We start from the raw sequence: 387,286 nt of genomic DNA, 5'->3' as shown, positions 1-387,286 counted from the left end.
AAGAGCGGCGGCAGGGAGGACCAAGAGGAGCGGGAGCTCCGACTCGGCGCATGGATCAACAACCAACGCAGCAGAGCCGCCACCCTCACCCCCGAACGCATCCAACAACTCACCACCATCGGCATGCGATGGACATAAACGGCGTCACCGCCACCGCGCTCGCCGCCGACTACCTACTCGAACGCCTTCGCCCGTGGCAGCGACTGGGCGACCGATCAAACCCGCTTCACTCAGTACCGCCTCGGCCACCGGAGCACCTGCGCCAGATCCCCGCCGACGAGATCCTCGCCCACAACGAACCCGAAGTCGCCCTGACGATCCTGCTGGAGCACTGCGAGCGCAGCACCAAGCGGTGGGAGGCACTCGCCGCCGCCATGACCTTCGACTACAACGACGAGAAGATCACCTTCGGTCAACTCCTCGACTCCCTGGACCTCTCGCTGGCAGAGGCGCAGATGTCCTGACGGGGGCGTCCCGTGGTCCGCCGCGTGCAGGTTGCCGGCCGCCTCCCCGATGCCGGACAGCCGGCCCGAGCCACCCGCCTCCCCCTCCGTTCCCACCCCCTGCCTCGGACAGCACCCAGGCGCGTGGCGTCTTGGACCGGTGGCTGCGTTCGGTACGCCGGAAACGCCCGTGAGGCAGCAAAGATCCCGTCAGGCTTCCCGCGGCACGGTAGGGGCCAGGAACTCACCAGTACCGAGCGACCGCCCGCAGGACCCGATCCGCTGCGTCACCGACGGCAAGGCCTGTGCCCGTACTGCTACCTCCGGATAGCGTGTAGTGCTGCGTAATTACATCGCTACTTGTCGAATCCTGGCTACCCCACGACAATGTGAATAGCCGGACAGCCATTCAGCGCAGACAGGTCAAGGGGGGTCTTGTGATGCACTCGCGCCAAGAGATGGTTCGGCCGGTGACAACCGCACGGCGACGATCAGCGACGGTCGCAGCGGCCCTCACCGCAGCCTGTGCTTTGGGGCTGGCGACCGCAGCACCGGCGAGCGCCGAGGTCAAGTCCACTTGCGGCACCTACATCTGCGTGGCTACCGCCTATCAGGGGCGCGACTACGTCCAGGACATCACCGTCACGACCAGGGACGGACTGCCGGGGACATTGCGCGCCTTCGTAGGCGATTACCGGAACGCCAAGGCTGGCGTGTCGCAGTGGCGGTTCATCGTCAACCGCGAGATCAGGGCGTATCCGCGGTTGGCCATCTGCGGTGGCCTGGATCGCAGCGGCAGAGTGATCGAGAACCACTGCGTACTCATCCCCTGACTGCCCGCTGGTCTCGGTCGGCGCACGTTCTCGTATAGCTGAGGATGCGCGGAGCGACGTCGGTCGTTCAGCAGCAAACAGTTCTTCTCGCCTTCACCGGCCCGGCCGACACAGCCGTGCAACCGGTCCACGCGATGCGGGCTCTCGGGCAGGCCGCCGTCGGCGGCGCGTTCGAGGTTGAGGTGCGTGCGGGGCGCGACCGCCGTAAATCGCCCACGCAGCCGGCTCCTCGGTGAAGCCCGTCCAGTAGTCGTGCTCGTAGCCGATCGGGCTCTTTCAGCCGCACACGCTGTGTAGTCGGTGTGCGTTGTAGAAGCCGGTGATCCAGCTGGCAATCTTCAGCCGGGCCTCGGCACGGGTGGTGAAGGCGTGCCGGTGGACGTACTGAACCTGTAGCGGCACCAAGCAGAGGCCGAACCCCAACCGACTCCACCCCCTGTCCGGGCGGGGCACACTCCCAGCCCGGACACGGCGAAAACTCCGACGGGAACGCGACCTCTTGTCAGGGTCATGGCCCTCTTCTACAGTCCCGGATACGGAGACTATGGGAGCGCTCCCACAAGAAGGTGCTCCAGCGCTCACTCTCCTCACTCCGAAAGCAGTCCCACACGAACGTCACGGCGCCCCGTCACGAAGAAGGCGGATCCCCACATGCGGCTTCTTTCGATCCACCGCTCGCCCGCCCGAAAGCGCATTGCTGTGTGGGGCATGACGCTCAACGGCGACGACCGAGACCTCGGCACACTCCTCTGCACCACGTCCTGACTCCCGCGAGAGAGTGATCATGGCCATGACTTCATTACGCGTGCGCCACCACCGGCTGCCCCTGTGGGCATTGGTGCTGACCGTGGTGGCGGTTGCCCTTCCCGCCGTCGCGACGTCGCGCGCACAGGGCGCGCCGACGGGCTGCACGGTCACGTACACCACCAACGAGTGGGCCGGCGGCTTCACCGCCCAGATCCGCGTCACGAATCTCGGCGCCGCCCTGAACGGCTGGCGGCTGGAGTGGGCCTACGGCGGCGACCAGCAGATCACGTCCGCCTGGAACGCGCAGGTCACCCAGTCGGGCAGCGCGGCGACTGCCGTGAACGCCGCGCACAATGCCGTGCTCGCCGCCGGCGGGTCCGTGGACTTCGGCCTCCAGGGCACCTGGCGCACCACCGACCCCGCCCCCACCGCTTTCGCCCTGAACGGCGCTCCGTGCGGCGGAACCGCGACTCCCACGCCGACGCCGACGCCGACACCCACGACTCCGGCCGAATGCGTCGGGGCCGGGGCGGCCATCTGCTCCGACTTCGAGGACCAGACCGGGACCGTGCCCTCGGGCAACTGGCAGATCACGGCACCCGACTGCCAGGGAACGGGGAAGGTCGTTGTCGACACGTCCGTCGCCTACAGCGGCACCAGGTCGCTGCGCGTCGACGGCGGCGCCGGCTACTGCAACCACGTCTTCGCAGCCTCCACCCGTGATCTGTCCTCCGTCGGGCCCGTGGTGTACGTGCGGATGCGGGTCCGGCACACCACCGCCCTGCCCATCAGCCACGTCACTTTCGTGTCCATGCCGGACGCCTCGCAGGGCGGCAAGGCGCTGCGCGTCGGCGGGCAGAACGGCGCGCTGCAGTGGAACCGCGAGAGCGACGACGCGACGCTGCCGGAACAGAGCCCGGCGGGTGTCGCGCTCAGCACCCCGCTGGCGACCGGCCGGTGGCTGTGCCTGCGGTACCAGATCGACACCACCGCCCAGTCCATGCGCACCTGGGTCGACGACCAGGAGATCGCCGGACTGCACGTGGACGGGGTACCGACCCAGAACGTCGACGGGCAGTGGCTCGCCCGCAGGACCCTTCCCCGCCCCACCGGCCTGCGCCTGGGCTGGGAGAGCTACGGCACCGGGGACGACACCCTCTGGTTCGACGACGTGGCCCTGGGCTCCTCACCGATCGGCTGCTGATGCCCGCGTGGGATCCGTCGGGAAGACAGGACCTGAACGCGCGACAGTTGTTGATTCCTTGATCCGTACGGCACGCAGTACCCGCCTGGTGGACCGGTCAGCTGCAGGCCCTCGGCCTGGGCCGGGCTCACCAGCTCGTCGATCAGCTGGGTATCGAGCTCATCGATCCCTTACGGCAACGAGGAGATCAAGTGAAACGTCGTCACGCCTTAATGGCCACCGGTGCCGCCGGTGCACTGATCCTGGGTGGCCTTGCCGTCGCCACCCTGCCCGCATCGGCAGCCGCCACCGGCTGCTCGGTCGTGTACAAGGTGCAGAGCGAATGGCCGGGAGGGTTCACCGCGGACCTGGCCATCACCAATCTCGGCTCCCCCGTGCGAGGGTGGACCGCGACGTTCGACTTCCCGGACTCCGACCAGAAGGTCACCAACGGCTGGAGCGCCACCTGGGCACAGTCCGGCACCCACGTGTCCGCCACCGACCTCGGCTGGAACGCAACGCTGGACACCGGCGGGTCGGCGTCCATCGGGTTCAACGGCGCGTGGAAGGGCGCCAATCCGCAACCCGCATCGGTTGCGCTCAACGGCGTGACCTGTACCGGCTCGGTGACATCCCCGACCCCCAGCCCCACCACCACACCGACCGGCGGTCCCAGCGGTCCGGCCCCGGAGCTGAAGGTTTCCGGCAACACGATCGTCACCGCGAGCGGCAAGCCGTACCGGCTGCTGGGCGTGGACCGCTCCAGCGGTGAGTACGCGTGTGTTCAGGGCAAGGGCCTGTGGGACGGCGGTCCGGTCGACCAGGCTTCCGTCGACGCGATGAAGACCTGGAACATCCACGCGGTACGTGTGCCGTTGAACGAGGAATGCTGGCTCGGACTCAACGGCTCGCCCAAGGGGACCGCTTACCAGCAGGGCGTCAAAGATTACGTCGACCTGCTGGTCGCCAATGGCATCACCCCGATCCTCGACCTGCACTGGACGCGGGGCGCCTATACCAACGGGCCGGACTGGCACTGCAAGGACGCCACCGCGACCTGCCAAAAACCCATGCCGGACGCGCAGTACTCCCCCCAGTTCTGGACCGGTGTCGCAGGCGCCTTCAAGGGCAATGACGCCGTCGTCCTCGATCTGTTCAACGAGCCGTACCCGGAGATCGCCGCCGACTGGGACAAGACCGTCGGCTGGCAGTGCTGGCGCGACGGCGGCACCTGCACGGGCCTCCCGTACGAGACGGCTGGCATGCAGGACCTGGTCGACGCGGTCCGGGCCACCGGCGCGACCAACGTCCTCATGCTGGGCGGCCTTGAGTGGGCCAACGACATGCGCGAGTGGCTGACGCACATGCCGAACGACCCGCTGAACAACATTGCCGCGTCATGGCATGCGTACAGCTTCAACGCCTGTGCGACGGTGTCCTGCTGGGACAGTCAAGTCGCGCCGCTCGCCCAGCACGTGCCCGTCGTCATCGGTGAATTCGGCCAGGACAACTGCGGTTTCGACTACATGCAACAGTTGGTCAACTGGGCCGATGCGCACGCCATGAGTTATCTCGCGTGGACCTGGAACCCCTGGGGATGCAGCAGTGGTGGCGTGCTCATCAAGGACTGGGCGGGCACCCCCGAACCCGGCGTCGGAGAGGGTCTGAGGGCCCACCTGATCAGCCAAGACCCCTACCCGACCCCATAACCGAGTGCCCAGGTTCTCGCCCGGGTCGTCGACGGCGCACCGGCTGGTGCGGAGATCGTGCTGGCCGGTGTCTGCCTGCGCCCCGACACGATCGACCCCGGGGTGGTGGTCGGCAGGGAGCTGGACATGTACGGGCCGTTCGGCAGCAGCCAGGGTGAGTACCGCCAGACGTTGCGCGGCATCGCCGAGGGCCGGATCGACGTCGGCACCTTCACCGCCCTCCTCACCTGACCGCCACGCGATGGCCTTGCCGCGCTCAACCACTTGCGCTTGCCAGACCTGAACCCTTCCCGACATGCCCTCCTGCGGCAGAAGTGCCGCGACACCCTGTGGGCACTCCTGGCCGGCGCCGCCCTCCCGCACGCCGCTGCCCCAAGACCACACCCCAGGCGAAGGAGTTCGCCAAACCGGCCGCCGTGCCGGGATCCCACCGCCCGATGGAGTCATTGCGTGAACCACCCGTTCTGTCCCCGCTCGCACACTGCCCCCCTCTCCCCGGGGCGCTGGGCCCGACTCAGGCGTTGATTCTGCTGGTCGTGTTCCTCACGCTCGGCACTCTGCTGTTCCATGAGGGGACGCCGGTCGGTGACATCCTTGCCCTGCTTGGTGGCTGCGGTGCCACCGGCGCAGGCACTCTTGCGCTCGCCGGCGGCGGGCGCCGCCTGATTGCCGTCCTGGCCGAGGCCGCGATCCGCTCCGGTGTGGGCAGGTAGGCGCCCGGCATGCCCTCCCCCAACCTCACCGCACACGCCCCCTATGCCCCGCTCGCTGCGCATCTGGCCACGCTGCGCAAAAACGCGCGGCTCAGCCAGCGCGCTCTCGCTGTAGCACCATCCAGAACGCCGAGTTTGGTACCTCGGCTCCGTCCCTGGCCGTCCTCGACGCGACCCTCGATGCGTGCCGGGCATCCGATCACGCTCGTCGCAGCGTGCATACCCTGCGAGACTGCGGCCGTACGGTCAGCGCGCCCGCCACCCAGTTCATCTATGGCCGCAGTGCGCAGCTGAGTACTGCCCTGCCTTCCTCGGTTTCCGTCGGCCAGAGCACGCCGTCGTTGTTCGCGCACTGCCTCAGCCACTCCTCCAGTGGAGGCAGTTCCTCAACGTGACGGGCTTCATCGATGATCGCCATGAGGGGGGACTGCTTGCGGATCCAGCACGCGGCGTACTGCACCTCGCGACCGAAACTCGATCGCCGAGAAGTGGCGATCTGGTTGTACCGCGTCGTAAGACCTCTCTGGAGGTCATCAAGCAGGCGCACGTGGACCGTCCTTCTCCTTGTCAGCAAACCTCTTTCATCCTGAATATGTGCAGGTCATCAGGGTGCCTTGATGCGGTCGGTCGGGATGAGTGTGCCGTCGACGATGACGAAGTCTCCTTCGCCCAGTCCGAGCAGGGCCTCGTGGAGGCCCGGTGCCCAGGCGGCCAGGACGTCGAGCGTCTCGTCGACGTAGCGCCATGCCGTCGCCTCCGACACCCCGAACCCGGCGCCGACCTGAGCGAACGTCTCGTTCTTCCGCAGCTGAGCCAGTGCCAGGAGGGCCTGCTTGAAGCAGCTCAACTTCCGCCACGTCGAGCCAAGTTCACGCCTTCGGGTGTAGATGAGCCAGGAGACATGCTCAACCAGCTCGTGCGGGACGAAGCCCCCCGGCCGTCGGCGTGTTGAGTGAGATCACCACACCAACGACGAGGGGCTTCGCCACGTCACCCCACCTGACCAGCCTGTTTCACTCCTCAGACCCCAGGATGAAAGAGGTTCAATGAACCCCTTTCACCCCGCCTCGCTGGGGCCAGCCGGGGCAACGGACGGGAAAGCGGGGTGAGGTGGCGGGGCCGAGAACGTTTCCGCCCCCGCCACCTCACTATAAAGGCGCGGCTTTCCAAGGTCACCTACGGGATGAGAACCCCTGCTCTTCCTCCGGGACCAAGGATTTCCGGAACTTATTCCAGCCAGTCCCCGACAACCCTGTCACCGAGGTTGCACCATGCGGTGCTCCGCTCGGGCGCCCATACGTAGGGGCCGTAGTGGACATAGCGATAGCCTCCCAGCGTCTCGCACCTGATCACCTCGCGGTACCGCCCCGAGTCGCACCAGGAGCTGTTCCCGTAGTGGCCTGCGCTGCCGGTCACCCGCTGCCCCCAACACGCTTGCAGCAGCGCGAGATCGCCGGACGCCGGGACAGCGGCCGACGACGAACCGTTGTCCGCCACAGCGCTGGGTGCGAAGGTCAGCGCACCCCCCAGGACCAGCGCTATCGAAGCCACCGCCCCTGTTATATGGCTCTTGATCATGTAGATCCCCCTGTTGTCGACGCGACGTGTATCCGTCGCCATGGGAATTCCCTTTCGGCGTTCCCCAACATAGGCATCGACCAGAATCGGTTGCCAGCATTTTGAAAATGATGGAAATGTTCCCAGCCCGGCACAACTACAGGTCGATACGGATGTGCGTCACGTCCGTGAACTCCACTCCCAGGCCCGCCGCGCGCGTGTTGTTGTTGCGGAAGTACATCTCCGCCAGCGCGTCTGCGGCGATCGCGCGGAGTTGGTGTTCGTCGGCGCCCGCGTCGCGGGCCGTGAACAGGCGTTGTGCCCAGTGGGGCGGGAGGGCCTGGGTGATGTCGCGGGTGCGGGCGTCGTCCGTCGTGCCGGGGGCCGCAGTGAAACCGAACCGCGCTCGGGTCGAGACGATCACGCCGTCCGTGGACGTCGCCTTCTTCTTCGCTCGGGCGCGGACCTGGGGCTGCCAGCGGTTCCTCACCTCGTGCTCCAGGCGCTCACGCAGATCACGGCGAGGGCGTTTCAGTTTCCCCGCCACGTAACGCTCCACCGTGCGCTGGGAGATGCCTAGCGCCTCGGCTGCGGCTCTGGTGCCCTTGAGCTGTTTCACCAGGTACTTCATCTGGGCCTGGGCGCTCTGGGGGATACGGCGCGTGAACGCCGATTCCAGTGCCGCGTCCAGGCCGTCCCCGACCGAGTCCGTCATCGTCGGCTACTCCCCTTCACCCATGTCGGGAGCCGTCTTGATGAGGTTGGCGAGGTTGAAGACCGTGCCCGCCTCCTCGAACTGCTCCTCGGCCCACAGGACCGTTCTCGTGCCCTGGTGCTTCACCATGCCCGGTGACACGCCGAGGCGGAAACCGCCGGGCAGCGGCTTTCCCTCAACGGTGTGCGGCAGGGCGTCCAGCGGGGACGGGCCCTCGGAGGGGTAGACGACCGCGTCCGTGCCGATCGCCACCGGGTACACGCCGGCCATGGCGGCGGTCTTCAGCAGCTTGCGGTGGATGCCGATGCGCTGGTTCGCGAGTACCGCCGCCCGGATGTCCGGACGCCAGGTCTCCCTCGCGAGCGCGGGCCACGGCTCGTAGTACGGCACCTGGCCCCGGTTGCGCTGGCGCAGCTTGCCGATGCCGCCCTTCGCCGTCGCCTTGACGGCGGTCGCCAGCAGGCCCAGCACCGGGTCGGTGTCCCCGGTACGGGCCATCGCCTCCAGGAACTCCCGGCCCACCAGGTCGGTGGTGACGCCGAGATCCGCCATCGTCGCCACGTAGGCGTCCCGCAGCCGCTTGTACCAGCCGTCCAGGTAACGGCCGGACTGTGTACGGACGTACGCCTCGGTCGGGGCGACCTCGAAACCGAGCTCCACCGCGTACGCGACGGTCGGGGTGGCGTACCAGGCCGGGCCGGCAGGGGGCTCGCCGGACGGAGTGAACGGGGACGGGAGAAGCCCGGCGTCCACACCGTGACCGTCGACCCGTACCCGCGACAGGTCCACGTGGGACAGGTCGACCAGCCACGAACCCGGCAGCGACGGGTCGAACGGCGGGTTGTCCTTCAGGTGGGTCGGGCCGTTCAGGCCGAGCGTGAGACCGTTCGCCGCCGCCGCGAACGACATGTTCACATCGACCGCGACCAGGTAGGAGTTCGCGCACTCCTCGTCGGTCAGCGGGCGGCACCAGTCGTAGGGCTCCTCCATCAGCATCTCCGCGGGCGTGCGCAGGTGATGGCGGGCGAACCTACCCTTCAGCAGCGGGTGTTCGTCCGGCACCTCGCACTCCACCACGTCGTACACAGCGGTCAGCGCGTCCGGGTTGAACGCGCGTTTCCACTCGCCGGTGGCCTCGTCCTTCTCCGCGCGGGTCGGTGGGCGCAGGGCCACCATCAGTTCCAGGCCGGTGACCGCTGTCGTGCCGCGTGGCGTCATCACGCGCTGTGCGTAGGTGCCGAGGTAGCGGGCGAGGTCGGCCGGGTGCATCGTGGGCAGGACCGGGGCGTCCTTGCGGTCCCATTCGCGGACGTCCAGGGCGTTCCAGGCGGGGATGCACACCTGGACGCACTGGCGCCGGGAGCCTTCTGCGGGGCGGTAGATCCGTGCCCATGGGCCGAATCCCCGCTGGGTCAACTGCCAGCCCGCCTTGAGGAGTTGCTTGACCGTCCGGTGGCTGTCCGGGAGCCGTCCGGCGCGCCGTTCCTCCTCCGACAGGGCGGCGGGCAGGCCGTAGCGCTCCAGTGCGGCCAGGGTGAGGACGAGAACCGGGTCGGCGTCGCGGCCGTGGCGGTGCAGGCGGGGCTGGCCGAGGCGGGCCTCGGTCAGCGTCCACTCGATGAGCGCGGGCAGGGAGCGGGCGGGGATGTCCAGGACTAGGCCGCCGACACAGTACGCCGATACCTGGCCGTCCTCGACGTCGACCACGGCCAGCGGGCCGTTCTCGAACCTCGGGTCGGTCGCGGGCTCCGGCGGGGGGGTCTTCCTCGGCGCCTTCTTCGTCTTCGTCGGCTGCCGCGTAGCCGGTCTGGGGGTGCCCGAAGGGGCTTCTACGGCAGCCGGGGCCGTCCTTCGCGTGTCCGGCGCGGGCTCAGGAGCAGTCGTGGGCGGGGGCGCGGCAGTCGTGGCGGGGGCTGCTGTGTCCTTCGCCGGTGCCGTCGAGTCGGGGGCCTCGGGGTACAGCTCCGCGAGTTGCTTGAGCAGCCGGGCGTATCCGTCCCGTTCCGGTGGTCTCGGTTCCGTCCTGCCGGACTCCCAGCCGCCCACCGTCGCTCGGCGTACGCCGAGCGCTCCCGCCACCTCGTCGAGCGTCAGGCCGTGCGCGGTGCGCAGTCGTTTGCGCTCCGCCGGTGCCGGCAGTGCGGACCTCGACGCGACCAATGCATCCACCCGGCCGAACAATCCCGGATCAGACTCAGACACGGACACACCTCCCGCACCGACCATAACGTGAAGCGCACCTATCGCGTACGAACGGCGTACGTGTCGCGCACGAAGGGACGCTCAGGAGCTTCCGGCGCCGAACGTCTTCAGGATGCGGTCCGCCGCCAGCGCCGGGGTCACCGTGCCCGTGCGGATCTCCTCCTCCACCGTGGGGGCCAGGGCGCGGACTGCGGGGTCCGTGTGGAGGCGGGACAGGAGTTCGTCGTGGACCATCGACCAGGTCCACGCGACCTGCTGGTCCTGGCGGCGGGACGTGAGGCGGCCTGTGGAGTGCAGGAGGGTGCGGTGCTGTTCCAGGCGCTCCCAGAGTGTGTCCAGGCCCGTCTCGTCGCGGGCGCTACAGCTGAGGACCGGCGGGGTCCAGGCGGCATCGCGGGCGTGCATCAGGCGCAGGGCGGCGGACAGTTCGCGGGCCGCCGTGCGGGCGTCGCGTTCGTGGGGGCCGTCCGCCTTGTTCACCGCGATCACGTCCGCGAGTTCCAGGACGCCCTTCTTGATGCCCTGGAGCTGGTCGCCGGTGCGGGCCAGGGTGAGGAGGAGGAAGGAGTCCGTCATGTCGGCGACCGCCGTCTCGGACTGGCCGACACCGACCGTCTCGACCAGGACGACGTCGTAGCCCGCCGCCTCCATCACCACCATCGACTCGCGGGTCGCCCGTGCCACCCCGCCGAGCGTGCCCGAGGTCGGGGAGGGGCGGATGAACGCCGCCGGGTCCACCGACAGGCGTTCCATTCTTGTCTTGTCGCCGAGGATGGAGCCGCCGGTTCGGGTCGAGGACGGGTCGACGGCGAGGACGGCAACGCGGTGGCCCAGGCCGGTGAGCATCGAGCCGAACGCGTCGATGAACGTCGACTTGCCCACGCCGGGGACGCCGCTGATGCCGATGCGGCGGGAGCGTCCGCTGTGCGGGAGCAGCGCCGTCAGCAGTTCCTGCGCCGGGGCGCGGTGGCGGGGGTGCACCGACTCGACCAGGGTGATCGCCCGCGCGATCACCCCGCGCTTCCCCTCCAGGACGCCCTTGACGTAGACCGCGACGTCCGTCACAGGGCGTGTCCGAGGCCGGATGCCAGGCGCTCCACCAGGTCGTGGGCCGCGTCCGGGACCACCGTCCCCGGCGGGAAGACCGCCGCCGCGCCCATCTCCAGGAGGGTCGGGACGTCCTGCGGGGGGATCACTCCGCCGACCACGATCATGATGTCCTCGCGGTCCTCCGCCGCCAGTTCCTCGCGCAGGGCGGGGACCAGGGTGAGGTGGCCAGCCGCGAGGGAGGACACGCCGACGATGTGGACGTCCGCCTCCACCGCCTGGCGGGCCACTTCCGCCGGGGTCTGGAAGAGGGGGCCGACGTCGACGTCGAAGCCGAGGTCGGCGAAGGCCGTCGCGATGACCTTCTGGCCGCGGTCGTGGCCGTCCTGGCCCATCTTCGCCACCAGGATGCGGGGGCGGCGGCCCTCGGCCTCAGCGAACGCGTCCACCAGGGCCCGGGTGCGTTCCACGGTCGCCGACTCGCCTGCCTCGTTGCGGTACACACCGGAGATCGTACGGACCCGGCCCGCGTGACGGCCGAACACCTTCTCCAGGGCGTCCGAGATCTCCCCCACCGTCGCCTTCGCGCGGGCGGCGCGGACCGCGAGGTCCAGGAGGTTGCCCTCGCCGGAGGCCGCGCGGGTCAGGTCGTCCAGGGCGTCGCGGCACGCCTGCTCGTCGCGTTCGGCGCGCAGGCGGCGGAGTTTGTCGATCTGGCGGGTGCGGACGGCGGAGTTGTCGACGCGCAGGACCTCGATGTCCTCGTCGGTGGCCACCCGGTACTTGTTGACGCCGATCACCGGCTGGCGGCCCGAGTCGATACGCGCCTGGGTGCGGGCGGCGGCCTCCTCGACGCGGAGTTTGGGGATGCCCTCGTCGATCGCGCGGGCCATGCCGCCGGCCTGCTCGACCTCCTGGATGTGCTGCCAGGCGCGGCGCGCCAGGTCGTAGGTCAGGCGCTCGACGTACGCGCTGCCGCCCCACGGGTCGATCACCCGTGTCGTGCCCGACTCCTGCTGGATCAGCAGCTGCGTGTTGCGGGCGATGCGGGCCGAGAAGTCCGTGGGCAGGGCGAGGGCCTCGTCCAGGGCGTTCGTGTGCAGGGACTGGGTGTGGCCCTGGGTCGCGGCCATCGCCTCCACGCAGGTGCGGGTGACGTTGTTGAAGACGTCCTGCGCTGTCAGGGACCAGCCCGAGGTCTGTGAATGGGTGCGCAGGGACAGGGACTTGGCGTTCTGGGGGTCGAACTGCTTGACCAGTTTCGCCCACAGGAGGCGCGCGGCGCGGAGTTTCGCGATCTCCATGAAGAAGTTCATGCCGATGCCCCAGAAGAACGACAGCCGGGGGGCGAAGACGTCGACGTCCAGGCCGGCTTCACGGCCCGCGCGGATGTACTCGACGCCGTCGGCGAGGGTGTAGGCGAGTTCCAGGTCGGCCGTCGCGCCCGCTTCCTGGATGTGGTAGCCGGAGATCGAGATCGAGTTGTATCGGGGCATGTGCTGGGAGGTGAACGCGAAGATGTCGGAGATGATCCGCATCGACGGGCCCGGCGGGTAGATGTACGTGTTGCGGACCATGAACTCTTTGAGGATGTCGTTCTGGATCGTCCCCGCGAGTTTCTCCGCCGGGACCCCTTGCTCCTCCGCCGCGACGATGTAGAGGGCCAGTACCGGCAGGACCGCGCCGTTCATCGTCATCGACACGCTCATCTTGTCCAGCGGGATGCCGTCGAAGAGCTGGCGCATGTCGTAGATCGAGTCGATCGCCACGCCCGCCATGCCGACGTCGCCGGTGACGCGCGGATGGTCGCTGTCGTAGCCCCGGTGCGTGGGCAGGTCGAAGGCGACCGACAGGCCCTTCTGGCCCGCCGCGAGGTTGCGGCGGTAGAACGCGTTCGACTCCTCCGCCGTGGAGAAACCCGCGTACTGGCGGACCGTCCAGGGCTGGTTGACGTACATCGTGGGGTACGGGCCGCGCAGGAACGGTGCCGCGCCCGGGTACGTGGACAGGAAGTCCAGGCCCTCCAGGTCGTGCGCCGTGTACAGCGGTTTCACCGGGATGCCCTCGGGGGTCTCCCACAGCGGGGCGTCGCCGCCCGCCGCGTGTTTCAGCGCCGCCTCCCAGTCGGCCGGGGTGCCGTCGGCCGACGGCGTGCCCAGTCCGATCCCGGAGAAGTCGGGGATCCCCATCACGACACTCCCAAACGGTCGAGGGTGGCGGTCAGTACGGCGACCGCGTCACAGCCCGCGAAAACGTACGTATCGACACCCGGGTAGGTGCCCCGGCCCGCCAGCGACACGTGGGCCGCGCCCTGGGACTTCAGGGTCTGCGCGGTCCGTGTCGCCTCCTCCTCGTACACGGTGTCGCTTGAGCACAGGCACACCTCGGTGGTGCCGCTCTCCTGGAACGTGCCCTCGGTGACCGGTTCGATGCCGCCTGCCTGGAACAGGGCTGCCGCGAAGGAGAGGCGGGCGGTGTGGACGGCGGCCGGGCCCAGGGCCGCGAGGTAGACGCGGGGGCGGGTGCCCGTCGCGGCGAGGTGGGCGTCGGAGCGGGCGCGCAGCACCTCGTACGCCTCGTCGCGGCGTACGCGCGGCAGGCCGCCCGTCGGGGGCTGCGGGGCGGGTGGGCGGTGTACGGGCTTCTCCGCCAGGTACGGGAACTCGCTCACCCCGGTGATGGGTTCGCGGCGTTTCGCCAGCTTCTTCGAGCGGTCCGCCCACGTCGCCGCGAGGTCGTCGGCCAGGCGGCCCGAGCGCAGGGCCGACGCCATGCCGCCGTCGCGCTCGATGCCCTGGAAGAACTCCCAGGCCGCGTGGGCGAGTTCGTCCGTCAGGCGCTCCACGTACCAGGAGCCGCCCGCCGGGTCGATGACGCGGGCCAGGTGGGATTCCTCGATCAGGATCGTCGACGTGTTGCGGGCGATGCGGCGGGCGAACGCGTCCGGGAGGCCGAGGGACTCGTCGAAGGGGAGGACGGTCACCGCGTCCGCGCCGGCCGTGCCCGCCGCGAGCGCCGCGACCGTCGTGCGCAGCATGTTCACCCACGGGTCGCGGCGCGCCATCATCACCGGGGACGTCACCGCGTGCTGGAGCTGTGCGGTCGGGGCCCCGCAGACCTCCGTCACGCGCGACCACAGACGGCGGGCCGCCCGGAACTTCGCGATCGTCAGGAACTGGTCGGCCGTCGCCGCGTACCGGAACTCCAGTTGGGCGCAGGCCTGTTCGGCACTCAGGCCGGAGTTCGTCAGGTCGCGGAGGTAGGCGACCGCTGTGGCCAGGGAGCAGGCCAGTTCCTGGGCGGCCGAGCCGCCCGCCTCGTGGTACGGGAGGGCGTCGACCGTCAGCGCGCGCAGGCCCGGGTATCCGTCCGTGCAGCGGCGGGCCAGGTCCGCCGACGGGATGTCCGCGCGCTCGCCCGTGCGGGCCTCGTGGCCCAGAGGGTCGGCGCCCAGGTTGCCCCGTACCGCCTTCCCCGCGACGCCTGCCGCGTCGTACAGGCGCAGCAATTCCCGTGCGGACGCGGCTGTTTCGGCGCCCGCGTCCAGGACGACGGGGGCCAGGTCCAGGTAGACGCCGTCCAGGGTCGCGGCGAGGTGCTGGGGCGGGATGCCGGTCAGCCACAGGGACGTGACGCCGTTCTCCAGGTCCATGAGGACGGCGTCGTTGTGCGGTGTCGTGTGCCGCTGCCGTACGTCCCAGCCGCCGGCCGTGTTGCCCTCCGGCCTCGATCCCCTCGTGAACGGAGCGAAGCCGGGCAGGCCGGGGTCGGGGGCTGTGTCGTGCGCGGTGTAGAGGGGGCGGGTGCGCAGCCCGTCCTCCAGCGCGGTGGACAGGGCTTCCTCGGCGGCGGTTCCCTCTACGTCCTTGCCCGTTTTACGCAGGACACCCGCCACCAGGCGCTGCCACTGCTCATGGGGTACGTCGGGGAATTCGCCGGCCAGTTCGAGCCCGTCGTCAGGCAGGACCGTCATGGTCGGATGCTAGGACACGGGCGCGGAGGAGCAGAGGGGGCGCGGCTGTGACCTTTCCCTCGGTCTCGTTGTGATCGCGATCTCTTCGGGGTCGGGGTGATCTGTTCAGGGGTCAGATCCAGCCGTCCAGGGACTTCATGAAGGCGTCATGGTTGTCGCGGTGGATGGTGTGGCCGGTGCCGGTGACGGGTCTGACCTCGAATCCCTGTTCCTTGAGGCGGGTTGCGAGTGCGGGGCTGACGAGGGGGCTGGGGTCGGCTGTCAGGACGAGGGAGGGGACGATCGGGTGGGTGGGGGTGCGGTCGAGGGCGTTGGGGCCGAGCACCGCGTGGGTGGTGTCCGGGTCCCAGTCGGCGAGGGTGGCGAGTTCGATGTCCAGGTCGGTGGTGGTCCAGTCGGGGTTGCGGGTGGAGAGGGTTTCGCGGGTGGCGTGTTTGAGGTCCGTGTAGACGGCGGGGTCGACGGTTCTTCCGTGGTGCAGGGCCCAGGCGGGGTCGGCGTAGACGGCTCGTGCGGGGGTCAGGCGTTCTACGGCCAGGGCGAGGGCCATGCCGCCGAGGGAGTGGCCTATCGCCAGGTCCAGGTTGTGCGGGAGGGTTTCGGTGAGGTCGTCGGCCCAGGATTCGGCGCTGTAGGGGCCTCGGGGGCTGGTGCCGTGGCCTCGGAGGTCCACGGCGATCACGCGGTAGCCCTTGGCGGCGAGGGCGGGGCCTACTCGGTGCCAGGTGCGGTGGTCGGACATGATGCCGTGGATCAGGGCGGCGGTTCGGGGGCCGGTTCCCCATTCCTGGGTGTGGAGTTTCATCTGGGCCTTTCCCTTGCCTCTGGAGAGCGTGGTGATCACATCATCCGGCCAGAGGGAAAATCGCGGGAACTGTGGGATGGGATTCGGGCACGATGCCTGCTGTGGATGATGTGTTGCAGGGGCTCGCGGCCAATCCCGCGTTGCCGGGTGAGCTGGTCGATCGGTTGATCGGGGTCGCTGACGATGACGTCGTCGGGGTTCTTGCCGAGCGGGAGGATCTGAGTCGGGGGCAGGTGGTCGCGTTGGCGGGGCGGGGGGAGGGTGCCGTTCTGTCGTTGGCTTGGGCCGGGAAGTTGGCGGTCGGTGACGTCGATCCGGTGAGTCAGCCGCTTGCTGCGATCGCGATGCTTGATCAGGGGGTGGGTGATGTGGAGTGGGCTCGGGTTCTCGCCGGTGATCCTGTTGTCGAGCATCGGGAGAAGTTGGCGAGTTGTCCGGGGCTTCCGGACGATGTGGTCGAGCGGCTCGCCGGGGACGTCGACGTGTCTGTCGTCGCCGAGCTTGCGTGGTTCGCGTCGGCGGAGGTGGCGGCGGGGCTCGCCCGGCATCCGCATGCCGAGGTGCGGATCGCGGTGGCGGGGAATTCTCGGACGCCGCCGGAGGTGTTGGCGATGCTGGTCACGGGGGTGGGGTTGCCTCCGGTGCGGTGGTGTGTCGTGTGTGAGCGGGTGGAGATTCCCTTCGTCCATCCCAGCGACTGCATGCGGTCCGACTGCGATCTGCCGTCCGGGGCCGCTTGTGACGGGTCGCATCAGTCGTCCGCCCACTCGATCCTGCATCGGGTCGCGGGCAATCCAAGTACGCCCGCCGGAGCCGTCGCCGGGTTCGCGGATCATCCGGAGATGCTGATCCGGTGGCAGGTGGCCGAGCGTGCCGACCTGCCGCAGGACGTGTACGCGCGGCTCGCGGTGGATCCGTACGCCGGTGTGCGCGGTGCGGTTGCCGGGAATCCGGCGATCGGGGAAGCGGTGGCGCGGGTACTGGCCGGGGACGAGGACGTCTCGGTACTGCGGGAGCTCGCGCACAACCCTGCCGCACCGCTCGATGTGCTCGTCTCGGTCGCCGGGGTCTCCAAGATCGGCGCGGTGTTGTTGCCGAGGGTGGCCGCCGCGAGTCCTGCGGAGGTGGAGGAGCTGGCGGCGTCGCGGAGTTCGTCGGTGCGGGCGTTGGTGGCTCTCCGGTCGGATCTGCCGGAGGCTGTGCGGGATGCGTTGGTCGTCGATCCGGATGCGAAGGTGGTGAAGGCCGTCGCCCGGCATCCGGGGCTGTCCGAGGGGCAGTTGAGGGGGATGGTCGAGCGGCACGGGGTGCGGGTCGCCGCTCAGGTGGCGGTCAATCCTGATGTGCCGTGGGGGTTGTTGGAGGAGTTGGCGCTCCAAGTGCGGCCTGTGGGGAAGGTGTTGCGGGCGGTGGCGGGGCGGGCCGACGCACACGGGGCGGCTCTGGTGGCGTGCCTCGGGGAGGTGCGGGCGCGGCGGGTGGCTGCCGCGCATCCTGCTCTGCCGGTGGAGGTGATCGTGGAGTTGCTCGGGCATGAGGAGGACGACGTGGTGGAGGCGGCGGCCTCCAATCCCTCGCTGCCGGTCGAGGTGATGCTACGGCTGCTGGCGTGAGGTGAGGATGTCCGTGTAGTGGCGGTTCTGCATGATGCCGAGGACGTTTCCGAAGGGGTCGAGGACCGAGGCGCCGGTGAAGCCGTCGCCGAACTCGCGGAGGGGTTCGTGGAGGGTGGCGCCGAGGGTGAGGAGGCGGGTGAGGGCGGATTCGGCGTCGTCGACGTGCCAGTAGATGACCGCTCCGGAGGCGGGGGCGACCTCGTGGGCGCCCAGGGTGCCCGCGTGTGTGGCGTCCAGGAGGCCGAGTTCGTGTTCGTAGTCGCCGATCCGGTATTCGGCGTAGCCGGGGCGGTCGAAGTAGGGCTCGATGCCGAGGAGTTCGGTGTACCAGCGCTTGGCGGCGTCGAGGTCGGCGGTGTGGAAGCGGACGGTGGTGACGCCGCGCAGCATGGAGGCTCCCTCGGTCGGTCTGTTGGTGCCGTGGGAGTGAAGGTAGGTGGCGTCTAGGTCGGGTTCTGTCCTAGACGTCGGGATCGCGGGAGGGTTAGACGTCCTTGACGTAGACGAGGGCGTCGATGGTTGGTAGGTGGCTCGGGTCGAGGGGGGCGTAGCCGAACCAAGGAGACACTCGGGGACGGATGTTGGGGAGGTGGGCCGGGTCTATGACGTACTGGGGGTACGGGATTTCGTACAGGAGGCCCTCCAGGGTGTCCGGGGGTGGGGTGTCTACGCCCCGGTGGTGGAGTGTGCCGAGGGCTGTCGCCGCGAAGGCGTAGTTCTTGCCCAGGCGGGCGGTCACCAGGGCGCCCGCGCTCCACCATTCGACCCTTTCCTGCCACATCTGCATCGAGCTCTTCTCGCGCTGGAGGTGGGCGTTGTGGGCGTGGACGAAAGTGGGGCCCTGGTCGGCGAGGGCGAGGAGGTTGTGGGCCATCGTCGCGTCGCGCTGGGCGCACAGGCGGGTCATGCGGGTGGGGGTGGGGTCGGCCATCCAGTGGTGGTAGCGCAGGAGGGCGGTGGCGGTGCGGGCGTACAGGTCGGCTCGGGCCGAGTGGGGCTGGTGGTCGAGGAGAGCCGTCACGTCGTCGGTCAGGAGGCGGAGTTGCTGTGCTTCGGGTGAGCGGCCCGGGGAGCGGGTGGGGTCGAGCATCGCGGCCTGGTCGGTCCAGCGGGCGTCGGGGCCGAGGAGGCGGTCGAGGTGGGCGGTGTCCAGGGCTAGGTGGGTGTGGAGGGCAGTGAGGGCCTCGCGGGGGCTTTCCGCGTGGGTGATCTCGAAGGGGCCGTCGAAACCGGCGAAGTGGACGTGTTCGGCGGCGGGGCGGGGCTCGTTGTGGGCGCGCATCCAGCGTACGAGGTCGCGGTTGGCGCGGTGGGTTCCCCAGTCGTGGCTGAAGCCGTGGGTCATGACGTCGTCGAGGGTGCCGGTGCCGGTGGTGATGTAGTCGTCGGCGAGGAGGGCCTTCAGGCAGTCGCTCTCGATCGCGATCGTGCGGTAGCCCTCCTGTTCGGCGAGTTGACGGAAGACGTCGTTGCGGAGGTCGAGGAGGGTGTTCTCGCCGTGGGTGGGTTCGCCGAGGGCGAGGAGTCTCGGGCGGGTGGGGAGGAGGTCGAGGATGGCTCGCGCCTCGGCGGGACGGGCGGTGTCCTTGATGTCGGTGACCATGCGTTCAACGGTATCTTTGAACCTTCGGTGGAAGCTTTTGCGGGATTTCGGCGGGGGTATGGGACATAACCTTCAAACGAGTGGGAAGCTGCGGCCGGTCGATCTGGCGCGGGGGCACGGGATTTCCACGCAGGCCGTGCGCAATTACGAGGAGGACGGGATTCTTCCCGTCGCCGGGCGGACGGTTCATGGGTACCGGGTCTATACGGCTGTGCACGCGCGGGCGTTGGGGGCGTTTCTCTCGCTGGTGCCGGGGCACGGGCATGCGACGGCCTCGGCGATCATGCGGGCCGTGAACTCGGGGGACGTCGACGAGGCGTTGCGGATCGTCGACGGGAGTCATGCGCAGTTGCTGGAGGACCGGCGCACGCTGGAGGCCGTGGAGGGGGCGCTCGGGGATCTCACGCCGGTGGACGAGGCCGGTGGGGTGTTCATCGGGCCGCTCGCCGCGCGGCTGGGGGTGCGGCCGGCGACGTTGCGGAAGTGGGAGCGGGCCGGGCTGGTGCGGCCCGTGCGGGACGCGGTGACCGGGTATCGGGTGTACGACGCGGGGGCGGTGCGGGATGCGCGGCTGGTGCATCAACTGCGGCGCGGGGGTTATCTGTTGGAGCGGATCGCGCCGGTGATGGCGCAGGTGCGGGCGGCGGGTGGGGTGGAGCCACTCGGGGGGTTGCTGCGGGAGTGGCGGGGGCGGTTGGCTGTGCGGGGGCGGGCGTTGCTGGGCGGGGCCGCTGAACTGGACGGGTATCTGCGGGAGTTGGAGGGGGTGGGGCTCTCGTGAGAGGGCTGGGACTCCTGCGCGGGGGTGCGCCCTTGTGTCTCCAGGTGGCCGGTGGTGAGGTGGCGGACCTGGTGGTGGAGGCCGCCGGCGGCGGTTTCGAGGTTGTCGGCGTCGCAGGTTGCGATGGGTCGCGGGTGTTGGAGGGGCGGCCCGTCCCCCGGCGCGAGCCGCCTCGGGAGGCGGTGTCGGTGCGCCGGGAGTCGGCTTGAGGCTTCCTCAGAACGTGAGGAGGATCTTGCCGAGGACTCCCCCGGCCTCGAACTCCTCGTGCGCGGCGCGGACTTGGTCGAGCGGGTGGCGGGTGGCGATACGCAGGCGCAGATCACCCTTGTCGATCAGGGCTACCAGGTGGGCGAGGTGGGCCGCGTTCTCCTGGACGTAGCTCTTCGTCGCGCCGGGGACGTCGGGGAGGGGTTCGTCGGCGATCGAGACGTACCGGCCGCCGGGGGCCAGGAGGTGGCCCGCGTCCAGGCCTGCGGTGTCGAGGATCGCGTCGTACGTCGCCGGGGTCAGGTCGGTGAGGGTGTGGGTGACGTGTACGGCACCCAGGGCGCCGGCCTCCGCGAGGTGCGCGGGGCGGGAGACCAAGGCGTCGACCTCGGTGCCGGTGTGGCGGGCGAGTTGGACGGCCAGACCGCCCACGGCTCCGATGGCGCCGATGACGAGGAGGCGGGCACCTTCCGTCAGGGCCGTCTTGTCGAGGGCCTGTACGGCGGTGACGCCGGCCAGCGGGAGGGCGGCGGCGTCCGTGAGGGGGACCGTCGTGGGGGCGTGGGTGAGCAAGTGGGCGGGCAGGGCGACGAGTTCGGACCAGGTGCCGCGGGCCGTGGCGATCTGGGCGGACATCGCGACGACCTGGTCACCGGGCTCGAAGGGGGCGTCGTTCGCGGTGACGACCGTGCCGGAGAGGTCCCAGCCGAGGGTGGCGGGGAGGGCGGGGCCGATGTCCTTCGCGCGGGTCTTCCAGTCGACCGGGTTGAGGCTGCTCGCGGCGGTCCGGATCAGGACCTCGCCGGGGGCCGGGACCGGGTCGGGAATCTCGCGGACGGTGAGGACTTCGGGGCCGCCGTGGTGGTCGATCTGTACTGCGCGCATGGTGCGTACTCCTCCGGGAGGGCATCGATCTTGTTCGCCTCCGACGCTAGGCTCTGACATCGGTGTGAGAGTCAAGCCGAAGGGGAACTGCCGGTGCGTATCGGGGAGTTGTCGCGCAGGACCGGGGTGCACGAGCGGCTGCTGCGGTACTACGAGGAGCAGGGGCTGCTGTGTCCGGCGCGGCGGCCCAGCGGGTACCGGGAGTACGCGGACGACGATGTCGACACCGTCCGGCGTATCCGCTCGCTGCTCGCCGCCGGGCTCAGTACCGCGACGATCGGCGCGATCCTGCCGTGTCTGCGGGATACGCCGGAGGGGTTGGTGCCGACGTGTTCGGACCTTGTCGCCGATCTGCATCGGGAGCGGGAGCGGATCTCGGGGTCGATCGCTGAACTCCAAGCGTCCTTGGGGGCGTTGGAGCGGGTCATCGCGGCGGCGCCGGAGGATGTCACGCGGCGGGCGTTGGCTGCGCTCGACAGGTGAGCGGGGACGGTGTGGTGGGGGCGTGCGGATGCCCACCGGCCTTGTGCCGTCGGCGAGTTAGGGGGCGCGGTGACGGCAGCGTCGGCCAACTAGGCCAAAGGGGGCAACTCAACTCCCCTTCCGTACAGGCGCGTTCGACGGCCCGCCTCCCTTCATGACGCTCCGCCCAGAAAGACGCGGACCACCTCGTCGAGCGCCCGGGTCGTGAGGTGCAGGCTCTCGACGTCCACGTGTTCGTCGTCGCCGTGGAAGAGCCTGCGGGTCTTGCCGACGTCCCAGCCGGGCGCGTACACGCCGAAGCCGTACGCCACTCCCCCGGCGTCGCGAACGAAGCGTGCGTCGGTGCCGCCCGCAGTGAGGGTGGGGAGGATCTCGGCGTCGGGGAGCTGGTGGCGGATCGCGTCGCCCATCACGTCGTACAGGCGGCCCGCGGGGGACGCGGAGGCGGTGCGGCGGGACAGGCGCTCGATCTCGACGCGGTCGGCCAAGTCGCCCAGGGCGGTGCGGAGTTCGGCGTCGATCTCGTCGTCGTCCTGGCCCGGCAGCGAGCGTACGTCGACCTCGATGACGGCCGTGGCGGGGATGACGTTGAGCTTGTCGCCGGATTTCAGGACGGTCGGCGCGAAGGTGAGGTGGGTGAGGGCGTGCGCGAAGCGTGCGCTGTCGCCGAGGTGGACCAAGTGGTCGTCCAGCGTGTCGGGGTTCAGGAGTCCGGCCGTGACGTCGGCGGGGAGCCCGGTGGCGTGGACGAAGTCGTGCCAGCGCTCGTCGGTGCGGGCCGGGGTGCGGTGGCGGGCCACCCTGAGCGCGGCCTCGGCCGCGAGGAGGGCCGCGTTGTCGGTGCCCCAGGGCATCGAGCCGTGCCCTGAACTGCCCCGGACGTGCAGGCGGCGCGGGAAGGCGCCCTTCTCGCCGACGGTGACCGTGACCGCGCGAGGTCCCACGCGGGCGCCCGCGCTCTCGGTGAGGGCGTGGTCCCAGGGCAGCAGGCCGGGTGCGTGTTCGGCGATCCAGCCGACGCCGTAGCGGCTGCCCGCCTCCTCGTCGGCGACGGCCGCGAACACCAGGTCTCCGGCGAGCCGGTGCGGCGTACGGGAGACGGCCTTGGTGACGACGGCCATCGCGGAGGTGAGGTTGAGCATGTCGATCGCTCCCCTCCCCCACACGATGCCGTCGCGGACCTCGCCGGAGAACGGGTCCCGGCTCCAGGTGCGCGGGTCGGCCGGGACGACGTCGGTGTGGCCGAGCAGCGTCAGTGCGGGAGCCTTCGGGTCGTGGCCGGGGACCCGGAAGAGGGTGGTGACGCGGCCGGGGACGGGTTCGACGCGTTCGGTCTCGACGGCGGAGCCGGAGAAATAGTCGGCGAGGGTGTCGGCGGTGCGTGCCTCGCCGCCGGACTCCGGGGTGGGGGTGCCGTCGTTGACGCAGGCGTTACGGATCAGCGCCGACAGCAGGTCGACCGTTTCCTGGGGGTCCGGAGTGGCTCGCCGGTGAGGGCTCATACACTTCATCGTCGGTCTGTATTCATGCGGATACAAGCGGATACCTGAGGGGGGAGGGTTCTCCATGAGTCCGCAGAAGGTAGCCGCCTCCTCGCTCGATGAAAGGTTCCGCCGATGCCCGGCTTCCTCGACCTCGTCCCGGACCCCGAAGGGCGCCCCCTGCTGGGCATCCGCCGGTTCGACGAGCCGTTCCTCCTGACCGTCTCCCTCTCCCAGGGCCTCGGCTCCAGCGAGCTGTGGCTCGACCGGGGGCGGGCGGGCAAGGCGCGGCTCGTGGAGTTCCGGCGGGTCGGGGAGCGGGTGCTGTTCGCCGTGCGGAACAAGCACTTCCTGAGTACGGGGGACGCCGCCGCCGTGCGCGCCGGGGCGGAGTCGTTCGCGCTGTCCGTCGTGTGGAGCGGGCCGGTGCTGCGGGAGGAGGGCGGGCTGACCGTCGTCGATGCCACGGGGCTCTCGCTGTACGACCACGACCGGGTCGCCGAGCATCTCGCCGAGCACGGGCAGGGCGAGTACGTCCTCGACGAGCCGACCAGCGTTGCGCTGGCCGCGTCCGCGTCGCCGCGCGGGGTGCGGCTGCCGGCGCTGCTGACGTTCCGGGGGCCCGGCCGGGGTGCGGCCGTGCGCGCGGTCGCCGCCGATCCGCGCGCGCTCAGCGTCGTCCAGCAGCTCAATCTCGTACCGCTGCCCTCGTCGCCGATGCCCGCGCGGAGTTATCACCCCGCGTCCGGCGGGTACGGCGTCGGCTATGTCGATCACGGGCTCGGTGGGCGGCAGGTGAAGGTCCAGCCCCGGTTCCGGGTGGGGGGCGGGGCTGCGGCGGTCGTGTTCCAGGTCGATCCCGCCGTGCCGGAGCCGCTGCGGTCGGCGGTCGTCGAGGGCGGGAACTGGTGGCGGGAGGGGTTCGCCGCGATCGGGCTGCCCGAGGCGTACCGGGTGGAGGTGGGGGGCGCGGACTTCGATCCGTACGAGCCCGGGGTGAACGGCGTCGTGTGGGTGCACCGGGCCGGGCGCGGGTGGTCGCTCGGGCAGGGGCTCACCGATCCGCGTACCGGGGAGGTGCTGCACGCGCGGGTGCGGCTCGGGTCGCAGCGGGTGGAGCAGGTGCGGGCGCTCGGCGAGGCGCTGCTCGCGCCGTACGGGCGGCGCGACGAGGCCGAACGGCTCGCCGCCGTCGAGGAGTTGGTGCTCGCGCGGATCCGACAGCTGGCCGCGCACGAGATCGGGCACGCGCTCGGGTTCATGCACAACTACGCCAGTACGACGCACTTCCATCCGTCGGTGATGGACTATCCGCACGCCCGGATCGGCGTGACCGCGGACGGGACCCTGGATCTGGGGGACGCGTACGCGGTCGGTCTCGGGACCTGGGACCACTTCCTCGTGCGGCACGCGTACGGCGATCTGACGGATGCGCAACTCGGCGAGCTGAGGGAGGAGTTCAGGCACCTCGCGTACGTCACCGACGAGGACGGGCACGGGCCGGACGCCGCCCATGCCGACGGGGTTCCGTGGGTCACCGCCGGGGACGCGCTGCCCGCGCTGGAGCACATCCTGCGGGTGCGGCGGATCGCGCTCGCCGGGTTCTCGCGCGGTGTGCTGCCGCCCGACCGGCAGACCGGGGAGCTGGAGGAGCGGGCCGTGCTGCTGCATCTGCTGCACCGGCACGAGGTGACCGCTGTCGCACGGCTCGTCGGCGGGGTGCGGTACGGGTACGGGGTCGCCGGGGACCGTGGGGCGGGGACGGTCGTGGTGGAGGCGGAGGTTCAGCGGAAGGCGTTGAGGCGGCTCGCCCGGTTGTTGCGGGCCGAGGAACTCGCCCTGCCCGAGAGCGTGTTGGGTGTGCTGACGCCGCCCGCGATCCGGTACGGGCGGAGCAGTCAGTACTACGACACGTTCGCCGGGCGGGTCTTCGATCCCTTCAGTGCCGTGCGGGTCGCGGTGACGCTGGTGACGGAGGCGTTGTTGGATCCGGCACGGCTGAACCGGGTGGCGTGGCAGCATGCGGCCGATGTCTCGGTGCCCGGGGTGGCGGACGTTCTCGACGCGATCCTGTCGGCCACCTGGGGGCGTGCTGACTCCGTGTCGGCGGATGTGCCTGCGGGTACGGCCGTGCAGCACACCGCCGACTGGGCCGTTCTCCAGCACGTTCTGCACGTCCTCGACGGGGGCGGGCTGCACGCTTCCGTCCGGACCGAGGTGCGTGCCGTGCTGCGGCGGTTGGCCGTGGAGCTGGGGCAGGGCAACGAACGGCGGCGTGATGCCGCCGAGTTCGTGACCTCGTACCTCGCCGATCCCGCCTCGGTCCGGCTGGAGCCGTTGCCCCGGGTGCCGCCGGGGGCGCCCAACTAGCGTTTCGGGAGCGGTACTCCTGTGCGGCGGGACTGAGCCAGGGACGCCGGGGAATCCGTGCTGCGGGCTGCCTCCGTGGGGATCTGCGGGGGTGTCCGTGGCATCGGGGGCGGGGTGTAGCCGGTCAGGCGGGCCGTTCCCCAGACGTACGGGTCGGCCTGGGGGCTGCCGTACGGGGACCAGGCCAGGCGGGTCTGGCCGGTGTGGTCGGTCGTGTCGGAGTCGTAGACGAGGATGTTGAGGGCGAAGCGGTCGGGGTCGGGGGGTGCGGGGAGATCCGTGAGGGGGATCTTCGCCTCGATCGTGTAGCCCTGGGGCGTTGGGTGTGCGGCGACCTGGAGCGGTGCCGGGCCCTGGTGGTTGTCGGCGTCCCGTTCGGCTGCCGGGTGTCCGTGGGGGGTGGTGCGGGGGACGATGCCGGTTTTGAAGGTGGTCGAGGTGTCGTCGGCGTCGCCTCGGGGGTCTATGGCGATCTCCACGGAGTCGGTGCGCCAGTGGCGTTTGACGTCGGTCTCTTTCAGGGCCGCGCTCTGTCTGTCGTCCTGGACCCGGATCAGGACGTACAGGTCGTCGCCGTGGCGGGCGAGTTTCGCGGTTGCCGAGCAGTCCTCTGCGGTGGCGGTGTCGCCCTGCCAGTGGGTGAGGGGGAGTTCGGGGCCGGGGTATTCGGCTTCTCTGCCGGTCAGGGTCGGGGGGCGGGTGGTTGCGGGGATCGTTGTTGTCGGGCGGGGTGGGTAGGCGGGTTGGGCGTTGTTCGCGAGCCAGGGGAGGCCGATGCGGTGGGTCCAGTCGCGGAACTCGGCGTACAGGGGGCGGAGTTCGGGTTGGTCGTGGACCGGTGCCTCGATCGGGTGGGTGTCTTCGGCTAGCACGGTGAACCAGTCGGAGTCGAGGTGTGCGGGGACCTTCGGCGGGAGGGTGGCCCAGCCCTGGGTGCGGTAGGCGCGGGACGCGTGGCGTTCGGCCTGGGCCCAGGTCGTGCGGTGTGCGCGGGAGGGGGTGCCGGACCAGACTCCGATCACGGGGAGGCCGGTGTCGGGGTCGGTGCGGCGGGTTTTCGGGGCGTCCGGGCCCAGGAGGTGCTGGAAGTTGGCGTTCTGCGCGAGGAGGCAGCGGGGTTGCCAGGGGGCGAGGTGCCGGAACGCTGTCGGGTCGGCTGCCTTCCAGAACGCCTCGATGGCCAGGCGGGCGGAGAGTTGGTGCGCGCCGTGCTGGCCGAAGGGGCGGGGGTCCATCGTGACGACGGTGTGGGGGGTGGTTCTGCGGATCAGGTGGACGATGCTTCGGAGGGTGTCCTGTTCGTTCCAGATCCGCGCGGTCAGGGGTGCGGAGAGTGTGTACCAGAAGTCGGGCTTGTCGAGGTAGTAGACGTTCTCGATGCCCGCGTACGCGGTCGCCGTGCGCTCCTCGGTCTCCCTGAGCAGGCCCAGTTCCGCGCCCTCTTGTGGGCCCGTCGCGTTTCCGCCGCCCTCTCCTCGGGTGACCGTGAGGACGGAGGTGGTCAGGCCGTGGAGTTCTCGCCATTGACCGAACGTGGAGAGGTTCTGGGCCTCGTCGTCGGGGTGGGCGCCGATGAAGAGGATGTCGGTGTGGGCGGGGTTTTCGCGGGGGCTCGCGGCGAGGGCGCCTGCGGCTGCCAGGGCCGTGGCGAGGAGGGTTCGGCGGCGCATGGGGAGTCCTGGGTGCGGGGCGGGTGGACTCGCACGGTAGCGCTCTTACCGGGCGGAAGGCCGCAGTTGACGTTGTTTCACGTGAAACATGCGGAAAGTGGTCAGAAGCGGTTCAACGCCTCCTGTGCCTCTGTGGCCATCCTGGTGACCAGTTCCTCGGCGGACGGCAGGTCGGTGATGAGGTCGACGGCCTCGCCCGCCCAGACCGGGCGCGGGGTGATCGTCCCTGCGGCGAGGTCGTCCTCGTAGTCCTGGCGGGCCCGGGGGTCGGCCGTCGCTTCGGCCTCTCTCCCCCGCCAGCGGTCCAGGTGCGGGTGGCCCAGGGTGCGGGCCGGGTACTGCGCGGGCCAGGCGGAGCCGCGCACGATGTCCAGGACCCGGCTGCGCTCGGTGTCCTCGCCCCGGCCTTCGAGGATCGCCTTGGTGATGGCGGGGTCGACGAGGGCTTCCGTGCTGGCCTGGAAGCGGGTGCCGACGACCGCGCCCGCCGCGCCCAGGACGAGGGCCGCCGCCACGCCTCGGCCGTCGGCGATTCCGCCCGCCGCCAGGACCGGGACCGGGCCGACGAGGTCCACCACGGCCGGGACGAACGGAAGCGTGGAGCGTCCGTGTCGGGCTCCGTGTCCCCCGCCCTCGGTGCCCTGGGCCACGATCACGTCGGCTCCCAGGTCCGCCGCCCGCCTCGCCTCCTCCAGATCCGTTACCTGGAGGATCAGGCGCGCCCCCGCTTCTCGTACGCGTTGCGTGTACGGGCTGGGGTCGCCGAAGGAGAGCATCACCGCGTCGGGGGCGTAGGCCAGCGCCCGGTCCACTGCGGCGAGGTCGATGCCCCAGGTGAGGAAGCCGACGCCCCATGGTCTCCCGGTCGCCGTAACGAGCGGGACCTCGCGGGCGAGCCAGTCCGCGTCGCCGTCGCCGCTGCCGAGGATGCCGAAGCCGCCCGCCCGGCTGACGGCGGCGGTCAGGGCGCCGCCCGCCGAGCCGCCCATCGGGGCCAGGGCGATGGGGTGCTGGACGCCGAGCAGTTCGGTGAACGGGGTGGTCAGCATGGCCCCTCCGCAAGGAGTTCGGTCACGGCGGTGCGGATGGTCTCGTCCTCGGTGAAGGAGCGCCAGCCGGAGAAGTAGTGGAGGCGGTGGTCGGTCGTGGGGACGGTGTCGAGGAAGCGGGGGGCGTGGCCCATGCGGGTCAGGTGGCGTACTGCGGCGAGCATCACCGGGACGTAGGTGCCGTTCGGCAAGTCGCGTATCTCTGCTGTGAGGACAGGGATGGTGTGGTCGGTGTCGCCTGTCGCGGACCACAGGGCGTGGGCGGCATTCACCCGGGTCCAGGGGTCGATGTCGGTGGTCAAGGTGCGGAAGCGGTCCGCGAAGGGGGCTGCGTGGGGGCCCAGGTCGGCGAGTCTGCGGACAGAGGGGGCCTCGGTCGTTTCCAGGAGAGGGGTCGGGTCTCCGGAGGTTTTCCAGTAGGCCCAGGCCGCCAGTTCGGGGTCGCCGGGGGTGCGTGTGCGAAGCAGCAAGCGGGCGCTCGCTTCGTGGGCGGCTTCTCCCATCGCCGCCAGGGCTGTCGCCGCCGGGGTCCAGCGCTGGTCGTCGTGCAGGAGCGGGAGGAGGTGGGGGATGGCCGGGTGTGCTGCGGCGCCCCAGGCGGCGAGTACGTCGCAGAGGCCGCGCGGGTCCTTCGCCGTCGCGAGTCGGGTGGTGAGCGCCGGGAGCAACCGGTCGGCGTGGTCCGGGAGTCGGGTGAGGACTTCCTGGAGGGAGGGGAGGACGGGGCGGTGGGGGCGGCCCGAGAAGTGCAGGCCGCCTCCCCAGGTCAGCCCGGCCCTCGTACCGGTCACGCACTCGGTCAGGGCCGGCAGGCAGCGCGGGTCGTTCATGCGGGCCAGCGCCCACACGGCCGCGCCGGCGACGGTTTCCGCCGTGCGGGTCGTGCGTACGCCGGTGTCGTCGAGGAGGAGGGCGACCTCGTCGGCGTACGCGGTGGCTGTCGGGCCGAGGCAGGCCAGCAGTTCCACCGCGCGGTAGCGGACCTCGGTGGCGGGGTCGTCGAGTCGTCGGGCGATCTCCGGGAGCAGTGCCGTCGTCGGTGAACGCCACTGTGCGAGCAGGTCGCCCGCCTGGGCGAGGGCGCCGATGCGCTGCTCGTCGTCGGGGTGGTCGGCGAGGAGGCCCAGGGCGTAGACGGGGGATGCGCCGGGGAAGAGGTCGGCGGTCCAGTGCTGGACTGCTCGTGGGCCGGCGGCGATCGAGGAGGTCTGCCGCCACAGGTCGACGCTGGGATCGCGTACGGCTTCCAGTGCCTGGGGCAGGTGGTCCGGCGCGACGGGAGCCAGGGCGTGCAGGGCGGCGAGGCGGAGTTGGGGGTGGGGTGCGTCGAGTTGTTCCCGGAGGAGAGTTTCGGCTTCGGCGTGGTGGTCGCCGGTCGGGGTGCGGCGGGTCGCCTTGCCGAGGGCGAGGGTGAGTTCGAGGCGGGTGGGGAGGTCGGTCTCGGTCCGCCAACTGTTCAGGAGGGTGGGGAGGAGGGCGGCTCCGGGGGTGGCGCACGCGCCGATGACGTCGGCTGCGGCGCGGCGGATCTCCGGTTCGGGGGCGGCCAGCAGGGCCAGGACGCCGGGCAGGGCCCGGTCCCAGGCCGGTGGCCAGGCGGGGTCCAGGAAGCGTTCGGCCACGCGGCCCGCCTCCCCGGCGAGCATCGCGATCAGTTCGAGGATCGTCAGACGGCCGGGGACGTCCGAGTCGGCCGCGAGGCGCAGCAGGTACGGGAGGGCGGCGGAGGCCGCCGGGCAGATCCAACCGCCTTGGTGGAACAGGAGGTTGTGCAGCTCGTCCGCCGCTTCCTCGCCGTCCGGTCCCGCGCATCGGCGCAGGAGTTCCGGTACGTCCTCGGCGGTTCCGTAATTGTGTTCCAGCACCGCCCAGTTGATCTGTTCCCCCATGCGCGTGACCCTACAGGGCCACCAGCCGCCCGCTGCGGCCCCGGAGTCGTAGCGAGGCGAGGGTGCCGAAGGCCGTCGTCATGGTGAGGAGGACCGTGCAGGTCGTGAGGACCGTGCCGGGGTTGCCGGAGAGGGCCGCGCGCAGGCCGTGGGCCGCCCAGTAGCCCGGGGACGCGGGGGCGATCGTCGCGATCCAGGCGGGGAGGGACGCGAGGGGGACGAAGGCGCCGCCGACGCTGCTGAGGAGCATGCCGCCGATGTCGTAGGCCGCCGAGAGTTCACTCATCGTGCGGGCCAGGACGCCGAGGAGGGCTCCCAGGGACAGGAGGGTGCAGCTCCAGGTGAACAGGACGGCGAGGAGGAGGGCGGGGTGGGGGACGCGGAGGGCGAAGAACCAGGCGCCCGCGGCGATGATCAGGAGCTGTTGGGTGAGGAGTGCGGCCAGGACGGGGAGGGATTTGCCCGCCAGGAGTTCGGCGGGGCGCAGGGGGGTGCTGCGCAGGCGGTCCCAGGTGCGGGCGAGGCGTTCGGTGAGGATGGCGCTGCCGGAGATGCTGAGGGCGAGGAGGGAGAAGGTGACGAGGGTGCTGATGACGGCCTGTTCGGTGCCCGCTCGTGGGCCTTGCGCGGAGACGTAGAGCGGGCGGAGCAGGGTGAGGAAGACCAGGGGGAGGATCATCCGGCTGAGGAGGGGGCCGGGTTCGCGGAGCATCAGGAGGGTGTTGTGGCGGACGAGGACGGCGAGGCGGGTCATCGGGCGGTCGCTTCCAGGGAGTGGTAGAGGTCGTCGAGGCTCGGGCGGCGGACGTCGACGGTGACGGGGGTGCGGCCGGTGGCGAGGAGGGCGGCGAGGTCGGCGGCGGGGGTCTTCGTGGGGGCGCGGTGGTCGGGGCCGGTGGCGAAGGTGACGCGGAGTTCGCCGGGGAGGTCGCGGGTGAGGGCCTCCTGGGTGCCCCGGGCGATGACGCGGCCTTCGCGGGCGAGGGCCAACGTGGCGTTCAGGTCGACGAGTTCGGGGAGGTAGTGGGTCGTGTAGACGACGGCGGCACCGGCTGCGGCGCGGGCCTTGACCGCGTCCAGGAGTGCCGTACGGGTCTCCGGGTCGGCGCCCGCCGTCGGCTCGTCCAGCAGCAGAAGCGGGGGTGCGCCGACCATGGCGGTGGCGGCCTGGACGCGGCGGCGCTGGCCGCCGGAGAGGAGGCCGGTGGGGCGGTCGGCGATGTCCGTGAGGTGGAGTTCCTCCAGGACGCGGGTGATCTCGGCGTCCCGGTGGCGCCCGCGCAGGCCGGCGAGTCCGGCGCAGAGCCGTACGTTCTCGCGGGCGCTGACGGTGCCGTACAGGGCGAGTTCCTGGGGTGCGACGCCGAGCAGGTGGCGCGCGGCGCGCGGGGTGTCGTGCGGGCCGATGCGGAGGTGGCCCTCGTCGGGCTCGATCAGGCCGGTGACGGTTTCGACGAAGGTCGTCTTGCCCGCGCCGTTGTGGCCGATCAGGCCGACGATCTCGCCGGGGGCGACGGTCAGGTCGAAGCCGTCGAGCGCGCGGCGGGGGCCGTAGGACTTCACCAGTCCTGTCACCGTGAGCATGTCTACCTCCAGGGGATGTATACGGCGTATACGTCTACACTGTAGACCCATGAGTGGCAGGCGGGAAGAGATCCTGGACGCGGCGCTGGCGATCGCCGACGAGCGCGGGCTGGAAGCGGTGTCGATGCGGGCGCTGGCCGACCGGGTCGGGGTGACGCCGATGGCGTTGTACCGGCATGTCAAGGACAAGGCGGCGCTGCTGGACGGCATGCTCGGGCGGCTGCTGGTCGTGCTGCCTTCGGGGGTCGTCGAGGAGCGGACCTGGGACGAGCGGCTCGCCGTTCTCGCGCATGCCGTCCGTGAGGTGACCCGGCGTCATCCGTGGGCCGCGCAGCTCCTCTTCTCCCGTCCCGCCGTCTCCCCGGACGCCGTGCGTGCGGTGGATCTCATCTACGCGGCCCTCATCGAGGCCGGGGTCCCGGAGCCGGAGGTGCCTCGCCTGGAGCGGCTGGTCAGCACGTTCGTCATCGGGTTCGCGGCGTCGGAGGCGTCCGGCCGCTTCTCCCCCGGCAGCGTCGACCCGCGCGGGCGGCGCGGTCAGCTCCCGGAGGGTGAACTCCCCGCGCACGGCAGGCTCGCGCCCTGGCTGGATCTGCCGCTGGACCTGACCGCCGAGTTCGAGGCGGACCTCGCGGACATCAGGAGGCTGGTCGAAGCCGTCGCAGGGCGTTGAGGCTGTCCGGTTCGGCCTGGTAGACGACGAGTTGCTGACCGGGGGCCTCGCGGACGTCGAACGCCTGGTAGGTCAGGGTGAGGGGGCCGACGTCCGGGTGGCGGAGGTGTTTCGTGTCGGACGTCTTGCCGTGCACGGTGTGGGTGTTCCACAGGCGGGCGAAGTCCTCGCCGAGGGCCGCGACCAGTTCGCGCAGGCGCGGGTTGTCCGGGTCGGGTCCGGCCGCCTCGCGGAGGTGGCCGACGACGGATACGGCTGTGCTCTCCCAGCGTGTGTTGACGTACCGGCCCGCCGGGTCGAGGAACGTCATGCGGGCCAGGTTGTCGAGGCGCTCGAAGGGTGAATACAGGGCTCTGGTCAGGGCGTTCGCCGCGAGGATGTCCAGCGTGCGGTTGACGACGAACGCCGGGGTGTCCAGGTGGGCGTCCAGCAGGCGGCGCAGGGCGGGGGTGACCCGGTCCGTGGTCGGCGTGAGGGTGTTCGGGGTGGTTCCGGCGAGGCGGTGCAGGTGGGTGCGGGCCTCGGGGGCGAGGTGCAGGGCGCTGCCGAGCGCCTCGACGACCTGGGGTGAGGGGCGGCGTTCACGGCCCTGTTCGAGGCGCGTGTAGTAGTCCGCGTTCATCCCGGCCAGGACGGCGACCTCCTCGCGGCGCAGCCCCGCGACCCTGCGGACACCGTGGCTCGCCATGCCGATGTCGCCGGGGGCGAGGGTGGCTCTGCGTGCGCGGAGGAACTCCCCCAGGTGGTTGCCGGTCATGCGGTCCAGGCTAGGCGGTCGCGCGCGGCCCTGCCTGGGTGTGGCGTACCCAGGCAACGGCCGTCCTGGTTCGGCCTGTTCACGCCGCTCAGACTCGCTGCCGTACCCCACCGGACAGGAGTTGTGGACATGAAGGTCGTACTGGTCACCGGAGCCAGCAGCGGGATCGGGGAGGCGACCGCGCGGCGGCTCGCCGCCGACGGGCACCGGGTGTTCCTCGGCGCGCGGCGCGTCGACCGGCTCGAAACGCTGGGCAAGGAGATCGGGGCCGCGTACCGGCGGCTCGATGTGACGTCCCTGGAGGACGTGCGGGGGTTCGTGGATGCCGCCCGCGAGATGTACGGCCGTGTCGACGTCGTCGTCAACAACGCGGGGGTGATGCCGTTGTCGCCGCTGGACGCGCTGCGGGTCGAGGAGTGGGACCGGATGATCGACGTCAACGTGCGTGGTGTGCTGCACGGGATCGCCGCCGCGCTGCCGGTGATGCGGGCGCAGGGTGGCGGGCACTTCGTGAACGTCGCGTCCGTCGGGGCGTACGAGGTGTCTCCGACCGCCGCCGTGTACTGCGCGACGAAGTTCGCGGTCCGCGCGATCTCCGAGGGGTTGCGGCAGGAGGTTGCCGGGGGTGTGCGGGTCACGTTGGTCTCCCCCGGGGTGACCGAGTCCGAGCTTGCCGATGGGATCTCGGATCCGGTGGCACGGGAGGCGATGCGGGCGTATCGGGCGGTGGCGATGCCGGCGGGGGCGGTCGCGGAGGCGGTCGCGTATGCCGTGGGGCAGCCGGAGGGGGTGGATGTGAACGAGCTTGTGGTGCGGCCGAGGGTGGTGGGGTGAGGTGGGGCGGTGGTGCGTACGGGGTCGTACGCACCACCGGTGCTTGTGCTCAGCCAGTCGCCTGCACCGCCTCGCGGATCACGTCCGCCACCTCCTTCGACCGCGACACCGCGACCGCGTGGGACGCGCCGGCGAGTTCCGTGACCTTCGCGCCCGCGCGTTCCGCGCCGAAGCGCTGGACGTCGGGGTTGATGGCCTGGTCGGCGGCGGCGACGATCGCCCAGGAGGGCTTCGTGTGCCAGGCGGCGGTGCTCGCCGTCTCCCCGAACACGGCGGCGGCCAGCGGGCGTTGGGACACGGCGAGGATCGACGTCGTCGCGGCCGGGACGTCGGCGGCGAAGATCTCCGGGAACGCCTCGGCCTTGATGGTGACCTCGGTCGCGGTGATCCCGTCCCCGGTCGGGTACGACCATTCGCGCAGGTTGCTCACCAGCGGCGACAGCGGGTAGCGGCCCTGGAGTCCGCCGAGGCTCTCGCCCTCCTCGGGGGTGTACGCGGCGACGTAGACGAGGCCGACGACGTTCTCGGTGGCGCCCGCGACGGTGATGACCGCGCCGCCGTAGGAGTGGCCGACGAGGACGACCGGGCCGTCGATCTGCCCGACGAAGGACGCGATGTACGCGGCGTCGGAGGCGAGACCGCGCAGGGGGTTCGGCGGGGCGATCATCGGGATTCCCTGGCCGGCGAGTTCGGCGACGACGCCGGACCAGCTGGCCGCGTCGGCGAAGGCACCGTGGACGAGGACGACGGTGGGAGTGGACATACGAGTGTTCTCCTCAGGAGTGGAGGGCGGTGCGCAGGGTGTCCGTCGCCAGTGTGATGGCGGCCTCGGCGGCCTGGGTGCCGCGCAGGGCGTTCAGCATCACGAAGTCGTGGATGATGCCCTGAAACCGTACGGCGGTGACCGGAACCCCGGCCTCGCGGAGCTTCGCGGCGTAGGCCTCGCCCTCGTCTCGCAGGACATCGGCCTCGGCCGTGATGACGAGGGCGGGCGGCAGTCCGGTGAGCTGCTCGGTGGTGGCGCGCAGCGGGGACGCGGTGACCTGGGCCCGGTCGGCCTCGTCGGCGGTGTACTGGTCCCAGAACCACTGCATGCCGTCGCGGCGCAGGAAGTAGCCGGTGGCGAACTGGTGGTACGAGGGGGTGTCGAAGGCGGCGTCGGTCACCGGGTAGAACAGCACCTGCTGGACCAGCGGGACGTCCCCGCGCTCCTTGGCGAGCAGCGTGAGCGCGGCGGCCATGTTGCCGCCGACGGAGTCCCCGGCGACGGCGATCCGCGCGGCGTCCAGGCCGTGTCCGGCGCCCTGTTCGACGACCCACTTGGCGACGGCGTAGTTCTGCTCGACGGCGACCGGGTAGCGGGCCTCGGGCGAGAGGTCGTACTCGGGGAAGACGACCGCCGCGCCCGCGCCGACGGCGAGTTCGCGCACGAGCCGGTCGTGGGTGTGGGCGTTGCCGAAGACCCAGCCGGCGCCGTGGATGTACACGATGACCGGGAGGGTGCCCTCGGTGCCGGCGGGCTTGACGATGCGGGCGCGGACGCTGCCGGTGGGGCCGCCGGAGACGGTCACCCACTCCTCGTCGACGTCGGGCTTGTCGATCTCGCCGGACTGGACGTCGTCGACGGCCTTGCGGCCCTCGGCCGGGGGCAGGTCGAAGAGGTACGGCGGGCCCGCGGTGGCTTCCGCGAAGGCTCGGGCGGCGGGTTCCAGCACCGGGTCCACGGCATCGGGCATGAGTGTCTCCGTGTTGTTCGAGCGGGGTGGGCGCAGGCTTCTCCGGTGGCGGATCGGTCTGCCCCGTCAGCCTGGCAGCGTCCCTGCCCCGGCGCATCAGTAAGTTGACTGTCCCAGCGCCGACGCGAGGAACCGGGCTCCCTGTCCGATCGCGGCCCGGGTGGGCGGGCTGTCGCGCAGGAAGTTCAGGGAGACGAAGTCGTGCACGGTCCCCAGGTAGCGCACAGCGGTCACGGGGACGCCCGCGCGGCGCAGCAGGCCCGCGTACTGCTCGCCCTCGTCGCGCACGACGTCGGCCTCGGCGGAGACGACCAGCGCGGGCGGGAGTCCGGCGAGGTCCTGTTCGGTGGCGCGCAGGGGGGCGGCGGTGGGTTCGGTGAGGGCGTCGGGGTCGTCGGCGTACTCCTGCCAGTACCAGGCGACCGCCTCGCGGGTGAGGACGTAGCCGGACGCGAACCGTTCGGCGGACTCGGTGTCGCTGTCGGGGTCGGTCAGCGGGCAGTACAGGAGCTGGGCGCGGATACGGGGGCCGCCGCGCCGCTTGGCCGTCATGGCGAGGGCGGTCGCCAGGGTCGCGCCCGCGCAGTCCCCGGCGACGGCGAGCCGGCTGCCGTCGAGGCCCAGGGTGTCCGCCTGGCCGGCGATCCAGGTGAGGGTGGCGTACGCCTCTTCCAGGGCGACCGGGTAGCGGGCCTCCGGGGTGCGCGTGTACTCGGGGACGACGAGGGCGGCGCCGCTGAGGTCGGCGAGTTCGCCGACGATGCGGGCGTGGGTGCGGGCGTCGCCGAGCATCCACCGGCCGCCGTGGAGGTAGACGACGACGGGGAGGGGGCCGGACGCCCGGCGGGGGCGGAAGAGCCAGAAGCCGACGAGCCCGGAGGGGCCGACGGGGGCGACGCGGAACTCGGCGTCGAGGTCGTCGTCCGGGTGGCCCTGCATCTCCAGCAGGGCCTGGCGGCCGTCGACGGGGCCGATGCGGTGCAGGTAGGGAGGGCCGGCCGAGGCGTCGACGAGCCGTCGGACGAGGGGGTCGAGGACTACGCGGTCGGGGTTCACGCGCCTCCTTGCGACGTGACGGGGCGGGGTCTGTGCCGCATCCTCAGCGGGGCGTGCGCCGGTCCGGCCGGGGACGCGACACAGGCTCTCACAGCTCCTCGACGAGGTCCCGGAGCTGGTTGCGGCTGCTCACCCCCAGTTTCGGATACACCTGGTACAGGTGGGAACTGACGGTGCGCGGCGAGACCATGAGCCGTTCCGCGATCTCCCGGTTGCGCAGCCCCTTCGCCGCGAGCCGGACGATCTCGCGCTGCTGGGCGGTGAGTTCGGCCAGCGGGTCGCTGCGGACCGGCGTCGCGGCGACCCCGCTGGCCCGCAGCTCCACCCGCGCCTCCTCGGCGAGCCCGGCCGCGCCGAGCCGGGTGAACGTCTCCAGCGCCACCGCCAGCAGGGGGCGGGCGTCGAGGGGGCGGCGGCGTCTGCGCAGCCACTGCGCGTAGTGGAGCCTCGCCTGGGCGCGGGCCAGCGGCCACTGGTCGGCGGCCGGGTTGACGGTGGCGAGCCGGAAGTGGTGCTCGGCGTCCCGCGCGGGGCCGGTGAGGGCGGCGGCGTGGCGCAGGAGCAGGAGCGTCCGAGTCGTGGGGCGGGGGCCGAGGGCGATGCGTACGGCCTCGACGACCGGTGCCGTCTCCTCCTGGCGTCCGGTGCGGTGGGCGGCTGCGGCGAGGTCGGCGACCGCACGCGGCGACAGGAAGTAGTGCAGCGGCGTGCCGTCCTCGCCGAAGAGGCCGCGGAAGTGCCGGTACGCGGCCTCGTGGTCGCCGGCCACCGTCGCGGCGGCGCCCTCCGCGCGCAGGAGGCGGGCGTGGGTGGCGCGGTTCTCGTCCAGGTCGACGGCCGTCCACGCCAGGTCGGTGCCGCCGGGTACGCCGCGCAGGGCACGGAGCGTCGCGCGCAGCGCCTCGACGTCGGTCCGCACGAACTTCAGGGCGTGGACGGCCGCGAGGGCGGCGATGCGTTCCAGGTGCTCGTCCGCCTCCGCCCAGCGGCCGGTGTCGATGAGGGCGCCCGCCATCGCGGTGAGCGTGGGGGCGGCGGGGCCCATCGCGCCGTACGCGCTGAGGCCCTCGTACACCTGGCGGAACGTCTCCACGCACAGGTCGGACTCGTCCGCGTACCAGGCGGTGCCGCCGATGCCGAGAGTCCAGGTCAGGTCGGCGACCCGGTCGGCCGGTTCGCGGCCCGGCGTGCCCCGGCGGATGTCGCGCAGGAGGTCGGGGGCGTGGGTGGGGTCGGCGGCGGCGAGGGTGGCGGCGCGTACGGCGGCCCAGCTGCCGTTGCTGGACAGTTCGGCGTACGGGGTGTCGCCGTGCCGGTCGCCGGCGCCCGCGAGGAGGGCGGTGAGGGGGGCGCGGGGTTCGGGCAGGCCCGACTGGTAGGCGACCGCGCCGAGGACGCTGGCCAGGGCGAACACCGTCATGCCCGAGGTGGGCGGGGTGGGCCTGAGGGCGCTGGTGAGGACCTGGGTCGCCTGGCGCTGGCGGCCGTGCAGGGAGAGGGCCATCGCTACGCCGCAGGCCGCCATGGAGAGGACGTCGCGGTCGGTGGTGAGGGCGGTGACCTGGTCGTACAGCTCCCTCACCCATGAGGGGTCGGCGGCGTTCGTGGCGGCGTGCAGGGCCTTGGTGTAGCGGCGGGCCCGGTCGGCGGGGGCGGGGCTGCACTCGGCCGCGCGTTGCAGGGCGCGGGCCGCCGCGTGGAAGCCGCCGCAGCGTTCGGCGAGGCGGGCGGTGTCCTCCAGGGCGGCGGCCACGGACTCGTCGCGGCCGGGGCAGGCTGCGGCCAGGTGCCAGGCTCGGCGGGAGGGGTCGTCGGTGAGGGCTGCGGCGAGGTCTCGGTGGGCCTGTTGGCGCTGGTGGGCGGGGGCGGCGTGGTAGCAGCCGGCTCGGGCCAGGGGGTGGCGGAAGAGGACGCGGCCGTCGGCGACCGTCACGAGGCCGGCGTCCTCCGCCGGGGCCCAGGCGGTGAGGTCGTCTCCGGTGCCCGCTGCCTCCATGACGGTGACGAGGTCCTCGTACTGGGAGGCCGCCGCGTACAGGAGCAGGCGGCGGGTGGTGTCGGGGAGGGCGGGGAGCCTTGCGGCGTACAGGCGTTGGATGCGGTCCGTCTGGGGGAGGGCGCCGGTGGGGAGTAAGCCTTGCGCTGCCGCTCGGGAGAGTTCGATGAGGGCCAGGGGGTTGCCCTGGGCCTGAGCGAGGAGTTCGCTGCGGGCTCTGCCGGTGGGGGCGTGGGGTTGGGCGTCGAGGAGGTCGGCCGCTGCTTCGTCCGAGAGGGGGCCGAGGAGGGTTGTACGGAGGTCGGTGGGGATGCCGTCGGGGGGTGTCTGGCCTCGGGCGGCGAGGAGGGTGGGGATCGTGGTGCGGCGGAGGACGAAGGCCAGGACGTCCAGGGAGTCGCGGTCGAAGAGTTGGAGGTCGTCGGCGGTGAGGAGGAGGCGTCTGGGGCGGGGGGACTTGGGCCTGGCGTCGAGGTCGGGGGCGGCTTGGGGCCGGGCTGTGCTTTCGGTCTCGGCTCCGGCTTCGGCTTCGGTGAGGAGTGTCAGGACTGCCAGGCGCAGGAGCATCGGGTCGGCCGGGGTGCCGGTGGGGGCTGTGCCCAACGCCGTGTCCAGGGCGGCGCGTTGGTGGGTGGGGAGGGTGGCCGTGCGGGTGAGGAGGGGCAGCAGGAGCTGGTGCAGGGAGGCGAAGGAGTGGTGGGCCTCCGCCTCGGTGCCCCGCGCGGTCAGGACGAGGTGTCCGCGCTCGCGGGCCTGGTCCGTGACGGTCGTCAGGAGCCGGGTCTTCCCTGTGCCGGGGTCGCCGAGCAGGAGCAGGGTCCTGCCGTGCGCGACGGCGTCCTGGAGTTCGGCGAGTTCGGGGCCTCGGCCCGTCAGCTGTCCTTCGGTGTTGTCGGCCACGGCTCTATGATCGCCTGTTCTTCGACGTACGTTGAACTTTTGCCGATGGTCGCGTTGTTGGGGAACTGGGTGCTTGATCCGGACGCGGATTGCGTGACCGCGCGTCGCGGGCCGGTCGTGGTCAGTCAGTGCCACAACCTGGACCGGGGCTTGACGATCGGTCAGAATCTGTTGATGCACGGCCTGTGCCACGGCCTGCTGGGGGGAGATGGGTCTCGCGGACCCGGACGGGGGCGAAGGTCGGTCAGCTGTCGGGCGGCCAGCGGCGGGTGGAGATCGCCCGCGCGCAGATTCACGAGCCGTCCGTGCTGTTCGTGTGCGACAAGCACGACATGGAGGAGGCTGCACGCCTCTCCCCCGGCCGATTGCGCCTGCACACCTCCGCCGACCGCCGACGTCGTCGTACTCGCCCTGTCCGTCCTGGCGTTCGGGGCGGCAGCCGTACCGCAGGCCTCCCACCGGACAAAGGAGTTGGCCATGAGCGACGTTGCCAGACCGACGGGCGCCTCGCCCGGGCCCGGGCGGGTCGTGGTGACCGGCGGTGCCGGGTTCCTCGGTTCCCACTTGTGCCGTGTCCTGCTCGGCGCGGGCCGCGAGGTGGTGTGCGTCGACAACCTGTGCACGGGCCGCCCGGCGAACGTCGCCGACCTGGCCGGGCATCCCCGGTTCCGGTTCGTCGAGGCGGACGTCACCGAGCCGCTGACGATCGACGGGCCGGTGTCGGCCGTGGCGCATCTGGCGTGCGCGGCGTCCCCCGTCGACTACTTCAACCTGCCCGTCGCCACGCTGCGCGCCGGCGGCCACGGTACGTACAACATGCTGGAGCTGGCCCGCGCGAAAGGCGCGCGTTTCCTGCTGGCGTCCACGTCCGAGGTGTACGGCGATCCCCTGGTCCATCCGCAGACCGAGGAGTACTGGGGGAACGTGAACCCGGTCGGGCCGCGTGCCGTGTACGACGAGTCGAAGCGGTTCTCGGAGGCAATGGCGGTCGCGTTCCGCAAGGAGTTCGGGGTGGACACGGGCATCGCCCGCATCTTCAACTCCTACGGCCCGTTCATGCGCGCCGACGACGGGAGAGTCGTACCGACCTTCATCACTCAGGCGTTACGCGGTGAGCCGCTGCCGGTGATGAGCGACGGGCGGCAGACGCGGTCGCTGTGCTACGTGGACGACACGGTCGACGGGCTGGTGGCGCTGCTGGACAGCGGGGAGGCGGGCCCGGTGAACCTGGGCAACCCGAACGAGCTCACCGTCCTCGAACTCGCCGAACTGATCGTGGAGATCACCGGCAGCCGCTCCCCGCTGGCGTACATCGCGCCGCACCCGGACGACCCCCGGCGCCGCAGGCCGGACATCGCGCGGGCGCGCGCCCTGCTCGGCTGGGAGCCGCGCGTCGCCCTGTCCGACGGTCTGAAGCGGACCGTGGAGTGGTTCACGCAGGCCAGAACCGATGCGGGCACGTCCCGATGACAGCCGCCCGTACGGCCGGTCAGGGCCGGGTCGTGGCCCGGCCCACTCCCATGCAGGTCAGGCCGAGGCCGCTCAGGCGGTCGCGGTCGAGGGCGTTGCGGCCGTCGTACAGGAGGCTGCCGCGCATCTTTTCGGCGACCTCCGCCCAGTCGGTGTCCTGGAGGTCGGACCACTCGGTGACGACGATCAGGGCGTCGCAGTCCTCGGCGGCCTCGGCGATCGTCTTGGCGCGGTGGACGCGGGTCCAGGGGTCGTCCGAGGGGAGGCGGGCCATGGGGTCCCAGCCGGTGACCTCGCAGCCCTCGGCGAGGAGGCGGGAGGCGATGACGGCGGAGGGCGCCTCGCGCATGTCGTCGGTGTCGGGCTTGAAGGTGAGGCCGAGCAGGGCGATACGGCGTCCTTCGAGGCCGCCGAGTTCCTGCTTGATCCGCTGGACGGCGCGGCGGGGCTGGAGGTCGTTGACCTCGATGACGGCCGACAGCAGCTGGAAGGGGTAGCCGCTGTTGGAGGCCATGGCGCGCAGGGCGCGGGAGTCCTTGGGGAAGCAGGAACCGCCGTAGCCGAGGCCCGCGCCCAGGAAGTGCGGGCCGAGGCGGTGGTCCATGCCGACGGCGCGGGCGACCTCGACGACGTCGGCGCCGGTCTTCTCGCAGACGGCGGCGATCTCGTTGATGAACGTGATCTTCGTGGCGAGGAGGGCGTTGGCGGCGAGTTTGACCATCTCGGCGGAGGGCACGGTCATGATCTCGACGGGGCCTTCGACGCCCTCGTGGAGGTCGGCGACGAGCCGTGCGGTGGCCTCGTCGTCGGAGCCGACGACCACCCGGTCGGGGCGCAGGAAGTCCTCGACGGCGCGTCCCTCGGCGGTGAACTCGGGGTTGGCGGCGTAGCCGACGTGCGCGAGGCCGGCCGCGTCGAGGGCGCGGCGGACCTTCTCGCCGGTGCCGACGGGCACGGTCGACTTGAGGACGACGGCCTTGAGGTGCGCGGCGTTCTCGATGTCGGTGACGACGGACCAGACGCGGGAGAGGTCGGCGTCGCCGGAGGCGGTGGGCGGGGTGTCGACGCAGATGTAGGCGACGTCGGCCCCGTCCAGGGCGTCGGCGGCGTCCAGGGTGAACGTCAGCCGCTCGCGGTTCTCGCGGATCAGGTCCTCTAGTCCGGGTTCGTAGATGGGGATCTGGCCCGCGTTCAGCAGGTCGACGCGCTCGGGGACGATGTCCCGTACGACGACCCGGTGCCCCAGCGCGGCCAGGCAGGCACCGGTCACCAGACCGATGTAGCCGGCGCCGAATACGCCCACGCGCATGGCAGGCCCTACCTCTCCGACGTGTCCGCGGCACGCGGCGCGCGCGTGCCCTGTTCCTCCAGCACGGCCGGCGGCCCGTCCCCGGGTACCTGGCCGTCGTCCCCCGGTGCTGCGGAGATCCACTGCCCGGCGTCGGCTCGGAGCGTACCGGAGGCCTCGCCGGCGACGGTGTCCAGGTCCTGGTCGGCCCTTCAGGTGCGCAGGGCGCCGGTCATCTCGGTGACGAGGGCCTGGGCGTGGGGGGTGACGAAGAAGTGGCCGCCGTCGAAGATCCGCAGGCGGAACTCGGCCTCGGTCAGGCCGGACCAGGCGCGCAGTTCGTGTTCGTCGGCGCGCGGGTCGTGGGTGGCGCCGAAGACGGTGAGCGGGGTGGTGAGAGCGGCCTCGGGGACGTACCGGTAGGTCTCGTTGACCTCGAAGTCGGCGCGCAGGGTGGGCAGGAAGACGTCCAGGAGGTCGGGTTCGCCGAGGACGGACTCGGGGGTGCCGCCGATCTCCCGCAGGTGCGGGACGAGTTCGGGGGTCGGCAGGGCGTACAGGGTGGGGCGGACGTCGGGCAGGTGCGGGGCGGCGCGGCCGGAGACGAAGAGGTGAACGGGTTCGGTGGCGCCCTCGGCGCGCAGGCGGCGGGCGAGTTCGTGGACGACGAGGGCGCCGAGGCTGTGGCCGTACAGGGCGTAGGTGCCCTCGAACTGGCCGTCCAGACTTTCCATCAGGTCGTCGAGGAGCGTGTCGAGCCGGGTGTGGGGTTTGTGCCGGTAGCGCTCGGCGCGGCCCGGCGGCTGGAGGGGGCAGATGGCCACGCCGGGGAGGGCGAGGTCGCGCCAGGGGGCGAACGCGGCTGCTCCGGCGCCCGCGTTGGGGTAGCAGAACAGGCGGGGACGGTCCGGGGCGGCCTCGCCGAGGGGGAGCCAGGCGCGGGTCGCGGCTGCTGTGGTCACAGCACCTCCACCGTGAGGTAGTCGGGCGGGATCGGCTTCGAGGACGACATGATCGCCGCCGCACCCGGCCTCGGTGAACCCGGCGCGGGCGTAGGTGACGTACATCATCCGCGGCCGGTCTCGCGTACACGCCGGGCGGGACACGGCCGTCTGTCTTCCTCCTGCTCATCTCTTTGTCGAAAAGTGACGTTCTGATGGGGCTGGAGTCAGCTTTCCGATCAACGATCGTCGGGTGAGCACGAAACGAGCACTCGCCGTCGGCGCCGTCGTGGCCGCCGTCCTGTCCTGCCTCACGGCAGCCGGCGAGACACCCCCCACACCTGCCTCCACCACCCCCACTCAGCGCGTCGTCGTCGTGATGCGTGACCAGCACCCGAGTCTCCTCCCGCGCGCCAGGGCGACCCAGCGCGTGCACGCCCTGGACCATGACCAACTCCCCCTGGTCCACGCTCTCCGGGACAGCGGCGCGACGCACCTTCAGCGCCTGAACACGGTCAACGCCGTCGCCGCGACCGTCTCCCCCGCCGAACGCTCCCGGCTCGCGGCCGACCCCGCCGTCGCCGCCGTCGTCCCGGACCGCTGGATACCCGCGCCCCGCCGCACCGCGAACGCCGCCTCCGCCTCCCCCACGGCCACCCCGGCGTCCGGGCTGTGCCCGGCGGACCCCGCCACGCCTCTCGTCGAGCCCGAGGCGCTGCACCTCACCGAGGCCGACTCGGCGCAGCGCCTGGCGACCGGCAAGGGCGTGAAGGTCGCGTTCTTCAGCGAGGGCGTCGACGTCGGCAACCCCGAGTTCGTCCGCCCCGACGGCAGCCATGTCATCTCCGCCGTCCGGGACTTCACCGGCGACGGCACCTCCGACCACACCGACGGCGGCGAGGCGTTCGGCGACGCCGGGGCCATCGCCGCGCAGGGCGCCCGCACCTACGACCTGGCGACGCAGCTCCCGCACTCCGGGCTCCCGAAGGGGTGCACGTTCCGCATCCGCGGGTTCGCCCCGGACGCCGACCTGGTGGCCCTGAAGGTGTGGGGCGAGCACTCGGGCGGCTGGCTCTCGCAGATGGCCCGCGCCATCGACGACGCCGTGTGGAACGAGAAGGCCGACGTCATCAACGTCTCCACCGACTACGGCGCGCTCCCCGACACCCCCGACGACCCGCTGCGCCTCGCGATCCGCGCGGCCGTCGCCGCCGGGGTGACCGTCGTCCACGGCAGCGGCGACTCCGGGACCTCCGGCACGATCGGCGCCCCCGCCAGCGACCCCGGCACGATCACCGTCGGCGGCACCAACTCCTTCCGGCTGGTCGCCCAGGCGTACGGCTACCCGAAGTACACGAGCAACGACATCGCTGCCCTGTCCTCCGGCGGCACCACCCAGGGCGGCAAGGTCGTCGACCTGGTCGCCCCCGCGCAGGCCGGCATGGCGCCGTGCACGGTCGACCCGCACTACACGGGGTGCACCAGCGACACCCTCGTCTGGGGCGGCACCAGCCAGGCGGCCCCCTTCGTCGCGGGCGCCGCGGCCCTGGTGATCGAGGCGTACGAGCACGCCCACGGCGGTACGCGCCCGGCGCCCGCGCTGGTCAAGCGCATCCTCACCGGCACCGCGACCGACCTGGACTCCCCCGCCGACGAACAGGGCGCCGGACTCCTCGACACCGAGGCCGCCGTACGGGCCGCCCAGGGCGACGGCGGGCTCCTGCCCTCCGCGAGCCAGGTGGACGTCACCGGCGCGCCCGGCACCGCCCACGACACCACGCTCTCCCTCACCAACACCGGCAGCCGGTCCCGCCAGGTCACGATGACCTCGCGCGCGGTCGGCGCCGAGACGTTCCGCACCGACCGCACCACCACGGTCGGCGACCCCCAGGACACCGGCGCCCCCGAAGGCGCCCTGGCCGCACCGGCGGTCACCTTCGACGTCCCGTCCGGGACCCCGCTGCTCGACGCCCGGATGGTCTGGCCCGGCACCGGCGACTCCGGCACGCTCGCCCTGTTCCTGGTGGACCCCGAGGGCCGGCTCACGCAGATGTCGTACGACTACGACGGGTACGGCAGCTACACCGACTACCAGCACGTCGACGTCCACCACCCGGTCGCCGGGACCTGGACGGCGAAGGTCGTCTGGAACAACGGGCGCGCCCATCTCGCCGACCCGCCGATCAAGCCCGGCTCCTACCGGGGGCCGGTGCGACTGCGGTTCACCGGGCACGGGTTCGTCTCCGCCGGGGTCCCTGAGGTCACCCGGACCATCGCGCCGGGCGCCACCGCCGACTTCGGTGTCCACGTGCCCCTGCCCGCCGAGGCCGGTGACGCTCCCGCGTCCCTCCAGTTCGACGCGGGCGACGGCACCCACCTGTCCGTGCCTCTCGCCCGGCGGACCCTCCTCGGCGACACGTTCACCGCGACCGTCACCGGGGGCGTGGGGCGGATCTTCGGGCAGGTCCTCGGCTACGACCTGGACGTCCCGGCGGGCCACCGGAACCTGAGCGTCGACCTCGCCGCGCAGGACCCGGACACCACGCTCGCCTACTACCTCGTCGACCCCGAGGGCCAGATCGCCGCCTCCGACACCAACCTGACCGGTACGGACGGCACGACGCACACGACCGCCGCGAGCCTCACCGCCGACTCGCCGGCCGCCGGGCGCTGGCGGCTGCTCGTCGTGCTGCCGAACCCGGTCAGCGGCAAGGACTTCACCGACCGGGTCACCGGGCACGTCCGCTACGACACCGTCGACGTCACGGCCTCCGGTCTGCCGGGCGACCAGGCGCAGAAGCTTGCGCGCGGCGCGGCGCAGGAGGTGACGGTACGGGTGCGGAACACCGGGCCCGCCGGGCGGTACCTGTTCCTCGATCCCCGGCTCGCCACGGACACCGACCTCGCGCTGACCCCGACGAGCGGCTCCGCCACCGCGCAGCTGCCGTTCCCCGACCCGGCGAACTGGCGCGTGCCCCGGCACACCAGCGCGCTCACCGCCGTCGGCACCGCCGACTCCCCCGTCGATCTGGAGACGGCCCACACCACGGTCGCCCCGGATCTCGTCGGCTTCGCGCGCTCCGGCAACACCGTGACCGCCTCGCTGTCCGCCGCCGAGGTCACGCCCGGCGACTGGTACACCGAGCTGACCCCGGCCGGCCCCTTCGGCACCGCCCCGGCCCCCAAGGGCACCGGCCACGTCACGCTCACGGTCCGCACCAAGTCCTTCGACCCGGCGCTCACATCGACCACCGGTGACCTCTGGCTCCCCGGCTCTACGGTCACCCCCGTGTTCGTCGCGGCGGGCGACACCGTGACCCTGAAGGCCACGCTCAAGCCGACCGCGCCGGCCGGAACGGTGGTCCACGGCACGCTGTACATCGAGACGTACACGCCCGCCTTCGCCGAACGCACCGGCTCCGTCCTGACCGGCATCCCCTACACCTACACCGTCGGCTGACATTCCCTCACCCCCCGGCCCGCCTCCGCCGAGGAGGCGGGCCCTTCGCCTTTTCGTCTTCACTGTCTCGTCACAGCACGTCACCGCGGATCGGCCGAACGGCCACACTCCGCAGCCGATTCCGGCCCTCGCCTCGGCCGAATGACCGACCCCTCAGGTATGAGCCGCCGGCCGAGAGCGAGGTCGGGGGTCGGATGAACGCCGGGTTTCCGGAGGAACTCGCCGTGCAGGAAGTTCATCGGCCGGTTCCTCGAACTCCTCTGGATACGCCGGGCCCAGCAGGCCGGGGCTCTACGGCGTCACCGCGTGTTCCGTGAACCGGCCACAGGTACGGAACCCCAGGCGCCGATAGACCGGTTCGCCCTCGGGGGACGCCTGGAGGACGGCGATGCGGTGGCCGTGGGCGAGGGCGGTGCGCAGGGCGGCGCGGGTGATGGCGCCGCCGTATCCGCGTCGGCGGTGGGCGGCGAGGGTGGCGATGTTGTAGATGCCGGCGACCTCGGCGTGGAGGAAGACCTCGGCGGTGCAGACGGGGGTGCCGTCGAGGTAGCCGACGAGGTAGTGCGCCGGGGAGTCGGGGGCGAGAGCGTCGGCCTGGGCGTAGAAGCGGCGGACCGTGTCCGAGGGCGGGGTCCAGTTGGCGGCGAGGATCCGGGCGTAGTCGGCGAGTTGGGCGGGGGTGGTGACGGGACGGATGTCCAGAGCAGGGGCGTACGGAGAGGCGCTTCGCGCCCCGGTGTCGTCCAAGTCGGCCGCCCCCGGCCGCCGGCCGTCCGCCTCCGTCTCAGCCCCGTCAAGCTCCGCCCCATCCAACTCCGCCCACATCGCCGCCTCCCGCTCCGACTCCACCACCCCCGCCACCACCAGTCGCGCACTCAAATCATCCGGCGTACACCCAGGCCCCACCCACCAGGAAAACCTCCGCCCCGGCAACGACTCCACCGTCTCGGCAATCCGCCGCGCCACGTTCACCTCGGTGAACCGCGCCGAGGTCACGATGTTGAACGTGTCGTCGTCCAAGCCGCTGTCGGCGATGACGAGATCGCCGGTCTCCGTGACGCTCGCGCCCGGCAGCGTGCGATGCAAATGGCAGGCGTGTTCCGCGAGATTGCGGGCCATACGGTCCAGCAGGCCGGCGTTCGGGAGGTCAGAGGTGTCCATGGCGGACGATCCCAGCACGCCCCAACGGTAAAGCGCACGTCAATTGACATGCCGTGCCACTTCCGTACCGCCCGTCCATCAGGAAACCTGCGCTTCACAGACCTCGGACCCGTTGGACACCCGATCTTGTCGCGGCGTTCTGACATGACCGCGACACTGTCATGGTTCGTCACCCCCAGGAGGCCCTTTTCCATGCGCAGACTCCTCGCCTGTCTCGCCACCGCCGCAGCCGCAGTGGGCGCGCTGACCGCGACCACCACCCCGGCCTCGGCCGCGACGTCGGGCAGCTTCAACGTGCTCACGTACAACGTCGCCGGTCTGCCGGAGTCGCTCTCCAGCGCCTCGACGCCGCGTGACACGAGCACGACCGAGATCGGCCGGCGTATCGCGCCGTACGACATCGTGAACGTGCAGGAGGACTTCAACTACCACGCGTACCTGTACTCGACCGACACGCACGCCAACCGGACGGCGACCAGCGGCGGCGCGGGGATCGGCAGCGGGCTCAACACCGTCTCCGACTACGCGTGGGACGGCGACGACTTCGAGCGGGTCCGGTGGACCTCCTGCCAGGTCGACTCGGGCGACTGCCTGACCCCGAAGGGCTTCAGCTTCATGCGGGAGCGGCTCGCGGAGGGGGTGTACGTCGACTTCTACAACCTGCACACCAACGCGGGCACGAACGACGGTGACGAGGCCTCCCGCGCGAGCAACCTCAGCCAGCTCACCGCCTTCATCAACACGCACTCCGCGGGCAACGCGGTCGTCGTGATGGGCGACACCAACACCCGGTACACGCGCGCCGCCGACACCATCGGCGAGTTCGCGGCGGCCAACGGCCTCACGGACGCGTGGGTGAAGCTGGTGCGCGGCGGCACCCCGCCCGCGAAGGGCGCCGACGCGCTGGTGTGCGACCAGACCGGGGCGACCGTGCCGAACACGTGCGAGGTCGTCGACAAGGTCCTGTACCGCGGCAGCAAGCTGGTGACGCTGAACGCGACGTCGTACAACAACGAGCACGCCAAGTTCCTCACCTCGGACGGCAAGATGCTCTCCGACCACGACCCGATCACGGTCGGCTTCACCTGGTCGCAGAGCCCCGACTTCCAGCTCAGCGAGCAGTTCGGCGGACCGCACGGCGACTACTACCAGGACCTCCCGAAGGTCGCGGCGGGCGCCCGCGCCACCAGCATCTCCCTGCACGCCGGCACCCGCGTGGACCAGGTCGGCCTCACCCTCTCGGACGGCACGACCCTGACGCACGGCGGTACGGGCGGCACGGCGTCCTCCCTCGCCCTGGCCTCCGGCGAGTACGTGACGTCGGCGCTCGTCTGCCAGGGCTCGAAGGACGACCACACCCGCGTCTTCTACGCCAAGTTCACCACCAACCAGGGCCGCACCCTCGCCGGTGGCACCACCACCTCGGACTGCGTGACCCGTACCGCTCCCGCCGGCTGGCAGATCGCGGGCTTCCACGGCCGCGCCTCCGACGAGCTGGACAAGGTCGGCTTCATCTACACGAAGCGCTGACCCTCACCTCGTAGAGAACCGCGCTGTACGCCGGGAAGGGCAAGGAGTTCGCCTCCTTGCCCTTCTCGCGTATCCGGACCGGGTCAGGCGCCGCGCCGGATCACGAACCGTTTCAGCACCGGCCACAGCAGCAGCACCAGGACGACCGCGTAGACGGTCACCGAGAACGGTGTGTTGACGAGCCCCGACACGCTCCCGTCGCTGATCTGCAAGGCCCGCCTGAGCTGTTGCTCGGCGTTGGGGCCGAGGATCACCCCGATCACGGCGGGCAGCACCGGCAGCCCGTACCGCCGCATCCCGAACCCGATCAGCCCGATGATCAGCAGGATCACGAGGTCGATTACCTCGCCGCCGACCGCGTACGCGCCGACGGCCGCGAAGAAGAGGATGCCCGCGTACAGGTAGGGGCGGGGGATGCGCAGGAGTTTCGCCCAGACCGGCGCGAGCGGGAGGTTGAGGGCGAGCAGGAGGACCATCCCGACGAAGAGAGACGCGATGAGCCCCCACACGAGGTCGGGTTCGTTCTCGAAGAGGAGGGGGCCCGGCTGGATGCCGTACTGCTGGAACGCGGCCAGCATGACGGCGGCGACGGCGGTGGTCGGCAGGCCCAGCGTCAGCATGGACACGAGCGTCCCGGCGGCCGAGGCGGACGCCGCCGACTCGGGCCCGGCGACGCCTTCGATCGCGCCCTTGCCCCACTCGTCCTGGTGCTTGGAGAGGCGTTTCTCCGTGACGTACGACAGGAAGGTGGGGATCTCGGCGCCGCCCGCCGGGATCGCGCCGAAGGGGAACCCGATGAACGGGCCGCGCAGCCAGGACTTCCAGGTCCGCTTGAGGTCGTCGCGGCCGAGCCAGGGCCGTCCGACGGGGATCGCCCTGCCCGTCGTACGCCGCAGGTGCGCGGCGACCCACAGGGCCTCGCCGATCGCGAAGAGGCCGACCGCGACGATCACCACGTCGATGCCGTCGGCGAGTTGGAGGGAGCCGAAGGTGAGGCGTTGCTGGCCGGTCATCTGGTCGAGGCCGACGAGGCCGAGGGTGAGGCCGATCAGCAGGGAGGCGAGGCCGCGCAGGCGGGAGGCGCCGAGGACGGAGGTCACGGCGATGAACGCGAGGACCATGATGGCGAAGTAGTCGGGCGCGCCGATGTCGACGGCGAGGTCGGCGACCGTGGGGGCGAGGACGACGAGGAGGGTCGTGCCGATCATGCCGCCCGCGAAGTGGCCGACGGCAGCGGCGGCGAGGGCCTGCGCGCCGCGCCCCGACTTGGCCATGGGGTTGCCCTCCATGGCGGCGACCACGGCGGCGCTCTCGCCGGGGGTGTTGAGGAGGATCGAGGTCGTCGAGCCGCCGAACATCGCGCCGTAGTAGATGCCGGCGAACATGATGAACGCGCCGGTGGGTTCGAGGCCGTACGTCACCGGCAGGAGCAGGGCGACCGCCATCGCGGGGCCGATGCCGGGCAGGACGCCGATCGCGGTGCCGAGGAGGACACCGAGCGCGGCCCACAGGAGGTTGACCGGGGTGAGGGCCGTACCGAAGCCGTCCACAAGGGAGTTGAGGGAATCCATGTCACAGCACTCCCATGAGGGGGCCGCCGGGCAGCGGCACGCCGAGCAGGTGGTCGAAGAGGACGTAGGTGACGAAGGAGAGGCCGGCTGCGATCAGCGGATCGCGGTCGAAGCGGCGGCTGCCGAGGACGAACGCGGCGCCCCAGAAGAGCAGCGCGCCGGCGACGGGGAAGCCGGCGGGTTCGATGAGGACGGCGGCGGCGAGGAACACCCCGGTCAGGCCCAACACGGCACGCCAGTCGGCGGGTTCGGTGAGGTCGATGTCCTCGCCTGACTCCGCTTCGCCCCGGCCGCCGCGCAGGACGTCCACGGCGAGGAGTACGGCGATCAGCAGGAGCCCGGCGCCGACGGCTATCGGTACGGTGCGGGGGCCGACGGGGCCGCGCTGGCCGATGTCGATGTCCATCGTGAGGGCGTCGGTGAGGACGAGGGCGCCGAGCGCCAACAGGAGGGCGCAGACGCCGAGTTCGGAGTGTTCACGCCACCAGGCACGGGTGATCACAGGCCCAGCTCCTTCAGTACGGACACGACGCGCGCGTCCTGCTCGTCGAGGAACGTCCCGAAGGCGTCGCCGGTGAGGAACGCGTCGTCCCAGCCGTTGCGCTTGAGGGACTCCTGCCATTCGCCGGACGCGTGCAACTCCTCGAAGAAGGTGACGAGTTTGTCGCGCTGGGCGTCGGAGATGCCCGGCGGGGCCACGACGCCACGCCAGTTGGTGAACTCGACGTCGTACCCGGCCTCTTGGAGGGTCGGCGCGTCGAGTCCGGCGACGCGTTTCGTGCCGGTGACGGCGAGCAGGCGCAGTTCGCCGGACTTGATCTGGTCGAGGTACTCGCCGACGCCGGACACCCCGAAGGCGACCTTGCTGCCGAGGATGGAGGCGAGGAGTTCGCCGCCGCCGTCGAAGGGGATGTAGTTGACGTCCTTCGGGGTGATCCCGGCGGCGCGCGCCATCAGCATCGGCGCGAGGTGGTCGGGCCCGCCGGGCGAGGAACCGCCGCCGACCGGAAGTTTGCCGGGGTTCTTCCGCCAGGCGTCGACGAGTTCACGGATGGTCTTGTACGGCGAGTCCGCCGCGACCACGACGACGTCCTGTTCCTCGGTGAGGCGCGCGATGGGGGTCGTGTCGGCGAGCGTCTTGGGCGCGTCGTTGGAGCGGGCCGCGCCGACCACGCCGAGGCCCATCGACATCGCGAGGCGTCCGTTGCCGTGTTCGCTGACCAGGCGGGCGAGGCCGACGGTGCCGCCGGCGCCGGGGAGGTTGAACACCTCGATGTTGTGGGTGAGTCCGGCGTCCTCGGCGTTGCGGGCGGCGGTGCGGGCGGTGATGTCGTAGCCGCCGCCGGGCGAGTTGGGGACCATGAAGCGCAGGCCGGGGATCTGGGTGCCGGTCTCGGCGCCGCTGCCGGTGGCCAGCAGCGGGGGTCCGAGGAGCAGCAGGATCGCGGCTCCGAGGAGGGCGAGGGGGGTGCGCAGGCGCACGGGTGCCACCACCTGTCGTACGGGAGTCGGGTGCGGGGTGTCCATAGGGTGCCTGCGCGCAGGGGGGCCGTCGTGCTTGCGGAAGCAATGGAGGTTCTGGTCTTTGTGGTCGGTACGTTTCTTTGTGGTCGGTACGTCGGTCAGTCCAGACCGAGTTGGACCACCAGCCGCGCCACGAACGCGTCCTGCTCCTTCAGGAACTCCCCGAACGCGTCCCCCGTCAAGAACGCGTCGATCCACCCCCGCCGCCCCAACTCCCCCTGCCACTGCGGCGTTTCGTGCAGCACGGTCAGTGCCTGGACCCACCGCCGCCGGTCCCCGGCGCTGATCCCGGGCGGCGCCACGATCCCCCGCCAGTTGATGAACTCCAGCTCGATCCCTGCGGACTTGAGCGTCGGCACCCCGGGCAGCGCCGCGACCGGCGAGGCCCCGGTCACCGCGAGGACCCGCAGCTGCCCGGCCTCGATCTGGTCGAGGAACTCCCCGAACCCGCTCGTACCGAACGCCACTTTCCCGTCGAGCAGCGCGGGCAGCAGCTCGCCGCCTCCCCCGTCGTACGCCACGTACCGCACCTCCCGGGGCACGATCCCGACCGCTTTCGCGAGCCGCATCGGCAGCAGATGGTCGGGCCCGCCGGGCGAGGAGCCGCCGCCCACGGTGACCCGCGCAGGGTCGGCCCGCCAGGCGTCGACGAGTTCCCCGACCGTCCGGTACGGCGAGTTCTTCGGTACGACGACGGCGCTGGCCTCCTCGATCAGCCGGGCCAGCGGTGTCGTGTCGGCGACGGTCGCCTCGGGCCGTGCGAGGTGGGAGGCGCCGACGACACCGAGGCCCATCTGGAGGGCGAGCCGCCCGTTGCCGCGTTCATTGACGGTGCGCCGCAGGCCGACGGTGCCGCCCGCGCCGGGCAGGTTGAAGACCTGGACGTCGGACGCGATGCCGGCCTTGTCCATGACGCGGGCCATGACACGGGCGGTGGTGTCGTAGCCGCCGCCGGGCGTGTTGGGGACCATGATGCGCAGCCCGTCGCGGGAGCCGTCGCCGCACGCGCCGGTCAGCAGGAGCGCGGGCAGGGCCAGGCGCAGGCGATTCCTCATGGCACCTCTCTTCCGCAACCCGCCGGGTGGGCGCCATGATTGTGCGCCACAGCAGCCGGTGAGATCGAGTGGATGGTGGGTACCACGTTTCGTCGCCAGACCCTCGCGGGCGAGATGCTGGTGCTCCAGACGGCGATCGTGGTGGTCGTCCTGGTGGCGGTCGCCGCGATCTCGCTCACCCAGTCGGAGGCGACGTTCCACCGGGTGGAGGGCCGCCGGGTCGGCGCGCTCGCCGAGCAGCTCGGCGCGAACCCCCTGGTCCGCAGCCGCCTCACGCGCCCCGCGCCGGAGGAGGCCCTCGCCCCGCTGGTCCACTCGACGCAGGCGCAGTCCGGGGTGACGTCGGTGTCGGTGGCCGACGCGAGCGGCCGGATCGTCGCCGCGACGGACCCGACGCTGGTCGGCAGGCTGCTGCCGAAGGCCCGGCCGGGCCGGGGCTGGTCCGGCTCGCTCGCCCTCGACGGCAGCCGTGAACTGGTCGCGCAGGTTCCGGTGTTGGCGGAGACGCGGAACAGCGTCGGCGAGCACCTGGGGACGGTGATGATCGGCGAGGCGTCCCCGACGGCGTGGCAGCGCCTGAGCGGCGCGTCCTCGTACCTGCTGGCCTACCTCGGTGTCGCCGGGGTCCTCGGTCTCGCCGGTTCCTGGCTGCTGGCGCGGCGGGTGAAGCGGCAGACGCTGGGCCTGGAGCCCCGCGAGATCGCCGGTCTCGCCGAGCACCGGGAGGCCATGCTGTACGGCATCGCCGAGGGCGTCGTCGCCCTGGACCCGCAGGCCCGGCTGACCCTCGTCAACGAGGTGGGCCGGCGCCTGCTCGACCTCCCCGAGGACTGCGTGGGCCAGAGCCTCGCCGAGCTGGGTGTGGAGGGGCGGCTCCGGGACGTCCTCGCGGAAGGCGCCGACCGGCGGGACGAGGTCGTCGTACAGCGTGGCCGGGTGCTGGTGCTCAACCGGATGGCCGTGTCGAAGGACGGGCGGCTGCTCGGGTCGGTGACAACGCTCAGGGACCGTACGGAACTTGCCCAACTGGAGCGGGAGATCGGGGCGTTCCGCAGCACGTCGGAGCTACTGCGGGCGCAGGCCCACGAGTTCGCGAACCAGTTGCACACCATCTCCGGGCTGATCCAGATCGGGGAGCAGGAGGAAGTCGTCCACTACATCCGGGCGTTGAACCAGCGCCGCCAGTCGCTGGACGTGACGCTGAGCCGTCGGGTGCGGGACACGGCCGTCGCCGCGCTGCTCACGGCGAAGGCGTCGCTGGCGGCCGAACGGCGGGTCGGCCTGCGGGTGTCGGAGCGGACCTCGCTGGAGCGGCTGGCGCCCGAGGACGCCGCCGACGTCGCCACCGTCGTGGGAAATCTCGTGGACAACGCGGTGGACGCGGCGGCCTCGGGCGGCGACGATCCGTGGGTGGAGGTCGAACTGCGGCAGGACGCGACCGGGGTGGAGATCGTCGTGCACGACTCGGGTCCCGGAGTGGCGCCGGAGCTGGCGCGGGAGGTGTTCACGCACGGGTTCACCACCAAGGCCGCCGAGGGCGGCGAGCGCGGGATCGGGCTGGCGCTGACGCGGCTCGTGTGCGAGCGGCACGGCGGGGAGATCCAGGTCGACGGGTCGGTGTTCACGGCCCGGCTGACGGTCAGAGCGGTGGAAGGAGCGAGCCGGTGATAGACGTCCTCGTGGTCGACGACGACTTCATGGTGGCGAAGGTCCACCGCACGTTCGTCGAGCGCGTCGAGCCGTTCCGGGTCGTCGGCGCGGTCGGCACCGGCGAGGAGGCGGTGCGGGCCGTCGAGGCGCTCCGCCCCGACCTGGTCCTCCTCGACCTGTACCTGCCGGACGTCTTCGGCCTGGACGTCCTCTCCCGGCTGCGCGCCGCCGGTCACGACTGCGACGTGATGGTCATCAGCGCGGCCCGCGAGGCGGACACGGTGCGCGGGGCGGTGCGGCAGGGGGTCGTCGACTATCTGCTGAAACCGTTCGAGTACGAGGACCTGCGTCCGCGTCTGGAGCGGTACGCGGCGCGGCGGTCCCGTCTCCTGACGACCGTCGTGCGCGGTCAGGCGGACGTCGACCGCGTTCTCGCCGGGTCCTCCGCGCGCGGCAGCGCGCTGCCCAAGGGGATGAGCGTGGAGACCGCCGAGCTGGTCGAACGCACGCTGCGGGACGCCGACGGGGTGCTGTCGGCCACCGAGTGCGCCGCGCTGACGGGGATCTCGCGGGTGAGTGCGCGGCGGTATCTGGAGTACTTCCACACGGTGGGGAGTGCGGACGTGACGCTGCGGTACGGGGTGACGGGGCGGCCGGAGCGGCGGTACGGGTGGCGGGTGTGAGCGCTACCGACGCAGCCTGGGTGCCTCGGCCGACAGGTCGCGCAGGGCCTGGGTCGCCTGGTCCACGCGTTCCGTGGGCGCGCCGTCGAAGAGGTCGGTCTGGACGGCCTCCCCGACGGCGACGACGGCGCGTCCGGCGATGTCGATCCCCTCGGGGGTGAGGTGGATCCAGGCGCTGCGGGCGTCCTCGGGGTCGGCCTCGCGGACGGCGTAGCCCCGGGCCACCAGGCGGTGGGCGACGTTGGTGGTGCCGCCGGTGGAGAGCATGAGGAGGCGGGCGAGGTTGTTCGGCTTCATGCGGTACGGCTCGCCCAGGCGGCGCAGCGCGGTCAGGACGTCGAACTCGGCGGGGGTGAGCTGGAACTCGGCGAGCGCCCGGCGCATCGCGGCGTCCAGTCCGGCGGAGAGGAACAGGATCCGTTTGGTCAGTTCCGTGGAGGCGAACAGGGACTCGGGGAGTTCTGCGCGCCACGAGTCGAGCCAGGTGTCCACGGGGTCGGGTTTGGTCGTCACGTTCGGCACTGTATACGAGGGTCGCTGTGTTGATAGCTTTCTTGATAGCAATTGGCCAGGGAGGGCGGGCTCGGTAGGTGCGGGCCGGGGCGTCAACGCCTTTGCCTGGGCGCGTGGTTCAGGCTTCGTCGGCCAGGCCTGCGTCGTGTGCGAGGACGGCTGCCTGGACGCGGTTCGTGCAGTCGGTGCGGGTGAGGATGCGGCTGATGTGGGCCTTGACCGTGCCCGCGCTGAGGTAGAGGCGGTCGGCGATCTCCGCGTTGGAGAGTCCGGCGGCGAGGAGGCGCAGGACGTCGAGTTCGGCGGGGGTGAGGTCGGCGAGGCGGGCCCGGGCGGCCTCGGTGTCGCGGCCCGACCTGACGTGCCGGTCGAGGAGTTGGCGGGTGATGCGCGGCGCGAGGACGGGCTCACCGCGCGCCGCGAGTTGTACGGCGCGGATCAGGTCGGCGGGCCCGGTGTCCTTGAGGAGGAATCCGCTCGCGCCGGCTCGCAGCGCGCGGGTGACACTGGCCTCCTCCCCGAACGCGGTCAGCATCACGACACACGTGCGCGGCGACATCCGGGTGATGTCCTCGGCGGCTGCGATGCCGTCCCGGCCCGGCATCTGGATGTCGAGGAGAGCCACGTCGATCTCCTGGCTGCGGCACACCTCGGCGGCCTCGCGGCCGTCCCCCGCCTCGGCGACCACCTTGATGTCGTCGGCGTTCTCCAGGATCAGCCGGATCCCGGCCCGCATCAGCGCTTCGTCGTCGGCGACCAGGACTCGGATCATCGGCTCAGTCTATGAGATGCCGCCCGGTCCTCGGGGTGCCGGCCGATGCCTGGAGTACCGCTGGTGCCGCTCGGCTCGTGCGACCGCCTGTACCCGCTCACCTGACGAACTCCGCGACCGCCAGGACCAGGAGGAACGCCACCGTCGGCAGCACGATCGTCACCGCGAGGCATCCCGATCCGAGCACGCGGGGCCAGGTCAGGATCTCGTCCGCCGCCGGGGTCCAGGCCGCTCGGCCGCCCGGGTCGAAAGCCGCCCCCGTCCCCTCCCCCGGTAGCCAGGCCGCGATGCGGAAGCCGCCGTCGGGCAGTGTTCCCGCCTCGAACTTTCCGCCGAGCAGCGAGACCCGTTCCTCGCAGCCGACCAGGCCGCTGTTGTTCCCGCCCTGGGACCGGACCCCGGTGCCCGGTGCCGCGTTCGTCACCGACACCTCGACCGCGCCGGCCGCGTTCCTGACGACCACTCTGGCCGGCGCTCCAGCCGCGTGTTTCAGCGCGTTCGTCAGGCCCTCCCGGACGACGCGGTGGATCGCCTGCCGGGTCCGGAATCCCACGTCGGCCGTGTCGGGGACGGACCAGTCCAGGTCGACGCTGCTTCCCGCCCGCCGGGACTCGGTCACGAGTGCGGTGATGTCCTCGCGTGTTCCGCGTTCCTCCCCCGTGAGGTCCGTGTGGCGCAGGACGCCGAGGATCTCGCGGAGTTCCTGCATCGCCGTACCGGCCGTGGTGCGCAGGAGTTCGGCCTGGCCGGACAGCGCGGGTGCCTGGCGTCCTGCGGCGAGTTCGAGGGCTCCTGCGTGGACGGAGATGAGGCTGAGGCGGTGGCCGAGGAGGTCGTGCATCTCGCCGGCTATCCGGTTGCGCTCCTGCATGCGCGCCGCCTCGTCGGTGAGGACGCGGGCCTGTTCCAGGTAGGCGTTGCGTTCCTTGAGGAGTCGCACCAGGGGGCGCCGTCTGCCGAGCAGCGTCCCCGCGAGGGCGGGGAGCACCAGGAGGATCACCGCCGAGGCCGCGCCGCCGCCGAGGTTCATCAGCAGGTCGCCGGACCAGATCAGCGACTTGGTGACGGTGAGCACCAGGACGAGAGCGCAGGAGATCCCGACGGTCCGCCAGGGCCGTGCGACCCGGCGCGCGGCGGCGAGGACGACGAGGGGGGCGACCGCCATCGTCCATACGTTCTCGCCGACGACCAGCACCGAGGCGCCCAGGACAGCGGCGGTGGGCCGGATCCGCCGGGCGGGGACGAGCAGGACCGCCACCGCCGCTTCGAGGACGGCCGACGCCAGGTGGACCGGGGGTGCGAGCAGCAGGGGCAGCAGGGAGAAGAGGGCGGCGAGCGTACAGAGGAACAGTTCGCGGCGGACCGTGCGCCGGTCCGCGCCGCCTACGGCCGACCTGATCGCCTCTGCTTCGTCGCGCAGCCTCGACACCCGTGCGTCCGCGAGCAGGTGACGCATGTTCTCCCTTCCGCCGCCGTTCTCCCAGGAGGAACGGTAGCCGTCGGGTGTCACGCGCCCAGCAGGGGAGTCAGGTCGGCGCGCAGGGCGACGACGTCCAGGTCCAGGAGTCCTGCGACGGTCTCGTCGTCGAGGAGGGCGGCCAGCATGTGGACCGTGCCGGTCGTGAGGGCGCCGTGCTCGGCGGCGGCCAGGCGGGCGACGTCGGTGATCCGCTGGGCTGCGGGGGTCAGCTCCACGGCGCCGTTTTCGGGAGCCGGTTCCTCGTCCTTGCCCGTGGTGCCGGAAGCGGGCGGGAGGGTGAGGGCGGAGGCGGTCAGGGTGTCCTGGCGTACGCCGTGCCGGCGCAGCAGGTCCGCGGCGGAGTTGACGGCCCGGAGGTCATCGGGGAGTGCGAGGCCGGCGACGTGCAGGGCACGGTCGAGGGCGAGGATGCCCAGCAGTTGATCCGCCGGTCCCGTGAAGCCCCGGCCGTGCCGGGCCGCCTGCCGCTGAGCCTCGGCGTTGACCGCGCCCATGACCGGTGAACCGTTCACACCGCTGCCCGAGACCAGGGAACCCAGCACGCGCATCACGGGGTTCCGCCGCCTGCCGAACGCCCCGCCCATCCGCAGCACGTGGATGCCGGCCGACTCCGGGGCCTCGTCCTCCGTGACGGCGGCGAGCCTCTCCAGTGCGGCGGCCGTGTCGACGCGCTCCAGCGTCATCGCCTCCCGCGCACGGGTGCCGGGCACCTCCACCAGGGACCGGGCCACATCCCTCTGGCGCACCGCCGGTGCCCCTTCGGTGCGGGCCGACTCCAGGGCGCGGAGCAGGCAGGCACGCAACGCCCCCGTCATGCCGGGCAGTTCGGCGGGTTCGCGCTTCGCGAGGCGGTAGCGCCAGCACACCTCGCGCCAGACGGCGTCCACCTCGCGGTCCTCGACGGCCTCGGCGTCGTCCTCGCTCACCCACCTCCCGCTCCCGGCGAGCGCCCGGATGTGCCCGCCGAGCGAACCGGCCTTCCGCATCCCCGAGACGATCGCCTCACCGGCGTCCGTCTCCCCCACCACGGCCTCCAGCACCGTGTCCGTCCCCACTGCCGTCAGCTCGATCCGCACCGCCACCTTCAGCGCCCGCCCCAGCAGCTCCACGACGTCCGTGCCGAACTCCGTCGCCATCCCGTCGACCCGCTGCACCATCTGCGTCTCCCGTCCCTCGCGTCCTCATCCACCTCGAACGCTACGGACCACGGACCGACCCCCGCATCGGCCGATCGGCCAGGCCACCGAGCCGATCGGCCCGAACGGGCTAGTCCTTCCAGTCAGATCCGCCGATGCCGATCGTCGCGGGTCACCCCTGCTGCTCGCTTCGCTGCCGGGTACGCAGCGTCCACAGATCCCGGCAGCCGTCGACGAACAGTCCCGTACCCAGCATCGGCGCCAGGATCGAGTACGGCTCTTTGGTGATCATCCCGAACAAGCTGAGGAGCACGATGGTCAGGCCGGAGACGACCTGTGCTCCGGCGATCAGCGGCTTCCTCACCCCCGCACCAACCTCGCCGTAACCGTCTTCGGCCGCTGATACTCATGCAGCGCCAGCACGCTCAAGTCCGTCCCGTGCCCCGACGCCCCCCGCCCCCCGTGCGGCAGCTCCGCCGTCTGTGCGAGGTGGCAGTTGAGCCACGCCTCCCCCGCGTTCAGCCGTCCGGCCAGCTCCAGCCCTGTCGTCAGGTCCCGTGTCCACACGCTCGCCGCGAGTGCCTGTGGGACCCCGTTCGCGAGGGACACCGCCGCGTCGACGTCCTCCGCCTGTTGGACCGTCAGCAGTGGCCCGAACACCTCCTCCACGATCGCCGGGTCGTCGTCGGGAAGGTCGGCGAGGATCCGTACGGGACGCCAGTAGCCGTTCTCCTCGCCTGAGCCCAGGGCGAGTTCGCCCGTGAGGGACCGTCCGGCCGCCGAGGACTTCACGATCCCGTCGTAACGAGCCGCCTGGTCCGCGTTGTTGAGGGGGCCGAAGTCGCGGCCCGCTACGCATTGCCGGGCCGCTTCGGCGAGTTCGGCGACCGTCTGTTCGTAGTTCTCGGGGAGGGTGATGACCCGCGCGGGTGCGGCGCAGCTCTGGCCGGCGTTGTAGGCGCAGGCGGCGACGAGCTGGGTCCAGGTGTCGGAGGGGGCGTCGGGGAGGATCAACGCGGGTGCGTTGCCGCCGAGTTCGAGGCTGACCCGGCGTCCTCCGGCCCGCGCGGCGACGTCGGCACCGGCGCGGGCGCTGCCGGTGAACGCGATCATGTCGACGTCCGCCGCGACGAGCAGCCGCCCCGTCTCACGGTCACCGGGAACCGTCGCCAGGACCCCCAACCCCAGCGCCTCGGCAGCGTGTTGAGCAAGCAGCTCCAACGTGTCCGGCGTCGTCTCGGCGGGCTTGACCACGACGACGTTCCCGGCGGCAAGCGCGGGAGCGCACCGCCAAGTAGCCATCATCAGCGGGTAGTTCCAGGGCACGACGACCCCGACGACCCCGAGCGGTTCCCAACGCACCCAGCTCTCATGCCCGTCGATCAACCGCCCGGCGGCAGGCGCGGTTTGGGCCCGCACAGCGGACGCGTAGAACCGGAACAGGTCGGCGACCTGCGCCACTTCACCGGCGGTCTCGCTCGACGGCTTCCCGGTCCCGGCGTTCTCGCGGGCGACGTACTCGGCCGCGTTCTCCTCCACGAGCGCGGCGAGCCGCTCCAGCCGACGCGAGCGTTCCTTGGGAGTGAGCCCCCGCCAAGTCGCCAGAGCCGTACGGGCGTTGGCGACCGCCTCGCCGACCTCGGGCTCGCGCCCGATGGGCGAGGTGCCTCGGGTACGGCCGGTGCGGGGGTCTATGAGGGTAGTGTTCACGTGCGCTGGTCTCCCTTTACAGGTCGTAGGCCCGGAGCCACAGCTCCAGGGTGAGGACGAGCCACAACTTGCCGCCCTGCCGGGGCAGTAGCGTGCCTTCGCCGCGCAGCCAGGTCCGTACGGTGTCGGTGCGGAACAGTCCCCGTTGCCGGGCCGCACGCCCGAGCAGCAGGTCGCCGCCGAGGTCGCGCAGGGGGCCGCCCAGCCACTGCTGCACCGGCACCCGCATGCCGCTCTTCGGCCGGTCCACGACCGTCTCGGGCAGCAGGTCCCGTACGGCCTCCTTGAGGACCCATTTCTCCGCCGTGCCACGGAGTTTGAGGGTGGGCGGGACGGCGAAGGCGTGGTCGATGACGCGCCGGTCGAAGAGGGGGGCGCGGCCCTGGAGCCCTTGGGAGGCGGTGAGGCGTTCGACCTTGGTGAGGATGTGGTGGGCGCCCTTGGTGCGGAGGTTGCAGTGCAGGAGCTGGTTGAGGAGGTGGGGCATGCGGTCGGGGCCGGTGAGGTAGGGCTCGACGAACCGCTGGGGAGGCGGGGCGAGTTCGAGGGTGGCCAGCGCGTCGGCGGTGAGCAGGTCCGGGAGGTCGGTCCAGCACTTGCGGTAGGAGCGCAGGTAGGCGGTGGCTCGGTCCTCCGACCAAGGTGCGCGGGAGTGCATCTCCTGGACCAGCATCGGGAGGTTCTTCGGCCCGCCGAACACCGGGTCCCCGCCCTCCCCGTTGAGGACGACCGTGTGCCTGTCTCCGGCGACCGCCTCGGCGAGCAGCAGGTTCGGGACGGTGAGCGGGTCGCCGACCGGGCTGTCGAGGAGGGCGGCGGTGTCGGCGAGCCGTGCCGCCACGGCCGTACCGGAGACCGTCAACACCCGGTGCCGGGTGTGGCAGTGGGCGGCGACGAGGCCCGAGTAGCCCAGTTCGTTGGGGAGTTCGTCGCCGAAGCTGATCGAGTAGGTGTGTACGGGGTGGCTGTGCAGCTTCGCGGCGAGCGCGGTGACGAGCGAGCTGTCGACGCCGCCCGACAGCAGGACGGCGACGGCCTCGGCCTCGGGCAGCCGCCGCGCGGTGGCCTCCTCCAGGAGGGTCCGCAGGGTGAGGACGGGGTCGCCATCGTCGTCGATGCGTTCCTCCGGCTCCCAGTACACCGTCTCCGTCGCACTCCCGTCGGCCGCGAGCCGCAGCACCCGCCCGGGCAACACCTCCCGCACGCCCTCCAGGAGCGTCTCGTCGCCCGGCAGGTAGGCGAAGGTGAGGAAGGAGCGTACGGCGGAGAGGTTCACGCGGGTGCCGAGCGCGGGCCAGCGGCGCAGGGCGCGCAGGGAGGTCGTGGCGGCCCAAGTCCCGTCTGCGCGGGCGTAGAAGAGGGTGCGGGCGCCGACGTGGTCGCGGATCAGGACGACGTCGTCGCCGTCCAGGATCGCCAGCGCGAACATGCCCTCGGCGAGCGCGACGCCTCGGGCGCCGAGGCGGGTCCAGCAGCGCAGGAGGAGTTCACCGTCGGTGATGTCCGGCGAGACGGGAGTGTCGAGTGCGGCTCGGAGTTCGGCGCGGTTGTGGAGGGTGACCTCGCCGACGGCGCGTCGGCCGTCCGCCTCGAACGGGCCGTCCGCGTGGCCCGGTTCGCCGGGTACGAGGCCGAGGCCCGGGGCGAGGGGGGTCACGCCCATCGCGGTGAGGTGCGCGGCGCCGGGTGCCGCGCAGACGCAGAAGCGCGCCATCGGGTGAGTGTCCTTTCTTCGGGGGGAGTACGACCGGTGCGGTGGGTCCGTCACCCGAAGTCGTCGTCGCTCCAACTCCCGTCGTCGTCCCCCCAGTTACCGCCGTCCCACCCGCTGTCGCCGCTACCGCCGTCCCCGCCTCCGGACGACGAACTCTGCGCCTGCTGTCTCAACTCCTCTTCCTCCTCCGGCGTGAGCGACACCGGCGGCAGGTGTGCGGCCGTCACCGCGAACCCCGCGATGCCGATCCCAGCGAGCACCGCGCCCACCCGCCCGCCGAACGACGTCCGGTTGACGGTGAGCCGCTCGCCGCGTCCCCACACGGTGCGGCCGTAGCCGATGTCCCGCCCGTACATGACCGTCCCGTCGGCGAGGACCCGCTTCACGATCCTGTCGCCGAGGAGTTCGTCGGTGCCGGTGCCGCCCCGCTCGTCGCGCCACCGCACGACGCCGTCCGGCCAGCGGCGACGCCATTCCTGGCCGCCGTCCTCGTAGGTGCGGTGGACGGTCCCGTCGGCCAGCAGTTCGTCGCGGTAGCCGGTCTCGCGTGGGCGGATCATGCGTGTGGGTCCTCGGTTCGGGGTCGGGTCAGGCATCGGGCCAGGTCATGAACCCGGCGGTACGCAGGTCGCGCAGTTCGCTCCAGGCGGAGGCGCGGGCGGGGCGGGGGGCCCTGGTCAGGCGCAGCACCGCGCGTACCAGGCGCGCGGGCGGTACGGCTGCGACCTCCGCGAAGCGGCCCGACGCGAGCCAGTCCACTTCCGCCGCCTTCAGGCCGTGCGGGAGCGGGCCTATCGGGGGTACGCGGCCGGGCCTTCTGCCGGAGACCAGGTGCAGGGTCTGTGCGTGGCGGGGGACGAGGCCGAGGGAGACCACCCTCACGCCGGGGACCGGGCCGAGGGAGTCGCGCACCTTCGCGGGGAGGGTGATGCCGGTGGGGCTCGCGTCGTGCAGGACGTGCACGGTCGCCGCGCCCGCTCGGGCCAGGGCTCCGGTGAGGCGGGGGTCCAGAGGGAGGTCGTCGGGTGCGGCGAGGATCGGGCAGGCCGCTTCCAGGTGTACGTGGTTGGCCAGCAGCATGCCGGCGATCTCGCGGTTCTGGCAGATCAGCAGGCGGGGTACGCCGTAGTCGTACAGGTCGGGTTCCCGTGCGGGGGCGCCGGTCGTCGGGGCGGGTTCCGCTGCGGGGAGGAGGCCCGGGAGGTCGAGGGCGTGCAGGGCTTCGGTGAAGTGGGGGAGGCGGACGGGTGGGGGCGGGCTGTACGGAACTCTGCGCAACGGGGCCGGGCGCGGGCGCAGCACCCGGCACGTCTCGTAGTACAGCTGGCGTTCCGTGAAGCGCAGGTCCCCGGGGGCGGCGGCCCGGCGCGCGGCCACGGTGATCGCGCGGCTCAGGAGTGGCCTCGGCATGTCAGTTCCCGTCCTTCTCGGAGGTCGGCCAGCTCATGAATCCCAGGGGGAAGAGGGTGGCCTGGCGTACGGCTCGTACCACTACCGACTCCAGCAGGGCGGGTGGGACGGCGGCGAGGGGGCTGTACCAGCCTTGGCTGAGCCACTGGACCTCTTCGGTGGTCAGGTGGCTGAGCCAATCTGGGGTGGGGGTGGGTATGGGGGCGGGGGTGGCTGAGTGGCTGAGCCTCTCGGCCACTTCGGGAGGTGAGTGGCTGAGCCTCTCCGTGCTGGCCCTCCCCGCCGCTTCCGGAGCTGAGTGGCTGAGCCTCTCGGCCTTCACGGTGGACGAGTGGCTGAGCCTCTCCCCCTCGCCGGTGGCTGAGTGGCTCAGCCACTGCTCCACACCAGCGGCACCAGTGGTCGAGTGGCTCAGCCTCTCATCCACTCCCCCGTCCAACCGGCTCAGCCTCTCACTGGCCAAGTGGCTGAACCACTCATCCACCGCACCATGCAGCACCACCGCCCGCCGATTCCCCCTCACCGCCCGCACCGGCATCCCCGCGTCCACCACCACCTGCCCCGGCCACCGCTCCCGCACCTCGGCGACGAGCCGCACCCCCGACACGCCCGCGTCGTGCAGCACGACGACCGGCACCCGCCCCGACACCCCGTCGAGTCCGGCGACAAGGCGGAAGTTCCAGCGTCCTGGCACCCCGTTCGCCGCGAGGAAGACTCTCGTCGCCAGGTCGGGGCAGAGGAGTTCGGTCATGCCGGTGATGCCCTTGCGGCTGGCCGCGTACGTCTGTTCGTCCACGATCCCGGGCGGCAGCTTGCCGTACACCTGGATCCACCGGTGCCGCATCATCGACCCGAAGGCGGCCGGCGTGGGCGCGATGCTGGCGCCCGCGCCGACGGCGGGCCGGTATGGCTGCCCCCGTGCGATCCGGTAGCCGAGGACGACGAGCCCGAGTCCCGCGAGCCAGACGAGTCCCCCGGCGGGTACGTCCTTCACGGCGATGCCGAGGGGGACGAGCCCGAGGGCCAGGAAGAATCCGGTGCCGCAGCCGATCCAGCCCTTGCGTCCCCGTTCCGGTGAGCCGGGCCAGGTGCGGTGGTCGGTGCGGGCCAGGTACCCGAGTTGGGCGACGGTGACCTTGCGGCGGCCGGAGTCGGTGGCGCGTTCGGCGATGCGGCGGATGCGCAGGTCGTGCATGCCACGGCCGTGCACCTTGGGGTCGAGGGCGAAGGCGCGCCCGCACTTGCCGCACACGCTGTTGGTGCGTTCCTTGCGCAACACCGACTCCTGGCAGCTGGGGCAGATCACCCGCGCCCCCTGGACCCGGCCTCCGGACCCTCGGGCCAGGTCAGGAACCCGACGGCGGCAGCCTCCCGCCGCGCCTCGACCTGCTCGACCGCCCGCGTCACGGCGGCCAGCAGCTTCGCCGGCGGCACCCCCACGAGCGGGAACCCCCACCCCCGCCCCAGCCACTTCACCTGCCCGGCGCTCAATTCCCCGGTCGCCACAAGGGACTTGACGGTGTCGGACCCCGGCCGCTCCCCCCGGACGGGTACAGCCTTCCGCACCCCGAACACGGCGTCCACCGGCACCCCGACATCGACGACGACCCGCCCGGGGTAAGCATTACGGGCCCAGTGCGCATACAACACCCCGGCGGCGTCGGCGTCATGCAGGACCAGTACAGGCACCCGGCCGGGCAGCGCGGACGGTTCGGTCACGACGTCCAGGCCCGCCGCGTCCAGGAAGACGGCGATGGACCGGTCCGGACAGAGGACGACGGGCCTCCCCGCCGACCCCTCTCGCGGCAGCGGCGCGCGGCTGTCGTCGAGGATGCCGGACGGCAGCGAACCGTAGACGATCCACCAAGTGGCCAGCGAGACGGTGCTGAACGCCGCCCGCTCGATCCGGGGCTTCCCCCGCCCCACCCCCATGCCGCGCGCGACGGCAAACCCGGCCGCCCCGAGGAGCGCGAGCAGGCCGACGGCCTGGGCGGCGCCCGTACCGGTGTCGAGTCCGAAGATGCCGGCGACCCCTCCGACGACGAGCAGGGCGATCGCGCACCCCATCTCGACCCGGGGCTCACGCAGCGAGCGGCGCGAGAGGGCGTACCACAACTGGCCGGTGGTGCAGGGGAGTTGTCCGTTCGCCGTGAGGGCCGACGCGACCCGGCGGACCCGGAGGTCGTTGAGCTTGAGGGGGTTGGTCTTGGGGTCGAAGACGTACCGGCGCCCGCATTTGGCGCACCGGTTGCCGGGGCGTTCCTTGAGCAGGAGGGACTGCTGGCAGTGCGGGCAGATCATGTGCGGCCCTCCAGTCCTTGCGCGATGCGCCGCAGGCGGGCGGCGAGGCGTTCGCGGACGGTGGTGGCGCCGGTGCCGTGGACGCCCTGGTGGCGTTCGATGTCCCGCAGGGCGGCGGCGAGTTGGCCGAACCCGCCGCGCCGTTCGGCCTCGTCCGCGGTGATCGCGTAGTCCTCGTGGTCGATGCCGTAGCCGGTGTTCGCCGCGAGGATGGTGAGCGGGTCGGTGTTCCGGTTGGCGAAGGAGTGCGGCATCATCTCGGGGATGCGGATCAACTCGCCGGGGGCGAGGGGGACTTCGGTGACGCGGTCGCGTTCGGCGTCGTACAGTCCGCAGGCGGCGTAGCCGAGGCTGAGGACGTAGTGCTCGCCGCCGTGGGCGTGGGGGGTGAAGGCGCTGCGCGGGCCGACGATGCCGAGTTTGACGGTGGCGTTGGAGGGGCGTTCGGGTGAGGTCTTGGCGTCGCCGACGAGGTAGTGGGCGAACTGGCCGTCGTCGATGAACCTCAACAGGTCCTTGTCGGGGCCGAGTTCGCGGGCGCCGTCGCGGTCGGCGAGGAGGACGGTGCCGTCCGCGCCGATCCGGTACAGCCGTACGCCGGACGGCAGGTGCCCCGCCCCCACGAAACCTTCACGCATACCGCCGGACAAGCGCGCCTCCCCCATGTGCCGCTCACGTACGCGCATGGTAAGCCGCTGATCCAGAACGCGACGAGGTTGCGGAGGGACCAACTTCCGACATCGGCGCGAATGCTGGGTGAACGGCCGGAGCCTCGCCCGTGAGCCGGCCTCACCCGTCGCAGGCACCCGCCGCGTAAGCCGGCTCCCCCTGTTCACGGGGCCTCGCCCGTTCGCGGGACTTAGCCCTCGGAGCGGTACGCCGCCGCCCCCACCGGTCACCCTCACCGCATGACCATCGGCGACACGATCACGATCGAGGCTCTCGACACCGACCCCTACCCCCTGTACCGACGCCTGCGTGAGGAGGAGCCGGTGTCCCGGGTCCCCCTCCTGCGCGCGCACCTGGTCACTCGCTGGGCGGACGTCCACCGGGTGTGCCGGGACGCGGAGGCGTTCGGCGCCGCGGTGCACGACTCCCCGTTGTCGCAGGTCGTCGGGCCGAACCTGGTGCACAGCGACGGCGAGTACCACCGCCGGTTGCGCGCACCTCTGACAGCGGGCCTGCGTCCTCCCGTGGTCCGGCGTTCCCTGGAACACGTCGTACGGGACTGCGCCCGCGCCCTCCTGCGTGAACGGAAACCCGGCGAGGAGGTCGACCTGCTGTCCGCGTACGCCCTCCCCCTCGCCGTCCGCGTCCTCCAAAAGGCCACAGGGCTACCGGAGTTGCCGGTGGAGTCGTTCGCGGAATGGGTGGCGGCGATCGCCGGTGGCGCCGCCAACTACGAACAGAACCCGGCGAAACAGCACCGCGCGGAGGCGGCGAGCGCTGCCGTGGACGAGATGCTGGGGGACTGCCTCCGGCGCCGCACCCAGGGCACCTTGCTCGCGGGCCTCGCAGCCGGCGGCGCGTCCTTCGCAGAGCTGGCGGCGACGGTGAAGCTTCTGATCCTGGGCGGCATCCAGGAACCCCGCGACCTGTTCGCCCACGCGCTGACGGCCCGTCTGACGGTGCCCGGCACCGGCGCCGACCTCGCGGAACTCGTGGAGGAGGCCCTGCGGTACGGCTCACCCGTGGGTACGGTCACCCGCCGCGTCACCACGCCGGCCGTCCTCTCGGGTACGCGGCTCGCCCCGGGCACGCTCGTCCTGGCCGTCCTCGCCTCCGCGAACCGCGACCCCCGCTGCTGGGACGCGCCGGACGAGTTCCGCGTCGGCCGCGCGCACAACCACCATCTGGCGTTCAGCGCGGGCGCGCACGCGTGTGTGGGGGCGACGCTCGGCCGTACGCAGGTGCGGATCGCGCTGGAGGAGCTGCTCACGGCGTACCCGGGAGTGCGCCTCACCGAGCAACCGGTGTTCCGGGGCTGGGAGTTCAGGGGTCCGGCGAGCTTGAAGGTCCGGCTCGCCGGGGCGCCCTGACACCGGCTCAGAACCCCTCCCCCACGTCGTACCAGGTCCCCGCCCGCCACTCCCGCCCCTCCCACACCGCGCGCCGCTCCCCGTCGGGGTCGTTCTCCAGTCGACGCCCCTCAGCGGTGAACAGCATCGTCGCCCGCCCGGGCACCGCGTACGGCGTCCATCCCACCGCCCCGGTCCTCACGAACTCCCCCCAGGCGGCGTGCAGTTGCCCCTCCGCGCCGGCTCCGCCCGTCCAGATCGCCGGGGCGTCGGAGCCGTGGAACGCGGGGAGTCCGCCGTACTCGGTGAGGGGACCGTCGTACCGGGAGCGCCAGACGGGAGCGTGGGTGCTCTGGGCGTCGGCGAGGCGGGTGGTGGGGACGGCGTACCGCTCGTCGGTCATGACGGCGGTCCGATCGCCCTCGCCGTAGGCCGCGAGGATCTCAGCGCACCCGGCGGAGCCGAAGGCATCCGTCAGAATCCGTTCGGCACGGGCGGCGGAGCCGGGTGCGCCGAGTTCGAAGAGGAGGCATTCGCTCAGGCAGTGCTGGGCGAGGAGCGGGATGCCCGTGGCGGCGCCGTCGGCGATGGCGTCGGTGGGCCGGCGGGGGATGGCGAGCCCGTCGACGGCGGGGCGCCAGACCCACGTGGCCTCCAGGCCCTGGGCGATGGCGTTCTGCGCGTCGAGGACGGCTGAGGCGGGCGCCTCCCGGGGATCGTCGGCGCCGAGTTCCTTGCGGAAGCGTGCGGCAAGGGCCCTGCTCTGCGCGGGAGTTGCCACGTGGTCGCCGCCGCTGCTGGTCGCGGCGCCGTGGATGAGGCCCCGGGTGAGCGGCGAGGCGATCAGGTTGGAGACGGACTTGGCCCCGGCGGACACGCCGTACACCGTCACCCGCCCGGGATCGCCGCCGAACGCCGCGATGTTGGCGCGGATCCAGCGCAGGGCGGCGATCTGGTCGTGGGTGCCGTGGGCGCCGGTGTGTTCCTCGCCCGGCAGGGAGAGGTAACCGAGCGCGCCGAGACGGTAGTTGAAGCTCACGACGACGGCGCCGAAGTCCCGTGCGAATCCGGCGCCGTCGCCCGCGATGTCGTGCCCGTTGCCGACGTGGTAGCCGCCGCCGTGCAGCCAGACGAGGACGGGTGCGCGCTCGGCGCCGGCGGGGGCGGTGACATTGAGGTACAGGCAGTCCTCGGAGGGCGGCGGTATCTCCAGAGGGCCCGCGGGGCCGGGCATCAGCGGCGGCGGCTGGATCGCGGGGTTGCCGGGGCGGGAGCCGTCGCGTACGCCGGTCCAGGGCTCGGCGGGGCGGGGCGCGCGCCAGCGCAACTCCCCTACCGGCGGGGCGGCGTAGGGGATGCCGCGCCAGGACAGGACGCCGTCGCCGGACTCGACGCCCCGGACCTTCCCGCCGCCGGTTTCGATGATCTTCGTCATGGGAGCCTTCCGGACGCGGTCCGCTGCCGTACCGGGTCGAGGGTAGCGGCGGCGATTCCGCCGGACGGGGCGGCCGACGGCCTCGGAAGCGCTGGTCGCACGAGGAGCGACGCCGTACGACGGGTGCGCTAAGGCCAGGCCACCTCCGTCTCCACCTGCGCCGCGTAGTCGACGCCGGGTACGGCGAACCCGTACAGGCGCCGTACCTCCGCGTGGAACCAGTCGAGGGCGGCGAGATCGGCGATGGTGTCGGTCGTCGCCGCTTCCCAGCGTTCCGCGACGGCCGTCTGTACCGCGTCGGTGAGTTCCCAGGCGTCGAGCCGGACCCGGCCCTCGTCGTCCAGGTCGAGCGGGGTGACGCCGGTCAACTGGTCCCAGAGGGCGGCGAGTTGGCCGATCGGCGAGACCATGTCGTCGCCGAGGACGCCGCGCAGCAGGCCGGTGTAGAGGGCGATGCCGGGGATGGCCGTCGAGGACTGGGTGACGGCGGCGCCGTTCACGGAGGTGACCGCCTTGCCGCCGACCGTCTTCGCGAGCCGCTCGTCCAGGGTGCGGGCGGTGGCCTCCAGGTGGGCCTTGGCCGCGCCGATGGTGCCCTGCCGGTAGATGGCCTCGGTGAGGTGCGAGCCGATGTACGACAGGGCGGCGGTGGAGAAGCCCTCGGCGAGCAGGTCGCGCGCGGAGAGGTGGTCGATCCAGCGCTCCCAGTCCGCGCCGCCCATCACGGCGATCGTCTGCTCGACGTCGTCGCCCTCGGCGGGCGCGGTCTCGACCTCGCGGACCTCGGGGACGCCCTGGTCCTCGAAGACGAGGGTCTTCGTACGGCTGGCCTGCCCGATCGGCTTGAGGACGGACGCGTACGTCGTCCCCGTGTCGGGGTCCGTCCGGCGGGGCGCGGCGACGGAGTAGATCAGGTGGTCGAGCTTGCCGCCGAAGCGGGTCTCGATCAGGTCGGCGACCTGGTCCTTCATCCCGTCGGAGAACGCGTCGCCGTTCAGGAAGACCAGGTCGCGTCCGGCGGTGCGTGCGAGGTCTGCGGTGGCGGCGGTGCGGTACCAGCCGGCGGTGGCGGTGCGGCGTTCCGTGGGGGCCTTCTCGAAGCAGACGGCGATGCCCCGGATGCCGGCGCGCTTGAGCCCTGCGAGGGTCGCCGCGAGGCCGTACCCGGCGGAGGAGCCGATGACCAGGGCAACCGGGCCGGTCTCCGCCGGGGCGACGGCAGGGTCGGGGCACGCCTGCCACATATCGGCGACGAGGCGCTCGCAGCCCGCCGGGTGGGAGTCGAGGAAGAGGAAGCCCCGGTTGCGGGGGATGAGTACGCGCTCGCTCACGGATGCGGTCCTTGGGTCGACGGGGAGTTGGGTCGTCACGCCCTGTCAGTCTGCGGTGGGGCGGGCGGGGGCGGAGCTCGTGCCGGGCACAAGGATCTTGAGCAGGTGTTGGAGTTTCTCCACTACGCCTCTTGCCCGGATGGTGGGCGGGCGTCGGCTTCGATCGGTACGTCGTCAGAAGCAGCTGTGGCTGGCGCGGTAGCCGTACTGGGTGGCCAGGATCCGGGTGACCCGGCGCAGCCGCTTGTTGCGAAGGTGGGCCCGGGCGCGCCGGAGCCATCCAGCCTCGCAGGAGAAACCGAGCACGGCCTGCATCATCGCCAGGGTGACCAGCTCGGCGTCCGTGAGCTGCGGCGCTATCCCCCAACCACCCCTCAGGCCTGATCATCTAAGGACTGTCCCGTAAATGATCTTCGAGCTGTCTCGGGCGTGGTTGGCCGTCGTGCGGGCCGCTCGTCTATCCGGCGAGGGCGAGGTTGTGTATCCGGGCGATGCCGAGCATGGCGTGGTGGACGCCATCGCCTTTGAGGCGGCAGTCGCGGAGGATCTTCCAGGTCTTCATGCGGGCGAAGACGTGCTCGACGCGGGCGCGGACCTGCTTGTGGGACTTGTTGTGTGCTTCCTTCCAGTCCGGAAGGTCTTCGCCCTTGCGCCGGCGGTGGGGCATGACGAGCCCGGTCCCGGGATAGCCGCCGTCGGCGATCGTCATGGTCTTGCCGACAGCGGCTTTGGCGCCGGATTCCTCCCACGCCTTGCAGTCGTTGCGGTTTCCGGCGAGAGGCCGGCCCACCACGACGACCAGGCGGGTGTCGGCGTCGATGACGACCTGATGGTTGGTCGAGTACCGGTAGTTCTTGGACTGCTCCGCGACCGTGTGGTCCCGGGTGGGGACCAGGGTGCCGTCCACGATGAGCACGGTGTCCTTGGCGAACCGCTTGCGGGGCTGGAGCGCGAGCATCGGCCCGAGGTGGTCGATGATGCGGTCGGCTGCCGACTTGGACACCCCGAAGAGCGGGGCGAGCTGGCGCATCGTCAAGTTCGTGCGCCAGTACGCCGCGACCAGCAGAGCCCGGTCCTCCAGCGGGAGGCTCCACGGCCGGCCCTTGCGGACCGCATCCGCACCTTCGCGCCGCAGTACGGTCACCAGCTTGCCGAACAGGCGGGGGCTCAGCCCGGTGAACGGGGCTATCCAGGACGGCTCCGACGCCGTGATCACACCAGACACATCAAGATCATCTCACCCGTGACCAGCAGTTACGGGACAGCCCTTAGTCCAGGTGGTCAAAGAGGTAAACCTCGGGAGCGAAAGCCCGGAGCGTCGCCTTCAGCCGGGCGCGGTCCACACGCCACAAAACCATTCCGCGGCTCGACAGAACGGTTCCACTGAATGCCTCCACGAACCCGGCGGGAACATGCTCGGCCAGGTATTCGTCAATCTGTCGAAGCGCGGGCGAGCTCCCCGGCAAAGGTGCAGATCCGTTCTTGTGGCGCACACCGATATACGACGTCTTCACCATGCGATGCGGCGGCTCTGTCCACAGCTCGATGGACGCGACCTCCGGCCACTCCGTTAGCTCAGCCCTGATGCCAAACGGCGTGCCACCCAGCATCACACCTTCCGGACCGACCCGGAGAGCCACCCGGCGTGAGCAAGCCAGCAGGGCGATCCCCGAGAAGAGGATGGCCCCCATGACGCCGAGCACGGCGGCGGCCCAGCCCGGAGAACCCGGGACGAAGGCGAGCCCGAGGAAGAGCAGGCACAACAGTGCCCCTTTCACCGCCTGGGCATTCCAGCCATAACGGACTTCATAGACCCGGCGTCCATCATCCATGGCCGAGATGATCCCAAACGGCCCTATAGAACCCAACAGCCAAGGAACGGGCATTCCACGCTGCCGACATCCGAAATAATGCCGGCGAACCGGGCGGAGCCCTATGTGTCGACCGCGCCTTGCACGAATCTCCGAAGGTGCGCGCGTACGGCGTCGGGCTGTTCCAACCAGGGCTCATGCCCGGCGTCCTCGATCCGTGTCAGTGGAAGGTCGAGCCGGGACGCGAGTGATTCGAGAGCCGAAAGGGGGCGGGGATCGTCGGCCCCGCCGAGGAGTTCCGTTCGCGCGGGTAGGTGCGCACGTAGGTCGGCGAGGTGCTCGTCCAGCGGGTCCGCGCGTCCTTCCTTGCCGAGTTCGCTGTTCATGGCCCAGTTGACGGGGCGCCGCTGCCGGGCACCCCGCGCGGCCCAGTGCCACCCGCGTTCGGGGTCTGCATGGTCGGTGAACCAGGCCAGCGTGAGCAGTTCGGCTTCCTGCTCCTCGGTGCGGCGCGGTGTCTCCTCCAGTTCACGGAGCCGCTCCTGCTGCGCCGGGGACATGCGGCGTTCGCGCTCCGCCCGGTCCCCGGTGCGCCAGTCACCGACGAACGGCCCGCACATCAGCAGCATCGCGGCAACCCGGTCGGAGTGCGCCAGACAGAACCGGCTCGCCAGGTCGGTGCCGTAGGAGTGCCCGATCAGCACGGCCTTGGGCACCTCCCATACGTCGAGCAGTTCGGCGAGGTCGTCGACATGCCGGGCGAGGGAATGGCGGCCCTCCCACGGGGACCGGCCGGTGCCACGCTGGTCGTACCGGTACACGGGTGCGAGGTCCGCGATCATCGACGCGACGTCGCCCAGGTAATCCGGCAGCCCCGGCCCCCCATGGAGCATGACCACGGGCAGCTGCCGAGTCGTGTCCCCCAGCGCCGTCCAATGCACCCGCGCCCCATCGCTCATCGACGCGAGGCCCTGTGTCTCCATCAAGGTCACCGCGGAGAACCTACCGGTGCCGCCGGGCTCCGCCAAGGGCCGAGAACAAGCTCACGGGAAGCGGGCCCCAAGCCGGCCTTCACCGCGAACCCCGGTACCCCCTCAACCCGTCCGCGAGCTCCCCTTCGTCCCCGTCGCGCCACGCGTTCAGCGCCTGCTGGAGAGCGAACGTCCCCCGGATCACCGAGATACGCCGTACGAGGTCCGGGTCACCCCACCCTCCGAGCGCGAGTACCCGCCCCAACAGCCCCTCCCCATGGCTCGCGCCGATCGCCGCCAGGTCCTCCGCCGGGTCTCCGAGGCACACCTCGTCCCAGTCGACGACGCCGCTGAGGCGGGGTGCGCCGTCGGCCGTCTCCCAGAGGACGTTCTCGCGGCCGAGGTCGCCGTGGACGAGGGCGGAGGTGATCCGGGGCAGGGTCTCCAACGCCGCGAGTTCTTGTGCGGCACGCTCGCGGCCGGTTGCGGACATCAGCGGCAACAGCTCATCCCGTACGCCGGTCACGAACCCCGCCCACTCCCCCACCGGCACCACACCCCGTGCCCGCTCTCCTGCCCGCGCGAGCGCGTTCAGCAGGTCCACGTACTGCCGGGCCACCTCGTCTCCGGCGTCGCCCTTGAGCGGTTCGCCGGGGATGCGGCTCAGCACCAGGTAGCCGTCTCCTTCGGCCAGCGGGAGCGGCGTACGGATACCGAGGTCGAGCCCGGCGACCGTGCGCAGGATGGCCGCCCGCGCGGGGAGGCGGCGTGCGGCGGCGTCCGTGCGGGCGTGGCAGACGACCCGGTCGGGGCCGATGACGACTCGATGGAACTGGCCTTCGTGGACGGCGATTTGGTCTGCGTCGGAGAAACTCATGGCTCTGTCTATGACGTATCCCATCCCGCCCGCAAATAGGTATTCACCATGCGTATTTGCTACGGTCACCCCATGCGGTTGACCAAGTTCACCGACCTGTCCCTGCGTGCCGTCATGCGGCTCGCGGTGGTCGAAGAAGGCACCTCGTTGACCTCGCGGGAGGTCGCGGAGGGGTCATGTCCCGCTGAGTGGTGTAGTCATGGCAGCTGTTTCGGTTCCGGTTGTGACGCGATCTGCGGTTCGGGCGGGGTCGGCATGGTGAGGAGCTCGGCCATGGAGGCTTCGGAGAGGTAGCGGCGGTCGAAGACCTGCCACTCGTCGTGGAGTTCGGCCAGCACCGCGGCGGCGAGTCGGTGCAGGGCGGCGGGGTTGGGAAAGACCTGGACGACGTCGGCCCGTCGTTTGATCTCCCGGTTCAGCCGTTCCAGAGGGTTGGTCGACCAGATCTTCTTCCAGTGCGCCGGCGGGAAGTCCGCGAACGCTGTGATGTCCGTCGCCGCCTCCAGCAGCATCTTCTTGACCTGCGGGAACTGTCGTCCGAGCATGTCGGCGACCACGTTCAACTGGATGCGCACCTGCTCGCCGGTGGTCTGGGCGAAGACCGTGCGGATAGTGGCGGCGACCATCTCCCCGGAGCCCCTCTCGATCACCGAGAACACGTCCCGGACGAAGTGAACCCGGCACCGTTGCCAGGCCGCACCCAGGAAGACGGTGCGGATCGCGGCCACCAGCCCGCTGTGGCTGTCGGAGATGACCAGCTGGACGTTCTCCAGGCCACGGGCCCGCAGCGAACGCAGGAACTTCGTCCAGAACGGCTTCGACTCGCTGTCGCCGACCATCAGCCCGAGGATCTCGCGGTGTCCGGTGGCGGAGATCCCGGTCGCGATGACCACGGCTTGAGATGCGATCCGGTGATTCACCCGCGCCTTGCAGTAGGTGGCATCCAGGAAGACGTAGGGGAAGACGGTGTGATCCAGTGGCCGTTCCTTGAACGCGGTCAGTTCCTCGTCCAGTTCGCCGCAGATCCGCGAGACCTCGGACTTGGAGATCCCGCTGTCCGCTCCAAGGGCTTTGACCAGGTCGTCAACGCTGCGGGTCGACACGCCGTGCACGTATGCCTCCATCACCACGGCGAACAGCGCCCGGTCGATCCGGCGTCGGCGTTCCAGCAGGGACGGGAAGAACGACCCGGTCCGGACCTTCGGGATCTTCAGGTCCAGGTCGCCGGCCTGCGTGGTCAGCAGACGTTCACGGTGTCCGTTGCGCCAGGTCGTGCGCGTCTCGGAACGTTCGCCCGGGGCCGCACCGATCGTCTCGGTGGCCTCGGCCTCGATGAGCTCCTGCAGGATGCGCTCGCACACCACCCTGATTGCTTCAACTCCCTCGGCCCGGCGTAGTGACTCCAGCAGCCGCATCAGCTCAGACTGGGACAAGGCCATCGCGCGCTCCTCCGGTTGAACTGCCCGTTCACCAGGGAGACTTGCGCGATGGCCTGCCCTTGTTCAGGGAGCATGCACCGCCAGTGGATGCACGCCCCGGGCAGACACCCGCGCGTTCCGGGTCGCGGCCCGGCTACACCACTCCATGGGACGCGATCCGCGGAGGCGATGGACGTGCCGTACAGCCATATGGCGAAGGCCATCAGCCGGCTTCAGCATCTCGGCGTGGTCGAGGCCAGGCGGGGGCGCAGTGGGGGGCTCGTGCTGACCGAGTTGGGGCGGCGGGCCTCTGTGGGGTGGCTCGTACGAGAGTTGGAGGGGGAGACGGAGGTTGTCGCCTGCGAGGGCGATCCGCCGTGTCCGCTGCGCGCGGCGTGTCGGTTGCGCGGGGCGTTGCGGGGCGCGCAGGAGGCGTTCTTCGCGGCGCTCGATCCCGTGGTGGTCGCCGATCTCGTGGCCTCGCCGGCCGGCCCCGTACTCCTCGGGTTGGCGGTGCGCCGTCCGGGGTGACACGGCCAGCCGTTCTCGTTTCCCGCCCTTCAATTGGAATCTAAGAGGTTGTCTCATGTGGCGTGATGTTCGTGCGGCATGATGTCGGTCGTGACTGCCGATCTGTCGAAGCGGCTGGTTCCTGATGAACTCTGGGAGCTGGTCGCCCCGTTGCTGCCGTCGTTCGTCGCTCGACCGCAGGGAGGCGGGACCGCTCCGCGTGATGAGCGGGCCGTGTTCACGGCGGTGGTGTACGTACTGACCAGCGGGTGTGCCTGGCGGCACCTGCCGCCGACGTTCGGTACGTCCCCGGCGACAGCGCACCGCCGGTTCACGGCCTGGACCGAAGCCGGCCTGTGGCGCCGGCTGCACCGGGCCGTGCTCGACCGACTCGGCGCCAGGGGTGAGCTGGACTGGACCTCGGCGATCATCGACGCGGCCTCCGTCCGTGCGAAAAGGGGGGATCACTGACCGGGCCGAACCCGGTCGACCGCGGCAAGAAGGGCAGCAAACTGCACGTCCTGTCCGACGCCCAGGGCATCCCGCTCGCCCTCGCGGTGTCCGGCGCGAACCTCCACGACAGCCAGGCGTTCAAGCCGCTGATCCGGGCGATACCCGCCGTCCGCTCGCGGCGCGGACCACGAAGACGACGTCCCGTCAAGATCCGCGCGGACAAGGCGTACTTCTCCGCCGACCACCTGGCCTGGCTCCGTGAACGGGGCCTGGTCCCGCGCATCGCACGTCCGGGCATCGAGTCCGGCGAGCGACTCGGCCGGCACCGCTGGAAGATCGAACGGTCCATCGCCTGGCTGCTCGGCTACCGCCGCCTCACCGTGCGATACGAGCGGAAGGGATCGCACTTCCTCGCCTTCCTCGGCCTCGCAGCCGCCCTGACCTGCTACAAGAAGCTCGCGAAACTCACCACGTGAGACAACCTCTAAGACACCAATTCAGAAGGTCCTTATGCTCTCCGAGCGCTCGGTCCCCGTCATCCGCCGGACACTGCCCGCCATAAGCGCCCACATCGAGAAGATCGCGGGCCAGTTCTACGAGGGCCTGTTCGCGGCCCACCCCGGCCTCCTGCGCGACCTGTTCAACCGCGGCAACCAGGCCAACGGCGAACAGTGCACCGCCCTCGCGGGCTCGATCGCGGCCTACGCCGGGATGCTCGGCAACGGCACCCGTGCTGACGCGATACTGGCCCGCATCGCGCACAAGCACGCGTCCCTCGGCATCGAGCCCTCGCAGTACAAGGTCGTCCATACGCACTTATTCGCCGCGATAGTCGAGGTCCTCGGCGACGCGGTCACGCCCGAAGTCGCCGCCGCCTGGGACGAGGTGTACTGGCTGATGGCCGACACGCTGATCGCCGCCGAGGCGAAACTCGGCGAGGAGAAGGGCAGTTGGCAGAAGCTGACGATCGCCGAACGCTACGAGGAGACGCCGGACGCGGTGTCGTTCGTGCTGCGCGATCCCCAAGGCACCTTTCTGCCGGGCCAGTTCATCAGCGTACGGGTCCAACTCCCGGACGGGGCACGCCAGATCCGCCAGTACAGCCTCTCGCGCGGACCCGCCCGCCCCGACTGGCGCATCACCGTCAAGCGCGTCCACGATCCCCTCCGCCCCGACGGCGAAGTCTCCAACTGGCTGCACGCGCACGCCCGTCCGGGCGACACGCTCACCGTCTCCGCCCCCTACGGCACGCTCACGCTCCCCGATGGCGACGCCCCGCTCCTCCTCGCCTCCGCCGGTATCGGTACGACGCCAATGCTGTCGATGCTGGACCACCTCGCGTCGACGCACTCCGCCCGGCCGGTCACTGTCGTCCACGCGGACCGCTCTCCGGCCTCCCACGCCCACCGTGCTGAACTCCTGCGCCTAGTGTATCACTTGCCGAACGCGACACTCCACCTCTTCTACGACCGTTACGCGACCCTGGACTCCGTCGACGTCCCCCCGACAGCCACCGCGCTCCTCTGCGGCCCGCTGCCCTTCCTCCGCACGGTCCGCACCGAGCTACTGGACAAGGGGGTCGCATCGGACGCCGTCCACTACGAACTCTTCAGCCCCGACCACTGGTTGGCTCAGCCCTGACCGCTCATCAGCCCTCCCACGTACGCGTCCAGCCGCTTCTCCACGACCCGCGTCGTCAGCTCCGTCCTCCCCGTCTCCCGCCACGCCCGCGCCACCGACCGCACGTCCTCCGAGAACGCCAACACGTCGCGGACCAGCCAGTACAGGCGCCCGCTCTCGCCCAGCACTCCCCCTGCCTCCACGTACGCCTCGACGAACCTCCGCCCCCACTCCGAGCCGTGCAGCAGCGCGAGGTTGGTGGAACAGTGCGCGACATCGAGGTCCGCCGGTCCCCACGAAGCGGTCGCCCAGTCGATGACGCCGGTGATCCGGAGCGGTACGTCGAGCAGGACGTTGCCTGGGTGGAAGTCCCGGTGCAGGAAGCGTCCTTCGTACGGCGGGGCGGGGTCGCGGATGACGTCGATCGCCGCGGCCCAGGCAGCCGTATCGGCGTTGGGCGGGATCACGACGGTGTCGGCGGTCGTCCGTGTCGTGTACGTCGGGGGTCGTTCGGTGGGTCGCAGCGCGTGGATCGCGACGAGTTGACGGGCCAGCAGGGGGACGCGCCCGGCAACACCCTTGTCGTCAAGGTACGTTCGGCCCGGCAGGTACGTCACGAGGAGTGCCCCGGCGGCCACATCGACCGCGACCAACGCGGGGGCCGGTACGCCGGTCCCCGCGAGCAGGCTCAGGGTCTCGGCCTCCCTGTGCAACTGGCCCTCGTCCCGCACACAGGTCCGCAGGACCAGGCCACGGGTGCCACCGTCCCTCGTACGGATGGTCAGCCGCCGCATCTCCGCGGTGATGCCACCGTGCAACACCTCCACGCCGACGATCTGTTCGCCGGGGTCCAGACACTGATTCACCCAGGCCAGGCTCGACAGCCGGACACTCACCAGCTCACCAAAACCCTTCCGTTCACGCCTGCTCGAAGAAGGAACACCGCCTCATCGCCGGTTGGATCGGTCAGTCCGATTGTGCTGCTTGCCATCTCCAGGAGGTCTGGCGCGGGAAGCCGTCGAGTTCGCTGCGGCCGGTGCACCAGAGGAGTACCTGGGTGGGGTCTCCGGGCGGGGCCGTGGGGAAGAGGCGGGTGAGGACTGCTGCGCTCAGTGGTGCTGGTGGCCGCCAGTCCACGGACAGGCCCTGCGTGATGTCGTAGGTGTGCAGCAGGGTTTCCGCGACGCCCATCGCGGCGAACCCTCCGGGGTCGCACGGGCCCCAGTGCCAGGCCCTCAGGGCCGGGTCGGCTGTGGCCAGGGCGCTGATGAGCAGTCCGCCGCAGGCGGTGACGGCCTGGAGTACTTCGGCCGGTGAGGCGGTGGGGCGGACGTTCAGGTCGATGGGGAGGTAGCCGTCGGTGGGCTGTGCGGCCAACTGCGCTGCGTAGGCCAGCAGGTCGTGACCGATGTGGGCTGCCGTTTCCCAGCAGCTCCATTCGAGCGGCCCGGCCGGCACCGTCCAGTCCTCGGCGGTACGGGGGCCGAGCACCCGCAGCATCTCCGCCACAGCGGCGTCGACGTCCTTGTGGTCCATGCGGCGCTCCTCGTGGCTGTCGATCCTTCACACCCTGGGCAACTGGCATGTTCGCCCCGGAGGATGCCGTTCTCGGGGTTGGGTGTCGCGTCGACGCGCACTCTGCCGTACCCCACCAGAGCCCGCGCCGCCCGTACCAGTGCCGCATTGTCCGCCGCGACGGAACCGTCCGGCAGCACCAGGACATCCTCCAGCCCGATCCTGGCGTCCAATCCCAGCCGCCCGGCCACCCTCAACACCGGCCACGCGCCCCCTTCTTCCCCATGCAGCAGGACCGGAGCGGACCCCAGCTCCTCCACCAGCGCGACGGCCGACTCGCTCGCGGCGACGGGGTGCGTGACTGTCACCTCCGCGAGGACTCGCAGGACCCGGCCCGCCAGTGGTGAGGCTTGGAAGCGGCTCACCGCATCCGTCCCCGAGTAGATGCCCGCCTCGACGCCGACCCCGCGTTCCAGCAGCGCTTCGGCGACCCCCTCGGCCCCCTCCTCGTGCCAGTTCACCGAGGCGTGGTCCGGCAGCACGGCCCAGGAGCGGACCAGTGCCGCACGGCTCGCGGCGTCCGGAGTGGTCCACGCGCCGGTCGTGACCCCGATGCGCACGCCCGGCGGAACAGCGCGGCGCACCGCTGAGACGGCCGCCGCGACCACGCCGGGTGCCAAGGAGTCGTGACCGTCGGCGTTCTTGGGGTGGAGGTGGATGTCCTCGGCCCCCGCAGCCACCGCCCGGGCCGCCGCCGTGGCCAACTCGCTGGGCGTCACGGGCAGAACCGGACATGTCTCGCGCGTCCGCGCGCCGTTCAGGCAGACCTGGAGCATGGACGCGACTACGCCAGTCCCGAACAGTCACGCCCCGCGTTTCGCGTACGCCGTCGCCCCGATCGCCGGGAGCAGCGTCAGGGACAGGGCCCCCGACATAAGCGCCAGTGTCGGATAGCTCGTCGCCGTGACGAGCAGGCCCGATGAGATGCCGCCGGTGGCACCCGCCAGGGAGATCGAGACGTCCACCAGGCCCTGGGTCTTGGCGCGGTTGGTGAGGGGGATGGACTCGGTGATGAGGGCGGTGCCGGCGACCAGGCCTAGGTTCCAGCCCAGGCCTAGGAGGGCTAGGGCCAGGGTGAGGAGGGGGACCGAGTTCTCCGGGGCTGTGGCGGCGACCAGGCCGGCGGTCAGGAGGGTGAGTGCGGAGGACGTCGCCATGCGGAGCGGGCCGAAGTGGTCGGTGAGGCGGCCGGTCAGCGGGGAGGGGAGGTACATGGCGCCGATGTGGACGGCGATGACCAGCCCGGACGCGGCGGTCCCGTGCCCGTGGTCGTGCATGTGGACCGGCGTCATCGTCATCACGGAGACCATGACGAGTTGGGTGACGACCATGATGAGCGCGCCCAGCGTGACGCCGCCGCCCTTGCGGGGTCCCGGCAGGGCGCTCACCGGCGTCTGTCTGGCCAGCGTCCGCGCCAGGACCAGCGGATCCGGGCGAAGGCTCACCGTCAGCACCAGCGCGGCCAGCGCATACGCCCCGCCGGACAGCAGAAAGGGCCCCGCCAGCTCCGGAATCCCCAGCGCCGCCCCCACCTCCCCCATCGGCGCCGTGAGGTTCGGCCCGGCCACACCCCCCAGCGTCGTCGCGACCAGCACCGTCGACACGGCCCGCGCCCGATGCCCCGGCGCCGCGAGATCGGCTCCGGCATACCTCGCCTGAAGGTTCGTCGCCGAGCCGGCCCCGTACACGAACATCGCGGCGAACAGCAGCACCGGACTGTCGAGAACAGCGGCGACGATCACCCCCACCGCGCCGAGCACCCCCGCGAGATACCCGAGCACGAGCCCGGGACGACGCCCACGGTGGTGGGAGACCCGTCCGACGGCTACGGCGGTGAGCGCGGCACCCCCGGTCAACAGCGCGCTCGGCAGCCCCGCGAGCCGCGTGGACCCCAGCATGTCCTGCGCCAGAAGGGCGCCCACGGTGACCCCGGCGGCCAGCCCCATGCCGCTCAGGACCTGGGAAGCGACCAGTACCCGCAGGACGCGCCGCTGAGCCCGGACGGGATCCGTCGAGGGGGTCGTCGCAATGGCGGTCATCTCCACGCCTCCCCCTCGTATCTCACGTCCTCTGCCCGCCGACTGGCGATCAACCGCGCGTACGCCACCGCCTCAGGTATCAGACGGTGACGCTCTCCCGCCGGGGCACAGGTTCAGGCCGGAGCAGCCGATGCGCCAACTCCCCGAAGGCCAGCCCGAATCCGGTCCACAGCGTCGCCTGGATGGCGAGCGCGGAGAGCCGGAACCGCCACAGGACGGTCGCGGGGAAGTCGGCGGGCACCTCGTTCACGGACGGCAGGAACGCGTACGCCAGCCCGGTCGCGGCGACGAACGCGGCCACCGCGACGACCGTCGCCCACCAGTTCCCCAGGTCCGGCGCGAGCCGCTTGCCGAGGAGGGTCGCGGCGACGGCGAGCAGGACGCTGAGCAGCAGCATCAGGAAGTACAGGGTGGTGCGCCTGCCGATGGTGTCGCCGTTGCCGACGGCGGGCGGGTTCGCCGGGTACTTGAGGAACGGGACGACGTAGACGGCGACCAGTGCGCAGCCGGAGAGGAGCAGCGCGGTGGCCCGGGGGCTGAAGCGTCCGACCCGGCCGAGGGCGAAGCAGTACGCGAGGGCCGCGATGCCGCCGAAGGCGACGCCGTAGAGCAGGACTCCGGTCGCGAGTCCCGCGGTGGACTGGAGGGAGCGGGAGACGAGTTCGACCTCGTGGCCGTGCTCGTGGGAGTGGGCCTCCTCGAAACCGATCGCCTTGTCGACGGAGGGCTCGCCGAGGAAGTAGGCGACGATCAGGGCGAGCACGCCGGCCGCGAGACCGGCGAGCATGCCCCGCACGAGCAGGTTCCGTACGGTTGCGGAGTTCATGGGGGTGTCGGCGTCCCTCGGTCAGTGGCAGGGGAAGCCGAGCAGGTGGCGGGCGTCGTGCACCCACTCGTGGACCTCTTCGCCGGAGAGGAGTGAGGTGGCGCCCTGCTCGGCGCCGACGAAGTACAGCAGGATCAGCATGAGGACACCGAAGAAGACGGCCCAGGGGGCGATGGCCTTCAACGGCAGCTTGAGCGGGGTGGTGGCGGTGGTCGGCTGGGCGACGTGCTGCGCCATGCAGGGCCTCCTTCGGGAGTTCGCGTCCCGTCTCGGTAGTGCTCCGTACGACGGCTACGGGTCTGACTCACCTCTGCCTCACGAAGTAAGGAGGGGCACACAGTGGCGCGACCGTGCCGGGATTTCACCGGCTTCCGTTCTGCCGTCGATGTCGGAGCGACGATACCGCGTGACGTGTACCCGACCAACCCCGCGTCACCAGGCACTTTCTTCAACACACCGCCGTACGACGCCCGCGCGGCCCCCGTTCACAGGTCAGATCGGCCTGAGGTTCAGCTCCACGGGCGAGCGGTCGCAGTGCAGGACGCCGTCGACGACCGTGGCCGTGGCGACCTGGAGGGAGGACCGGCGGGTGCGGTGGGTGCCGTCGTCGTCGGTGATGCCGGGCGGGCGGCCGGGGTGCGTGAAGTAGAAGACGTACGCGGTGTCGTCCTGGACGACGACGTCGGCGTGGTGGGCTATGTTGCCGTCGTCGACGCGGTGGCCGGGGGCGTCGAGGACGAGGCCCTGGTACTCCCAGGTGGTGAGGTCGTCGGAGCGGAAGACGCCCTGGCCGCGCCATTCGTCGACGAGCATCCAGTGGGCGCCGCCGAGGGTGAAGACGTTGGGCCCTTCGTGGGGGCGGTGGTCGAGGACGACGCCGGTCGGCTTCCACTCGTACAGGTCGGGGCTGTCGGCGGCGCAGGTGGCCGAGCCCCTGGTCTCGTCCTTGAACCACATGCGCCAACCGCCGTCGGGCAGGGGGTGGACGCAGGCGTCGATGACGCGCTCGGAGTCGAGGTCGAGGGGGCCGTGGTGGGTCCAGGTGAGGAGGTCGGGGCTGGTGTAGTGGCGGATGCTCGCGGGGGCGGCCCAGGAGTCGGGGACGCCCCGGATGTAGCTGACGTAGAGGTGGTAGCGGCCGTCGTGCCAGATGATCTCCGGTGCCCAGAAGGTGTTGCGGCCCCACTCGGCGTCCAGGTTGGGGAGGGTGCCCCGGTAGGTCCAGGTGCGGCCGGCGTCGGCGGAGACGGCGACGCCGAGGTCGGTGCCGTGGACCCAGGCGGCGCCGGGGCCCGGGGCGGTGGTGCGGCGGTTGGTGTAGACCAGCCACCATTCCTCGGTCTCGCGGTTCCAGATCGCCGTCGGGTCGGCGGCGCCGTCGTGGACGGGGTCGCGGAAGAGGGGCGCGGGGTTCATCGGGTCTCTCCTTGCGGGCCGCCGGTCGACTCGCGGATCACGAGCGTGAAACCGCTCACGAACTCCTCGTACCGGGGCGGCGGTTCGTGCTGGTCGATGCGGGTGAGCAGGAGGGCGACGGCGCGTTCGGCCATGCCGTCGTGGTCGGGGTCGACGCTGGAGAGGGACGGGACGAGGTACGCGCTCTCGGCGATGTCGTCGAACCCGATGACCTTGACCTGGCCGGGCACCTGTACGCCGCTGTCGGCGAGGCCGCGCAGGACGCCCATGGCGAGGGTGTCGGTCACGCAGAACACGCCGTCGAAGTCCAGGCCCCCGGCGACCATGTCCCGCGCGCACCGGGCGCCCTCGGCGAGCCCGAACCGGCCGACCTGGCGGACCAGCCCGGGGTCGTACGGCACCCCCGCGTCGGTGAGGGCCTGCCGGTACCCGGCGTGGCGCAGGCTGGACGTGTCGATCTCGGCCGTCTCCCCGCAGACCAGCGCTATCCGCCGGCAGCCCCGCTCGACGAGGTGGGTGACGGCCGCCCGGGACGCCTCCAGGTTCGGCATGCCGACGTGGTCCACGGGTCCGCCGACGATGCGGTCGCCGAGCACGACCACGGGGTGCTCGACGGTGAGGCGCTCGGCGTCGGTCTGCGCCAGGCCGACGGCGCTGAGCAGGAGGCCGTCGTAGAGGCGGTTGCGGGAGAGGGAGAGGGCGTCGAGTTCGCTCTCCCGCGTGGCGCCGGTCTGTTCGATGCCGACGCGCAGGCCGTGGCGTCCGGCGGCGGCGATGACGCCGGCGGCGAGGCGGCTGTAGTACGGGCTGTCGACCTCGGGCACGGCGAGGCCGATCGTGCCGGTGCGGCCCTTGCGGAGGTTGCGGGCCGCGACGTTGACCCGGTAGTCGAGCCGGGCCATCGCCGCGAGGACCCTGTCCCGGGTCTCCCGCCGTACGTTGGGGTGGCCGTTGATGACGTTGGAGACGGTCATCGCGGACACCCCGGCCGCCTTCGCCACGTCCTGGATGGTCGCCACGGGTCAGTTCAGCGGGGCCTGGAGCGTGAGGAAGGAGTGCGGCGGCAGGGTGAGGGTCAGGCCGCCGTCCGTCGTCTTCACCCCGTCGAAGGGGCGCGGCGCGACCGTGTCCCGCTGCTCGGGCGTGTTGTGGTCCTCGATCCGGCCGGCCGTCAGGAGCCGGGCGACCGGGGCGCCGAGGGTACCTCCCCGCAGATCGAGGGTGACCTCCGCCGGTTCTTCGGCGTCGAGGTTGGAGAGGGAGACGAGGACCTGGCCGTTCTTGACGCTGGCGGAGACGGAGACGGTCGTGAGTTCCGTCCCGGCGACGGTGCGTCGGGCCTCGTCGGCCTTGAGGTGGACTGCGAGTGAGGTGGCGTCCTGGTGGTCCTTGTTCATCTCGAACACGTGGTACGTCGGAGTGAGGACCAGTCGGTCGCCGTCGGTGAGGATCATCGCCTGGAGGACGTTGACCGTCTGGGCGATGTTCGCCATGTGCAGGCGGGCCGCGTGCTTGTGGAAGATGTCAAAGTGCGTGCTGGCAACGAGCGCGTCGCGCATGGTGTTCTGCTGGAAGAGGAAGCCCGGGTTGGTGCCCGGCTCGACGTCCCACCAGGTGCCCCATTCGTCGAGGACCAGGCCGACCGTGCGGCCACGGTCGTAGATGTCCATCACGGTGGAGTGTCCGGTGAGGATGTCGTCGATGCGGCGGGCCGCGAGCATCGTGCGGTAGTAGGTGTCGGTGTCGAATGCGGTCGCGCTGCCTTTCGCCTCCCACGGTCCGGCCAGTGTGTAGTAGTGAACGGACACGCCCTGGAAGAAGTTCCTGGGCGTCGCGTCGCATCCGAAACAGCTGATCTGCTGCATCAGCGTCTCGGTCCACTTGTAGTCGGCGTCCGAGGCGCCGGAGGCGATCCGGTACAGCTTGTTGTCGCCGTGGTCGCGGCAGTACGTGGCGTACTGGCGGGCCAGGTCGGCGGAGTACTCGGCGCGCATGTTGCCGCCGCAGCCCCAGGTCTCGTTGCCGATCCCCCAGTACTTGACCTTCCACGGCTCCTCGCGGCCGTTGTCCTTGCGCAGCCGCACCATCGGGCTGTCGCCGTCGCGGGTCAGGTACTCGACCCACTCGCTCATCTCCCGGACGGTCCCGGAGCCGACGTTCCCGCTGATGTACGGTTCCGCACCGAGGAGTTCGCACAGCGCCATGAACTCGTGGGTGCCGAAGTGGTTGTTCTCCTCGACGTTCCCCCAGTGCGTGTTGACCATCCGGGGCCGCTCCTCGCGCGGCCCGATCCCGTCCCGCCAGTGGTACTCGTCCGCGAAACACCCGCCGGGCCAGCGCAGGTTGGGAATGTTCAGCGCGCGCAGCGCCTCGACGACGTCGAGCCTGATCCCGCCCTCGTTGGGTATGTCGGAGTCCTCCCCGACCCAGAACCCGCCGTAGACGCAGCGCCCGAGATGCTCGGCGAAGTGACCGTAGAGGTGCCGGCTGATCGTCGGCCCTTCGATGTCCAGGTTGACGACCGCGGTGGCGTTGGGCACAGCTGCTCCCCGGGAGATATGCGGTGACTTGTACGACGTCGAGGTGATCGTTTGTAGCGATAAAAAGCTGCCATCGCGCCACCGGGAGCGTCAAGGTCGCCCGGCCCCACGGGAGTCACGGAAACTTTCGCTCCCGCGAACGGCCGGCGAAGCGCTCCCCGCCGGCCGTTCCGCGATCCGCTCAGGTCAGCTCGGCCGCCACCAGCTCCGCCGCCCGCGCGACCAGCTCGTTCTTCGAGGGCCCCTCGGCCGCGTACGTCGTCGTCAGCACGGCGATCACCAGCGGCGCCCGGCCGGGCGGCCACACCACGCCGACGTCGTTGGCGACGCCGTACGAACTCCCGCCGCCCGTCTTGTCGGCGAGGATCCAGTCGGCGGGGAGACCGGCGCGGAAGCGGGTGACGTTGGTGGAGTTGGCGACCATCCAGGACGTGAGGCGGGTGCGGTCGGCGGGCGGGAGGACGTCGCCCAGGAGGAACTTCGCGTAGGTACGGGCGATCGCGTGGGGTGTCGTCGTGTCCGTCTTCCGCCAGGGTTCGGCGGAGTTGAGGTCGGGCTCCCAGCGGTCGAGGCGGGTCACGGAGTCGCCCAGGGAGCGGGCGAAGCGGGTGATCGCGGTGGGGCCGCCGAGTTCGCGCAGGAGGAAGTTGGCGGCGGCGTTGTCGCTGTGGGAGACGGCGGCGGCGCAGAGTTCCTCGACGGTCATGCCGGTGTCGAGGTGCTTCTCGGTGACCGGCGCGTATCCCGAGTCCGTCAACTCCTGCTGCGTGTAGTGGATGCGCCGCGTCAGGTCCACGCCCTCGCGCAGGACGGCCGCCGCAGCCGGCGCCTTGAACACCGAGCACATCGGGAACCGTTCGTCCGCACGGTGCGTCAGCGTCCTCCCGGTCGCCGTGTCGTGGGCGAAGACGCCCAGCCGGGCGGCGTACTCCTGCTCCAGTCCGGCGAAGACGTCCCTGGTAGCGGCGTGGGCCGAGGGCGCCACCGCCGCCGTCAGAGCCGCTCCGGCGCCCAGGGCGAGGAGGGTGCGGCGTCCCAGAATGTTCGTTCGTGCCATGGTCGTCCGTCCTCACGGTCGTTGATCTTGGCTCAGTCGATCAGGACGCGACCCCGGAAGAAACAGTTTCGATCATCGCGGACCCTGATGGAGAATCCCTGAACATGTCGATCATTCATCGCACCTGGCTCAAGCCGACCAAGCTCGAATTCCTCACCCCGTGGCTCCCCACGCGCGCGTGGTACCAGGGCGGTACGGCCACCCCGCAGCTCGCCAAGGCCGGGGGCTTCCGTCTCGACGACCCCGAGGGCGAGGTCGGCATCGAGTTCTTCGTCGCCACCGACGCCGAGGGCCCGCACGCCTACCTGGTCCCCCTCACCTACCGTTCCGCCCCGCTCCCCGGCGCGGACCACGCGCTGATCACCACCCTGGAGCACGGCGTCCTCGGACAGCGCTGGGTGTACGACGGCGTCCACGACCCAGTGCTGACCGGCGCCCTGGCAGCGTTCTTCGAGGGGCGCATCCCGGCCCAGGCCCAGAGCACGAGCGACGCCCTGGACGAGGAGGTCACCCACGCGTACGCGGGCGGGGCCCCGCTGCTGGCCGGCGAGGTGACGGTGACCGAAACGGCCGAGGGCACGACCCTCACGACGCCGGACGGCCCCGCCGTCCGCTTCGACCGGCTCCTGACCGCCGTGGCGGACACCCCTCCGGCGGACGCGCTCGGCCATGTGACCGGCGCGTGGACCGACGTGGAGGGCAACCGGGTGCGCGGAGTGTTCGCGGTGGTCGAAGCGCGGGCCTGACACGGCCCTCGGCGGGCGGCGCAGCACACGTCAGCAGCAGCAATTCCGGCCGAAACACAGCGCACACCGGCAGAGGCACACCACCTGAGACGCACCGCAGTTCGCCGACCGGCCTCACCCCCCGGTCGGCATCCCCTCCGCCATGGAGTACACCGTCCGCGCGTGCAGCTCGAACATCCCGACGAGATCGATGCCCCCGTCTATCTCCTGCTGGACGAACAGCCCGTCGGTCCCGGCGACCGTGTAGGTGACGAGGACGTCCACAGCCCTCTCGTCCACCTCCGGGAACAGTGCCCGGAGGACCTCGGTGATCCGCTGCCGCGCCGCCTTCCGGACGTCCAGGTAGACGCCCCGCCCCCGGGGTTCGACCTGCCGCCGCTCCAGCGCGAGCATCAGCCCGAGCCGCACGAAGTCGGGCGCGTCGAGCAGGGAGCGGGCGACGTTCGCGGCCATGGTCGTGACCCGTTCCAGCGGGGTCCCCGCGTCCTCGCCGGGCAGTTCGACGGCCGTCAGCCAGGTCTCGAAGCTGCGCTCGATAACGGCGGCGATCAGGTCGTCCTTGTCCTTGAAGTGCCAGTAGATCGAGCTGGTGGGCAGCCCGCACTGGGCGCTGACGGCCGCGATCGACGTGCCCTCGTACCCCCGCTCCCCCGCGATCTCGACTGCCGCGTCGAGGATGCGCCGCCGCGACTCCACCCCGTTGGCACGCTGCTTGCGCTCGGGTCTCCCCCGGGTCATTCAGTGATTCTCCGTCTCTCAGAGGCGTACACCTCGCTTTTCGGGGTACGCGTCGACGATCACCGCACTCTAGTCGGCCCGTGCGCCCGCTGACGATTTCCGGCCGCGTACCCCCGATAGACCAACTCCCCGCTCCGTACGCCCGACAGTTCGGCGATCACCCCGTGGTCCGGCGACAGCGAACACGCCGGGTCCGTCCGCCCGGCGTCCCCGGTGAGCGCGAACGCCTGGCACCGGCATCCCCCGAAGTCGGCCTCTTTCCGTGGGCAGGACCGGCAGGGGTCGGGCAGCCAGTCGCTCCCCCGGTAGGCGTTGAACGCGGGCGACTCGCGCCAGATCCAACTCAGCGAGTTTTCACGGACGTTGGGCGCTTCGAGCGGCAGATCGTAGGCGGCGGGACAGGGCAGCACCCGCCCGTCGGGGGCCACGGTCAGCGAGATCGCGCCCCAGCCTCCCATGCAGGGTTTCGCCACCCCGTCGAAGTAGTCCGGCACGACCCAGATCAACTCCGTCTCCGTACGCCCCCGCCACTCCTCGACCACCCTTTGCGCACGGGCCAGTTGCTCCCGGCTCGGCATGAGCGCGGCCCGGTTGCGCAGCCCCCAGCCGTAGAACTGGGTGTTGGCGAGTTCGATGCGTACGGCTCCCCAGTCGACGCCGAGTCGGATGATCTCGTCGAGCCGGTCGAGGTTGTGCCGGTGCAGGACGACGTTGAGGCCGAGCGGCAGACCGGCGTCCCGGATCAGCGCGGCGGCCCTCGCTTTCGCGGTGAACGACCGGCGCCCGGCGATGAGTTCGGAACTCGCGGCGTCCGCGCCCTGCACGGAGAGCTGGACGCTGGGGAGACCGGCCGCCGTCAGCTCGTCGAGCCGCTCGGACGTCAACCCGAGTCCGCTGGTGACGAGTTGGGCGTAGATCCCGGCGTCTGCGGCACCGGCGACCAGCTCGGTCAGGTCGCGCCGCAGCAGGGGTTCGCCGCCGGAGAGGTGGGCGTGGGCCACGCCGAGGCGGGCGGCCTCGTCGAACACGCGCAGCCAGTCCCCGGTGGTCAACTCGTCGGCGGGGCGCACGAGTTCGGTGGGGTTGGAGCAGTAGGGGCAGCGCAGGGGGCAGCCGTGGGTGAGCTCCGCGAGCATCGCCCACGGCGGGTTCACCGAGGGCGGATTCACCGAGGGCGGGTTCAGCGCAGCCATCCGCGCTCCTTCACATCGTCGAGGAACTCGGCGATCCCGTCCCCGTCCCCGAGTTCGGCGCTGATCTCAGGAACGGTCCGGGTCCCGTCGCACAGCTCGACCACTGCGGCAGCCTCGGTACTGAGGACAACGATCCGTTCAGGAACGATCAGCAGCGTCCGTTTCCGTACCGGACAGTCACGCACGCGCGCGTACGGGCTGAGGGCCGGCCGCCAAGCCGTACTCATGCGGACGCCCGGTCGACGGCGTCCAGCAGAGTCCACAGCACCTCGCACTTGTAGGAGAGCGCGGCAACAGCAGCCTCCTGATCAGCGCGAGTGCGAGCCCACCCCAGCACAAGGGCAAGCGCCTCGCCACTGTCCCGACGCCCCTGGGACACACGGGAGGCGAAGTACGCGAGCCCCTCGGGCCTGATCCACGTGTAGTGCTTCTCGAACGCCGCGATCCGGGTCGCCATCAGATCCGGCGCGAACAGTTCGGTGAGGGACGCGGCGACGGCTTCGAGCGGGCCTGCGTTGCGGCAGAGGTTGACGTACCCGTCGACGGCGAGCCGTACGCCCGGCAGCACCCGGTCACCGGCGAGGAGGTCGGCCCGGTCGAGTCCGGCGGCCTCGCCGAGGCGCAGCCAGCGTTCGATGCCGCCCTCGTCGTCGCCGGTGCCGTCGTGGTCGGTGATGCGGCGCACCCACATGCGGCGCAGGGCGGGGTCGTCGAGCTTGGCGAGGATCAGGGCATCCTTGACGGGGATGTGCCGCTGGTAGTGGAAGCGGTTGAGGATCCAGGTGCGGAGTTCGCCGGGCGTCAACTCTCCTTGGTGCATACGGAGGTTGAAGGGATGCCGGTGGTGGTAGTGGCGTTCGGGAACCGCCCTCAGTTCACGCTCGAAGGCAGCGGCCCCGACCGCGCTCCCCGCAGACACGGCATCCAGACCGATCACCATTCGACGAACATCCCTTCCGAAGCCACCTCGACGCCCCGCAACTCCGCGTACTGCGGCGCGTCAGGGTCCACGAGGGGGTTGGTGTTGTTGAGGTGTGTGTAGAAGCACCGCGCGGGCAGGGCGGCCAGCCGATCCCGCGTCGCGAGAACCGGCAGGTGCCCCATCTCGGTCCCCGTCTTCTCGGAGAACCCGCAGCGGCGGGGCTCGTCCTCGTCCCAGAACGTCCCGTCGGCGAACACGACGTCCGCCCCTTCCCCGAACCCGGCGGGCCACACCCCCATGGCCGGCGCGTACACCAGCCCCCCGATGCTCAGCGCGCTGACCCATTCCCCGTCCCATGCCGGGAACTCCCGCGCGTACCTCGGCCGTTTACCGGACACCGGCACCAACGAAGCACCGTCCACGTCCCGCCACCGCAACCGCACATAAGGCGCGAGGGTCTCCTCCAGCCGCAGCCCCTCACTCACCGCCTTCCGCACCGCGTCCGTCGCCATGATCTCCAGCTCATCGGCCTCCCGAAGCCGCGCGAGCCCCAGCGTGTGATCGAGTTCGGCGTCGGTGAGGATCACCCCCGCGAGAGGAGTACGCCGCCCGTCAGGACGCAACCAGCCGCACCGCTCGATCTGTTCGCCGATGTCGGGCGTCGCGTTGACCACATAGACCCGGCCGGGCTCGACCTCGACGGCGATCGACGCGTGCAGCCTCCGCCAGGACGGCACCGCGCGCGCCCCGCAGCACCCGGGACACGCGCAGTTCCACTGGGGGACGCCGCCACCGGCCGCCGTACCGAGTACGTGCAGGCGCACGGCGCGGCCCCCTACCGGTCGCTGAGGAAGTACGCCGACATCTCCATCGACGCCTCGACGATCTGATAAGTGGGCCGGTGCCAGGCGGTCTGGTCCGTCGCCTCGTCGGGACGCTCCACAGACCTGTCGTCCCGTTCCTCGTGCTGGATCATCCGGGTCTCACTTTCCATAGGGGACGGCGAGGATCGCGCCGGGATTGGCGAGCTTGCCCGTGGGGGCGCCGTCGGGGCCGTGGACGAGTCCGCCGCTGTCGGTGGCGATGTAGAGGGTCTTGCCGTCGGGGCTCAGCGCGACGTCGCGGTAGCGGTTGACGCTCCGGTGGAGCTGCTTGAAGGACTTGCCGTCCTTCGTGAGCCGGTAGACGGTCCCGTTCTTGAGGGAGGTGACGAGGAATTCGTCACCAGCCACTTTGAGGGCGCCGGGTGCCATGGTCGGCCAGCACACGTACGCGCTGTCGGGGTCGGTGCACACCGTGGTCACGCCGAAGTCGTGTCCGGACTCGACCGTCGTGCCGTACGTGCTGACCGGCGCCTCCATGGCCTTCGTGAAGTCCCGTTCCCGGGTCGTCGGCACCTGCACGGGGGCCTCGCCGGGGTTGGGCGTGAAGGTGAGTTTCTGGCAGCCGCCCTTGGCCTTGGCCCAGTCCGAGTAGACGTACGCCTGGTCGTCCTTGTACCCGGCGACGTTCGGCCAGCCGTAGTTCGCGCCCTTCTCGATGCGGTTGAACTCGTCGTCGGTGAGGGGGCCGTTCTCGGCGGTGTACAGCTCCTTGCCGCGGAAGTCCATGCCGTTGGGGTTGCGCATGCCGTAGGCGTAGACGTGGCTGCGGACGCCGTTCAGCTCGGGGTTGTCGTCCGGGATCGAGCCGTCGGGGTTCATGCGCAGGATCTTGCCGGGGTACACCGACCAGTCCTTCTTCTTCACCTGGTCGGCGGTCGGCAGGTTCTGGGCCTGGTTCGGGACGCAGTAGTGGGCGTAGTAGTTCGCGCCCTGGTCGCCGATCGAGTAGTAGAGCTTGCCGTCGGGACCGTAGCGCAGGCGTGCGGCCTGGTGGTCGTCGCCGGCGGGGAGGCCGCTCAGGACGGTGTACTCGCCGGAGAGCTTCCCGTTCTTCGCCGTGTACCTGACGATCCTGGTGGCCTCTTTCACGCCGTCCATGGAGCTGTAGGACAGGTAGACGTAGTCCTTGTCCTTCTTCTTCCCGAAGTCGGGGTGCAGCGCGAGGCCGAGGACTCCGTCCTTGCCGCCCTTGGCGCGGACGGCCTTCTTGGCCAGGTCCAGGGCGGTGGTCTTGGCGCCGGTTTTCGGGTCGACGCGGGTGACCTTGAGGCCGGACTTCTCGGTGAGCCACAGGTACCCGTCGGGGCCCTGGATCATCTCGTACGGGTCCCCGAGCCCGGTCGTGACGACCGTGAAGCCGGCCTTGGCGTCCAGGTTCACGGCGGCGGCGCGCTGGACCGTCCCTGTCGCGGACCCGCTGCCGCAGGAGCAGACGAGTGCCGCGACGGCGGCCAGAGCCAGTGCCGACGGAAGCTTTCTCATCGTTGACCTTTCGGAAGGGCCCCCTCGCGGCCTCACCCTAAGGTCGGCTCACATATCACGCATCCCGGTACATATCGTCACGCAATGTGATCGCGGAGGCGGGGCACATCGCCGCCGCCTCCCGCGTCGCGGCCTCGTCCGACGAAGCGGGCGTCTCCGTGAGCAGCACCACGACCCCGTCGTCCTCGTCCTGGTCGAACACTCCGGGCGCGACGAGGACGCAGTTCCCGGCCCCGCAGCACAGCGAACGGTCGACGGCGACCCTCACCACGTGACCGGCACTTCGCTCAGCCCGCCCACCAACAGGCCCTCCAGGCGCCGCAGTTCACCGACCGGCACGGCGAGCCGCAGCGCGGGCAGCCGCCTGAGCAACACCTCCAGGGCGACCTGGAGCTCGGTCCTGGCGAGGCTCTGTCCCAGGCAGGCGTGCGGGCCCGCGCCGAACGCGAGGTGCGGGTTGGGGCTGCGGGACAGGAGCATGAGGTCCGGGTCCTCGAAGGCCGCCGCGTCCCGGTTGGCGGCGGGCAGGGCGCAGACGACGGTGGCGCCGCGCGGCAGCACCGAGCCGCCGACCTCGACGTCCTCGGTGAGGTAACGCCGCAGCCCGAAGCCGAGGTTGACGTCCAGGCGGAGCGCCTCGTCGACGGTCGTGCGCACCAACTCCGGCTCGGCCAGCAGGAGTTCCCACAGTTCCCGGTCGGCCAGCAGCATCGCGACGGTCTTGCCGATGGCGTTGGCGGTCGTCTCGTGTCCGGCGACGAGCAGTCCCATGCCGGTGCGCAGCAACCAGGTGTCGGTCACGTCCGGTTGGTCGGCGATGAGCATGCTGATCAGGTCGTCGCCGGGGTGCTCGCGGACGTGCGTGATGTGCCGGGACATGTACGCGTCGAACTCCTCGTACGCCGCCGCGCTCTCCTCCTTCGTCCACCGGCTGACGTTGAGGAAGGCGTCGGACCAGTGCGAGAAGCGGTCGCTGTCCTCGGCGGGGACCCCGAGGATCGTACAGATCACGTACACGGGCAGCGGGAACCCGAACGCGCCCTTCAGGTCGGCGGGTTGGCGCTGCTCGACCATGCTGTCGACGAGCCGGTCGGCCCGCTCGGTGATCGCGGGGCGTAGGGCGGTCATGCGTTTGGCGGTGAAGTACTTGCCGACCTGGCGCCGCCACCGCTGATGGCCTTCGCCGCGGTCGGGTATGACGTCCTGCAACTCTCCGTCGACGACGGGGCCGCCCGCTCCCTCGGGGGCGAGCCGCGCGGCGCCGTCCTCGGCGGCCGGGCGGGCGAAGCGGGGGTCGGAGAGCAGGGTGCGTATGTCGTCGTAGCGGGTCAGGAGCGTCGCCTCGTCGCCGCTGGGGAGCCGGACGGACGCGACCGGGCACTCGCGGCGCAGGTCGGCCCAGGCGGCGGGCGGTTCCAGGGGGCCTTCGGCAGGTAAGGGGAGTCGGAGCTCGGTCATCGCGCACCTCCGTGGGGCGCTGTCGACGCTACGCAGGTGTGCATGATGCAGCAAGGAGCGGTTCGGCCGTCGTACGACGGGGTCGCGGCGGGGTCCGTGTACGGTCCACCCGTGGACTACCCGAATGATCAGCACCCCGGCGCTCCCGTCCGCGCCGGTGTCCCCGAGCACGGCCGTGTGCCCAAGTACTACGCGGTCAAGGCCCGTATAGACGACCTCGTGAGCGACCTCGGCGAGGGTGCTGTCATCCCCACCGAGCGGGATCTCTCCGAGCGGTACGACGTGGCGCGCGAGACGGTGCGGCAGGCGCTGCGGGAGTTGCTGCTGGAGGGCAAGCTGCGCCGGCAGGGCCGGGGGACCGTCGTCGCGGGGCCGAAGCTGGAGCAGCCGCTCGCGCTGGCCAGCTATACGGAGGGCGTGCGCAGGCAGGGCCGGACGCCGGGCCGCAGTCTCGTCGCCCTCGACCGGTTCCCGTGCCCGGCGCCGCTGGCCGAGGAGACGGGGCTGACGCGCGGCGAGCCGGTGTGGCACCTGGAGCGGGTGCTGCTGGCCGACGACGAGCGGGTGGGCCTGGAGAGCACGTACGTCTCCGTCGCCCGACTCCCGCGCCTGGACGCCGAGTTCGACCCGGACTCCTCGTTCTACGCCTACATGGGCGGCCAGGGCATCCGGCTCGGTCAGGCCGACGAGCGCATCGAGACGGTTCTGGCGACGCCGCGCGAGGCGCTGCTGATCGGGACTCCCCCGGCGCTGCCGATGCTGCTGATCCACCGGGTGTCACGGGACGCGGAGGGGAGTCCGCTGGAGCGGGTGCGGAGCCTGTACCGGGGGGACCGGTTCTCGTTCTCGGCGCATCTCAAGAACTGAAAAACCGATAAAGACCGATTATCCGACCGCACTAAAGTAACGAACAGATAACGGGTCTAGCCCAAATGTGATGGCCGGTTCATGCTCACGTCGTCAGCCGGACCCTTCCGGTTCCCGCACGGCGAGGAGCGTGACGGTCGTGAGAGTGATAGTCGTCGGAGCCGGCGTGGTGGGCACCCTGCACGCCTGGCAAGCACTGGAACGCGGCCACGAGGTCGTACAGATCGAGCGCGAGGCGGAGGCCCGGGGCGCGTCGCTGCGCAACTTCGGGCTCGTCTGGGTGAGCGGACGCGCGGACGGCGAGGAGCTGTCGGCCGCGCTGCGCGCGAGGGAGCTGTGGGAGGGGATCGGCGAGCGCGTCCCGGCGCTCGGCTTCCGCGCCAACGGGTCCCTGACCGTCGTACGCGGCGGCCTCGAACACGCCGTCGCCGAGTACGCGGCGGCGCGGGGCGACGCGGACGTGCGGGGGTACGAGCTGCTGACGCCGGGCGAGGCACGGGCGCTGAACCCGGCGCTGCGCGGGGAGTTCGGCGCGGCCCTGTACTGCGCACGGGACGCGGCCGTCGAACCCCGGACCGCCCAACGCGCCCTGCGCGCCGAGCTGTTGAGGAACCCGCGCTACACGTTCCTCCCGGGCCGCGAGGTCCGTGAGGTGATCGGCGAGCACGCCGTGCGCGACGACCACGGCGACGTGCACACGGGCGACGCCGTCGTCCTGTGCACCGGCGCCTGGCTGGGTGGCCTGGTGCGCGAGCTGGCCGGGCCCGAACTCCCCGTGCGCCGCGTCCGGTTGCAGATGATGCAGACCGCGCCGCTCGGCGAACCCCTGACGACGTCGGTCGCGGACGCGGACAGCTTCCGCTACTACCCGGCGTACGCCTCCCCCGCCCTGGACGCCCTCAACTCCCGCCAGCCGCAGCCCGATACGGCGGCCGAGCACCGGATGCAGCTCCTCATGGTCCAGCGCGCGGACGGCGGCCTGACCGTCGGCGACACCCACGAGTACGAGCACCCCTTCTCCTTCGACACCGTCGAGGACCCCTACGAGCACCTGACCGGCGTCGTCGAGTCCCTCCTCGGCCGCCCGCTCCCCGCGATCCGCCGCCGCTGGGCGGGCGTGTACGCGCAGTGCCTCGACACGAGCCGTGTCGTGCACCGCCAGCAGGTCCGCGACGGCGTCTGGCTGGTCACGGGCCCCGGCGGACGCGGCATGACCTGCGCACCCGCCATCGCCGAGACCACCGCAGACCAGTTGGGCTGGTGAACCCCATGACCACCGACATGCCGCACGACATCCGCCTCGTCGTCCTCGACATGGCCGGTACGACCGTCGCCGACGGCGGCCTGGTCGAACGCGCCTTCACGACGGCCCTGGGCTCGCTGGGCCTCGACCCCACCCCCGACCGGCTCGCCTACGTCCGCACCACGATGGGCGAGTCGAAGATCTCCGTCTTCCGCCACCTCCTCCAGACCGAGGAAACCGCCCAGCGCGCCAACACCGCCTTCGAGCAGGCGTACGGCGACCTCGTCGCCGACGGCCTGATCGCCCCGGTCCCCGGCGCCCGCGAGGCCATCGAGCAGCTCGCCGCCGAGGGCCGGACGGTCGTCCTGACCACCGGTTTCGCCCGCGTCACCCAGGACGCGATCCTCGACGCGCTCGGCTGGCGCGACCTCGTGGCGCTCACCCTGTGCCCGGCGGACGCGGGCGGGCGCGGGCGGCCGTACCCCGACATGGTCCTGGAGGCGTTCGTGCGGACGAAGGCCGCCGAGGGCGTCCGGCAGGTCGCGGTCGTCGGGGACACCTCGTACGACGTGCTCAGCGGGGTGCGCGCCGGGGCCGGGGTGGTCGCGGGGGTCCTCACCGGGGCGCACGACGCGGAGGCGCTGCGGGCGGCCGGGGCCGGTCATGTGCTGGGCTCCGTCGCCGAGTTGCCCGGAGTACTGACGTGATCCGCTTCGACTCCGTGAGCGTCGCCTACGACGGGAACACCGTCCTCGACGCGCTCGACCTGACCGTCGAGCCGGGTGAGGTGATAGCGCTGCTCGGACCGTCCGGGTCCGGGAAGACGACCGCGCTGCGGGCCGTCGCCGGGTTCGTGCGGCCGTCGGCGGGGCGGGTGTTCCTCGGCGAACGGGACGTGACCGACGTACCGCCGTACCGGCGGGGCATCGGGATGGTCGTCCAGCAGTACGCGCTGTTCCCGCATATGCGGGTCGAGGACAACGTGGCGTTCGGGCTGAAGGCGCGCCGCGTCAACAAGGGCGAGATCCGGCAACGGGTCGGTGAGGCGCTGGAGTTGACCGGGATGGGGGCGTACGCGCGGCGCCGTCCCCGGGAGTTGTCCGGTGGCCAGCAGCAACGCGTCGCCATCGCGCGGGCGTTGGCGATCCGGCCCGAGGTGCTGCTCCTGGACGAGCCGCTGTCGGCGCTGGACGCCCGGCTGCGGTCCGAGATGCTCACCGAACTCGCCCGACTGCACCGGGAGTTGCCGGACATGACGATCCTGTACGTCACGCACGACCATGTCGAGGCGCTGACGCTGGCGGACCGGATCGCGGTGCTCGACCGGGCCCGCCTCCAGGCATGCGGGACGCCCCGGGAGCTGTACCGGGCGCCGGGGGACGAGTTCACGGCGTCGTTCGTGGGCGGGGCGAACCTGCTGCCGGTGCAAGTGACGGACGGGGTCGCGGAGTTCGCGGGGACGCGGATGAAGGTCGACGCGAAGGACGTGACCGGTCCGGCGACGCTGTGTGTCCGACCGCATCTCGTCGGGCTGGGCGAAGGGCCGAACCAACTCACCGGCCCCGTACGGGAGATCCAGTGGCGCGGCGCCACGCACCGGCTGTACGTCGAGGTCGCCGGGCACACCGTCATGGCCGACGTACGCGAGCTGCGGGACCCGCCGGTCCACGGCGCGCGCGTCACCCTGCACTTCTCCCCCGAGGACGCGGTGCTGCTCCATGACTAGACGCCTGCTGTGGACCCTGCCTCCGGTCGCCCTCCTCGCCGTCTTCTTCCTCTATCCGCTGGCCCTGGTCGTCCAGCAGTCCTTCCAGCCCGACTCGGGCGGCACGTCGCTCCAGCCGTACACGGACGTTTTCGCCTCCGAGGCGTTCCGGCAGGCGCTGTGGACGACCGTGTGGCTGGCGCTCGCCTCCACCGCCGGGTGTCTGGTGCTGGGGTTCTTCCTGGCGCTGGTCATCGCGTTCGTCCCGTTCCCCGGGGCGAGGGCGGTCGCGCGGTTCGTGGACGTGTTCCTGTCCTTCCCGTCGTTCCTGATCACGCTCGCCCTGCTGTTCATCTACGGCACGACCGGCATCGTCGGCTCGTTCCAGTTCCTGACCACGCCCTGGGGTGTGCTGCTCGCGGAGGTCACGTACTTCACGCCGTTCGTGATGCGGCCCCTGCTCGCGGCGTTCTCGCAGCTCGACACCGCGCAGATCGAGGCGGCGTCGAGTCTCGGCGCGCGGGCGCCGAGGATCGTGCGGCGGGTGATCCTGCCCGAGGCGCTGCCCGCGCTCGCGGCCGGCGGGAGCCTCGTCCTGGTGCTGTGCCTCAACGAGTTCGGGATCGTGCTGTTCACCGGGGCGAAGGGCGTGACGACCCTGCCGCTGCTGATCTACAGCAAGGCGATCCTGGAGTCGGACTACGCGGGCGCGTGCGTGGTGGCGGTCGTCAACGTCGCGCTGTCCGTGGGGCTTTACGCGGTGTACCGGGTGGTGAGCCGTCGTGCTGGTGCATAGCCGTGGGGCCAAGTGGGCGGTGTGGACGGTGTTCTTCGTTCTGTTCCTGCCGCTGTTCGCGCTGCCTCTCCTCGTCATCCTCGGCGCGTCGTTCGCGACGCACTGGTCCGGCGTCCTGCCCTCGGGCCTGACGACCGCCAACTACCGTTCCGCGACGAGCGGCGACTCCCTCAAGGCCCTCACCACGAGCCTGTTCACCGCGACCGCCGCGAGCCTGCTGGCGCTGGCCGCCGGAACCTGGGCCGCCCTCGCCGGAGCCGCGCTCAAGAAGCGTCAACGGCGGGTCCTGGACGCCCTGTTCGTGCTCCCCGTCGCCGTGCCGTCGGTCGTGGTGGGACTGGCGGTGCTGGTCGCGTTCTCGAAGCCGCCGCTGCTGCTGAACGGCACGCGGTGGATCGTGATCCTCGCGCACACCGTGCTGGTGACGGCGTTCGCGTACCAGTCGGTGTCGGCGGCGCTGGCGCGGCTCGACCCGGCGTACGAACAGGCGGCGGCCTCGCTCGGCGCGCGTCCCTCGTACGTGCTGCGGCGGGTGAAGCTGCCGTTGCTGCTGCCGTCGCTCACCGCCGCCGCAGGTCTCTGTTTCGCCCTGTCCATGGGCGAGTTGAGCGCCACGGTGATGCTCTATCCGCCGGACTGGACCCCGCTGCCGGTCCTGATCCACTCCGCCACCGACCGGGGCGCCCTGTTCGCGGGGTCCGCGCTCGCGGTGGTGCTGATGGCAGCCACTCTGCTCGTCCTGTTCGCCGTGTCCCGGGTCCGTACAAGAGCGTCGTACCGCTGAGAACATCTGGAGTCCAACCGCCATGCCCCGTAACGCCGTCAAGCTCAGCATCGCCGTGTCCCTCCTCGTCCTCGCCTCCGCCTGCGGGACCTCTGCCGCCTCCTCCGACGCCAAGGTCGTCACCGTGTACAGCGCCGACGGTCTCAAGGGGGAGAACGGCGACGGCTGGTACGACAAGGTCTTCGCCGACTTCACGAAGCAGACCGGTGTCAAGGTCGCGTACGTGGAGGGGGGTTCGGGCGAGATGGCGCAGCGTGTCGTCCGTGAGAAGAGCAATCCGCAGGCCGACGTCCTCGTCACGCTTCCGCCGTTCATCCAACAGGCCGACGGCAAGGGCCTGTTGCAGAAGTACGCGCCGCAGGGGTCGGACACCGCGACCAAGGCCGCCGACGGGACCTGGACCTCTGTCGTCGACAACTACTTCGGGTTCGTCTACGACAAGAAGGAGCTGAAGCAGCCGCCGACGACGTGGCAGGAGCTTCTCGACGGCAAGTACAGGAACAGGATCCAGTACTCGACGCCCGGTGTCGCCGGTGACGGAACCGCCGTGCTGGTCAAGGCGGTTCACGACTTCGGCGGCGAGAAGCCCGCGCTGGACTACCTCAAGAAGCTCCAGGCCAACAACGTCGGCCCCTCCGCCTCGACCGGCAAGCTCGCGCCCAAGGTCGACAAGGGTGAACTCCTCGTCGCGAACGGGGATGTGCAGATGAACTACGCGCAGGCGAAGACGATGCCGAACCTGGGGATCTGGTTCCCGGCGGCGCAGAACAAGAAGCCGACCACCTTCGCCCTCCCCTACGCGGCCGGTCTCGTCACCAAGGCCCCGCACTCCGCCAACGGCAAGAAACTCCTCGACTTCCTGCTGAGCCGCGAGGCCCAGCAGGAAGTCAGCTCGATCGGCGGCGGCTTCAGCGCCCGCAAGGACGTGAAGGCCACGGACGCCGACGCCGCCGCGCTGGCCGAGCTGATGGCCGGGGTGGAGGTCTTCACGCCGGACTGGAACGACGTCTCCGCGAACCTGTCGACGTATGTGGAGAACTGGAAGTCGGCGACGGGGAGTTAGAGCTAACCGGCACAGCACCCGTCCCGGTGCAGGATCTCCCCCACCGCGAGCCAGTCCGCCCCGGCATGCAGCGTGCGCTCCTCGTCGTCGAGCAGGTCCGCAGGGCGATGGACGGTGCCGTCGCGCATCGTCCACGCCGTGCGGACCAGGTCGTCGAAGTCGGCGAACGGGTTGCCGTCGACGGCCGTGAGGTCGGCCAGCTTCCCCGGCTCGACCGTCCCGAGATCGTCCGCGACCCCGAACACACGAGCCGGGACGGACGTCGCGCTGGTCAGCGCCTGAACCGGCGTGAAGCCGCCGTACCGGTGCAGGGCGCGCAGCGACAGGTGGACGTGCAGGCCGACCGGGTTGAGCGGCGCGTCCGTGCCGAGCGCGAGGGTGCCGCCCTCCTCCACGACCCTGCGGTAGATCCCCATCTCGATGCCCAGGCCCCGGAGTTGGTCCGGCGTCGGCGCGGTCCCGGCCGCGTTGCGGACCGTGGCGACGTCCCACGGCGGCATCAGGTTCGTCACCCTCGGGTCCTGGGCGAGTTCGGGGTCGGTCCCCAGCACGTACTGCGCGGCGAACGGGGTGACGATCAGCGCGAACTCGCCGCTCCGGTAGATCTCGTGGACGTCCTGGTAGGAGTGGCCGGTCGGGGACACCGCCCGGCTGTACTCCTGGCGCTGGGTGGCGAGGAGGTGGGTCGTGAGGGTCTGGCCCGTCTGGCGGCCGGGCGTGAGGAGGTGACTGCCCGCCGCGACACCCAACTCCCGTGCCGTGCGGGCGGCTTCGGCCATGGTCGAGGCGGGGGCGCGGACGTACGTCTTCACGAAGTCGTAGTCGAGGGCACCGGCCCGTTCGAGGCTGCGGCGCACCCCGTCCGTCGTGGCGTGGGCGCGGCCCATGCTGTACGCGACCCGGCTGCCGTCGATCAGCTCGCCGGTGGTGAACAGGCGCGGCCCGTCCAGCGCGCCGCCGTCGGTCGCCTCCTTCAACCTCGCCTGCTCGTAGGCGAATCCGCCGAGGGAGGCGGTGCTGGTGACGCCGTAGGCGAGGTTCAGGCGGCTCTGTCGGCCGCCGTAGATGTTCTGGTAGGTGTGCGTGTGGGCGTCCCACAGGCCCGGCAGGACCGTCTGCCGGGACGCGTCGACGAGCCGTTCCCCGGGGCGGGCCGCGCGGTGGGGTTCGACGGACGTGATGCGGTTGCCCTCGATCACGATGTCGACGTCCTCGCGGACGCGTTCCCCGGTGCCGTCCCAGAGGCGCCCGGCGTGGACGCGGACGACGTCCGTGCGGGGCGGGAGGCGGCGGGCGGTGTGCAGCGGGACGGGGACGGTCCGGCTCCCGGTGCCGTCCACGCCGGTCAACTTCAGTGCGGCGCCCGAGAGATGGAGCAGCCGTCGGGAGTCGCCGGACCAGGAGGGGTGGTCGGCCGGGTCGTCGGTGAGGCGGCGCGGTTCGCCGTCGGGAGTGCCGTCCGGCCGTACCGGCAGCACCCACAGCGCGGACTCCGCGATGTACGCGAGGTGCGTGCCGTCCGGCGACCAGACCGGGCCGCTGTCGTAGCGGTCGGCGAGGGAGGCGTGCGGGCTCGGCAGGTACGAACGGGACGTGCCGTCGCGGGTGTCGACGATCCGGATGACGTTGTAGCCCTCGCGGAACCGCTGGTTGAGCCGGTTGCGGTCGCACAGCGCGAGATAGCGGCCGTCGGGCGACCAACTCGGCCTGCCCGGAAGGCCGTTCGCGCCCAGCGGCGCGGCGAGCAGCTTCTCGGTGCCGTCGGCGAGGTCGACGACGATGAGGTTGCCGGTGACGTCGTGGCAGGCGAGCCGTGAACTGTCCGGCGCGAGCGCGGGGTTGACCCGGCCGCCGGACGCGAGGACCGTGTCCGTGCCGTCGGCGAGGTCGACGCGGTGGACGGCGGCGAGCCCGTCGCGGTCGTGGACGTAGACGAGGCTGCGGCCGTCGCGGCTCCACGACGGCATCTGGACGTAGTGCGCGGGGTCGGACTCGACGAGTTTGCGGGGCCGTCCGCCGATCGGCAGGTGCCACAGGGCGCCCAGCGCGCAGAACGCGACCGAGCGGCCGTCGGGCGCGAGCACCGGGAAGTGCACGCCGCGTACGGCCCGTCTGCCGGTGGAGTCGAAGTCGCGCCGCTTGTCGGGGCGGGGCGTGCGGGTCACCGGGGTGCGCGCGGTGAACGGCACGACGGTCCTCGTGGCGCCCGTGCGCCGGACGACCTTGCCGTCCGCGAAGTACAGGAGCTGCCCGTCGGCCGTCCAGCTCGGCGGCTGCGGCGACACGTCCTCGTCCCCGGAGACGACCGTGCCGTCCACGACGAGCGAGGCGCTCTGCGAGTAGGCGGCGACGGTCGGCGCGCTCAGCCACACGTACGCAAGCCGCCCGTCCCGCGCGACGGCGGGCCCGAGGAGGCTGCCGCTGTCGACGGTGCGTACGGCGCTGACGTCACCGCCTGCCGCCGGGACCGAGGCGATCGTGCGGGCGACGCCCTTCTCCGCGCGGACGAACAGGATGCGGTCGCCGTCGGGGTGCCACGCCGGGTCGTAGTCCTCGGCGTCCGGTGTGGACGTCAGCCGGGTGAGGCGGCCGGTGGCGACCTCGGCCGTCCAGATGTCGTACGAGCCGCCGGTGACGTCGCTGCTGCCGCGCTCGGAGGAGAAGGCGAGGTGACGGCCGTCCGGGGACCAGCTGACGCCCCGGTCGTCCCACGGTCCCGAGGTGAGCTGCCTCAGCCGGGTGCCGTCGGGGGCCATGGTCCACAGGTGGAAGCCGCCGCCCCGGTAGGCGCAGAAGGCGACCGCCGTGCCGTCCGGGGACCAGCTCGGGCGGGTGGGCTCCAGGGTCGCCTCGGTCAGCGCCGTGGCCGTGCCGCCGGTCCCCGGGAGGGACCACAGGACGCCCTGGACCTCGATGATCAGGCGTGCGCCGTCGGGGGCGGCGGTCACGCCCGCGTTGGTGCCGGAGGTGAATGACAACGTTCTCCCGGCAGCGGTCGCTTCGGCGGGAGTGGCCAGGAGCAGCGCGGCCCCTGCTCCGGCGCCCGCTCCGATGAAACCCCTGCGGCTGATGTCGTACGCGCGTCCGTCCATGCGAGTGTCCCCTTTTGTGACCCTACCGGCGCAAAGGCCATGGGCATGTCAGCATTAGGCAGACAGTCATAAGATCAGACGGTCGAGGGGAAATGCACCCACGCGTGCGCCGTATGGCCGGAAAACACCCCCGGAGCACTTACGGCGATGCGGGCCCTCGTGCGCGCCCCCTCGTCACCCCCCGCGCTGCCGCCGAGGCCCCCCGCCGCTCCCCCCGAGCGGCAGCAGCGAGCTGAGCGTGGCCCCGTTGTTCCACGCCCCGAACAGGTCCCGGTTGAGGGCGACGATGTTGTGCCGGACCGCCAAGTCCCGTGCCTGGTTGCTGAATTCGCAGGTCGCCACGAACAGGGCGACGTCCGCGCGGTGCTCGGCGAACGCCATCCCGACGAACTTCTGTACGTCCCCGCTGGGCACCTTGCGGTGCAGCGCGTAGTGCTTGACCTGGACGACGAGACGCCGCCCGTCGGGCAGCACGCCGACGACGTCCGCCGCGAGGTCGCCCGCGCCGCCGACCACGCTGACGCCGGTGCAGCCGTCGCGCCGGCACAGCTCGGCGACGTACCGCTCGAAGTCCTGCCAGGTCAGGGCGTCGACGGCGGCCATGGACCGCTCCAGGGCGACCTTGTGCTCGTGGCGCCGCCACGCGAGGTCGCCGAGGCGGGCGCGCCGGTGCGCGCCCCACAGGAACCATCCGGCGCCGCCGGCCGCCGAGGCCCCCACGAGCGCCAGCAGCAGCCAGGGCCAGCGCCACGCCAGGAACGCGACGGCGGCGGCTGCCCAGAGCGCTGCCCGCCGACGCTGCCGTACCTTCTGCCGACGCCCTCTTCGCCTGGCCATCCCGCCCCCCCCCGTTCCGCCGCACTGCCGGTCAGTGTGGAAGGGGTGCAGGGGTGCGCCAAGGGGGACTTCTCGGCCAGAGAGCCGTACGGCTGCGGTTTTCCTCGCCTCCGAAGGGACACCCGGGGTGCCGGTGCCGAGATCGCGTGGACCGGTAGGTGGTGAGGATGGCCGAGGACGACTGGAACGCCGAGCGTGCCCGTGTCACGTACGAACTCGTCGCGGGGGTGCGGGGGTTGGCCGCCTCGGAGGTGCCGGAGGCGTTGGGGCGGGCGTGTCTCGCGCTGCTCCCGGTGGCCTCGGGGCTGTCGGTGTCGGTGCTCGGCGACGGCGCGGACCTCGGGGTCGTGCTGTGCGCGAGCGACGCGGTCGCGGCGCGGCTCGCGGAGATCCAGTACACGCTCGGGGAGGGGCCCGGCATGGAGGCGGTGCGGCTGCGGGCGCCGGTGTTCGCGACCGACCTGACGCGTCCCCCGGCCGACCGGCGCTGGCCGCTGTTCTCCGTGCTGGCCGCGAAGGCGGGCGCGAAGGCCGCGTTCTCGCTGCCGCTGGCGGTCGGGGCGGGCGCGCTCGGCACCCTCGACCTCTACCGAGAGACGTCGGGTTCGCTGAGCGACGCGCAGGTGCGGACGGCCCTGCTGGTCGCCGACGCCGTCGCGCTCGCCGTCATCGCCCTGGACCACACGTACGCGGACCCCGAAGGAGACGTGACGTGGCTGGCGGGAGCCGAGACGGACCGCGAGGAAGTGCACCAGGCCACCGGGATGATCATGTTCCGGCTGGGCGTCGACGCCGAGGAGGCGCTCCTGCGGCTACGGGCGCGCGCCTTCGCCGAGGGCCGGACTTCCGCCGAGGTCGCACTGGGCGTCATCGACGGCACGCTGGACCTCGGCGACGACTGAGCGGAGTTCGCTCGCGGCGAGCGCGGTGTCTCCCCTGCCTGTGGCCGCCGCCGGGTTTGAGCGACGTACGACGGGAAACCCGGCACGGGTACACGCACCCTCCGGAGCCAAGAACCATGACCATTCCCCGCCTGCCCGGCCACCCCGACCCGACCCGCCCGGCCCCGCTGCCGCCCCGGCCCGTCCCCTCTCCCCCGCCGCAGCCCCCGATGCCGGGACCCGATCCGCTCCCGCATCCCGAGCCGACACCGGAGCCCGAACCCGCGCCCGCAGGGCTGTCGGCGGTTCAACTCCCGTACTGCGCAAGGGAGTACGGGTATCGCCCGGTGTGAGAATCCGGTAAGTGCCTTCCTATGCCTGCATCCCGACAATGCCAACGGCATCTCCGCAAGTGCTTCACACAGGCTGCGCACGGCCTGTCGAAAGGCTCGCTAGCGTTCTCGCCGTTCGGCCCCCCGTGCGAACGGAACCAGGCCACGGCGCAACGAGCCGATGGCACAGTCGAGTCAGGAAGGCCACGGATGGACTACTGCTCCACGTGCCGTCGTCATCTCAACGGTGCCCTGGTGTGCCCCGGGTGCGGTGCGTACGCCCCGGACATCGCCCCGCTCCCCGGCGGAGCACCCGCACCGATCGCGTCGAGCACGGCGGTACAGGTCCAGCACGCCTTCCCCGCCGAGACACCGCACGACACCTTGCACGACGCCTCGTACGAAGTCGATCCCGCCGAGACCGCGTACGACGCCGACACCCCGTACGACGCCGCCGCTGCCACCCCCGACGGGCGTGCCGCGCGCCGCCGTCAGCGGGAGCGGTGGAAGAAGACCCAGCGGCGGGCCCTGGTCGCCACGGCGGTCGCCCTGGTCGGCGGGGGTCTCACGGTCGCCTCGATGAACCGGCAGACCCCGGCCCGCACGCAGGCCGCGTCCGCGCCGGACCGGGAGACGATGGGGGTCGCCGAGGAGGAGATCACCCAGTACACGCCGGGTACGACGGCGTCCGACGCGCAGCGGGCCACGCCGGGCACGACGCCGGGCCGCTCCTCGGCGGCAAGCGGTACGACGGGGGCCTCGGGGCACTCCGCGCCGACCGTGCAGACGCCGAACACACCGCGCGAGCAGTCCGCCGCGCAGCCGCAGGGCGCCCAGGCGAACCAGCGGCAGGCCGCTCCCTCCTCGCCGACGCCTTCCACCGGGTCGCAGGGCACCGCCACGACGCCGGGCACCTCGGGCACGGCGACGGAACCGACGCCCGCGCCGTCGCCGTCCGGGGGCAGCACGTCCGGGGGCAGCACATCCGGGGGCAGCACATCCGGGGGCGACACCTCGGGGTCAGGCGCCTCGGGCTCGGGGGCTTCGGGCTCCGGGACCTCCGGCTCGGGAACGTCCGGCTCGGGGACCGCGTCGGACGCCACCGACCCCGCCGGGCTCTGCCTGCTCGGGCTGGTCTGCATCAAGTGATCACCGGCTGACAATCTGGCGGGCCCCGCACTCCGCAGGGCCCGCCAGCCGCCGTAAGCACCACCGGGGTCACGCGAGAACTCCGCCAGTCCGCTGAGCAGAGCCCTCCAAGCCGCGTGGGGCCACCGGCCAAGGCGAGCCCCACCCACCGCCCCCCGTCAACTCGTCGGTGCCAGAAGCTGCGTAGCCGCCAACCGTGCGTACAACCGGTCCCCGGCGAGCAGCTCCTCATGCGTCCCCACCGCCCGCACCCGCCCCGCCTCCATCACCACGATCCGGTCCGCGCGGATCACCGTCGACAGCCGATGGGCCACCACCAGGACCGTCGTCTCGCGCGCCGTCTCCTCCACAAGGTCGCGCAGGGCGAGTTCGTTGACGGCGTCGAGCTGGGAGGTCGCCTCGTCCATGAGGAGCAGCCGGGGCCGGCGCAGCAACGCCCGGGCGATGGCGACGCGTTGGCGCTCGCCGCCGGAGAGGGTCGAACCCCGGTGCCCCACCGGTGTGTCGAGGCCGTCCGGCAGCCGGTCGACGAGGCCGGTGAGCCGCGTGTGGGCGAGGACGTCCCGCAGGTCGTCGTCCGTCGCGTCGGGCGCGGCGAACAGGAGGTTCTCCCGCAGGGTGCCCGCGACGACGGGCGCGTCCTGCTCGACGTACCCGAGGCTCGCGCGCAGGTGGGGCAGGGACCAGTCCCGTACGTCGGTGCCGTCGACGAGGACGCGGCCACAGTCCGCCTCGTAGAACCGTTCCAGCAGCGCGAACACCGTCGACTTGCCGGCGCCGGAGGGCCCGACGAAGGCGGTGAGCCCGGTGGCGGGGACGTCGAAGCTGACCCGGTCGTGGACCGGCGGCAGGCCGGGCCCGTACCGGAAGGAGACGTCCTCGAAGCGGACCGGCGCGGCCGACGTCGCGGCGGGCGGGGCTTTCGCCGGGGAGACCCGGGGTTCGACGGCGAGGCGTTCGGCCTGGGTGATCCGGGAGATCGCGGCGGCCCCCTCCTGGTAGTCGGTGACGGCGTCGACCAGCCGGGACACCGGGTCGATCAGGTAGAAGAGGTAGAGCAGGAACGCCATCAGCGTCGACACGGGGATCGCCCCGGACGCGACCCGCATCCCGCCGACGCCGAGCACCGCGAGGAACGACAGCTGTACGGCGAGCCCGACCGAGGCGTCCGCTGCGGACGACCACTTCGCGGTCCGTACGCCGTGCCGCCAGGCCCGCCGTACGGCCGCCTCCGCGCGGGCGGTCTCGCGCTCCTCGGCGCCGGACGCCTTGATGGTGCGGTACGCGCCGAAGGCCCGCTCCAGCACGGTGGAGATCTCCGCCACCGACTCCTGGGCGCGTTCGGTGGCCCGCGCGATCTTCGGCATGACCAGGGCGACGGCGCCGCCGATCACCGCGAGCACGCCGAGGGTGACGCCCAGCAGGACGGCGTCCAGGGCCGCCATCAGGGCGAGCGCGGCGACGAACGCGACGGAGCCGGTGGCCGCCGAGACGACCGCGTGGGTGGTGACGGCCCGCAGCAGCGTCGTGTCGGAGGTGACCCGGGACATGAGGTCGCCCGGCGGGACGCGTTCCACCTCGGCGATCCGCAGCCGCAGCAGCCGTCCGACGAGGGAGCGGCGTGCCGCGAGAACGACCGACTCCGCCGTCCGTTCCAGGACGTACGCGCCGAGCGCCTCGGCCGCCGTGCCGAGCAGGACCAGCGCGGTCAGCGCGAGGAGGATCGCGGCGACGCCCTCGCCCGCCGAAAGACGGTCGAGGAGCGCCTTGGTGGCGAGCGGCTGCGCGAGCCCGCCCGCCGCGCCGAGCAGCGCGAGGAGCAGGCCGAGTGCGACGGCCCACCGGTGCGGGCGGACGTACGCGCGCAGCGCCTTCATGGTCTCCCGTGCGGGCGGTTTCTCCGCCATGGCCTCGGGTCCGACGCCGCTCATCCGTCTGCTCCTCGCGCTCTGGTCCGTCCCTCCCATCCCAGCGCGTCGCGGGCCGTCGGACATCCCCCCGGCCAGGGGGAACACCCCCGCCGACCGGTGGGGACGCGGTCAGAGCGCGGTGAACGTCCAGAGCAGGTTGGTGCTGGTGCCGTACGTCCACTGCTTGGTGGCCGACCCGGAGGGGACCGTGCCGCCGCCGTCGAGGACGAGGCCGGTGGCGCGGTTGGCGATCGAGTGGCGGCCGTCGCCCCGGTGGACGATCTTCCACTGCTGGGCGGCGGAGCCGTTCCAGGCGGACTGCCGGGCGGCCGAGCCGTCGGCGGTGGCGCCCCCGCCGTCGACGACCATGCCGTTGGTCCGGTTGACCAGCTTGTACCAGCCGTCTCCGGTCTCGACGGCCTGCCACTGGAGGTTCGGACTGCCGTCCCACGTCCACTGCTTGAGGCCGGACCCCGAGGCGACGTTCCCGCCGCTATCGAGGGCGAGCCCGCTGGTGACGTTGGTGATCCTGAGGTAAGCCGACGGGACGAACTGCACCTTCAGGGAGCCGGCTTGGAGGCCGGAGGTGTCGGTGGTGACGGTCCGGGAGGTTCCCGTGAAGTCGTCCCCCGAGTAGCCGGTCACCTGGAAGCCGGGGGCCAGGCGTACGGAGGTGAGGTCACGGGGGCTCAGCCCGGCCGTGGTCAGGGCCTGCGCCGTGTAGTCGCCGACGGCCAGGACGGCGGCGGCCCGGTCCTGGTGGGCGACGGCGCCGGAGAGGGGGCGCAGGCTGGGGATCGGGCCGGAGAAGGTGAGCTTGAGGACGTAGGCGCCCGCGCTGTAGGGGGCGGTCGCGGGCAGGGTGACGCGCAGTCCCGCAGGGCCCTGCGTCGGGGCGGGCAGGTCGAGGTAGGTTCCGGCGTCGGTGCCGAGGAGCTGGGTGGAGGCCAGCGTCGAGAGGTCGATGCGGTCGGGGGTGAGCGTGGTGACGGTGAGGGAGTCGCCGGGCCAGCCGAGGACGGTCGCGTACAGGACGCGGCCCGCCTTGTCGCGGGTGAAGCGGATGTCCTGGGGGGTCCCGGCATGCGGCCGGGTGAAGGAGCCGCCGCCCATCTTGGTGGGGCCCTCGCCGTACGCGGTCCAGGCCCGGGTCGCGTACACGGACTCGCCGAAGCGGCGCAGGTGGTCGCCGATGCCGAGCAGGATGTCCTGCTGGGCCTGCGGGATCGTGCCGTCGGACATGGGGGCGATGTTCAGCAGGACGTTGCCGTTCTTGCTGACGCGGTCGAGGAAGGAGTGGAGCATCTCCTGGACGGTGTAGTAGCCGATGCCTTCGGTGTAGCACCAGCTGCTGCTGGAGATGCTGTCGTCGGTGAGCCAGTAGGGGGCGGTGAGGTCGGCGGGGCCGCCGCGTTCGTAGTCGAAGACCTCGCCCTTGCCGTTCATGCCGTCCTTGTAGGTGGCGACGACCTCCTGGCCCCGGCTCTCGGCCTGGTTGTAGTAGTAGGCAAGGAAGTTGAGGCGCTGGGTCTCGTCGACAGCCGTCAGATTGAAGTCCTGCCAGAGGATGTCCGGGCGGGCCCGGTCGATGACCTCCTTGAGCTTGTCGTACCAGAGCTGGTTCTCGGCGGCCGGTCCCAGCTGGCCGTAGAACTTGCGGAGGCTCGCGTCGCTCTGCGGGGGGACGTTCTCGTAGTAGCCGGTGAAGTTGTAGGCGTGGTGCATCGCCACGAGCAGCTTGAGGCCCTCGGCGCGTACGGCGTCCGAGAAGATCCGCAGGAGGTCGAGGCCGGGCCCCCGGTCCACCGAGTTCCACTCGTTGACCTGGCTGTCCCACATGGAGAACCCGTCGTGGTGCTCGGCGACCGGCCCGGCGAACCGGGCGCCCGCGTCGGCGAAGAGCCGCGCCCACGCCTGGGGGTCGAACTTTCCGCCCGCCGACGTGAGTTTCGGCGCGAACTGCACGGGGCGGCCCGCCGCGTCGTCGTCGCCGGTGACGAAGTGGTGGTAGGGCCAGGCCGCGGGTTCGCCGTAGGTGGCGACGTGGTGGAGGTTGGCGCGGCTGCCGGTCTCGTACATGTTGCGCGGGTACCACTCGTTGTCGTACGCGGGGACGCTGAACGCGCCCCAGTGGAAGTAGATCCCGAACTTCGCGTCCCGGAACCACTCCGGGGCCGCCGGGTGCCGGTCGACCGAGTCCCAGTCGGGGGTGTACGTGTCCGGCGCGGCCTGCGCGACGCCGGGACCGAACACTCCGCCCGCGACCGCGGCGGCGGCCACACACGTGGAACCGGCCAGGAAGCGGCGCCTGTTGAACGAGTTCGACATGTGCACATCCCTGTTCCGGGGGTCTGTTACGCACGAAGGTCGTTCCTGGGGCGGGGGTGTGTCAACGGGCTTGAAGGGATGAATCACTGTTCCCTCAAAGGGAATTGGCAGCTTTTCCGAGGGTTTCTGCCATCATGCGGACCGCCAGACATCGCATGTTTGACGGCACTATCATCGGGCGGGGGGATCAACGGGAGGGAAGCGGAATGTCGCTGACGGACAGGGCCATCGCGCAGATCCGCGAGCTGATCCGGACGGGCGCGCTGCCCCCCGGTTCGAAGCTCCCGCCGGAACCCGACCTCGCCGCCCAGCTCGGCCTCTCCCGCAACCTCGCCCGCGAGGCCGTCAAGGCGCTGGCCGTGGCCCGGGTCCTGGAGGTCCGCCGGGGCGACGGCACGTACGTCACCAGCCTCCAGCCGAGCCTCCTCCTGGAGGGCCTCGGCGGCGCGGTCGAGCTGCTCCAGGGCGACTCGGCGGCCCTGCGGGACTTCATGGAGGTACGCCGCCTCCTGGAACCGGCGGCCACCGCGCTCGCGGCGACCCGCATCTCGGACCCCCAACTCGCCGAGGTGAAGCGGCACCTGGAGGCGATGCGGGAGGCCCGCGACGACGTCGAGCAGCTCAACGCGCACGACGCGGCCTTCCACCGCGCGGTCGTCACGGCCACCGGCAACGACACGCTGCTCACGCTCCTGGAGGGCATCTCCGGCCGCACCCTGCGGGCCCGGATCTGGCGCGGGCTGGTCGACGACCGGGCCTCGGGCCGCACCCTCGCCGAGCACGAGGCGATCTACGCCGCCCTGTCCACCCGCGACGCCGGGCTCAGCCAGGCCGCCGCGCTGCTGCACGTCAGCAACACCGAGCAGTGGCTGCGGGAACATCTGCGGTCGCACGCCTGAGAGTCTGCGGTGGGGGCCCGCGGGTCGAATTCCGTTCGACGGGGTGACAGGTGCAGCAGGGCCCCCTATAGTCCCGACCAACACGCTATGGGAGCGCTCCCACCGGGTGCGGAGGCGGGGGTTCCCAGGATCGGTGTCCTGTCTCCGGCCGTACCTCCGAAAGAGGCCCCGCATGCGACCGTCACCGCACTTCCCCCACTCCCTGCTCGGCGCGTTAATGACCGCGTTGGTCACTGTCGCCGCGCTCTTCACCGTGACCCCGTCGGCGCAGGCCGACACCGTGCTGTGCGACGAGTTCGCGAGCACCACGATCCAGGGGCGCTACGTCGTCCAGAACAACCGGTGGGGCACGTCCCAGACACAGTGCGTCACCGCCACCGACTCCGGGTTCCGGGTGACCCGGGCCGACGGCTCGGTGCCGACGAACGGCGCGCCGAAGTCGTACCCGTCCGTCTTCAACGGCTGCCACTACACGAACTGTTCGCCCGGGACCAATCTGCCCGCGCAGCTGTCCGGGATCTCCAGCGCGCCGAGCAGCGTCTCGTTCGGGTACGTGTCGGACTCGGTGTACGACGCCGCGTACGACATCTGGCTCGACCCGACGCCCCGCAAGGACGGGGTGAACCGGACGGAGATCATGATCTGGTTCAACCGGGTCGGGACGATCCAGCCGATCGGGTCGCCGGTCGGCAACGTGACGGTGGGCGGCCGGAGCTGGCAGATGTGGCAGGGCGGGAACGGTACGAACGACGTGCTGTCGTTCGTCGCGCCGTCGGCCATCGGCAGCTGGAGCTTCGACGTCATGGACTTCGTACGGCAGACGGTCTCGCGCGGACTGGCCCAGAACAACTGGTACCTGACGAGCATTCAGGCCGGGTTCGAGCCGTGGCAGAACGGTACGGGGCTCGCCGTCAACTCCTTCTCGTCCAGCGTGAACACGGGCAGCGGGCCGGGCAATCCCGGTGGTGGTACGGCCTGTTCGGTGACGTACGCGACGAACGTGTGGGCGGGCGGGTTCACGGCCAACGTGACCGTGGGCAACACGGGTTCGGCGCCGGTCACGGACTGGCGGCTGGCGTTCGCGCTGCCGTCGGGGCAGCAGATCACCAGTGCGTGGAACGCGTCCGTGTCGCCGTCCTCGGGGTCGGTGACGGCGGCGCCGGTGGCGTACAACGCGACCATCGCGCCGGGCGGCACGCAGTCGTTCGGGTTCCAGGGGACGTACAGCGGGTCGTTCGCGGCGCCTTCGGGGTTCAGCCTGAACGGGACCGCCTGCGCGTCCGCGTGATCTGACGGGCGGCGTCGGGGTGGCGCTGTGAGAAACCGTGCTGTGAGAAATATGTGTGCCGCCGGAACCGATCGGTAGATCTTGTGCCTCTTGTGGGATGTCTCCCCACCGCCGATCCTCACGACGAGACAAGGAACCACGTTGTCGCACGCACGACGCCTCATCACGGGCGCCACCCTGATCGCCGCTCTCACCACCGGAGTCCTGCCCGCCACCAGCGCGTACGCCGCTCCGTCCCCCACCGTTCCCGCCGCTGACATGGAGGGCGTGGAGACCGCCCTCAAGGCGGCCATGGCCCAGGGCGCGCCCGGCGCGATGGCCCGCTTCGTCGGCCCGTCCGGCGTCCAGGTCCGCACCGCCGGTGTCCTCGACCGGGAGTCGGGCGCCCCCATGGACATCCACGCGCGCTTCCGGATCGGGAGCGTCAGCAAGACGTTCTCCAGCGTGGTCCTCCTCCAGCTCGTCCAGGAGGGCAAACTGACGCTGGACGCGCCGGTGAACGAGTACCTGCCGGGCCTGCTGCCGGACGACCGGATCACGGTGCGCAACCTGCTGACGCACCGCAGCGGGCTCGCGGACTACACGGACGACATGTTCGAGCACACCGTCCCGGGCTTCGAGGCCGTCCGCAACCGGGTGTTCAGCTACCAGGAGCTGCTGGACCTGTCGCTGGCACTGCCCCGGACCACGGAGCCGGGGGTGTCGTACCGGTACTCCAACACGAACTTCGTGGTCGTCGGGATGCTCATCGAGAAGCTGACGGGGACGCCGGTCGCCGCGCAGTACCAGAAGCGGATCTTCAAGCCGCTGGGGCTGCGCGACACGCTGTACGTCCACCCCGAGACGAAGATCCCCGGTTTCCACGTGCGCGGGTACCTGCACCCCGACGAGGCGGGCGCGCCGCTGGTCGACTCGACGGAGCAGACGGTGTCCTGGGCGCAGTCCGCCGGGGCGGTCATCTCCAGCCCGGCCGACCTCAACACGTTCACGACGGCGCTGATGCGGGGCAAGCTGCTGTCGCCGGAGATGCTGGACGCGATGCGGACGGTCACGCCGACCGACACGACCAACACGCGCTTCTACGGGCTGGGGCTGCGGCGGTACGACCTGACCTGTGGGGTCCAGGTGTTCGGGCACACCGGGACCGTCCAGGGGTTCTACACGTACACGTTCGCGACGAAGGACGGGAAGCGGGCGCTGTCGGCGATGGCGAACACGTCGAACAAGGGGTCCGCGAACACGGCGCTGGGCGGGACGCTGGAGGCGGCGTTCTGCGGGAAGAAGGCGCCGGCGAAGTTCAAGGCGGCTGATGTGGACATCGCAGAGCAGCGCTGAGTCCTGGCGGGGCCCCGCTTCCGGTCTGCGGGCCGGGGCGGGGCCTTCGCCGTTTCCGGGCAGCTCCTGGTTTCCGGGCAGCTCTTGGCCGTGACCATTAATTATTATTTAATACCGCGTGTGCCTCCCACCGACTTCACCGCCCGCCTGGCCCGCGACCGGCTCGCCGCGATCGTGCGCGGCCGGTCGGCGGACGCCGCGCTGCGTACCGTCCTGACCCTCGTCGAGGAGGGCGTCGGCCTCGTGGAGGTCTCCCTCAACACGGCGGACGCGTACGGGGTGATCGCGCGGGCGGTCCGTGCGGCGGGCGGCGACGCCCTGATCGGCGCGGGCACCGTCGTCACCCGGGACCATCTGCTGCGTGCCCAGGACGCGGGCGCGTCCTGGATCGTCACCCCGGTCCTGGGCGAGGGCGTCCACGCCGCCGTGGAGCAGGAACTCCCCGTCCTGGCGGGCGCGTTGACGCCGACGGAGGCGTACGCCGCGATGGCGGCCGGGGCCAGTGCGGTGAAGCTGTTCCCCGCCTCGCTGGGCGGCCCGGCCTATCTGCGGGCCCTCAAGGACCCGTTCCCGGACATGCCGGTGGTCCCGGTCGGCGGTGTGGACGCCGATTCCGTGCCGGAGTGGTTCGCGGCCGGGGCCCTCGCCGTCGGCGTCGGCTCGCCCCTCGTGGGGGACGCGGCGCACGGGGGCGACCTGGACCAACTCCGGGCGCGTGTACGGCGGTTCCGCGCGGTGGCGGCATGAGCGCCGACGTCCTGACCTTCGGCGAGACGATGGTGTCGCTCCAGGCCGAGGGCGGGCTGACCGTGGGCGCCACCGCCCGTACGTCGGTCGCCGGGGCCGAGTCGAACGTCGCCGTGGGGCTCGCCCGGCTCGGTCACCGCGTCTCCTGGGCGGGTCGGCTGGGCGCGGACGAACCGGCCCGGGTGATCCTGCGGGCGCTGCGCGGGGAGGGCGTCGACGTCCGGCACGCCACGACCGACCCCGAGGCGCCGACGGGGGCCATGCTGCGTGAGCGTCTCGTGGGCGACGTGAGCCGCGTGCACTACTGGCGTACGGGGTCCGCGGCCTCCCGGCAGCAACCGGCGCACCTCGCCGCCGCGTTGGCCGACGGGGCGCGGCTGCTGCACGTCACCGGCATCACCTGCGCGATCGGTGCGGGCGACGCGGTGACGGCGGCCGTCGAGCACGCCCGCGCGTACGGCTGGACCGTCGTCCTCGACGTCAACCACCGTGCGCGGCTGTGGAGTCGGGACGCGGCGGCACAGTGCCTGCGCCAACTGCGCGGGCAGGTCGACGTCCTGGTCGCCTCGGACGACGAACTGCCCCTGATCACCGACGACATCGGCGATCTGCTGGCCGATGGGGTGCGGGAGGTGGTCGTCAAGCGGGGTGGCGACGGAGCTGATCTGTACTCGGCCGCCGGTGGCCGCCTGCACCAACCCGCCTTCGCCGTACCGGTGGTGGACACCGTCGGGGCCGGGGACGCGTTCTGCGCGGGGTATCTCTCCGGGCTCCTCGACGGGCTGGCACCGGGTGAGCGGCTGCGCCGGGCGGCCGTCGTCGGGGCGTTCGCGGTGGCCTCACGCGGGGACTGGGAAGGGCTGCCGCACCGGGACGAACTCGCGCTGCTGGACGTGCCGTCCGGCAGCGCGATCCGCTGAAATGGCGGCCTACTCGGGCCGGGGTGTGCACGGTCAGGTCGTCCACGCGCTGGGGGCCCGCATCGTGGGCGGTGCGATCGGTGTGGGCGCGACGCTCGAAGTGGGCGCGCTCGGCGCCGAGTTGGGTGTCAGCCAGACCGTGATGCGGGAGGCGTTGAAGGTGCTCGCCGGGAAGGGGCTGATCGACGCCCGGCAGAAGCGGGGCACGTTCGTCCGGGAGCGGGCGCACTGGAACCTCCTCGACGCCGACGTGATCCGCTGGCGCATGGAGACGGGCGACGGCGACCGGCTGCTGCGTGACCTCACCGACGTCCGCGCGATCGTCGAGCCCGCCGCCGCACGCCGGGCGGCGCTGCACCGTACGGACGCGGACCTGGCCGCGCTCGACGCGGCCCTCGACGCGATGGGGCGGGCGCGGGGCGACGCCGCCGCCGAGGCGGACGCGGCGTTCCACCGTGCGCTGCTGGCCGCCACCGGCAACGAGTTGCTCGCCCGGATGGACCTCCTCCTGGAACCCGGCCTGCGGGAACGGGACCGCGTGGTCCACGCGCACGCCGACGCGGACGACCCCGTCCCCAGCCACCGCGCGGTCCTCGACGCGGTCCGCGAACAGGACCCCGCCCGCGCCGAGTCCGCGATGCTGGCACTCCTCGCGCAGGCCGCCGAGGACGTCAAGTCGGCCGGGATAAAGCCCAGTTCCTGAGAGGGCGGCCCGTCTACGATCCCGGCATGATGATCACGTACGCCTGGCGGGGCCCCTTCGACAACGCCGCCCTCGACGCGCTGCACGCCGACGGTTTCGGCCACCCCGCCTCCGGGACCGACTGGGCGGACCGTCTGACCCGTCACAGCCTCGGCTGGGTCTGCGCGTACGACGGCGGCACCCTCGTGGGATTCGTCAACGTCGCCTGGGACGGCGGAACTCACGCCTTCCTCCTGGACACGGTGGTAGCCCGGCACTGCCGCGAGCAGGGCATCGGCACCGCCCTCGTCACCACCGCCGCCCACGAAGCCCGCGCCGCCGGTTGCGCCTGGCTGCACGTCGACTTCGAGGAACCCCTCCGCGCGTTCTACGACGCCTGCGGCTTCCGCGGGACGGCCGCCGGGCTGCTCGCCCTCTGACCTCCACGCCGAATTAAAGTCATACCTTTCGAATCGTCACCCCTGCGTTCGAGCCTGCGGAGGCCACCCCCATGACGAACCCCCCGACCGACCGGCTCCGGCGCCCCTCGGGCATCCGCTCCCTCACCCTCGGCGACACGAAACTCATCTTCGTGCCGGACGGCCTCGCCCGTCTCAAGGCCACGTCCTGGCTGGACACCACCGAGGAGGACTGGGCACCGCACCCCGAACACCTCGACGACGGCCATCTCGTGGGCGGCGTCGGTGGGCTGCTCGTCGAGCGGGACGGGCGAGCCCTCCTCATCGACACCGGAGCCGGGCCCCTGACGATGGACACCGACTACGGTCTCCTCACCGGCGGCGCCCTGCTGGAGAGTCTCGCCGCGCTCGGCCGTGAGCCCGGGGGGATCGAAGCCGTCGCCGTCACCCATCTGCACATCGACCACATCGGCTGGGCCGACCACCCCGCCTTCGCGCACGCGCGCGTGCTGGTCGCCGCGTCCGAGTGGACCCACCGTCAGGACCCGCACGACGCCCTGGAGCCGCGCGTCCGCACCGTCGCCGACGGCGAGGAGGTCTTCCCCGGCGTCCGGGCGATGCTCGCTCCCGGTCACACGGCGGGCCACACCGCCTACGTCGTCGAGGCGGGCGGACAGCGGGTGATCGCCTTCGGTGACGCCTTCCACTTCCCTGTCCAGATCGGCCACCCGGAGTGGGAGGTGATGGCCGACCACGACCGGAAACAGGCCGCCGCCCTACGCCACCGGCTCCTCGCCGAACTCGCCGAGCCCGGCACGATCGGGTTCGGCGTCCACTTCGCCGACGTGGTCTTCGGCCGCGTCACCATCGACCGAGGCGCGCCTGTCTGGCACCCCGTCGACGGGTGAAAACCTGGGATCCGGACGCCCGCCGACAGGAACAGGCCGTTTCCCGGCCCCCACCCGGGCGGCCAACGGCTCCCGCCCGCACCGGAGTTACCCTGGACAGCGCTCAACAGGATGACACGTCACCTTTCGGTGCCGATCTCAGGAGGAGCACGTGCGCACAGGTTTCTCACTCCCCCAGTTCGCCACGATGGACCGGCAGTTCGACCAGATAGCCCGCTTCGCCCGGGAGGCCGAGGCGCTCGGCGCCGGCAGCCTGTGGGTCGGTGACCGGGTGCTCGCGGCGGTCGACCCGGCCGTCGGCTACGGCGGCAGCACCTGCAAGACGATCCCCCCGGAGATGAACTCCGTGCTGGACCCGTTCGTCGCCCTGTCCGTGGCCGCCGCGGTCACCGAGACCGCGCTGCTCGGCACCTGCACCCTGATCGCCCCCTGGTACCCGCCCCTCCTGCTGGCCCGTTCGCTGAGCGGTATCGACGTGGTGAGCCGGGGCCGCCTGATCGCCGGACTCGGCATAGGTTGGTCCCCGGACGAGTACGAGGGTGTCGGCGTCCCCTGGAAGGAGCGGGGCGCGCGCCTCGACGAGTGCCTCGACATCCTGGAGTCGATATGGACGACCGCCCCCGTCCCCCGACATGACGGCCCGCACCACTCCATCCCCGCCGCCCACATCGGCCCGAAGCCGGTGCAGAGTCCCCGCCCGCCGGTCTACCTCTCCGCGCTCTCCCCCGCCGCCCAGCGCCGCGCCGCCCGCCGCGCCGACGGCGTCCTGCCCATCGCGATGGTGGTGCCCGGCGGAAGCTACGACCCGAAGGCGGCCGTCACCGCGCAGCTCCAGCAGGTCCGCGCACTGGCCGAGACGCAGGGCCGTGACCCGGCGGAGGTGGACGCGATCCTGCGGATCAACGCGGCGCCCGGGACGACGCCGCAGAACATCGCCGACGTCATCCGCCACACCGAGGACGAGACGGACGTCGACCACGTCTTCGTGGACCTCGGCTACCTGGTCGACCAGAGCGTGGACCAGGCCCTCGACCTGGCCGGGCAGGTCCTCGAACTGTCGCGCTGACCCGCGTGGTCCGCGCGCGGGCGGCGAACGTATCCTCCGCCGATGACCACCGAACCGATGCGGCTGCCCGGCATGCCGCTGCACGATCCGTACGTCGTCGCCGACGCGAAGTCCCGTACCTACCACCTGTACACGTCCAACGAGCCGTCCGTGTCGGGCGTGGACGGCGCCGGGACGATGGTCTACCGCAGTGCGGACCTGCGTGACTGGGCGCCGCCGGTCGTCGTCTTCCTCGCCGCCGAGCAGGAGGGCGGCTGGGCGACCGACGGCGCGTGGGCGCCCGAGGTGCACGAACGGGCGGGCCGGTACTACCTGTTCACGACGCTGCACAACGAGGAGCGGCGGCTCGCGGAGGGGACGTACCTGCGTGGCACGGTCACCGCCGTGTCCGACTCCCTGCTGGGCCCCTTCACGCTCCTCGACCCGTCCCGGCCGACGACTCCCGAGCACCTGATGGCGCTCGACGGGACGCTGTACGTCGACCCGGCGGGGCAGCCGTGGATGGTGTACGCGCACGAGTGGCTCCAGACCGTCGACGGCACGATGGAGGCGATCCGCCTCACCCCGGACCTGTCCGGCACGGTCGGCGATGCGGTCCACCTCTTCCGGGGCTCGGACGCGTCCTGGCTGAACGAGCAGATCCCCGCCGGACTGCCGTACCGCCTCCCGCCGTACATCACCGACGGCCCCCAGCTGGTCCGCGCCCCCGACGGCGCGCTCCTCATGCTGTGGTCGACGTACGAGAAGAACGTCCCCGGCGCGGACGGCTCGCTCTCCGGGGACTACGTCCAGACGTACGCCGTCTCCGAGTCCGGCGACCTCACCGGCCCGTGGACGCAGCGACGCCCCCTGGTCCGCGAGGACAGCGGTCACGGGATGCTGTTCCGGACCTTCGAGGGCGAGCTGATGATGATCCTGCACCGCCCGTTCGAGAACGCGCGCGGGAAGCTGTACGAGATGCGGCTCCAGGGGCACGAGCTGAGCGTCGTACGGCAGCGCACGGACCTCGACGGCTGAGGCTCACCAGCGTGACCGGCCCCGGTGCCTGCCGGGCCGGTCGGGGGCGTTGCCGAGGTCGTGCGGGGTGGGGCGGGGCGCGTCGTCCGGGAGCCGGGGGACCTCGTTCGGCTCCCTCGTCTGCCGGTGCTCGGACTCGTCGACCGGCTGCCGGGCCGGTTCCTGGGGCGGGAGCCGGCCCGGTGCCTGTTCGCGTCCGCGCACCCGGGTGCCGAACCGTACGGCCCACACCAGGGCGGCGGTCAGGAGCAGGCCGCACAGGACGACGGCCGCCGTACCCACACTCGTCACGTTCATCGGCCCCGGGTACCCGGCACCCGGGGCTCGATGCGTCCCGCTACTCGCGCCGTCCCGCCGTGTCGCGGACGGGGGTGCCGCCCGTGCGGTCGAGGTCCGGTGGCGGGGTGGCCGCGCGGTCGGCGTGGCCCGGCCACCACGCCGCGTGGCCGATGAGGGCCGTCAGGCTGGGGGTGAAGAACATCGCCATGACGAACGCGGCGATCGCGATGCCGAAGGAGACCGCGAAACCCATCTCCGTGAGGAGGGCGTTGCCCGCGAGCATCATCGTCGCGAAGGTCGCGGCGAGGATGAACCCGGCCGCTGCCACGGTCGGTCCGGCGTGGCGCAGGGCCATTCCGGCGGCCTCGCGGGGACTGCGGCCCTCGCGGGCCTCCTCGCGGAGCCGGGCGATCATGAGGATGTTGTAGTCGGTGCCGATGGCGACGACGAACAGATACATGATCACCGGGAGCATGAACATCAGCCCCGAGTGCCCCTGCATGTCCTGGAAGATCCAGACCGTGGCGCCGAGGGTCCCGCCGAAGCCGAGGCCCACCGAGGCGATCAGGTACCAGGGGGCTACGACGCTGCGCAGCAGGAGTCCCAGGATGACCATGATCAGGAGGGCGGCGACGGGGAACACCGTGCGGTAGTCGTGGTTCACGGCCGCCTGGATGTCCTTGTAGATGGACGACATGCCGCCCACCAGGGCCTTCGTGCCCTCGGGCGCCTCGCCGTGGGCGACGGACCGCACCTTGCCGACCGCGTCCAGGGCCTTGTCGGTGGACGCCTCGTACTTGAGGGTGACGGTGAAGTCCGCGGTCGTGCCGTCCGCGTTCGTCTGCGTCATCTTGGCGCTCGCGACCCCGTCGACGGCGCCGAGTTTCTCGGCGTACGACGCGAAGGCCGACTTGTCGAGCGGGCGGCCGTCGGTGCTGGACAGGTAGACGTCGGTCGGGGCGGCGGCGCCCGCCGAGTACGCCTTGCCCATCTCATCCTGGACGACCATCGACTCCTTGGTCTTCGGCATGGACCCCGAGGCCAGGTCGAAGGTCGCCTTGTAGCCGAGCGTGCCGAGCGAGAGCGCGACCAGGACGAGTCCGGAGAGCGCGGCGGTCAGCGCGGGCCTGCGCTGCACGCCCCGGCCGAGCGCGGCGAACCGGGCGTCGGAGGGTTCGTGCTGCCAGGACTTCGAGGGCCAGAAGATGCGCGGCCCGATGAGGGAGACGACCGCCGGGATCAGGGTGAGGCCCGCGATGAGGGTGACGGTGACCGCGATGGCGAGCGCGGGGCCCATCTGCTTGAGGAAGCCCAGCGTGGACAGGGTCAGCGCGAGGAACGCGATGATGACGGCGCCGGCCGCCGAGGCGATGGCCTCGCCGACCCGGGCGACCGCGTTGACCATGGCCTGCTTGGGTTCGTCCCCGGCGCGCAGGCGTTCTCGGTAGCGGAACATCAGGAACAGGAAGTAGTCGGTGCCCACGCCGAACAGCACGACGATGAGGATCGACGAGATCGAGCTGTTCGCCTGGAGGTCGAAGAGCTTCGTGGCGTACGCGATGAGCGCGTTGGCGATCGCGGCGACGATGCCGATCAGGATCAGCGGGAGGATCGCCAGGAGTGGCGCGCGGAAGATGATCAGCAGGGTGACCAGGATGATCACGAACGTGCCGATGCCGATGAGCGCTTCACCGCGCTTGGAGGAGTCCTGCTGGTCGAGGGCCTGCGCCGCTGAGCCGCCCAGTTTGACCTGGAGGTCCGTGCCCCGGGCGAGGGCCTTGACGTCGTCGCGCAGGATCTTCGCCGCGTCCGCCTGTTTCGGCTGGCCGGCGTTCTTGCTGTCCATCTGGACCAGGGTCATCGTGTAGCGGCCGTCCTCGGAGGGCTGGCCCTCGACGACCTTCTGCACCTCGTCGATCTTCTTCGCGCCCAGCTCCCCGGTGATCCGGGTGACGTCCCGCTTGTCGGCGGCGGTCAGTTTGCCGCCGTCGTCGCGCTGGAACAGGGCGATCGCGGCCGGGGTGAAGGCGCTGGGGAACGCCTTCTCCTGAAGGTCCGCAGCCTTGATGGACTCATAACTCTTGGGCAAAAAACTGGACTCGTCACTGCTGGACGGCAGACTCGGGGCCGTCGCGGCGATCGCGACCGCCGCGATCAGCCACGCCACGATCGTCCAGACCGGATGCCGGACGACCGTGTCGCCCATACGTCGGAACATGCGGGATCCCTCCTGATCAGGAAGATCACCACACCTGGGGAGCGGTCCCTGGCATCGGCGACCCGGCCGGCTCCCCGTCGAACCGGCCGAACGGATGTCTCAGCTCTTCATCGTAGGGACGCGGGCCGTTCGGCGCCCCTGATATCACCGCAGTCCCGAAACTTTCGGAACCCTTTCCGAAAGTCGGCCGGAAATGCCTGAACGCCGGTCCAGCAGGCCCATCCCTCTCACTGCCCGACCCGCCCGTCCACCCTTTCCCGCAGCAGATCCGCGTGCCCGCAGTGCCGTGCGTACTCCTCGACCCGGTGGACCATCAGCTCCCGGATCGCGATCCCCCGCTTCCCCGCCCGCTCCCCGAGGTCCGTGAACGCGGCCAACTCCGCGTCGAGCGCGGCCTGTTCGCGTGCCAGGTCGGAGTACGCGGCGTCCACGACCGCCTGGTCGGCCACGGCGCCGTCGAAGTCGGCGTCGCGCGCGCCGTACAGCTTGGGCAGGGGTTCCCCGATCCAGCCCCGCCAGTCGCGCTCCACCTCGGCGAGATGGCGGACCAGGCCGAGCAGGGACATCGTCGACGGGGGGACCGAGCGCTCCGCGAGCTGCTGCGGTGTCAGGCCCTCGCACTTCATCCGCAGGGTGTGGCGGTATGCCGAGAGGTAGTCCAGCAGGGTCGCCAGCTCCCCTTCCGGGCTGTCGCCCTCGCGGGGGTCGTCGTCCGGGTCGACCCACATGTCGGGGTAGACGGTCGCCCGGGTCCATCGTTCGGGAGTGTCGCTCATGCGCGTCATGGTGGCGGGCAACTCCCGGCCGCACCAACGATTTTCGACGGTGCCCGCAGCACAACCTTCGGACCGCTCCGGCTGTCTCACTTCACAAAGCAGGACACCTGACACGTGGGGGAACAAAAGTGTTACGACGCACTGCCATCACGATCACCGCGCTGGCGACCGCAGCGCTCGGCGCCGCGGCGGTGCCCGCCGTCTCGGCGGAGCTGCCCGGGCGAGCGGCCGTCGCCTGTCCGACCGGCTGGGGCAGCCTGGCCAAGAGCAACGGGGCCAGCACGTCAGGTGAGTTCATCACCAACGTCCGCATCGGTACCCACGACTGCTACGACCGTTTCGTGGTCGATGTCCCGGGCGCGACGGCGAGCCAGCTCGGGTACACCGTCAGCTACGTCGACGCCCTCATCCAGGACCCCTCCGGCGACCCGATCCCGGTGACCGGCGGGGCGATCCTCGAAGTCGTCGTGCACGCACCGGCGTACAACCCGGAGACCGGGACGCCGACCTATCCGGGCCCGGCGCCCAAGCCGGTCGGCTACCCGACCTTCCGTGACGCCGTGTTCGCGGGGACCTTCGAAGGACAGTCCCAGTTCGGGCTCGGCATCCGCGCCCGACTGCCCTTCCGTGTCCTCCAGTTGGACGGACGGCTCGTGGTGGACGTCGCGCACTCCTGGTGAACACGGCGAGGCGTGCCCCGCACTCGGGACACGCCTCGCCCGGTCAGCGGTCCTGGGACAGCTCGTACAGCTCGGCCAGCAGGCTCCCTTCCATGGTCACGAGGTCGTCGAAGGTGCCCTGTTCGCGGATGTGTCCCTGGTCGAGGACGAGGACGCGGTCGGCCATGCGGACGTTGTCGAGGCGGTGGGTGACGACGACGGTGATGCGGTCGGGGGCCATGGCGCGCAGCTCCCGGAACACGGTGTGTTCACCGCGCGCGTCCATCTCGCTGGTCGGCTCGTCGAGGACGAGGACTGCGGGTTCGCGGTAGAGGGCGCGGGCGCAGGCCAGGCGCTGCCACTGGCCGCCGGAGAGTTCGTGCCCGCCCCACACCGAGCGGGCGAGCAGGGTGTCGAGCCGGTCGGGCAGGGCGGTCAGCGTCTCGTCCATGCCGACGCGGCGGGCGGCGTCCCAGACCCGGTCGTCGCCGTGTTCGCGGGGCTGGCCGAGGGTGATGTTCTCGCGGGCGGCGAGCGGCCAGTGGCCGTTCTTCTGCGGGACGAGTCCGACGTGCCGCCACACGGACTCGGCGTCGGTGACGGCCAAGTCGGTGTCGTCCCAGAGGACTTGACCCTCGGTGGGGACGGTCAGCCCGGTCAGCATCCGGATCAGCGTCGACTTCCCGGCGCCGTTCTCGCCGACCAGCGCGACGACTTCACCCCGGTTCAGCGTGAGCGTGACCGGTCCGACGGCGGCCGTGTCCTTGCCGGGGTAGGTGTAGGCGGCGCCCTCCAGGCGGATGCTCCGGGGTGCGGCGGCCTGCGTCGTACCGCGTTCCGTCGTCGTGGCGCGGACCTCGTCGACGAAGTCGTGGTAGTCGGAGAGGTAGAGGCCGTGGTGGAACATCACGGTGCTGTACCGGACGATCGAGTTGAGGGCGCGTCCGGCGGTCTGCGAGGCGACAACGGCGGTGCCGGCCAAGGCCGTTGACATCGCCCCGGCGAGCACGAGCCCGGCCAGCGACACCCACATCCCGAGCGTGAACAGCCCGCCCAGCGACGCGGCCAGCACCGTCACCAGCAAGTACGGGCGCGCGCCCGCGAGTTCGCGGCCCTCGACGCGGTCGCACATCGCCCGGTACCAGTAATGCAGGTACGGCCGCATGGTGTTGGCCCGCAGCTCGTCGGCGAGTTCGGCCGTCGTCAGCCACCAGCGCATCATGCCGCGCACGTTGCGGGCGGAGATCGTGCGGTCGTGGACGCGGTAGTCGATGCGCGCGGAGATCACGCCGCCGAGTCCGCGCGGTACGACGGACAGCAGCAGCACGCCGAGCAGCAGCGGGTGCAGGGACGTCAACACCGTGGCGGCGGACAGGAGTTGGACGAACGCGTTGGTGAGGGTCTTGGCGTCGTCGGCGAGGTCGACGGCGCGCAGGGCGCCGATCTCGGCGGCCTGGCTGCGGTCGCGGAAGCCCTCCGTGTCGTACGCGGCGAGTTCGGCGCGCATGTGGAGGTCGACCAGGGTGAGGTCGGCGGCCGAGGCGATCTTGGGGTTGAGGCGTCGGGTGGCCCAGTCGGCGAGGATCCACAGGGCCGCGCCGACCGCCATCGCCGCGACGGCGACGGTCAGCGCGGGCCACGCCTGCGCGAGGCCCTCGCGGGGGTCGCCGGACATGAGGCGGGGCAGGGCCTCGGCGACCGCGCCGAGCATCACGGCCGTACCGATGCCGGACAGGAGCTGGCAGACGGCGATCGTGGTGACCATGCGGCGGTCGACCCGCCAGGCGAGGCGGGCCGTCTGGAGGAGTGCCGTGGGGATGCGGCGGGCCATGTCCCAGAGGGTCGCGTCGTCCATGGCGTGCCGGTGTTTGCGGCCGTTGTAGTCGAGTTCGGGTGGCGCGGACGGCTGCGGGAGTTCGGTGCGGGCTGCGGGGAGCGTCATGCGAACACCCCCGCCACGATCCGGTCCAGGGTACGGCGGCCCCGTGCGGTGAGCGTGGGGTCGTCGTGGGCCAGGCAGCCCACCGCGTCGATGGCCGCGAGGCAGGTCAGGGCCTGTTTCTCCTCGGGCGTGAGGTCGCGGCCATAGCCCTGGAGGAACGCGGCGCGCAGGTCGGGGCGGTCGGTCCAGGTCGTGCAGGCCAGCGGGACGAAGTCCTGTACGGCGGTGGCGAACCGGGAGCGCTCGAAGTCGATCCAGCCGGCCTGGGCGTGCTCCCGGGACCACAGGAGGTTGCGTTCGCGGGCGTCGCCGTGGGTGAAGGCGAGCGGGAGCGGCGGGAGGGTGCGCAGGCGGGCGGCGAGGGCGCGGACGAGGGTGCGTTCGGGCGTCGTGAGTCCGGCGCGGGGCAGGTGGTTGCCGGCTCCGTCGGCGGCGGCGCGCAGCGCCTGGGCGGCTTCCTTGCGGCGGGGGCCCGAGAGGTCGCCGGCCCGGTGCAGGCGGGCGAGGAGGACTCCGCCGTACCGGTGGGCGCGGGCCTCGTCGGCGGGGGTGAGCGTCTGCTGCTTGAGGGGGCGGCCGGGGACCGCCGTCAGGAGCAGGGCGAGGTGGTGGGCGTCGGAGGCGCGCAGCGTCGGTGCGTGGCCCGCGCCGAGGGCGGGGGCGGCGTGGCGCAGGGCGAGGGTCTCGCGCTCGTACATCAGGGGGCGCGGGGAGATCTTCAGGTAGTAGCGGGCCCCGTCGGGCAGGGTCAGTTTCCAGACGCGGGAGTCCTCCCTGGGATGGGAGGTGTCGGTCACGGCGAGGCGGGCGCCGAGTGTGGCGGTCGCCCAGGCGAGGACGGCGGGTGCGAGCGCGGTCATGCTCCCCACCTCGATGACGGTCGTGACGCGGACGAGAACAGGGCGCGGCGGACGTCGACGGGGCGGCGGAATCCGGTGGCGCGGACGGCCTGGGCGGGGGGATTTTCGAACGCGGGCCGATGGGCGGTGAGCAGGCGGACGGGATGCATGGCTTCTCCTCGGTGAGGGGATCGGACGGATCACCCGCACAACTCCCCTGCTCACAGCGGCGATACGGGTGAGGCCGGGCGACGTGTCGAGCGCAAGTTCGACCGCGCCCGGTTCGGTCAGGCGCCGCCGGACCGGTGGGCCGTTCGATTCACCCGTGGAGGGGACGGGTCCGCGGACGTCGCCCGAACGGGGGATTGCGCGACCGCGCCGACAGTAAAGGGATCGTCTGCGCGAAGGGTTGACGGGGTGTCGTAGCAGCGGGAGTCTGTTCCGCATCGTGGTGGCTGTTTCGCGATGTGATGACTTCGGGTGGCCGGTGGCGTCCGGCCGGGAGAGGACGGCACATGCCGGGAACGACGGCGGAAGAGCGTGCTCTGCGAAAACGGGACGGGGAGGCGAGCGGCACCGACCCGGTCGTGTTCGGGGTCGCGGCGGCCGTCACGCTCGCGTTCGTCCTGGTGGGTGCCGTGTCCACCGACACCCTGGAGCGGGTGTCGGGCGATCTGCTCACCGGGCTGATCGACAAGGCGGGCTGGGCGTTCGTCCTCACCGCCTCGGGGTTCGTGGTGTTCGCGCTGTGGCTGGCGGCGAGCCGGTACGGCCGGATCACGCTGGGCGCGGAGAACGAGGCGCCGGAGTTCAGGACCGTCTCCTGGATCGCGATGATGTTCAGCGCCGGTATGGGCATCGGCCTGATGTTCTACGGCGTCAGCGAGCCCCTGTCCCACTTCGCGTCCCCGCCGCCGGGCACCTCCCCCACCAGTGACGCGCAGTCCGTCGAGACCGCGATGGCCACGACCCTGTTCCACTGGACGCTGCACCCCTGGGCGATCTACGCCGTTGTCGGGCTCGCGATCGCCTACAGCACGTTCCGGCGCGGGCGGCGTCAGCTCATCAGCGCCGTCTTCACCCCGCTGGTCGGCAGGCGGCGCGCCGAGGGCTGGGTCGGGAAGGTCATCGACGTCCTCGCCATCTTCGCGACCCTCTTCGGGTCGGCGGCCTCGCTGGGCCTGGGCGCGCTCCAGATCCGCAGCGGGATCACGGAGCTGGGCTGGATGGACAGCGTCGGGACCGGGCTCCTCGTCGCGGTGATCGCCGTGCTGACCGTCGCGTTCGTCGCGTCGGCGGTGTCGGGCGTCGCGCGGGGCATCCAGTGGCTGTCCAACATCAACATGGTGCTGGCCCTCGCGCTCGCGCTGTTCGTGTTCGTCGCCGGTCCCACGGTCTTCGTCCTGGACCTGCTGCCGACCTCGATCGGCTCCTACCTCGGCGATCTCCCGCAGATGGCGGGCCGTACGCAGGCGTCCAGCGGCGAGGGCGTCTCCGACTGGCTGTCCGGGTGGACGATCTTCTACTGGGCGTGGTGGATCTCGTGGGCGCCCTTCGTGGGCATGTTCATCGCCCGGATCAGCCGGGGACGGACGATCCGTCAGTTCGTGGGCGGCGTCATCCTCGTCCCCAGTACGGTCAGCCTCCTGTGGTTCGCGGTCTTCGGCGGGTCGGCGATGCGGCTGCGCGAACAGGGTCGGCTGGCCGACGCGACGACCCCGGAGAGCCGCCTGTTCGGGATGCTCCAGGAGTACCCGGCGGCGACCCTCTCCAGCATCGTCGTCCTGGTCCTCGTCGGCATCTTCTTCGTCTCCGGCGCCGACGCCGCGTCCATCGTCATGGGCACGCTCTCGCAACGGGGTTCACTGGAGCCGAGCCGTACGGTGGTCGTCTTCTGGGGCGTCCTGACCGGCGCGGTCGCCGCCGTGATGCTGCTGGTCGGCGGGGGCGGCGGCGACGCGCTGACGGGCCTCCAGAACCTGACGATCCTGGCGGCGGCCCCCTTCACCGTCGTCATGGTCGGCCTCTGCGTCGCCCTCACCCGCGACCTGCGCCACGACCCGCTCATCGTCCGGGGCCAGCGGGGCGAGGAGGCCATCGAGACCGCCGTCATCGCCGGACACGAGCAGTACGACGGCGAGTTCGAGCTGCGCATCGGGCCGACGTCGCCTTCCTGAGGCGGTCAGACCCGCAGCGGGGCGCGGACCTCGTCGCCCGTCCGCGAGCAATAGGTATGTTGACATAGGTGTCTCGTCATACATAACCTCGCCGGGTGTCCGGGATCAGTGGGGCTCAGGCGAGTTCCAGCAGTGTCGACCGTGTGGCCGAGGGCCTCGCGGTGTGTCTGCCTGTGCTGAATCGGGCCGTGAAGCGGCATCTTGACGGGGCGTTGCCGTTTCCCAAGCCGCCGGAGCGGCAGTTGGCGTTGTTGCACTATGTCGCCGAGAACGACGGGGCGACCGTGCAGAGCGCGGCGGACGCGTTGCGGATGATGCCGAACAACGTCAGTGCTCTGGTCACGCGGCTCACCGCGGCGGGGGCGCTGGAGCGGTGGCAGGACGAGGGCGACAAGCGGGTGGCGCATCTGCGGGTGACCGCCGAGGCGCGGCAGCGGATCGGTGAGGTCGACAGCCTGGTCACGCAGCGGATCTCGGCCGCGCTGCAGACCCTCACCGAGGGCGATCTGGGCGCTCTCGGCTCGGCGCTCGGCGCTCTGGTGGCTCTCACCGACGCCCTGCGCGACGACTGAATCCCCTCTCTCTTCCCTTTCTTCCGCGCGCCGCTCAAGCGCGCCGGTACGTCCTGAGGACTTCTCACCCATGCCTGTCACCGCTGTCTCCACAGCGCCCGCACCCACGTCCACCGCGCCTCCCCGCGATCTGCGGGCCAACCCGTGGCTGACCCTGGTCGCCGTCGCGTTCGGCCTGTTCATGGTCGGCCTCGACGGGTCCGTCGTGTCGATCGCCAACGCGGAGATCGCCCGCGATCTCAAGGCGAGCACCGCCGAGTTGCAGTGGGTCACCAACTCCTACCTCCTCGCCCTCGCCGCGGCCCTCATCCTCGGCGGCAAGCTCGGTGACCGCCTCGGGCGCCGCACGCTCTACCTCGTCGGGGTCGCCGGGTTCACGGTCGCGTCCGTGGCGATCGGGCTCGCCGGGTCGATCGAGGGGGTCATCGCCTTCCGTGCCGTCCAGGGGCTGTTCGGGGCGATGCTGATGCCGAACACGCTCGCGTTGCTGCGGGCCGTGTTCCCGCCGAGGAAGTTCGGGATGGCCGTCGGGATCTGGGCGATGATCTCGTCCGTGTCGACGGCGCTCGGGCCGATCGTCGGCGGGCTGCTCGTCGAGCACGTCAACTGGGAGTCCGTCTTCTACATCAACGCGCCCATCGGTGTCATCGCCCTCGTCTTCGGCCTGGCCGTGCTCCCGCAGTCCCGCAACGAGGCGGCTGCGGGCGAGAAGTTCGACGTCCCCGGGGTCGTCCTGCTCGCGGGCGGACTGCTCGCCGTGGTGTTCGGCGTCGTCAAGGGCGAGACGTGGGGCTGGACCTCGGGCGGCACGCTCGGCGCGATCGGCGGCGGGATCGCCGTACTCGTCCTCTTCGGCTGGTACGAGACACGGGTCGCCCATCCCCTGCTGCCGATGCGGCTGTTCCGGAGCCCGGCGCTGACCGTCGGGGCGTTCGTCACCGCGCTCAACTTCTTCATCCTGCTCGGCGTGATCTTCTTCGTGATGCTGTACCTCCAGAACGTGCGCGGGTTCACGCCCGTCGAGTCGGGGGTACGGACGCTGCCGCTGAGCCTCGCGTCGATGCTGGCGTCGCCGCTGGGCGCGAAGCTCACGGAGCGGTTCGGGGCGCGCGTCACGATGCCGCTCGGGATGGTCCTCCAGGGCGGGGCCGCGTTCACGATGCTCACGTGGAGCGCGGACTCGTCGTACGCCACGATGTGGCCGCCGTTCGTCGCGCTCGGGCTCGGTGTCGGCATGGTGATGTCCGCGTCGTCGGACGCGATCGTCGGCAACGCGCCCGTGCGGGACGGGGGTGTCGCGGGTGGGTTGCAGGCGACGTCCTTGCAGGTCGGCGGGGCGCTCGGGACGTCCGTCCTGGTGTCGATCATCAGCAGCAGGGTCGGTTCCACCCTGACCGGCAAGCTGACCGACGCGGGCGTACCGCACTCCGTCGCCGAGAGGCTAGGGGAGGCGAAGGACGCGGTCGCGATGGGGGTGGCGCCGGTGTCGGAGTCGATGCCGGGGACACTGCGGAGTGCTGTCGTCGAGGGGAGTCATGAGGCGTTCATGGCGGGGGTGCATACGGCGGCCGTGGTGACCGGGGTGCTGGCGTTGGTGGGGGCGGGGTTGGCTGTGGTGGGGTTGCGGGGGCGGGGGGCTGTGCGGGAGCTGGAGTTGGTGGCGTCGTCGGGTGAAGGGGAGGCGGTGGCTGGAGCAGCGGACCTGAAGGCAACACACGGGCTTACCGTCTCCGGCCACATCCACGGCACCGAGTCCACCCCCCTCCCCCACGCCCCCGTCACCCTCATCTCGCTCGGCGGACGCCAGCTCGACCGCGTCGTCTCCCGTGCCGACGGGTCGTACGCCGTGGACGCGCCCGGCGCCGGGAGTTACGTCCTCGTCGCCTCCGCCGAGGGGTACCGGCCCCAGGCCGCGACCGTCACCGTCGGCGGGGAGCCGATGGTGTACGACGTGCTGCTCGCCGGGACCAGCGGGCTGGCCGGGACGGTCCGTGTGGTGGATGGACAGGCGCCGGTGGAGGGCGCGTTGGTCGTCACCGCCGATGTGCGCGGAGAGGTGATCGCGAGCGGCGTGACCGGGGCCGACGGTGGGTTCGGGTTCGCCGGTCTCGTGCCGGGGCCGGTGACCGTCGCGGTGAGCGCGGACGGGTTCCGGCCGGTCGCGCTGCCCGTCGAGATCGCGGTGCGCGGGGTGACGCGGGCCGAGGTCGAGCTGGCGCCGGGGGCGCGGGTGCAGGGCGCGGTGACCGCGTCGGGGCGGCCGGTGAACGCCGCTCGGGTGACCCTCGTCGACGCGGCCGGGAACGTCGTCGCGTCCGCCGTCACCGGCGCGGACGGCGGGTACGCGTTCACGGACCTCGACGGCGGCGACTACACGGTGACCGCGGCCGGGTATCCGCCGCAGGTCAGCCAGGTCACCGTGGGCGGGGCCGGGGTCGACGGGCACGACATCGAGCTGGCGTACCCCGGGGAGTGAGACGCGCCGGGGCGGGCTGCGGAGTTCCGGCCGCCGCCCGCCCCGGTGTCAGACGCCCTCCGGCGCCGCATAACAATGCACAGTCACCATCTGCTCCGCACTCCACCTCTGCTCCACCGTCGCCAACAACTTCCACCCCAACCGTTCGTACAACGCCGCCGCAGCCATATCCGTCGCCACGACATCGAGCACCGGATGAAGCCCACGGCGCCGAGCCTCCGCAACCGCCCGCTCCATGAGCCGCACACCGAAACCGTGCCCACGCGCCTCGGGAGCGACGAAGAGGCGGCTGACGACGGCCGTCGTGTCCGGATCGCCCCACAGACCGGGAGCCACGTCCCCCTCGCCGCCGATGTTGAGGGCGATGTGCCCGACGATCCGCCCGTCCAGTACGGCGACCCACGCGCCCAGCCCCGACGCCTGGGCCAGCCAACCCCCGGGATTCTCGGGCCAGTTGACGGGATAGCCATCGCGCCGGTGGACGTCCGCGAGAGCCTCGACGCAGGCGGCGACATCGTCGTCCGTGCGGGGCCTGACCGTGTTCTCCGTGTTCACCGCCGTATCGAAGCACAGGCTCCGCGGCGGCTCTACCGCCTTTCCGGGAAGTCCAGCCCCTCCGGGAGCACGCCGCCCGCCGGGCCCCGTACGGCGGAGTCGGCCAGTTCGCGGATGCGGCTCGCGGGGGCGGTGACGCCGGGTGTCTCCTGCATCCAGCCGAACCATTCCACCGGGGACAGCCCCTCCGGCGCCTCGCCGACGTACGGCTTGACGTAGACCGGCGTCTCCGGCTCGACGCGCCAGCTCTCCGCGAGCGTGCCGACGTCGACGGCGTCCCAGCCGAGGACGTCGAGGAGGTCGGTGACCTCCTTCTTGGCGCCCGGGTCGTCCCCGGCGATGGGCAGCGCGCTGCGGTCGGGGGCGCCGGAGGGGCGGGCGAGGGTGGCGAGCTGGTGGGCGCCGATGTTGTTGAACACCTTGACCACGCGGGAGCCGGCGAGCTGCCGTTGGACGAGGTCGCTGCTGGTGAGGTCGTTCGCGTCCAGCTCGGGCAGACGGCCGTCGCGGGCGGGGTAGTAGTTGAGGGTGTCGAGGACCGTCTTGTCGGCGAGGGCGTCGACGGGGAGCTTGTCGTACGCGTACAGGGGGACGGTCGCGACGACGAGGTCACCGGCGCGGGCGGCTTCCGCCGGGGTGGCGGCGCGGGCCTTCTCGCCGAGGTCGGTGACGAGATCCGCGAGGGTCTCGGGGCCCCGGGAGTTGCTGAGGACGACGTCCCAGCCGGCGGCAATCGCCAGGCGGGCGACGGCTGTTCCGATGTTTCCGCTGCCGATGAGTCCGAGGGTGCGGGGCATGGCGTACTCCGTTCGAAGTGGGCCCGGACGGATATCCGGAGGCACCATCCACTTCCTATCACGTCAAACGGAGACTGTGTCCGCTTGGCGTGATGATTGACTGGTTCGAGCCGCTCTACAGGAACAGGAACGCGATGGACACCACCCCGACGACGTGCCGCAAGCCCCGCGCCGACGCCGCGCGCAACCGGGCCCGGATCCTCGACACGGCGCTGCGCCACTTCGCGGAGTGCGGCGCCGGGACCTCGCTGGAGGCCATCGCGAGGGACGCCGGGGTCGGCCCGGCCACGCTCTACCGCCACTTCCCGACCCGGGAGGCGCTGCTCGCGGCGGCGCTGGAGGCCCCGGCGGCCGAACTCCTCGCCGGACGCGAGGAGTTGCGGGCCGTGGAGGATGCGGACGAAGGGCTGCGGCGATGGCTGCTGACGCTGGAGAAGTACTTCAGCACCTTCACGGGGCTGCCCGCGCCGGTCCTCGCCGCCCTGACCCACGACGACTCGCCGCTCTCCGTCTCCTGCCAGGAACTCCTCGCCGTCACCGACGAGTTCCTCGCCGCCGCACGGGAACGCGGCACGGCGCGCCCGACCGTCCAGGGCCGCGATCTCTTCCTCGCCGCGCTGTTCCTCGCCTGGACCGAGGGCGCGCCCATCGACGGCGACGCGCTGCCGACCCTGCGGCAGCTCATCGAGACCGGTTACAGCACGCGGTGACCTACTGGTGGTCCGCCCACACGTAGCTCTCGGGCAGCAGGTCCGCGATGGGCAGCGCCCGGTCCCCGACGATCACCTCGATGCCGGGGAAGTAGTCGAGGAGGACCTGACGGCAGCGCCCGCACGGCGGGACGACGCCCCGGTCCCGGTCGCCGACGGCGACGATCGTCTTCAGGTCGTAGACGCCCTGGGCCGCGGCCGTCCCGATGAGGACGAGTTCGGCGCAGGGGCCGCCGGTGAAGTGGTAGGCGTTCAGGGCGGTGACGATCCGGCCGTCGGCGGCGCGGCCGGCCGCCGCCATCGTGTGGTTGTCGCCCTGGCAGCGGGTGCGGGCGAGCTGGGCGGCGGCTTCGACTAGTTCATGATCCACGCGGGCCACGATCACCGCTGGGGCGGGTACGCGCAAGCGGTTTACGTCGCGGGCGGTCCCTTAGTTTTGCCTGGTGACTCTCCTATCGCCTCGTCGTCTTGTCCCTCGGTCCTATCAACCGCTGTTCACTCACCGCGAGTTCAGGCGGCTGCTGCCCGCGCTGGCCGTCTCCGATCTCGGGGACGGGATGAGTGTCGTCGCGGTGGCGTGGCTGGGGGTGCTGATCGCGCCCGAGGGGCAGGCCGGGTTCGTGGTGGGGGCGGCCGTCGCGGCGTACGCGCTGCCGGGGGCCGTGGGGGCGCTGGTGTTCGGGCGGTGGCTGCGGCGGATGGCGCCCAAGAGGCTGCTCGTGGTGGACAGTTGGCTGCGGGCGCTGCTGCTCGGGTGCGTGCCGGTGGCCTGGGCGGCGGGGGTGCTGCATCCCGTGCTGTACGTCGCGCTGCTCGCGGGGTCCTCCGTGCTGCACGCGTGGGGCGGGGCCGGGAAGTACTCCCTCGTCCCCCAGCTGCTCCCGCCCGAACGGCGGCTCGCCGCCAACGCGTTGCTCAGCGCCAGCATCTCCGCCTCCACCATCCTCGGGCCCGCGCTCGCCGGGCTCCTGGTGACGTGGGTGGGGCCCGCGTGGCTGATCGGGGTCGACGCGCTGTCGTTCGCCGTGCTCGCTTTCCAGGTGGGGCGGCTGCGTGAGGGGGGCGGGGTGACCGACGCTCCCGTCGACTCGGGGCGCGCGGTGGACGGGCTGCGGTTGCTGCGGCGACAGCCCGAGCTGCTCGGCGTGCTGGCGCTGACCTGGCTGTTCAACTTTCTGTACGGGCCCGTCGAGGTCGCCCTCCCCCTGCACGTCACCGACGATCTCGGCGCCGGGGCCGGGCTGCTCGGCCTCTACTGGATGCTCTTCGGGGTGGGTGCCGTGCTGGGGGCGCTCGGCGCGGGGGCCCTGCGGAGGCTTCCGCTGTGGCCGGTGACCGTCGGGATCGTCGTGGGGTGGGGCGTGATGCTCGTACCGTTCGGCCTGGGGGCACCCACCGCCGTGACGCTGGCCTGCTTCGGGGTGGGCGGCGTCATCTACGGGCCGTTCACCGCACTGTCGTTCACCCTGTTCCAGGAACGGACACCGGCGGCCTGGCTGACGACGGTGCTCGCGGCCCGCATGGCGGCGCTGCTCACGGCGGCGCCGGTGGGGGCGGCACTGGGCGGACCGTTGACCGCGGCGCTGGGGGCTCGGGGGGTGCTGGGGGTTTCCGGGGTGGTGACGGTGGGGCTCGGGGTGGTCGCGGCGGGGGTGTGGTGGTGGAGCGGGCGGTTGAAGGGGCGTGAGGTGTCAGAGGTCGGTTGAGGCGCGTCTTCTCTTCACCGCACCGCCCCCTCTTCAGCGTCGGCCGCCGAACTCCCAGTCGTGCACCTCCGTCTCCGCGTGTCCCCCGAGCACCCGGCGTGCCGCTTCCGCGTCGGGGGCGCGCAGCAGGGCCGCCGTACCGAGCCAGGCCGTACCGTCGTCCGACAGGAGGGGGCCGAAGGCGATCAGGTCGTCGGTGTCCGGGGGTACGGCGAGGTCCGTGCCGGGGTCGGGGGCGAGGCCGATCACCAGGTAGCGGTTGCCGCCGGTCCGGCCGCCGGGGAAGTCCCACATCGTCCGGCCGAGCAGGTTGCGCCAGCGCCGCAGGAGGACGTCCCGGTAGGCCCCGGCCTGGTAGTTGGGCTCGTCGAAGGCGAACGCCCGGGCCGCCGCCGGGTCGGGGAGGTCGACGATGTGGACGCTGCCGGTGAGGGTCTCGCCGTCGGCGGCGAAGGTGGGGCCACGGGCGATGAGTTCGGCGGTGTAGCCGTCCATGTAGGACCAGTGGGCTTCGGCGAGTCGGCGGCGCAGGGGGAGGGAGCCGGTCCGGTCGCGGTGGTAGCAGAAGAACTCCATGGACGGTGATCATGGCCGGGGCGGGGGCGGTGGTTCAAGCGGCTTCTTCCAGGGGGTGCGGGCGGGCGCTCGGCAACGATGTCACCCGGCGGGCGACTCCGTGGCCTGCGTGTCGTCCCGGTGCGGCTGCGACCGCTCCCCGAGCGCCAGCAGGTCCGGCAGTTCGGAGCGGCGGCGGGCCGACAGTTTGCGGTAGACGCGGGTCAGATGCTGTTCGACGGTGCTCACCGTGATGTACAGCTGGGTGGCGATCTGCCGGTTCGAGCGGCCCTCCGCAGCCAGCGACGCCACCCGCCGTTCGGCCTCCGTGAGGGACTCGGGCGCAGCCGGGGCCTCGTTCCTCCCGGGACACGGCACGGCCGGCGCGGGCTCCTCGTCGAGCGGGACCGTGAGCGGCTGTATCCAGTACGGGACCCCGCCCTCGGTGGCCGGCTCCAGCGCCTTGTCCCCGTGTTCGCGCGTGGCCTTGATGCGGCCCTGTGCCAGGTCCTCCTGTCCGAGCCGGGCGAGCAGGGTCCGTTCGGCCTCCTCCAGGTGCGTCCGGCGCCGTTGCGGGCCGTCGACCGAGGCCAGGACCAGCAGGGCCCGGCTCCGGTGGTTCGCCGAGCGGCCTTCGTGCACGAGTTCCTCGACGGCCGTACGGCGGGCCCGGTCCGTGTCGCCGAGGGCGAGGTACGCCTCCGCCGCGCTGACGCGCCAGCCCACCGTGTCCGGCCGTCCGTCGACGGCGCAGGCCAGGAAGTCCTGGAGGGCGGCGTGCGGGCGGCCGATCGACATCAGGTAGCCGCCTCGTGCGATCCGGTACAGCGGACCGCACGAGAACTCCCACATCTCCTCGGGTACCGGGCGCTCCAGGTACCGGGCCGCCTGGTCCAGGTCGCCCATGAGGGTGTGCGCGGCGATCAGGGCCGCCAGGGGCAGGCCGATGGTGACTCCCCAGCCGTGGTCGGGCAGCAGCTCAAGGGCGGAGGCCGCGTACGCCGCGGCCCCCGGCGCGTCTCCCAGGTGCCACCGGATGCGGGCGTGCAGTGCCTCCAGGGACGCCTGGCGGACGAGGAACGCGCCGGCGGGCAGCGTCTCGCGCAGTTCCTGGCAGAGCCGGTCGGCGGGGGCCAGTTCACCGCGGTCGATCAGCTCCAGCAGGGACACGAAGTCGAGTCCCCAGAACCGGCGCGTGTCGGCGCCGGCGGGCAGCGGGCAGCCGGTGCCGTTCCCGTCCCCCGGAACGGCGGCGTCGCGCTGGTCGTGGGCGTAGGAGCGTACGGCGGGGATGTCGAGCAGTCCCGGCCACAGGGAGCCCGCCAGCGTGACGAAGCCCCACGCGTCGTCGTGCCCTTCGCCGACCTGGCAGGACTCGATCAGCCGGATCATCAGCTCCCTGCCCTGGTCCCGGTTGCCGAACCAGAGGAACCAGAAGGCGAGGACCCTCAGCGCGCTGTAGTCGGCGTGCCCGGCACGCACCGCGGCCAGCAGTTGGTCCACCTCCGCCTGCGCCGCGCAGGGGTTGCGGCAGCACAGGGTCATGACGAGCCCGGTGAGGATCCTGGTGCGCTGGCGTCCGTCGAGGTCCGCGCGCTCCGCGAGGCGCAGGCAGGCGAGCGCCCGGTCCCACTGGCCGACCGTCAGGTACTGCTGCCAGGCGTGCCACAGCACCCGCACCTGCGCCGCGTCGGGCGGCTCGTCGGCGGCCAGCAGGTGGCGGGCGACGACGACGGCGGGCGCGCCTTCCACGAACAGCAGCGCGGCGGCCTGCTTGTGCAGGGCCGGCAGCCGTGCGCCGAGCGCGCCCAGCACGGCCTTGGGTACGTCCGGGTGCCGGAATCCTCCGCCCTCCAGGAGGCCCGCGCGGTTGAGTTCGGCGAGCCGGTGCTCGACGTCCTTGAGGGGCTGTCCGAGCAGCCGGGCGGCTCGTGGGGGTGTCGCGTCGTCGCCGAGCACGGCGAGGGCCTCGACGGCCTCGGCGAGGGCGGGGTGGCGGGCCAGCAGGGCGAGGTAGGCCGTCCGGAAGGACTCCCCGATGCGGACCGGTGTGCCGGGGCCGGGCTCGCCGGCACGGAGCAGGTCGTGCAGCAGGGCGGTGACGAGGCAGAGGTTGCCGCCGCCGGCCCGGTGGACGGGGGCGGCGAGCCCTGCGGCGGTCCGCAGCGGGAGCCGGCGCTCCAGCAGCATCCGTACGGCGTCCTCGCCGAGGGGGTTGATCTCGGCCAGCCGGGCTCCGGGGAGGGCGAGGAACTCCAGGGGGCCGCCGTCGGGGGCGCGGCAGGCCCGGGGGAACGCCAGGACCATGGCGACGGGGTGGGAGTACAGGCGGCGGGCGAGATAGAGGAGGCAGGACCGGGACTGCGGGTCCAGGTGGTGGGCGTCGTCGACGGCGATGACGATCCGGCCGCGTTCGGCCTGTTCGGTCAGCGCGGAGGTGAGGGTGCGCAGCAGCCCGGCGGGGGCCGGTGCCGCGCGGTCGACGAGCCGGCGTAAGGCCGACCGGACGCCCTCGGGGATTCCGGGGACGTGGCCGAATTGTTCGACGGCGGAAAAGGGCAGTTCATGTTCGTCGGGGAATCCCGTGGCGGACAAGCAAAGCGAACCGGACGCCGTGGCGCGCTTTTTCATTTCCTCCAGAAGGGACGTCTTTCCTGTTCCCGGGCCTCCTTGTAAGACAAGGAGGCCACTGCCCATTTCGATCTGTCGGGCGCAGCTTTCCATCTGCATGAAGATCATCATCGGTCCGGACCAGGCGGGACGCCAGACCATTTTTCTGGATTTTGCCGCCTGTTTTATCTGTGGACCTGCTGCGGGCGTCCCGTCCGTGCGGACGTGTAAATGGCGGTCACGACGGCCACCGCCCGCCGCCCGTCCTCGCCGTCGCTCAGGGGCGGCCTGTTGTCGCGGACGGCGTCGCAGAAATCCAGGAGCTGGTCGCGGTGCGGCTGGTAGAGCATGCCCGTGGCGTCCCTGGCCTCGTCCCTGGCCAGTTCTGTCCGGTGGGCGTCCGACTGGTCGGCGGCGCCGAACGCCCCGTACGCGGGTGCCTCTTCGCCGTCCCGCGACAGGTGCAGGTAGGCGAGTTCGTCGTCGTCGATGACCACGCTGCCCCGGTCCCCGTTGACCGCCGTGCGGGCGGTCCGGCCGGGGTAGGCGGCGGTGGTGGCGAGCAGGGTGCCCAGGGCGCCGTCCGCGAAGCGCAGGCTGGCTGTCGCGACGTCCTCCACCGCGATCCCGGGATGCGCCAACTGCGCGGTGTGCGCGGTCACTTCCACCACCGGGCCGGCCAGCCACTGCACCAGGTCCACGGCGTGGATCGCCTGGTTCATCAGCGCGCCGCCGCCGTCCAGGTCCGGGGTGCCGCGCCAGGTCCCGGAGGCGTAGTACGCCGGGGCACGCCACCACGACAGCTCGGTCATGACGGAGGTGACCCGGCCGAGCCCGCCGGAGCGGATCGCCTCATGGGCCAGCTTCGCGGCGGGGTCGAAGCGGTGCTGGGACACCACGCCCAGTGTCCGTCCCGTCTCGCGGGCCACGCCGATCAGCCGGTCGGCGGCCTCCGGGGTCACGTCCACGGGTTTCTCCACCAGGACGTGCTTCCCGGCGCGCAGCGCCTCCTCGGCCAGTTCGGCGTGGGTGCCGCTCGGCGTGCACAGCAGGACGGCGTCCACGTCGGGCCGGGCCAGCAGTCCCGGTACGGTCGTCACGCCGCAGCCCGCCTCGGCGGCCAGCGCCCCGGCCCGCACCGGGTCCCGGCCCGCGACCGCCGCGAGCCGGGCCCGTGGGGCGAGCGCGGTGTCCTCTCGGGTCAGCAGCCGGGTCCAGAAACCGCCGATCGACCCGCAGCCGATCACACCGAACGTCAGCACGGAACCTCACATCCAGTCGGGAGAAGTCGGGGCAGCGCGGCGAGTCCGCGCTCCAGTTCGTCGAGGTCGGCGGGGTGGCGCTGCCGGTAGCGGAGGTTCACGTCCTGGACGCCCCGCCAGGTGACCGGCGCTGTCCCGCCCCCGAGCCCCGGCGCGAGCCGGTCGTACGCGGCGGTGCCGGGCCGCAGGACGAACCGGACCGGGGCGAACCAGGCGGGCGGGTCCGGCACGCGGGTACCGCCGGGTGCGCCGACCAGCACGGACACGCAGGGCGTGATGCCGGCGCCGGACAGCCTCGCCGCCGCCTCCCGGGTGCGGGGGCCGGCGTCCAGCCACACCGTCCGGCATCCGGCGGCGGCCCAGGACCGGACGTCGCTCCTGAGGACGACGTCCGCCCGGGTGCGGCTCGTCCACTCCACGCCCCGGCCGCGCAGCCAGCCGCCGGGGTCGCCGTCGGCGCCGAACACGCGGTCCAGGAAGACGACATGGCCGAGGCCCGCCGCCCGCTGGGCCGCGAGGCCGGCGAGCACCCGTTCGGGGCCGTCGGCCATCCGCGCAGCCCCTGCCGGGACGAGGCGGGGTACGCCGTCCACGACCGTCCGGGCCGTGTAGCGGGACAGCGGCACCAGGTCGTGGGCGGGCGGCGGCCAGCATTCCAGGGGCCGGTAGGGCGGGGGCCGGTTGCCCACGACGAGCACCGGCGGCAGCGGGCGCGGCATCCCGCCGTACAGGACGGGTACGGCGGCGCCCGACGCGAGGTCGCGGGTGGCGCGTACCGCCGCCGAGGCCGCCTCGCCGACGGCGACGTGATCCGCCGTCAGCTCCAGGAGCGTCGAACCCGGCAGCCGGCTGCCGTGCGGGCCGACCGCCAGCACCCGTACGCCGGGGAACCACGCGCGGGCGCGGTCCACGGCCGCCCTGACCGGGGACAGGTCCACCGGCCAGGGCGTGCCGACGGCCGTGAAGACCACCAGCAGATCGGGGACCGAGGCGGCCGGGGGGAACGCGGCGAGCCGCTCGTCCCAGACGGTGACGTCGCAGCCGTCGGCGCGCAGCCGGGCGGCGGCCAGCAGGACGTCCCACGGGACCGGGACGGCCGGCCCGTCCGAGGCGGCGGGCACCAGCAGACAGACGCGCGGGCTCGTCACGTCCGCACGGACCGTGGCCGGGGCGCGGGGTGCGCGGTCTCGGCGAGCCGGCCGATGCGCGACACTCCGCGCAGGTCGAGACCGGGGGGACCGTCCGGGGACAGCAGGGCGGCCACCGACCAGCGCAGGGCGTTGTCCAGCGGCGAGTCGTGCACCAGCCACTCGCGGGGCTGCGGTCCCGCCACGGCGAGCCGGTGCGTGTTGCGCGGCAGCCGGGTGCCCCGGGGCAGGGTCACCGGGTCGAGGTCGAGGCGCAGGGTCACCGGTCCCGCGACCACCTCGACCCGGCGCTGGCGGCTCTCCCCCGCCGTGACCGCTCCGTCGAACCAGTCCGGCACGCCGACCTGTCCCGACGGGTCGGGGCCCACGATCGTGGAGTACAGGTCGACCTCCACGCCGTCCGCGCTCACCCGCTCGTGCGCGGCGGTGGACGTCAGCTCAGGGTCCGTCGCCACGTGGAGCGTCACCTCGCCGGGTGCGGTCGCCATGTAGTGGTCGTAGGTCTCCGGCGGCAGCGCGCCGCGCAGCAGGGCGAGCATGTGCAGCCACTCGTAGCCGAAGACGCCGAAGTCGTGGTCGACGAACCGGCCGCCCGCGATGTCCTCGCGGCGGTCCTTGCCGAACCCGACCCGGACCGCCGTCAGCGGGTGCCCGGGGGCCAGCTCCCAGCGCAGTGTGCGCAGCAGGGCCATCGCCTGCGAGTGCCGGTACTGGTCCATGATCACCAGCCGGGCCTCGGGGTGGGCGTCGAGGAGCGCGGTCAGTGCGGGGATCTCCCACGCCCGGCACAGCGGCTTCTCCACCAGCAGCCGGGCCTGCGGGTCGGCGTCCAGGACGTCCGCGACCGTCGCCACGTGGGTGGCCGTCGGTGAGCACACCGACCACACGTCGACGGGACGGCGCCTCAGGGCGTCCTCGATCCGGCCGAGGACCGGGACGCCGGGTGTCTCGGCGCCCGGTGCGGGGTCGACGACGCTGACGTCGAACCCGAGGTCGCTCAGGAGGCGCTGGTGCAGGCGGCCCGCCGCTCCGAACCCGATCACGCAGACGTGGGTCCCCGTCGTGCGGGGGTTCACCGGGCCGCCCGCGAGCCCGAGGCGAGGTACTCCTCGTAGTAGGCGGCGAACAGGCCCGCCTCGTCGATCGCCCGGTCCACCGGTTCGAGGTGCAGGCCGGGGCCGAGCGAGGCGGCCTCGCGGCAGAGGGTCTTCGCGGCGATGAGGGTGCCGGCCCGGTAGGCGTCGTAGCCGCGGTTCGCGATGCCCTCGTACTCGAAGAGGTTGAGCGAGCGGCCGTCTCCCAGCAGGGTCGCCGTGGTGCCCGTCGGCAGGGTGTAGCGGACGCCGACCAGCGGGACCGCTGTCGACTCCAGGCCCTCCAAGTTCTCGCTGAGGAGGCTGAAGTCCTTGGTGGCGAAGCCGGCGAGGTGGACGCCGTCGGGCAGCAGCGGCAGGTCCTTCGGGGTGATGGCGAGTTCGCCGGTGTTGCCGATGATCAGGAACGGGGAGTGCGCGGCGAGCGCCTCGCCGGCGCTGCGGTAGGTCTCGTAGCCGTGCTCGGCGGCCGTGATCAGGGTCAGGACGTCGGTGTCCACCACGGAGACCCGGCAGCCCAGGGCGCGCAGCGCGTGGGCGACCCGGCCGCCCAGGGTGCCGTAGCCCAGGAGCAGGACGTGCCGGCCGATGAACTTCTCGCCGGGGAGGATCGCGCGCAGGCGCCGTACGCAGGAGTCGGCGATCTCGTTGTAGCCGAGCATGCTCTTGAGGCGGGAGCGGGCCATGTTCAGGACGGGGATGTCCAGTTCGCCGGGTGCGCCTGCGATCCGCTTCAGGCCGCTGACCGTGAGTTCCAGGGCGCCGTCGATGCGTTCGTCCAGGACGCCGCTCGCGCCGTAGCCCTGTGCGAGGAGGCCGCCGTCGTCGACGACGAGGACCTTGCGGCCCGCTTCGTGGGCGCGCCGGACGAAGGCGTCGACCTGCTCGTTGACCGCCAGCGCGTACGCCTTCTCGGCGGTGTCCGCCGAGCCGTTGATCACCGAGTTGTCCAGGGTGTCGCTCTGGTAGCCGCGGCTGAGGAACCAGGCGTGCACGCGGTCGCGGTGCAGGGTGCGGTCGCCCTTGTTCAGCGCGAAGATCCACTTCCGGTCGATGCCGGCGCGCTCCATGCCGAGCAGGAAGCCGACGCTGTTCTCCACGTAGTGGTCGCGGAAGACCAGCGCCCAGTCCCGCAGCGCCGGTTCCTCGGTGGCGTACCGGTCGACGAGCGGCATGCCCCGGACGATGGAGGCGATCTCGGCGTCCGTGTAGCACCGGCCGTCCCGGTTCAGGGCGTCGGCCAGGCGCTCGAAGACCGCCTCCGCCGCCGGGGACAGCGCGCCCTGCGCCGCCAATAGCACCTGGGTACGGCCCGCCGGGGGGTCGATGGCGTCCAGGGTGTCGGGGGCCGCGTCCGCGACGGACCTGCTGCGGACGTGTACGGGGGTGCCGTCCAGGTCGAACAGGACGGTGTCCGGCGTCGCGGAGCGGACTGGTACGCCTTCGCCGCGCAGGACGGCGCGGACGGTTTCGCTCACGTCGTGGGGGGTCATCCGGCCGTCGAGGATCTCGTAGCGGCCTGTCGCGGGGCCGGGCGTGCCGGTGTCGACCGCGACGTTCGTGGGTTCGCTCTCCGTGAGGGCCATCGTCTCAACCTCTTTCTCGTCGTGGATCGAGTGGGGGGGCGGCCGGTCCGCGAGAAGTCCGGGTTGCCGGGGACACGGCTGCGAGGGCCGTCTCCGATCGAGAGCGAGCCTATGAAGATCGTCCGGCGGCCCCCCACCCCCTACGCCCCCTAGGAACCCCTACCGGCGCGGCGGGGGACAGGGGTTCGTAGGGGTTGTAGGGGGTGGGGCGGGCCGTGTCGATCTTCATAGGCTCGCCGTGCCGCGACCGGCCGCTCTCTTCCTGCGAAGAGCCCCCCACGACCCGACCCGGAGCCCCCATGACCCAGGTCTGTTTCGCCATCCCCGACGACGAATTCGAGCGTGACTTCCTCCAGTTGCCGCTGGACGTGGCCAACGCCTGTGCGGCGCTGCGCGCCGAGGGCGTCGGTGTGTCCGTGTGGGACAACCGGCTCGACGACAGCCCGCCCGGCGACATCCCGCACCCCGACCTCGTGGTCGTGGTGACGGCGATCGCCGACCGCGCCCAGTGCTACCCCCTCGTCCTGGACCCGGTCCGGGAGCTGGTCGACAAGGCGCGCGGGCGCTGGCCGGGGGCGCGCGTGCTGGCCTGCGGGCCGCACGCGACGCATCTGCCGGAGGCGACCCGCACCGAACTGGGCGCCGACTTCGTCGCGCGCGGCGAGGTCGACTCCGCCGCGATCCAGGCGGTGCGCGACCTGACCGGCGGCAAGCCCGCGCTGCCCGTGATGCCGCTGGTCGACAGCTACCCCCAGCTGTCCACCGAACAGTGGCCGCTGCCCGCGTACGACCTGTTCGACCTGTCCGCGTACACCGCCGAGGTGTTCATGGACGGCCGGGTCCGCCGGGGTTCGTGCGGCATGGTGCTCGGCGTGCGCGGCTGCACCTACGGCTGCACGTTCTGCCACCTCCCGTTCGGCACCCGGATGCGCCCGCAGCCGGTGGAGCGCACCCTCGCGGAGATCGCGGCGATGCGGGAGCGCGACGTCGACTTCGTGTTCTTCCTGGACTACGTGTTCGGCCTGCACCCCACCTTCTACAAGGAGTTGTGCGACGCTCTCATCGGCGAGGGGCTCGGCTGGACCGGCCAGAGCCGCGCCGAGGTCGTGCTGCGCACGGACGTCGAGCAGTGGGCGAAGGCCGGCTGCAAGGGCATGTGGCTGGGCGCCGAGTCGCCCGGCATCGCCGAGACACCGGTCGGCAAGCGGGTCAAGCCGGGGGTCACCGACAGCGCGGTGCGCCGCCTCCAGGACGCCGGGGTCACCCCGTTCGCGTTCATCCTGATCGGGCTGCCCGACGACCCCGCCTGCGCGAGCGGCGAGCTGCTGGAGTGGGCGACGAACCTGCCCGGCTACTTCGGCCTCAACCAGCTCTTCCTGCGCCCCGGCACCAAGCTCTACGACCAGCTGGCGCCCCGCTACAACGACGGCCGTACGCCCGCCACCTGGGCCGAGGTGGAGGCGGTGACCCGCCGCTACCGGGAGAGCTACCCCGTCGACCTGGACGCCCTGCGCGACCAGCTGATGCGGCTGCCGAACTACCTCGGCAACGCGATGGCGACGCTGTGACGCCGTGCACGCGCCCCGTCTCGTGATCGGCGTGCGGTGACGGCGTTGACGACCCGTGGGAAAGGGCAGCGGCTCCTGTTCGCCGCCGTGGTGATCGACAGCACCGGCAGCGGACTGGCCGTGCCCTTCCTCCTGCTCTACCTGACCTGGCACGACGGCATGGCGGCCACCACCGCCGGGACGGTCCTGACGGTCGCCGGGATCGTCGCCCTCGCCGCCGGGCCCCTGTCCGGTCCGCTCGTGGACCGGTTCGGCCCGCAGCGGATCGTCCAGGTGGCGCACCTGCTGCGCGCGGCGGCGTTCCTCGGCTACCTGACGACCTCCTCCCCCCGGGCGGCCCTGGGCCTCGCGGTCCTCGCGGCGGTCGGGGACAACCTGTTCTGGCCCGCCAACCGGGCTTTCCTGGCCCGGCGTTGCGCGCCGGACGAGCTGCTGCGCTGGTACGGGCTCGAACGGACCCTGCGCAACGTCGGGCTCGCGGCGGGCGGGCTCGCGGCGGGCTTCCTCGCCGGTCTCGGCTCCGCCGGGCTGCGGTCGATCATGGCGGCGAACGCGGCGAGCTACCTCCTCGCCACCACCTTGATCGCCCTGCTGCCCGCCGCCGGGAGCGGTCCGCGCCCCGCGTCCCCGACCGCGCCGGACGCTCCCCGGCCCGGCCGTCCCTACGTCACCATGGTCGCCGCCAACACCCTGCTCGTCCTGGTCACCTCGGCGCTCCCGGTGCTGGTGCCGCTGTACGTCGTCCAGGCGCTCGGCCGGCCGTCCTGGCTGGTCGGCGTGGTGTTCGCGCTCAACACGCTGCTGGTGACGGCGGGGCAGGTCCTGGTGGTGCGGTGGGTGGAGCGGCGTGACCACCTGCGGGTCATGCAGTGGGCGGGTGCGGTGTGGGCGGTGTCCGCCGCGCTGTTCGGGGCGGCGAGCGGGCTGCCGGGGGCGTTCGTGGCGCCGCTGCTCGTCGTGGCCGTGGTCGTGTTCACGGCGGCGGAGCTGATGCACGGCCCGACCGGTGACGCCGTCGCCGTCCGGATGGCGCCCGAGGACCGGCCCGGCCGCCATCTCGGGCTGCACCAGCTGTCGTGGGGCGTGGGCTCGGCACTCGCGCCGCTGGTGCTGACCGGCGCGCTGAGCCTGGGCGCCGGCTGGCCGTGGGCCCTGCTGGCGGTGGCGGCGCTGGCTGCCTGCGGGGCGCTGTCCACCGTACGCAGTGCCGTCGGGCAGGTCCGTGCGGGGCCCGCCGAACGAGAAGAGAGGCAGAAAGAGGCGAGCGATGGCCGATGAGATGACGTTCTGGGACTACTCCAGGTCGCAGGTGCTCAGCCGGTACAACGGGTCGGTGATCGGGGTGCGGGAGCTGCCGGAGCTGTGCCGGGTGCGTGCGGACGCCGAGTCCGTCGACGCGCGGTTCCCCGCCCCGGAGCAGATCGCGGGGGTCCATCCGCTGGCGCTGACGAAGCCGCGCCGGTGGGAGGCGGCGGTCGGGGCGGCGGTCTACGCCGGGAGCGGGCAGGTTCCCGTGCGCGAGGAGGTCATCAAGGGGCGCGAACTCCTCGACCGACTCCCGAGGTCCGACCGCGCCGCCCTGACCGTCCCCCGGATGCTGGCCCTCGTCCCCGCCCTGATCGCCGGGTTCCGGCTCAGCAGGCAGGCGGAGGGGTTCAATCCCGAGGCCAACCGGTACGTCGACGGCGCGCGGTTCCTGTCGATGCTCCTGGCGGACCGGCCGTCCCTCGGCGTCGAGATCGGCCTGTGCGCGCACCGGGCCGGGGTGAGCGACCCGACGCTGCCCGCGCACGTCAGCCTCACCGGCGCGCAGCGCATGACGGCGTTCGTCAGCGCCCTCCTGGACAACTCCCTCGCCGGGCGCCGCACCGTCGACGTCACCCAGCAGACCGCGACCGACCGCGCGTCCGCCACGGTCAACTCCCTCGTCCTGATGCGGTACGCCGCCGAGGGCCGCATCGAACACCTGCTGCGCGTCCTCGACCAGCACGCCGAGGACATGCGTACGGTCCTGGAGCGCCACAGCGCGCTCTCCGCCACGCGGTTCCGCTTCACCCCGCTCGACCCGCTGAGCGACCTCGTCGAGCAGGACATGACCGAGGCGTTCGGCCCCGACTGGTCCGGCGCGCCGGCCGTCGCCCACTGGCGGCCGGGGACGGTCCTGGACGCGGCCGTCGAAGCCTCGCAGGGGACGATGACCCGCTTCCTGCGCGAGGAGACCTTCGACCTGGAGCAGGCCCTCAAGCTCCACGCCGCCTCGGACACCCCCACCGAACGGGGTGCCGCCGCGCTGCGGTGGTTCGCCCGCCACGAGGAGCGCCCCCTGCTGGCCCGCGCCCGCTACCACGTGGCCCTCGCCCACCGGATGGCCCTCAGCACCCTCGGCAGGAACGGCATCGGCATCGGCATGGAACGCGGGTGGTACGCGTACCAGTGGCTCGCCTGGTCCGCCGCGTACGAGGGTGGCCCGATGCCGCTCCTGTACGCCAGGAGCTCCACGGAACCCCCGAGCCCCGTGTCCCTGCGGAGCTTCGGCCTGCGGCAGTTCTGGTGATCACCGTGCGACGGCCGTCTTCCGGCGGACTTTCGCCACGGGGGCTACGGGAAGCGGGGCAGGGCGTCCGGCGAGGCTCTTGAGGCCGACGGCGGTCGCGGCGGTGACCAGGGTTCCGGCGGCGACGGCGAGGAGGAAGAGCGGCAGTCCGCCGATGTCTGCGGCGGCGAGGACACCTCCGTAGGGGACGGTGATCGTGGCGTGGAAGGTCATGGTCAGGGCCCCGGTGACGGCCCCGCCGGCCATGCCCGCCGGGAGCACCCGCAGCGGGTCGGCGAGGGCGAAGGGGACGGCGCCCTCGGGGACGAAGGCCGCGCCGAAGAGCCAGGCCGCCTTGCCGTAGGCCCGCTCCGACGGGGTGAAGAGCCTGCCTCGGACGACGGTGGCGAGGCTCATGCCGAGCGCGGGCACCATCCCGGCCGCGACGACGGCGGCCATCATCGTCATGTCGGTCGGGTTGAACCTGTCGGGGTCGACGCCGCTGACGCCCACGGTGCCGAAGGCGACGGCCGCCTTGCCGATCGCGCCGCCGAGGTCGCAGCAGACCATCAGCCCTAGGACCGCGCCGGCCAGCGCGAGGTGGTTGAACTCCAGCCATACGAGCTTGCTGTGCAGCCACCCGGTCAGCGCGGTGAGTTGCTCCCCGGCGAGGGCGATGATCAGCGCGGCGGTCACCAGGCTCGCCAGCAGCGGCACCAGTACGGCCGGGGCGGCGTCCCTCAGCGCCGACGGCACGGGGATCCGGGCGAGCGCCAGGGTGGCCCCGCCCGCGACTAGGCCGGCCAGCAGACCGGTGAGGACACCGCCCTGGACGCCCGTCGCGGCCATGCCGCCCAGCAGTCCCGGCACCAGCGCCGGCCGCCCGGCGATGCCGTACGCGAGGTAGGCCGCCAGGCCCACCGGCAGGAAGCCCAGGCCGCTGGCGCCCAGTCTGAGCAGGAGCGCGGCCCAGGTGTGGGGTTGGGTCCAGTCGGCTTCGGCGAGGATGCGGTCGGCCGTGTCGGTGACGCCGGGGCCCGCGATGACGAGGGCGAGGACGCTCATCGTCGCCGCGATCCCGGTGAAGGGGGCGAACCAGGGGACGCCCATGGCCCGCCAGGGGGCGGTTCTCAGGCCGAGGGGCGGGGTCGGGGCGGCGTCCCGTTGGGGGCGGGCGGGCTTGCGGGGGCGGGACATGGTGGCTCCAGTCGGGGAGGGTAGGGGCGCGGCGCGGGCGCGGTACGGCCCGGGGAGGGAGAGGCGCCGCGCGGGCGCGGTACGGCCGGGGGTGCCGGCCGCCCCGGTGGGACGGCCGGCAGTCCTGCGGTCACCTGGTGACGACGTCGACTCCCAGGTCCTGGGTGATGGCCGCGATGTTCACGCCGACCATGTGTTCCCGCGAGCAGTGGCAGGGGCTCTCGGCCTGCCAGACCACGCCCGAGTGGCCGCCGACGATCCACGCGCCGGACTCGGTGTCGTCCGTCGTGTAGATGGGGGCGCCGGAGTCGCCCGGCTGTGTCAGCTGCCCGTTGTCGTAGGCCGGCCAGTTCGTGCCGCCCTGGTTGTAGACGAAGCCCTTGCCGTCCCTGATGCAGTTGGCACCGCCCGAGTAGCAGATGCTGAACCTGCTGTTGGAGATCGGGTGACCGCAGTGGTTGAACGACACGGAGCCGCTCACGCACACCTTCGTGCCGTTGTCGGGCAGCTCCGTCCCGTGGACGAACATCGATGCGCCGCTGCCGGCGAGGCCCCCGGTGAACATGAAGCTGTCGTAGGGCTTGGCCGTGTTGCCGGACATCAGCTCGGTGTCGATGTTCTGGTCGCGGCGCGTGACCTGGCCGACCCAGTTGCCGAAGCCGTTGTTCTGGCCCCGGCTGTAGACGTGCGTCAGGTTGCCGTAGCAGTGCCCGGCGGTCGTCAGGTAAAGGTGACCGGTGGCGTGCTGCTTGACGGCGAAGCCGGCCGTGCACTTGTACGCCTGGGTACCCTCGGTCCCGATCAGCGCGGCTCCGGCCCAGAACGGCTGGGCGTCGGCGAAGCGGCTCTGCTGGGGTTCCAGACGGGCCTGCTGTACCTCGACGGCTCCCGGGTACGCGCTGGTCAGCGACTTCGTGACGGAGTCCGGGGCGTCCGTGTAGACCGTCACCTTGTCGCTGGCGGCGTCGTAGGCGGTGGCCACGCCGTACCGGTCGGCGTCGTCGTTCCAGGTGCGGTCGGTGACCTTCGTCTGGATCGTGTCCAGGGTGTCCTTGCTGAACCGGCTGGTCTGTACGGTCGTCCGCGCGTCCGCCGGGAGCAGGTTCTCGACCTTGGCCTTCACCGCGTCCGGCGTGCCTGCGGCGAGCCTCAGCACTGTGCCGGAGTCCGCGACGCCGAGGACGGAGGGGGTGGTGGCGAGGTGGTCTAGCTGCTTCCACTGGCTCTCGCTGGGGGCGGCCGGGGTCGCGGCGGGCGCGGCTGCCGGGGCGGTCGGGGCGGTGACCGACGCGAGGGCGACGGTCGGGGCGCCCACGGCCAGTACGCCTGCGGCGACAGCCGTCAGGATCAGCCGGGTCGGGCGGTTTCTCATGTGCACAGTTCCTCGATTCACTGACAGGGGGTTGGGACAGGGGTTGGGGCAGGGGGGTGGGATACGTGCGCTGCGCAAAGAAACCGAGGATTCTTGACGAAGGCCCGACGGTCGAATCACAGTCGTCGATCAGTCGGCATGGGATTCGCCGTACGCGACGGAGGGGGTGAGGTTCCTTGCATGGACGACCCGAACCCGGTCCCGACGTGCCTCGTACGGCCCGGCACGACTGGTGGGGCGTCGTCCTTGAGGCGCCCGATCCTCATGAACTCGCCCGCTTCTACTCGGAGTTGCTCGGGTGGGCGATCGTGAAGGAAGACGCCGACGGGGCTGCGGTCGCGCCTTCGGAAGGGGGCGCGTATCTCGGTTTTCAGCGTGCCGAGGGGTACGTCCCTCCGGTCTGGCCCCCGCGCGAGGGCGCCCCGCGGATGAGCGCCCATCTCGACTTCGAGGTCACCGATCTCGGGGTGGCCGTCGCGCACGCGGTCCAACTCGGGGCGCGGGAAGCCGAGTTCCAGCCGCAGAGCGACGTCCGTGTCCTGCTCGATCCCGCCGGGCATCCCTTCTGCCTCTACACGGACGGCCATGGTTAAGGTGGGCCGATGCCGCTCGTGGAGATCACTTACGCCCCGCATGTTTCGCCGGACACCCTGCGCGAACTCGGTTCCGTCCTCCCCCATCTCGTGTCCATCGCCGTGGAGTGTCCCGAGGAGCCCTACGACGGGGAACTCCAGCCGGGGGACGTGGAGTTGCGGTTCCGGGCGCTCGGGCCGTACGACCGTAGCGGGCTCGATGTCGTGATCGAGGTGCGGTCGAAGTGGTTCGAGAGCCGGGCGGGGAATCGGCAGGAGCGGGTGGATGCGCTGCACTCGGGGATCGCTGGGGCGACGGGTCTGGAGGATTTCGGCGTGTACCTCTCGCTGCCGGTGGCGGCCTGGTCCCAAGGGGATTGACCCGTGGACCTCGACCTCGCCGAGCGGCTGCGTCACGTGTACTGGATCGGCGGGAGCCCCGGCGCAGGCAAGTCGACGATCGCCCGCAGGCTCGCCGTGCACCACGGCTGGCACCTCTACGTCACCGACGACTCGATGCCGGACCACGCCGGCCGCACCACACCCCAACAAGCCCCGTTCCTCCACGAGTTCATGGCGATGGGCATGGACGAGCGGTGGGTGTACCGGTCTCCGCGCACCATGTTCGAGACGTTCCACTGGTACCGGGGCGAGGGCTTCGACCTGATCGTCGAGGACCTGCTCCGCCTGCCGCAGGACCGGCCCGTGATCGCCGAGGGCTTCCGCCTCCTCCCCCACCTCGTCCACCCTCTGCTCCCCACTCCGCACCACGCCGTCTGGCTCCTCCCGACGCCCGATTTCCGGGAGGCGGCCGTCTCCGGCCGGTCGGCTCCCGGCGAGGGGTTCATCTGGCGGACCAGCGACCCGGAGAAGGCCGCGCGCAATCTCGCGGAACGGGACGCCATGTTCGTCGAGCAGCTTGAGCGAGAGACCTCACGCCTGCACCTGCATGTCGTCCGGGTCGACGTCACGATGACGGAGGAGGAGCTTGGGGAGCAGGTCGCTGGGGCGTTCGGGTTGTGATGCCGCGAGCAGCCCGCCTCGACTAGGACACCTCCTGGCCTACTCCAGCCCTACCGTCGTCGGTACCGCACTTCGGCGAGAGGAACCCCATGTCTGCGCAGCCCCACGGCTACACCACCGTCGCTCCCTGGGTCGTCACCGATGACACCGGAGCGTTTCTGGATTTCGTCGTGGAAGTGTTCGGCGGCGAGGAGTTGGGGCGGGTGGTGACCGAGGACGGGGCCGTCGGGCATGGGGAGGTCCGGGTCGGGGACACCGTGGTGCTGGCGTTCGACCGGCGGGAGGACTGGCCGGTGATGCCGAGTCTGCTGCGGGTGTTCGTGGGGGACGCGGACGACGTCGTCGCACGGGCTGTGGCGGGTGGCGGCAGGGTGGTCACGCCCGTCATGCACAGTGCCTTCGGACAGCGGGGCGGGCGGGTCCGGGATCCGTTCGGGAATGTGTGGTGGGTGGTCCAGCATGTCGAGGACGTGGCCGAGGAGGAGATCTGGGAGCGGATGTCGTGGCCCGAGCACGTCGAGGGGATGCGGGTCGCGCAGGAGACGCTGGACGTCGAGTTGAGCGGGCGGCGGCAGGGGCGCAGCAGCGCGCCGGTCAGGTGAGGTCGTGGGCGACCGCGGCGTCCAGGAGGGGGCCGAGTTCTCGGGTCGCGGTGTCCAGGGCCCTCGTGCTCTGTTCGGCGCGGGCGATGAGGAGGGCGCCTTCAATGGTGCTGATCATGAGGGTGGCGAGCGGGGTGGCCCGGTGTTTCGGCACACCCATCCCGGTGAGGGCGGCGGCCACCGCGTCGGTCCACCCGGCGAAGGCGTTCGACGCGGCTTCCCGGGTCGAGGGCGTGGTCTTGGCGCAGTCGACGGTGGCGGCGGCCACGGGGCAGCCGCCCGCGTAGCCGGAGGTCTCGTACTCGTCGGTCCACTGCCGGACCATCTCGGCGAAGAGGCCGCTGGGCGTCGGTGAGGGGAGGGCGGCCAGGAAGCGGGGCACGCGGTTCCCGGCGTACCGGCCGGCCCACTGGACGGCCTCGTTGACCAACTGCTCCTTGCCGCCGGGGAAGTAGTGCTGGAGCGAGCCGCGCGGCGCCTGCGCGTGGGCGGCGACCTCACGCATCCCGGTCGCACCGACTCCGTCGCGCCGGATGAGCTGGGCCGCACTGAAGACCATCCGCTCGCGCGCTCCGCGTTCCGTCACCCCTGTATCTCCCTTTCCGTATCCTCCGACGAGTCTATGACCGCTGTCATAGCGCGGGCTACTATGACGGCGGTCATAGCCCTGCGGAGAGTGGTGGTGCGGCATGTCGTACGTGGGCTTCGTCGGTCTCGGCGTCATGGGCCAGCCCATGGCGCTCAACCTCGCCCGGGCGGGCACCCCACTCGTGGTGTGGAACCGTTCACCGGGCCGGTACGAGCCGCTGCGCGCCGCCGGTGCCGAGATCGCGGGGAGTCCCGGCGAGGTCTTCGAGCGGTCCGGCACGGTCGTGCTGATGCTGGCCGACGAGGAGGCCGTGGACGCGGTGCTGGGACGGGGTACACCCGACTTCGCCGCACGGGTCGCGGGGCGCGTCGTCGTACACATGGGCACCACGTCGGCCGAGTACTCCGCCGGGCTCCAGCAGGACGTCCGGGCGGTGGGCGGGCGGTATGTGGAGGCGCCGGTCTCGGGGTCGCAAGTCCCGGCGGAGCAGGGGCAGTTGGTGGGGATGCTGGCGGGGGACGAGGATGCCGTGGCGGATGTACGGGCGCTGCTGGCGCCGGTGTGCCGGGAGACGTTCGCCTGCGGGGCCGTGCCGGGGGCGCTGCTGATGAAGTTCTCGGTGAACCTGTTTTTGATCACGCTGGTCACGGGGCTCAGCGAGGCGTTCCACTTCGCCGGGCGGCAGGGGGTGGATCCGGCGCTGCTGCGGGAGGTTCTCGACGCCGGGCCGATGGCGAGCGCGGTGTCGCGGATGAAGGCGCCGAAGCTGGTGGAGCGGGACTTCGGTGTGCAGGCGGGGGCGGTCGACGTGCTCAAGAACAATCGGCTGATCGCGGAGGCGGCTCGGAAGGCGGGCGTGGCTTCTCCTCTCCTGGATGTGTGTCATGCGTTGTTCGGGGAGGCGGTGGAGCAGGGGCACGGCGGGGAGGACATGGTGGCGGTGGTGCGGGCGATCGAGAAGCGGAGTGCAGCGGTGTGAGCTTCAAGCTGACCACGGGCCGAGGGGTCGGCGCCTCGGCCGAATGGCCAGTTGTGGGAGCGGTTTCGGGTGGAAGACCTGGCCATTCGGCCGATGTGAGGTGGGGGTGGGGCGGCCGAGACTGGAGGCGACGGGACCGGCCCCACCAGCCGTATCGCGGTCGGGGAGCCGTCTCGTCACTGACACCCGCTGCTTCGAACGGAGGTGCCCCTCGTGGCCGTTGCCCTCGCCGCCCCTGCCCAGCCCGCCCCCTGGTCGCGCCGTCACCGGGTGCCGTTGCTCGCGGCGTTCTCGATGCTCCCCTTGTATGTCGTGTGGGCGCTGTTCCGGGCCAACGGCGGCGGCGACCTGGCCGCGCAGGAGGCGTGGGCGCGGTTCGCGGCCGACCACGGGGACTCGGCGTACGGCCTGTTCTGGTTCGGCGGCCTGCACACGGCGAACTACAGCATCGTCTCCCCGTATCTGATGGGGTTCCTCGGCGTGCGGACGGTCGCCGTGGCCTCGGGGCTGGCGGCAAGCTGGCTGGCTGGCGAGCTGTTCGTGAGATCGGGGATGCGCCGGCCCCTGGCCCCCGCGCTGCTGGCGGCGTTCGGGCTGTGGGTGAACGTGGCGGCGGGGCGGGTGACGTTCGCGCTCGGGGTCGCCTTCGCGCTGGCGGCGTGCGTGGTGCTGGCGGGAGAGCGGCGGCCGGCCCTGGCCGCCGGGTTCGCGGTGCTGGCGACGGCGGGCAGTCCGGTGGCCGGGCTGTTCCTGGTGGTCGCGGGTGCGGCGTACGGGCTGGTGCGGGACTGGTGGCGGGCCGCCGTGCTGATCGTCCCGCCGTTCCTGGTCGTGGGGGCGACGACGCTGCTGTTCCCCTTCGACGGGGAGGAGCCGATGGCGTCCGGGCGGGTGTGGTGGCCGATGGGGCTCGGGCTCGCGGTGGCGGTGTGGGCGCCGCGCGGGTGGCGGGTCGTGCGGCTCGGGGGCGCGGTGTACGCGGTGGGGGTCGGGCTCTCCTATCTGCTGGCGACGCCGATCGGCAGCAACGTGGAGCGGTTCGCGCTGCTCTTCGCCCCGGCCGTGCTGCTGGCGGCCCTGGTCTCGACGGCGCCGGGTGCCCGGCTGCGGCGCGGTGGCCTCGCGCTGGCGCTGGCGGGGTCGCTGTTCTGGGTGGGGTCGGGGACGCCCGTGTCCTTCTTGAAGGCGTCGAGTCAGGTCCCGGCGTGGGCGGCCGACACCAAGGGGCTGCTTCAGGCGCTCGACCGGTTCGGCGCGGGGCAGGGGCGGGTCGAGGTCGTTCCGGCGCACGACCACCGTGAGGCCGCCGTCCTGTCGCCGCACGTCAACATGGCGCGGGGCTGGAACACCCAGCTGGATGTCGAACGGGGCCGGATCTTCTACGACGGGACGCTGACGCCGGCCTCGTACCGGGCGTGGCTGGACCGGTGGGCGGTGGGTTTCGTCGCCGTCCCGGACGCCGTGCCCGATCACTCGGGGGTCGCCGAGGCGGAGCTGATACAGCGCCGGCCGGACTGGCTGGAGCCGGTGTGGGGCGACGCGCACTGGAAGCTGTACCGGGTGCGGGACGCCGTGCCGCTGGTGTCGGCGCCCGGGGAGGTCGTGCGGGCGCCGGAGGGGGACGCGTACCTCGTGGTGTACCTGCCGAGGGCGGGTTCGGTGACCGTGCGGCTCGCCTACTCGCCCTGGCTGCGGGCCGACAACGGGGCCTGTCTGCGCGAGGACAGCGGCGAGGACGGCGGCGAGGGCGCCGTGTTCACGCGGCTCACGGCGCGGGAGCCGGGGGTCTTCCAGATCTCCTCCCAGTACGATCCGACGGTCTCCCTCCCGCAGTCCGGGCACCGGCCGGAGGAGTGCTGATGGTGAGGGACGGACGTGGATTCGCGGCTTCGCAGCGAGGAAGTGAGCACTGTATGCGCCGTCATGGGCGACCCACCCGGCCCACCGGACCGTCGGACCGGGCGGGCCGTACCCGGCAGGGTCCTGAGCGGACGGACCGGGTCCGGCAGGGTCTGGACCGGGAGCTGGAGCAGCTCGACGGCGCGTCCTACAGCCGGTACCGGGGGCTGACCGGGCCGTGGGAGCTGCCCGGGGGTGTGGTGCTGGAGATCGTGCGCGGGCAGGCCGATCCGTACGCGCCGCCCGCGCGGGTCGCCGTGCGGGTGCCGGGCGAACAGGCGGGATTCCCCCGGGAGTTGTGGGACTCGGCGGTGCGGCGGCGGGCGCTGGCCGGGTATCTCGTGCGGCAGGCGGCGCGGGAGGTGGACGCGGAGCGGGACCTGCACCTGGACGCGGGCGGGCAGGAGGTGCTGGACCGCAACTCGTGCACGGTGGACGCCGGGGACGGGTCGGTGACGCTGCGGCTCGGGGTGGCGTTGCCGGGGCCGCACCGGCGTATCGACGGGCGGGCGGCGTGGCGGCTGTTGTGCCAGGTGCTGCCGCGTGTCGCCGAGCGGGCGCTGTGTCTGGCGGCGCTGGACGCCGGGCGGGTGCGGGAGTTCGTGGCGGCGGTGGAGGACTCGGCCGCGCTGCGGGCGGCGCTGCCCGGGCTCGGGCTGGTGGGGTTCGTCGCGGACGGGTCGTTGCTGGCCCGGCGGACGGGGGCGGACGATCGTCCCGCGCGGGGTGAGGGGGTGGTGAAGTTCCGGTCGCCCGAGGAGCTGCGGGTGACGGTCGAGTTGCCGCACGCGGGGGCGGTGAGCGGGATGGGGGTTCCCGAAGGGGTGACGTTGATCGTCGGGGGCGGGTTCCACGGGAAGTCGACGCTGTTGCGGGCGTTGGAGACGGGGGTGTGGGACCACGCTCCGGGGGACGGGCGGGAGCTGGCGGTCTCGTTGCCGGACACGGTGAAGATCCGGGCGGAGGACGGGCGTCCGGTGGAGCGGGTGGACGTGCACGCGTTCGTCAGTCATCTGCCGGGCGGCGCGGACACGGCGGATTTCTCGACGCCGAACGCGTCTGGGTCGACGTCGCAGGCCGCGTCCCTGTGCGAGGCTGTGGAGAGCGGGGCGCAGGTGCTGCTCATCGACGAGGACACCGCCGCGACCAACCTGATGATCCGGGACGCCCGGATGCAGGCGCTGGTCGCGAAGGAGCGGGAGCCGCTCACGCCGCTGGTGGACTCGGTCCGTTCCCTGCACCGGGATCACGGGGTGTCGACGGTGCTGGTGATGGGCGGGAGCGGTGACTATCTCGAAGTCGCCGACCGGGTGGTGATGATGGACGCGTACCGGCCGTACGACGTGAGCGAGCGGGCGCGGGAGATCGCCGCCGTGCCGACGGGGCGGCGGGCCGAGGCGGACTCCTTCCCCGGGGTCGTCGCCCGCCGCGTCGACCCGGCGTCGGTGGACTCCACGGCGAAGGGGCGCAGCCGGGTGCGCTCCCGGGGCACCGATTACCTGGTCTTCGGCGAGCACGACATCGACCTGCGCTGCGTCGAGCCCCTCGCCGACGCCTCCCACGTCACCGGCATCGGCCTCGCCCTGGAACTCCTCGTCCGCCACGGCCACCTGACCCGTGACCGCACGCTGGCCGAGGCCCTCGACCTCCTCGACGCGGACTTCGCGGGCGCGGACCCCGTCGCCGCGCTCCGCACGGTCCACGACGACGACTTCGCGGTACCCCGCCGCCACGAGATCGCCGCCGCGCTCAACCGGCTGCGGGGGGTGAGGGTGGTGCGCTGAGGGTGCGCGGGGCGAAATTTTCGACCCTGGCCGTACCCCGCTCCCGTGATGCAACCTGTACAAGATCACCCCGTGCGCATCCGCCCCTCCCAGGAAGCGAACCGCCATGAGCCGCCCCGTACGCCCGCTCCCCGACCGCCACCTGCGCCCGCCGATGGGCTGGAACAGCTGGGACTGTTACGGCCCCACCGTCACCGAGGCCGAGGTGCTCGCCAACGCGGCTTTCCTGCACGAGCACTTGCTGCCGTACGGCTGGGACACGGTCGTGGTGGACATCCAGTGGTACGAGCCGACCGCCCGTGCCCACGGTTACAACGAGGACCCGCCGGTGGTCCTCGACGCGTACGGCCGCCAGTTGCCGGCGCCCAACCGGTTCCCGTCCGCCGCCGACGGCGCGGGTTTCAAGCCGCTCGCCGACCAGGTACACGGGCTGGGCCTGCGCTTCGGCCTGCACATCATGCGCGGCATACCGCGCCGCGCGGTCGCCGCCCGACTACCCGTCGCCGGGACGGACTTCACGGCGGACGAGGTCGCCGACACCGGCTCCGTCTGCCCCTGGAACCCCGACAACTACGGCCTGAACCACGACCACCCCGGCGCGCAGGCGTACTACGACGCGCAGGTGGCCCAGTTCGCCGCGTGGGGAGTCGACTTCGTCAAGGCCGACGACATGCTGGTCCCGTACCACGACCGGGAGATCGCGGCGTACGGGCGGGCCATCGAGCGCAGCGGCCGGCCGATCGAGCTGAGCCTCTCGCCCGGTACGGACATGTCCCTCGCGCACCTCGGCCACCTGCGGGAGAACGCCACGATGTGGCGTGTGTGCGACGACCTGTGGGACCGGTGGGAGGACGTCGAGGCACAGTTCGCCCGCATGGCGCGGTGGGCCCCCGCGCAGGGCCCGGGCGGCTGGGCCGACGCCGACATGCTCCCCCTCGGCCGCATCGGCATCCGCGCCGAGCGCGGCGAGGACCGTATCTCGCGGCTGACCCGGGACGAGCAGGTCAGCCTGCTCACCCTGTGGTTCGTCTCCCGCTCCCCGCTGATGATGGGCGGCGACCTCCCCACCAGCCCGCCGGAGACGATCGACCTGCTCACCAACGCCGAAGCGCTGGAGGTCCTCCTGCACAGCCGCGCCAGCCGCGAGGTCCTGCGCGAGCGGAACCTCGTCCTGTGGACGGCGGACGACTCCGACGGCCGTACCCGCTACGCGGCGGTCTTCTCCCTCGCGGACACCCCGGAGACCGTCACCGTCCCCCTCGGCTCCATCGGCGCACTCCCCGACGACCGCGTCCGGGACCTGTGGACCCGTACGGACACCCCGCACGACGGCCGCGCCCTGACCCTCACCCTCCCCGCACACGGCTGCGCCCTCCTGCGGCTCACCCCGGCCTGACCTCGCCGCCGACCGAGGGAACAACGGAAGCCGGCGCTCACCGAGGTGGGCGCCGGGCCCGTGTCAGGAGCCGTCCCGCAGCTCCGCCAGGCGTTCGCGGGTGAAGCGGACCTCGTCGAAGGTGACACGGCAACCATCGCCGGTCGGTGACTGTGCCTCGAAGCCGACCGTGGCCCGCGCGCCGGGGTCGTGGAGGGCGAAGAAGCGGATCATGCGCCAGGTCACGCCGTCGAGGGAGGCGTGGTACGCGTACGCCCCGTCGATCCGCGCGATGCGCAGCCACACCGTCCGGCCGTCGACGACGAACGCGTTCGCGTCGTCCGCGACACCCCGTGCGACCACGGAGACGATCATCGGCTCGCCGTCGGGCGAGTACTCGAAGCAGAGCTTGCCCCAGTGCCGTTCGTTGATCCACAGGAGCAGCACCCCGGCGTCGAAGGTGGCCCCGAACTCGACGGTGACCCGCGCGCTGAACTGGAAGTCGCCTTCCGGCGGCGGGCCGAGCAGGGTGGCGGCGTTGAGCATCGACTCGGCGTTGAGCTGCGAGTCGGTCCCCGGGTCGATGAAGATGTCGCTGTGTGCCGCGGCGGTGGCCGTGACGGTGTCCCCGTCGACGGCCCACGCCTTGTCGGACGACGGGGTGAGGGGGAAGGGGAGTCCCGGAACGGTCCAGGGGGCGGTCATGTGCACGTCCTCTCTCGTCAGCGGACCCAACGTACGCGGCCCCCGCCCCAGTTCCCCCCGCACCCCCGGTGCTCAGTTCCCCCCGTAGCCGTGGAGAAAGGCGTCGACCGCCCTGGTGACGCACGCATGGATCTGCGCCGGCGTCTGAGGGTCCCCGTGGGGGCTGGTCTCGGAGTTGACGAGGGCGACGAAGTGGGCGGTCGCGCGGGACGGGTCGTCGGTGTCGAGGAGGCCCGCCCGGGCGAGGTCGTCGAGGCGGCGGGTGACCTCCTGCTGGACGCGCAGGGGGCCCGCCTGGCGCCAGGTGTCGATCACCGCGGGCGGGAAGTGCTGCTCCTCGGCCCTGATCTGGCGGATCATCGCGAAGTGCTCGGGGAACTGGGTGCGCTGGCCGACGAGGGCGTTGCCGAGGACGAGGAGGTCGGCGCGGGCGTCGGCGCCGGCGAGGTGTTCGCTCACGGTCGCCACGAACGCGTCGGCGACCTGGCTCGCGCTGTCGTGCAGGACGTCGGAGAAGAGGTGGTCCTTGCCCTGGAAGTGGTTGTAGATGGTGCGGGTGGACACCCCGGCTTCGGTGGCGATGGCCTCGATGCTGGTACGGCTGTAGCCGTCGCGGCCGAAGACGGTGCGCGCGCCCTCCGTGATGGCCCGGCGTTTCGCGGCCCTGCCGCCGGGGCGGCCGACGCCGGCGGGGCGCGGCGGCGCGTACGGTTCGGCGGGGACCGTGGGTGTGGTGTTCAGGGCGTCCTCCGGTGGATCGGGCGGCTCGTCTGCCGATCTGCTGTACACGTTGTACTTTACTTTCCCCGTTCTGTCTGGCCCGGGGAAGGCGGAGCGGTCAATTCCGGGCGCGGCTCAAGGAAGGGTCGAGGGGGACTCCAGACATCTCCAGGACGGTCTTCCCCCGCCCGTGCCCGCTCTCCACCGCCCGGACCGCCGTCGCGGCCCGCGCGAACGGGACGATGCTCGTCACCTTCGGGTCGAGGGCACCGGTGCGCACGAGTTCCACCACCGCCTCCAGAATCGCGGGGTCGCGCACAGGCCCCAGCGCCGAACCGCCGAGCGCGGCAACGGCTTCCCGGTCGGCGCCGCTGGCGAGCCGCTTCCGGTCCGCCACGAGCCCCGCGCTCTCGCGCAGCACCTCTCCCCCGACCAGGTCGAGCACGCCGTCCACGCCACCCGGCACCGCGGCGGCGAGCCCCGTACCGGACGCCACGAACCGCACCCCGAGCCCCTCGACGAACGCCCGCTTGTCCGGGCCCGCCACCCCCACCACGTTCACCCCGAGCCCCACCGCGACCTGAGCCGCGACCACGCCGACCCCGCCCGCGACCCCGGTGATCAGCAGGGTCGCCCCGGCAGACAGCCCGAGCCGCCGCACAGCGGCGTACCCGGTGGCACCGGCGATCGGCAGGCAAGCGGCGTCAACCCAGGACACCTCCGCCGGTTTCCGCACCGCCGCCCGCGCGGGAAGCAGCGCATACTGCGCGAACCCCCCGGTCGTCGGCCCGCCGAGCACCGCGTCCCCGACGGCGAACCCGGCGACACCGGCCCCGACCGCAACCACCTCCCCCGCAGCCTCACCCCCCATCACGGCGGGCAGCGCCACGGCGGGCGCCCCCGCCGGCAACCGCCCCGAACGCCGTTTGTGGTCGACGGGGTTGACCCCCGCAGCGCGCACGGCGATCAGCAGGTCACCGGCCCCCGGCACCGGTCGCGGCACCTCCGCGAACCGCTCGACCTCCGGCCCCCCGAAACGCTCGTACCCATAGGTCAACGGCATGCCCCACCCCCACGTCGAGTCATTAATTGCCATACAGATTGCATTTTACTTAAGCGGACGGCTACGCTCACGGACACCGGCGGAGCCCTGCCTCCGCAGGCTGTTTTCAACGCGGTGAGCACAACGCACAAGGAGCGCAACGTATGGGCAGCACGGTCGCGATCGTCGGCGGCGGATACGGCGGAGCAGCGCTCGCGCGCGACCTCGACCCGGACTTCGACGTCGTCCTGATCGACCCGAAGGACGCCTTCGTCCACGCGGTGGCGGCGCTGCGCGGCCTGGTCGACGCGGACTGGGCGGAGCGGATCTACTTCGGGTACGACGGCCTGTTCACCCGGGGCCGGCACGTGCGCGACCGCGCCGTGGAGGTGGACGCGTCCGGGGTCACCACGGCCGACGGCACGCGGATCGACGCGGAGTACGTCGTGCTGGCGACCGGCTCCTCGTACCCGTACCCGGCGAAGCCCGACACCGAGGACAGTGCGGACTCGGTGCTGCGGCACGCGGACACGCGGGCCGAACTCGCCGCCGCCTCCCGGGTGTTGCTGCTCGGCGCCGGTCCCGTGGGCCTCGAACTGGCCGGGGAGATCACCGAGCAGTGGCCGCGCACCGAGGTCGTGGTGGTCGACCCCGCCGAGGACGTGCTCGGCGGGCGCTACCTGCCGGAGCTGCGCGGCGCGCTGCGGGAGCAGCTCGCCGAGCGGGGCGTGCGGCTGGAGCTGGGCAGCGCGCTGACGGCCATGCCGCCGGTGGCGCCGGGGGTGCGCGAGGCGTTCTCGGTGACGACCGAGGCGGGGACGCGGATCGAAGCGGACCTGTGGTTCAGGTGTTACGGCATGGCGCCGCTGAGCGACATGCTGCGCGGCGGCCTCGCTGCCGCCCGGCGCGGCGACGGGCACGTGGAGGTGGACGAGCACCTGCGGGTCGCGGGCGCGTCGACCGTCTTCGCCATCGGTGACGTCACCGCCGTACCGGAGCCGAAGCGCTCCAAGGCCGCCTCCGAGCACGCCGTCGTGGTGGCGGCGAACATCCGGGCGCTCGCGGCGGGCACCTCGCCGGAGCGGACGTACCTGCCGGGGGCGGACGCGGTTCTGGTGCCGCTGGGTTCGACCGGTGGCGCCTCGCAGGTGCCGGGTCCGAACGGCCCGGTCGTCCTGGGGGCCGCCGAGACGTCCGGCTACAAGGGTGCCGACCTGCTGCTCGGGCGGTTCGCCGAGCTGTTCAACGCCGTCTGATCCCCGTCCCCACGATCGTTCAGCGCCTCCTTCCCGTACGTCCGTCCGAACGAGAGGTGTCGACCGATGACGCACGCAGCACACTCCCTGACCGGCAAGGTGGCCGTGGTCACCGGCGGCGCGGGAGGGATCGGCGTCGCGACGGTGGAGGCGCTGGCGGCCCTGGGGGCGCACGTCGTCCTCGCGGACGTCGCCGACGCCCCGGCGAAGACCGCCGCCGAGAAGCTGGTCGCACAGGGGCTCTCGGTGGTCGGCCACGGCGTCGACATCGCCGACGAGGCGAGCGTGGAGCGCCTGGTGGACTTCGCCGTCGACACCTTCGGCGGCATCGACGTCCTGGACAACAACGCGGCGCTGACCTCCGCGATCCGCCAGGACCGGGACGTCGTGTCCATGTCGGCGGAGCTGTGGGACCAGGTCCTCGCGGTCAACCTGCGCGGTCCGATGCTGCTGTGCAAGCACACCGTGCCGGTGATGATCGAGCGCGGCGGCGGCTCGATCATCAACATCACCAGCGGCCAGGGCCTGTCCGGGGACCGGGTGATGGTCGCGTACGGCGCGTCCAAGGGCGGGCTGATCGCGCTGACCCGTTCCGTGGCCGCCGCGTACGGCGCGGACGGCGTCCGCTGCAACGCCGTCGCGCCCGGTCTGGTCCGTACCCCGGCGCTGGAGGCGGACATGCCGGAGCCGGTGCAGCGGATGTTCCAGAGCGCGAACCTGATCCCCCGGCTCGGCACGCCGGACGACGTGGCCTCGATGGTGGCGTTCCTCGCCTCGCCGGCCGCCTCGTTCATCACCGGGCAGGTGCTCAGCGTCGACGGCGGGTTCCTCTCCCACCTGCCGACGCTGTCGCCGCTGCCGCCGCGCTGACGGTGTCAGTCCAGCCAGGACGCGAGCCCCGCCTCGATCGCCTCGGCGGTCGGGGCTCCGGCCCAGGCGTAGTAGCCGTCGGGCCGCACCAGGAGCGCCTCGTCGCCGCCGTCGACGCGGTGGGTGACGGTCAGCCCGTCCCGCCCGAAGTCCCCGCCCTGCGGCAGGACCAGCACGAAACGCCCCTCGCGCAGCGCCTCGTACAGCCGTCCTCCCTCCAGCTCCAGGTCCGGCGCGCGCTTCCCGGCCAGGGGGTGCGCGCCGCGCGGCGCCGGGTAGGCGAAGCCGGTTCCGGTGATCTCCCCGACCGCCTGCCGGGTCACCGGCTTGACGTGGGTGACGACCAGTTTGCGTACGGCGCGCAGCGCGATCTCCAGCGGGTTGTGCGCCATGGCGAGGCGCAGGTTGAGGCCGCTGCTGCGCAGGACCGCGCGGCCGATGGGGTGGCGTTCGGTGTGGTAGGTGTCGAGGAGCGCGTCGGGGGCGCGGCCCTGGAGGACGGCGGCGAGTTTCCAGCCGAGGTTGACGGCGTCCTGGAGGCCGGTGTTCATGCCCTGACCGCCGGCCGGGGAGTGCTGGTGGGCGGCGTCGCCGGCGAGCAGGACGCGGCCGACGCGGTAGGCGGGCACCTGGCGTTCGTCGCTGTGGAAGCGGGAGAGCCAGCGCGGGTCGTGCATCCCGAAGTCGGAGCCGAAGGCCCGCTCGGTCAGCGCGCGCAGCTCCTCGAACTCGACCGGCGCGTCGTCGGGTTCGCCCCGGTGGGCCCGGTCCCAGCCGCCGACCCGCCAGTAGCCGTCGCCGAAGGGCGCGATGAACCCGAAGGCACCGCCCGCGCCGTGCACCCGCACCACGAGGGGCGGCTCCTCGGTGAACTTCACGTCGGCGAGGATCACCGACCGGATCACCACCTTGCCGGGAAAGGGCAGCCCGAGCGCTTCACGTACGGCGCTGCGCGTCCCGTCGGCACCGACCAGCCACTCGGTGCGTACGGTCGTGTCGCCCGCGTCGGTGCGAATCGCGACGGTGACGCCGTCGGCGTCCTGGATAAGGCCGGTGACCTCGCTGCCGTAGCGGATCTCCGCGCCGTGCTTCAGGGCCCGGCGCAGCAGCAGGCGCTCCACCTCGTACTGCGGGGTGACCAGCAGGAAGGGGTAGCGGGAGGGCAGCGCGCCGATGTCGAACGGGATCGCGCCGAACAGGCGCAGTTCGCGGACGATCTGGCCGGTGGCCACGAGTTCGTCGGCGAGGTCGCGGGCGTCGAGGAGTTCGAGGGTGCGGGCGTGCACCCCGAAGGCGCGGGACAGGTTGCTGATGCCGGCCGGGCGCTTCTCGACGACGGTCACCCGGACGCCGGCCGCCGCGAGGTCACCGGCGAGGAGCAGTCCGGTGGGGCCGGCGCCCGCGATGACGGCGGAGGAATTTTGCTCAGACTTTCCGGGGGATTCGTGCATGCGGGTCATCCGCTACTCGCTTCCATCGGTCGGAGTCGGAAACCTCGGAAACCTCGGAACACGGAGGTTTAATTCTCGGTGGATCTCCGGGCCGAGTTCCCCGCCGCCGAACGCGACGGGGAACTCGATAATGCCGGAATAGGGAATTCAGGCGTGCCCGAGGCGAAAACCCACACCGCGTACGGTGACGACCCAGCCGTTGCCGCCGAGTTTTCTGCGCAGGCTGCTGACATGGGTGTCGACGGTCCGCCGCGACCACGAGTCGCCCCACACCTGCTGGAGGAGGCGCTTGCGCGAGATGACGGTGTCGGGGTGGGACGCGAGCAGGCACAGGAGGTCGAACTCCTTGCGGGTCAGCTCCACACCATGGCCGTCCAGGCAGACCTCGCGGGAGCCCACGTCGATGTGCAGCGGGCCGTGGTCGATCGCCCGGCTCGGGCTCCTGCGGGAGCGCACGCGCCGCATGACCGCGTCGATCCGGGCCATCAACTCCCGGAAGCCGTACGGCTTGACCAGGTAGTCGTCGGCTCCGGCCTGGAGGCCGAGGACCCGGTCGAGCTCCGAGCCGCGCGCGGTGACCACGATCAGCGGGACGCAGCTGACCGTGCGGATCGCCTTGCACACCTCCAGGCCGTCCAGGTCCGGCAGCTCCAGTTCCATCAGGACGAGGTCCACGTTCTCGTAGGCCGCCAAGGCCTGGGCGCCCCGGTCCACGGCGGCCACCTCGTGGCCGTGCCGGCGCAGTCCCTCCTCCAGGGCACAGGCGTCTCCCGCATCGCCCTCGACGATCAGGATGCGCCACCCGCCGGTTCCGGGGCGGGTGGATATAAGCGGTTCCCGCAGGAACTCTGACGATATTTGCGTCATACTCTCCCCCGGTAAGTCCAGTTCGTCACACGAAGCGAAACTCGCGTACCATACTATTAAACCGGGGCGAGTAATTCAAAGTCATTCCGGTGGATTCTCTGTTTCAATCACATTAAACGCTCACGGAATTCGGTCGAGTGTTTCCCCGGCACGCGCCCGGTCGTCGGCGTCGAGCAGGCGCAGCAGCAGCGCGGTCAGCGTCTCGCGCTCGGCCGGGGTGAAACAGGCGAGGAAGGAGTCCTGCAACTCCTCGGCGACCTGCCACAGGGTGCGCTGGAGGCGCGTCCCCTCCTCGGTGAGCCCGACCAGCTGACGGCGCCGGTCGGCGGGGTCGCGGGTGCGGTGGACCAGGCCGCGCTCCTCGATCAGGTCGAGGTATCCGCCCAGGTGGCTGCGCTGGAAGCCGAGGCGGTCGGCCAGCACGTGCTGGGGCAGGGGGCCGAAGTCCGCGAGCGCGGTGAGCGTCGCGAAGTGCGGCAGCCGCAGCCCGTGCCGGCCCACCGCTTCCACGAGGGCGTCATGACCGATCCGGGCCACGTGTCCGGCGAGGTACGAGGGGAGCGCCAGCAGGCTCGGTGGGCGGGGGGTGGAGTCAGGGGTCTCGCTCATACGTCCAACGATACGGGAATGTGGTGACTGGACGTAAGGATGACACCATGGAATCATTACGTCTCGACACTAGTTCGGCGCCGGCTCCGTGCTCCCGAACGGCGGATCACCGCGCCCGTCCCCTGAGGACCTCTCCATGACCGACACGCCAGCGCGCACCGGCGCGCCCTTCGCCGCTCTCCTCCTCGCCGTCCTGTCCTTCTCCCTGATGCAGACGATGGTCGTGCCCGCGCTGCCCGACCTCCAGCGGGAGTTCGACGCCTCGACGACCGCCGTCTCCTGGGTGCTCAGCTCCTTCCTGCTCACCGCCTCCGTCGCGACCGCGCTGCTCGGGCGGGTCGGCGACATGTTCGGCAAGCGGCGGGTGCTGATCGCCAGCCTCACCGTGTTCGCCGCCGGCACGCTGCTGGCCGCGCTGTCCGACTCGCTCCCCCTGCTCATCGCCGCCCGCGCGGTCCAGGGCGTCGGGTCGGCGGCCTTCCCGCTCGCGTTCGGCATCGTCCGCGACCAGTTCCCGCGGGAACGCGTGCCCGTCGCGATCGGCCTCATCTCCTCCACGTTCGGCATCGGCTTCGGCGTCGGGCTCGTCATCCCGGGGCCGATCGTCGACGCCCTCGACTGGCACTGGATCTTCTGGCTCGGGCTCGTCGTGATCCTCCTCGGGATCGCCGCCGTCACCGTGTTCATCCAGGAGTCCACGCACACCAACCCCGGCCGCATCGACTGGGCCGGCGTCGTCCTGCTCAGCGCGGGCGTCGTCGCGCTGCTGCTCGCCATCAGCGAGGGCAAGTCGTGGGGCTGGTCCTCCCCCGGCATCATCGGCCTCTTCCTCGCCACCGCCGTCCTGCTCGTCGTCTTCGGGTACGTCGAGAGCAAGGTCCGCGAACCCCTCATCGACCTCGAACTCCTGCGCCGGCCCGCCGTCCTGACCAGCCACATCACCGCGCTCGTCATCGGGTTCGGCATGTACGGGGCGTTCACGCTGGTGCCGCTGCTCGCGCAGACGCCGACCAGCGCCGGGTACGGCTTCGGCGCGTCCGTCACCGAGGCCGGGCTGTTCATGGTCCCGATGGCCGCGACCATGCTGATCGCCAGCCCCCTCGCCGGGCGCCTCGGCGCGGCCGTCGGCTGGAAGCTCCCCCTCGTCCTCGCCTGCCTCATCGGCGTCGTCGGCTTCGCGGTCTACGCCGGCGCGCACGACACCGAGTGGACCATGTACGTCGGCTCCGCGATCCTCGGCGTCGGCGTCGGCTTCTCGTTCGCGGCGCTGGCGAACCTCGTCGTCAGCGCGGTCGACCGGAGCCAGACCGGGGAGGCGACCGGCATCAACACGATCATGCGGACGATCGGGGGGTCCCTCGGGGCGCAGATCGCCGCGTCGATCGTGGTGTCGCGGACGGTGCCGGGGACTCGGGTGCCTGAGGAGTCCGGGTATACGACCGCGTTCGTGATGTCGGCCATCGCGCTGGGAGTCGCCGCGCTGGTGGCGTTGGCGGGACCCGGGAAGTTCTGGGCGAAGAAGGCGGCGCCCACGCCCGCGCAGGCGGAGGGGGAACGGTCGCGGTCTGCGGCTTAGGCCGGCCGAGAACGCGGGGCTCACGTGGCCGGTCGGGGCGGGGGCGGGCGGCGGAGGCGGCGGGCGTCCCGCTTACGGCCCCTGCCCTGTAGTCCCCGCCCCGCCAGCCCCTTCACCGATCCGCACCGGCACAGCCCACCCGCCTCCCCTCGGCGCCGAGTCTGCGCCCCACCGACCCCTAGGGAGTTCCCGCACCCATGCCTGACTACGGACACGACCTCCTCTTCGGTACCGTCCTCGTGCCGACCTCGGGGCACCCCGACGACGCGGTGGCGCTCGCCCGGATCGCCGACCGGGCCGGGCTGGATCTGGTGAGTGTGCCGGATCACCCCTACCGGCCGGACCTGCTCGACGCGTGGACGGTGCTCGCGGTCATCGCCGCGTCCACCACCCGCGTACGGGTCTTCCCCAACGTCGCGAACCTCCCGCTGCGACCGCCCGTCATGCTCGCGCGCGCCGCGGCCGGCCTGGACCTGATCAGTGGCGGACGGGTCGAGCTGGGGCTGGGTGCCGGCGCCTACTGGGACGCCATCGCCGCCGACGGCGGACCGCGCCGCGACCCCGGTACGGCGCGGCGGGCGACCCGCGAGGCCATCGACGTCATCCGGGCGCTGTGGAGCAATGCGGCCCGGACGGTCCGCGTTCCCGGTGAGCACTACGCGCTCGACGGCGCCGTACCCGGCCCCGCTCCCGCCCACTCCATCGGCATCTGGCTCGGCGCCGTCGGGCCCCGCATGCTCGCGCTGACCGGGGAGAAGGCCGACGGCTGGCTCCCCAGCGTGCCGCACGTCCCGCCGGGGCGACTCGCGGCGGGCCACCGTGCCGTCGACGAGGCAGCGGCGTCGGCGGGCCGCGCACCGGACAAGGTACGGCGCCTGTACAACCTCTCGCCGGGACCGGGCGGCTTCCCGCAGGGCCCGCCGAGCACCTGGCCGGAGCAACTGGCCGCGCTCACCCTGGAACACGGCACGAGCGCGTTCCTGCTCCCCACCCAACAGCCGTCCCTGATCGAGGCGTTCGCGAACGAGGTGGCGCCGGCGACGCGGGACCTGGTGACGGCGGAACGCAAACGCGCGGCGGACCGTCCGGGCTCCGCAGGCCGTGCGCATACGGTGGAAGACTCAACGGTCCCTGCCACACCCCCGGCACGTGCCACCACCGCCACCCTCGCGCCGAACCGGCCCGGCGGCCGTCTCTCCGTACAGCCCACTCCGCCCCCCACGACACGGCAGTCCGCCGAGCGGCTCTGGGACGAGTCCTCCCGCCCCACCGCGCCCCCCGCCGACCCGCAGCGCGGCTACTCGCGCCGTGAGCAGGAACCCGCCCGCAACCTCGTCGCCGCCCACGACCAGCTCCGTGCCGATCTCGACCGGCTCGGGGAGGTCGTGCGGCAGGTGCTGGACGACGCCCTCGACCCGGGCGAGGCGCGGTCCGAGATCCAGCGGCTGAGTCTGCGGCAGAACGCGTGGACGCTCGGGGCGTACTGCGCCTCGTACTGCCGGGTGACCACCGTGCACCACACCCGGGAGGACGAGGACCTGTTCCCGCACCTGCGGCGTTCCGATCCCCGGCTCGGTGCGGTGCTGGACCGGCTCACCGAGGAACACCACGCGATCCAGGGCGTCATCGAGCGTCTCGACCGTGCGCTGGTCGCCTTCGTGCGCGAGGAGGGGGACGGCGAGGCGCTGCGCGCGGCGACGGATCTGCTCGCGGACACGCTGCTGTCGCATCTCGCGTACGAGGAACGGGAGTTGATCGAGCCGATGGCGAGGTTCGGGACGGGTTGGTGACCGGCCTCTACCCCGGCTCCTCCCCCGTCGCCACGCGGCGGGACGGGTCCGCCGACCAGGCGGACCAGGAGCCGGGGTAGAGCGCGGCGCCGGTGATCCCGGCGTGTTCCAGGGCGAGCAGGTCGTGGCAGGCGGTGACTCCGCTGCCGCAGTAGACGACGGTGTCGGCGCCGTCCTCCACCCCCAACGCCCGGTAGCGTGCGCGTAGTTGATCGGCCGGCAGGAACGTCCCGTCCGGCGTGAGGTTCTCGCTCCAGGGGGCGCTGCGGGCGCCGGGGATGTGCCCGGAGCGGATGTCCGTCGGCAGGACGTGCTCCCCCGAGTACCGGCCGGCGGCGCGCGCGTCGAGGACGACGGCGTTCCCCGCCCCGACCTCGTCGGCGCCGCGCAGTGCCCGCGCGGGCCACTCCACCGCCGTGAGCCGCGCGGCGGGCAGCACGACCGCACCGGTCTCGATCGCGCCGGACCAGCCGCCCAGCCCGCCGTCGAGCAGCGCGGCGTCCCGCCCGGTGCTGCGCAACAGCCACACCAGCCGGGCGGCATAGGCCCCGCCGTCGGCGTCGTACGCCACCACGGTCGTGCCGTCCCCGATCCCGAGCAGCCCCAGCGCCCACGCGAACTCCCCCGGCTCCGGCACCGGATGACGCCCGCCGGCCGGATCGGGCGGCGCGGACAGCACGGTGTCGACGTCGACCCAGACCGCGCCCGGCAGATGCCCGGCGAGGTAGGCGTCGTACCCGCTGCGGCCGTCCAGGAACCAGCGGACGTCGGCCAGGACGAGGGGGCCGGGGTGCGCGCGGACCCAGTCGGCGTCGACGACGGGGGGTACGGGGGTGGCGTACGGGGCCTCGCCGCCCCTCCGCCATCCGCCGGTCGCGTCAGGCATCCGCCGTCACCGTCCCGATCCCCGCGACCTGCGGCAGGACCTCCGCGGCCGTCAGTTCCGTCGCCGTCTGGACCTCCGCGTACGGGATACCGCCCACGTCGATCGCGAGGAGGTGCAGGTCGTGGCCCCACAGCTCGTGCAGCCTGCCCAGTTTGTCGACGACCTCGGCCGGGCTGCCGCAGATCGCGGGGCCGTTCTCGCCGATGTACGTGTCGAAGTCCGGCGGGACGGTGGCGTGCGTGGTGCCGGGTTTGCGGACGGTCAGGTAGTTGTTCATGTAGGAGGCCCACAGGGTGCGGGCCCGCTGGGAGGACTTCGCCACGAAGACGTGGCTGGCGGCGCCGAGTCGGCCGGGCGGGTCCGTACGGCCGCTCTCCCGCCACAGCGTGCGGTAGGCGTCGAAGACCGGTACGAACGTGCCCGGTTCACGCGCGGTCGTGCCGACGACCAGCGGCAGCCCGTGCTCCACGGCGAGTTGGACGGACTCCGAGCCGACGCCGCCGCTGATCCACAGGGGCGGCTTGGGCTGCACCGGACGGGGCTGGACGGTGACGTCGTTCAGCGGCGGCCTGAACTCGCCCTGCCAGGTGACGTGTTCCTCGGTCCACAGCCGGATCAGCAGCTCCGTGTTCTCGCGTTTGCGGGCCGCCTTCGACTCGGGCGCCTGGCCGAACACCGCGTACGGGTCGGGGAAGAAGGAGGCGCCCGCGATGAGTTCGAGCCGGCCGCCGGACAGCAGGTCGACCAGGGCGTAGTCCTCGGCGACGAGGACGGGGTCGCGGTTGGCGACGAGCGTCGTCCCGGTGGCGAGGCGGATCGTCGAGGTGTGCTCGGCGATCGCGGCGAGGACGAGCGCGGGCGAGGGGATGACGTCCCGTTCACCGAAGTGGTGCTCGCCGACGGTGTACCAGGCGAACCCGGCGCGTTCCGCCTCGGCCGCGGCCCGCACCACGTCCCGCAGCCGCTGCTGCTGGGTGAGGGCCTGTCCGGTGAGGGGGTCGGGCAGGAGGCTGCCGAAGGTGATGAGACCTAGCTCCATGGGGTGTCCTTCGTGGTGCCGCTGCCGGGCACGGCGGCCAGCAGCTCCCGGGTGTAGGGGTGTCGCGGTGACCGCAGGAGTTCGTCCGCGGGGCCGCTCTCCACGATCCGGCCGTCGCGCATCACCGCGATCCGGTCGCTGACCTGTGCGACGACGGCCAGGTCGTGGGAGATGAACAGGTAGCTCAGGCCGTGCCGTTCCTGGAGGCCGGCCAGCAGTTCCAGGATGCGGGCCTGGACGGTGACGTCGAGCGCGGAGACGGGTTCGTCGCAGACGAGGAGTTCGGGGCCGAGGGCGAGCGCCCGCGCGATGGCGACGCGCTGCCGCTGCCCGCCGGAGAGTTCGGCGGCCTTGCGCCGTTCGGTCCCGGCCGGCAGCGCGACGTCGTCGAGCAGCCGCCGCACCGTGCCGTCCCACTGCGCCCGGTTCCCGATCCGGTGGTTGCGCAGCGGCTCGGTGATCAACTCCCCCACCGTGAAACGGGGGTTCAGCGAGGCGTACGGGTTCTGGTAGACGAGCTGGATCCGCCGGTGCAGGGCCCTGCGGGCGGCGCCTCGTACGGCGGTGACGTCGACACCGTCCAGCAGCACCGCCCCGCTGTCGGCCCGCTCCAGCCCGAGGACCATCCGCGCGGTCGTCGACTTCCCCGACCCGGACTCCCCGACGAGCCCGAGGGTCTCGCCCCGCGCCAGCTCGAACCCGACCCCGTCGACGGCGGTACGGGTATGGCGCCGGGCCAGGACGGGGCCTCGGACGGGGAAGGCGCGGGTGAGGCCGGTGACGCGCAAGAGGGGTGGGGGCGGGGTGGGTTCGCCGGGGGCGGGCGGGTCCTGGCGTGCGTCGGCGGACGCGGGTTCGGCCGCGCGGGAGCGACGGGGATGCCGGGCGGCGAGGGGTGGCACGTCACCGGACACCGCGCCGGAACGGGGGCGCGGAGGCCGGGCCGTTGCAGGCGGTGCGTCACCGGGCCCGTTCACCGAGCCGAGCGCCTCCGCCCCAGCCTGCGCGGAGCCGGTCGCGCCAGAACGGCGGCCGGCCGTGATGGTCGGCGTATCGCCGGGCCCGTCCGCCCCTGCCGGCGCGGGAACCACTGTGCGGGACCGGCCGCGTGAAGGCCGTGCCGCGAGCGTCGGCGCGTCCGACAACAGGCCGCGTGTGTACGGGTGTTGGGGCTGCGTGAGTACTTGTTCCACCGGCCCCGTCTCCACCACCCGGCCCTCGGACATCACCACGACGTGCTGCGCGCGGTCCGCGACCACCGCCAGGTCGTGGGTGATCAGGAGCATCGCCGTGTCGGTCGTGGTGACGAGCTTCTGGAGGTGGTCCAGGAGCCTGCGCTGGACCGTCACGTCCAGTGCCGAGGTGGGTTCGTCGGCGATCAGGAGGCGGGGGCGGGCCGCGGTGGCTATCGCGATCAGGACGCGTTGGCGCATGCCGCCGGAGAGTTCGTGGGGGTACTGGCGGGCGCGCTGCGCCGGGTCGGGGAGGCCCGCCTCGGCCAGCAGCTCGACGGCACGGCCCGGCGTGTCCCGGCGGGTGGCCAGCCCGTGCACCCGCAGCACCTCGGCGACCTGCGCGCCGACCGGCTTGACGGGGTCGAGACTGACGCCGGGGTCCTGCGGGATCAGCCCGATACGCCGCCCGCGCACCTCCCGCCAGCCCCGCTCACCGAGCCCGGTCAGCTCCTCGTCCTGGAGCCGTACGGAGCCGCCCAGCACCGTTCCGCCGACGGGCAGCAGCCCGATCAGCGCGTGGGCGGTGCTGCTCTTCCCCGACCCGGACTCCCCCACCAGCGCGGTGATCTGCCCGGCCCGCGCGGTCAGATCGAGCCCGTCGACGGCGAGGTGCGTACCGCTCGCGGTGCGGTACCCGATCCGCAGCCCTTCGACGACGAGCAGCGGGGCAGCGACGGATACCGAACCCACCACACCTACGCCGACGTCCCCCACCGGCTCCATCGGCTTCATCGGTGGCCCCCTTCTCTCTCCAGCACCCGGGACAACCGGTTCGCCGCCAGCACGACCCCCGTCACCGTGAGACTCGGCAAGGTGGTCAGCCACCACGCCGTGGCCAGGTAGTTGCGCCCGTCGGCGACGAGCGCCCCCCACTCGGGCGCGGGCGGCGGCTCCCCGTAGCCGAGGAACCCCAGGCTGGACACCGCGAGGACGACCAGTCCGAAGTCGAGGGCGGCAAGCGCCAGGACGGGCCCGACGGCCGCCGGCAGAATGTAACGGGGCAGGACCCGCCACCACCGCCCCCCGCACAGGATCGCCGCCTCGACGTACGGCGCGGCCCGCACCCGCAGCACCTCGGCCCGCATCACGCGCGTGAAAGCGGCCACGCTGGTGACCCCGATCGCGACGGCGATCTGCGCGGTGCCGACGCCGAGCGCGGTGACGAGGGTGAGGGACAGCAGCAGGGGCGGCACCGACATCATCACCTCCACGACGCGCATGACGACCGCGTCCGTACGCCGCCCGAAGAACCCCGCGACGAGCCCGAGCACCACCCCGCCGCCGAGGGCGATGAGGACGGCGGCGACGGTGGCGCGCAGCGAAAGGGCGGCGCCGTGCACGACACGGGCGTAGATGTCGCGGCCCAACTGGTCGGTGCCGAAGACGTGTTGGGCACTGGGCGCCTGGAACCGTTCCGCCGGTACCCCTGTGAGGGGGCTGCGGGAGGTGAACCAGTCGGGTACGAGGGCCCAGCCGACGACGACCGCGAGCACGAGGACGGAGAGGGTGACGCCGGGAGAGCGCAGCGGCGTACCGAGGACGCGGCGGACGCGGGTCTGCGAGAGAACGGTCTCCTCGTAGGTCGTCGTCATGCCGTCACCAGCCGTCCTGTGGCCCGGATGCGCGGATCGAGTACCGGATAGAGGAGGTCGACCACCAGGTTCACCACCGCGAAGACGAGTGCCGCCACCACCACGACCCCCTGCACCACCGGCAGGTCCTGCGCCGAGACGGCGGACTGGGTGATCCGTCCCATCCCGGGCCGTGAGAACACCGTCTCGACGACGACGGCGCCCCCGATCAGCGAGCCGACGAGCATTCCGGCGACGGTCGCGGCGGGGACGGCGGCGTTGCGCAGCCCGTGGCCGAACAGGAGCCGCGCTCTGCCGGCCCCGGTGGCGCGGACGGTGTCGGCGTACGGCTCCTGGAGGGTCGTGTGGAGGCTCTTGCCGAGGACCTGGGCGACGAGGGCGGCGCCGGGGATGGCCATGGTGAAGGCGGGCAGGACGACGCCGGCGGGGCCGCTGTCGCCGAGGGCGGGGAAGAGGTGCCAGCGGAAGGACAGGAGCTGGATGAGGACGAGGCCGACCCAGAAGGAGGGCAGGGAGACGGCGAACGAGGGGACGGAGCGCAGGAGTTGGCGCAGGAGGGGGCTGGCGGTGAGGTTGGCGGCGACGCCGAGGAGCGTGCCGGCGGTGAGCGCGAGGAGCAGCGCGAGGGTGCCGACCTGGAGGGTGGGCGGGATCGCGTCGGCGATCATCCGGGCGACCGGCTGCCCGGTCTGGAGGGAGGAGCCGAGGTCGCCGTGGAGCGCGTCGGTGAGCGCGGACGCGTACTGCGCGAGGATCGGGCGGTCGAAGCCGAGGTCGGCGCGTGCCTGGGCGAGTTGCTCGGGGGTGAGTTCGGCGAAGCCGCCGCGTCCGCTGAGCATGAGGGCGACGGGGTCGCCGGGCAGCAGGCGCAGGGCGAAGAAGGTGAGGGTGAAGGCGGCCCAGACGACGAACACCGCGCGCAGTGTCCGGGTGGCCGCGTACCGGGCCGTGTGCACAGTCGCCGCCTCTCAGCCGAGCCAGGTGTCGTGCAGGTCGAAGCGGTTGGAGGCGTCGAGGGTGAACCCCTTCACCTTGTCGGAGACGCCGTGGACCTGGGCGCCTTCGTAGAGCGGGACGGTGTCGGCGTGGTCGAGGAGCCAGCGCACGGCGTTCGTGACGGCGGTCTGCCGGGCGGCCGTGCCGGTGGCGGCGGCCTCCTGCTCCAGGTAGGTGTCCAGTTCGCTCGGCGGGAGGTGCCAGAGGTTGGCGCTCTTGCTGTAGAAGACGGTGCGCAGGACGTCGGGGTCGGCGCGGCTGACGCCTACGGCGGTCAGGTCGAAGGCGCCCTTCTGCTGCTGTTCGACGTAGACGGCGGGGGCGACGGGCTTCAGTTTCACGTCGACGCCGATCTTCCGGAGCTGCTGCTGCACGGCCTCGTTGGCGGGCGGCATGGGCGCGGGGATGAGCCAGGTGAGGGTGAGGGGCTTGCCGTCCTTCTCGCGGATGCCGTCCCCGCTCTTCGTCCAGCCCGCGCTGTCCAGGAGGGCTGCGGCGCCCTGCGGGTCGTAGCGGAGCTTGTCGGAGAAGTCGGTGTAGTAGGGGGTGGTCGAGGACAGTGCGCTGGTCGCGGGCTTGTACGACTCGCTGAGGACGGAGTCGACGAGTCCTTGCCGGTCGATGCCCTTGAGGAGGGCGGCGCGGACCTTGTAGTCGGCGAGGATGCCCCGGTGGTTGAGGGAGAGGGGCGGTACGAGGCCGGGTCCTGGCGCGGACAGGACGCGGAAGCCGTTGCTCTTGAACTGGGCCTCGTCGGTGGGCTGGAGGGCCTTGGCGATGTCGACCTGCCCGGAGGAGAGGGCGCCGGTGCGGGCGCCGCTCTCGGGGACGAAGGTGAACTTCACCACGTCGAGGTGGGCGGCGCCCTTGTTCGTGGCGATGGACGAGGGCCAGGCGTAGTCGGCCCGTTTCTTCAGGACGGCTTCCTGGTTGCTGGTGTAGTGGTCCAGGACGTACGGGCCCGAGCCGGTGAGCTTGCCCCGGCAGCGGTCGGCGGTGGACGCGGTGAACGTCGAGGGGGCCAGGATGCCGAGGCCGACGGTCGAACTCGCCTGGAGGAACTGGGCGTTGGCCGTCCGGAACGTCACGGTGAGGGTGTGCGCGTCGGTGACGGTGGTGCCCCGGTAGCCGATCAGGTAGCTGGGGGCGCCGTTCGCGGGGAGTTTCACCAGGTTGTCGAACGTGGTCTTCACCGCCGTCGCGTCGACGGGCGTGCCGTCGCTGAAGGTGACGCCGTCACGCAGGACGAAGGTGAAGGCGCTGCCGTCCGGGCTCACGGTGAAGGACTTCGCCAGCCAGGGCACGATCTTGCCGGTCTTCGGGTCCTGCGCGGTGAGGCTGTCGACGACGGAACGGGTGATGTCGATGGCGCCGACCTGCCCGGTCTGCTGCGGATCGAGGCACCCGGGATCGGCCTCGCTGCCCACGAGCAGGGTCCCGCCGTCACGCGGCGCGCCCCCGGCGCTCGTACCGCCCGAGTCGCCTCCGCCGCCCGAACACGCGGCGACGGGCAGGACGACCGCGAGCAGCGCGCCCGCGAGACGGAGCCGGCGGCGCGGTCGGGGGGTTCTGGTGGACATCTCGGAACCTCTCTCGGTGGGGAGCGGGGGGATTCGGTGATTCCTCGACTAGCGCTTCACGGAGGGTTGTTGCTCGGCGGGCGTCGGGCGGCTCGGCCGACAGGCGACTCGGCGAGCGTCGGGCGTCGGGCGTCGGGCGTCGGGCGTCGGGCGTCGGGCGTCGGGCGTCGGGCGAGACTCGGGTGTCCGGCGACTCGACCGGAGGCCGGCCGACCGCCGACTCTCCGGACGGCCGCCTCCCGGCAGGCCGCCTCCCGAACGGCGCCTGCCGGACGGCCGTCCATCGGCCGCCGCCTCGACCACCAGCGGACGACTCACCGGGCGGCCAGCTCCGGCAGACGACTCGCCGGCCGAGCGGCCCCCGACGGCCGACCCCCGGAAGGCGCCTGCCGGTCGGCCCACCATCGGCCGCCGCCTCGACCACCAGCCGACCCTCGGCGGACGACTCGCCGGACGGCCAGCCTCCGGCAGACGACTCGCCGGACGGCCAGCCTCCGGCAGACGACTCCCCGGGCGGGCGCCTGCCGGAAGGCCGCCTCGACCACCAGCCGACCCCCAGCGGACGACTCGCCGAACGGCCAGCCTCCGGCAGACGACTCCCCGGGCGGGCGGCCTCCGACGACCGACCGACCCCCGGAAGGCGTCTCCCGGATGGCGCCTGCCGGAAGGCCGTCCATCGGCCACCGCCTCGACCACCAGCCAGCCCCCGACGGACGACTCGCCGAACGGCCAGCCTCCGGCAGACGACTCGCCGAACGGGCGGCCTCCGACGACCGACCGACCCCCGGAAGGCGTCTCCCGGATGGCGCCTGCCGGAAGGCCGTCCATCGGCCACCGCCTCGACCACCAGCCAGCCCCCGGCGGACGACTCTCCGAACGACCGACCCCCGGAAGACGCCTGCCGGACGACCCACCATCGACCGCCGCCTCGACCACCAGCCGACCCCCAGCGGACGACTCGCCGGACGGCCAGCCTCCGACGGCCGACTCTCCGGACGGCCGACCCCCGGAAGGCGCCTGCTGGACGGCCCACCATTGGCCGCCGCCTCGACCACCAGCCGGCCTCCGGCGACCAGCTCACGGGCAGTCGGCCCGTCGGCGGTTGGCTCATGGACGATCACCCTTTGGCGACCGCCTCGCGAACCGCCGGCACGATCTCCTCGGCCCAGCGGGCGAGGCCGGTCTGGCCCGTCGGGTCGCCGGAGGCGTAGTACACGAACCCGGAGGCGCCGTGTTCGAGGACGGCCTCGGTCAGCTCCGTGATCCACTGGTCGACGGAGCCCCCGAGCCACCGGCCGGACGCGTCGCGCGGGGTGTTGACGGGGATGTCGGTGATCCGGGCCGGCAGGTTGAAGACGGTCACCACGTCGGCGGGATCGCGCCCAGCGGCCCGGGCGGCCTCGTCGACGATCGGCCGCGACGTCCGGTACCGGTCGCTGTGCCAGTCCGCCGCGTTCCCGGGAATCCACCCGTCGGCCGAACGCCCGGTCACGGCGAGGGACTTGGGCCCCACGGACCCCGTCCAGACCAGCGGCGCGGGAACCGGCGCGGGATCGAGCCCGACGACCCGGCTGAACTCGCCGTCCAGGCTGACGGATCGCACCCCGCCGCCGGACAACTCCCGTACCAGCCCGACCGCTTCCTCCAGCGCACGGACGGCGGCGGCCGGCTCAAGCCGTACGGCCCCGAAGCGCTCGATGTCGTCCCAGTAGCCCCCCGCGCCGATCCCGAGCACGACCCGCCCCCCGGAGAGCGCGGACAGCGTCGACAGGGTGCGGGCCAGCAACGGCACGGGCCGCGTCGGCAGGTTGGTGACGGTCGTGACGCCGGTGATGTTCCGGGTCCGCCCGAGCAGCAGCCCGAGCGCCCCGTACGCCTCCAGCCGGTCCCCGTAGTACGGGTGGTCGGACAGCGCGAAGAAGTCGAGCCCCGCCCGGTCGGCGTACTCGACCCGCTGGACGACACCCGCCGCGTCGGCGACGGCGACCCCGGGTCCGATCCCGAACCACAGCTTGCGTGCGAGCCGTTCTGTCATGAGCTTCTTTCCTCGGTACGGAACATCGGTACGGCGTACGGGAGTTGATCACCCGCCGCCGCGGGATCAGGCCCGGACGGCCTCGACGACACTGCAGTGGCCGCCCGGCACGATCCGCGTGAGCTTCAGCCCCGCGTCGGCGAGCAGTGCCCCGAACTCGGCGGCGGTCCGCTGCTGTCCCCCGGCGACGACGAGCATGTCGAGGTCCATCAGCGAGACGGTCGGCGAGGGACGCGGCCGGTCCGGCAGCACCGCCTCGACGAGCAGCACGTGGCCCCCCTCGGCCAGCGCTTCCCGCGCGTTGACCAGGATCCGCCGGGACTGCTCGTCGTCCCAGTCGTGCAGGATGTTGGAGAAGATCACGGCATCGGCGCCGCCCGGTACGGACTCGAAGAAGTCCCCGGCGACCAGCTCGGCCCGCTCCGCGACCCCGGCGTCCCGCAGCGGCTGCCCGGCGGAGGCGATGACCTCGGGACGGTCGTAGAGAACCCCCCGGGCACCCGGCGCCGAGGCGAGGACGGCCGCGAGCAGTGCGCCCCGCCCGCCCCCCGCGTCCACGATCGTCCCGAACCGCCCGAAGTCGTACGCGGCGACGACCGGCGCGATGATCTGCCGCGACGCCTCGGTCATGGCCCGGTCGAAGACGCCGAGCACCTCGGGGTGGTCGTGCAGGTAGTCCCAGACGGATTTCCCGAGCACCTCGGGAAACGCGGTGTGCCCGGTGCGGACGGCGTCCGCGAGCCCGGCCCAGGCGTACCGCTCGGCGGGCAGCCCGGTCCAGATCGCGAAGTTGCGCAGGCTCGCCGGGCTGTCGGCGCGCAGGGTGTCGCCCAGCGGCGTCAGCTCGAAGACCTTGTCGTCGCGTTCGGTGAACAGGCCGATGTCGGCGCCGGCCCGCAGCAGCCGGTAGAGGCTGGGCGCGTGGGTGTCGGTCGCGGCGGCGATCTCGGCGAGCGTACGGGGTCCGTCGGCGAGCGTGTCGGCGACGCCGAGTTCGGCGGTCGCGCTGACCGCCTGGGCCAGCCAGCCGGCCGTGATGATCTGCAACACCTGTACGGGCAGGGGGAGTTCGCTGGTGCCAGGGGGCATGACGGGGTTCCTCACTGGGCTGCGGGAGTGGCCGGTGGGGTCCGACCGGGACACACCGACAGGCCCGGATCAAGTCTGTTGGGGCCGGTCGGGCCGTACAAGACGCGTCGATGTCAGGTCTTTGCGCGGTACGTCAGATCTCTGTCAAATCGCGAGGTCAGTGGCCCGGCGCCTGGCCTTCGTGCCACACGAGGTCGAACACGAACCGCTGGATGCGCCAGCCGTCGGCGGTGCGGACGGCACCGGCCTCGTAGTGGCCGCCGATGGTGAAGTGCTCGGCGGGGGCGGCGGCCTTGCGGACGTGGACGGCGGTGAGGTGCGCGCGGATCGTGGCGCGGTCGCCGTCGACGTCGACGGTGTAGTTGGTGGCGGTGTGGTGGGTGCGTTCGAAGGTAGTGCGGGCGAGTTCCTGGAACTCGGTGAGGCCTGCGGTTCCTTTGTACTCGCCCATGGGGAAGGTGAGGTGGGCGTCGTCGGTGAAGACCTCGCCGAACCAGTCGTCGCGGTGGCGGTCGCGGTCGAGGTGGGTGACGTAGAGGTCGGCGAGGGCGGTGAGGTCGGCACGGTCTCTCAAGGCGCCCACAAAGTCGTCGGTGCTCATGCCGGTGCTGCCTTTCGGTCGGAGGGCGTCCCGAACCACCGGTGCAGCGCGGCGCTGAGCCCCTCGCCGTCCGGCGTGTCCGAGGCCCAGGCGGCGTGTCCGTCGGGGCGGATCAGCAGGGTGTGCAGGCCGCGCAGGTCGTCGTCGGGACCGTCGGCGGGCTTCGGGGTGGCGGTGGTGACGGTGACCCGGTCGTGCCAGGGTGCGGCTGCCGCCCTCAGCCCGGGGTCGTCGGCAAGGTCGAGGAGAACGCCGCGCGCGGGGTGCAGGAGCCGGGTGGTGGTCGTCTCCCCCGCCGGTCCGGTCAGTACGCGCGGTGCGACGCGGCGGCCCAGGAGGGGATGGCCGTCGCCGAGGTCGTACCGCACGTCGAGACCGCTGACGGCCCCGGCCAGATGCCGTTTCACGTCGTCGTGCTCGATGAGTTCGGCGAACAGCGCGCGCAGCGGGTCGGACTCGCGCCCGCCGAGGAAGACCGTGCCCTGCGCCCGGGTGTTGAGCAGCAGCCGGGCCCCGGCCGGGTGGCGTTCGGCGTGGTAGGTGTCGAGGAGATGGGCGCGCCCGGTGACCTCGGCGGCGAGTTTCCAGCCCAGGTTGAAGGCGTCCAGGAGGCCGGTGCTCATGCCCTGTCCGCCGGCCGGGAGGTGGATGTGCGCGGCGTCCCCGGCGACCAGGACCCGGCCCGCGCGGTAGGTGGCCGCCTGCCGGGTGGCGTCGGTGAAGGAGCTGACCCACTCGGTGTCGGCGTCGGAGATGTCCTCGCCAGTGAGCCGGAGCCAGGCGTCCGCGACCTCGGCGAACGTCACGGGCGCCGCGTCCTCGCGGGGCGGTGCCCCGTCCGGGCAGACGATGATCCGGTCCACGGTGTCGGTGAGGGGAGCCGCCATCACCATGCCGTGTTCGAGGCGTTCCCCGAGCGGCCGGGGCCGCAGCGAACGGCCGACCACGTCCGCGAGGTACATCACGCGGGACGCGGGCGTCCCGGGAAACCCGATCCCGGCGGCCTCCCGCACCGCGCTGTGCCCGCCGTCGGCACCGACGACATACGCGGCCCGCAACTCGCGCGGCCCCGACGGAGTCTGTACCGCGACCGACACGGACGCATCGTCGGCCGACAGCCCCGTGAACTCCCACCCCCGATGGATGACGGCACCGAGTTCCCCCGCCCACGCCTCCAGCACCGCTTCGGTACGCGACTGCGGGATCCCCCGCGCCCCGAAGTGCGCCCCGGGCAGCACGGTGTAGTCGAACCGCACCCCGCCGAAGTGCCCCACGGGACTGATCTCCGGCGCATCCCCGGGCCCGAACCTCGGCAGCAGCCCCCGCTGGTCGAACGCCTCCATGGCCCGCGCCGTGAACCCCAACCCCCGTGACTGCCCGGTGGGTTCGGCCAGCCGCTCGACGACCGTCACCCGCGCCCCGCCCAGCCGCAGTTCGGCGGCGAGCGTCAGCCCGGTCGGCCCCGCGCCGACGACGATGACGTCCGTGTCGCTCATGCCGGCGCGTCCTTCGCCGACCGCGAATGCGTCACGCGGTACGTGTTGGCCTGCCGTCCGGTGACGAGGGAACGCGCCCGCTCCCGCCCCGCACGGATGTCGGCGGGCCGCTGCTCCTCGGGGAGCGTGTGGAACGCGTCGTACGCCTCTTTGCCGTCCCACTGCGCGTAGTTGACGATGAACGTGCCGTCCACGCCACGGAAGTAGGTGTGCGAGCGGTAGCCGGGGACCGTCGTGATCCACTCGTCGGGCTTGGCGAGGGTCTCCAGGAGGTCCTTCTGGTCCTCGGGCCGCGTGTCGAGGACGATCACCACGGTGTAGTCGTCGCGTTCCGGCGAGATCCGGATGCCGTCGTCGAGCGCGGGGTGGTGCTGGGTGAAGGCGAGTTCGGTCTTCAACAGGCGTACGGTGCGCGCGAGTTTATGGAACAGCGGCACGGTCTTCTGCTGGAACTTCTGGCCCTCGTAGCGGGCCTGGAGGGCAGCGGCGCTGCGCCACTGGATGTAGTTGACGGTGCCGGGCTCGTCCACGCCGGAGTGCAGGGTCGAGGAGACCCAGCCGGGGTAGTCGGCGTTGTCGATGATGTCGCGCATCGCGTCGAGGACGTCGTCCTGGAGCGGCCGGGTGTCCGTCTCGAAGAGGTTGAACACGGTCAGGTAGCCGTCGTCGGGCTTGATCAGGGGCATGGTCAGGGTTCCTTTCGGGCGGGTCCGAACCAGCGGTCGTACACCTCGGGCGGCGGCGCCTGGTCCGGGTCCTCCCACACGACGTGGCCGTCGGGCCGTAGGAGGGTCCAGGTCTCGGCGTGCGCGTGGGGGAGGTCGCGGTCCGGTGGGTCGCCGGGTCCGAGGAGCAGTCCCCGGCCGGCGTACGTCAGGTGCGGGAGGTGTACGCCGGTCTCCAAGCCGCCGATCGTCGCTGCGAGTTGGGTGCGGACCGGTTCGTACGCGAGCAGTTCGGTGAGCAGCGCGCGCACCGGGTCGACCTCGGGGCCGCCGAACAACAGGGTCGCCTGTGCCTCGATCGAGGCCAGGACGCGCACGCCGGCCGGGTGGCGTTCGGCGTGGTAGGTGTCGAGCACATGAGCGCGGCCGGTGACCTCGGCGGCGAGCTTCCACCCCAGGTCGAAGGCGTCCGCGAGGCCGAGGTTGAGGGCCTGGCCGCCGATGGGCGGCTGCCGGTGCGCCGCGTCGCCCGCGAACAGGATGCGGCCGTGCCGGTAGTGGGTGAGCTGGCGGGTGGTGTCGTCAAAGGCGTTCACCCACAAGGGGGTTCCGCCGCTGATGTCCTCGCCGGTGACCCGCTTCCAGGCGCGCACGATCTCGTCGTAGGCGGGAGCGCCGGTCCGTACGGGGACGGGTGCGCCGTGCTCGTGCACCATCACCCGGGTCACCCCGTCCGCGCGGCGCGCGGCGATGGCCAGCCCGTCCGGCAGCCGCTCGAAGCGCCGGTCGGGTACGTCGATCCCGTCGACGTCGGCCCGCAGCAGCTCGCGGCGCGCGTCGTGGCCGGGGAAGTCGGCGCCCAGGAGAGCGCGTACGGTGCTGTCCTGGCCGTCGCAGGCGACGAGGTATGCGGCGCGCAGGACGCCGCCGGTGGCCTCGACCTCGACGTACTCCCCCGCGTCGGTGACCGCCCGCACCTCGTGGCCGCGCCGGACGTCGGCGCCCAACTCCTCGGCCCACCGGCCCAGGAGGCGTTCGGTGTCGTACTGCGGGACCTTCCACAGGCCGGGCCTGCTGCCGGGGAGCGTCAGGTCGAGGGGGATGCCCGCGAAGTGGCCGCGCGGGTCGCTCGCCGGGGTGTCGGCGCCGCCCCACAGGCCCCGGCTGTCGAAGATCTCCATGGTGCGGGCGTGCAGGGTGGAGGCGCGGGACTCGGTGGTGGGGGCCTCCAGGCGTTCCAGTACGACGACCCGCGCGCCGCCGAGGCGCAGCTCCCCGGCGAGCAGCAGGCCGACGGGTCCCGCGCCGACGACGATGACGTCCGTGTCCGGTGCGGTCATGGCCGGTGCTGGTTCTCGGCGTACGCCTTGGCGTGGCCGAGGGTGGCGAGGCTGTTGGTGGACAGGGCGGTGTGGACGTAGGCGCGGGCGTCGTCCACGGTCGCGTCGGCGCCGAGGACGGCGGCGATGTTGGCGGTGTTGAGGCTGACGGTGTGCTGGGAGGAGGCGACCGTGCCGGCCTCGGTCTCCTCGAACGTCCACACCCCGGTGTGCAGGGTCATCAGCGCGGGCAGGGTGACCTGCTTGTAGGCGATGCGGTGGTGGGGGAAGGTCACGCGGTACGACTTGGTGGTGTGCGTGGAGCCGTCCTTGGCGCGGGTGTCCATCTCCAGGGTCTGGAGGCCGGGGGTGTCCTCGGTGAGGCGTACGGACGCGACGTGCGGGAGCCGTTCGGCCCACAGGCCGGCCTCGTCGACGAAGGCGTAGAGGTCCTTGGCGGTGCCGGCGACGGTGACGCTGTCGGTGAAGGAGAACGTCAGGTCGGCGGCGGCGTGCGCTGCCTCCACGTTGGTGCGCAGGGCGGCGAGTTCGGAGCGGCTGTTGCGGTCCACGGCCTCGTCGATCCAGGCGAGGCTCTGCGGATCGTCGTCGAGGGCGCGGTAGTCGTGGGTGAGGCGGACCCGTGCGTTCTGTGCGTCGAGGGGTTCGATGATCCAGGCGCCGCCCATCGCGGCGACCGGCGGGGCGCTGATCTCCTGGCGGAAGGTGATCCGCAGGGCCTGCGGGTCCAGGGTGCGGCGGGAGGTCCAGTTCTTCGTCTCGCCGTTCGCCGTGGCCCAGATCCGGATGCGTTCCTCGCCGCCGCCGTGCTCGACCCGGTCGACGTGGATGGTGGGCGGGAAGATCCGGGGCCAGTTCTCCACGTCGGCGATGAGGCGGTAGACGGCTTCGGCGGGCGCGGCGACGGTGATCTCGTGCTCGACCTCACGGGTCGTCATGGTCGTGACTCCTATGGGGCTCGGTGGGCGGATCAGAAGTTGCCGAGGCCGCCGCAGACGTTGAGGGCCTGCGCGGTGATGGAGGCGGCGGTGTCGGAGGCGAGGTAGCCGACGAGGCCCGCGACCTCCTCGGGGGTGGAGTAGCGGCCGAGGGGGATCTTCGCCTGGAACTTCTCCAGGATCGCGTCCTCGGTGGTGTCGTACGCGGTGGCGTACCCCTGGCGGACCCGCTGGGCCATGGGCGTCTCGACGTAGCCGGGGCAGACGGCGTTGACGGTGATGCCGGTGGGCGCCAGTTCGTTGCCGAGGGCCTTGGTGAAGCCGACGACGCCGTGCTTCGACGCCGAGTACGGCGCTCCCAGGACCACGCCCTGCTTCCCGGCCGTGGAGGCGATGTTGATGATGCGGCCCCGGTCCTTGTGGCGCAGCCCGCCGGCCGTGAGGACCTCGCGGGTCAGCCGGAACACGCTGGTGAGGTTGGTCTCGATGACGTCCTCCCACAGCTCGTCGGGGAGGTCGGCGGTGACGCCCCCGCCGGAGCGGCCCGCATTGTTGACGAGCACGTCGATCGGCCCGAACCGCTCGACGGCGGCCCGCACGAAGCCCCGTACGGCCTCCGGGTCGCGGACGTCGACGGTCGTCCCGGCGACGTCGAGGCCCTCGGCGAGGAGTTCCTTGACGGTGGTCTCGACGCGGTCGGCGTCGCGGGCGCCGATGAACACGCGGTGCCCCTGTTCGGCGAGGAGCCGGGCGACGGCCAGGCCGATGCCGCTGGTGGCGCCGGTGACGAGGGCGACGCGGCCGGTGTCGGTCATCGGGTCCTCTCAGGGGAGACGGTCAGCAGGTCGTTGACGACGCCGATGAGGGCGCGCGGGGTCAGCGTGTCGGTGAGGACGTCGTCGTCCAGGGCGATGCCGTACGTCCGCTCGATCCGGCCGCCGGTCTCCAGGAGGGCCAGCGACTCGTAGCCGAGCGCGGTGAAGTCGGTGTCGAGGACGTCGCCGTCGAGGTCGACGCCCTCGTCGGCGCCGGCGGCTTCGAGGAGGATGCGTTTGAGGTCGTCGAGGGTGAACTTGTCGGCGGACAAGGGGAGTTCCTTTCGGGTGGGGGGACTTGCGGTGGGGTTTTTGGGGGTGCTCGGTGTTCAGGGCCTGCGCAGCACGACGGCCGAGTTGAAGCCGCCGTGGCCACGGGCCAGGACCAGCGCTGTACGCAGTTCGGCGCCGCGCGGCCCGTCGGTCACGAGGTCGATCGCGTAGTCGGGTGCGGGCCGGACGTTGACGGCGGCCGGGATCACGCCGTCGCGCAGAGCTAGCAGCGCGGTGGCGAGGTCGAGCGGCGCGGCGCCGGAGTAGAGGCGGCCGGTCATCGTCTTGGGGGCGCTGACCGGGACGCCGTACGGGCCGAAGACGGCGGTGAGCGCGTCGGCCTCGGCGCGGTCGAGGTCGGGGGTGCCGGCCGCGTCGGCGAACACGACGTCGACGTCGGCCGCCTGCAACTGCGCGTCGGCGAGGGCGAGTTCGACGGCCCGGCGCAGTCCCGGCGGGCGTCCGCTGCCGGGCCGGGGGTCGAAGGTGGCGCCGTATCCGGCGATCTCGCCGTAGGAGTGCGCGCCGCGTTCGCGGGCCGCCTCGGCGTCCTCCAGGATCAGGATCGCGCCGCCCTCGCCGGGGACGTGGCCCCGGGCGCCCTGGTCGAAGGGGAGGTACGCGCGGTCGGGGTCCTCACTGGTGCTGAGCCGGCCCCCGGCGAGCTGCGCGACCCACCCCCACGGGCACAGGGAGGCGTCCACGCCGCCGGAGACGACGAGCCGGGTGCCCTTGCGGATCTGCCGGCGGGCCTGGGCGACGGCGTCGAGGCCGCCCGCCTGGTCGCTGACGACGACCCCGCTGGGGCCCTTCATGCCGTTGCGGATGGAGATCTGGCCGCTGTTGACGGCGTAGAACCAGGCGAACGACTGGTACGCGGACACGTACTGGCTGCCCTGCCCCCAGAGTTTGCGCAGCTCGTTCTGGCCGAACTCGAAGCCGCCGGACGCGCTCGCGGTGACCACGCCCATGTCGAAGGAGTCGAGGTCGCCGGGGTGGACTCCCGCGTCGGCCAGCGCCCAGTCGGCGGCGGCGAGGGCGAGGCGGGTCACACGGTCGGTCTGCGGGACGAGGCGTCCGGGGAGGTGGTCCTCGGCGGTGAACCCGGGGATCTCCCCGGCGAGTTTGGCCGGGTAGCCGGAGGGGTCGAACCGGGTGAGTCGTCCGATGCCGCCTCGCCCGGCACGGGTGGCGTCCCAGTGCTCGCGCGCCCCGAGCCCGGCCGGCGAGGCGACGCCCAGGCCGGTCACCACGACGGCGCCGCTCACGCCGCCTTCCTCTCCGGGTCCGCGAGGACCATCGCGCTCTGGAACCCGCCGAAGCCGCTGCCGACGGTGAGCACGACGTCGGTGAGCTGGTCGCGGGCGTCGATCGGCACGTAGTCGAGGTCGCACTCGGGGTCGGGGGTGTGCAGGTTGGCGGTCGGCGGGACGGTGTCGTACTCCATCGCGAGGACGGACGCGGCGATCTCGATGGAGCCGATGGCGCCCAGGGAGTGGCCCACCATCGACTTGATGGAGCTGACCGGCGTGCGGTAGGCGTGCTCGCCGAGGCTCTGCTTGAACGCGGCGGTCTCGTGGCGGTCGTTCTGCTTGGTGCCGGAGCCGTGCGCGTTGATGTAGTCGACGGCCTCGCCGGGCAGCCGCGCCTCGTCGAGGGCGACCCGGATGGCCTCGGCCATCTCCAGGCCGTCCGGGCGCAGGCCCGTCATGTGGTAGGCGTTCGAGCGGGTCGCGTACCCGGCGATCTCCGCGTAGATGTGGGCGCCGCGCCTGCGGGCGCTGTCGAGTTCCTCCAGGACGAAGACGGCGGCGCCCTCGCCGAGGACGAACCCGTTGCGGGTGCCGTCGAAGGGGCGCGAGGCGTGGGCCGGGTCGTCGTGGCGGGGTGTGGTGGCCTTGATGGCGTCGAAGCAGGCCATGGTGATCGGGGAGATCGGCGCGTCCGAGGAGCCGGCGACCATGACGTCCACGGTGCCCTCGCGGATCAGCTCGGCGGCGTACCCGACGGAGTCGATGCCGGAGGTGCAGCCGGTGGAGACGACGGTCGCGGGTCCCTCGGCGCCGACCGCCCACGCCACCTCGGCGGCGAACGAGCTGGGCACCAGCTGGTCGTACAGGTGCGGTGCCGCGTACACGTGGTCGACGAGGTCGAGCCGGCCGCCGTCGCTGACGACGCGGTACTCCTCGTCGAGGCTCATCGTCGCGCCCACCGCGCTGCCGACGGTGACGCCGGTGCGGTACGGGTCGAGGCGGCCGAGGTCGATGCCGCTGTCGGCGACCGCGCCGCGCGCCGCGACCACCGCGAACTGGGCCGCCCGGTCCATCCGCCTGACCTCCTGCGGGGTCAGGCCGTGCTCGTACGGGTCGAAGTCGATCTCGGCCGCCACGCGGGAGCGGAACGGCGTGGGGTCGAAGAACGTGATCCGCCTCGTCGCGGTGCGTCCCTCGCTCAGCAGGTTCCAGAAGTTCTTGGCTCCGACGCCACCGGGGGCGAGGACCTCCAGGCCGGTGACGACGACACGGCGAGCGCTCACGCGGACGCCTCCCACGTGTAGAACCGGGTCGCCTGCGCGTCCGCCGGGGAGCGCCAGGTGGCCGGGTCGTACGCCCCGATGTACGGCTTCAGGTCGTTGCTGATCCCGATGAACCGGGGGTCGGTCCGCGCCTCCTCGATCCGCTCTCCCCCATTGTCCTCGTCGAAGTCCTGGAGATGGAAGTACAGGCCCCGGTAGTGAAACAGCTGCCGGCGCCTCGTCCCCATCCGGTGCGGCATCTCCGTCGCGTCGAATCCGGCGAACAGGTCCGCCACGTTCGTACTCGCGCCGGGTTCCAGCCTGGCGACGATCAAGGTGCTGTGCATGTACCCACTCCCCGCGTCTCGTGATACGCCTGCCTTCGGCTGCGGTGCGCGGGGCCCTTCAACTGCCCACGCCGCCCCGCGACTTCAAGCCTCCGGGGGCGGGGTGCCTGGTTCAAGACAGGCCGGTTCAGGGCTTCGTCAGGGTTTTCCGGGGTGGTACGGGGGGAGGTCAGAACGGCGCAGGAATGTGCGGGGCGTGTCAGAAGGGGGTGAGGACGCCTACCGGAAAAGGCCGTCCGGCAAAAGGTTCCGGCCCACGATCATCCGCCAGCCGGCTCAAGGTTCACTCGAACGTCCCTCGGTCGGTCGCCTCCGCAGCCGCCTTCAGGTCGCGCAGCCACGCTTCGAGGCCCGCGCCGAGCGCCGCCGTCGCGGTCGGTACGTCCGTCTCGATCTGGTCGCCGGTCCATGTCTCCTCCGTGTGGACGCGCACGCCGTCCCCGGTCTCGGTGAACGTCCACAGGTGCACGCCCTCGTCGATCCGCAGGCCCTCCCCGATCGCCGGGCCGCTCCACAGGACGCAGTGGTGGCGGCGGAGTTCCTGGACGGTGGAGGTGATCGTGAGGGTGGTGGCCGGCGCCGGTGTCGTCCAGCGGAAGCGGGAGCCCGGCTTGAGGCGGCCGGGGTCGAGGCGTTCGGCGGCGAGGACGGGGGGCTGCCAGGAGGGCCAGCGTTCGACGTCGGTCTGGAGCTTCCAGACCGTGTCGAGCGGCGCCTCGATCACGGTGTCGGACGTGTAGCGGATGACGGCGGCAGGGTCGACACCCCGGCCACCGCACCGGTTCGGGGTGGACACGCTGGTGCTGGACATGACGTACCTCGTCGTTTTGTCAGTTATCTGCTATCGCTTTCGCTATAAGTTATAACCAAGCGAGCCAGGGAGTGTCAATAACCTTGGTGATAACCTCTAACCATGGTGGATGCGAAAACCCCCCGCGAGCGCTACCGCGCCCAGGTCCGTACGGAGATCAAGCAGCACGCGTGGGATCAGATCGCCACGGCGGGCGCCTCCGCGCTCTCCCTCAACGCGATCGCCAAGCAGATGGGCATGAGCGGACCCGCGCTGTACCGGTACTTCGACGGCCGCGACGAACTGATCACCGAGCTGGTCCGCGACGCGTACCGCAGCCTCGCCGACACCTTCCGCACCGCCACCGCGTCCGGCGCCGACCTGCCCGCGCTCGCGCACACCCTGCGCGAATGGGCCCTGCACGACCCACAGCGCTACTTCCTCATCTACGGCACCCCCGTCCCGGGCTACGAGGCCCCCGACGACACCACCGCGATCTCCCGCGAGATCATGGCGACCCTGCTGGACGCCGCCGCCCTCCTGCCCCCCGGCGGCCCGGCGACCCCGTTCGACGCCCACCTCGCAGCGCACCGCGACTGGGCGGGCGACCACGACGCGCCGCCCGAGACCCTCCACCGGGCGCTGATGTTCTGGACCCGGCTGCACGGCGCCCTGTCCCTGGAACTCTCCGGCCACTTCACGGGGATGGGCATCGACCCCGCGCAGCTCTACGCCGCCGAGGTGGACGCGATGGCACAGCCGGGGAATGCTCCGACCGACGGCTGAGGAGACGAGGAGACAGCGCATGAGGATCGTGATCACCGGCGGTTTCGGCTTCCTGGGACGCGAGATCACCAACACGCTGCTCAGGACCGGGACGTACGGCGGTGCCCCGATCGACCGCCTGGTGCTGGCCGACCGGTACGTCCCGCCCGAGGCCGAGGCGTACCCCGTGGAGATCGTGCGCGGCGACCTGACCGGCTCCCTCGGCGAGGTGTTCGCGGAGCCCGTCGACGTGGTCGTCCACCTCGCCGCCGCCGTCTCCGCCGAATGCGAGGCCGACTTCGACCTCGGGCTGAGCGCCAACCTGGACACCACCCGCGCCCTGCTCGAAGCGTCTCTGATCAGCTTAGCGATCGTGTGTGATCCGTGAGGTGCGGGATCGGTTGGATCGTTTCCCATCGTGGAGGGGTGGCGTGGGCGTGGAGGTGGAATCCCGCGCCCAGTGCTGCTCCTCGTGGCCGGTGCTGGCCGGTGGTGGGTGTGCTGGTCGTGGTCACGTTCTGGTGCCGGTGTGCTGCGCGGGGCAGTCGGTACCGGTCCGTTGGTGCGTGTCCCTCCGGACGCTTGCCCGCCGGGCCCGGGGGTCTGGTGGGGGAGGGTGCCCTGCGTCGCCTGGGCGCGGGGCGTGTGGTTCGGTGCCGGGTGGGTCCGGTCTTGGACCGGTCCTTCCGGCTGGTTGCGGGTGCCGTGGGGGTGACCACGGCCAAGGCTTCGAACGTGTCTACCACCGACCGGATGACCATGGCACCGCTGGTGCGGTCGGTGACGGTTTTGGTCTGGTGGGTGAGGCCGCGTGCGGCGATGCGCCGCCAGGCCCCGTGATCACGGTCGCCCTGCCAGCCGCAGCCGGTGCGGTCGGGGCACAGGCCCCATTTCCAGCCCGGGGTGGTGGGCCGGTCGGGGGCCTTGCGGTGCCGCAGCGGGGTCAGGCATCGCGGGCACAGTCGGGAGGTGTTGCGGGCGGGGACGGTGACGACGGCGATGCCCGCCTCGGCCGCCAGGTGGCGTATGCGGTCCACGATCCGGCCGCGTATCTGCTGGGAGAGGCGGGTGTTCATGGTGCGGCCCATGCCCCGGGCCTCCATCGACCGCAGGTCCTCCACGTAGATGACGCTCGCCCCGGCGGCGATCGCCTGATCCACCGCCCAGCGCGCCGCCGACCACGCCAGAGCGTCGTTGAGGTGGGTGCGGCGTGCGGACACATACCGGATCTCGTCGGCCAGCACCGCATGCCGGGCGGCCAGCGGATGCTGTTGGTCACCGCCGGTCAGCCGCAGATACTGATCGGCCTTGGTGTGCAGGTGCTCGGACAGACGTCGCAGCCGGTGCTGCTTCGCGAGGACTCCGGCGGCCCGGAACTGGCCCCCCGCACCGAGTTCGGTGATCCGCCCGTCCGTGTGGAGACGGACGACTCCCGCGCTCAGCAGCGTGTTCAAGCCCCAGTCCACGCCGAGCGCGACCGTATGCCCGGTGCGGGCGGCCTTCGGCACGGTGTGCGTGTAGGCGAGGTCGGCACGCACCCGGCCCTCGTGGACGCGCAGGGTGGGCAGGTGCAGCGCGGCACCGGCCGGGACGGTGGGAGGCAGCAGGATCGGGCAGGCGACCCATGTCCAGTCCCGGTAGGACTGCGGGTCGGGGCGGGTGGGGAGTTGCAGGCGCAGCAGGGCACGCCCGGGTTCCTCGGCGCGTTCGATGGTGGCCTGCTGCCCGTCGCACGCCGACAGCAGCAGCATCCGTGGGGTGCGGGGCGGGGGTTCCAGCTCGAACACGTCCACCGGAAGCCGCCCGTTCTTCCGGGCGAACGCCTGGATCTGCCGGGTGCGGGAGGTGATCGTGCTGGAGGGCAGGGCCCGGCCGCCGGGCACCGCATCGCGTACCGCGTCCCACTCGGCCGCCGTACGCCGGACCGGATCGGCGGGCCAGGCGGCCAGGACCCCGGCGGTCAGAGCGGCGCGCCATGCCGCCGACCGCAGCACCCGCCCGGCCTGCTCCTGTGCCATCCGTACGACCCGGTCATTGACCCGCACACCCCCAGGCACGGAAGCGGTCCAGCCCAGACGACGCAACGCCATCCACGCGTTCGACGGCAACCCCCGGCCCCCGGCATCCACCCCCGACGCCAAAGCCCCCACATCGGCGGCGTTCCAGTGCTCCGCCAGCAGACCGGCAGCCATCCCGGACACCAGCCCCGCACACCACCCCACCCGCCGAGCCAGCACCGACGCCATCAGGAGCTCACCCGTCCGCTCATCCACCCCGCCACGCAACAACCCACGCGCACACGCGGTACGAGCCGTCTCACCCTCACCGACCGGCACCTTCCGGCTCACCCCGCACCCCCTTCCCGCATGATCCTGTCATCCGACCAACGACCCACTTACGGAAAGGTCACGCATTCGATCCAAGAACTTCTGTACGACACAGAGACGGGCACCGGCCACAGAACACGGCACCACCCGGACAAGACATCACCACGGATCCTTAAGGAAACAGATGAGCCTGCCGGGCCCAGTCGGCGGGCGGTGGACCGGTCCCGCGCCTGGTCTTCGCCAGCAGCGTCGCGGTGTACGGCTCCGACCCGGCGCTCCCCCTCCCGCCGGTGGTCAGCGAGTCGACCCTGCCGCTACCCCGGTCGAGCTACGGCGTCCAGAAGTTCGTCTGCGAGCAACTGATCGCGGACTACACGCGCCGGGGTTTCCTGGACGGCCGCATCGCCCGCCTGATGACTGTCTGCCTACGCCCCGGCAAGCCGAACGCCGCCGCCTCCGGATTCCTCTCCGGCATCATCCGCGAGCCGCTCGCGGGACTCCCGTCGACCTGCCCCGTCGACCCCGGCCTCCGGGTGGCCCTCGCGTCACCGCGCCGCACGGTCGAGGGAATCCTCCGCATCGCGGAAGCCGAACGCGGCACGGGCAAGGGCCGCCTCGACGGCACCCTCCCGGTCAACCTCCCCGCGCTGACGGTGTCGGTCGCCGAGATGCTGGCCACGCTGCGGCGCATCGCGGGCGACACCGTGGCCGACCTTGTGACGATCGCCCCCGACCCGGCCATCGAGGCCGTCGTGGGGTCCTGGCCGGCCGCCTTCGACAACGCCCGCGCCACCGCGCTGGGCCTGACACCCGACCCGAGCTTCGATTCGGTGGTCCGGGACTACCTCGCCGACCATCCCGACGTGGTGCTGGCCGACGTATAGCTGCCACACCTCACGCAGGCAGACGGGCCAGGACCGCCGTGTCCGCGCCGAAACCGACCACCAGCCGCCCGTCGGGCGCTACCGCCAGTCCCCTGACGCGGGAAGGGAACGCATACGCACCGATCTGCCGCCCGGTACTCGCGTCCCACATCCACACGCTCCGGCCGCCGCCGGCGACGACGACAGGGCGACCGTCCAGCGTGCCAATCGCCCCCGCGGACACCCCACCGCTGTGTCCCGTCAGCGGCGGTGCCAGCAGTTCGCCCGTGGCCAGGTCCCACAGATGGACTCCTTCCGTCCCGTGGCTGGTAAGAAGCGCGCTGCGGCCTTCGAGCATCTCCAGCGCCAGAGCGCCTTGTTGCCCCGGCTGCACTCCCGTCCACCGGCTCTCGGCCAGGTCCCAGACGCGGCCTTCCCGGGTCACACCGACGAAGTGGCCGTCGACTGCCGCGAAGAACTCGATGGACGGGCTGGTGTACTCGCTGGTCGACCGTCCGTGCAGTTCTTCCCGGGTGGTCAGGTCCCAGATCCGTACCGTCTGGTGCCGGTCGTCGCGCGCGAGGAGGGTGAGCCGTCCGTCCACCGTCCCCACCGCCAGCAGGCCCACGGCGGTGGTGAAGCCGGCCAGCGGCTCACCGAGCTGTCCCGTGCCGTCGAGGTCCCAGAACCGCACGCTCGTGTCCGAGCCGCCGGTGACGATGACGGGACGGCCGTCCACGACAGCCGTGGTGACGGCTGCCACGGTGCCGGCATGACCGGACGTCTCCCTCTCACCGTCGAGATCCCAGATCCGCACCGATCTGTCATCGCTCCCGGTGACCGCGAGATGACGCCTGTTCAGCACCGCCGTCGCCGCTCCCCGTACGGCCGCCCCATGGCCCGTCAGCGGCGGGCGCAGCTGCCGGAGGGTGGACAGATCCCACACCTCGACCGGCCCATGGGCGTACGCGACGAGGGCGGCGGGGCGGTCGTGGAGCACCGTTACGGCCGCCGTCTCCACGGGCATGACCGCGACGGGATCACCGACCTGCTCACGCGTGGCCAGGTCCCAGACGTGCACCTCGTAGGCGTTGGCGCTGACGGCCATCGGACACTCGGACGCCGGGTCCGTCACCAGAAAGTGCGCGGCGGCGTTGATCTCCAGACTGGCGCAGTACGCCGCCTGCTCATCGGTGCCTTCCGCCGTCCGGTCGTACGCCTGGTCCTCGGGACCGTCGTCCAGGGCACCGGTCAGGTCCCATACCCGGACGGTTTCCTCCCCCGTGATCAGGTCCGTCGCCGCAAGTTCCTTGGAGTGGCTGGTGACGACGACGGGACGGCCGTCCAGGACCGTCGTCGCCAGAGCTGACACGAAGCCGGTGCGGATGGTCAGCGGATCGCTGTGCTGGGAGAGGGTGGCCAGGTCCCACACCCTCACCACGTCGTCGACGCAGGCGCCGACCACGACCGGCCGACCCTCGACCACTCCCGTGGCCAGCGCTTTCACCCAGGAATCGTCATCGGCGGAGCACGCGCCGATCGGTTCCCCTCCCGCCAGATCCCACACCCGGAGGGTTTTGTCGGAGCCGCAGGTGACCGCGACGGGACGGCCGTCCAGCACCGCTGTCGCCAGCGCCTCTACGGCGCCGGGGTGAGCGGACAGGGCCTTGCCGTGTCGGCTGCCCGTGGCCAGATCCCAGGTGTGCAGCGTGCCGTCCGCGCACCCGGCGACGGCGAGGCCACGGCCCTCCACGACCACGGTCGCCAACGCGCCCACCCCGGCCGGCACCGGCAACGCGTACCGCAGCCGGGAGTCCAGGTCGCTGCCGGTCGCCCACTGCACGACCCAGTTCGGCTCCGGGCCGACCGCGACCCCGGCGATGTTCCTCGCCAGGTCCCGGTCCCCGAACCGGGCGGCGTCCAGGGCGAGTATCTGCCGCCGCACCCCCGCACCGGCGTCACGGTGGACATGCTCTGACGCCCGGTACACAGCGGCTGCCAGCAGTTCCTCCGGCGAGGCGGCACCGTCCAGGCCTGCGAGGACCAGCTCCGGGTCTCCGTGCACCAGCCATCCGGGATCGGTCAACCGCCCACTCACCGCCGCGACTTCGCGGGCCGGACCACTGCTTCGGAGTTCACCAGACATGGCCGGAATAGTAGCCATGCCACCGTCGTCGATCAGATGATGAGCTGCGCAAGAAGGCTGCCGGACACCACGCCGCCTCCGGATTGTCAGTGCCGGCTGCGAGACTCGTTCCATGATTGCGAAGCTGCCCTTGCACAGCCCTCGTTGGCGTGATCTCGACGGCGTGAAGGTCGAAGAGGTGGAAGCGCTCCTGGAGCAGTTGGCCACCGGGAGCGGCGACGCATGGAAGCAGTCCTGGGAATACCTGAGCGGCGGCCTGCTGAACGACGGAGTCGTCTCCGACGGGGCCTACGCGGCCCTGCCGCACCTCGTCGAGGCGGCAGCGGCCCTGCCTCCGGAACAGACCGTGGACTTCTGGGTGGACCTGGGATTCATCATGACCGCCGACTACCGGCCCCCCGTCCCGGCCGATCTGGAGGCGGGGTTCGCCGCCGCGCTGCGCCTGGCCGAGCGGGCAGCCACCCGGAGCCTCCTCGCCGCCGATGCTCCCGCGCAGGTCTGCGCCCACCTCGTACTCTCCTGCGTGGCCTTCGCCGGCCACCACATGGGCGAAGCGCTGGGGCCGCTTCTCGACCTCGATGAAAGCGTCCTCCTTCTGGTGTGTCCCGAGTGCGGGAGCGACACGGAGATCCCCTTCATGGACCCGGCACCTTTCGAGGCTCCGGTGCTGTCTGATGCCCTCCCTGCCCGGCAGGGAGGGCATCCCTGGGAGGAGGTCGCCGTAGCGCTGGGGAACGAGCGGGACCCCTTCCTGCGGGTGGCCCGCGACGTCGCGGCGGCAGGCGTACCACCCGAGACACCGAGTCAGGCCGTCCTGTGCCTGGTCGCCGGCATGGTCGCGGTCAAGGGCACCCCGCAAGGCGCTGCGAGCGAACTGGCCCGCCAATTGCTGTCCCTCACGGGCCACTTCCGCTGCTGGGACTGCGAGCAGACGTGGACGATCGCCGACGGCCTGGCGGAGAACCCGGACGGCGCGAGCCCCCAGCACGCCCCGACGAACTCTGTCGCGGTGGAGCCGTCAGCCCCCGGACGAACCGGTGACTCGGCGCCCCGGTTCCGGCAGGACGGGAACACGGTGCACGCGGCCGACGGCACCCCCTGGGGCCGTATAGCGGTGTTCGCCGATTCCCCACCCGGGGGTGTCGACGCCCTGGCGGTGGTGTCCCGCCCCGGTAGGCCGACGCTCGTGGCCGGCGCCGGGGACGCGGGCGTGGTGTGCCTGTGGGACGTGGCCGACGGCCGGCTCGTCCATGAGCCGCTGCCAGGGCATCCCGACCGTATCCGCTCGCTGACGGCCCTCCCCCTGCCCGACGGCCGCGTCCTTCTGGCGAGCGGCGGCGACACCGGGACGATCGCCGTATGGAACCCCGTCACCGGGCAGCCGGTCCGCGAACCGTCCGGCGCCGGGCCCGGCGAGGTGACTGGCATGTGTATCGCGACCGTCCCCGACGGCCGCACCCTCCTCGTCACCGCCACCTCCAAAGGCGCGGTCCGGCTGTGGGACCCGGACACCGGCGAGTGCGTCGGGCGCCTCAACCCCTACGGCAGTCCGATCCAGTCGATCGCCGCCGTCCCGATCGCCGACGGCCACACGCTGATCGCGGCCTCGGACACCGCGGGCCGCCTCCACGTGTGGGACCCGGTCGTCGACGACCCCTGGGACATGGGTGCGGCCGTGCAGCTGAGCGCCCGTGCGCTCGCCGATGCCGACCACCGGGTGGTGGGTGTGGCTGCCGTATCCACACCGGGCCGAGTGCTGCTGGCCACGGGAGACAACCAGGGTGTGGTCATGCTGTGGGACCTCGCCACCGGTGCCCCGGTCGGCGACGGTCTGCCCTCCTCCACCGGCACCGCCGGCCTGCCGGTCATCACCGCCGCCCTGCACGACGGTCGCACCGTCCTGGTCGTCGGCACCCGTCACGGTCACCGGCTGCGGGTGTGGGAACCGGAGACCGGCGTGGTGGGGCACATCTCCCTGGATGTGGCGCTCGCTTGTCTGGCCACCGCAGGGCCGGACCTGATCGTCGGACACGACCGGGGAGTCCTCAGCCTCCCGCTGAACAGTGCTGTCGAGAGGGGAAAGCGATGACCGGTGTCGAGGTGGACGACAGAACGCTGTGGAGGATGCCCGGCGGGGACATGCTCGACCGGACGCCGGCGCTGGCCGACGGCACCCTCTACATCCTTGACGATCTCGACCTGGTGGCGATCGATGCGGCCACCGGACAGCGCCGCTGGACACTGACCGGCGACTTCCCGATCGAGGAGGCGCCGGTGGCCGGCACCGGCGTCGTGTACGTCGCCGACATCGACGGCCAACTGACGGCAGCGGACGCCGAGACCGGAGACGTACGGTGGAAGTGGAAGCCGCGCCGGTCGAAGATATCGACCCCGACGGTGGCGGACCACATCGTGTACGCCGCTTCGCAGAACGGCAGGATGTGGGCGGTGGACGGCCGCACCGGCCGCCCGGTGTGGGACGTCAAGGTGGCGAACTACCGCACCTCCACCAACCCGGCGCCGACCGTGGCCGACGGTGTCCTGTACGCGGCCGTGGGCGGCCACCTGCTGGCCCTGGACGCGGCCACCGGGGACAGGCGCTGGGACGTCTTTCCCCACAGGGGCGTCCAGATGTCGCCGACGGTGTCCGGCACGAGCGTGTACGTGGGCAATGCCGAGGGCCTGGTCGCGATGGACACGGCGACGGGTGAGGAGCGCTGGCGGCTGTCCACCGGCGGGATGGTGCGGGCGAGCCCAGCGGTGGCCGAGGGTGTCGTGGTCGCCGGTGTCGACGGCTGGTACCTGATCGCGGTGGACACCGGGACCGGTGCGGAAAGGTGGCGGCTGAAGACCCGGGGTGAGATCTACGCGACGCCGGTGATCGCCGACGGCACGGTGTACGCGGGCAGTGGCGACGGGCGCCTGTGGGCGGTGGACGCGGTCACCGGCGAGACACGGTGGAAGGTCAGGACCCCCAAGCCGGTGCACTCCGCACCGCTGGTGAGCGGTGGCACGGTGTACTTCGGCAGCCTCGACGAACACCTCTACGCCGTACGGGCCCACCGGCCGGGTGAGCCTCCCGCCGAGGACGACCGCGCCGCCCCCGCCCGGCCCGTACGGACTCCGCGCTGGCGGGTGCAGGTCCCGGGCGTGGGGAACAGTACGGCGGCTGTCGCCGACGGCACCGTGTACCAGACCACCTACCGCGACCTGTTGGCCTTGGACGCCACCACGGGCCGGGAGCGGTGGCGGCTGACGCCCGCCGTCCCGTTCGACTCGTCACCCGTGGCCGTCGACGGCAGCCTGTACATCGGCGGCGGAAAACACCTGTGGGCCGTGGACACGGCCACCGGCCGTATCCGCTGGAAGTATGCGACCGGCTACGTCAGAGGTACGCAGCCGACGGTGGCCGACGGCACGGTGTACCTGGCCTCCGGCCGGGAAGAACTCTGGGCCGTGGACGCCGCCACCGGCCGCAGGCGGTGGAAGCAGCAGCTCAGGCCGCGCGGCCCACGCTCCTACAACCGGTTCAGCTCCCCTGCGGTGGCCGACGGCCGGGTCTACGTCTCCTTCCCGTACGACCGCTTGTGGGCGGTGGACGCCGCCACGGGAAGCCGGCTCTGGGAGGTGAGCACCGACTCCTCGCCGTACGCCTCACCGGTGGTGGCCGACGGCACCCTCTACATCGGCGGCGCCCACGGCCTGATCGCGTTGGACGCCGCCAGCGGTGAGCAGCGGTGGCAGCGGCCCTTCGACAGTTCGACGTGGTCCACGCCCGCGGTCGCCGACGGGGTCGTGTACATGGGCAGCAGCGGCTGGTACCTGTGGGCCGTGGATGCGGCCACCGGGGAGGAACGCTGGAAGCAGGAGGTCGGGCCCGCTCTTCGAGCGTCGGCGGCGGTGGCGGAGGGGGTCGTGTACATCGGCAGCGAGGACCGGTCGCTCTGGGCGGTGGACGCGGTCACGGGTGAGGAACGCTGGCGGCTGCCGACCGGCGGGGAGGTGGCTTCGACGCCGGTGGTCGTGGACGGGACGGTGTATGTCACCAGCGAGGACGACTTCCTGTACGCGGTTCGCGCCTGACCGACCCGTCAAACGGCCGGCCGGTGGATCGCTGTGCCCAGTGCGCGCGGCAGTGCCGCCCGGGAGGGGATGTCGAGCTTGCGGTAGACGCTGCCGAGGTGGGCTTCGACCGTCCTGGTGCTGACGAAGAGCTGCTCGGCGATCTCTTTGGTGCGTTTGCCTCCGGCCGCCAGTTCCGCGATCTCCCGCTCCCGCTCGGTGAGAAGAGCCGTCGTCGCGTGGGACACGGGCAGCAGGCTCCTGGCCTTGGCCGCCTCCTCCAGGATCCGCTGTGCTCCGCAGGTCCGAGCGGCCTTTCCCGCCATGTCGAGCCACTCCAGGGCCTGTTGGGTGCCGTGGGCCGCGTGGGCGGAAGGCGCCCCGGTCACCAGGGTCCAGGCGTGTTCCACGGGCAGGCCCGCGCGGCGGAACGACTCCGCGACGTCGAAGAACAGCCCTGCCGCCAGGCGGTGTTCTCCTTCGGCGGCGTGGAGTTCGGCCCGGGCTCTGCGTACGTGCTGCTGTTGCAGCGGCAGCCCCAGCTCTTCGGCCACGGTCTCCCCCGTCTCGGCCCAGTCGCGTGCGGCGTCGAGGTCACCGCACCGCAGTGCCGCGACGGAGGCGAGGGCGAGGAGGGAAGGCTGCCAGGCCCGCAGCAGCCGCTCCAGCCGTGGGCCGCCCTCCTCGACGAGGGTGCGCAGGCAGCCTTCCCGGTCCCCGGCCAGGAACTGGGCCTGGGCGCGCAGACCGACCGCGACGGCTGCCCGCCAGCCCCGCTTGCGCAGGGCGAGGGAGAGCCCTTCCTCGGTGAGTTCGAGCAGCCTGTCGGTGTCCCGCCGTGGACCTGTCCAGAGCAGCCCCGTCGCCCGCAGGATCATGGCGATCCCGGCGGCTTCGTCGACCCCGCTCGTCCGGGCGAGCAGATGGGCCTCCTCGGCACGGCGGCAGAGGGTCTCCAGGCGCCCCGTCATCTGGTCGAGGTGGCACAGGGCCACCAGTTGGTTGATCCGGATGAACCGCCGGGTGGCGCCCGTGGTCGCCTGGAGTCCTCGTTCCAGGTGCCGGTAGGCGTCGTGGAAGCGCTCCTGGAACAACTCCGCGCAGCCGAGCATGGCCAGCACGTCGGGCATGGTGACGGCGGCGGCGTCCGGCAGGGCGTCCACGATCCGCGCGCACTCGGTGACCTCCGCGACGGCCTCGGGCAGCAGCCCGAGCTGGGTGTCGCCGAGGGCGCCCAGGGCCCGTAGGTAGGGCACCGCCGGGCCGACGGTTCCGGCGGCCCGCGCCGCCTCCCGGACCACGTCGCGTGCCTCGCCGTACGTGCCCCGGAACAACTGCACCCGCCCGTACGCGGTGATCAGTTCGGCCGTCGGCTGCGGCAGTGGAACCGGCAGGGGGCGGGGTACGAGGTCGAGTGCCGTCCGGATCACCGCTGCGGCCTCCTGGTGACGGCCCAGCAGCCGCTCCAGCTCTCCGCAGACCGCGTAGACGTTCAGCAACAGGTCCTCGGAGAGATCCGCCTGATGCCGGAGCAGCTCGTGCACGAGCGTACGGGCTTCCTGGAGGCGGCCCACGGCACTGAGCGCCTGGCAGTGGTCGAGCACCAGAAGGACCCGGGAGGCGCTGATCCCCTCTCCGGCAGGCAGGTGGTCCAGCGCCAGGCGCAGCCAACGGGCGGCGGTGGCCGGGGACTTGGCCATCGCCTCCGCCGCGCCGTCGACCAGCACCTGCCGGGCCTGGGCACTGCCCGCGCCCACCAGGTGCTCGGCCTGCCGGGCGCGCAGGAGCGCTGGGGCCCCTCGTGCGGTGAGCAGGTCCATGGCCCGCCGGTGAGCGCCGACGCGCGTGGACGGCGACGGGTGTTCCAGGGCGACATGGCCGAGGACGGGGTGCCGGAAGGCGTAGCCGCCGCCCCAGGGCAGCGGCCGTATCAGGTCCACGTCGACGAGTTCGGTGAACGCTCCGAGGGTCCGTTCCAGACCGAGGCCGGAGACTTCGGCGACGTCATCCGGCAGGAAGGGGTCACCCAGAACGGCGGCGGCGTGGACCGCGTGCGCGGCGTCGACGGTGAGGGAGTCCAGTTCGTTGACGACGAAGACGGCCTCCCGGAGCATGCCATCCCGGTCCGTACCGGCGCTGAGCGGCCACTCGTCCGGGTCCCACCGCGCCGCGAGCAGGATGCGCAGCATCCGGGGGTTGCCGCCGGAAGTGGCGTGCAACTGCTCGATGTAGGTGCTGTCGAGCACGGGCGTCTCGGAGGCGCGCCACTCGGTGTACGCGTGGTCGCGCGCCGGGCGGGAGACGGTGTCGGACCCCTCGTGGCCGAGCAAGGCGGATATCGCCCGGAGGTCCAGAGAGGTGGGGGCCAGGCGGACGACCGAGCCGGTCTCCACTCCGTGTTCGAGCGCTTCTCTCAGCACCGGGCCGGACTGCCGGGGGCGGTGTGCCAGGGCTAGGACGAACGGGCCGGGCGGAGGTGTCCGCACGAGCTGGGCGATCAGTCTCGTGGACTGCTCGTCGCAGAGGTGCACGTTGTCGAGGACGAGGACACCTCCGTGCCGCGCCGCCCAGCGCCCCAGCACGTTCCGTACCTCGGCGTCCGGCTCCCGTGGGTTCCGCGCCTCCAGGGCATCCAGGACCTCGGTGATGATCTGGCCGGGTCGTGTCGCACCGCGTACGGCGTGGGCTCGCGCCACCAGGGCTCCTGCCTCGGCGGCCCGCTCGGCGAGCAGGCCGAGCAGGGTGGTCTTGCCGATCCCGGGTTCTCCCGTGACCTCCAGCACCGCTCCCCGGCCGTCGCCCAGATCCTTGACGACCGAGGCAAGACACTCGACCTGCGCCTGTCTGCCGACGAGAGCGGCGGCGTTCCCGCGGGCCTGATCCTTGAGGGGCAAGCGGCCCTCTCCCTTCCCCTGAACGTGCACACGACCATCCGTTACCGGCCAATTCGGATATTAGGCCATCGAGTTGGCCGACTTGCGGCGTGAACGGTGCTCTGCGGGAGGGCCGGGCTCGGCAGGGAACCTAGGTAGTCGATTACGTAGTTCTACGAATGCCTCCGCAGGACAGCGTTGGGAGACTCGCCTCATGAGCTTCCGGGCGGGGCCGTGGTGTCGGCGGCCTCGGTGCTGGAACGCCGCCCGGTCGGTCGACAGAGCCCAGCTGAACAGGGGAGAGTCCTCCATTGGTTTCCAAGATCCGTGTCCTTCTGGGGATGCTCGTGCTCCTGGCGCTGGCGATCTGCGCCATCGCGGTGCTCGCGGCCATGAAAGCGGGCGCCATCTGGTTCACGATCGTTCCTCTCGGCATCCTCTTCATCGGCTCGTCCGTCCTCCGCTCGCTCGGATGGTTCGACAAGAAGACCGGCAACTGAGCTGGCGGCTCGCGGGGTATGGCGTTCGGGGAGAGGCGGGCGCGAGGGGTGCTGGGAGGGGATCATCGGCGCGTCTCCGATTCCGGCTTCACCTTCCGGATGGACAGTCGGCCTGGCGGCAGGACGCTCAGGCTCCGTCGACATACCGTCAGGCCGGTTCACGCCTGTTGGACGACACGCAGGCGGACTGCCGGGCCTCCGCCGCCCGGCACGCCCAACTGAGCGAACCTGAGCGCCTGTTCGGGCCGGAACGTGCACGGCGGTGGTCAATGGCCCAGGCTCTGGTCCGGAACCGCACCGACGACCCGGTACCCGCCATGTACACCGGCGGCGCACCACTGGCAGTGGCCTCTATGCGGCAACAACCAGCCCGACGCCACCGTCCGTCCCCTCACCGCGCCCACCCTGCGGCCGGTGCGAACGGCTTCCCCGCCGAGGAAACCCTGGCCACCGTCCGCGTGGCCTGCTGGCCGAAGACATGGTGGCGCCCTCGCTCACCCGGCGTCTGGTCGAACACCTCGGCCTGCGACCACTCGTGTCCGCGTCTGGCCGCGCCGGCCGACCGATCAAGGGCGGCTCTCACCCTGGTCGCACGGGAACTGGCCAACAGCGAGATCGCCGGCCGTCTCTTCAACGAGGAGATGACCGTTACAACCCATCTCAGCCGCGTCCACGCCTACGAGAGCGGGCCGGTACGGGCCGTACCGGGGTCCAGCAGCCGGCGGATGCGCTCGTGCCCGGCGGCCATCTCCGGTGTCGCGAGGATGTCGTCGAGGTCGGCGGAGACCTCGTGGTCGATGTCCTCGACGGAACGGATGGCGAGTTCGTAGAGCTCACCACGCCGGCCCTGCTCCAGGTAGCTCTTCCAATGCGCCAACGCGCTGACGGCGGTGAGGACTCCGGCGTCCAGATCGTCCTCGACCAGGATGCCGTCGTAGATCGTCGCGAGCGCGTCGTGCAGTTCGGCGGCGCTGATCGTCAGAACGTTCGCGCAGGCGGTCGCCAGAGCCGCCCGGGCCTCTTCGGTGAGTTCGTCCTCGGTCGCACCACGGAGCAACTCCGGCCGCACCAGACGCGTGACCGTCTCCTCCCCGAAGGCACGAACGTCGTCCTCGGTGGCCGCGACGACCATCCGGAGGATGTCCGCCTCAAGTTCGCTGTAGTCCACGCCCGCAGCTTAGGCGGAGCATGACCGAGCCCCGCGTCCGGCCTCCTCAGGAGGATCGCCGCAGCCTCGGACAGCAGCGTCGGCGGGGAGAAGGCTTTCAAAGACCTGCGTTCCTGGTCGCCGTCACGCTCACCAAGGCCATCGCCGACGACCCGGCGTACCAGGGGAACCACACGAGCCACGGCCGCCGCGCCCTGATCACCGCCCGATACCTGCCCGAGGAGAAGACGCTCGCAGCCACCGAGTACGCAGTCGGCCTCGGCAGCAGGGCCGTCACCCGGCCCCGTACAACCCGGCCCCCTCAACCGCGATCTGGACCAACCGCCCGGAGAGACCCGGGCGGCGCGCCCCAGCGGCAGCCGGCCGAAGGCCAGGACACCGACGACCTCGGTCACCCTCACGGATGCGAGCGGCTCTGCCCTCCGGCCGGCGCGGTGCGATCGCCGGCCACCGCCCCCGCCAGGACCCCTTCCACAACAGCCCTCCCCGCCCGCAGAGCAGCCACAGGATCAACCGCCTCGTCCAGTTCGACAAGCACGACCCCGGCACCCGGCGTACGGGACATCACCTCGGCCCAGGCCCGCCACTCCACGATGCCCGTGCCCAGTTCAGCCATATAGGGCTGCTGCTGCGCGAAGACCGTCTCGTCGATGGTGAGTTCGACATCGATCGGCTTGACGGCGTCCTTCCAGTGCGCAAGCGCGATGCGCTGCGAGTGACGCCGCGCGACGGCGACGGGATCGCCCCCGCCCAGCGCGATGTGGCAGGAGTCGGGGCACAGCCATACGTAGCGCGGATCGGTCAGAGCCATGAACAGGTCGATGTCCCGCTCGTACCAGAGGGTGCTGTTGGACTCGGTGTGGAAGGCGAGCTTCACGCCGTACCGGGAGACGGCCTCGCCGACCACGTGGGCGATGTCGGCCATCCGGGTCATGTACGCGGCGTCGACGAAGAACGGCGGACGGGTCCCGAGCGTCGTACGCATCGGCAGCCCCGCGACGAGGAGCCCCGCCCCCACCTCGGAGAGGAACGCGGCGCGGCGCTCGGCGTCGGCGACGATCGCGGGCAGGCTGCCGTCCTGCCGCCAGTCGGGGGCGTCGCTGCCGGCGATGAACGCGCTGACCACGGACAGCCCCCGGTCCGCGAGCGCGCGGCGGAAGGAGGCCGCACTCCCGTAGGCACGCAGCGCGGAGTCGATGTCGCCGGGCGGGAAGGTCAGCTCCAGGCCGGTGATCCCGGCCTCGGCCAGCGCGTCCATCACACGCTCCCAGAAGGCCCGGGGGTGGTCGTGGGCCCAGTCGCGCAGGGCCTCGGCGGAGTCCAGCCCCCAGAAGTCCGGGTGGTAGAAGGTGACGACGTCGGTCGCGAAGAGGGGTGTCACGCGGCGCCTCCACGGGCGTTGTAAACGGTGACCCCGTCGGCGTCGACGGCGTCCCGGTAGGCCCGGAACACGGCCAGCGCCTCGCCGCGCAGCACGTCCCGTACGACGGTGATGCCGCGTGCCTCGAACTGCTCGGCCCAGTCCGCGCCGAGGGGGCCTTCGTCGAAGGTCGTGATCTCCTCCAGGTCAGGCCCCTCGCCGGCGACCACGAGGCCGCGTACTCCGGACCACATCGCCGCGCCGTAACACTGAACGCACGGGCGCCAGTTGACGACGAGTTCGTGCGCGGGCAGGCCCTCGCCGCCGAGGTCCCAGCCGCCGGTCGCCCGCTGGGCGAGGCCCAGCGCGACGACCTCGGCGTGCGCGCTGGAGACGCCGGAGGCGAGCACCACGTTCACGCCGACCGAGACGATGCGGCCGGTGTCCCGCTCGGCGACGAGTGCCGCGAACGGACCCCCGTTGCCCTCCCGCCAGTTGCGGTCGGCCAGGCGGTGGACGAGGCGCATCCGGCCTTCGTGGTCGGGGATGACGGCCGGCACGTCGGCGAGTTCGTCATCGATCCACGCGGGCAGGGCGACGCGATATTCCTTCGGGACGTCGATCATGGTTACGGGTTCCTTTCAGAGGGCGGGCGGCGACGGCGCGCGCGGCGCGTACCGCCGTCACCGCGCCGGCCAGGGTGACGTTGGCGGCCATCGCGGTGGGGATCACACCGTTGCCCGCGAGGTAGAGGTTGTCGAAGCCCCACACCCGGCCGTCGGGGTCGCACACGCTGGCGCCGTCGTCGGCGAGACCGGCGCGGACGGTTCCGGTCTGGTGCAGCGAGGAGCCGGGCGGGAGCAGGGCCCGTTCGGTCGCGGGGTCGAACGTACCGAACTCCTCGGCGAGCGAACGGACTTCGCCGAGTGCCCGGTCGATCAGCGCGCGGTCGGCGTCGGAGTAGCCGAACTCGACGGTGATCCGTGGCATCCCGGCGAGGTCGGTGCGGGTCTCCGAGAACACGAGCCGGTTCTCGGGGCGCGACTCGACGGGGACGTACAGCGACAGGCCCACCGAGTGCGCGAGGGGCCGGCCGGTGTCGTCGACGTAGGTGCGGTTCATGACCTGGCCGTGGAACGGCTGCGCCGCTCCGTTGTGCGGCAGCCAGAGCGAGTCGGTGGCGAACTCGCCGGGGCGCGGCAGGGGCAGAGAGTCGAGGGCGATGCCGAAGCGGTCGAGGTCGAGGAGGACCCGGGCGCTGATGAACGCGTGCTCGTTGAGGTGGCGCCCCAGCGCCTGCGGCCGGATGCCGGACGCGAACAGCAGTTGCGGGGTGCGCAGCGCGTCGGCGCACACCACCACGGTGTCCGCGCGGAGTTCGGACTCGGCGCCGTCGGCGACGCGGCGCAGGCGGGCGCCCAAGGCCCGGCCGTCCTCGGTGACGAGAGCGGTGGCGAGGGTGCCGGTCAGGAGGGTGAAGGCCGGGTCCCCGCCGACCGCGATCGGGGGGAAGATCGTCCCCGGCGCCGTACGCGGCATGGGTCCCGTCGGGGTCGGGGTGACCGCCATGGGCATCGGCTGCGGCTGCCGGTCGTACGGTCCGACGCCGTCGAAGCGGCGGCCCAGCACGTCGAGCACCACCCGGCCGACCGGGGTCGGCCCGATCGCGGCGGGCGTGACCGCGAGCAGGCGGCGCGCGGTGTCCAGATCCGTCGTCCAGCGGTCCGGGTCGCCGAAGTCGAACACCTCGTCCCCGGCGGGCCAGGGGGTCGCGGCGGTCCAGTGCACGCCCATGCCGCCCGCGTTCCAGGCGAGCGCGGCGGCCGGCATCGCCTCGGCGTCCTGGCCGAAGGCGAGCGCGTGGAACATGCCGGGTGCCAGGCCGGTGACGCTGTCCGCGACGTCGCGCACGACGTCGGCGCCCGTGTACAGGCCCTGGACGCCGGTGGCGACCTGTTCGTTGTAGCGCGCCCAGAGGGCCGGGTCGTCGAGGTCGTGCAGGTGCAGGCCGGGGGCCGATCCGATCGGCCGGCCGCCGTCGACCATCGTGATGTCCAGCGCCGGGTCGGTGTCCCGCAGCAGCCGGGCCACGAGGGATCCCATGATGCCGCTGCCCACGATGAGAACGCCGGTCCTGCTGGTGCCGGTCATGGTCGGGCTCCTGAGGTGTGAGGGGGAAAGCGCGGGTTCACGCGCGCGGGACGGGCGGGCCGAACAGCTCGGTGTCCATGTGGTCGAGCACGAACTTGACGGCGCCGATGAGCGGGCCGTCGGAGCCCAGTGCGGTGGCGCGCAGTTCGACGGCGGGGGTACGGGCGCCGCGCATCGCCGCGCGCACCCGGGGCAGCAGTACGTCGGCCGCGTCCTCCAGCCCGCCGCCGAGGACGATGAGCGACGGCGCGACGGTCCACGACAGGGTGGTGAGGATCGACGCGATGTTCGCGACGAACTCGTCGACCTCCCCGAGCGCCGCCGTATCGCCCGCCCGGGCCTCGGCGAAGCGGCCGAGCGCGATACGCCGCCGGGCCTGATCCGGTGAGGTCAGCCACGCGACGGGGCGGTGCTCGACCGAGCCGGCCGGCAGCGACACCGCCTCGGCGATCTCACCCGCCGAGCCTTCGAGACCGCGGTGGACGTCGCCGCGGATGAGGATGCCGAGGCCGGTCCGGTTGCCGAGCATCGCCCAGACGACGTTGTCGTGGTCCCCGGCCGCGCCCCGCCAACGCTCGCCGAGCGCACCGAGGTTGGTGTCGTTGTCCGCGAACCACGGCACGCGGATGCGCCGCCCGAGTTCCTCGGGCAGACGTACGCCTTCCCACTGCGTCGTGTGGACCAGGCGCCGTACGACGCCGTCGTCGTCGATCGCGCCGACGCCCGCGATCGCGCCGGCCCGCAGCCGGTCCGCCGTCCCGCCCGCGTCGGCGAGGGCCTCCAGGACCAGGGCCGCCGCGTCGTCGAGGGTGGTCTGCGGGTCCTGGTAGTCGCGCAGCGGCCGGTGCGCCCGGCCGACGATGCGACCGCGTACGTCGGCGACGACCGCGGACCCGTCCAGGGTGGTGATGCGGACGGCCGCCAGCAGCGCGTGGTCGGCCCGCAGTTCGTACCGGCGCGCGGGGCGCCCGGCACAGCCGCTCACCGGCACCCGGTCGAGTTCGCTCACCCAGCCCGCGTCGACGAGCGAGTCCAGGACGAGTTCGACGGTACGGCGGGACAGGCCGACCCGTTCGGACAGTTCGGCCAGCGTCATCGGTCCGGCCGACACGGCGAGCGTGCGCAGGATCACCGAGGTGTTGACCCGCCGGACGGCGCTCTGGTTCATCCCGGGCATCAGCAGGCCTCCCCCACGTCGTCCCCGAAACCGCGCGCGGTCACCGCATTCCCGATCCGGCGACGCCCTGGACGAAGTAGCGCTGGAGGAACAGGAAGAGCACGAGGACCGGCAACATGACGACGATCGCGCCGGCGAGCATCAGGCCGTAGTCGGTGACGTGTGCGGCGGCCTGGCTGGTGGCGGCGAGGCCCACCGGCAGCGTGTAGGTGGAGGTGCTCTGGGCGACGACGAGCGGCCAGATGAAGTTGTTCCACGAGGTGAGGAACGACATGATCGTGATCGTCGCGACGGCGGGACCGGCCAGCGGCAGGAAGATCCGGAAGAAGATCCGCAGCTCGCCCGCCCCGTCGATCCGGGCCGCTTCCAGGAGTTCGTCGGGGACCGACAGGGCGTACTGCCGCATGATGAACACGGACAGCGGCAGCGCGGCGCCGGGCAGGGCGATGCCGGTGAGGGTGTCCGCCAGGCCCAGGTCGACGGTGATCACGAACTGGGTGACGAACACCGTGGTGAACGGCACCATCATCGCCGCCATGACCGCGCCGAACGCGATCCGTTTGCCCGCGAAGTCCAGCTTGGCGAGCGCGTATCCCGCCGCCGACGCGGCCACGATGTTGCCGGCGACGACGATGGCCGCGACCACGACGCTGTTGGCCAGGAATCGGCCGAAGCCCTGGGTCCGGAACAGCCGGACGAAGTTGTCGAGGGTGGCGTGGTGCGGGAGCCAGGCGCCGGGGTCGGAGCGGATCTCGTCGAGGCTGCGCAGCGAGCCGCTGAGGACCCAGACGAACGGCAGCAGCGTGAGCAGCGCGCACAGGACGAGCGCGGCGTACAGCAGGGGGCGGGCGAGGGACCGTCGGTGTGCCCGTGTCCGTTCGTCCGTCAGCTCCGCATTGCGCGGTGCGGCGATGGTGGTCATGAGCGGGGCCTCAGCATTCGGAACTGGACGATGCTCACCAACGTCACGAGGAGGAGCGTCATGAAGGACGCCGCCGAGGACATGCCGAACTCGCCTGCCCCGAACTGGTGGTAGGTGTAGAGCGCCATGGACTCGGTGGAGCCCAGCGGGCCGCCGCCGGTGAGGAGATACGGCTCGTCGAAGACCTGGAGGTAGAAGACGGTCAGCAGGACCGACACCATCAGCGTGGTCGGCATCAGCAGCGGCAGGGTGATGTGCCGCAGCTTGCGCCAGCGGCCTGCGCCGTCGAGGGAGGCGGCCTCGTACACGTCCCGGGGCACCGCCTGGAGACCGGCGAGGAACAGCACCATCGCGATGCCGACGTTGCGCCAGACGCCGAGCGCGATGACCACGGGCATGGCCAGGTGGGTGTCGTCCAGCCAGTTCGGCCCGGCGAGGCCGATGGCGCCGAGGACCTTGTTGACGGTGCCGTCGGTGTTGAAGGCGTACTGCCAGATCATGGCGACGGCGACGACGTTCGTGACGACCGGTGCGAAGAAGACGGTGCGGAAGACGCCGCGCAGCCGTCTGATGCCGGAGTTGAGCGCGAGGGCGAGCGCGAACCCGAACCCCATGGTCAGCGGCACGCCGACGGCCACGAACAGGACGGTGTTGAGGATGTCGCGCAGGAAGACCGGGTCCGCCAGCAGCCGGGCGTAGTTCTCGATGCCGGTGAAGTCGACGGCGAAGGGGTGCCGCAGGTCCGCGCCGCGCAGGTCGGTGAAGCTGAAGCCGAGCGCGGCGACGGTGGGTATCGCCGTGTAGAGCAGGAACACCAGGGTGAACGGTGCGAGGAACAGCCAGGCGACAGCCGTCCGCCGGGAGTTTTGGCGCCTGATGGTGGCGGTCATCGGCCCGTGCCGAGGCTCTCGGCGTACGCCTGCACGTTCGCGGCGGCCTTCGCGGCGGTCCCCTTGCCCTTGGCCACGGCTTCCATCTCCTTGCCCAGCCGGGTGGCGACCTGCTGCCAGTTGCTCACCCTCGGGAAGGCCCGGGTGTTCTTCAGCTGCGTGAGGAAGGCGGCCAGCAGCGGCTGGCCCGCGAGGGCCGGGTCGGTCCAGGCGGAGGCGACGGCGGGCAGCGAGCCGTACGCCTTGTACTGCGCGACCTGGGCGCTCGGCTCGGAGAGGTGCCGGACGAACTTCCACGCCGCGTCCGCGTTGCCGCTGTCGGCGAGCACGCCCCAGCTGCCGCCGGCGGAGAAGGAGACGTTGCCCGACGGTCCGGCCGGCAGGGGTGCGGTGGCGACGTGGGCGGCGGTCCAGCCGGTCTTCTTCGCGACCGCGTCGAGCTGGCCGAGGACCCACGGGCCGGTGATCATGCAGGCGGTCCTGCCCGACACGAAGGACGGCTGCGCGTCGAGGAACGTGGGCCCGCTGGTGTCGGCGACGCCCGAGGTGAAGAACGACGCGTTGTACGTGATCGCGTCGGCCATCGCCGGTGTGTCGAGCGTCCACTTGCCGCCGGGCGAGAGCAGTGAGCCGCCCGCCTGCCAGGCGTACATCGCGGCGTCCTGGCCGTTGAAGACGTCCCAGCCGATGTCGGCCCCGAGGCCGTGCCCGGCGCCGGCGCTCTGGAGCGCCTTGAGGAACGGCACCGTCTCGTCCCAGGTCGCCGGGGCCTTGACGCCCGCCTTCTCGGCGAGGTCGGCGCGGTAGACGAGCGCGTAGGTGTAGGCGTACCAGGGCACGGTGTAGGCGACGTTCTTGACCACGCCGGCGTCCCACAGGCTCGGGAAGAAGGCGGACGGGGCGACGAGGCCCTCGGGGACGGGCCGCAGGATCGACGGGTCGAGGAACTGTGCCTGCGACTCGGGGAAGAACTGGGCGACGTCAGGTCCCTTGCCCGCCGCTATCGCCGACTGGAGCTTGGTGTAGTACTCGCCGTTCGGGATCAGCGTGAACGTCACGTCGAGGCCGGGGTTCGCGGCCTTGAAGGGCTTGACGACCTTGTCGAGCACGTTGGCATCGCCCTGTGCGGCCCAGACCTTGACGGTTCCCTTGGCCGGTGAGTTGTCGACGGGCTTCGCGGTGGCCGCGGTCGCTGCGCTGTCACCGCGACCGCAGCCTGTCAGGGCGAGACCGCCGAGGAGAGCTGTGCCGGCGGTCAGCCGTAGGACGCCGCGTCTGGAGGGGTGGGACACGCTGGGCTCCTGTCACATGGGCGCTGGGGCGCGGAGAGGATTTCGGGGGAAGTTGCGATTTCGGTCCGGTGGGGCCGGTGGTGCCTGTGCGGCGTGGCAGTGACCGTAGGCGGGGTGGGTTGCGGTGGCATCGCGGATCCGTCACCGGACAATTTCGGAACTTGTAGCAAAATCCCTTGGCGCTGCGTCGTGCGGCCTCTGTGTGGCTGGTGCTCCAGCGGCGCTTTGTGCTCTGGCCTGCGGAGACGCGGCCGGAGCAACAGTGGCGGGCCACGGTTGGCGCCCGTTCACGGGGAGCCCCGGGAGGTACGGGACGGAACCCAGGCCCGTTACCGGTGCTGTGCGGTGCGCAGTTCGTCGGTGTACCGGGCGAGGGCCTCCTCGGCGGTGGGGACGGGGCCGAGAACCGGGTTCACCGCTGCGGATCCTCGGGAACGGCCCGCCATGTGTCACGCCCCTCGACAGTCACGGCGGCCACTGCGCCCCAACCGCCTCCGCACCGAGCACCACCCGTCCGTGCGGCCGACATTCCCGCTGGCTTCAGCCCGTTCTTCGCTGAGGCTTGTCCCACCGCGTGACTCGGATGCGACCGGGGTGACAACCCCGGCACCGGCTGCCCCTCCGCCGCCCTGCTCGACGAGATCGGCCGCTGCGGGGAGTCGGTCAAAGACGCCTACACCGAGGCCCGCCGGGCACCCGGGAACCCCCGATCGACCCGAGGCAAGGCCATCGCACTCTTCACCATGCTGGTCGGAACACTGCAACTGTCCCGCGCCCTCTCCGACGAGAAGCTCGCCGCCGACGTCCTCGAACAGGGAATCGAGAACGCCTTCGCCCTCACGAGCTGAGGGAACCGGTCCCTACGGCCGCGCGAGGAACTCCAGCGCCGTCTCCACGAACTGCTGATGGAACTGGAAGATCCCGCCGTGCCCGGCGTCGGGGTAGAGCACCAGCTCGGCGTTCGGCAGCCGCCGGGCCAGGTCGGCAGAGTTGCTCGACGGCACCATCCGGTCGCTCTCGCCGTTGGCGACAAGTACCGGCTGGCGGATGACGGAGAGGTCCTGCGGACGCGCCAGCCCCCACCGGTGGATGGCCGTGAGCTGGGCTCCGTACGCCGGGAGGGAGATTGCCTTGTCCCGGTCCTGGGTGCGTTCCTTCAACCGGGCGAGGAACTCCTTGCCCGCCCTGCGCCCACCGGCGGTCCGGGTGAAGAAGAGGAACTGCTTCGGGTCCTGGAGGGTGAGCAGCGCCCGGACGGTGTCGAGGTGGGAGAGCCGGGTCACGTTCTTGATGCCCTCGCCACCGGCAGGACCGGTACCGGTGAGGATCAGCCTGCGGACGAGCCCGGGGTCGGTCTGCGCGATCACCTGAGCGATCATGCCGCCCATGGAGAAGCCGTGGATGTCGACGCGTTCGAGCCCGAGCGCGCGGATGAACGTGACGGCGTCCCTCGCCATCTCCTCGATCGTCTTCGGCGTCGAACCGCTCGAAGCCCCGACCCCTCGATTGTCGAACGTGATGACCCGGTGCCTGGCCGCGATGCCGTCGACGACCCGGGGGTCCCAGTTGTCGAGCACTGCGGCGAGGTGCGTGATGAACACCACCGGAGTCTCCGACTCGGGGCCGAGCTCCCGGTAGGCGAAGGTCACTCCCCCGGCGGTGATCGTGCGGGTCGGCGCGTCTTTGTACGACGTCACCACATCGCCTCGCGCTTCTCGTGAGTCGCTCATTGCCATGCCTTTCGGTGCGTGGGGGTTCCGTCAGGTGGAGTCCCGGACGATCAAGCCCTTCAACGCCACCAATCATTAAAGTATGACCGTACTTCAATCTGTCCACAAGTCGACCACGGAAGCGCGAAGTGCGATACGGAAGCGAGCGCAAGCAGGAGACCAGGCAGCGGATCATCAGAACAGCTGGCCGACTGGCACCGGACGACCCGCTCTCGGCCCGCACCAAGACCCTCAGCGTCTACGCCATGGTGGCCGGGACCCTTCAGCTCTCCCGGGCCCTCCCGGACGGGCGACGCGCGGACGAACTCCGTTCGCCCTCGGCAACGACCTGGCCGGTGTGGTGGTCGAGGTCGGCGCGGCAGTGACCCGGTTCGCGGTGGGTGACGAGGTGTTCGCGCGGCCGGACAAGAACCGGATCGGCACCTTCGCCGAACTCCTCGCGGTGCACCAGGACGACGTGGCAATCAAGCCCGGCGGCGGCCTGGGCACCATCGCCATCCAGTTGGCGAAGCACCTGGGCGTGACCGTGGCCACGACCGCGAGCACCGCCAACGTCGACCTGGTCGGGCAGTTGGGCGCCGACGTCGTCGTCGACTACAGGGAGCAGGCGTTCGAGACGGCCCTGCACGACTACGACGTCGTCCTCGACTCCCTCACAAGGTCATCAGCGTCGCCGGTCCGCCTGACGCCGCCTTCGCCCTGAAGCCCCACCAGTGGGAGAGGACACAGCGCTGGCAGAGCGCGCTGGCCCCGGAGATCTCCCGCCGCCTCGGCGACGGACCGGAACCACCCTGATCCGGATCAGGGCGAACGTACGTCAGTCCTCCATGCGGACCGGCATCAGGATCGAGAAGCCGTCCTCGCCGTCGGGCCGGCGGATCGCGATCGGCGTCGTGGGGGCCCCGAGCTCCAGAAACAGTCGGTCCCGGGCTCCGGCGGCCAGCGCGTCCAGCAGGAACTCACGGTTGACCGCGACGCGGTTCGGGTCGTCGTCGCCGTCCGCGCAGAGGGTCACCGTGCCGCCGTCCTCCACCCTGAGCACGCTGAGCTCGGGCGCTCCCCCCTCGGCGGCACGGACAGGACCGGTCTCCAGGGCCTTCCGGAAGGCCGTCACCTCGACAAGGGCGCGGCGTCCGCCGGCCGCCGGCAGGAGACGACGGTAGTCGGGGAAGTCGTGGTCGAGGCACTGACCGGCCGCCTGCCTGTCCCCGGCCTCCAGAGTCACACGGCCACCGTCGACGCAGAGCCGTACGGACCCCTCGCCGTCCGACAGCGCCCGCATCGCGTCGACGAGCGGGGCGGGCACGATGACCTGCACCCGGCTCCCGCCGTGTCCGGCAACGCCGGCCTGCGCGACAGCCATCCGGTACCGGTCGGTGGCCACGACATGGAGGCTCTCCCCCTCGATGTCGAACAGGACCCCGCCGAGCATGGGCAGCTCCGGGTCGGCGCTCGCCGCGAAGCGGACCGTGTCCAGCGCGGCTGCCAGCTCGGGCGCGGCGACGGACAGCCGGACGGTGGCGACGCTGAGCGAAGTCATGACGTTCTCCCTGTGATCGAGCAGTGCTTGGAGCGCGGAGAACTCGCTGCGGGCATCGGACAGCCCTTGTTCGATACGGCGCAGGTGTGCCGTGAGCAGCTTCCGGACCAGGTCGGTGTCCGCGCCGGACCAGCTGGCCAGCACCAGCCGGATGTCCGCCAGTGGCATCCCGGCCCGGCGCAGGCGGGTCAGCACCCGGGCCTCTTCGAGCTGCTCGGGTTCGTACCAGCGGTATCCGCTGACCGGATCCACCCAGGCCGGGACCAGCACACCGGCACGGTCGTAGAACCGCAGGGCACTCGCGCCCAGGCCGCTGTCGCGGGCCATCTCTCCGATGCTGCGCATGTCGTTCTCCACACCCGGGACTCTGGGCCCTGCACAAGGTCGAGGGTCAATCCAGGAATCACGTGCGCGCGACATTGCCGAGCGAGGTACGCAGGTCGTCCTCTCCGGTGAGCAGCGGCGGCAGGGGGCTCGCGTTGGCCGGGTCGAGCGAGTCGAAGAGCAGGGCGATGAAGCGGGCGCGCAGCGAGGGTGCCGTGCCGGGGAGCGCGAGGCCGGCGACGGCCATGACGAGGAAGTGGGGGATGTCCTCGGCGGTGAGGTCGGAGCGGATCTCGCCGGCCTGCTGCGCGCGCACCAGGAGCGGGTGGAGTGAGGCGCTGAAGCGCTGGAGGACCTCCACCGCGACGTCGGCGAAGTTCCCGGCGAAGGTGACCAGCCCCCGCTCCTCGGTGATCAGGTCGAGCAGATGCGTGGCGACGTCCTGAAGGGCCTGGCGGGTGTGCGGGGAGTCGGCAGCTCGCTCGATGAACGGGAGCAGGTCGGTTTCGAGGATGTCCTCCAGGACGGCCCGGACGATGGCCTCACGGTTGGGGAAGTGGCGGTAGAGCGTGGCGATGCCCACGCCGGCTTCTGCCGCGATCTGCTCCAGGGAGGCTTCACCCCTGCCCAGCACCGTCCGCCCCGCAGCGGTGATGCGCTCCACGCTGGAGCGGGCATCGACCCGGCGCCGGGGCGCGCGGCTGTCCGTCGTCGCCATCTGTGACTTCCCTGATCTCCGATGAGGCCGCTGCGGTCGATAGCACCCTACCGCATCGATAGTTGACTATCACTTTGATAGTACTCTCTCACTTCGCGGTGCGGTCTGGCCCGCCAGACCGCCTGGAGATGAGGGAGAACTCTGTGTCCGTTCTGCTGTACCGGCTGGGGAAGTTCGCCTACGGCAAGCCCTGGTACGTCATCGGAGGCTGGCTGGCCGTACTGGCGGCGGTCGTCCTTCTGCTCGTGACCCATCCGGTCAAGCTCAGCAACGAGGTCCGCATCGACGGCACCCCGTCCCAGAAGGTCATCGACGGCCTGGCCACCTCCCTCCCGGAGGCATCCGGCGGCCAGGGCATGCTGCTCTTCACCGCTCCGGAAGGCGCCCGGATCGACGACGAGAAGGTCCGGTCCGCGCTGCTGGCCGCCGTCGACGCCGTCTACCGCCACGACCACGTCATCGACGTCAGGAAAGCCCTGGCCCGGGAAGCCGCCAAGGGCGAGAACAGCCCCCTGCTGCGGGCGCAGGCGGCGGTGGCCCAAGCCGCTGGACCGCCGTCCTCCGGCAAGACACCCGTCCCCTTGCAGCAGAGCGGTCAGCCTGTGCCGGGCGTCGTCGTCTCCGTCGACGGCTCCACCGCGCTGATGCAGTTCCAGTTCGACGAGCAGACCTTCGAACTTCCTGCCGGGACGATCGACAGCACCATCCGGGCCGCCGAGCGGCAGGCCGCGCCCGCCGACCTGGAAGTCCTGCCGTCGGCGGCGATGATGGAGATCCCCGACATCATCGGTGTCGGGGAGATCGTCGGCGTCGCCGTGGCGGCCCTCGTCCTGCTGGTCACCCTGGGATCGGTCGTCGCGGCGGGGCTGCCGCTGATCATCGCCCTGACCGGTGTCACGGTGGGTGTCGGCGGCGCCTTCACCCTCTCCAGCGTGTTCGAGATCCACTCCCTCGCGGCGGTGCTGGCGCTGATGCTGGGGCTGGCCGTCGGCATCGACTACGCGCTGTTCATCGTCAACCGGGAACGCCGGCTGATCCTCGACCAGGGCATGGACCCGCAGGAAGCGACCAGCCGTGCGCTCGGCACCGCCGGAAGCGCGGTCTTCTTCGCCGGCAGCACCGTCGTCATCGCTCTGGCCGGGCTCCTGGTCATCGGCATCACGCTGCTCAGCACCATGGCCGTCGTCGCGGCCGGCACGATCGCGATCGCCGTCCTGCTCGCCCTGACCCTGCTGCCCGCGCTGCTGGGCCTGGCCAAAGACCGCGTCTGCCCCGCCCGTACCCGGCGAAGGGAACGGGAGCGGCCGGGAGGTTCCGCCCGGGCCGTCCGCTGGGGAGCACTCCTGGTCCGCCACAGGTACGCCGCCCTCGCGGCCTCGATCCTGATCCCCGCGATCCTGGCGGTGCCGGCCGCCGGTATGAAACTGGGCCTGCCCTCCGGCGCCAGCTACGACACCGGCACCGGGCAGCGGCGCAGCTACGACCTGGTCAGCGACGCGTACGGGCCCGGCTACAACGGCCCCCTCCTGATCGCCGTGAGCTCCACCGCGAACGGTCGGCCGCTCACCCCCGCGACCCTCGCCTCGGTGACCTCGGACCTGCGCAGCGTCAAGGGCGCCACCGCGGTCTCCCTGGCCGGCCTGAACCGGACCGGAACCACAGCCGTCCTCAGCCTGATTCCCGGCAGCGGCCCCAACGACGACGCCACCAAGGACCTCGCCACCGCCCTACGGGACAAGGGCGCCCAGATCCGTGCGGCCCACGGCGCCGATATCGGGATCGCCGGTTTCACCACCCTCGCGATCGACGTCTCCGACCGGCTCGCCGACGTCCTGCCCCTCTACGTGGCCACCGTCCTCGGGCTGTCCCTCATCGTCCTGCTCCTGGTCTTCCGTTCCCTCATGGTCCCGGTGACGGCCACCCTCGGTTTCCTGCTGAGCATCGCCGCCACCTTCGGCCTCACCACGGCCGTCTTCCAGTGGGGCTGGCTACAGAGCCTGATCGGGCTCGACGCCACCGCGCCGGTCGTGAGCCTGCTGCCCATCATCATCACCGGCGTCCTGTACGGGCTCGCCATGGACTACCAGATGTTCCTGGTGACCTCCATACGCGAAGCGCACGTCCACGGCGCCACCGCCCTCGACGCCACCGTCACCGGTTTCGCCCGCGCCGGCTCCGTCGTCCTGGCGGCGGCCACCATCATGGTCTCCGTCTTCGCCGGCTTCGTCTTCAACGCCCAGCCCATGATCAAGCAGGCCGGTTTCGCACTGGCGGCTGGCATCCTCATCGACGCCTTCGTCATCCGCATGACCTTCATCCCGGCCACCATGGCACTCGCCCGGGAGAGGGCCTGGTGGATCCCCGCCCGCCTGAACCGCCTGCTGCCGGACCTCGACGTCGAGGGCGACAAGCTCGCGCAGAAGGTGGACCGCTCTGCTCAACTGCCCGACGAGGGAGCCTGACCGCCGGCCTCCTTTGTACGGCGCGGCGCCACGGGGGATCCTCCGGTGCCTTTGCCGGGCCTGTCCGAGCAGCCGTTCCGGGCTCGGCAGGCTGCGATCAGCGAGGACGGGTCGACGCCCGGCCAGCACGGCTTCCCCACGGGTCGGATGACGCTGGGGCATGGCGCTGCCCGACCCCCAGCCCGGAATACCGCGTGCGCTCGGCGTGGACGACGTGCTCCCTACACGCGACTCCGGTCCACCGGCCGGGTGCCTACGCGAAGGGTGCACGGCTCGGCGCCCCGCACGCGATCCAGGTCTTTGACCGGTTCCGCACGATGGACGAAAACGTTCACCGATCCGCAGCTCTGCGCGGCCCTCGTCGACCGTCTCGCCTTCGGCGGGAACAGGCTCGCCAGCGGGCTGAACTCTTACGGAGGGCCGACCCGCCTGTCCAGCGGATCCGCCCAGGCGGAACAATCCCCCCTCGTGGAAGAAGCACTGCAGGTCATCGCCATCGTCGCGGCCACCTTCGCCACCGCGGCCCTCTCTGCGGTGGCCGGGTTCGGCGGCGGAGTGCTTCTGCTGCCGGTGTTCGTCGCGGTCCTCGGCACCCGGGACGCCGTCGCGGTGCTGACCGTCGCGCAGCTGGCCAGCAACGGCAGCCGGGTGTGGTTCAACCGCCGCGAGGTCGACCGGCGCCTGGTCGGTGTCTTCGCGATCGGCGCCGTCCCGGCCGCCGTCGTGGGAGCGTTGTTGTTCGCCACCGCCCCACTGCCCGCCCTCACCCGCCTCGTCGGCGTCTTCCTGCTGGCCATGGTTGCCTGGCGGCGCTGGAAACCGCACGCCGCCCACCTGGACGACACCGCGTTCGCCGCCGTCGGGGCCGCGTCCGGGTTCGGCTCGGCGCTGGTCGGCTCGGTCGGCCCGATGGTCGCCCCGTTCTTCCTCGCCCGCGGCCTGCTGCGAGGCGCCTACATCGGCACCGAGGCCGCGTCCGCGGTGGTGATGCACCTGACCAAGCTGGTCGTCTTCGGCGCCGTCGCGGTGCTGACCGCTTCCAACGCGCTCATCGGCCTGGCCCTGGCCCCAGCAAGCACCGCCGGCGCCTGGACCGGAAAGAAGATCGTCGACCGGCTGCCCGCCCACGTCTTCGTCCTCGTGGTCGAGATCGGCCTGGTCGTCTCCGGATTCCTGCTGGCCATCACCGGCGGCTGATCACCTTCAAGCCACGGCGAGGCAGCCGACGAATCCGACGATCGCGGCCGTCCAGTCGGCGAGGGAGGCCCCGAGGGGGCGGGTGATGACGTACGCGGTCCAGAACGCGGTCACCGCGTTCAGCGTGCCGAAGCGGTGGGCCAGGCTCGTGATGGCGGGTGCGGACGCTGTCCAACAGACCTGGTGAAGTAGTACCCCGGTACTACCTGACGGGCAGGGATCGGCCCCCGGTACGACCGGACCGGCGTGTTTCGGGTCCTAGCGTGGCCGGTGTCCGACAGGAAGAGGCGCGCATGATCGACGCACAGCAACTGACCAAGAGGTACGGCGAGAAGACAGCCGTCGACGGGCTGGACTTCACCGTCGAGCCGGGGACGGTGACCGGCTTCCTGGGCCCCAACGGCGCGGGGAAGTCCACGACCATGCGGATGATCGTCGGACTCGACGCCCCGACGAGCGGCTCCGTGACGGTCAACGGCCACCGCTACGCCCGGCATCAGGCACCGCTCCAGGAGGTCGGCGCCCTGCTGGAGGCGAAGTCGATCCACCCGGGCCGCTCCGCGTACAACCACCTCAGGGCGCTCGCGCTGACGCACGGAATCCCCCGGCGCCGGGTCGACGAGGTCATCGACCTCGCCGGTCTCACCGCCGTGGCGAAGAAGCGGGCCGGTGCCTTCTCGCTCGGCATGGGCCAGCGGCTGGGCATCGCGGCGGCCCTGCTGGGCGATCCGCAGACGGTGATGCTGGACGAGCCGGTCAACGGGCTCGACCCGGAGGGCGTCCTGTGGATCCGCAACCTGCTCAAGGGGCTCGCCGACCAGGGCCGGACCGTGTTCGTGTCGTCCCACCTGATGAGCGAGATGGCCCTGGTGGCGGACCACCTCGTCATCGTGGGACGCGGCCGGCTGCTGGCCGACACCACCGTCGCCGACCTCGTCCGCGAGGCGGGCGGCGACACGGTGAAGGTGGCCACGCGGGACCCGGCGCGGCTGCGGGAGGTCCTGGCCGGTCCCGGCGTCGACATCACCGGCCGCGCCGGCTCCGAGGAGCTTCAGGTGACCGGGCTCGGTGCCCGCGAGATCGGCCTGACAGCGGCCGAGCACGGCATCCCGCTGTTCGAACTGTCCGCGCGGACAGTGTCGTTGGAGGAGGCGTTCATGAACCTGACCAAGGATGCCGTGGAATACCACGGGAGGGCGGCATGAGCACCCTCACCGCGACCGTCGAGGCGCCCTCGGCCGGCCCCGCCCGTCCCGCCTACCGGGTGACCGGACGGCGCGTCCTGGCCTCGGAGTGGGCCAAGCTGTGGTCGCTGCGTTCGACGTGGATCACCCTGGGCGTCGGCCTGCTCTTCGTCGTCGCCTTCGGGCTGATCGCGGCGAGCCGCTACAAGTCCGGGGTCGACTCCGGTCACCTGGACGGGGACTTCGCCGACTCGACGGCCGTCAGCCTGTCCCTCTTCGGCACGGACTTCGCCCAGCTCGCCCTGGGTGTACTCGGTGTCCTCGTCACGGCCGGCGAGTACTCGACCGGCATGATCCGCTCGACGCTCGCGGCCGTGCCGCGCCGGCTGCCCGTGCTGTGGTCCAAGGCGGCCGTGTTCGGGCTGGTCGCGCTGGCGGTCGGCACGCTGGGCGCGTTCGTCGCCTTCGGGTTCGGCAGCGGCATCGTCTCCGGCACGCCCGCCGCGATGGGCCTGGCGCACGCGGGAGTCGTACGGAGCCTGCTGGGCGCGGGGCTCTACCTCGGCCTGGTCGGGGTGATCGGCATCGCGCTGGGCGCGCTGCTGCGGTCGGTGGCCGGCGGGATCTCGGTGCTGGTCGCCTCGCTGATGCTGGTCCCGGGGCTGATCTCCCTGCTGCCCAGTTCCTGGCGGGACGACATCAGGCCCTACCTGCCGAGCGAAGCGGGCGCGTCGATGTTCGCCCTGACGCACGACAGCACCGCGCTGTCGCCCACGGCCGGCCTGCTGGTCCTCCTCGGCTGGACGGCCCTCGCGCTGACGGGGGCGGCGTACCGGCTGGTGCGCAGCGACGTCTAGGGCCTGTCCGGCGGATCAGGCCGCACGAGAGCGACGGCTGCCTATAAGTGCCGGTGAGCGGGGTCTGGTGCGTGCAGCTGCAAGGCGGAGGAGGGAGTCGACGCGATGGGGGTCCCCCCTGTTCGAGCGAAGCCGAGAACTTGGGGGAGTCGGCGACCGACGACAACGCGGCAGATGTGCGTGCCAGACCCCGCGACCGCGGCCTGATCCGCCGGACAGGCCCTGGCTCCCCCACCATGGGCAGGTGACCTCCTTGACGACGACCACGTCCGCCGGTGACTTCGGCGGGACGGGACCGCTGGTCGCCCGGTTCTCCCGGGTCGGCCAGCGGCTGCGGCAGGCGGACCAGGACCGGCCGTGGGTGCTGGACACGGCGGTGGTGGTGCTGGTCTTCCTGCTGTTCTGTCTGCCGGACCTGGTGCACGGGGACGCCGGTGAGGGCGACGGTCCACCCCGGTTCCGGCTCGCCTTCACCCAGCTTCCCCCGGCGGCCATGCTGCTCTTCCAGCTCGCTCTGGTGCTGCCGCTGCTGTGGCGGCGGCGCAGGCCGATGGCCGCCTTCGGCGCCATCGCGGTGGTGTTCGTGGTGCAGTGGTCGCTGGGGGCGGTGCTGCGTGCGGACGTCGCCCTGTTCATCGCCCTGTACAGCCTCGCCCTGCACGGGTGGCTGCGGCGGCTGCCGTGGGCCTGCGGAATCATGGTCGCGGGGATGGTCCTGGTCGCGGTGCGCGTGTCGCCGGTCGTGTCCGTGGGGGACGCGCTGTTCTTCCTGCTGAGCACGGCGACCGCGGCCCTGGCGCTCGGCCTGATGGTACGGACCCGGCGGGCCCAGCTCGCGGGGCTGCGGGAGCGGGCGGCCCGTCTGGAGATCGAGCGCGACCAGCGCAGCAGACTCGCGACCGCCACCGAGCGGGCGCGGGTGGCCCGCGAGATGCACGACATCGTCGGCCACAACCTGGCCGTCATGATCACCCTCGCCGACGCCGGGGCGTACGCCACGGACACAGCTCCCGAACGCGGCAAGGAGGCCCTGCGGCTCATCGGCGACACCGGCCGGACGGCTCTCGGCGAGCTGCGGCGCGTGCTGGGGGTGCTGCGGGAGGCGTCGGACGGCGCGGCCGTCCCGCCCGAACTGAGTCCGCAGCCCGCTCTCGTGGACATCGAGGCGCTGTGCGACGGGGTGCGCGGCGCGGGTCTGGAGGTCGTCTACCGGACCGTCGGCGAGGTGGACGCCCTGGACCGGGGGGTGCAGCTGGCGGTCTACCGCATCGTCCAGGAGGCCCTCACGAACACCCTGAAGCACGCCGGCGCCGGCACCCGGGTGAAACTGTCGTTGATCGTCGAGGACACCCGGCTGGTCATGCGGGTCCGGGACGACGGGCCGGCCGGACGTCCCGGACCGCGCGACGAGGAAGGACACGGACTGGTGGGGATGCGCGAACGAGCGGCGCTCTACGGGGGCGACGTCAGCGCCGGGCCCGCGCACGGCGGCGGCTGGCTGGTGGAGGCCACTCTCCACCTGGCTCCTCGGGCGGGTGCCCGGTGACGACGGTCCTCATCGTGGACGACCATCCGCTACAGCGCTACGGGTTCCGGGTGCTGCTCGACTCCATCCCCGAGACGGACGTGGTCGGCGAGGCGGCGCACGGCGCCGAGGCCGTCCGCAAGACGGCCGAACTGCGTCCCGACGTCGTCCTGATGGACGTACGCATGCCCGGTATGGACGGCATCGAGGCCACGCGCCGGATCGTCGCCGCCGGGGGCCGCTCCCGTGTCCTCGTGCTGACCACCTTCGACCTCGACGAGTACGTCCACGCCGCGCTGCGCGCCGGAGCCAGCGGCTTCCTCCTCAAGGACGCGCGCCCCGAGGAACTCCTCGCCGGCATCCGCGCGGTCGCCGTCGGCGACGCGGTGATCGCACCGGCCCTCACCCGGCGCATCCTGGACGAGTACGCCCAGCACGTGCCCGCCGGCCGGAGCGACGCGGGCGAGGACCCGCGCCTTGGCGCCCTCACCGACCGTGAGCGCGAGATCCTCGTCGCCATCGGCAAGGGCTGGACCAACGGCGAGATCGCCGCGAGCTTCGTCGTGTCCGAGTCCACGGTGAAGACGCACGTCGGCCGGGTCCTGGCCAAGATCGGCGCCCGCGACCGCGTCCAGGCCGTGATCTTCGCCTACGACCTCGGCCTCGCGGGGCCCGGCGCGGGGTGAGGGAGCGGCGGTGGCGTGGCCGCCGTCATGGCGGGCTCTCCTCATCGAGCAGTTCCCTCAGGGCCCGCGCCTCGTCCGCGCTGAGCCCGGTCACGAAGTGCTGGAGCGCGGCGATCGGGTCCGGCCCCCGGTCCAGGGCATCGTGCATGGCCTCGGCCGCCAGCTCGGCCGCGTCCCGTGCCGGCCGGTAGGAGCCGCGCCGCCCGTCCGCGTCCCGCAGCACCAGCCCTTTGTCGTACAGCCGGCTGAGGATGGTGTGCACCGTGTTGTAAGCGAGGTCGCCGCCCAGTTCCGCCTGGATCTCGGCCGGGGTCCGGGGATGCTCCACCGCCCAGAGAGCGGCGAGAACGGCAGCCTCCAGCTCGCCCGCGCTACGCCGTACGGGTCTCTCGTGCGGTCCGCTGCCCGCCATGTCGGTCACCTCGCAGAGGTGGGGAGACGGGTTCTCACCCTCCTCTAACCCTACAAGCCGTAGGGTTGAATGCGGCAGCCCTAACGGCTTGCAGGAGAGCCGATCCCGTGGCGTGCGAAGACGAGAGGTGCGTGATGGCCGACGGCTCGAACGTCACGGCGACCGAGGGCCGGCGTCTGTACTGGCAGGTGGGGATCACGCTGGCGGTGCTCCTCGGCGCTTTCGGGATGCTCGCGTCGCATCGGGCCACGCTCGACAGCGGGACCGAGCAACTGGCCGCGGCCGACGGGGAGTGGCTGCTGCTCGCCTGCCTCGCCGCTGCGGCCACCTGGGGGTGCGCGGCCGTGGCGCAGCAGGGGGCGGTTGTCGAACGGCTGCCGAGGGGGCGGCTGGTGGCCGCGCAGTTCGCGGCGGGTGCCGTCAACCATCTCCTCCCGGCCGGGGCGGGTGCGGCCGTGGTCAACCTGCGGTTCCTGACGCGTTGCGGGCTGTCCACCAGGCGTTCGGCGACCGCGCTGGCGGTGAAGGCGGCCGTCGGTGGCATCGTCCGGTGCGTGCTGGGCGTGGCCCTGCTGGTGGCTTCGCCGGGCACGGTCCGGTTTTCGGCGCGGGTGCCGCACGTGCTGGTCCTGCTTCCGGTGGCGGCCGGGGCCGTCGTCCTGGCCGTCGTGATGAGCGGCCGGCTGCGGCGGGCGGTGGGCCGGGTCCTCTCCGACGTGTGGGACGTGCACCGGTGCCGGGCACGGGCCTGGGCGTTGTGGGGCGGCTCGGTCGCGTTCGCGCTGGTGCACGCGGGGGTGGTGGTCGCCGTGGTCCACGCGCTCGGTCTTGCGCTGCCCACGAGCCATGTAGTGATGGCGTACCTCGTCGCCAGTGGCGCGGCGGCGCTGCTGCCCACGCCCGGCGGGCTGGGGTCGCTGGACGCCGCACTCGCCTTCGCGCTCACGGCCGCCGGAGCACCGGGGCAGACGGCGGTCTCGGCGGTCATCGGCTACCGCCTGCTCACCGGATGGCTGCCGATGGCACCGGGGCTGCTGGTCCTGGGGCTGCTCGCCCGCCGTTCGGCGCTCTGAGCCGGTGCGGTGCTCGCTGCCTCTCCCCTGTCAGGCGACCGGCATGATGGGCGACCATCGACGCGACGGGCTCGAAGCGTGGTGCGGGCGGACGGGAGGCGGTCCTTGCGCCGGCCGCGCACGTCCCCGCCCTCAGTGACGCGGCAGCTTTTTCATCGGCCGCCTTGCCGTGCGTGGCGATCCGGTCGGCGCGCCGGGTACCGGGCGGTGCAGGTGGTGGCGGGCGACGAGTTCGAGAGTCACCGCGACCGCGACGGACTGCGCTGCCATGAGCGCGATCAGGACGAACAACTGCACCGCCCCGGCCAGCACGGGACTCGCCCCTCCCATCAGCATGCCGACGAACGCACCGGGGAGGGTGACCAACCCCACCGTACGAGTCTGGTCGAGGCCCGGCAGGAGTGCCTCTGATGCCGCGGGGCGGGCGATCTCCATCCGTGCGTCCCGGTCCAGGAAGCCCAGAGCCATCGCGGCTTCCACCTCCCCGTGGCGCTGGGTCAGTTCGTCCAGGGCACGACGTCCGGCGAGGACGGTCACGGTGAGTGCGCCGCCGATGAGGATGCCCGTGATCGGGATCAGTGCTATGCCTCGCGGCGGGACGAGCCCCGTCAGCAGCAGTGCCGCGACGACCGGCACCACGCCGGCGGCGATCGGGGCGGCCGTGAGCCACCAGGTGTGGTCGCTGGTGATTCTCCGTCCGGCCGTACGCACCGCCACCGAGAACATGACGACGAGGAAAGCCAACAGGCCCGGCACGGACCTGACGGCCCACGTGATGACCACCGACACGGCAGCGAGCTGGACCGCGGCCCTCAGCCCGGCGACGAGGATCTCCCGGGCTCGGCTCTTGTACGGATGCGGGTCGAGATGGAACCGCCCCGCGACCACGGCCGCCACCAGGAGCAGGGCGGCGAGCAGGACGCCGAGGACGGTGTTGACCGGTACGAGGGATGCCGCACTCGACGTCACATTCCCCACCTCAAGGTGCCGCTGCCCGGGCCGGGTGATGCCGTGCGATCAGCCAGGCCGCGCCCCGTTGTCGACAAGACAGTCTATGTCGACGCCGCGCGGGCCGAGCCCTCGCTCTTCTGCCGGAGGATCACTGGCAGGCGCCCACCTCCGAGCCGGACGTCAGCCGCTTCTCAGTCCGCCGGATCCGGCGGCCGTTCCAGCCGGTATCCGTGCCCGCGCAGCGTGGTGATCTCCGGCAGACGGACAGGACCGCTCCCGGCCCGCACCGCCTCGGTCAGTCTGCGTCGCAGGCCCGCCATCGTCACGTCGAGAGTCTTGGTGGGTCCGAACCAGTTCTCGTCCCACACCTCCGCCATCAGCGTCTCCCGCGACACCGCCTCGCCGACCCGCTCGGCCAGCACGGCGAACAGGTCGAACTCCTTGGCCCGCAGCGGCACTTCGACGCCGTGCAGCGTGCAGCGCCGGGCCGCCACGTCGACGACCAGATCGCCCAGCCGCACCGGCTCCCGGGCCGGGGCGGCCACCGCCTGCCGCCGCAGATGCGCTCGCAGCCGGGCGAGCAGCACGGTCAGGCTGAACGGCTTGACCAGGTAGTCGTCGGCCCCGGCGTCCAGTCCGGCGATGACGTCGATGTCCTCGGTGCGCGCCGTCAGCACGACGATCAGCAGGTCGGGCAGGCGGGCGCGCAGTTGCCGGGCCACGTCCAGGCCGTCCATGTCCGGCAGCCCCAGGTCCAGCAGCAGCACGTCGTACGGTGCCCTCGGCGCCTGTGCCAGCGCGCCCGCCCCCGTACGGCACCACGTCGGGGTGTAGCCGTGACCGCGCAGGCCGGTTTCCAGGTGGTGGCCGATGGTGGCGTCGTCCTCGACGACGAGGACACGCGGACGGCTGAGGTCGGGTGCGGCGGGCAGGCGCATGGTCCACAGCCTAGGAGCGGCGTGAGCCATGGGCTCGGTCACAGGTCACGGAGTTCCTCCACGGCGGGGCGGCGGGTGGACCGGATGCCGTTGAGGGCTGCGGCGAGGATGGCGGCGACGGCGGCGGTCGCGGTGAGGGCCAGGTAGGTGCCGGGGACCGACAGGCTCGCGGGCGGGGGATCGAAGACCCCGGTCAGGACCGTGACCAGCATCTGTGACAGGGCCCAGCCGATCAGGGTGCCTCCGGCGAGGCCGCCGGCGGCCAGCAGCAGGGCCTCGGTGAGGACCATGCCGCGCAGTTGGCGGGCGCGCGCGCCGAGGACCGTGGCGATCGCGAAGGTGCGGCGGCGTTCGGCGAGCCCGAGGGCGAGGACGAGCCCGCCGGCTCCGGCGGCGAGCAGCACCGCGAAGGCGAGTTCGATGCGCGTCAGGCCGGCCAGATCGACCGAGGTGAGGCTGGTGCCGACGGTGCCGCGGGTCTGGGTGAGGTCGGTGACGGTGGCACCTGTGCCGAGCTGCCGGCGCAGCTGTGCGGCGATCTGCTTCTGGTGGCTGCCGCCGGTGTCGAGGAGGAAGGCACCCACCGCGTCGCTGCCGGTCGCCCGGGCGAGGTAGGAGGCGTTGGCGACGAAGAAGCTGTCCTTGGGGGCGGTGGGGAACTCCTTGACGATGCCCGCGTAGTGGAAGGGGACGGTCCGCAGGGCCTTGGTGCGGGCGTCCTGGATGCGCAGGTTGACGGTGTCGCCGGGAGAGAGCTGGAAGTCGTGCACGGTCTCGGCGCTGACGAGCAGGTTGTCCGGGCGCTGGGCGAGGCGTCGCATCAGCTGGTGGGCGGTGCCGCCGGCGAAGTAGGCGTCCTGGAGCGAGGTGGCCCCGGCGATGGTGTCCGGGCGCACGCCGTAGAGGTCCTGGAGGTCGGAGCCGACGTAGGCGAAGCGGTGCTGGAGGGGTTCGACGTGCCGCACGCCGGAGACCTTCAGGGCAAAGGCGGCACCGGGTGCGACGCCGGCCCCGGGCGGTTCGGTGACGGTGACGTCGGCGCCGTTGGTCAGCCGGGCGTCGGCCTCGGCCTGCTGCTGGTAGGTGGCGTTGAAGACGGCGGTGGACACGGCGAAGGAGACGGCGAGGGCGAGCAGGACCACCGAACGGGCGAGCGGGCGGCGCCGCCTTGCCAGGACGGCCGCGGTGGTGCCGGCCAGGGTCGCGGTCAGCGGGCGGGACAGCCGGGCCAGGACGGCACGGCCGTGGGCGAGGGCGAGGGCGAGCAGGGTGAGGCGCCACAGCAGCAGGGCCGCGCCGATCCACAGCAGGGCGGGGCCGAGGAAGGCCCAGTACGACACGGAGATGCTGGGGACGCCCTCGGGCGCGAGGACCAGCGCGTACTGGTTGCCGGAGGAGGCGCGGAAGACCAGCCACGAGCCGATCAGCAGCACGACGTCCAGGCCGCACCGCATCCACCAGGGCGCCCGGGAGCGCCGTACGCCCTCCTGCTTGCGGGTGTCGGCGACGGCGACCGAGCGCAGGTCCCGCAGGGCGGGGACCAGAACGGCCCCGGTGGCCACCACGGCTCCCAGCACGAAGGCGACGGCGTACCAGACCCACCAGGTCCCCGCGCTCGCGCCGAAGGAGGCCGTGCCGAAGGCTAGACGGCCGGTGAGCGCGGCGACTCCCAGTCCCGCGAGGCCCCCGGCGAGGCCGATCAGGGCGGCTTCCAGGCCCGCGAGACCGGTGATCTGGCGGGGACGCAGTCCGCGCAGCCGCAGCAGCCCCTGCTCCTGGCGGCGCCGTTCGCCGCCGGCCGAGGCGACCGCCGCCGTCAGCGCGGCGGCCAGGACCGCGCCGGGCACGCCGAGGAAGAGGAAGAGGATCTGCGCGTACAGGGCGTCCTGGCGGGCGGAGTCGAGAGCGGCGCCGATGTTGTCGCCGACCAGGGCGGTGCCCGCGGAGCGGGCCTCCACATGGTGGGCGGCGCCGGTGACCGAGGAGAAGGCGGCGGCCGGATCCGACGGCAGCCGGGTGTTGTCGCGGGTGACGTGGATCTGGGTGGTGACGGCGGTGGCGCCGCGGGTGAGGGCGGCGAACCGGGCGGCGGGCAGCAGGACGACGTTGTCCGGGGGCGCGGTCGGCTGGGACTGGCTCGGGGCGCCGACGGTCTGGAAGAGGGAGTCGGCCTGGGGCAGGTCGACCACGCCGTCCACCGTCACCTGGCGCGGGCCGGCGCCCGGGAGCTGGAGGCCGATGGTGTCGCCGGGGGCGGCGTGCAGGTTGGAGGCGGTCTGCTGGGCCAGCAGGACGCCGGTGGAGGAGCCCGACAGCGTACGGATGGCGTCCGGGAAGCGGGCGCGGTAGCCGTCGGGCAGTCCGAGGGCCATGCCGGGCCCGGTGGTCTGGGTGCTGCCCTGTACGCGGGCGGTGAACCCGCTGGTGCGGGCGAAGCCGACCGGCAGCGCGGCCCGGGTGCCGGAAGTCTTCCGCACCAGGGACAGGACGGCGTTCGGGTCGGCGCCGGGCTGCACCTGGACCTGCCAGTCCACGGCGACCGAGCGCAGGGCGCGCTGGGTCATGGTCGCCTTCGAGGCGGTGAGGAAGGAGCCGAGCGCGGCGACGAGAGCGACCGCGAGCGCGATGCCCGCCAGGGCGGCCAGCAGCCGTCCGGTGCGGTGGCGGACCAGTCCGCCGGCCCATGCGGTGATCATGACGCCTCCTCGGGTGCGAGCAGCCGTCCGTCGCGCATGGTGCGCCGTGCGGTGAGCCGGGCGGCGACGGCGGGATCGTGGGTGGTGATGACGAGGGCGGCGCCGGTGTGGCCGACGGCCGTCAGCAGGGCGTCCAGGACGCGGACGCCCGTCGCGTGGTCGAGGCGGCCGGTGGGTTCGTCGGCGAGGATCAGGCGGGGTGCCTGGGCCAGGACCCGGGCGGCGGCCACTCGTTGGGCCTGGCCGCCGGAGATCTCCTCGGGCAGCCGGTCGGCGAGGTCGGCGGCGTCCACCAGGGCGAGCGCGGCGAGGGCGGTCCGCCTGGCCTCGGCTTCCGGGTTGCCGGCGAGGACCAGGGGGAGGGCGGTGTTCTCGGCCACGTTCAGGGCGGGGATCAGGCTGTCTCCCTGGAAGACGAGGCCGATGTCGTACGGCCCGAGGGAGGCGGCGCGGGTGACGGTGCCGTGGGTGGGCTGTTCGAGCCCGGCGATCAGGTGCAGCAGCGAGCTCTTGCCCGACCCCGAAGGGCCGATCACCGCGAGCCGGTCGCCGGGCCTGATGTCCAGGTCCGCGCCGTGCACGGCCACGACCGCCCGCGTCCCCCGGCCGAAGGTCAGGGCCGCGTCCGCGCAGCTGACGAGCACGTCATCCGATGGCATCGGGTGCCTCCCGGCGGTCGTGCGGGGTGTCGACGACCTTGCCGTCCGTCAGGGTGATCACCCGGTCCGCGATCCGGACCGCCTCGGCGCTGTGCGTGACGATCAGCACCGCGCAGCCCTCCGATGCCCGTTCGCGCAGCATCGAAAGGACCGACTGCTCGGTCTCGCCGTCCAGTTCGCCGGTCGGCTCGTCGGCCAGCAGGACGGCGGGCGCGTTGGCCAGCGCGACGGCGAGTCCGGCCCGCGCCAGCTCGCCGCCGGACAGCTGCCGGGGCAGGGCGTGCGCCCGGCCGGCCAGCCCCACCCGGGCCAGCAGAGCCTCGGCCGGGACGGGGGCCCTGCGGCCCTGTGCCCGCTGGGGCAGGCGGACGTTGTCGCGCACGCTCAGGTGCGGCAGCAGGTTACGGGTCTGGAGCAGGACGCCGATGTTCCGGGCGCGCAGCCGGGCCCGCTCGGTCTCGGGCCGGTGGCTGATCCGTACGCCGTTCACGCGGACCTCGCCGCCGGAGGGCTCGTCGAGTCCGGCCAGGCATGCCAGCAGGGTCGACTTGCCGGCCCCGGACGGTCCCACGACCGCGACGGTCTCACCGGCCCGTACCCGCAGCGACACCCCGCGCAGCGCGAGGGTCTCCTCCTCGCCGGCCCGGTAGAAGCGGTACAGCTCGCGGGCCGTCAGCACGTCCTCGGCGTCGTACGGGTCGACGGGCATCCCGCTCACCGCCACGCGAAGGAGTCGCTGACGGTGCGCCAGGGATCGACGTTGTCGGCGGTGACCGGCCCTGACAGGGTCAGGTCCACCTCGTGCCCCGCGCGGTAGAAGGCGTAGCGCTCGAAGTCGTCCCGCACCACCTTGCCGGTCACCGGGTCCTTCGCCGAGTCGCCCTGGTAGGTGAGCAGGACCGCGCGGCCGGCGTGCCGGGTCACCTCCGACGCCTGGGGAGCGGCGAACTTCGGTACCTGGGAGCGCAGTCGGGGTACGACGGTGCCGGTGACCGAGCCGGTCGTGGGCGCGCCGGCGGCGGCAGCGGCCGTGATCTTCACGGTGTTGAGCTTGTCCGTGAACACGGCGGTGCCCGCCTGGTCGGTGCGGGCCCAGCCCTCGGGCACCTTCACGGTGAAGCCGGTGAAGGTGCCGCCGCTCGGCCGGTAGGGGACGTACGCCTGATTGTCGGGGATGTCGCCCGGCGGGTTGGACTCGGTGGGCGCCGCGTTGTTCTGCCCGCCGGCGCTCGTGGAGGCGGGAGCGGCGGGCGGAGGCGTCGTGGAGCCGGACCCGGAGCTGGAACAGCCGGCGGTCACCGCCGCCACGAGCGCGAGCGCGCCGACCGCGTACGTCCGTATGTGTGCTGCCATGGCCACTGCCCTCCAGGGTGGACGGTCGTGGCACCGACGCTAGGAGGCGGCCGGTTAACGCTCTGCCCGGCGAGGGTTAGACGACGGCAAAAGCGTGGCGGCCCGCATGATGGGGGCATGAGACAGCGCGTGGTGCGAGTGGCCCTGGCCGCGGCCCTGGCCGCCGTCACCCTCCTCGCCGTCCCGCTGGCCCTGGTGATCAGGTCGTCCCTGTACGCCGGGCAGCGCGACACCCTGGAGCGGGCGGCCCTGGCCGGCGCCGTACGGGTGAGCCCGGACTACACGACCGGCGACCCGGTGGAACTGTCCGAGGCCCCGGCCGGAGGGCACCTGGGCCTGTACGACACCCGGCTGCGCCTGCGGGCGGGCAGTGGCCCGGGGAGCGGTGACGCGACGGTGCGCCGGGCCCTCGGCGGGACGGTGGTGCGCGGGCACGCGGCCGGTGACCTGACGGTGACGGTGCCGGTCTCGCACGCCGAGGAGGTCATCGGCGTCGTACGGGCCTCCTCGCCCGCCCGTGCCGTACGCGACCGCGTTCTCGCCGTCTGGGCCGTGCTCGCCGGCGCCTGTGCCCTCGCGCTGATCGTGGCCGTGCTGGTGGCGCGCCGTCAGGCGCGGGCGCTGGCAACGCCGCTGGAGGATCTTTCCCGGCACTGCCGGGCCGTGGCCGGGGGCGATCTGAACGCCCGTGCCGCCCCGAGCAGCATCGCCGAGATCGACCAGGTCGCCCGCACCCACAACGAGATGCTGCACAGCCTGTCCGAACTCCTGCGTCACGAACGCGACTTCACCGCCAACGCCTCCCACCAGCTGCGTACCCCCCTCACCGGCCTCCAGCTCGCCCTGGAGGCGGGTCTCGCCCAGGGCGACGACGCCCGGCTGAGGCCCGTGCTGGCCGAAGCGCTGGCCACCACGGCCCGCCTGCACCACACGGTGGAGGAGGTGCTGCGCCTGTCCCGCTCCAGGGAGGTGCCCCGCCCCGCCGCCGGCACGACCGCCGTACGGCAGCTGCTGCTGGAGACGGAGGAGCGGTGGCACGGGGTGTTCGCCGGGGACGGCAGACGCCTGGAGTGCGCCGTGCGGGACGCGCCGGCCGATGTCCAGGTGCCGGGTGCGCCCGTGTCGGAGGTGCTCGGCATCCTGCTGGACAACGCCCGCGTCCACGGGCGCGGCACCGTCCGGGTCGCGGTGCGGGACCTGGAGGGCGCCCTCGCTCTCGACGTGCGCGACGAGGGCGCCGTGGCGGGTGAGCCGGCCCGGCTGTTCGACCGGGGGCACACCGGCGGCGGGCCGGGGACGGGCATCGGTCTGGCCCTCGCCCGGGACCTGGCCGTCTCCCTGGGCGGCAGGCTCTCCCTGACCAGTGGCCACCCGGCCACTTTTACGCTGCTCGTGCCGGTCGGCCAGGACCCGGGCCGTTCACGCCCGTGACGCCGCGACGACCCGGCTCGCGGCCACCTTCTGGAGCAGCCCGTAGGCGAGCACCGGCAGCAGCAGGTGCGGCTTGTCGGGCAGCGTGGTGGTGATCAGGACGGCGCTCGCGCTGCTGTTGTTCATGCCGCAGGCCAGCGTCAGCGACGAGGAGGAGGGGGCGTCCAGGCGCAGCAGGCGTGCGGCGACCCGGCCCAGGACGAAGGAGAGCAGGCAGACGAGCGCCGCCACGACCAGGGCCGCGCCGAACAGCAGCGGGCGCGGATGCGCGAGGAAGGAACCCAGGGCGCCGCTCGCGTTGACGTATGTCAGGGCCAGGGAGCCGGCGAGGGCGGCGGGCATGATCATGCGCAGCGCGCGGCTCCGCCACGCCGTCGGCAGCGCGAGCCGGCACAGGAGGCCGGCCGCGCAGGGCAGGACCACGCCGACGAGGGCGAAGCCGCCGTGGGCCGTGTTCCCGGTCGTGGTGAGCGTGTCCGCGTAATCGGCGCTGAGGAGCGGCGCCATGGTGGTGGTGACCAGCGGGACGGTGAGCGGGCTCAGCAGCGTGGAGGCGAGGACGAGCCCCACCATGGTGGGCTGGCCGCCGTCGTCCTTGCCGGTCCACACGGTGGCTCCGGCGGCGACGGGCATCGCCACGATCAGGATCATCGCCATGACCAGGCCGCTGCCGCCGTCCGTGTCGGGCGTCTGCCGCAGGACGAACACGACGACGGGGATCACCAGCAGCGGGATCGCCAGGTGCAGGACGAGTCCCGCCAGCAGGGCGGTGGGGCGGCGCAGCATCCGGCCCAGCTCGTGGACGGGTACCTGGAACCCGGCGGAGAAGAGCACCAGGGACAGCAGCAGCTGGCCGGTGCTCAGCGGCAGGGCGTGCGCGCTACGCAGCCACAGGCCGGGGCCGGGCAGGAGGAGGGCGGCGAGATAGGCCAGCACCACGGCCCGGCCGAGCCGGCGGCGCAGCCAGAGCGTCGCCCGGTCGGCGGGCGGGAGGGGGCCAGACGGATGGTTCACGGCGTCCTTCTTCCATGGCGGTGGGCTGGGCGGGGCGGGGCGCCGCTATGGAAGGGCCCTGGTCATGAGGCGTCATGGCAGCCATGGTGCCCGGGTGGGGCGGATGCGGCAGGCCGTACCCGCACGGCAGTCAGGATGCGTTCAGGTATCCCGTGGCACGGTCACGTCTCATGACATACGAGACGTCAGAGACTTCTACGACTCCGGTGCCCGGTGGCCTCAGGTCGGGCTGGAACAAGGTGCCCGAGGTCACCGCGTACTTCTGGATCATCAAGGTGCTGTGCACCACCGTGGGCGAGACGGCCGCCGACCTGCTCAACGAGAAGGCCGGCCTCGGCCTGACCGGTGTGTCGGTGCTGATGAGCGCCCTGCTGGCGGGCGTCCTGGTGGTGCAGTTCCGCTCCGGCGCCTACCGCGCGGGCGTGTACTGGCTCGCCGTGGCCCTGATCAGCGTCGTCGGCACGCTGATCAGCGACAACCTCACCGACAACCTGGGCGTGCCGCTGGAGACGAGTACGGCGGTCTTCGCGGTCGCCCTCGCGGTCGTCTTCACCGTCTGGTACCGGCGTGAGCGGACCCTGTCGATCCACCACATCGACACCACGAGCCGGGAGTCCTACTACTGGCTCGCCGTCCTGTTCACCTTCGCGCTCGGCACCTCGGCCGGCGACCTGGTCTCCGAGCGCCTGGACCTCGGCTACTGGCTCGCCGCGCTCCTGTTCGCCCTGGCCATCGCCGCGGTCGCCCTCGCCCACTTCACGCTCGGCCTGGACGCGGTCTGGAGCTTCTGGATCGCCTACATCCTCACCCGCCCGCTGGGCGCGTCCATCGGCGACTACCTCTCCCAGCCCACGGGCGACGGCGGCCTGGGCCTCGGCACCGTTGTCACCAGTGCGCTGTTCCTCGCCGTCATCCTGGGCCTGGTCGTGCGTCTCTCCGTGACCCGGAAGGACGTGGCCATCGCGCGGGACGCGGCCTGAGCAGGTACGCGGCAGGCGTCCAGGAGCAACCGGACATCGCGAGCGCGACCGAGTCGGTCATGAGGAAACTCCCCGAGGTGACGCCGGCGTTCTGGGTCATGAAGGTCGCCGCGACCACGCTCGGCGAGACGGCCGGCGACCTCTTCGCGCAGACCCTGAAGCTCGGCTGCTTCCTGACCACGATCGCGCTGTTCCCGCTCTTCGTGGTGACGCTGGTCGTCCAGCTCGGGTCCCGCCGCTACAACCCGTTCTTCTACTGGACGGTGATCCTGTCGACCAGCATGGCCGGCACCACGATGTCCGACTTCATGAACCGGGACGCGAGCGCCGAGTTCCTGTCCGGCGGCTCCCCTTCCCCGGGCCGGGGACCGCAGGGGCTCGGCCCGGGCTACCCCACCGGCGCGGCGATCCTCGTCTCCAGCACCCTGGGCACCTCCATGGGCGACTTCCTGACCAAGCCGGTCGGCAAGGGTGGCCTGGGCCTCGGTACGGCGGGTTCCTCGGCCGTGCTGCCGGCTGTCCTGCTCGGTCTGGTGGCCTGCGCGCGGGTCCAGGAACGCCGGACGCCGGTTGCTCAGCGGGTCGGCTGAAGGTCACCCGGCAGGCAGGTCGACCCGGAAGCGTGCTCCGGGTGTGTGGCCGGGGTCGTGGGACACCTCGCCGCCGACGGTGCGGGCCAGCCGCCGTGCGAGCGGCAGTCCGAGGCCCGCGCCGTCGTGCCCGTCGCCGGGGTCGGCGCGGCGGCCGGGCTGGAAGAGGTCGCCGGCGAACGCCGCCGGCACGCCGGGACCGTCGTCGGTGACTTCGATCCGTACGCTGCCCGGCGCCTGCCGCGCGGACACGGTCACCGTGGAGCGGGCGTAGCGGACCGCGTTGGCCAGCAGGGGGCTGACGATGCGTTCGAGGAGGGCGGGGGCGACCCCGGCCGCCAGTTCCGGTTCCGTCACGTCCAGTACGGTCCTCCCCCGCCACGGTCCGGCGAGCCGGCGCAGGACGGGTTCGACGGCGGTGGTGCCGGGAGCCGTCGCGGTGTCGTCCTCGCGGGCGTCGTCCAGCAGCGTGTCGCAGATGGTGCGCATCGACCGGGCTGCGTCGGCGATCACCTCGTGGGTGGCTTCGGTCTCGGCGGTGGTGCGGGGGCGGGCCTGCCACCAGTCGAGTTCGGCGACGATCCGGGTGAGCGGGGTGCGCAGTTCGTGGGACAGTTCGCCGGTCAGCTGTCGCTCGTGGCGCAGCACGGTGCGGATACGGTCCAGCAGCGCGTCCAGCGAGGAGCCCAGGCGGGCGAGTTCGGCCGGGCGGCCGTCGGTGCCGAAGCGTTCACCGGAGGCGACGGCGCTCCACCGGGTGGCCTGGTCGGTCATGGTGCGCACGGGGCGCAGCGCCCGTCCGACGGCCAGGCGTGTCAGCGCGTAGGTGCAGGCGAGCATGACGGCGTCCAGGATCAGGGACCCGAGCAGCAGGGTGTCGGCCGAGCTGCGGTAGGGCGCCAGGTCCAGGGCCGTGACCACGGTGGCGCGGTGCCGGCTGCCGACGGGGTCCGCGCACAGGCGTACGGCGTGCGGGCTGTCGGCGTCGGCGGTCGAGCAGGCCCGCTCCCGTTGCGCGGCGAGGCGGCCGGCGGCCCGGGTCAGCGTGCTGTCGGCCGTTGTGGAGGGGGGCTGTTCCAGCAGGTGTGTCCCGGTGTAGATCCACACGTTCGCGTCGAGGAGCTGGTCGTTGGCGGTCTCCAGGACCCGCACCCGGGGGCCTGCGGTGTCGATGGTCGTGGCGACGGCCGCGGCGCGGTTGCGCAGTTCGTCGTCCGCCTGGTGGCGCAGGTGCCGGTCCGTCACGGTGGTGAACGCCACGGTCAGTACGGTCATCAGCAGCGCGGCGGTGGTCAGTGCCACGAGGGAGAGCCGGCCGCGCAGGGTGCGGGGAGCCAGGCGGCGTAGCAGGGGGTTCATGACAGCCGGTGTCCGATCCCGCGCACCGTCGTCAGGCTCAGGGCGCTGCCGGCCTCGCGCAGTTTGCGGCGCAGCCGGCTCAGGTACTGGTCGAGGGTGTTGTCGCTGACCTGCGCGCCGTCCGGCCAGGCGGCCCGGACGAGGTCGCGCCGGCTCACGAGGGCGCCGTCGGCGGCCACGAGCGTGGCCAGCAGCCGGAACTCCGTCGGGGACAGGCCGACGTCGGCCTGGCCGGCGCGCGCGGTGTGCCGGGTCGCGTCCAGCAGCAGGTCCCCGGCGCCAGCCACGGCCGGTGGGCCAGCGCGTCTGACGGCGGCCCGGAGCCGGGCGGCGAGTTCGGCGAGGTGGAACGGCTTGGGCAGGTAGTCGTCGGCCCCGGCGGAGAAGCCGGACAGCCGGTCGGTGAGGTGGTGGCGGGCCGTCAGGAAGATGACCGGGGCGGCGAAGCCGTTGGCGCGCAGCGCCTGGCAGACGTCCCGTCCGTCCGCGTCGGGCAGCCCCACGTCCAGGACGACAGCGGCGATGCCGTCTGCGGCCAGCCGCAGGGCGGTGGCGCCGTCGGCGGCGAGCACCGGCTCGAAGTCCTCGTCGAGCAGGCCGCGGCGCAGTACGTCACGCAGGGCGTGATCGTCCTCGACGACCAGGATCTTGTGGTGCATGGTCCTCCGTCGGATCTTCGGCCGCAGGGAGCGGGCTCGGGACGAACGATGCCGGAAGCCACCGGGCCACCCCGTACAGACACACGCCGAGCCATCCGGCCGCGAACAGCCAGCCGCCGATGACGTCGGTGAACCAGTGCACGCCGAGATAGATCCGGGACAGGCCCACCAGTACGCCCCAGCACCCGATGACGAGCCGCAGCAAGGTGGCGCCGCGCAGTGAGAGGGCGGCGATCAGCAGTCCCGCCGTGAGGGCTGCTGTGGTGGTGTGGCCCGAGGGGAAGGCCCAGCCGCCCGCCGGCGTCGCCCAGCCGGTGTGCGGCGGACGCGGTCGCCGGACGAGTGCCATCACCCCGTAACGCATCGCCTGCCCGCCTCCCAGGCAGGCCAGGCTCAGCGCGGCGGCCCACATCCGCTGCCGAGCGGTCCGCCCGGCGACCACGCCGGCCAGCGCCGCGAGGACATACGGAACGGCGCCGGTGCCGGTGCCGGTCACCCCTCGGGCCAGCGCCGTCGCCACGTCCGGGCGGTGGCCGAGCGACCAGGCCAGGAAGCCGTCGTCCATCCACAGGGGAGCGCCGTCCCGGCCGGTCACCACCCTGGTGAGGATGCCGAAGGCGAGAAAGGCGCCGAGACCGACGGTGCCGGCCAGGTCGGCGGCGTCGCGCCGGTTCATGGGGCCGTCACCAGCGGGCGCAGCCGGCCGGACCCGATCCACCGGCCCACGGGCCGCGACCACCGCCGCACGGCGGTCATCGACAGGAGCGCGACGAGCCCGCCGACCAGCACTCCGGCCACGGCGTCGTGCGGATAGTGCGCGCCGACCCACACCCGGGAGACCGCCATCGCCAGAGCCGCCACGGCCGCGACCGCTCCCAGCCGGCGGGAGACGAAGAACAGCGCCACGGCGGCGGAGGCGGCGATCGCCGCGTGGTTGCTGGGGAAGGACCAGTCCCCGGGCGCCGGACACGCCTCCAGGGTCCGCACGCGCAGGCTCCGGCACGGCCGGTCCTCGCGCACCGCCAGTTTCACCGCGGCGTCCACGCCGAACGCCGCGACCACGACCACCGGCACGGCCAGCGCCGCCACCGCCGCCGCGCCGCCGTCCCGGCGCGCGAACCACCAGCCGACGCCGGCGAGGACGGCGAACACCGCGAGTCCGTACGCCGACCAGAACGACACGGCCCCGTCCAGCCAGCCCGGCGCGTGCCGGGCCAGCCGTACCACGTCCAGGTAGGCGGAGCCGTCGATCGACGACCCGTCGAAAGCCATGATCACTTGACTCCTCCCTCGGAGGTCGTGTTCCGGCGGGCCCGGTACACCTCGGCGAGGAGGGGCGTCAGCGACACGACGACGATCAGCGCCACCAGCGGGAGCAGGTAACGGTCGACGTTCGGGATCGACGAGCCCAGCGCGTACCCCGCGAGGGTGAGGCCGACGCTCCACACGAGCCCACCGGCGATCTGCCACAGCGTGAAGGTCCGCACCGGCACCTGAAGCGCTCCCGCCACCGGATTGAGCACGGTCCGCACCACGGGCACGAACCGGGCCAGCACGATGGCCTTCGCGTGCCCGTACTTCTCCAGCAGCTCCTCGGCGCGGTGCGCGCCCTGGTGCAGCCGGGGCGAGTGGCTGCGGGCGAGCAGCGCGCCGCCCGCTCTTCTCCCGAGCAGATATCCGCACTGCGCCCCGGCGAGCGCACCGACGGCAGCAGCCGCCAGCAGTGGCCCGAGCGACAGTTTCACTCCGCTGTCGGCCGTGCCGGTGCACAGCAGACCGGCCGTGAACAGCAGCGAGTCGCCCGGCAGGAAGAAGCCGATCAGCAAGCCCGTCTCGGCGAACAGCACCACCCCCACTCCCAGCACGCCGAAGGCGGACAGCAGAGAATGGGCATCGAGCACGTTGACAGCGAGCGTGGACATCGTCGCGACCCCTTCGGTCCGGCAGAGTGGGCGCGGCGCACCAGCACCCGACCAGTGACTACAATCCTGTAGACGGTCTACTGAACTGTAGACGATAGCGGGGTGAGGATCGTTCCCATGACCGACCCGAAGGACGAACGCCGGCCCGCCGGCGAACTCGAAGCGGCCGTCATGGCCGCGCTGTGGGCTGCCGACGCGCCGCTCACCCCGGCACAGGTACAGGCCGAACTCGCCTCCGGCCTCGCCCGGACGACGGTGACGACGATCCTGTCCCGCCTGCATGACAAGGGCGTCGCCGGCCGCCGGCGGCAGGGGCGCGGCTACGCCTACGTCCCGGTGCAGGACTCCCCCGGGCTGACCGCCCGGCGCATGCACACCGAACTCGACCGGGACGCCGACCGCGAGACGGTCCTCGCCCGCTTCGTCGCCCAGCTCAGCCCGGACGACGGGGAGTTGCTGCGCCAACTGCTGGAGGCCGACGAGCAGTGACCGCCCTCCTGCTGATGCCGCTCCTGCTGCCCTTCGCCCTGCCGGTGCTGGCCCGCCGCGCCCTCGCACGCCTCGACCCGGTCACCGCCCTGCACGCGCTGACCGCCTGCGCGCTGGCGTGCGCCGGTGCCTGTGTGGCCGCCCTCGGCGCCCTCGTGCTGACCGGACTGCTCAAGTTCTCCCCCTTCGCGGCACTCGGCGACCTCATCCACCCCCTGCGCACTCCCTCGAACCTGCTCGTCCTCCCGGCCGCCGCACTCGCCACCGGCGCGCTCACCCTCGGCGCCGGGACACTCGCCCACTCGGCCCTGCGGCAGGTCCGCGCCTTCCGCACCGCCCGCGCGGAGGCCGACCGCCGTCCCGCCGCCGGTGACCTGTGCGTCGTCCACTCCCCGCACCCGGACGCGTACGCCCTGCCCGGCAGACCCCACCGGATCGTCGTCACCACCGCGATGCTGCGCACCCTCGGCCCCGCCGAACGCGAAGCCCTCTTCGCTCACGAGCGGGCCCACAACGCGGGCGGCCACCACTACTTCCTGGCCGCTGCCGAACTCGCCGCACACTGCCACCCCGCACTCCGCGCGACACGTGCCGTCATCCGGCTCGCCGCGGAACGCGCCGCCGACGAGAGCGCCGCCGCCACCGTCGGCGACCGCCGCCTGCTCGCCCGCGCCATCACCCGCGCCGCCCTCGCGGGAGACGCTCAGCGCTCCCCCCGCCCGGACTTCGCCCCCGGAGCCACCACAGGCCCCGTCCCCCAGCGGGTCGCCGCCCTCCTCACCCCCGGCGACAGCCGCCCGCCGTCCACCCGATGGATCGCCCTGCTCCTCACCGTCTGCGCACTCCTCCCCGCCGCGACCGCGACCACCGGCGTGGCGGCCTTCCACCACGAGGTCGAGGTCGCCCAGGGCGAAGAGAACCGCTGAGGGCCCGGCACCGACGCTGGTCTTCGACGGGGCCAGTGCACGAGGAGGCGTCTGCCATGGACCGTCAACCGCGCATGAGGGTGGGACGCGAGCACCTCTTCAGTCCGTGACCGTCCCGCCCCGGTCAGGAGAAGATCGTGTCGGACTCGCTCAGACCGGTCATTTCCATGCTGGCCCGCCAGAGTTCCCTGGCGTTGTCGCGGTTGTGGGAGAGAGGTGACGACGGCGCCTGCGCTCCTCGGTCGTTGTAGGTACCGGTCGTGGCGGCCAGGGCGGGGTCGGTGATGAGCTTCGCAAGCGCGGCGCCGGATGCCGTGGAGGTGCCCTGCTTCCCGATGAGCTTGCCCATGATGCCGCCGATGACCCTGGTCGCGCCGCGCACGAGGGCGTTCCCGGTGGGTGCGGCGAAGCCGGTGTCGGACATGGCCCCGGGGTTGAAGGCGTTGACGGTGACGCGCCGGTCGGTCCGATCGGACAGTAACCTGGCCATCTCGTAGGCGCAGTAGAGGTTGCACAGTTTCGATGTGCAGTACGCCTTCATCCCCGGACCGCCGCCGGCGGCGATCATGGCCGCGTTGCTGTAGGTCACCTTGACCGGGAAGAAGGCGGGCGGGTTGTGCAGGTCACTGGTGACGAAGACGATGCGTCCGCTGTCGCCCATCCGGTTCAGCAGGAGGTTCGTCAGCAGGAAGTGCCCCAGGTGGTTGACGGCGAAGATCGTCTCGAAGCCGTCGGCGGTACGCGGCGCGCCGGGCGTGCCGCTTGCGCTGATGCCGGCGTTGCAGACCACGCCGTACAGCGGCGGCAGGTCCGCCTGCGAGAAGGTGTCGTGGAACGCGCGGACCGAGGCCGGCGAGGCCAGGTCCAGCTCCATGACCGTGATGTTCGAGTTGCCCGTCTCCGCCCGCAGCGCCTCGGCTGCCGCCTCACCCCGTGCCAGGCTCCGGCAGGCGAGTACCACGTGGTAGCCCGGATCTCCGAGGGCGACGTTCTTCGCGCACTGGTAGCCCAGACCGGCGTTCCCGCCGGTGATGATGACGGCCCTGTCGGCCATGACGTCTCCTGGCTTACGATGAATGAAACGGATTGCGTTCCGTTTCACGTCCACCATAAAGGGAGTGCATTCCACTTGTCGAACGACGCCGCTCCGATCCACCGCGAGCGAGCCGACCGCAGACGCAATCGTGAGGTGATCGTGGCTGCGGCCAGAGAGGCGTTCACCCGCGCCGACACCGCAGGCGAGACCGTCTCGATGAACCAGATCGCACGCTCGGCCGGTGTCGGCGTCGCCACGCTCTACCGCCACTTCCCGTCCAGGGACGAACTGGCACTGGCCGTCTACCAGAGCAAGCTCGACGAGGTCACCGCGCGTGCACGCGCGCGCACCCAGGCCCAGAACGCGCATGCGTCGATCCGGGTCTGGGTGGCGGAGTTCGCCTCATTCATGCTCGCCACCCGCGGCATGATGGACACACTGCGCGCCGCCGGCCAGTCCGCGACCCCGTTCGCCTCCCCCGCCTCCGACGGGGTTGGCGAGGTGGTCGCCGCGTACCTCGCCGACGGCGTGGCAGACGGCAGCATGCGTGACAACCTCGACGCCATGGACGTGACCGTCGCGATCTGCGCCCTCCTCGGCATCACCGGACCCGACGATTCCGGAGCACGTGCCAGGAGACTCCTGGATCTGTTCACCGACAGCCTCGCAGCCCAGGCCGAGTGAAACGACGGCATCCGCCCTGTCGACAACGCTCGTGGTCAATACACCTAGGCCGGCTGCCCGACCTGGATGCCCCGGCCGTTGGTGGCCAGGTACACCTTGCCGGGGTCGCGGGGATCTCCGGTGATGGCCTCGCCCAGCCAGCCCCACTGGTGCTGGTCGTCGTTGATGCGCCGCCAGGTTCTCGCGGCGTCGTCGGAGCGGAAGACACCGGTGACGCCCGCGACGGTGGCGACGTGGTAGACCGAGAGGTAGGAGGCACCGTCGGCCGCCGCGCCGAAGCCGAGTGTGTACGAGGCCTCGCAGCTCGCGACCTTCGCGAAGGTTTTGCCGCCGTCGGTGGACCGGTACAGCCCGTTGGTCTTGGCGCTGAGCCACAGGTCGCCGGAGCGTCCGGGCGCCGCGACCAGTTTGAACCCGGCGTCGCCGGAGGGGAGTCCGGTGGCCCGGGCCCTGAACGTCACGCCCCGGTCGGTGCTGGCGAACAGCGTCCCCGTACCGGTGTCGAAGGCGTAGAGGACCGCCGGGTCGGCCGGGTCGGCCACCGGTGTGGCGCCGCTGGGGAAGGAGGAGACCTCCGGCCACGTGGCGCCGTTGTCCGTGGAACGCCGCGTCGGCTGCTTCGTACCGTCCCCGGGCACGAAGGACCACAGCAGCACGTTGCCGTCGGCGGTGACGGCGATCGGTCCCGACGCGCCCTTCGCGGCGGCCGGCTGGGACGCGAAGGGGTTCCAGGTCTGCCCGCCGTCGTTCGAGTAGGCGCCGTTGCCGCTGTTCCCCAGCCCCGTACGCACCACGTAGGACGGCTGGCCGGCGGCCTGCGCGAGGCCGGTCGCGGTGACGAAGATCGGGTTGGTCGCCAGGCCGCCGGCCGGTGAGGCCGTCAGCTGGTCGTGGTACAGGGTCCCGATGTCCCGTGAACCGCTGAGCACGTGTGCCTGGCCGGCGGGAGGAGAGATCAGGAAGAGCACCGAGGTCTCCTCCAGGCCGCGGATCTGCGGGGCCCAGTTCTTCAGGTCGCGGGTCCCGTAGAGGGTGGCGCCGGTGCCGTAGACGATGTGCTGGGAGTCGTACGGGTCGATGGCGGCCATCTGGATCCACCACCCGAACGTCGGCGCGTCCTTGCCCCACTTGAGGAACGGGGTCTCCGACACGTCCAGCCGGGCCCCGTCCGCGAGCGAGGTCCAGGTCCGGCCCCCGTCGGTGGTGCGGAACAGGGTGTCGCCCGACGACCAGCGGTTGTTGGTGGTGACGACGACGGTGCCGGTGTTCTGGGGATCGACGGCGGCCCCGCCGTACCCGAAGCTGTCGGAGCCTCCGGGCTTCACCGGTGTGACGTCGGTCCATGTGCCGGAGGTGACGGCCAGTTTGCGCACGCTTCCGTTGGACTGGCCGTTGGGGCCCGGGGCGTTGGCGTACGTCACGTACAGCTCCTTGGCGCGGCTGTCGTACGCGGCCCGCATCGGCATCTTGGCCTCCGGGCCGGCCGGCTGACCGGGGACGGGTACCCAGGTGGTGCCGCCGTCACTGGTGCGGTACAGGGTGACCGCGGCCGAGGTGCCGTCGCCGTCGCCCCAGCCGGCGTAGAGGTCGCGCTCGGCGGCGACGAGGACGGTGACGCCCTGTCCGGTGGCGCTGGGCTTGGGCGGGAAGCCCTTCGCGGCGGCCCAGGTCGCACCCCGGTCCGTCGACTTGAGCAGGCCGTCGTGCCGGGTGCCCAGCCACAGGGTGTTGCTGTCGCGGGGGTCCACGAGGAGGCGCTCGCCCGCGCCCCGGCCGTCCTCGTTGGAGCCGAGCTTCACGGTGAGGTCGGTGCGGGTCCAGGTGGTCCCGCGGTCGTCGGAGCGCAGGAACGCGCCGTTGCTCGCCCAGGACTGGGAGTAGGTGCCGACGGCCAGGTAGATGCTGTCCGCCCGAGCGGGGTCGATGGCCAGGGACTCGACGCCGAGGAGGTTCTGGTCGGCCTGGCTGATCCAGTCCAGCAGCGGGATCCAGCGGGTCGCGTTGTCGTCCCAGCGGTAGGCGCCGCCCATGTCGGTACGGGCGTAGGCGAGGCCCCGTACGGCGGGGTGGAAGATCACACCGGTGACGAATCCGGTGCCGCCGATGACCGCGTTGTCCCAGTGGTAGGGCTGCGCGGAGGGCGCTGCCAGGGAGCGGCCCTGGAGGGCCGGGAGGCCGATGAGCGCGGCGCCGGCCACGGTCCCGGCGAGGACGGAACGCCGACTCAGGTCGGACGGATGCATGGCGTACCTCAATCTGTGGAGCTGAGAGGGCCGGTGGCCGAGTCACACAACGATCACCGACGGTCACATTAAGTGCACGATGAGTAGTTACGCCTGCGGTCGACGCCAAGGGAGTGGCGTGGCGCCGGGACACCGGTCCTCCATAAGCCGTCGAGATCGCTTCACAGCTCGTTCGAAAGAGCCGTACATGTGTTCTGCCTCACTGTCGAGGCCGCCGGGCAACCTCGCCGGTGCCGGCTTCTTCTCCCTGAGGTGAAGATCCTGAAAAGGCGGCCTCGCCTGCTCATACTCCTGACCCTGGCCGTGGTGGGGGCCGTGACGGCGACTGTCCTCATGGTCATCCAGGCGAACAAGATGGAGACGCTCTCCCCGCGCGAGGAACGTGACCGGGCCGCGTCCGGAGCAGGTGTACCGCCGGGACAGGTGGACTGCCGGAAGGCCAAGTGCATCGCGCTCACCTTCGACGGCAACCCTGGCGAACCCACCGACCGGTTGATGGACCTCCTGAAGAAGTACAAGGCGCCGTCGACGTTCTTCCTCGAAGGCAGGGGTATCCACCAGTTCCCGGCCGTGGTGCGGCGGATCGCCGAGGACGGCCACGAGATCGGGGACCACACCTGGACGCACGCGGTGCTGACCGATGTCTCCGATGCGCAGATCCGCGACGAGCTGCGCCGCACGGCGCGGGCCATCTCCGGCATCACCGGCAGCGAGCCGACACTGATGCGCCCGCCCCAGGGCCGCACCGACGACCGCGTCTCCAAGGTCGCGAAAGAACTGGGGATGGCGCAGGTGCTGTGGACGGTGACCGCGAAGGACTACGCGACGGACGACACCGCGCTGATCACCAAGCGCGTGCTCGACGGCGCCGACCGCGACGGGATCGTCCTGCTCCACCCGCTGCACAAGGGCACCGTGCCGGCCATGCCGGCCATCCTGGAGGCGCTCGGCGAGCAGGGCTACACCTTCGTGACCGTCTCCCAACTGCTCGCTCCGTCCGAGGCCGAGCCCGGCAAGATCTACAGGTGACCGGCCGGCTGGCCCCGACCGCGGCGTACACCGCTGTCGAGGCTCTTGTCGGTCCTGCGCTTAGAAGGTGAGGTTCCAGGCGTCGATCTTGCCCGTGTCGGAGGCGGCGTTGTCGTTGACGCGCAGCTTCCAGGCGCCGTTCGCGACCTCCGAGGAGGCGTCCACGGTGTAGGTCTGGGTGATGTTGTCGGTGCCGCCGCCGGTGTGGTTGTGCAGCGTGTAGACGGTGCCGTCCGGCGCCACCAGGTCGACCTTCAGGTCACCGATGTAGGTGTGCTTGATGTCCACACCCACCTTGAGGGTGGCCGGGGCGTTGCCGGTCACGCCGGTGACGGCGATCGGGCTCTCCACGGTCGCGTTGTCGTTGACGGCGAAGTCCGCGAGGTTCTCGAAGTACGGCCCGGCCGGCGGCGGGGTGGCCCCGACGGCCTTGAGTGCGTCGGCCTGTCCTTCGCCGAAGAACGAGTTGTTGGCCGTCGTGCCCGTGCAGCGGCTGTCCGAGGGGCAGGCGATGTCGTTGGCCTGGGCGGCCAGCTTGGCGCGGATCTGCGCCGGGGTGATGCCCGGGTCGGCGCTGGCGATGAGCGCCGCCACGCCGACCACGTGCGGGGTCGCCATCGACGTACCGCTCTTGCTGCCGTAGCCGCCGCCGGGGACGGTGGAGTACACGTTGCTGCCCGGCGCCGCGATGTCGATGACGCCCTGTCCGAAGTTGGAGAACGAGGCCTTGGTGACGCCGGTGCCGTTGGCCGCGACCGTGACCACGCCCGGCAGCTCGGTCGGGATGTCGAGGCAGGCGTTGGTGATGGTGCGGGTGACCGGCGTCGAGTCGTTCGGGCTCGCGGAGTCGGTCGTCTTGTGGGCGAGGTCGTAGTTCTCGTTGCCCGCTGCGGCGATCTGGAGGGAGCCCTTGCTCTCGGCGTACTCCTGGGCGCGCTCGACGCCCTCGATGATGGCGGCCTGGTCGATGTTGTCCGGGCAGTTGAACTGCCACGGGTCGGTGTAATAGCTGTTGTTGGTGACCTTGAAGCCGTGGTCACCGGCCCAGACGAAGCCGCAGATGGTGTTCTCGGCGAAGAAGAAGGCGTTGCCCGGCTCGGCGACCCGGACCGCGGCGATCTTCACCCCGGGTGCCACGCCGACGACGCCCTTGCCGTTCTTGGCGGCGGCGACGGTGCCCGCTACGTGGGTGCCGTGCGTGTCGACGTCCCGCCAGGCGCCGGTACGGGTGTCGGGCTTGCCGTAGGCGCAGGAGACCGAGTCGGCCGCGTCGAAGTTGGGCGCCAGGTCCTGGTGCTGGTCGTCCACGCCGGTGTCCAGGATGCCGACCTTGACGGAGGCGGAGCCCGGGTTCACGGCCCACGCCTGGTCGGCCTTGATCTGGCTCATGTCGACCCGGACCGGTTCTCCGGCCGGGGTGGACGCCTGGGGCGGATTGGCGGGGAGGGCCGGGTTGTAGGCGTCGGCGGGGATGTCCGAGGTGCGGGTGGCACCGACCTGCTGCACGCCGGCGACGCCGCGCATGGTGGCGGCGAATCCGCTGGACGCCGAGTGGGCGACGATCACGCCGATGGCGTCGAAGTTCGAGAAGACGGTGCCGCCGGCTGCCTCGATCGCGGCGCGGACCGCCGAACTGTCACCGGGGGCGGTGATCACGAGGTAGGCACGCGTGCCGGCCACCCAGTCCGCACTCTGGGAAGCCTGCACGGCGGCCGGCGTGGTGGAGGGCACCACGGGGAGCGTGCCCGCGAGGGCGCTCGTGGCGCCGAACGTGAGGGCGACGCCGAGCGTGGCCGCCAGCGCCAAGGTACGTCTGGCGCGGCTGGATATGTGGGGTGTCAATGCGTCCTCCGGAGACGGCCCGGCCATGCGGAGGGCACTGGCCGGGTCGTACGAAACGAGTGGTGGATGCAAAATGTCAGGTGCATGACCCTGGAGGGAAGTACTTTCCGCGCAGGGACGTGGCATGGCTGAAAAGAGATGTCGGGCGAGGGCTGTACTCAGGCCCGTCCGAGCGCGGTGAGCACCTCGCGGGCGACGCGTTCGCCGCTTTCCACGGCGCCGTTGAGGTACCCCTGGCTGTGCGTGCTGGTGTGTTCGCCCGCGAAGTGCAGCCGGCCCTCGGAACGGCCGGTCCACCCCCAGTACTTGGTGAACTGGCCCGGCCGGTAGGAGGCGTACGAACCGCGTGCCCAGGGGTCGTCGACCCAGGAGTCCAGCCGGCCGTGGCCGTTGTAGGCACTCTTCAGACCGGGTACGAGGGCGTCGAGCCGGCCGAGCGCGGTCCTGGTGACGGCGGCGGACAGCTTCCCGTGCGCTGTCGCGGTGGGGTACGAGGAGCCGCTCCAGCCGCCGACGAAGAGGGTGAGCAGCCCCTCGGCCCCGGTCTGGTACGCCGACGTGTCCCAGCTGGTCAGCTGCGGGTCGTCGCTGGTGATGCGCCCGCTGAAGTCGCCGAACCGGTGGAACTGCCGGTCGAACTGGAGCAGCACCTTGGCGTCCGTGCCCATGCCGTGATTGTCGATGGCTTCGCGCTTGCGGGCGCCGAGTCCCGAGTCGTCGAGGTCGACGCGGCGCAGGGTGGTGAACGGCAGCGCGAGGACGACGCGGTCGGCGATCACCTCCCGGCGGACGCCGCCGAAGCGCAGCCGGTAGGTGTCGCCGGTGCGGCGTACGGCGAGCAGCGGCGCGCCGAAGTGCAGGGCGGGCTCGGGCAGGCGAGCGGCCAGTCCGCGGAGGATCAGGTCGTTGCCTCCCTCGACGTGGTACTTCTCGTCCGCGCCCGCGGGTCCGAGGAACTGCTCGATGAGGTTGATCGCGCTCAGATCGGCCGCGTCGCTGCCGTAGAAGGTGCCGACGCCGCACGCGAGACGGGAACCGAGCAGCAAACTCATCCCCCCGGGCACGTTGGCCTGGAGCCAGTCGCGTACGGAGAGCTGGTCGAAGTCGCGGGCGGCGCGGGAGGCGCGGTCCGCGACGTAGCTGCCGATGCGCCGGGCGTCGGCCCGCAGCCGTTTCTCGACCAGGTCCATGTCCTTGGAGACCACGGCCTGGTCCCGTACGGCGCCCTGGAGGGAGAGAACCCCGCGCTCGCCGTGCCGGCGGCCGGGGTTGTCCTCCTCCAGCCGCAGACCGAGTTCGCCCGCGAGCTTGCGGATGTGCGTGTGCCGGGTGTCGATCCGTTCGCCCCCGTGCTCGGCGAGCTGGCCTCCCGCGAACCCCCTCGCGGTCCAGCAGCGACCGCCGACGCGGTCGTCGCGTGCTTCGAAGACCTGGACGTGGACGCCCTGGCGGGCCAGCCGGTAGGCGGCGGTGAGCCCGGCGAGTCCGGCACCGACGACGACCACACGCGCGTCATGCGGTGTGGAGCGCGCCATGACGGCGGGACGGCCGGCGGCCGACGCGGACTGGCCCAGCGAGACGTCGACGGCGGCGAACCCGGCCGTGGCGAGCGCGCCGCGCATGACCGTGCGCCGGGACATGTCGTGTGAAGCGCGCAGGGTTCGCATCCAAGGGGTACTGCCAGCGTGATCCAACGACGGAATTCGCAGAAAATGTCCGCCCATTCAACGGTCTCGACGGCCACGGTCTCGCATGCCCTCAAGGGCACCGGTCGTATGACCGCGCACACCCGTGACCGCGTCCGTGCGCTGGCCTCGGCCCTGGGCTACGACGGTGGTTCAGCGGTTCCGCGTGCGCTCGGGCTCGCCGTCACGACGTACGGGTACACGGACTGGAACTTCGCCGAGGTCCCCTTCTTCTCCTGGTCGATCACCGCGGCCACCGCCGCCGCCCACCGCCACGGCTACGCGCTCGTCACGCTCCCCTGCGCCGCCCGGCAGAATCTGTGGACGGCGCTGCGCGTCGCCGGCGTCGTCCTGATGGACAGCCCCGCCGGCGACCCCGTCGCGGACACTCTGCGGGCCCATGGAATCCCCCTCGCCTTCGACGGCCGCCCCGTCGACCCGAGACCGGATGAAGTGTGGGTGGACAACGACCACGTGGCCGCGACCCGTGGCGTGCTCGACCATCTGGCCACCCAGGGGGCCCGCCGGGTCGCTCTCCTGGCCGGGCCGGGAGAGGAGCACTACACGCGCGCGCGTCGCCGCGTACACCGAGTGGTGCCGCCGTCGGGGCCAGCTGCCGCAGGTCGTGCAGAACACCCTCTCACCGCATCCCGACGGGCCCCTCGACAGGGTTCTCGCCTCTCCCGAGCGGCCCGACGCGGTGTTCGGGATCTACGACTACTGCGGCCGACGCGCCCTGACGAGTGCCGCCCGGCTCGGCCTGCGTGTCCCCGAGGACCTGCTCGTCGTCTGCGCGAGCGAGGATCCCTCGTACGCGTCCTGCGACCCTCCGGTCAGCACGCTCTCCCTCGCTCCCGGCATATCGCTACCGGCCGCGGTCACGGCACTGATCGACGTCATCGAGACCGCGGGACACACCTCGGGGACGGCGGCCACCGAGGTGGGGTGGATGTCGTGCAGGAGAACGGTGCCGTCACCTCGCCGTACGGTGGCCGGACTTTGACCAGCAGGGCTGCCCCGTCCGCGTCCTTTTCCTCGCCGTTCAGCGGCAGTTGAGACAACTCGCGAGTCGCTGTGTCCTGTTGAAGTGCTGCTGCCAGATAGCGGTCTGCTGACCTGCACGGGTGCCTGGTCGTTGGAGAACGTCGGTGGCCGGTGTTCTCAAACGGCCTGGCTTCGCGGAAGTTGCTTGCACCGCAGTGCCTGGCCGGCTGTTGGAGCGTGGAACGCGGTGGACAGTTACTGCGTTTCAACGGTGTGAGGACCACTGTGATCGCAGTAGCAGTCGGCGTCTGTCTGATGCTTATGGACCTCGTTTTCCTGTGGGCAGAGCGCCGTGGGTGGATCTATTACCGCAAGGTGAAGGGGCGTACCTCCGCGCTGTCAGAGGAGTTCTCTCCAGCCGCGCAGGCGGTGAAGCGGGCGATGGAGCAGGAAAGGTTCCGCAAGAACGTTCGGATCGGCGAAGCGACACCACTTGGTGTGGACCTGGACACGGGTGTCGCGCGGATCCGTCACTCTCGGCCCGGTCAGCACGAATCTGCCAGCCCTGATGAAACCCAGTGAGAAACCGCCACCTGCACCGCGACAGGACACGCTGACCAGCGGCGCACGCGTTCCTTGACGCGCTCCTGACGCCGCGTGTCCGGCGGTCAGGAGGCGGTCGCCGGCCAGTTCAGCAGGCGGGCGCCGATGACGGCGGTCTGGAGGGTGTAGCGGTGGGTGGGGTCGGACGGGTCGGAGCCGGTGAGCTGGTGGATGCGTTCGAGGCGGTAGGTGAGGGCGCGCACGCTCAGGGACAGACGGCGGGCGGCTTCCGCGGACACGCAGCCGGCGTCGAAGTACGCGGTCAGGGTCTCCAGGAGGGGCTGGGCGCCGCCGCGGGCGCCGCGCAGCGGGCCGAGGGTGCTGTCGACGAGGTCGGTCATGGCCTGCCGGTCACGGGTGAGGACGGGGTAGACGAGGAGGTCGGTGGCGTGCAGGACCGGTTCGTCGACCTGGAGGCGTTCGGCGACGTCGAGCATGTTGAGGGCTTCCTCGTAGGACTGCACGACGCCGGCCGGGCCGGGGTGCGGGCGGCCGATCGCCGCCTGGCCCCCGCCGGTGGCGGCGAACGCCTGCTTCGCGAAGTACGCGAGGATCTCGTGCTGGTCGCCGGGTACGACGCACACCAGGCGGCCGTTCTTGGTGGTGAGCAGGATCTCGCGCTCCCCGAACCTGCTGGTCAGAGCATGTTCCACCGTGCGCAGCACCGGGTCGCCCTCCGCATAGGCGGCCGTTCCCCGGGCCACGGCGACCGCGTGGGCGCGGGCCAGGCGCAGCCCGTAGCGTTCGGCGCGCTGGGCGAGGCTGCCCAGGTCGCTGCGGCCGTACAGCAGGTCGTCGATGAACTCCCGGCGGGCCGCCTCCTCCCGTCGCACCGCATCGTGCTGCGCGCGTTCGTAGCCCTCGGCGAACGCGTCGAGGGCCTGCGCGGTGACGGCCAGCACCGCGTCCACCGACACCCCCGCCCCCGACGGACACTCCGCACGCGTGGCGGCCAGATGCGCGGCGACCAGGGCCCGCAGCCCCACGCCGGCCTCCGCCGCCCGTTCCCCCAGCATCCGCCGCGAGTCGAGTTCCTCCCGCGTCAGCCGCCGCCCGCTCGCTCCGGCGTCCTTCAGGATCCCGGCGTACCCCTCCAGATACAACTCGTACTCCCCCGCACTGTCCCGCCCCGTCACTGCCGCCCCCGAAACCGATGCTGTCTTGACGTCTTCCTGACGCATCATCCCGCAGCCCGGCCCCAAGGGTGACTGCGGGGTTCCGGCAGTTCCCCGCAGGCGAGGACCCACCGGGGGCGGTCGGCTGCCCGCAGGTGCGCCGGAAAGCCTGGTCGGCAGATGCCCCCGTCTGCCCGGAGCCCCCCGTGAGCCCCTTCCTCCACCGGTGTGTCCGGCTGCGCGGGGACCTCGACGCGGACAGCACCGAAGCCACGGCCCGGCGCCTGACCCGGATCATCCGTACGGGACCCGGCACCGTGGAGATCGACCTCTCCGGCCTCGGCCATCTCAGCCCCGCCGGCTGCGCCGCCTCTTCACCGCGCTCAAAGCCCGCACGGGCGCACGGCACCCGCCTCACCCTCACCCACCCGAACAGCCAGGTGCAGGCCGCCCTGCGCAAGATCGCCCTGGAACGCGCCCTCGAACGCCACAACGACCAGCTCCGGTAGCCGTTTTCCGTTCCGGTGCTCCCCCTACCGAACAGCCCCGGCACCTCAGGTCTTCTCCGCACGGACGAACCGTTCGATCCCGGAGACCGGCACGTCACGCCCGGCCGGCTGGAGGTAGCGCGCGCTGTACTCCCCGGCGCCGGCCTGCTCCCGCTCGGCCCAGCCGTACTCCTCCAGCAGAGGGCGCACGTCGTACGGGGCGAGTCCGAAGCGCCATATCGGCCGCTTGGCCACAAAGTCGCGGTAGGCGCCCTCGGCGCCGTGGAAGTCGGTTCCGTCGAGGAAGTCCCTGAGGACGTAGGTGAAGATGAGACAGCTCCCCGGGGTGGCACCGGCGAGGAACGCCAGTGTCCTGCGGACTCCTTCCTCGGTCAGGTACTGGGTCACGGCCTCCCAGACGACCATCGTCGGCTCCTCCCCCAGGCGCAGGCCGTGGGCGGCCAGGGAACCGGCGAGGTCATCGGTCTGGAAGTCGACCGGGACGAGCACCACATGAGCGGGCACCCTGCCGTACACCGCCTCCAGGCGCCGACGCTTATGGACGATGTTGGCGGGCAGGTCGACCTCGACGACGCGGGCGTCCGGCGCCGTCACCAGGCGGTACGCCCGGGTGTCCAGGCCCGCGCCGAGGAACACGAACTGTCTGATCCCCGCCCCGAGCGCGGCGCGGACCTGGTCGTCGGCGAACCGTTTACGGGCGAGCACCTCCGCCCAGAGCCCGACCCCTTTCTGGTCCGTCGCGCTCTGGAGGAGACGGCGCACCGGGCGCCACCGGCACGCGGCCACGACCGTGCGCAGGCCCAGGGGCAGAAAGCGGACGGCCAGGTCGTCGTCCAGCACACGCCGGGAGGCGGGAAGGTACTGCTCGCACGCCGCGATCACCATCGGCCCCAGCGCGGTCTGCGCCGCAACGGAGTTCTTCGGCACGCTCACGCCTCCTTCGCACGGCGGACTTCGGACGGGGATGGTGGCGCGTCGGCGAAGGTCTCCTCCAGCCACTCGAAGACTTCGTGGGCAGCGCCGATCCGGGTGCCGCGCGCCGTCCCGGGGCCGGTCAGCCTCATCCCGTCGCGCATGATCCGCCCGAGTGAGGTGAGGGAGGCGATCTGCCGCCGCACGACCTTCTCCCAGGCGTCGTCCTCGACCCGGTAGTACACCGTGCGGCTTCCCGGCCGGGTGAGCTCGTGCAGGAAGCCGACCGAACTCAGCAGCCGCAGGTTCGTCGACAGCGAGGCCCGGCTCGCCCCGATCGCGGACGCGATCTCCTGCGCGGACTGCTCCGGCGGATCACAGATCATCAGCCACCCCAGCACCCGGCCCGCGATCAGCGGCACACCGTCCTGATCCGCACAGTACTTCGCGACCCGCTCCACCCACTCCAGCACCTCCCCGCTCCTCGGCTCCACCGGCACACCCTCGCTTTCTTCAGTTGGTTCATCAAAATCCAACTGCTTCACTCATGACTGAAATTAGGGCGTCGGCCTGGCCCTGACAAGGCCGGGCCACAAGAAGGCGCCGCAGCGCCCGGCGGCGGCCGGATTGCCGGAACCCGGCAACACGGCCGCCGCCGGGCTGCCTGTATTCGACCTGTCAAAGAAGCGTCAAGGACGCGTAAGGTTCCCCCCGGTGTGCCGGGAAGCCTGGTCGGCGAACAGGGGATCACTCTCTCTTCCGATCGGGGGCGGCCGTCATGGTGCTCGTGCTGGTTTTCGGCGTCGCGTTGCTGGTGGCGGTGCTGCTGTCGGGCCTGGCCGCCCGGACGGTCCTGTCCACCTCCCTCCTCTTCCTGGCCGGCGGCGCGCTCGTCAGCGACGGTTTCCTCGGGCTGATCCACGTCACCCCGGACAGCGAGATCGTGTCGGTCACCGCCGATCTCGCCCTGTTCGCCGTCCTGTTCACCGACGGCATGCACGTGTCCCTGCCGAAACTGCGCGCCAACTGGAGGAACCCGGCACGCGCCCTGGGCCTGGGGATGCCCCTCGCGTTCGTGTTCATGGCGCTGGTCACCCACTACCTGGCGGGCCTGGACTGGACGACGTCGTTCCTGGTCGGAGCCGTGCTGGCGCCGACGGACCCGGTGTTCGCGTCGGCGATCGTCACACGTGCCGAAGTCCCCGCCAAGCTGCGGCAGTTGCTGAACGTGGAGAGCGGCATCAACGACGGTCTCGCCCTTCCCGTGGTCCTGGTGCTGATCGCCGCCGCAGGCCCCACCGCGCACAGCGCCGACGCCTCAGCGGGGACGATCGCGGTCGAGCTGCTCCTCGGACTGCTCTTCGGCGCCGTCCTGCCCCTGCTCGTCAACGGCCTCGTACGGTTCCGGCTGCTCGGGGCGGAACCCAAGCTCCAGCCGCTGCTACCGCTGGCCACGGGGATCATCCTGTACGGGGCATGCCACCTCACCCACGCCAACCCCTACCTGGCCGCGTTCTCGGCAGGAGCAGTCCTCGTCCACCTCTCCCCCGAAGCGAAGGCGTCCTTCGAGCCGCTGGGCGAGGCGCTGGCCGAACTCGCCAAGTTCGCCGCGCTGCTGGTGTTCGGCGCGCTGCTCACGCCGCAGTTGTTCGGCGACCTGTCCCTGGGCGGGTACGCGGCGGTAGTCCTGGCGATCGTCCTGATCCGCCCCGCCTCCCTGCTGGTCTCACTGCTCGGCACGACGATCTCCCGCAAGGAGAAGCTGGTGGCGGCCTGGTTCGGCCCGAAGGGCTTCGCCTCGGTCGTCTACGGCCTGCTCGTCCTGCAGTCCGGCATCCCCCAGGCCGAAGAGGCGTTCACCCTGATCGCCGTCTGCATCGCCTTCTCCATCGTCGCCCACAGCTCCACCGACGTCCCCATCGCCCGCCTCTTCCACATCGACGCCCCCACCGACAACGACACCGCCCGAAGCGCGCACGAAGACGACCGCGCCGCTGCCTGAACCAGGCTCGTCCATACCGAAGACGTTTCTCTCCAGGCACCGAGCCGGCGGTGATGTGGAGGACAGCGATCCGCCGGCCGAGCAGGGTCGACAGCATGCCGATCGCAATCCCGTTGACCAGCGGGACGACCATCAGGAAGCTCAGCGTGACGCCGATGGGGACCCCCACAGCGACGAGCCCGATGAAGGCCGGCACGGCACCTCAGGAGGGCGATCTTGACGGTGTCGTAGATCAGCTGGTTTCACACACGGCCGTTGAGCCAGTGGGCGAGTGTCCAGGCACCTGCGGCTGCTGTCAGGGCCAGGACCTTGCCGCTGGTGGAGACAGACAGCCGTTCGGCGAGGCTCGTCTCTGGTACCGGCAGGACCGCGTGGAGCCGGGCGGGGGGCGTCCTCGGCGAGGGCGCAGTCGATCCAGCGGCCGCGGCGGCTGGTGGTGACCGACCCGGCATCGCGCAGCACTTCGAGGTGGTAGCTGAGCAGATTCGCCGCTACCGGCACATGCTCCTGCGGGTTGCGCACGCACGCCAGGGCGTCGGCGAGCTCCTGCAATACCGTCCAGCGCACCGGGTCGGCAGCCACGTGCAGCAGCGACACCGAGGCCGCAACTGACGGGGGCGACCCGGCCGGCGGCGCGAAGGTCGCTTCAGTCCCCGATGACGGCTCGACGCCGCGCACATCCCACCGCCCCGCCGGGGGTGATCCTGGCACTCCTCGTCTCCTTTCCGGTCGCGTCCGGTCCACTACTCGTCGGCGATCCAGTGATCGAAGGCAGCCTGGTGCCCCTCGGAGGCGGCAAGCAGGTTGTCGTAGACCTGGCGTGCGTCCGGAGCGGTGAGCCCGGCCAGGGCATTGTGCAGCGCGGCGATGTCGTCGCTCTCCACCGTGCGGCCTGCCGTCAGAGCTCCGTCCAGGCTGCTGTCACCTTGCTTCAGAAGCCGGTCGTAGGCGGCCCGGACCGCCGGATCGGTGAAGTCGCCGGCCTGCTTGCCCGCGGTCGGGTCGGTGATGTCGTAGCGGTCCAGCAGGGTGCGGACGGCGGTCAGGTGATTGGTCTCGGCGGCCGCGATCCGCTCGAAGATCCGCTGGTCGTAGCGTACGGCGTAGGCCGTGTACAGGTCGTGGGCCAGCTTCTCCTCCTCGGCCGTGCGTGCCAGAGTGGTCTTCTGGGCCGCGGTCAGGGTGCCCTGCGGTGCGAGGGCGGTGTAGCCGGTGCAGCTCCCGTCGCGGCGGGCCTCGTGCATGCCGTCGCCGTGGTTCTCGGCATGGTATTGACGGCCCGTCATCATCTGCTGCGGGGTGGGATCCGGTGCCGGGCTGCTGCCAGTACCCGCCGCTGTGCCGACGGCCAGCAGGCCGCCGATGGCGAGGGCACCCGCGGTGACCGCCGTCGCGATCTTCATGTTGCGCTTCATGGCGAACCTCCTCGACTCCGCGGGACGTTCCTGCGTTCCCGCACTGTCACCGTCGCGCCGGGCCCTGCACTCTCCGTGCGGTGTGTGTGGAGACGGAATGGAGACAACGGCTGGGCGGGTCGGGACCGTTCGGCCCTCGCCGGGACGTGTCCGGGGCGCGTAGGTGTGGGGGATGGCCGCCACGGTGCTCGTCGTCGAGGACGAGAAGGAGATCCGCGAGTTGCTGCGCCGCTATCTGGAGCGGGCGGGCTACGGAGTGCTGACGACCGGGTCGGGCGCGGAGGCGGTACGGCTGCTCGGCGAGCCGGGGATCGATCTGGCGCTGCTGGATCTCGGGCTGCCGGATGTGGACGGGGACGAGGTGCTGCGCCAGGCCCGCGAGCGCGGGCGGGTGCCGGTGGTGGTGCTGACCGCGCGTACGACCGTGGAGGACCGCATCCACGGACTGCGGCTGGGCGCCGACGACTACGTGACCAAGCCGTTCAGCCCGACCGAGGTGGTGCTCAGGGTGGGTGCGGTCCTCCAGCGGGCCGGGGGTACGACGGCGGGGGCAACGTCCGTCTCGTCGTACGGCGATGGACGGCTGCGGGTGGACGAGGCGCGGCACGAGGTCGTCCTGGACGGGGTGGCTGTGGACCTGACGCCCACCGAGTGGGGTCTGCTGACCACGCTGGCATCGGTGCCGGGCCGGGTGTATTCGCGCTACGAGCTGGTCAACCGGGTGCGCGGCTACGAATTCACCGGGTACGAACGGACCGTCGACTCGCATGTGAAGAACCTGCGCCACAAGCTCGGTGAGGTCGGCGCCGGCCTCGTGGTGACCGTGCTGGGCGTGGGCTACCGGCTGGGGTGGGCCCGTGACCCCTGAGCCGCGTTCGGCACGCGCCGGCGTTCGGCCGTCCGGCGGGCTCGGTCCGCTCGGGCGGCGGCTCTTCGCGGCGTTCGCCGTGGTGGCGCTGGCCTCCGTGGCCCTGTTGACGACCGCGGCGCTGGTCGGTACCGGTCGCGGACTCAGCAGTGCCCATCAGGCCGACCGGCAGCGCACCGCCACCCGAGTCGCCGCAGCAGCGGCCGACGCCTACCGGGCCGCGGACGGCTGGACCTCGGCCGATCTGTCCGCGACCCGGTCACTTGCCTCCGGTGTCGGGGCGGATCTCACGGTGCGGGACACGGACGACGAGGTGGTCTCCGGTGGGGCCGGCTCCGGTACCGAGGATGAACATGACATGCCCGGCCCGGGGCAGGGGCACCACGGGCAGGGCATGGGCTCGGGACCCGGTGCGAGCGCGTCCGTAGTGGTCGACGGGAACAGCGTCGGCACAGTGTCGCTGGTCTTCTCGGCAGGGGCCGGATCGGCGGGCCTGTCCATCGCCTGGGGGTGGGTGGCAGCCGCCGCCGTCGGGGCGCTGGCCCTGGCTCTGGTCGTGAGCTGGTTCGTCACCCGCCGCCTGGCCGCACCCGTGGTCCGGGTCGCGGCCACCGCCCGCGCGCTGGCCGCCGGTGACCGCACCGCACGCACCCGCATCGACGCGCCCGGTGAACTCGGCGACCTCGCCCGTGCCTTCGACGCCATGGCGGACGACGTCGGCCGGGCCGAGCAGGCCCGCCACCGGCTCGCCGCAGACGTGGCGCACGAGCTGCGCACCCCCCTTGCCTCGTTGCAGGCGGGGCTGGAGGAACTGCGCGACGGCTACGCCGACCCGTCGGCTCGGCGCTTGGCCTCCCTGCACGACCAGGCGGTGCGGCTGGGCCGCATCGTCGGCGACCTCGGGGAACTGGCGGAGGCCGAGTCGGCCCGGTTGTCCCTGCGTCTGGCGGAGGTGGATCTGACCGCGCTGGCGGTCGCCGCGGTGGCCGAGCGGGAGGCCGAACTGCGCGCCGCGGGACTGACCGTACGCACCGCCACCGGCCCCGCTCCCCTGCTGGTCCGTGCGGACGCGGACCGGCTGCACCAGGCCCTCGGCAACCTGCTGGGCAACACCGCCCGCCACTGCCGCCCCGGTGACACCGTCACCGTCACCACCTCGGCCACGCCCGCCGAGGCGCTGGTCCAGGTGGCCGACACGGGGCCGGGAATCCCCGCCGACGAACTGCCGCACGTCTTCGATCGCCTGTGGCGCGGGGCCCGTACCCGCGCCGAAGGCGGCAGCGGTATCGGCCTGGCCGTGGTCAAGGAGCTGGTGACCGCCCACGGAGGAACGGTCGCAGCGGCCTCCGGGCCGGGCGGCGGGACGCGGATGACCCTCCGGCTGCCCCGGCTCGGAGCACAGGGGCCACGGCCCGTTCACGGCACGGGGACCGAGTCGCGCCTTGCCTGACAGGCAAATACCCCTAGGGGTATTTGACGCCCCACTCCCGGCGGTCGTACCGTCGCTGACAGGAAACCCCCAGGGGTATTTGAGGAGGCATCGGGATGGTCCGTGAAGCAACCGTCGACGAACTCGCGGCCGTCTGGACCGACGGCGGCCTCGTGGTCGACGTACGAGAGCCCCACGAGTACGCGGCCGGGCATGTTCCCGGCGCCCGGCTGATGCCGCTGCACAGCGTGCCCGCCCGGTGCGACGAACTGCCCACGGACCGGGCGGTGTTCGTCATCTGCGCCAGCGGCAACCGCAGCAGGACCGCCGCCGGCTGGATGACCTCCCGCGGCGTCGACGCCCGCTCCGTCACCGGCGGCACCCTCGCTTGGGCCCGCGGCGGCCACCCGATCGCCGCCGGCTCGTCCGAGGGTGCGGCCTGAACCCGTCCGAACCCCGCACCCCGGCCACTCGGGAAGGAGCACCGCCTTGGCCACCACCCCCTCCCCCACCGAGACACCGATCTCCGGCCGTCACCGCGTCGCCGTCATCGGCGGCGGCAGCGCCGGCGTCACCCTCGCGGCCCGCCTGCGCCGCGCCGGCATCAGCGACATCACCCTGATCGAACCCTCCGACACCCACTGGTACCAGCCGCTGTGGACCCTGGTCGGCGGCGGCCAGGCACCCCTGAGCACCACCCGTCGCCCCGAGAGCACGGTGATACCGGACGGCGTGCGCCGGCTCCGCCGCCGCGCCCTCGCCGTCGACCCCGAGGCCCGCACGGTCACCCTGTCCGGCGGCGCCGAACTCACCTACGAGCACCTGGTGATGGCACCCGGCCTCCAGCTCGACTGGGACGGCGTACCGGGCCTGGCCGAGGCCGTCGGGCACGACCGGGTGAGCAGCAACTACGCGCCCGAATACGCCCCGCGCACCTGGGATCTGATCAAGGACATGCGGTCCGGCACGGCCGTCTTCACGCACCCGGCGACCCCGCTGAAGTGCGGCGGCGCGCCGCAGAAGATCGCCTACCTGGCCGCCGACCACTGGCGCCGGCGGAAGGTTCTCGACGACATCCGGATCATCCTGGTCATCCCCGATCCGGCGATGTTCAAGGTACCGGCCTGGTCACAGGTCCTGGAGCGGGTGGCCGCCCGGTACGGCATCGAGGTGCGGCTGCGCTCGGAGATGACCGCCGTCGACGGCGACGCCCGCGAGATCACCGTCGCCGACCACGCGAACGGCACGAAGGAGACCATCGGCTACGGCCTGCTGCACGCCGTGCCGCCGCAGAGTGCGCCCGACTGGGTCAAGGCGAGCCCGCTCGCCGACCCCGCGAGCCCGCAGGGGTTCGTCGCCGCCGACAAACACACCCTCCAACACCCCGCCTACGACAACGTCTTCGCGCTCGGCGACGTGGCGAACCTGCCCACCTCCAAGACGGGCGCGGCCGTACGCAAGCAGGCCCCGGTGGTCGCGGCGAACCTGCTGGAGGTGATGAACGGCCGTACGCCGTCGCACCGTTACGACGGCTACACCTCCTGCCCGCTGGTGACCGCCCGCGACCGGATGCTGCTGGCCGAGTTCGACTACGACCTCAAGCCCACCCCGTCGTTCCCGCTGCTCGATCCCTTCAAGGAGCAGCGCGCGATGTGGCTGTTCAAGCGGTACGGCCTGCCGCCGATCTACTGGCACGGCATGCTCACCGGCCGCCTCTGACCGGTCGGCCCGGGCATCCCCCGATCCGGGCCGACCACCACCGCCCTTCGACAAGGGCGGACCAGACTCTTCTGCATACCCCCCTGGGTATGCGATCCCATCCGACATGGAGGTCACCCGACCATGTTCTTCACCCAGTACTACCTCGACTGCCTCTCCCAGGCGTCCTACCTGATCGCCGACGAGACCACCGGCAGGGCCGTCGTCGTCGACCCGCGCCGAGACGTCTCCGAGTACCTCACCGACGCCGCCGCCCACGGCTTCACCATCGAGGCCGTCCTCAACACCCACTTCCACGCCGACTTCCTCGCCGGCCACCTGGAACTCGCCGACCGCACCGGCGCCTGGATCGGCTACGGACAGCGCGCCGAGGCCGAATACCCCATCCGCAAACTGGCCGACGGCGAACGCATCACCCTCGGCGACGTCCAGCTCCAGATCCTCGAAACCCCCGGCCACACCCCGGAGTCGATCAGCGTCCTGGTCTACGAGCACGCGGGCGACACCGTGCCCTACGGCGTCCTCACCGGCGACGCGCTGTTCATCGGCGACGTCGGCCGCCCCGACCTGCTGGCCTCGATCGGCGTGACCGCCGACGAACTCGGCACGATGCTCTACGACACCATCCAGAACAAGCTGATGGCCCTCCCGGACACGGTGCGGGTCTTCCCCGCGCACGGCGCCGGCTCCGCCTGCGGCAAGAACCTCTCCACCCAGCGCCAGTCCACCATCGGCGAGCAGCGCGCCACCAACTACGCCTGCCGGCCGATGAGCGAGGAGCGCTTCGTTCAGCTGGTGACAGCCGGGCAGCCGTCCGCGCCCGCCTACTTCGTCTACGACGCCATCCTCAACCGCAAGGAGCACGGCCTGTTCGACACGTCCACCGCGCTCCGCCCGCTGTCGGTCGAGGAGTTCATGAAGCAGCGCGCAGCGGGTGCGGTCGTGGTGGACGCCCGCGCACCGCAGGACTTCGCCCCCGGGCATCTGCGCGGTTCGGTCAACGTGCCCGCCGACGGCCGCTTCGCCGAGCAGGCCGGCATGGTCGTCGCCCCCGAGCGGGACATCGTCGTCATCGCGCCCCAGGACCGCGAGGAGGAGGTCGTCACCCGGCTCGCCCGGATCGGCTTCGACAAGGTCGGCGGCTACCTGCGCGAGCCCGAGGGCGCGTTTCCCGCCCTGGCGGACGAGATGGCGCAGGCGAGCCGGCTGACCGCCGACGAACTGCGCCGGCTGCTCGACGGCGAGGAGCCGCCGTTGGTACTGGACGTACGCAACACCGCCGAGCGCGAAGAGGGTTTCATCGAGGGCTCGTTGCACATCCCGCTGGCCGAACTGGCCCGCCGCCAGGACGAGATCCCCGCCGGCTGTCCCCTCGTCGTGCACTGCGCGGGCGGCCACCGCTCCTCCATCGCCGCCAGCCTGCTCCGTCACAAGGGCCGCACCGACGTCTCCGACCTGCTCGGCGGCTACGGCGCCTGGCTAGCCGTGCCCGCGTCCGCCAAGGCGTGACCCACCGCGCTCCGGGCGGCGACCGGAGACACCGGTCGCCGCCCGCTTCCCAGACACCGAGGAACTCCATGACCGCCCACGCCGGCAAACCACGAATCGATCCCTCCGCCCTGCACGAACCGACACGGTCCGGCGAAGGCCCGCGCCTGCTGGACGTCGCCGCAGGCCCGTTCACGCGCGGCCCGGAACACTGGGACCCGGAACGCCAGGTACGCCCGGTCTCCGGGACCGTCGTCCTGGTCAGCGGCACAGCGGGCCTGTTCCTGCCTGGCCCGCACCTGACCGGCACGGCGGTCGGGGCCGGGCCGTCCGTCGCCGTCGCCCTACGAGGCCCGTCGTGATCGCTCTGATCATCGCCGCGTCCCTCCTGATCGGGGCGGGCCTGGGCATCCTGGGCGGCGGCGGGTCCATCCTGACCGTGCCTGTCCTGGTCTACCTCGCCGGAATGGGCACCAAGGAGGCCATCGCCACCTCCCTGTTCGTCGTCGGCGTCACCAGCGCCGCCGGAGTCCTCCCGCACGCCCGCGCCGGACGGGTGCGGTGGCGCACCGGGCTCCTGTTCGGCGTGGCCGGTATGAGCGGCGCCTACGCGGGCGGGCGGCTGGCGGCGCTCGTCCCCGCCACCGTGCTGCTGATCCTGTTCGCCCTGGTAATGATCGCCACCGCCGTCGCCATGATCCGCGGCCGGCGCCGGAAGCCGCAGCAGCCCCGTCGTGAACTGCCCGTCAGCGCCATCCTGTTGAACGGTGCGGCTGTCGGCCTCGTCACCGGACTGGTCGGCGCCGGCGGCGGCTTCCTCATCGTCCCCGCGCTGGCTCTGTTCGGCGGACTGCCGATGCCGGTCGCTGCCGCCACGTCCCTGCAAGTGATCGCCCTCCAGTCGTTCGCGGGCTTCGCCGGTCACCTCTCGGGCACGCACATCGACTGGCCCCTGGCGGCCCTCGTCACAGCGACGGCTGTGGTCGGCAGCCTGCTCGGCGGCCTCCTGGCCGGGCGCATCCCGCAGGACGGACTGCGCAGAGCCTTCGGCTGGTTCGTCGCCGCCATGGGCGTCTTCGTGCTGGCCCAGCAGATCACACCCGGGGTGCGTCACGCCCTGGTGGCGAGCCCCTGGACCTGGTCCATGGCGGCCACGGCCGCCGTGGGCCTGTCCAGCTGGTACGTGCTGCGCCGCTCCGGAGGAACCCGGGACCGGGACGACGCCCCAGACCCTGCCGGCGAGGCCGGAGGCACTCGCATCCCGCGCACCAGGACATGACGTCCGGCCACGCCGCTCGACAGATACCGGTGTCCTGTGGGCATACGCCATGTTGCCTCATGTCGTGTTGCGACTGAGCGAGTCAAGTGACGGACGGGTGGCGGTTGTCCCGGGCCGGGGACGGGGGCGCCCCAGTAGCGGATCGGCCGGTTGCCGGGCAGGAGGACTTGGAGCCACCTGAGAGGGCGCTCGGGCTGCGCGAGCGGCAGCCGACCCTCGGCTGAGCGGGTGCTTCCGGCGGTCGGCGTTCTCGGCGAAGACGCAAGGGCACCCAGACTCCGTATGCCCCGCTCTGCCGGCTGTTCTTCACGTTCCTGGGCAACTGAACTGGGACGAGGCGTCGGAGGAGGACGCCGAGGACTGGCGCCGACAAGGGTCGACGAATCCCGACGACGTAAGTGACCGGGCAGTTTCGCCCGCGGTCGGCACTTCTGGGCCGCGCAGGCAATGTTCGTCCTGGCCCTGCTCCACCTGCGGCGCGGTTCTTCCACGCCTCGTACAAGAAGCCCCGCGAGAGCAACGGGGCCGCCGGTGCGGCGATGTTCCTGCTGACGTTCCTCGCGGTGTTCATGGGCACCGTCCTGAAATGGAGGAATGGTTCGGGGGCGCCTCCATCGCGTGGGTCATCGCGGGCGTTTTGGTTCTGGGCCCTGACCGTCATCACGGTATGCGCGGCAGGGGCTCGGCGCTCCGGGCCTGTGCGGCCTGATGCCGGTGGCTCGCTCCGTCCAGGCGGCGCGGATCCAGGCATTGCTCTCCAGCCGACCCCACACCTGAACCCTACCCCCTCGGGGTATATTGACGAGACGTAACCCGCTCACGGTCCAACGCGGACGGAAGCCATGGCATCAGCCCACCACCGGCCGGGCGGCGCCCACAGCGCCGCACTGCGATGGACGCGCTCTGCCGTCATCGCACTGGTGGCGGCGCTCGCGGTTCTCGTCCACCACGACACGGCCGCCGCCCTCACGCAGGTGCCGGCCGCCGGGGTCTCCGCAACGAGCAGCATGACGGGCATGCACCACGCGGTCGCACCGGCGATGCCCGCCCACACCAGTGGGCACGCCATGGCGCGCGGTGGCACAGCCCCGATCCCGGCCCACGACGATGACGGGGCATGCTCCGGCACCGCGATGCAGCATTGCTCCGCCGCCGGGGTCGACGGCCTGAAGTTCGCACCTCCCCACCAGCCCTGCACCGGCTGCACTCCGGCCTTTCCTCCCGGTGCGACCGCCGGCCGGGACATCCCGGGCACCACCGGTCGGGTGCCACCCGACCTTTCCGTCCTCCTTTCTCGATTCCTGCTGTAGGCCGCGCCCACGGCTGCACGCGCTCACGCGTGCGCCCAGCCGTGCCCGCACACGCGTCGGACAACAGCGATACCGAGAAGAAGGACACCTCCGTGAACAACATCGACCGCCGCTCCGTCCTGCTGGCCGGGCTCGGCGTCACGGGCGCGGGCGCGCTCGCCGCCTGTAGCGGCTCCGGCAGCGCTCCGGCCCTGGTCAGCCCCTCCGGATCGGCCGTCGCCGCCGCCGACAAGAAGCGCACCCGGAGCGGCAGGACCCACGAAACGACGCTGACCGCCACCCAGGCCACGGCCGACCTGGGCGCCCGGATCACGGCCAGGACCTGGGCCTTCGACGGCCGGATCCCGGGCCGGGAGCTGCGCGTGAAGGCCGGTGACACGCTGGCCGCCACGCTGTCCAACCAACTGCCGAACCAGGCCACCACGTCCATCCACTGGCACGGCATCGCCCTGCGCAACGACATGGACGGCGTACCGCCGGCCACCCAGGCGGCCGTGCGGGCCGGACGCGACTTCACCTACCGGTTCACCGCCGACGCTCCCGGCACCTACTTCTTCCACCCGCACGTCGGCGTCCAGCTCGACCGGGGCCTGTACGCGCCGCTCATCGTGGAGGACCCCAGGGAGCCGCTGTCGTACGACGAGGAGTGGGTGGTCGTCCTCGACGACTGGCTCGACGGCGTCACCGGCACCCCCGACGACGTCTTCGCCGAGCTGCGGCACGGCATGGGTGGGATGTCCATGGGCGGCATGGACATGAACGGCATGGACATGAGCGGCGGCATGGACGGTTCCCCGTCCGCCTCCGCATCTTCCTCCGGTGGAGGAAGGGGCATGCAGTTCATGCTGATGGGCGCCGAGAGCCCACTGCTGGGGGGCGATGCCGGCGACGTGAAGTACCCCTATCACCTGGTCAACGGCCGCGTTCCGGCCGACCCGCAGGTCTTCCGCGGCAAGCCCGGCGAACGCATCCGGCTGCGCCTGATCAACGCCGGCAGCGACACCGCCTACCGCGTCGCCCTCGGCGGCCACCAGCTCACCATCACCCACACCGACGGCTTCCCCGTGAAGCACCAGCAGGTCGACGCCCTGCTGCTCGGCATGGGCGAGCGCTACGACGTCCTCGTCACCCTGGACGACGGCGTCTTCCCCCTGGTGGCACTGGCGGAGGGCAAGAACGCCACCGGCATGGCCGTCATCCGCACCGGCTCCGGCAGCATCCCCCCGGAGACCGCCCGCCCCAAGGAACTGGACGGCATGCTCCTGACCGCCTCCCAGTTGCGCGCGGCGGACGACGTCCGGCTGGCGTCGAAGAAGGCCGACCGGGTCCACCGCATCGAGCTGACCGGCTCCATGATGACCTACAACTGGGCCATCAACGGCCGCCGGTTCGACATGGACAACCCGACCGCGCATCCCATCACAGTGGAGGAGGGCCAGCGGGTCCGGCTCGATTTCGTCAACACCACCACCATGTGGCACCCCATGCACCTGCACGGCCACACCTACCAACTCGGTGGCAGCGGGCCGCGCAAGGACACCACCATCGTCCTGCCAAAGAAGACCGTGTCGGTGTTCTTCGACGCCGACAACCCTGGACAGTGGATGCTGCACTGCCACAACGCCTACCACGGCGAGGCAGGCATGATGGCGCTGGTCGCTTACCAGGGTTGACCCCCGCACGCACCACCCGCGCCGGGTGAATTTCCGCGCGGGCCGGCGCCACGGACGCGACGCGCGCACAGCGGATACCGCGGCCGAGGACGGGCCCTCCTCCCTTGGGCGGAGGGCCCGTTTCCGCCGACCGGCACCACCGACACGTCCCGCCTCTTGGTCCTCACGCCACTCGCCATGGTCGCGATCACGACGATGACGCCGGTCCACATGAAAGATCGCCGACGCCGTCCCACTGGCCACCCGCACCAAGACCCAAGAACGGGTCGCCGCCACCGCCCACCGCCGATGACCCGCACGGCCCCCGGCACCTCCGCTCCGAACAACACCGTCAGCGCGGGCCGTGAACCTCGCCGCCGGCGGGGGGCAGCACCGTCTGACTCGCGGAACGGGGTGTGCGGCCGCGGACCGTCCGCGCCAATCTCACCGATCACGTATCTGCACCTGCCGTGGCCGCAGGTGGCCCGGGCAGCCACCGGCGTCCGCCAGGGCGGAACCCTCCTGCGCATCGGGCATGACGCGGTCGATCCGGAGCACGGTCACAGCAGCCCGCAGGATTCGCGTGTGCTGTACACCGCCGAGCAGGTCGTCGGCCTGTGGCGGCCGTACGCGGACATCCTGCGGGCCGAGACGGTCACTCGGCAGGTGACCGACGCCTTCGTCCACGCCCTAAGGCAGTGACACCGTTCCGCGAGGTCACACTGCGGGTCAGGCCGGTGTGCCGGGCCTCGTCGCCAGGTACCAGTCGGTGAGCGACGGACTCGCTGGTGCACACCGGCGTGAAGTGCGCGGCGCAGCCGGACAGCCGGACGGTTCCGTGGGTGGATTCGGCCTCGAAGTCGAGGGGCTGTCGCCGATGAGCGGCAGGCCGGTGTCGGCCACGGGTGAGACGGGCCGGTCGTCGGAGACCCTCCTCTCGGATGATCACGAACTCAGATACCCCGCAGGGTATTTACGGGAATCGTGCCTCCGGAGAGCCGGACGACCGTTCCCGCGCCGCCCCGGCCGAACCGTCCGCGTCCGCACACCCCGCGACGCGTAGGCGAGCAGGGAACAATCCCGGCTCGGACGGCGCTGTCTCATATACCCCACCGGGTATTCGAGCCATGGGCGACGCCCGCCGGGACCGTCGCCGACCCGGCCAAGGAGCGTGAGAACGATGACGACGGCAGGACGCGACCGGCCTCCTACGGCCGAGGACACCACTCTCGTGACCACCTGCGGGCGCACGATCGCGGTGAGCTGCCTGCGGCTCGCAGCCGGGGACCGGCCCATCAGCCGGGTCACCCTGGACGTGGGCCGGGATCAAGGCGGCGAGCCGGGCGCGTGGGCGGCACTCACCCCGGGCGAGGCACGCGACCTTGGCCGCCTGCTCCTGCTGCACGCCGGCCTGGCCGAGCATGGCACCGGGCCCCTCGGGCCGTCACGGCACGATCTCCCTTCCGCTTGACCTACGGACCGAGCGCAACCGTGGGTGGGCGCTGGCGAGGTTCAGTTGGTCGGGCGTCGGGTGTGAGCTGTGATGACGGTGTAGCCGAAGACGGTGCCGATGCCGGGCAGGATCTTGTCCAGGATGCGGGTGAGCGCGTCGATGGCTTCGTCGTGCTGTTGTCCGGCGTGGGTGCGGTGACGGTCGAGGTCGGTGCGGAGGCGATGCAGGGACCGGCTCAGGTGGTCGTCGAGGTCGATGATGCGGGTGGTGCGGAAGCCGGTGGTGTCGAGGAGGGCGAGGAGTTCGGGCAGGGGGGTGATGGAGGAGTGTGCGTGTTCGGCGCGGTCGGGGGCGCGCAGGATCATGTCGCTGATGACGAAAGGGCTGCCGGGGGCGAGGACGCGGTGGATCTCGGTCAGGGCGCGGTGGGTGTCGGGGATGTGGAGCAGGGATTCGACGGCCCAGGCGGCGTTGTACGCGTGGTCGGTGAAGGGCAGGGCGGTGGCGTCGGCGTACTGGAAGCGGGCGAGGTGGTCCAGGCCGGCCCGGGCGGCGTGGTCGGTCGCGATGCGGACCTGGCTGGTGCTGATGGTGATGCCGGTGATCTGGGCGCCGGTGGTGCGGGCCAGGCGGAGTGCGGGGTGGCCGATGCCGCAGCCGATGTCGAGGACGTTCCGTCCCGGGTGAGGGTCCAGTTCACGCAGGAGCAGGTCGGTGAGGCGGTCTCCGGCTTCGACGACGGAGGCGAGCGGGTCTGTCGGGTCTGCGGTCGTGTCCGTGGGCGTATGCGTGTCTGGCGGTGGGGGGCTCTCGGGCCACAGTCCGATGTGGAAGTTCCCGCCCCAGAGCTGTTGGAGGAGGGGGGTGAGCAGGTCGTAGTACGTGCCGACGTCTCCGGACGCGGTCATGGCCGGTCTCCCTCTGAGGGCGGGGCGGGGTCCAGGGTGATCCTGAGGCTGGTCGGGGTGGTCATGGTCGGTCCGTTCTTGACGGCGCGCAGTCCGGGGTCGGCGCCGGTCAGGCGCAGTCCGGGGGTGCGCAGCAGGCGGGCCAGGGCGATGGGGAGTTCGAATTCGGCGAGGGCCGCGCCGGGGCAGCGGCGGGTTCCGGTGCCGAAGGGGAGGTAGTGGGTGCCGCTGGGTCTGTGGTCCAGGAAGCGTTCGGGGGCGAAGCGTTCGGGGGCGGGGTAGAGGTCGGGGCGGTGGTGGATCAGGTGGATGGCGGGGACGAGTTCGGTTCCGGCGGGGTACTGGTGTCCGGCTCGGCCGGGGTTCTCGGGTACGACGCGGGCCAGGCCGGCCGGCACGACCGAGCCGTGCCGGAGAGCCTCGGCGCAGACGGCGGTGAGGTAGGGAAGCCGGGCGATCTGTTCCGGGGAGGGTGAGGGGGTGACGGAGCTGACCGGTTCGTCGAGTTCAGCGTGGACCTGCCGCCGGATGCCGGGGTGGAGTTCGAGTTGGTACAGGGCCCAGGCCAGGGCGCTGGCGGTGGTGTCGTGGCCGGCGATGAGCAGGGTCATGATGTGGCCGCGGATGTGTTCGTCGCTCTGGGCGGGGGTGCTGGTGGCGAGGTGGTGCAGCAGGTCGGTCCGGCCGGAGTGCGGGTCCGCGCGGGCGGTGGCGGCCTCCTCGCCGACCAGGGTCTGGAACTCCCGGACGGGGCGGGCGAGGCTCTGCAGCAGGTCGGCGGAGCCGGTGTCCGGGCGGGCGGCCGGCTCGTACATCAGGTCCATGATCTCGGTGAGGACGTGGACGCAGTTCTCCTGGCGGGCGGCTTCCAGCGGGCCGAAGGCGACGCGGACGATCAGGCGCAGGGTGATCTCGTGGGCGAGGCGGATCAGCGGCAGGGAGCGGCCTCGCAGGCGCTGTACGACGGCGGTGACGATGGAGTCGAGTGCGGGGCCGAGGGCGCGGACCCTGTCGCCGTGCAGGGGAGGCGCGAGGAGCAGACGGACGGCGCGGTGGGCTTCGCCGGTGAGGTAGGGCAGGGCCTGGGGGCCGATCACGGGGCGGAAGTAGAGGGTGCCGCGGGCGCCCCAGTCGGTGCGGTCCGCGATGAACAGCCGGCGGACTTCCGCGGGATCGCTGACGTAGACACGGGGCGGGGCGCCCTCCGAGTGCAGGGTGAAGACGGGGCCGTAGGTGTGGGCGTACTCCGCCCAGGCCGCCAGTTGGCGTTCGCTCTCCATGGCGTGCAGTTCGGCGGCGGTGAGCCGGGGGCCGTCGGGCAGGCCGGAGGCGGCGTGGTGGCGGGGGCAGCCGGAAGAGGCGGCGGCAGTCGTCGCGCGGCGGGACGCTTCCTCGCTCACCGCAGTGTCCTCGTGGGAGGGGCCGCGAAGCCCTCGGCCCGGGATGCGCTGTCGGGCAGGGCGTCCGGTTCGGTGTAGCGGCCGCAGGTGCGGTGATAGGCATGGTTGCCGCGCACCATGTCCAGATAGCCGTCCGCGCACCGCATCGCGTCCCGCACGGTCGGGCCGTCCAGGCCGGCGGCCCTGAGCTGGCCGGGGAGATCGCGGTAGGCCGACCGGATCCGTTCCGCGTCCTCGGTGATCATCTCGTCGGCGCGGGACGCGGCCTGCGCGGGAGACATGCCGTGCCGATCCTCCAGGAGCAGGACGACGCTGTGAACATCGCCCATGGTCCGCTCCCGGTCCGCGGAGGCACGGTCGTTGCACAGGGCGGTGATGTCGCAGGCCGCGGCGGACAGGGCGCGGAAGGCGGGCAGGCGGTGCACGGCCTCGGGCAGGTACACGCCGACCGCGATCTCGCACAGGTCCAGGTACCAGGGCAGACCGTAGGAGTCGCGCCGCCGTTCGCGCAGCTCCGCCAGAGCGGGCCGGCGCCCGGCGGTACGGTCGACGACCTCTGCGTAGATGCCCCACATCCAGTCGGCCATATGAGCGTGGAAGCGGGCCGTCCAGCCGACCGGGCGCCCTGATTCCAGGGAGCGCCGCAGGTCGGCCGCCGCACGAGTCATCGCGTCGTCGGTATCGCGGACGGTGACGCGGCCGGGCTCCGGAATGGGGGCAAGGGCGCCGAGGATCGCGGTGACAGCCGCCGCACAGGCAGCCGGGTCCGTCCGGGCGGGCCCGGAGTCGAACTCCTCGTCGATCATCAGGGACCAGCCCGCGACCCTGCTCAGGAGCCGGATCGCCTCCTGGGGGGCCTCGGGGTGGAACAGGCCGATGCAGTGGGCGACCCGCGCACGGTGCAGAGTTGCGCGTGCGCCCGGTGCACGGCACAGCCCGAACCCGTCGAGCCATCGGCGCATGTCCTCTTCGGCTGCGGCGGCGGCCGGGTGCGGGCGGATCGACACGGGAAAGAGGGTGTCCGGCTCGTGTGCGGTCATGGTCATGTCCTCGTCTCGTCGCCCGGGGGCGGTCCGGGCCGGATCCGACCCATGCCGTGCACCGCGTCCCGGACCGGGCGTGGCGATGGCGCACGGCCCAGAGTGTCCTCTCCCCCGCATCTGCGGGATAACCCTGCCGCGGTCGCCGGACGAGGCGTTGGGAGGTGCGTGAAAGCGCGTATGGACACAGGTGCTTCGCCGTGGTCGGCAATGCTTCCGTGCGCCCTGCTACTGCCGGACGGCGGACCCTTGTATGGGAGGAGCGCCCGGACCGCCGGCCCGGCTCACCGCCCCTACGCCTCTTCGGATCACCACAGGAGTGCGCATGCCCCCCACTCCCCCCGAGCAGCCCGTCCCCCGGGAACCGGCCGCCGGAAAGCCTCCCGCGATCCATGTGATCGACAGTCCGCGTGTCGACGCGTACCGGCAGAAAGTCGAGGACACCTACGCCGATCCGCCGTGGAAGTGGGAGCGAGCCCTCGGCCCCGACAACCTGTTGTTCCAGTTCGGCCTGTTCGATACGGACGAAGTGGCCGCCGGGCCGGCGCGCGGATCGGTCGGACCGTCCGAGGTGCGGCACTTCGAGGAACAGCTGGAGATCGCCGGGCTGGCCGGGCCTCAGCGGCCGGCCGTCCACCGGATCCTGGACCTGGGATGCGGCTGGGGTTTCCTCTCCCGCTACCTGGCCCGCCGCTTTCCCGAGGCCGCGCACATCGACGCGGTCAACATCAGCGGACGGCAACTGGAGTACTGCGCGGACAAACTCGCCGCAGAGCCCGAACTCGACGGCCGGGTACGGCTCTTCCAGTGCGACGGGCAGGATGTCGATCTGCTGCCCGCCCCCGAGATCCCCTACGACTTGGTCGTAGTGCGCGGTGTGTACACGCACTTCCTCGACGACGTCTTCGAGGCATCGGTGAGCGCGGTCGCCAAACGCGTGCGGCCCGGCGCCCTCGTCATCATCTCCGACACCCTCTACAAGACCGACCTCACCGCCTACCGCCCTGCCATCCCCGACCGCGTCGACCGGCTGGCCTGCGGCAACCGCAAGAGTCCGGCCTATTTCGTGGGCGTCCTGGAACAGCACGGCCTGGTCCTCACCGACATGCGGATCATGCCCTCCAACGCGGAGATCGTGCACTGGTTCCAGAAGGTCCGGCTCAACATCGAGCACCACTTCCCGGACGGCATCACGGGCCCCATCGAGGAGCTGCGCGAGATGGCCGTCAGCTTCTCCGTCGCGCTCACCGCCGACAAGGCGTCGGTGTACAGCGTCATCACCCGTCGGACGGCGTGAGCGGGCAGGACGGATCCGCCCGACCAGTTCCACGCTCCCGACGCCCCGTTCCCGCGCGGCGCAGACGAGTTCGTCCGCGCGAACGGCGGGCAGATCGCCGGGCCTGCCGGGCCGGGTGGCAGCTCGCCGTGGGCGGAGCAGAGCACCGCTGCGGGCACGCCGTCGACGGGCGTCATGTCAGGTGTAGATGATCTGGCCGCCGGCCGCGTGTTCGTAGAACTCGCCGACGGTGATGATGCCCTGGACCTGGTCGACGAGGTCGTCCTTGCCGAGTTCGAAGAGGTCTGCCGAGGCCTTGCAGGCGTAGATGCCCGCGCCGGTGTCGGCGATCATCTGAAGGAACTCGGGGATGGGCGGGATGTCGAGCTTGTCCATCTTGCGTTCCATGGAGCGGGTGACCAGGTCCGGTACGCCGGGCATACCGCCGAGCAGGGTCGGCAGGTGCAGGCCGGGGTTGCCGACGGTGGCCAGCTTGATGTGGCCCCAGCGCTTCTTCGTGATGGCGTCCAGGCCGAAGAAGGTGAAGAACAGGTCGGCTTCGATGCCCTCGGCGCGGGCGCCGTTGGCCATGATGAGAGCGGGATAGATCCCTTCCAGGGATCCCTTGGAGACGATGATCGAGACCTTCTCGATCGTGGCGGTGTCGGCCATGACGGCTCGCGCTCCTCAGATGCAGCCGCGGGGCTTGGGGATCCCGGCGATCTTCGCGGCGGTCTTCGCCGGTCCCTTGGGGAAGAGCTGGTAGAGCTCCTTGACACTGACGCCGGAGGTCTTGCCCAGCACACGCACGGTGGGTCCGGTGCCCTTGACGGCGTACTGCTCGCGCATGAAGCGGATGACCGTCCAGTGCCGGTCGGTCAGCGTGTCGATGCCGAGTTCCCCGGCGATCTGCCCGGCCATCGGCTCGGTCCACCGGCCGGGGTCGGTGAAGAAGCCCTCGTCGTCGACCGGGACGACAATGTCGGCGTAGGTGGCGGTGGTCATGGCGGGTTCCTCTCCCTCAGACGGACACGTCGGTCCTCAGACCGGCACGTGGTCCTTGCCGCGCTCGGGCATGGCCGAGCTGATGCCGGGCAGTTCCCGGCCGGGCAGCAGGCTGTGCCAGTACAGCCACTCGAAGGCGAGCTTGCCGAGATGGCTCGCGTGCGACTCCTTCAGCAGCGGCAGTCCGACCGTGCCCGGGAAGTGGCCGGGCAGCGGCTCGGTGTCGTAGTTGAAGTCGATCAGCAGGGCCTTGCGGAAGCCGGTCTCGACGAAACAGTTGGTGTGCCCGTCGAAAGAGGCGTCCAGTGGCTGCCCGGCGAGGTGGCGGCCGATGTTGCGCACCACTACCTCGCCCTCGAAGTGGGCCACCGAGCCCGCCTTGGACGCGGGCAGACCGGCGGCGTCTCCGACGGCGAACACCTCGGGACGGCCGGGAAGCTGGAGCGTGCGCTGGTCGACGGGGACGAAGCCGAGTTCGTCGCCCAGGCCTTCGGAGCGGTCCACGTACTCCGCGCCGCCGTGCAGCGGCACGACGACCGCCAGATCGAAGGGCACCTCGCGCTCGTCGTACGAGATCAGCCGGCCACCGGAGCCGTCGGCCTCGCCGAGGGTGAACTCGGTGACCAGCTCGATGCCCTTCTCCGCCAGCAGGCCACCCAGCGCCTTGGCGGCGACCGGCTTGGTGAACGCGCCGTCCAGCGGGGTGACATAGGTGAGCTGGACCCGGTCGCGTATTCCGCGCCGCTGGAAATACCAGTCGGCGAGGAAGGCGAACTCCAGAGGCGCGACAGGGCACTTGATGGGCAGGTCCGCCACGTTCACCACGACCCGGCCGCCGTCGAAGTGCTCCAGCGCGTGGCGCAGACCGACCGCGCCGGGCAGGTCGTAGAAGGTGAACATGTTCTCACCCCGGCCGGGGCTGGTCAGGCCCTCGGTCTCCTCGGGCAGGAGCCTGGCTCCGGTGGCGACCACGAGCACGTCGTACGCCAGCCAGCCGCCGACGGCGAAGTGCACCGTACGTGCGTCCAGGTCGACCCGGTCGATCCTGGACCGCCGGTAGTCGATCCCCTCGTGCAGCTGCCTGGGCCGGGACCGCACCAGTGCGTGCGGCTGGGCCAGCCCGAAGGGTACGAACAGCAGCCCGGGCTGGTAGACGTGGTCGTCGTCCTGGTCGACGACCGTGATCCGGCACTCGCCCTCGTCGTACTTCCGGCGCAGCCGGTTCGCCGTCAGTGTGCCGGCGGTTCCGCTTCCGAGAATCACGATGTGGTGGCCCATGCCTCCACTGTCGTCGGGAAGGTGCCGGCGGAACATGGGCCGCTGGTCCCCGGCCAGGTACCCGTCCGGCTATGCCGCCGAACGGCCCCGTCCGTACCCCGTCGGCCTCTCGATCCGGCGCGCTTCGCGCGGTCGACTGGAACACGGAGCAGCCGACACCACCGAAAGGGCACGGTCATGACCGGCAGCACACCGCAGACCCTCGACACGAACCGGCCGCACGGCTCGGAGGTCCACCGTCTCGAGGTCACCCACGTCGACCAGGACGCCTACGCGGTGGACGTCCGCGGGCATCGCCTTCAGGTCGACCAGCCCGTCGAGGCGGGCGGCACGGACACCGCGCCCACCCCCACCGAACTCTTCGCGGCCTCCCTGGCCACCTGCGTCGCCTTCTACGCGGGCCGTTACCTCCACCGGCACGGTCTGCCCCGCGCCGGTCTGCGCGTCCGTACGGAGTTCGCCCTGGCCACCGACTGCCCGGCTCGGATCACCTCCCTGCGACTGGTGGTCGTGCCGCCGCCGGACCTTCCCGAGGAGCGCCGGGCGGCCTTACTGGCGGTGGCCTCGCATTGCACGGTCCACAACACCCTGCACCAGCCGCCCGAGATCGACATCAAGCTGGAGCCATGAGCACGTCCCCGGCGCCGGCGTGGCCGGGGTCCGTATCCGGGCCGGCCTCATCGGCGACGACGAGGTGCTGGAGGGCCCGTGCGGCCCGAAGCGGATCGTCCACGCCGACCGCACCACCACGACCGTCCCGGCACGCCGCCACCGCCAGCCGGGCGAAGAGACATTGGCCGGCCAACTGGACGACGCCCGAACTCGCCGACGCCTTCCAGATCTCTTCCATCCCCACCCTGATGGCTGTCCGTGACCGCACCGTGCTGTACGCCCGGCCCGGCGCGCTCCCGCCTCAGGCCCTGGAGGAGGTCATCACCAAGATCCGCGCCGCCGACATGGCCGACGTACGGCGGAAGGCCGCAGCGGGCACGACGGGGGCGAACTGACACGCGCCGCGCGCGGGCAGTTGCGCGGCGGCTTGCCGGGCACGACCGCCGTCCGGCAGGTGTCGGCAAGGGCGGAGAAGACCATGCCGCCCGCGATGCCGGCAGATCATCCACGGGGCGGTGAACGACATCACCGTCGAGGTGATCCGGCGCGATCCCTACGACGTGGGCAAGGGCTTCGTGCCGCAGCCGAAGCGGTGGGTGGTCGAGCAGGTCAACGGCACCATCGACGGCCTTCCTCCCCTCCCGGCCACGCAACGGCCCCGCGGAGACCACCACCGTCCACCAGCGCATCGTGACCACGTTCAACGAGCACCCCGGGAAGGTGTTCCACGTCCGCGATCTGCACGAACGCCTTGACCTGCCCGCTGACGAGCCCTCGATCAACGTTTTCGCCCATTTCCGGCAGAGCTGGGCATCAACAGGGCGACGCTGCGGGAGGGGGTGCTGCGGGACCGGGAGTGTCGCGGCGTCGCCCCCCCTCGGCCGCTCGGGCAGGTGGGGCAGTCCCGCTGCCTGCCCTGCTCCGCAGGAGTCCGATTCTCCCCCGCGAACGGAAGGTACCCCCACCCCGGGCTGAAGACCGGGGCACCCTCGGAGGAATCCGGTGAAGGGATGCGTGATTGGCCTTCTGGTTGTTCCGTCGCTGCTCATATCCGGGTGCAAGGGCAGATACCAGCAGCAGTACGAGGAGTACGAAACACCAGGCGGACGGGAACCGTCCCAGCAGTGGATGGCAGGCTGCAACGATGCCGTAGCGGGCCGACCAGCCGATCCACCAAAATCTCGGTGCGGTCACATCTGCCCGTCCGGTTCTGGTGAAGCAGCGCGTTCACGACCTCGCGCAGGTCGCAGGAGCCCGGGCCCCCGGTCGCCGACCGCGCCGCTCCTTCTTCCACGCGGAGATGCGCTTCTGAACGGGTCCCATCACGGTGCCGGTTGGGAGTGGCGCGTCGGCTCCCTGTCCGCGGGGGCAAGGACGGTGTCATCGATCTCGTGGCCCAAGTTCCCGGAGACGTCGACCACTCCGTCCACACCCCTGCACAGCCGTAGGGCGACAGGGACAAGGGACTTGCGTTCGACGGTGCCGTCCAAGGAGACCCGGCCGTCGACGACGTGCACGGTGACCGCGGAGGGTGCGATGCCCAGGGTGCGCACAAGGATGTCCCTGGAGATCTCGTCCCGGATGGCGCGGTCGCCGCGCAGGAAGACGCGGAGCAGATCGGCGCGGCTGATCACGCCGAGCAGGCGGTCTGCCTCGTCGACCACCGGCAGTCGTTTGACGTGGTGGCGTTCCATGACCTGGGCGGCTTCCACCACCGTCCACTGTGGTCGGGCGGTCACGGCCGGGCTGTTCATCAGCCCTTCGGCGGTGGTCGCCTCCGCCTTGGCCCGGTCGGTGGGGCGCGGGTGCAGGACGGGCAGCAGGCCGGTCGGATCCCGCTGCCCTGCCTCCTTGCGCAGCAGATCCGCTTCGGAGACCACGCCCACGGGCCGGTCGTCGTCGTCCACGACGGGTACGGCCGTGATGTCGTACTCGGCGAGCAGTTTGGCGATCTCCTTGAAACCGGTCTCCCGCCGCACTCGTACAACCGATGTGGTCATGAGGTCGCTGACCATCCGGTGCTGCATGGCTTCCGCCTCCTCTTTCCCTCGCGTCCCCCTTCCACTGTCCTGCGCTCCGGAACGCCGTCCCATGGGCCGGTCGGCCCCGGTCGTGGCCGTCCGGGCTGAACGGCTCGGTCATGCAGCCGGCCGTCAGGCCGACAGAGCGGGGTCGTGGCGACGGCGACCGCGGGTGCCTCGGGCACGTGGGTGAACGGCAAAAGGTTCTGCGCCCTTGGGAGCAGAACCCAGGATCGGGCCGAACAGTGGGCCCGGCAGGACGGATCCCAGGAGCACCGACCAGGAGACGGGAGCCGCGCCAGGGCGGCTCCGGCTCCAGAACTCGGTGGCGGGGTAGGGCCCAGCGGGTCCTGCGCACCGGGACCAACAGGCCATGCCGGGCCCGGGCGGCCCAACCCCTGAGCCTGCCGCGCAGAACCGGGCACCCCGCGTCGGCTGAAGGGCTTCCCGTTCGGCCAGGGCTGAGTCGGGGAACGGAAACCGTTCGGCCCCGGAGGCGGCCGAGTCGGACTGCGCAGCAGCCGCTGGACGCCCCTCAGGACGCCGGACTGCCGGCCGTGGCGCAGGAGCCGCCCAGCCAGGCTCGGCACCCACACCGGGCCGGTCGCACACGCGGTGATGCACCACGTCCGCTGCCCGGTCCCGGTCACCGGGTTCGTGTCCCTCGGTCCCTCGCTCAGGACCTTCGGCCCCTGAGAGCCGGCATACCCGCGGGCGGTAGGACAGCAACAGGCCCACAGGGGAGGAGGGTGACGTGTATCCAGGTTCGCGTCCACGGCCAGGGCGCCGTCACGACCGCGGAGTTGTCGTCGGTGGCGGCGTCCAAGGAGAACCGCTCCGCGCAGGCGTTGCTCCCGGAAGAGGACCCCAGCGCATGAGGAACAGCACCCTCACGGTGTCCGAACTGCTCCCACGGCTCCCGCTGTTCGCCGGGTTGACGCGGGAACAGCTCACGGTCATCGTCTCGGGCTCACACGTCAGGACCGTCAGGGAGAACTTCGGCGAGGTGGTGTTCGACGGGATCAGCTGTCCGGTGACCGCGCCCGCCCTCGTCGAGACGAAGCTGCTGTCGGTCCCGAGCACAGCGGCGCTGTCCCTGATGGACCTGAACCCGTCCTACACCCGCCGCATGCCGGCCGACATGGCGGTGCGGCTGCTGAGCCCGGTGCGCGACGTCGAATCGTACGCACTGCGTACCAGCGAGCCGAGGGTCCCCCGGGCAGAGTCCGGGGGACGGTCACCGGGGTCCTGCTGCACAAGGCCGGGGGGTGAGGGCGAAGGCCGGGAAGTCGTACTGCCTCCGCCAAGCAGACCGTCACCTCCGGCTCGACCTCACCCCCAAGCCCCTCTCCCGCGCCCTGGACGCCGGGGACGACGAGGCGGCCGGGTTCATCCTGTACGCCGTGTTCACCACGCTGACCAACGTCAACTTCAACCCGACCCGTTTCGTCGCGCTGCTCCGGGAGGCCGCAGCCGTACGGGAGGGTCCGGGCAGGTTACGAGGCAGCCGCGCGCGAGCACGGCCTGGAGCCGCAGCGGCTGCCCGGACCGGCCGAGTGGTGCCCCGCGCCGGACCTGGACGGACTGCCGGCGCAGGCCCCGGACTTCCGCGTGGATGCCGGCCTCGACCAGGTCGGCCCGGACGTCGTCGGCCTGCGCTCGCTGCACCTGTACGCCCTCAAGGGCATCTGCGCCTACGCCCACCACGCCCACGTCCTCGGCAAGCACAGCGCGGAGGTGTTCGCCGGCGTGGAGGACAGCCTGGCCTACCTGGCGGGCGAGCCCACGGACATCGACGAGCTGCTGGAGCGGGCGGTCGGCCTCGGCCACCTCAACCTCTCGGTCATGGAGCTGCTCGATGCCGCCGACACCGGCACGTACGGCGCCCAGCAGCCCACCGCTGTGCGGACAACTCCCGTGGCGGGCAAGGCGATCCTGGTCAGCGGCCACGATCTGCGCGACCTGGCCGCCCTGCTGGAGCAGACGAAGGACACCGGCATCAACGTCTACACGCACGGCGAGATGCTGCCCGCGCACGCCTACCCGCTGCTGAGGGCGTACCCGCACCTGGCCGGCAACTACGGCGGCGCCTGGCAGGACCAGCAGCGCGAGTTCGCCAAGTTCCCCGGCCCGATCCTGATGACGTCGAACTGCGTCATCGAGCCGTATCCCGCCTACCGTCGGCGCATCTTCACCGCCGGCCCGGTCGGCCGGCCGGGCGTGCGCCACCCTCACCGACGGCGACTTCTCCCCCGTGATCCAGGCCGCGAAGGCGTTGCCCGGCTACCGCGCGGACGGGCCGGAGCGGTTCATCACCGTCGGGTTCGGGCGCGATGCGCTGCTGTCCGTCGCAGGCGACGTCGTCGCCGCCGTCAAGAAAGGCGCCATCCGGCGCTTCTTCCTGGTCGGCGGCTGCGACGGCCCCACGGTCGGCCGCGACTACTACCGGGACTTCGCCCTGGGCGCGCCCGACGACGCGGTCGTGCTCACCCTCGGCTGCGGCAAGTACCGTCAAGATCGCCGCAGCCCTGGCCGACGCCTTCGAGTGCGGCCTGAACGAACTGCCGCTGACCCTCGCCCTGTCCTGGACCGAGCAGAAGGCGGTGGCCGTCCTGCTGAGCCTGCTCGCACTGGGCATCCGGGGCATCCACCTCGGCCCTTCGCTGCCGGTGTACCTGACGCCGGGTCTGGTGGACGTGCTCGTCGACCGGTTCGGGATGCGCACGACCGGCGACCCGAAGACGGACATCGCCGCGGCCTTGGGGAGGACAGGCGCATGACCGTCACTCTCACGACCTCCGACGGGGAGTGCCTCGAGTTCGCGTGCGCGCCCGGGCAGAGCGTCCTGGAGGCAGCCGCGGAGTGGGGCGCCGTCCTGCCGTCGGCGTGCCGCTCGGGCACCTGCGGCTCCTGCCGGGCCACCGTCACCGACGGCGCCTGCGACCTGGGCATGTACAGCGCCGACGCGCTACCGTCCGGCGAACGCGACGCGGGCGGAGTGCTGCTGTGCCGCACCTACCCGAGCGGGCCTCTGACGGCCGACCTGCCCTACGACAACTCCCGCATCCTGTACGGCGCAATCCCGGTGCGCCAGGGCACGGTCTGCGCGCTGGAGACGGTCGCGCGGGACACCGTGCGACTGGAGCTGCTGCTGGAGGAGGACGAGGAACGCGGCGCCGGATTCCAGTTCCACGCCGGGCAGTTCGTCGAGGTGCAGGTGCCGGGGCGGGTGGAGCGGCGAGCGTATTCGCTGGCCAATACCGGAAACCGGGAAGGGCGCGTGGAGCTGTTCGTGCGGCTGCGGCCCGGCGGGCTGTTCTCGTCGTATCTGCGTGAGGAGGCTCAGGTCGGCGACCGGCTGACCGTGCACGGGCCGCAGGGCGCGTTCGGGTTGCGCGGCAGGACCCTCAGCCGGTGCGGTTCTTCTTCGGCGTGAACGAGGACGAGGACGTCTTCGGCGACGCCGAATTCAAGGCCGTGGCAGCCGAATGGGCGTCCTTCGCGTACGAGGTCTGCGTCTGGCGCCCGAGCGACGGCCGGCATGGTGCCTGCCGCGGGCACTCCCGCCGAGCAGGTCACCGAGGCGCTGCGCACGGCAAACGAACCGCCCGACGTGTATGTGTGCGGACCGCCCCCGCTGGTCGAGAGCGTGACGGACTCGGCACTGGCGGGCGGAGTCCCGGCGGACCGGATCTTCCGGGAGCGGTCCCTGCCGACCTGATGCGTACATGCGACGCCCCGTGGGTGAAGGAGGCGCTGAATCCGCGGGGACGCTCTGTCGCATGGCGGGCCAGTCGACGAACTCGCCCACTGCCGTCTTGAGTTCGACCGGATACTTCATCATGACCGACGACGAGCACGAGATCACGGCGCGGGTCGCGGCAACGCCGTTGGAGGCGTCGTCGGCTCCACCCGGCGGCGCAGCGGCGGGCCCGCGCAACTGCTGCTCCAGGGACCGCCGTTGCTCCACCACGGTCGGCGCGTCGGAACACGGCAGCAGCGGACCGGCGCCTGGTTCACCCGCCCCTCGGCGACCAGCGCGGCCACATCTGCGAAGTCACCGCGCGCGGGGCGCAGCAGCGCATACGGCCGGGAGCCGAGCCGGTGGACGCGGGCGGCCGGGTGAGCAGGCCGCGGACGCGGTTGCTGGTGCGGCGAGGTCCTGGTCGAAGTCGACGAGGACGGCGAGTTCGGCGGCGCCTGCTGTTCGTCGCGGGCGCCGCCACGGCGATCTGGGCAGAGGATCAGGGGATCGGCCGGCTGGTGCCCCCTTCCCGGAGCCGCCCCGCTGAACGGGCCCCGGACACCGCCCGACAGTACGACGCACCGTCCCGTGCGGCGCCTCGGTGCTCGGTACCTTCGCCCGGTTCAGGACCTCGGGTCCGACCCCATCCGCGCCATGAACGTCTCCGGGTCGGTGTCGAAGCCGCAGAGCGCGGGGTGCAGCTCCCAGACACCGGTTGCGTCTTTGGTGCACTCCGCGACGGTGACGGCTCTGGAGTCGGCGAACCGTGTGAGGTCGTCCTTCACCAGTTCGGTGTAGCCCTCGACGACCAGCACTCCAGTGTTCGAGACGTCCCCGAAGGTCTTGGGGCCGGAGGTCTGGTGGACCACCACGCCGACGACGACCCGGGCGAAGGAGGGGGCGAGACGGTCGAGTTCGAAGGTCATCGCCTCGACGTAGCCGAGGCCCTGTCCGGTCTGGCTGTGGCGGCTCATGTTGATCGTGCCGTCCGGGGAACGGCTGTCGTAGTGGACGACGTACACCGGCTTCCCGTACGGCGCGTCCGCGCAGTAGGTCGCGGCGACGATGTCGAGGTGATGCGGAGGCTGACCGAAGGGACTGGGGTCCCATTTGAGCCGTATCTCGACCTTCTTCAGCCCTGTGCCGCTGTTCACCTGATGCTGCCTCTCGCGCCGCTGTTCACCGCGGGTCGCTCCCCCGCACCTGAAGTATGGCTCTGCGCAGGCGCGTTAAAGCATCGTCAGGAAAAACGCGGTGAAGCCGGGACTTCTGTGGGGCGGTCAGCCGTCGAGCACGGGCCCGGCCGTGTCCAGTGCGGCGCCCGCGTGGTCGGCCAGGCTGACGGCGACCAGGCGGGTGCGCAGCGGGGGCGGGGGTGTGCCGGGTGTCGGGGTGAGCATGAAGCGGCCCAGGTAACGGCCGCCCGCCGAGGTGCGCAGTTCGATCTCCTCGGCGGGCCAGCCGTCGGTGTCCAGGTCCCACGTGGTGCGGCCGACGGTCAGCGAACCGTCCTGTTCCAGGCGGGGGTGGCGGCCCAGCAGTGTGCCGTGCTCGAAGCGGCAGCCGTCCAGACCGAGGACGGCGACGAGGTGCTCCCGCACCTGTTCCACCACCGCGTACGGTGATCCCCCGGCCTGGGCGAGCGCGGCCGTCTCGTGGATGCGTGCCAGATGGGCCGCGTCGGTGACGGTGACCAGTTCGAGGGTGCGGGCGTGGGCCGCGAGCTGGGAGACGGCGACGCCGACGGCCAGCAGCAGGACCGTGGTGGTGATGTCGTCGGTGTCGGTGATGGTGAAGTGCTGGTAGGGGCGGGTGAGGAAGAAGTCGAACCATGCCGCGGCCGACAGCGCGGACAGGGCCCCGGCACCGCGGTTGCCCAGCGCGGCGACCGCCACGACGGTCACGACGAGGATCAGCGCCAGGTTCGCGGACGTCATGCCGTCACGCAGCGGCACCAGGCCGAGGGCGACGGCGAGCGGGACGAGCAGGGCTGCCGCCAGGGCGGCTCGGTCACGCGGGGGCATCCGCATTTCCATCACCTCACGGAAGGCAGGAGCGGCGCTTCTTCCCGGAGCACCGCCGGCACGGCAAGAATCCCGCCGCTGCGGGCGTGCGGCCAGCGGCGCACGCGTTCCTTGACGCGCTCCTGACGCCGTGTGTCCGGCGGTCTGGAGGGTGTGGCGGTGGGTGGGGTCGGACGGGTCGGAGCCGGTGAGCTGGTGGATGCGTTCGAGGCGGTAGGTGAGGGCGCGCACGCTCAGGGACAGGCGTCGGGCGGCCTCCGCGGACACGCAGCCGGCGTCGAAGTACGCGATCGGCGGCTCGCCCACCAAGGCACCCGGCCTCGCCGAGCGCAACCACCTGACACCCGCCAGGCCCTCGGCTCGACGTCCGCCTGACAAGGGTGTTCTCCTGGGCGTGGTGATGCGGCGTGGCCGGGTCGTCAGGTGCTTCGGCCACCACGCTCCGGCCGGCAGGTGCGGCCTGGGCTGCGCTGCCGCCCGTCACGGTGGCCGCCGTCTGTCTTTTCCTGTGCTTCCTGTGCGGCTTCAGCCGCTCGGCAGCCGCGGGGTGGTGTGCTGCGGCCGGAAGCATGTGGTGGTTCGCGCCGTCGAGGTGAAAAGGGAGCCCGGGCGGGGCATCGGGTCACGGGGTCCGGTGAGACGTGCGACCGCGTCTCGGCGAAAAAACGATTGAGACGGCAACCTTTCCGCTCTGAGCGGCCACTTGGGGGTGTACCGACGAGGGCGAGCCGTGGTCAGCGGCTCTACGCCTTCTATGTGAACACCCGATCGGAGCACCACGTGTCACCAGACGACCCGAAATCCGCCGAGCAGCCGATGCCTCGGGAGCGCACGCCCCGTCGTAGCCGGATGCTCCGGCATCTTGCCGTGGGGACGGTGACGGTGCTCGCGGCCTCGGCCGGTGTCGGTGCCCTGGCGCCCAGCGCCGGCGCCGCAACGACCGTCGGCATCAAGGTGAACGCCGGTACCTCCCTGGGCACGGTGCCCAGCAGTGGTGCCGGCCTCAATCTGGGCTTCGGTGACGAGCACATGGGGGACGCCAATGTGACCTCGCTGATGAAGGCCGCAGGAGTTCGGCAGCTGCGCTATCCCGGCGGTTCCGGCGCGGACGAATACCACTGGAAGACCCACACATCCGGCGACGGCAAGGGCTGGATCCCCTCCAACACCAACTTCGACCGCTTCATGGACATCGCGAAGAAGGTCGGCGCCCAGCCGATCCTGACCGCGAACTACGGTTCCGGCACCGTCCAGGAGGCCGCCGACTGGGTCAAGTACTCCAACGTCGACAAGGGTTACGGCGTCAAGTACTGGGAGATCGGCAACGAGGTCTACGGCAACGGGCACTACGGCGACGGCAAGGGCTGGGAGCGTGACGATCACGCTGACAAAAGCCCGAGGGAGTACGGGAAGAACCTGGTCGCCTACTCGAAGGCGATGAAGGCCGTGGACCCGACGGTGAAGATCGGAGCGGTGCTCACCACCCCCGGCGGCTGGCCGGACAAGGAGAAGGCTCCCGGTGACAGCGCCGACTGGAACAACACGGTGCTCTCCATCGCGGGAAGCTCGATCGACTTCGTCATCGTCCACTGGTATCCGGGCGGCAAAACCACGGCCGACCTGCTGAACACCCCCTCCAAGATCGCCGGTACCACGGCCGAGCTGCGTTCACTGATCGCCAAGTACACGGGCTCGCGCGCCGCTTCGGTGGAGATCGCGGTCACCGAGACCGACGCCGTCGGCTCGCCCGCCCTGACCAGCCAGGCCGCGGCCCTGTTCGCGCCGGACACCTACATGACCTGGTTCGAGCAGGGCGCCACCCACGTGGACTGGTGGAACCTGCACAACGGCACGGACCAAGTACCCACCACCGTCCACGGCCAGACCGACTACCAGGACGGGGGCATTCTCTCCGCCGGAACCTGCGCCGGGGGGAAGTGCCAACCGCCGCGCGACACCACCTTCCCCACCTACTGGGGCATCCGCTCGCTGACCGCACTGGCGAAGCCGGGCGACACCATCGTCAAGTCGTCCTCGCGCAACTCGTCGGTCACTGTGCACGCGGTGCGCAGCGGCAACGGCGGTCTGAACGTCATGCTGACCAACAAGAGCCCTGAGAACGCGGCGCAGGTATCGCTCTCGTACGCCGGATTCACCCCGGCCGCAGGGGCGGTCACGACCGTTTCGTACGGCAAGGGAGACACCGCCCTGACGACGGCGAAGCGGGGCACAGCGGTCGCACAGACGCTGCCGCCGTACTCGATCACGACTCTTCAGCTGAAGCCCGCGTCGGGAACCGCCGCTGACAAGCCGTCGCCCGCTCCCACGCCGACCGCGCCCACGGCGGTGGTCTCCGGCCTCGGCACGACCGGCACCCGTGCACAGGCGGAGGCGAAGGTCGGCACACCCGTCAGCCAGCCGACCCCTGACGGCGCGTCCGGCCCCCTGGCTTCCACCGGGGCGAGCAGCGCTGTCACGTACAGCGCCTTCGGTGGCCTGCTGGTCATCGCTGTCGGCGGCATGCTGGTGCTTCGCGGACGTCGCCGCAGGGCTTCGCACGGGAAGTGAGAGCGCGTGAGTGACTGACGGCCCGGCGCGCACGCCACGGGTGGCTGGACCTGCCTCGGCACCGGTCCCGACCCGTGGACCGCGTTCCGGGCCGCCGGGGAACTGCCGCGCGAGGACTTCGCGATGAACTACAACCAGGTCGTCCAGAGCGAACAGTTTCTGCTCCTCGCCTGACTGCGGAGACGGCTCGGTCCCCTGCCTCACTCGGGAAGCAGGGGGCTGAGCCGTCCGTGGCCGGTGCCTCCTGGAGGCTGAGCAGGATGTCGACACCGTCCTGGCAGGGAGGAACCCCAGCCGACGCGCGGCTGGGGTTCCTCAAGGCGGTGAGTATCGGTCAGCGGGTGGAGTTGCCCACGCCGTGGACAGTTCGTCCACGCGTCGGCGGACCGCACTCCGTCGTGATCACCGTGGATCAGGCGGGTCAGCGCTGAAGGGTGAGCACGCCCGGCCGGTACGGCAGGCTCAGGTAGCCGGTGTTCGGCGGGATGTCTTCGAGGAGGCCCTGGTAGAGGAACTGCAGGTTGCAGGGGTCGATGGTCATGGTCTGGTCGGGATTGGCACGGACCAGGTCACCGTGGCTGACGCCCTGGGCCCAGGTGGAACCGCTGTTGGCCTGGCCCGCGAAGGGGCTGCTCTCGCTGCCGGCCTGGACGGTCCACGGACCGTTGAGGCTGGAGGCGGTGAACGAGCGGAAGTAGCGGTTCGAACCCTGCGCCTCAACGATCATGAGGTACTGGTTCTGGCCCTGGATCTTGTAGACCTCCGGCGCCTCGAACAGAAGGTTCGATGTGTCGCTCATGACCGTCGTGTACGAGGAGCCGAAGCTGCTGGGGAAGTTCCCGATCGGCATGCTCGTCCGGTAGATCTTGCCGTTGTCGCCGGCGAAGAACAGGTAGATGTTCTGGTCGTCGGCGATCATGGTCGGGTCGAGCGGGGCACCGCCGTCAGCGGCGGGGAGGCTGCCGGTGAACAGCGGCTGCCGGGCGGACCAGCCGTTGGGGTTGGTGGGGTCGCTGGACGTGCGGTAGTAGAACGGGTACTGACCCCACTGGTCCACCATCACCCAGATGTTCTTGGGCGCGAAGTAGAACAGTTCCGGCGCCACCGCGGTGTCGGTCATCTGGGTCTGGGTGGCCGCCCCCATGTCGGACCAGTTCGTGAAGGGACTGAACCCCGTCGAGCCCCACGACGATCCGTCGGAGGTGGTCGCGTAGACCAGGTTCTTGCCGTTGTACTTCACGGTGGCGAAGTCCTTCAGCGCAAGCTGTCCGTTCGCCGGTTGCGCCAGCGGAGCCGACGAGGTCCACCGGTAGGCCGACGGAAGAGCACACGCGTTGCTCGCCCCGGCCAGGCCGGTCCATTTCTGGTTGGCGCCGCCCTGGCACGACCAGAGCCGCGCCTCCGTGCCGTTGGTCTTGCCCCAGCCCGAGGCTTCCAGGCACAGGCCGGACCGTACACCGATGATCGTGCCGTCGGGGTTCACCCGCCACTGCTGGTTCTCCGTGCCGGTACACGTCCAGATCTGCACCGGGGTCCCGGCCGTGGTGCCGCCGTCCCGGGCGTCCAGGCACTTGTTGCCGTACACGGTCAGCTGGCTGCTGTCCGTCAACGTCCACTGCTGGTTGACTCCGCCGTGGCAGTCCCAGATCTGCACGTTCGCGCCGTCGGTCTGGCTGAAGCCCGACACATCGAGACAGCGGCCGGAGTCGACACCGCGCACGTCGCTGGTGGTGGCCGCCTGAGCCGGGCCGGCGACGAGCAGCGCCGTGAACGCGGCCAGGGCCGCGACCACGGCGGCGAACACCGCCGACGGGTGTCTGGGGCTGAAGCTACGTCTGGACATAAGGACCTCGTCATCCTTGAGCAAGCGGCTCCGGTCTTCCCCGTCAGAGGCTGTCCGGACGCCGGTGTGGCGGGGACCCCATGCGTCCGACATATCGAACAAGGGTCGAAGTATCGAGCAATTGGAGGATAAAGACCTGGTGATCAACGTCAATACTTCTCACACGATCCGCGGGCAGAAACGTTCGCAGGCTGAAACCGAGCGGCTTCAAGTCCCGTGGCTGTCCGGCTCTTTGGCGTGAGGGGCAGGTGGCGGTGCGGATGCGGGCTTGGTGATCACTACGGACCCCGACCAGGTCGCCCACCTGAGCCTTCGGTCCGGCTCGGTGCCCAACTCGCGCTCCTGCCCGACATCGTGCTGAAGGTCATGGTCGGCAAGCGGCAGGAACTGCCGCTGCACACCGGCCACATCGCAGGCCTCTCCCAGTTCCTGCGGGACTCCATCGGCACCCTCGGCGCCCGCAGCACACCCGCGGCCGGCCAGTGCTTCCACTGCGAGGGGACCGGGCCTGCCGACGAAGCGTCTGCGGTTCCACTCGTTTCTCATGGCGGCAGTCCTCCCCGAACCGGGTGTCGAAGCGCTTCACCGGCCGCGAACGCTAACGGCACATTTCGAACGGAACAAGGGGGTCCACAAGAAGAAATTTTCTTGCATTCCAGCAATTGACAACCCGATAGATGCGGTGACAGCGTCGAAGCGCTTCAACGCTCCGCACCAGCCTGCTCAGAGTCAGAATGGTTTTTCCGGGCCTCCCTGCGACCGGGAGGCATCCGTTCCGCGACGCTGCACCGCCGATGGGCAAGCGCATCGACGATCTGCTCGGTCGGCTCACGCTCGGCGAGGCGTCGAGCACCACTGGGGCAGACGGGACGCCGGAGGGCTCGACGTTGTCAACGCTCACCTCGCAATCGGTTCCCCGACACGCCGTTCCGCCACTACGTCATGCGCCCGCCGACGCCAACGGCACGACACAGCAGCCGAGTTGCCGACACGAACGTCGAGCAGCCTGTGCCAGATTCAGCACTCACCCGCAGAAGAGGACGACTGCATGAGAAAGCGTCTCTGGTCAGCTTGGCGATCGTGTGTGATCCGTGAGGTGCGGGATCGGTTGGATCGTTTCCCATCGTGGTGGAGATGCGTGGGCGTGGAGGTGGAAGCCCGCGCCCAGTGCTGCTCCGCGTGGCCGGTGACGGCCGGTGGTGGGTGTGCTGATCGTCGTCACGTCCTGGTGCCGGTGGGCTGCGCGGGGCAGCCGGGTCCGGTCCGTTGGTGCGTGTCCCTCCGGACGCTTGCCCGCCGGACCCGGGGGTGCGGTGGGGGAGGGTGCCCCGCGTCGCCTGGGCGCGGGGCGTGTTGTCTGGTGCCGGGTGGGTCCGGTCTTCGACCGGTCCCACCGGCTGGTTGCGGGTGTGGCCGGTGTGACCACGGCCAGGGTTTCGAGGCTGTCGACCACTGACCGGATGGCCAGGGCACCGCTGGTGCGGTCCGCCACGGTTCTGGTCTGGTGGGTGAGGCCGCGTGCGGCGATGCGCCGCCAGGCTCCGTGGTCGCGGTCGCCCTGCCAGCCGCAGCCGGCGCGGTCGGGGCACAGGGCCCATTTCCATCCGGGGGTGGTGGGCTTGTCGGGGGCTTTGCGGTGGCGCAGCGGGGTCAGGCAGCGTGGGCACAGTCGGGAGGTGTCGCGGGCGGGGACGGTGACGACCGCGATCCCCGCCTCGACGGCAACATGCCGCATACGGTCCACGATCCGGCCGCGTACCTGCTGGGAGAGACGGGCGTTCATGGTGCGGCCCATACCCCGGGCCTCCATCGACCGCAGATCCTCCACGTAGATGACACTCGCCCCGGCGGCGACCGCCTGATCCACCGTCCAGCGGGCCGCCGACCACGCCAGAGCCTCGTTGAGGTTCGACCGGCGTGCGGACACATACCGGATCTCGTCGGCCAGAACCCGGTGGCGGGAGGCCAGCGGATGCCGCTCCTCACCGCCGGTCAGCCGCTGGTAGTGGCCGGCCTTGGCGTGCAGGTGTTCCGACAGGCGCCGCAGGCGGTGCTGCTTCGCGAGGACCCCGGCGGCCCGGAACTGTGCCCCCGCGCCGAGTTCGGCGATGGTGCCGTCAGCGTTGAGGCGTACGGCTCCCGCGCTCAGCAGGGTGTTCAGCCCCCAGTCCACGCCGAGCGCGACCGTGTGCCCGGTGCGGGCGGTCTTCGGCACGGTGTGCGTGTAGGCGAGATCAGCACGCACCCGGCTCTGGTGGACGCGCAGGGTGGGCAGGTGCAGGACCGCACCGGCCGGGACGGTCGGCGGCAGCAGGATCGGGCAGGCCACCCACGTCCAGTCCCGGTACGACACGGGATCGGGGCGGGTGGGGAGTTGCAGCCGGAGCAGGGCACGGCCGGGTTCGTCGGCGCGTTCGATGCCGGCCTGCTGGCCGTCACACGCCGACAGCAGCAGCATCCGTGGGGTGCGGGGCGGGGGTTCCAGGTCGAACACGTCCGCCGGAAGCCTGCCGGTCTTGCGGGCGAAGGCCTGGATCTGGCGGGTGCGGGAGGTGATCACGCTGGAGGGCAGGGACCGGCCGCCGGGCACCGCATCGCGCACCGCGTCCCACTCGGCCGCCGTACGCCGGGCCGGATCGGCGGGCCACGTGGCCAGGACACCGGCGGTCAGAGCGGCGCGCCATGCCGCCGACCGCAGCATCCGCCCGGCCTGCTCCTGAACCATCCGCACGATCCGGTCATTGACCCGCACCCCCTCAGGCGGTGTCACGGTCCAGCCCAGGCGGCGCAATGCCATCCACGCGTTCGACGGCAACCTCCTGCCGCCGGCATCCACCCCGGACGCCAAAGCCTCCACATCGGCGGCGTTCCAGCGCTCCGCCAGCAGCCCGGCAGCCATCCCGGACACCAGCCCCGCACACCACCCCACCCGCCGAGCCACCACCGACGCCGTCAGGAGTTCCCCGGTCCGCTCATCCACCCCGCCACGCAACAGTCCACGAGCACACGCGGTACGGGGGGTCAGACCTTCACCGACCGGCAGCTTCCGGCTCACCCCGCACCCCCTTCCCGCATGATCCTGTCATCCGACCAACGACCCACTTACGGAAAGGTCACGCATTCGATCCAAGAACTTCTGTACGACACGGACACGGGCACCGGCCCCAGAACACGGAACCACCCGGACAAGACATCACTACGGATCCTTAAAGAAACAGATGAGCCTGCCCCTCATCACGCTGGTCACTGCCGCGCTCGGGATGACGGCAGCAGGTGTGGCACCTGCCTTCGCCGCCTCGAACACGCCCTTGCGGGTCATGCCGTTGGGCGACTCCATCACCTGGGGCGTGGGAAGCAGCACGGGCAACGGCTACCGGGCTCCGTTGTGGGACAAGCTCGCGGCGGGCGGCCATCCGCTGGACTTCGTCGGCACGTTGCGGGGCGGTTCGATGTCCGACCCCGACAACCAAGGTCACCAGGGCTACAGGATCCACCAGATCGCCGAACCCGCCGACGCCTCGCTGATCCGCTACCGGCCCAACGTCGTGACGCTGATGATCGGCACCAACGACCTGGCCGGTAACTATGAGGTCGCCACCGCCGCCGACCGGCTGAAGTCGCTGGTCGACCAGATCACCGCCGACGTCCCTGACGCGACCGTCCTCGTGGCCTCCCTGGTCGTGTCCACCCTCGGCTCGGAGGAGCAGTACCGCGCCGCGTACAACCAGGCCATCCCCCAGATCGTGAGCGAGGCGCAGTCAGCGGGCAAGCACGTCGCATACGTGGACATGAGCAGCCTGACCACGGCCGACCTCGCCGACCCTCTGCATCCCAACGACGCGGGCTACCAGAAGATGGCCGACGCCTTCCACCGCGGCATCCGGTCCGCGGACAGCGCCGGGTGGCTGAGGAACCCCGCCCCCGCCCCCGCACACGTGCAGTCCGACAACGCCGGCAAGTGCATGGACGTCAGCGGCTTCGGCACCGCCGACGGGACCGCCGTACAGATCTGGAGCTGCGGCGACGGCATCAACCAGTACTGGTCCGCCTACACCGACGGCACCCTGCGCTCCATGGGTAAGTGCCTCGACGCCGCCGGCTTCGGCACGGCAAACGGCACCAAGGTGCAGCTCTGGGCCTGCCACGGCGGCGCCAACCAGATCTGGCAGCCCTACAACGGCGGCTACCGCAACCCCGCCTCCGGCCGCTGCCTCGACATTCCGGGCTTCTCCACGACCGACGGCACACAGCTCCAACTGTGGGACTGCCACTGCGGCTCCAACCAGAAGTGGACCACGCTGACCGCCGGATGACCCCCGCTCCCGGGACCGGAGCCCCTCCCCGCCCCGGTCCCGACATATCGAACTTTCGACTCTCGGTCCCCTTACCCGTGAGGAAGTTGATCTCGTATGTCCTGGCTCCAACACCCCCACAGCCGCCGGAGAGTCATGGCGGCCACCGCCGGCCTGGTCGCGGGCGCCACGCTGCCGGCGATGCGCGCGGCGGCGGCCACGGCGGCCCAACAGGAGCGGTTCACCAACCCGGTGATCTGGCAGGACTTCGCCGACCTCGAAGTCATCCGCGTCGGCGACACGTACTACTACACCGGCTCGACCATGCACTTCTCGCCGGGCGCGCCCGTCCTGCGCTCCTACGACCTGGTCAACTGGGAGTTCATCGGCCACTCGGTGCCGGTCCTCGACTTCGGCGACGCGTACGACCTCAAGGGCGGACAGGCGTACGTCCAGGGCATCTACGCGTCCTCGATGCGCTACCGCCCCAGCGACAGGACCTTCTACTGGGTGGGCCAGATCGGCTGGCAGCGGTCGTACGTGTACCGGGCCACCGACGCGGCGGGCCCCTGGACCCGGCACGCCGAGATCGGCAGCGTCTACTACGACGCGGGGCTGCTCTTCGACGACGACGGCACCCCGTACGTGGCGTACGGCGCCAACGAGATCCGCGTCGCACAGCTCTCCCCGGACATGCGCACCGAGGTCAGGTCCGAGCACGTGCTCACCAAGCCCGACGACATGCACCTGATGGAGGGCTCCCGCTTCTACAAGATCAACGGGAACTACTACATCTTCGCCACCCTCCCGCCCAACGGCCAGTACATCTGGAAGTCCACCTCAGGCCCCTTCGGCCCGTACGAAATGCGGGAGGTGCTGTTGAACCTGCCCGGCCCGATCCCCGGCGGCGGCATCCCGCACCAGGGCTCGCTGGTCGACACCCCGAACGGCGACTGGTACTACATGGGCTTCATCGACGCCTATCCCGGTGGCCGCGTCCCCGCGCTGGCCCCGGTCACCTGGAACGCCGCCGGCTGGCCCGAGCTCCAGAAAGTCGACGGCACGTGGGGCGAGACGTACCCCTACCCGCTCCCCCCGCACCCGCTCCCGCCGATGACCGGCGCCGACACCTTCGAGGGGACGGCGCTGGCGCCGTACTGGGAGTGGAACCACAACCCCGACACCGCCGCGTTCACCGTCGACAACGGGCTCACCCTCAGGACCGCCACCGTCACCGACGACCTCTACAAGGCCCGTAACACCCTCACCCGCCGCATCCAGGGCCCCGCCTCCACCGCGACCGTCGTACTCGACTGCTCCGGGATGGCGGACGGCGACCGGGCCGGGCTGGCGATGCTGCGGGACTCCTCCGCCTGGATCGGCGTCACACGGCTGAACGGCGTCAGCAGGCTGGTGATGTTCGACGGCCTGGCCATGGACGCCAACTGGAACACCAGCAGCACCGGCACCGAGCAGGCCCGCGCGGACCTCCCCGCCTCCGGCAGCCGCGTCTGGCTGCGCGCCACCGCCGACATCAGCCCGGGGCCGGGCCGCCAGACGACGTTCTCCTACAGCACCGACGGCACCACCTTCACCCCGCTCGGCCCGGCCTTCGCCATGAGCGAGAGACCTCATTTCTTCATGGGCTACCGCTTCGCCGTCTTCAGCCACGCCACCAAGGCCCTCGGCGGCACAGTGCGGGTGGAACGCTTCGACCTGCGCGCGTGCGCGCCGACGGCGCAGGCGGGCACTGTGGACACGAACGCCTGGTACGTCGTGGTCAACCGCAACAGCGGCAAGGCACTGGACGTGGCGGGCGCGAGCTCCGCGGACGGCGCCGCGATCACGCAGTGGGGCCGGTACGACGGGACCAACCAGCAGTTCCAGTTCGTGGACTCCGGTGACGGCTACTACCGGTTGAAGGCGAGGCACTCCGGCAAGCTGCTGGACGTCTCCGGCTGGTCGACGGCCGACAACGCCGCCATCAACCAGTGGAGCGACCACGGTGGCGTGAACCAGCAGTTCCGGTTGGCGGACTCACCGGACGGATACGTCCGGTTGATCAACCGCAACAGCGGGAAGGCCGTCGAGGTACCGGGCTTCTCCTCCGCCGACGGGACCGGCATCGTCCAGTACTCGGACCGGGGCGGCGTGAACCAGCAGTGGAAGCTCGTCCGCGTCGGCTTCGTGGGCTCGCGCTCCTGCTGACACCGGTATCCGGTTCAAGCCCACGGAAACTCCCCGTGCCCGCTGGGCAAGGGGAGTTTCGGTCTGCGCGCGCCCGCAGGGCCAGCGTGTGGACCTGAGGGGAGCCGTCAGCGTTCCTCGGGGCGGGTGTCCGCCGGGACCGCCGCCGGGCGTGCGCAGTCGCTCGACACCGCGACCGAGGAGCCGGTCTCGGCCGCCGCGAGCAGGGACTCCATGATGTCGAGGACGTGGTAGGCGAGTTCACCGTCGGCGCGGTGCGGTTCGCCGCGCGAGACGGCTCGGGCGAGGTCGGCGACCCCGTAGCCCCGGGAGGCGTCGCGGTAGCCGCCGAGGACCGGAAGCTCCTCCCACTCCTGAGCGCCGGCCCGGAAGAGCTCGACCGGTCCGTCGAACCGGTTCGGGTCGGGCACGGACAGCGAGCCGTCCGTGCCGTGGACCTCGATCCGGGGAAGTGTGCTGCCCCACACGTCGAAGCTCATCACCAGCGTGGACAGCGCGCCGGAGCGGTGTTCGAGGACTCCGGTGACATGGGTGGCGACCTCGACCGGGAATCTCGTCCCGGCCCGGTACCCCTGGCCGATGAACCGTTCGGCCCGGGGCGCCGAGGCCATGCCGACGACCCGGCGCACCGGCCCCAGCAGGGTCACCAGCGAGGTCAGGTAGTACGGACCCATGTCGAGGAGCGGCCCGCCGCCCGGCTGGTAGTAGAACTCCGGGTCGGGATGCCAGCGTTCGGGCCCGGAGCCGACCATGAACGCGCTCGCCGCGACCGGCACCCCGAGGTCCCCCGCGTCCAGTGCCGCCCTGGCGGTCTGCACACCGGTGCCGAGGACCGTGTCCGGCGCGCATCCGACACGGACGCCGGCCTCGGCGGCGGCGTCCAGCAGCGCACGGGCGGCGGAGGTGGTGGTCGCGAGGGGTTTCTCGCCGTAGACGTGCTTGCCGGCGGCTATGGCCGCGTGGGCGACCGTCGCGTGGGCGGCGGGGATCGTGAGGTTCAGGACGAGGTCGACGTCCTCGGCGTCGTACAACTCGTCGAGAGTCGCCGTACGGGCGCCGGGTGCCTTCCCGGCGGCGGCGCGGGCGCGGTCGGGGTCGAGGTCGGCGACGGCCGTCAGGCGCAGGTTCTTCAGCTCCGCGAGGGTCGTGAGGTAGGCGTCGCTGATCTTGCCGGCGCCGACGAGGCCGACGCGGAGCGCGGGGTGCGGGGTCAGCGGGTCGCCCATGTCATGCCCTTCGTGATCATCGAGTGGACCTGGGGTACGGCCAGGTCGTCCAGGGTGTGGCCGATCGCGGTGACGAACACCCGGCCCGCGCCCCAGGACCGGGTCCAGGTGACGGGGACGACGGTGCCGGCGAGTTCGGGGTGCTCGGGGTCGTCGAGGTAGTCGGTCACCGCGAGGACGTCCACGGCCGGGTCCAGGTGCAGGTAGTACTGCTCGGTGGTGACGAGGAACGGGGTGAGCCCCTCGACGACGGGGTGGCCGGCCGCCCCGGGCAGCGGTCTGACCTGGTAGGTGGAGTGCTCCCGGGGGTGGTGGACGAACTGGCCGCCCGTCATCAGGTGGTAGCGCGGTTCGGAGCGGAACGCGTCGACGATCCCGCCGTGCCAGCCCGCGAACCCCGTCCCGGCGCGGACCGCCCGGGACAGGCCGGTCATCTGGTCGGGGCTGATCTCGCCCATCGTCCAGCACTGCACGATCAGATCGGTGCCGGCGAGGAGGTCCTCGTCGAGGTAGCTGTCGAGGGAGTCGGAGACGGTGACCTGGTACCCGGCCTCCTTGAGGTCGGCGGCGCGCAGGTCGGTGGCCGGTACCGGGACGTGTCCCGCCCAGCCGCCGCGGACGACGAGGGCGTGCTTGGCGGCCACGTCAGCCGTCCTTCAGGCCGCTGAGGAAGCCGAGGCTCTTCGCGACCGGGTCGAGGATGTCCCCGTCGAAGTCGTCGAGTTCGACGACGCGCAGCGCGTCCGGGGCGGCGGCGAGGATCTCCTCGACCGGGAGTACGCCGTCGCCGACGGCCACCTGCGCCTTGGTGTTCAGCGTGCGGTCCCCGTCCTTGACGTGCAGGGCGGCGACCCGGTCCCCGAGCCGGCCCAGCAGCGCCGGTACGTCCGCGCCGCCGACGGCCGCCCAGTACGTGTCGACTTCGAGGACCACCTCGTCCGCCAGGCTCTCGGCGAGGATCTCCAGGGCGTGCGTACCGTTCTGCCGGAGTTCGAGTTCGAAGTGGTGGTTGTGGTAGCCGACGGTGAACCCGTGGTCGGCGGCCTCGGCGGCCACCCGGTTCAGGTCCGCGGCGAGGCTCTCGATGCTCTCCCGGGTCTGCCAGCGCTCGGGCGCCGCCATCGGGACGACGAGCGTGCTGACGCCGAGGCGCCGTGCGGCGGCGTAGACGGTGGGCCGGTCGTCCGACAGCAGCGGCACGTGCGCGGTCGGTGCGGACAGCCCGTGCGCGGTCAGCGCGTCCGATATTCGCTCCGCGCGGTGGACGAAGCCGTAGGGCTCGACGGTGGTGTAGCCGATCTCGGCGACGCGGGCGAGCGTGCCTTCCGGGTCCTCTTCGAGGAGGGAGCGGAGTGTGTAGAGCTGGAGGGATATGTCACGGTTGGACATGCGGCTCCTCAACAGTGTTGATCTGCAAGGAGGTTCACACGAACCGGGGGGCCGGCGACAGAGGGCGCCGGAGGTGGACGCGGTCCGCTCAGCGGAACTCGGTGTGACGCGCGGGCGTGGGAGCGGGACCTTGGCTCGGAGCGGTCCGGCGTGCGTGCAGGTGCGGCGGGCCGGTTCCCGAGCATCCGGCTATGGAGAGGGACCCGCACGATGACTGCAACGGCCAGATCGATGGGCACAAAGCTGGTGGGCGCCGCGACCGCGCTGACGACCGCCGCGATCTTCGCGTTCGCCGGCGCGCAGCCCGCACGCGCGGACACGGTCTCGGACTTCACCGGCTATCTGGGCTACGTGAAGCAGGCGTACGACGCGTACCAGAAATTCTTCGGGAACCAGCTCACGCTCGACGAGGCGACGACCCGGATCGAGAACGCGATCAGCGTGGCGAAGACCGAGATCCTCAACGAGGTCGACGCCGTCGCGACGGCGGATGTGCAGGCGTGCGCCAGGAGCGCCGTCATCGAGGTCGCGGACATCCGCCGGCTGTCCCCGGACAACCTCCAGGCGTTCGCCATGGCCGCCACGTCCTGCGCGACCCTGGCGCAGTCGGACATCAGCAACGTCTCGCAGCTCGCCTCCGTCAACCAGCTCGGGTTCGCCCTGAACACCGTCGGTCCGATCGCCCTGTTCGCCCGGACGTACGCGGGCCTGAGCACCGACCTGTTGCGGCAGACGCTCGTCTCCGCCAACCAGACGGTCGTCACGCGGCTGACCCCGCGCTGTTTCGCGACCCCGCTGTGGGGAGACGCCGAGCCCGGCGCCAGGTCCGTCGAGGCGCAGCTCCAGTGCACGGCGTTCAACGGCAACGTCGGCCTGGACTGGGTCACCGTGACGGGGCTCAGGTACCGGCAGCCGCTGCCGCCGCTGCCCGCGTCCACCTACGAGTACGCCGCGTCCGAGGCCGTGCGCGCCACCAGCTACGTGTCCTCCGCCGCGGCTCTCCCGGAGCTGACCGCGTAGCGGAGCCGAGTCGATCGGCCGCCGACATCCGTCCCATGCCGGTCAGCCCCCTGCACCCCGTCCAAGGATTGAACCCTCCCCTGGCTGAAGCAAGGGAATTCCTGGCTCAGGTTGCCTGTCCGCCCAACGGGCGGTCAGGTCCTACACCCTCAACACCAGCCGGGACGGAACCTGCCCGGTTTGGTACTGCAAGCAAAGGACTCGCTGTGCTGGCTTGGTTCTCACTCAGCACGGTGTGCGCGCTTGGTTCTCGCAACGCACGCGCGCAGGTTACCCGATCGTGTGGGCGGCCTTTCGCCCCGGCGGCGAAACCCCGTTCCCTGCCCGGCTCCGCAGGAGTCCGATTCTCCCCCGCAAGCGGGAGGTACCCCCGCCCCGGCCTCAAAGCCGGGGCATCCTCAGAGGAATCCGGTGAACCAGCATGAGAAAAATCCTGACGACCGCCGCCGTCGCCCTCGCCGTGGGCGCCGCGATGAGCACCGTCCCCGCCGCTTCGGCGGCGTCCCACCAGACGTCGTCCACCGACCGCAACGTCCGGCGGGTCCCCGCGCACCTGTCGCTGCGGGACGTCAAGTACAGCCCCGGCTGTTCGGGCACGACCCTGCCGATCGACTGCACCATCACCGAGCCGGTCGTGACCGAGCCGTCGACGACCTACGCCTTCTCGTTCCTGCCCGGCGACCACGTCACGGTCGACGGGGGCGGCTGTGTGCAGACCGGCGGCAGGGGGCTCACCTGGAAGCGGTACGTCGACCCGGCCTCGGACAACGACCTGTACCACGGCCTCATCACCATTCCGGGCGCCACCGGCAGCCTGGAGCGCCTGCTGAACGTGGTCGGACGGCAGTACCTGGTCGGTGGCCGGGGCGGCAGCCTCGTCCTCGGCTACCAGGACGACGGCTACTCCGACAACGGCTACTCCGCGCACGACAACGGCACCGGGAACCAGTGCCTGAACTCGGTGAACGCCTACGTGCACATCGTCATCCGCTGAACCTGTACCGCAGGTCGAAGGAGGAACCATGCCCACCTCGCACAGCGCACCCGCCGCACTCCACACCCTCTGCCGCCTCGGCGCGGCAGCGGTCCTGGTGTGGGGAGCCACGCTCGCCGCCTCTCCCCCGGCACACGCGGACCCGGTACCGGTCTGCGACGGCAAGGCCGCCACGATCGTCAGCGACGCGCCCGTCGTCAGCGGAACCGACGGCGACGACGTCATCGTGACCGGCGACGGGAACCACGACGTGCTGGCGGGCGGCGGGAACGACACGGTCTGCACCGGCGCCGGGGACGACACCCTCTCCGGCGGGGACGGCGACGACGAACTGTTCGGCGGCGACGGCCGCGACAGCCTCCACGGCCAGGCCGGCGACGACGTCGTACGGGGAGAGGGCGGCGACGACTTCGCGGTCGACGGCGGTCCGGGCACCGACCTGGTGGACGCCGGTCCCGGAGCCGACGGGGCACGCGGCGGCCCCGGCGACGACGAACTGCGCGGCGGCCCCGGCGACGACCGGCTGGACGGCGGTCCGGGCACCGACGTGATCGACGGCGGCGACGACACGGACGTCTGCGTCAACGGAGAGACCGTCAGCAACTGCGAGTCGACGGGATGACCACCCGGACGCGGCCCGCGCCGGTGCCTGCCTCGTTCAGTCACGGTCGGGGAGCGCGGTGACGGCCGGATCCTTGCCCAGGTGGTGCTGGAGCCGGTCGCGCAGCGCGGCGGCGTCCGGGTGCCCGAGCTCCTCGAAGAGGGCCAGCGACCGGCTCCACGCGTCCCGGGTCGAGCCGGTGTCCCGGGCCGCGTGGAGGGTGTCACCGAGGTGGGCGAGGATGTCCGCCTCGAAGTAGCGGTCGCCCAGCTCGTGGAAGAGCCGGGCGGCCCGCTCGTAACAGGCCGCCGCCTGCGCGTACTCGCCGAGGTGGTGGTGGGCGTAGCCGAGGGTGTCCCAGGTGTGGGCCTCGCCGGAGAGGTGGCCGGCCCCCTCCAGGAGCGCGAGCGCCCGCCGGCCGAGGTCGACGGCCTGCCGGTGGCGGCCGAGCAGCGTGTGGTCCCAGCCGACGTTGTTGAGCGCCATGCCCTGCCAGCCCCGCTCCCCCGCGACGGCGAAGAGGTCCACCGCCCGCCGCGAGTGGGTGAGCGCCTCCGCGCGGCGCTCCTGGCGGGTCGAGACCCTGCCGAGGGCCAGATGGGTGTGGGCCTCGCCCGCCGGGTCGCCGAGCTCCCGGTACAGCCGCATGGCGCGGTCGAGGCGGGCTCGGGCGTCCTCCTGACGTCCGAGCGACGACTGGGCGTTCGCGATGTTGCGCAGCGCGCACGCCTGCGCCGCCCGGTCGCCCAGCCGCTCGGCGGCGGCCAGCGCGACGGTGTGGGCGGCGGCCCACTCGGACCACAGGACGGCGCGCTGGTGGTACGTGCTCAGCGCGGCGGCCAACTGCCAGGCATGGGTGTCGAAGCCGTCCCGGGCGGCCTGGTGCAGAGCGGCGGACAGCACGGAGTGGTCGGCGGTGAACCAGGTCATGGCGGCGTCCCGGCCGGCCGGTTCCTCGGGGAGGACGCCGGGCCGGACGGGGGCGGGCACGATGCGGTCGGCGGGTGGGCCCAGCAGGCGCTGCGCTTTCAGCGCGGTGTGCAGGTAGTGGTCGAGGATCCGGTGCGCCGCCCGCCGTCGGCCGTCCTCGTCGTCCTCGGCGCGGGCCAGCTCGCCGGCGTAGGCGCGGAGCAGGTCGTGGAAGGAGTAGCGGCCGGGGGCGGGTTCGGCGAGCAGGTGGGCGGTCGTCAGTTCGGCCAGCAGCAGGCGGGTGCGTGCCGGGGGCTCGCCCGCCAGGCTCGTCGCCGCCGGGCCGGAGATGTCCGGCCCGGGATGCAGCCCGAGCAGCCGGAACAGCCTGGCGGCGGCGGGGCTCAGGGCCTTGTAGGACCAGGAGAAGACGGCACGTACCCGAGTGGCGTGGTCGCCTGCGTCGAGCGCGTCGAGGCGGCTGTTCCCGTCGCGCAGTTCGCCCGCGAGGACGGCGAGCGGCAGGTTCGGCTGGGCGGCGGCCCGGGCGGACACCACGGCCAGCGCCAGGGGCAGACCGGCGCACCGGGCCGTGATCTCGGCGACGGCGGCGGGATCGGTCGCCGTACGCGGTCCGCCGAGCCGGTCGGCCAGCATGGACTCGGCCTCGGCGGAGGAGAGTACGTCGATCGCGAACATGTGGGCGCCCTCCACGGCCGCCAGGCTGGTGAGCCGGTTGCGGCTGGTGACGAGGACGAGACAGCCGGGTGCCCCGGGCAGCAGTGGCCTGACCTGGTCGGCGTCCCGGGCGTTGTCCAGTACGACGAGCATCCGCCGGTCGGCGAGCAGGCTCCGGTAGAGGGCCGCCTGTGCGTCCAGGCCTGCGGGGATCCTGGCGGGGGGCACCTCCAGGGCGTCCAGGAAAGCGCGCAGCGCCTCGGCCGGGTCCCGCGACGAGCCGCCCGGGTCGAACCCGCGCAGGTTCACGTACAACTGCCCGTCGGGGAAGGACTTCCGCACCCGGTGGCCCCAGTGCACGGCCAGCGACGTCTTGCCCACTCCCGCCGTGCCGGACACCGCCGAGATCACCACGGGGGCCGACGGCGCCGTCGTCAGGAAGGCGTCCAGCCGCGCGAGTTCCTCCGTCCGCCCGGTGAACCCCCGTACCGCCACCGGCAGTTGGGCGGGAACCACCCGCTGGGGTGTGGCTTTGGTGCTCGCCGGGGGCCTGCTCGGTACCGGCGCTCCTCCCCGCAGCACCGCCTGGTGGGCGGCACGCAGCGCCGGGCCGGGCTCCGTGCCCAGTTCCTCGGACAGCCGGCGCCGGACGGCGGCATAGCACTCCAGCGCCTCGGCGCCCCGGCCGGCCGCGTAGAGCGTCCGCATCAGCGTCTCTGCCAGCGGTTCCGTCAGCGGGTGTTCGTCGAGCAGCGCGGACAGCGGGCCGATCGCCACGGCGGGGTCGTCGAGCGCCTGGAGCCGCGCCCACGCGACGGTCGCCTCCAGGTGCTCGCGCCGCCACGCCTCGCGCGTCTGCACCACCCACGGACCGTCCAGCCCGCTCAGCGGCTCACCCCGCCACAGACCGAGCGCCTCGCCCAGCAGCCTCGCGCGTACGCCGTCCGGCAGCCCGGCACCGCGCGCGTCGCCGACCAGCCGACGGAACCTGTGGACGTCGATCCGGTCCCGGTCGGCCTCCAGGACGTACCCGCCGGACCGGCGTGTCACCCTGATCCGGCCGGTTCCCTCGCACACGGTGCGCAGCCGGGCGACGTGCGCGTACACCGAACGCCGGGCCCCCTGTGGGGAGTCCGGGCCCCAGACCCGTCGGATCACCACGTCGGGAGCCACCGGCCGGCCGGCGTCCACGGCCAACGCCGCGAGCACGGCGCGCCGTTGCGGCGGTCCGATCTCGGCCGTCCCTGCCTGCGCGGCCAGTTCCACAGGTCCGAGCAAACGTAATTGAGGCATCGACCCCCTCGATCTCTCCCCCGTGCACCGAGTCCACCCGCGAGTGGGGACGACAACCTATCGACAACATCTCGCCCCACCCTCGTGCCCCAGCATGGCGATGCGCCGGAGGTCCGACCACCGCCGTGCGCGCGGGAACTCGGGGAGCAGGGGGAATCATGACCGGAATCTCGTACGGTGCGAGTACGTCGACGGGCGGCGGCGGGCGCAGCGTCCTGGAGGGAGCCTTCGCGCTGCTGGCGGCGGTGGAGCGCGCGCAGGGAGCGGGACTGACCCGGCTGTCGTCCGAGAGCGGACTGCCCAAGGCCACGGCACACCGGCTGCTGGAACAGCTGACCGCCCTGGGCGCCGTCGAACGCCACGCGGGGGGATATCGCGTCGGCTGGCGGATGTTCCAGCTCGGGCAGGACTGGCAGCCGCATCCCGGGTTGCGTACGGCGGCGGCCGAACCCGCGCGCAGGTTGGCCGAGTTGACGGGCACCGCTGTGGGGACGGCGGTGCTGCGCCGGCACCGGACGTTCCTGGTCGAGTGGTTTCCGGGGAGCGAGGGGGCCGCGCTCTCCGCGCCGACGGACCGCTTTCCCCGGCCCTGGTACACCGCCGCCGGGAAGGCGTGCGCCGCGACGACGCCCGGTCACCGGCTCCCGCCCGGCCCGGTGCCGGCCTCCTGGCCCCGGGAGGCACGGGATATCCGAGCGCGTGGCTTCGCCGTGGACCGAGGCGTCCTCGCGCCCGGGGCGCGCTGCGTCGCCGCGCCGCTGTACTGCGGGGGCGACACCCCTGTCGCAGCGCTCTTCGCCGTGGCCGGTCCCGCGCATCGGCTGGAGCGGGTCGCCGAGGTCGTCCGGCGGACGGGGGGCTGCATCAGCACACGTCTCGGACGCGAGAGCGACTGAGCGCCGGTTCGGGTTCGCGGCCTTCGAGACAGGTACGACTCGTTGGCCTGCCAGGACGAATCCAGGACGACCGAAGGATCCGGGTCCACGGTGCGGGCATTGCCGTCGGCGCCGCTCGTCGAGCTCAAGCTCGCACTGATGATGCTGCGGCGCCCGGATGTGTTCGGACGGTGGCGGCGCGGATTACGGCAACGCCTGCCCGGCACCACCCGCCCGCTGTGGGACCTGATCTCCGCATACACGGGCCCGGCGTTCCTCGACCCGCTGAGCACGGACCTGGCGACCGGCCTGGACGCGGTCCGGGCCGCCCCCATCACCCTGGTGCGGGCGGGCGTCGAACAGGCCTGGGCCGGGCGGAGGGGCCCCGTACCCCTTTGGCTGAGGGATCTGGTCCACGGTGACGTCCCCTCCCGGGAGCGGTTGTGCCTGGGCCTGCATGACGCCTTCGACGCCGCGTCCTGGCCCCAGGTGGCGGTCGGCCACGAGGTCGAGTTCGCGCGTTACGCTCTCGACGCGGCCAAGCGCGGGGTCGCCGGAGCGCTGGCCGCACTGTGCCCGGGCTCCCGGCTGGTCGACGGCTGCTGGGATGTCGACGCGCCCTATGCGCGGTACGTGACGGCAGCCGACCGAGGCCTGGTTCCGCTGCCCACGTTCTACTGGACCGGGGCGGCTCTGGCCGGCGACAACGCTGCTGGTGGTCTATCCAGCCGGTCCGGGCAGACCGGTCCTGCCCTCCGCGGAGCCGGACTCATCGACACCGTGCGCAACGGCCGTGCGGTCCGGCACGGACTCACGGCACTGGGCAAGCTCCTGACCAGGGGCGCGGGCCAGGGCGACACGTTCGCGCGGAAGGGGGCACGGTGACCGCGCCCAGGTAGAAGGCGCACCGCTCTCGACGGCGAAGGCGAAGCTGCGGAAGGCAACGGCTTCTCCCGGCGCTGGACCGGGAGCATGGCGTCGGCGTCGGCCACAGCCGCTGTTCGGGCGCGTCGCCGGGGAAGATCGTTCCCTCTGCGTGTCCGGCGCAGCCCGCAGACGCGGAGGGTTCTTTCGCCGAGGCTGTCGGGAGGCCGGGCACGTTGGAACTGCTTCCCGAGGGAGTCGGGGTCACCGGCTGAGCGGAAGGGCGCGACGGGGTCGAGTCCGCCTCCGAGCCGCCGCTTCCCCCGCACGCAGACCGTCGTCCGGTTCCCGGCGGGGACGGAGGCGCCTCAGCGGATGCCCGAGTCGAATGAGACGACGATCGTGGTGAACCGTCCGCTGGTGACGGTGACGTCCATCGGCTGGGCGGTCGGTGTGACGGCGCTGGTGAGGTTGGCCGGGTGGAGGGTGTAGTCGCCCGGCGGCAGCGGGATACGGAAGTGGCCGTCGGTGCCGCTGGTGGTCTCGGTGACCGTCCGTTCGGGATCGCCGGTGGTGATGGTCAGCCGGGCGCTCAGGGGCCGGTCGGGGCAGGGGCTGTGGCCGCGGACCATCGGGCAACCGGCATCGACCATGGTGCGGCCCTCGATGCCGGCGTCGGACGACTCCGGCCCCCGGGAGCTACCGCATCCGGCGGCCGACAGCACCGTGGCGGCCAGCGCCGGGACGGCGAACGCGGCGCGCAGGGAGCGCTTCATACAGGTTCGACTCCCCACGGTGCCGGCCGGTTCCTCCACGGGCGTGGCCCGGTGACCGGGCGGGGAGATCCCTGCCCGGCCACCGGGCCTGATCCGGTGCTAGGAGAACAGGACGTTGTGCGGTTCGGGGTAGGCCCCGGTGGCACCGCAGTTGCCGCCCTTCATCGCATAGCCGGCGGCGATCCAGCGGGTGGGGTCGGCCTGGTAGGTGCGGACGGTGAGGTAGTCGCCCCAGCGGGGCAGGCCGGAGTAGGTACAGGTGTTTCCGGCGCCCCACAGGTAGTAGTTGGGGCTGGTGTCGACGGCGTTGGCGGCTTGGGTGTTGATGCCGCTGCCGGGGTAGTAGTGGGTGGTTCCGGTGCCGCCGCCCCAGGCGAATTCCAGGCCCACCCGACCCTGGGAGTTGGGTGCGAGAGCGGCGAACTGGATGGCGCCCCAGCTGCCCCACAGGTCACCGGAACCGTTGAGGTTCTTGTCCGATTCGTTGAACCAGACGAACCGGGTGTAGGGGAAGGGGTGACTGCTGTCCTGTTTGGCGTTGAAGGAGAAGCCGATCAGCCCGGCGGTCCGGTAGGCGCCCAGGACGCGGGAGTCGGCGTACTGGCACCAGTTGGTCACCACGCCGTCGGCGCTGGCGCAGTTCTGGCCGCTGTTGCGGTTGTAGAAGCCGTACGTGGGGATGGTGCGGTCCCACCACGAGTAGTTGCCGGAGTTCTCCGGCCAGGCGAACACCCGGAACGAACTGCCGTTGGTCTGGCCCCAGTTGCTGCCCCAGTAGAGGGTGTCGGTGGAGCCGGGCACCAGCTTGTACGTGAAGTTGTCGGTGCGGGTCAGATAGCCGTAGTTGAAGGCGCCGCAGGTGCTCATCGCGCTCTTCGGCAGCCGTAGCAGACCGGCACCGCCTGCCCCGGAGGTGGGGAAGAAGTTGGTGGAGATGTTGACGTTGCTGTTGCTGATGGTCATGTCGTTGTAGTCCAGCCCCGTGGTGCTCGCCAGGCCCAGCCAGCTCGGGGTGATGTTCCAGTAGCACCAGTTGGTGAACGCGCCGGAGCCGGAGGCGGTGGCGTTGGCGATCACCAGGTGGTCGCTGAACTGGAGCAGCCAGAACTGCCTGCCGGTCGCGGGGTCGTACTGGGTGACCTGGTCGCAGCAGAACCCCGACCCGAACAGGGAGTACGGGTCGAGGTAGGACCAGGTCGCGCCGTTGTCGGTGGAGCGGGTGGCGTACCAGTTGCCGGTCTGGAAGATGTTGGAGCCGTTGGCGTCGGTGCTCGGCTCCTGCGTCGAGGACAGGAACGAGGAGCCGCCGGATATCCCGGAGGCCGGGATCGCGCTGTCGCGCACGGTGGTCGCGACGGTGGGAGCGGCGGATCGCACCGAGGAGGGATCGGTGAGCGCGGTACCGAGCGGGGCGTGCTGAGGGCTGTGCCCGGCCCTGCCCTTGCTCATCGTGTCCTCGTCGTACAGCCGGGCGTTGAGCTGGTCGAGTTCCTCGGCCGTGTACTGCCGCGGCTTGTCGGTGACGGCAGCCGCCACCCGAGCGCCGCCGCTGGTCGCCGTCCGGGCGGCATTGCCCTGGCCGTGCGGGGCGGCGGACGCGGGCGTGGACTGAAGGCCCGCCAGCCCGAACGACAGGACCAGGAGCACGACCGCCCAGACGGACAGTCTTCGCCGCCGCGACCTGGCCAACGGCATGCGGATGGAACCGGACATGACGAACCCCCCTGATGCTGGGCGAACCGGATGCACGACGGCATCGATCGCCACTTCCCCCACGGTGTGCGGGGCAGGCACCGCCGTCGTACGCCAGCGAACCTAGCGATCCACTACCACGCCCACCAGAATTCCGGATAAAAGATCACAAATAGTCTGAATCTCGTCCTGTGAAAGGAAACTGATTCACCATCAGTGCCACGCGGCCACTGGTGTCCAGCCGACGAGAGGCGGCAAGGATGCATAACAGCCACGGCGCGTCCGGTGGATACCGAGGGTGTGCCGGTGCGGTGCGGCCGGGGCAGCAGCCCGTGGTGACGCCGATGTCGATGCCGTGGCGGCTGCAAGGGGCCGGACGGTCGGGCCGTTCGTAGTGAGGCCCCCCGTAGCCGCCCAGGAAGTGGCCCCAGCCCGCACAGGATGCCTGTGGCCAGTCGAAGATCCGGGAGATGCGCCGTTCGGTGGGGTGGTTCTCGCCGCCGCGTGGGGCGATGGCCACACCGGGCAGATCGCCGCCCGCCCGCAGGGCCTTGGTGGCGCCGTCGGGCGCGTTCGGGTCGACCTCGGCGACCGGCTGGCGCGCTTCCGAATACGGCCGCCGTCGTACGAGGCAGAGGCGGCGCCCCCGTTACAGGCGTCGGCGGCGTCGAGGACCAGGCCGCTGAAGTACCCGGTGCCGTCCGGGCCGAAGCCGACCCAGCCGTCGGAGGCGCGCTGGAAGGGCAGGCCGCACGGTGTGCGGTGGGTGAGCGGCAACGCGGTCCCGGTGAAGCGGGTGGCGGTCAGGGCCCTGGCGCCGCCGTTGGACCAGCGGCCCTGCCGGAAGATGCCGATCGCGTTGCGCTGATCGACCGAGACGTAGGGCTCTTCCTCGGCGGACGGGTAGGTGATGCCGGTGCCGTCGCAGTTGGCGTACGGATCACCGGGCAGGGCGGGGACGACAGACTGCCTGGGCGAGGCGATGGCCGCGTGCACGCCGCCCGTGGCAGTAGCGGAGGCTCTTGCGCCTGCGTACATGGTCGACCCCCAAGCGGCCCGGCCGTGTTGCCGGTGACATTCCTGGGCGATGCGTGGTCGCCGGGCAGCGGCTGCCCGCAGAGCGTAGTGCGGCCGGGGCAGGACACCGGGGCGAGGAAGAGTCAAGGGGGTGTCAATTCCTAGTGATCCGGGCGGTGTTGAGCCGAAACGTGTTGACATGACCACGCGGGCGCAGCACAGTGTCGGCGTCCTGACGCACGTCCTGCACGAGGTTCGGTCCGGCCGGGCTCCGCCCGCCCCTCATGGAGCGGACGTGTACGAGGCACGCTCCCGTCCCCCTTCCGTGGCGCACTGATGCCGGACGTACCCCTGCTACGAAAGGGAACGGACCATGTCCCTGGCATCACTGCTCCACCGCCTGGCGAGACCCGGCCTGGTGACGGCGGCCCTCGCGGCCGGCGCGCTGGCCCTGTCGACGGGCACCGCGACCGCCGCGCCGGCCCTCACCCGGATCAGCTCCGATCCGTACACCGACTCCACCAGCCAGCACGCCACCGAGGTCGAGCCGGACACCTTCTCCTTCGGCTCCACCATCGTCTCCGCCTTCCAGGTCGGCCGGTTCACCGACGGCGGCTCCTCCAACGTCGGCTTCGCCACCTCCACCGACAACGGCGCCACCTGGACCAAGGGCTTCCTGCCGGGCATCACGACCCAGGCGGGCGGCACCTTCCAGCGGGTCAGCGACCCGTCGGTGGCCTACGACGCGAAGCACAACGCCTGGCTGATCTCCACCATCCCCATCACCTCGTCCGTCGCCGTGCCCGAGGTGTTCACCAGCCGCTCCACCGACGGCGGGCTGACCTGGAGCAACCCGGTGGTCACCGCGACCGGTTCGAGCCTCGACAAGAACTGGATCGTCTGCGACAACACCGCCACGAGCGCGTTCTACGGCAACTGCTACACCGAGTACGACAACAACGGCGACGGCGACCGCATCAAGATGACCACCTCCTCCGACGGCGGTCTGACCTGGGGTGCGCCGAAGAACACCGGCAACAACGCCACCGGCCTGGGCGGCCAGCCCGTCGTACAGCCGGGCGGCACCGTGGTCGTCCCGATCGCCAACGCCTCGGAGACCGCGATCCGCGCCTTCACCTCCACCAACGGCGGCAGCACCTGGACCAACGCCACCACCGTGGCCACCGTCAGCACCTTCACCGTACGTGGCAGCCTGCGCAGCGGCCCGCTGCCCTCCGCCGAGATCGACGCCGCCGGGAAGGTGTACGTCGTCTGGCAGGACTGCCGCTTCCGCGCGAGCGGCGGCTCCTGCACCGCCAACGACATCGTGATGGCGACGACCACCAACGGCACCACCTGGTCGTCGGTGGTCCGCATCCCGATCGACGCGACCACCAGCACCGTCGACCACTTCATTCCCGGCCTCGCGGTCGACCCGGCCACCTCGGGCTCCGCCGCGCACCTGGCGCTGACGTACTACTACCACCCGGTCGCCAACTGCACCGCCGCAACCTGCCAGTTGGACGTCGGCTACGTCTCCTCGGCCAACGGCGGCAGCACCTGGACGGCGCCGACCCAGCTGGCCGGCCCGATGACCCACTCATGGCTGGCGAGCACCACGCAGGGCACGATGGTCGGCGACTACATCTCCACGTCCTTCGCCGCCGGCACGGCCCACCCCGTCTTCGCTGTGGCCACCGCCCCCAGCGGGTCGGTCTTCAACGAGGCGATGTACACACCCACATCGGGCCTCACCGCGGCTGCCGGCACAACAACCGTCACCACCGCCACCGCCCGCGACAACGCCTTCTCGGCCCGTCTGGCCGTGATCGCCTACGCACAGTGGCTGGCCGCGGGCGGCACCGAGGGCGGCGAGGACAGCCCCTGACCCCAAGCCACGGATGAACAACCGGACGGGCGTCGACGCCGATCCACGTACAGCGTTGGTGTCGCCGAGACAAGCGCCGAACCGCCAGTGGTATCGACGGTCAGCCGGGCATGCCGCGACGTGTGCGCAGCGCCAGTACCAGGCAAAGCGCGGTCGCGGCGATGGCGAGTGAGGCGGGCAGCCGTGCCCATGAGGTGCCCGCTACCGGCGCTTGGGCCGCGAGCAGTACCACCGCGGTCGCGGCGGCAGCCGCCAGCGCGGGTGTCGCCTGCCGACGGCCGGGCGGGGCGGTGACCCCGGCGGTCCACGCGTCGGTGACCAGCAGGTAGGCAGGCAGCAGGGCGGCGATGCAGACGATCAGCCAGGCCGGGGGGCCGGTGGCCGCGGCGACCGCGATCGCCGCGGCCGGCAGCACGGTCGTCCTGCGGCGGGCTGCCACGGTCCACCACCGCAGGGACGTCGAGACGGGGCGGGCGTCGACCATCGGAGCGGCCCACCACGCCGTCGCCGCCGCTCCCAGAACCAGCATCCTGACCGGCAGTGACGCGTGCAGGGCGGCCGGCGGGTCGCAGGCCGCGACGGCAAGGGCCGTCCCGAGCAAGCGGTCGGTGATGCGGGAGGTGAGACGTTCGATGAGCAGAGCAGCTCGACTGCGGGCCGCGGACGGGGCGGTCATCGGGTCCCCCCGTGGATGCGGGTACGGAGCAGCGGCGCAAGGGTGAGGTCGAGGGTCTCGCCGGGGCGGTGGGCGACGACCGCGATGCCGCGTTCCACCAGGGCGAAGCGCATGGCGTCGCGGTCGGCCCGCCACAGCCGTAGCGCGAGTTCCCCTTCGGTGTCGCCGGGTTCCGAGGCCGGCTCGCCGGCGGGGATCTCGACCACGACCATCGGGTTGGCCCGTCCGCGCACCTGGTGCAGGACGTCGAAGATCCGCCGGTCGGTCAGCGGCGTGATGACGTACACCAACGCGCCTTCGGGCAGTGCGGGCGGTGGGAGCGGGCTGAGTCCCTCCGTGCGGTACGCGGCGTCCTTGCGGACCTCCAGCACACTCTCGACGATGCGGTAGAAGTACCCCTGGCCGCTGCCCGGTTGCAGCCAGCGGGTCGTACCGCCGACCGATACGACGCCGACCCGGTCGTGGGTGCGCAGATAGGCGCGCACCAGCCCGGCAGCGGCCCGGAAGGTCTCGTCGAGCGAGGACGTACCGGTGACCGGGTCGACGACGTCGGCGAGCGCGTCCAGCAGCACCACGGTGTCGGCGGCGCGTTCCGCGGCGAACTGGTGGACTTGCAGGGCGCCGCGGCGGGTGGTGGCCGGCCAGTGGATCCGCCGCTGCCGTTCGCCGCGCACGTACGGGTGCACCCCGGTGACCTCGACGCCTTCGCCGCGCTGTACGGCGGTGTGCTCGCCGAGCCGTTGCGGCAGCCGGACCGGGATGGGTGTGAGGCCGGCGTGTTCGGGCAGCGGGAAGACGGCGATCTCGCCGAGTTCGGCCCGTACGGTACGCCGGGTCAGCCCGCCGGGGTCGTAGACGTCAACGTCGACCGTGCCGAGGGTCCAGCGGCCCCAGCTCTGCGCGCTCAGGACGAGATCGACACGGTGCGGGCCGACCGCGAGGTGGTCGAGCCGGACCCGGTGGCCGAGGGCGACACCGGGGTCCAGGCGGGCGGGTGCACCGTCGTAGGACAGCGTGATCCGCACCGTCACCTGCTCGCCTTCGAAGCACCGCCGCGGCTCCACCTCGACCTCGGCCGTCACGTTCTCGGGACGCGGCCCGCCCGGCAGGGCGAGGGCGAGCAGCACCAGGGGCGTGGCGGCGAGAGCGAGGACCCAGGGGCGCCCGGTGAGCAGCGCGGCGGCCAGCGCGACGGCGGCCACCGTGCCCAGCCGCAGGGCGCGTTCACCGGCGCGCCGGCCGGGCGGAGGTGGCGGCGGAGGGTGGGCGCTCACGTCGTGGCTGCCGTCCAGGGCCCGTTGAATGGCGGTGGCCGCTCTGCGGTCCGGCACGGGCTCGGTCATGACGCGATCGGTGTGCGCGGCAAGGTCTGCGGGGCCTGCACGGACTGCACGATCTCGCGCATCACGTCGTCGCCGTCGATCTGCCGGACCCACAGCTCCGGCTTGAGGGTGACGCGGTGCGCGAGGGCCGGCACCGCCACGGACTTGACGTCCTCCGGGGTCGCATAGTCCCGCAGGTCCAGGACGGCACGGGCGCGGGCGAGCTGCACCAGGGCCAGGCCGCCGCGCGGAGAGGCGCCGACCTGGATATGAGGGTGGGCGCGGGTGGCGCGGACCAGCGCGACGGCGTACTCCAGCAGGTCGTCGTCGACCTCGACGCGCTCGACGGCGGCTCGCATGGCCAGCACCTCGTCCGGTCCGCTGAGCGTGCGCAGCACCGGCTCGGGTGCCGCCCGGTCGACCCGCGCGCGCAGCATGCCGGCCTCCTCGGACGCCTCCAGGTAGCCCATGCGGACCCGCAGCAGGAACCGGTCGAGCTGGGCCTCGGGCAGGGTGTACGTGCCCTCGTACTCGATGGGGTTGGCGGTGGCGACGACCATGAAGGGCTTCGGCAACGGCCGGGTGCTTCCGTCGACGGACACCTGGGACTCGGCCATCGCCTCCAGCAGCGCGGCCTGGGTCTTGGGCGGGGTGCGGTTGATCTCGTCGGCGAGCAGCAGATGAGTGAAGACCGGCCCGGGCCGGAAGACCATGTCGGCAGTGCGCTGGTCGTAGAACGGCGCTCCGGTGACGTCGGAGGGCAGCAGGTCGGGGGTGAACTGGATACGGCGGAAGTCCAGGCCGAGAGCCGTGGCGAAGGAGCGTGCCAGCAGCGTCTTGCCGAGTCCCGGCAGGTCCTCGATGAGGACGTGGCCGCCGGCGAGGATGCCGAGCATCACCAGGGTCGGCGGTTCCGCCTTGCCGACCACGGCGGTGCGGATCTCTTCGAGTACGGCCGCAGCCCGTTCGCCCGCCTGCCGGGGAGTCAGGGTGACGTGGTCCGAAACGGGTTGCGGGCTGGTCACGGTCGGTTCCTCACGGGATTGGGGTGCGGGGTCGGTCACAGGGTTTCCAGGCGGTCGAGCAGGGAACGCAGGACGGGCTCGGGGAGAGTGGGCTGCGGAGCGGCCGACTCGGGATCGATCCACGGCCACAGCTCAGCTCCCACCATGGACCGGGCCCGCTGCGGGTTCTGGTACATCGCCACGCCGTGCCGTTCGGCCAGCCGGGCGGCGAACAGCCGCTGCAACTGGGGCCGCATGACGGTGTCGAAGTGCGTTTCGCCGCCGTCCGCGAAGGTGTCGACCACGATGCGCCGCCACCCGCCGAGGGCCGGGGCCCGGCTGTCCAGCAGACGCACCGGCTTGCGGTAGCCGCTGCCCTGGGCGGCGACGCCCGCGGCATAGAGCCCCAGGGCCAGCGCGACTACGGTGACGAGGGCGAGGCCGGTGGCGGCTGCGGCAGCGCCGTCGGCCAGGGCCAGCAGCACTACGGTCGAGGCCGCGACGGTGCCCAGGACGGCCAGCGAGTGGCGTACCGAACCGGGCTTGCCCAGCGCGGAGTCGACGGTGGCCCGGATCCGGGCGGGTGCCTTCACGAGGTACCCGTCGCTTCGGGTCCAGGCGTGCGCGAGCGCAGGCCGTCGGCGATCTCGGCGAGCGCGGTCGCGGCCCGGTCGCGATGGCTGCCGTCCATCGGGTGCGTGGAGTAACGGGCCTCGCGGAACAGCGCGGTGAGTGCGGCGGCCGGGCCTGTGGGCAGGCCGCCGGCGACGGCCCGCTCCAGCAGGTCCTGCGGGCTGTCCGAGGCGCGCCGGGTCACACCGGAGTCGGCGAGGGACTCCTCCATGGCGGCGTAGCAGGCGATGACGGCCGCGCGGGCGTCGGTTCCGTCCAGCAGGGCGCGGCGCCCGGAGTCCACGGCCTGGGCCAGGCGTTCCTGCCCGTCGTCGAGCACCGCGTACGTCCCCGACGTCCCGGGCGCCGCCGGCCAGGTCAGATGCCGCCACAGACGCCGCCCGGCAATGATGACGACCGCGACCAGCAGGGCGATACCGAGGCCCAGCAGGATGCGTGTCAGCCCGAAGTGCATGCTGTGGCCGGTGTGTTCGGCCTGCTGCGCGGGTGGCGGGGTGGGGATCGGGTCCTGTCGTTGGCCGGGAAGCCGTATCGGATCGCGTCTGCCCCCATGGCCGTTGCCGGGTGAACTGAACTGGTGCAGGGCTATGACGAGTACGGGGACGACCACCGTCGCCGCCAGCAGGACGCGGCTCACGCCGTGAGCCACGCGCCGTTCCGCCGGGGTGAGTTCCCGGGCGGTGACCTGCTCCTGGTACTTGTCGCGCAGCGCCAGGCCGCCGAGCAGTGACAGCAGGGCGAGGCCGACGACGAGAACCGGGTTGCCGCCGAGCGGCCCGCGCCCCTTGGCCAACAGCCCCGTGTCGGGACGCAACATCAGTGCGCCCAGGACCACTCCACCCACAACCAGCACCGCCAACGCGGCCTGCGCGGCACCGACCGTACGCTCCCGCCCCACCACCACACCCCTTCCCTTGTGATCATCAGCTTCGCACACCGGTCTTCGAGCTCGACATGAACTCCCACCTCGCCCGACCGCCCGGCGTGCGGTTCGTGTCACGCCAGGGGCAGCGCATCCCCACGCTGTTCCGGGGTCCTCGGCCCCAGGATGCGTCGTTCCTCCGCCTGGATCGGTACGTCGTTGATGCTCGCCTCACGCCGGCGCATCAGGCCCGCGGCGTCGAACTCCCACAGCTCGTTGCCGTAGGAGCGCCAGTACCCGCCTGCCGCGTCCCGCCACTCGTACTGGAAGCGGACGGCGATCCGGTCGTCGCCGAAGGACCACAGCTCCTTGCGCAGCGCGTAGTCGAGCTCCCTGCGCCACTTCTCGGCGAGGAACCGGCGGATCTCCGCTCTGCCGGTCACGAAGGTGTCGCGGTTGCGCCATACCGAGTCCTCCGTGTAGGCGAGAGCGACGCGTTCGGGGTCACGGGTGTTCCACGCGTCCTCGGCGGCCTGTACCTTCGCGAGCGCGTCGGCCTCGGTGAACGGGGGCAAGGGCGGACGGACTTGGACGTCGGGGGTACGGGACATCAGCGTGTCCTTTCGGGTCGTTGCATACGAGGGACATGCCGGACTCCCGTGGGTGGTCAGGTTTTGAGGGGAATCCAGGTGCCGTGGTCGGCGATGCTCAGGATGCCGGTGAGGCCCGCGTCGTCGAAGGCGTGCTCGATGGTGTCACGGCCTTCGGTGAAGTGGGCCCAACCGTCGTAGTGGGCGGGGATGTTGACGGGAGCGCCGAGGATCGCGGCGGCACGGACGCTGTCCAGGCTGACCGGGCGCTCGCGGAACTCGCCCGGGACGCGCGCGGCGCCGGCGTGCAGAACGGACGCGTCGATATGCCCGGTGCGGCGGGCGATCTCAGCGACGGTGTGGAGGGAGGCGTTGTCACCGCTGATGTACACGGTGGGCAGCCCGTCTCCGGACAGGACGAAGCCGACGACCTGGCAGTTGACCTCGCCGTCCGCATCGCGCTCACCGCCCTCGGGTCCGTGGACGGCGGGCACCGCGGTGACGGTGAGCTCGCCGCCGTCCCGGGCGGGTGAGCGTGTGGGTGTCCCAGGCGGCCAGGCCCTTGGCCGGAGCGCCGAGCCGTTCGGCGCCGCTGGTGGTCGTGAGCAGCAGCGGGGCAGCCGGCGCGAAGGCGCGGCCTTGGTCGTCGAGGTTGTCGGCGTGGTTGTCGTGGCTGACCAGGACCAGGACCGGGTCGGCGTCGGCGAGCTCGTCCTCGGTGAGGACGGGGCCGTGCGTCTTGGTCAGGTAGCCGTGCGGGCCCGGGGCGTCGAAGGTCGGTTCGGAGACGATCCGGAGCCCGCCGAGGTCGAGGACGGTCGTGGGCCCGCCGACGACCAGGGCCGAGCCGTCGAGGCGAGGAAGAGGCGGGGAGGACAACGGCATGCTGCTGCAACTCCTTGGTAGGGGCGATCCGGGCCGCCCCATCTCGCAGCCGCGCGGAGCCACCTCCCGTCTCCGGACGGTAGGCGAGGCGGACCGGGCTGGGCGATGCGCCGGTCAGCGGCCGAGGCCGTCGCCTTTGCGCATCCCCACGATCGCGCGTCCGCGACGTGTGCGAACATCTCGGCCTACCCCCGGCGAGCCTTCGATCAGCATCACCCACAAGTGCCGCACCCTGACATCCGTCAGGGCCGTGAAGTCCCCGGTGCGGCCTACCGTTCGATACGCCGACTTCGAGGGTCTCCGGTCCGTTGCCGCGCCTGGGGTCGGTCATGTCCATGCGTCGTATCTCTGGGAGATCACCATGCTCAAGCGGAGTTCCGCAGCCCTTGCCGCCTGTGCAGCCGTCCTCGGTGTGATTGCGGTCGCGCCGAGCGCTTCGGCGGAGCCGAGTCCTCCGGACTGCCCCACAGGGAATGTCTGCGCCTGGAGCTCCTCCGGCTATCACGGTCCGACGATCTTGAAAACAGAAGGCAACTGGTCCGGGTCGCTGAGGGTGGGGTTCATCATGAACAACGGCTTTCCCAGCCCCGGTTCCGATCATATTCAGGCCACCTGGGTCTTCGAAGGCCGCACCTGGGACAGGTGCCTGCACTTCAACCCCGGCCCCGGCGAGTACAAGCTCTCCTTTCCCACGGGAGTGGAGCTGAAGAGTCTCACCTGGCGTGGTGAATGCTGATCCGGAGTGCCAGGCGGCGGGCGGGCATCGCGGCAAGGATCTGATGTGCTGGGAGTTTCGTCCGCCTACCGGAACGGGTCCGTTCCCTGATCTTGGTCGTGGCCCGTGTGCTCACGGCGTCGGAGCCGTCTGGACAGCCCTGTTCGCCGGGCTGAGCCCGCATGCTTTCGGCCACTCCAGATGTGCAGGTCGAGCACGGTGATGTGATCGCTGGTGGCGTTCGCGCCTGACGGCCGCCGGCCCGTGCCGCAGGTATCCCGGCCCTCGTCCCGGCGGCCTGCAGCCAGGCTATCTCCCGAGCCCAAGCACGGGCGGAGCGCAGCCGGGCGAGCAGCCGTCAGGCGAGGGACGTGGATGCCATCGGCCCGAGCGCCTCTACTTGGCGTGATCCGGCATACCCCCGAAATGTCGGCCGCCACATGGACCTTGAGACGCGAACCGATGGCCTGCACGGAGAAAGCGCCCTCCACCCGGGCCGGCAGAACCTCTGAGCTCGGTTCATCGCCCCAGGCCAGGAAGGCACTTCCGTGTTTCCGTCCCACTCACACCGTAATCAAGTGAAACGGCGAAGTCAGGACACGTACTCCACGTCGACCAGCGTAATGGTCGTGGGAATTCGGCAGTAGGCGTGGGACTGAGTTCCATTCGCCGGCACCCAGGACCCGTAATTGACATTCTGGCTGGAGCCGCTACCACAGGTCAGTACCACACGCTGCTGGCCGCTGCCGCCAAAACATTGCGAGTGACCCCAGCCGGGACTTTCCTTCGTGACCGTGCACGGAGGCGGGCCGGATGCGGAGGACGCGGGGGCCGAAAGCAAAACACCGCCGGCGGCAAGTGCAAGAACACCTGCTCCAGCAAGGAAACGGGATCTCATGTCTTCTCCGAGTTTCTGCGCCCAATGATTCAAAGACGACCTCCCAGGCCTCCGGGAGTGCCGTTATTCACTATCACATGACCGGCATAGGGACGTCATCGAATCAGAGGCACAGAATGCATGGCAATCAATAACATGCCCGTTATGACGGCACAGCGAGTCTGAAAGGTTCTTCTCCGTGGGGGCATCCGCATCGAAGGAACCGAGCATTCATCAGCTTCGGCTCTATCTCGCACTGAGCGAGGAACTCCATTTCGGACGTGCTGCCGCGCGCTTGTTCATCACGCAACCGGCGCTGAGTCAGCAGATCAGGGAGTTGGAGAAACGCTTGGGGGTACCGGTGGTGGAGCGCACCAGCCGGACGACCGCGCTCACCGAGGCAGGCCAGGCCCTGCTCCCCGAAGCCAGGGCGGCGGTCGCGGCGGTCGACCGACTGCGACGCATCGCCGACGCACAGCTGCGGCAGATCTCCGGACGGCTCGTCGTGGGGACCATGGGAGCCGAGGCGTCCATGGCCCACACCCGGGCCGTACTCGGCCTGCTACAGGACCGTCACCCCGGGACAACCGTGCAACTGGTCGACCTCGGCCTGGGCGATCACATGACCGCGCTGGCACAACAGGAGGCCGACGTGGTCTTCCTCCGCCCTCCGGTGACGGACGACATCGAACTGCACCACCTGGCCACCGAGCCACGAGTGGCCTGTCTGCCCGCCGGACACCCTCTGGCGGCCCTGCCCCGACTCACCCTGGCCCAGCTCTCCGGCGTCCCGGTGGTCGCCATGCCCGAGCAGGTTCCACAGCTGTGGTGGGACTTCTGGGCGGTCGATCCACGGCCTGACGGCAGCCGCGTCCGCTACGGGCCGGTAGTCACCGACATGGAATCGCTGCTGTACACGGTGGCCACTGGAGACAGGGCTCGATCAAGTTCCGTGAGTGTCCGGGGTGTTGGTGATGCCCAGGATGGCGAGTGCTCGTTCGGGTTCGTGGCGGATGGCGCGGGTGGTCTTGGCGATGTTGTCGGCTCCGAGGATCTTCAGGGTGCCGATGGCGAGGTTGCGGATGGTGGCCATGGCGCGGGGCGTGGTGCCGGCGTGAATGGTCGAGGCGTCCTCGGCGAACGTGACGTCTCGGATGTAGTGGGAGGAATTTTCGATTCCCCAGTGCCCGCGAATGGCGGTGGCGAGGTCGGCGGGGCGGGTTTGGTGGGCGGCGAGGCTGGTGACCGCGTAGACGTTCTCGCGGGTTTCGGGCCGACCGGTGGGCTTGCGGCGGCGGTGGACCCGGATGGCGAGGTGAGCGTGGGGGAAAGCGATGCCGCCGAGGTTGTCGGCGATGGCGCAGGTCTTGATCGAGCGGGACTCGCGGCGGCCGTGGGCGGTGGCGGAGGTGGTGTGCTGGACCTTGATCGACGTCCAGGGCAGAGCGGCGAGCTGGGCGTAGGCGGTGGGCTGGTTGGTCTTGATGACGGCGATGTAGTGGGCCTTCTTCGTCTCGGCCAGCCAGGTGATGTTGGCCTTCACCGAGTGGAGGGCATCGAAGGTGACGACGGTGCCGGCGAGGTCGAGTGGCGCCAGCAGGGGCTTGAAGTGGCGCACTTCGTTGGTCTTCGCACCGACCTCGACCTGGGCAATCGTGGCGACGCGGTCGTGGGTGACCGCCGAGAGCAGGTGACGGCGCGGCGCGGCCAGGCGGGCTGAGCCCCTGAGGGCCTTGCCGTCCACGGCGATGACCTGCCGCGATCGGGCCTCGGGCACTTCCGCGGACGCGGTGATGCGGTGCCGGTCGGCCAGGTAGGCGCCCACAGCCTGGTCCAGGGCGTCGCCGTCAAGTGCCGAAAGAACGCGTCCGAGAGTGACCGGCCTGGGGCTGCGCCGCCAGCCGAGCAGGTGACGGCGTACCCCGAGGGATGCCAGCAGCGAGTTCGTGGCCCGCTCGCCGAACTCGGCGAGCTCGTCGATGCTCTTCGCTCCGCAGACGGCCGCGCAGGCACACACCAGCAAGATCGCCGTCAGCGAGTACCACCGGCCCCGGCGCGAGCGCGGATCCGGAACCGATTCGAGGTAGGGACGCAGGTCAGCGATCCGGTCCGCATCCAGCGGACCCAGCTTCTCCAGCACGGCAGGGATAGGGGAAGATGCAACAGCAGGCACGGGACGTCCTCGTGATCATCTGGCTTCGACACCACAATGATCACGAACCCCCGTGCCTGCTCTGCTGTCCGCCCCTACCGGCCTGATCGCCAACCCTCCACGCAATCACGGAACTTGACGGAGCCCTGCACTGGAGAAGCGATGTGTTTTCTGCCGGCTGCCGCCCGCGCGTACTTTCCCCGCCCGGGCATCAAATACCTCGACGTGGTCGACCTCTCCCCCTCCACATCCGCCCTCGCCTGGCTGCGGCGAAGACGTTCCGAATCCACCATCGAAGCCATCCGGCACGCTGCGCACGAAGCCACGAGACGGGGTCTCACCGACGTCGGATGACGCACCTGAGGCTTCGAGGCGGCACGAACTGCGGGCATACCGCCACCAACGCCCAAGCTGCACCACCGGTCCGTTCACCGCCAGGGCCGGTGCCTGATGTCGATGACGTGCATGCCTGCGGTGGTGGCGGCGGTGACGCCCTCGTCCGTGTCCTCGTAGGCGAGGCACCGTCCGGGGACGACCCGCAGGAGGCGGGCCGCGTACAGGTAGGGGTCGGGGGCCGGCTTGGTCCGGGATACGTCGTCGCGGCCGACGACGGTCCAGGGGAGGTCGTCGAGTCCGACCGCTGTCAGGCCGTGGCGGACGATGTCGCCGTAGTTGGCGGAGACCACGGCCACGGCGGCGTGTTCGGCGGCGGTGCGCGCGGCGGCGGCAGCCGCGGCGATCGGCTGGATCCGGTCGGTGTTCGCGAACCAGTGGGCGCGGGCGGCCTCGGCGAAGGCGGCCTCGGGAAGGGCGGCCGGAGCAAGGCCGAGCCGCCGGCACAGTTGCCTGGCGGTGAAGACGGGTTCGACGGTGACCCAGTCGAGGGTGACGGTGATGCCGTGGGCGGCGAGTGCGGCCTGTACGCAGGCGTGGTTGACGTCGGTGGTGTCGGCGAGGGTGCCGTCGAAGTCGAAGGCGTAGGCGGCGTACTCGGCGCCGTCCGTGAGCGGGCTCGTTGCCGCTGGGGTGGGCCGGTTCATGGGGTGAAGTCCACGGGGAGGCGGGCCGGGCCGTGGACGACGCGGTGCTGGTGGGTGGGGATGTGTTCCGGGTCGGCGGTCAGGTGCAGGTCGGGGAAACGGTGGAGCATCGTGGTGAGGAGGGTGCGTAGTTCGATGCGGGCGAGCTGGTCGCCGAGGCAGTGGTGGGGGCCGTGGCCGAAGCGACGGCGCTTGGGGAGTCGGATAGCCTCTGAACTGGGCATACGTGCTCTGGTGTGGCACCCGGGGGTGCATGATCGCACCGTGGTTCACCGGTCTAATGGGCACGCTATGGGCACGGCGCTCGGCGACGAGTGGGTGCCGCGTGAAGTGGCCCACCTTTTGTATGGGCCGTCCGTGCCAGGGCCGACTGCGCGGAGCCGGTTGCGTGTGTACATGGACAGCCGGCCCCTTCTTGGCGTCACCCGCCCTTGCCCGAGAGGTGGAGCTTGCTGGTGAAGCCGCCTCGGAGTGCCCTGGGCCCTCGTCGCGGCGGTGCTGCCGGAACGTGCGTCCTTTCCCGGCACTCTCGGGGCCGTCTCGCGTGCCCCGGCCGCCCGAGCGCACCCGCCGATGCGGCGGGGTTCGGATTGACGCTTGAACTTGCGCCAGAAAACCGATCGGTTTACTCTTCTGGAAACTGATCGGTTTCGCGTTCTCCGGGGAGAGTCATGACTGTTTTGAAGGGCGCGAACGTCTTCGTCACCGGCGGCAGCCGCGGCATAGGCAAGGCGCTCGTGGAAGAGCTGTATGTGCGCGGTGCCGGCAAGGTCTACGCCACGGCCCGCGACCCGCGCAGTGTGACGCACCCCGAGGCGGTCCCGGTGGCGCTGGAGGTCACCGACTCAGCCTCCGTGGCGGCCGCAGCCGCGCAGGCGCAGGACGTGACCGTGCTGATCAACAACGCCGGCGCCTCGGTCGGCGGGACCTTCCTCGACACCCCGCTCGACGATGTACGCCGGGAGTTCGAGACCAACTTCTACGGCCCGCTGCTTCTCACCCGCGCCTTCGTGCCGGTCATCGAGCGCAACGGCGGCGGCCACATCCTCAACGTGCACTCCGTGCTCTCCTGGATCGCGCTCGGCGGCTCCTACAGCGCCTCCAAAGCCGCCCTGTGGTCGCAGACCAACTCCCTGCGCCTGGAGCTGCAACCGCGCGGCATCGCGGTCACCGGACTGCATGTGGGGTACGTCGACACGGACCTCACGGTCGGCGTCGAGGCGCCCAAGTCCGATCCGCGTGACGTCGCCTCCCTCGCCCTCGACGGCGTCGAGACGGGCGCGTACGAGGTGCTCGCCGACGACATCTCGCGGCAGATCAAGGCGGGCCTGGCCGGCGACCTGGCAGGGCTGTACCCCCAGCTCGCCAAGTAGACCGGGTTCCCCGGCGGGGCCCCCACCACCAACCACAACTCACCGGAGAGGGTATTAGTAATGAGTGTGAATTCAGAGCAGAAGAAGTTTTACGCCCTGAATATGTTTGACGTGGTCGACCTGGAGAAATACCTTGCGTATTTCAGCCGCTTGCCGGAAGCGGCTCCGCGGTACGGCGGTCGAAGGGTGGCGTTTGGTCGCTTCCGGGACAACGTAGCGGGTGACCTCGCGCCACGGCAGGTGCTGTTCCTCGTGGAATGGGAGTCCGAAGAGGCGTTCAACAGGTTCCGGGACGATCCGGAATTGGCCGACCTGCATCCGCTGCGGGAGAGCGGGACGGCGTCCTATATCTGGCAGACGTTCGATGGTTCCGATATGAGTGACCCTACCGACGTTTCGCTCGACGATGTGCTGGCGGTGCTCAAGCCTTAGAGGTTGTCTCACGTGGTGAGTTTCGCGAGCTTCTTGTAGCAGGTCAGGGCGGCTGCGAGGCCGAGGAAGGCGAGGAAGTGCGATCCCTTCCGCTCGTATCGCACGGTGAGGCGGCGGTAGCCGAGCAGCCAGGCGATGGACCGTTCGATCTTCCAGCGGTGCCGGCCGAGTCGCTCGCCGGACTCGATGCCCGGACGTGCGATGCGCGGGACCAGGCCCCGTTCACGGAGCCAGGCCAGGTGGTCGGCGGAGAAGTACGCCTTGTCCGCGCGGATCTTGACGGGACGTCGTCTTCGTGGTCCGCGCCGCGAGCGGACGGCGGGTATCGCCCGGATCAGCGGCTTGAACGCCTGGCTGTCGTGGAGGTTCGCGCCGGACACCGCGAGGGCGAGCGGGATGCCCTGGGCGTCGGACAGGACGTGCAGTTTGCTGCCCTTCTTGCCGCGGTCGACCGGGTTCGGCCCGGTCAGTGATCCCCCCTTTTCGCACGGACGGAGGCCGCGTCGATGATCGCCGAGGTCCAGTCCAGCTCACCCCTGGCGCCGAGTCGGTCGAGCACGGCCCGGTGCAGCCGGCGCCACAGGCCGGCTTCGGTCCAGGCCGTGAACCGGCGGTGCGCTGTCGCCGGGGACGTACCGAACGTCGGCGGCAGGTGCCGCCAGGCACACCCGCTGGTCAGTACGTACACCACCGCCGTGAACACGGCCCGCTCATCACGCGGAGCGGTCCCGCCTCCCTGCGGTCGAGCGACGAACGACGGCAGCAACGGGGCGACCAGCTCCCAGAGTTCATCAGGAACCAGCCGCTTCGACAGATCGGCAGTCACGACCGACATCATGCCGCACGAACATCACGCCACATGAGACAACCTCTTAACGATCAGATCGCTCGGAAATGTCGATGAGAACCGACAACACTGGCGCATCCTGCCGTCGTTGGGTGACCTGTTTCGACATCGTCTGTCGGTGATCTTCACTGGTACGGTCCGGTCATGCCGCGCCTGGTGGATGTTCCTGGGTACGTACGTTTCTGGACCGCCTCGGCTGTGTCTGCCTTCGGCTCGCAGGTCACGGGGCTGGCCTTGCAGATCCTTACCGCTGTGACGCTGAGCGCTTCTGCCACCGAGGTTGGCATCGTCAACGCCGCCCGCTGGGTTCCGTATATGCTCTTCGGACTCATAGCCGGGGTCTTGGTGGACCGCTGGCGGCGCAAGCCGATGATGGTCTCCACGGATCTCGGAAGGGCAGTCCTGCTCGGTGCGATACCGGTGCTGTATGCGCTGGATCGGCTCAGCATCCCCGCGCTGTGCATGTTCGTCTTCGCGTTCGGGGTGCTGTCGTTGCTGTTCGAGGCGGCGAACCAGTCGTATGTGCCGCAGTTGGTACCAAAAGAGCTGCTTAACGCGGGATACGCCCGTGTGCAACAGGCCGACGCGGTGGCCGGCTCATCCGGCCCGCTGATCGCCGGGGTACTGATCAAAATCATGGGAGCGCCGCTTGCCGTGCTGGTGGACGCCCTCACCTATCTGATATCCGGCCTGCTCCTTGCTTCGGTGAAGGCGCCCGACCCCGTCCCCGATCGAGGTGCACGGCGCAGTCTGGGCAGCGAACTGCGGGAGGGCGTGGCATGGGTCTACCGGCATCGCACGCTGGCATCCATCGCCCTGACCTCGCACGCGATGCTCCTTTTCAACAGCATGGTGAGCACGGTCTTCGTGGTCTTCGCCCTGCATGGCCTGAAGATCGGGGCATTCGGTCTGGGGGTCACCTACGCCTGCGCGAGCGCCGGGATGCTCCTCGGCGGTGCGCTCTCCGGGCGCGTGGCCAGAAGACTGGACGTCGGCGCCACTCTGATCGCCTTCCGCCTGCTCGCCGCCGTCGGCTGGCTGCCTTTGGTCCTTGCCGTGCGTGGACCGTGGGCGCTTGCCTCCGTGTCGCTCGCCTTCTTCCTCGTGTCCCTGGCCATCGGCATCGAGAGCCCGGTGGAGATGAGCTACCGCCAGGCGGTGACGCCCGACCGGCTGCGCGGGCGGATGAACGCGACGATCCGCTCGCTGAACTGGGGAATGGTAGCGGTGGGGGCGCCACTTGGCGGAGTGCTCGCTGACCAGGTCAGCTATCGCTTCGCCCTGTGGGTCGGGCTGTCCGGAGCAGTCGTCCAGGCAGTCGCGCTGGCGGTTTCTCCCACCCGGGGGGCCCGTACTGCCGACGAACTCGATCCCTCGACAGCTGACCTGACACAGCACGGTGCAGAAGCGGCGGCCGGGGAGGGCAAGGACTGATCAGCTCGCGGTGGCATTTTGGGCCTGGGCGGCTCTGGTGCTGGCGAGTCGGTAGGAGTCGCTGCCGGTTTCGATGATGTTCCCGCCGAAGGTGAGCCGGTCGACGATGGCCGCGCAGAGCCGCGGGTCGGTGAAGGTTTTCGTCCACCCGCCGAACGACTCGTTGGAGGCGATGGCGACGCTGTTCTTCTCCTCCCGCTCGGTCAGAACCTGGAACAGCAACTCCGCGCCGCGGCGGTCCAGTTCCATGTAGCCGAGCTCGTCGATCGCGAGGAGGTCGACGCGGCCGTAGCGGGCGATGGTCTTCGTCAGCACCTTCTCGTCCGCGGCCTCGACCAGCTCGTTGACCAGCTTGGTGGCGAGTGTGTATCGGACCCGGTAGCCGGCCATGGCGGCCTCGGTGCCCAGGGCGATCAACAGGTGGGACTTGCCGGTGCCGGAGTCGCCGATCAGACAGAGCGGCAGGCCCTTCTTGACCCAGTCACAGGTGGCCAGGGTGTGGATCACGGCCGGATCGACGAGGGGGTTGGCCTCGAAATCGAAGCCCCGCAGGGATTTCTCCCTCGGGAAAGCAGCAGCTTTGATCCGCCGCTCCGAGCGCCGACGGGCCCGGTCGTCGCACTCGGCCATCAGCAGCTCGGCCAGAAACCCGCGATACGACATCTGGTCGCGGGCGGCGGCTTCGGCCAGGTCGGGGAACTGGGCCCGGATGGTCGGCAGCCGCAGCATGCGGCATGCCTGGTCGACGGCGGCGTCGGCGGCCTGTTCGGTCAGCCCGCGGTGGCGTTGGAACGTCACGGCGTCACTCTCCCTGGATCGCGGAGCGGTCGGCCGGCTGCCTGGCTTTCAGCAGCTGGTCGTAGGCCGCAACCGAGGGCGGCGGCCGGGTGTCGGGCGGCAGGTGGGCAAGCCGCCGCTGGGTCAGAAACGTCACCGTCGCCCGGCCCGACTGGGCGGGGACGGGCGGCTCGTCCACGTCGTCGGCCTCGGCTGCCTTCCTCGCCTCCAGCGCGACCGCGTCCGCGGTCAACGCGCCGACGCGCAGGGCGGTGGCGAGGCCGGCGACCAGGTGCTCGTGGGTGAGGTGGCGGCCCAGCAGCAGGACCTCGATCAGAGCCCGGGTGCCGTCCCGGTCCCCGTGGGCCTTGCAGGCCGCAGCCCACCAGGCGTCATGAACCGGGGTGAACTTGCCCGCGGACTTCGCCTGTTCCAGGGCGGTCGCGCCAGGGAAGGCGCCGGGCTTCTTGACCAGGGCCTCCAGGTAGTGGTCCAGCACGAGGCGGGCCTGACCTTTGGCGATGAGGCGCTCATGCCGGGCGACTTCCTTCTGCCCGTCGTAGACAACCAGTTCGGAGGCGTGCAGCATGACCCGCACCGTGCGGCCGATCAGCCGCACCGGCACCGAGTAGCGGTTGGTGCGGACACTGACCTGGCTGAAGCGGTCCACCCGCAGACTGAACAGCCGCCCGGTCTCGAACGGTTCGCCCGGCAACGGGTGCAGCAACGGTCGTTCGACAGCAAAGTACTCACCCACCGGCCGTGGCCGGGAGCCGATCCGGCGCCGTTCGTCGGCCGCGTCCCACTGCTCGATCATCGCGTTCAGCTCGGCCAGGGAGGCGACTTCCGGGACGGGGACCAGGTGATTTCTGCGGAACCAGCCGATCTGCCCCTCAACCCCGCCTTTCTCGTGGGCGCCCTCGATGCCGGGCAGGCAGTACGCGGCCTCGATGGCGTAGTGCGAGCGGAACGCGGTCCACCGCTCGTTCTCCGCCCTCGCCCGCGAGCCCAGCACCCGGGCGACCGCGGCCTTGAGGTTGTCGTAGCGGACCTTGCCCGTCGGGACGCCTCTAATATGCGGGTCTCGTTGTCAAGCTCCGGGAACGTTGCACTCCATTACTCGATCGGTCAGGCCGGGTTCGATCACGCGCCCAAGCCGTCATCTGGAGCGTCGGTTGCTGGGGGTGTGCACTCGTGGCTGCTCATCCAGTGGCCAGCACTCTCCAAGAGGGGCTCGGAGACGGCCTCCGTCCGGAAGGTGAAGGTGACCAGCTCGCCGGCCAGGCGCACCTTCACGTCCCCGAAGTCGACCTCCGCCTCCGCTCCGGGCCGGTGGGTCTGCGGAATGAACGCGTTCACCGGTCCGCGGCCCGACTCGACCTTGATCTGCTGGCGCCGCTCGGCGACATAGGCCCGGACTATCGGATAGGTCACCCCCTGCGCCGCGTGCTCGTCGACCAGCCGGTCGAAGATCCGCTTGACGGTGTGCCGCTGCTTGCGCGGGGCGTCCAGGTCAACCCGCAGCATCTGGTCGATCAACGGCTTGTACGCATCCAGCCGTGTTCCCCGGGGCCGCGGTCTCTTCCTGGGCTCCGGCCACACCGACTCCAACGCCGCTTTGACCGTGCGGAATCCGACACCGTGCTCGCGCATCAAAGCCCGGTGGGACATCCCCGCCCGGGCATCACGTCGGATCGCCGCGTACAGATCGACCTTGGACTTCGGTGGCGCCATCGCACCCTCATCCCGCAGAGCACCCCCAGGCTCCCACCGCAAGGCCCCGGGTGTTGCCAGAACTCAGCAACACTGCTCTCCGGGAAATCCGGGCGTTCCCCGCTCTGAGCGACAAGCGGTGTCAGCTCCCACGTACAAAACCAACCAGCCCACACGCTCCACCAGAGCGGCAGCGGTGAGGAGTTCGCTGGTCTTCTCGTCCACGCCCGTGCGGATGAGGGCGCGGGCGCACGCGGTGCGGGAGGTCTCACCGTCAGCGAGAAGCAGCTTCCGGCTCATGCGGCACGGTCCTGGTCGCCGCACTGGCCGGACTCGGCCAGCAGTCGCTTGCGGCTCTCCGTACTACGCATCCCGTACAGGCGCCCGGCGAACGTTGTCACGAGGGAGACGAAGTCTTCGAGGAGTTCATCCCGGCCGCCGAGCTTCTTCGGGTGCAGCACTTCCACGGTGACGCCGTGCACGGTGAACAGCCGCTTGAGCCAGCCGATACCGAAGCGGGCCAGTCGATCCTCATGCGTCACACGCACGACAGTCACCGAGCCGTCCGACACCATCGCCAGCACCCGGTTCAGACCCGGCCGGTTCTCCTTCAGACCCGAGTCACGATCCTTCACGACCTTGACGATCTCACCCATAGAGGTGGCCCGCAGTTCAGTCTCCTGAGCCTCCAAAGAGGACTCCTGCCCGGACGAGCCCGAGACGCGCACATAGAGCAACTCCAGGCGAGGACGGGAAGTTGAGGAATCGCTGCCGCGCTTCATGTTCTCCACGTCCACCGAGGAGAACCGGCGCTCACGACCAACCCACGCGAACGGGATTTTTCCGTCCAACGCTCACTGGCGAAGCGTCATCGGGTGTATCCCGAGACGCTTCGCAGCCTTGGACATGCGCAGCAACTCCATGCGCGCAACTATATATACAACACTAGGGATAACTAAAGAAGTTGGTGAGCCTGGGGTCGGCGAGCGCGCTGCGGACGTCGTCGTAGCGGGTGATCAGCCAGCCCGGGGGTCCGTCGGGGAAGGCCGGCGGTGCCACGGGCAGGTCGGTGCGCAGCCGCTGGAGGTCGGTCGGCAGGTCGAGCGGGGTGGGCCGGTCGACCGGCAGCGGCGCGGGGGCGGCGTCCGCCCGGGGCGTGTTCACCGGGCCGCGTCGCTGGAGCAGGCTGTCAGGGCGAGCAGGACCCAGATGTCGGTGAACACCGGGGCGTCGAACAGCAGGGGGCGCGGGGCGACCTGGTCGGGCAGTGCGGTGAACGTGCCGTCGGGAGCCTGGCGGGACAGCAGGTGGGCTACGCCTGCGTGCAGCACCGCGTCGTCGTCCGCGCGGCGGCCCATGGCCGACAGGGCGAGCAGGGAGTAGCACGTGCTGGCGGTAGCCCCAGCCACCGTCCTCGTTCTGCGCCCGGGTGAGGAACCGCCAGGAGGCGTCGTCCGCACGGGCGATGCGGTCCTTGAGCGCGGTGCGGGTCGCCTCGGGCATCGAGTGCAGCGCCCATGTCGCCCGCCAGATGGTGTTCGCCTCGCTCAGGCTCACTGATTGGATTAGCGAATCGTAGTGATCCTATGGCAGTGTGTTATTTACACGCTCGGCGCCCAGGCGACGTCGGGCACCCTCCTCGGTGAGGTCGCAAGACCTCACCGATCAGCGTCCGGAGGGACGTGCCACGAGGGCTGACGGTTCCGCCGTCCAGAACCAGGGCACGCAGGCGATCGGCTCACATCCCTGAGCAACACCAGGGATCACTAAGCCAATCAGAGACGCTCCAGCTGCGCTCGTACGTGCCGTCCTCGTGCTGGGTGTCCAGCAGCCAGCGGGCCGCGCCGTCCAGCAGGTCGCCGTGGCCGGTTCCGTTCCAGGCGAGGGCGCTGACCGCGTCGGCGGTCATGCCGGCCTCCGACGGGTCACCGGGCACGTAGGTGGGGAACCCGCCGTCGGCGCCCACGATGCCCGGAAGTACCGGCCGGCCCGCAGCAGGGCCTCCCGGTACCGCTCGGGGTCCACGGCGGCCAGGCACGCGGCGGCGTAGGAGCTGGCGTCCACGTCGCTGTGCCGCATGGACTCGCCGAACGCCCACCCGCCGTCGGGCATCTGCTGTCCGGTCAGGTAGTCGCACATACGGTGCAGCAGCGCGGGTTCCACGCCCGCGAGGGCTGCCGGGCCGGTGCTGAACACGTCCAGGTTCGGCATCGGCGGCACTCCACCGTCGCTGTTGCGGCACGCCGGCACCGCGCCGACACCGGCTTCGAGCAGCGGGTGGGCGGGGGCGAACTCCTGGACGGCCAGCAGCGCGAGCAGGTGCGCCGCGGTGTAATTCTCCCACACCGGCGCCCGGCTGGAACCGAGCAGTTCCAGCAGCCGCTCCCGCTCCCGGTCGGTGATCTGCGCGGCCATGCCGAGGCCATGGGCGACCAGGACCCGCACGCTCAACATGATCATCTCGATCCAGGTGACCGTGTTGTCCCCGCTCCGGCTCTTCGTCCGCACCGGGCGCAGTATCGATTCTTCGAACGGGACGGCGCCCGTCACTGCCAGGTGGACGTCGAACAGCAGCCGCTTGCGGGTGAGAGAGAAGTGGTCGAACCCGGCCAGGAGTTCCCCGCCGACCACATCGGTGCCGATACTCCGGCCGTGCAGGACCGCCAGTGCCAGCGCCGTGTCGAACCCGCCGGCCTGGGCGCCCGGGGTGGCCAGGAACGCGGCGAGTTCCTCCTCCCGGGCCCGGTGTCCGCCGCGCCGGCGCAGCAGCACGAGCAGCAGCGCCGTCTCCAGCGTCCGGCTGGCGCACGGACTGCGCACCGCGCCGTCCTCGCCGACGGATGCGCTCAGGTTCTGCCGCACCTGATCCCGAGCCGCCGCCAGGCCGGGTTGTCCCCCGCTGTCCGCGCCCGGCCCGGCCGTCTCGATCGCGTTCACTGCCACTGTCAGCTCCTCGTCTTCTGACTCGCCCGGCGTTCCCGCGTCACCTGCTCACCGGCCGGCCGGACCACGCCAACGACAAAGAGCAAAGCGCGCACGGCAGCCTGTAGCGCCGGGTTGTACGGAAGTGGCCTCAAGTCGACGAACCCGTGCGGACAGCCGCCCGAACCTGATCACCCTGCCGGGTGGGGCCTGTTCGCGGCTGCGGCAGATCGTCTGCCTCTTCAGTTGTCACTCGGGCCGCTTTTATTCACCCGTTTCCCCGTACGACCCGCCCGCTGCCGGTGTTCTCTGACTGCGGCTGCCAGTTCCCTGGAGCGGGCGGCGCCGATGTGGAGCTGCTTGCGGAGTGTCTCCGCGGAGGCGGGGCGTTGATGGCGCTCCCGGTGCCGGGCGTCGATGTTTCTGGCTCGTTGCAGGAGGTCGGTTCCTTCGGCGGTGCTGTGGCCCTGCGGCGCGGGGCCGGGGTTCTGGGGTTCGGGACGGTGGATGAGGAGTTCGACCGAGAGCAGCAGCGCGATCGGGGGCCAACCGGCGACGAGGACCGGTTTCCACTGTGCGGTGGGGGCGGCGGCGACGTTCGCGGCCAGGGAGACCGCGATCCCGAGGAGGAAGGAGGAGCGGACCGACCAGCGGGCGCGGCGCGAGAGTTCCCCGGGGTGCTTGAGGAGGCCGGCGGTGGACAGGAGGAGGAGTCCGTCCACGGAGAGGGGCCACAGAGCGGCACTGACCGTGTCCGCGCCGCCCTGGAGGGCGAAGTCGCGTTGGTGGATGTAGGAGGCGTAAGCGGCGACTGCGGCGACAGTGAACGCGCACAACGGGCGCACCCAGGTGTCGAGATCGTGGGCGCGCCGGCCGGAGAGTCTGGGGGTGTCCTCGTTTCCCGGCATCAGTTCCGGGTCTCTCGCGGTGTTCCGGGTGTTCGTGTGTCTGGGCGGTCCGGAACGGTCTGCCGGTGCAACGGCTTCTCGTCGCGCGTGCCCACCCGCTTCGATGCACTGGTCCTCGGCGGGCGCTCGCGCCTAGGTGCCTCTGCGGCACGAGGTGTCGCACCGCTTTTCGGCTCCGCCGTGGCGGGGCCGGGGAGGTGTGGGGTCCGAGTGTGTCGGTGGTGAGGGCAGTGCGGCCGGTCGTCGGTCGTGGGAGTCCGTCCGGTGTCCTCGGCGGACTCGCGGAGCCTTTCCCGGGTCTCGCCCGCGCGGGGGCCGTAGTCGCACGGGCGACGGGGGATGCCGTGATGTGGTCCGGATGCGGACTGCTCGGGCCGGTTCCTGCGGCAACGAGTCGGTGGAGCAACTCCCCCAGCGCCCGGGAGTCGGAGGGCCGACCAATGCCCGGCTCCCGTCGGGCCACCGAGTCCGCTTGCGGACCGGGGGCCGACGGCCACCGGGGCGAGGGTGGTCGGCTTCCGGTCCTGACGGTCCTCGCGGGGGCTGGTCCTTGTGCGGTGGCGGGTGCGCATTCGCGGTCTCCTCGGTGCAGGCGCCCACACGTCGCCTGCACCCCAAAAGACCGCGATTTAACCCCGTTTTAGCCACGCCCCGCCGGAGAACCTCCGGATCTCCGTGCGGCAGGGCCGGTGAAAGAACACCTGCATCACGGCTGAAACCCGGACCGGCCGCCCCCGCGCGGGAGCCGGCTCACACTCCCCGGACCGGGTCTGACCTCGCCTCTTTCAGCAGTCCTTTCAGCGGGAGGCCCCTGCTGTCGTGCGACGGCAATTGGCGCTGTTTGGCGTTTCCTTGGCGCCGGTCCGGTCCTGTAGGGGCGTCCCCTTTCCCCTACCTGAGGAGGCGCCGGATCATGGTTTCCTCCCGTCACGAACACCGTCGCACCACCCCCGTTCTGCCGCTGGACACCGTCCGGGAACGCTTCGCCCTGCTGGTCACCGAACCCGACCCGCTGACCGTGGACGGACACCGCTTCCACGGCCTGCCGCACCGACCCGTTCCTCTCGACGAGCTGCGCGGACTACTCCTCCACCCCGCCTGCCCCCGCCTCACCCGCGACGCCGTGTGGACGCACCTCGTACGCCGCTCCCGGCGCGACGGCGCCGCCTGGGTCCTGGCCTGCGCCGGCATGGCACTGCCCGCCCTCGCGGGAGTCGCACGGCGCCTCGCGGATCGCTTCCCCGGGGAGCCGTCCGACATCCAGGCCGAAGTCCTCTCCGGGTTCCTGGACGGACTCACCTCCGTCGACGTGGTCCGCCCCCGGGTCCTGCCGCGACTGCGGTGGGCCGCCTACCGGCAGGGACATGCCGCCCTCACCAAAGCCCTGGCCGCCCCCACCCCGGTCGCACCGGGGTTCGGGCCGTCCGCACCCCGACCCCCCTGGGGCCACCCCGACCTCGTCCTCGCACGGGCGGTCCGCGAAGCGGTCCTCACCCGGACCGAGGCCGACCTCATCGGGACCACCCGGCTCGACGACACGACCGTCACCGACTGGGCGGACCGCCACCGCACCACCCCGAACGCCGCCTACAAGACCCGCCGCCGCGCGGAAGCCCGGCTCGCCGCCTTCCTCCACGACGAGGCCCGCAGCGGACCCGACGAGAACCCCGCCGCCCGCACCGCGATGGATGCTCTGCCTCTGCCCCGTACGGTCCCGCCGGGAGACCGCCGCACGGAACGCGCAGAGAAATCTGCGCCGGGCATGGCCAAAACCGGCCCGGAATCCGGCCTTTTGAAGTGCGGGGGTTCCACACCCCCTTCCCCTTCCTCTTCGGCTCCGGAGGCGAACTGATGCGACAGGCAACCCTTCTCCGCCGCCTCCGCCACGCCGCTGCCCAAGGCCACGCCGCACTCAACCGGGCTCTCGTCCTGGACCGGCACTGGACCCTCTGCTGGCTGGTGACCACGGGGACCGTACTGCTGCTGGTGTGCCTTCTGGGAGCCTCGTCCGCGTCAGCGGCCGGGCCCGGACAGACCCTGGGAGCGGCAGCGTCCGTGAACGAGGTCCTCACCAACATCCGCAACTGGATCATGGGTATCGCGGCCACGCTGGCCACCGTGTTCCTGTCGATCGGCGGCCTGCGCTACATGACGGCCGGCGGCGACCCGGGCGAGGTCGAGAAGGCCAAAACCGCCTTCCGAGGCGCCGGCTGGGGATACGGCATCGTCGTACTCGCACCGCTGATCGTCGAGATCCTCAAAGGGATCGTGGGCGCCTGATGGACACCCCGTCCGCCCAACCGCCCCGTCCCACATCGGCACTTGGCGACCATCCCCCGGCGGCTTCGCCGAGCCGTCGTGGACGGCGGCGTCTGCGCCGGGCCCTGGTCCTCGGGTTCGTGGTCCTGGCGGTGTGCGCCTCGGTGTTCACCGCCGTCGCCGACCCGAGCCCGAGCCCCGCCCCAGCACCCGAACCCACCACCTCCGCCACCCCCAGCCCGATACCGACGCCGTCCGGTACGGCCTCGTCGTGCCCGGCGGCGGACTGCATACCGCAGCCCAGTACGTCCCCCTCCCCCGTGCCGACCACCAGCGCGATGCCCCCGGCCGCAGTCCCCGACACGGGCGGAGGCGGCGGAATCTCCGGGTGGATCGCCAAGGGCATCAACAGCGCGATCACCGGCTTCTTCAAAACGATCGTCAAGTCCGCACTCAACCCCCTACCGGACCAGCCATCAATTATCTCGCCATTCCAGCGCAATGGAACCCGAATCGGACAGTCAGCGCGTTTCACCTGGAAGAATTCAAGGCACCTCAAATGACGATCATCTTCAATTCCACACCCCATCGAAAGAAAGAATCACCGATCCAAAGTAGAGGCGAACCGGGTGCACCTAGAAAAATAATAGGAGGTTGAATCGAGAGAGGGATGAACGGGAAAATTAGAAACAATTCATTTCATGCGCGAAATTCCGCCGACCGGCGACGCACCCGCCCGCCCCACCGTGCGTCTCCTCAGGGACCCCTCTGGGTACTTAGTTGCGTGGAGCATCGGCAGGGGTTAAAAGCCGTCCGGTCTGCAACAAAGGCGACTCCAGGGGTTTCCTGTCTAATGAGTACCGAGACGGGAATCGAGATGGGCACCGAGAAAGGAAGCCGCATCAGAACCCCAGAGAACCGTCCGATCCCCCGGCAGGAATTCATACAGAGCGCGCGACTCCATGAGCCCCTTCAAGGAAATTGCATCGAAATGCATTAACACGGCGGAGTAGTTCCAGTATATCACATTGTACGAAACTCGTTCGTCTGAGACTTTTATCGACCTCTCCGAAAAGAGGAGTCGAATACATCACCGGCTCCGCGCCCCGAAGCCGAGAAACGGCCGGCTACTTGAGCACGCCCCGTGTCCGTCGACGTCCGACAGAGCCGAGTGACCGAGGCGGAGGCAGCCCTCGACGACGCCATCTCCCTCAACGAACCCCACATCGAAGACCTGGCCTCCAGCGATGTGCCCACGAGCCCGCCCTGGCAGCCATCATCGCCAGATCCGGTCTGGACGAGTCCCCGCTGCCCCCCCCTGGACCAGGAGGACGAGCACGATGGAGGCCACCGCCAAGATGCCGTACGACTTCTCCCCGGCCCGCGTCCGCTACGAGGAACGTGACATCGAACTGCTTCACTCGGCCGATCAGAACGGAGACACCACACGGACTTGCTGACAGGCGTCGACACTGAGCACGCTGTCGGGAGCAGCCCGGAACAGTCCAGCGCGGACGTAACCACGGTGCCCCCGCCAGCCGTTGGGCATTGCGTGAAGACGGCCGGAGGACCCGCCGAGGACACCTGCCCCCCGGCTGTCAGTGCCGTCTGAACACGAGAGGTACTCGGTTGACGGTTCGGTGTCGTGCTTCGTCCAGACCTCTGCGACGGAGTCATGAAACAACGGCTGTCCGGACTTCACCTTGGCCTTGAGGTCACAGAAAGTACTGCACAGGCCTGGAGTGAAGGCCTTGAGCATGACCGCCGGGTCGTCGGTCACGTTGGCGAAGGTGTGCGGTGCGCCTGGCGGGACCATGACCGTGTACCGGTTCCGGCGTTGTGACAATTTTGCCTGCCGGTGTGGTCCTCGGCCGTACGGTGCTGCGCAGGCAGGGTGCCGTCCGGATCGTCGTCGCCTCGGCCATCAGACGACTGTCCAACACAGTTGGACCTGCCGTCACCCCATGAGAACGTCTTCCTGCAAGGGCTCCACGACGGGCCGCTCCGCTTCACCCGTCTACGGGACACCACCCGCAAACTGAACAACGCGACGAAGTGGCCCGGAATGAAACACCTTCACCTTCGAGACGACCCACTGATCCGATCGGGCACTGCGGAGAGCGACACCGCAGGCGGAACGAGCCGACCCCTCCCACGACCACGTACGGAGAGGCCGGCACCACGCCCTGCCGGAGACCGGACAGGGACGCCTGAGCGTCCCGACGTCATTACCCTGTCGCCATGTCCAACACCATCCGTGTCCGATTCGCCCCGTCCCCGACGAGCATGTTCCACGTCGGCGGCGCCCGCTCCGCCCCGTACAACTGAACTGAGCTGTCGCCCGACAGCAGCAGGGCCGGTTCGTGCTCCGGATCGAGGACACGGACGAGGCCCGGAACCGGCCGGAATGGGTGGACGGCATCCTCAATGCTCTGTCCGCGATCCACATCAACGCCGACGATCCCACCTTCACGGGACCTTACTTCCGGTCCCACAACATCGAGGGCCAGCGCGAAGCGGCGCTGCGGCTCGGTGAGAGGAAGGCGTACTACTCCAAAGCGCCCTCCGCCTGTCCTGCCACACGCTGACTGAACAGGCCGTCCACTCGACGCTGGACAGCACCCCGACAAACCAGCCAACCTGCTTCCTCACCGGGAGGGCCGGCATCGCGCTCGCTCTAGCCGACCTTGGTGCCCTGCTACCCCACGAGGCCTGCCCCTTGATCAAGGACCTGGGCATCAGCCACGAGACGCTGCGCGTGTGGGTGCGGGACGCCGAGCAGGCCGCCCGGCCCGGCGCCGCCGGGGCGAGCGCGATCGAGAAGGAGAACGGGCAGTTGCGGGCACGGATGAAGGAACTCGAGCTCGAGCGGGAGATCCTGCGGAGGGCCGCGAAGTATTCTGCGGGCGAGACCAGCTGGTGAGCAGCCGCTTCCAGTTCGTCGACGATCACCGTGGCGCCTTCGGTGTCAAGCGGCTGTGCCGGATGCTGAAGCTCTCGCGCTCCGGGTTCTACCGGTGGCCGGCCGGCGCGGACGCCGAACTCGCAGAGAGGATCGCCGGGATCCACGCCGAGCCTGACGGCACCTACGGTGCTCCGCGCGTCACCGCCGAACTGCGGGACGACGGCGTACGCGTCAACCACAAGCGCGTCGCCAGGGTCATACGCGCTGGGGGCATCGTCGGCTTCCACCCGCGCAAGAAGGTTCGCACCACCATCCCGGAACGTCAGCGACCCCGGTGCCGGACCGGTTGCGACGCGACTTCACCGCCGAGCTGCCGAACACCAAGTACGTGGGCGACATAACCTGTCTCCCGGCCGGGGGAGGCCAATTCCTCTGTCTGGTAACGGTGTTGGACCTGTGCTCAAAACGCCTGGCGGGCTGGTCGATCGCCGACCACATGCGCACCGAGCTCGTCACCGACACGCTGAAAGCCGCGGCAGCCACCCGGGGCGCCGACGGCCTGCGCGGGGCCGTTTTCCACAGCGACAACGGGCCGCAGACCGCGTCGAAGGAGTTCGCCCAGGTCTGCGCTGATCCCGGCGTGACCAGATCACGCGGCGCGGTGGGCGCCAGCGCGGACAACGCCGCCGCCGAATCATTCAACGCGACCATGAAAAGAGAGACGTTCCAAGGCAGGAAACGCTGGTCAGGGCCACGCGAGGCACGGCTCGCGGTCTTTCGGTGAGCGACCCGCTACAACACCAGAAGAAGGCACTCCGCCACATCCGGTGTCCACGATCAAGGGTCAACAAAGCCGTACATCCGGGAGCACGCTTCCTCGGTGGGTGAGACGTACGGGTCGTTCCACCGCTACCATAGGCAGCTAATTGAAGACTTCTTCAATTGGCTAGTTCATAGATCACGCATGGCATGGAGGAATTGTCCAGGGTGGGTGGGTTCGTGGAGGCGTTGCGGGAGCGGGTCCGGCAGGCTCGGGTCCGGGTGAGGGCTGCGGAGCGTGCGGGTGACGCGTACGAGAGGGCGGTCGCCGAGGACGAGCGGGACGACGCGCTGCGGATCGCGCGGGCGCACGGGGTGGACGTGGCGGAGGAAGGGGACGGCGTTGGTTCCGCTGTATGAGGCGAAGGCCGAGTTCTTCCGGATGCTGGGGCATCCGGTGCGTATCCGGGTGCTGGAGCTGCTGCAGGACGGGCCGCGTCCGGTGCGGGATCTGCTCGCGGAGATCGAGATCGAGCCGTCGAGCCTGTCCCAGCAGCTCGCGGTCCTGCGCAGGTCGGGGATCGTGACCGCGACGCGTACGGGGTCGACGGTGGTGTACGAGCTGGCCGGAGGTGATGTGGCCGAGCTGCTGGCCTCGGCGCGGCGCATCCTCGCCATCCTGCTCACCGGCCGGCAAGGGCTCCTGGACGAACTGCGGTCGGTGGAGCAATCCGGATGACCGAGGCCCAGGGCGGATTCCGCCCGCCGTGGCGGCGAGGCCGCCGTACGGAGGCCGTGCCCGAGCCCGCCCCTCCGGTCCTGCTGTGGCACGTGGCCTCGGTGGAGGTGGGGCCCCGGGCGGTGCGGCGGGCCAGGGAGGCGATGACCGCCTGTCTTCCCGCGGCCGGGGTCACGCCGGGTTCCGCGTTCGCGGACGCGGTACTGCTGGCCCTCAGCGAGCTGGTGACGAACGTCGTACGGCACGCGCCGCGCTCGCCCGTGACGGACGTGGGCCTCTCGGTCGCGGCCGGACAGCTGATCGTCAGCGTGTCGGACGCCGAACCGCGGCTGCCCGACCTCACCCCGGAGGGGATGGGAGCGGGGCTGTGGATGGTGACGGAGCTGGCCGCCGCCCACGGCGGGGGTGTCGGAGCTCGCCCCGCCGCCGACCATGACGGCAAGGTCGTCCTCGTACGGTTCGGCCTCCCGTCGTACGACGGGAACACCACACGAAGCGGGAGGAACATCTCATGAAGGAACAGGTACCGGACCGGCCCGCCCGCTGGTGGCGCAAACAGTGCGCGCAGGACCGGGACTCGCGCGTCCAGCGCGGTGTCGCGCTGCGCGCGTTCATCTACATCTTCGGCACGCACATCATCGCCGGGTGGGTCATGCTCCTCTTCTACCTCGGCGGGCATGCGAACAAATGAGCCGCTGGGCCGCGTGGATAGGGACAGCCTGCCGTGATCACTCTGGCGGGACATCCCGACCTCACCGCACCGACGCCAGCGATGCTGGAGGAGGTAACCGGAGCAGGCGTCGGCATGACACGAGCTCGGGAAGCACGGAATCCCCCGGACAAGAGTCGTGCTCGTCGGCGAGCGGTCACAGGTCGTTTCCCGCGTAGGAGAGGTTGAAGCTTTTGTTGGTGAGGGGGAAGTCGGGGACGATCGTGTCGGTCAGGGCGACCGGCAGTGCGGGCCAGTTGAAGAAGGACGGGTCGACGGGTTTGACGCGGGTGAGGGTGTGGTCGGGGGTGAGTTCGACGCGGGTGGCGATGGTGCCGCGCCAGCCTTCGACCAGACCCACTCCGCTTCCCGGACCCGTGCCGGGTGGCGGCGTGGGTGCTGTGGTGGTGAGGGGAGTGGTGAGGGTGCTTGCGAAGTGGGTGATGAGGGCGAGGGAGACATCGATCTCCTCGGCGCGGACCAGGAAGCGGGCCAGGACGTCGCCGCTGTCGTGGAGGGGGATGTCGAGGCCGGTGCCGCCGTAGGAGGTGAAGGGGTGAGCGGTGCGCGCGTCGGTCGGTACGCCGCTGGCGCGGGCGACGTAGCCGAGGCAGCCGAGGGTGCGGGCGGCGTCGCCGGGCAGGACTGCGGTGCCGGTGAACCGGTCGTGGACGGTGGTGTGGTTGAGCGCAAGGCCGGTGATCTCGTGGATGTCCTGGCCGATGGCGGCGAGGCGTGCGGGGTCGGGGAGGGAGTTCAGGATCGCGCCGCCGGGGACGACACCGCCGCGCAGGAGGCGGTGGCCGGTGATCTCGCGGTTCAGGCGCAGGAGGTGTTCGCGGACGCGCTGGGTGTGGGCGTTGAGGACGGCGTGGCCGGCGTCGTTGCAGAGCATGCCGAGGTCGGCGACATGGTTGTGGACGCGTTCGAGCTCCAGCAGCAGAGCGCGAGCGCGCCGGGCCTCGGCCGGGACGCGGGTGGCGGTGGCTTCCTCGACGGCCAGGCAGTAGGCGAGAGCGTGGCCGACGGCGGTGTCTCCGCTGATGCGTTCGGCGAGGCGCAGTCCCGCGTCGACGGTGCGGCCCTGGAAGAGTTTCTCGATGCCTTTGTGGACGAACCAGAGGCGTGCCTTGAGTTTGAGGATGGTCTCTCCGACGACGGAGAAGCGGAAGTGGCCAGGTTCGATCAGACCGGCGTGGACGGGTCCGACGGGGATCTCGTAGACACCATCGCCTTCGACTTCGAGAAAGGGGTAGGGACCTTCCTGTTCGCCGAAAGCGGGAGGTTTTCCGGCGTCGGAGCGCATCGGGTACCAGCCTTGCGGCCAGTGATAGTGCCGTACGAGGCGGCGTGGCAGCGGGTGGCCGGTGGGGGTGATGCCGAACAGGTCATGCATCTCGCGTTCGAAGCGTCCTGCGGGGAAGGAGAGGGAGGCGAGGGAGGGGACTTCGGGGTGGTCGGGGTCGAGGAGAACATGGAGTTCGGTACGGGTGTCGGGTGGTCCGGCGACGAAGACGTACACGACGCGTAGTCCGCTCTCGTCATGGTGAGCGGCGACCAGCGCGAGCCGGTGTCCCCGTCCGAGGAGTTGCGCGGCGTGTTCGGGAAGGTCGGCGGGGTGGATCCGGTGGGTCGTCCGCATGACGGTCATTGGCCTCCGATCGCCTGCGCGGCGGCGTGCAGCAGGTCGGTGAGAGGTCCGGTGGTGACACCGAGTGCAGCGCAGGCGGCCAGCGCGAGCAGGAGCGGCCACGGCACGGACGGCTGGCCGGGTGCAGGTTCGGCTGGTCCCAGGAGCATCCGGACGGTGCGTGCGGCCAGCGCGGCGAAGGCGGCCAGGACCAGGACGAGCGCGGCTGCCGTGGTCCAGGCGAGGCCGGGTCCAGCGGCGAAGGCGGCGCGGGCCAGGGCCAGTTCGGAGGCGAAGAGCGCGGAGGGAGGCAGCGCGGTCAGGGCGAGGACCGCGCAGGCGAAGACGGCGGCCGGTGCGGGAGCGCGGGCCAGGAGTCCCCTCACGCGTCCGATGCGGGAGGTGCCGGTGAGCTGGAGGAGGTGGCCGCCGGCGCAGAAGGCGACGGACTTGGCGAGGCCGTGTCCGGCGATGTGCAGCAGCGCGGCGGACAGAGCGAGAGGGCTGCCGATCGCGCCGGCCAGCGCGATCAGGCTCATGTGTTCCATGGAGGAGTAGGCGAGCATCCGCTTGTAGTCGCGCTGGCCGAGCAGCAGAGCGGTGGCGAGAGCGAGGGTGAGCAGTGCCAGGCCGGCGAGCAGGACGCGGGTGTATCCGGGACCGAGAGCGGCGTCGGCGATGGTCCGGTAGCGCAGGATCGCGGTGAAGGCGACCGCCAGCAGAACCCCCGACATCAGTGCCGAGACCGGTGCGGGGGCCTGGCTGTGTGCGTCGGGGAGCCAGGCGTGCAGCGGGACCAGTCCTGCCTTGGCGCCGAAGCCGAGGACGATCAGGGTGATGCCGAGGCGGGTGACCGCTGGGTCTAGGCGGTCGGCGCGGGCGGTGAGGGTGGGCCAGTCGAGCGCCCACGCCTCGGCGATGCCGGCCTGCCGGGCGGCGTAGTAGATCAGGACGGTGCCGAGGAAGGCGAGCGCGATGCCGGCCGAGCAGATCACCACGTACTTCCAGGCGGCCTCCACCGAGGCACGGGTGCGGCGGTGGCCGACCAGGAACGCGGTGACGATCGTGGTGGCTTCCACGGCGACCCACAGCACACCGAGGTTGGCACTCACCACGGCCAGGGACATGGCTGCCAGGAATGCCTGGACGAGCGCGTGGTAGCGCCACAGGCTCCGCTCGTCGGCACGTCCCGCCGCCCGCTCACCCGCCAGGTATCCCGGGGTGAAAGCGCAGGCAGTCAGGGAGACGGCGCCGACCACCAGCAGCATCCACACGGTCAGCGCGTCCGCGCGCAGGAGTCCCGAGTACGCGGCCGACGGTCCGTCGTCGAGGACCGCCGGCGCCAGGACACCCGCGCACACCAGGATCACCACAGGGGAGACGAGAGCCGCCCAGGCCGGCGCGGCCTGATGGTCCAGGGATCCGGCGCGGGTCCGCGCGGCGGGCGGGGAGACGCGCTGTCCGGCCAGTGCGTACGCCCCGGCGGCCAGCAGCGGTACGGCGGCCGGTGCGGTCAGGAGCAGGGCGGTCGGCGTCGCGTCCATCAGTCGTGCAGCTCCCGCAGGTCGTCGATGTCGGTGGTGCCGAACGCCTCGCGCACCCGGGTGGTGAGGATCTGCAGGACGAGGACGGCGAGCAGCAGGTCGAAGGAGACGCCGAGTTCGATGATGAGCGGTACGCCGGAGGTGGCCAGGAACGCGGTGGCGGTGATGCCGTTGTCCAGCAGCAGGAACCCGACGACCTGGGACAGCGCCCGACGACGGGTGACCAGGACGAAGAAGCCGATCAGGACGACCGCGAGGCCGACCGGCAGTGCGCGGGTGGCCGGGGTGGGGTGCAGTGCGGTCAGCGGCCGGGCGACGGCGTAGGCCAGCAGCGTCAGCAGGGCGGCGGTCAGCAGCGAGGCGGCGACGTTGACCAGCGGCTGCGTCTCGCGTGCCTCCTCACCCCGGCCGCCGGAAGCGAGCGCGCGGCGCATCAGACGCGGCAGGACACCCGCCCTCAGGAACCCGATGCCGAAGCCGACGCCGACGAGGTCCCACCGCTGTTCGTGCAGTCCGAGCAGGACGGCGATCTCGGCGAGCGCGAGGCCCTGGAGAGCGAAGAGTCTGACGATCGCGGCGAGGTCGCGCCGCCACAGCACGATCACCGCCGCGAGCAGGAAGACACCGCAGGCCAGGTCGAGGAGCTGTGTGTACAGGCCGGCGCTCACGGTGTTCCGTTCAGGAAGTAGGAAGCGGTCACCGCGAGCAGTGCCAGCAGGAAGGACCCGGCGAGGAGTTCGGGTACGCGGAACAGCCGGAGCTTGGCCCAGAAGACCTCGGCCGCCGCCAGCACCGCTCCCAGCAGCGCGCACTTCGCGACGAACAGCGCCAGGGCCACGGCGAGCGCGGTCCAGGAAGCGCTCGTGGCGATACCCCACGGCACGAACAGCGACGACAAGAGCCCGAGCAGCAGGGTGAGCCGCATCTGCGCGCCGAGCTCGACGAGCGCCAGATCCGGCCCGGCGTACTCCAGCACCATCGCCTCGTGGATCATGGTGAGTTCGAGGTGGGTGGACGGGTTGTCGACCGGGAGGCGTCCGGTCTCGGCGAGGACGGCGACCGCCAGAGCCGCGGTGGCCAGCAGGCCGGCCGGGGAGGAGAGACGGGCCGGTTCGTCGACCGCGCCGTTCACGATGGCCGGGATATTCGTCGTCCCGGCCGGTATCGACAGAGCGAACACCGACAGCAGCAGCGTCGGTTCGACCAGCGCGGCCACCGTCATCTCCCGGGAGGCACCCATCCCGCCGAACGCGGTGCCGGTGTCCAGTCCGGCCAGGGCCAGCGCCAGGGTGCCGAGCGCGATGAGCGCGACCACCAGGATCAGGTCCGCATGTCCGCTGACGGGGGTGTCGGTCGACAGCAGCGGCACCAGAACGGCGGCCACCGTGCTGGTCGCGACCGTCACCGCGGGTGCGAGACGGAACGCCGGACCGGTCCCGACCGGGGTGACCGCCTCCTTGCGCAGCAGCTTGCGGATGTCCCGCCACGGCTGGAGCACTCCAGCACCCACCCGGCCCTCCAGCCGGGCCCGCACCTGCCGCATCCACCCCGTCAGCAGCGGCGCACCCACGCCGACCAGGACGACCTGCCCGGCCACCGCCGCATACCCGACTGTGCTCACCATCCCACCGCCAAAGCCACGAGCAGGACGACCAGCCCGGCGAAGCCGTAGCCGAGGTACAGGTGCACGCTGCCGCCCGCCAGCCGCCTGGCCGCCCGTCCCATCCCGTCCAGCGTCCGCAGTACCGGCTCGTACAGCCGGTACTCGATCCGGTCGGGGACCCGCCGCTGGAAACGCACCCGCTCCACCAGATACGCCGACTCCCGCACCGGGGTGACGTCCACGTCCTGCTCGGGTGCGAGCACATCGTCGAAGACCCGCTGCAACGGTTCCGCGAACGACGTCGCCGTGTACGCCATCCGAGGGGTGGGTGCTCCCCCGCCGCAGTCCCACAGCCGCGCACGCGTACGCCTCCGGCGACCGTACAGCCGAGGCAGCACGGTGGCGATGACGAGGACGGCGGTGAGCGCGGCGACCACCCACAACGGCGACAGCGCCGCGGACACCGCCGTCAGCCGCACCTGGAGTCCACCACCGGCCAGAGTGCCGCCACCCGGCAGGCCGGCCGCGGCCACCGCCCGGTCCAGTCCTCCTCCCAGCAGGCCGGGTACCACGGCCAGTGCCGCGCACCCGGCGGCAAGCAGTCCCATCCCGGCCAGCATCAACGGCGGGGACTCCCGGGAAGCGTCCGCCTCCTGGCTGCGGGGGCGGGCGAAGAAGCCGACGCCGAGCGCCTTGACGAAGACGGCCGCCGCGATCCCCGCCGACAGAGCGATCACCGCGACCGCCAGCGGCAGCACCACGGCCACCGCCACCCCCGGCACCCGGAACCCATGGATGAGGGACTGAAGGAGCAACCACTCTCCGGCGAACCCGTTCCCCGGCGGCAGCGTCACCGCACCCAGCGCGCCGACCGCGAACAGTCCCGCCGTCCACGGCATCCGGACGCGCAACCCGCCCAGCCGGTCCAGGTCGCGCAGTCCGCTCGCCCGCGCCACCGAACCGGCCGCGCAGAACAACAGCGCCTTGAATCCGGCGTGGTTGACCAGGTGCAGCAGACCGGCGGCCAGCGCGAGCGCGGCCAGCGGCGCATCGCCGTACGACGCGAACAGTCCCGCCGCTCCCACCCCGATGACAGCCAGACCCAGGTTCTCGCACGTCGACCACGCCAGCAGCCGCTTCAGATCGGACGCCATCGCCGCCTGGAGGATCCCGTACACCGCACTGACCCCGCCCACCGCCATCAGGCCCAGCCACCACCACGCCGGACCCCCGCCCAGCAGATCGAGACCGGTACGGACCAAACCGTAAACGCCGAGATTGACCATGGCCGCGCTCATCAGCGCCGAGACCGGACCGGGTGCTTCGGGGTGAGCACGCGGCAGCCAGGCGTGCAGCGGCACCAGACCCGCCTTCGACGTGAACGCCAGCGCCGTCAGCACGAACACCAGCCCCCGCACCGCCGACGGCACGCTGTCAGCACCCGCGCGCAGCGCCGCGAACGACTCCCCTCCCGCCTGGGCCGCGAACAGTCCGAACCCGGCCAGCAGCAGCACGAAACCCAGGTGCGTCATCACCGCGTACCAGACACCGGCCTGACGCACCGCCACCCCCTGCCGGTGCTCGGCCAGCACCAGCAGCAGCGACAAGAGCGCCATCAACTCCCACAGCACCAGGAACGACGACACCGACGCCGCCACCGGCACCAGCACGAGACACAGCGCGAACAGCGGCAGCGCCGCCTGCGCCGTCCGCGACCCCAACCCGTGCGGCCCGTGCCCGGACGCGTACCCGACGCCGTACACGGCGACCGCCGCCACGACGGTTCCCGCCACCGCCATGAACACACCCGCCAGCGCGTCCACCGCCACCTGCGCACCGGCCAACGGCAACAGCCCGGGAAACTCCGCCGACCATCGCTCACCGGCCAGCGCGGCCACCCCCGCCGTGCCACCCGCCACCCCCACCCCCGCCGTCAGCACCCCGACCGCCGGGACCCGTACCCGGTACGGCAGCCCGCACCCGGCCACCGCACCCGCACCACCCAGAACAGTGGCCGTGGTCAGAGCGGCGGCGATCGCGTTCACCTCCCGGTCACCCTCCGCAGCGCCGCCACGATCTCCTCCGGCTCCGGCGGACACCCCGGCACCACCAGATCCACCGGTACGACATCGGCGACCGCACCCTCGACGCCATACCCGCCGGCGAACTCCCCGCAGTCGATCGCGCAGTCCCCCACCGCGACCACCAGCCGGGGTTCGCTCATCGCGGCGACCGTACGGCGCAGCGGCTCGGCCATGTTCCGGGTGACCGGACCGGTCACCAGCGCCACGTCCGCGTGCCGGGGAGAGGCCACCAGCCGCGCGCCGTAACGCTCCGCGTCGTACACCGGATTGAACGCCGCGGCGATCTCGATCTCGCAGCCATTGCAGGACCCCGCGTCCACGCACCGCACCTGCACCGACCCGCCGAACTCCCGTGCCGGCCCCGGTGGATCGCCCTCGGGAAGCGGCGGCGCCGGTTCGGCCACCCTCCCGGTCTCCCGGATCTTGCGCAGCAGGCCCATGAACCCTCCCTGAACGGTGAGGACTCCTCCACGGAACCCCCAACAGGCGGACCCGCAGCCGGAGTTACGGCACTTTCCTTACGCTGTGCCCGCTGGAACGGGCGGGTGGATCAAAGGCGGGCCGCCTCCGCACACAGGAGGAGCGCTGTCGGACGCTCTGAAGGCGGCCCGCCGGTCGAGGAACCATCACGAGGACGGCGGGTTCGCCTCCCGCTGCACGGCCTGGAGGTCGGCGAGCAGTTCCGCCTGCCCCGCCAGGACACCGGAGAGGATGGAGCGGGCCACACTCAGCAGTTCCGCGACCTGCGGACTGGTCAGCGAGTAGTACACGGCCGAACCCTCCTTACGGGTCACGACCAGGTTCGCGCGCCGCAGCACGGCCAACTGCTGGGAGAGGTGAGCCGGCTCGATCCCCACCTCGGGCAGCATCTCCGCCACCGCGTGCTCCCGCACGCTCAGCAGCTCCAGCACCCGGATACGGGCCGGATGGCCGAGGGTCTTGAAGAACTCGGCCTTCAACTGGTACAGCGGCGTACTCACCGGGCCGGCCTCCCCTCGGTACGGCGGCAGTACGGCCCCGGCGGCCGGACTTCGGTACATCGCATCCACCCGTTCGTCGACGACATCCGGCTCATCCTCACCCGCGTCGAGGCGAGGATCCCGCCGGAACCCGGCAGTGACGACCTCATTAATTGCTAATGTTAGCAACTACCTAAGTCGTACGAGGGAGGTTCAGATGAGGATCGTCCCGCTACGCGGTTTCGGCGCCACCTGGCTGAAGTGCCCGTCCTGCCGACTGGCCTGCCGACCCGCCGCACTCACCCCGGACGGCGGCTGTCCCCGCTGCGGCCACAACCGCATGCTGCGGCTCTCCTTCTCGGGCCACCGCACCCCGAAGCCCGAAGACGACGAGCGGACCCAAACCGGCTGACCCGCCGCTCAGGCGGGTTCCGGAAGCGGACCGAGGTGTCCGGCGACCCGCTCGCGCAGCAGGAGGTACTCCTCCCAGCGGCGAGGCAGCGGACCCGGCGGACGCACGACGAGCCGCGCCTCCTTGACCGTCTGTCCGCGCCGGAACTGCTCGTACGTCAGGTCGAGTTCCACACCGCTGGACAGCCGGTTCCACCAGTGGAAGCCGTGCTGGGTCCCGTCGAGATACACCTCGCCGACCATGAGGTCACCGCCGAAGACGTCATGGACGACCAGGGCTGTGATGTCGCAGTGTCCCCAGGCCGGGTTGTCCGGCCGCCACTCGTCCCGGTCGTCGGGCGAACACGTGTCGGCGGCCCAGGCAGTACGCAGGGCTCTGTCGAGGTCGAGCAGGTTCCACGGGAGCATGCCGCCAGCATCGCAGCCGCCACTGACAACACCGGTACCACAGGTCCCGTCGGCCGCTGGGCAGCGTGAACCGCCGGACACAGATCGCCGCGTCCGGTTCGGCCGCCACCAGACGGGCCGGCTGGAGCGGGAGCTTCTCCGACGGCAGCGAGTCGTCCTGCACCACGAGGTGGTGGGTGGCGCCTTCCGGCAAGGCCAAGGCGAGATCGGCCGCCTGCCGCTGTCGGTGAGGGTGTCCCATCACGGCAACAGCCAGAACGGGTTCATCCGGCGGCGTCACTGCTTGCATACCCGAACTCCTCCTTTGAGGTCATTCCCGGAACGCTTCGGTGGCCGCGATCCGCTCGTCCCACAACGCGACCGCAGCCGGATCCTCCCACCGGCGGCAGAAGTCACGGCACCGGTGACAGGCACGCAGCATCGCGGCCCGCCACTCGGACCAGGCAGGGCGCGCGCCGTACCCGACGAACAGCTCGTCGAGACAGAACCGCAGGTGAGGGTGATGGGTCCGGATGATCCACTCCGCCCACGCAAGGTCCTCGACGACGGTGCCGAGGTACGCGGACTCCCAGTCGATGACCGCGAACGCGGTTCCTCCGTCAGGCGTCACCAGCAGGTTCTGCGGGCCGAAGTCACCATGGACGATGACCGGGCCGGTGCCGGGCAGCCCAGGCACGCCGGCCGGGTCGATCGCCGACAGTTCACGGCGCAGGACGCCGCACAGCCGCAGCACATTGCGCGCGAGCCGCTGGTCCTCGTCATCCAGGACTTCCTGCCCGTGCCGGCCGACGACGCGAGCGATCCGCAGTTCCCCGGCAGTGTGGGACAGCACTGCCGGGACGGGGAGGCGTCCGGCCAGCCCGGTCAGTGCGGCGAGTTCCACCCTCAGCCGTTCGTCCAGGTCCGGGCCGAGATAGAACTTGTGAACCGCTCCGGGGCCGAACTCGGTGGTGTTGGTGTATCCGTGCGGCAGTCTGGTTGCCTCGGCCGGGGGTTGCTCGGTCATGCGACCCACCTGCTTCCTCGTTCCCTGATCTTGTCCAGGAAATGATCGCGGACCGCGCTGTCGTATGACCGGTGCGCGCCGAAGGCCGCGGAGGCCCACGCGCGGGCTGGCCTGATCTCCTTCTGGGACATGTGCTCAGAGATCCGACGCGGAAGTCGTTGGTCAGGGAATGAAGTCGTGCGCTGTGACGGTGCGGGCATTACCGAACCACTCACCCGGCGCCCCGGGCCGAAACTTCGTACACACCGTGCTCACCCTCGTCCCAATGCTGCCGGAGGTGATCGAGGTAGGGCGGGAGGACGGTGGGCGCACGCCGGCAGGAGAGCCGGTCCGGTGCGGGGGCGGTGTCCGAAGACAGGCGCCGTACCGGGTTCCGGGGTTCCCGGCCAGCCGATGGTCCGCTCCTGACCATGGTCTCCCGCCGGTCAGTCCCGGCTCCCGGCGGGGTGCGCGATGAGGGCCGCCGCCAGGTCGGCGTGGACGGGGATCGGCGGGCAGTCGGCGGTGGGGACGAGGGAGCCGTCGGCGGGGATCGCGGCGAGTTCCAGGGTGCGGCCCGCATCTGCCAGATGGCGTGCGGCCTCGGTGATGGCCTGTTGTCCCTCGGCCGACCAGCCGCGCAGGTCGGTCAGGTCGAGGATCACCGGGCCGCTGTCGCGTGCCGCGACCCAGCCGATCGCGCCGGTGAAGCGGCGGACCGCGTCCGGACCCAGGTATCCGGTGACGGACAGAACGGCGATGCGTCCCTGGACGGTGTAGTTCCACTCGATGGTCATGGTCGGTCGGCTTCCTGGTGTGTATGGCTCGTCGGGTCGGACGACCGGAAGGGAAGGGTGATCCAGATGCTCTTGCCGCCGCTGTCGGCGTCCGGGCGGACCGTCGCGGTGCCGTCCAGGTCGCGGACGAGCTCCATGACGATGCCCAGGCCGCCTGTCCAGGTGGCGAAGGCATCGCCGTCCAGTGGAGGCCGGTAGGGGTGACGGTCGTGGACGGCGAAGGCCAGGACGTCGGGACCCGCCGCGTAGATCACGGTCACCTGCGGGGAGAGCACCGCGGCATGCCGGACGGCATTGGTGACCAGCTCCGCGAGGATCAGCAGCGCCGGACCGACCACGGCGTGGCGCATCCCGATCCCCCACTCCGCCAGCGCCCGTTCGGCCGTCTCCCGCGCCAGGCGGACGGCGGAGGGATCGGTCGGCAGGGTGAGCACGTGCCGGCGCGGCAGGGCCGCGTGCAGGGAGGACATCATGGCTGCGGCCGGGCGAGCCGGAACCCGGTGACCGTCTGGGGGTGCAGGCGCAGGAGTGTGTCATGAGGACCGTGGGTCCAGCCGGACAGGGTGCGCCGGTAGTGGGCGGCCTCGTCCCGGTCGGTGATCATGTCGACGGGACCGGAGACGGTGACCGTCCAGCCGGTGCCGTGCACGGCGCGGATCTCGTCCACGTGGTACGCCGCCGTCACGGGTACCGAAGCGGCAGGTGCCGGCGTGCGGACGACCAGCCGGCCGTACTCCCACACGTGTCGGGCGGGCCGGACAGCAGGCAGCTCCCGTTGCACGTACACCAGCCGACCGGTGCTGCTGCCTTCGATCAGCCACAGGCTCTCCGCGCCGGAGACCTCGACCATCCGCAGAGCAGAAGGGGACGTGCTCATCTCAGGGCCTCCTCGTCCGGGGAGAGAGCCGGCAGGACGCCGGTCGTCTCCAGGTGGGCGCGGGCGGCGTGGATCGCCTCGGGGGTGCTGGGGTGGTCGTGTACGGGGTCGAGGGCGCCGACCGATTCCAGGACCTGGCGCTGGCCGGGCCGTACGCCGGAGGTGTGGACGGCAATGCCGCGGCGGCGGAGCTTGTCGACGGCGTCCTTGAGGACGAGGGCGCCGGTGGCGTCCATGGTGGTCACGCGGGACATGCGCAGGATGACGACGCGGACGTCGGCGACCTCGGTCAGCTCCAGCAGGAACCGGTGGGCGGCGGCGAAGAAGAGGGGCCCGTCGAGGCGGTAGGCGACGATGTGCTCGGCGAGCAGGGCGTGTTCCTCGGCGGTGTGGTCGCCCCGGTCGAGGGGGACCTCGTCGAGGCGGGCCTGGAGGGCGACGGCGCGCAGGGCGAGGGCGCCCGCGACGGCGAGGCCGATGACGACCGCGTACACGAGGTCGAGGGCGAGGGTCGCGGCGGCGGTCAGGACGAGTATCGCGGCGTCGGAGCGGGTCGCCCTGGCCATCGCCTTGAGGGAGCCGACCTCGACCATCCGGACCGCGGTCGCGAGCAGCACCCCGGCGAGTGCGGCCAGCGGGATCTTGGAGACGAGGGGTGCGGCGGCGAAGACGATCAGTGCGAGGACGGCCGCGTGGGTGAGGGCGGCGAGGCGGGAGGCGGCGCCGGTGCGGACGTTGACCGCCGTGCGGGCGATGGCGCCGGTCGCGGGGACGCCGCCGAACAGCGGGGCGGCGATGTTCGCGAGGCCCTGGCCGAACAGCTCCCGGTCCGGGTCGTGCTGTTGGCCGACGGTCATGCCGTCCGCGACGGACGCCGACAGCAGCGACTCCAGCGCGGCCAGCGCCGCGACCGCGACGGCCGGGGCGAGCAGGGTGCCGAGCGCGCCGGGGTCGAGGAAGGCGAGGGAGGGTGCGGGGAGCCCGGCGGGCAGGTCGCCGATGGGGTGAGCCGCGTCGAGGTGGGCGAAGTGGGCCACGGCGGTCGCGGCGGCCACCGCGACGAGGGAGAAGGGGACGGTGGGCCGCCACCGGGCGCCGGCCAGCATCAGGGCGGCCACGGACACGGCGAGAGCGAGGGCGGTCCAGTTCGGCGCCTTCGCGAACTCCCCGGCCGCGCGCCAGGCGACGACGAGGACACGGTCGCCGTCCGGTTTGGGTACGCCCAGCGCGTTGGGTATCTGCTGGAGGCCGATCACGCAGGCGATCCCGAGCGTGAACCCCTCGACCACGGGCGCGGGGATGTACCGCATGTACCGGCCCGCCCGCAGCCCGGCCAGCACGACCAGCATCACGCCGGCCATGAGCCCGACCGTGAGGACACCGCCCGGACCGTACTCGCCGACGATCGGCACCAGGACGACGGTCATCGCGCCGGTCGGGCCCGACACCTGGAGGTTCGAGCCGCCGAAGACCGCGGCCAGCGCGCCCGCGATCACCGCCGTCGCGAGCCCCGCCTCGGCGCCGAGCCCGGAGGACACCCCGAACCCGAGAGCGAGAGGCAGCGCGACGACCGCGACGGTCAGCCCGGCGAGGAGGTCACGGCGCGGGTCGCGGCGTATCTGCTCCAGGTCCGTACGCGAAGGCAGCAGCGACAGCAGGCGTGCCGCCACCCGGCCGATCGGCGAAGACGACGCGCTCATCGGGAAGCCACCTCTTGCTCCCGCAGCTCGGCCAGCAGCTCACCCTGTCCGGACAGTACTTCCGTCAGGATGCGCCGCGCGGCCCTCATCAGGTCGGCGACGTCCCCGCCGGCCAGCTCGTAGACGACGCTCGCACCCTCCCGCCGCGAGGCGACGATCCCCGACCGGCGCAACACCGCGAGCTGCTGCGACAGGCCGGGAGCCTCCACCTCGACGGCGGCCAGCAACTCCCTCACCGGCAGCGGTCCGTCCTGGAGCAGCTCCAGCACGCGGATCCGTACCGGATGCCCGAGCATCCGGAAGAACTCGGCCTTCGCCTGATACAGCGGAACGGACACAGTCCCTCGGCCTCCCCTGGTCGATGCCCGGGTGGACGGGCGGATACGAAGACGCTGTGCCCGCACGGCAAGGCAACCTGCGGGCACAGCCGGAACAGCATCTAACTAATTGCGAAATTACGCAATTCAGCAGCAGAGGGATGCCTGGAAGCCCGCCGGGGGCCGTCCCTACGCCTTGCGCACCACGCTCGACTTCAGCTGCATCGCCCCGAACCCGTCGATCCGGCAGTCGATGTCGTGCCCGTCCACCCCGTCCACCAGCCGGATCCCGCGCACCTTGGTCCCCGCCTTGATCCCCGACGGACTCCCCTTCACCTTCAGCGCCTTCACGACCACGACGGCGTCCCCGTCCCGCAGCACGTTCCCGACGGAGTCCTTGACGACCCGCTCGCTCTCCGCGGCGACGGGAGCCGCCTCACCGGGCACCCACTCGTGACCGCACTCGGGACACACGATCAGGGCGTTCATCTCGTAGGTGTACTCGCACGAGCACGTCGGACAGGGAGGAGGGTTCTCGATCATTCCGCGAGCGTATCCGGCACCCGGAGGGTGAAACGGACGGCGTTACCCGCGCATCGGCCGCCTCACCCCCCGTCCACTAGTTCATCCGTTCAGGTGACAAACCTCATGGCCACTGGACCCGGCCTGTTGACTTGGCCGCATGGCCACCCTGGATCACGACTCCCCCATCGACGTCTCCGCGGACATACACCGCCTGGTACGCGCGGTGCGCTCCGGCAACGACCGCCGCATCGCCGTCCTGCTGCGCCGGTTCACTCAACATGCGGACATGGCAGCCCTCTACCGGCTCAGTGGCTGTTGTCGTTCCGATCTTGAGGAATGCGGGTCGAACAGGCGTCTCGATTGGGTGAGCTACCCTGTCGGCCGTGGACAACCCTCCTGAACAGCCAGGCTGCCCCGACTGCGGGCGAGCGCTGAGGAGCCTGGGTCTTGTCCTGTCTCTCCGTGACGCAGACAAGAAGCGCGTGTGCCGCCATGCCTGGAAGTGTTCGGCGGGTCACTTCTGGTGGCACTGGGCGGATCGGCCTGCGGAGCCCCTGGACGTCTGTCCCTACCCGCAGCTCTTTCGAACTTAGTGACGGTCGTCGGCCCGCTCTACGAGCGGTATCGGTCGAGAGGAGATCTCGATCGGGTGACCGCGGCCGCTACCACGCATAGAAGCAGGGCCTCCTGGTAGCTCGAAGGGTGTCTACGCCAACGACCGTTCCAGGAGACCCTGTTGTCGCATTTTTACGGCATCGCGGAGGCGGGGTCCACTTCGGCCACTCCTCCGTGTGACTGCCTGGCTCACAGGTTCGGGAACGCCGGCGACCGTGGGGTGCGCGAGCGCCGCTGCCCGACCGGCATGTCGGACGCCGAGTGGGCGGTGGCCAGGCCGCTGCTGCCGGTGCCGGGCTGGCTGCGCGGCCGAGGCGGCCAGCCGGAGTCCTACTGCCACCGAGCGATACTGGACGCGATCCGCTACCTCGTCGACAACGGCACAAAGTAGCGGGCCATCCCAGTCGACTTCCCGCCGTCGGACCGGGTCTATGCGTTCTTCCGACGCTGGCGCGACCACGGCCTGGTCCGGGAGTTCCACGACCGGCTCCGGCGCCGAGTGCGCGAGCAGGCCGGGCGGGATCCGGAGCCGAGCGCGGGCGTAATCGGCTCCCAGTCGGTCAAGGCGGACGCGGCGGTCGGATCCGCCAGCCGCGGCTTCGACGGCGGCAAGCTGATCAACGGCCGCAAGCGCCATGCCGTGGTCGACACCCTCGGCCTACTGCTCGCGGTCATGGTCACCGCCGCCGACGTCGGCGACCGCGCCGCCGCCCGGGTCCTGCTCGCCCAGGTCGCCGCCGCACACCACCTGCTGGCCCTGGTCTGGGCCGACGGTGGCTACACCGGCAACCTCGTCGAGCACAGCCTCGCCGTCCTTGCCGTGGTCCTCGCCATCGTCAAGCGCAGCGACGACATGCGTGGCTTCGTCGTGCTGCCGAAGAGGTGGATCGTGGAGCGGTTCTTCGCCCACCTGATGCAAAGCCGCCGCCTCGTGCGCGATTTCGAGCGCTCCACCAGCAGCGCGGAAGCGATGGTCTACTGGTCGATGACGACGCTCATGACCCGGCGCCTTGCCCGGCCAGGTCCTTCGCGAGCGTGAACCGGCCCGGCGCCGACTCGACCAGCCAGCCGCGCACTGTCAGCCGCTTCGCCTTCGAACGCAACGTCTCCACCTTCCCCGGCACCGGATCCAGGCCGAAGCAGGCGGCCATCTCCTGGCACGTCAGCGGACCTTGACCGAGCCGGTTCCGGTCCGCGAGAGCTTGCAGGATGCGCTGATAGTCCACTGACAGCGCGGCCCAGGGCAGCCCCGCGCGCCACATCGGCACCACGGACTTCGGCTTCGCCGCGTTCGCCGGCTCGGGACGAACCGGCTGCCCGTCCGAATGGTGCTGGTCCTCGGACGCGGCGGCGTCGTCGGCCGGTCGTGGTCCACCACCGGCGCGTAGTTGGGTCGGTGGTTCTGTACTGGTCGGCGACGTGGTTGGCCAAGTTCAGCCAGCGTTCGCGGATCTCCGGGTCAAGCTGCTGCATGGCGAGGAGGCGGCGCACGGCCCGCAATGGTTCGTCCGGTGCGACCAGGGTGGGTAGAGCCGATAGGGCGTCCAGGGTGAACCAGACGTAGGCGGCGAAGTCGGCTACAAGCGTGCCGGCGAGATCGAAGATCGCGTCAGCGCTCTCTCGCAGGAGGTCTTCGGCTTCAGCAAGTTGGGTCAGTGCACTCTCGTCCACCAAGGCTGAGGTGACGTCTAGGTAGTCGTCGCCGGGCGTCATGAGATCGAAGTCGTTGTTGGTGGGTTTCCGCGGCCGGGTCAGCAGGATCCAGCCCTAACCCGCTGGTGAAGTAACCGTTCACCGTGATCTTGAGGCCGCTGGTGCCGGCGTGGTTGAAGGCGTCGATCTTGCCGACCGCGACGATCTGTGAGTTGTCCGCGTTCTGCCCGGTGGAGACGTTCAGGGCCGAGCCCGGCGAGGGCTGGGCCGTACCGCTCGGCCACAGCTCCAGCCAGGTGGCGGCACTCGGATCGACCGCCTGTACGTCGACCGAGACGGCCGGTCCGAACACCTGGCAACTATAGGGAGGTTCCCAGGCCGACACCGGTACTGGTGTCGACCAGGGTCGTCGGGGACGCGAGCGGAACAAAGTTCCCGCCCTTGCCGCTCGCGGCTCCACCAGCGACGAGACACCGGCTCTTCTCGCCGGCGTCTGTCTGCCGTGCGCCCCTGCGGGTCAGTCCGCCGTCGGGGGCGTCTTCGGTGCCCGCAGCAGGGCTCCGATCGCCGCCGCGAGGACGACGACGCACACCGCGATCAGGGACGCGGACAGTCCGTCCATGAACGCGGACCTGACGCTGTCGGCGAGGGCGGCGCCTCGCGCGCCGAGTTGGTCCGCGACGTGGAGGCCGGCGGCAGCCGAGTGGCGGACGGACTCGGCGGCGCCCGGCGGGAGCGCGTCGGTCGAGGAGGAGAGCGAGGAGCGGTAGTGGCTGCCGTAGATCGAACCCATGAGCGCGATCCCGACCGCCGAACCGACCTCCCGTGTGGTGTCGTTCATGGCGGAGGCGACCCCCTGCTGCCCCTGGCCGAGGGAACCGGTGATGGCCGAGGTGCCGACGGCGCCGCTCAGGCCGATCCCGAGGCCCGCCACCACCAGGCCACCGAGGAACGGCAGGTAGCCCGAGCCGACGTCGAGGAGGGAGATGACGAACAGTCCCGCAGCCAGCAGGAACAGGCCGGTGCTCATGGTCGCCTTCATGCCGAACCGGTGCACGAGCCGCGGGGTGAGGGCGGAGACCGGCATGACGACGAGGGCCACCGGAAGCAGGGCGAGCGCGGCCTTCAGCGGGCTGTAGCCCAGGATGAGCTGGAGGTACTGGAGGCCTACGAAGAAGAATCCGAAGACGGCCATGAACTGCACGAGGACCGTGATGGCGCCCGCCCGGAACCCGCGGATGCCGAACAACGCCGGGTCCAGCAGCGGATGTTCGGTGCGCCGTCCGACGTAGGCGTAGACCGCGAAGCACAGGACGGTGACGGCGAAGGCACCGATCACCACCGGTTCCGTCCACCCCTTCTCGTTGCCCTCGATGATCCCGAACACGAGGGCGCCGATGGCCAGGGCGGTGCTGACGGCGCCGACGACGTCGGGCCGGTGGGGGTGGGCGTCCTTGGTGTTGGGGGCCAGCAGTACGGCGGCGAGGCCGGCGGCCAGCGAGGCGGCGGCGCTGGTGACGAAGATCGACCGCCAGCTGAACTGCTCCAGCAGTGCGCCGGCCGCGAGCATGCCGATGATGGCGCCCGCCGCAGCGAAGCCCGACCAGGTGGCGACGCCCTTGGCGCGCAGCTCCGGAGGAAAGGCGGCCGTGATCGTCGACAGCGTGCCCGGCATGATCATCGCTGCGCCGAGACCCATGACGGCCCGCCAGGCGATGAGTGTGCTGGTGGTGTCGGCGAAGGAGGCCGCGAGCGAGGCGGCGCCGAAGACGACGGTGCCGACGACGAGGACGTTGCGGCGGCCGAGGCGGTCACCGATCGCGCCCAGGGGAAGGACCAGTGCGGCCAGAGCCACGGTGTAGGCGTCAGCGGTCCAGGTCAGGGCGCTGCTGGAGGCCGACAGGTCGATGGCCAGCTCCGGCAGGGCGAGGTTGAGCGCCGAGACGGACGCGACGACCAGGACGAGCGACAGACACATGGCGAACAGCACGCCGCGGGTTCCGGCGGGGCCGGTCGCGACGGATGGCGCTGTCTCGGTGTGGGGGGTGGTGGTCATGGGTCCTCGGGGAGTGCTGGGGCGGACGATTGTATTTGATGTAATCATCAAGTTTGATGTCAAGCGAGTCTGCCCCGAAGGACATACACGAGCAAATCTCACAAACGGAAGGCGACGTGGTCAGCAGCGCTGCCGGTCGCGGTAGTCGGCCCCCAGCCGGACGTAGAGACCGATCAGCTCGGGGTCGTCCACGGTGGCCGGGTTGACGACCTGTTCGGCGGGAGCGCCCTGGAGCAGGCGTTTGACCGGCACCTCCAGCTTCTTGCCGGTGCGGGTGTGCGGGATCGCCGGCACCTCGATGATCTCGTCGGGGACGTGGCGGGGTGAGGCTCCGGTGCGGATCGCCTCGCGGATGCGGTCGCACAGGGCGTCGTCCAGTGCGGCACCGGGCGCGAGGACCACGAACAGGGGCATCCAGTAGCCGCCGTCGGGCTGCTCCGCGCCGATGACCAGGGCTTCCGTGATCTCCGGCAGCCGCTCGACGACGTCGTGGATGTCGGCGCCGCCCAGGCGTACACCGTTGCGGTTGAGGGTGGAGTCGGAGCGGCCGTGCACGATCACCGAGCCATGCCCCGTGACCGTGATCCAGTCGCCGTGCCGCCACACACCCTCGTAGGCCGAGAAGTAGGCGTCGCGGTAGCGGGTGCCGTCGGGGTCGTTCCAGAGGCGCAGCGGCATCGACGGCATCGGCCGGGTGACCACCAGCTCGCCGACGCGGTCCACCACGGGCGTGCCGTCCTCGTCGTACGCGGCGAGGGCGACCCCCAGGGCGGGCGCGGACAGTTCGCCCGCCCACACCGGCAGGGTGGGGGCGCCGCCGGCGAACCCGGAGACGACGTCCGTGCCGCCGCTGATGGACACGAGCTGGACCCGTTCGCCGATGTGGTCCCGCACCCAGGGGTGGGCGGAGGCCGGCAGGGCGGAGCCGGTGCAGCCGATGGCACGGATCGCCGACAGGTCGTGGACGGACGGGTCGATGCCGAACTCGGCCATGCCCAGCAGGTACTGAGGACTGGTGCCGAAGAGGGTGACGCCGTGGCGGGCCGCCAGCTCCCAGAGGACGTCCGGCCGGGTGAGCGGGGCCGGGCTGCCGTCGTAGGTGCAGACCGCCGCGCCCGTCAGGAGGGAGGAGACGACGAGGTTCCACATCATCCAGTGGGTGGTCGTGTACCAGAGCAGACGGTCGCCGGGGCCCAAGTCCGAGTGCAGCCCCAGGGTTTTCAGGTGCTCCAGCACCACGCCGCCGTGGCCATGGACGATGCCCTTGGGCAGGCCGGTGGTGCCGGAGGAGAACACGACCCACAGCGGATGGTCGAACGAAACCGGTACACAGGCGAGTTCCTCGGTGCGGGTGGCGGCGTCGTCCCACGGCAGGACCAGTGCCGGATACGCCGACGACAGGCCGTGCAGGCCGAGGTGGTCGACCAGCACGATCGCCTTCAGCGTCGGCAGCGCGCGGGCGAGGTCGAGGGTGGCCTCGCGGCGGTCGTGGGTCGCGCCGTTGAAGAGGTAGCCGTCGGCGGCGATCAGGACGGTCGGCTCCAGCTGGCCGAAGCGGTCGGCGGCGGCCCCGGGGGCGTAGTCCTGCCCGCACACCGACCACACGGCTCCCAGGCTCGCGGCGGCCAGGAACGCGATCACGGCGTGCGGGGTGTTGGGCAGGTAGCCGACGACGCGGTCGCCCTGTCCCACCCCGAGGTCGCGCAGGGTGGCGGCGACGGACGCGACCTGGGAGCGCAGCCGCCCGCCGGTCACCGTGTAGCCGAAGCCGGTCTCGTCGAGGGCGATGATCGCCGGGGCGTCGTCGGCGAGGTCGCGCAGGGCGTGGTGGGCGTAGTTGAGGGTGGCTCCGGAGAACCAGCGGGCCCCGGGCATGGTCTCCTCGGCCAGGACCCGCTCGTAGGGGGTGTCCGCGTCGACGGCGAAGTACTCCCACACCGCGCCCCAGAAACCCTCCAGGTCGGTGACCGACCAGCGGTGCAGGGCGGCGTAGTCGGCCGGGTCCACTGCGCTGCGGCGGGCGAAGTCCGCGATCCGGCTGTGCTCGGCGGCTTGCGGGTCCGGCGTCCAGAACGGGCCGGCGTACGGCGTGGTCATGAGGCGGCTCTCCTCGGCGGGGGGAGTTCGGCGGGCATGCGGGTGGTGCAGAGCAGCGGCGCCCAGGCGGCGGTCGCGGTGAAGGTGACGGCCCCGGCCGGGACGACGTCCAGGACGACGCGGTCGGGGCGCAGCAGCACGGCGTCGGCGCGGCCCGCCCGCAGCCAGGCGGCGAGGGTTCCGTCGTCGCCCGCGCCGTGGACGTCGACGACCCGCGCTCCCAGGGCGTCGGTGAGCGCGCGCAGACCCGGTGGCACGGGGACCGCTGTCACCAGGGCGAAGGATTCGCCGAGGAGGTCGTCGAAGCGTTGCGCGGCCGTCACCGGCGGCTGCGGGCAGTGGGTGCCGCCGAGCCGGCCGCTTCGTACGAGGGGGCCGGGGCGCAGCGGGCGGCCGAGATCCTGGCTGGCCCGGTCCGCCACACCCGGGACGCGGCAGACCGCGGCGACGGCCCTGCGGCGCAGGGCGGCGGCGCGGCCGTGGCCGCCGGTCATGGCCCAGCCGGCGGCGACCGCGAGGTGGATCACGTGCCGGACGTGCGGTTTCCGTTCCTGCTCGTAGGTGTCCAGCAGGCGTTCGTCGCCACCCTGCCGCAGGACGCGGGCGAGTTTCCAGCTCAGGTTGCAGGCGTCCCGCAGTCCCGAGGCCAGCCCCTGTCCGACGAACGGCGGGGTGAGGTGTGCGGCGTCGCCGAGGAGGAGGACACGGCCTCGGCGCCAGCGGTCGGCGACGCGGGCCCGGAAGGTGTACTGGGCCTGCCGGACGATCCGGAAGTCGTCGGCGCGGGAGACGTCCACCCACGGCAGCAGCAGTTCGCGCAGGAGCGCGTCGTCGAGGGTCTCGCCTTCCTCCAGCCGGAACTCCCAGCGGTAGCGGTCCTCGCCGATCCGCATGAAGGTGGCCGGGCGGTGGGCGTCGCAGACCTGGTCGACGCCTTCCCAGGAGCGGACGGCGGCTTTCGTCGTCACGTCGATGACGGTCCAGTGCTCCTCGAACCGCATGTCCTGCCAGGAGGCGCCGATGGCGTCACGGGTGAGGCTGCCCGCACCGTCGCAGCCGAGGACGGCGTCCGCGAGCAGCGTGTGTTCGCCGTCGGTGTCGCGGTAGGCGACCCGGACCGGTCCTGTGCCGGGCTGCTCGACGTGCGTCACCTCGGCTCCGCCGCGCAGCTCGCACTCCGGGTGGCGGGCCAGGGCCGCACGCAGCAGCCGTTCCAGTTCGGGCTGGTCGAACATGCTGGTCTGCGGGTAGCCGTGGTGTCCCTGGGCGGAGCGCGGGAACTCGGCGATCACCCGGTGCCGGGCGTCCAGCAGCCTGAGGCCGCGTGCCGGACGGGTGACGGCGGCGAACTCGTCGGCGACACCGGCGGCCTGGAGGATGCGGCGGACCTCGTCGTCGGTGGCGACGGCCCGGGGCAGGGGGTAGACGTCGTGGTGGCGTTCGAGGACGAGGGTCCGCACCCCGCGCCGGGCCAGCAGCAGGGCGGCGGTGACGCCCACCGGCCCGGCGCCGACGATCACGACGGGTACGTGGGCCGGGTGGGATTCGGCGGTCACGGTGCGGCTCACTTCCGCTCTCGGTTCGCGTCGGCCACGGGCGTGCGCTGCTCGCCCAGGTCGATCCGGCCGTCCGGGGTCGCGATCGTCGCCGTGATCACGTCGCCGGAGTGCAGGTAGCGCGGGTTCTTCGCCTGGGTCCTGAAGAACGCCTTCCACTTCACGGCGGGCGGCAGCAGCGCGCCGAGCTTCTCGACGGCCTTCGGCGGCGCCTTCAGGGCCGTACCGCCGGGAGTTCCGGTGAGCAGCAGGTCGCCGGCGTCCAGGGTCTGGAAGCGGGCCAGCAGGGTCAGCGCCTGTGCCGGGCGGACGATCATGTCGGCGAGGGTGCGGTCCTGGCGCAGCTCGCCGTTGACGCTCAACTTCAGCCGCAGGTCCAGGAGATGAGCGAAGTCCTCCGGCTCCAGCAGGGTGAGGTACGGACCGGTCGGAGTGAAGGTGGGGTACGACTTGCTCTCGTAGAACTGCGTCTTGGTCAGCTGCACCTCACGGGCGCTGACGTCGTTGGTGATCACCAGACCGGCGACGTACGACGGCAGGTCCCGCTCCTCGACGACGGTACCGACGGGCAGCGGCGCGCCCATGACGAGGCCCAACTCGATCTCGTAGTCGAGGAACTTCACATGCGCGGGGCGGACGACGGCGTCGCCCGGGCCGCTGACCGAGCCGGACGCCTTGCGGAAGAACGCGGGCGGGATGTCGCCCTTGAAGCCCGAATCGCGGGCGTGGCTGCGGTAGTTGACCATCTGGGCGACCACCCGGCAGGGGGTGGTGACCGGCGAGAGCGCCACCAGGTCGGCGACGGGTGTGCCCGGTTCGCCGGAGGCGGCGGCCTCGCGGACGGCCGGCCGGTCGGCCAGCAGTTCGGCGGTGGTCACGGCCTTGGTGTCGACCGGGACGGCCCGGTCGCCGAGGACGACCCACCAGCCGTCGGCGGTGCGCAGGACGTTGGTGCTCATGAGTTCACGGCTTTCAGAAGGCCCAGCAGGCGGGCGGGGTCGAGTTCGTTGTCGTCGCGCACGGCGTGCCACACCTCGCGCAGCTTGGCGGGCGACGGAAAGGCGCCGAGGAAGTCACGGGTGGCGGGCGGCCCCCACTGGGCGAGGCCGCTCGTGGACATGGGGGCCCAGCCGGGTTCGACGTCGCAGGAGAACAGGTCGCCGTCGGCGAAGTGCTCCAGCATGAAGTGGTCGGGATCGCGCCAGTAGTCGAAGAGCTGGCTGCCCTGGATGTGCCGGCCGATGCCCCAGCTGCGCCGGTAGCCGCGCTCGCCCAGGTACTCGCCGCCGGCCGCGATCGAGTCCAGGTCCGTGACCTGGTAGGCGGAGTGGACGTAGCCCGTTCCCGGTCCCAGGTGCATCGCGAGCGTGTGGTGGTCGGCGGGCACGCTGCCCCGGTCGCAGCGGATGAACGCCATCGCAGGGCCCCGCCCGCGCTGCCCGTCCAGGAAGAGGAAGTCGGACACGATCATCCCGAGGGTGTCCAGGTACCAGTCCAGGGCGCGGGCGAACACCCTGGTCTCCAGCACCAGATGGCCCAGCCGCTGGATCCGGGACGGCTCGCGCGGCGGACGCTGCGGGGCGTTCGTGCGGCGGTGATCGGTGCCGAAGTTGAGCAGCACAGGCTGCTGGCCCGGCAGTTCGGGCAGTTGCTCGGCACAGTGCACGACCCGTACCGGGATGCCCGAGGGGTCGAGGAGGTCGACCACCCTGCCGCCGCCGGGTACGTCCGCCTCCCGCACGGCCGCTCCGGTCGCCCGCGCCAGCCGGTCCAGGTCGGCCCGCCCGGCCGCCCGGAACGCCGGGCCGATGAAACGGGACGTACGGCCGCGCCGGATCACCATGCACGGCGGGCCGGCGAAAGTGGCCCGCAGCCACAGCTCCCGCTCCGTGCGGGCGGCGATGCCGAAGCCGAAGTCACGGGCGAAGACCTCCGCCCGGTCCAGATCGGGCTTCTCGAACTCCAGCCAGGCCAGGTCGGTGACCTTGATCACGGGGTTCCTGGACCGGCCGGGGTGCTCGCCGCGCAGGGCGCCCTGTTCGCTGTGCAGGTCCTGATGAGGTGTCGCGACGGCGGCTGCGCCTACGCGTGGTTCAGACATGGTGCCCTCCTGGCGACATCGCCATGTTGATGAAATCATCAATTCTGAGAGATGAGTCGTCAATAGACGCTCGAAGCGAAACTGACGAAATCATCAAAACTGTGATCACCGGGATCACCCGGTTAGACTCTGCCCCATGCCCACGTCAGCCCGGTTCGACAACCGGTTCGAGCGACGCCGCGCCGAGACCCGCAAGGCACTCGTCCGCGCCGCCCGCCAGATCCTCGCCGAGACAGGGGACACCAGCGCCAGCATCCAGGCGATCGCCGAGCGTGCGGATGTCGGCTTCGGCTCCTTCTACAACCACTTCGAGTCCAAGGCGGACCTGTTCGAGGCAGCGGTCGTGGACGCCCTGGAGGAGTTCGGCCAAGCCTTCGACGAGCATCTGACGGGGATCGACGACCCGGCGGAACTCGTCGCCGCGGGCTTTCGGCTCAGTGCCCGCATGGCCGACTCCCACACGGAGCTCGTCCGAGTGCTGCGCCACCGCGGCCTCGGCCGTCTCCACTCCGACAACGGCCTGAGCAGGCGGGCGCTGCGCGACCTCCACGTCGGCATCGCCTCCGGCCGCTTCACCGCCGTCGAACCGGCCGTCGCCCTGGCCGCCGTGGGCGGGACCCTGCTGTCCCTCCTGGAGCTGCGGTTCGCCCGCCCGGATCTCGACGCCGACGAGTCCGCCTCGGATCTGGCCGAAATGGTCCTGCTCATGCTGGGCGTCCCCCCGGACGACGCCCGGGAGGTCGCCCGGCGCCCCCTGCCCGAACTGGGCTGACGGCGCGTCACGCGTTCCCGCTCACGATCACGGAGGACGAAGCGCCGTCATCGGGCCGGAAAGTGACCGAACTGCCCGAGAAACGGACGGTGAGTCCGCCGTCCGTGCTGGTGACCGAGCGCAGCCGCAGACCGTCGGGGATGTTCCGCAGCTGGATCGGCTGCGCGAAGAGCTTGCCGAGGAGTCGGCCGCCGTCACCGGGCACTACGCCGCCCGTAACGGCGAAATCCCTGAAGGCGATCCGGTTCCCGGAGAGCGCGGCGACACTGGTCGTCACGGTGGCCTGCCTGCCGAAGGGCAGGAGCACCACCGCGCTCACCTGACCGGGACGGCTTCCCTGCGAGATCTCCAGGCCCAGGGCGTTCGACAGATCCCGGTACGACAGGAAGGCGGTCGCCTCGGCGTTGCGGGCGCGCGCCTCGCTGTCGTCGTCGGACTTCGTCAACCCTTCGAGCCGGAGCGAGAGTTCACTCACCGGGAGGGGCCTCGTGTCACCGTCGGCAGGTATGTCCCGGGCGGTGATGTCGACGTGGTTCAGGATGCCGGACGCGGCCTGGGTCAGCACCGGGAAGCCGCGGACGTGGACCTGCGGGGGCAGAGGTGTGTCCATACCCTCCTGGAACGCCTTGGCGGTGCGCGACTCGATGCGTGCGGCCACGGCGCGGTCGACAGCGACGGGAAGGAGGACGAGCGCGAGAAGAGCCGCGGCGACGGCGAGAGGCCGACGGCTGCGCCTGGGCGCGGGCGCGGCGTCGGTGACGTCACCGTGGCCGTAAGGGTCGTAGGACGGGTGGTACGGATCGAAGTACGTGCCGTCGTCGTACCGGTACGGGGACTCTGACATGGGCGGGACTCTTCCTTCGGTGCTGTCGGCGAGGGGGCGGGATCGGTTCAGCGCCGTGAAGCCGGTGGACCACGGAAGTCACGGTGCTGCTGAGCGGGCCCGGCGGCACGGCCAAGGCGATCGGCACCTCCGAGAGGAGCAGGGTGGGGGGGCCATCGAGATATTTGCACACCGACGGGCAAGAATCCAGCTTGCTCAGCAATGCCTTCGCCCAAGCGTGCGGTGCCGGTGATCCCCCCTGGGTGAAGGACCCCGCCCGGCGCGGCAAGCCGCTCACGCAAGGCCGGCGCCCTGAGGCACCGTGCGAGAATCCGGATACCCCTGTTCCGTCGCCCGCTCCTCTCCGTACCGATTCACCGAGGTCCGCATGTCCAAGCCGGTCGCCCGTGAACCACTCCGCCGCAACTCGCGGGCGAACCGGGCGCGGATCCTGGCCACGGCCCGGCGGGAGCTGGCCGTCAACCCCGACATCACGCTGGAGGAGCTGGCGCAGGCCGCCGGTGTCGTGCGGCGGACGCTGTTCGGCCACTTCCCCGGACGCTCGGCTCTGCTCGAAGCCCTCGCCGACGAAGCCTCCGAGGCGCTCGGGGCCGCGGTGGCGGTCGGCGCACAGCGCGCGGGAGCCGAGCCGGCCGAACGGGCACTGGCCCACATCGTGTTCTCGATGTGGCCCGTGGGAGACCGCTACCGCCTGCTCCTCACGCTGGCCAAGCGCGATCTCGGCGCGGAGGGGGTGGCCGAAGTACTGGCACCGGCCCGCGCGGCGACGACAGCCGTCCTGGAGCGCGGACAGCGCGACGGCGTCTTCCACACGCATCTGCCGGCCCCCGTGCTGAGCGCCGGCCTTGAGGCGATGACGCTCGCCCTGCTGGAGGCGGTCAACGCCGGGGCACTGGAGGACGACGGCGGTACGCGGGTGACCGTCGTCACGCTGATCGCGGCCGGAGTACCCGAGCCGCAGGCGCGCGCCGTGGCGGAGGACGTCACGTCGGCCGTGACCGGCGACTGAACCGCCCCTTCCCCTCCCGAATACCTCGACCGTCCCGACGTCACTCGTCGGGGCGGCGCCCTCTGCTGCCCTCGCGCGTGCCGGGCCTTTCACGGCTCACCCCCCTCCGGATCACATAATTGCTCGCCAGCGTGCAATTATCTTTCTGTGCTCCTGGCCTCGTGGATGACGCGCTGCCGTGTCATGCCCCGGTCCAGCCATTCGACCTCTGTGGAGAAGCGCAGTGAACTTCGGCGGACCAGACGACCTGACCCTTGCCCATCAGGGTTCCCCTTCGGCCCTCCTCGGCGGCCGGTACGAGCTGCGCCGCATGCTCGGCTCCGGCGGCATGGCCGAGGTGCACCTCGCCCACGACCTCCGGCTCGACCGAGGAGTGGCGGTGAAGACCCTGCGCGGCGACCTCGCCCACGAACCGGCCCTCCAGGAGCGGTTCCGGCGCGAGGCGCCGTCCACCGCGTCACTCAACCACCCCGCGATCGCGGCGGTCTACGACACCGGCGAAGACCTGACGTACGGAGGACAACTCCCCTATCTCGTCATGGAGTTCGTCGACGGGACGACCCTGCGCGACGCCCTGCACTCCGGACCGCCCCTGACCGTCGAACGCGCCCTGGAGGTGATCGCCGGGATCCTGCGCGCCCTTGCCCACTCCCACCAGCACGGCATCGTGCACCGCGACATCAAACCGGCGAACGTCATGCTGACCTGGGCCGGCGAGGTCAAGGTCATGGACTTCGGGATCGCCCGGGACGCGCGGGACACCGGCATGACGCAGACGTCCGTCGTCATCGGCACCGCCCAGTACCTCTCGCCGGAGCAGGCGATGGGCCAGGACATCGACGCACGGTCCGATCTCTACTCCACCGGCTGCCTGCTGTACGAACTCCTCACCTTCCGCACGCCGTTCACGGGGGACACCCCGATGTCGGTGATGTACCAGCACATCCAGGAGGCACCCCGGCCGCCGAGCCTGTTCAACCCCGAGGTCGGCCCTCAGGTGGACGCCATCGTCCTGCGCGCCCTGGAGAAGGACCCGGACCGTCGCCACCGGTCCGCCGACCACATGCTCGGCGACATCGAGGCGTACCTCGACACAAGGCTGCCCATATCGGGCGCCGAACCTCCGACGGCGGAGCAGGACGTGCCGTACGACGACGCGGACAGCAGGGAAAAGGGCCGGCGGCGAGGAAACGTCGCGCTGGCCTCGGCAAGCCTGGTGGTCGTCGTCCTGGCGCTGGCAGTGGGCTGGTTCCTGTTCGGGCGAAGTACGCCCGGCGACGGCAAGGTCGACGTCCCCGACCTCGTCGGCCAGACCCTGGAGGACGCCCGGAGCACCGCGGGCAACGTCGACCTCACGGTCACCGTCGCGAAGCAGGAGCCCTGCACGGACCAGCCGAAGGGGCACGTGTGCGAACAGAGCCCCGTGGACGGCGAGATCGCCAAGGGGGAGGCCGTCTCGGTCACCGTCTCCACCGGTGCGCCCAAGGTCGAGGTGCCGGACGTCACGGACAAGAACGAGGACGACGCGTCCCGCATCATGGAGGACAAGGGCTTCAAGGTGAAGCTGCGGCGCGTCGAGTCCGAGGAGGACCCCGGAACCGTCCTCAGGCAGAACCCCGACGGCGGGGCGCAGGCCGAGAAGGGCACCAAGATCGCCCTCACCGTGGCCGAGGAGGCGCAGAAGTCCACCGTCCCGGACCTCTCCGGTGCCACCGTGAGCCGGGCCCGCGAGCTGCTGGCCGCGCAGAGCCTCAAGCTGGGCAGCACGACCGAGGTGGAGAGCGGTTCACAGGCCGGAACAGTGGTCGAACAGGGCATCGCCTCCGGCGAGGAGGTCAAACCCGGTACGGCCGTCGACGTCAAGATCGCCAAGGCGGTGCGGACCGTCCGGATCCCCTCCGACATCGTCGGCAAGACCCTTGCGGAGGTCCAGGAAGAACTGGGCTCGCTCGGCCTCCAGGTCAGCGTCGCCACCGGGTACTCCCAGGCGTCCGACGCGGTGGTGGCATCGAGCACCCCCGCCGCCGGAAGCGAGGTGACCGCCGGCAGCACCGTTGTCCTGGTCACCCAGGACAACGCCTCCAGCCCGTCGGACGGGGACACGGCGACGAGCGGAGGCACGGCAACCTCGCCTGCGGCGCAACTTCTTCCCGTCCTCCCGATTCCGGCACTCTGAGCATTGTCGTAGAGCACATCGTCGGAGAGCAGGGCCAGGGCTTCCTCGACGCGATTGGCGTTCCAGTGCGCGATGACTGTCTCAGCGAACTCGGTCGGGGTGGCGGACACGGCTTGTCTCCTGTGGAGCGGGAGCGCTGATCTGCTGGGTCAACTTGAGCAGTTCTTCGACGTGGTAGATCTCGCTGATCTTGCCGTCGATGTCGACCGGGTTGCCGCCGGCGGCGAACCCGAAGGCGTCTCCGGTGTGGACCGCCGTCATCCGCCAGTGGAGGGCCACCCAGCCGCCGGGAAGCTCCTGCTGGAACAGAATCCGGTGCTGCGTGTCGGTGAATCCGTCACGGACCGCGGCGATCGACGCCCGCATGCCGTCGATGCCCGAGGCCGCGTCGGTGGCGGGGTTGTGGTGTGAGTGATCCGGATCACCCTCTGCCGGAGTGTCCGATCGCCCGGTTCCTGACCGTGCTGGACGGGACCTGGGCGACGCTGATCGTGCGGGAACTGCTGACCGGCCCGAAACGCTTCACCGAGCTTCGACGCCATGGCCGCCTGGACCGAAGAGGACCTCCCCCGCACCTGAACTCGGTGAACGAGGTGTAACTGTCGAGCGCCTGGAGGTAGAGGTGCTCCGTGGCGGTGTGCCGCAGGACGGTCCTGATCGCCGGCTCACTGTGTGGTGGCGTCTTTTCAGGTCACGCGCTGTCGGCGGGCAGCGCCGGGTAGTCGGTGTAGCCGCGGTGGTCGCCGCCGTAGAAGGTGGCCGCGTCGGGGGTGTTGTAGGGGCCGCCGGCCGCGAGGCGGGCGGGCAGGTCGGGGTTGGCCAGGAACAGCGCGCCGAAGGTGATGATGTCCGCGGTGCCGTCCTCGATGAGGGCGAGGGCGTCGGGGCCGGTGGTGTCGGGGTGGGTGAAGGGGTTGAGGACGAACGCCGTCGGCCAGTCCTTGCGCAGCCGGGTGGTCAGGTCGCGGTCCGGGCCCTCCAGCAGGTGCAGGTAGGCGAGGTCCAGCCGGGCGAGCGCGGCGGTCAGGGTGGTGTAGGTCTCCAGCACGTCCGCCGGGTCGCTCTCGGCGATGTCGTTGTAGGGGTTGCCGGGAGAGATGCGGAAGCCGGTCCGGTGGCCGCCGATCGCCTCCGCGACGGCCGTGGCGACCGCGATGCCGAAGCGGACCCGGTCCGCCGACCCGCCTCCCCAGCAGTCGGTGCGCAGGTTGGTGTTGGGGGCGAGGAACTGGTGGATCAGGTAGCCGTTCGCGCCGTGGATCTCCACGCCGTCGAAACCGGCGGCGATCGCGTTGCGTGCGGCGTCGGCGTAGTCGGCGATCGTCCGGCCGATGGCGTCCTGGTCCAGTTCCTCCGGCGTGACGTAGTCCTGGGGGCCCTCGTAGGTGAACACCTGGCCCGCCGCCGCGACGGGAGAGGGGGCGACGGGGACGAGTCCGTCGGGCAGCAGGCTGGGGTGGCCGATCCGGCCGGTGTGCATCAGCTGCGCGAAGATCGTGCCGCCCTGGGCGTGGACGGCGTCGGTCACCTTCCGCCAGGCGTCGACCTGCTGGGCGGAGTGCAGGCCGGGAGTGTTGGTGTAGCCCTGGCCGACGGCCGACGACTGTATGCCCTCGGTGACGATCAGGCCGGCGCTCGCACGCTGGGCGTAGTAGGTGGCCATCAGCTCCGTCGCCGTGGCAGCGGGAGCGTCGGCGCGGCTGCGGGTCATCGGCGCCATCGCGATGCGGTTGGCGAGTGTCTTGCCGCTCAGGTCGATCGGGTCGAACGCGGTGGTCATGGCAGGTTCCTTCAGAGAGTGGGTCGGGTTGACGAGGCAGGCGGCAGCCTGGCGGTGTGCCGGTTCGCAGCACTCCGTTCGCCGCGGAGCCTCCGTCGTAGACTCTACACCCGCTTGAGACTGAGTCTCAAGATGATTCGCTGTCCGATTTCAGCGAAGTGGCGAGATGCGGCCCTCGGTCGAGACTGGGTCTCAAGTTGAGTCGCGGCTGTAGTGTTCCTCGTATGACCGACTCCGCCAGCACCGCCGACCACACCCCGCCGAAGCCGCCCGGTCTGCGTGAACGCATGCGGGCGACAGTCCGGGCGGAAGTCACCGAAGTGGCGCTCCGGCTCTTCACCTCCCAGGGCTTCGACCGGACGACCGCCGACCAGATCGCCGCCGAAGCGGGTCTGTCGCGCGCCAGCCTGTTCCGGTACTTCGGGACCAAGGAAGACATCGTGCTGAGCGGCCTGGAGGGCGATGGCCAGCACGTCGCGGAAGCCCTCGCCGCCCGCCCCGACGAGGAGCGGCCCTGGGTGGCGCTACGCCGGGCCTTCGACGTCCTGGTGCGGGTGAACGAGGAAGCACCCGAGCAGACGCTGAGCTTTCTGCGCATGCTTCAAGGGACGCCGTCACTGCGCGCCCGGCACTTCGAGAAGCAGTTGCAGTGGCAGGAACAACTGGTGCCGGAGATCGCCAGGCGACTGGAAGCCAGTCCTGGCCGGCCGGAGGATCCCAGGCCGACCGCGCTGGTCGCAGCCGCCCTCGGCTGCCTGGACGCAGCCGCGAGAGGGTGGGTGGCCTGCGAGGGCACCGTCTCCCTCGCTGTCCTGCTCGATCGGGCCATGGGCGCGCTGACGGAGTAACCGCCCGCCCAAGGCCGGCGGCCGACGCTCACCGACCGGGGCAGCGAGCCACGGCTGCCGCCCTGGCTGATACGGGTGCGGTGGTGGGCGTCGGCGAGGTCGCGCAGGCGCTCGCCCAGGGGCCGGGGACGTGGCCTGCCTGTTGGGTGAGCGTGGCGGCACGGAGGCGGAGGCCGGTGGCGGGCCGGTCGGTGCGGGCGATTCTGGTGGCGAAGGGAGAGCCGGTCATGATGCCGCACCACCGGCAGATCATCGTGGCTCTCGGGCTGGGGGCACTGGGGGACGACGCCGGCCTGTACGACGTACTGGAAGCGGACGTGGATCAGATCCACCGCCATGGGCGGCATCGGTGACCTGAAGCGGAGTCGGCCCACCGGCGTAGGCCCAGGCGGCGGGAACCGCGGCAAACAGAGCGGCGCCGAGTGTCGGCCGGCGGACCTCGGTGTACTGCCGCCGAATGTGCACGCGTCCGGGAAACCCCGCCGAGGCCCTCCGTTTCCACGCAGGTGATACTGCTCGGCAGCCCGAGGGAGAAGGCAGGAATGGTGCCGCACATACCGAAAGAGTTCCTGCCGCGTCATGTGGCGCTGACTCCGGACGGCAACGGCCGATGGGCCAAGCGCCGGGGGCTGCCACGTGGCAGCGGACACCGGCAGGGGGCGCGGGCGCTTCAGGAGGTCGTCGGCGACCTCATGGGCGTCTACGCGGCATACCTGAAGGAGAACAAGGAGGAGATGCGGGATCTGGGGGTCCGGGTGCGGTGGCTGGGTGCGCAGGAGGGCCTCCCCGATTTCCTCCTGCGCGAGATCGAATCCGCCGAGAACATCACCAGGGACCGTGACGCGCTGACCCTCGTCCTGTGCCTCAACTACGGCGGACGGGACGAGATCCTGCGCGCCGTCAACCGAGTGGCCGAGGACGCCCGCAACGGAGTCCTGGCCGACACCCCCGTGGACGAGAAGCTGTTCGCCGGCTACCTCAACGAGCTCGCCCTTCCCGACGTGGACCTCTACCTGCGGCCCGGCGGCGAGACCCGCACGTCGAACTTCTTCCTGTGGCAGATGCCGTTCGCCGAGATGGTCTTCACCGAGACGCCGTGGCCGGACATGACCAGGAAGGACCTCTGGGAAGCGGTCGAGCGGTACACGCTCCGGAAACGGCGGCTGGGCGGACTCGGCTGACCGGCACAGCCGGGACGGACACGGCCCGACGCCGCTGCCGTGACAGCGAGTCGATGCGGCACCCTCCCCGTCGACACCTCCGTCGCCGTCATCGACCAGCTCGTCTGCTACAGCCCCCTCGCCCTCCAGGAAGCCGGCGGCACCGCGCAGATGGAGGCGCAGATCGCGCACGGCTGGTCGGTACGACGCCGGTCCAGATCCCCGCGTCGTACGACACGGTCTCCGGCGCCTCCCTCCAGGCGTTCGCGATCCCGGACGACGGCAACGCCGACAACCTCCCCGCTCTGCCGCCGCGCAGTCCACCGGGGTGAGCCGCTCGGCGTCGCGCTGAACCAGGGCAAGCCCTCCGGCGCCGTCTTCAACACCACCGGGCCGGTCGTCGCCGCGTACAACGCGCCCGACACGCTGTGCTCCGTCGCCGCCACGGTCACCACCCCGCGCCCGGGTATGTCTTCGCCGACTGCCTGCTCGACGGGAAGCCGTACGGCGGCCGGGAGCGCCCGTACGGCCGTGGAGATGCACGCCGATCACACGCTGACGGCGGTGTTCAAGAGACCCCGGCCGCCCTGCGCCAGGCCGGCGCCGAACAGCTCGCGGATCGGCTCGCATGGCATTCGGTCCGCAGCGCAGCGGGACCGCTACCTCAAGAAATGCGCCGAGAGCAGGACGCTGGGGACCCCTCGTCAGGCACCCGGAAGTGCTGGGTCCCCGCCGGACGGCTGCCGCACGAGGGGAGTCCGGTGTCCCGGCCGTACCGCGCCGCTGGTGATTACTTGACGGTGAAGCCGCCGTCGACGACGAGTGCCTGGCCTGTGGTGAAGGCGGCTCCCGGGCTGGACAGCCACAGCACGGCGGAGGCGATCTCCTCGACACTCCCGGAGCGCTTCATGGGGATCTCGTCGATGATGGCCGCCATGTGTTCAGGCGCCTCGGCGATCGCGTTGGCGACCATGGGGGTCTCGGTGACGCCCGGGCAGATCGCGTTGACGCGGATACCGCGGGTGGCGTACTCCAGCGCGGCACTGCGGGTCAGGCCGATCACCGCGTGCTTGGAAGCGGTGTAGGCGCCCAGTCCCCCGGTACCGACGACGCCGCCCGTGGAGGAGCAGTTGACGATCGCTCCGTCGCCCTGCTCGCGCATCTGGCGCAGCTCGTGCTTCATGCAGTTCCAGACACCGCGGAGGTTGACCGCGATCACGCGGTCGAAGTCGTCGCCGTCGGCATCCGCCGTCTCGCTGACCGGGGCCTGGATGCCGGCGTTGTTGTAGGCCACGTCCAGACTGCCGAACACCTTCACCGTCTCGTCGACGGCCCGGGCCACGTCGGATTCGTCGGCCACGTCGCAGCGCAGGGCGATCGCCCGGTGCCCGGCCGCCGTCAGCTGCTCGGCCGCAGCCTGGACGGCGTCCAGGTCCCGGTCGGCGAGCGCGACCGCGGCGCCCGCCTCTGCGAACGCCTTGGCGGCGGCCAGCCCGAGGCCCGAACCGGCGCCGGTGACGAGGGCAGCCTTGTTGTCGAAAGAGAAGTTGATCGTCATGTCCTTGGGTTTCTGAGAAGGGGTGAACAGGGGTGGTGGGCGTCGGTCGTCCAGTGCGCGGACGCCGGAGCAGGGGGGTATGTGCGGGCGCGCCCTCGTCGCCAGAGGCCGTGGCCCCTGGCGCGCCGGTGTCAGTGTTCGGAGTCGGCCGGCGCGGCGGTTGTTCCCTGGTTCTGGGTGACGGCCCAGCTGGCCAGGAGTTTCAGTGCGTCGGCGGCTGGGGTGCCGGGTTCGGCGTTGTAGACGGCGATGGACAGTTCGTCGTCGCCGGGCAGGGCCAGCGTTTCGTGGGTGAGTGCCAGCTCGCCCACCGCCGGGTGCAGGAACCTCTTGGTGCCCTTGGTATAGGTGTGCACGTCCTGCTCGCCCCACATTCCGCGGAAGGCGTCGCTGCGCATGGACAGCTCACCGATCAGGCTGCGCAGCTCCCGGTCGTAGGGGTATCTGGCCGCCTCGACGCGTAGCACACCGACCCCGTTGCGGGCCACCCGCTCCCAGTCGAGGTAGAGGCTCGGGGCGCGCGGGTCGAGGAATACGAACCGGCAGGTGTTGGGCGACTCGTACTCGAAGACCGGGGCGTGCAGGGCACGGGCCAGCGGGTTGGCCGCGAGGATGTCCAGGCGGTTGTTGCGCACATAGGCAGGCTGGTCGTGCAGCCCCTCGATGATCCGCAGCACGCTGGACCGCACAGCCGTTCGCTTGGGGCGATGTCAGACACGCGCGGGGCCGGTGTTGGCGGCGCGGGCCAGGGCGTACAGGTGGTCACGCTCTGTGTCGTCGAGCCGCAGGGCGTTGCACAGGGCGTCCAGGACACTTTCGGAGACGCCGCTGAGGTTGCCGCGTTCCAGGCGTGTGTAGTACTCGACGCTCACGCTGGCCAGCTGAGCGACCTCGCCGCGGCGAAGGCCGGGTACCCGCCGCCCCCCGTACACCGACAGGCCCGCCTGCTCGGGGGTGATCCTGCCACGGCGGGACTTGAGGAACGCGCTGACTTCCGCCCGATTGTCCATGCCTCCAGCGTAGGAAGCCGAAGCGCATGGTGGGGGGGTCCCTGCCAGTACCCCTCACAGCGTGAACTCCCACCGGCGGACTGAAGCCGGTTCCCTCTTCATTGTTCGGCAGTGCTGCGGCGCCTGGTTGCCGACAAACCCGTGTGACGGGCCTCGTGCGTAGCGAGATGTCCGCGCGACAGCTCCTGGCCCGCCGGCCAGATGGCCCGGGCGACGAGACCAGCGCGGCCGTCGAGGCCGCCGTCGTGGATGCGGAGGCCCACTCCCCACCGCCGTTGCCCCCACTCCGCGAGAAGGAATCACAGTGAAGATTGAAAACAAGACGATCGATGGTGTCTTCATCGAGCATGTCCCATCGGAAGGCAGCCCGTCCGGTCCGCCCATCGTCTTCGTCCACGGCGGTCTGCAGGGCAGTTGGGCGTGGGAGAACTACCTGCCCTACTTCGCCGCCGCCGGCCACGACTCCTACGCGTTCAGCTGGTTCAACCACCACGGGTCCCAGGACCTGCCGGAAGACCGGTTCACGCTCCGCTCCATGGCCGACACCGTGGAAGAGCTGGAGACCGTGGTCGACCACATCGGGCACGTGCCGATTCTCATCACTCACAGCATGGGTGCGCTGGTCGGACTGAAGTACGCGGAGAAGCACCCCGTCCTTGCGCAGGTCCACATCACCCCGGCCATCAGCGCCGAAGTGGGCCTCCACCCCAACACCGGGATCGACCTCACGCGGCCGACCGACATCCCCGATTTCGAGACCGCATGGCAGACGGTGTTCGAGGGCAGCCCGGAAGACGACGCCCGCCGCTACCACGCTCTGCTGTGCAGGGAATCGGCCATGGCCATCAAGGAGACGCTGTCGACCTCGCTCCGAGTGGACCGCACCCGCATCGACGGACCCTCGCTGGTGATCGCAGCGGAGAACGACGTGATCGTCCCCGCCGAAGCCGTCCGCCGCAGCGCCGCCCACTTCGGCTCCGACTACCTCTTCGTCCGAGGACGCTCCCACAACGTCCTCCTCGAACCGGGTTGGCGCGAGACCGCGGAGCGCATCAACACTTGGCTCGACCGCCACACCTGGTAGTGCGTTCCGCTCCCCAACGGCGGTTGGCCGCTAGCCTGCGCGCCAGGTATCGCGCTCAGTGTGCGACACGGCGCTGCTTGCGCTGGTCGAGCCCGACGAGCGGTGATAACTCCGGTTTGAGGGCTCATCGAAGAAGCTCCAGAACGTGTGGCACGAATTGCTCGTGGTGTGGGAAGACGCCGCCAGGGCCGGCATCGGGGCAGATCCGAAGTGAGACGTTCGGCAGGCGATGCGCGAGGTCGAACGATGCTCGCGTGGGAAGCATGCGGTCGCCCCCGGGCGTTCGCGACCGGAACAGGATCCCGGGTCGGCACTATGCGGCGCAGCAACACTGACGCCCGGGGACGCACCCGTCACGAGGGCCACCAGCCGTGTCACCGCCAACGGCGGCTCCCGATCATTTATATTACGCTCATACTACCATAGGTGGGGGTGCGATACGGACGAGACCTCAAGCAGGCGACGCAGCGGCGGATCATCGAGGCAGCCGGCCGCCAGCTCAAGGCCGACGGCATCGACGGTTCGGGGACCGCCGCGCTCATGGCGGATACGGGACTGGCCAACGGCGCGTTCTACCCCCATTTCGACTCCACGGACGACCTGGTCGCTTCCACGGTCGCCGACCAGATCCGCGAGCAGTGCGAGACGCCGGAGGCGGAGGCGCCCGGCCACGCGGGGGTCGAAGAGACCCTGCGTGCCCATCTCGCGGTACGGCACCGCGACAGCCCTGAACACGGCTGCCCGTCGGCCTCCCTGCTCGGCACTGAAGACCGGCGACAGGGCGCCGGCCGGAGCAGGGGCGAACCGTGACGTCGACCGCAACGTGAGAGCAGTGAAATTGCGGAGCGTGGGGCAGGCCTCGTGCGCGGCACACCCGACCGAGATGGGAGTGGGCGACATGGCACAGCTGCTCGCGGGGTTCGCACCGATCGAGGTGGACATCGACGGGATCCGTATCACCGGCCGGACCACCGGCACCGGGCCACCGGCCCTGCTGCTGCACGGCTATCCGCAGACTCAGTGATGTGGCATCAGATCGCCCTCATCCTGGCCCAGCACCACACCGTCGTGCTGACGGATCTGCGCGGCTACGGCGGCTCCGCGAAACCGGTCGTCGGCGCCGACCATACCGAGTACAGCAAACGCGCCATGGTCACGGTGATGGCGAACTTCGGCTTCGACACCTTCGCCGCGGTCGGACACGACCGCGGTGCCCGCATCGTGCACCGGATGTGCCTCGATCACCCCGCCCGGGTCAGGCGCGCCGCCGTCCTGGACATCGTGCCCACCCGGCACGTCTTCCCCATCGCGGACACCGCCTTCGGGGTAGCCGTCTCTCGCATGTATGGGGCATTCGGCCTGCCATGAGACTGCGCTCAACTGCGCGGCGGTGTGATGCCCAAGGCCGGCGGGCACGTCGAGCCCCGCCGCGGTGAGGATCTCGCGAACCCGTTCTTCGGCGCGCTCACCCAGCCCGTCGTAGCCGTGCTCGAACAGGCACCGGGTCTTTTCACGGGGCCAGCCGGTGGGCATCAGGTGCTGCGGTAGTTGCGGATCGAGGACGAGGAAACGGCGGTACGCATCCATCAACCGGGGCCTGGCGGCCAAGGCCTCGCCTCCGCGGACCCGCTCGTCCCGAGGCGTCGCCAACCGCCGCCATTCCTTGACGAATATGGCGACCCGGCCTGGGTCATGCACACCGCAGCGCTGCCGCAACCCGGCCAAGGCATCACCGCACGCTGCTGTCAGGCCGGTCACTTCGGCGACCCCGGCGAGCATCCGGGCACCGGCGTGACCGACCACGCCACGCCCGCCAGCACTCACGATGATCTTCGGACGCGACCCGGCAGCCCTCACTCGGCAGGTGCCTTCCATGGCAAACGATCAGGGTCTTCGACAAGCCAGATCACCGTGGACAGGCTTCCTGAAAGGCCCGGGCTAAACAGCCCTTCCGTCAGCCAGGAACGGCCGCAGATGCGCCAGCATCGCTGTCGGCTGCTCCTCCGGGATGAAGTGGCCGCACTCCGGGATCTCGGCACCGGTGACGTCATCGGCGTACTCGCGCCAGATCTCCAGCGTCGGCAGGCGGGACGGCAGCCCCACGGAACCCCACAGCGCCAGTACCGGCATGCCGAGGCGGCGGCCTTCGGCGGCGTCCAGATCGTCGAGGGCGACGTCCTGCTCCATGGCCCGGTAGTCGTCGAAACTCGCCCGCAACGCGCCCGGGCGGGAGAACGCCCGGACGTAGGTGTCGACCGCTTCGGGGGTCAGTCCGTGACGGTTGTAGGTCCACCGCTCGAAGAAGTACTCGAGGTAGCCGCGGATGTCGGGTCCCACGAGGCGTTCGGGCAGATCGGGCTGCATCTGGAACAGCCAGTGCCAGTACCCGGAGGCGAGGGAGGCGTCCAGGCGGCGGAACATCTCCCGGGTGGGCACGATGTCGAGCACGGCCAGCCGCTCCACCTGCTCGGGGCGGTCCAGCGCCCAGCGGTGCCCCACCCGGGCGCCCCGGTCATGACCCACGACCGCGGCCTTCTCGAAGCCGAGCGCTTCGACGAGACCGGCGATGTCGGCGGCCATCCGTCGCTTGTCGTAGCCGGTCGTGGGCTTGTCGCTCAGTCCGTAGCCGCGCAGGTCGGGCGCCACGACGGTGTGGTCGGCGGCGAGTTCCGCCAGCACCGGCCGCCAGCACTCGTTGGTCTGCGGCCAGCCGTGGAGCAGAACGAGCAGAGGGCCCGATCCCGCTCGGACGTAGTGCAGGCGGACCCCGTCCACCTGTGTCACGCCGGTCGTCACCGTCGGCTGTCCCATTGCTGCGCTCCCTCGACTAACCGTCTTAGACAGTTAAGCTAACGTGCAGAATGGAGGGGTGGCAACGGACGACATGTGGATCTGGGACGGCGGGCGGGTCTGCCTGGACTTCACCAACACCCTCCGCTACCGGTGGCGGACCGCGCCGGAGGAGACTCTCCGGAATCCAGGCGACCTGGCTCTCTGGCTTCAGCGAGCGGGCCTGCTCGCACCGGGCATCCAGGATCCCTGCACTGCCGCCGTCCTGACGGCAGGCCGGCGACTGCGCGAGACGGTCGACCGGGCCGTACTCGCAGCCGCAGACGGTCGGCTGCCCTCGCCCGGCGACATCACCGCGCTCAACCGGGCGGCGGCCGAGGCCCCCCGGCCCGCCCTTCAGATCACCGTCACGGACGGGCGCCTGGAGCCCGCCGCAGCCACGAGCGTCGCCGCCGACGCCTCAGCCGCGCTGGCACTGATCGCCCAGGACGCCGTCGATCTGCTCCTGTCCGCCGAGATCCGGCGCGTACGCGTCTGCGGCGCGGACACGTGCGCCCTGCGCTTCCTGGACCGCTCCCCCGCCCGCAACCGCCGCTGGTGCTCCATGTCCCGCTGCGGCAACCGTACGAAGGTCCGTCTCCACCAATCCCGGACCAGACGCGGCGAGCATGCGTCAGCAGACTGAGCCCGCTGCGAGTTCCTTCACTCGGCGGGCTTCAGGCGAAATGCCGGGCCGGGGATGCTCTCGATGTCCTCCACCCGTACGGCGTGGCCCTGTTCGCAGCGGATCTGGGCATCGACGTGCGCGCCGCATCCACGGTGGCGCGTCAGCATGGCCGGGCCCTCGGGGTCGGCGCGGTAGCGGTCGCCCCATTGCAGGAGCCCCATCACTGCCGGGACAAGGTCCATGCCCTTGGGCGTGATCACGTACTTCGGCCGGCTCCGTGAGCCCGGCTCCTTGTAGGCCTCGGTGACCAGGATCCCTTCCTCCACGAGCATCTTGAGCCGCGCCGCGAGGAGGTTGCGGGGACAGCCCAGGACATGTTCGAACTCACTGAAACGGGACGAGCCGTACCAGACCTCTCGCAGGATCAGGATCGTCCACTTCTCCCCCACGACCTCAAGGGTCCTGGCGATCGAGCAGTTCGACGTGTCCCGGTCCAGACGGAGGTCCCTGCCGGCGTCCTGAAGAGTTTCGGTCCTCGCATCCATGCAGTGATACTAACCTCTCCTGAGTTTACTTTTCTATACTCAGCAAGTAGCGTCATGAGCAGCGGTTACCCCGGCCGCGCGCGAGAAACGGGCGCGCAAGGGAACCTGCCCGAAGAATCACATAAAGCACTGAAACACCCACGCAGAAGGGCGGCCGACATGAAGGCCTTCGTCGTCGAGAAGTACGGCAAGGACGGCGTGCGCGCCGCGGAGGTACCCGAGCCCGCCGTCGGAGACCGCGACGTCCTAGTCAGAGTGAGCGCCGCCGGCATCAACCCGCTGGACAAGATGGTCCGCGACGGGGAGTTCAAGCAGATCCTGAAGTACAAGCGCCCGTTCGTGCTCGGCCACGACGTGGCGGGCGTCGTGACACAGGTCGGCTCCGCCGTACACGGCTTCGAGGTCGGCGACGAGGTCTACGCCCGCCCGCGCGACCTGCGGATCGGGGGCTTCGCGGAGTACATCGCGATCGACGCGGACGATGTCGCCCCCAAGCCGGCCTCACTCTCCCTGGAGGAGGCAGCCGCCGTACCGCTGGTGGCCCTGACCGCCTGGCAGATCCTCGTCGAGCGCGCGCACGTGAAGCCGGGGCAGAAAGTGCTCGTCCACGCCGGAGCCGGCGGCCTCGGGTCGACGGTCGTCCAGCTCGCCAAGCACCTCGGCGCCACGGTGGCGACGACCGCGAACACCAGGTCCGAGGAGCTGGTCAGGAGCCTTGGCGCCGACGTCGTCGTCGACTACACCAAGGAGGACTTCTCCAAGGTGCTCTCGGGCTACGACCTGGTGCTGGACTCCCTGGGTGGGGCGAACCTCGAGAAGTCGCTGACCGTGCTGAAGCCCGGCGGCCTGGCCATCAGTGTCGCCGGCCCGCCCGACGCCGGTTTCGCCAAGCAGATCGGCGCCCCCTCCGTCCTGGGCCTGGTCATGAACACCCTCAGCCGTAAGATCCGCAAGCAGGCCAAGGCGCTGGGCGTGCGCTACGAGTTCCTCTTCATGCAGGCCAGCGGCTCGCAGCTGCGCAAGCTCGGCGCCCTCTACGACAGCGGGAAGCTGCGGCCGGTCATCGACAGCACCTTCCCGTTCGACCGGACACTTGAGGCGATGGCGTACGTCGAGCAGGGTCGCACCAAGGCCGGCAAGGTCGTGGTCTCGATGGTGCCCGACAACGACTGAGCCCGTGCCGGTCGCAGACCCTCGGGCGACGACGCCGACGGCGATCCGGCACTGGTGGTGTTCCGGCGGCCTCCCGCTGCCTGTCGGGAGCGATCACCGCGGACGAACCGCCACGCCTCCAGGCGGAGGGACGAGGATGTCCCGCGTCGGGCGGGACACGGCTCTCTACGCTCATGACGGACGCATCACTTCAGCTCTTGTGCCAGCCCGGCCGACGGAGCTCGCAGCTCCCGGCTCCTGGGCGCGTGCCCCTCCTGCGGGCTCCTTGCGTGAGGCGCCGGCCTGCTCACCGGCAGACATGCTCAAGCCCGCGGTGTCCGTCCGCCGAGCGATGCACCGTGCCGGCGGGGAGTGCGGTCCTTGTCGACCAGGGTCGCGCGGATGGTCGTGCGCGTGAGGACGAGTTCGACGTCCGGGCACTCGCTCAGCGTGAGCTGCCCGCCCCGGCCAGCAAGGTGTGAGCGGGCGGTACGTGACTTGATGTCTGCATTGCCCTGTCGGCTGGAGTAGGCAGGCTGCTCGGAGGGCCGCCGGGCTGCTATGCCGCGGCTGGGCGAACAATCCCTGCTGAGTCCCGGGTGACCTGGGTGATGCAGGAACACCAGCGGTGTGCCGGTCTCGGCGTGGAAGCGCCGGCAGGCGTACCGAATTCGGTTCGCCGTGACGAACCGCGTCGGAGCCGTCACATGGGAGAGAGAGGCGGTGTGTGAGTCGGTCGGGTCGTCGTCTTCGGCTCCTACTTCATCAGCCGCACGGGAGAACCCGCCTGGAACGCGGCGATGTCCTCGACGGAGTCCTGATAGAAAATCTCGTACAGGTCGCGGTTCACGAATCCGACGTGCCCCGTGAGCAGCGCGTTCGGCAGCGCCCGCAACGGGTGGTCCGCGGGTAGCGGCTCGGTGTCGTACACGTCGAGGGCGGCTGCTCGGATCGCGCCCTCACGCAGGACGTCGATCAGGGCGACCTCGTCGACGACCGGTCCGCGTGAGGTGTTGACCAGGAGGGCCGAGGGCTTCATCGACCGGAGTTCCGCCGCGCCGACCAGCCCGCGTGTTTGCTTGCTGAGCGGTACGTGGATCGAGAGCACATCGCTTTCGGTGAAGAGCCGCTCCTTCGTCACCGCCCGCCCGCCGTGCTCGGCGGCGGTTTCGGGGGTCAGGTTCCGACTCCATGCGATGGTGTCCATTCCGAAGGCCTGTCCGATCCGTGCCACTCCGGAGCCGACGCGACCGAGGCCGAGAATGCCGAGAGTCCTGCCGTGCAGCCCCTCGCCGACCGATACCTGCCAGCCGCCGGCGCGCATCGACTCCGCCTCGACGACCAGGTTTCTCGTGGCACCGAGGATCAGCGCCCAGGTGTGCTCGATGGTGGGGTGGGACTCATAGCGGGTCCCGCACACCGTGATGCCGAGTCTGTGGGCGGCCGTCAGGTCGATGGCGGCATTGGCCGGGCCGGTGCTGACCAGGAGCCGAAGGTCGGGCAGCCGCTCCAGGACCTCGGCCGGGAATCGCGTGCGCTCCCGCATGGCCACGAGCACGTCGAACCCGGCGAGGCTACGGACCACCTCGTCGGCGTCGGCGAACGGCTCGGTGAAAACGACGACCTCGGCAACGAGCGACGCCCAGTCGGCCAGGCTCGTCGCGACGTTCTGATAGTCGTCGAGGATCGCGATCTTCAAGCGGGTGGCCATGTCGGCAGCCTCCGTATTTCGTCGAGGTGATGCATCTGTCTTCACGGGGTGGCGACGCGGCGTGGCTCAGGCGAGCAGGCCCAGGGCGCTGTACCAAAGGGGTCCCGGGTTGAGCCGGTCACCGTGGAGCTTCGACATCTCCTCGAAGAACTCCAGCGGCTCCGGCTTGCCGGCCAGGAGCCGGATCGCGTCGCGCAGGTACTGCCGGGTCTCGTCCAGGATCTTCGGGTCGTCGGGCAGGTCTGCCTTCTTGTGGCCGGCGACCACGTGGCGCGGATCGAGTGCGGCGAGCCGGTCGATGCCGTCCAGCCACGCCTGAAGGCCGCCGTCACCGCCTTCGAGCATCATCAGGTGCACGCCGTTGTAGACCACGTCCCCGGCGACGACGAGACCGATCGACGGCACGTGCAGGACGCTGGAGTCGTCGGTGTCGGTGTGACCGGTCTCGACGGCCCGCAGGACTCGGCCCTCCAGCAGGAATCCCTCGGTCGGCACGGGCACGGCGAGGACCGGGGTGTTCTCCGGGACCCCGGGGAAGGTCTTCGCGAACCCCTTGTCCTTGCTCTCCAGTTGGCTGCGCATCTGCCGGATGGTGCCCTCGGTGGCGTACACCACGCTGTCGGCGTCGCCGAACCGTTCCAGCAGCGTCGCGGTGCCGAACCAGTGGTCGGGGTGGCCGTGGGTGACGTAGACGAACGCCAGACGCTTCCCTGAGCGGGCCAAGCCCTCGGCGACCTGCGCGATCTGGGTGTGTGTCAGCGGCGGGTCCACCAGGACCGCGTCGCGTTCTCCGGTGATCAGGGTGGATGAGATCGGCGAGGACACGATCCCGTCGCCGTTCGGCAGCTGAAGATCGATCTCCCGGGGAACGCCGTCAGAGACGAGGACTTCGTAGGACAGTTCGCGCATCTCGGCACTTCTCTCGTGGCGGTGGCTGCCCCTCACCGAACTCGCGAATGAGCTGCGGTTTGCCTGGCGAGGGTGATGCCGCTTCGAACGCCCTGCTACGGCTCGGCTCGCGTGCGCACGGGACCCGCGACGGTGCGAGTTCCTCCGGAGATCGTCATGACCGGGCCACCTTGAGCAGGGTCTTTCCGCCGCGGACGACCTGCTCGATCGCCGTATGGATGTCATCGAGGTCGAACACGGCGCCTAGCGGAACGAACAGGACTCCGCTCGCGACCAGGGGCGCGGCTTCGCGGATGACGGGGAGCACCTTTGTCGCGTAGTCGAAATGGCCGGCGAAGAATCCGTGTACCGTCGCGCGCTTGCCGATCAGGGTCAGTGCGTCGACGGACATCGGCTGCCCGGTCGCCGAGGCGTAGCTGACAAGCGCACCGCCCTCGGACAGCAGGTCGAGCAGGCGGGCGGGAGCGTCGCCCCCCACCGAGTCGACGGCGAGCCCGACCCGGGCATCGCCGATCGCCTTGCGAACCTCTTCGGCCGCCGTCGCACCGTCGCGGCGGACGATGTCCGCGCCGGCCGCGGTCAGTTCGGCGGACACGGACTCGTCCCGGACGAAGTTGACCGTCCGGAATCCGCGGGCCTTCGCCAGGGCGATCAGGGAACGTCCGACGCCGGAGTTCGCGGCGTTCTGCACGATCCAGTCCCCGGGCCTCAGGTCGGCGTACTCGCTCAGGATCAGACCGGCCGTGGGCGGATTGATGCCCAGCATCGAGAACTGCTCGACGCTGCCTTCCGGCAGCCGGAACAGCCCGTCGGCGGGCAGCAGCAGCCGCTCGCGCCAGGCACCGGCGAGCAGCGGCAGAACCACCAGGTCGCCGGCCGCGAGCGTGTCGACGCCGGGGCCCGCCTCGACAACCCGGCCGA

At 71.4% G+C, this 387,286-nt stretch carries 365 protein-coding genes and 20 pseudogenes (1 of these 385 only partly in view); 157 read left to right on the top strand and 228 right to left on the bottom strand.

All coding sequences use genetic code 11. The features are described from left to right. Window positions 1–54 precede the first annotated feature (54 nt). The 7 genes from J8M50_RS50535 to J8M50_RS26910 all read left to right on the top strand — a co-directional run bounded on the left by J8M50_RS50535 (window position 55) and on the right by J8M50_RS26910 (window position 5,628). On the top strand, window positions 55–138 hold the full coding sequence (locus J8M50_RS50535; protein ID WP_223786338.1) for a helicase associated domain-containing protein: 84 nt from the start codon (window positions 55–57) through the stop codon (window positions 136–138). Beyond that, on the top strand, window positions 129–464 hold the full coding sequence (locus J8M50_RS26935) for a hypothetical protein (RefSeq protein ID WP_010359908.1): 336 nt from the start codon (window positions 129–131) through the stop codon (window positions 462–464). The genes J8M50_RS50535 and J8M50_RS26935 overlap by 10 nt, the downstream gene beginning before the upstream one ends. 449 nt (window positions 465–913) lie before the next feature. After that, window positions 914–1,276: a hypothetical protein gene (locus J8M50_RS26930; RefSeq protein ID WP_029184609.1), complete on the top strand. Its 363-nt coding sequence runs from the start codon at window positions 914–916 to the stop codon at window positions 1,274–1,276. Window positions 1,277–2,066: 790 nt separating this feature from the next. Next, window positions 2,067–3,227, top strand: a complete 1,161-nt coding sequence (locus tag J8M50_RS26925; RefSeq protein ID WP_040838512.1) for a cellulose-binding domain-containing protein — start codon at window positions 2,067–2,069, stop codon at window positions 3,225–3,227. Between the two features lie 212 nt (window positions 3,228–3,439). After that, window positions 3,440–4,915 (top strand): cellulase family glycosylhydrolase, encoded by a 1,476-nt coding sequence (locus J8M50_RS26920; RefSeq protein WP_010359902.1) that lies wholly within the window; start codon window positions 3,440–3,442, stop codon window positions 4,913–4,915. A 57-nt stretch (window positions 4,916–4,972) separates the two neighbouring features. Further along, window positions 4,973–5,146 carry a hypothetical protein gene (locus tag J8M50_RS26915; RefSeq protein ID WP_010359900.1) on the top strand — a complete coding sequence of 58 codons (174 nt, stop codon included), beginning with the start codon at window positions 4,973–4,975 and terminating at the stop codon, window positions 5,144–5,146. A 290-nt stretch (window positions 5,147–5,436) separates the two neighbouring features. Continuing rightward, on the top strand, window positions 5,437–5,628 hold the full coding sequence (locus tag J8M50_RS26910; RefSeq protein ID WP_141655660.1) for a hypothetical protein: 192 nt from the start codon (window positions 5,437–5,439) through the stop codon (window positions 5,626–5,628). 610 nt (window positions 5,629–6,238) lie between these two features. Here J8M50_RS26910 and J8M50_RS26905 read toward each other — a convergent pair. The 8 genes and pseudogenes from J8M50_RS26905 to J8M50_RS26870 form a co-directional block, all read right to left on the bottom strand. Continuing rightward, window positions 6,239–6,541: pseudogene (locus J8M50_RS26905) on the bottom strand (helix-turn-helix domain-containing protein); the annotation flags it as partial. Between the two features lie 314 nt (window positions 6,542–6,855). Then, window positions 6,856–7,248, bottom strand: a complete 393-nt coding sequence (locus J8M50_RS26900) for a hypothetical protein (protein ID WP_010359893.1) — start codon at window positions 7,246–7,248, stop codon at window positions 6,856–6,858. Window positions 7,249–7,342: 94 nt separating this feature from the next. Then, complete coding sequence (tpg, locus tag J8M50_RS26895; protein WP_010359892.1) at window positions 7,343–7,900, bottom strand: telomere-protecting terminal protein Tpg; 558 nt, start codon at window positions 7,898–7,900, stop codon at window positions 7,343–7,345. A gap of 6 nt (window positions 7,901–7,906) precedes the next feature. Next, complete coding sequence (tap, locus tag J8M50_RS26890; protein WP_029184606.1) at window positions 7,907–10,102, bottom strand: telomere-associated protein Tap; 2,196 nt, start codon at window positions 10,100–10,102, stop codon at window positions 7,907–7,909. A gap of 81 nt (window positions 10,103–10,183) precedes the next feature. Then, window positions 10,184–11,167 carry a methylmalonyl Co-A mutase-associated GTPase MeaB gene (meaB, locus tag J8M50_RS26885; protein ID WP_010359889.1) on the bottom strand — a complete coding sequence of 328 codons (984 nt, stop codon included), beginning with the start codon at window positions 11,165–11,167 and terminating at the stop codon, window positions 10,184–10,186. Continuing rightward, on the bottom strand, window positions 11,164–13,338 hold the full coding sequence (gene scpA / locus J8M50_RS26880) for a methylmalonyl-CoA mutase (protein ID WP_010359888.1): 2,175 nt from the start codon (window positions 13,336–13,338) through the stop codon (window positions 11,164–11,166). Before scpA ends, meaB begins: the two co-directional genes overlap by 4 nt. Further along, entirely contained in the window at window positions 13,338–15,122 is a 1,785-nt protein-coding gene (locus J8M50_RS26875; protein ID WP_010359887.1) for a methylmalonyl-CoA mutase subunit beta, read from the bottom strand. The genes scpA and J8M50_RS26875 overlap by 1 nt, the downstream gene beginning before the upstream one ends. A 112-nt stretch (window positions 15,123–15,234) precedes the next feature. Next, on the bottom strand, window positions 15,235–15,927 hold the full coding sequence (locus tag J8M50_RS26870) for an alpha/beta fold hydrolase (protein ID WP_010359886.1): 693 nt from the start codon (window positions 15,925–15,927) through the stop codon (window positions 15,235–15,237). A gap of 101 nt (window positions 15,928–16,028) precedes the next feature. Here J8M50_RS26870 and J8M50_RS26865 point away from each other — a divergent pair, with 101 nt between their 5' ends. Continuing rightward, a complete protein-coding gene (locus J8M50_RS26865) occupies window positions 16,029–17,540 on the top strand; it encodes a hypothetical protein (protein WP_029184605.1) in 1,512 nt (503 codons plus the stop codon). Here the strand turns inward: J8M50_RS26865 and J8M50_RS26860 are convergent. Both J8M50_RS26860 and J8M50_RS26855 read right to left on the bottom strand, forming a co-directional pair. Then, complete coding sequence (locus tag J8M50_RS26860) at window positions 17,523–17,933, bottom strand: VOC family protein (protein ID WP_059048313.1); 411 nt, start codon at window positions 17,931–17,933, stop codon at window positions 17,523–17,525. The genes J8M50_RS26865 and J8M50_RS26860 overlap by 18 nt on opposite strands. Before the next feature lie 94 nt (window positions 17,934–18,027). After that, window positions 18,028–19,146 (bottom strand): erythromycin esterase family protein, encoded by a 1,119-nt coding sequence (locus J8M50_RS26855; RefSeq protein WP_059048312.1) that lies wholly within the window; start codon window positions 19,144–19,146, stop codon window positions 18,028–18,030. Window positions 19,147–19,204: 58 nt separating this feature from the next. Here J8M50_RS26855 and J8M50_RS26850 point away from each other — a divergent pair, with 58 nt between their 5' ends. Continuing rightward, window positions 19,205–19,927 (top strand): TioE family transcriptional regulator, encoded by a 723-nt coding sequence (locus tag J8M50_RS26850; RefSeq protein ID WP_029183635.1) that lies wholly within the window; start codon window positions 19,205–19,207, stop codon window positions 19,925–19,927. Further along, window positions 19,924–20,136, top strand: coding sequence for a hypothetical protein (locus J8M50_RS26845; protein WP_010352144.1), 213 nt, complete (start codon window positions 19,924–19,926; stop codon window positions 20,134–20,136). The genes J8M50_RS26850 and J8M50_RS26845 overlap by 4 nt, the downstream gene beginning before the upstream one ends. A 7-nt stretch (window positions 20,137–20,143) precedes the next feature. Here J8M50_RS26845 and J8M50_RS26840 read toward each other — a convergent pair whose 3' ends face one another. Further along, window positions 20,144–21,022, bottom strand: a complete 879-nt coding sequence (locus J8M50_RS26840; protein ID WP_010352145.1) for an NADP-dependent oxidoreductase — start codon at window positions 21,020–21,022, stop codon at window positions 20,144–20,146. 93 nt (window positions 21,023–21,115) lie between these two features. On the opposite strand from J8M50_RS26840, the gene J8M50_RS26835 reads away from it, so the two are divergent. Next, window positions 21,116–21,505, top strand: coding sequence for a MerR family transcriptional regulator (locus tag J8M50_RS26835; RefSeq protein ID WP_010352146.1), 390 nt, complete (start codon window positions 21,116–21,118; stop codon window positions 21,503–21,505). Window positions 21,506–21,657: 152 nt separating this feature from the next. Here the strand turns inward: J8M50_RS26835 and J8M50_RS26830 are convergent, their stop codons facing one another. Further along, window positions 21,658–23,007, bottom strand: coding sequence for a M20/M25/M40 family metallo-hydrolase (locus J8M50_RS26830; protein WP_010352147.1), 1,350 nt, complete (start codon window positions 23,005–23,007; stop codon window positions 21,658–21,660). 114 nt (window positions 23,008–23,121) lie between these two features. Between J8M50_RS26830 and J8M50_RS26825 the strand changes: the two genes are divergently transcribed. Continuing rightward, window positions 23,122–25,356: a zinc-dependent metalloprotease gene (locus J8M50_RS26825; protein WP_010352148.1), complete on the top strand. Its 2,235-nt coding sequence runs from the start codon at window positions 23,122–23,124 to the stop codon at window positions 25,354–25,356. Here J8M50_RS26825 and J8M50_RS49285 read toward each other — a convergent pair. From J8M50_RS49285 to J8M50_RS26790, 5 genes are all read right to left on the bottom strand, one after another. Further along, window positions 25,353–27,026: a sugar-binding protein gene (locus J8M50_RS49285; protein ID WP_010352149.1), complete on the bottom strand. Its 1,674-nt coding sequence runs from the start codon at window positions 27,024–27,026 to the stop codon at window positions 25,353–25,355. The two genes, J8M50_RS26825 and J8M50_RS49285, sit on opposite strands and share 4 nt — an antisense overlap. Window positions 27,027–27,127: 101 nt before the next feature. Beyond that, window positions 27,128–28,075, bottom strand: a complete 948-nt coding sequence (locus tag J8M50_RS26805) for an NAD(P)H-dependent flavin oxidoreductase (RefSeq protein WP_010352150.1) — start codon at window positions 28,073–28,075, stop codon at window positions 27,128–27,130. Continuing rightward, window positions 28,069–29,964 carry a HEAT repeat domain-containing protein gene (locus J8M50_RS26800; protein ID WP_010352151.1) on the bottom strand — a complete coding sequence of 632 codons (1,896 nt, stop codon included), beginning with the start codon at window positions 29,962–29,964 and terminating at the stop codon, window positions 28,069–28,071. Before J8M50_RS26800 ends, J8M50_RS26805 begins: the two co-directional genes overlap by 7 nt. A gap of 10 nt (window positions 29,965–29,974) precedes the next feature. Next, window positions 29,975–30,718: an ABC transporter permease gene (locus J8M50_RS26795; RefSeq protein ID WP_010352152.1), complete on the bottom strand. Its 744-nt coding sequence runs from the start codon at window positions 30,716–30,718 to the stop codon at window positions 29,975–29,977. Next, window positions 30,715–31,548 carry an ABC transporter ATP-binding protein gene (locus J8M50_RS26790; protein WP_010352153.1) on the bottom strand — a complete coding sequence of 278 codons (834 nt, stop codon included), beginning with the start codon at window positions 31,546–31,548 and terminating at the stop codon, window positions 30,715–30,717. Before J8M50_RS26790 ends, J8M50_RS26795 begins: the two co-directional genes overlap by 4 nt. 49 nt (window positions 31,549–31,597) lie before the next feature. Here J8M50_RS26790 and J8M50_RS26785 point away from each other — a divergent pair, with 49 nt between their 5' ends. After that, window positions 31,598–32,221: a TetR/AcrR family transcriptional regulator gene (locus J8M50_RS26785; RefSeq protein ID WP_010352155.1), complete on the top strand. Its 624-nt coding sequence runs from the start codon at window positions 31,598–31,600 to the stop codon at window positions 32,219–32,221. Here the strand turns inward: J8M50_RS26785 and J8M50_RS26780 are convergent. Continuing rightward, window positions 32,187–32,978, bottom strand: coding sequence for a helix-turn-helix transcriptional regulator (locus J8M50_RS26780; protein ID WP_010352156.1), 792 nt, complete (start codon window positions 32,976–32,978; stop codon window positions 32,187–32,189). The genes J8M50_RS26785 and J8M50_RS26780 overlap by 35 nt on opposite strands. Window positions 32,979–33,107: 129 nt before the next feature. Here J8M50_RS26780 and J8M50_RS26775 point away from each other — a divergent pair, with 129 nt between their 5' ends. After that, window positions 33,108–33,812 (top strand): SDR family oxidoreductase, encoded by a 705-nt coding sequence (locus J8M50_RS26775; protein WP_010352157.1) that lies wholly within the window; start codon window positions 33,108–33,110, stop codon window positions 33,810–33,812. Window positions 33,813–33,861: 49 nt separating this feature from the next. Here the strand turns inward: J8M50_RS26775 and J8M50_RS26770 are convergent, their stop codons facing one another. From J8M50_RS26770 to J8M50_RS26755, 4 genes are all read right to left on the bottom strand, one after another. After that, window positions 33,862–34,575 carry an alpha/beta fold hydrolase gene (locus J8M50_RS26770; protein ID WP_010352158.1) on the bottom strand — a complete coding sequence of 238 codons (714 nt, stop codon included), beginning with the start codon at window positions 34,573–34,575 and terminating at the stop codon, window positions 33,862–33,864. Window positions 34,576–34,588: 13 nt separating this feature from the next. Next, on the bottom strand, window positions 34,589–35,548 hold the full coding sequence (locus J8M50_RS26765) for an alpha/beta hydrolase (protein WP_010352159.1): 960 nt from the start codon (window positions 35,546–35,548) through the stop codon (window positions 34,589–34,591). A 96-nt stretch (window positions 35,549–35,644) separates the two neighbouring features. Further along, window positions 35,645–36,604, bottom strand: a complete 960-nt coding sequence (locus J8M50_RS26760) for an alpha/beta hydrolase (RefSeq protein ID WP_010352160.1) — start codon at window positions 36,602–36,604, stop codon at window positions 35,645–35,647. Window positions 36,605–36,692: 88 nt separating this feature from the next. Beyond that, window positions 36,693–39,500 (bottom strand): AAA family ATPase, encoded by a 2,808-nt coding sequence (locus J8M50_RS26755; protein WP_010352161.1) that lies wholly within the window; start codon window positions 39,498–39,500, stop codon window positions 36,693–36,695. Window positions 39,501–39,977: 477 nt separating this feature from the next. On the opposite strand from J8M50_RS26755, the gene J8M50_RS26750 reads away from it, so the two are divergent. After that, a complete protein-coding gene (locus J8M50_RS26750; RefSeq protein WP_010352162.1) occupies window positions 39,978–40,970 on the top strand; it encodes a UDP-glucuronic acid decarboxylase family protein in 993 nt (330 codons plus the stop codon). 19 nt (window positions 40,971–40,989) lie between these two features. Here J8M50_RS26750 and J8M50_RS26745 read toward each other — a convergent pair whose 3' ends face one another. Next, window positions 40,990–42,279 carry a UDP-glucose dehydrogenase family protein gene (locus tag J8M50_RS26745; RefSeq protein WP_010352163.1) on the bottom strand — a complete coding sequence of 430 codons (1,290 nt, stop codon included), beginning with the start codon at window positions 42,277–42,279 and terminating at the stop codon, window positions 40,990–40,992. Between the two features lie 191 nt (window positions 42,280–42,470). Then, complete coding sequence (locus tag J8M50_RS26740; protein WP_010352164.1) at window positions 42,471–43,328, bottom strand: thioesterase II family protein; 858 nt, start codon at window positions 43,326–43,328, stop codon at window positions 42,471–42,473. A gap of 124 nt (window positions 43,329–43,452) precedes the next feature. Here J8M50_RS26740 and J8M50_RS26735 point away from each other — a divergent pair, with 124 nt between their 5' ends. Beyond that, window positions 43,453–46,659 (top strand): S8 family peptidase, encoded by a 3,207-nt coding sequence (locus tag J8M50_RS26735; RefSeq protein ID WP_010352165.1) that lies wholly within the window; start codon window positions 43,453–43,455, stop codon window positions 46,657–46,659. A gap of 291 nt (window positions 46,660–46,950) precedes the next feature. On the opposite strand, the gene J8M50_RS26730 is transcribed toward J8M50_RS26735, so the two are convergent. After that, a complete protein-coding gene (locus J8M50_RS26730) occupies window positions 46,951–47,778 on the bottom strand; it encodes a GNAT family N-acetyltransferase (protein ID WP_029183637.1) in 828 nt (275 codons plus the stop codon). Window positions 47,779–48,012: 234 nt separating this feature from the next. Here J8M50_RS26730 and J8M50_RS26725 point away from each other — a divergent pair, with 234 nt between their 5' ends. Next, window positions 48,013–49,350: a jacalin-like lectin gene (locus J8M50_RS26725; RefSeq protein WP_010352167.1), complete on the top strand. Its 1,338-nt coding sequence runs from the start codon at window positions 48,013–48,015 to the stop codon at window positions 49,348–49,350. Between the two features lie 83 nt (window positions 49,351–49,433). Here the strand turns inward: J8M50_RS26725 and J8M50_RS26720 are convergent, their stop codons facing one another. From J8M50_RS26720 to J8M50_RS26705, 4 genes are all read right to left on the bottom strand, one after another. Further along, window positions 49,434–50,921: a tripartite tricarboxylate transporter permease gene (locus tag J8M50_RS26720; RefSeq protein ID WP_010352168.1), complete on the bottom strand. Its 1,488-nt coding sequence runs from the start codon at window positions 50,919–50,921 to the stop codon at window positions 49,434–49,436. Between the two features lies 1 nt (window position 50,922). After that, window positions 50,923–51,423, bottom strand: a complete 501-nt coding sequence (locus tag J8M50_RS26715; RefSeq protein ID WP_010352169.1) for a tripartite tricarboxylate transporter TctB family protein — start codon at window positions 51,421–51,423, stop codon at window positions 50,923–50,925. Continuing rightward, entirely contained in the window at window positions 51,420–52,403 is a 984-nt protein-coding gene (locus J8M50_RS26710; protein WP_010352170.1) for a Bug family tripartite tricarboxylate transporter substrate binding protein, read from the bottom strand. The genes J8M50_RS26715 and J8M50_RS26710 overlap by 4 nt, the downstream gene beginning before the upstream one ends. 140 nt (window positions 52,404–52,543) lie before the next feature. Continuing rightward, window positions 52,544–53,500, bottom strand: coding sequence for a Bug family tripartite tricarboxylate transporter substrate binding protein (locus tag J8M50_RS26705; RefSeq protein WP_059047658.1), 957 nt, complete (start codon window positions 53,498–53,500; stop codon window positions 52,544–52,546). A 72-nt stretch (window positions 53,501–53,572) separates the two neighbouring features. Here J8M50_RS26705 and J8M50_RS26700 point away from each other — a divergent pair, with 72 nt between their 5' ends. Beyond that, window positions 53,573–55,168 carry a sensor histidine kinase gene (locus J8M50_RS26700; RefSeq protein ID WP_010352172.1) on the top strand — a complete coding sequence of 532 codons (1,596 nt, stop codon included), beginning with the start codon at window positions 53,573–53,575 and terminating at the stop codon, window positions 55,166–55,168. Continuing rightward, complete coding sequence (locus tag J8M50_RS26695; RefSeq protein ID WP_010352173.1) at window positions 55,165–55,833, top strand: response regulator; 669 nt, start codon at window positions 55,165–55,167, stop codon at window positions 55,831–55,833. The genes J8M50_RS26700 and J8M50_RS26695 overlap by 4 nt, the downstream gene beginning before the upstream one ends. Window positions 55,834–55,836: 3 nt before the next feature. On the opposite strand, the gene J8M50_RS26690 is transcribed toward J8M50_RS26695, so the two are convergent. From J8M50_RS26690 to J8M50_RS26635, 12 genes are all read right to left on the bottom strand, one after another. Further along, complete coding sequence (locus tag J8M50_RS26690; protein WP_029183638.1) at window positions 55,837–56,346, bottom strand: MarR family winged helix-turn-helix transcriptional regulator; 510 nt, start codon at window positions 56,344–56,346, stop codon at window positions 55,837–55,839. Between the two features lie 118 nt (window positions 56,347–56,464). Then, complete coding sequence (locus tag J8M50_RS26685; RefSeq protein ID WP_010352175.1) at window positions 56,465–57,118, bottom strand: response regulator; 654 nt, start codon at window positions 57,116–57,118, stop codon at window positions 56,465–56,467. A gap of 97 nt (window positions 57,119–57,215) precedes the next feature. Continuing rightward, window positions 57,216–58,574, bottom strand: coding sequence for a sensor histidine kinase (locus tag J8M50_RS26680; RefSeq protein WP_010352176.1), 1,359 nt, complete (start codon window positions 58,572–58,574; stop codon window positions 57,216–57,218). A 50-nt stretch (window positions 58,575–58,624) separates the two neighbouring features. Continuing rightward, a complete protein-coding gene (locus J8M50_RS26675) occupies window positions 58,625–59,755 on the bottom strand; it encodes a hypothetical protein (RefSeq protein WP_010352177.1) in 1,131 nt (376 codons plus the stop codon). A 151-nt stretch (window positions 59,756–59,906) separates the two neighbouring features. Next, on the bottom strand, window positions 59,907–60,098 hold the full coding sequence (locus J8M50_RS26670; RefSeq protein ID WP_010352178.1) for a hypothetical protein: 192 nt from the start codon (window positions 60,096–60,098) through the stop codon (window positions 59,907–59,909). Beyond that, on the bottom strand, window positions 60,095–61,444 hold the full coding sequence (locus tag J8M50_RS26665; protein ID WP_010352179.1) for an aldehyde dehydrogenase family protein: 1,350 nt from the start codon (window positions 61,442–61,444) through the stop codon (window positions 60,095–60,097). The genes J8M50_RS26670 and J8M50_RS26665 overlap by 4 nt, the downstream gene beginning before the upstream one ends. 16 nt (window positions 61,445–61,460) lie before the next feature. Continuing rightward, complete coding sequence (locus tag J8M50_RS26660) at window positions 61,461–63,158, bottom strand: asparagine synthetase B family protein (protein ID WP_010352180.1); 1,698 nt, start codon at window positions 63,156–63,158, stop codon at window positions 61,461–61,463. A 50-nt stretch (window positions 63,159–63,208) separates the two neighbouring features. Continuing rightward, window positions 63,209–63,718: a hypothetical protein gene (locus J8M50_RS26655; RefSeq protein WP_010352181.1), complete on the bottom strand. Its 510-nt coding sequence runs from the start codon at window positions 63,716–63,718 to the stop codon at window positions 63,209–63,211. 28 nt (window positions 63,719–63,746) lie between these two features. Next, window positions 63,747–64,568, bottom strand: coding sequence for a hypothetical protein (locus tag J8M50_RS26650; protein ID WP_010352182.1), 822 nt, complete (start codon window positions 64,566–64,568; stop codon window positions 63,747–63,749). A gap of 1 nt (window position 64,569) precedes the next feature. Continuing rightward, window positions 64,570–65,844: a hypothetical protein gene (locus J8M50_RS26645; RefSeq protein WP_223786275.1), complete on the bottom strand. Its 1,275-nt coding sequence runs from the start codon at window positions 65,842–65,844 to the stop codon at window positions 64,570–64,572. A 26-nt stretch (window positions 65,845–65,870) separates the two neighbouring features. After that, entirely contained in the window at window positions 65,871–66,869 is a 999-nt protein-coding gene (locus J8M50_RS26640) for a hypothetical protein (RefSeq protein ID WP_010352184.1), read from the bottom strand. After that, entirely contained in the window at window positions 66,866–67,555 is a 690-nt protein-coding gene (locus tag J8M50_RS26635; RefSeq protein ID WP_223786274.1) for a cupin domain-containing protein, read from the bottom strand. The genes J8M50_RS26640 and J8M50_RS26635 overlap by 4 nt, the downstream gene beginning before the upstream one ends. Before the next feature lie 222 nt (window positions 67,556–67,777). Between J8M50_RS26635 and J8M50_RS26630 the strand changes: the two genes are divergently transcribed. Continuing rightward, a complete protein-coding gene (locus tag J8M50_RS26630) occupies window positions 67,778–68,908 on the top strand; it encodes a cytochrome P450 (protein WP_010352186.1) in 1,131 nt (376 codons plus the stop codon). Window positions 68,909–68,915: 7 nt separating this feature from the next. On the opposite strand, the gene J8M50_RS26625 is transcribed toward J8M50_RS26630, so the two are convergent. From J8M50_RS26625 to J8M50_RS26595, 7 genes and pseudogenes are all read right to left on the bottom strand, one after another. Continuing rightward, the gene (locus J8M50_RS26625; protein ID WP_010352187.1) at window positions 68,916–70,322 is read right to left on the bottom strand and encodes a carboxylesterase/lipase family protein; all 1,407 of its coding nucleotides are present in this window, start codon (window positions 70,320–70,322) and stop codon (window positions 68,916–68,918) included. 128 nt (window positions 70,323–70,450) lie between these two features. Beyond that, complete coding sequence (fabV, locus tag J8M50_RS26620) at window positions 70,451–71,653, bottom strand: enoyl-[acyl-carrier-protein] reductase FabV (RefSeq protein ID WP_010352189.1); 1,203 nt, start codon at window positions 71,651–71,653, stop codon at window positions 70,451–70,453. A 213-nt stretch (window positions 71,654–71,866) separates the two neighbouring features. Then, window positions 71,867–72,016, bottom strand: a pseudogene (locus J8M50_RS26615) (IS982 family transposase); the annotation flags it as partial. Between the two features lie 94 nt (window positions 72,017–72,110). Continuing rightward, window positions 72,111–72,878 (bottom strand): IS5/IS1182 family transposase, encoded by a 768-nt coding sequence (locus tag J8M50_RS26610; RefSeq protein ID WP_029183378.1) that lies wholly within the window; start codon window positions 72,876–72,878, stop codon window positions 72,111–72,113. A 43-nt stretch (window positions 72,879–72,921) separates the two neighbouring features. Next, window positions 72,922–73,485, bottom strand: a complete 564-nt coding sequence (locus tag J8M50_RS26605; RefSeq protein WP_141655683.1) for a hypothetical protein — start codon at window positions 73,483–73,485, stop codon at window positions 72,922–72,924. A 101-nt stretch (window positions 73,486–73,586) separates the two neighbouring features. Beyond that, a complete protein-coding gene (locus J8M50_RS26600) occupies window positions 73,587–74,447 on the bottom strand; it encodes an alpha/beta fold hydrolase (RefSeq protein ID WP_223786336.1) in 861 nt (286 codons plus the stop codon). Window positions 74,448–74,535: 88 nt separating this feature from the next. Beyond that, window positions 74,536–75,336: an aminoglycoside phosphotransferase family protein gene (locus tag J8M50_RS26595; RefSeq protein ID WP_040839000.1), complete on the bottom strand. Its 801-nt coding sequence runs from the start codon at window positions 75,334–75,336 to the stop codon at window positions 74,536–74,538. A 48-nt stretch (window positions 75,337–75,384) separates the two neighbouring features. Between J8M50_RS26595 and J8M50_RS26590 the strand changes: the two are divergent. Continuing rightward, window positions 75,385–75,483, top strand: a pseudogene (locus J8M50_RS26590) (Rrf2 family transcriptional regulator); the annotation flags it as partial. Between the two features lie 26 nt (window positions 75,484–75,509). Here the strand turns inward: J8M50_RS26590 and J8M50_RS26585 are convergent. Continuing rightward, window positions 75,510–76,751, bottom strand: coding sequence for an IS256 family transposase (locus J8M50_RS26585; RefSeq protein WP_059048641.1), 1,242 nt, complete (start codon window positions 76,749–76,751; stop codon window positions 75,510–75,512). Between the two features lie 168 nt (window positions 76,752–76,919). Here J8M50_RS26585 and J8M50_RS26580 point away from each other — a divergent pair, with 168 nt between their 5' ends. From J8M50_RS26580 to J8M50_RS26570, 3 genes are all read left to right on the top strand, one after another. Continuing rightward, window positions 76,920–77,261 carry an Rrf2 family transcriptional regulator gene (locus J8M50_RS26580; protein WP_010361158.1) on the top strand — a complete coding sequence of 114 codons (342 nt, stop codon included), beginning with the start codon at window positions 76,920–76,922 and terminating at the stop codon, window positions 77,259–77,261. Between the two features lie 81 nt (window positions 77,262–77,342). Then, a protein-coding gene (locus tag J8M50_RS26575; protein ID WP_370516800.1) for an IS5 family transposase occupies window positions 77,343–78,169 on the top strand; the annotation gives its coding sequence in 2 pieces (ribosomal slippage) (window positions 77,343–77,699 and window positions 77,702–78,169; 825 coding nt in all). Between the two features lie 34 nt (window positions 78,170–78,203). Further along, window positions 78,204–79,334 (top strand): globin domain-containing protein, encoded by a 1,131-nt coding sequence (locus J8M50_RS26570; RefSeq protein WP_010357456.1) that lies wholly within the window; start codon window positions 78,204–78,206, stop codon window positions 79,332–79,334. On the opposite strand, the gene J8M50_RS26565 is transcribed toward J8M50_RS26570, so the two are convergent. The 10 genes and pseudogenes from J8M50_RS26565 to bla all read right to left on the bottom strand — a co-directional run bounded on the left by J8M50_RS26565 (window position 79,325) and on the right by bla (window position 88,766). Next, a complete protein-coding gene (locus J8M50_RS26565) occupies window positions 79,325–80,179 on the bottom strand; it encodes a phosphotransferase family protein (protein ID WP_100216870.1) in 855 nt (284 codons plus the stop codon). The two genes, J8M50_RS26570 and J8M50_RS26565, sit on opposite strands and share 10 nt — an antisense overlap. Window positions 80,180–80,279: 100 nt before the next feature. Further along, window positions 80,280–80,849, bottom strand: a complete 570-nt coding sequence (locus tag J8M50_RS26560; RefSeq protein ID WP_010357452.1) for a DinB family protein — start codon at window positions 80,847–80,849, stop codon at window positions 80,280–80,282. A gap of 113 nt (window positions 80,850–80,962) precedes the next feature. After that, window positions 80,963–81,664, bottom strand: a pseudogene (locus J8M50_RS26555) (3-keto-5-aminohexanoate cleavage protein); the annotation flags it as partial. Window positions 81,665–81,691: 27 nt separating this feature from the next. Beyond that, window positions 81,692–82,927: an MFS transporter gene (locus tag J8M50_RS26550; protein ID WP_010357449.1), complete on the bottom strand. Its 1,236-nt coding sequence runs from the start codon at window positions 82,925–82,927 to the stop codon at window positions 81,692–81,694. Window positions 82,928–83,006: 79 nt separating this feature from the next. Continuing rightward, on the bottom strand, window positions 83,007–83,753 hold the full coding sequence (locus J8M50_RS26545; RefSeq protein WP_010357448.1) for a CbtA family protein: 747 nt from the start codon (window positions 83,751–83,753) through the stop codon (window positions 83,007–83,009). A gap of 21 nt (window positions 83,754–83,774) precedes the next feature. After that, window positions 83,775–83,990 (bottom strand): CbtB domain-containing protein, encoded by a 216-nt coding sequence (locus tag J8M50_RS26540; RefSeq protein ID WP_010357447.1) that lies wholly within the window; start codon window positions 83,988–83,990, stop codon window positions 83,775–83,777. A gap of 255 nt (window positions 83,991–84,245) precedes the next feature. Then, window positions 84,246–85,169, bottom strand: a complete 924-nt coding sequence (locus J8M50_RS26535; protein WP_010357446.1) for a glycoside hydrolase family protein — start codon at window positions 85,167–85,169, stop codon at window positions 84,246–84,248. Further along, the gene (locus J8M50_RS26530) at window positions 85,166–86,188 is read right to left on the bottom strand and encodes a LacI family DNA-binding transcriptional regulator (protein ID WP_010357444.1); all 1,023 of its coding nucleotides are present in this window, start codon (window positions 86,186–86,188) and stop codon (window positions 85,166–85,168) included. Before J8M50_RS26530 ends, J8M50_RS26535 begins: the two co-directional genes overlap by 4 nt. Window positions 86,189–86,191: 3 nt before the next feature. After that, window positions 86,192–87,709 carry an alpha-N-arabinofuranosidase gene (locus tag J8M50_RS26525; protein WP_010357443.1) on the bottom strand — a complete coding sequence of 506 codons (1,518 nt, stop codon included), beginning with the start codon at window positions 87,707–87,709 and terminating at the stop codon, window positions 86,192–86,194. 181 nt (window positions 87,710–87,890) lie between these two features. Next, the gene (gene bla, locus J8M50_RS26520) at window positions 87,891–88,766 is read right to left on the bottom strand and encodes a class A beta-lactamase (protein ID WP_010357442.1); all 876 of its coding nucleotides are present in this window, start codon (window positions 88,764–88,766) and stop codon (window positions 87,891–87,893) included. A 104-nt stretch (window positions 88,767–88,870) separates the two neighbouring features. Here bla and J8M50_RS26515 point away from each other — a divergent pair, with 104 nt between their 5' ends. Beyond that, on the top strand, window positions 88,871–89,512 hold the full coding sequence (locus J8M50_RS26515; protein WP_010357441.1) for a maltokinase N-terminal cap-like domain-containing protein: 642 nt from the start codon (window positions 88,871–88,873) through the stop codon (window positions 89,510–89,512). 114 nt (window positions 89,513–89,626) lie between these two features. Here J8M50_RS26515 and J8M50_RS26510 read toward each other — a convergent pair whose 3' ends face one another. The 9 genes from J8M50_RS26510 to J8M50_RS26470 are packed head-to-tail and all read right to left on the bottom strand — an operon-like array spanning window position 89,627 to window position 96,189. Then, a complete protein-coding gene (locus J8M50_RS26510) occupies window positions 89,627–90,250 on the bottom strand; it encodes a TetR family transcriptional regulator (protein WP_010357440.1) in 624 nt (207 codons plus the stop codon). A gap of 59 nt (window positions 90,251–90,309) precedes the next feature. After that, window positions 90,310–91,443: a pyrroloquinoline quinone biosynthesis protein PqqE gene (pqqE, locus tag J8M50_RS26505; RefSeq protein ID WP_010357439.1), complete on the bottom strand. Its 1,134-nt coding sequence runs from the start codon at window positions 91,441–91,443 to the stop codon at window positions 90,310–90,312. Continuing rightward, complete coding sequence (locus J8M50_RS26500) at window positions 91,431–91,670, bottom strand: pyrroloquinoline quinone biosynthesis protein PqqD (protein ID WP_010357438.1); 240 nt, start codon at window positions 91,668–91,670, stop codon at window positions 91,431–91,433. Before J8M50_RS26500 ends, pqqE begins: the two co-directional genes overlap by 13 nt. After that, entirely contained in the window at window positions 91,667–92,383 is a 717-nt protein-coding gene (gene pqqC / locus J8M50_RS26495; RefSeq protein ID WP_010357437.1) for a pyrroloquinoline-quinone synthase PqqC, read from the bottom strand. The genes J8M50_RS26500 and pqqC overlap by 4 nt, the downstream gene beginning before the upstream one ends. Continuing rightward, window positions 92,377–93,189, bottom strand: a complete 813-nt coding sequence (pqqB, locus tag J8M50_RS26490; RefSeq protein WP_010357436.1) for a pyrroloquinoline quinone biosynthesis protein PqqB — start codon at window positions 93,187–93,189, stop codon at window positions 92,377–92,379. The genes pqqC and pqqB overlap by 7 nt, the downstream gene beginning before the upstream one ends. Before the next feature lie 11 nt (window positions 93,190–93,200). Then, window positions 93,201–93,341: a pyrroloquinoline quinone precursor peptide PqqA gene (locus J8M50_RS26485; protein ID WP_100216866.1), complete on the bottom strand. Its 141-nt coding sequence runs from the start codon at window positions 93,339–93,341 to the stop codon at window positions 93,201–93,203. 7 nt (window positions 93,342–93,348) lie between these two features. Further along, a complete protein-coding gene (locus J8M50_RS26480) occupies window positions 93,349–94,731 on the bottom strand; it encodes a glucose/sorbosone family PQQ-dependent dehydrogenase (RefSeq protein ID WP_010357434.1) in 1,383 nt (460 codons plus the stop codon). Window positions 94,732–94,786: 55 nt separating this feature from the next. Continuing rightward, on the bottom strand, window positions 94,787–95,002 hold the full coding sequence (locus tag J8M50_RS26475; protein WP_010357433.1) for a ferredoxin: 216 nt from the start codon (window positions 95,000–95,002) through the stop codon (window positions 94,787–94,789). After that, entirely contained in the window at window positions 94,996–96,189 is a 1,194-nt protein-coding gene (locus J8M50_RS26470) for a cytochrome P450 (protein ID WP_010357431.1), read from the bottom strand. Before J8M50_RS26470 ends, J8M50_RS26475 begins: the two co-directional genes overlap by 7 nt. A 111-nt stretch (window positions 96,190–96,300) precedes the next feature. On the opposite strand from J8M50_RS26470, the gene J8M50_RS26465 reads away from it, so the two are divergent. From J8M50_RS26465 to J8M50_RS26435, 7 genes are all read left to right on the top strand, one after another. After that, window positions 96,301–97,056: a GntR family transcriptional regulator gene (locus tag J8M50_RS26465; RefSeq protein ID WP_029184334.1), complete on the top strand. Its 756-nt coding sequence runs from the start codon at window positions 96,301–96,303 to the stop codon at window positions 97,054–97,056. Between the two features lie 139 nt (window positions 97,057–97,195). After that, entirely contained in the window at window positions 97,196–98,320 is a 1,125-nt protein-coding gene (locus tag J8M50_RS26460) for a TIGR03364 family FAD-dependent oxidoreductase (protein ID WP_010357429.1), read from the top strand. Between the two features lie 5 nt (window positions 98,321–98,325). Continuing rightward, complete coding sequence (locus tag J8M50_RS26455) at window positions 98,326–99,006, top strand: HAD family hydrolase (RefSeq protein WP_010357428.1); 681 nt, start codon at window positions 98,326–98,328, stop codon at window positions 99,004–99,006. Then, entirely contained in the window at window positions 99,003–100,025 is a 1,023-nt protein-coding gene (locus J8M50_RS26450) for an ABC transporter ATP-binding protein (protein ID WP_010357427.1), read from the top strand. The genes J8M50_RS26455 and J8M50_RS26450 overlap by 4 nt, the downstream gene beginning before the upstream one ends. Continuing rightward, window positions 100,018–100,800, top strand: a complete 783-nt coding sequence (locus J8M50_RS26445; protein ID WP_010357426.1) for a 2-aminoethylphosphonate ABC transporter permease subunit — start codon at window positions 100,018–100,020, stop codon at window positions 100,798–100,800. Before J8M50_RS26450 ends, J8M50_RS26445 begins: the two co-directional genes overlap by 8 nt. Next, window positions 100,787–101,584 (top strand): ABC transporter permease, encoded by a 798-nt coding sequence (locus J8M50_RS26440; protein WP_029184332.1) that lies wholly within the window; start codon window positions 100,787–100,789, stop codon window positions 101,582–101,584. The genes J8M50_RS26445 and J8M50_RS26440 overlap by 14 nt, the downstream gene beginning before the upstream one ends. Before the next feature lie 22 nt (window positions 101,585–101,606). Then, window positions 101,607–102,647, top strand: coding sequence for a 2-aminoethylphosphonate ABC transporter substrate-binding protein (locus tag J8M50_RS26435; protein WP_010357424.1), 1,041 nt, complete (start codon window positions 101,607–101,609; stop codon window positions 102,645–102,647). 2 nt (window positions 102,648–102,649) lie between these two features. Here J8M50_RS26435 and J8M50_RS26430 read toward each other — a convergent pair whose 3' ends face one another. Both J8M50_RS26430 and J8M50_RS26425 read right to left on the bottom strand, forming a co-directional pair. Further along, on the bottom strand, window positions 102,650–105,739 hold the full coding sequence (locus J8M50_RS26430) for an amidohydrolase family protein (protein WP_010357422.1): 3,090 nt from the start codon (window positions 105,737–105,739) through the stop codon (window positions 102,650–102,652). A 174-nt stretch (window positions 105,740–105,913) separates the two neighbouring features. Beyond that, window positions 105,914–106,576 carry a restriction endonuclease gene (locus J8M50_RS26425; protein ID WP_010357420.1) on the bottom strand — a complete coding sequence of 221 codons (663 nt, stop codon included), beginning with the start codon at window positions 106,574–106,576 and terminating at the stop codon, window positions 105,914–105,916. Between the two features lie 167 nt (window positions 106,577–106,743). On the opposite strand from J8M50_RS26425, the gene J8M50_RS26420 reads away from it, so the two are divergent. The 3 genes from J8M50_RS26420 to J8M50_RS26410 all read left to right on the top strand — a co-directional run bounded on the left by J8M50_RS26420 (window position 106,744) and on the right by J8M50_RS26410 (window position 108,938). Continuing rightward, window positions 106,744–107,478 (top strand): GAF and ANTAR domain-containing protein, encoded by a 735-nt coding sequence (locus J8M50_RS26420; protein WP_010357419.1) that lies wholly within the window; start codon window positions 106,744–106,746, stop codon window positions 107,476–107,478. 116 nt (window positions 107,479–107,594) lie between these two features. Further along, entirely contained in the window at window positions 107,595–107,810 is a 216-nt protein-coding gene (locus J8M50_RS26415) for a hypothetical protein (protein WP_158002822.1), read from the top strand. A gap of 189 nt (window positions 107,811–107,999) precedes the next feature. Continuing rightward, window positions 108,000–108,938 (top strand): SCO2400 family protein, encoded by a 939-nt coding sequence (locus tag J8M50_RS26410; RefSeq protein WP_010357418.1) that lies wholly within the window; start codon window positions 108,000–108,002, stop codon window positions 108,936–108,938. 158 nt (window positions 108,939–109,096) lie between these two features. Here the strand turns inward: J8M50_RS26410 and J8M50_RS26405 are convergent, their stop codons facing one another. Further along, complete coding sequence (locus tag J8M50_RS26405) at window positions 109,097–110,869, bottom strand: ABC transporter ATP-binding protein (RefSeq protein WP_010357416.1); 1,773 nt, start codon at window positions 110,867–110,869, stop codon at window positions 109,097–109,099. 108 nt (window positions 110,870–110,977) lie between these two features. Beyond that, a complete protein-coding gene (locus tag J8M50_RS26400) occupies window positions 110,978–113,176 on the bottom strand; it encodes an alpha-L-fucosidase (RefSeq protein ID WP_010357414.1) in 2,199 nt (732 codons plus the stop codon). A 206-nt stretch (window positions 113,177–113,382) separates the two neighbouring features. Between J8M50_RS26400 and J8M50_RS26395 the strand changes: the two genes are divergently transcribed. The 10 genes from J8M50_RS26395 (at window position 113,383) to J8M50_RS26350 (ending at window position 122,457) form a co-directional block, all read left to right on the top strand. Continuing rightward, window positions 113,383–114,075, top strand: coding sequence for a FadR/GntR family transcriptional regulator (locus tag J8M50_RS26395; RefSeq protein ID WP_010357412.1), 693 nt, complete (start codon window positions 113,383–113,385; stop codon window positions 114,073–114,075). A 172-nt stretch (window positions 114,076–114,247) separates the two neighbouring features. Continuing rightward, window positions 114,248–115,363 carry a glycoside hydrolase family 12 protein gene (locus J8M50_RS26390; RefSeq protein WP_029184331.1) on the top strand — a complete coding sequence of 372 codons (1,116 nt, stop codon included), beginning with the start codon at window positions 114,248–114,250 and terminating at the stop codon, window positions 115,361–115,363. Window positions 115,364–115,504: 141 nt separating this feature from the next. Further along, a complete protein-coding gene (locus J8M50_RS26385; protein ID WP_010357410.1) occupies window positions 115,505–116,698 on the top strand; it encodes a serine hydrolase domain-containing protein in 1,194 nt (397 codons plus the stop codon). Window positions 116,699–116,818: 120 nt separating this feature from the next. Next, window positions 116,819–117,445 carry a bifunctional 4-hydroxy-2-oxoglutarate aldolase/2-dehydro-3-deoxy-phosphogluconate aldolase gene (locus J8M50_RS26380; RefSeq protein WP_010357409.1) on the top strand — a complete coding sequence of 209 codons (627 nt, stop codon included), beginning with the start codon at window positions 116,819–116,821 and terminating at the stop codon, window positions 117,443–117,445. Then, the gene (locus tag J8M50_RS26375) at window positions 117,442–118,365 is read left to right on the top strand and encodes a sugar kinase (RefSeq protein WP_010357408.1); all 924 of its coding nucleotides are present in this window, start codon (window positions 117,442–117,444) and stop codon (window positions 118,363–118,365) included. The genes J8M50_RS26380 and J8M50_RS26375 overlap by 4 nt, the downstream gene beginning before the upstream one ends. 1 nt (window position 118,366) lies before the next feature. After that, window positions 118,367–119,068 carry a FadR/GntR family transcriptional regulator gene (locus J8M50_RS26370; RefSeq protein WP_010357407.1) on the top strand — a complete coding sequence of 234 codons (702 nt, stop codon included), beginning with the start codon at window positions 118,367–118,369 and terminating at the stop codon, window positions 119,066–119,068. Window positions 119,069–119,094: 26 nt separating this feature from the next. Further along, window positions 119,095–119,487 carry a GNAT family N-acetyltransferase gene (locus J8M50_RS26365; protein ID WP_010357406.1) on the top strand — a complete coding sequence of 131 codons (393 nt, stop codon included), beginning with the start codon at window positions 119,095–119,097 and terminating at the stop codon, window positions 119,485–119,487. A 71-nt stretch (window positions 119,488–119,558) separates the two neighbouring features. Then, entirely contained in the window at window positions 119,559–120,374 is an 816-nt protein-coding gene (locus tag J8M50_RS26360; protein WP_010357405.1) for an MBL fold metallo-hydrolase, read from the top strand. 151 nt (window positions 120,375–120,525) lie between these two features. Beyond that, window positions 120,526–121,440, top strand: a complete 915-nt coding sequence (locus J8M50_RS26355) for a TIGR03619 family F420-dependent LLM class oxidoreductase (protein WP_010357404.1) — start codon at window positions 120,526–120,528, stop codon at window positions 121,438–121,440. Between the two features lie 42 nt (window positions 121,441–121,482). Then, window positions 121,483–122,457, top strand: coding sequence for a glycoside hydrolase family 43 protein (locus J8M50_RS26350; RefSeq protein ID WP_010357403.1), 975 nt, complete (start codon window positions 121,483–121,485; stop codon window positions 122,455–122,457). A gap of 3 nt (window positions 122,458–122,460) precedes the next feature. On the opposite strand, the gene J8M50_RS26345 is transcribed toward J8M50_RS26350, so the two are convergent. The 3 genes from J8M50_RS26345 to J8M50_RS26335 all read right to left on the bottom strand — a co-directional run bounded on the left by J8M50_RS26345 (window position 122,461) and on the right by J8M50_RS26335 (window position 125,739). Next, complete coding sequence (locus J8M50_RS26345) at window positions 122,461–122,754, bottom strand: DUF6479 family protein (protein ID WP_010357402.1); 294 nt, start codon at window positions 122,752–122,754, stop codon at window positions 122,461–122,463. A gap of 40 nt (window positions 122,755–122,794) precedes the next feature. Continuing rightward, complete coding sequence (locus J8M50_RS26340; RefSeq protein WP_029184329.1) at window positions 122,795–124,954, bottom strand: MMPL family transporter; 2,160 nt, start codon at window positions 124,952–124,954, stop codon at window positions 122,795–122,797. A gap of 227 nt (window positions 124,955–125,181) precedes the next feature. Continuing rightward, window positions 125,182–125,739 (bottom strand): DinB family protein, encoded by a 558-nt coding sequence (locus J8M50_RS26335; RefSeq protein ID WP_010357400.1) that lies wholly within the window; start codon window positions 125,737–125,739, stop codon window positions 125,182–125,184. 119 nt (window positions 125,740–125,858) lie between these two features. On the opposite strand from J8M50_RS26335, the gene J8M50_RS26330 reads away from it, so the two are divergent. After that, window positions 125,859–126,410, top strand: coding sequence for an AMIN-like domain-containing (lipo)protein (locus J8M50_RS26330; RefSeq protein ID WP_010357399.1), 552 nt, complete (start codon window positions 125,859–125,861; stop codon window positions 126,408–126,410). A gap of 43 nt (window positions 126,411–126,453) precedes the next feature. Here J8M50_RS26330 and J8M50_RS26325 read toward each other — a convergent pair whose 3' ends face one another. Together J8M50_RS26325 and J8M50_RS26320 are read right to left on the bottom strand one after the other, a co-directional pair. Then, complete coding sequence (locus J8M50_RS26325; protein ID WP_010357398.1) at window positions 126,454–128,331, bottom strand: ATP-binding cassette domain-containing protein; 1,878 nt, start codon at window positions 128,329–128,331, stop codon at window positions 126,454–126,456. Next, entirely contained in the window at window positions 128,328–129,191 is an 864-nt protein-coding gene (locus J8M50_RS26320; protein ID WP_010357397.1) for a phosphotransferase enzyme family protein, read from the bottom strand. Before J8M50_RS26320 ends, J8M50_RS26325 begins: the two co-directional genes overlap by 4 nt. 494 nt (window positions 129,192–129,685) lie before the next feature. Here J8M50_RS26320 and J8M50_RS26315 point away from each other — a divergent pair, with 494 nt between their 5' ends. The 4 genes and pseudogenes from J8M50_RS26315 (at window position 129,686) to J8M50_RS26300 (ending at window position 134,395) form a co-directional block, all read left to right on the top strand. Then, entirely contained in the window at window positions 129,686–131,347 is a 1,662-nt protein-coding gene (locus tag J8M50_RS26315) for a BCCT family transporter (protein ID WP_010357396.1), read from the top strand. A 95-nt stretch (window positions 131,348–131,442) separates the two neighbouring features. Further along, window positions 131,443–131,919 (top strand): MarR family winged helix-turn-helix transcriptional regulator, encoded by a 477-nt coding sequence (locus J8M50_RS26310; RefSeq protein ID WP_223786273.1) that lies wholly within the window; start codon window positions 131,443–131,445, stop codon window positions 131,917–131,919. A gap of 70 nt (window positions 131,920–131,989) precedes the next feature. Beyond that, a pseudogene (locus tag J8M50_RS26305) lies at window positions 131,990–133,546 on the top strand (MFS transporter); the annotation flags it as partial. Continuing rightward, window positions 133,532–134,395, top strand: coding sequence for an MSCRAMM family protein (locus J8M50_RS26300; protein WP_223786334.1), 864 nt, complete (start codon window positions 133,532–133,534; stop codon window positions 134,393–134,395). The pseudogene J8M50_RS26305 and the gene J8M50_RS26300, both read left to right, overlap by 15 nt. A gap of 48 nt (window positions 134,396–134,443) precedes the next feature. Here J8M50_RS26300 and J8M50_RS26295 read toward each other — a convergent pair whose 3' ends face one another. Beyond that, window positions 134,444–134,950: a GNAT family N-acetyltransferase gene (locus tag J8M50_RS26295; protein ID WP_010357393.1), complete on the bottom strand. Its 507-nt coding sequence runs from the start codon at window positions 134,948–134,950 to the stop codon at window positions 134,444–134,446. Window positions 134,951–134,982: 32 nt separating this feature from the next. Beyond that, the gene (locus J8M50_RS26290) at window positions 134,983–135,747 is read right to left on the bottom strand and encodes an NADPH-dependent F420 reductase (protein WP_010357392.1); all 765 of its coding nucleotides are present in this window, start codon (window positions 135,745–135,747) and stop codon (window positions 134,983–134,985) included. Window positions 135,748–135,881: 134 nt separating this feature from the next. On the opposite strand from J8M50_RS26290, the gene J8M50_RS26285 reads away from it, so the two are divergent. Further along, window positions 135,882–136,457 carry a TetR/AcrR family transcriptional regulator gene (locus J8M50_RS26285; RefSeq protein WP_029184325.1) on the top strand — a complete coding sequence of 192 codons (576 nt, stop codon included), beginning with the start codon at window positions 135,882–135,884 and terminating at the stop codon, window positions 136,455–136,457. 1 nt (window position 136,458) lies between these two features. Here J8M50_RS26285 and J8M50_RS26280 read toward each other — a convergent pair whose 3' ends face one another. Next, window positions 136,459–136,827: a cytidine deaminase family protein gene (locus J8M50_RS26280; protein WP_010357390.1), complete on the bottom strand. Its 369-nt coding sequence runs from the start codon at window positions 136,825–136,827 to the stop codon at window positions 136,459–136,461. 73 nt (window positions 136,828–136,900) lie between these two features. On the opposite strand from J8M50_RS26280, the gene J8M50_RS26275 reads away from it, so the two are divergent. After that, window positions 136,901–138,163, top strand: a complete 1,263-nt coding sequence (locus J8M50_RS26275; RefSeq protein ID WP_040837682.1) for an MFS transporter — start codon at window positions 136,901–136,903, stop codon at window positions 138,161–138,163. A gap of 33 nt (window positions 138,164–138,196) precedes the next feature. Here the strand turns inward: J8M50_RS26275 and J8M50_RS26270 are convergent, their stop codons facing one another. The 6 genes from J8M50_RS26270 to J8M50_RS26245 all read right to left on the bottom strand — a co-directional run bounded on the left by J8M50_RS26270 (window position 138,197) and on the right by J8M50_RS26245 (window position 146,418). Beyond that, window positions 138,197–138,739, bottom strand: a complete 543-nt coding sequence (locus J8M50_RS26270) for a YciI family protein (RefSeq protein WP_010357388.1) — start codon at window positions 138,737–138,739, stop codon at window positions 138,197–138,199. A gap of 81 nt (window positions 138,740–138,820) precedes the next feature. Next, window positions 138,821–141,442 (bottom strand): helix-turn-helix transcriptional regulator, encoded by a 2,622-nt coding sequence (locus J8M50_RS26265; protein ID WP_223786333.1) that lies wholly within the window; start codon window positions 141,440–141,442, stop codon window positions 138,821–138,823. 71 nt (window positions 141,443–141,513) lie between these two features. Then, window positions 141,514–142,590, bottom strand: coding sequence for a Gfo/Idh/MocA family protein (locus J8M50_RS26260; protein ID WP_010357386.1), 1,077 nt, complete (start codon window positions 142,588–142,590; stop codon window positions 141,514–141,516). After that, on the bottom strand, window positions 142,584–143,738 hold the full coding sequence (locus J8M50_RS26255) for a radical SAM protein (RefSeq protein ID WP_202950059.1): 1,155 nt from the start codon (window positions 143,736–143,738) through the stop codon (window positions 142,584–142,586). The genes J8M50_RS26260 and J8M50_RS26255 overlap by 7 nt, the downstream gene beginning before the upstream one ends. Then, entirely contained in the window at window positions 143,735–144,781 is a 1,047-nt protein-coding gene (locus J8M50_RS26250) for a Gfo/Idh/MocA family oxidoreductase (protein WP_100216867.1), read from the bottom strand. Before J8M50_RS26250 ends, J8M50_RS26255 begins: the two co-directional genes overlap by 4 nt. A gap of 29 nt (window positions 144,782–144,810) precedes the next feature. Further along, window positions 144,811–146,418, bottom strand: a complete 1,608-nt coding sequence (locus tag J8M50_RS26245) for a Rossmann-fold NAD(P)-binding domain-containing protein (protein WP_010357383.1) — start codon at window positions 146,416–146,418, stop codon at window positions 144,811–144,813. A 299-nt stretch (window positions 146,419–146,717) separates the two neighbouring features. On the opposite strand from J8M50_RS26245, the gene J8M50_RS26240 reads away from it, so the two are divergent. From J8M50_RS26240 to J8M50_RS26230, 3 genes are read left to right on the top strand one after another with little or no spacing between them, the layout of a single operon-like run. Next, window positions 146,718–147,986, top strand: coding sequence for a B12-binding domain-containing radical SAM protein (locus J8M50_RS26240; RefSeq protein WP_010357382.1), 1,269 nt, complete (start codon window positions 146,718–146,720; stop codon window positions 147,984–147,986). 36 nt (window positions 147,987–148,022) lie between these two features. Beyond that, the gene (locus tag J8M50_RS26235) at window positions 148,023–149,264 is read left to right on the top strand and encodes an MFS transporter (protein ID WP_010357381.1); all 1,242 of its coding nucleotides are present in this window, start codon (window positions 148,023–148,025) and stop codon (window positions 149,262–149,264) included. Next, window positions 149,254–150,540, top strand: coding sequence for a hypothetical protein (locus J8M50_RS26230; RefSeq protein WP_010357380.1), 1,287 nt, complete (start codon window positions 149,254–149,256; stop codon window positions 150,538–150,540). The genes J8M50_RS26235 and J8M50_RS26230 overlap by 11 nt, the downstream gene beginning before the upstream one ends. On the opposite strand, the gene J8M50_RS26225 is transcribed toward J8M50_RS26230, so the two are convergent. Together J8M50_RS26225 and J8M50_RS26220 are read right to left on the bottom strand one after the other, a co-directional pair. Then, on the bottom strand, window positions 150,541–151,716 hold the full coding sequence (locus tag J8M50_RS26225) for a PTS fructose transporter subunit IIC (protein WP_050987342.1): 1,176 nt from the start codon (window positions 151,714–151,716) through the stop codon (window positions 150,541–150,543). Between the two features lie 130 nt (window positions 151,717–151,846). Next, entirely contained in the window at window positions 151,847–153,088 is a 1,242-nt protein-coding gene (locus tag J8M50_RS26220) for a chymotrypsin family serine protease (protein ID WP_010357378.1), read from the bottom strand. A gap of 176 nt (window positions 153,089–153,264) precedes the next feature. Here J8M50_RS26220 and J8M50_RS26215 point away from each other — a divergent pair, with 176 nt between their 5' ends. From J8M50_RS26215 to J8M50_RS26200, 4 genes are all read left to right on the top strand, one after another. Next, on the top strand, window positions 153,265–153,681 hold the full coding sequence (locus J8M50_RS26215; RefSeq protein ID WP_050987341.1) for a VOC family protein: 417 nt from the start codon (window positions 153,265–153,267) through the stop codon (window positions 153,679–153,681). Between the two features lie 9 nt (window positions 153,682–153,690). After that, the gene (locus J8M50_RS26210; protein WP_010357373.1) at window positions 153,691–154,041 is read left to right on the top strand and encodes a hypothetical protein; all 351 of its coding nucleotides are present in this window, start codon (window positions 153,691–153,693) and stop codon (window positions 154,039–154,041) included. A gap of 3 nt (window positions 154,042–154,044) precedes the next feature. Further along, window positions 154,045–154,683 carry a hypothetical protein gene (locus tag J8M50_RS26205; protein WP_010357372.1) on the top strand — a complete coding sequence of 213 codons (639 nt, stop codon included), beginning with the start codon at window positions 154,045–154,047 and terminating at the stop codon, window positions 154,681–154,683. Between the two features lie 89 nt (window positions 154,684–154,772). Beyond that, window positions 154,773–155,285 (top strand): VOC family protein, encoded by a 513-nt coding sequence (locus J8M50_RS26200; protein ID WP_010357369.1) that lies wholly within the window; start codon window positions 154,773–154,775, stop codon window positions 155,283–155,285. Here the strand turns inward: J8M50_RS26200 and J8M50_RS26195 are convergent. After that, window positions 155,278–155,844 (bottom strand): LmrA/YxaF family transcription factor, encoded by a 567-nt coding sequence (locus tag J8M50_RS26195; RefSeq protein ID WP_050987344.1) that lies wholly within the window; start codon window positions 155,842–155,844, stop codon window positions 155,278–155,280. The two genes, J8M50_RS26200 and J8M50_RS26195, sit on opposite strands and share 8 nt — an antisense overlap. A gap of 130 nt (window positions 155,845–155,974) precedes the next feature. Here J8M50_RS26195 and J8M50_RS26190 point away from each other — a divergent pair, with 130 nt between their 5' ends. The 4 genes from J8M50_RS26190 (at window position 155,975) to J8M50_RS26175 (ending at window position 161,932) form a co-directional block, all read left to right on the top strand. After that, window positions 155,975–156,853, top strand: coding sequence for an NAD(P)-dependent oxidoreductase (locus tag J8M50_RS26190; RefSeq protein ID WP_010357367.1), 879 nt, complete (start codon window positions 155,975–155,977; stop codon window positions 156,851–156,853). A gap of 213 nt (window positions 156,854–157,066) precedes the next feature. After that, the gene (locus J8M50_RS26185; RefSeq protein WP_010357366.1) at window positions 157,067–158,713 is read left to right on the top strand and encodes a glycosyltransferase family 87 protein; all 1,647 of its coding nucleotides are present in this window, start codon (window positions 157,067–157,069) and stop codon (window positions 158,711–158,713) included. Between the two features lie 53 nt (window positions 158,714–158,766). Next, complete coding sequence (locus J8M50_RS26180) at window positions 158,767–160,536, top strand: ABC-ATPase domain-containing protein (RefSeq protein ID WP_010357365.1); 1,770 nt, start codon at window positions 158,767–158,769, stop codon at window positions 160,534–160,536. Window positions 160,537–160,642: 106 nt separating this feature from the next. Beyond that, the gene (locus J8M50_RS26175; RefSeq protein ID WP_010357364.1) at window positions 160,643–161,932 is read left to right on the top strand and encodes a glycoside hydrolase family 27 protein; all 1,290 of its coding nucleotides are present in this window, start codon (window positions 160,643–160,645) and stop codon (window positions 161,930–161,932) included. A 63-nt stretch (window positions 161,933–161,995) separates the two neighbouring features. Here J8M50_RS26175 and J8M50_RS26170 read toward each other — a convergent pair whose 3' ends face one another. The 3 genes from J8M50_RS26170 to J8M50_RS26160 all read right to left on the bottom strand — a co-directional run bounded on the left by J8M50_RS26170 (window position 161,996) and on the right by J8M50_RS26160 (window position 164,432). Continuing rightward, window positions 161,996–162,616, bottom strand: a complete 621-nt coding sequence (locus J8M50_RS26170; RefSeq protein WP_010357363.1) for a DUF1349 domain-containing protein — start codon at window positions 162,614–162,616, stop codon at window positions 161,996–161,998. Window positions 162,617–162,688: 72 nt separating this feature from the next. Continuing rightward, window positions 162,689–163,405: a TetR/AcrR family transcriptional regulator gene (locus tag J8M50_RS26165; RefSeq protein ID WP_010357362.1), complete on the bottom strand. Its 717-nt coding sequence runs from the start codon at window positions 163,403–163,405 to the stop codon at window positions 162,689–162,691. Between the two features lie 49 nt (window positions 163,406–163,454). Further along, window positions 163,455–164,432, bottom strand: a complete 978-nt coding sequence (locus J8M50_RS26160) for an alcohol dehydrogenase catalytic domain-containing protein (protein ID WP_223786271.1) — start codon at window positions 164,430–164,432, stop codon at window positions 163,455–163,457. A gap of 110 nt (window positions 164,433–164,542) precedes the next feature. Between J8M50_RS26160 and J8M50_RS26155 the strand changes: the two genes are divergently transcribed. Together J8M50_RS26155 and J8M50_RS26150 are read left to right on the top strand one after the other, a co-directional pair. Next, the gene (locus tag J8M50_RS26155; protein ID WP_010357359.1) at window positions 164,543–165,634 is read left to right on the top strand and encodes an NAD(P)/FAD-dependent oxidoreductase; all 1,092 of its coding nucleotides are present in this window, start codon (window positions 164,543–164,545) and stop codon (window positions 165,632–165,634) included. A gap of 66 nt (window positions 165,635–165,700) precedes the next feature. Then, window positions 165,701–166,504: an SDR family NAD(P)-dependent oxidoreductase gene (locus J8M50_RS26150; protein ID WP_010357357.1), complete on the top strand. Its 804-nt coding sequence runs from the start codon at window positions 165,701–165,703 to the stop codon at window positions 166,502–166,504. Window positions 166,505–166,509: 5 nt separating this feature from the next. On the opposite strand, the gene J8M50_RS26145 is transcribed toward J8M50_RS26150, so the two are convergent. The 3 genes from J8M50_RS26145 to J8M50_RS26135 form a co-directional block, all read right to left on the bottom strand. Further along, on the bottom strand, window positions 166,510–167,964 hold the full coding sequence (locus J8M50_RS26145; RefSeq protein WP_010357356.1) for an FAD-dependent oxidoreductase: 1,455 nt from the start codon (window positions 167,962–167,964) through the stop codon (window positions 166,510–166,512). Window positions 167,965–168,102: 138 nt separating this feature from the next. Further along, on the bottom strand, window positions 168,103–168,822 hold the full coding sequence (locus J8M50_RS26140) for a response regulator transcription factor (protein WP_010357355.1): 720 nt from the start codon (window positions 168,820–168,822) through the stop codon (window positions 168,103–168,105). A gap of 120 nt (window positions 168,823–168,942) precedes the next feature. Beyond that, window positions 168,943–169,431, bottom strand: a complete 489-nt coding sequence (locus tag J8M50_RS26135) for a MarR family winged helix-turn-helix transcriptional regulator (RefSeq protein WP_010357354.1) — start codon at window positions 169,429–169,431, stop codon at window positions 168,943–168,945. Window positions 169,432–169,567: 136 nt separating this feature from the next. Here J8M50_RS26135 and J8M50_RS26130 point away from each other — a divergent pair, with 136 nt between their 5' ends. Continuing rightward, window positions 169,568–171,007 carry an MFS transporter gene (locus J8M50_RS26130; protein WP_010357353.1) on the top strand — a complete coding sequence of 480 codons (1,440 nt, stop codon included), beginning with the start codon at window positions 169,568–169,570 and terminating at the stop codon, window positions 171,005–171,007. A gap of 197 nt (window positions 171,008–171,204) precedes the next feature. Continuing rightward, a complete protein-coding gene (locus J8M50_RS26125; RefSeq protein ID WP_010357352.1) occupies window positions 171,205–172,797 on the top strand; it encodes an LLM class flavin-dependent oxidoreductase in 1,593 nt (530 codons plus the stop codon). Window positions 172,798–172,804: 7 nt separating this feature from the next. Here J8M50_RS26125 and J8M50_RS26120 read toward each other — a convergent pair whose 3' ends face one another. The 19 genes from J8M50_RS26120 to J8M50_RS26030 all read right to left on the bottom strand — a co-directional run bounded on the left by J8M50_RS26120 (window position 172,805) and on the right by J8M50_RS26030 (window position 193,050). Beyond that, window positions 172,805–173,683: a sulfurtransferase gene (locus tag J8M50_RS26120; RefSeq protein WP_010357351.1), complete on the bottom strand. Its 879-nt coding sequence runs from the start codon at window positions 173,681–173,683 to the stop codon at window positions 172,805–172,807. Further along, window positions 173,676–174,722 carry an LLM class flavin-dependent oxidoreductase gene (locus J8M50_RS26115; RefSeq protein WP_075662060.1) on the bottom strand — a complete coding sequence of 349 codons (1,047 nt, stop codon included), beginning with the start codon at window positions 174,720–174,722 and terminating at the stop codon, window positions 173,676–173,678. Before J8M50_RS26115 ends, J8M50_RS26120 begins: the two co-directional genes overlap by 8 nt. Beyond that, the gene (locus tag J8M50_RS26110) at window positions 174,713–176,689 is read right to left on the bottom strand and encodes a dipeptide ABC transporter ATP-binding protein (RefSeq protein ID WP_010361000.1); all 1,977 of its coding nucleotides are present in this window, start codon (window positions 176,687–176,689) and stop codon (window positions 174,713–174,715) included. Before J8M50_RS26110 ends, J8M50_RS26115 begins: the two co-directional genes overlap by 10 nt. Then, window positions 176,686–177,549 carry an ABC transporter permease gene (locus tag J8M50_RS26105; protein ID WP_010360999.1) on the bottom strand — a complete coding sequence of 288 codons (864 nt, stop codon included), beginning with the start codon at window positions 177,547–177,549 and terminating at the stop codon, window positions 176,686–176,688. Before J8M50_RS26105 ends, J8M50_RS26110 begins: the two co-directional genes overlap by 4 nt. After that, window positions 177,546–178,505: an ABC transporter permease gene (locus J8M50_RS26100; protein ID WP_010360997.1), complete on the bottom strand. Its 960-nt coding sequence runs from the start codon at window positions 178,503–178,505 to the stop codon at window positions 177,546–177,548. Before J8M50_RS26100 ends, J8M50_RS26105 begins: the two co-directional genes overlap by 4 nt. A 12-nt stretch (window positions 178,506–178,517) precedes the next feature. Continuing rightward, window positions 178,518–180,125, bottom strand: a complete 1,608-nt coding sequence (locus tag J8M50_RS26095) for an ABC transporter substrate-binding protein (RefSeq protein WP_010360996.1) — start codon at window positions 180,123–180,125, stop codon at window positions 178,518–178,520. A 1,117-nt stretch (window positions 180,126–181,242) separates the two neighbouring features. After that, window positions 181,243–182,160, bottom strand: a complete 918-nt coding sequence (locus J8M50_RS26090; RefSeq protein ID WP_010359913.1) for an LLM class flavin-dependent oxidoreductase — start codon at window positions 182,158–182,160, stop codon at window positions 181,243–181,245. Between the two features lie 66 nt (window positions 182,161–182,226). Further along, window positions 182,227–183,249: a methyltransferase gene (locus tag J8M50_RS26085; protein ID WP_010359915.1), complete on the bottom strand. Its 1,023-nt coding sequence runs from the start codon at window positions 183,247–183,249 to the stop codon at window positions 182,227–182,229. A 157-nt stretch (window positions 183,250–183,406) separates the two neighbouring features. Beyond that, window positions 183,407–183,850: a nuclear transport factor 2 family protein gene (locus J8M50_RS26080; RefSeq protein WP_010359917.1), complete on the bottom strand. Its 444-nt coding sequence runs from the start codon at window positions 183,848–183,850 to the stop codon at window positions 183,407–183,409. After that, window positions 183,847–185,346, bottom strand: a complete 1,500-nt coding sequence (locus tag J8M50_RS26075; RefSeq protein WP_010359919.1) for an FAD-dependent monooxygenase — start codon at window positions 185,344–185,346, stop codon at window positions 183,847–183,849. Before J8M50_RS26075 ends, J8M50_RS26080 begins: the two co-directional genes overlap by 4 nt. After that, complete coding sequence (locus J8M50_RS26070; RefSeq protein ID WP_010359921.1) at window positions 185,343–186,032, bottom strand: antibiotic biosynthesis monooxygenase family protein; 690 nt, start codon at window positions 186,030–186,032, stop codon at window positions 185,343–185,345. Before J8M50_RS26070 ends, J8M50_RS26075 begins: the two co-directional genes overlap by 4 nt. A 2-nt stretch (window positions 186,033–186,034) precedes the next feature. Continuing rightward, complete coding sequence (locus J8M50_RS26065; protein WP_010359923.1) at window positions 186,035–187,351, bottom strand: FAD-dependent monooxygenase; 1,317 nt, start codon at window positions 187,349–187,351, stop codon at window positions 186,035–186,037. After that, entirely contained in the window at window positions 187,348–188,289 is a 942-nt protein-coding gene (locus J8M50_RS26060) for an aromatase/cyclase (protein WP_010359925.1), read from the bottom strand. Before J8M50_RS26060 ends, J8M50_RS26065 begins: the two co-directional genes overlap by 4 nt. 32 nt (window positions 188,290–188,321) lie before the next feature. Then, a complete protein-coding gene (gene fabG, locus J8M50_RS26055) occupies window positions 188,322–189,104 on the bottom strand; it encodes a 3-oxoacyl-ACP reductase FabG (RefSeq protein ID WP_010359927.1) in 783 nt (260 codons plus the stop codon). Then, window positions 189,101–189,376 carry an acyl carrier protein gene (locus J8M50_RS26050; protein WP_010359929.1) on the bottom strand — a complete coding sequence of 92 codons (276 nt, stop codon included), beginning with the start codon at window positions 189,374–189,376 and terminating at the stop codon, window positions 189,101–189,103. The genes fabG and J8M50_RS26050 overlap by 4 nt, the downstream gene beginning before the upstream one ends. Window positions 189,377–189,433: 57 nt before the next feature. Continuing rightward, on the bottom strand, window positions 189,434–190,645 hold the full coding sequence (locus tag J8M50_RS26045; protein WP_010359931.1) for a ketosynthase chain-length factor: 1,212 nt from the start codon (window positions 190,643–190,645) through the stop codon (window positions 189,434–189,436). Next, window positions 190,642–191,913 carry a beta-ketoacyl-[acyl-carrier-protein] synthase family protein gene (locus tag J8M50_RS26040; RefSeq protein WP_010359933.1) on the bottom strand — a complete coding sequence of 424 codons (1,272 nt, stop codon included), beginning with the start codon at window positions 191,911–191,913 and terminating at the stop codon, window positions 190,642–190,644. The genes J8M50_RS26045 and J8M50_RS26040 overlap by 4 nt, the downstream gene beginning before the upstream one ends. Then, entirely contained in the window at window positions 191,910–192,239 is a 330-nt protein-coding gene (locus J8M50_RS26035; protein WP_010359934.1) for a TcmI family type II polyketide cyclase, read from the bottom strand. Before J8M50_RS26035 ends, J8M50_RS26040 begins: the two co-directional genes overlap by 4 nt. Before the next feature lie 283 nt (window positions 192,240–192,522). Then, on the bottom strand, window positions 192,523–193,050 hold the full coding sequence (locus tag J8M50_RS26030; RefSeq protein WP_010359936.1) for an SRPBCC family protein: 528 nt from the start codon (window positions 193,048–193,050) through the stop codon (window positions 192,523–192,525). 102 nt (window positions 193,051–193,152) lie between these two features. On the opposite strand from J8M50_RS26030, the gene J8M50_RS26025 reads away from it, so the two are divergent. Together J8M50_RS26025 and J8M50_RS26020 are read left to right on the top strand one after the other, a co-directional pair. Then, a complete protein-coding gene (locus tag J8M50_RS26025) occupies window positions 193,153–193,815 on the top strand; it encodes a TetR/AcrR family transcriptional regulator (protein WP_010359937.1) in 663 nt (220 codons plus the stop codon). A gap of 19 nt (window positions 193,816–193,834) precedes the next feature. Next, window positions 193,835–194,149: pseudogene (locus J8M50_RS26020) on the top strand (NAD-dependent epimerase/dehydratase family protein); the annotation flags it as partial. A gap of 4 nt (window positions 194,150–194,153) precedes the next feature. On the opposite strand, the gene J8M50_RS26015 reads toward J8M50_RS26020, so the two are convergent. Further along, window positions 194,154–196,142 (bottom strand): zinc ribbon domain-containing protein, encoded by a 1,989-nt coding sequence (locus J8M50_RS26015; RefSeq protein WP_029184610.1) that lies wholly within the window; start codon window positions 196,140–196,142, stop codon window positions 194,154–194,156. Window positions 196,143–196,309: 167 nt separating this feature from the next. Between J8M50_RS26015 and J8M50_RS26010 the strand changes: the two are divergent. Continuing rightward, window positions 196,310–197,005: pseudogene (locus J8M50_RS26010) on the top strand (NAD-dependent epimerase/dehydratase family protein); the annotation flags it as partial. A 10-nt stretch (window positions 197,006–197,015) separates the two neighbouring features. On the opposite strand, the gene J8M50_RS26005 reads toward J8M50_RS26010, so the two are convergent. Beyond that, window positions 197,016–199,130 carry a WD40 repeat domain-containing protein gene (locus tag J8M50_RS26005; RefSeq protein ID WP_158002845.1) on the bottom strand — a complete coding sequence of 705 codons (2,115 nt, stop codon included), beginning with the start codon at window positions 199,128–199,130 and terminating at the stop codon, window positions 197,016–197,018. A 112-nt stretch (window positions 199,131–199,242) separates the two neighbouring features. On the opposite strand from J8M50_RS26005, the gene J8M50_RS26000 reads away from it, so the two are divergent. Next, window positions 199,243–201,219 (top strand): WD40 repeat domain-containing protein, encoded by a 1,977-nt coding sequence (locus J8M50_RS26000; RefSeq protein WP_223786270.1) that lies wholly within the window; start codon window positions 199,243–199,245, stop codon window positions 201,217–201,219. Beyond that, window positions 201,216–203,213, top strand: coding sequence for an outer membrane protein assembly factor BamB family protein (locus tag J8M50_RS25995; protein WP_010359944.1), 1,998 nt, complete (start codon window positions 201,216–201,218; stop codon window positions 203,211–203,213). Before J8M50_RS26000 ends, J8M50_RS25995 begins: the two co-directional genes overlap by 4 nt. Window positions 203,214–203,221: 8 nt before the next feature. Here J8M50_RS25995 and J8M50_RS25990 read toward each other — a convergent pair whose 3' ends face one another. Continuing rightward, window positions 203,222–206,086 (bottom strand): LuxR C-terminal-related transcriptional regulator, encoded by a 2,865-nt coding sequence (locus J8M50_RS25990; RefSeq protein ID WP_010359945.1) that lies wholly within the window; start codon window positions 206,084–206,086, stop codon window positions 203,222–203,224. A 320-nt stretch (window positions 206,087–206,406) separates the two neighbouring features. On the opposite strand from J8M50_RS25990, the gene J8M50_RS25985 reads away from it, so the two are divergent. Beyond that, window positions 206,407–206,565 carry a hypothetical protein gene (locus J8M50_RS25985; protein ID WP_223786269.1) on the top strand — a complete coding sequence of 53 codons (159 nt, stop codon included), beginning with the start codon at window positions 206,407–206,409 and terminating at the stop codon, window positions 206,563–206,565. A 676-nt stretch (window positions 206,566–207,241) separates the two neighbouring features. Here J8M50_RS25985 and J8M50_RS25980 read toward each other — a convergent pair. From J8M50_RS25980 to J8M50_RS25935, 9 genes are all read right to left on the bottom strand, one after another. After that, entirely contained in the window at window positions 207,242–207,733 is a 492-nt protein-coding gene (locus J8M50_RS25980) for a hypothetical protein (protein ID WP_010359947.1), read from the bottom strand. Window positions 207,734–208,130: 397 nt separating this feature from the next. Continuing rightward, the gene (locus J8M50_RS25975) at window positions 208,131–209,114 is read right to left on the bottom strand and encodes a sugar phosphate isomerase/epimerase family protein (RefSeq protein WP_010359948.1); all 984 of its coding nucleotides are present in this window, start codon (window positions 209,112–209,114) and stop codon (window positions 208,131–208,133) included. Continuing rightward, window positions 209,111–209,719 carry a nucleoside deaminase gene (locus tag J8M50_RS25970; RefSeq protein WP_010359949.1) on the bottom strand — a complete coding sequence of 203 codons (609 nt, stop codon included), beginning with the start codon at window positions 209,717–209,719 and terminating at the stop codon, window positions 209,111–209,113. Before J8M50_RS25970 ends, J8M50_RS25975 begins: the two co-directional genes overlap by 4 nt. Further along, window positions 209,667–211,244 (bottom strand): GMC oxidoreductase, encoded by a 1,578-nt coding sequence (locus tag J8M50_RS25965; RefSeq protein WP_010359950.1) that lies wholly within the window; start codon window positions 211,242–211,244, stop codon window positions 209,667–209,669. The genes J8M50_RS25970 and J8M50_RS25965 overlap by 53 nt, the downstream gene beginning before the upstream one ends. A gap of 37 nt (window positions 211,245–211,281) precedes the next feature. Beyond that, window positions 211,282–212,421: an ROK family transcriptional regulator gene (locus J8M50_RS25960; protein WP_010359951.1), complete on the bottom strand. Its 1,140-nt coding sequence runs from the start codon at window positions 212,419–212,421 to the stop codon at window positions 211,282–211,284. A 40-nt stretch (window positions 212,422–212,461) separates the two neighbouring features. After that, the gene (locus J8M50_RS25955; protein WP_010359953.1) at window positions 212,462–213,343 is read right to left on the bottom strand and encodes a carbohydrate ABC transporter permease; all 882 of its coding nucleotides are present in this window, start codon (window positions 213,341–213,343) and stop codon (window positions 212,462–212,464) included. After that, the gene (locus J8M50_RS25950) at window positions 213,340–214,233 is read right to left on the bottom strand and encodes a carbohydrate ABC transporter permease (RefSeq protein WP_010359954.1); all 894 of its coding nucleotides are present in this window, start codon (window positions 214,231–214,233) and stop codon (window positions 213,340–213,342) included. The genes J8M50_RS25955 and J8M50_RS25950 overlap by 4 nt, the downstream gene beginning before the upstream one ends. Continuing rightward, on the bottom strand, window positions 214,230–215,525 hold the full coding sequence (locus J8M50_RS25945; RefSeq protein WP_010359955.1) for an extracellular solute-binding protein: 1,296 nt from the start codon (window positions 215,523–215,525) through the stop codon (window positions 214,230–214,232). Before J8M50_RS25945 ends, J8M50_RS25950 begins: the two co-directional genes overlap by 4 nt. Before the next feature lie 860 nt (window positions 215,526–216,385). Then, complete coding sequence (locus J8M50_RS25935; protein ID WP_040838519.1) at window positions 216,386–217,255, bottom strand: alpha/beta fold hydrolase; 870 nt, start codon at window positions 217,253–217,255, stop codon at window positions 216,386–216,388. Window positions 217,256–217,383: 128 nt separating this feature from the next. Between J8M50_RS25935 and J8M50_RS25930 the strand changes: the two genes are divergently transcribed. Then, window positions 217,384–217,620, top strand: coding sequence for a hypothetical protein (locus tag J8M50_RS25930; protein ID WP_010359958.1), 237 nt, complete (start codon window positions 217,384–217,386; stop codon window positions 217,618–217,620). After that, a pseudogene (locus tag J8M50_RS25925) lies at window positions 217,557–217,954 on the top strand (zinc-binding dehydrogenase); the annotation flags it as partial. The gene J8M50_RS25930 and the pseudogene J8M50_RS25925, both read left to right, overlap by 64 nt. 118 nt (window positions 217,955–218,072) lie before the next feature. On the opposite strand, the gene J8M50_RS25920 reads toward J8M50_RS25925, so the two are convergent. Both J8M50_RS25920 and J8M50_RS25915 read right to left on the bottom strand, forming a co-directional pair. Then, on the bottom strand, window positions 218,073–219,140 hold the full coding sequence (locus J8M50_RS25920; RefSeq protein ID WP_010359960.1) for a DNA polymerase III subunit beta family protein: 1,068 nt from the start codon (window positions 219,138–219,140) through the stop codon (window positions 218,073–218,075). Between the two features lie 58 nt (window positions 219,141–219,198). Then, window positions 219,199–219,837, bottom strand: coding sequence for a TetR/AcrR family transcriptional regulator (locus J8M50_RS25915; RefSeq protein ID WP_010359961.1), 639 nt, complete (start codon window positions 219,835–219,837; stop codon window positions 219,199–219,201). A gap of 143 nt (window positions 219,838–219,980) precedes the next feature. Here J8M50_RS25915 and J8M50_RS25910 point away from each other — a divergent pair, with 143 nt between their 5' ends. The 3 genes and pseudogenes from J8M50_RS25910 to J8M50_RS25900 all read left to right on the top strand — a co-directional run bounded on the left by J8M50_RS25910 (window position 219,981) and on the right by J8M50_RS25900 (window position 223,496). After that, window positions 219,981–222,299: an MMPL family transporter gene (locus J8M50_RS25910; RefSeq protein ID WP_010359962.1), complete on the top strand. Its 2,319-nt coding sequence runs from the start codon at window positions 219,981–219,983 to the stop codon at window positions 222,297–222,299. 318 nt (window positions 222,300–222,617) lie between these two features. After that, window positions 222,618–222,758, top strand: a pseudogene (locus tag J8M50_RS50425) (sulfite exporter TauE/SafE family protein); the annotation flags it as partial. A 9-nt stretch (window positions 222,759–222,767) separates the two neighbouring features. Then, entirely contained in the window at window positions 222,768–223,496 is a 729-nt protein-coding gene (locus J8M50_RS25900) for a sulfite exporter TauE/SafE family protein (protein ID WP_029184615.1), read from the top strand. Between the two features lie 6 nt (window positions 223,497–223,502). Here the strand turns inward: J8M50_RS25900 and J8M50_RS50155 are convergent, their stop codons facing one another. Next, complete coding sequence (locus J8M50_RS50155; protein ID WP_370516672.1) at window positions 223,503–223,610, bottom strand: hypothetical protein; 108 nt, start codon at window positions 223,608–223,610, stop codon at window positions 223,503–223,505. Between the two features lie 179 nt (window positions 223,611–223,789). On the opposite strand from J8M50_RS50155, the gene J8M50_RS25895 reads away from it, so the two are divergent. From J8M50_RS25895 to J8M50_RS25880, 4 genes are all read left to right on the top strand, one after another. Continuing rightward, entirely contained in the window at window positions 223,790–224,701 is a 912-nt protein-coding gene (locus tag J8M50_RS25895) for an ABC transporter ATP-binding protein (protein WP_010359965.1), read from the top strand. After that, window positions 224,698–225,537, top strand: a complete 840-nt coding sequence (locus tag J8M50_RS25890; RefSeq protein WP_010359967.1) for an ABC transporter permease — start codon at window positions 224,698–224,700, stop codon at window positions 225,535–225,537. The genes J8M50_RS25895 and J8M50_RS25890 overlap by 4 nt, the downstream gene beginning before the upstream one ends. Before the next feature lie 253 nt (window positions 225,538–225,790). Then, window positions 225,791–227,083 carry a sensor histidine kinase gene (locus tag J8M50_RS25885; RefSeq protein WP_010359968.1) on the top strand — a complete coding sequence of 431 codons (1,293 nt, stop codon included), beginning with the start codon at window positions 225,791–225,793 and terminating at the stop codon, window positions 227,081–227,083. Then, complete coding sequence (locus J8M50_RS25880; RefSeq protein ID WP_010359970.1) at window positions 227,080–227,748, top strand: response regulator; 669 nt, start codon at window positions 227,080–227,082, stop codon at window positions 227,746–227,748. Before J8M50_RS25885 ends, J8M50_RS25880 begins: the two co-directional genes overlap by 4 nt. Window positions 227,749–227,773: 25 nt before the next feature. On the opposite strand, the gene J8M50_RS25875 is transcribed toward J8M50_RS25880, so the two are convergent. Beyond that, complete coding sequence (locus J8M50_RS25875) at window positions 227,774–228,160, bottom strand: BlaI/MecI/CopY family transcriptional regulator (protein ID WP_010359971.1); 387 nt, start codon at window positions 228,158–228,160, stop codon at window positions 227,774–227,776. A 134-nt stretch (window positions 228,161–228,294) separates the two neighbouring features. Between J8M50_RS25875 and J8M50_RS25870 the strand changes: the two genes are divergently transcribed. Then, window positions 228,295–229,233 (top strand): lysylphosphatidylglycerol synthase transmembrane domain-containing protein, encoded by a 939-nt coding sequence (locus J8M50_RS25870; protein WP_029184616.1) that lies wholly within the window; start codon window positions 228,295–228,297, stop codon window positions 229,231–229,233. Window positions 229,234–229,365: 132 nt separating this feature from the next. On the opposite strand, the gene J8M50_RS25865 is transcribed toward J8M50_RS25870, so the two are convergent. The 6 genes from J8M50_RS25865 to J8M50_RS25840 form a co-directional block, all read right to left on the bottom strand. Continuing rightward, window positions 229,366–230,202: an ABC transporter permease gene (locus tag J8M50_RS25865; protein WP_010359975.1), complete on the bottom strand. Its 837-nt coding sequence runs from the start codon at window positions 230,200–230,202 to the stop codon at window positions 229,366–229,368. Window positions 230,203–230,375: 173 nt separating this feature from the next. Next, complete coding sequence (locus J8M50_RS25860) at window positions 230,376–231,122, bottom strand: response regulator transcription factor (protein ID WP_010359976.1); 747 nt, start codon at window positions 231,120–231,122, stop codon at window positions 230,376–230,378. Between the two features lie 38 nt (window positions 231,123–231,160). Beyond that, entirely contained in the window at window positions 231,161–233,818 is a 2,658-nt protein-coding gene (locus J8M50_RS25855; protein WP_010359977.1) for an FtsX-like permease family protein, read from the bottom strand. Further along, window positions 233,815–234,477 (bottom strand): ABC transporter ATP-binding protein, encoded by a 663-nt coding sequence (locus tag J8M50_RS25850; protein WP_029184617.1) that lies wholly within the window; start codon window positions 234,475–234,477, stop codon window positions 233,815–233,817. The genes J8M50_RS25855 and J8M50_RS25850 overlap by 4 nt, the downstream gene beginning before the upstream one ends. Next, a complete protein-coding gene (locus tag J8M50_RS25845; protein ID WP_010359979.1) occupies window positions 234,464–235,186 on the bottom strand; it encodes an ABC transporter ATP-binding protein in 723 nt (240 codons plus the stop codon). Before J8M50_RS25845 ends, J8M50_RS25850 begins: the two co-directional genes overlap by 14 nt. Before the next feature lie 5 nt (window positions 235,187–235,191). Next, window positions 235,192–235,830: a hypothetical protein gene (locus J8M50_RS25840; protein WP_010359981.1), complete on the bottom strand. Its 639-nt coding sequence runs from the start codon at window positions 235,828–235,830 to the stop codon at window positions 235,192–235,194. Between the two features lie 117 nt (window positions 235,831–235,947). Between J8M50_RS25840 and J8M50_RS25835 the strand changes: the two genes are divergently transcribed. Continuing rightward, on the top strand, window positions 235,948–237,261 hold the full coding sequence (locus tag J8M50_RS25835) for a sensor histidine kinase (RefSeq protein WP_029184618.1): 1,314 nt from the start codon (window positions 235,948–235,950) through the stop codon (window positions 237,259–237,261). Here J8M50_RS25835 and J8M50_RS25830 read toward each other — a convergent pair. After that, window positions 237,250–238,275 carry a bile acid:sodium symporter family protein gene (locus J8M50_RS25830; RefSeq protein ID WP_010359984.1) on the bottom strand — a complete coding sequence of 342 codons (1,026 nt, stop codon included), beginning with the start codon at window positions 238,273–238,275 and terminating at the stop codon, window positions 237,250–237,252. The two genes, J8M50_RS25835 and J8M50_RS25830, sit on opposite strands and share 12 nt — an antisense overlap. Window positions 238,276–238,445: 170 nt before the next feature. On the opposite strand from J8M50_RS25830, the gene J8M50_RS25825 reads away from it, so the two are divergent. Next, the gene (locus J8M50_RS25825; protein ID WP_029184619.1) at window positions 238,446–239,255 is read left to right on the top strand and encodes a COG4705 family protein; all 810 of its coding nucleotides are present in this window, start codon (window positions 238,446–238,448) and stop codon (window positions 239,253–239,255) included. Window positions 239,256–239,314: 59 nt separating this feature from the next. Next, the gene (locus J8M50_RS25820) at window positions 239,315–239,845 is read left to right on the top strand and encodes a COG4705 family protein (RefSeq protein ID WP_075662051.1); all 531 of its coding nucleotides are present in this window, start codon (window positions 239,315–239,317) and stop codon (window positions 239,843–239,845) included. 3 nt (window positions 239,846–239,848) lie between these two features. On the opposite strand, the gene J8M50_RS25815 is transcribed toward J8M50_RS25820, so the two are convergent. Genes J8M50_RS25815 through J8M50_RS25795 form a run of 5 tightly spaced genes read right to left on the bottom strand, consistent with a single transcriptional unit; the run spans window position 239,849 to window position 243,785 of the window. Further along, window positions 239,849–241,204: a sensor histidine kinase gene (locus tag J8M50_RS25815; protein ID WP_010359989.1), complete on the bottom strand. Its 1,356-nt coding sequence runs from the start codon at window positions 241,202–241,204 to the stop codon at window positions 239,849–239,851. After that, the gene (locus J8M50_RS25810) at window positions 241,201–241,863 is read right to left on the bottom strand and encodes a response regulator transcription factor (RefSeq protein ID WP_010359990.1); all 663 of its coding nucleotides are present in this window, start codon (window positions 241,861–241,863) and stop codon (window positions 241,201–241,203) included. The genes J8M50_RS25815 and J8M50_RS25810 overlap by 4 nt, the downstream gene beginning before the upstream one ends. After that, complete coding sequence (locus J8M50_RS25805) at window positions 241,817–242,539, bottom strand: phosphatase PAP2 family protein (RefSeq protein ID WP_010359991.1); 723 nt, start codon at window positions 242,537–242,539, stop codon at window positions 241,817–241,819. The genes J8M50_RS25810 and J8M50_RS25805 overlap by 47 nt, the downstream gene beginning before the upstream one ends. After that, entirely contained in the window at window positions 242,536–243,141 is a 606-nt protein-coding gene (locus J8M50_RS25800) for a phosphatase PAP2 family protein (RefSeq protein ID WP_010359992.1), read from the bottom strand. Before J8M50_RS25800 ends, J8M50_RS25805 begins: the two co-directional genes overlap by 4 nt. Continuing rightward, window positions 243,138–243,785 (bottom strand): DedA family protein, encoded by a 648-nt coding sequence (locus tag J8M50_RS25795; RefSeq protein ID WP_010359994.1) that lies wholly within the window; start codon window positions 243,783–243,785, stop codon window positions 243,138–243,140. Before J8M50_RS25795 ends, J8M50_RS25800 begins: the two co-directional genes overlap by 4 nt. Before the next feature lie 117 nt (window positions 243,786–243,902). Between J8M50_RS25795 and J8M50_RS25790 the strand changes: the two genes are divergently transcribed. Then, a complete protein-coding gene (locus J8M50_RS25790; RefSeq protein ID WP_010359995.1) occupies window positions 243,903–244,274 on the top strand; it encodes a BlaI/MecI/CopY family transcriptional regulator in 372 nt (123 codons plus the stop codon). After that, window positions 244,271–245,200, top strand: a complete 930-nt coding sequence (locus J8M50_RS25785; RefSeq protein ID WP_010359996.1) for a M56 family metallopeptidase — start codon at window positions 244,271–244,273, stop codon at window positions 245,198–245,200. The genes J8M50_RS25790 and J8M50_RS25785 overlap by 4 nt, the downstream gene beginning before the upstream one ends. Before the next feature lie 124 nt (window positions 245,201–245,324). Here J8M50_RS25785 and J8M50_RS25780 read toward each other — a convergent pair whose 3' ends face one another. Further along, window positions 245,325–246,254, bottom strand: a complete 930-nt coding sequence (locus tag J8M50_RS25780) for an SDR family NAD(P)-dependent oxidoreductase (protein ID WP_010360000.1) — start codon at window positions 246,252–246,254, stop codon at window positions 245,325–245,327. A 75-nt stretch (window positions 246,255–246,329) separates the two neighbouring features. Here J8M50_RS25780 and J8M50_RS25775 point away from each other — a divergent pair, with 75 nt between their 5' ends. After that, window positions 246,330–246,920: a TetR/AcrR family transcriptional regulator gene (locus tag J8M50_RS25775; protein ID WP_010360002.1), complete on the top strand. Its 591-nt coding sequence runs from the start codon at window positions 246,330–246,332 to the stop codon at window positions 246,918–246,920. Window positions 246,921–246,964: 44 nt separating this feature from the next. On the opposite strand, the gene J8M50_RS25770 is transcribed toward J8M50_RS25775, so the two are convergent. Further along, window positions 246,965–249,163 carry a sialidase family protein gene (locus J8M50_RS25770; RefSeq protein WP_010360003.1) on the bottom strand — a complete coding sequence of 733 codons (2,199 nt, stop codon included), beginning with the start codon at window positions 249,161–249,163 and terminating at the stop codon, window positions 246,965–246,967. 252 nt (window positions 249,164–249,415) lie between these two features. Between J8M50_RS25770 and J8M50_RS25765 the strand changes: the two genes are divergently transcribed. After that, the gene (locus J8M50_RS25765) at window positions 249,416–250,192 is read left to right on the top strand and encodes a polysaccharide deacetylase family protein (protein ID WP_010360004.1); all 777 of its coding nucleotides are present in this window, start codon (window positions 249,416–249,418) and stop codon (window positions 250,190–250,192) included. Window positions 250,193–250,252: 60 nt separating this feature from the next. Here J8M50_RS25765 and J8M50_RS25760 read toward each other — a convergent pair whose 3' ends face one another. Continuing rightward, window positions 250,253–252,034, bottom strand: coding sequence for a S8 family peptidase (locus J8M50_RS25760; protein ID WP_178855085.1), 1,782 nt, complete (start codon window positions 252,032–252,034; stop codon window positions 250,253–250,255). A gap of 158 nt (window positions 252,035–252,192) precedes the next feature. After that, window positions 252,193–253,701 carry a flavin monoamine oxidase family protein gene (locus J8M50_RS25755; protein ID WP_158002846.1) on the bottom strand — a complete coding sequence of 503 codons (1,509 nt, stop codon included), beginning with the start codon at window positions 253,699–253,701 and terminating at the stop codon, window positions 252,193–252,195. A gap of 418 nt (window positions 253,702–254,119) precedes the next feature. On the opposite strand from J8M50_RS25755, the gene J8M50_RS25745 reads away from it, so the two are divergent. Beyond that, on the top strand, window positions 254,120–254,722 hold the full coding sequence (locus J8M50_RS25745; RefSeq protein ID WP_078481445.1) for a substrate-binding domain-containing protein: 603 nt from the start codon (window positions 254,120–254,122) through the stop codon (window positions 254,720–254,722). Between the two features lie 266 nt (window positions 254,723–254,988). Continuing rightward, entirely contained in the window at window positions 254,989–255,285 is a 297-nt protein-coding gene (locus J8M50_RS25740; RefSeq protein ID WP_223786267.1) for a hypothetical protein, read from the top strand. 86 nt (window positions 255,286–255,371) lie between these two features. Here J8M50_RS25740 and J8M50_RS25735 read toward each other — a convergent pair whose 3' ends face one another. Further along, on the bottom strand, window positions 255,372–256,442 hold the full coding sequence (locus J8M50_RS25735) for a PucR family transcriptional regulator (protein ID WP_010360009.1): 1,071 nt from the start codon (window positions 256,440–256,442) through the stop codon (window positions 255,372–255,374). Between the two features lie 185 nt (window positions 256,443–256,627). On the opposite strand from J8M50_RS25735, the gene J8M50_RS25730 reads away from it, so the two are divergent. Beyond that, the gene (locus J8M50_RS25730) at window positions 256,628–256,930 is read left to right on the top strand and encodes an STAS domain-containing protein (RefSeq protein WP_010360010.1); all 303 of its coding nucleotides are present in this window, start codon (window positions 256,628–256,630) and stop codon (window positions 256,928–256,930) included. Window positions 256,931–256,975: 45 nt separating this feature from the next. Here the strand turns inward: J8M50_RS25730 and J8M50_RS25725 are convergent, their stop codons facing one another. Both J8M50_RS25725 and J8M50_RS25720 read right to left on the bottom strand, forming a co-directional pair. Further along, window positions 256,976–257,857, bottom strand: coding sequence for a class I SAM-dependent methyltransferase (locus J8M50_RS25725; protein ID WP_029184622.1), 882 nt, complete (start codon window positions 257,855–257,857; stop codon window positions 256,976–256,978). A gap of 2 nt (window positions 257,858–257,859) precedes the next feature. Continuing rightward, window positions 257,860–258,336 carry a GbsR/MarR family transcriptional regulator gene (locus J8M50_RS25720; protein ID WP_199849153.1) on the bottom strand — a complete coding sequence of 159 codons (477 nt, stop codon included), beginning with the start codon at window positions 258,334–258,336 and terminating at the stop codon, window positions 257,860–257,862. Window positions 258,337–258,620: 284 nt separating this feature from the next. Between J8M50_RS25720 and J8M50_RS25715 the strand changes: the two genes are divergently transcribed. After that, complete coding sequence (locus J8M50_RS25715) at window positions 258,621–259,844, top strand: cation:proton antiporter (protein ID WP_010360013.1); 1,224 nt, start codon at window positions 258,621–258,623, stop codon at window positions 259,842–259,844. Between the two features lie 743 nt (window positions 259,845–260,587). Here J8M50_RS25715 and J8M50_RS25710 read toward each other — a convergent pair. Beyond that, the gene (locus J8M50_RS25710) at window positions 260,588–261,259 is read right to left on the bottom strand and encodes a ferritin-like domain-containing protein (RefSeq protein ID WP_010360016.1); all 672 of its coding nucleotides are present in this window, start codon (window positions 261,257–261,259) and stop codon (window positions 260,588–260,590) included. 172 nt (window positions 261,260–261,431) lie between these two features. Between J8M50_RS25710 and J8M50_RS25705 the strand changes: the two genes are divergently transcribed. From J8M50_RS25705 to J8M50_RS25655, 11 genes are all read left to right on the top strand, one after another. Beyond that, window positions 261,432–262,127: a response regulator transcription factor gene (locus J8M50_RS25705; protein WP_010360018.1), complete on the top strand. Its 696-nt coding sequence runs from the start codon at window positions 261,432–261,434 to the stop codon at window positions 262,125–262,127. Beyond that, entirely contained in the window at window positions 262,117–263,577 is a 1,461-nt protein-coding gene (locus J8M50_RS25700) for a HAMP domain-containing sensor histidine kinase (RefSeq protein ID WP_010360019.1), read from the top strand. Before J8M50_RS25705 ends, J8M50_RS25700 begins: the two co-directional genes overlap by 11 nt. 95 nt (window positions 263,578–263,672) lie before the next feature. Further along, complete coding sequence (locus J8M50_RS25695) at window positions 263,673–263,999, top strand: rhodanese-like domain-containing protein (RefSeq protein ID WP_010360020.1); 327 nt, start codon at window positions 263,673–263,675, stop codon at window positions 263,997–263,999. Between the two features lie 46 nt (window positions 264,000–264,045). Then, window positions 264,046–265,275, top strand: a complete 1,230-nt coding sequence (locus tag J8M50_RS25690; RefSeq protein ID WP_010360021.1) for an NAD(P)/FAD-dependent oxidoreductase — start codon at window positions 264,046–264,048, stop codon at window positions 265,273–265,275. A gap of 123 nt (window positions 265,276–265,398) precedes the next feature. Next, window positions 265,399–266,784 carry an MBL fold metallo-hydrolase gene (locus J8M50_RS25685; protein WP_010360022.1) on the top strand — a complete coding sequence of 462 codons (1,386 nt, stop codon included), beginning with the start codon at window positions 265,399–265,401 and terminating at the stop codon, window positions 266,782–266,784. A 68-nt stretch (window positions 266,785–266,852) separates the two neighbouring features. Continuing rightward, a complete protein-coding gene (locus J8M50_RS25680) occupies window positions 266,853–267,125 on the top strand; it encodes a hypothetical protein (RefSeq protein ID WP_010360023.1) in 273 nt (90 codons plus the stop codon). Continuing rightward, window positions 267,122–268,042 carry a sulfite exporter TauE/SafE family protein gene (locus J8M50_RS25675; protein ID WP_010360025.1) on the top strand — a complete coding sequence of 307 codons (921 nt, stop codon included), beginning with the start codon at window positions 267,122–267,124 and terminating at the stop codon, window positions 268,040–268,042. Before J8M50_RS25680 ends, J8M50_RS25675 begins: the two co-directional genes overlap by 4 nt. 842 nt (window positions 268,043–268,884) lie before the next feature. Continuing rightward, entirely contained in the window at window positions 268,885–269,352 is a 468-nt protein-coding gene (locus tag J8M50_RS25670) for a hypothetical protein (RefSeq protein ID WP_029184624.1), read from the top strand. Between the two features lie 92 nt (window positions 269,353–269,444). After that, the gene (locus J8M50_RS25665) at window positions 269,445–271,025 is read left to right on the top strand and encodes a multicopper oxidase family protein (protein ID WP_029184625.1); all 1,581 of its coding nucleotides are present in this window, start codon (window positions 269,445–269,447) and stop codon (window positions 271,023–271,025) included. A gap of 459 nt (window positions 271,026–271,484) precedes the next feature. Further along, a complete protein-coding gene (locus tag J8M50_RS25660; RefSeq protein WP_141655661.1) occupies window positions 271,485–271,706 on the top strand; it encodes a hypothetical protein in 222 nt (73 codons plus the stop codon). A gap of 478 nt (window positions 271,707–272,184) precedes the next feature. After that, the gene (locus J8M50_RS25655; protein ID WP_010360030.1) at window positions 272,185–272,475 is read left to right on the top strand and encodes a hypothetical protein; all 291 of its coding nucleotides are present in this window, start codon (window positions 272,185–272,187) and stop codon (window positions 272,473–272,475) included. Between the two features lie 41 nt (window positions 272,476–272,516). On the opposite strand, the gene J8M50_RS25650 is transcribed toward J8M50_RS25655, so the two are convergent. The 3 genes from J8M50_RS25650 to J8M50_RS25640 are packed head-to-tail and all read right to left on the bottom strand — an operon-like array spanning window position 272,517 to window position 275,805. Further along, the gene (locus J8M50_RS25650; RefSeq protein WP_010360031.1) at window positions 272,517–273,365 is read right to left on the bottom strand and encodes an SAM-dependent methyltransferase; all 849 of its coding nucleotides are present in this window, start codon (window positions 273,363–273,365) and stop codon (window positions 272,517–272,519) included. After that, window positions 273,362–274,765, bottom strand: coding sequence for a cytochrome P450 (locus J8M50_RS25645; RefSeq protein WP_010360032.1), 1,404 nt, complete (start codon window positions 274,763–274,765; stop codon window positions 273,362–273,364). Before J8M50_RS25645 ends, J8M50_RS25650 begins: the two co-directional genes overlap by 4 nt. Continuing rightward, window positions 274,762–275,805 carry a terpene synthase family protein gene (locus J8M50_RS25640; protein WP_029184626.1) on the bottom strand — a complete coding sequence of 348 codons (1,044 nt, stop codon included), beginning with the start codon at window positions 275,803–275,805 and terminating at the stop codon, window positions 274,762–274,764. The genes J8M50_RS25645 and J8M50_RS25640 overlap by 4 nt, the downstream gene beginning before the upstream one ends. Window positions 275,806–276,130: 325 nt before the next feature. Between J8M50_RS25640 and J8M50_RS25635 the strand changes: the two genes are divergently transcribed. Beyond that, on the top strand, window positions 276,131–277,102 hold the full coding sequence (locus J8M50_RS25635; protein WP_010360035.1) for an SAM-dependent methyltransferase: 972 nt from the start codon (window positions 276,131–276,133) through the stop codon (window positions 277,100–277,102). A gap of 177 nt (window positions 277,103–277,279) precedes the next feature. Here the strand turns inward: J8M50_RS25635 and J8M50_RS25630 are convergent, their stop codons facing one another. The 3 genes from J8M50_RS25630 to sqr are packed head-to-tail and all read right to left on the bottom strand — an operon-like array spanning window position 277,280 to window position 279,364. After that, on the bottom strand, window positions 277,280–277,753 hold the full coding sequence (locus tag J8M50_RS25630) for a DsrE/DsrF/DrsH-like family protein (protein WP_010360036.1): 474 nt from the start codon (window positions 277,751–277,753) through the stop codon (window positions 277,280–277,282). A gap of 15 nt (window positions 277,754–277,768) precedes the next feature. Next, window positions 277,769–278,086: a TusE/DsrC/DsvC family sulfur relay protein gene (locus J8M50_RS25625; RefSeq protein ID WP_010360037.1), complete on the bottom strand. Its 318-nt coding sequence runs from the start codon at window positions 278,084–278,086 to the stop codon at window positions 277,769–277,771. Between the two features lie 36 nt (window positions 278,087–278,122). Continuing rightward, the gene (gene sqr, locus J8M50_RS25620) at window positions 278,123–279,364 is read right to left on the bottom strand and encodes a type III sulfide quinone reductase, selenoprotein subtype (protein ID WP_010360038.1); all 1,242 of its coding nucleotides are present in this window, start codon (window positions 279,362–279,364) and stop codon (window positions 278,123–278,125) included. 177 nt (window positions 279,365–279,541) lie between these two features. On the opposite strand from sqr, the gene J8M50_RS25615 reads away from it, so the two are divergent. Further along, window positions 279,542–279,994 (top strand): OsmC family protein, encoded by a 453-nt coding sequence (locus tag J8M50_RS25615; protein WP_010360039.1) that lies wholly within the window; start codon window positions 279,542–279,544, stop codon window positions 279,992–279,994. Here the strand turns inward: J8M50_RS25615 and J8M50_RS25610 are convergent. Further along, window positions 279,978–280,214, bottom strand: coding sequence for a hypothetical protein (locus tag J8M50_RS25610; RefSeq protein WP_162138060.1), 237 nt, complete (start codon window positions 280,212–280,214; stop codon window positions 279,978–279,980). The genes J8M50_RS25615 and J8M50_RS25610 overlap by 17 nt on opposite strands. A gap of 10 nt (window positions 280,215–280,224) precedes the next feature. On the opposite strand from J8M50_RS25610, the gene J8M50_RS25605 reads away from it, so the two are divergent. Beyond that, a complete protein-coding gene (locus tag J8M50_RS25605; RefSeq protein ID WP_010360041.1) occupies window positions 280,225–280,371 on the top strand; it encodes a hypothetical protein in 147 nt (48 codons plus the stop codon). A 4-nt stretch (window positions 280,372–280,375) separates the two neighbouring features. On the opposite strand, the pseudogene J8M50_RS50145 reads toward J8M50_RS25605, so the two are convergent. Both J8M50_RS50145 and J8M50_RS25600 read right to left on the bottom strand, forming a co-directional pair. Continuing rightward, window positions 280,376–280,477, bottom strand: a pseudogene (locus tag J8M50_RS50145) (rhodanese-like domain-containing protein); the annotation flags it as partial. A gap of 821 nt (window positions 280,478–281,298) precedes the next feature. Continuing rightward, window positions 281,299–282,003, bottom strand: coding sequence for a CBS domain-containing protein (locus J8M50_RS25600; protein ID WP_010360043.1), 705 nt, complete (start codon window positions 282,001–282,003; stop codon window positions 281,299–281,301). Window positions 282,004–282,746: 743 nt separating this feature from the next. Here J8M50_RS25600 and J8M50_RS49275 point away from each other — a divergent pair. The 5 genes and pseudogenes from J8M50_RS49275 (at window position 282,747) to J8M50_RS25585 (ending at window position 285,718) form a co-directional block, all read left to right on the top strand. Next, complete coding sequence (locus tag J8M50_RS49275) at window positions 282,747–282,875, top strand: hypothetical protein (protein WP_010360044.1); 129 nt, start codon at window positions 282,747–282,749, stop codon at window positions 282,873–282,875. Window positions 282,876–283,521: 646 nt separating this feature from the next. Then, window positions 283,522–284,217, top strand: a pseudogene (locus tag J8M50_RS49270) (anaerobic carbon-monoxide dehydrogenase catalytic subunit); the annotation flags it as partial. A gap of 34 nt (window positions 284,218–284,251) precedes the next feature. Next, a pseudogene (locus J8M50_RS49265) lies at window positions 284,252–284,777 on the top strand (hypothetical protein). Beyond that, the gene (locus tag J8M50_RS25590) at window positions 284,774–285,433 is read left to right on the top strand and encodes an FAD-binding oxidoreductase (RefSeq protein ID WP_199849151.1); all 660 of its coding nucleotides are present in this window, start codon (window positions 284,774–284,776) and stop codon (window positions 285,431–285,433) included. The pseudogene J8M50_RS49265 and the gene J8M50_RS25590 overlap by 4 nt, the downstream one beginning before the upstream one ends. 105 nt (window positions 285,434–285,538) lie before the next feature. Further along, window positions 285,539–285,718: a ferredoxin reductase domain-containing protein gene (locus J8M50_RS25585; RefSeq protein ID WP_199849150.1), complete on the top strand. Its 180-nt coding sequence runs from the start codon at window positions 285,539–285,541 to the stop codon at window positions 285,716–285,718. A 647-nt stretch (window positions 285,719–286,365) separates the two neighbouring features. Here J8M50_RS25585 and J8M50_RS25580 read toward each other — a convergent pair. The 3 genes and pseudogenes from J8M50_RS25580 to J8M50_RS25570 all read right to left on the bottom strand — a co-directional run. Then, complete coding sequence (locus J8M50_RS25580) at window positions 286,366–286,896, bottom strand: TerD family protein (protein ID WP_010360045.1); 531 nt, start codon at window positions 286,894–286,896, stop codon at window positions 286,366–286,368. Window positions 286,897–287,022: 126 nt separating this feature from the next. Further along, entirely contained in the window at window positions 287,023–287,862 is an 840-nt protein-coding gene (locus tag J8M50_RS25575) for a DUF4118 domain-containing protein (RefSeq protein ID WP_338122944.1), read from the bottom strand. Between the two features lie 42 nt (window positions 287,863–287,904). After that, window positions 287,905–288,099: pseudogene (locus tag J8M50_RS25570) on the bottom strand (helix-turn-helix domain-containing protein); the annotation flags it as partial. Window positions 288,100–288,546: 447 nt separating this feature from the next. Here J8M50_RS25570 and J8M50_RS25565 point away from each other — a divergent pair. Together J8M50_RS25565 and J8M50_RS50420 are read left to right on the top strand one after the other, a co-directional pair. Continuing rightward, window positions 288,547–290,334 carry an LPXTG cell wall anchor domain-containing protein gene (locus J8M50_RS25565; protein ID WP_223786266.1) on the top strand — a complete coding sequence of 596 codons (1,788 nt, stop codon included), beginning with the start codon at window positions 288,547–288,549 and terminating at the stop codon, window positions 290,332–290,334. A 54-nt stretch (window positions 290,335–290,388) separates the two neighbouring features. Continuing rightward, a pseudogene (locus J8M50_RS50420) lies at window positions 290,389–290,484 on the top strand (YceI family protein); the annotation flags it as partial. 271 nt (window positions 290,485–290,755) lie between these two features. Here the strand turns inward: J8M50_RS50420 and J8M50_RS25560 are convergent. Further along, window positions 290,756–292,177, bottom strand: a complete 1,422-nt coding sequence (locus tag J8M50_RS25560; protein ID WP_029184629.1) for a non-reducing end alpha-L-arabinofuranosidase family hydrolase — start codon at window positions 292,175–292,177, stop codon at window positions 290,756–290,758. A 1,066-nt stretch (window positions 292,178–293,243) separates the two neighbouring features. After that, window positions 293,244–295,157 carry a zinc ribbon domain-containing protein gene (locus J8M50_RS25555; protein ID WP_223786265.1) on the bottom strand — a complete coding sequence of 638 codons (1,914 nt, stop codon included), beginning with the start codon at window positions 295,155–295,157 and terminating at the stop codon, window positions 293,244–293,246. Window positions 295,158–295,395: 238 nt separating this feature from the next. On the opposite strand from J8M50_RS25555, the gene J8M50_RS25550 reads away from it, so the two are divergent. The 3 genes and pseudogenes from J8M50_RS25550 (at window position 295,396) to J8M50_RS25540 (ending at window position 298,677) form a co-directional block, all read left to right on the top strand. Beyond that, complete coding sequence (locus J8M50_RS25550; RefSeq protein ID WP_010360050.1) at window positions 295,396–296,490, top strand: ricin-type beta-trefoil lectin domain protein; 1,095 nt, start codon at window positions 295,396–295,398, stop codon at window positions 296,488–296,490. Window positions 296,491–296,586: 96 nt separating this feature from the next. Next, window positions 296,587–298,188 (top strand): annotated as a pseudogene (locus J8M50_RS25545) (glycoside hydrolase family 43 protein); the annotation flags it as partial. Further along, entirely contained in the window at window positions 298,165–298,677 is a 513-nt protein-coding gene (locus tag J8M50_RS25540) for an RICIN domain-containing protein (protein WP_223786332.1), read from the top strand. The pseudogene J8M50_RS25545 and the gene J8M50_RS25540, both read left to right, overlap by 24 nt. A 107-nt stretch (window positions 298,678–298,784) precedes the next feature. On the opposite strand, the gene J8M50_RS25535 is transcribed toward J8M50_RS25540, so the two are convergent. The 3 genes from J8M50_RS25535 to J8M50_RS25525 are packed head-to-tail and all read right to left on the bottom strand — an operon-like array spanning window position 298,785 to window position 301,292. Then, a complete protein-coding gene (locus J8M50_RS25535; RefSeq protein WP_010360052.1) occupies window positions 298,785–299,903 on the bottom strand; it encodes a Gfo/Idh/MocA family protein in 1,119 nt (372 codons plus the stop codon). Further along, a complete protein-coding gene (locus J8M50_RS25530; protein WP_010360053.1) occupies window positions 299,888–300,547 on the bottom strand; it encodes a ThuA domain-containing protein in 660 nt (219 codons plus the stop codon). Before J8M50_RS25530 ends, J8M50_RS25535 begins: the two co-directional genes overlap by 16 nt. Window position 300,548: 1 nt before the next feature. After that, on the bottom strand, window positions 300,549–301,292 hold the full coding sequence (locus tag J8M50_RS25525) for a sugar phosphate isomerase/epimerase family protein (protein ID WP_010360054.1): 744 nt from the start codon (window positions 301,290–301,292) through the stop codon (window positions 300,549–300,551). Window positions 301,293–301,523: 231 nt separating this feature from the next. Here J8M50_RS25525 and J8M50_RS25520 point away from each other — a divergent pair, with 231 nt between their 5' ends. The 3 genes from J8M50_RS25520 to J8M50_RS25510 all read left to right on the top strand — a co-directional run bounded on the left by J8M50_RS25520 (window position 301,524) and on the right by J8M50_RS25510 (window position 303,928). Beyond that, window positions 301,524–302,312, top strand: coding sequence for a hypothetical protein (locus J8M50_RS25520; protein ID WP_010360056.1), 789 nt, complete (start codon window positions 301,524–301,526; stop codon window positions 302,310–302,312). Window positions 302,313–302,733: 421 nt separating this feature from the next. Then, a complete protein-coding gene (locus tag J8M50_RS25515) occupies window positions 302,734–303,306 on the top strand; it encodes a hypothetical protein (RefSeq protein ID WP_010360057.1) in 573 nt (190 codons plus the stop codon). Between the two features lie 28 nt (window positions 303,307–303,334). Then, the gene (locus tag J8M50_RS25510) at window positions 303,335–303,928 is read left to right on the top strand and encodes a calcium-binding protein (protein WP_010360059.1); all 594 of its coding nucleotides are present in this window, start codon (window positions 303,335–303,337) and stop codon (window positions 303,926–303,928) included. A gap of 36 nt (window positions 303,929–303,964) precedes the next feature. Here J8M50_RS25510 and J8M50_RS25505 read toward each other — a convergent pair whose 3' ends face one another. After that, entirely contained in the window at window positions 303,965–306,760 is a 2,796-nt protein-coding gene (locus J8M50_RS25505) for an AfsR/SARP family transcriptional regulator (RefSeq protein WP_010360060.1), read from the bottom strand. Between the two features lie 185 nt (window positions 306,761–306,945). Between J8M50_RS25505 and J8M50_RS25500 the strand changes: the two genes are divergently transcribed. Both J8M50_RS25500 and J8M50_RS25495 read left to right on the top strand, forming a co-directional pair. Further along, a complete protein-coding gene (locus J8M50_RS25500; protein ID WP_010360062.1) occupies window positions 306,946–307,683 on the top strand; it encodes an IclR family transcriptional regulator in 738 nt (245 codons plus the stop codon). Between the two features lie 90 nt (window positions 307,684–307,773). Next, complete coding sequence (locus J8M50_RS25495) at window positions 307,774–308,547, top strand: hypothetical protein (RefSeq protein WP_141655663.1); 774 nt, start codon at window positions 307,774–307,776, stop codon at window positions 308,545–308,547. 347 nt (window positions 308,548–308,894) lie between these two features. Here the strand turns inward: J8M50_RS25495 and J8M50_RS25490 are convergent, their stop codons facing one another. Both J8M50_RS25490 and J8M50_RS25485 read right to left on the bottom strand, forming a co-directional pair. Beyond that, entirely contained in the window at window positions 308,895–309,302 is a 408-nt protein-coding gene (locus J8M50_RS25490) for a carboxypeptidase-like regulatory domain-containing protein (protein WP_010360064.1), read from the bottom strand. Window positions 309,303–309,401: 99 nt separating this feature from the next. Then, entirely contained in the window at window positions 309,402–311,015 is a 1,614-nt protein-coding gene (locus tag J8M50_RS25485; RefSeq protein ID WP_010360066.1) for a hypothetical protein, read from the bottom strand. Window positions 311,016–311,481: 466 nt separating this feature from the next. Between J8M50_RS25485 and J8M50_RS25480 the strand changes: the two genes are divergently transcribed. Both J8M50_RS25480 and J8M50_RS25475 read left to right on the top strand, forming a co-directional pair. Beyond that, the gene (locus tag J8M50_RS25480; protein WP_010360067.1) at window positions 311,482–311,862 is read left to right on the top strand and encodes a hypothetical protein; all 381 of its coding nucleotides are present in this window, start codon (window positions 311,482–311,484) and stop codon (window positions 311,860–311,862) included. Window positions 311,863–312,384: 522 nt separating this feature from the next. Next, window positions 312,385–313,899, top strand: a complete 1,515-nt coding sequence (locus tag J8M50_RS25475; protein ID WP_010360069.1) for a sialidase family protein — start codon at window positions 312,385–312,387, stop codon at window positions 313,897–313,899. 100 nt (window positions 313,900–313,999) lie between these two features. Here J8M50_RS25475 and J8M50_RS25470 read toward each other — a convergent pair whose 3' ends face one another. From J8M50_RS25470 to J8M50_RS25440, 7 genes and pseudogenes are all read right to left on the bottom strand, one after another. Then, window positions 314,000–314,575, bottom strand: coding sequence for a hypothetical protein (locus J8M50_RS25470; RefSeq protein ID WP_010360071.1), 576 nt, complete (start codon window positions 314,573–314,575; stop codon window positions 314,000–314,002). Beyond that, the gene (locus J8M50_RS25465) at window positions 314,572–315,918 is read right to left on the bottom strand and encodes a DUF58 domain-containing protein (RefSeq protein ID WP_010360072.1); all 1,347 of its coding nucleotides are present in this window, start codon (window positions 315,916–315,918) and stop codon (window positions 314,572–314,574) included. Before J8M50_RS25465 ends, J8M50_RS25470 begins: the two co-directional genes overlap by 4 nt. Then, a complete protein-coding gene (locus J8M50_RS25460; RefSeq protein WP_050375858.1) occupies window positions 315,915–316,922 on the bottom strand; it encodes an AAA family ATPase in 1,008 nt (335 codons plus the stop codon). Before J8M50_RS25460 ends, J8M50_RS25465 begins: the two co-directional genes overlap by 4 nt. Before the next feature lie 35 nt (window positions 316,923–316,957). Then, on the bottom strand, window positions 316,958–317,494 hold the full coding sequence (locus J8M50_RS25455; RefSeq protein ID WP_010360076.1) for a hypothetical protein: 537 nt from the start codon (window positions 317,492–317,494) through the stop codon (window positions 316,958–316,960). After that, window positions 317,491–318,435 (bottom strand): DUF4129 domain-containing protein, encoded by a 945-nt coding sequence (locus J8M50_RS25450; RefSeq protein WP_010360077.1) that lies wholly within the window; start codon window positions 318,433–318,435, stop codon window positions 317,491–317,493. Before J8M50_RS25450 ends, J8M50_RS25455 begins: the two co-directional genes overlap by 4 nt. Before the next feature lie 95 nt (window positions 318,436–318,530). Beyond that, on the bottom strand, window positions 318,531–319,007 hold the full coding sequence (locus J8M50_RS25445) for a nuclear transport factor 2 family protein (RefSeq protein WP_010360078.1): 477 nt from the start codon (window positions 319,005–319,007) through the stop codon (window positions 318,531–318,533). 56 nt (window positions 319,008–319,063) lie between these two features. Next, window positions 319,064–319,871: pseudogene (locus tag J8M50_RS25440) on the bottom strand (MBL fold metallo-hydrolase). Between the two features lie 361 nt (window positions 319,872–320,232). On the opposite strand from J8M50_RS25440, the gene J8M50_RS25435 reads away from it, so the two are divergent. Both J8M50_RS25435 and J8M50_RS25430 read left to right on the top strand, forming a co-directional pair. Further along, window positions 320,233–320,607, top strand: a complete 375-nt coding sequence (locus tag J8M50_RS25435; RefSeq protein ID WP_050375644.1) for a peptidase inhibitor family I36 protein — start codon at window positions 320,233–320,235, stop codon at window positions 320,605–320,607. Between the two features lie 1,055 nt (window positions 320,608–321,662). Continuing rightward, window positions 321,663–322,334: pseudogene (locus J8M50_RS25430) on the top strand (LysR family transcriptional regulator); the annotation flags it as partial. A 72-nt stretch (window positions 322,335–322,406) separates the two neighbouring features. Here J8M50_RS25430 and J8M50_RS25425 read toward each other — a convergent pair. The 3 genes from J8M50_RS25425 to J8M50_RS25410 form a co-directional block, all read right to left on the bottom strand. Further along, the gene (locus J8M50_RS25425) at window positions 322,407–323,603 is read right to left on the bottom strand and encodes an ISAs1 family transposase (RefSeq protein ID WP_079187963.1); all 1,197 of its coding nucleotides are present in this window, start codon (window positions 323,601–323,603) and stop codon (window positions 322,407–322,409) included. 440 nt (window positions 323,604–324,043) lie between these two features. Next, entirely contained in the window at window positions 324,044–324,655 is a 612-nt protein-coding gene (locus J8M50_RS25415) for an HAD family hydrolase (RefSeq protein WP_010361096.1), read from the bottom strand. After that, complete coding sequence (locus J8M50_RS25410) at window positions 324,652–324,879, bottom strand: cytochrome P450 (RefSeq protein WP_010361095.1); 228 nt, start codon at window positions 324,877–324,879, stop codon at window positions 324,652–324,654. The genes J8M50_RS25415 and J8M50_RS25410 overlap by 4 nt, the downstream gene beginning before the upstream one ends. A gap of 447 nt (window positions 324,880–325,326) precedes the next feature. Here J8M50_RS25410 and J8M50_RS25405 point away from each other — a divergent pair, with 447 nt between their 5' ends. Together J8M50_RS25405 and J8M50_RS25400 are read left to right on the top strand one after the other, a co-directional pair. Beyond that, window positions 325,327–326,028, top strand: a complete 702-nt coding sequence (locus J8M50_RS25405; protein ID WP_029184759.1) for an SDR family oxidoreductase — start codon at window positions 325,327–325,329, stop codon at window positions 326,026–326,028. A gap of 60 nt (window positions 326,029–326,088) precedes the next feature. Next, on the top strand, window positions 326,089–326,460 hold the full coding sequence (locus J8M50_RS25400; protein ID WP_010361093.1) for a DUF1330 domain-containing protein: 372 nt from the start codon (window positions 326,089–326,091) through the stop codon (window positions 326,458–326,460). Between the two features lie 8 nt (window positions 326,461–326,468). Here J8M50_RS25400 and J8M50_RS25395 read toward each other — a convergent pair. Then, a protein-coding gene (locus tag J8M50_RS25395) for an IS5 family transposase (RefSeq protein ID WP_370516800.1) occupies window positions 326,469–327,295 on the bottom strand; the annotation gives its coding sequence in 2 pieces (ribosomal slippage) (window positions 326,469–326,936 and window positions 326,939–327,295; 825 coding nt in all). Window positions 327,296–327,451: 156 nt separating this feature from the next. On the opposite strand from J8M50_RS25395, the gene J8M50_RS25390 reads away from it, so the two are divergent. Beyond that, complete coding sequence (locus tag J8M50_RS25390) at window positions 327,452–328,741, top strand: MFS transporter (RefSeq protein WP_029184692.1); 1,290 nt, start codon at window positions 327,452–327,454, stop codon at window positions 328,739–328,741. Here J8M50_RS25390 and istB read toward each other — a convergent pair whose 3' ends face one another. From istB to J8M50_RS25350, 10 genes are all read right to left on the bottom strand, one after another. Continuing rightward, window positions 328,742–329,539, bottom strand: coding sequence for an IS21-like element helper ATPase IstB (gene istB, locus J8M50_RS25385; RefSeq protein WP_010360606.1), 798 nt, complete (start codon window positions 329,537–329,539; stop codon window positions 328,742–328,744). A 4-nt stretch (window positions 329,540–329,543) separates the two neighbouring features. After that, complete coding sequence (locus tag J8M50_RS50415) at window positions 329,544–330,533, bottom strand: Mu transposase domain-containing protein (protein WP_010360605.1); 990 nt, start codon at window positions 330,531–330,533, stop codon at window positions 329,544–329,546. 128 nt (window positions 330,534–330,661) lie between these two features. After that, complete coding sequence (locus J8M50_RS50410) at window positions 330,662–331,252, bottom strand: hypothetical protein (RefSeq protein ID WP_010360604.1); 591 nt, start codon at window positions 331,250–331,252, stop codon at window positions 330,662–330,664. Between the two features lie 275 nt (window positions 331,253–331,527). Beyond that, window positions 331,528–332,082 (bottom strand): IS607 family transposase, encoded by a 555-nt coding sequence (locus tag J8M50_RS25375; RefSeq protein ID WP_106435599.1) that lies wholly within the window; start codon window positions 332,080–332,082, stop codon window positions 331,528–331,530. Window positions 332,083–332,085: 3 nt separating this feature from the next. Next, on the bottom strand, window positions 332,086–332,154 hold the full coding sequence (locus tag J8M50_RS50530; protein WP_450707365.1) for a helix-turn-helix domain-containing protein: 69 nt from the start codon (window positions 332,152–332,154) through the stop codon (window positions 332,086–332,088). Window positions 332,155–332,176: 22 nt separating this feature from the next. Then, a complete protein-coding gene (locus J8M50_RS25370; RefSeq protein ID WP_010360602.1) occupies window positions 332,177–332,395 on the bottom strand; it encodes a hypothetical protein in 219 nt (72 codons plus the stop codon). Further along, entirely contained in the window at window positions 332,392–332,640 is a 249-nt protein-coding gene (locus J8M50_RS25365) for a hypothetical protein (RefSeq protein ID WP_029184690.1), read from the bottom strand. The genes J8M50_RS25370 and J8M50_RS25365 overlap by 4 nt, the downstream gene beginning before the upstream one ends. 329 nt (window positions 332,641–332,969) lie before the next feature. Beyond that, window positions 332,970–333,167, bottom strand: coding sequence for a hypothetical protein (locus tag J8M50_RS25360; protein WP_162947435.1), 198 nt, complete (start codon window positions 333,165–333,167; stop codon window positions 332,970–332,972). Further along, window positions 333,137–334,174, bottom strand: a complete 1,038-nt coding sequence (locus J8M50_RS25355; RefSeq protein ID WP_141655671.1) for a prenyltransferase/squalene oxidase repeat-containing protein — start codon at window positions 334,172–334,174, stop codon at window positions 333,137–333,139. The genes J8M50_RS25360 and J8M50_RS25355 overlap by 31 nt, the downstream gene beginning before the upstream one ends. Window positions 334,175–334,395: 221 nt before the next feature. Beyond that, window positions 334,396–335,061 (bottom strand): DUF2637 domain-containing protein, encoded by a 666-nt coding sequence (locus J8M50_RS25350; RefSeq protein ID WP_010360601.1) that lies wholly within the window; start codon window positions 335,059–335,061, stop codon window positions 334,396–334,398. 913 nt (window positions 335,062–335,974) lie between these two features. On the opposite strand from J8M50_RS25350, the gene J8M50_RS25345 reads away from it, so the two are divergent. Beyond that, window positions 335,975–336,913 carry a hypothetical protein gene (locus J8M50_RS25345; protein WP_010360600.1) on the top strand — a complete coding sequence of 313 codons (939 nt, stop codon included), beginning with the start codon at window positions 335,975–335,977 and terminating at the stop codon, window positions 336,911–336,913. Next, on the top strand, window positions 336,913–337,341 hold the full coding sequence (locus J8M50_RS25340) for a pilin (protein ID WP_223786264.1): 429 nt from the start codon (window positions 336,913–336,915) through the stop codon (window positions 337,339–337,341). Before J8M50_RS25345 ends, J8M50_RS25340 begins: the two co-directional genes overlap by 1 nt. On the opposite strand, the gene J8M50_RS25335 is transcribed toward J8M50_RS25340, so the two are convergent. Beyond that, the gene (locus tag J8M50_RS25335) at window positions 337,319–337,765 is read right to left on the bottom strand and encodes a hypothetical protein (protein WP_141655670.1); all 447 of its coding nucleotides are present in this window, start codon (window positions 337,763–337,765) and stop codon (window positions 337,319–337,321) included. The genes J8M50_RS25340 and J8M50_RS25335 overlap by 23 nt on opposite strands. Before the next feature lie 1,796 nt (window positions 337,766–339,561). Between J8M50_RS25335 and J8M50_RS49770 the strand changes: the two genes are divergently transcribed. The 7 genes and pseudogenes from J8M50_RS49770 to J8M50_RS25305 all read left to right on the top strand — a co-directional run bounded on the left by J8M50_RS49770 (window position 339,562) and on the right by J8M50_RS25305 (window position 342,414). Beyond that, window positions 339,562–339,648 carry a glutamate--tRNA ligase family protein gene (locus tag J8M50_RS49770; protein WP_075662031.1) on the top strand — a complete coding sequence of 29 codons (87 nt, stop codon included), beginning with the start codon at window positions 339,562–339,564 and terminating at the stop codon, window positions 339,646–339,648. Window positions 339,649–339,683: 35 nt separating this feature from the next. After that, the gene (locus tag J8M50_RS49260) at window positions 339,684–339,908 is read left to right on the top strand and encodes a glutamate--tRNA ligase family protein (protein ID WP_010360597.1); all 225 of its coding nucleotides are present in this window, start codon (window positions 339,684–339,686) and stop codon (window positions 339,906–339,908) included. 140 nt (window positions 339,909–340,048) lie between these two features. Continuing rightward, window positions 340,049–341,006: pseudogene (locus tag J8M50_RS25325) on the top strand (IS3 family transposase); the annotation flags it as partial. A gap of 188 nt (window positions 341,007–341,194) precedes the next feature. Then, window positions 341,195–341,404: a hypothetical protein gene (locus J8M50_RS25320; protein WP_010360595.1), complete on the top strand. Its 210-nt coding sequence runs from the start codon at window positions 341,195–341,197 to the stop codon at window positions 341,402–341,404. Beyond that, a complete protein-coding gene (locus J8M50_RS25315; RefSeq protein WP_010360594.1) occupies window positions 341,388–341,723 on the top strand; it encodes an ArsR/SmtB family transcription factor in 336 nt (111 codons plus the stop codon). The genes J8M50_RS25320 and J8M50_RS25315 overlap by 17 nt, the downstream gene beginning before the upstream one ends. Then, window positions 341,720–342,238 (top strand): ATP-binding protein, encoded by a 519-nt coding sequence (locus J8M50_RS25310; RefSeq protein WP_010360593.1) that lies wholly within the window; start codon window positions 341,720–341,722, stop codon window positions 342,236–342,238. The genes J8M50_RS25315 and J8M50_RS25310 overlap by 4 nt, the downstream gene beginning before the upstream one ends. Beyond that, entirely contained in the window at window positions 342,235–342,414 is a 180-nt protein-coding gene (locus J8M50_RS25305) for a DUF6126 family protein (protein ID WP_010360592.1), read from the top strand. Before J8M50_RS25310 ends, J8M50_RS25305 begins: the two co-directional genes overlap by 4 nt. 175 nt (window positions 342,415–342,589) lie before the next feature. Here the strand turns inward: J8M50_RS25305 and J8M50_RS25300 are convergent, their stop codons facing one another. From J8M50_RS25300 to J8M50_RS25270, 7 genes are all read right to left on the bottom strand, one after another. Beyond that, entirely contained in the window at window positions 342,590–344,074 is a 1,485-nt protein-coding gene (locus J8M50_RS25300) for a hydrogenase large subunit (RefSeq protein ID WP_029184686.1), read from the bottom strand. A gap of 5 nt (window positions 344,075–344,079) precedes the next feature. Next, window positions 344,080–345,606: a proton-conducting transporter transmembrane domain-containing protein gene (locus tag J8M50_RS25295; protein ID WP_010360589.1), complete on the bottom strand. Its 1,527-nt coding sequence runs from the start codon at window positions 345,604–345,606 to the stop codon at window positions 344,080–344,082. Beyond that, window positions 345,606–346,274 carry a hypothetical protein gene (locus J8M50_RS25290; protein WP_010360588.1) on the bottom strand — a complete coding sequence of 223 codons (669 nt, stop codon included), beginning with the start codon at window positions 346,272–346,274 and terminating at the stop codon, window positions 345,606–345,608. Before J8M50_RS25290 ends, J8M50_RS25295 begins: the two co-directional genes overlap by 1 nt. Then, window positions 346,271–347,230 (bottom strand): respiratory chain complex I subunit 1 family protein, encoded by a 960-nt coding sequence (locus J8M50_RS25285; RefSeq protein ID WP_050987424.1) that lies wholly within the window; start codon window positions 347,228–347,230, stop codon window positions 346,271–346,273. Before J8M50_RS25285 ends, J8M50_RS25290 begins: the two co-directional genes overlap by 4 nt. Then, window positions 347,224–349,254: a proton-conducting transporter transmembrane domain-containing protein gene (locus J8M50_RS25280; protein ID WP_010360586.1), complete on the bottom strand. Its 2,031-nt coding sequence runs from the start codon at window positions 349,252–349,254 to the stop codon at window positions 347,224–347,226. Before J8M50_RS25280 ends, J8M50_RS25285 begins: the two co-directional genes overlap by 7 nt. After that, complete coding sequence (locus J8M50_RS25275; protein ID WP_010360585.1) at window positions 349,251–349,733, bottom strand: NADH-quinone oxidoreductase subunit B family protein; 483 nt, start codon at window positions 349,731–349,733, stop codon at window positions 349,251–349,253. The genes J8M50_RS25280 and J8M50_RS25275 overlap by 4 nt, the downstream gene beginning before the upstream one ends. A 186-nt stretch (window positions 349,734–349,919) precedes the next feature. Then, on the bottom strand, window positions 349,920–350,273 hold the full coding sequence (locus J8M50_RS25270; RefSeq protein WP_029184684.1) for an ArsR/SmtB family transcription factor: 354 nt from the start codon (window positions 350,271–350,273) through the stop codon (window positions 349,920–349,922). Between the two features lie 196 nt (window positions 350,274–350,469). Between J8M50_RS25270 and J8M50_RS25265 the strand changes: the two genes are divergently transcribed. Further along, window positions 350,470–350,664 (top strand): hypothetical protein, encoded by a 195-nt coding sequence (locus tag J8M50_RS25265; protein WP_010360583.1) that lies wholly within the window; start codon window positions 350,470–350,472, stop codon window positions 350,662–350,664. Between the two features lie 8 nt (window positions 350,665–350,672). Here the strand turns inward: J8M50_RS25265 and J8M50_RS25260 are convergent, their stop codons facing one another. The 8 genes from J8M50_RS25260 to J8M50_RS25225 all read right to left on the bottom strand — a co-directional run bounded on the left by J8M50_RS25260 (window position 350,673) and on the right by J8M50_RS25225 (window position 356,290). Next, window positions 350,673–351,071, bottom strand: a complete 399-nt coding sequence (locus tag J8M50_RS25260; RefSeq protein ID WP_010360582.1) for a YunG family protein — start codon at window positions 351,069–351,071, stop codon at window positions 350,673–350,675. 310 nt (window positions 351,072–351,381) lie between these two features. Continuing rightward, window positions 351,382–352,077: a phosphotransferase family protein gene (locus J8M50_RS25255; protein ID WP_010360580.1), complete on the bottom strand. Its 696-nt coding sequence runs from the start codon at window positions 352,075–352,077 to the stop codon at window positions 351,382–351,384. Window positions 352,078–352,502: 425 nt separating this feature from the next. After that, window positions 352,503–352,853: an STAS domain-containing protein gene (locus J8M50_RS25250; RefSeq protein WP_010360579.1), complete on the bottom strand. Its 351-nt coding sequence runs from the start codon at window positions 352,851–352,853 to the stop codon at window positions 352,503–352,505. Further along, window positions 352,850–353,323, bottom strand: a complete 474-nt coding sequence (locus J8M50_RS25245) for an ATP-binding protein (protein WP_010360578.1) — start codon at window positions 353,321–353,323, stop codon at window positions 352,850–352,852. Before J8M50_RS25245 ends, J8M50_RS25250 begins: the two co-directional genes overlap by 4 nt. Next, complete coding sequence (locus J8M50_RS25240; RefSeq protein WP_029184682.1) at window positions 353,323–353,730, bottom strand: pyridoxamine 5'-phosphate oxidase family protein; 408 nt, start codon at window positions 353,728–353,730, stop codon at window positions 353,323–353,325. The genes J8M50_RS25245 and J8M50_RS25240 overlap by 1 nt, the downstream gene beginning before the upstream one ends. Further along, window positions 353,727–355,430, bottom strand: a complete 1,704-nt coding sequence (locus J8M50_RS25235) for a SulP family inorganic anion transporter (protein ID WP_075662027.1) — start codon at window positions 355,428–355,430, stop codon at window positions 353,727–353,729. The genes J8M50_RS25240 and J8M50_RS25235 overlap by 4 nt, the downstream gene beginning before the upstream one ends. Beyond that, the gene (locus J8M50_RS25230) at window positions 355,427–355,768 is read right to left on the bottom strand and encodes an ArsR/SmtB family transcription factor (RefSeq protein WP_010360769.1); all 342 of its coding nucleotides are present in this window, start codon (window positions 355,766–355,768) and stop codon (window positions 355,427–355,429) included. Before J8M50_RS25230 ends, J8M50_RS25235 begins: the two co-directional genes overlap by 4 nt. Before the next feature lie 168 nt (window positions 355,769–355,936). Continuing rightward, a complete protein-coding gene (locus tag J8M50_RS25225; protein WP_010360768.1) occupies window positions 355,937–356,290 on the bottom strand; it encodes a zinc ribbon domain-containing protein YjdM in 354 nt (117 codons plus the stop codon). A gap of 139 nt (window positions 356,291–356,429) precedes the next feature. Here J8M50_RS25225 and J8M50_RS25220 point away from each other — a divergent pair, with 139 nt between their 5' ends. The 3 genes from J8M50_RS25220 (at window position 356,430) to J8M50_RS25210 (ending at window position 357,926) form a co-directional block, all read left to right on the top strand. After that, entirely contained in the window at window positions 356,430–356,672 is a 243-nt protein-coding gene (locus J8M50_RS25220) for a hypothetical protein (protein ID WP_141655676.1), read from the top strand. Between the two features lie 336 nt (window positions 356,673–357,008). Then, window positions 357,009–357,278: a transposase gene (locus J8M50_RS25215; RefSeq protein WP_223786263.1), complete on the top strand. Its 270-nt coding sequence runs from the start codon at window positions 357,009–357,011 to the stop codon at window positions 357,276–357,278. Between the two features lie 6 nt (window positions 357,279–357,284). Further along, the gene (locus tag J8M50_RS25210; RefSeq protein ID WP_050987430.1) at window positions 357,285–357,926 is read left to right on the top strand and encodes an IS5 family transposase; all 642 of its coding nucleotides are present in this window, start codon (window positions 357,285–357,287) and stop codon (window positions 357,924–357,926) included. Here the strand turns inward: J8M50_RS25210 and J8M50_RS25205 are convergent. From J8M50_RS25205 to J8M50_RS25175, 7 genes are all read right to left on the bottom strand, one after another. Beyond that, entirely contained in the window at window positions 357,883–358,158 is a 276-nt protein-coding gene (locus tag J8M50_RS25205; RefSeq protein ID WP_370516677.1) for a hypothetical protein, read from the bottom strand. The two genes, J8M50_RS25210 and J8M50_RS25205, sit on opposite strands and share 44 nt — an antisense overlap. Before the next feature lie 368 nt (window positions 358,159–358,526). Next, entirely contained in the window at window positions 358,527–358,892 is a 366-nt protein-coding gene (locus J8M50_RS25200; protein WP_010360767.1) for a hypothetical protein, read from the bottom strand. A gap of 165 nt (window positions 358,893–359,057) precedes the next feature. Next, window positions 359,058–360,596, bottom strand: a complete 1,539-nt coding sequence (locus J8M50_RS25195) for an MFS transporter (RefSeq protein WP_010360766.1) — start codon at window positions 360,594–360,596, stop codon at window positions 359,058–359,060. 120 nt (window positions 360,597–360,716) lie between these two features. Further along, complete coding sequence (locus J8M50_RS25190) at window positions 360,717–362,693, bottom strand: acetoacetate--CoA ligase (protein ID WP_029184709.1); 1,977 nt, start codon at window positions 362,691–362,693, stop codon at window positions 360,717–360,719. Beyond that, window positions 362,690–364,249 carry a bifunctional 3-(3-hydroxy-phenyl)propionate/3-hydroxycinnamic acid hydroxylase MhpA gene (gene mhpA / locus J8M50_RS25185; protein WP_075825323.1) on the bottom strand — a complete coding sequence of 520 codons (1,560 nt, stop codon included), beginning with the start codon at window positions 364,247–364,249 and terminating at the stop codon, window positions 362,690–362,692. The genes J8M50_RS25190 and mhpA overlap by 4 nt, the downstream gene beginning before the upstream one ends. 8 nt (window positions 364,250–364,257) lie before the next feature. Next, entirely contained in the window at window positions 364,258–365,208 is a 951-nt protein-coding gene (locus J8M50_RS25180; protein WP_010360764.1) for a fumarylacetoacetate hydrolase family protein, read from the bottom strand. Then, window positions 365,205–366,350: a VOC family protein gene (locus J8M50_RS25175; RefSeq protein ID WP_029184708.1), complete on the bottom strand. Its 1,146-nt coding sequence runs from the start codon at window positions 366,348–366,350 to the stop codon at window positions 365,205–365,207. The genes J8M50_RS25180 and J8M50_RS25175 overlap by 4 nt, the downstream gene beginning before the upstream one ends. A 136-nt stretch (window positions 366,351–366,486) precedes the next feature. Between J8M50_RS25175 and J8M50_RS25170 the strand changes: the two genes are divergently transcribed. Next, window positions 366,487–367,122, top strand: a complete 636-nt coding sequence (locus J8M50_RS25170) for a TetR/AcrR family transcriptional regulator (protein ID WP_010360762.1) — start codon at window positions 366,487–366,489, stop codon at window positions 367,120–367,122. A gap of 7 nt (window positions 367,123–367,129) precedes the next feature. Here J8M50_RS25170 and J8M50_RS25165 read toward each other — a convergent pair whose 3' ends face one another. Next, window positions 367,130–367,966: an LmeA family phospholipid-binding protein gene (locus J8M50_RS25165; RefSeq protein WP_010360761.1), complete on the bottom strand. Its 837-nt coding sequence runs from the start codon at window positions 367,964–367,966 to the stop codon at window positions 367,130–367,132. A gap of 367 nt (window positions 367,967–368,333) precedes the next feature. Here J8M50_RS25165 and J8M50_RS25160 point away from each other — a divergent pair, with 367 nt between their 5' ends. Both J8M50_RS25160 and J8M50_RS25155 read left to right on the top strand, forming a co-directional pair. Beyond that, window positions 368,334–368,975: a TetR/AcrR family transcriptional regulator gene (locus tag J8M50_RS25160; protein ID WP_010360760.1), complete on the top strand. Its 642-nt coding sequence runs from the start codon at window positions 368,334–368,336 to the stop codon at window positions 368,973–368,975. 223 nt (window positions 368,976–369,198) lie between these two features. Further along, window positions 369,199–371,151 (top strand): Stk1 family PASTA domain-containing Ser/Thr kinase, encoded by a 1,953-nt coding sequence (locus J8M50_RS25155; RefSeq protein ID WP_010360759.1) that lies wholly within the window; start codon window positions 369,199–369,201, stop codon window positions 371,149–371,151. Window positions 371,152–371,232: 81 nt separating this feature from the next. Here J8M50_RS25155 and J8M50_RS25150 read toward each other — a convergent pair whose 3' ends face one another. Continuing rightward, window positions 371,233–371,517 carry a nuclear transport factor 2 family protein gene (locus J8M50_RS25150; protein ID WP_010360758.1) on the bottom strand — a complete coding sequence of 95 codons (285 nt, stop codon included), beginning with the start codon at window positions 371,515–371,517 and terminating at the stop codon, window positions 371,233–371,235. Window positions 371,518–371,558: 41 nt separating this feature from the next. On the opposite strand from J8M50_RS25150, the gene J8M50_RS49765 reads away from it, so the two are divergent. Next, complete coding sequence (locus J8M50_RS49765; protein WP_010360757.1) at window positions 371,559–371,750, top strand: winged helix-turn-helix transcriptional regulator; 192 nt, start codon at window positions 371,559–371,561, stop codon at window positions 371,748–371,750. A 92-nt stretch (window positions 371,751–371,842) separates the two neighbouring features. Here the strand turns inward: J8M50_RS49765 and J8M50_RS25140 are convergent, their stop codons facing one another. Then, complete coding sequence (locus tag J8M50_RS25140) at window positions 371,843–372,931, bottom strand: alkene reductase (RefSeq protein WP_010360756.1); 1,089 nt, start codon at window positions 372,929–372,931, stop codon at window positions 371,843–371,845. A gap of 224 nt (window positions 372,932–373,155) precedes the next feature. On the opposite strand from J8M50_RS25140, the gene J8M50_RS25135 reads away from it, so the two are divergent. Continuing rightward, window positions 373,156–373,779, top strand: a complete 624-nt coding sequence (locus J8M50_RS25135) for a TetR family transcriptional regulator (RefSeq protein ID WP_010360754.1) — start codon at window positions 373,156–373,158, stop codon at window positions 373,777–373,779. 28 nt (window positions 373,780–373,807) lie between these two features. On the opposite strand, the gene J8M50_RS25130 is transcribed toward J8M50_RS25135, so the two are convergent. After that, window positions 373,808–374,008: a hypothetical protein gene (locus tag J8M50_RS25130; protein WP_141655675.1), complete on the bottom strand. Its 201-nt coding sequence runs from the start codon at window positions 374,006–374,008 to the stop codon at window positions 373,808–373,810. On the opposite strand from J8M50_RS25130, the gene J8M50_RS49255 reads away from it, so the two are divergent. The 3 genes from J8M50_RS49255 to J8M50_RS25120 all read left to right on the top strand — a co-directional run bounded on the left by J8M50_RS49255 (window position 374,007) and on the right by J8M50_RS25120 (window position 375,737). Beyond that, entirely contained in the window at window positions 374,007–374,132 is a 126-nt protein-coding gene (locus J8M50_RS49255) for a hypothetical protein (RefSeq protein WP_256725321.1), read from the top strand. The two genes, J8M50_RS25130 and J8M50_RS49255, sit on opposite strands and share 2 nt — an antisense overlap. Window positions 374,133–374,321: 189 nt before the next feature. Beyond that, the gene (gene uppS / locus J8M50_RS25125) at window positions 374,322–374,960 is read left to right on the top strand and encodes a polyprenyl diphosphate synthase (RefSeq protein WP_010360751.1); all 639 of its coding nucleotides are present in this window, start codon (window positions 374,322–374,324) and stop codon (window positions 374,958–374,960) included. Between the two features lie 39 nt (window positions 374,961–374,999). After that, window positions 375,000–375,737, top strand: a complete 738-nt coding sequence (locus J8M50_RS25120) for a hypothetical protein (protein WP_141655674.1) — start codon at window positions 375,000–375,002, stop codon at window positions 375,735–375,737. Here J8M50_RS25120 and J8M50_RS25115 read toward each other — a convergent pair. The 3 genes from J8M50_RS25115 to J8M50_RS49755 all read right to left on the bottom strand — a co-directional run bounded on the left by J8M50_RS25115 (window position 375,730) and on the right by J8M50_RS49755 (window position 377,507). After that, the gene (locus J8M50_RS25115; protein WP_010360749.1) at window positions 375,730–376,497 is read right to left on the bottom strand and encodes an SDR family NAD(P)-dependent oxidoreductase; all 768 of its coding nucleotides are present in this window, start codon (window positions 376,495–376,497) and stop codon (window positions 375,730–375,732) included. The two genes, J8M50_RS25120 and J8M50_RS25115, sit on opposite strands and share 8 nt — an antisense overlap. 131 nt (window positions 376,498–376,628) lie before the next feature. Beyond that, window positions 376,629–377,186: an MmyB family transcriptional regulator gene (locus J8M50_RS49760; protein WP_306045216.1), complete on the bottom strand. Its 558-nt coding sequence runs from the start codon at window positions 377,184–377,186 to the stop codon at window positions 376,629–376,631. A gap of 21 nt (window positions 377,187–377,207) precedes the next feature. After that, complete coding sequence (locus J8M50_RS49755; RefSeq protein ID WP_306045214.1) at window positions 377,208–377,507, bottom strand: helix-turn-helix domain-containing protein; 300 nt, start codon at window positions 377,505–377,507, stop codon at window positions 377,208–377,210. A 304-nt stretch (window positions 377,508–377,811) separates the two neighbouring features. On the opposite strand from J8M50_RS49755, the gene J8M50_RS25105 reads away from it, so the two are divergent. The 4 genes from J8M50_RS25105 to J8M50_RS25095 all read left to right on the top strand — a co-directional run bounded on the left by J8M50_RS25105 (window position 377,812) and on the right by J8M50_RS25095 (window position 379,959). After that, the gene (locus tag J8M50_RS25105) at window positions 377,812–378,591 is read left to right on the top strand and encodes an alpha/beta hydrolase (protein ID WP_010360748.1); all 780 of its coding nucleotides are present in this window, start codon (window positions 377,812–377,814) and stop codon (window positions 378,589–378,591) included. 432 nt (window positions 378,592–379,023) lie between these two features. After that, window positions 379,024–379,401, top strand: a complete 378-nt coding sequence (locus J8M50_RS25100) for a TetR/AcrR family transcriptional regulator (protein ID WP_010360747.1) — start codon at window positions 379,024–379,026, stop codon at window positions 379,399–379,401. Window positions 379,402–379,489: 88 nt separating this feature from the next. Further along, window positions 379,490–379,615 (top strand): hypothetical protein, encoded by a 126-nt coding sequence (locus tag J8M50_RS49250; protein ID WP_256725320.1) that lies wholly within the window; start codon window positions 379,490–379,492, stop codon window positions 379,613–379,615. Then, window positions 379,615–379,959, top strand: coding sequence for an alpha/beta fold hydrolase (locus tag J8M50_RS25095; RefSeq protein WP_010360745.1), 345 nt, complete (start codon window positions 379,615–379,617; stop codon window positions 379,957–379,959). The genes J8M50_RS49250 and J8M50_RS25095 overlap by 1 nt, the downstream gene beginning before the upstream one ends. A gap of 93 nt (window positions 379,960–380,052) precedes the next feature. On the opposite strand, the pseudogene J8M50_RS49245 reads toward J8M50_RS25095, so the two are convergent. The 3 genes and pseudogenes from J8M50_RS49245 to J8M50_RS25085 form a co-directional block, all read right to left on the bottom strand. After that, window positions 380,053–380,265, bottom strand: a pseudogene (locus tag J8M50_RS49245) (PaaX family transcriptional regulator C-terminal domain-containing protein); the annotation flags it as partial. Further along, window positions 380,257–380,466, bottom strand: a pseudogene (locus J8M50_RS50405) (IS1380 family transposase); the annotation flags it as partial. The pseudogenes J8M50_RS50405 and J8M50_RS49245, both read right to left, overlap by 9 nt. Before the next feature lie 63 nt (window positions 380,467–380,529). Next, a complete protein-coding gene (locus J8M50_RS25085) occupies window positions 380,530–381,402 on the bottom strand; it encodes an alpha/beta fold hydrolase (RefSeq protein WP_010360743.1) in 873 nt (290 codons plus the stop codon). Between the two features lie 58 nt (window positions 381,403–381,460). On the opposite strand from J8M50_RS25085, the gene J8M50_RS25080 reads away from it, so the two are divergent. Beyond that, window positions 381,461–382,066 carry a CGNR zinc finger domain-containing protein gene (locus tag J8M50_RS25080; RefSeq protein ID WP_040838825.1) on the top strand — a complete coding sequence of 202 codons (606 nt, stop codon included), beginning with the start codon at window positions 381,461–381,463 and terminating at the stop codon, window positions 382,064–382,066. A gap of 17 nt (window positions 382,067–382,083) precedes the next feature. On the opposite strand, the gene J8M50_RS25075 is transcribed toward J8M50_RS25080, so the two are convergent. Next, window positions 382,084–382,593, bottom strand: a complete 510-nt coding sequence (locus tag J8M50_RS25075) for a winged helix-turn-helix transcriptional regulator (protein ID WP_010360740.1) — start codon at window positions 382,591–382,593, stop codon at window positions 382,084–382,086. Window positions 382,594–382,752: 159 nt separating this feature from the next. Here J8M50_RS25075 and J8M50_RS25070 point away from each other — a divergent pair, with 159 nt between their 5' ends. Beyond that, entirely contained in the window at window positions 382,753–383,766 is a 1,014-nt protein-coding gene (locus J8M50_RS25070; RefSeq protein ID WP_010360739.1) for an NADP-dependent oxidoreductase, read from the top strand. A 736-nt stretch (window positions 383,767–384,502) separates the two neighbouring features. Here the strand turns inward: J8M50_RS25070 and J8M50_RS25065 are convergent. The 3 genes from J8M50_RS25065 to J8M50_RS25055 form a co-directional block, all read right to left on the bottom strand. Next, on the bottom strand, window positions 384,503–385,456 hold the full coding sequence (locus J8M50_RS25065) for a D-2-hydroxyacid dehydrogenase family protein (RefSeq protein ID WP_010360738.1): 954 nt from the start codon (window positions 385,454–385,456) through the stop codon (window positions 384,503–384,505). Between the two features lie 66 nt (window positions 385,457–385,522). Next, entirely contained in the window at window positions 385,523–386,365 is an 843-nt protein-coding gene (locus J8M50_RS25060) for an MBL fold metallo-hydrolase (protein ID WP_010360737.1), read from the bottom strand. 154 nt (window positions 386,366–386,519) lie between these two features. Then, window positions 386,520–387,286: the 3' portion of a zinc-dependent alcohol dehydrogenase family protein gene (locus J8M50_RS25055; RefSeq protein WP_010360736.1), read on the bottom strand. Its footprint extends 199 nt past the window's final position; only the last 767 of its 966 coding nucleotides appear in the window; the start codon falls outside the window, past its right edge; the stop codon is at window positions 386,520–386,522.

This window comes from Streptomyces acidiscabies, from assembly GCF_020010905.1.
GTDB classification, from domain to species: Bacteria; Actinomycetota; Actinomycetes; order Streptomycetales; family Streptomycetaceae; genus Streptomyces; species Streptomyces acidiscabies.
Note: the sequence above shows the minus strand (reverse complement) of the source record. Positions and strands in the feature narration are given on the sequence as shown.

Bases quoted from the DNA above. Each gene is read 5' to 3' on its own strand.
- J8M50_RS26935 (WP_010359908.1), top strand. From the start codon at position 129: ATGGACATAAACGGCGTCACCGCCACCGCGCTCGCCGCCGACTACCTA.
- J8M50_RS26925 (WP_040838512.1), top strand. From the start codon at position 2,067: ATGACTTCATTACGCGTGCGCCACCACCGGCTGCCCCTGTGGGCATTG.
- J8M50_RS26920 (WP_010359902.1), top strand. From the start codon at position 3,440: ATGGCCACCGGTGCCGCCGGTGCACTGATCCTGGGTGGCCTTGCCGTC.
- J8M50_RS26900 (WP_010359893.1), bottom strand. From the start codon at position 7,248: ATGGCGACGGATACACGTCGCGTCGACAACAGGGGGATCTACATGATC.
- tpg (WP_010359892.1), bottom strand. From the start codon at position 7,900: ATGACGGACTCGGTCGGGGACGGCCTGGACGCGGCACTGGAATCGGCG.
- scpA (WP_010359888.1), bottom strand. From the start codon at position 13,338: ATGGGGATCCCCGACTTCTCCGGGATCGGACTGGGCACGCCGTCGGCC.
- J8M50_RS26875 (WP_010359887.1), bottom strand. From the start codon at position 15,122: ATGACGGTCCTGCCTGACGACGGGCTCGAACTGGCCGGCGAATTCCCC.
- J8M50_RS26870 (WP_010359886.1), bottom strand. From the start codon at position 15,927: ATGAAACTCCACACCCAGGAATGGGGAACCGGCCCCCGAACCGCCGCC.
- J8M50_RS26860 (WP_059048313.1), bottom strand. From the start codon at position 17,933: ATGCTGCGCGGCGTCACCACCGTCCGCTTCCACACCGCCGACCTCGAC.
- J8M50_RS26855 (WP_059048312.1), bottom strand. From the start codon at position 19,146: ATGGTCACCGACATCAAGGACACCGCCCGTCCCGCCGAGGCGCGAGCC.
- J8M50_RS26850 (WP_029183635.1), top strand. From the start codon at position 19,205: ATGGGACATAACCTTCAAACGAGTGGGAAGCTGCGGCCGGTCGATCTG.
- J8M50_RS26840 (WP_010352145.1), bottom strand. From the start codon at position 21,022: ATGCGCGCAGTACAGATCGACCACCACGGCGGCCCCGAAGTCCTCACC.
- J8M50_RS26830 (WP_010352147.1), bottom strand. From the start codon at position 23,007: ATGAGCCCTCACCGGCGAGCCACTCCGGACCCCCAGGAAACGGTCGAC.
- J8M50_RS26825 (WP_010352148.1), top strand. From the start codon at position 23,122: ATGCCCGGCTTCCTCGACCTCGTCCCGGACCCCGAAGGGCGCCCCCTG.
- J8M50_RS49285 (WP_010352149.1), bottom strand. From the start codon at position 27,026: ATGCGCCGCCGAACCCTCCTCGCCACGGCCCTGGCAGCCGCAGGCGCC.
- J8M50_RS26805 (WP_010352150.1), bottom strand. From the start codon at position 28,075: ATGCTGACCACCCCGTTCACCGAACTGCTCGGCGTCCAGCACCCCATC.
- J8M50_RS26800 (WP_010352151.1), bottom strand. From the start codon at position 29,964: ATGGGGGAACAGATCAACTGGGCGGTGCTGGAACACAATTACGGAACC.
- J8M50_RS26795 (WP_010352152.1), bottom strand. From the start codon at position 30,718: ATGACCCGCCTCGCCGTCCTCGTCCGCCACAACACCCTCCTGATGCTC.
- J8M50_RS26790 (WP_010352153.1), bottom strand. From the start codon at position 31,548: ATGCTCACGGTGACAGGACTGGTGAAGTCCTACGGCCCCCGCCGCGCG.
- J8M50_RS26785 (WP_010352155.1), top strand. From the start codon at position 31,598: ATGAGTGGCAGGCGGGAAGAGATCCTGGACGCGGCGCTGGCGATCGCC.
- J8M50_RS26780 (WP_010352156.1), bottom strand. From the start codon at position 32,978: ATGACCGGCAACCACCTGGGGGAGTTCCTCCGCGCACGCAGAGCCACC.
- J8M50_RS26775 (WP_010352157.1), top strand. From the start codon at position 33,108: ATGAAGGTCGTACTGGTCACCGGAGCCAGCAGCGGGATCGGGGAGGCG.
- J8M50_RS26770 (WP_010352158.1), bottom strand. From the start codon at position 34,575: ATGTCCACTCCCACCGTCGTCCTCGTCCACGGTGCCTTCGCCGACGCG.
- J8M50_RS26765 (WP_010352159.1), bottom strand. From the start codon at position 35,548: ATGCCCGATGCCGTGGACCCGGTGCTGGAACCCGCCGCCCGAGCCTTC.
- J8M50_RS26750 (WP_010352162.1), top strand. From the start codon at position 39,978: ATGAGCGACGTTGCCAGACCGACGGGCGCCTCGCCCGGGCCCGGGCGG.
- J8M50_RS26745 (WP_010352163.1), bottom strand. From the start codon at position 42,279: ATGCGCGTGGGCGTATTCGGCGCCGGCTACATCGGTCTGGTGACCGGT.
- J8M50_RS26740 (WP_010352164.1), bottom strand. From the start codon at position 43,328: ATGATGTACGTCACCTACGCCCGCGCCGGGTTCACCGAGGCCGGGTGC.
- J8M50_RS26730 (WP_029183637.1), bottom strand. From the start codon at position 47,778: ATGGCCCGCAATCTCGCGGAACACGCCTGCCATTTGCATCGCACGCTG.
- J8M50_RS26725 (WP_010352167.1), top strand. From the start codon at position 48,013: ATGCGCAGACTCCTCGCCTGTCTCGCCACCGCCGCAGCCGCAGTGGGC.
- J8M50_RS26720 (WP_010352168.1), bottom strand. From the start codon at position 50,921: ATGGATTCCCTCAACTCCCTTGTGGACGGCTTCGGTACGGCCCTCACC.
- J8M50_RS26705 (WP_059047658.1), bottom strand. From the start codon at position 53,500: ATGAGGAATCGCCTGCGCCTGGCCCTGCCCGCGCTCCTGCTGACCGGC.
- J8M50_RS26700 (WP_010352172.1), top strand. From the start codon at position 53,573: ATGGTGGGTACCACGTTTCGTCGCCAGACCCTCGCGGGCGAGATGCTG.
- J8M50_RS26685 (WP_010352175.1), bottom strand. From the start codon at position 57,118: ATGATCCGAGTCCTGGTCGCCGACGACGAAGCGCTGATGCGGGCCGGG.
- J8M50_RS26680 (WP_010352176.1), bottom strand. From the start codon at position 58,574: ATGCGTCACCTGCTCGCGGACGCACGGGTGTCGAGGCTGCGCGACGAA.
- J8M50_RS26675 (WP_010352177.1), bottom strand. From the start codon at position 59,755: ATGGTGCAGCGGGTCGACGGGATGGCGACGGAGTTCGGCACGGACGTC.
- J8M50_RS26660 (WP_010352180.1), bottom strand. From the start codon at position 63,158: ATGGCGCGCTTCTGCGTCTGCGCGGCACCCGGCGCCGCGCACCTCACC.
- J8M50_RS26655 (WP_010352181.1), bottom strand. From the start codon at position 63,718: ATGATCCGCCCACGCGAGACCGGCTACCGCGACGAACTGCTGGCCGAC.
- J8M50_RS26650 (WP_010352182.1), bottom strand. From the start codon at position 64,568: ATGCCGAGGCCACTCCTGAGCCGCGCGATCACCGTGGCCGCGCGCCGG.
- J8M50_RS26640 (WP_010352184.1), bottom strand. From the start codon at position 66,869: ATGATCTGCCCGCACTGCCAGCAGTCCCTCCTGCTCAAGGAACGCCCC.
- J8M50_RS26635 (WP_223786274.1), bottom strand. From the start codon at position 67,555: ATGCGCGTACGTGAGCGGCACATGGGGGAGGCGCGCTTGTCCGGCGGT.
- J8M50_RS26630 (WP_010352186.1), top strand. From the start codon at position 67,778: ATGACCATCGGCGACACGATCACGATCGAGGCTCTCGACACCGACCCC.
- J8M50_RS26625 (WP_010352187.1), bottom strand. From the start codon at position 70,322: ATGACGAAGATCATCGAAACCGGCGGCGGGAAGGTCCGGGGCGTCGAG.
- J8M50_RS26605 (WP_141655683.1), bottom strand. From the start codon at position 73,485: ATGGATGATGGACGCCGGGTCTATGAAGTCCGTTATGGCTGGAATGCC.
- J8M50_RS26600 (WP_223786336.1), bottom strand. From the start codon at position 74,447: ATGGAGACACAGGGCCTCGCGTCGATGAGCGATGGGGCGCGGGTGCAT.
- J8M50_RS26595 (WP_040839000.1), bottom strand. From the start codon at position 75,336: ATGGGATACGTCATAGACAGAGCCATGAGTTTCTCCGACGCAGACCAA.
- J8M50_RS26585 (WP_059048641.1), bottom strand. From the start codon at position 76,751: ATGGCCTTGTCCCAGTCTGAGCTGATGCGGCTGCTGGAGTCACTACGC.
- J8M50_RS26580 (WP_010361158.1), top strand. From the start codon at position 76,920: ATGGACGTGCCGTACAGCCATATGGCGAAGGCCATCAGCCGGCTTCAG.
- J8M50_RS26570 (WP_010357456.1), top strand. From the start codon at position 78,204: ATGCTCTCCGAGCGCTCGGTCCCCGTCATCCGCCGGACACTGCCCGCC.
- J8M50_RS26560 (WP_010357452.1), bottom strand. From the start codon at position 80,849: ATGGACCACAAGGACGTCGACGCCGCTGTGGCGGAGATGCTGCGGGTG.
- J8M50_RS26550 (WP_010357449.1), bottom strand. From the start codon at position 82,927: ATGACCGCCATTGCGACGACCCCCTCGACGGATCCCGTCCGGGCTCAG.
- J8M50_RS26545 (WP_010357448.1), bottom strand. From the start codon at position 83,753: ATGAACTCCGCAACCGTACGGAACCTGCTCGTGCGGGGCATGCTCGCC.
- J8M50_RS26540 (WP_010357447.1), bottom strand. From the start codon at position 83,990: ATGGCGCAGCACGTCGCCCAGCCGACCACCGCCACCACCCCGCTCAAG.
- J8M50_RS26535 (WP_010357446.1), bottom strand. From the start codon at position 85,169: ATGAACCCCGCGCCCCTCTTCCGCGACCCCGTCCACGACGGCGCCGCC.
- bla (WP_010357442.1), bottom strand. From the start codon at position 88,766: ATGGCACGAACGAACATTCTGGGACGCCGCACCCTCCTCGCCCTGGGC.
- J8M50_RS26515 (WP_010357441.1), top strand. From the start codon at position 88,871: ATGTCGATCATTCATCGCACCTGGCTCAAGCCGACCAAGCTCGAATTC.
- J8M50_RS26510 (WP_010357440.1), bottom strand. From the start codon at position 90,250: ATGACCCGGGGGAGACCCGAGCGCAAGCAGCGTGCCAACGGGGTGGAG.
- pqqE (WP_010357439.1), bottom strand. From the start codon at position 91,443: ATGGCTGCGCTGAACCCGCCCTCGGTGAATCCGCCCTCGGTGAACCCG.
- J8M50_RS26500 (WP_010357438.1), bottom strand. From the start codon at position 91,670: ATGAGTACGGCTTGGCGGCCGGCCCTCAGCCCGTACGCGCGCGTGCGT.
- pqqC (WP_010357437.1), bottom strand. From the start codon at position 92,383: ATGGTGATCGGTCTGGATGCCGTGTCTGCGGGGAGCGCGGTCGGGGCC.
- J8M50_RS26485 (WP_100216866.1), bottom strand. From the start codon at position 93,341: ATGATCCAGCACGAGGAACGGGACGACAGGTCTGTGGAGCGTCCCGAC.
- J8M50_RS26480 (WP_010357434.1), bottom strand. From the start codon at position 94,731: ATGAGAAAGCTTCCGTCGGCACTGGCTCTGGCCGCCGTCGCGGCACTC.
- J8M50_RS26470 (WP_010357431.1), bottom strand. From the start codon at position 96,189: ATGACCGAGCTCCGACTCCCCTTACCTGCCGAAGGCCCCCTGGAACCG.
- J8M50_RS26455 (WP_010357428.1), top strand. From the start codon at position 98,326: ATGACCACCGACATGCCGCACGACATCCGCCTCGTCGTCCTCGACATG.
- J8M50_RS26445 (WP_010357426.1), top strand. From the start codon at position 100,018: ATGACTAGACGCCTGCTGTGGACCCTGCCTCCGGTCGCCCTCCTCGCC.
- J8M50_RS26435 (WP_010357424.1), top strand. From the start codon at position 101,607: ATGCCCCGTAACGCCGTCAAGCTCAGCATCGCCGTGTCCCTCCTCGTC.
- J8M50_RS26430 (WP_010357422.1), bottom strand. From the start codon at position 105,739: ATGGACGGACGCGCGTACGACATCAGCCGCAGGGGTTTCATCGGAGCG.
- J8M50_RS26425 (WP_010357420.1), bottom strand. From the start codon at position 106,576: ATGGCCAGGCGAAGAGGGCGTCGGCAGAAGGTACGGCAGCGTCGGCGG.
- J8M50_RS26420 (WP_010357419.1), top strand. From the start codon at position 106,744: ATGGCCGAGGACGACTGGAACGCCGAGCGTGCCCGTGTCACGTACGAA.
- J8M50_RS26415 (WP_158002822.1), top strand. From the start codon at position 107,595: ATGACCATTCCCCGCCTGCCCGGCCACCCCGACCCGACCCGCCCGGCC.
- J8M50_RS26410 (WP_010357418.1), top strand. From the start codon at position 108,000: ATGGACTACTGCTCCACGTGCCGTCGTCATCTCAACGGTGCCCTGGTG.
- J8M50_RS26405 (WP_010357416.1), bottom strand. From the start codon at position 110,869: ATGAGCGGCGTCGGACCCGAGGCCATGGCGGAGAAACCGCCCGCACGG.
- J8M50_RS26400 (WP_010357414.1), bottom strand. From the start codon at position 113,176: ATGTCGAACTCGTTCAACAGGCGCCGCTTCCTGGCCGGTTCCACGTGT.
- J8M50_RS26395 (WP_010357412.1), top strand. From the start codon at position 113,383: ATGTCGCTGACGGACAGGGCCATCGCGCAGATCCGCGAGCTGATCCGG.
- J8M50_RS26390 (WP_029184331.1), top strand. From the start codon at position 114,248: ATGCGACCGTCACCGCACTTCCCCCACTCCCTGCTCGGCGCGTTAATG.
- J8M50_RS26375 (WP_010357408.1), top strand. From the start codon at position 117,442: ATGAGCGCCGACGTCCTGACCTTCGGCGAGACGATGGTGTCGCTCCAG.
- J8M50_RS26370 (WP_010357407.1), top strand. From the start codon at position 118,367: ATGGCGGCCTACTCGGGCCGGGGTGTGCACGGTCAGGTCGTCCACGCG.
- J8M50_RS26365 (WP_010357406.1), top strand. From the start codon at position 119,095: ATGATGATCACGTACGCCTGGCGGGGCCCCTTCGACAACGCCGCCCTC.
- J8M50_RS26360 (WP_010357405.1), top strand. From the start codon at position 119,559: ATGACGAACCCCCCGACCGACCGGCTCCGGCGCCCCTCGGGCATCCGC.
- J8M50_RS26350 (WP_010357403.1), top strand. From the start codon at position 121,483: ATGACCACCGAACCGATGCGGCTGCCCGGCATGCCGCTGCACGATCCG.
- J8M50_RS26345 (WP_010357402.1), bottom strand. From the start codon at position 122,754: ATGAACGTGACGAGTGTGGGTACGGCGGCCGTCGTCCTGTGCGGCCTG.
- J8M50_RS26340 (WP_029184329.1), bottom strand. From the start codon at position 124,954: ATGTTCCGACGTATGGGCGACACGGTCGTCCGGCATCCGGTCTGGACG.
- J8M50_RS26335 (WP_010357400.1), bottom strand. From the start codon at position 125,739: ATGACGCGCATGAGCGACACTCCCGAACGATGGACCCGGGCGACCGTC.
- J8M50_RS26325 (WP_010357398.1), bottom strand. From the start codon at position 128,331: ATGACGCTCCCCGCAGCCCGCACCGAACTCCCGCAGCCGTCCGCGCCA.
- J8M50_RS26320 (WP_010357397.1), bottom strand. From the start codon at position 129,191: ATGACCGCGCTCGCACCCGCCGTCCTCGCCTGGGCGACCGCCACACTC.
- J8M50_RS26315 (WP_010357396.1), top strand. From the start codon at position 129,686: ATGCCGGGAACGACGGCGGAAGAGCGTGCTCTGCGAAAACGGGACGGG.
- J8M50_RS26290 (WP_010357392.1), bottom strand. From the start codon at position 135,747: ATGCCCCGCACCCTCGGACTCATCGGCAGCGGAAACATCGGAACAGCC.
- J8M50_RS26285 (WP_029184325.1), top strand. From the start codon at position 135,882: ATGGACACCACCCCGACGACGTGCCGCAAGCCCCGCGCCGACGCCGCG.
- J8M50_RS26270 (WP_010357388.1), bottom strand. From the start codon at position 138,739: ATGGAGTTCTTCTGCTACCACCGCGACCGGACCGGCTCCCTCCCCCTG.
- J8M50_RS26265 (WP_223786333.1), bottom strand. From the start codon at position 141,442: ATGGAAAGCTGCGCCCGACAGATCGAAATGGGCAGTGGCCTCCTTGTC.
- J8M50_RS26245 (WP_010357383.1), bottom strand. From the start codon at position 146,418: ATGGCCCTCACGGAGAGCGAACCCACGAACGTCGCGGTCGACACCGGC.
- J8M50_RS26240 (WP_010357382.1), top strand. From the start codon at position 146,718: ATGACCCAGGTCTGTTTCGCCATCCCCGACGACGAATTCGAGCGTGAC.
- J8M50_RS26230 (WP_010357380.1), top strand. From the start codon at position 149,254: ATGGCCGATGAGATGACGTTCTGGGACTACTCCAGGTCGCAGGTGCTC.
- J8M50_RS26225 (WP_050987342.1), bottom strand. From the start codon at position 151,716: ATGTCCCGCCCCCGCAAGCCCGCCCGCCCCCAACGGGACGCCGCCCCG.
- J8M50_RS26220 (WP_010357378.1), bottom strand. From the start codon at position 153,088: ATGAGAAACCGCCCGACCCGGCTGATCCTGACGGCTGTCGCCGCAGGC.
- J8M50_RS26210 (WP_010357373.1), top strand. From the start codon at position 153,691: ATGCCGCTCGTGGAGATCACTTACGCCCCGCATGTTTCGCCGGACACC.
- J8M50_RS26200 (WP_010357369.1), top strand. From the start codon at position 154,773: ATGTCTGCGCAGCCCCACGGCTACACCACCGTCGCTCCCTGGGTCGTC.
- J8M50_RS26195 (WP_050987344.1), bottom strand. From the start codon at position 155,844: ATGGTCTTCAGTGCGGCCCAGCTCATCCGGCGCGACGGAGTCGGTGCG.
- J8M50_RS26190 (WP_010357367.1), top strand. From the start codon at position 155,975: ATGTCGTACGTGGGCTTCGTCGGTCTCGGCGTCATGGGCCAGCCCATG.
- J8M50_RS26180 (WP_010357365.1), top strand. From the start codon at position 158,767: ATGCGCCGTCATGGGCGACCCACCCGGCCCACCGGACCGTCGGACCGG.
- J8M50_RS26175 (WP_010357364.1), top strand. From the start codon at position 160,643: ATGAGCCGCCCCGTACGCCCGCTCCCCGACCGCCACCTGCGCCCGCCG.
- J8M50_RS26170 (WP_010357363.1), bottom strand. From the start codon at position 162,616: ATGACCGCCCCCTGGACCGTTCCGGGACTCCCCTTCCCCCTCACCCCG.
- J8M50_RS26160 (WP_223786271.1), bottom strand. From the start codon at position 164,432: ATGGCAATTAATGACTCGACGTGGGGGTGGGGCATGCCGTTGACCTAT.
- J8M50_RS26155 (WP_010357359.1), top strand. From the start codon at position 164,543: ATGGGCAGCACGGTCGCGATCGTCGGCGGCGGATACGGCGGAGCAGCG.
- J8M50_RS26150 (WP_010357357.1), top strand. From the start codon at position 165,701: ATGACGCACGCAGCACACTCCCTGACCGGCAAGGTGGCCGTGGTCACC.
- J8M50_RS26145 (WP_010357356.1), bottom strand. From the start codon at position 167,964: ATGACCCGCATGCACGAATCCCCCGGAAAGTCTGAGCAAAATTCCTCC.
- J8M50_RS26140 (WP_010357355.1), bottom strand. From the start codon at position 168,822: ATGACGCAAATATCGTCAGAGTTCCTGCGGGAACCGCTTATATCCACC.
- J8M50_RS26135 (WP_010357354.1), bottom strand. From the start codon at position 169,431: ATGAGCGAGACCCCTGACTCCACCCCCCGCCCACCGAGCCTGCTGGCG.
- J8M50_RS26130 (WP_010357353.1), top strand. From the start codon at position 169,568: ATGACCGACACGCCAGCGCGCACCGGCGCGCCCTTCGCCGCTCTCCTC.
- J8M50_RS26125 (WP_010357352.1), top strand. From the start codon at position 171,205: ATGCCTGACTACGGACACGACCTCCTCTTCGGTACCGTCCTCGTGCCG.
- J8M50_RS26120 (WP_010357351.1), bottom strand. From the start codon at position 173,683: ATGCCTGACGCGACCGGCGGATGGCGGAGGGGCGGCGAGGCCCCGTAC.
- J8M50_RS26115 (WP_075662060.1), bottom strand. From the start codon at position 174,722: ATGGAGCTAGGTCTCATCACCTTCGGCAGCCTCCTGCCCGACCCCCTC.
- J8M50_RS26110 (WP_010361000.1), bottom strand. From the start codon at position 176,689: ATGAAGCCGATGGAGCCGGTGGGGGACGTCGGCGTAGGTGTGGTGGGT.
- J8M50_RS26105 (WP_010360999.1), bottom strand. From the start codon at position 177,549: ATGACGACGACCTACGAGGAGACCGTTCTCTCGCAGACCCGCGTCCGC.
- J8M50_RS26095 (WP_010360996.1), bottom strand. From the start codon at position 180,125: ATGTCCACCAGAACCCCCCGACCGCGCCGCCGGCTCCGTCTCGCGGGC.
- J8M50_RS26090 (WP_010359913.1), bottom strand. From the start codon at position 182,160: ATGACAGAACGGCTCGCACGCAAGCTGTGGTTCGGGATCGGACCCGGG.
- J8M50_RS26085 (WP_010359915.1), bottom strand. From the start codon at position 183,249: ATGCCCCCTGGCACCAGCGAACTCCCCCTGCCCGTACAGGTGTTGCAG.
- J8M50_RS26080 (WP_010359917.1), bottom strand. From the start codon at position 183,850: ATGAGCACCGACGACTTTGTGGGCGCCTTGAGAGACCGTGCCGACCTC.
- J8M50_RS26075 (WP_010359919.1), bottom strand. From the start codon at position 185,346: ATGAGCGACACGGACGTCATCGTCGTCGGCGCGGGGCCGACCGGGCTG.
- J8M50_RS26070 (WP_010359921.1), bottom strand. From the start codon at position 186,032: ATGCCCCTGATCAAGCCCGACGACGGCTACCTGACCGTGTTCAACCTC.
- J8M50_RS26065 (WP_010359923.1), bottom strand. From the start codon at position 187,351: ATGACCGCACCGGACACGGACGTCATCGTCGTCGGCGCGGGACCCGTC.
- J8M50_RS26060 (WP_010359925.1), bottom strand. From the start codon at position 188,289: ATGACGACCCGTGAGGTCGAGCACGAGATCACCGTCGCCGCGCCCGCC.
- fabG (WP_010359927.1), bottom strand. From the start codon at position 189,104: ATGACCGACACCGGCCGCGTCGCCCTCGTCACCGGCGCCACCAGCGGC.
- J8M50_RS26035 (WP_010359934.1), bottom strand. From the start codon at position 192,239: ATGCACAGCACCTTGATCGTCGCCAGGCTGGAACCCGGCGCGAGTACG.
- J8M50_RS26030 (WP_010359936.1), bottom strand. From the start codon at position 193,050: ATGTCCAGCACCAGCGTGTCCACCCCGAACCGGTGCGGTGGCCGGGGT.
- J8M50_RS26025 (WP_010359937.1), top strand. From the start codon at position 193,153: ATGGTGGATGCGAAAACCCCCCGCGAGCGCTACCGCGCCCAGGTCCGT.
- J8M50_RS26005 (WP_158002845.1), bottom strand. From the start codon at position 199,130: ATGTCTGGTGAACTCCGAAGCAGTGGTCCGGCCCGCGAAGTCGCGGCG.
- J8M50_RS26000 (WP_223786270.1), top strand. From the start codon at position 199,243: ATGATTGCGAAGCTGCCCTTGCACAGCCCTCGTTGGCGTGATCTCGAC.
- J8M50_RS25995 (WP_010359944.1), top strand. From the start codon at position 201,216: ATGACCGGTGTCGAGGTGGACGACAGAACGCTGTGGAGGATGCCCGGC.
- J8M50_RS25985 (WP_223786269.1), top strand. From the start codon at position 206,407: ATGCTCGTGCTCCTGGCGCTGGCGATCTGCGCCATCGCGGTGCTCGCG.
- J8M50_RS25970 (WP_010359949.1), bottom strand. From the start codon at position 209,719: ATGATCGACGTCCCGAAGGAATATCGCGTCGCCCTGCCCGCGTGGATC.
- J8M50_RS25965 (WP_010359950.1), bottom strand. From the start codon at position 211,244: ATGACCGGCACCAGCAGGACCGGCGTTCTCATCGTGGGCAGCGGCATC.
- J8M50_RS25960 (WP_010359951.1), bottom strand. From the start codon at position 212,421: ATGCCCGGGATGAACCAGAGCGCCGTCCGGCGGGTCAACACCTCGGTG.
- J8M50_RS25955 (WP_010359953.1), bottom strand. From the start codon at position 213,343: ATGACCACCATCGCCGCACCGCGCAATGCGGAGCTGACGGACGAACGG.
- J8M50_RS25950 (WP_010359954.1), bottom strand. From the start codon at position 214,233: ATGACCGCCACCATCAGGCGCCAAAACTCCCGGCGGACGGCTGTCGCC.
- J8M50_RS25935 (WP_040838519.1), bottom strand. From the start codon at position 217,255: ATGAGCGACTCACGAGAAGCGCGAGGCGATGTGGTGACGTCGTACAAA.
- J8M50_RS25920 (WP_010359960.1), bottom strand. From the start codon at position 219,140: ATGCGCAGCATCGGAGAGATGGCCCGCGACAGCGGCCTGGGCGCGAGT.
- J8M50_RS25915 (WP_010359961.1), bottom strand. From the start codon at position 219,837: ATGGCGACGACGGACAGCCGCGCGCCCCGGCGCCGGGTCGATGCCCGC.
- J8M50_RS25895 (WP_010359965.1), top strand. From the start codon at position 223,790: ATGATCGACGCACAGCAACTGACCAAGAGGTACGGCGAGAAGACAGCC.
- J8M50_RS25890 (WP_010359967.1), top strand. From the start codon at position 224,698: ATGAGCACCCTCACCGCGACCGTCGAGGCGCCCTCGGCCGGCCCCGCC.
- J8M50_RS25875 (WP_010359971.1), bottom strand. From the start codon at position 228,160: ATGGCGGGCAGCGGACCGCACGAGAGACCCGTACGGCGTAGCGCGGGC.
- J8M50_RS25870 (WP_029184616.1), top strand. From the start codon at position 228,295: ATGGCCGACGGCTCGAACGTCACGGCGACCGAGGGCCGGCGTCTGTAC.
- J8M50_RS25860 (WP_010359976.1), bottom strand. From the start codon at position 231,122: ATGCGCCTGCCCGCCGCACCCGACCTCAGCCGTCCGCGTGTCCTCGTC.
- J8M50_RS25855 (WP_010359977.1), bottom strand. From the start codon at position 233,818: ATGATCACCGCATGGGCCGGCGGACTGGTCCGCCACCGCACCGGACGG.
- J8M50_RS25850 (WP_029184617.1), bottom strand. From the start codon at position 234,477: ATGCCATCGGATGACGTGCTCGTCAGCTGCGCGGACGCGGCCCTGACC.
- J8M50_RS25845 (WP_010359979.1), bottom strand. From the start codon at position 235,186: ATGCCCGTCGACCCGTACGACGCCGAGGACGTGCTGACGGCCCGCGAG.
- J8M50_RS25840 (WP_010359981.1), bottom strand. From the start codon at position 235,830: ATGGCAGCACACATACGGACGTACGCGGTCGGCGCGCTCGCGCTCGTG.
- J8M50_RS25835 (WP_029184618.1), top strand. From the start codon at position 235,948: ATGAGACAGCGCGTGGTGCGAGTGGCCCTGGCCGCGGCCCTGGCCGCC.
- J8M50_RS25825 (WP_029184619.1), top strand. From the start codon at position 238,446: ATGACATACGAGACGTCAGAGACTTCTACGACTCCGGTGCCCGGTGGC.
- J8M50_RS25820 (WP_075662051.1), top strand. From the start codon at position 239,315: ATGAGGAAACTCCCCGAGGTGACGCCGGCGTTCTGGGTCATGAAGGTC.
- J8M50_RS25815 (WP_010359989.1), bottom strand. From the start codon at position 241,204: ATGAACCCCCTGCTACGCCGCCTGGCTCCCCGCACCCTGCGCGGCCGG.
- J8M50_RS25810 (WP_010359990.1), bottom strand. From the start codon at position 241,863: ATGCACCACAAGATCCTGGTCGTCGAGGACGATCACGCCCTGCGTGAC.
- J8M50_RS25805 (WP_010359991.1), bottom strand. From the start codon at position 242,539: ATGAACCGGCGCGACGCCGCCGACCTGGCCGGCACCGTCGGTCTCGGC.
- J8M50_RS25795 (WP_010359994.1), bottom strand. From the start codon at position 243,785: ATGTCCACGCTCGCTGTCAACGTGCTCGATGCCCATTCTCTGCTGTCC.
- J8M50_RS25790 (WP_010359995.1), top strand. From the start codon at position 243,903: ATGACCGACCCGAAGGACGAACGCCGGCCCGCCGGCGAACTCGAAGCG.
- J8M50_RS25780 (WP_010360000.1), bottom strand. From the start codon at position 246,254: ATGGCCGACAGGGCCGTCATCATCACCGGCGGGAACGCCGGTCTGGGC.
- J8M50_RS25770 (WP_010360003.1), bottom strand. From the start codon at position 249,163: ATGCATCCGTCCGACCTGAGTCGGCGTTCCGTCCTCGCCGGGACCGTG.
- J8M50_RS25755 (WP_158002846.1), bottom strand. From the start codon at position 253,701: ATGCGAACCCTGCGCGCTTCACACGACATGTCCCGGCGCACGGTCATG.
- J8M50_RS25745 (WP_078481445.1), top strand. From the start codon at position 254,120: ATGGAATCCCCCTCGCCTTCGACGGCCGCCCCGTCGACCCGAGACCGG.
- J8M50_RS25715 (WP_010360013.1), top strand. From the start codon at position 258,621: ATGGTGCTCGTGCTGGTTTTCGGCGTCGCGTTGCTGGTGGCGGTGCTG.
- J8M50_RS25710 (WP_010360016.1), bottom strand. From the start codon at position 261,259: ATGAAGCGCAACATGAAGATCGCGACGGCGGTCACCGCGGGTGCCCTC.
- J8M50_RS25705 (WP_010360018.1), top strand. From the start codon at position 261,432: ATGGCCGCCACGGTGCTCGTCGTCGAGGACGAGAAGGAGATCCGCGAG.
- J8M50_RS25695 (WP_010360020.1), top strand. From the start codon at position 263,673: ATGGTCCGTGAAGCAACCGTCGACGAACTCGCGGCCGTCTGGACCGAC.
- J8M50_RS25685 (WP_010360022.1), top strand. From the start codon at position 265,399: ATGTTCTTCACCCAGTACTACCTCGACTGCCTCTCCCAGGCGTCCTAC.
- J8M50_RS25680 (WP_010360023.1), top strand. From the start codon at position 266,853: ATGACCGCCCACGCCGGCAAACCACGAATCGATCCCTCCGCCCTGCAC.
- J8M50_RS25670 (WP_029184624.1), top strand. From the start codon at position 268,885: ATGGCATCAGCCCACCACCGGCCGGGCGGCGCCCACAGCGCCGCACTG.
- J8M50_RS25655 (WP_010360030.1), top strand. From the start codon at position 272,185: ATGACGACGGCAGGACGCGACCGGCCTCCTACGGCCGAGGACACCACT.
- J8M50_RS25650 (WP_010360031.1), bottom strand. From the start codon at position 273,365: ATGACCGCGTCCGGAGACGTCGGCACGTACTACGACCTGCTCACCCCC.
- J8M50_RS25640 (WP_029184626.1), bottom strand. From the start codon at position 275,805: ATGACCGCACACGAGCCGGACACCCTCTTTCCCGTGTCGATCCGCCCG.
- J8M50_RS25635 (WP_010360035.1), top strand. From the start codon at position 276,131: ATGCCCCCCACTCCCCCCGAGCAGCCCGTCCCCCGGGAACCGGCCGCC.
- J8M50_RS25630 (WP_010360036.1), bottom strand. From the start codon at position 277,753: ATGGCCGACACCGCCACGATCGAGAAGGTCTCGATCATCGTCTCCAAG.
- J8M50_RS25625 (WP_010360037.1), bottom strand. From the start codon at position 278,086: ATGACCACCGCCACCTACGCCGACATTGTCGTCCCGGTCGACGACGAG.
- sqr (WP_010360038.1), bottom strand. From the start codon at position 279,364: ATGGGCCACCACATCGTGATTCTCGGAAGCGGAACCGCCGGCACACTG.
- J8M50_RS25615 (WP_010360039.1), top strand. From the start codon at position 279,542: ATGACCGGCAGCACACCGCAGACCCTCGACACGAACCGGCCGCACGGC.
- J8M50_RS25610 (WP_162138060.1), bottom strand. From the start codon at position 280,214: ATGGAAGAGATCTGGAAGGCGTCGGCGAGTTCGGGCGTCGTCCAGTTG.
- J8M50_RS25605 (WP_010360041.1), top strand. From the start codon at position 280,225: ATGGCTGTCCGTGACCGCACCGTGCTGTACGCCCGGCCCGGCGCGCTC.
- J8M50_RS25600 (WP_010360043.1), bottom strand. From the start codon at position 282,003: ATGCAGCACCGGATGGTCAGCGACCTCATGACCACATCGGTTGTACGA.
- J8M50_RS25590 (WP_199849151.1), top strand. From the start codon at position 284,774: ATGACCGTCACTCTCACGACCTCCGACGGGGAGTGCCTCGAGTTCGCG.
- J8M50_RS25585 (WP_199849150.1), top strand. From the start codon at position 285,539: ATGGTGCCTGCCGCGGGCACTCCCGCCGAGCAGGTCACCGAGGCGCTG.
- J8M50_RS25560 (WP_029184629.1), bottom strand. From the start codon at position 292,177: ATGTCCAGACGTAGCTTCAGCCCCAGACACCCGTCGGCGGTGTTCGCC.
- J8M50_RS25550 (WP_010360050.1), top strand. From the start codon at position 295,396: ATGAGCCTGCCCCTCATCACGCTGGTCACTGCCGCGCTCGGGATGACG.
- J8M50_RS25535 (WP_010360052.1), bottom strand. From the start codon at position 299,903: ATGGGCGACCCGCTGACCCCGCACCCCGCGCTCCGCGTCGGCCTCGTC.
- J8M50_RS25525 (WP_010360054.1), bottom strand. From the start codon at position 301,292: ATGTCCAACCGTGACATATCCCTCCAGCTCTACACACTCCGCTCCCTC.
- J8M50_RS25520 (WP_010360056.1), top strand. From the start codon at position 301,524: ATGGGCACAAAGCTGGTGGGCGCCGCGACCGCGCTGACGACCGCCGCG.
- J8M50_RS25515 (WP_010360057.1), top strand. From the start codon at position 302,734: ATGAGAAAAATCCTGACGACCGCCGCCGTCGCCCTCGCCGTGGGCGCC.
- J8M50_RS25510 (WP_010360059.1), top strand. From the start codon at position 303,335: ATGCCCACCTCGCACAGCGCACCCGCCGCACTCCACACCCTCTGCCGC.
- J8M50_RS25500 (WP_010360062.1), top strand. From the start codon at position 306,946: ATGACCGGAATCTCGTACGGTGCGAGTACGTCGACGGGCGGCGGCGGG.
- J8M50_RS25490 (WP_010360064.1), bottom strand. From the start codon at position 309,302: ATGAAGCGCTCCCTGCGCGCCGCGTTCGCCGTCCCGGCGCTGGCCGCC.
- J8M50_RS25485 (WP_010360066.1), bottom strand. From the start codon at position 311,015: ATGTCCGGTTCCATCCGCATGCCGTTGGCCAGGTCGCGGCGGCGAAGA.
- J8M50_RS25475 (WP_010360069.1), top strand. From the start codon at position 312,385: ATGTCCCTGGCATCACTGCTCCACCGCCTGGCGAGACCCGGCCTGGTG.
- J8M50_RS25470 (WP_010360071.1), bottom strand. From the start codon at position 314,575: ATGACCGCCCCGTCCGCGGCCCGCAGTCGAGCTGCTCTGCTCATCGAA.
- J8M50_RS25465 (WP_010360072.1), bottom strand. From the start codon at position 315,918: ATGACCGAGCCCGTGCCGGACCGCAGAGCGGCCACCGCCATTCAACGG.
- J8M50_RS25445 (WP_010360078.1), bottom strand. From the start codon at position 319,007: ATGTCCCGTACCCCCGACGTCCAAGTCCGTCCGCCCTTGCCCCCGTTC.
- J8M50_RS25435 (WP_050375644.1), top strand. From the start codon at position 320,233: ATGCTCAAGCGGAGTTCCGCAGCCCTTGCCGCCTGTGCAGCCGTCCTC.
- J8M50_RS25415 (WP_010361096.1), bottom strand. From the start codon at position 324,655: ATGAACCGGCCCACCCCAGCGGCAACGAGCCCGCTCACGGACGGCGCC.
- J8M50_RS25410 (WP_010361095.1), bottom strand. From the start codon at position 324,879: ATGCCCAGTTCAGAGGCTATCCGACTCCCCAAGCGCCGTCGCTTCGGC.
- J8M50_RS25405 (WP_029184759.1), top strand. From the start codon at position 325,327: ATGACTGTTTTGAAGGGCGCGAACGTCTTCGTCACCGGCGGCAGCCGC.
- J8M50_RS25400 (WP_010361093.1), top strand. From the start codon at position 326,089: ATGAGTGTGAATTCAGAGCAGAAGAAGTTTTACGCCCTGAATATGTTT.
- J8M50_RS25390 (WP_029184692.1), top strand. From the start codon at position 327,452: ATGCCGCGCCTGGTGGATGTTCCTGGGTACGTACGTTTCTGGACCGCC.
- J8M50_RS50410 (WP_010360604.1), bottom strand. From the start codon at position 331,252: ATGGCGCCACCGAAGTCCAAGGTCGATCTGTACGCGGCGATCCGACGT.
- J8M50_RS25350 (WP_010360601.1), bottom strand. From the start codon at position 335,061: ATGCCGGGAAACGAGGACACCCCCAGACTCTCCGGCCGGCGCGCCCAC.
- J8M50_RS25345 (WP_010360600.1), top strand. From the start codon at position 335,975: ATGGTTTCCTCCCGTCACGAACACCGTCGCACCACCCCCGTTCTGCCG.
- J8M50_RS25340 (WP_223786264.1), top strand. From the start codon at position 336,913: ATGCGACAGGCAACCCTTCTCCGCCGCCTCCGCCACGCCGCTGCCCAA.
- J8M50_RS49770 (WP_075662031.1), top strand. From the start codon at position 339,562: ATGTCCAACACCATCCGTGTCCGATTCGCCCCGTCCCCGACGAGCATG.
- J8M50_RS25320 (WP_010360595.1), top strand. From the start codon at position 341,195: ATGGAGGAATTGTCCAGGGTGGGTGGGTTCGTGGAGGCGTTGCGGGAG.
- J8M50_RS25310 (WP_010360593.1), top strand. From the start codon at position 341,720: ATGACCGAGGCCCAGGGCGGATTCCGCCCGCCGTGGCGGCGAGGCCGC.
- J8M50_RS25305 (WP_010360592.1), top strand. From the start codon at position 342,235: ATGAAGGAACAGGTACCGGACCGGCCCGCCCGCTGGTGGCGCAAACAG.
- J8M50_RS25300 (WP_029184686.1), bottom strand. From the start codon at position 344,074: ATGCGGACGACCCACCGGATCCACCCCGCCGACCTTCCCGAACACGCC.
- J8M50_RS25295 (WP_010360589.1), bottom strand. From the start codon at position 345,606: ATGGACGCGACGCCGACCGCCCTGCTCCTGACCGCACCGGCCGCCGTA.
- J8M50_RS25285 (WP_050987424.1), bottom strand. From the start codon at position 347,230: ATGGTGAGCACAGTCGGGTATGCGGCGGTGGCCGGGCAGGTCGTCCTG.
- J8M50_RS25275 (WP_010360585.1), bottom strand. From the start codon at position 349,733: ATGGGCCTGCTGCGCAAGATCCGGGAGACCGGGAGGGTGGCCGAACCG.
- J8M50_RS25265 (WP_010360583.1), top strand. From the start codon at position 350,470: ATGAGGATCGTCCCGCTACGCGGTTTCGGCGCCACCTGGCTGAAGTGC.
- J8M50_RS25260 (WP_010360582.1), bottom strand. From the start codon at position 351,071: ATGCTCCCGTGGAACCTGCTCGACCTCGACAGAGCCCTGCGTACTGCC.
- J8M50_RS25255 (WP_010360580.1), bottom strand. From the start codon at position 352,077: ATGACCGAGCAACCCCCGGCCGAGGCAACCAGACTGCCGCACGGATAC.
- J8M50_RS25250 (WP_010360579.1), bottom strand. From the start codon at position 352,853: ATGACCATCGAGTGGAACTACACCGTCCAGGGACGCATCGCCGTTCTG.
- J8M50_RS25245 (WP_010360578.1), bottom strand. From the start codon at position 353,323: ATGTCCTCCCTGCACGCGGCCCTGCCGCGCCGGCACGTGCTCACCCTG.
- J8M50_RS25240 (WP_029184682.1), bottom strand. From the start codon at position 353,730: ATGAGCACGTCCCCTTCTGCTCTGCGGATGGTCGAGGTCTCCGGCGCG.
- J8M50_RS25235 (WP_075662027.1), bottom strand. From the start codon at position 355,430: ATGAGCGCGTCGTCTTCGCCGATCGGCCGGGTGGCGGCACGCCTGCTG.
- J8M50_RS25225 (WP_010360768.1), bottom strand. From the start codon at position 356,290: ATGATCGAGAACCCTCCTCCCTGTCCGACGTGCTCGTGCGAGTACACC.
- J8M50_RS25220 (WP_141655676.1), top strand. From the start codon at position 356,430: ATGGCCACCCTGGATCACGACTCCCCCATCGACGTCTCCGCGGACATA.
- J8M50_RS25195 (WP_010360766.1), bottom strand. From the start codon at position 360,596: ATGACCACCACCCCCCACACCGAGACAGCGCCATCCGTCGCGACCGGC.
- J8M50_RS25190 (WP_029184709.1), bottom strand. From the start codon at position 362,693: ATGACCACGCCGTACGCCGGCCCGTTCTGGACGCCGGACCCGCAAGCC.
- J8M50_RS25180 (WP_010360764.1), bottom strand. From the start codon at position 365,208: ATGAGCACCAACGTCCTGCGCACCGCCGACGGCTGGTGGGTCGTCCTC.
- J8M50_RS25175 (WP_029184708.1), bottom strand. From the start codon at position 366,350: ATGTCTGAACCACGCGTAGGCGCAGCCGCCGTCGCGACACCTCATCAG.
- J8M50_RS25170 (WP_010360762.1), top strand. From the start codon at position 366,487: ATGCCCACGTCAGCCCGGTTCGACAACCGGTTCGAGCGACGCCGCGCC.
- J8M50_RS25165 (WP_010360761.1), bottom strand. From the start codon at position 367,966: ATGTCAGAGTCCCCGTACCGGTACGACGACGGCACGTACTTCGATCCG.
- J8M50_RS25160 (WP_010360760.1), top strand. From the start codon at position 368,334: ATGTCCAAGCCGGTCGCCCGTGAACCACTCCGCCGCAACTCGCGGGCG.
- J8M50_RS25150 (WP_010360758.1), bottom strand. From the start codon at position 371,517: ATGCGGGCGTCGATCGCCGCGGTCCGTGACGGATTCACCGACACGCAG.
- J8M50_RS25140 (WP_010360756.1), bottom strand. From the start codon at position 372,931: ATGACCACCGCGTTCGACCCGATCGACCTGAGCGGCAAGACACTCGCC.
- J8M50_RS25135 (WP_010360754.1), top strand. From the start codon at position 373,156: ATGACCGACTCCGCCAGCACCGCCGACCACACCCCGCCGAAGCCGCCC.
- J8M50_RS49255 (WP_256725321.1), top strand. From the start codon at position 374,007: ATGATGCCGCACCACCGGCAGATCATCGTGGCTCTCGGGCTGGGGGCA.
- J8M50_RS25130 (WP_141655675.1), bottom strand. From the start codon at position 374,008: ATGACCGGCTCTCCCTTCGCCACCAGAATCGCCCGCACCGACCGGCCC.
- uppS (WP_010360751.1), top strand. From the start codon at position 374,322: ATGGTGCCGCACATACCGAAAGAGTTCCTGCCGCGTCATGTGGCGCTG.
- J8M50_RS25115 (WP_010360749.1), bottom strand. From the start codon at position 376,497: ATGACGATCAACTTCTCTTTCGACAACAAGGCTGCCCTCGTCACCGGC.
- J8M50_RS49755 (WP_306045214.1), bottom strand. From the start codon at position 377,507: ATGGACAATCGGGCGGAAGTCAGCGCGTTCCTCAAGTCCCGCCGTGGC.
- J8M50_RS49250 (WP_256725320.1), top strand. From the start codon at position 379,490: ATGGCACAGCTGCTCGCGGGGTTCGCACCGATCGAGGTGGACATCGAC.
- J8M50_RS25095 (WP_010360745.1), top strand. From the start codon at position 379,615: ATGTGGCATCAGATCGCCCTCATCCTGGCCCAGCACCACACCGTCGTG.
- J8M50_RS25085 (WP_010360743.1), bottom strand. From the start codon at position 381,402: ATGGGACAGCCGACGGTGACGACCGGCGTGACACAGGTGGACGGGGTC.
- J8M50_RS25075 (WP_010360740.1), bottom strand. From the start codon at position 382,593: ATGGATGCGAGGACCGAAACTCTTCAGGACGCCGGCAGGGACCTCCGT.
- J8M50_RS25070 (WP_010360739.1), top strand. From the start codon at position 382,753: ATGAAGGCCTTCGTCGTCGAGAAGTACGGCAAGGACGGCGTGCGCGCC.
- J8M50_RS25065 (WP_010360738.1), bottom strand. From the start codon at position 385,456: ATGGCCACCCGCTTGAAGATCGCGATCCTCGACGACTATCAGAACGTC.
- J8M50_RS25060 (WP_010360737.1), bottom strand. From the start codon at position 386,365: ATGCGCGAACTGTCCTACGAAGTCCTCGTCTCTGACGGCGTTCCCCGG.